Raw genomic sequence first — 461373 nt, forward strand, 5'->3', positions numbered from 1 at the left:
TGTTGAGAAAGAATTTTTAAATTTAATTGATTAGGCCACCAATCTTTGTTTGATGTACCACCATTTCTTGCCATTGGATTACTACTTCCAAATCCCATAGGACATTTACCAGCCATGTTCTCTCCTTGTTTTAATATCAATAACAATTCTACTCTTAAAAACTTTAAAGAAATATTAATATTATTTATTATCGGATAATTTTTTTCCTATAATTTTTTTATATAAAAAAAGTGCTAAAGCTTTAATCACCTTAGCACTTTTTTTATATAAAAAAAGTGCTAAAGCTTTAATCACCTTAGCACTTTTTATGGAAATTAAAAAATATAAATAAGTTTAATTTTCATTACTTTCAAATAATTTGTATACAATTCCAGCAAGGATAGCACCAATAATAGGTGCTATCCAAAACAACCATAATTGTTCCATTGCCCAAGTTCCTTCAAATATAGCAACAGCTGTACTTCTAGCAGGATTTACAGATGTATTTGATACAGGAATAGTTATTAAGTGTATTAAAGTTAAGGCAAGACCAATAGCAATAGGTGCAAATCCACTAGGTGCCCTTTTATCTGTTGAACCTAAAATAACAAGTAAGAACATAAAAGTCATTACGATTTCAGCAACTAAAACAGAAATTAAACTATAACCATTTGGTGAATGTTCCGCATAACCATTTGATGCAAATCCTGCTGTTATATCAAATCCTGCTTTTCCTGATGCAATGATGTATAATATAAATGCTCCTGCAATTCCACCTAAAACTTGTGCAAAGATATAAGGTAAAAGTTCTGAAGTTGAAAATCTTCCACTTGTCCATAAACCAAAAGAAACAGCGGGATTTAAATGACAACCTGAAATATGACCTATTGCATAAGCCATTGTTAAAACAGTAAGACCAAAAGCTAGTGAAACACCTACAAAACCAATACCAAGTTCTGGAAAAGAAGCTGCTAAAACAGCACTCCCACAACCACCAAGAACTAACCAAAAAGTTCCTATAAATTCTGCAACTAATTTTTTTGTTAAATTCATTAGAATTTTCTCCTTTAAAAATGTAATAAAATATTATAATAAAGTAACTAAAAAGATTATTACAAATATCTTTAGCACTCATTGTTTAAAAGTGCTAATTCTTACAAAAACTTTAGCTTAGTTTTATAAAGTTGCGATAAAATTAAGTTCTAAAAAAATTTAAAATTTATAGGAGAAATTAGAATGGCAAAACATCAATTTCAGACAGAAGTAGGACAATTATTACATTTAATGACACACTCTTTATACTCAAATAAAGAGATTTTTATAAGAGAACTTGTATCAAATGCAAGTGATGCTATTGATAAATTAAACTATTTAAGATTAACAGATGAAAATTTAAAAGATAAATTTGCAGATTGGAAAGGTGAAATTAATATCACTTTTGATGAAGCTGATAAATCTTTAACTATTATAGATAATGGTATTGGAATGAATGAAGCTGATTTAATAGCTTCAATTGGAACAATAGCAAAATCAGGAACAAAATCATTTGTTGAAAATTTAACAGGTGATGCAAAAAAAGATTCAAATCTAATCGGTCAATTTGGGGTTGGTTTTTATTCAGTATTTATGGTAGCAGATAAAGTAGATGTTATCTCTAAAAAAGCAGGAGTTGAAACAGCTTATAAATGGTCAAGCAATGGAACAGGAGAGTTTGATCTAGCACCTTGTATAAAAGAGACGAATGGAACAGTTATTTATATCAAATTAAAAGATGATGAAGTAAGTGAATTCGCTTCTAAATATAGAATCAAAAATATAGTTGGAAAATATTCTAATCATATTGCATATCCAATTTTCTTAAATTATAGTGAAGAAGTAACAGAAGAGTTAAGCGAAGATGATAAAAAAGCAGGTAAAGAAGCTAAAAAATCTATAGAGAAAAAAAGAGAAAAAATCAATGAAGCAACAGCTTTATGGATGCAACCAAAATCAAAACTAAAAGAGGAAGATTACAACGATTTTTATAAATCAATTTCTCATGATAGTTCAGACCCAATGCTTACAATTCATACAAAAACAGAGGGTGTAAATGAATATACAACACTTTTCTATATTCCAAAAATTGCACCTATGGATATGTATAGAGCAGATTTCCAAAGTGGTGTTAAACTATATGTTAAAAGAGTATTTATCACAGATGATGAAAAAGAGTTATTACCAACTTATTTAAGATTTGTAAGAGGTATTATTGATAGTGAAGATTTACCACTAAATGTAAGTAGAGAAATTTTACAAGAGAATAGAATCTTAGCAAATATCAAACAAGGAAGTGTTAAAAAAATTCTTTCTGAAATCAAAAAATTATCTAAAGATGAAGAAAAATATGCTGAGTTTATAGCTCAATATATCAGACCTTTAAAAGAGGGTGTTTACCAAGATTATACAAATAAAGAGACAATTTTAGAACTTTTAAGATACAAATCAACAAAAACTGAAATTGGAAAAATGACTTCATTAGAAGCTTATAAAGAAAGAGCAAATAGTGAACAAAAAGCTATCTATTATATCATTGGAGAAAATGAAAAAGTATTAAGAAATTCTCCATTATTAGAATCATATAAGAAAAATGATATTGAAGTTTTAATTTTAGATGATAAAGAAATAGATGAGATTATAACTCCTGCAATTGGTGCTTATAAAGAGTGGGAATTCAAAGATATTACAGCTTGTGAGCCTCCAAAAGTTGAACAAACAGAAGAAGAGAAAAAAGAAGTTGAAGAGAAATTCCAAGATATCACTAAAAAAATCAAAGATAAATTAGGTGATGCCGTTAAAGATGTAAAAGTTACAAATAGACTAAGTGAATCACCATCATGCGTAGTAAAAGATGCAGCAGATGCTCAAATGGCAGCAATAGCTCATATGTTTAGACAAATGGGACAAGCTATGCCAGAAAGTGCTCCAATCTTAGAAATCAATCCAGACCATGAAATCGTAAAAAAATTAAATGGTTGTGCAGATGAATCAACAATCGAAGATGTTTCTTGGATTTTACTAGACCAAGCAAAATTAAGTGAAGGTATGGAAATTACAGATACTGTAGCTTTTGCTCAAAGATTATCAAGAATTACTGCAAAAGCTTTATAAAATAAAAGAACTATTTGCACGCATCTTCTGCGTTGCAAATAGTTTTTTTCTCAATCACGTACTTAATGTACGCTCAATCAAAAAAAACTCTTTGCGCCTTGAATCTACATACAACTAGCTCTTTTATCTCGAAATATAAAAATAAATAATTTAGTGCATTTTTAGTACAATAAAATAATTTTTCAATAAGGATTATTTTGGTTTGGCACTCTTCTGAAAGTTCTATACTAAATAGAGAAATCTCTTTTTTAGCTATTCTAGAAATTATTTTTGCTATTTCTTTATATTGGGGAATTGCTGTTTATTATGATTTTTATTTACATATTATAACAAGTATATTTATTGCTCCTTTTTTATTGTTAAAATCTGAATATTCTATAAAGTTTGTATTAGATAAATTTTCAAAAGTTTTTTTTAACAAGAAAGTTTTTTTATTTTGTAAATCTAATATAAAATTTGATATTTTCATATTTCTTTTATTCTTTGCTATTTATTTTTTCTTTTTTTTGAATAAAGAGATGTCTTTTAATACTATTATTTTATTAAGCTTAACTTTCTTTTTTTCTTTGATATATTTAAGTGATATTTTTCCAATAATATTTTACGCAACACTATTTAAAATATCAGCTACAACAAAATATTTTTTTATTGGAATTAGAAATATATCTTTAAATTGGATATATAGTTGTTTTATTTTAGATATTTATAAAACTCCTGAAATAATAGTTAATATTGAAGAAGATTATAGAATTTCAAATGATATTAAAATTTCTTTTTTTGTTAAAAATATTAAAGATGAAAAAAGTTTATATATATTTTTTAATAGAATAGTAATTACATTTATTTTATATTTATTTGCTTTGTTTTATAGATTTAGTATCAAATCAACATTTTGGTTTTATATTCCTTTATTATTTTTAGTAAAAACACCTTCAATAATAGAAGATAATTCACAAAAAGTTGGCGAATTTTTATCTTCATTGTATGAAACTTATTTGGCTAAATGGAGATTTATTTTAGCTTTAGTAACTCTCTTAGGATTTATATATTCATATTTTAATTATGTAGATTTTATGAATTTAAATATCCCTTTTACTCAGTTTTTAATTCTATTTTATATTGATATTTCTAATTTTGAAATTTGGAGAATTTTTCAATTATCTATTGTACTTTCTACAATATTTATATTTTTAGGTTCAAATGCAATTAGAGTACCCAAAATTAGTAATAATTTAGAATTGAAAAAAGATTTGAAAATTTTAATTATTTTCTACTTGAATATATTTAGAAATTGGGTTTCATTCTTTTATTTTTCATCAGCTTTTTTATATTTATTTTTTTATTTTGATGGAATAAATACTATGTATTTGCCAATGGGAATTAAATCTTTTTTATTAACAATATATAACTTTATTATGTACAAACCATTTAACTAAAGGACAAGTAATGCCCCTAAAAATTAGAGAAGCAACCCCACAAGACTCCCAAAAAATCTTCAATTTTATAATAGAACTAGCCATTTATGAAAAAGCACCAAATGAAGTAAAAACAACAGTAAGTGAAATAGAAAAATCACTTTTTTCTCCAAATGCAACAGCTTATGCTTTGATTTGTGAAGAAGAGGGCGTAGCTATTGGTTTTGCTGTTTATTTTTACAACTACTCAACATGGCTTGGGAAAAAAGGTATTTATCTTGAGGATTTATATGTTAGTGAATCAAAAAGAAAAAGAGGTGCTGGAAAAGCTCTTTTAAAATATTTAGCTCAAAAAGCAGTTGAAGAAAACTGCGGTAGATTTGAGTGGTCTTGTTTGGATTGGAATACTCCTTCAAGGGAGTTTTATGAAAGTTTTGGTGCAGTTGCTAAAACTGAATGGATTGGTTATAGACTTGAAGGTGAAAGTTTAAAAAAATTTATTTAATTTTTATTTAATAACCTTGAATAAAAAAAACTATTATGTTAAAGTACACTTTTTAAATATAATAAAAGGTTATAAATATGGGAATTATACTTGATACTTTAAAATCTGTTTTTAAAACTATCACAAAGTTATCAAGACCTTATTTTTCACTTGAAGAAAATGAGTTAAAATTCAAGATAGATTCTGACAATTTTTATAAATATCCTATTTCAAATGTGGAAACAAAAACAAGACATGATTCTTATGTTTTAGAAGCTTATACTTTAAAAACGAAAGATTTATTTATTGAATATATTCACATAGATAGTGATGTTTCTTGGAATTCTCAAGCTTTAGGCTCTTTTATCTCTTTATTAAAAGAAAATCTAAAAATAAGAAATATGGATTTACTTGAAAAAAAAGAGTTTAATCATTATGAATTTTTAACATACAAAATAGATGGTAATTACATTTTAAATATAATTTACATCTATGAAATAAATAAAGATGTTTTTATTATTGATAAACAATCAGAACTTTATGAAAATCTTTTAAAAAATTTCCAAAAAGATTATAAATATACATTAGAAAAAAATAGCAATTTAAATTTAGATATAAATGTAAGTTTAGTTAAAAATAATGCAATGAGAAGTTATTTTGGGATTAGTTCTTAAACTAAGAGAATACTCTTAGTTTATTTTCCAAATACTTGTTTTAATATTGAAGTTGTTTGTTCAACAGGGTTTGTTCTGATTCCAGTTTCTTTTTGTGCAATCATAGTAAATAATCCATCAATTGCTTTTGTTGTAACAAACTCATCTAGGCTTTCATCTGAATTTCCAGGAATATAAGAATCAACCCCAAAGTTTTTAGCCATTCCCATAACTGAACTATTTTCAACTAAATCTTTTACATTTGATTTATATAAATTATTTAACATATCATAATAACCAGCTACTTGATTTTCTTTCATTGTTTGTTGAACTATTGGCAAAATTGATTTTTTCAAAGATTCAGTAGTATTTGCTTTAAAATAATTAGTTGCAGCATTATCTCCACCATTTAGAATTTTTTGAGCATCGGCTAAACTCATTTTATCGATAGCATCTATAAAAATTTCAGTAGTTTGTGGAGCTGCTTTTGACGCAGCACTATTCATTGAGTTTATTAAATCATCAGCCATTTTATCTCCACCTGCTGATCTAATAAGTGATTCAGCTTTTGCAAGATTATCAGGAAGAGGTATTTTTACCGATGAGTTATTTAAGTACCCATTGTTTGAACCTAATTGTGTTGTTGCATAGTTAACTCCAGCTTTTAAAGCCTCTTTTAATCCACTTGTAACTGTAGAATTATCTAAATTTGAATTTGTATTGTTGTTTTTTAATGTTGTATTTGTTTGATTTTCATTTATTACAGATTCTGCAACACCTTTTGCAATAGAACCTAAATCTAAGGCAAAAGTAAAAGTTGTAGATAAAATGATAGTTGAAGCGATGATTGATTTTTTCATAATTATTCCTAATATTTTTTATTTTATAAATTTCATTATATAATAGAGTTGATGTAATAATTGTGAAAAAGGATAAAAAATAGAACTAATTAATGAAATTTCTAATTTTATTTATTATTTTAAAAATAAAATTGTAGAATCAGATGAAATTGCTTCAAAACATAAAGAGAAAATTGCTTCTTTTAGTGAAAAATTAAAAGAGTTAAATATGCATAAAGAGTATGAAGAAAACTTTCTTACTATTTTAGGGTATTCATATCGATTAGAAGATATAAAACAAAGATTGTTTTTTACTTTTTCTGAGGCTGTTTATGCTATAGATTTAGATAAATTGATGAGAAATGAAGATTCAATGAGACTAAATTCAATAGTATATATTTTGGTATTAGATGAGTTAATAAAAGAGTATTTAACAAATGAAACAAATCAAGAACAAAAACAAAAAGCTTTAGAAGTTTATAAAAAAATAGAACAAAGAAAAGCAGCAGAAAACAAAAAGTATCATATTTATCAATATTAGGATTTATTATGGCAATTAGATTAAACTGTGACATGGGTGAGAGTTTTGGTGTTTGGAAAATGGGAAATGATGAAGAGATTATGCCATTAATTGATATGGCAAATCTTGCTTGTGGTTATCATGCAAGTGATGCATTAACTATGAATAGAACAGTTTCCCTAGCAAAAAAACACAATGTAACAATAGGAGCTCATCCTTCTTATCAAGATTTACAAGGTTTTGGTAGAAGAAGTATTTTGTGTTCATTAGAAGAGATTAAATCAATCATTTTGTATCAATTAGGAGCTTTAAGTGCTTTTTGTAAAGCCCATGGAACAGCTGTATCTTATGTAAAACCACATGGTGCTTTGTATCATGATATGATGAGAGATGAAAATATTTTTAAAGCAATTTTAAATGCTATTTCATCTTATGATAAAAATATAAAGCTTATGATTCTTTCAGGTCCAAAAAATGAAGCTTATGATTACACGGCAAAACTTTATAGTATAAATCTTATTTATGAAGTTTTTGCAGATAGAAATTACAATGATGATGGAAGTTTAGTAGCAAGAAGTTACGAAAATGCAGTTATTCAAGATGAATTACAAGTTGCAGATAGAATAAAATTGATTAAAGAAAGAGGCTATTTATATAGTACAAATAGCAAAAAGCTATTTTTAAAAGCAGATTCTATTTGTGTTCATGGAGATAATGATAAAGCTTTAGAGTTCATAAAACTTCTTAGAAAAGCACTTTATTGATGATTTTTAAAATTGTAAGTGTTGATTCTTTAATTATCTATTTTGGAAATTCTATAGATGAAAAAATCTCTCAAAATGTAAAAAAAGCCTATTTCTGTATAAAAAATTTAACACTTGAAGGAATTATAGAGATTATTCCTTCATATACTTCTATTTTTATCTCTTATGATATATTTAAATATGATTATGAAAGTCTAAAAAGTTTATTAGAAAAAAATATAAATTTAGATTTAGATTTAATTTTAGATGAAAAAATCATAACTATTGATGTTTATTATGGGAAGGAAGTTGGTTTTGATTTAGAAAAAATTAGTTTAGAAAAAAATCTTTCTATTGAAAATATAATTTCTCTTCATTCAAATAAAATCTATGATGTTTATGCTATTGGATTTTTACCAGCTTTTGCATATTTAGGAAAAGTAGATGAAAAAATAGCAGTTCCAAGAGTTTCAACTCCAAGAAAAATAGTTCCAAAAGGAAGTGTTGCAATTGCTGATTTTCAAACAGCTATTTATCCACAACAAAGTCCTGGAGGTTGGAATATTATAGGAAAAACAGCTTTTGAACCTTTTGATAAAAAACTAGAAAATCTATCTGTTTTAAATATAGGAAATAAAGTAAAATTTAATCCTATTTCAAAAGAGCAGTTTTTGAAACAAGGGGGAATTTTATGAGTTTTGAAATTATAAATAGTCCAATCTTAGCAACAATTCAAGATAAAGGAAGATTTGGTTTCTCTTTTTTAGGAGTTTCAAATAGTGGTTGTTCTGATGAATTTGCTTATTTTTGGGCAAATAAACTTTTGAAAAATTCCTTAGATACAAATATTTTAGAAATCTCTTTTTCAAATTTTATAATAGAAGCAAATAAAGATACTCAACTCTCAATAACGGGTGCGGATTGCGAGTTTTTTATAAACGAACAATCAAAAGAGATTTGGCAAAGTTATAATATCAAAAAGGGTGATATTATAAAAATTGGAAAAATTTTGAGTGGAAATTTGGTTTATTTAGCTGTTTTAGGTGGTTTTGATATAAAAAAAGAGTTTGGAAGTAATAGTACAACTATCAAAGAAAAACTTGGTGGATTAGATGGAGATAAATTAAAAAAAGGGGATATTTTACCTTATAAAAATAGAGTTTGTAACTACACAATGAGGCTAAAAAAAGAGTTTATTCCAAATTATGAAGAGAATTTAACTTTAAGAGTTGTTTTTTCATATCAAGAGGAGTATTTTTCTAAAGAAGAAAAAAATAAATTTCTAAATTCATCTTATTTTGTAACAAATGAATTTAATAAAATGGCTTATAAGTTAAAAGGAACACCAATAAAATGTCAAATAGATGGAATAATTTCAGAAGCAATAGCTTTTGGAAGTGTTCAAATTCCAAAAGATGGGCAACCAATTGTGTTATTGAAACAAAGACAGACAATAGGAGGTTATCCCAAAATTGGAGTAGTTTTAAATATAGATTGTTTTAAACTCTCTCAAGCAAGAACAAATACAAAAATAAGATTTAAAGAAATCTCTTATGAAGAGGCTTTAGATAAATCAAAAAGCTTCTCAAAAAGTTTTTTTGAATCATCAGCTGATTTAAAAAATTCATAATAAAATTTATAATTTGCTTTTATAAGAAGTCCAGAATTACTTTTTAAAGTTATATTTGAAAGCATTTTTTTTATGTTTATAATAAAGTTATTAATTTCTTTAAAATCTTCCTCTAAAATAAAAACAAAAATTTTATCATCAAAATATCTTGCTATTTGAAAGTCATATTTTTCATCTTTAAAATTTTCATTTATAAAGTTTATTATAAAAACAATAAGATTTTTAGCTAATAACTCTCCATACTCTTTTTGAACATAAAAATAATCAACTACATCTATTAAAAGTAAAAACCCATTATTTTTAAATAAATACTCTTCATCTAAAAAATTTGTATAAATCCATTTTCTATTAAATATTTTAGTTTCTTCATCTATAAAAAGTTCATTATTTAATCTTTTTACTTCTTTTTCTAGTCTTATCATATTTTTGTAAATATCATTTAAACTATTTATATCTTTATTTATGATTGCATTTTTTGCATTATTTGTTTCTTCTTTTAGCTCAGAAACATTTGTCATGATAGAACTCATATACTTTTCAATGGTTTTAAAATCATCAATAATTACATCTTCTATTTCAGATTTAAAATCTTCATTACCTAAGTCTATTTCTACATCTTTTGCATAATAATCAAATTTTTCAAAATATAAAGATGGTAAAATGATTTTATTATTCAAAAGTTCATTTAGAGTCAAATTTGTTATTTTTTCAAGTTGTTTTTTCATTTTTTTTTCCTAATAACTCATCAATACTCAAAGGTTTTCCTATATAGTAACCTTGAGAATAATCTATTTGTATATTTTTTACATATCTTAAAGTTTTTAAATCACTTACATATTCTGCAATTAATTTTATATTTTGTTGTTTTGAAAATAAAACTATACTTTTGATTAGATTTAAATATATATCTTCATTTATTCTTTTTATTAAAGAACCATCAATTTTTATATAATCTATCTCTAAATTTAGAATATTTTCATAATTTGAAAAACCTATACCAAAATCATCAATTGCTATTTTTACACCATATTTCTTTACTTCTTTTAAAAAATCATTTACCATATTAAAATTTGATACTTTTTCATTTTCAAGAATTTCAATAGTTAAAAATGAGCCTATTTGATGTTCTTTTATCTTTTTTATTAAAGTTTTTTTTATCATAGGATTTAAAATATCTACGTAATCTAAATTTATACTAACATGGATTTTATATTTTAAAATGTAAATAATAATTTTATCAAACAAAATTTGCATTAATTTGTTATACAATCTATATTTTTTAGCTTTATGAATAAAAATGTTTGGTACTAAAATATTTCCATTTTTATCGTATATTCTCATCAAAGCTTCATATTTGATTATTTGTGAAGTTTCATTGTCCATAATAGCTTGGAAATAGGGTTCTACTAAGTTATTTTTGATGCTATAATTTATTATTTCTAATAAATCTTCGTTTATAAAATCTTCTTTATATAAGCTTGAATCAAAATACATATAATGTAAATAATTTAATTTTGCTTCATGAAGTGCTTTTTCTGCAAAAACTTTTATCTGTTTATCAGAACTTTTTGAACAGCTAATTGTCACATCAATATTAATGCAAAAGTTTTTATCTAATAATTTAAAATTGTAAGAGACAATCTTTTCATAAATAATATTTTTTATTTCATTGATTTTTTCTAAATTTATATCTGAAAATATCAATATCTCAAACACATCAGCATGAGAATTTCTAATTTGAATATTCGTTTTTTTACCAATTTTTTTATGTATTGAATTTTTTATTTCTGATTTTAGAAGTTCTTTTAATTGTCTAATAATATAATCGCCATTTTTGAACTGATAAATAGCATTTAAATCTTTCATATATAAAATATCAATTAGAAAAAGAGTTTTAATATTATTTTTATTTAAGTATTTGTTTATAAAGTTTAAAAAAAACAAAATAACCCCAGTTTTCGATATTTGTTAGCACATTATATGTATTTATTCTTTGAGTTTTATAAAAAAAAACCAAAGACTTTTAAAACTTAGTATTTAATATATTTTACGATAGAATCCAAAAACTTAATGAATTAGGAAAGAGTTAAAATGAGAAAAATTAATATAAAAGATTTAGAACTAAATATTGATATAACACAAATTTTAAATTTATATGCTTCAAAATCTTCAATTATTATTGATGTTGATGGAAAAATTTATAATAATTTAGATGATGTGAAGAAAAAAGCAGTAATTTATAAAAATTTGGAGTTTAAACAAATGCCTTCAATTTTAGATGCGAAGGCTATTGCTAATCAACTTTTTGCAGATTATAAACCTATGATAACTGGTACAAATTGTAAAATAAAACCCGTTTCAAATTGGCAAAATATAATTGATATGAATAAAGAAAATATGCTTTATTTTGACCATCAAAGTGATGGTGTTGAGATGTTTGAAGATAAAGAACTTGAAAATTACGGTTGGAATGCAAGTGCTTTAGAGATAAATTATAGACAAATTAGTGAATTTATCGAAGAATCTTGTGAAGGAGTATTGCTTTGCTATGACAATGAGATTCAATTTAGTGGATTTGTAATTGTTGATGATATTGAAGATGTAAGAATAAAAGTGAAAGATTTTATTTGTAAAAAAGCACAAGAAAATATAAAAGATGAATTAATAGATTTAGAAGAAGATGATGTTATTGAAGCTTTAGAACTTTTTGGAATAGAGGCTTAGTATGGAGCAATTTATTCAGGACTGGGGATATTTAGCTCTGTTTTTATACTCTTTTGGTGGGGGATTTGTAGGACTTGTATTTGCAGGAGTTTTATCTTATGCTGGAGATTTGAATATTTATATTTCTATTTTAGTAGCAGGAGTTTCAAACTTTTTGGGTGATCAGTTTTTGTTTTTTTTAGCTAGAAAAAATAAAAATTATGCAAAAGAGATGATGGGAAAATATGGTAGAAAAATAGCACTTGCTCATTTGATGATGAGAAAATATGGTTCTTTTGTTGTATTTATACAAAAATATATTTATGGAATAAAAACATTAATTCCTCTTGCTATGGGACTTACAAAATATTCAGCTACAAAATTTGCAATTTTTAATGCACTTGCTACTATTTTATGGGCTTGTGTAGTTGGTTATTTAAGTTTTGTTGCAGGTGAGTATATACTTAGTTTAAGTGATGATTTTAAATATGTGGGATTAGGGATAGTTTTAGTAGTATTTTTAATCGTTTCATATATTTTTAAAAGAATAGAGAAATAGTTATGGAAAAATTTTCACAATTAAATTTATCAAAAGAGTTTTTAGCAAATTTAAACTCTCTAGAATATACAAATATGACACCAATACAGCAAAAAAGTTTGCCTTTGAGTTTACAAAATAGAGATTTAATAGCTCAGGCAAAAACTGGTTCTGGAAAAACTGTGGCATTTTGTATTCCTCTTTTAAACAAAATTGATGTAAAAAATTTCAGAATTCAATCTTTAATATTAGCTCCAACAAGAGAATTAGCAAATCAAATAGCGCAAGAACTTAGAAAACTTTCAAGACATATTCATAATCTAAAGGTACTTACTCTTTGTGGAGGAGTTCCTTTTAAACCTCAAGTTGTTTCATTGTTTCATGGAGCTCATATTGTTGTAGCAACTCCAGGAAGAGTTTTAAAACATATAAAAGAAGAGAATATAAAACTTGAAAATATAAACACTTTGGTTTTAGATGAAGCTGATAAAATGCTTGATATGGGTTTTTATGATGATATTATTGAAATAATAAATAGTTTACCAAAAAATAGACAAACTCTATTATTTTCAGCAACTTATGAAAAAAATATAGAAAAACTAGCTTTAAATATATTAAAAAATCCAGAATTTGTAAAAGTTGAAAATGAAGAAAAAGTTCATATAAAACAGAAATTTTATAATGTAGATGAATCAAATAAAACGGCACTTATTCCAGCTCTTATTTCATCAAATAAAGCAAAAACAATTTTAATTTTCTGTAATATGAAAATAACTTGTGACAAGTTAGCTGATGATTTATATGATTTGGGATTAGATGTTTTAACTTTACATTCGGATTTAGACCAAAAACAGCGTGATGAAACTATTATTTTATTTTCAAATAAGTCATATCCTATTTTAATAGCAACAGATGTTGCTTCAAGAGGACTTCATATTGATGATGTGGATTTAGTTATAAATTATGATTTATCATTAGATGAAAAAATTCACACTCACAGAATCGGAAGAACTGCACGTGCTGGAAAAGGTGGAATAGCAATCTCTTTATATAATTCAAATGATTATGAGAGAGTTGAACTTATCAAAGATACTTTTAGTGATATAAAAGAGGAAAATATATCAAATATTGAAGATGATTTATCATATAAAATTGATTCGGATTTAAGAACAATTTTTATAAATGGTGGTAAAAAACAAAAATTAAGAGCAGGTGATATTCTTGGTGCTTTAACAGCTGGAATTGGTTTAAATAAAGAAGATATTGGAAAAATTGATATTTTAGATTTTGCTTCTTATGTTGCTATAAATAAAGAAAAAATAGAGTATGTTTTAGACAAATTATCAAAGTCAAAAATAAAAGGAAAATATTATAGAATTTATGAAAAATAATTTAAAAAATCATATGTCATAATTTAGATAAATTTTTCATAATTGTTAATCAAAATGATTATATAATAGATACCATATTGTAAAAGGAAAAATGTTGATTAAAAATAGATTATTTTTAAAAATGATATTAATATTTACATTGCCTGCATTAGGAATCTTATATTTCAGTTCTGTATTAGTTTATGAAAAAGTTGAATTAGTAAAAGAAGTAGATAATACTTATGATAATTTGACATATTTAAATGCAGTTAAAAAATTGATTTCGCAAATTCAAAAAGAGAGAAGTTTATCTGTAAAGTATCATCTTTCAGAAATTGAACTTCCAGAACTTTTAGAACAAAGAAAAGATACTTCGAAATCGTGTGATGAATTAAAAAAATTAATTTCTAGTTTAAGTTTAGAGAATCGTTTTAGTCAATATAAAAATGAATTAAAAAAATTAGAAGATTTTAGAAATAAATTGGATAGTTTTGATATAGATTTAGTAGAAGTTTTTCAAATATATACTTCTTTAAATAAAATAATTTTATCTTCTTTATCAACATTAAAACCTGTAAAACTTGATATTGGACTTAACAGTGATTTTGCAAATATTTTAAATTTTTTAAAATTTGAAGAATCATTACAAATAGAAAAAGATTTAATTGAGATTTATTTAACAAAAAAGAGTTTAGAACCAAAATTATATGAGCTATTTTTAGAGAACTATTTTATTCAAGATTCAAATAAAACGCTTTTTTATACAAATATAAATTTAGAAATTATGCAAAAATTAAATATAAAATTTAATGAAGAACACACAAGTAAAATTTTTAATATTAAAAATAGTATAAAAGAAAATATTCAATCAAATAATAGTTTAAAAATTCAAGAATGGGAAAAAATATCAAATGAAAATTTAGAGAATTTTAATAATATTTTTAATTCTTTAATTTCTTCTATTGAGCAGTCATCAAAAAAATATCAAGATAAAATTTTAGATGATAGAAATAAAAGTTTGATTTTTCTTTTTGTTTGTTTTTCAACATTGATATCTTTACTTTTTGTTTTAAGAAATATCATATTTAATGAACAAAAGAGTTTTATGATAGTTCAAAAACATAAAGATATTTATGAATTATTAAATCAAGCGAATAAATTTTTGTTAAAATTTTTTGATAAAAGAAGATTATATTCAAATATTTGTGAGCTTTTATCTGAGAATGAAAATATCAGATTTTGTTTTATATATGATTATGTTGATGATGAAATTACTGCACAAGAAAGTTTACTTAAACAAAAAGTAATTACTCAAATAGGAAATTATCATGATAAAAATCAAAATAATATTGTTTCAAAAACTATAAAATGGGAAACAAGTATTATTATAAATAATTTTGAACAAAAAAATATTTCTATTTTTTATGATGATGCAAAAAAACTAAATATAAACTCTATGGCATCTTTTCCTATTAAAAAGTTTAATAATATAGTTGGAACTTTGGTTTTATATTCAAATGAATCTAATTTTTTTGACCAAGAAGTAGAAGTTCTTTTTGATAAGTTAGTAAATGATATAACACATTGTTTAGAAAAGATGGAATATGAAGAGATTAGAATAAAGCAAGAAGATGAATTAAGACTTTCTTCTTATGCTTTTGAATCAAGTGAACCTATGATTATTACCAATAATATAGGAGATATAATAAAAGTAAATCAGGCTTTTTGTACAGCTATGGGATATGCTAAAGAAGAAATTTTAGGAAAAAATCCAAGAATTTTTAAATCAGGACATCAAGACAAAAGATTTGGTGATGAGTTATGGAATAGTTTAAAAGTTCAAGGTTTTTGGAGTGGAGAGGTTTATAACAAAAAAGCAAATAATGAAATTATTCCATTAAGAGCTACAATAACAGCTATAAAAAATAAAGAAGGAAAAATTACACATTTTTTAGGGCAATATATAGATATCGGTGAACAAAAAGATAAAGAAAAAGTTTTAGAATATCAAGCAACTCATGATAACTTAACAGGTTTACCAAATAGATTATTATTACTTGATAGAATTGAACATGCAATTACAAAAGTAATAAGACATAAAATAGTTGGTGGTTTAATATTTATTGACTTAGATAATTTCAAAGAAGTAAATGATACTCTAGGACATGATGTTGGAGATGCTTTACTTATTATGGTTGCAAAAAAAATAAAAGAAGTTGTAAGAGATGAAGATACAATAGCTAGAATAGGTGGAGATGAATTTATAGTTTTAATTGATAATATAGGAAATGATAAGGATGTTGCAAAAACAAATATATCAAATTTAGCTATAAAAATAAAAGATGCGTTAAACTCAATTACAACTATTGAAGGTCATATAAATGTGTCAACACCAAGTATTGGAATAACGTTATTTAATGATTCAAGTGTTAGTGTTAAAGATATTATAAAACAAGCAGATACTGCAATGTATGTGGCAAAAAAACAAGGTAAAAATTCAATAGAGTTTTTCTAAAGAAGAAAATTAATTAAAACATAGATAAAATAAATACTTAAAATAAAAAAAGGAATATTATGAAAAGTGCAACAGCAAGACATCTATTAGTTGATAGTGAAGAGTTATGTTTAGAATTAAAAACTAGAATAGCAAACGGTGAAAAGTTTGAAGATTTAGCAAAAGAGTATTCTTCTTGCCCATCTGGATATAATGGTGGAGATTTAGGAAACTTTTTTCAAGGTCAAATGGTTCCTGAATTTGATGCAGTTGTATTCAATGAAGCTATAAATGTAGTTCATGGACCTGTTAAAACGGATTTTGGTTATCACTTATTAGAAACAACTTCAAGAAGAGATTAATTTCTCTTCTACTTCTTCATCCCATAAAATAGAAACTCCGTACTCTTTATCTGTTATAACATACTTAAAATACTCTTTTGTTCCAGCTCTTCCATGAAGTCTTACAATTATTTGTTCATCTTCAAGTAGTTTTTTCATTTCATATTTTGAAAAACTTCTTTTATTCCATCTTAAAAATACATTTGAATAAACCCTAAATGTGCAAGTTGAATCAGCTGTAAATACAAACTGTTCACTGTCATCATACTCTTTTTTTGCATTTTCACAAGAATAAAGATTTACTTTTTTTCCATTAGCACTACTTTTAATTGCATGAACACTGCCTTTACAATATGGACATTTTCCTAATATCATATTTTAAACTCCAAAATAAACATATTAGTAATTTTACTAAAAATAAAAATTATGCTTTAAAAATATGGCAAATTGTAATTTAAATTTTATGGTGCAAGTCTTGATATAGTCCAATTTCCATTTTCTTGTAATTCGTATAAAAATCTATCATGAAGTCTATCTTGTCCACCTTGCCAAAACTCTATTTTTGTAGGTTTAATGATATATCCACCCCAGAAATCAGGAAAAGGAACTTCTCCTTTTACAAATTTTCTTCTTATTTCATCAAACTTTTGTTCAAGCAAACTTCTTGAACTTATAACTTGACTTTGGTGTGAAACCCAAGCTCCGATTTGACTACCTTTAGGTCGTGAGAGAAAATATTTTAAAGATTCAGTTTTTGATATTTTTTCTATATTTCCTTCTATTTTTACTTGTCTTTCTAAATCTAGCCAAGCAAAAAGTGCTGCTGCTTTGGGATTCTCTTCAACTTGTTTTGCTTTTGTACTTTTATAATTTGTAAAAAAAACAAAACCTTTTTCATCAAAGATTTTAAGTAATACAGTTCTAATACTAGGCATCATATCAGTTCCAACAGTAGCAAGTGAAAAAGCATTTGGTTCAGTTAATTTTGCTTCCATCGCTTGCTTGAACCAAAGTTCAAACTGTAAAAAAGGATTTTGGTTTAAATCCTTTATATCTAAACCTTTTGTTGTATATTTTGCTCTTAAATGACTTAAATCCAAAACTTATCCTTTGAATTGATTTTTTATATTTTAGCAAAATAGTGTTTTATTTCATTCCCCAAAAATGTCAAATAGTATAGATTTTAATTCTATTTTCATTTCATTTGATAAAACTTTTTTAGTTGAGTATAAATAAAAAGGAACAGTATTTCTCATAGAGTGTTTTAATCTTTTTCTTAAAGTTGAAATTTCATCAATATTGATAAGTTCTTCCCCATCATACAAATAAAAATCTTTTGCTATTCCAAGCTTAAAAGAAACTATTTGATAGGCGAAAAATAGCTCTTCATTTTCATATTTTTTTATAAAATCATCTAAAGCATTTTGAAGTAAATGCAATCTATTTTGTGTTATATAACCAAAACTTTCCCTAAATTTATATCTTTCAACTGTTGTAAAATCAAGAACTTTGTAAAACTCATTTAGATTTTTCCAAGGACTTCTAAATCTTCTTTTACCAAATAAAACTTCTTCAAAACAATACATATATTTCATATCTTCTTTTGATAAAATATTTTTATCTTTTATATCGAAATATTTGTTTTTAAATAATGAAATTAACCAGTTTTCATCTAACATAGAGATTGTGTCAAGCTCTTTTTGCCTATTTTCATTTTTGAAGTTCCAAAGCATAGAAATAGAATTTGATAGTTTTTCTTCATCTTTTTCATTTTCAAAATATTTATCTGATAAATATTGAACTACACTTTCAAGTAAAGTATCTGTTTTTGCTATACCATGATTAAAAATAACTTTCTTATAAAGATTAAATCTCATTTCTAACATATGTTCAATATCAATTAAACTCATATCATAAAAGCTTAGATAAAAAATATTTTCTTTTTCTACTAAAACGGCTTGTTTTGTGATTCTTATATGGTCATTTGGACCGGTTATATAGCCACTTGCTAACATATCTCTATTTATATAATCAAGTCTATCAGCATCAACTGTACTACTTACAAATTCATGTAAAACTTTAAAATCAAATCCTTCAAAAACTTGTTCTTCAAAAATTAAAATAGCTAATTTTTTTATTAGTTTTAAATACTCTTTTTCATAAGATTTAGAGATTAACTCATCTAATTCATAATCAAAAAGTAGTTTTAAGAGATTTTCTCCAATAGCTTCATGTAAAACTTCTTTTGAATTTTTTGTAATTTCTTCATAATTTTCTTTAAAAATTACCTCTTTTTCCAATAAAGCCTCTTGATTTTGCTCTTTAAATTTTATTTTGTCATAAACTTTTTTTAGTGCATATTCAACTTGGTGGGAAAATGGCAGATGTCCTACATCATGAAGTAGGGCAACAATTCTTAAAGTTTGTAAAAAAATAGTATAAGTTGCTCTTTGAACTTTTGATTTTGTTGGAATTGTAAATTGATAAAGTGCTTTGTTATCAAAATATTCCATATCATCAATACTAACTTTTAGATTTTCGTTTTTGATTATAGAAATTATTACTTTTTTTAAAGATGATAAAAAATTATTTTTTGTTTTTTTATCAGCATTTAATAAAGCATTTTTAAACATAAAAGAGGATAAATGCATAGTTCCTAAACTGTGAATAAATCTTTTTGTTGTAATTGATGGGTATGAGAAATAAGCCAATGCATTTTGTGTGATGAATTGAAGTCTATTTACTATCTTTGTTTGCAAAATTTTATCTTCAAGTTTTGTGTATTCTATGTGATTGTAAATAGTATCATTTATTAATCTATTTTGTATTTTTAATCCTTTAATCAAAATTATATATTAGACAATCTTAGCTACTAATAGTTTATAGGTGCTTTAAAAAGGTGATTTGTGGAATTAAGAATTTATATTTTACAAATCATAACATTCATAGTTTTCATAATATATCTTTTTCTTTTTTTATCACTGTTTTCTCTTAATTAATTTAATATAATCTTACACAGATAATATTTTTAATAATTCATCTTTATTTTTCCATTCGTTTATTATTTCATCTGAAAAAACAACTTTTTTTATATCTAATTCAATTAAATTTATATCACTCAAAAAAGCTTCTGCATATCCAGTTTTAGTTTCATGGACTCGAACAGATGTTACTTTAACATCTCCTTCACCATTAGAAAATTTTGTATTTTTTAAAATATGGTCAATAAATTTTAGAAACATCAAACTATAGCTTTCAGCACTTGGAGATACGGGCATCTCTATCCAACGAAGTGAATTTGTTTTAAAAAAATTTTTAAACTCTTCTGATTCTTCTGCCCATAAAGAGTAAGCATGATCAAATGAATCTATAATATTTTTAATATGTTTTTTTGTTAATCCGAAATCTAAAATCATATATCCATTGTCTAGTTTATTAGAAGTGAAAAATAGTTCAACTTTATAGGAGTGTCCATGAATTGATGTTTTACACCTTTTTGTTGAACAATTTCTTACTATATGTGCACCTTCAAATTTGAATTTTTTTCTTATAATCACTTTATGCTCCAAGCTAAAGTTTTATCTGCAAACATAGGAACTACTTGTTCGTTTTTGTAAGAATAAACATCAGGAACTATAAAATCTTTCTTGATTAGAGTAATTGGCTTAGAAATAGGTTTTAAATTATAAATTCTTTGTGCATTTAAACTTACAAATGTATTTAAATTATCTAGCTTTCCATTTTTTTCAAATAATTCAGCTAGAAGTTGTAAAGCAATAGGTGAATTAAATACTCCTGCTGCTCCATGATGACACTCTTTATTGTTTTTTTGATGAGGAGCAGAATCAGAACCAAACATAATTTTAGGATGAGCTTGTAATACTATTTCTTGTAAAGCAGCTCTATCTTCATATCTTTTAACTATTGGTTTACAAAAATTATGTGGATTTAACATCCCACCTGCTACATCATCAAGGGTCAAAAGCAGATGATGAACAGTAACTGTTGCATATAAATTATCGTATTTATCAAGTAAATTTATAGCTTCTTTTGTTGAAATATGTTCCATAATTATTTTAAGATTTGGAAAATTAATAGCTAAAGATTCATAAATAGGTAAAAACTCTTTTTCTCTATCCATCACAAAACCTTTTGTTTCTCCATGTACACATAAAGGAATACCTAATTTACTCATAGATTCTAAAGTGGGTCTTAAAATTTCAACATCCATTGAAGATACACCAGTTTCACTATTTGTTGTTACTCCAAAAGGATAAAGTTTAACTGCAATTATCTCATCTTTTATATCTTCTAAAAATGAGTATGAATAATCCACTTGAAAAAATATCGTTACATAAGGAGTAAAATCTTCATCTTGTTTACAAGCCTCTTTTATTCTTTGTTTATAAGATAATAAAGCCTCTTTTGTAGTAATTGGAGGAAGAAGGTTTGGCATAACAAGTGCACCTGCAAAACTTTTTGAAGTTAGAGGTCCTACAAGTTTTAACATGTCATCATCTCTTAAATGAAGATGCATATCTAAAGCAGAGTTTATAATAAATTTTTCCATACTAGATTTTCCTTTTAATTTGGCGTATTTTAACTAAAGAGTTTTTAAATGCAACTAAGTTGCATTTAATTCTGCTTTGCTAAGATTTCAAAAATATAATTAAATTATAAAAAATAAGAGAGAATAAATTATGAATATTGATTTTAAAAAATCAAATGGTTTAGTTCCAGTTATTGCTCAAGAATTTGGAACAAATGAGGTATTAATGTTAGGTTATATGAACAAAGAGGCTTTTGATTTGACTATTGAAACAAAAATTGTTCATTACTTTTCAAGAAGTAAAAATAGAATCTGGAAAAAAGGTGAGGAGAGTGGTCATATTCAAAAACTAATTGATTTAATAGTTGATTGTGATGAAGATACACTTTTAGCTATTGTAGAACAAGTAGGAAATACTGCTTGTCATACAGGAGCTAAATCTTGTTTTTATAGGTCATATTTTGAAGGCAATGAGTAAAGATTTTTTCCAAATAGAAATACCAATAGTAAAAATTCACTCTGAGTGTTTAACAACTGTTGAATTTATACTAAAAGATATTTGGGTCTAAAAAAATGAATTAGAACACCTACTTTAAAGGATAATGTAATGTTGAAAGAAGAACATATAGAAGAGTTAAAAAACAAACTTTTAGAAAAAAAAGAAAAACTACTTCAAGAAACAACCTTAAGTCAAGGTTTTATTGAAGAGCTTCATAATGATACAAAAGGAGATGAGGCAGATTTTGCGGAGATTTCAAGTGATACATATAATCTAAGTATTCTTAGAGAAAAGCAAATTCAAGAGTTAAGAGAGATAGAACATGCTTTAAAAAAGATTGAGAATGGCACTTATGATATTTGTGAGATGTGCGATGAACCAGTGGGGATAAAGAGACTTAGAGCTAAACCACATGCTAGATTTTGTATATATTGCAGACCTATTTATGAAAAAGAACAAAAAAACTAGATTCTATTTGTATATAAACATGAACTTGTTAAAAAAAAGATTGAGGATGAATCAATTAAATTTGGCTATAAAAACAACTAAAGATAAGGAAATAAGTGAAAAATATAAAAGTAGAATTAGAAAGTATAATATTTAATGTGATGCTACCAGAATCACAAGCTTTTTTAGATGAATTAAATGAAGAGATTGAGAATGGAAATGAAGAAAAAGAGATTATTGAAGCAAAAAAAGATGTTGTCTCTTTTATTGAGGAATTAAATCAAATTTTAGAATTAATTAAAGAAAAGAAACTATCAAATAAAGATGCAAAAGATATGTATAAAAAAATTAGAAATATGCTTGATGAACATGAACATCAATAAATGTTAAAGGAAAAAATGATGACGAATAAAAAAAATCTTAATCTTTCTGGAGAATGGAGTCAAGAGAGATATCCGTTCCGACATATGTCACAGGATAAACAGCCAACAGTTTTGAGCGATATCTATAAGGAGGAGATTAATATAGCCATTTGGCAACGACATAAACAATTTTCAGTAAAAGAATTTTTAGCATTAAATCCTACATTTCAAAAAGAAATGGTCCTAACACCACAAGATGCATTTTCACGTATTAGCGAATCTTTTGATAACAATATGACTGAAGTTAGCGAAGATATTGCTCTGCTTGTAGATATGTTTTGTTATTTGTTTGAACTTAATCAAGTAGGTATGCGATTGAAAGTTTTAGATAAAGCGATGTGCCCTAAATTTCATGTTGACAAAGTACCTTGTCGTCTTGTGACAACTTATCAAGGTATGGCTACGCAATGGTTGCCTCACGAGTTAGTTGATCAAACAAAACTGGGATGGGGTTGTAATGGCTTACCTGATAATGAATCTGGTCTTTACCAAAGTGAAAGTGATATCCAACAACTACATTGTGGCGATGTTGCACTAATCAAAGGTACACTTTGGGAAGGTAATGAAAATGCAGGATTAGTCCACCGTTCACCAGAATTAGTAGCTAATGAAAAGCGTTTGATATTAACTTTAGATTTTATGTAGCTAAATCTTATGGCTTGTCTTCTGAAGCTAAGATATACTTATTATTTATTATAGAAAAGATAAATTACTCTTTTCTATTTTCAAAAATTCTTTCCGTAAATTGGGCAAATTTACCACGAACTGCTTTTTCAAGTTCTATTGCAAACATTTTAAGTTCTGGATGTGCTTCATTTGTTTGTTTTAAAAGAGTTGTTAAGCCATTGTTATATTTATTTAAATACAAATTATCAATTTGTCTATTTGAACCAATAACTATTGCCATGCAACTTTCATCAAGTCTTGAAAGTATTAATTGTGTTGTTTTTTCACTACTATTTTGCCATTCATCCATAATAACAATAGCGCTACTTAAAGTTCTTCCTCTTGCTTCTCCTGGCCATAAAGTTTCTATACAATATCTTGATTTTAATTCATTGATTTTTGATTCTATGGATTCTTGATTATCTTTATTTTCACTCTTTTTTAATTGTTTTTTTGCAACAAATTCTAAAGTATCACTAAGTGCCATATTATAAATTCTAAATTTTTCATCATTTCCAGCTAAATATCCAACATCAGCACCTTTATCAAGAGATTCTATTGAATTTCTAACATAAACAATTTTGTCATATAAACCTAAATCAATCAATCTCATAGCACTTACAATAGACATTAAAGTTTTTCCACTTCCTGCTTTTGCATCAATTACAAGTAAATCATAAATATTAGATAAAATTGCTTTTGTAAATAGTTTTTGTTTTAAATTTACAGGTTTTACACTCAAAGCTTTAAAATCATTCTCTTTTAAAATATCTATTTTTTGATTTGTAATAATTGCATATTCCACATTTCCATCATTACTTTCAAAGCTATATGAAAAATTTTCCATTTCATAGTTTTCATCTATTAATTTTATATCTTTATTTTCTAAACTATTAAATACAGAAGAATCAAGCTGTAGATTTTTTACAAAATTAAATTTCGGAACAGTTGATTTATCATCATGTAAAGTTTCTGTTTTTATACCTTTAAATAGTGCAAAAGTTCTTGCATAGACATCAAGGGATAAAAAGATAGTTTGACAACCTTTGTAGTATTCTTGTGAAATTGATGCAACTTCAATAATTCTTTTATCATTCGATTCAGAAATATGAATTTGTTCAATTACAGTATCATATTTATCTTTTGAAATAATATCAAGATTTAGTTCATCATTGAAAAGTTTTACAACTTTAAAACCTGTTTTATAATCAACTTCTTTTATTTTCATCTTTGCTAATAATCTTGCAAATTCTCTTGAATAGTATCCTAACTCATTTGTAAGCTTCTTTTTATCCTCTAATTCAAGAAGTACAGTTTCAGGGATAACAATATGATTAGTTTTATTGTCTGATATTTTGTAGAGATTTTGAAGATTTTGTAAGATGATGTTTGTATCTAGCACATATACTTTTTCTTTCATAAGAAATTTTAATATAGATAAATAACAAAAGAGTTACAAAATTGCTGATTTTTTAGACAAGTATTTGAAATAATAAATATAAATATTTTAATATTAAATTTAAAAAATTAGTTTTAAAGTAGGCAGTTTTTCAAGCTAAGATTGTAAATATAATCTTAGCTTAAAAGTAAAAGATTTTAATCTTTTGATAGTCTAATCAATGAGTTTATCATAGCAACAGCACTCTCTTCATTTAGAGGTTTTTCATAAGTTGTTAGTAACTCTCTTGCTAGAATATTTGCACCTAAATGTTGATACATTAATCTCATAGCTTGAAGACCTTTTGCTCCACCACCACCGCTGTGCGTAGCAAGTCCAACTATTTTTTCATTAAAAGCATCTCTCCAGCTCTTTGTAGCTCTTGAAGTCCAAGACATAGCATTGTTTAATACAGGAGGCATTACTCCGTTGTATTCAGGTGCAACAATAATAAATGCTTTTAGTTCTAAAATTTTAGTAGCTAAATCTAAAACAGATTCAGGAATACCATTTTCTTCCTCTTCTAGTGTACTATATAAAGGTAATTTTAAATCAACTAAATTTATAAATTCAACTTCACAATTTTGACTTAGTGCTAACTCTTTTAGTTTTAATCCTAATTTTAAGTTATTATTAGAGCTAGCAACTAATATTCCTATTTTTGGCATAATAATCCTTATATATTTTTTTAAAAAGGTATTATAGCAAAGCAATACTTTATACATAAGTTTTTAAAATTGAGATAAAAATAGTTATAATGTAAATCAATATAATCTCAAAATAAGTTGTAACTGATGAAAATAGAAAAAGAGAAACAATTTTTAAGAATAATAAAATTTATGCCCACACTTTTTGTTGTATTTTTTTCCTTTTTTATAATTTTATTTTTATATTATGAAAATAAAAAAACTTTCAATGAAGAAAAAAAAGAGATAGAAGAAAAATATATTTTAAAAAATAAAGAAATTATACAAGAAGAAGTTAATCGCGTTTATGAGTTTATAAAACAATTACAAAAAAATACAGAACAAGAATTAAAAAATAATATAAAAAGTAGAGTTTACGAAGCTCACTCTATAGCAACAAATATATATAAAGAGTATAAAGGTACAAAAACAGATAAAGAGATTTTTGAATTAATAAAAGTTACATTGGGTAGTATAAGATACAATGAAGGAAGAGGCTATTTTTTTATGGATGATGTTCATGGGAATAAACTTTTACATCCAATAGATACTTCAATTGAAGGAAAAAATTTTATAAATTATACAGATGCAAAGGGGTATAAACTTTTTCAATCAATTGTAAATGTTATAAAAGAAAAAACAGAAAGATTTGATGAATATTATTGGTATAAACCAAATACAAATGGTGAGATTGGTCGTAAGATATCTTTTTATAAATATTTTGAGCCCTTAAATATGGCAATTGGAACTGGAGAGTATTTTGATGATTTTGAAAAAATAATTCAAAAACAAGCGTTAGAATATATAAGTGCAATTAGATTTGGTAGTTCAGGATATATTTTTGTATTAAATTACGATGGTATTTATTTGAGTCATATTAAAAAAGATTTTATTGGAAAAGATTATTTAGAAAATGATAATTTAAAAAACAATATTAAAGCTATTAAAGAGATGTTAGATATAGCAAAAAATGGTTCAGGATTCTGTACTTATATTCAAAATCAAAAACCAGGTACAAATATATCTGTAAAGAAAATTAGTTATATTCAAGGTCTAAATGATTGGGGATGGTTAGTTGGAACAGGTTTTTATGAAGATGATGTAAATTCAGAGTTATTAGAAGTAAAGAAAAAATTAGATGAAAAATATGAAGCTTATGTTAAAAATATTTTGATAATAGGTATTATATTGATTATTGTGTTATTGATTATTTCAAAATATATTTCAATATTTTTAGAAAATAAATTTAATCAATATAAAAAAGAATTAGATAAAAATCAAACTCTTTTACATCAACAATCAAAAATGGCTGCAATGGGAGAAATGATAGGAAATATAGCTCATCAATGGAGACAACCATTATCTACTATTACAACTGCTTCAAGTGGAATGGTTTTGCAAAAAGAAATGGGTATTTTAACTGATGAATTTTTTTATGAAGCATCTAAAAAAATAAATACATCTGCTCAACATTTATCTCAAACTATTGATGATTTTAGAAATTTCTTTAGCCCAAATAAACAAAAAGGAAAATTCTTTTTAAGAAATACATTTTTAACAACATTAGATTTAATTTCTGCACAGTTTAATGCAAAAGAAATCAATATCATAAAAAATATTGAAGATGTGGAACTTTACAGTTATGAAAATGAACTTATACAAGCTTTGATTAATATTTTAAATAATTCAAGGGATGAATTACTAAAAAGAGATAGTGAAAGATATATTTTTATTGATGTAAAAAAAACGAAAAATGATAAAGTTGATATTATTATCAAAGATAATGCAGGTGGTATCAAAGAAGAATATTTTGATAAAATATTTGAACCTTATTTTACAACAAAACATCAATCTCAAGGTACAGGAATAGGACTTTATATGACTGAAGAGATAATTTCAAAACATTTAAATGGAATAATTGAAGCTGAAAATGTTGAATTCACTTATAATGACAAACAATATAAAGGAGCTTCTTTCACTATAAAATTGGATATAAAAGATAACTTAAATTAAAAATTTAGGAGTTGAAAATTACAACTCCTTTTTTATATTATTGAGTAATTTCTTTACTTTTTATATAAACTTCATGTCCTTCACCAGCATCTAAAATAACAACAAAATCTTCACTTGGTTTTTTAAATGTTACTTCGCCATTATCATCCATTTTTGTTTCAATAACAGCTTTTTCATTTTGTTCAACTATAAAAGCAACTCCACTAGAACTACTTCCATCACTAAATCCACCTTCACAAGTGATTGTTCCATCACCATTGTCAAAACAACTCATTACTGCTGAGTGTGCAAAAGCACTACTTGCTAAAAAAGCAAGTGAAAATATAGTTTTTTTAATCATTTTTTTCCTTTTTATTAAATTTAAATTTTCTATAATTTTTAGAGGTTTAATTTTTAAAATTTTTTGCTCCTCCTTTCCAATTGATAGATTTATTTGGATAAAAAGCTAAAATCAAAGTTATAGCTAAAACTGTAAAATAAAAATAACTCATAGCTTCTAATCCACTCCATGAGTAGATATTTCCAACTGTAAATATAAAAGAAGCAATAAATACACCCAAACTTACTGGGAAAAATATCGCAAATAACATCCATTTAAAGCTATTTGTTTGCATTTTTACAACAATCATTGTAGCTATACAAGGAGGTGTTAAAAGCATAAAAATAATAATCGCAGTTGCATGAAGTGGAGTATAGCCACTATTTTGTGCCATAGCTTCTTCAGCTCTTTGATTGTCTGCTTTGTTGTTTTCATATAAACTTCCCAAAGTTGCAACAGCACTTTCTCTTGCAGCAAATGAACTTAAAAATGCCACATTTATTTTCCAATCAAATCCAGCATACTTTGTAATAGGTTCAATTGATTTTCCCATCATTCCAAGAAGAGAGTTTTCAATTTTTTCATTTTTCATTTCTCTTAAAATATTTTTTCTATTAGTTGATAGTTTTCTAAGGGCAATATTTATTTTTTTTGCATCATTGTCACTCAAAGGTCTTATAAATTTATAAAGAGTTTGATTCTCTTTTTCATATTTTTCATCAACACTTGATGATGAATTTATCATTTTAGCAGCTCTATAGTCATCATAAAAATTTAAAGCTAAAGAGACTTTTTCTTTATCATTTAAATATTCATAATAAATTGTATTTTTCGTTTTTTCATCAAATTCTATTAAAGATTTTTGGGCTAAAAAATCATATTTTGTTTTGGATTCATCACTTAATCCTGGAAATTGAAGCATTGCAAAAAGCACAATAGCAACAGCAAGTACAATAGTTACAACTTTTTTTATATAAACCCAAACCCTTTGTGAAGCTCTTATTATTACACCTTTAAAAGTTGGTAAATGATAAGGTGGAAGTTCCATCAAAAAAGGAGCAGTTTCTCTATTTTTTAGAATAGTGCTTGTTAAAATTTTGGCAACAATTAAAGCACAAAAAACTGTAACAGTTGAGATGAAAAACATCATTATTGCCATATCAGGTTTAAAAAAAGCACCTAAAAGTAGGGTATAAAAAGGAACTTTTGCCAAACAATTCATATAAGGAACAGTTAAAACTGTAGCCATTCTAGCTCTATCATCTGCTATTCCTTTTGTAGCCATAACTCCTGGAACTGCACAACCTCCAACCATAGCTCCACCTAAAACCAAAGGAAGTGTAGATTGTCCATGAAGTCCAAATTTTCTAAAAACTCTATCTAAAATAAATGCCATTCTTGGCATATAGCCCACATCTTCCATAATAGCAATCAAAGCAAATAAAATAAAAAAGATAGGAATATAATTAAGTAGGGCATTTGCACTATTTACCATCCAAATAGTAAAATCAGTTATCATAGGAACATCTGTAAAGTTTGCTTTTGGCATTATATCTATAACAAAATTTTTAAAACTAGCTAATATTGGCCAAGTATAATCTGTGAGTTTATATCCATAAACAATAGAAATTTGATAAACTAAAAACATAATTGCAAATAAAATAGGTAAAGCTAAAAATCTATTTAAGATTATTTTATCAGCTTTATCTGTTAGAGTTTTTTTATTTGGATTTTTATGAATTACGGCTTTTTCTTGTATAAGTTCAGCACTATCGTATCTGAAAGTTGCAAGAAAAGTGATGATATTTTTATTATAAGTTGTTTGAAAAAGTTCATTTTGTTTTTGTAAAATCTCTTTTATATCAGAAATCTCTTTTGATATGAAATTTATTATTGTTTCATCATTTTCTAATGCTTTTATGGCTAACCATCTTTTTGATAAATTAGTTTTAAAAGTTTTGATTTCATTTTCAATATAAGAGATATATGGTTCTAATTCTTCATAATTTATTTGAAACTCTTCAATATCAGCTTTATTTTCATAAAGAGTTGTGATTGCTTTCATAATATCTTCTTTTCCAACTCCTTTTGCTCCACTTGCTTCTATAACGGGGCATCCAAGCATTGATGAGATTTTTTTGCTATCTATATTTATATCTCTTCTTTTAGCCACATCCATCATATTTAAAACTAAAACAACAGGAATTCCAATTTCTAAAAGTTGAAAAGTTAAATATAAATTTCTTTTTAAATTTGAAGCATCAACTACATTTATTATTACATCAGGTTTTTCATTTAAGATATACTCTTTTGCAACTCTTTCTTCAAGAGAATATGAACTAAAAGAGTAAGTCCCTGGTAAATCTACCATTTCTATTTTATAATCATCAAATCTAAAAAAACCAGTTTTTTTGTCTACAGTTACTCCTGGATAATTTGCTATATGTTGCTCAATTCCACTAACTAAATTAAAAATTGTTGATTTACCACAGTTTGGCTGTCCTGCTAATACTGCTTTTATTTTTTTCATATCATCTCTACTTCTATTAATTTTGCTTCACTTTTTCTAAGTGTTATATGATAGTTTTGGATTTTTAACTCCATTGGGTCATAAAGTGGTGCTTCTCTTATGATTTCAATAGAAGCTCCATTTACAAATCCCATATCTAAAAGTTTATAAAGTAATCTTCCTTGGGCATTTAGCTTTAGAATTTTTACAATATTTCCTTTTTTTATCTCATCTAATCCCATTTTTCTTCCTTGATTTTTTTGTAATTTTCTTTTGAAAAAATAGCTGCAAAATAAGAGTTTCCGTTGTCATATCGAATTAGATAATGAAGTGGGTCGGCTATTAGTTTTAATCTCATATTTTTATAATCAAACTCTTTTAAATCAAGTTTGATAAACTCAAAATCCCAAGTTAATAGATAAAAGTTACTGTTTTTATCTATTGCATAACCACTTAGTTTTTGTTGTCTATTTTCAGAGATATTTATATGAATTATCTCTTCATCTTTTGGATAATTTATCTCTTTTAAAGTGATTTTGTCATTCTGTTTTTTTAGATTAAAAAGCCTATTTTGATTATCTTGTATTAAATATCCCAAATCAAATGGCTTGATATTTGTAGTTTTTCCCCAGATATTTTTTGCTGGATATGAAAAATTTAGCTCTTTTAGTTTTTCGTTTAACTCTTCACTTTTGGTTTTTAAGTAGTCATTATCAAAGTCATAAACTTTCGCGCCATCTTTAAAAATTCCAAAAACTTCTTCAGGAAATTTGATCATTCCTATATTACTTTGAGGATTAAAAAGAGGATATAGTTCTACTTGTTTTTTCTTTAACATTTTATAGTTGTACTCAAAACCTAACTTTGAATTTTTTATCTCATTTCCATCATAAAAGATATCTTTTATTTGAATAGGAAGTTTTTTTTGAATCTCTAAATCTCTGTAATAAACAAAAGGCAAATAAGACTCATACTCTTTTTGAGAGAAAGTTTTTTTATCTTTTATTCCATACTCAAATCTATGTTCTCCAAAGTTTTTTTGATATATAAATTCATCTAAAATATCAGAATAAAAAATATAGTATTTATGAAACTCTTTTTCAAAACTTCCTTGAAAGCTAAAATAAAATAGGAATAACAAAGTAAAAACAGCTTTTAAAAGTTGTTTTATTCTATTTTGTTCCATAATTACTAAAGAAATAAAAATATAAGTAAGTAAAGATATAAGAGTAAAAAATAGACTATCTTCAAATACAACTTGCACTATCTCTTTGGGATAATAATCACTAATTATTCTAAGTAAAGGTATTGAAAAAAGAGTGATAATCAAACAAATAAAAATAATTCCAATGAAAAGATGCAAAAAAATATTTTTAAAAATATTTAGTGGCAAATGAAGGGTTACTTTTAGCCTTTTTTGAATAATCTCAGGTAAAAACTGAGAAGTAGCCACAATAATTCCCACAAATAAATAAAAATAATATAGTATAAAGTGCGGTTTATGTTCTAAATGAATAAATCGATACCACATCATAGATTCAGGTTCTATTGTTGAAAATTGAAAATTCAAATCAAAGGCAAAGTAACTTAAGATGATAATTGAAAAAATAAGTAAGAAAAATAAAGGATATTTTATTTTTAACCACTCTTTTAAAAATATAGATTTAAACATTAATATTTCCCTACAAAACCTAAAAATCTATCTTCGAAATCCACATTTAACTCTTTTAAATTCTCAAGTTTTTCAAAGGTATAAATTTTTTTATAATCTTTATGAATTTCAACTCTATGAATATCTTTTTTTTCAAACATCTCATTTAACTCAACTTCATAACATCTGAAATTTTCTATAAAATCTTTCATACTATCTTGATAAACATCGCCACCTTTTTGAATAATTGCAATATCATCAATTAAATCAACCAAATCACTCATAATATGAGAAGTTATCAAAACAGTTTTATCACTATTTTTTACATAATCTTTTAAATAATCAATAAAAAGTTTTCTGTATCCCGCATCTAAACCCATAGAGTAATCATCAAGTATTAAAAGTTCTGCATCTTGGGCAAAAATCAAACCTAAGACTACCTGAGATTTTTGTCCAAAAGATAAAGTAGAAATTTTTTGATTGTAATTTAACCCCATTAAATCAACTAAATCATAAAAAATTTTACTTTTCCATTTTGGATAAAATGGTTTAAAAAATTGTTCTATTTGTTTTATATTCATAAAATCATAAGTTGTAAATCCCTCGTGTAAAAGGGCAATTTTTTCTTTTGCTTGAATACTAAGATTAAAAGAAGGCTCTTTGAAAATCAAACATTCACCATTTTTAGGTTTTATATATCCCATTAATATATTTATTAAAGTTGATTTACCAACTCCATTTTTTCCTAAAAATGCAAATACAGAACCTTTTTTTATATTTAAATTTAGATTTTCATAAATTTTCTTTTTGCCAAAAAAGTGTGAAAGATTTTTTATTTCTATTATGAACTCGTTATTTTTCATCTACTTTACAGCTTCCTTCTTTTCCACATCCACAACCTTTATTTTTAAATAATTTTGTATAAAGATAAAAGAGTGCTGCAACAGTGATGATACCTAAAAATATATTTTCCATTTTATGACCTTTTTTTGATGAAAGAATATTAACAATTTTAAGCTTAAAGTAGTATTGATAACAATTATCAGTTTTATAAAAAATTAAGTTTCACTTGGTTAATATCCCATTTACATTTTGTTAATAATTAGTTAAATAACTTATACGGGAAAATAATGAAAGATAAAAAAGATAAAAAAATTGAAAGTAAAATAATTTTTCAAGATGAGAATATCATAACAATAGTTCATGATGGACAAGAGTACCAATTAAGAATAACAAAAGCGAACAAATTGATTTTAACAAAATAAAAAATATTTAAATAGCAAGCCAAAATAAAAGTTCTCCAAAAATAGCCAGCTAAAACAACATAGTTTAAAGGAATAAAATGAAATTAAGAATTGCAAGTTCTGTAGCAGCATTATTAGTTGCACAAGCATCAGTTTTAGCTGATGATACTACAAAATTAGAAGAGATTACAGTTACAACTGCTGCTGGATATGAGCAAAAATTAGTTGATGCGCCTGCGTCTATATCTGTTATAACTCAAGAAGATTTACAAAAGAAACCATACGCAAATTTATTAGATGCCGTTAAAGATGTTGAAGGTGTTGATATTGGTGAAAGTACTGATAAATCAGGACAAGGAACAGTTAGTATGAGAGGTATGGGTTCTGATTATACACTTGTTTTAATTGATGGTAAAAGACAAAATAATAATGGAGATATTTATCCAAATGATTTTGGTGGTTTACAATTTGCAAATATTCCTCCTATTTCTATGATTGAAAGAGTTGAGGTTGTAAGAGGACCTATGTCTACACTTTATGGTGCTGATGCTATGGGTGGAGTTATAAATATTATTACAAAAAAAATATCGAAAGAGTGGACAGGAGCAATCAGTCATAGTAGAACTTTCCAAACTGATAGTTCATGGGGAAATAAAGATACTACAGATGTTTCTATCATGGGACCACTTATTGAAAATAAATTAGGTCTTAGTTTAAGAGGTAGTTTTTATGATAATGAAGAATCAAATCCTGAATGGGCAAAAGCAACTTTCAATGGAGCTGATGCTAGTAAAAACAATAATAGTTTTGGTGCAAATGGTAAAACTATGGATAACCAAAACTGGACTTTTGGTGCAGGATTGACATTTACTCCAAACGATGCTCATACTATAAAAGCTGATTTTGATATTGCAAAACAAAAATATGATAATACAAATGCAAGTGTAGGAACAGTTGATAGTTATCAAACTATTTATACAAATCAAAGAGTTGGATATGCTCCAATTCAAAGAATGGAAAGAGAACAATACTCTTTATCTTGGGAAGCTAACTGGGATTTGGGAAAAAGTACAGTTGGAATTCATCATATTGAATCACAAAACTTAGGAAGAAGTTTACCTTTAAGTGCAGAAGAGAGATTGTATATTAAAAATAACAAACCAGGATGGGGAAATTTAGCTGGTGCAATGAATGATCCATATTTTGTTGATTTAATGCCAAGACCAAAAAGAACTTTAGAATCAAAAAATACAACATATAGTGCAAAATATGAACTTCCTTTAAATAATCACTTTTTAGTTGTTGGTGCTGAATATTTAGATGCTCAAATGAAAGATGGTGTATTTGGTATGAGTGAAGGTAAAACTAACGGGAAAAAAGAGTATGGTCAATATTCTGTTTTTGCAGAAGATAGTTGGAGTATAATAGACCCATTAACTCTTACTTTTGGAGGAAGATATGATAAACATGAAGATTTTGGAAGTCATGTTAGTCCTAGAGTATATGCAACTTATACAGTAAATGATAATTGGACAGTAAAAGGAGGAGTTGCAACAGGGTATAAAACTCCTAAAACATCTGATTTACAAGAGGGAATAACAGGATTTGGAGGACAAGGTACATCTCCATTTATTGGAAATCCTGATTTAAAACCTGAAGAGAGTTTAAGTAAAGAGATTGCAGTTTATTATGAACACCCAAATAAACATAACTTTAATGTAACTTTATTCCAAAATGATTTTAAGGATAAAATTGAAAGTACAGATGTTACATCATCAGCTGGTTCAAAATGGGAAGATGTAAGTTCAAGTTATGGAACACTTAGTCAAAAACAAAATGTTGGAAAAGCAGAAATTTTAGGATTAGAAGTTTCAGGAAAATATTTTATTTTAGACAATTTATCATTAAAAGCAAACTGGACATATATGGATTCTGAGATTGAATCAAATGATCCATCAACAAACGGAAAACCTTTAAGAAGTAGTCCAAAACATATGTATAATGCTACTTTAGATTATCAAGCAACAACTAAGTTTAATACATATTTACAATATTCAGGAGAAGTTGATAGATTTAATATAAGATATGCTGATTCTACATCTGGAAATTATAAAGATTTATATTATAAAGACTACTCAATTTGGAATTTAGGAGCTTCTTACAAAGTTGATAAAAATTTAACATTTAATGGAAGAGTTAATAACTTATTTGATAAAGATTTTATGGAATATGATGCAGTGGCTCAGGGTTCTGGAAGAACACCATATTACTATGAACAATACAGTAATATCAGTGCTGGTAGAAACTTTTGGTTAAGTGCTAACTATACTTTCTAAATAAATAAAAGAGTGAATTTTCACTCTTTTATTTTACCTTCTATCAAAAATTTTGCTCCATTTTCAAAACTATAAGTTATCTCTCCTTGAAGCTGTAATTTTACAATATTATTAACAAGTTTTAGACCTAATGTTTTATCAAAAAGACTTTTATAATCTTTTTTTAAACCTTTTCCATTATCTTTGATAATTAAAGTTAAAATATTATTAGTTTTTGTTATTTTTATATAAATAGTAGGATTAAATATATCTAAAAAAGCATATTTAAAAGCATTTGTTATAAGTTCATTTAAGATAAGTCCATAAGGCATGGCATTTTCTATAGTTAAAAAAATATCTTCTATTTGAGGATTTATTAATATTTCATCCCCTTTATCGTAAGAAATTTTAATAGAGTTTATTAAATCTTCAATATAATCTTTAAAAGAAATTTTATTCAAATCTTCAGATTCATATAGTTTTCTATGTAATAATTCCATAGTAAATATTCTTTCTTGTATTTCATTTAGGGTTTTTTTAGTTTTAATATCTTTAATCTCTTCTTCTTGAAGTTCAATTAAACTAATAGTTAAGGCAAGATTATTTTTTACTCTATGATGAACTTCTTTTAGTAAAGTCTCTTTCTCTTCTAATGATTTGCTAAGTTGTTTATTTAGTAATTCAATATTGTTTAACATTCTTTTAAAAATAATAAAAAGAAGAGAGATACTTAAAAAAATAGCTACTAAAGTTTCAGGAAGTAAAAAAAGAATTAAAATAGAAATACTATTTTTATTTTCTATTTCATCTTTTTCTATACTTAATTTTAGAAAAAGATTTTTATTATTTTTTGAAATATTAAGTTTTAAATACCAAATGACAAAAACATTATTGTTTATATTAACTTCTTCAATGAAAATATCATTTTTAAAGTTATCCAAGTATAAAAACTTAATCTCTGTAGTTTTGTAAGAGAGATTTTTAATTAGGCTATTTTTCATCTCTTCTATCTTTTTTTCTTCTAAAAATAAATCTTTTGTAATTAAAAGAGATTTTGTGACAAAATTTATATCATCTTTAAAATTTTTTTCTTTTATTTTAGGTTGAGCAAGGGCTGTTCTAATTGATATTGATAAAAAAGTGATTATAAAAAAAGCAATTAAAACTTTTGTGATTAAAGAATAATTCTTTAAATCAAGAATTTTCATTATTTTTTACCATATTTAATCTATATCCTTCTTCATACATATTTTCAAAAGGATTAAATCCAAGACGTGTTTTAAGCCTATAAATTAGTGAACGGAGTTTGGATAAATCATACACATCTTCTCTATAAACAAAATTGAAAATAGTATTAAAACTTACTGTTTTACCACCATTTAAAGCTAGAATCTCAAAGAGTTTTTTTTCAGTTTTTGTTAGTTTAAAGAGTTTATTATTTATATAAAGTTCTAATGTAATTTTATTAAATTTCATATTTTCTTCTATAAAAATAAATTCATCTTTTGTATGAGTTAATAAATTTTTATTTTTAAAGAAAAATTGATGTTTATGCATGGTTGTATTTATTGCAACTTTTAATTCTTCATTTCTACAAGGTTTTAATAAATAAGCATAAGGTTCAGCTTCCATCGCTTCATTTAATATTTTATCGTTTGAATAGGCTGTTAAAAAGATTATTGGAATGTTGAAATTCTTCCAAAAGTAATTTGCAACATCAATACCTGTTTTAGAAGCATTTAAATTTATATCAACTATTGCTAAATCAAGATTATGATTATTTGCATAAAGTATTGCTGTGTCAGGTGTTGTTGAGATTCCACTTACATTAAATCCCATTTTTTTTAGTTTTGATTCCATAGCCATAGCTAAAATAGGCTCATCTTCAACAATTAATATATCAAAATCTTTTTTTGTATATAAATTACTTGACAATTGATTATTTCCTTTTTTATTGAAATAATAGTCTAATAAAAATTAAATTACTTTTAATTTTAATATTCATTATCAAAATATCATTATTCAATCATTTTTATATTATATAATTAGCAATTCCATTAAAATAGCGTTAAAAAAGAGATACTAAAATTTCACTTTTAAAACAAGGAGTATAGGTGCATTTAATATTTAAATATATGTTTTTTCTATTTTTTCTTTTCTTTTGTGGCTGTAGTTATAAGCAATTTGATGAAAATATTAAAAATTCAAATTTACCAAAAAATTTTAATGAAAAAGCAGAAATAAAAATTGATGAAAATTGGTTGTTAAGTTTAAATGATAATCAATTAATTGAATTTATAAATAAAGCTTTAAACAACAATTATGAATTAAAAAAACTTTTTTATGATATTAAAATAAAAGAACAAGAGTTAATTTCTTCAAATAGTTCTTTTTTTCCAACATTAGATTTAAGTGTAAATAGTTCTAAAGATGGAGATTTTAATGGAAATGATAATTCATCTTCTTCAAAAATATCTTTAGATTTAAAATATGAATTAGATATTTGGGGAAAATTATCAGATGCAAGTAAAATATCAAATATGAATTTATTGCAAACAAAAGCTTTATTTCAAGAAGGGAAACAAAAACTAATAAGTGATGTTGCTATTGCATATTTTGAAATTATAGAAGCTAATAATCTTTTAGATTTATATGAAAAAAATCTTGAAACTTCTAAAAAATATTATGATTTAATCTTTTCAAGATATAAACAAGGAATAAGTGAAGCTTTAGATACTATGCTTGCAAAAAATAGTATTTTTACGCAACAAAGTAAAATAGCTAGTTTAAAAACAATAAAATCACAAGCTATATATAAATTAGAACAACTTTTAGGTGAATATCCAAAAGGAAAACTAGATATTAAAAAAAGTTTACCAGTTTTAAAAGATAAAATAAATGTAGGAATTCCCTCACAAATTATTGAAAGAAAACCAACAATAACAGCAAGTTGGAATGCTCTTTTATCAAAAAATTACGAATTAGCTTTTACGCACAAACAAAGATTACCAAGTTTTAGCATTTCAAGTTCAATTGAAAACATAAAAAATGATGGAATAGCTTCAACTTGGTCATTACTTGCAGGAATGACTACGCCTATTTTTAATGCTGGAAAATTAAAAGCAAATGAAGAAGTAGCTTATTTTGAATTAAAAAAAGCCGAACTTGATTATTTAGATACTTTATATAATTCATTTGTGGAAATAGAGAGTTTTTTACAAGAAGAAAAAAATTTAAAAGAAGAGTATGAAATATTAAAAAATACTAAAGAGAATGCTTTTAATTCTTTGAATTTATCTACAAATCAATATCTAAAAGGTTTAGTTGAATATACGACAGTTTTAGATTCTCAAGAGAGTTTTTATAATTCTCAAGTTTCATTAATTCAAATAGAAAAATTAATAATAGAAAATAGAATAAATCTACAAAAAACTTTAGGGATAGAACTTATCTCTGAGCAAATTAAGGAGTAAAAATAGATGAAGAAATTTCTAAAAATCTCTATACCATTAGTTATCATAACAGCAACAGCTATTATGATATATATAATTTTTGCAAATCCTCCTCAAATGAAAAAGGAGATTACAAAAGTTTCAAAAATCCAAGTTGAAGTAAAAAATCTGAATAAAGAGAAATTTCAAGTTTTTCTTGATAGTTATGGAACAGCACAGGCTTCAACAAAAACAACTTTGACTTCACAAGTATCTGGAAAAATTATTTTTATAAATGAAAATTTTAAAAATGGTGGATACTTTAAAAAAGGTGATTTATTAGTTCAAATTGAGGATGAAGATTATAAAGCTGATGTAAAAATAGCAAATGCCCAACTTATTTTGGCAAAACAGACACTTTTGGAAGAACAAGCTAAAGCAAAACAAGCAAAAGAAGATTGGAAAAAATTTAATATTGATGAAAAACCAGATGATTTGGTTTTAAGAGTTCCTCAACTTCAATCAGCAATTGCAACAGTTGAAGCAAAAGAAGCTGATTTACAAAAAGCAAAATTAAATCTAAATAGAACAAAAATTTTAGCTCCTTATGATGGTCGTGTAATAGAAAAAAGTATTTCAATTGCACAAGTTATCTCAAATAATGCTCAAATTGGAACTATTTTTTCAAATGATAATATAGAAGTTAGACTTCCAATAAAAAATAAAGATTTAAATCTTATTGATATAAATTTAGGTGCAAAAGTTGAATTCATATCTCAATTATCAAATAAAATTTATGAAGGAAAAATAGTAAGAAGTGAAAGTACAATTGATGAAAACACAAAACAGTTATATCTAATAGCACAAATAGATGAAAATATTTCTAATCTTAAAATAGGTGAATATTTAAAAGCAAAAATTGAGGCTAAAAAACTAGAAAATGTGATTATTATACCAAATGAAACTATTTATCAAAGTTCTTATGTATATGTACAAAAAGATGGAATTTTAGAAAAAAGAGTTATTGAAATATCTTGGCAAAATGATGAATATGCAGTTATTTCAAATGGATTAAAAGAAAATGATAATTTAATATTAACAACTTTAGGAAGTGTAAAATCAGGAACAAAAGTTGAAATAATAAATAAAGAGAATAAAGGGCAGAAACAATGATAGCTTGGTTTGCTAGAAATAGTGTTGCTGCTAATTTATTGATGGTAACAATTCTTGCTTTTGGATTATTTTCTTTATTTAAACTTATTCCTTTAGAAATTTTTCCTACTATTGAAAAAGATGAAGTAACTATAAGTATGAGTTTAAAAGGTGCAACACCTGAAGATGTTGAATCTTCTTTGACAATAAGAATAGAAGAATCAATAGCAGATTTAGAGGGAATTAAACAGATAAAAAGTACTTCAAGTGAAGGAAAGAGTTCTGTAAAAGTAGAGATAGACAAAGGTTATGATGCAAAAGTTTTATTAGCAGAGATTAAAAATAGAGTAGATGCTATAAATACTTTTCCAAGTGAAGCAGATAAAGCTGTGATTGAACAAACCATTAGAAAAAGAGATGTTATGGTTGTAACTCTTTCAAGTGATTATGATGAAAGAGAGATTAGAGAATATGCTCAAGAAATAAGAGATAGTATTGTTCAACTTGATGGGGTAACACAAGCTGAGTTGACAGGAGTTAGAGATTTTGAAATTAGTATTGAAATATCTCAAGATACTTTGATTCAGTATGATTTAACAATAGAGGACATCTCAAATGCTATAAATAACTCTAGTTTAGATTTATCTTCTGGAAATTTAAAAACAACAAATGGAGATGTATTAGTTAGAATAAAATCACAAGCATATACAAAAGATGAGTTTGAATCTATAATAGTAAAAAGAAATAGTGATGGGTCAATAGTTTTATTAAAAGATATAGCAAATGTAAATGATGGTTTTGAAGAAACACCAATAAGAAGTAGATTAAATGGTAAAAATTCAGTTTTTATAGATATTTATAGAGTTGGAAATGAAAGTGCAATTGCAGTTGCAAATGCTGTAAAAAAATATATTCAAGATAAACAAAGCAGTTTACCTCAAGGTTATGAACTTTCATATTGGGATGATGATTCTCAAATTGTAAAAAACAGATTATCGATTTTATTAAGTAGTGCCGTTCAAGGAAGTATTTTAATCATTATTTTATTAACACTATTTTTACGACCTGTTATTGCATTTTGGGTATTTATTGGAATTCCTATATCTTTTGCTGGAGCATTCTTTTTAATGCCAGTTTTTGATGTAACTTTAAATAATCTTAGTCTTTTTGGATTTATTTTAGTTTTAGGAATTGTAGTTGATGATGCTATTGTAACAGGTGAAAATATTTATACCCATTTAAAAAAATCACCATCAGGAGAAATGGCTGCAATAAATGGAACAATAGAAGTAGCACGACCTGTTACTTTTGGAGTTTTAACTACAATTGCCGCTTTTGTTCCTTTAGCTTTTGTTGAAGGTGATAGAAGTACACTTTTCACGCAAATTCCTTATGTGGTTATTCCTGTACTTATATTTTCATTGATTGAATCAAAATTTATTTTACCAGCTCATTTAAAACATATAAAATTAAGACAAGAAAAAAATAAAACTTCAAAATTAGAGGAATTTCAGCACAAATTTGCAGATGGTTTTGAAAGATTGATTTTAAAGTATTATAAACCAATTTTAAATTTAGCAATAAATAATAAATTTACAACAATTACAATATTTATGTCAATGCTTACATTGATTGTGGCTTTTTCTCTTGGAGGTTGGACTAAGTTTATTTTTTTCCCAAGAGTTCCTAGTGAATCAATAGAGGTTAATCTTACAATGCCAAGTGGAACACCTTTTGAGATTACAAATCAACATATAACTCACCTCACAAAAACAGCTGAACAATTAAGAGAAAAATATAGAGATGAAAATACAAATGAGAGTGTAATTAAAAATATCATGACAGTTGTTGGAGGAAGAGGTGGTGTTTCAAATCAAGGAAGCGTTGAGTTTGAAATAACACCACCTGAAAAAAGAGAGTTAAAAGTAACTTCTGAAGAGTTAGCAAAACAGTGGAGGCAACTAAGTGGAGATATAATTGGGGCTGAAACTGTGGAGTATAGAGCTGAAAGGGGAAGAGGTGGATATCCTATTGATATTCAGCTTACAAGTTCATCTATGCAAACTTTAAATATTGTATCTAATGAAATAAAAAAATATTTGGAAAATTTTGATACAGTTTTTGATATTTCAGACTCTTTAAGTGATGGAAAAGAGGAGTTGAAAATTGAACTTACAAAAGAAGGAAAACTTTTAGGAATTACTAAACAAGAAATCTCTTCTCAAATAAGAGCAGCAATTTATGGGATTGAAGTTCAAAGTATTCAAAGAGGAAGAGATGATGTAAAAGTAATGATTAGATATGAAAAAGAGGATAGAAAATCTATTGCAAATTTAAATGAACTTATAATTACTACAAATAACAAAGATAAAATTCCTTTAAGTAATATAGCTACATTAGTTCCAAGTAAAGGACCATCTTCTATTTTAAGAACTGATAGATTTAGAACTATAAATGTAACAGCAGATATAGATAAACAAAATACAAATATCTTTGCTTTACAAAGTGATCTTGAAAGTTATTTAGATGAATTATTACTTAAATATCCAGATGTAAAATATAGTTTTGAAGGAGAGCAAAAAGAACAAGCTGAAACTTTTGGTTCTTTAGTTTATTCTTTAGCTTTTGCAATTTTTGCAATTTATGTACTTTTAGCAATTCCCTTTAAATCATATGTTCAACCTTTAATTGTTATGAGTGTAATTCCTTTTGGAATAATTGGAGCTGTTATGGGGCATTGGATTTTAGGAATGGATTTAACAGTTTTAAGTTTGATGGGAATGCTAGCATTAATGGGAGTTTTAGTAAATGATTCTTTAGTTTTAGTGGATTATATAAATAAAACCTATGAAGAAAAAAAGGATATTATGTATGCTATTTTAAACGCTGGAGTTGCTAGATTTAGACCTGTAATGCTCACAAGTTTAACAACTTTTATAGGACTTGTTCCATTACTTTTTGACAAATCAACAACAGCACAATTTTTAATTCCTATGGCTACATCTTTAGGTTTTGGGATTTTATTTGCTACTTTTACAACATTGATTTTAGTACCAGTTCATTATTTAATAGTTCATAATGTAGTTAAATATTTTAAAGGATAAATTTTGAAAAAAAGAGAAGAAGGATATGTTTTTGATACTTCATATCCTATACATTTACAAAAAGAGATTCAACCAATTTGGTTGAATCATTCAGCAACATTTTTAGGTCTTAAAAGTATTGATATTACAAGAGAGTTTACTTATTGTGAATTAGGATGTGCCACAGGTTTGAATCTAATATTTTCTGCTTTAAATAATCCAACTGGCTATTTCATTGGAGTTGATTTTAATGAAAAACATATAAAAGAAGCTAAAAAAATAGTAGAGTTAATTGGAATTAAAAATATTGAATTTATTCAAAGTGATTTTAAAAGTTTTTCTCAAAGGGAAAATATAGCTTTTGATTTTATAGTTTGCCATGGAACTTGGTCTTGGATTTCACCTATTCATCAACGCTCAATTTTAGAGATAGTTGCAAAATCTCTAAAAGAAAAAGGGATTTTTTATTTACATTATATGTGTCATCCTGGTTCAACATCACTTCTTAGTGTTCAAAAGTTATTAAATGTTGTTGACCATCATTTAAATGGGAGTTCAAAAGATAATATAAAAGTTGGAATTGATTTATTTAACCAATTAAATAGTGCAGGAACATTTATAGATTATCCAAATTTAGACTCTATAGAAAAAGTATTTCAACAAAATGATTTAGATTATTTAGCCCATGAATTTTTGACAGATTTTTGGAATCCTCAATATTCAATAGATGTACATCAATTTGTAGCTCAAACAAAAGCATCTTATATAGGAAGTGCAAATTTATTTGATAATTTAGAAAATATTAGTATTCCTCAAAATTCTCAAAAAGTGTTAAAAAATATCTCTTCACCAATATTAAAAGAGTATATAAAAGATTTGGCAAGAAATCAAAAACAAAGGATAGATTTATTTCAAAAAAATCCTCAACTTCTAACTAAAGAAGAACATTTAAAAGCTTTAAACTCTATGATTTTTACATTAGTTGATAAAAATATTTTAACAAAAGAGATAAAACTTTCAACTCCAATTGGAGAGATAGAAATTCCAAAAGAGATAACAAAAGCTATATTAGAAGAGTTAAGTAAAAAAGATTGTTCTTTTGAAGAATTAGGAAAACATAAAATTTTTTCAAATCAAATATATTTGTTGTTTGAATCAATTCAAATGTTGATGTGGAATGATACAATTTTTCCGAAATCAAAAAATTATGAATTTATTGATAAAAAAAATTTTATTAAGTTAAAAAATCATTTTCCTATCATTTTTCGTAATTATAATTATCTTAATTGTTGATATTAACATGAAGTAGCCAGCCAACATATTTTTATTATTAGCCAGCCAAATTATTTTAATATCAACAAGACTATTTTAAAATTATCAATTTTGATAGTTATTATCAAAAAAATCATTTTTTCGTCATTTTTCCTTGTTAAAATTTCGTTAATTGTTTATTAACTATTAGATTAACTACAAAGTTTTTTGTTCTCCTAATTTGTAGTTAGAAAGTAGTTAATTTACAAAAAGAAATAGCCAGCCAAAGTAATTTTACAAATAGCCAGCCAATAAAAAACAATAAAATTTTTATACAAGGAAAATAATGAATACAAAAATTTCAAAAGCTCTTGCAGCTATTTTAGTTTCTCAGGTTTCATTGGTAGCAAATACAGTTTTAGAAGATGTAAATGTAACAACTGTTACAACAGCAGGTGGATATGAACAAAATATTGCAGATGCAGCTGCTACTATTTCAGTAATTACAGCTGAAGAGTTAGAAAAAAAATCTTACTCAGATGTAACTGATGCTCTTAAAAATGTGCCAGGTGTTTATGTAAATGGTGGAGGAAGTAATCAAACAATATCAATTCGAGGTATGGGTGATTCTTATACTTTATATTTAATTGATGGAAAACCAATGAATGATGGTAGATTACTTACAACAAATGGTGGTGTAGCTGGAGCATCAGTTAATTTTTTACCACCACTTGAAGCTATTGATAGAATCGAAATTATTAGAGGTCCTGCTTCATCTTTATATGGTTCTGATGCCATGGGAGGTGTTATAAATATTATTACTAAAAAACATTCTGATAAAGTAACAGCTAGTATAAAAACAGAGTATATTAAAGCAGATTCATCAAATAAAGTAAATAATGATTCACAAAATACTAGTATTTATATAAATGCTCCTTTAGTTGATAATCTTCTGTCATTACAAATTACAGGTGGATATCAAACAACAGATGAAAGTAGTTTACAAAGAAATAGTACAGAATCAAGTGAAAGTGAACCAGATTTTGAAAGAAAGAATTTTGGTGGTAAATTTATATTTACTCCTGATGAAAATAATACTATTACAGCTGGATATTCTCATACTTTACAAGAAAGAACACACAATCCAGGAATAAGTTTACCTTCTACAAATACTAGAACTTATTCAAAACTAGAAAAAGCAAACTATAATTTAACCCATGAAGCAAAATATGATAAATTTGTAGTTAATTCATATTTACAATATGATAATGATAAAAATAATTCAATTACTGGAAGAACAGTTGCTGGAGTACAAAATCCAGGTGGTATAGAATTTGAAACACTTACAGCAAATTCTCAAGGAACATATTTTTTTGATACAAATTCTTTAACTCTTGGTGCAAACTATAAAAAAGAGAGTCTTAAAGATGGTACAACTAATCAAAATGCTAAAATGGCAGGAAAAATAACAGAGTTAGAAAGATATCAGTGGGCATTATTTGCTGAAGATACTTGGCAGGTTACAGATGATTTAGCTTTAACTTTAAGTGGTAGATACGATAATAATGAAATTTTTGGAAGTAATCTTTCTCCAAAAGTTTATGCTGTTTATAGTTTAACTGATAATTTTAATTTAAAAGGTGGAGTTATTTCTGGATATAAGGCTCCAAGTTTAAGAAGTTCTTCTCCTGAATATATGTTAAATTCAATGGGTGGCGCACTTCTTCCTAATCCTGATTTAGAACCTGAAAAAAGTTTAACATACGAAACAGGTATTGCTTATGATAATCCAGATATGGGATTAGCTGGAAGTTTGATGCTTTTCCAAACAGACTTTAAAGATAAAATTACTAGATCTTCTAGAGTTGCAGGAAGTCAAACAGCAGGTAGTCAATTTTATATAGATAATCCAAATCTTCCTTTTAATAGTTATGGTTATACAAATCAATTTAATGTAGATAAAGCAGAAATTCAAGGTATAGAAATTACAACAGATTATTATATTTTAGAAAATTTAAAATATAGACACTCTTATACTTATACAGATAGTGAACAAAAATCAGGAGCGAACAAAGGAAATCCATTAAATGATATATCTAAACATATGTTTAATGCAGGAATAGATTGGGATGCAACTTCTAAATTATTATTATGGACACAAGCAAATTATAGAGGTAAAACAGGAGGAACATCTTCAGATCCAAGTGATAAAAATCCTTCATATACATTTGTTGATTTAGGTGCTGTTTATAAATATGATAAAAATTTACAATTTTCTGCAGGAATTTATAATTTAGCCAATAAAGAAGTTACAACAGAAGATGGATATGATTATATCTTAGACGGTAGAAGATATAGCGTTGCTATGAATTTAAAGTTTTAAGAAATAATATTTTATAAGGTAAATGTAACTCTACATTTATCTTATATACTTAATAACAATTATCAATTTCGTTAAGAAACTGTTAAAATTTATATAATACAATTCGCGACAAAAATAGGAGTTTAAAATGAAAAAATTAGCATATTCAATACTTTTATCATCAATAGCCGTAGTTTCAGCAAATGCTCATGAAATTTGGTTGGATTTAGATGATAAAAAAAATGAAGCAAAATTGTTTTTTGGTCACTTTGATGGAAAGCAAACTGAAAGTGGTGAAAAATTTGCAAGAATAAAAGAGGGAGTTTCATATCCTGATGGGTTGGTAAAAGATGTAAAAAGAGATGATAATAGTATTACTTATACTTTAAGTAAAAAAAGTGATATCGCTGTTGTTAGAACATCAGAACCTAGAAAAGCTAGAAATTCTGAAATAGTAGAAAATAAAATTTCTTACACAAAAGCAGGAAGAACGTCAGTAGAATCAATTATTGATTTTGATATTATACCCCTTGCAAAAGATAGTAATAGTTTTAGATTGGTATTTAAAAATGAACCAATAAAAAAATCAAAAGTAAAAGTTATCTCTCCAACTGGTTGGGAAAAAACATTTGAAATAAATGATAAAGGTGAGTTTACAATACATACTCCATGGATTGGTAAATATTTATTACAAGCTTCTTTAGAAGATGAAACAAAAGGAGAAATTGATGGAAAGACTTTTGATAAAACAATTCATTTTATAGCATATACAATTGAGGTAAATCAAGGCTTACCTTGGGAAACAAAAAAGTAAGAAGTGAATAATGCATAAAACAATATGGTTTAAAATACATTGGATTTTAGGAATTACAGCAGGGATAATTCTTTTAATAGTTGGAGTTACAGGAGCTATTTTATCTTTTGAAAAAGAGATTATGAAAGCTATAAATAGTGACAGTTATTATGTAAAAGTTATAGAGGGACAGGATAAGTTAACTACTAAAGAGTTATTAGAAAAATTTCAAGCATCAAATCCTAAAGCAAAGATAAATAGTATCTCTTTTTCATTGGATAAAGAATCTTCTACAGTTATAAATGTTGCAAGTGAAGGTGCAAGAAGAGGTTTGAATATTTATATAAATCCTTATACTGCTGAGGTTTTACCAGATTTAGTTGGAAAAGATTTTTTTGGATTTATTTTAAGACTTCATAGATGGTTAGCCTTCCCTCAAGAAATAAGAGAAGTTGGAAAACAAACAGTTGCTATTTCAACAGTTGCTTTAATAGTTCTTATTATAAGTGGAATTATTGTTTATTGGGGAAGAATAAAACATGCCTTTTTCAAAAGTTTTACTTTTAAGTTTAAACATAAGGGAAGAGCATTTTTATCAACAATGCATAGTGCAATAGGTATGTGGGTGATTCCGTTTTATTTATTAGCTGCTTTAACAGGACTTTATTGGTCTTATGGCTGGTATAATAATATGCTTTATTCAATAGCAGGAGTAGAAAAACCTCAAAGACAACAAGCGCCACAGCCTCAAACTCAAAAAGAATCTAAATCTGAAGAGCAAAAAGTTGAAGGACAAAAAGAAAGAAAAACAGAAGGACAAAGAGCTGAAAGAGCACAAGGTCAAAGACCTCAAGGTGAAACTTCATCATCTAAGTTTGTAGATATTCAAAAAGCTGTAGAAATGTTTAATATTTTTGTTCAAAGAGATTATTCAAGTGTAACTCTTCGATTCCCACAAAAAGGAACAATTTATAGTTTTAGTTATTTAGATACAGATCCTGCTCATTATAGAGCTAGAAATACTCTTGAAGTGGATATTAATTCTTGGCAATTGTTAAAACATGAAAGATACAATGATTTACCATTAAATGAAAGATTGATGAAAAGTATTTTACCTTTACACACAGGTGAATATTTTGGACTTATTGGACAAATTGGTATGTTTATTGCATCTGCTTTAATGGCATTATTTACAATAACAGGTTTTATGCTTTATATAAATAGACATAAAAAGAAAAAACCAAAAATTCAACAACAAAGAGCATAAGAAATATTTCTTATACTCTTTTTAGAGTTAATATATGTAAAGATATAAAAAAAGGTAAGAAGTTTAACTTCTTACCTTTTTTTTAGGATAAGGGTTTTAATTACTCAGTAACTTCAACAGTTACAGGCGTACCTTCCCAAATTCCGTGTTTAGTACAGTAACCATGAGCAACTAAGTTTAATTTTGAACCAGTTGGAATGATTGTAAATGTAGTTGTATTATGTGCTTTTACATTTCCTAATGTTCCTGGAACATATGTAGCTTTTGCTAATAATGTTTCACCGTTAAATAATGAAACAGACTCAATATAATGATCAAAATCATCTGGATGAGTATATTCATTACCCATTTTTACAGTAACTTCAAATGGCTCACCTTTTTTTGCAGTTGATGCACAGTGAATAAATGGACTGTGTCTATCAATTAAATCTTTTTTTGCTTCTCTTTCAACAGTATCAATATCAACATATTTGTTAATTTTTGGCATGGTAATCTCCTAATTAAATTTTTAAAAATAGATTATACAATAATTTTTGTAAAATAATTAAGATATTTTTTATCCTCTTTGTTTAAATTAGAAAATTCTTTTGTTTTCGTGTATATTTTGCTCATCTTTGATATAATAAAAATATGAATAAAGAAGAATATTTTATAAAACAATTTTCAAATAACAAAATAATTGGTGATGATGGTGCTTTTATTGATGGATTTGTTTACTCAATGGATGCTTTTTTTGAAAATGTACATTTTAAAAAAGAGTGGATGAGTTTAAAACAAATTGCTTATAAATCAATGATTGTAAATATCTCAGATGCGATTGTTATGAATGCAAAGCCTTTATATGCACTTTTAAGTGTTGCAATTCCTAAATCATACAGTGAAGATGATTTGAAAGAGTTAGCAAAAGGTTTTAAAAAGGCTGCTCAAGAGTTTGAAATAGAGATTATTGGTGGGGATACAATCTCAAATGAAAAATTAGATATTTCTGTTACTATTATCTCAAAATCATCAAATCCAATTTTTAGAACTGGAGTAAAAAAAGATGATTTTTTATGTTATACAGGAACTTTAGGTAGTTCAAAAAAAGATTTAGCAGCTTTATTTAAAAATGAGAAAATTTCTAAAAAATCAAAATTTATAAAACCAGTTTTAAATCCTAAATTTTTTTATGAAATAGCTCCTTTTGTTACAGCATCTATGGATATCTCAGATGGATTATTTTTTGAATTAGAAAGATTATCAAAGGCAAGTAAAATAGGATTTGAATTTTTTGAAGAAATTGATGAAAATATTGGAACATCAGGAGAAGAGTATGAAATACTTTTTTCATTTAATCAAAAAAATTTAAAAAAGATAGAAAAAATTGCAAAAAAATATAAAATAAAATTAAATATTTTTGCAAAAGCTATAAAAGGTAGTTATAAAACAGATGCTAAAAATCATCATTTTTAGCAAAAAAATATTAGGAACTTAATTTAAAGGAAATAAAATATTGGAACAATTACAAAGATATTTAAATCACTCAAAAATTGATGTGGTTTTTAAACAAAACAAAGATGATTTTGTTGTTACTGAAATTCCACTTTATGAATTTTCAGGTGATGGTGAGCATTTGGTTTTAAAGATTAGAAAAAAAGATTTAGCAACTTGGGATGCTATAGAAATTTTAGCAAGATATTTAAATTGTAGTTCAAGAGAGTTTGGGTATGCAGGGTTAAAAGATAAAAATGCTTTAACTGTTCAATCGATTTCAATTCATAGAAAATATGAAGAGCAATTAAAATCTTTTCAACATGAAAATATAAAAATTCTTGAAACAACTTATCATAATAATAAAATTAAAGTAGGGCATTTAAAAGGAAATAAATTTTTTATTAGACTTAAAAGAGTTGGAGCAATTGAAAAAAGAAAAATAGAAGAGGCTTTAGGACAAATCGTAACTTATGGTATTCCAAATTATTTTGGTTTTCAAAGATTTGGAGTAGAAGGGGATAACTATAAAAAAGGTAAAGATATTATTGATGGAAAATTAAAAGAGAAAAGAAGAAATTTGAAGCAAATGTATATCAATGCTTATCAAAGTTATCTTTTTAACTCTTGGCTTTCAAAAAGAATCGAAATATCAAAACTTATTGATGCTTTTGAGCCAAAAGAGATTTATGAAAAATTAAATCTTCCTTTAGATGTTGTAAAAAGAATGAAAAAACAAAAACATCCTTTTAAACTTTTAACAGGTGATTTGTTATCTCATTATCCTTTTGGAAAAATTTTTACAATTGAAGATTTAGAAGAAGAAGCTTTGAAATTTTATAAAAGAGATAGAGTTCCCACAGGACTTTTAAGTGGAAATAGGGTTAAAACTTCAATTGATTTAGCTTATGAAATAGAAAAAGAGTTTGAAGAAAAAACAGGAGAAGATGGCGCAAGAAGATTTGCATGGGTTTTTCCTGAAGATGTTTCAAGTAACTATAAAGAAGAAAAAAACTGGATGGAAATACAATTTTATCTTCCAAAAGGTTCATACGCTACAGAAGTAATAGCTGAAATAATTCATTAATAACTAAATAAATATAAAATGTATTAAGTAAAAATCAGTTAAACTATTCATAGGAAATAGGATAAAAAGGATAAGTATGAAATATGAAGAGTTGATAGCACAGTTATGTGAAGTTATAAAAGAATCAGAAAATAATGCTCAATTGATTTATGAAAATGCAGAAAGTATTGATTTTATAGTTGATGATTTAGATATTCTTCTTCACAAAAAAAATAAGATTAAAAATATGATTTCTGAAATTTATGGTCTATTACAAAATCAAGATTTACATAGACAAAAGATAGAAAGAGTTGTTAATTTTGTTTGTGAAAAAAATGATATAGATAAAACTCAATATAATCTGGCTCCAAGTGCTAAAAATATTGACTCTTGTGAAGATACTTTATCCGCAGATGAGTTAGAGTTATTAATAAAACAAATGCAGTCTTAAAATAAAAGAAGAATTTTCTTCTTTTATTTCTTTTTACAAGCTTCTCTTTTTACGTTATTTAAATTTCCAAAAATTCTTAAAGCTTCCATTTCAACTTCTTTAGCTTTTTTATTTAGTTCTTCATTTTTCTCTTTATTTGAATTCGCATTTACTAATTCTTGTAGGTTAAGATGGAATTTAGTATTTAACTCATCTATATTTTTCATAATAGTCATATCTACTCTTTTACCTGAGTTAATATGTTTTTCACTCCATTGTTTTAAAGAAGTGTTCTCTTCAATTTTAAATGATTTATAATTCCCTAACTTCCCATAAACTTTATCTTTTGTATTTAGCAAATCAACTTTTAATAAAGCTGTATCATAAACTAAATCTACATCGCAAACTTTATCTAATGAATCCTCTAAAAAAGATGCTCTTGCTGCTGCTGTAACTAATGAATTAGACATTTGTGCAATATTTGAAGCCATTGTTGAAATTTGATCTGCTACTTGTGCATTTTTTTGTGTTGCTTGGTCTAGCATATTAATTGCATCATTAATTTGAATAATACCTCTTTCTTGCTCTTTTGAAGCAGTTGCTACTTTATCTATTGTTAAAATAGTATTTGAAATATTTTCATTTAACTCTTTATATCCTTCTATCATATTATCAGAAATATTTTTACCTTCTTTAGCCTTTTTACTTGCTAGTTCTACTATATTTTTTATTTCTCGTGCTGCTTCTGCACTTCTATTTGCTAAGTTTCTTACTTCAGCTGCAACAACAGCAAATCCTTTTCCAGCTTCTCCAGCCGTTGCTGCTTCAACGGCTGCATTTAGTGAAAGAATATTTGTTTGGAATGCTATTTGATCAATTACTTCAATAGCTTCATTAATAGAACTTACTTCTTTATTTATTTCATCCATTGAATTAGCTGTTTGATTTGCTAACTCTTGACCATTTTTAGCAGAAACTGTTACATTATGAGCTAATTGTGACATTTGTGTTGTTGCTTGTGTATTTGCTTGAATAGTTGATGTTATTTCTTCTAGTGCAGCTGCTGTTTCTTCTAGTGATGCAGCTTGTTGATTAGAAGATGTAGATAAATTATTTGAAGCATTTGAAAGGGTTTTTGTATTTTCATTTAAAGAGTTACCCGTATTCATAACCATTGCTAAAATTTCAGATGTATTATTTCCAACAAGTTTTATTCCTGAAGTTACTGAACCTAAGTTTCCATAAATCCCATCATCATTTATAATAAAATCATATTTTGATTCTGCATAATATCTTAATGTTTCATTTATTTTATCAACAGTTTGTTTTGTTCTTTCAATCATTGAATTTAATTTATTTTTTAAATCTTCAACATGTGGATTAGAAGCTATTCCATTTACTTTATAAACAAAGAATCCATTTGCAGTTTTTTCTAAAACATCACTTGCTTCTTCAATAACTTTTTCATCTTGTTTTAATCCAACTCTTACTTTATTCATATATGAGTTAAATAAATCAGCAACTTCTCCTATTTCATCCTTTGAATCAACACTTAATGTAATGTTTGTATCATTTGAATGTAAAAGATTTTCAAATCCATTTTTTAATTTTCCTATTGGATTTGTAGCTTTTTTTACAATAAAGAAAATTAATCCTATTGTTAATATTGATAAAAGTATTGAAATAAATGATATCTCTGTAATTAATGTATTGATTTTTTTATCTGATTCATCTAGTGAAAAAGTTAAATCCATTACTCCTATTACATCACCTTCATTTTGATTTGCATGACACATCATACATTCTGCTGTTGCTATCATTGGTTTTATCATTCTTAGACTATGACCATTTTCATCTTTTGTTTGTAACAATAAAGGTTCTTTGGTATCAAAAGTTTTTAAAATATCTTTATCTGTAGTATATTTATCATTTGATGGATAAAGTTCCATTAATGGTTGACTTTTTGCAACAGTTAAATTTTTTACACCCTTTATCTGCCTTGCATCATCTTCTGCTTTTGCTATTTGTGCAGGATCTCCTGTGTTCATAGCATTTCTAAGACTTTGAAACATCGCAGCATTTAACATCTCTAAGTTTTCTTTTGTTTTAACTATTGAATCTTCTGTTACTTTTGAAGTTGTTACAAAGATTACAGTTAAGCTACTAAATGACATCAAAATGAATAAAGCTATGATAATTTTATTACTTATCTTTTTTGTTATTATTTCAAACATTTTACCAGCCTTTTTGTTTAAGTGTATTTATTATATAATGAAATCTATTTATTAAATATTAATTAAATATTAAATTGAACAATTTATTTAACAAAGAGTAAAATGTATGATTGTAGGGCTTATAGGAAAAGTAACGAAAAAAGAACCAACATTATTAAATATAAATGTTAATGGAATTATTTACGAAGTGTTTGTGTCAATTAATTGTAGTTCAAAAATTATTTCTGATGAAATAAAGTTAGAAATCACACATATTATTAGAGAAGATTCACAATCTTTATATGGTTTTTTAGATTCAAATGAGAAAAAACTTTTTGATACGGTTATTAAAATAAATGGTGTTGGACCAAAGGTTGCACTTGCCATTTGTTCAACGTTCACTCCAACTTCATTTGCACAAATAGTAAATGAAAATGATGTTTCAATGCTAAAAAGAGTTCCTGGAATTGGACCAAAAGGTGCCAGTAGAATTTTAGTTGAATTATCTGGATTTATTGTTGATTCCCATGACAATTTGGAAGATTCAAGTTTATCTTCATCTTTTGAAGCAGCTTTAGCTTTAGAATCATTGGGATTTAAAAAAGATGTTGTATCAAAAGTATTAAAAACTTGTGTTAGTGGAAATACAAGTGATTTAGTAAAAGAAGCATTAAGAAAATTACAAAAATAAATTTTAAATAAGGAATACAAGAAGATGAAAGTTGCTATAGTTTTTGGTGGTGTTAGTTTTGAACATGAAATTTCAATAGTTAGTTCAATTGCAATGAAAGATGTGTTAAAAGAGGAATTAATATATCTTTTTTTAGATGCTTCAAGAGATATGTATCATATTCCAACAGATATTATAAAATCAAAACTATTTAGTTCAGGTGATTATAAAAAATTTGAAAAAGTATATTTTCAAAAAGGTGGTTTTTATAAAAAAGGTGGACTTTTTGCTAAAGAAAAAAGTATTGATTTTGATGTTGTTTTAAATCTATCTCACGGAGGAGATGGAGAAGATGGTATTTTATCATCTGTTTTAGATTTTTATAGTATTCCATTTATAGCTCCAAGAACTGAAGCTTGTGTAATTAGTTCAAATAAGTTTTTAACAAAAGGTTATGCTTCAAGTGTTGAAGTTAATACTTTAGATTATAAATATTTTACAAAAGGTGATGAAGTTGTAGTTGAAACTTTTCCAGTTATTTTAAAACCTGTAAAACTTGGAAGTTCAATTGGAGTTTCTATAGTAAAATCTCAAGAAGAGTTAGAATATGCTTTAGATGTTGCTTATGAATTTGATGATGCAATAATAATTGAACCATTCATTAGTGGAGTTAAAGAATACAATTTAGCTGGAACAAAAGTAAATGGTGAATTTAAATTTTCAATTATTGAAGAACCACAAAAAACAGAATTTTTGGATTTTGATAAAAAGTATTTAGATTTTTCAAGAACTTCAAAAGCAAAAGAGGTTGATTTAGGTGAAAAATTAAATAATGAAATTAAAGAGTCATTTAAAAGATTGTATAACAACCTGTTTGAAGGTTCTATCATAAGATGTGATTTCTTTGTTGTAAATGATAAAGTATATTTAAATGAGATAAATTCAATACCTGGTTCTATGGCTAACTATTTATTTGAAGATTTTTCTACATTATTTAAAGAAGTAGCAAATAACTTACCAAGAAAAAAACATATTCCAATAAATTATGAATATGTAAATAAAATTCAAGCAAGTAAGGGAAAATAAACTTTGGCAACAAAAAGTTTAACTATTAACAATAAATTTTTTGATATTTCCTATGAAATTATAAATCCAATGGCGACAAAGGATATTGTATTCTTACATGGTTGGGGTTCAAATAAAGATATTATGAAAAATGTTTTTTCTCCATATCTTAAAAATTTTAGACATATTTATATAGATTTGCCAGGATTTGGAAAAAGTGAAAATAAATATGTTTTAACAACAAATGAGTATGCAAAAATTACAGAAGAGTTTTTAAAACTCCTAAATTCTTCAAAAGATATAATTGTTGGTCATTCTTATGGTGGAAAGGTAGCGACTTTAATAAATCCAAAAAATCTTGTGCTTTTAAGTAGTGCAGGAATTTTAGAAGAAAAGCCACTTGATGTTAAAATAAAAATATTTTTTGCAAAATTTTTAAATTTTTTTGGTTTAAAAAATATAACTAAAAGATTTAGAAGTAAAGATGTAAATAGTATGAGTGAAAATATGTATTTGACTTTTAAAAATGTAGTTAATGAGGATTTCTTTCAAGAATTTTCTAATTTTACAAATAATGCATTAATATTTTGGGGTAAAAATGATGTAGCAACTTCACTAAAATCAGGTGAAACAATTGCAAATTTAATAAAAAAATCATCATTTATATCTTATGATGGCGATCATTACTTCTTTGTGAAAAACGCAAAAGATATTACAACGAGAATAGAAAATGGAATATGTTAATATAATTACACACATAATATTGATTATGAGTTTAGGTTGGTATTTAATTACTAATCTACAATGGTATAACTATAAATTAGATAGAGTTATTTTTAAGCATCATAAATGGCAATGGCATATAACTTATTTCCTATCTCCTATTATACTTTTTTATATTATTCCTGAACCTTATTTCCCTATTTATTTTTATATTGTATATATGACAAGTTTTGTTTTATGGAATAGAAAATTAGATAAGCCATTGGTTTTGACAGCAAGAGTAAAAAGATTTTTAATAATCTTACTTTTTGTAACTTTTTCTATGACAGCACTTTGTCTATCAAATCCAAAATGTACAAATATGTTTATTTTTGCTCCTTTAGTTTTAACTTATGCTATTTCTACGATTTTAGAAAAAATATTTTTTATTTCATTTAAACATAAGGGTAAACAAAGACATCAAAGTATCGCAGGTTTACGTACTATTGCAATAACAGCTTCTTTTGGTAAAACTTCAATCAAAAACTATTTATATCATGTTTTAAAAAATAAATATAAAGTTTATAAAACTCCAAGAAGTGTAAATACAATAGGTGGAATAGTTTTAGATGTAAATAAAGATTTGCCTTTAGATACACAAATATATATTGCAGAAGCAGGAGCTAGATTAAAAGGTGATATTGAAGAGATAGCTTTATTTTTAGAACCTCAAATATGTATAATTGGAAGTGTTGGAGAGCAACATATTGAGTATTTTAAAACCTTAGATAATATTATTCATACTAAAATGGAACTTTTAAAATCTCCAAAAATGCAAATGGGATTTGTTCATGAATCAGTTCCTATAAAAGATTATCCAACAATAACAAAGTTCCCTAATAATCTTAAAATTACAAAAAGTAATTTAGATGGAATTTGGTTTGATGTTGAAGTTGCTGGAAAAATAGAAAATTTTTATGCTCCAATTTTAGGAAGTTTTAATGCTATAAATTTAACAGCAGTTATTTTAGTCGCAAATTATTTAGGTATGAGTATTCCTGAAATAAAAGTTTCTTTAATGGGACTACCGCAGGTTGAACATAGACTTCAAAAGATTGAAGCAGGTGGTAAGTTAATTATTGATGACTCTTATAATGGTAATTTAGAAGGTATGTTAGAAGCTGTAAATATTTGTACAAATCATAAAGGAAGAAAAGTAATAATAACTCCAGGACTTGTAGAATCAACTGATGAAGCAAATATTCTTTTAGCAAGAGCAATAAATGAAAATTTTGATTTTGTAATATTAACAGGAAGTTTAAATACGCATTTATTTGTAGCAAATATAGATAAACAAAAAGTTTATGTTTTAAAAGACAAATCTTTAATGGAAGCAACATTAGCAAAAACAACAAAAGCTGGAGATTTGATTTTATTTGCAAATGATGCTCCTAATTTTATTTAGTTAAAAGAAAATAGGAAGTTATATGGAACATCTATACGCGCCATGGCGATACTCTTATGTTAGTGAAGAAAAAATTGAAGGTTGTGTTTTTTGTCATATTGCCAATAATTTAGAAGATGAAAAACTTCAAGTTTTATTTTATGATGAATATTGTTATGTTGTTATGAATAAATTTCCATATAGTCCAGGTCATATAATGGTAATTCCTTTCTTTCATACTTCAAATATAGAAGAGTTAGAAGAAGAAATTTGGCAAAGAGTAAGTAAAAGAGTTAGACAAGCTGTATCTCTTTTAAAGCAAGTTATGCCATGTGAAGGTGTAAATATTGGTATGAATCTTGGACGTGCTGCCGGTGCTGGAATAGAACAACACGTTCATTATCATATTTTACCAAGATGGATAGGTGATACAAATTTTATTACATCAATTGGAGAAACAAGAGTTTATCCAGCTGATTTTAATGAAATTTTTATAAAACTTAAAAATAGCTCATCAAAATATTTTATTTAATCACAAATTTTAAATAACAGAGTAGAATAATTTTTTATTTTATTTAGGAGTTCTTAATGAAAAATTTTTTGAAAAATTTTTATCAAAATAACTTTACCTATAAAGGAAAAGAAAAATTATCAAAATTAACAATATTCTTCATAATTGTTTTAAATGTGATAATTTATTATGTTTTACATCTTGGAATAGATTTCCAAACTAAAGTATTAAATAGTCCAAGCGTTACTTTTCCATATAAATGTCGTGATGTTATTAATAGTAAATATTTGGATGATTTTAATCAATATTTTTATTCAAATGATGATTATAATTATTACGACGAAGACTCAAAATATCAAGATATTAAAAATAAACAAATTGATTTAAGATGTGAAGATATTTTTACTAAATTAGAATTTATAAAAAATGAACATGATATTAAGAGATTAAAAAATGATCTAAAAATTGTTTTAAATAATGAAACTAAAATAAATAATGAAATTTACTATATAAAAGAGAATTATAATACTGTTTTATTTGAAAAAATGAGCTCTCAAAAAAATGAACAATCAATAATAAAGGATAATTTAAATAATCAAAACATAAAAGAAAAATATGATGCTTATTTAACTCAATTAGAAGAGATTAAAAAAAATAAAGAGGATTTATATAAAGAGTTTAAAGAATCAAAAAGTGTACAAAAATTAATAGAATATGTAAATAATAATAAAGATGAGATAAATGACTCAGTAAAAGAGTTTACAAAGTCTTATTATTTTAAAATAGAATTGATAACTTTATTATTTTTATTTCCTTTAGTAATTTTATTCTTTTATTTAATGAAAAGATATTTAAAAAAAGAGAAGTATATACTTTATATAATATTTAAAAATATTCTATTTGTAGCATTAATACCAACTACAATATCAGTTTTATCTTTAATCAATCAATTTTTACCAAAAATTTTCATAGAAAAATTATTGATGTTTTTTTATTCAATAGAAATTCCTTTTGTTGTTTACTACTTTGTTGTTATAGTATTCATAATAATTTTTACAATTTTAATAATAAAAATACAAAAGAGATTTAAAGAAAATAGTGAAAAACTAAAGAATAATAAAATCACAATTATAGATTCTTACAATAAAAGTTGTTGTAATAATTGTGGGAATAAAGTAGATTTTAATACAATGAATTATTGTCCTTGTTGTAAAAATCAATTAAAAATAGAGTGTAATAACTGTCATGAAATGACAATAAAAGAATTAGATTACTGTTTTAAATGTGGAAGTGAGATATAAAAATTAAATAAAATGTAGGTATTGACCTACATTTTTAGTATTTTCCTTGATAAAAACCAGAAAATAAAAGTATATCATCACTATTTTTATTCTCTAAATCATTTACAATCAAATCTTTTAATATAGAAGCTAGTGCTGGACCAAAAGTCATTCCTAACCAACCTAATCCCATACCATAAATCAAGTTTTTATATTTTTCATCTCTTCCAATAAGTGGCATATCATTAGGTGTTAAAGGTCTGAATCCCGTCCATTCAACAATATTTTCCATTTCAAAAGGAACAGTATATTTTTTGAAATTTTCTTTTATACTTTCAATTTGTTTTTTTACTATTTGATGATTTGTTGAACCAATCTCTAATTTTGATGTAATTCTTACATCATCACGTCTTGGTGTCATAACAATAAATAAATCAGAAAATAGTGTGGATGTAACTGGTTGCAATTCATTAGGCATTTTAAAAGTAATACTATATCCTTTTGCCGGTGTCATCATTAGATTTTGATTTACTTTATCTGCTAAAAGTGTTTGATAGCCTGTTGACATAATATATGTATCTGCTTCATAAGTATTTAGAGCTGAACTAATAGATTCAATTTTTGAATCAGAATATTTGATATGTGAAATTCTTTCATTTAAAATAAATTCAGCACCATTTTCTTTTAAATATCTTTTTAGTTCTAGCATTGTTCTTTTTGAGTCAAAGTGAGTATTTCTTTTAAAATGAATAGCTCCTTTAACATCATTTGTAATACAAGGTATAAATTCTTTTATTTTATTTTTTTCAATGATTTCAAAAACATCATCATTTTTTATTGAATAATCAAGTAGTTTTTTGTTATAACTTTTTTGTTCAGTAAAAACAGATAACATACCCTTTCTATGAAAATCTAAATCTAAACCATCAATATTTTGCATTTTTTCATAAGCATCATTTGATATGTGACCATATTTCTCAAATAAAGCTAAAGTTCTTTTTAGTCTATCTTTATTTGCACTATTTACAAATTTCCATAACCATTTATATATTTTTGCATCTAAAGTAGGGTGTATATTTACAGGTGATTCACCTTTTATCATAAGTTTTAATGTATTAAAAACAATCCCTGGATTGGCAAGTGGTCCTTTATCAAATGCAGATAATAAACCAGCATTTCCAAAAGAGGTTGAATTTGTTATATCACTTTCATCTATAATTGTAACTTTTCTATCTGCTTTAAGAAGTTCATATGCAGTTGTTAAACCCATAATTCCAGCACCAATAATTATAATATCTCGTTTCAAAAATCAACTCCTTTAGTGAAAAAAGATTATAAAATAATAAAGAGTATTTATACCTTAAGTAGAAGTCTAAAATACTTAAATTAAACTTATTTATATCTCTTTAATGTTGAAATATTCCTTTTAATAAGGAAATAAAATTTCAAATTTATTTTAAGAAGCCCCATAATTGTTGACATTTAACTTCAATTAAGTTATAATCCGCGTCCACTAAATGTGGTTAGTATGCATTTTTGCATATCTAACGAGTTCTTTAAAGGAAAATTAATGGAAAAAATCAGATTAAAGCTTAAAGCTTATGATCATAGAGTTTTAGACAGAAGTGTTGCTTCAATTGTTGAAGCTGTTAAAAGAACTGGTGCTGATTTGAGAGGTCCAATTCCTCTTCCTACAAAAATCAGAAGATATACAGTTATTAAAGGTCCTCACGTAAATAAGGATTCAAGAGAGCAGTTTGAAATCAGAGTTCATTCAAGAATTATTGATATTATTGCTGCGACTCCAGATACAGTAGATTCATTAATGAAACTTGACTTAGCTCCTGAAGTTGATGTTGAAGTAAGATCTATGGGTCAAGAATAAGAAGAAAGGGTAATACAAGATGGAATTTATAGTTCAAAAAATCGGTATGAGTAGAACAGTTTCTGTTCCAAGTACAGCTGTTACACTTTTAAAAGTTCTTGATACGAAAGTATGTGAAGTTAATAATGGTGTAGCACTAGTTTCTTATAGCAATGGTAAAAAATTTAACAAAGCTATCGAAGGTCAACAAAAAAAGTTTAACTTATCTAAAGAGTTTAACAGATTTGCAACAATTACTGTAGCAAATAGTGAAGCTGGTGATTTAGAAGTTTCTGGATTAAGTGAAGCAAAAGTAGTAAAAACAACTTTTAAAACAAAAGGTAGAGGTTTCTCTGGTGTTGTAAAAAGATGGAATTTTGCTGGTGGTAGAGCATCACACGGTCACAGAATGGGTAAAAGAACTGGTTCAATCGGTAACTGCGAATGGCCAGGAAGAGTTCAGCCAGGTAAAAAAATGCCAGGGCAATACGGAAATACAAATGTATCTGTAAAAAATGAAATTATTTCATTTGATGCTGAGACAGGAATCTTAGTTCTTAAAGGTTCAGTATCTGGTGCAAATGGTTCATTAGGAAAAGTAAAGGTTGCTAAATGAGCAAAGCTATAGTATTAAACGAAAAATTTGAAAATAATGGTGAAGTAGTTTTACCAGCGAGTTATGATGAAATCAATTCTCACAACTTATATTTATATGTAAAATCATATTTAGCGTCATTAAGATCAAATACAGCAAGAGCTAAAACAAGAGCAGAAGTAAGCGGTGGTGGTAAAAAACCTAAAGCTCAAAAAGGTTCTGGTGCAGCTAGATGGGGTTCTAAAAGATCACCATTATTCGTTGGTGGGGGACAAGCATTTGGACCTACTAAAAGAAACTATAACCAAAAAGTTAATAAAAAACAAAAAGCTTTAGCATTAAAGTATGCTGTTAATGCACAAGCTAATAATGGTTCGTTATTTGTTGTTGATTCAATCAAAATTGAATCAGGTAAAACAAAAGAGGCAGTTGCAGTTTTAAATAAACTAAATAAAAGAGATACATTAATAGTGTGTGATGTTATTGATGAAAAAACTTATTTAGCATTCAGAAATATTAAAAACTGTTATGTGGTTGAGAAGCAAGAAGTTAACGCTTATTTAATTGCTGCATACCATTCAGTATTAATTGAAAAATCAGTGCTTGATGCATTAACAAAAGAGGCTTAAGATGGCAGATATTACAGATATTAAAGCAATATTATATACAGAAAAAACAATTGAGCTTCAAGAAAATGGTGTAATCGTTGTTCAAACTAGTCCAAGAATGACTAAAAACGGTTTAAAAGAAGTATTTAAAGAGTATTTTGGTGTAACTCCATCAAAAGTTAATTCTTTAAGACAAGATGGTAAAGTTAAAAGATTTAAAGGGAAAATAGGTAAAAGACCTGATTTCAAAAAATTCTATGTTACATTACCAGAGGGCGCAGCTATTGCGAACCTTTCAGCTTAAGGAGATTATAAATGGCAATTAAAAAATTTAGACCAATAACTCCTGCAAGAAGATTCATGTCTGTTATGGACAGCTCTGATATTACTTCAAAACCAACAGTTAGATCTTTACTTGTAAGAGTAAAAGCAGCAGCTGGTAGAAATAATAACGGTAGAATTACATCTAGACACAAAGAAGCAGGTGCTAAAAAATTATATAGAATCATTGATTTTAAAAGAAATAAATTCGGTGTAGAGGGTACTGTATCTACTGTTGAGTACGATCCATATAGAAATTGTAGAATTTGTTTAGTTACTTATTTAGATGGTGATAAAAGATATATTATTCAACCTTCTGGATTAAAAGTTGGTGATAAAGTTCAAGCTGCTGAATCAGGTCTTGATATTTTACCTGGTAATGCAATGAATTTAATGAACATTCCAGTTGGAACAATGGTACATAATATTGAAATGAAACCAGGAAAAGGTGGTCAAATCGCTAGATCTGCTGGTGGATATGCTCAAATCATGGGTAGAGAAGATAAATATGTAATCATGAGATTACCTTCAGGTGAAATGAGAAAAATTTTAGGTGTTTGTATGGCTACTGTTGGTGTAGTTGGAAATGAAGATTTCACAAACATGGTTGTTGGTAAAGCTGGTAGAAGTAGACACCTTGGAATTAGACCTCAAACTAGAGGATCTGCAATGAACCCTATTGATCACCCACACGGTGGAGGGGAAGGTAAAACTAACTCTGGTAGACATCCTGTTACTCCATGGGGTATGCCAACTAAAGGTTATAAAACTAGAAAGAAAAAAGCTAGTGACAAACTAATCATTTCAAAAAGAAAGAAGTAAGGGTTTAAGATGGCAAGATCGATAAAAAAAGGTCCATTTGTAGACGCACACCTGATGAAAAAAGTTATCAAAGCTAATGAAGCTAATGATAAAAAACCAATTAAAACTTGGTCAAGAAGATCAACTGTATTACCAGATATGATTGGATTAACTTTCAATGTGCACAATGGAAGAAACTTCGTTCCAGTAAATGTTACTGAGAACCACGTTGGATATAAATTAGGTGAGTTTGCACCAACTAGAACATTTAAGGGCCATAAAGGTTCTGTTCAAAGAAAGGCATAAGAATGGCTAAAGCAATATTAAAATTTATTAGACTTTCTCCAATTAAAGCTAGATTAATAGCAAGAGAAGTTCAAGGAATGAATGCAGAGTATGCAATTGCATCTTTACAATTTACTCCAAATAAAGCTGCTGGAATTATTTCTAAAGTTATAGCTTCAGCTGTAGCAAATGCAGGTTTAGATCCAGTTGATGCTGTTATTACATCAGCTAGAGTTGATAAAGGTCCAGTTCTTAAGAGATTTACTCCAAGAGCAAGAGGTTCAGCTTCACCAAAGCATAAACCAACTGCACATATTATGATTGAAGTAGCTGCTGCAACTAAAGGAGATAAGTAATGGGTCAAAAAGTTAATCCAATAGGTTTAAGATTAGGTATTAATAGAAACTGGGAATCAAGATGGTTTCCTAAATTCGAAACAATGCCAGCAAATGTTGCAGAAGATGATAAAATCAGAAAGTATGTAAAAAAAGAGTTATACTATGCTGGTATCGCTCAAACTATGATTGAAAGAACTGCAAAAAAAGTTAGAGTTACAGTTGTAGCTGCTAGACCTGGTATCATTATTGGTAAAAAAGGTGCTGACGTTGAAAAACTTAAAGATGCACTTTCAAAATTAGTTGGTAAAGAAATAGCTGTAAACATTAAAGAAGAGAGAAAACCTCAAATTTCTGCACAATTATCAGCTGAAAATGTTGCTCAACAATTAGAAAGAAGAGTTGCATTTAGAAGAGCTATGAAAAGAGTTATGCAAAATGCATTAAAAGGTGGAGCAAAAGGAATTAAAGTTTCTGTTTCTGGTAGACTTGGTGGAGCTGAAATGGCTAGAACTGAGTGGTATTTAGAAGGAAGAGTTCCATTACATACTTTAAGAGCAAGAATCGATTATGGTTTTGCTGAAGCTCATACAACTTATGGTTGTATCGGTATTAAAGTTTGGATTTTCAAAGGTGAAGTATTAGCAAAAGGTATCCCAACTGAAAAAGCTGAAGAGTCAACTTCTAAACCTAAAAGAAGACCAACTAAGAAAAGAGGTAAATAATTATGTTAATGCCTAAAAGAACAAAGTTCAGAAAGATGATGAAAGGCCGAAATAGAGGTATGGCTCATAGAGGAAACTCTTTAGCATACGGAGATATCGGTATCAAAGCTGTTGAACACGGAAGAATTGATTCAAGACAAATCGAAGCGTCAAGAATTGCAATGACAAGAAAAGTAAAAAGACAAGCAAAAGTTTGGATTATGGTATTCCCTGATAAGCCACTTACTGCAAAACCATTAGAAACAAGAATGGGTAAAGGTAAAGGTTCTGTTGATAAATGGGTTATGAACATTAAGCCTGGAAGAATTTGTTTTGAGATGGCTGGTGTAGGTGAAGAATTAGCTAGAGAAGCTTTAACTTTAGCAATGCACAAGCTACCATTTAAAACTAAAATTGTAACAAGAGATAGCGAAAATGAACTATACTGATTTAAAAGACAAAAACTTGAATGAACTTCAAGTATTATTAAAAGAGAAAAAGGTGCTTCTTTTTGAATTAAAAGCTAAGCTAAAAACAATGCAGTTAACAAATACTTCTGAATTAAGAGCAACAAAAAAAGATATTGCAAGAATTCAAACAGCTATAACTGCTGCAAAAGCTAACTAAGGATCTAAGTATGACACATAAAAGAGAGATTCAAGGTGTAGTGGTAAAAAGATCAGGTGATAAAACAGCTTCTGTATTAGTTACAAGATCGGTTTTACACCCAAAATATCACAAAACTGTAAAAAGATTTAAGAAATATTTAGTTCATGATGAAAAAAATGAGTTAAATGTTGGTGATAGTGTTATCGCTATTGAGTGTAGACCATTGTCAAAAACTAAATCTTTTAGATTAAAGACAATAGTTGCTACAGGAGTTAAATAATGATTCAAAGTTTTACAAGATTAAATGTAGCTGACAACACAGGTGCAAAAGAGATTATGTGTATCAAAGTTTTAGGTGGTTCTAAAAGAAGATACGCAACTGTTGGTGATGTAATTGTTGCTTCAGTTAAAAAAGCTTTACCAACTGGAAAGATCAAAAAGGGTCAAGTTGTAAAAGCTGTTATTGTTAGAACTCATAAAGAAGTTCAAAGAGAAAATGGTTCATTAATTAGATTTGATGATAATGCAGCGGTTATTCTTGATGCAAAAAGAGAGCCAGTTGGAACAAGAATTTTTGGACCAGTTGCTAGGGAAGTAAGATATTCAGGTTTCATGAAAATCGTTTCACTTGCACCGGAGGTATTATAATATGGCAATTAAATTAAAAATCAAAAAAGGTGATACTGTAAAAATTATCGCTGGTGATGACAAAGGTAAAACTGGAGAGGTTTTAAGAGTATTACCTTCTAAAAACAAAGTAATTGTAAAAGATTGTAAAGTTGCTAAAAAAACAGTTAAGCCTGATCAAGAAAAAAATCCTGATGGTGGATTTGTAAACAAAGAGATGCCAATTGACATTTCAAACGTAGCAAAAGTAGAGGGTAACTAAGATGGCATCAAGATTATTTGACAGATATAAATCAGAAATCAAACCAGTATTAGAAGCTGAATTTCCAAAAAACAAGTGTTTAACAGCTAAATTAGAAAAAGTTGTTATCTCTGTTGGTGCTGGTGAAGCGATGAAAGATTCTAAATTAATCCAAAATATTGAAGATACAATCTCTTTAATAGCTGGTCAAAAAGCTGTAAAAGTTATTGCTAAAAAATCAGTAGCTGGATTTAAAGTTAGAGAAGGTATGCCTGTTGGTGTAAAAGTTACGTTAAGAGGTGAGCAAATGTATCATTTCTTAGATAAATTATGTAACGTTGCATTACCAAGAGTAAAAGACTTTAGAGGTCTTAACAAAAATGGATTTGATGGAAGAGGAAACTTCAACTTTGGTTTAGATGAGCAATTAATGTTCCCAGAAGTTGTATATGATAACATCATCAAAACACATGGTATGAATATTTCAATTACTACTAGCTCAACTAACGATGCTGAAGCATATAGATTATTAGAATTAGTAGGAATTCCATTTACAAAAGGAAGAGCGTAATGGCAAAGAAATCTATGATCGCTAAACAACAAAGAACACCTAAGTTTGCTGTAAGAGCATACACAAGATGTTCTGTTTGTGGAAGACCTCACTCTGTTTACAGAGACTTTGGTTTATGTAGAGTTTGTTTAAGAAAAATGGCTAACGAAGGTTTATTACCTGGTGTTAGAAAAGCTAGTTGGTAGGAGAAAAAAGCTATGATGAATGATATAATCGCAGATGCTTTAACTAGAATTAGAAATGCTGCAATGAGAAAATTAGAAGTTGCAACATTATTACACTCTAATACTGTAGTAGGTGTTTTAAACGTTTTATTACAAAAAGAGTATATTACTGGATTCAAAGTTATTGATGGACAAAACAATAAAAAAACAATTCAAGTTGAATTGAAATATGATGATAATGAGAAATCAGTAATCAACGAAATTAAAAGAGTTTCTAAACCAGGAAGAAGAGTTTATAAAAACGCTTCTGAGATTAAAAACTTTAAAAATGGGTACGGTACTATTATCGTTTCAACTAACAAAGGTGTAATTGCTAATGATGAAGCATTTGCAGCTAATGTTGGTGGTGAAGTACTTTGTACTGTATGGTAGGAGAGTGTAATGTCTAGAATTGGAAAAAAACCTATCGCAATCCCAGCTGGTATTGAAGTAACAGCTAACGGTACTGTAATTAGTGTAAAAAAAGGTAACAATATTTCTACAGTTGAAACACACGGAAGAGTAGGAATTGAAGTAGCTGATGGACAAGTTGTATTAACTAGAAATGGTGATTCAAAAGAGTCTTCAGCATTTTGGGGAACTTATAGAGCTTTAACTGCTAATGCTATTAATGGTCTTAATGTTGGATTTACAAAATCTTTAGAAATCAATGGTGTTGGTTATAGAGCTGCTGTAAAAGGTGATATTTTAGAACTACAATTAGGTTATTCTCACCCGATTAACTATGAAATCCCAAAAGGATTAGAAGTTACTGTTGAAAAAAACATAATCAATGTTAAAGGTGCTGACAAACAACAAGTTGGTCAAGCTGCTGCAATTATTAGAGGCTTTAGAAAACCAGAACCATATAAAGGTAAAGGTGTTAAATATACTGATGAGAAGATCATCAGAAAAGCCGGAAAAACTTCTAAGAAGTAAGGTGTAACTATGAGTAGAATAAAAGATATAGCTAAAAAAAATGCTTTAAGAATTAAAAGAAAAAAAAGAGTTAGAGGATCTATTTTTGGTACTGCTGAAAAACCAAGAGTATCAATTTTTAAATCTAATAAATACGTTAGTGCACAAGCTATTAATGATGTTGAAGGTGTAACTTTAGCGGCTGTTAGCTCTCAAGCTATGGGATTAAACATTAATAAAGAAAATGCAGTAAAAGTAGCAGCACAACTTGCTGAAAATTTAAAAGCTGCTGGAATTGAAACAGTAGTTTACGATAGAAATGGTTATCTTTACCATGGTGTAGTAGCAGCATTTGCTGATGCACTAAGAGATAACGGTATCAAATTATAAGGGTTAATGATGGCAGCGGTAAATAGAGAAGATTTTCAAGAAGCAATCGTTAAAATCGGAAGAGTAACAAAAGTTGTAAAAGGTGGAAGAAGATTCAGATTTACAGCTTTAGTTGTTGTTGGTGATAAAAACGGTACAGTAGGATTTGGAACTGGTAAAGCTAAAGAGGTTCCTGATGCAATTAAAAAAGCATTAGATGATGCATTCAAAAGTTTAGTAACAGTTTCTATCAAAGGAACTACAATCGCACATGATATTGAACATAAATATAATGCAAGTAAAATATTATTAAAGCCAGCATCAGAGGGTACTGGGCTTATCGCTGGGGGAGCTGCAAGACCTGTTCTTGAGCTTTCAGGTGTTAAAGATATTATTGCTAAATCTTTAGGTTCAAATAATCCAAACAACCTTGTACAAGCTACTGTTGAAGCATTAGCTAAGATTAAAGGATAAGAATATGGCATTAGAAAATTTACAACCAGCTCCTGGTAGTGTTAAAAATTCAAAAAGAATTGGTAGAGGTCAAGGAAGTGGTACAGGTAAAACTGCTGGAAAAGGTAACAAAGGTCAAAAAGCTAGATCTGGTTATAAAATGAAAAGAGGATTTGAAGGTGGTCAACAACCACTTTACAAAAGACTTCCTAAAGTTGGATTCTTTTCAAGAGTAACTAAGCCTTATTCTATTAATGTAGATAAAGTATCACAAATTGCAACACTTGATGAAATTACATTAGATTCAATTAAATCTGTGTATAAATTATCAAAATCAGTTGAAAAAGTTAAATTAATTGGTTCAACTGCAAAAGATTTAGTAGCTAAGATTAAAGACGAAAACGTTACAACTACTGGAAAATAATTATGAGTAAAGATCTAATAAATAAGATTCTTATTACATTAGGCTTTATTTTTCTTTACAGGTTACTGGCATACGTGCCAGTACCTGGAGTTAATATAGATGTAGTTAAAGAATTTTTCGACTCAAATGCAAACAATGCGTTAGGTCTTGTTAATATGTTTAGTGGTAATGCTGTTGAAAGACTAAGTATTATTTCACTAGGAATCATGCCTTACATTACTGCTTCTATTATTATGGAACTTCTAGCAGCAACTTTCCCAGCACTTGGTAAAATGAAAAAAGAGAGAGATGGAATGCAAAAATATATGCAAATCATCAGATATACAACAATTGTAATTACATTAATTCAATCGATTGGTGTTTCAGTTGGTCTTAATTCATTAACAGGTCAAAATGGACAAGGTGCTATTTCAATTGATATGAATACTTTTATTGCAGTTTCTGCAATTTCTATGTTAACTGGAACTATGCTTCTTATGTGGATTGGTGAACAAATCACTCAAAAAGGTATAGGAAATGGTATTTCATTAATTATTTTCGCTGGAATTGTTTCTGCAATACCAAGTGCGATTGGTGGTACAATTGATTTAGTTAATAATAGTCAAATGAGTTTTTTAACAGTTATTGGTATTTTAATTGTTATTCTTTTAACAGTTGGTGCAATTATTTATGTTGAACTAGGAGAAAGAAGAGTTCCTGTTTCTTATTCAAGAAAAGTAATGATGCAAAATCAGAAAAAAAGAGTAATGAATTACATCCCTATAAAAGTTAATTTAAGTGGAGTTATTCCAGCAATTTTTGCGAGTGCTATTTTAATGTTTCCAGCTACTGTTTTACAGGGGAGCCAAAATAAGTACTTAGTTATGATTGCTGATTATTTAAATCCAAGTTCATATACTTTTAATTTATTTATGTTCTTATTTGTAGTTTTCTTTGCATTTTTCTATGCATCAATTACATTTAATGCAAAAGATATTTCTGAAAACTTGAAAAAACAGGGTGGATTTATTCCAGGTGTTAGACCAGGAGAAAGTACAGCATTGTTTTTAAATGATGTTGCTAGTAGATTAACTTTCTGGGGTGCTATTTATATGGGATTAATATCAACTATTCCTTGGCTTGTTGTAAAAGCTATGGGAGTTCCATTTTATTTTGGAGGTGTTGCTGTATTAATCGTTGTACAAGTTGCAATTGATACTATGAGAAAAATTGAAGCTCAGCAATATACAAATAAATATCAAACACTTAGTGCGGTTGGATTGTAAAAATGGCTATTCCATTGAGAAAACCAAACGAGATAGAAAAACTTCGTGTTGCAAATATTGCAGTTGCAAAAACTTTAAATTATTTAAAAGCTAATGTTAAAGCTGGTATGACTTTAAAAGAAGTTGATGCTATGGGGGAAAAGTTTATAAGAGACTTAGGAGCTAGACCCTCATTTAAAGGTTTATATGGTTTTCCAGCTGCTATTTGTACTTCATTAAACGAAGTTATTATACATGGAATTCCTAGTGATATTGTCTTAAAAGAAGGTGATATCCTTGGTCTTGATATCGGAACAGAAGTTGATGGATGGTATGGTGATTCAGCAATTACAATGCCTATTGGTACTATTTCTAAAGAAGATGAAGCTTTAATTGCTTGTGCAAAAGACTCTTTGTATTATGCTATTGATGTAATTAAAGAGGGTATGAGATTTAAAGAATTATCTAAATTGATTGAAGATTTTATAGTATCAAGAGGCTATCAACCACTAGTTAGATTTTGTGGACATGGTATCGGTAAAAAACCACACGAAGAACCAGAAATTCCAAATTATTTAGAAAATGGAAATACAAAATCTGGACCAAAAATCAAAAATGGAATGGTATTTTGTATAGAGCCTATGATCTGTTGTAAAGATAGAAATCCTGTTATTTTAGATAATGGATGGGATGTTGTATCAAAAGATGGATTAAGAGGTAGTCATTATGAACACACAGTTGCTGTAATTAATGGAAAAGCAGTTATTTTAAGTAATTCGGAAGATTAAGGGGAAAAAAAAGTGGCAAAAGATGATGTAATAGTAATAGATGGTAAAGTAATTGAAGCTTTACCAAATGCTATGTTTAGAGTAGAATTAGATAATGGACATGTAGTATTATGTCATATCTCAGGAAAAATGAGAATGCATTATATAAAAATATTGCCTAATGATACTGTAAAGGTAGAAATAACACCTTATTCATTGGATAAGGGAAGAATAACTCATAGATATAAATAATTATCTTATCTATAAAATTAAATAAGGAATATTTCCTTATTTAATACTTCTAAAAATACTTACTCAAGTTTGAACAATCATTTTAAAATATAAAAAACTATGAAGCTGTTATTAAAATAGTAGTTCGCACACTTTAAAAAAGTCATACTAATTTACTCAGCTCCATAGTTTTTTATATTATTTAATTTATTATATTTTTTGTAACACTAATTTCTTTTTCTATTAATTCTTTTTGTTCTATTAATAATTCTAAATGTTTTTTTAACATCTCTTTATTTTTATATGATTCAATAATAAATTCAAACAATTTTGGTCTATTTCTTTTCCAATTATGTAAAGTTGTTTTGTTTACTTCTAAATCTGATTCTAGTTTTCTTAAACTAGGTATATTCATCACTATTCCTATTTGAAATTATTTCGCATTTTATAAAATATTGGAACAAAAGTCAATATATTTTGGATAAATTTATAAATTATTGGAACAAATGATGCTAAAAGATTGATTTTTGTACAATTTCGTATGACAAAAACAGTAAAGAATCAAGTATTAAAATATTTATATAATTTAAAATCTTTTGGATATGAATATCACGAGCCTTTAAATTTTTTTACATCAGAAGTTAAAAATTTTAAATTACCTAATAATTTAAAAGATTTAAAAACAAGTGTTGAACACTGTTATTTATGTGAACTTTCGAAGTGTAGAAAAAATGTTCTTTTTGGTTATGGAAATTTGAATGCGAAAATTATGTTTATAAATGATGAACCAACTAAAACAGAGGATGAGTTATCAACATTTTATGTTGGAAATTCAGGTGAACTATTATCTAAAATGATAGAAAATGTATTAAATATTAAAAAAGAGGATGTGTATATAACAACTTTGGTGAAATGTCGAAGTTTAAATGGAGCTACAAATTCTAATATGGAAGTTTGTAATGACTATTTGTTAAAACAAATAGAATTAATTAAACCAAAATTAATTGTTGCATTAGGAGAGAAAAGTTATTCATTTTTATTAAATCAAAATGATAATTTTTCTCAAATAAGAGGTAAAGAATTAAGTTTTAATTCAATACCCTTAATTGCAACATTTTCACCAACTTTTTTATTAAGAAATCCCTCTTTTAAAAAAGATGCTTACTATGATATGTTGAAAGTCAAAAGTTATATGGAGGATTTATGTTAAGACAGATATTAGCATTAACTATCTTTGCATTTTTATTTTTTGGATGTACACAAAAACAAGTTGTTGAATTAAAACTTCCTTCAAAAGATAAAGTAGAGAAAAAAGTTGTACAGGATAAAAAAGTTGAAGAAGATGGTGTTACAATTATTGAAGAATTAGTTCCAATTGATATTCAAGAAAGTGACAATATCATTGAAGAGAATATTCCTGTAAGTGAAAATGAATTAAATCAGATAGATTCATCTGATTTAATCTCTCAACAAGAGAGTTTACAAATAGATGGTACAAGAGCTAAAATGCAAGTTGCATTTATTTATCCCTCTTCTCTTGTTTCAAAATATGCAAGAAATTCCTTAAATACTATTTCAGGATATTTGTCTTATCAAAAAGCTGATTATAATCTATTTGTTGTAGATAGCGAAAATGAGAGTGAATTTAATATTAACGATGCTTTTTCAAAAGTTAAGGAAAAAGGTATTACAAAAGTGATTGCATTATTTACTCCAAATGCTTTAAATAGTATTAATAAAGTTGTTACTAGTGATATGAAGGTATATCTACCTTTGATAGAGAAAAAAGATTTCTTAGAAGATAATGATAGTTTAATTTTTGGTTCTATTTCTTATGATGAGCAACTTAAAAAATTAAGTTATTATTCAATTGGAAATAATGCAATGTTTTATCAAGATTCATATCTTGGTTCAAAATTAAGAAGAACTTATGATTCTTTGATTCCTGATACAAGTGTTAGAAAAGAGATTAAGAAAAATGAAAAAAATTTTAGAAGTATCGTAAATGATTATAGATTAAGAAATGCTTCTTTATATTTAAATACAGATATTGTTAAAACTTCTTTAATTTTATCTCAATTAAGAGCTTATGATGTATTTCCAAAAATTATATTTTCTACCCAAATCGCTTATGATCCAATGTTGATGGTATTAACTCAGGATAAAGATAGAGAAAGATTAGTTATTGCTAATTCAATTGATGATGTTAATAGTAAATTAAAAGATGAAATAACTACTTTGGGTGGAAATATTACTTTTGAATGGGTTGATTATTCTACTTTAGTTGGAATAAATTATTTATTTTATGATAATAATTCATCTTTAATCCCAACACAAGTTGTGAATAATGAAGTAATATATACACCAAGATTATTTAAAAGTACAGAAATAGGCTTTTTAGAAATTAAGTAAAAATTAGATAAAATCGCGAATATTTATAGAAATGGAGTTAGAATTTGAGAACACATTATTGTACAGATGTAACTGAAACAAAAATTGGTGAAACTGTAACTGTTGCTGGTTGGGTAAACAGTAGACGTGACCACGGTGGAATTATATTTATAGATTTAAGAGATAAAAGTGGATTAGTTCAACTAGTTGCAGATCCAAGCGATAGCAAAGATGCATTAGCGATTGCAGAAACTGTTAGAGATGAATATGTTTTAATTGCAACAGGTGTTGTAAGAGCAAGAGGTGAGGGACTAGAAAATCCAAATCTTAAAACAGGAAAAATTGAAATTGTATTAAAAGATTTAGTTATTGAAAACAAATCAAAACCAATGCCATTTGATATTAATGATGAAAAAGTAAATGATGAAATTAAATTAAGAAATAGATTTTTAGAATTAAGATCAAATAAATCATTTAATATTTTTCAACTAAGAAGTAAAGCAGCTATTCAAGTTAGAAATACTTTAGATGAATTAGGATTCTTAGATGTTGAAACTCCAATCTTAACAAAATCAACTCCAGAAGGAGCAAGAGATTATTTGGTTCCATCAAGAGTTCATCCAGGTGAATTTTATGCTTTACCTCAATCTCCACAATTATTTAAACAATTATTAATGGTTGCAGGGTTTGATAGATACTTTCAAATTGCAAAATGTTTTAGAGATGAAGATTTAAGAGCTGATAGACAACCTGAATTTACTCAAATAGACGTTGAGATGTCTTTTTGTACGCAAGATGATGTAATTGCAGTTGCAGAAAGATTAATTTATGATGTATTTACTAAATGTGGAAAGACAGTTCCTAAAACATTTAGAAGAATGAAATATTCTGAAGCTATGGAAAAATATGGTTCTGATAAACCAGATTTAAGATTTGATATGCCACTTGTTGATGTTATTGATATTTTTGCAAACTCAACAAATGAAATTTTTGCAGATATTGCAAAAGATAAAAAAAATAATAGAATCAAAGCTTTAAAATGTAAAAATGGAGATAACATCTTCTCTAAAAGACAAATGAAAGGTTTTGAAGATTATGTAAGAAAATTTGGAGCTAAAGGTTTAGGTTATTTCCAAATGAAAGAAGATGGATTAAAAGGTCCATTGACTAAATTCTTTAGTGATGCTGATTTAGAAGAGATTGTAAAAGTAACTGAACTTGAAGTTGGCGATGTTGTATTCTTTGGAGCAGGAGCTAAAAAAATAGTTTGGGATTATATGGGAAGATTTAGATTATTCCTTGCATCTGAGATGAATATAGTTCCAGCTGATGCTTTAGAATTTTTATGGGTTGTAGATTTCCCAATGTTTGAAGTTGAAGATGGAAGAACAAAAGCATTACACCATCCATTTACAATGCCAAAATCACTTGATAATATCGATGATTTAGAAGAGATAGAATCAATTGCTTATGATATTGTTTTAAATGGAACAGAGCTAGGTGGTGGAAGTATCAGAATTCATAAAGAAGAGATTCAATCAAAAGTATTTGAATTAATGGGAATTTCACAAGAAGAAGCAAGAGAAAAATTTGGATTCTTACTTGATGCACTGCAATATGGAGCACCATCACATGGTGGATTTGCAATGGGTCTTGATAGAATGATTATGTTACTTGCTGGAACTGATTCAATCAGAGATGTAATAGCATTTCCTAAAACTCAAAAAGCTCAATGTTTATTAACTCAAGCTCCATCAAGTGTAGATGAAGAGCAATTAAAAGAGTTAAGCATTAGACTTAGAAAAACAGTATCTGATATATAATATTTAAAAAAGAGGTTAAAATGGTAAAAATTTTATTTATATTATTTTTTCCTCTTTTTTTATCTGCTAAATTTCAAGCGATTACTTATTTTCCTTTAGAGACTCATATTGTAAAAAAAATTACACAAGAAGAGATTAAGATAAGGGAAATTTCTACTATTTATAATAATAATTATGAAGAACTTCCTTTTTCCGAAGTTTCAAGATTTTCCAATGCAAAAGTTTTTTTTCATTTTGGTCTAGATGTTGAAAAAAAATATGAAGAAGTTATAAAAAATAGAAATCCAGAACTTATAGTAGTTGATTTGTCTTTGAATATTGAAAAGATAAATAATAATCCTTATATTTGGACTGATCCTCTTTTATTAAGAAAAATTGCACAAAATCTATATGAATCTTTGGTACAAATAGATAAAAATAAAGCTAGTTTATATAAAAAGAATTATGAAAAGTTTTTAGAAGAAATAGATAATACATATCTAAAAATCAAACAAAAACTTAGTAATAGTGAAGTAAATACTATATATGTTTTAGATGATTATTGGGAATATTTTGCAAAAAGATATAGAATAAAAACAATTAAAAAAGATAAGAAGTTTTTACACATAACTGAAGTTCCTGACTTACTTAAATTTACTCAAAAAAATGGGATAAAAAATTTATTATTTTATGATAATTATGATCACAATATTGCAGTATCAATAAGTTCTAATTTAGATGTCAAAATGATTGAAGATAGTATATTTAAAGATAAATGGCAAGTAAATTTATTTTCTCTTACTGAAGAATTAATTAAAAATAAATAAAATTATTTTTACTAAAAGAATAATTTTTATACATTTGTATATAAAAAAAAATCAATACAAAATATATAATTTCTTATAAACTAAAAGCTTAGGAATAAGAGATGTTAAATGATATTGTAAACTATAAAGGTATAAATGTACGAAAAGAGATTTATCCAATAATAAAACATATAGAAGATGTGGAAAAATATAAAGATGAGCTAGGAACATTAGGGTCATCATGGGATATGTTAGCTCTATTAGGTCAACTTGGTGATATAAATATTGATATTGGAAAAACTAAAGAAAATTTTTTAAATCTTACTTCTACACTATTAAATCATTTAAGTGAAGAACAAATAAAAAAAGTTACTCAGGAGATGAATTTTAAAGCTCAAGTTGCAATTGATGTACTTATTAGAAATCTTTTTGAAAGAACAGCTGATATTGGTTTTTTAGCAACAGATGATGATATTAGAACATTCATTCAAACTTTTGTTTCAAAATATAATGATGAAAGTTTAGTTTTAAGACAAAATATACAAAAAAGATTTAAGGAGTATGTCTCTAAATATTCTGTTTATTTTGATATTGTATTAGTTGATACTCATGGAAAAGTAATAGTGCGATTGAATGATGATATAAAAGTCGAAAAAATTGATACATCATTTGTTCAAAAAGTTTTAAACTCAAATGATGATTATGTAGAAACTTATAAATTTCATGATTTTGTTCCTCAATATAAAAAATCTTTAGTTTATTCATATAAGGTTAATAAAACAAATGATTCTAATTCTGAACATTTAGGAGTTCTAAGTCTTTGTTTTAGATTTACTGATGAGATGAATGGAATATTTAATAATTTAATAGATGCAAAAAATAAAGAGTGTTTGTTGATTTTGGATGAAGAGGGATTTGTAATTGCAAGTAGTGATAAAGAGCATATAAATTTAGGTGCAAAACTTCCTATTATTTTAAATGAAAATTATAAACTAATCTCTTTTTCTGGACGCGATTATATTGCCAAAACTTGTCAAACAAATGGTTATCAAGGTTTTTATGGTCTTAAATGGTATGGACATATTATGATACCTTTAGAATATGCTTTTTTGAGTAATGAATTTGAAAGTTTAGAAGTAGATAGTAAAATTATAAATGCGATGATGGAAAATGAACAACATTTTTCAAATGAGCTAAAAGAAGTTTTTAATAAAAGTAAAACTATTCAAGATAATTTATTAAGAGTTATTTGGAATGGAAATATTGCTCAAAGTAAATTAAATTCAGTAAATAGAGAATTTTCAAAATCTTTATTAAATGAGATTGGAATCACAGGAAATAAAGCAAATGCCTCTTTAGAAAATCTAAATCAAACTGTAATCTCTTCGATTTTAAAAGACAGTGAATTTTTATCTTCATTAGCTATTGATATTATGGATAGAAATTTATATGAAAGAGCAAATGATTGTAGATGGTGGGCATTAAACTCTTATTTTAGAGAATCTTTAGATGATTATTCTTCATTAAATCATAAAAAAGATGAGATAAGTTCAATTTTAAAATATATAAATGATTTATATACAGTTTATACAAATCTTATTATTTTTGATAAAAATGGAAAAATAATAGCTGTTTCAAATCAAAAAGAAGATTATTTAGTAGGAAAGATTTTGACTCAAGATTGGGTTGAAAAAACTTTGATGTTAAAAGATACTTCAAAATATAGTGTTTCTAAATTTGAAAAAACAAATTTATACAACAATGAGCCAACTTATATTTATAGTAGTGCAATTAGGTCTTTAAAGGATGAACGAGTAATAATAGGAGGAATAGCAGTTGTTTTTGATTCAACTCCACAGTTTTACGCAATGCTAAATGAAACCTTACCAAAAGATATAAATGGCGAAAAAAAAGAGGGTGTTTTTGCAATATTTACAGATAAAAATAAACAGATAATTGCATCTTCGAATGATGATTTAAGTGTTAATTCATACTTAAATATTGATGATGAGTTTTTTAAGATAAAAAATGCTCAAAATATAAGTAAAATAATAGAATTTGATGGAAGTTATTATTCTGTTGCTGTTAAGTGTTCAAATGGATATAGAGAGTATAAAAGTAGAGTAGATGATTATAAAAATGATGTTTTATGTTTTGTATTTATTCGTATTGGAAAAATAGATAGTTATGATTTTATAGAAAATAGAAAATCAAGATTTTCAACTTCATTAAAAACAAAATTTACTCCTACAAGTGTAGAGTTAGCAACATTTAATTTAGGAAAAAGATTATTAGCTGTAAATGCCAGAAATGTAATAGAATCAATAGGTATTGAAGAGTTACAAGAATCAATTGATATGGATAAAAATAATCACTTTAAAGGTATGGTTTTATATAAAGAGAAATTAATAGCAGTTTTAGATATTAGAGATTTTGTAAATGAAGAAATTACAAATGAAAAACTTACAAATATAATTTTAGTTGAATATGATAAAGATAATATTGAACATTGTGTGGGGCTTTTAGTTTCTTCTTTAGAAAATGTAAGTGTGGTTGAAGAAAAATCTATTCAACATATACAAAATCACTTTTTAGGAACAGGAACATTAATAGAAAGTTTAGTTGAAATTAAAGATTCAGAAGAATCGAAAATAGCTATGCTTTTGGATATTAAAAAAATAGATGAAAATTTAACAAAAAAGATTTAAGATTTTTTATAGTAGGGGTTAAAATCTATTTGGGCATAATACGAAAAAACTAATATATTTTAAAGAAGAAAAATGAGTAATATTAATAAACCAAATAAATTTTTACCTACAACTAAAGAAGAGATGAAACAAAGAGGTTGGGATGAACTAGATGTTGTTCTAATCACAGGAGATGCTTATATAGATTCACCATTTATGGGAATTGCAGTTGTTGGGAGAATCCTTGAAGATATAGGATTAAGAGTTGGAATAATTGGACAACCTGATGTTAATAGTGATGTTGATATAAAAAGAATGGGTGAACCAAAACTTTTTTGGGGAGTAAGTGGTGGAAGTATTGATTCAATGGTTTCAAACTACACAGCAACAAAAAAGTTTAGGAATAGTGATGATTACACTCCAGGTGGAAAAAACAATAAACGACCTGATAGAGCTACTTTAGTATATACAAATTTAATTAGAAGATACTTCAAAAATACAGTTCCTATTGTTTTAGGTGGAATTGAAGCAAGTCTTAGACGACTTACTCATTATGATTATTGGACAAATAAACTTAGAAAACCAATATTATTTGATACAAAAGCTGATTATATGGTTTATGGAATGGGTGAACAAGCTATTATTGATTTGGGAAATTATCTAAAAGAAGGAAAAGACCCAAGAAGTATAAGAGGACTTTGTTATATTTCAAAAGAGCCTGTTGAAGAGTATTTAAGAATTCCTTCACATCAAGAATGTTTGGATGATAAAGAGAAATATATTGATTTATTTAAAGCATTTTATGACAATAATGACCCTGTTTATTCAAAAGGTTTATATCAAGAAGTTGATGGAAGATATTTGATTCAAAATCCACCTAGTAGGCATATGGAAGAAGAAGAGATGGATAAAATAGCTTCTTTTCCATATCAAAGAGATGCTCATCCATATAATGCAAAAGATGGAAAAGTAAAATGTCTTGAAACTATCAAATTTTCTATTATGACTCATCATGGGTGTTGGGGAGAATGTAACTTCTGTGCAATTGCAGCTCACCAAGGACGAACAATACGAACTAGAAGTGAAAAAAATATTTTAGCAGAAGCAAAACATTTTACAACAATGAGAGATTTCAAAGGAATTATTTCAGATGTTGGAGGACCAACAGCAAATATGTATGGTTATGAGTGTAAGAAAAAAATAAATCTTGGAACTTGTGTTGATAATAAAAGATGTGTAGATGCCCATAGACTTTGCCGAACAATGAAAGTTGACCATAGTAGAAACATACAACTTTTAAAAGATATTAGAGCCGTTCCTGGAATCAAAAAAGCATTTGTAGCTTCAGGGGTTAGATATGATTTAATTACAGCTGATAAAAAATATGGAAAAGAGTATTTAAAAGAGATGATAGATCATCATATTTCAGGACAAATGAAAGTAGCACCTGAACATACAAACGATGAAGTTTTACATCATATGGGAAAACCTGGAAAACAAACTTTAGTTGATTTTAAAAAGATGTATGATGATTTAAATAAAGAATCAGGGAAAAAACAGTTTTTAACATATTATTTAATTGCTGCACATCCAGGTTGTGAAGAAAAACATATGCACGAACTAAAACAATTTACAACTCATGAACTTAAAATGAATCCAGAACAAGCTCAGGTATTTACTCCAACACCGGGAACTTACTCAGCTGTTATGTATTATACAGAAATGGATCCATTTACAAAGAAAAAGATTTTTGTTGAAAAAGACCAGAGAAGAAAAGAGAGACAAAAAGAGATTGTTGTAGCAAAAAATGCTTTTGCAAGTTCAAATAAGAAAAAAAGTTCAAGTTCAGGAATGCAAGGTTAAAAATGCAATGGTTCATATATTCAAATGAATTTTTAGTTTTAGCAGTAGCAATGTTTTTTGCATTGCTATCTCCTGGGCCTGATTTTGCAATGATTGTAAAACAAAGTGTTAGTTATGGAAGAAGAGCTTCTATATTTACAAGTATTGGAATAGGTTTAGGAATTTCAGTTCATATTGTTTATACACTTTTAGGAATAGGGCTAATTATTTCAAAGTCTATAATTTTATTTAATATAATCAAATATCTTGGTGCTGCTTATTTAATCTATATTGGATATAAAAGTTTAAAATCAAAAGGTATAAGTCTTCAAACAAATGAAGAAAAAGAAGTAGAAAAGATAAGTGATTTTAAATCTTTTTATTTAGGTTTTTTATGTAATGCTCTAAATCCAAAAGCTACACTTTTTTTCTTATCAATGTTCACAGTAATAATAAGTCCAAATACGCCACTTGATGTTCAAGCATTTTATGGATTATTCTGTATTTTAGCAACTACATGTTGGTTTCTGTTTTTATCACTAATTTTGAGTCATTTAAGAGTGAAAAACTTTCTTAGTTCATTTGGAAAATGGTTCGATAGAACGATTGGTATAGTTTTGATTTCATTAGGAATTAAAGTAGCGCTTAGTAAGTAAGAGTTTTATTGAGAATAAAAAAGGGAAGATTTTTATAATCTTCCCTTTTTTTGTTTAAAAAAAAATATTTACGCTAATGCGTTAAACATATCAGCTGTAACTTCTGAAACATCTTTTGTTCCATCAAGTTCCATAAATACACCCATTTTTGTATAGAAATCAATTAATGGTGCAGTTTGAGTATGATATGCTTCAAGTCTACTAATAACTGTTTCAGCGTTGTCATCTTTTCTGATGATTAATTCACCACCACAGTAGTCGCATTCATCTTCTTTTTTAGATGGATTAAATTCTACGTGAAATGATGCTCCACATTTAGAACATACTCTTCTTCCTGTAATTCTTCCAACAATTAATTCATCAGGAACATTTAAAGAGATTACTTTATCTAAAGAGATATTCATATTTGACATCAATTCACTTAAAGCTTCAGCTTGAGCTAGAGTTCTTGGGAAACCATCAAGAATAAAACCATTTTTACAGTCAGACTCTGCAAGTCTATCTTTGATAATACCAATAATAGTTGAATCAGGAACTAATTGACCTGCATCCATAAATTTTTTTGCTTCCATTCCCATATCAGTTTTATCAGCAATCGCAGCTCTTAAAATATCACCTGTTGAGATTTGTGGAATATTATACTTCTCAATTAAAAACTTTGCTTGAGTTCCTTTACCTGCACCTGGTGCTCCAAATAGCATTAAATTCATATTTCATTTCCTTAGTTTTTCTGTATTGTATAAAAAAAGGTTTTAATAACACATAAGGCTTAAACAGTACATAAAGAATTTAAATAGTTTTTGATACAATCATACCTTCAAAATTCAACTAAGGTCATAAATGAAAAAATTATTTTTAATCATCGGAGCACCAGGAAGTGGTAAAACTACAGATGCTGAATTAATAGCTTCAAAACATACTAATATTACACATTATTCAACAGGAGATATGTTTAGAGCTGAAGTTGCAAGTGGAAGTCAAAGAGGTGAAATAATTAATACTTATATTAGTGCTGGAAATATTGTGCCAATTGATATTGCAATTGAGACTATTTTAACAGCTATAAAAAAAACATCAACAGATGTGGTAATAATAGATGGATATCCAAGAAGTATAGAACAAATGGTTGAATTAGATAAATATTTAAGTAAAGAAAATGAAGTAGAACTTACAAATGTGATAGAAGTTGAAGTATCACAAGAAACTGCTTTTCAAAGAGTTCTTGGTCGTGCTGCTGATGCTGATATTGTAAGAGATGATGACAATGAAAAAGTTTTTTTAAATAGAATGAAATTATATACAGAACCTTTAAAAGAAATAAAAATATTTTATACGCAAAAAAATTTATTAAAAGTTATTAGCGGGGAAGGGACTATTAAAGAGATAGTTGATGAAATGGATAGATTTATTCAATCTAAAATTTAAATTATGTTAGAAATACCAAATTTTTATAGCGTAATAATTGGAACTGAACTTTTAAATGGGCGAAGAACCGATGCCCATTTTACATTTCTAAACCAACAACTTTTAAGTAGAGGTTGGGAACAAAAAGCTTCGTTTGTCATAAATGATGACATAAATCTTATGGAAAATGTTTTTAATCTTATAAAAAATGATCCCAACTCTGTGATGTTCTGTTTTGGAGGAATTGGAGCAACTCCTGATGATTATACAAGACAGATTGCAGGAAAAGTTTTTTGTGATGGAAAAATGGAATTTCATGAAGAAGCAAAAAATAGAATCATAAATCAGTTTGGTTCTGAAGCCTATCCACACAGAATAAATATGGCATATTTACCAATAAATGCAAAACTTCTTAAAAATGTTGTAAATAATGTAGCAGGATTTTATCTTGAAAATAGATTTTTTTTCACTCCTGGTTTTCCTTCTATGAGTCAAGCTATGGTTGTTGAAGCTTTAGATAAACACTATCCTAAGTCAAGTATTAAAAAATATAGACTTATTATGACTATAGAAACAAGCGAAAATGATTTGATAGATATTATGAAAAAGATTCCTTCTCATTTAGAGTTATCTTCACTTCCTAAAATTTTAGGAGATAAAAGAAAAGTAGTAATTTCTCTTGCTGGATATGATAAAGATGAGGTAGATACAAATTTTGAGTTATTTATAAAATTTTGTAAAGAAAATAAAAAAGAGTATATTTTAAAAGATATTAATTTTTAAATACTCTTTTCGTCAACTAGATTTTTATTTGGTTCACCTAAATAAAATCCTTGAGAATATGTAATACCTAGTTCTTTAACTTTTTCCTGTAATTCTATATTTGAAACAAATTCTGCAATAATTTTGATATTCATTTTTTTACAAAATTGTATGATAGATTTTACAATTTCTAAAGAGTTTTCATCTTCTAAAATTCTTTTTATAATACTTCCATCTATCTTTACAAAATCAGCATCAATTTTTACTAAATATTCAAAGTTACTATATCCAGTTCCAAAATCATCAATGGCAACTTTACAGCCTATATCTTTTATTTTTGCAATAAAATCATAAATTGGTTCATAAGTAGTAATTTTTTCAGATTCAACTAATTCGATTACAAGTCTATTTGAAATATCAAATTCTGCAATTTTTGAAAACAAAAAGTTAGATAAATCTTTATCTAAAATATCTTCAACAGTCAAGTTAATTGAAAATTCATAATCAAAATTTTTAAATTTTTCAAAAGATTTTTCTATAACTTTTTTCGTAATATCAATATATTGTTTAGATTTTTTAGATATTTCTAAAAATTTATATGGTGATACTATATCTGCATTTGTATCTTGAAGTCTTACTAAAGATTCATATTTCTCAATTTTATTTGATTTATTATTGAATATTGGTTGATAATAAACTATTATTCTATCTTCTTTTAGAGCTTGACTTATTTTTTCAGACCAATAAATATTTTCTTCAAACTTTTTTTCTATATTTAATTCTTCAGAATATTGTAAAATATTTTTTAATTGTTTTTTTGCAAATTTATTTACAATATCCGCTGTATGTATTATCTTTTCATTACTTTCATAAGATATTCCACAAGTTGTGACTAAATTGAATTTTTTTATTCCTAAATCTATATAAGTATTTTTCATATAATTTATAAAATCATAAATTGTTTCATAAAATTCATTATTTGCCAATTTCCAGTTTAGTATGGCAAATTTAGCTCCATAGATTCGATATATTTTATAATCATCATTTAAATAGCTAGTTAATAATTTAGAAAATTCTATTATGAATTTATTAGCAATTTCATCTCCATAAAAATCATTTAAGAATGAAAAATCATCAATACTAAGAATTGCAAGGTTATTTTTATCATTTTCAGGAATATCTAAAATCAATTTTTCACTGATAAATAAACCTGTTAAAACATCTTTTTGTATGGATTCAAGTTTAGTAATATCTTGAGCGAATTTAACAATTTTTATAGGTTTATTATTTATATCTAAAATAGGAGTATATGTAGCTTGAATCCAAACTTTTTTCCCATTTTTTGTGACTCTTATATATTTCCCTGTATCAAAAGTTCCTTCTTTTAATCTTTCCCAAAATGTTTTATATTCATTCGAGTTAATATAATCTTTTTCACAAAATATACTATGATGTTTACCTATTAATTCATTTAATTCATAACCCATAGATTTTAAAAAATTATCATTTGCAGTTAAAATAATACCATTTGTATCAAATTCAATAGTTGCTTGTGATTTATTTATTGCATTAATTTGAGCTTCATAGTTTAAACTTTGTAATTTTCTATTTGTAATGTCTTGAGCGAATTTTAATATTTCAAATACTTGATTGTATTCATTTTTTAACGGTTGATAAGAAGCTTGAATAAAAACTGATTCACCGTTTTTTTTAATTCTTTTAAACTCTTCAGTTTGAACTTTTCCATTTGACAAATCATTCCAAAATTTCTTATATTCATTTGATTTAATGTACTCTTCTTCACAAAAAATTTTATGATGTTTATCTACAATTTCATCAAGTTTATAAGAAAATAAATTTAAAAACTTTTCATTCGCATCTTTTATTGTTCCATCAACTTTAAATGAAATTACAGCGTAATGTTCATTAATGGCATTTTTAACAGCATTTTTTCTTGTTTCATCTAAAGTCATTATTTATTTACCTTTTTTTGTCAAATAAAAAATATTTCTATTTTATTTAATTGGTACATTATAATCACCAACTTTCCAAGATTCATCTTTTGGATATTTTGCTAGATTGTAGTCTTTCCATACTTTAACGCAAAGTTTATCACCTTTTTTATATTGGTCTTTTGCAAAGACATGAGCTCTACCAAAGTTTGGGAAAACTCCCATTCCTGAAGCATACATATATGCTATATAGCAGTTTGCTTCATACTCCTTTTGTTTGGATGCAAGTTTAAAATAGTGCATAGCTTTTTCATAATCTTTATCAACAATTTCACCCATTAGAAAGAATCTTCCTATCATAAGTTGAGATTTAGAATCTCCTTTATTTGCTGCATCAACGAAAAAGTTGTAAGCTTTTGTCAAGTCATAATAATGAGTTGATTTTGAAAGATGGATTTTTCCAAGAGCATAAGTAGATTCTAAATTTCCTAGTTCTGAAGCTTTTGTAAAATATTCATAGGCTTTATTTATATTCTTTGCAATACCATCACCTTGTAGATGAATAAGACCTAATTCATATATAGCTTTTGGATTATTTTGTTTTTCTAATTCTCTATAATATTTCAAAGCTTTTAGTGAACCTTGCACTTTATGAATAGTATAAACTTCTTCAAAAGTTATAGCACTTAAAGAGTTAATAACTATAAAAAAGGCAAGGATTATTTTTTTCATACTATCTCTTTTTCTATATTTGGATTTAGTGTTGTTGTAATTTCATAAGTAATTGTGTCATGAATTTTTGATAAAGCTGTAACATCATCAAAAATACAAACTTTCTCTTCATCGGTATTTAAAGATAAATTATCCATTGAAACACGACCTAAAACTTTATAACCTTTGGGCGTTGTATATGAGTCTTTTTCATTCAGTCTTAAAAAACCATCTCCATATCCAATATCATAAGTTGAAACTATCATATTTTCTTTTGCAGTAAAAGTTCCTCCATATCCAACACTTTGTCCTTTTTTTAACTCTCTTGTTGATAGCTTATTAGCCCAAAGTGACATAACAGGTTTTAGTTTTGGAAAATTAAATATTCCTGCATTATCTAAATAACCATAAGTTGCAATTCCAACTCTTGCAAAATCTTCATTAAAATCTGATGTTCTAAAAAGAGCTGCTGAGTTACAAGAATGAAGTGCTGGAAGAGGTAGTGAAAGTTTTTCACATATTCTTTTCACATCCTCTTTTACCCTAGAAAAAACAGCTTTTTGCCAGAAAAAATTTGTTGATAATTCATCTGCACCTTTATGGTGTGTGAAAACCCCAGTTATTGTTATTTTTTTCTCTAAAAGCCCTAAAAAAGCCTTTTCTAATTGGTTTGGTAAAATTCCATTTCGATGCATTCCTGTATCAACTTTGATATGAACATTGGCATTTTCTGGGATATTTTTTATATCTTCTAAACTATTTATTACTATGTGAAAAGTATGTGAATAAGTGTGAAAAGATTTTTCTGCAAGGATTATAATATAATCAAAAAATTTTTCAATTTTAAGTGCATCATCTATCGTTCTAACTACTGCTTTTTTCACTCCAAATTCACTCGCAAGTTTTCCTATTTCTATTAGTCCATGTCCATAAGCATTGTCTTTTAATACAACTGCAACTTTTTCTTTTGAGCCAGCTTTTTTTGAAATAACATCTAAATTATAAAATAGGTTTTCTTTGCTTAATAAAATTTTTGCCAAAATTAATCCTTTGAGGCTGTAAAATAGTTTAAAATTGTATTTGCATCTTTTTCATTTAATACATTTTTTAATTCTTCTAAAGATGCATTTTTGATTTTTTCAAATTCACCAAAATATAAAAGAAGCTTTTTGATTTTTGCTTCACCAATTCCTTTGATTTGTAATAAAGAAATCTGTTTATCTTGAGCTCTTTTTTGTTTTTTGTGGAATGTTATAGCAAATCTATGAGCTTCATCCCTTTGTCTTTGAACGAATTGTAATCTTTTATCACTTGTTAATAAGTTAAAACTTTTAAATTCGCCATTTTTATTTTTATAATGAATTATATCTTTTGCTGCACCCTTTGCTCTATGAGCCTTTGCATCTAGTTTTTCTTTTGCAATTGCAATAATATCAAGATTTACTCCAACAGATTGCACTATGTCATATGCTAGTTTTAAAAGCGTTTCTCCACCATCAATAATCCATAAATCAGGAGCTGGATTTTTAGGAAAACTTTCAACTCTTCTTATTAACATTTCTCTCATTTGTGAGTATTCATCTTTTGATTCAAGGTTATAGTGTCTAAAAGCTTTTTTATCAAAAGAGTTTAAAGTTTCATTCCAAACTATCATAGCTCCAACAGTTGCTTGTCCCATCATATGAGAGTTATCAAAACTCTCTATTATATATGGAAGAGTTTGTAAGTTGAATAATTCTTTTAAATCTTCATAAATATTTGTTTCATTTTTACTTGAATCAATTCGTAAAAGTTCATCGCAGTTACTAAGGGCAATTTGAACAATATCTTTTTTCTTATCTTTTTTAGGATTTAGAATCTTGATTTTTTTATTAAATCTTATTTGTAAAAATTCTTCAAGTTCAGTTGTATCATCTAGTTCGATTCCTACTAAAATTTCTTTTGGTAAAAGAGGAATTTCATTATCATAGTAGTTTATAATTGCTCTTTTATAAGCTTCTTCATAATCAAACTCAAACTCTTCTTCGTAATTATCAATCTTTAAAAAATCGTGATTTGATGAGGTTAATTTTCCATCTCTTAAAAACATACGTACTACAACTGCTTTTTTATTTGTTGTAGTAATTGCAAAGATATCTATATCTTCATTTGTTGCTAAATCTATTCCTGATTTTATTTGTGATTTTTCAATAGTTTTTATTCTATCTCTTAAAGTCATAGCTTCTTCAAATCTAAAATCATTTGAATATTGAAGCATTTTTTCATTCAGTTTAGAAATAAGTTTTGTTTTATTATAGATAAATTCTAAAGCATTTTCTACTATTTTGGCATATTCTTCTTTTGAAATTTTATTTTCACAAGGAGCAAAACATTTTTGAATTTGATGAAATAAACAAGCTGTTTTACTTTTAACACAAGATTTCTTTTGAACTAATGGAACAATTTCATAAATAGAATCAAGCATATCTTTTGCACCACTTGAATAAGGTCCAAAATATTTTATATTTTTTTCTTTATATACTTTTCTTGTGATTTCAAGTCTTGGAAAATCTTCATTATAATCTATAAAAATATAAGGATATGTTTTATCATCGCGAAGTAAAATATTGTATTTTGGTTTTAGCTGTTTTATTAATGAATTTTCTAAAATAAGTGCATCATGTTCATTTGGAACAACAATCCATTCACAACTCTCAACTTCACTAATCATTTTATAAATTCGTGGACCTAACTTATCAGAAGGAAGAAGTTTTGGAGTAAATTTAAAATAGGATTTAACTCTGTTTTTTAGAACTTTTGCTTTTCCAATATAAAGAAGATGTCCATTTTTGTCAAAGTATTGATAAACCCCTGCATCTTGTGGGAGTTGTTTTAGTTTTTCAAGTAGATTCATTTTGGGATTGTATCAAAAAAGCTTTTAATTTTATGAATAAATAATAGTAGTATTTCTATTTTTTTCTTTTGCCATATAAAGTGCCTTATCAGCTCTTTTTATAATAGAATCTAAATCTTTATCATCTTTTGATAATTGACTAATTCCTAAACTAATTGTTACTTTTACTTCTAGATTTTCATCTTTAAAAGAGGCTTTTTCAATATTTTGTCTTATTTTTTCAGCCAAAATAAATGCTTGATTTTCATTTGTATTATATAGTAAGATAGAAAATTCTTCTCCTCCTGTTCTTGCAAGTGTATCTGATTTTCTAATACTTTTTTCCATAATTCTTGAAATAAATTTTAGTATTTCATCTCCAATATTATGTCCATAAGTATCATTTATATTTTTAAAAAAATCTATATCGACACAAATTATTGATAAAGGAATATTCTCTCTTTTTGCTAGATGAAAAGTTTTTAGTCCAACTTCAAAAAAATGTCGTCTATTTGAAAGATTTGTTAAATAATCAGTGATAGAGTTTTCAAGAAGTTTTTTATTTGCTTTTGTTAAATCTTTCGTTCTTTGATTAACTTTTAATTCAAGTGTTTTATTTAATTTTAAGATATTCAATTCTCTAGCATAAATAGAAGTTATTGTATAAGTGATAATTCCCATAAAAACAATAGAAGTAAAAATAGTTACAATATTTAATAGATTGCTTTTTGATTCTATTATTTTTATATTTTCTTTATAATTTTCTATTGGAACACTAACTCTTAATCCTCCAATTATATCTCCAACTTTATAGTTTTGAGTATTATGACAAGAAAGACAAGAAGGTTGAACTTTCAATGCTCCTAAAAAATTGTATTTATCTTCTTCTAAACTAGTGTAAAAGTTTTCTTCCTTATTTGAGTTTAATTGCTCTAAAGCTCTTTTTTCAAATTTATCAGGTTTATTAATAGGATTTAGAGGAGATAAACTTGTAATTTTAAAATAATAATTTTGTTTTAGATTTGAAACTTCTGATAATTCTCTAATCATCCAAGCTGGATTCATTTTTATTAATAGTTCTTTATTATTTGTATGAACTATTCCATCTTTTATAAATTGATTTGCATCTATTTCTTCATAAGCTTTTATATAAATTGAGCCTTTTTGTGAGTTCCAATGTTTTAAAGTCATTAAACTATTGTGTAAAGTTGAAGCTTGTTCAAAAAGTATCTTTTCAGAGAATTTTTGATAATCATTTTTTGTATCACTTATATATTTAAGTATAAAAAGTGTAAAACAAAAGATAATAGTAACAGTAAAGTATATTAGAAAATTTTTACTCTTCATATAACTCTTTTCTTTTTTTATAAACTAAATTATAACTAAAAATAATTTTTTTATTCTTATGAATGGTTTAAATAAATAGAAAATTATAAATTATTTATAGTTTCAAACCATAAACTACAGATATTTTTATAGATTATTTTATAATGATTTAATTTTGTTATATCTTTTTTTGAATAATTTAATAAATATTTTTCTAAAAAAAGTTTTTCTTTAATTTTATTGAATTTAAACTCTACACAAATAGAAGCTAAATCAAAAAATTTATCATTAAGTCCAGTATATTCCCAATCAATAATTTTGATTGAATTATTATGGAAAATGATATTTTTAGGATTTAAATCATGATGAGTCAATACTAATTCTTCTTTATGTTTTTTTAGTTTATTTAAACTTTTAAAACATTGAGTTATAAGTTTCTGATTTTTTTTATCTTTTAAATTTTTTTTATAATATTGTAAATCTTTTTTTATATCATAGGCTTTTGTTTTAGCTTTTATTTTGTGAAGTTTTTTTATTTTTAAAGCTAGATTTTTTATGTCAAACGATGATAGATTCTTTTTATGAATACCTTTTTTATATTCATAAATCATAAAATTTTCATTAAAAAAAATTGCTTTAGTTGCAATATTTTTTTTGTAAGCTTTTTTTTGAGTTTCAAATTCAAAACTTCTACTAATATTTACACTATCATTTGATTTAAAGACTCTAATAACATATGAATTTTTTGAAGTTTTAAGAAGATAACTAATATTATTGAAGCCTTGATTTTTTAAAAGTTCAAGGCTTAAAATCTCTTCATCTTTGAAAATATGATATTTTTTTAATTGTTCAATATTCAAAACTTAAATACTCTTTTTTCCATTGTCTATATGCAATACAAGCTAAAATGGTAAAAAGACCGAATAAAATAGCAGTTACATAAAAACCTTTATTTATATAAATATAAATTGAAATAAAATCTATAACAACCCAATAAAGCCAATTTTCTAATACTTTTTTCGTAAGCATATATGTAGCAAATATTGCAAATACAGTAGTAAAAGTATCCAAATATGCAAAATCAGCACTTGTGTAGTTTTTCATATAATAACCTAAAGTTAAAGAGATAAAAGTCAAATATATTATGATTTTTATATTTTTAAATAGACCATAAGAAGTTATTTTTAATTCTTCACTTATAGATAAAGCATTTCCATATTTCCAAGAGTACCAACCATAAATAGCCATTATTAAATAAAATATATTTAAAAAACTATCCATTAAAAGTGAAGCATCAAAAAATAAAATACTATAAATCAATGTACTAAAAAATGCAGCAACCCAGCACCAACTATTTTCTTTTATTGCAAGAAGTAAATAAACGATTGATAAAAATACAGCTAAAATCTCCCAAGAAGTCATATAAAAAATGGCTTCTTGGATGTTATGTATAAAATTTTCTATTTATGATTCCTATAATAGTTTTAAAATATCATCTTCTATTGATTCAGGTGAAGTTGAACTTCCAAATCTATCAATAACATTTCCATTTTTATCAACTAAAAATTTTGTAAAATTCCATTTTATGTCAGTAGTTCCCAAAATTCCTTTTTGAGAATTTTTCAAAAAAGTGTATAAAGGAGATTCCTTTTCACCATTTACATCAATTTTTGAAAACATATCAAATTTAACATCATAAGTTAAACTACAAAACTCTTTGATTTTTTCATTTGATTCAGGCTCTTGATTTGCAAACTGATTTGAAGGAAATCCTAAAACCATAAAGTCTTTATTTTTATATTTTTCAAAAAGTGCTTCTAATCCTTCATATTGACCTGTAAAACCACACTTACTAGCAACATTTACTATAAGAAGAACTTTTCCTTTATATTTAGACATAGAAATCTCTTCTCCATCAATAGTTTTTACATTAAAATCGTAAATACTCATTTTATTTTCCTTTGCTAATAGTGAAGTAACACAAATTAGCACTATTAATAGAATTTTTTTAAGCATAATTATTCCTTTAGTTTTATTAATAATAAATAAGAGTAATTTTATCCAAATTAAATGGCTTTTAATAGTCTAAATTTGTCATATAATAAATATTTTAGATTTGTCTTTCAATTATGATATAATCGGGAAGTAGTAGTAGAAATAAAGGGGTATTTATGTTTAATTTTGGAAAAACAGAAGAAGAAATAGGTCGGTTAAAAGCACTTGAAGAGAATTATGCTGTTATATCATTTAGACCAGATGGAACTATTTTAAATGCAAATGAAAATTTTTTAAATGCTTTAGGATATAAATCAAATGAAGTAGTAGGTAATCATCATAGAATGTTTTGTGACAAAAATTATGCAAATTCTCAAGCTTATAAAGAGTTTTGGAATAATTTAGCAAATGGAATATCTCAATTAGATGAATTTGAAAGATTTAGAAAAGATGGTAGTTCAATTTGGCTTCAAGCATCATATACTCCTGTAAAAAATGCAAATGGAAAAGTAACAAGTGTTGTAAAATTTGCTCAAGATATTACTGAATCTAAAAAAGTTATAGATGCAGTTAAAAAAGCTATTGAATTAGCAAAAACAGGTGTTTTTAAACAAACTATAAGTCTATCAACTTCAAATGAGGGGGTAGAAGAGCTTAAAAATGGAGTTAATGACTTATTTAAAATTGTCTCTACTAAAGTAGATGGAGATTTAAATAAAATATCAAATGCACTAACTTCTTTTCAAAAATTGGATTTTAGACATAGGATTACAGGAGAATTAGGAGAGGTAGCAGTTGGATTAAATAATTTAGCTGATATTATAAATGACATGTTAGTAGAAAATAAATCAAATGGATTAACATTAGATGAAAGCTCAAATATTTTACTGGTAAATGTAGATAAATTAAATATAAGTTCAAATGAAGCGGCAGCAAGTCTTGAAGAAACAGCAGCAGCATTAGAACAAATAACTTCAAATATAAGAAATAATACTGAAAATATTGCAAAAATGGCGAATTATTCAAATAATGTGACAAGTTCTGCAAACCATGGTGAAAAACTTGCAAATGAAACAACAATTTCAATGGATGAAATAAATACTCAAGTTACAGCGATAAATGAAGCAATTAGTGTGATTGACCAAATAGCATTTCAAACAAATATTCTTTCGCTAAATGCAGCTGTTGAAGCAGCAACTGCTGGAGAAGCTGGAAAAGGTTTTGCTGTTGTTGCTCAAGAAGTTAGAAATCTAGCAAGTAGAAGTGCTGAAGCTGCTAAAGAGATAAAAACTATTGTAGAAAATGCGACATCAAAGGCAAATCAAGGGAAAGATATAGCAAATAAGATGATAGAAGGATATAAAGAATTAAACCAAAATATCCAAGAAACAATCAATCTTATTTCTGATATAGAAATGTCTAGTAAAGAGCAACTTTCAGGAATAGAACAAATAAATGACGCAGTTAATAATTTAGATAAACAAACGCAACAAAATGCACAAATTGCTTCACAAACTCATGATGTAGCAGTTGTAACTGATAGGATAGCAAAATTAGTAGTAAGTAATGCAAATGCAAAAGAGTTTATTGGTAAAAATGAAGTAAAATCTAAGAGTGTTAATTTGAAAAAATCTTTTAATATATAGCTAAATTGTGATAGAATTGTATAATATGTGAGCATGAAGTATAGTTTTTATATTGTAAGTATAAAAATTATTTTATTAATCTATTTTAGGAGAGAAGGATGTTACAAAATTTGAAAACTAAATTCAAATTATCTTTGTTGGCTTTTATTGCTTTATTAAGTATCGCAATACTTGGAATATTCGGTGTAGTTGAATTGAAAAAAGTTAATAGTGGTTTAGAAACAGTTTATAATGATAGGGTTATACCTCTTGAACAGTTAAAAATTATTGCAGATGAATATGCAATAAATATTGTTGATACAACTCATCAAACGAGAAATGGAAATTTTAATTTTCAAAAATGTGTTTCAAATATAAATGAAGCAAAAGAAAAGATTCAGCTTAATTGGCAAAAATATATGTCAACTAAATTAACGGTAGATGAACAAAAATTAGCTAATGAAACAAAAGTATTAAAGCAAGCTGGAGATCAATTAGCTGATAAAATCAAAAAAGCATGTGAAAATCAAGATATTGATAGTTTAATTAATATAACTAAAAATGAACTTTATCCTAACATAGACCCAATTGGTGAAAAAATTTCTGCATTGATTAATCTTCAATTAGATGAAGCAAAAAAAGAGACTGAAATTGCTACAGATATTTATAATTCTGCAAAATTAATGGTTACAACAGTAGTTATCGTATCTTTTTTAATTCTTCTTGCAATTTCTTATTTGATTATTTCAGATATAACTGGAAAATTAAATAGCTTCAAAACTGAGTTATTAAATTTCTTTGCATTTTTAAATAAAGAGAGTTCTAGTGTAACTTTACTTGAAATTAATTCAAAAGATGAATTTGGAGAAATGGCAAAAGTTATAAATGAAAATATAGAAAAAACAAAAAAATTGATTGAAGCAGATAATTTACTGATTGACGAAGCTAAAGTTGTAATGAGAAGAGTAAATAATGGTTGGTATTCTCAATTAATAGAGAAAACGACTACAAATACATCTTTAGAAGAGTTTAAAAATAATGTAAATCAAATGATAAAAAGTACAAAAGACAGATTTGAAGAAGTTGATATGGTTCTTGAAGATTATTCTAAACTTGATTATAGAAAAAGCTTACAAATGAAACCAAGTGATGAAAGAGGTGGAGTATTTGAAAGATTGGTTGTTGGAATTAATACACTTCAAGAATCAATAACAAATATGTTGATTGATAACAAAACAAATGGATTAACATTAGATGAAAGTTCAGATATATTACTTGTAAATGTTGATAAGTTAAATCAAAGTTCAAATGAGGCAGCAGCAAGTCTTGAAGAAACTGCAGCAGCAATTGAACAAATAACATCAAATGTAAGAAATAATACAGAAAATATTGCAAAAATGGCTAAATTATCAAATGAGGTAACAACTTCAGCAACAAATGGTGAAAAGTTAGCAAATCAAACAACACAAGCTATGGATGAAATAAATAATCAAGTAACATTGATAAATGAATCAATTACAGTAATTGATCAAATAGCATTCCAAACAAATATTCTTTCTCTAAATGCAGCTGTTGAAGCAGCAACAGCAGGAGAAGCAGGTAAAGGATTTGCTGTTGTTGCACAAGAAGTAAGAAATCTAGCAAGTAGAAGTGCCGAAGCTGCTAAAGAGATAAAAGCAATAGTTGAAAATGCAACTTCTAAAGCAAATCATGGTAAACAAATTGCTGATCATATGATAGATGGGTATAAGCAATTAAATGGAAATATTGCTCAAACTATAAATTTGATTTCAGATATTCAAAATGCTTCAAAAGAGCAGTTATTGGGAATTGAACAAATAAATGATGCTGTAACACAACTTGATCAACAAACACAACAAAATGCTATGGTGGCAAGTCAAACTCATGATGTTGCCGTTATAACTGATCAAATTGCAAAATTAGTTGTAAATACTGCAAATGAAAAAGAGTTTAATGGGAAAAATGAAGTTAAAGCTAAAGAGATGAATTTAAATAAATCTAAAAAAGAGAACTTTATTCCTGTGAAAAAAACTCAATCAAAAATAAATGAAAATGTTTCTATAAAAAAAGAAACAAAAATCGTAACTTCTAACGTTAAAGATGATGAATGGGAAAGCTTTTAAAAGCTTTCCTTTTATTTTTAAATAAAATCTACTAAATTGTCTAATTTTTACTATAAATAATCTTACTAAAATTAAGAATTTAATGTTATTATTATTACTTATATAACATTAAAAGGGAAACCTAATGAACAAACTAAATTTTGGAACGAAATTATTATTAATTTTAATTTCTGTAACTATTATATCTCTTGGTTTGATGATTTATATTGTATCTTCATATTCATACTCAAACTCTAGAACAGACGCTCAAAATTATATAAATGAGTTGGCTAAAAAAAATGCTTTAGAAACTAAAAATACATTAGATAAAGCAATCGTTATTTCTAATTCAATAGCAAATAAATATGCAAGTGCTATTGAACATAAAGAAAAATTGTCAAAAGAAGGAACAATTAAATATTTTAAATCTTTACTTGAACATAATCCTTTTATTTTAGGTATTTGGTTTACTTTTGAAGATGGCTCTATTTTTTATGAGAAAAAAACAGATACTGATACACAAAATTATTACACAAAAAAAGGGGTATTTCAACCTTATGTTGTAAGAAATACAAACGGTTCTTTTACCATTGAGCCATCATCTGAATTTGATTTAAATTCTGAATGGATAAATCTTCCTTATAAAAATAAACAAGTTTCTATAACAGAACCATATAATTATAATATTGATGGGAAAAATATTCTTTTAACAACAGTTTCTTCACCTGTTTATTTTGAAGGTAAATTTATAGGAGCTGTAGGAGTTGATTTTTCATTAGAGTCTTTTAATAAAAAAACAAGTGAAATTAAACTTTTTGATTCAGGATATGGAACGATTATAGATGCTTATGGAAAGGTTATTAGTCATCCAAATATAGAGAATTTAGGAAAAAGTTTAAAAGATATAACTACAAATGAAAATATATTAAATGTCTTAGAAGCTACTAAAAAAGGAGAAGATTATTCTTTTATAGCTAAAAATTTAAGAAGTGGTGTGGATTCATATTCTTATGGTTTTGCATTTGAGTTTGGAGAAACAAAAAATTATTGGACATTTATTGCTACTGTTCCAGAAGATGAATATTTAGCAAAATCAAATTTTATAAAGAATTTTTCTATATTTTCTGGATTAATTGTTTTAGCTGTAATTATTTTAGTATTAATTTATAGTATGAAAAGATTAAATAAAAATTTAACAACTATAAAAGATGGATTATTGGATTTCTTTTCGTATTTAAATAAAGAGACAAAAAATACTAATCCTATTAAACTTGATTCAAGTGATGAATTTGGTGAAATGGCTAAAATGATAAATCAAAATATAGAAAAAACACAAAGTCTAATTATTCAAGATAATGAATTAATAGAGGATGTAAAACGAGTTGTAAATGAAGTAAAAGCTGGAAGATTTAATAAAAAAATAGAAAAAAACAGTGATAATCAGAATTTAGAAGAGTTGAAAAACATTTTTAATGAAATGTTAGAAACTACTAAAAATAATGTTTGTGAAGATATCAATAAAGTTATAAAAGTATTAGAAAGTTTTGCAAAACTTGATTTTAGACCAAGAATAGATGATAAAGGAAATATTGCTCTTGGAATAAATAATCTTGCCGAAATTATAAATGCTATGCTAGTTGAAAATAAATCAAATGGATTAACTCTTGATGAAAGTTCTGATATTTTACTTGCAAATGTTGATAAATTAAATATAAGTTCAAATGAGGCAGCAGCAAGTCTTGAAGAGACAGCAGCAGCTCTTGAAGAGATTACTTCAAATATAAGAAATACAACACAAAATATAGCACAAATGGCTACATATTCAAACAAAGTTACGAAAGCAGCAAATGATGGAGAAAAATTAGCAAATCAAACAACTGTTGCAATGGATGAAATAAATACACAAGTGAATGCAATAAATGAGGCTATTTCAGTAATAGATCAAATAGCATTTCAAACAAATATTTTATCTTTAAATGCAGCAGTAGAAGCAGCAACCGCTGGAGAAGCTGGACGTGGATTTGCTGTTGTTGCAGCAGAAGTGAGAAATTTAGCAAGTAGAAGTGCAGAAGCAGCACGTGAGATAAAAGCTATCGTTGAAAATGCAACTTCAAAAGCAAATCAAGGAAAACAAATAGCTGGAAATATGATAGATGGATATAAAGAATTAAATCAAAATATCGTAAATACAATTAATTTAATTTCTGATATTGAAATGTCAAGTAAAGAACAATTAACAGGTATTGAGCAAATCAATGATGCTGTGACGAGTTTAGATAGACAAACTCAACAAAATGCACAAATAGCTTCTCAAACTCATGATGTTGCAACAATTACAGATGAGATTGCAAAATTGATTGTAAATGATGCTAATACAAAAGAGTTTGTTAAAAAAGATGAAATTAAAGCAAAAAATTTAAATATTAAAAAATAGAAGGAATAAAACCTTCTATTTTATATATGTTTAACCTAATAAGTTATAGTATTGCACTCTTAATTTTATTTAATAATTTTTATTAATAGCTGTTAAATAAATTATAAAATAATTACTTTTGGTCTTACTGTGAATAAAAAAATTAAAATCTTTACATATATAATTTTTATATTTTTATCAACTAATCTTTTTTGTTTTGAAACAAAAAATGATGAAAATTATAGAGAAAAAATTGCTTATCTGACTTTTGATGATGGTCCTTTAAATGCTACAAAAAATATTCTTGAAGTTATAGAAAAAGAAAATGTTCCAGTTTCTATGTTTTTTATTGGTAAACATATTGAAGATTTTAGAAAAATATACGAAAATGCTTTGACTTTTCCAAATATAACTATTGCAAATCATACTTATTCTCATGCAAATGGAAAGTATGCTAAATTTTATAATGATGCAAATATAGTTGTAGAAGATATAAAAAAAGCTGATTCAATAATATCAAAAGATAGAGTTTCAAAAACAGAATCAAACTTTCTGCCAGTAAGACTTGCAGGTAGAAATGTATTTAGACTTCCTATAATTTCGATAAATGATAATGCTTTAGAAAAAGAACAAATAGAAAAAGAATTATTAGGTTATGAAAAAGTTTTTGAAGAGGGATTTTATATTTATGGTTGGGATTTAGAGTGGAATTATGGAGTTGATGGTGAACCTACTCAAACTCCTCTTGAAGTAGTGAATGCTATGGAGTATATACATTTCAAAAATCGTACAAGAGTGGAAAATAAAGTTGTACTATTAATGCATGATAAAATGTTTGCAACACAATTTAATGGTAAAGAAAATTTACAAATGCTAATCACACTTTTAAAAAATAATGGTTGGAAGTTTGAAAATATAGAACAATATTTATAATATTAAATAATTTATATTTTTTCTTTAATTTAATCTAAAAACATTTTTAGGACAAAACATTCTAAAAATAATAAAACAAAGAAATAAGACAATGCATATTTTCAAATTAAAATCTAAGTTAAATAAAATAGAAACTACAAAATAAGATGTACTTAAAATTAGAAACCAAAAAGTAATTAATGATAAAAATATTAATATTATTCTAAAAATTGTACCCTTTGCATTTTTACTCATTTAATCTCCTTTATAATAGCTTCTATTTGTCTTCTATGCATATACATAAATACACTCCAATCATAATTGTTAAATTCTACAAACCAAGGGTGTTTTTTCTTCTTTTGTGATTGTTTTTTATCTAAAGCTTTTATAAATGAAATGTATTCTTGATAAAAATTTTTAAAGCTTTTATATTGATTATTAGCATTTTGTTTTGGCTTTACATTTTCTATTTTTATATCTTCAATAAACTCTTTTTCTAAACTTAGTGTTTCAATTACATTTTTGATTTTATTTCCTGCAATTTCTAAATGTTCTAAAACCATATTTATTGAAAATTGTCTTGTATCATCTTCTATTGCAAAAGTTCTATCAATGATAATTTTTTTTATTAGCAATTCTTCATCTAGGCTTTTAACTAATTTATCAATAATTTTTAACTCTCTTTGCAATAAATATAAAGCTATATTCCAAGTAATTAAAATTCTAATTGATGGAACTAAAACATTTTTTATAAATAGTCTTTCAAAATTTGGTAGACCTGAACCAGGAGGTGCTAGTTTCATATTTTTTCCTTATGTAAAATTTATTGTATATCTTCTAATCTTAATAATATGTTAAAATTAGAGTATCTACTCTAAAAAATAAATTAGAAAGTTTTAATTTTGTATAATTTTTCATGAAAAAAGAGTCAATAACTAAAAGAAAAATAAAAAGAATTGCTTTAGCATTATTTAATGAAAATGATACATTTTCTATTACAACAAATCATATTGCAAAATCAGGAAAAATTTCTACAGGAAATTTGTATTATCATTATAAAAATAAAGAAGATATTATTATAGATATTTATGAAGATATGATTGAAAAATTTGAAGAATTAAATAGTTTTGAAATAATATTAAATAGTGATTCTCCTTTAGAAGAGTTATCAAAGATATATGATATATATTTAGATATTTTTTGGGAATATAGATTTATTATGAGAGATTCATCAGTTTTAATTACCACTTTACCAAAATTTAAAGAGATATTTATCCAAAGACAAAATCTTCGAGTTTCTCAAATCAAACAATTAATTGAATACCTTATTTTTAAAGAGATATTTAGAAAAATGAGCGAAGATGAAATTTTGTTATATGCTAAATTAAATTGGTTTATTTCAACTTATTGGCAAAATTTTATTTCTATTAATGAGGTAATTACAAAGGAATCTTTTAAAGAGGCAAAGGATGTTATATTTAAAATAAATATAAATCCTTTTTTAAAATAAAGAAGAGTTTTAATTCTCTTCTTTTAGCTCTTCTTTTTTATCTTTTTCTCCACTTAGTTTGGAGATTAAAACATAAAATAAAGGAATAAATAAAATAGCTATAAATGTAGCTGTTAGCATTCCACCTATAACTCCTGTTCCAATAGAGTGTTTACTAGCAGCTCCTGCTCCACTACTAATAGCAAGTGGTAAAACACCAATAGTAAAGGCTAAAGATGTCATGATAATTGGTCTAAGTCTTACTTTTGCAGCTTCTATTGCTGAGTCAATTATATTATATCCCTCTTTTCTTTTTTGAAGAGCAAATTCTACAATCAAAATGGCATTTTTAGCAGCAAGTCCTGCTAAAACTAAAAGTCCAATTTGGAAATAGATATTATTATCTAACCCTCTTAAATTTGTAGCTAGTATAGCTCCAAATACAGCAAATGGTACAGCTAAAACAACAGCTATTGGAAGTAGCCATTTTTCATATAATGCACAAAGAATTAAAAATAGAAATATAAGACCAAATACAAATGCTATAGCAGAACTTCCACCTACTTGTTTTTCTTGATAAGCTGTTCCTACCCAACTTATTGTATAACCTTCAGGTAAAACTTCTTTTGCTACTTCTTCAATAGCATTTAAAGCATCTCCTGAACTATATCCAGCTGCTGGCTGTCCTGAAACTTTTGCAGCTTGGAAAAGATTAAATCTTTCTACTAAGTCAGCACCAACTTGTTTTTTTATAGATACAAAAGAGTTTAATGGTAGAAGTTCTCCATTTTTAGACCTAACAAAAATATGTTGCATATCCTCAACATTATTTCTATATTCATCAATTGCTTGTAAATTAACTTTATAAGTTCTTCCATATAAAGAAAAATCATTTACATAAAAACTTCCAAAAGTTGCATTTATAGTGCTATAAATATCATTTATATTTACACCTTTAGCTTTAGCTTTTTCTATATCCACATCCATTTTAAATTGAGGAATATTAGCAGCTAGAGATGTTCTAACTCCCATCAATTCAGGTCTTGTTTTTGCTTTTTCTAAAATCTTATTTACAGCATTACTTAAATCTTGAGTAGTTCCACCTGTTCTATCTTGAACATACATATCAAATCCACCTGTAACACTCATCCCCATAATAGGAGGAGGTACAACAGCAAAAGAAAAACCTTCACTTGTTCCCATCAATTCTTTACTAAACTTTGCTAAAAGAGCTTTAGCTTCTTGCTCTGGATTTGGTCTTTTACTCCAATCATGTAATTTAATAATAGTTGCAACAGTATGTGTTCTTTCTGCTGAAGTAGTAAAATCATATCCAGCAAGGGTAATTATATTTTTTACATTAGGGTCTTTTTGAATTATTTTATTTATCTCTTCTGATAACTCTAATGTTCTTGATAAAGATGAACCAGGAGGATTAAATCCAAACACAAATATTGTTCCTTGGTCTTCATCAGGTATTAATCCTGTTTTCATAGATTTAAACATATCCCAAGAAACAAAAATTAATCCACCAAATAAAAGCATAGAAATTAACGAAAATCTAATAGTTTTTTTTACTATATAAGAGTAACCTGTAGTTGCTTTATCAAACATAGTATTAAACCATTTGAAAAAACCTTTTGCCTCATGTTTTTTATTTCTTAATATAGCAACACATAAAGAAGGAGTTAGAGTAAGAGCCACAAATCCTGAAATTAAAACAGAAATTACAATAGTAATAGCAAATTGCCTATACATCTCTCCACTTAAACCACTCATAAATGCAACAGGCACAAATACAGCTCCCAGTACTAAAATAATAGCAATTAAAGCTCCTGTTACCTCTTTCATAGCAATAAAGGCTGCTTCTTTTGGAGTTTTTCCTTCATCCATATGTCTTTCAACATTTTCAATTACAATAATAGCATCATCAACAACTATTCCAATTGCAAGAACAAGCCCAAAAAGTGTAAGAAGATTTATACTAAATCCTAAAGCATACATTCCAGCAAAAGCTCCAATGATTGAAATAGGTACTGCAATCAGTGGAATAATTGTTGCTCTCCAGCTTTGTAAAAATAAATAAATAATTAAAATAACTAAAATTAATGCCTCAATAAAAGTTTTAACAACCTCTTCAATTGATGCTGTAATAAAATCTGTACTATCATAAGGAATAGTATATGTCATATCTTCAGGAAAGTTTTTGCTAGCATCATCTAAAGCTTTTTTAATAGCTTTTGCGGTGTCTAAAGCATTTGCTCCACTTTGTAAGAAAACACCAATAGGTAAAGATGGTGAGTTATTTAATCTTGTTTGCACACTATAAGAACTAGCTCCTAATTCAACTGAAGCAACATCTTTTAATTTTAGGCTACTTCCATCTTCATTTGATTTTATAATAATATTTGAAAAATCATTTGGGTCACTAAATCTACTAGGTGTTTGTATTGTATATGTATACATTTGTTTATTTGCAATTGGTTCAGCTGCAACTTTGCCCGCTGCGTATTGATTATTTTGTTCTTTAATTGCAGTTATAACATCAGTTGTAGCTAAAGAATATTTTGAAAGTTTTAAAGGATCTATCCATATTCTAATAGAGTAATCTTTAGCTCCAAAAATTACAGCATCTCCAACTCCTTCAACTCTTTTTAGTGTTTCAACCATATTTAATAAAGCATAATTTGATAAATAGATTGAATCATAAGTTTTATTTGGAGATTGAAGCATAGCAAAAAGTAAAATACTTGGACTTCTTTCACCTACAACTACACCTTGTCTTTGTACTTGTTCTGGCATAGAAGATAAAGCTGCTTGAACTCTGTTATTTACATCAATTTTGGCTTGATCAGGATCTGTTCCAACTTCAAAATATACATTTATACTTAATCTTCCACTATCTTCTGCTAAAGAATTCATATAAAGCATATTTTTTGCACCATTGATTTTTTCTTCAAGTGGTGCTGCTACTGTTTTTGCAATTGTATCAGCACTAGCACCCGAATAAGCTGTACTTACAATAATTTGAGGTGGTAAAACTCTTGGGTACTGTTCAATTGGAAGATTGAACATAGAGATAAGACCTATTAAAAATATTATTATTGATAAAACTCCAGCAAAAACTGGATTTTTTATAAAAAATGCTGAAATCATAATTATTTCTCTTTATTTACTATTTGAACTTTTGTTTCAGGTCTAAGTTTTGCAAGATTACTAATAGCAATTTGTTCATCTATTTTTAACCCACTTTTAACAACTATTCCATTTTCTACTAAGTCACCTGTTTCTACAGGTCTAGGTTTTGCAATATTATTTTCATCTATTACCATAACTATTGAAGCTTGAGCTGTTTTCATAACAGCATTTTCAGGAACTATAAAAACCTCTCCTAAAGATAAATTATCAATTTCAATTTTCGCAAAAGTTCCAACAATTAAATCACTATTAGTATTATCAAATTTTGCTCTAATTAAAAGAGTATCAGTATTTGAATCAATAACTGAAGAGATAAAATCAACTTCTCCTGATTCATATTTTTGTCCATTTGCAATAAGATTTATTTTTGCACTTTTATTTTTTATTTGAGATAAATATTTATTTATATCATCTTTTGGTAGCGAAAATTCAGCATGAATAGGATTTATATTTGTAATAGTTACAAGAAGTGAATTATTTACATTGCTTCCAACTAAATCTCCAACATCGTGATTTTTTATTCCTACAATTCCATTTATAGGAGCTTTTACTGTTGTGTAATTTAAATTTATTTGTGCTTCATCTAACGCTGCTTTTGAACTATTGTATTGAAATAAGTAATCATCATAAACTTGCGCACTTATAGATTTTGAAGCAATAAGAGATTTAGCTCTTTCATAATCTTTTTTTGCTTTTACAAAATTTGCTTTTTTTATATTAAGGTTTGCTAAGTAAGTATCAGGTTCTATTTTGTATAAAACAGTTCCTTTTTTTACAAATTCCCCTTCATTAAAAAGTTTTTCTTTTAGTGTTCCTTGAACTCTTGCTATAACATCAACTTGCTCATAAGCTTTTAAAATAGTTGGATAAGTTCTACTTGTAAAATTATTTTGTTTTTCAATTTTGAAAGTTTGCACAGGTAAAGCTGGCGTTTCATTTGCTACAAGATTGTTTAATCCTAATAGTAAAAATATTGAAATTATTGATTTTTTTATCATTTTATATACTCCTGTAATTTTTTACCACTATGGTAAATAATATTTGCTTTTTTAATTTCTAACTCATTTATTGATGTTTTTAATTGACTAACAGCTTCTGATTTTTCACTTAAACTTTCTAAAAAAGCTACATTATCAATCAATCCATTTTCATATTTTGATTTTATAACTTCATATGCACTTTGTGCTGCTTTTAGATTTGCTTGTGCTGATTTTATTTTTGCTTTTGCAATATCATAAGATTTTAATGCAAGTTGTAAATCAACATTTGCTTTATTTTTTTCATATTCATATTTTGATTTAGAAGCTAAATAAGATTTATAAGCTGACTCATATTTATATTGTGTTTCTCCAAAAGAAAATAAATTCCATTTTAGATTTGCTGAAATTATATTTTGATGGTCAATTGTATTTTTTTCATATTCTTTATTGTCAAAATTTGAATCATAATATGTATAAGTATTATCTAAAGTTATAGTTGGTAAAAATGCACTTTTTTCTGCTTTTGATTTACTTAATTTTGTTTGTAAATCAAATTCTAAAGATTTAATATCAAATCTTTCACTTTCATTTGTTATATCATTAAGTTTTTTTATGTTTGAACCTTCTGTAATTTCTACTTTTGTTCCAGTAATGTATTCTAAATTATGTAAAATAGTTTGAGTTTCAAGTTCTATTTCTTGTAATATAACTTTAGCATTTTCAACTCTTGAAATAATTTTTTGTACTTCATCTTCAGTTGTTGTTCCCGCATCTAAAAATCTACTTAATCGTAACATTTGAGATTCAAGTTGTTCTATTTCTTTTATTTTTGAATCTTTTTTAGCAATTAACGATAAATAATTATAATAATAAGTTATAACATTCATTGAAATATTATTTTTTAAATTTTCAATTGATTCTTGAGTACTTTTAATTGTAGATTCGTAGCTATCATAAATATCAGATTTTTTTCCACCATCATAAAGTGTATAGTTTAAACTAGCATAAGCATTTGCTGAGTTTTGAGCTAAACTTTGTGTCTCTTCATCTGTCATTGCATATTTTGCTCCAACATCTAAACTTGGTAAATATCCACTTTTAATACTTTTGTATTCATCTTGGATAGATTCTAAACTCTGTTTTGAAGAATCAACTAATCTATTTTCTATAGATAAATTAACTAACTCCTCCAAATTTTGTGCGTATAAAAAAAATGGGGTAAAAAGTATACAACATATCTTTTTCAAAACGACTCCTATTTTTAAAATATTATTTTGAATGTAACATAAGCTTTCTTAAATTTATCTTGCTAGAAAGATAAGTTTTAAATGTTTTCTGTTATAATTACCAACATGAATAAAAAATACATTGATAAATTTTACAACTCAACAGCAAAAAAAAGTGAATATGAAATTTTTAATATTACTTTACCAATAAATCTTTTGTATAAAGATATGTTTAATGAAACAGAACATTTTTTAAAGGCAAATTATGATTTGTTACATTCACATATAGATGTATTAGCATCACTTTATTTCAATGGAAATTCTCTTTCTCCTACTGAATTATATGATGCTATGCTTTTTTCTTCAGGTGGAATGACAAAAATTTTAAATAAATTAGAAGAGAGAAATTTTATAAAAAGGGAACCATCTATTAGTGATAAAAGAAGTATTTTGATTTGCCTTACAAAAGAGGGTGAAAAAGTTGTGAAAGATGCTATTTCAAAAATAGCAAAAGCAAAAGAAGAGATGTTTGATGTTTTAAATGAAAAAGAGAAAGAGGATTTGAGAAATATTTTAAGTAAGGTTATTTATTCTCAACTTTAATTAAATTCTATTTTTGCATTTGATATTTTTTTAAAAGTTTTTAACTTATTTTTCAAAGGAAGCCATTTTATTAAAATCGTTGCAAGTGCTTCCCATAGTGAAACCCAACCTCCAACCATAGCACCTTCTGAAATCAGTTTATAAAAGAAATTTTCATTTTCAGCAAGTAAAAAAGAGATAGAAACAAAAACAAAACCAATAATAAAAAAAATAAAAGAATTTTTAATTTGTTCTCTCATCTTTTTTCTTTCCCAATATTGTAAATATTCAAAATATTCTTTTATGCTTGTATTTACTTTTTTGTTTGAGTCTTTATTTGAGATTTCATCAAAATAAAATTTTATTATAAAAGGATGAGAACCTATCTCTTCTACACTTTGAATTAGATATTTTTCCAATGATTCTTTTAAGTCTCTTTGAATAAAAGTTGATTTTTTATCATAATCATCAAATAAATTTTCAACTTTTGATGTTGATATTTTTAAAATAAGATTATTATTTTCATCTTTTTCATATCTTTGAATTATATTATTTTTCATTTTAACTCATTTGTTTTTATCTCTTATTATATATAATTATGTTTTAATGTCTCTATTAAAATTATTATATTGAAGTATTTTATGAAAAAATTATTATTACTATTTCTTCTATCTTTTTTCTCTTTTGCAAATGAAATAACTCAAATAGATTTATCTAAACAAAAATGGGAATATAAATGGGGAGATTCTTTAGGTGATTCTACCTTATGGCAAGAAATAGATTTTCCACGCAACCCACCAAATAGAAATAATCAAACAAATATTTGGTTTAGGGTACAACTTCCTCAAACTATTCCTTCTAACTCTAATTTATATATTGTAAGTATTGATTTAATAACACAGGTTTATTTTAAAGATAAACAAATATATAGTTTTGGTGAATTTGATGAAAATGGAAAAGGTAAATATAAAGGTTGGCCTTGGCATTTAATACCTTTGCCTACTGATAGCGCTGGAGAGTATTTATATTTTAGAATTTATTCTAATTATGGTGATATTGGTTTTTGGGGAGAAATTCTTATTTTATCAAAAGGTGAGTTATATGAAAAACTTTTAAAAAATGATATACTAAAAATTATTATAGGTTCTGTCTCTATTTTTGTTGCAATATTCTTTTTATTAACTTTTTTATCAAAATTTCAAAGAATTGAATCTTTGATTTTAGGTTTGTTATTTTTAACACAAGGTTTAAATGTTTTTTGTTCTGCAAAAATAATGCAGCTATTTTTTTATTACCCTTTATTCAATCAATATATTTTAGCAATTGCATTTTTTTCTTTTCCTATTGGGATGGCTCTTTTTATGGATAAAGTCATTAATTATAAAATACTATTTAATCCTATAAAAAAAATTTGGCAGATACATTTGATTTATTTAATAATAGCTATTTTGGGTTCTGTTTTAGGCTTTTTTTCTTTGCCTTCTACTTATGAATGGTTTGATATTTTTTATAACTTTATAACTTTGCCAATTTTGACATTTTTTATTATTTATTTCTTTTATAAAGGGGATAAAGAAACCAAAATAATCACTTTTAGTTTTTTTATAATTTCTCTTTATTGGTTGTATTCAACACTTATTGCAGCAGGAATTGTACCTTGGGAAGAATATCCAAGTGATATAGCTGTATTTATATGTTTATTATTTTTATCGTACTCAATTGTAAATAGATTAAATTATACAAAAGAGTTAGAAGAAGCAAAAATAGAACTTACAAATCTTACTTTGACTGATTATTTGACAAATCTTAGCAATAGAAAAAATATAGATTCTATATTAAAAATAAATGAAAATTTATTTAATAGATATAAAGATAAATTTTCAATAATTTTAGTAGATATAGATGATTTTAAAAAAGTAAATGATACTTATGGACATTTAGTTGGAGATAAAGTGCTTATTGAAATATCAGGTATATTAAAAAAATATACTAGACAAACAGATATTGTTGGAAGATGGGGTGGAGAAGAATTTATAATTATTTGTCCAAAAACAAATCTTCAAGATGCTTCAAAATTGGCAGAAAAATTAAGAAAGAAAATTTCTACTCATCAATTTGAAACAGTAGGAAATAAAACAGCCAGTTTAGGAGTTTCAACATTTAAAGAAAATGAAACTATTATTGAACTTATAACAAGAGTTGATGATGCAATGTATCTTGCAAAATCAAATGGTAAAAATAGGATTGAAGTGAAGTATTAAAACTCCATTTCAAGTCCAATAGGACAATGGTCACTTCCTTCAATATTATCTAAAATATAAGCATCTTTTACATAATTTTTCAAATCTTCACTTACATAAAAGTAATCAATTCTCCAGCCAACATTATTTGCTCTTGCATTTGCTCTATAACTCCACCAACTATATTTATCCTTTAAATCACCATTGATTAATCTAAAAGTATCAATATAACCATGTGATAAAAATTTTGTTATCCAATCTCTTTCCATTTGTAAAAAACCAGATGTATTTTCATTGGCTTTTGGTCTTGCAATATCAATCTCTGTATGAGCTGTATTTACATCTCCACAAACGATTATTGATTTTCCTTGATTTTTTAAATTCTCACAATGAGTTAAAAATCTATCATAAAATTCCATTTTATAATCAAGTCGTTCTTCTTTACTTTGACCATTTGGGAAATATACATTAAAAAATGCAATATCTTTATCTCCTAAACTAAAATGAACTTCATTTATTCTTCCCTCATCTAAAATATCAACAGTAGGGCAGTTACATTCAAAAGTAGTTTTAATATCTGTAAAAAGTGCTGTTCCACTTCTTCCTTTTATAGCAGAAGCACTAGCAAAAAGTGTTTTATACTCTTTTTGAAAAATTGTTTTTGGGATTTGCTCTTTCATTGATTTTGTTTCTTGAATACCTAATAAATCAATATTAGCTTCATCAACCCATTTTAAAGCCTCCTTTTTATCAACAGCTCTTATACCATTTACATTCCATGAAATAAACTTATATCTTTTTGCCATTATTTAGTAATTTCCTTTTTTTCTTTTTTCTCTTCTTTGATTAATTTTTCAGGAGCTTTTGGAGCAACTGGTTTTAAAACACCGATATCTTTGAAGTTTGTGTTTGATAAGCTATTTTTTTGATTCAAAAGATTTTCACCTTTTCCTCCATGCATATCTATTTTTCCACTATTTTTATTTGTATAGCTATAATTTGCAAATAAAATATTTGTTAAAAATAAACAGATTAATAATATTGTTTTCATATATTTTTTCCTTTTCTTTTTTTTCTAATGTTTACAACAATTCCATAAATAGTAATAATAATCCAAAATACTTCAATTATGAATGAACCTAGATTAAAATGTACAAAAAGTGAAATTAAAAGTAAAATTGCTCCAAATAGATTTAGTAATTGATATTGTAAAGAATTAATTGTATATTTATTTGTTTGTAACAATAAATATGCAATAACAATAAATATCATTCCAAAAAAACCAATCCATTGATAAATATCCATAAAATTCCTTTAAAACGAAGCGAAAGTATAACGATTTTTTGATAATAAAGGCTTTATTGGGTATTTTATTCTAATTTTTTATAAGATGAGTTTTTTATTATGAACGAATTATTTTTAGGAATTATAAGTTTTTTAACTTCAACTATAGCAGGAATCGTAGGAATTGGAGGTGGAATGATGTTAATAGCTATATTACCTTCTTTTCTACCCTTGAATGCTCTTATACCTGTGCATGGATTGACTCAAATGTCAAGTAATCTTAGTAGGGCAATTTTTGGATACAAAGATATACAGTTTGAAGTAATACCAAAATTTTTAATTGGTTCATTTATTGGAATAGGTTTATTTGCTACTATTTTGAATTTTATATCTTTAAATTATGTGCCTTTATTTATTGGGGTTTATATTTTACTTTCATTATGGTCTGCTAAATTTAATGAAAAGATAAAAAAATATGAAAATTATTATATTGCTGGTTTTTTTCAAACGGGATTTTCTATTGTTGTTGGAGCTACTGGACCTTTGACAATGACTCTATTATTTAAAGATTATGCAAATAAAGAAAAAGTTTTAGCAACAAGTGCAGCATTGATGAGTATAACTCATATTTTAAAAGTATTTGTTTTTATCTATTTTGGTTTCGTATTTTTTGATTATATGGGAATTATTATAGCTATGATTATTGGAGCAGTTACTGGAAGTTGGGTAGCTACTAGATTAAGAGATAAAATAGATGGAAAAAAGTTTTTTTTGATTTTAAAAGTTTTACTTACAGTATTAGCATTTCATATAATAGTTAAAGTTTTTATCTAAATTTTTACTAAAAAAACTTTAAGAATAGTATTATAAATAGTGCAGATACCAAAGTTTGAACTGTAATAATAGTTGTCATCAAAGGTAAATCACCACCCAATTGTCTTGCTAAAATAAAAGAACTAGGAGCAGTTGGAAGTAGTGAAAACAAAACTAAAACAGCTATCATAGTTTCATTTAAATTGAAAAGATTTCCCAAAGTATATATAAAAATAGGCAAAATAATAAACTTTGCAAAAGAACTTATAAAAAGGTCTTTTTTTACATTTTTCATATCTTTTAAAACTAAAGCATAACCAATAGATAAAAGTCCTAAAGGTAAAGCAGCTTCACTTAAAATTTTGAAAATATTTGAAATACTAATAGGTAAAGAAATATTTAAAATATTTAAACTTCCACCAATAAAACAACCAATAATCAAAGGATTTTTAACTATTGATTTAACTAAATATATAAAATCAAGTTTGTTATTTTGTGAATAAATAGCAAAAACTGTAACACATAAAATATTTATAAAAGGAATTGCAAAAGTTAAAATTATAGCACTTAATATCAAACCTTCATTCCCAAAAATAGAACTACTTAAAGCTAAAAATACATATGTATTAAATCTTATCCCACCTTGAACAATAGAAGTAAAAGAACTATTATTTGTAGGGGATAATTTATTGAAAATTATGAGAAAAATCATTGTTAAAAATATAGCAAGAAGTGAAACTAAAACTAAATTTAGACTATTAATATCAAATTTTGCTTTTGATAAGGTATATATCAAAAGTGCAGGCATTAATACAAAATATGTTAGTTTATCTGCAAGCGGCCAAAATTCATGGGAAGGAAAACTTATTTTCTTAAAAAGATAACCTATTAAAATTAGTCCAAAAACAGGAACTAAACTTGTAAATATATATTCCATAATTAAACAGCTATCTTAAAAACAGCTTTTATAACTTTTTTATTTTTATCTATTTTGATACAAGGCATATGAGCATCTTGAGGATAAAAAATAGCTAATTCATTTTCTTTGATTTTTAAAATAGAAGCATTATTTGATTGGGAATAATTTGCGTAATCTAAAGATTCATTATAATCTTTTAACAAAGTCAGATTATTTATATTTTCAACTTCCATAATTTCATCACCCTCAAACATATACTGGATATCAATATATTTTTTATGAGATTCAAATAAACAATCTTTTTTATCTTTTGTTATATATGATTGTTTTAAGATAAAAGTGTTTTCATCTAAAACTATTTTATTACATTCATTAAGATTTGTATTTAAAAGTTCTTTATGCTCAAAAGAGTTTTTATCTTGCAATTTTTGAATATATAAGAAAGCTTTTTCAAATTTAGGATTAGTTATTTGAGATTTTATACTCTCTATATTTCCAAAAATTGCCATTAAAATACCTACTTTTTATTTTTTTAACATCTCTTTTAAAATAATCTTACCACCTTCAACACCTGGTTGGTCATAAGTATTAATTCTTAAAAATTTTCCAACAATTGAAGTTAAAAGTTCATAATAAAACAGTAGTTTTCCTATTTCATATTCACTTATTTCTTCTATTTCAATCAAATCTATTGGTATATCTTTTTTATACTCTTTAACTGAAGCTATTGTTGCATCTGCTTGTTGATTTATTAATTCTTTAAAATCAAGATTATTTATGTAATCTAATTCTTCTAATCCTTGTAAAGTTATAGGAGCTATTTTAGTATCATCTTTAAAATCTTTGATTTTTATAAATGTAACTGTTTTATCTCTTTTCCCTTCTACAATTAATTGTAAAAAAGAGTGTTGATCAACAGGTCCTAAAAGTCCAATGGGAGTTAATCCTTGATTTGTATTATTTATATCAATTTTACCAAGACTTTCACCCCAAAGTTGAATATACCATTTATTAAATCCTTCAAGTAATTGTGAATATGAAAAAATTGCATTTACATTATAAACATCTTTGAATTCATAATAAGTTCTTGCTTTTTTAATTAGATGATCATATAACTCATTTTGTTCAAAAAAAGAAGAAGATATTTTTTTCGCACCTTTTAATAATTCATCAATATCAAAACCAGCAAGATACAAAGGAACCAATCCAACATTTGATAATACAGAAAATCTTCCACCTACATTTTTAGGAATATCAAAAGAGTTAATATCATTTGCTTTTGCAAAAGTGTTTAATTTACTATCATCTTCAGTAATAATTAAAAGATTTGATTTATCAATTTTTGTAATTGACATCAAATATTTGAAAACAGAAATAGTTTCTATTGTAGTTCCTGATTTTGAAATAACAATAAATAATGTATCTTCTAAATTTATTTGACTTAATGTTCCATTTAAGTTAACAGGGTCTGTACTTTCAAAGAAAAAAAGCTCTTTTTTCAAAGATTTATTATGCTGTTTATTGTATTTCAAAAAGTTGTAAATTGCATAAGTTCCTAAAGTACTACCACCAATACCAATAATAGCTATTTGTTTTTGCGTAAAATTTAAATTATCTAATCTAGATTTTAGTGAAGTTGTATCCACATAAGGTAAAGAGTAGTAACCAATAGTTTCTCGCTCTTTTTTTATTTCTGCAAAAATTTGCTCATCACTTAGTGATACTTGTGGGTAATATAGGTTGTTTTTCACTTATTTTGCTCCAGTTTTTTTCTTAGCTTCAGCTTCTTTTTTTGTCTCTTTTTCGTAAAAATAGTTTGTAGCTTTTACAAATCCATCAATACTTCCACAGTCAAATCTTTCTCCTTCAAATTTGTATGCTAAAACCATTCCTTTTTTTGCTTGAGTAAGTAATGCATCTGTAATTTGAATTTCCCCACCTTTTCCTGGTTTAGTATCTCTAATAATGTCAAAAATATCAGGTGTTAAAATATATCTTCCAATAATTGCTAAATTTGAAGGTGCAACTTCAGGTTCAGGTTTTTCAACCATATCTTTTACCATGAAAATTCCAGGCTCAATTTCATTTCCGGCAATAACACCATATTTATTTGTATCTTCTTTTGGAATTTCTTCAATAGCAACAATAGAACAATTATATTTTTTATATAAATCAACCATTTGAGCTAATACTCCTTTTGAAGATGAATCACACAAATCATCTGCTAGTAAAACAGCAAAAGGTTGGTCTCCTATTAAATTTTCACCACATAAAATAGCATGACCTAAACCTTTCATCTCTATTTGTCTAGTATATGAAAAAGTACATTTTGTAATAACACTTCTAATTTCTGTTAAATAATGCTCTTTGCTTGTACCTTTAATTTGATGTTCAAGTTCATAAGAAATATCAAAATGATCTTCAATTGCTCTTTTACCTCTTCCTGTTACAATTGCCATATTTTCAATACCAGCAGCAAGTGCTTCTTCAACTCCATATTGAATCAAAGGTTTTGTTAAAACAGGCAACATTTCTTTAGGTGTAGCTTTTGTTGCAGGTAAAAATCTCGTTCCATATCCAGCAGCAGGGAATAGACACTTTTTGATTGGACTATTTTTATTCATTTATTTTCCTTTTATTTCATTAAATAAGTTTATTAAAACATTTTCGTATATTTTAGCATTTTCTTTAGTATCTGCTTCAAATCTAGTAACTAATTTTGGAGTAGTGTTACTAGCTCGAATTAATCCCCAACCATTTTCAAATATTACTCTAATTCCATCAACTGTGATAATCTCTTTAATTTTAGGAAAATTGGCAGGTGGGTTTGTTAATGCTTCTTTTAAATCTTCAATAATTTTAAATTTACTCTCTTCTGTAACTGTGATATTTATTTCAGGAGTGGAATAAACCTGAGGTAAAGCTTCATATTCTTTATCAAAATCAAATCCATCATCGATAAGTTCTAATGCTCTAAATGTTGCATAAATTGCATCGTCATAACCAAAATATCTATCATTAAAGAATAAATGACCAGATACTTCAGCTGCAAAATCAGCTTTAGTCTCTTTTATTTTAACCTTTAAATTTGAATGTCCAGTTTTATACATGATAGCTTTTCCATAAGAATTAATTGTATCATACATAACTTGAGTACATTTAACTTCACCAATAACTGTTGGATTTTTAATAAATTTAGAGAAGAATATAGCTAAGATATCACCTTTAAAATTGTATTTTGGAGAAAGTAGGGCAATTCTATCTGCATCACCATCATAAGCAAATCCAAAATCAAATTCATCAGTTGCTAACTCTTTTTTAATATCTTCTAAAGTATGTTCATCACTTGGATCTGGATGATGATTTGGGAAATTTCCATCAGGCTCTTCAAATAAGATTTTATACTTAATATTTAATTTATCAAGAATTTCTCTTAATACAACACCAGCAACTCCATTACCACAATCAAAAACAAACTTTTTATTTTCTAATTTCAAATGAGAAAAATGATTAACAATGTAGTTAATATATCTGTTCTTAGAGTCAATAGTAATTGAAATTTCGTTATCTTCTATTATAGAATCATCAGAAAGTATTTCTTTTCCAAGTGCATAAATCTCTTCACCAAAAAATGGGTCTTTATTTAATGTAATTTTGAAACCATTATATTCAGGAGGATTGTGCGAACCTGTAATCATTACAGAACCATCACATTTTAACCCATCAAAATCAGTAAAGTTTGCAAAATAATTTGCAGGTGTAGGAACAAGTCCCATATCAAGTACTTTAAGTCCAGCTTTATTAATTCCTGATGTTAACCAGTTCTTTAAAGTTGGTGAGTGAAGTCTTGCATCATAACCAACAGCTATATATTTTGCAGTTGGAACTTTTTTGATTAACTCCTTTGCTAAATAAAAGCCAATTTTCTTTGTAATATTTTCATTTAGTTCTTTTTCAAAAATTCCTCTAATATCATACTCTCTAAAAATAGATGCACTCATTATATATTGTACTCCGTTCCTTTTAATGTTCAAAAATTATGTTTAACAAATTCGTGACTGCTATTATATGTCATTTTTGATAAAAATTGTGAAAAAAAAGTAAATAAAAGATTAATAAGGAAGAAAAGAAGAGTAAAGGCAATAAAAAGCTAGTAAAAAAGGAAAAAAGGAATAAAAAACAGTAAATTTGAAAATTTTAGCTAAATTTAAGCTGTAAGCTCTTGACAAGGATAAAAAATCCTATTATAATTCCCGTCCAAATTGACTGAAGCGCATCAAACGAAAGAGAGATGAGAAAGGTTTTAGTTTATTAGGATGATCTTTAAAATAATTTAATTGAAGTTTATGAAGTAATCTTTATAAACCGAATATATAAATCTTATAAAAATCTGTTTCATTGTTTACAGAAATAAAATAAGAAATAATGTTAATATAAAAAATATATAAAACAAGATGAGATGGTAAAACATTGAAAACTTGTCTATGATAATGAGTGATAATTTTGTAATTAGTAAAATAATACAAAAATGTCAGTTTCAAATAATCTATAATTTATGGAGAGTTTGATCCTGGCTCAGAGTGAACGCTGGCGGCGTGCTTAACACATGCAAGTCGAACGAGAACGGATTATAGCTTGCTATAATTGTCAGCTAAGTGGCGCACGGGTGAGTAATGTATAGATAACCTGCCCTCTAGAAAGGAATAACAGATGGAAACGTCTGCTAATGCCCTATATGCCTTTAATACATAAGTATGCAAGGGAAACGCTTTAGTGCTAGAGGATGGGTCTGTATGGTATCAGTTTGTTGGTGAGGTAATGGCTCACCAAGACTATGACGCCTAACTGGTTTGAGAGGATGATCAGTCACACTGGAACTGAGACACGGTCCAGACTCCTACGGGAGGCAGCAGTGGGGAATATTGCACAATGGACGAAAGTCTGATGCAGCAACGCCGCGTGGAGGATGACACATTTCGGTGCGTAAACTCCTTTTATATAGGAAGATAATGACGGTACTATATGAATAAGCACCGGCTAACTCCGTGCCAGCAGCCGCGGTAATACGGAGGGTGCAAGCGTTACTCGGAATCACTGGGCGTAAAGAGCGTGTAGGCGGGTATATAAGTCAGAAGTGAAATCCTATAGCTTAACTATAGAACTGCTTTTGAAACTGTATACCTAGAATGTGGGAGAGGTAGATGGAATTTCTGGTGTAGGGGTAAAATCCGTAGAGATCAGAAGGAATACCGATTGCGAAGGCGATCTACTGGAACATTATTGACGCTGAGACGCGAAAGCGTGGGGAGCAAACAGGATTAGATACCCTGGTAGTCCACGCCCTAAACGATGTACACTAGTTGTTGTGAGGCTCGACCTTGCAGTAATGCAGTTAACACATTAAGTGTACCGCCTGGGGAGTACGGTCGCAAGATTAAAACTCAAAGGAATAGACGGGGACCCGCACAAGCGGTGGAGCATGTGGTTTAATTCGACGATACACGAAGAACCTTACCTGGACTTGACATAGTAAGAACTTTCTAGAGATAGATTGGTGTCTGCTTGCAGAAACTTATATACAGGTGCTGCACGGCTGTCGTCAGCTCGTGTCGTGAGATGTTGGGTTAAGTCCCGCAACGAGCGCAACCCTCGTCATTAGTTGCTAACAGTTCGGCTGAGAACTCTAATGAGACTGCCTACGCAAGTAGGAGGAAGGTGAGGACGACGTCAAGTCATCATGGCCCTTACGTCCAGGGCTACACACGTGCTACAATGGGGTATACAAAGAGCAGCAATACCGCGAGGTGGAGCAAATCTCAAAAATATCTCCCAGTTCGGATTGTAGTCTGCAACTCGACTACATGAAGTTGGAATCGCTAGTAATCGTAGATCAGCTATGCTACGGTGAATACGTTCCCGGGTCTTGTACTCACCGCCCGTCACACCATGGGAGTTGAACTCATTCGAAGCGGGGATGCTAAAATAGCTACCTTCCACAGTGGATTCAGCGACTGGGGTGAAGTCGTAACAAGGTAACCGTAGGAGAACCTGCGGTTGGATCACCTCCTTTCAGAGAATTAAGTTAAGATTTGTTTCTTAACTTAAAAACTTAAAAAAATATATGATTTTATATTCGGTTTATAAAGATTATTTAAATAGGTAGTAAAAGGGGCCTATAGCTCAGCTGGCTAGAGCGCTCGACTGATAATCGTGAGGTCTCAGGTTCAAGTCCTGATAGGCCCACCATTAAATAATCTAGTAAAGATTAATTTAGGTTGGGGAATTAGCTCAGCTGGGAGAGCGCCTGCTTTGCACGCAGGAGGTCAGCGGTTCGATCCCGCTATTCTCCACCACCTATTATTTAAAATGAGAGTTTTAAATAGAAATAGTTCAATTAAGATAAAAAAAGATGATAGAAAGTTAAATATAAGTTCAAAGAGATTGAATTTATATTTGATTTTCGAATCAAAGTTTTTCAAAGAGATTTGAAAATGATATTTAAAAATATAATGTTAAAGTCTTTAATTTTTTCGTAAGAATTATATAACAGCAATGTTAAATAATTTAAAACAAAAAAAATTTCATATCTAAATTTTAGAAATAAAACTATAGATAGAACACAACATGTTTTATTAGATATATTTTAAGTAATATGTTTAATAAGATAGTAGCCAAAGAATATTATCAAAAATGCGATAGAGTTTAACTCTATTTATTAATAAGCTATTAAGGGCTAATGGTGGATGCCTAGACTGTAAGAGGCGATGAAAGACGTATTAGGCTGCGATAAGCCTCGGGGAGCTGCCAAAGAGCTTTGATCCGGGGATTTCTGAATGGGGCAACCCAATATAGTGAGAGCTATATTACCCAATATGGGAGCTAACCTGGTGAAGTGAAACATCTCAGTAGCCAGAGGAAGAGAAATCAAACGAGATTCCGTTAGTAGCGGCGAGCGAAAGCGGATTAGGACAAACCCAATGCTTGCATTGGGGGTTGTAGGACCATAACATGAGACTAAAGAGGATAGATGAAATACTTGGAAAAGTGTAGCATAGAAGGTGAAACTCCTGTAGTTTAAATTCTCAATAGCTCTAATGGTATCCTGAGTAGGTCGGAACACGTGATATTTTGACTGAAACTGGGGGGACCACCCTCCAATCCTAAATACTACTTACAGATCGATAGTGAACAAGTACCGTGAGGGAAAGGTGAAAAGTACTCCAGCGAGGAGAGTGAAATAGAACCTGAAACCATTAGCTTACAATCATTCAGAGCCCTATGATTTATCAGGGTGATGGACTGCCTTTTGCATAATGAGCCTGCGAGTTGTGGTGTCTGGCAAGGTTAAGTCAAGTACGAAGCCGTAGCGAAAGCGAGTCTTAATAGGGCGAATTAGTCAGATGCTGCAGACCCGAAACGAAGTGATCTATCCATGAGCAGGTTGAAGCTGGTGTAAGAGCCAGTGGAGGACCGAACCCGCAGGCGTTGAAAAGTCTTGGGATGACTTGTGGATAGGGGTGAAAGGCCAATCAAACTTCGTGATAGCTGGTTCTCTCCGAAATATATTTAGGTATAGCCTTGTGTTGTAGCATATAGGGGTAGAGCACTGAATGGGCTAGGGCTGCTTACCGCGGTACCAAACCCTATCAAACTATGAATACTATATGTGGAATCACAGGAGTCAGGCGGTGGGTGATAAAATCAATCGTCGAGAGGGGAACAACCCAGACTAACAGCTAAGGTCCCTAAGTTACATCTAAGTGGAAAACGATGTGGAGTTACTGTGACAACCAGGAGGTTGGCTTAGAAGCAGCCATCCTTTAAAGAAAGCGTAACAGCTCACTGGTCTAGTGATTCTGCGCGGAAAATATAACGGGGCTAAGATGTACACCGAAGCTTTAGATTCAATTTTTAATTGAGTGGTAGGAGAGCGTTCTATTCAGCGTAGAAGATGTACCGGTAAGGAGCGTTGGAGCGGATAGAAGTGAGCATGCAGGCATGAGTAGCGATAATTGAGGTGAGAATCCTCAACGCCGAAAACCCAAGGTTTCCTACGCGATGCTCGTCATCGTAGGGTTAGTCGGGACCTAAGTCGAGTCCGAAAGGGGTAGACGATGGCAAATTGATTAATATTTCAATACCAACATATAAGCGCGATGTGGGGACGCATAGAGTTAATCGAGCTCACTGATGGAATAGTGGGTCGAAGGACGTAGGCTGTAACTTAGGCAAATCCGGGTTGCAATAGGCCGAGATCTTACAGGCTCTTGACACTCTTCGGAGGAGATGGAGAATCGATGATACTGTCGTGCCAAGAAAAGCCACTAAGTATATTGTATGTTGCCCGTACCGTAAACCGACACAGGTGGGTGGGATGAGTATTCTAAGGCGCGTGGAAGAACCCTGGTTAAGGAACTCTGCAAACTAGCACCGTATCTTCGGTATAAGGTGTGCCTACTTTGGTATATGGACTTGCTCCAAAAAGCTAGAGAGGTTGCAACAAAGAGTCCCTCCCGACTGTTTACCAAAAACACAGCACTTTGCTAACACGTAAGTGGATGTATAAGGTGTGACGCCTGCCCGGTGCTCGAAGGTTAACTGATGATGTCAGCGCAAGCGAAGCATTTGATTGAAGCCCGAGTAAACGGCGGCCGTAACTATAACGGTCCTAAGGTAGCGAAATTCCTTGTCGGTTAAATACCGACCTGCATGAATGGCGTAACGAGATGGGAGCTGTCTCAACCAGGGATCCAGTGAAATTGTAGTGGAGGTGAAAATTCCTCCTACCCGCGGAAAGACGGAAAGACCCCGTGCACCTTTACTACAGCTTGACACTGTAGCTTGGATATTCATGTGCAGGATAGGTGGGAGGCTGTGATGCTAGGACGCAAGTACTAGCGGAGCCATCCTTGAGATACCACCCTTGAATATTTGAGTTACTAACTGCGTACAATTATCTTGTATCAGGACAATGTCTGGTGGGTAGTTTGACTGGGGCGGTCGCCTCCTAAAAAGTAACGGAGGCTTACAAAGGTTAGTTCAAAGCGGATGGAAATCGCTTGTTGAGTATAATGGCATAAACTAGCTTGACTGTGAGACATACAAGTCGAACAGAGACGAAAGTCGGTCATAGTGATCCGGTGGTTCTGCGTGGAAGGGCCATCGCTCAAAGGATAAAAGGTACGCCGGGGATAACAGGCTGATCTCCCCCAAGAGCTCACATCGACGGGGAGGTTTGGCACCTCGATGTCGGCTCATCGCATCCTGGGGCTGAAGTCGGTCCCAAGGGTATGGCTGTTCGCCATTTAAAGCGGTACGCGAGCTGGGTTCAGAACGTCGTGAGACAGTTCGGTCCCTATCTTCCGTGGGCGTAGGAAAGTTGAAGAGATTTGTCCCTAGTACGAGAGGACCGGGATGAACGTACCACTGGTGTACCAATTGTTCTGCCAAGAGCATCGTTGGGTAGCTACGTACGGATGTGATAAGAGCTGAAAGCATCTAAGCTCGAAGCCAACTCTAAGATTAACTTTCCCTGAAGTTCCCAGCAAGACTAGCTGGTTGATAGGCTGGATGTGTAAGCGTTGTAAGGCGTTTAGCTGACCAGTACTAATAGAACGTTTGGCTTATTTTAACAATTCTTTGGTTTACTATCTTATTAAATATATGTTTTTATATTTAATATATATTGTGTTTAATGTTACCTTGAAAAAATGTCAATTTTTTTAAGAAGCAAAGACTTTAGCATTATTTTTTCTTAACTCCTTAACGAGTTGAGTATTAAGTAAATTTAGAGAAATTATCTAAGTGATGATTTTTATGAGTGAACAGAATTTTAGTTCTTTTTTATTCTTAATTTATTTAATACTCAACTTGCTGGTGGCTACAGAGAAGTGGAAATACCCAGTCCCATTCCGAACCTGGAAGTCAAGCATTTCATCGCCGATAATACTGCCGGGTCCCCTGGTGGAAACGTAGGTCGCTGCCAGCTTTGAGTTTTTACACACACAAAGCTTCTTTCTATTTGAACTACTACTAGTTCTCTTTGGAAGAAGCTTTTTTTTTACCTACCCTTTTTACCCCTCTTCGTATTTTTATATCTCTGGTTATTAACAATTATTTAACTTTCTTTTATTACAATAGAAAATATCTTATATAAGGAGAAATTATGAAAAAGAGTTTAATAACACTTTTGTTTTTTATTACATTATTTGCGATAAATACAAATGCACAAGAGATGTTTCAAACAGTTGATTTAAAAGAAGCAACTTTAGTAAAAGAAGACTCATCAAAAGAATTTTGTAATGTTTGTGGAATGGATTTACCTAAATATTATAAAACAAATCATGTAACAGAGTTTAAAAATGGACATAAAGAACAATATTGTTCTATTCATTGTCAAGCACAAATTCATGAAGACTATGAAGATAAAATAAAAAATATTCAAGTTGTGGATACCAATTCATTAAAATTAATAGATGCTAAGAGTGCTTTTTATGTTGTTGGAAGTTCTAAAAAAGGAACAATGAGTGCTGTTAGTAAATATGCTTTTTTAACAAAAAATGAAGCTGAAAAATTCATAAAAGAGTTTGGTGGAGAGATTCATACTTTTGATGAAACATTGAAAATAGCAAAAGATGGATTAGAAAAAGAAAAAAAGATTTTAGATGAAAAAAGAATTCCTGTAGCTAAAAAAGGTAAAAAGATTTTTGAATCAATGTGTGATATAAATCAGATGAAAGATTTTAATTCTATTGGTGAAGCTAAACAATATTTAATAGATAATAAAATATGTAATAATTTAGATGCTCAAATGCTTCAAGCAGTAAGTGTTTATTTATATAATCCTATATTAGCAAGAGATAATTCAAAAGCTATTAAAGTACCAGAAGATGCTAAATGTCCTGTTTGCGGTATGTTTGTTGCAAAATATCCAAAATGGGTTGCTCAAATTAAATTAAGAAATACTCATAGTCACTATTTTGATGGAGTAAAGGATATGATGAAGTTTTATATTGAGCCTTCAAAATATAATCATAATCATTCAAAAGAAGATATATTACAGATAAATGTAACTGATTATTACTCTTTAGATTCTATAGATGCAAAAGAGGCTTTTTATGTAATTGGCTCAAATGTATATGGTCCAATGGGAGAAGAATTAATTCCATTTAAAAATGAAACTCAAGCTAAAAAATTTATGGAAGATCACTTTGGTAAAAAAGTTTTGAAATTTGAAGATATTAAAAAAGAGATGTTATTTTAACTTACATTAACAATGCGAATTTTCGCATTGTATGTAAGAAATAAATAACAATTAATGATTTTTTATAAAAGAACAACAATAATCAACTAATGAGTGAACTCTTAATTTAAATTTAGAATTCGCTTGAATCTCAAAAGAAGCTGGACCCTCATATTTAACCCAATCTTGAGCAGGTAACATAACTTCTAATACACCTCTTTGAATATCCATTATTTCTTTATGAACTGTATTTAATTCATATTCTCCTGGTAACATAATTCCTAAAGTTTTTCTAGAACCATCTTCAAAAACAATTGTTCTACTTGTAATATTTCCTTCAAAAAGAATATTTGCAGCTTTTGCAATAGAAACATTTTTAAATTCTGCCATTTATTTTCCTTACACTATTATTTATTATATTTTAGCACAACTATTATATGATAATATTGAAGCAAAAGAGTAGTTGTTTTTTGTTATAATTTCTAAATTTAGAAAAAGGTGTAAAAATGACAATCCAAGAAGAATTAGAAAAATTAATAAAAGATGAAGTACTTTTAGAAATTGAAGATTATATAGATGAACTATTTGAAATAATTGCATCAAAAAAAGAGGATGAAAATACAAAAGAAGAACTGATTCAAATGCAAGAAATGAAAAAAGATTTTGAAGAAATGTTAACTGATTTACAAAATGGTGAGATTGATGATGAAGAGTGTAAAGAAATTATTGATGAAATTAATGAAATGAGAAGAGAAGATTTAGAGGACTAAATTTTTAAATGCAAGGTTATATAATAGATATTAAACCTGTAAAAGATGATGATTTAATAGTAACTATACTAAGTGAAAATGAATTATTAACAGCATATAGATTTTATGGTGCTAGACATTCGACTATAAATATAGGGTATAAGATTGATTTTGAATTAGAAAATACAAGGGCTAATATTCCAAGACTAAAAGATGTGATACAACTTGGATTCCCTTGGATTTTAGATTATGAAAAAATGTATTGCTGGCAAAGATATATAAGACTTTTTTATCCACATTTGAAAGATATCGAAGAATTAGATCCTTTTTATTTTTATTGTTTAGAAAAATTAGTTTATATAATAACTAAGCAAAATGCTCAAAGAGCTATTTGTGAATCTTATATCTCTTTACTTGAACATGAAGGGCGATTACATACTGACTTTGAATGTTTATTGTGTGAAATAGTTATTGAAGATGATTTAAGTTTAGTTAGAGGTTTTTTACCAATTCATGCTAAGTGTACAAAAGCAAAAAATTTTGAATTTAAAAAAATTGAAGAATTATTTATTAAGAAAAAGACAACACACCTTAATGATATTGAAGTAGAATACCTTTGGGATATTCTACTTCAAGGATTATGATTTACTTTTCATCTAACAATCTATCTTCTAAAGTAGTTATTGCATTTTTTAATATATTTGTATCAAAACCATAAGCAGATGCTTTTTCTAAAGCTTTTTTAACATTGTTTGCACTTAATGGAGCATTAATATAAGCAGCAGTTTTTATTATATCTAGAATTTGTGTTTTCTTTTTATACTCATCTTCAGCTTTTGAAACATTATCAACATTTTCAATTAAATTTATTAAGTTTTCACTTAATTTCCAATGTCTAAATATTTTAGCAGTAACTTCTGAAGTTGTAAATCCAAGTAACTCTTTTTCTGTATCTTCTATTGAAGCACCTGAAGCTATTTTTGACTTAAATAAATCACTTTTCCCTTCATTTACTATTAAATCAGCAATAATAAATTTTCCTGTTTCTTGTAAAAGTGCTGGTAAAACTATTTCATCTTTTAACTCTATATCAATTTTCGAAAGCCATAAACTAGCTAAAGTAGAAGAAATATTAGAAGCTTTCATGAAATCATCACTATTTATACCATAGGGTTCTAAATTTGTCATCAATAAATTTTGAACAGTTCCTCCAATAGCAATCGAAATGGTAAAATTAATACCTAATAAGTTAATTGCTCGACCAGGTGTTTCAACTTTACTTCTAAAACCAAACATCGCAGAATTAGAAATTTTTAATAAAGTAGAAATTATTAATGCATCTTTTTCAATTATTTCTAATAATTCAGCCGATTCTTTATTCGTTTTTTTTCTAAATTCTTCAATCTCAATTATCGTTTTAGGTAACGGTGGAAGAGATTCTATCTTCTCTAAAATATTATTAGATGACAAATTAAAACTCCTATTTAAATTATTATTTAAATTGTAACAAATATTATATCAATTGAATATAAATTGTTACACATTAAATCTAAAATGCATTACATCACCATCTTGAACGATATAATCTTTACCTTCAAGTCTTAATTTTCCTGCTTCTTTACATTTAGATTCTCCACCTAAGGTAATAAAATCTAAGTAAGAAATAACTTCTGCTTTAATAAAGCCTTTTTCAAAATCATTATGAATAACTGCTGCTGCTTGAGGAGCTTTTGTGTTTTTTCTAATAGTCCATGCTCTAACTTCAATTTTTCCAGCTGTAAAATAACTCATAAGACCTAATTTATCGAATGCTTTATGTATGATTTGTTCTAGACCTGATTCATTAACACCTAAATCAGCTAAAAATTCTGTAGCTTCTTCATCAGAAAGTCCTACTAATTCTTCTTCTATTTTTGCACAAAGCATAATAACATCAGCATTTACGTTAGAAGCATGTTCTTTTACTAAATCAACATATTTGTTTCCACCATTAGCTAAAGAATCTTCATCAACATTTGTTCCATAAATTACATCTTTATTAGATAAAAATCTTAACTCTTTATCTAAAGATTTGAAAACTTCATCATCTATTTTTTCAAAAGTTTTTACAGGCTGTAATTCTCCAATATGAGCATATAATTCCTCAGCTATAACTAATTGAGTAGCTGATTCTTTAGAAGACTTTGCTTGTTTTTTAAGTCTTTCAATTTTCTTTTCTAACTGTGAAATATCAGCATATATTAATTCTGTTTCGATGATTTCAATATCTCTTAAAGGATTTACATCTCCTTCAACATGGATAATATTTCCATCTTCAAAACATCTTACCATATGTAAGATAACTTCAACTTCTCTAATATTTGATAAGAATTGGTTTCCTAATCCTTCACCTTTTGAAGCACCTCTTACAAGTCCTGCAATATCAACAAAATCAATAGTTGAATGTTGAATTTTATCTGGATTTACGATTTTTGCTAATTCGTTCAATCTTTTATCAGGTACTGGAACTATTGCTTTATTTGGTTCTATTGTACAAAATGGATAGTTTTGAGCCTCCGCATTTTGAGCTTTTGTTAAAGCATTAAAAGTTGTTGATTTACCTACATTTGGAAGTCCTACTATTCCTACACCTAATCCCATTATAATCCTTTTATATTTTCAATAAATAATTTAGAGCATCCATTATATTAGTTTTTGCAACTAACTATGAAGACTATTTTTATAAACAGATTATAAACGAAAATGCCAAAGAAGTAGATAAAGTGTTAGTTATTAAATTTAAAAATTAACTTTTATAATAAATCACAAATTAAAATTGTGATACTATTTTTTCTTTTTTTAAGAAGGATTATTGTGAATTTTTTTAAGTTAAGAGAGAATAACACCTCTATTTCAAAAGAGTTTTATGCTGGTTTTACTACTTTTTTGACAATGTTATACATAGTTCCTGTAAATGGCTTTATATTAGCTGATGCTGGTCTTCCTATGGATGCTGTAATTACAGCAACAGCTTTAATTACTATTTTAGCAACACTTTTTTCAGCATTATGGTCAAATACACCAATTGCTATGAGTGTAGGAATGGGGCTTAATGCTTACTTCTCTTATGGTTTAGTTTTAGGTATGAAAATACCTTGGGAAACAGCTTTGGGAATTGTATTTTTATCAGGTATTTTATTTGTTATTTTATCTTTGACTAATTTTAGAGTTTGGATAATGACATCTATTCCTATGAATTTAAGACGTGCAATTAGCGCAGGAATTGGTTCTTTTATTGCGTTTATTGGTTTAAAGCAAATGGGAATGATAGTTTCAAATGATGCAACTTTAGTTGCACTTGGAGATTTTTCCAATACTAATGTTTTATTAGGAGTTTTAGGTTTAATTTTATCTTTTAGTTTTTATGCTTATAAATTAAGAGGAGCATTTATTTTATCTATTGCTATTACATCTATTGTTGCTTGGAGTTTTTCTTTAAATGATGTACCAAAAGAGTTTTTTTCAACTCCTGTTTCTATTGAACCTATATTATTTAAACTTGATATTTTAAGTGCTTTATCTTTATCTTTACTACCTGTTATAATTACATTTTTAATTACAGATATGTTTGATACATTAGGAACTTTAACAGGTGTTGGAACAAGAGCAAATCTGTTTCAAGAGAATAATAAAAATGATAAATCTTTGCAAAAAACACTTGAAGCTGATGCTATTGCAACAGTTGGAGGAAGTTTACTTGGAGTTTCTACAACAACTGCATTTATTGAAAGTGCAAGCGGGGTAGAAGCTGGTGGACGAACTGGATTAACAGCTGTATTTACTGCATTATTATTTATAACAACTCTTTTTATGTTGCCACTTTTTAAATCAATTCCATCAAATGCAATTTATCCAGTTTTAGTTGTAGTTGGGGTTTTGATGTTTACTGAACTTGGTAAAATAAATTTTGAAGAAACAGATTTAGCAACAAGTGCAGCTGCTTTTTTGATTGTTATTTTAATGCCTTTAACTTTTTCAATCACAAATGGAATAGCAGCTGGTTTTTTGATTTTTACGATTATTAAATTGGTAAAAAGAGAGTATAAAGATTTAAATTTAGGAATTTTGGTTATTACATTTATTAGTGCTTTAGCATTTATTTTTTAAAAAGGATTTATATTTGGAAAAATTATATTATAGTTATGAGTTATTTAAAAATGATACACAAATTTTAGTTGATAAGTGTAGAAGTTTTGAACCTGAGATTTTACTAGCAGTTGCACGTGGAGGATTAACTCTTTCACATTTAATGGCACAAGCTTTAGATATGAGAAATTTATATACTTTAAATTCAATTCATTATGAAGGTGAATTAAAATTGGATACATTTAATATTTTTAATATTCCTGATGTATCACATGCAAAAAAAGTTTTAATTGTTGATGATATAGTTGATTCAGGTGAAACAATGAGAGAAATTTTAAAAGTTTTAAAAGAGAGATTTCCAACAGTTGAGTTTAAATTAGCAACGTTGTTTTACAAAAAAACAGCTGTTTTGCAACCTGATTATTGTGTTAGAGAAGCAAATGAATGGATTGATTTCTTTTGGGAAGTTGATGTTAAATAAATAGGAGAATATTATGATTTTAAATAAAAAAATAAAAACATTTTTAGCAATTGCCTCTTTTATGATGGCTTTAGCAATAGCTTTAGGAGCTTTTGGAGCTCATGGGTTAAAATCAGTTTTAGATGAAAATATGTTAAAAGTTTATAATACAGGTATTCAATACCATTTTTATAATACTTTAGGACTTTTTGTAGCTACTTTTATTTTTGCATTAAAGCCTGAATCAAAAAGAATTTATATCTCATTGTGGTTGATTTTGATTGGAATGATTATTTTTTCATTCTCACTTTATTTTCTTACAATTTTAAATATGCCAATTTTAGGAGCAATCACACCAATTGGTGGAACGTTGCTTATTATTGCTTGGTTGATACTTTGTTTTGGTATTTTAAAAGATTAAATGAAAACTTTTACTATTTTAGGAGCAGGTTGGTTAGGATTAGAGTTAGCAATTGTTTTAAAAAATGATTTTAAAATAAAAGTTAGTTCAAGAAGCCAAGAAAAAGTAAATATATATGAAGAAAAGGGTTTTTCTTCATATATTTTAAATGAAAATAATTTTGAATTTTTAGATAAGTTATTTGAAACAAATTATCTATTTATCAATTTTCCACCTTCTAAATTTGAAGATTATCTACTTTTTTTAAATAAAATTTATTCTCATGAAAAAATAAAAAATATAGAGAAAATATTTTTTGTTAGTTCTACTTCTATTTATCCTAATATAGAAGGTTTATTTAATGAAGATTATGAAATAAAAGAGCCTAATTCAAAAATAGTTTTTGAAGCTGAAAATTTAGTAAAAGATAAAAGTGATGTAATTTTTAGAGTTGCTGGACTTGTTGGAGCAAATAGATATTTTGGAAAAAGAAGTGCAAATAAAATCATAGAATTTCCCAAAACACCAATAAATTTTGTACATAGAAATGATGTTATAAATGCAACAAAGTTTATAATTGAAAAAGATTTAAGTGGTATTTTTAATCTTTGTTCAAATACTCATCCAACAAAAGAGGAAATTTATAGTTTTAATTCAAAAAAATATAATTTTGAAAAACCTATTTTTTTAGAAAATAAGAATTTTTTTAATAGATTAATAGATGGAAGTAAAATAAAAAAGGAAGGATTTACATATAAATATGAAAATCCTTTTGAGTTTTAGTGAGTATTAAATGCTCTATCTCCAGCATCTCCAAGACCTGGTCTTATATAGTTGTTTTCATCTAATCTTTCATCAATTTGAGCTATAAACATATCAATATCTGGATGAGCTTCTGTAACTTTTTTTACACCAAATGGTGAACCAATTATATTTAAAGTGATGATTTTTTTAGCATTTTTGCTTTTTAAGTATTCTATTCCATCAATTAAAGAACCACCAGTTGCAACCATTGGGTCAAGTAAAATTACAGTTTTATCTTCTAGATTTGGAATGTTTTCATAAAATAATTTACTTAAAGATGTTTCTTCATCTCTTTTCATTGCTAAAAATCCACTTTTTGCATAAGGTAAGGTTCTTAAAATTCCTGTAAGCATTGGTTCACCAGCTCTTAAAATAGGAATAAGAACAAGTTTTTGAACTTCAATAACTTCAACATCAAGTGGACCTTGCCAAGTATTGATATTTTGTGTGATTGTTGGAAAATCATTTAAAGCCTCTGAAGCTAGGATTCTTGAAATCTCTTCAATAGTTAATCTAAATTCATTTGAAGTTGTTCTTACATCTCTTAATCTATTAACTAAATGTTTAACTACAACATTTGTACTTTCTTTATACATTTTAATTCCTTTTAAAAAATTTATATTACAGAAAAATTGCTTATAAATTATAGATAAATTTAAAGTTGCTTATACAGATAATTTGCTACTATAAGTGCTATAAAAATATAGAGGTATATATGAAACCTACAGATTATAACTTTAGAGTTAAAGATTCGATTTTAGGATTACAGTTTTTGTTTGTTGCTTTTGGGGCTTTAGTATTAGTTCCAATTTTAACAGGACTTGATCCAAATGTTGCACTTTTTACAGCAGGTGTTGGAACACTTATTTTTCAGTTTGTAAATAAAAATTGTGTTCCACCAATTTTTCTAGCTTCTTCTTTTGCATTTATAGCACCTATTTCTTATGGTGTTGCAACATGGGGAATTCCTGCAACTATGTCAGGACTTGTTGCTGCTGGACTTTTGTATGTGGTATTAAGTTTTTTAATTAGGTTAAAAGGAGATAATTTTTTACATAAACTACTTCCTTCAGTTGTTGTAGGACCTGTAATTATCTCAATTGGTCTTATTTTATCTCCTGTTGCTGTTAATATGGCAATGGGAAAAACAGGTGATGGAGCAGTTGTTTTAGTACCATTTGAACAAGCAATAATAATATCAATGGTAGCTTTGATTGTAACTATTTTAGTTTCATTATTAGGAAAAGGAATTTTTAAATTAGTTCCTATTTTATTAGGAATTATTAGTGGATATTTAATCTCTTTATATTTTGGATTAATAGATTTTTCAGGTGTTTTAAAAGCTTCTTGGTTTGCAATACCAAATTTTGTTGCACCTGAATTTAATTGGCAAGCTATACTTTTTATTTTACCTATAGCAATTGCTCCTGCAATTGAACATATAGGTGATATGTTAGCAATTTCAAGTGTTACAAAACAAGATTATTTAAAAAAACCAGGTTTAAAAAATACACTTTTAGGAGATGGTTTGGCAACTTCTGTTGCTTCGCTTTTTGGAGGACCTCCAAATACAACTTATTCAGAAGTAACAGGAGCTGTAACTGTTACAAAGGCTTATAATCCAGCTATTATGACTTGGGCTGCGATATTTGCTATTTTATTGGCTTTTGTTGGAAAACTAGGAGCAATACTTGCTACTATTCCTGTTCCAGTTATGGGTGGAATTATGCTTTTATTATTTGGAATTATTGCAACTTTAGGAATTAGTACACTTTCAAAAGCAAATATAGATTTTTCATGTCCAAGAAATATGGCAATAGTTTCTGTGATATTAGTATTTTCTATTGGTGGAATGACTTTTAATTTTGGTGGAATTCCTTTTGCAGGTATTGGTCTTGGGGCTATAATAGGTATAGTTTTGAATCTTGTTTTACCTAAGGCTTTATAAAATAATGTTAAAATCAAAACAATAATGATTAATATAAAAATATAAATTAAAAAAAGGATAATTATGGCAGCAAAAGAACATCAATTTGATATTTCAGCAAAACTAGATATGCAAGAGATGAAAAATGCAGTAATTCAAGCTCAAAAAGAGATAGATACAAGATATGATTTTAAAGGTATTTCTAAAGAATTGGATTTAAATATTGGGGCAAAAACTTTAACTTTAATCTCTTCAAGTGATAATAAAATAGATGCAATGAGAGATATTTTAATTTCAAAAATGAATAAAAGAGGAATTTCTATAAATTCATTAGAAGAGTTAAAAAAAGAGGATTCAAGTGGTGGAAATAGAAAATATTCATATAAAATTATTGATAGTATAGAAAAAGATGAAGCAAAAAGAATTCAAACTGAAATTAAAAGTTTGAAATTGAAAGTAAGTGCCGTAAATCAAGGTGATGAAATTAGAGTTACTGGAAAAAATATTGATGATTTACAAGCAGTTATGAAACATTTAAAAAGTTTAGATTTAAAAGCACCTTTGGTATTCGATAACTTCAAATAAAAAATAAATCAATCCATAATTTATGTGTAATTAATATATAATTCATTCTTTATTTTAAAGGATGAATTATAGAACTCTTATTTATAAAATCAATCGCTGTTGTTTCACTTGTTTTAAGTTTAAGTTATATAGCTGAAAAAGTAAGTCCAAGAATTTCAGGAATTTTATCTGGGCTTCCTGTTGGAAGTGCAATAACACTTCTATTTTTTGCAATAGAAAATGGAGTAGATTATGTAACAAAGGTTGCTTTATATAATATTCACGGACTTTTTGCAGCTTTAGCTTTTTCTATTGGTTATTATATAAGTACTTTTTATAAAGGAAAATTTGAGATATTTTTATCTTTACTTATTTCATTTATTTCATATTTGATTATTGCCTTTATATTAGCAAATATTCCACCTCATGTGGTTTTAACACCATTAATTGTGATAATTTTGATGTTAATTGCAACTATATATTTTGCAAAAAAAGAGAATTTTTTAATTGATAAAAAAATTAAAACATCAATAAGTGATATATTTTTTAGGTCACTTTTGACTATTTCTATATTTTTAATAATTTCAAGTTTACCAAAATATGTACCATCAAATATTGCTGGAATTTTTTCATCTTTTCCAACAATTTTGCTACCTTTGATGTTGATTATTCATTTTAGACATAGCAGATTTCAAGCAAGAACTATTATAAAAAATACTCCTTATGGTTTAAGTTCAGTTGTTATTTATTCTTTAGTTGTATATTTTTCTTATGAAAAAATAGGGATAGTTTATGGAACAATGATAGCTTTATTTTCTTCTGTTTTATATGTGATAATTCAAGGAAAAGTATTAAGATTTTTAAAATTAATAAAATATTGATTATACACATAAAATAAACAAAAACTTAATATAATGAATATCATATATTAGGATTGTAAATGAGAGTTTTGTTATTAGAAGATGATATTGCTTTAAGTGATTTATTAAATGAACATTTAGAAGATAAAGGTTTTGAAGTTACATTATGCACAAATGGACAAGAAGCATTAGAAAATTTAGTAGATAAGAAGTTTGATTTTGCTTTACTTGATATAAATACTCCAACTATTTCAGGAATTGAAGTTTTAAAAAGAGTAAGAACTGAATATAAAAACAATATCCCTATAATAATACTAACAGCTTATCAAGATACAAAACATTTAAAAGAATCTTTTGAAAGTGGAGTTGATGATTATATAAAAAAGCCTTTTGATTTAGAAGAGTTAGACCAAAGAATACTAAAGCTTTGCAGACAATTTTTAATAGAACAAGATAATAAAATAAAAATAGATGAAAAGTTATATTTTGAACCTTCAACTTGTAAAATATTTAAAGATAATGAAATAATAAATTTAGCACAAAAAGAAAGAGATATTTTAAAATACTTTTGTACTCATAAAAGTAGGGTAGTTTCTAGTGAAGAGTTACTTCAAAATATTTGGACTTATGATGAAATGCCAACAGATGCAACTATTAGAGTATATATAAAAAATTTAAGAGAAATAATAGGAAAAGATAAAATTACAACAATAAGAGCAATAGGATATAGATTTGAATAAAGATGAAAAAAAAGCACTTGTTAATTTTTTAGCTATTTATATAGTTTCAACTATTTTACTTTTGGGAGTAATTTTATATATTTATTATAAAAATGAAACAAAAATGCTTGAAGAGAGTTGTTCTATGCAGTTACATAGTACTTCTATGCAAATAAAAAATGATATTATAAATAAATATATGAAAAATCAAAAGTTTAATCCTGCTAAATTAGAAGATATAAATATGAAATATGCTCTTTTTGATAAAAATAAAAAAGTAATTTTTTCATATTTAGATGAAAAATTTACAATAGATTTTTCAAAGAGCAGTTATGAAAATGAGTTTTACAACTATTTTATAACCACGCTAAATGAAGATAATATTCCAATAAAATATATAGTATTAGAAACTTGTCAAGAAGTTCAAAGTAAAAATAAATTACAGATTTTTATTTTAGTGATTTTATTTTTAAGTGCAATTTTTATTGGATTTATAGGTTATTTATTATCAAAAATTTTATTAAAGCCTGTTAGACAAAGAATTGAATCTATGGATAAATTTATAAAAGATTCAGCACATGAATTAAACACACCAATTTCAGTTTTGATGACTTCTGTTTCAATGCTTAAAAATGGTAAAAATCCTCAAAAAATGATGAAATATATATTAAGTAGTTCAAAACAAATTTCTCAAATTTATAATGATATACATTTTTCAGCTTTTAATGAGTTAAATGAAGATGTATTTGAAAAATTTAATTTAAAAGATTTAATAAGTGAAAGTGTAGAGTTTTTTAACGATATTTCAATTACAAAAAATATAGTTATAAATTCTGAGTTAGAAGATTGTTTTATAAAAATGGATAGAACAAAAACACAAAAAATAGTAAATAATTTATTATCTAATGCTATTAAATATAGTAAAAAAGATTCTATAATTGAAGTTGTTTTAAAAGAAAATATTTTAAAAGTTACTGATTTTGGAATAGGAATTAGTATTGATGAACAAAAAGAGATTTTTAAAAGATATAAAAGAGGAAACAACATAGAAGGTGGTTTTGGTATAGGTTTAGATATTGTAAAAAGGGTTTGTAATGAATATAATTTGGATTTAACTTTAAAATCACAAATTGATAAAGGAACAACTTTTTGTATAAATTTTTCTACCATATTAAATAAAGATTTTATTTGTTAGAATACGAAAAAATTAAAAAAGATTATTTATGATAAATATAATAGAAGATATAAAAATAAGTGAATTAAAAGATACAAAATTTGTACATCCTATAAAAGTAACATTTAATCAAAATGGTAAAAATAAGAGTTGGGAAGCAGTACGAAGTCATGATAGTGTAGCAATACTTTTATATCATAAAGAAAAAGACTCTTTTTTACTTGTAAAACAGTTTCGTATGCCTGTTTATTTAAATGATAATAGTAAAACTTTTACCTATGAGTTATGTGCAGGACTTTTAGATAAAAATAAATCAATAGAAGAAATAGTCGTAGAAGAGATAGACGAAGAGTGCGGATATAAGGTTGACATAAAAAATATTCAAAAAGTAACCTCTTTTTTTACAAATGTTGGAATAAGTGGAGGTTGTCAGCATCTTTATTTTGCAGTTATTGATGAATCAATGAAAATCCACGATGGAGGCGGAATAAATGATGAACAAATAGAGTTGTTTTTCCTTCCAATAAATCAAAGTGAAGAGTTTATTTTTGATGAATCAAAAGCAAAAACTCCTGGTTTAATATTTAGTTTTTATTGGTTTTTAAAAAACAAAAAAGCTTTAGGATTTTAGATGAAAATATTTTATTTAATTTTTTTAATTAATCTATTTTTATTTGCCGAAGAACCAACTCTTGAAAATAAACAAGAAAGTGAAATACCAAATCAACAAGAGGATTTTTTAAATATAAACAACTCATTTATTACAAAATATGAGTATGGAAAAATGCTTTTTAATAATCCAAGAGGAATAGGCTGTAGTAATTGTCATGGAGAAGATGCAAGAGGAAGAAAAATAGTAGAATTTAAGCATGTACATGATAAAAAAAACTATAATTGTAGTTTGGTTGCTCCTGACATTAAAGATATTGAGTATGAATTATTTTATACAAAAGTTAATTCAAAAAAGAATCCAAATTTGAAGTTTGAAAAGCATCAAGTTTGTGATAAGTTAATTTATTATGCAAATGTGATGCCAACTTACTTTTTAGTTGAAGAAGAGATAGAAGCAATCTATTATTATATTAAAAATTTAAAGGAGAAAAAATAGCTTATCTAGAAAAAGCTATTCCTAATCCTATTTTGTGAATTTCTCTATCATAATCAATTAAACTATTTCCATAACCTGAAAAAATTTGTAACATTCCATAACTATTATTTGTTGACAAAAATTCTGGTAGTGGGAATGTCCAGTTTAACTCAGCAGAGCCTTTATTTTGGCTATTTAAACGAAGATTATTCCTTAACAATAGTTCAAAAGTATGTTTTTTATAAGCATATAAAAACGTCAAGTCTCCATAACCATAATAGTCTTCTATATTAGGATTATCATCATCAGCTTTTTTTTCAGGTATCCTATACCAAATTTTCGGAATAACAAAAAGATTAGCAAATTGAAAATAACCTGCTAAATACAATCTATTCCATGATCTTGATTCTTCATCATCTTTACCATTTGATGAGTGTAATAAAGAAATTTTATATGTTTTTAATAAGCTATTTTCCTTATATGGAAATTGAACAAATATTTCAGGTTCATAATTTGTTTCTCTAAATGGAGAAGATTTTTTTGATGTTTGCCAAAATGATTTTTGAGTATAAGCAGCACTTATTGATTCATTTAAACCAAAAAAATTATAAGAAATAGGTTTTTCAACACTTATTTGAAAAGTTGTTTCAAAGTTACTTCTATCTTCAATTTCATTTATAGAGTAATTTACAGGTAATAAATAGTTTTTTTTGTAAGGATAGAGACTAAAATCTTTTATAATAGATTGTTTTAGATTTTCATTTGTTTCATTATCATCTAATTTATCTATTTGTTTTTGATAAAACTCTTTTTTCATAGAGGTATAAGTTCTATCTTTTTCATTTTCATGATTTTTTTCTAAATTAAATAAATAAGTATCTTCTTTTGAGATATTAGAAGTGGCTATTTTTTTATATAAAAGCATAGCTTCTTTAAAGTTTCCTTCTTCTTCTAATTTCAAAGCTTTTTGATAAATATCATTTGGAGTTTGTGCAAAACAAAAATTACAAATAATAAGAGATAATATCTTTTTCATAACCAACCATTTTATTTTTACTTGTATTCTACAGCAAAAAATATAAGAGATAAATTTTTATACTTTCTAAAAGATTTTTAATGATATAATCGACCAAAATTAGAAAAAAGGTTATAAAAGATGCTAGTGGCACCTTCAATATTATCAGCAGATTTTGGAAATTTAGCACAAGAAATAAAAGCTATTTGTGATGGTGGTTGTGATTTAATTCATGTAGATGTAATGGATGGACATTATGTTCCAAATATGACAATAGGTCCTGTTGTTGTAAATTCAGTTGCAAAAGTAGCAACTAAACCTCTTGATATTCATTTGATGGTTGAAAATAATACATTTTTTGTAGATTTATTTGCTCCTTGTAAACCTCTTTATATCTCTTTTCATATCGAAAGTGAAAATCATCCTCATAGGCTTATTCAAAAAATCAGAGATTATGGAATAAAACCCGCAATTGTTTTAAATCCTCATACTCCACCTGAAGCGATTGAGTATTTGCTAGAAGATTTAGATATGGTTTTGTTAATGTCTGTAAATCCAGGTTTTGGTGGACAAAAATTTATTCCAAGTGTTGTAGAAAAAGCAAAAAAATTAAAAGAATTAATAAACAAAAGAAATCCAAATTGTTTGATTGAAGTAGATGGTGGAGTAAATGATAAAAATATCCACATTTTAAAAGAGGCTGGTGTTGATGTTGTTGTTGCAGGCTCTTACGTATTTGGAAATTCTGATTATTCAACAGCAATAAAAAGTTTACAGGTGTAAAATGAGAGTTAAAATTTGTGGTATTACAAATTTACAAGATGCATATGACGCTGTAAATGCAGGTGCTGATGCTTTAGGGTTTGTTTTTTATAAAAATTCACCAAGATATATAGAACCTTTAAAAGCTAAAGAAATAATAGAAAAACTTCCTCCATTTGTTCAAGCTGTTGGACTTTTTGTAAATGAAAATGAAAACTTTATAAATGAAGTTTGTAAAGATTCAAAAATACAACTTGCTCAAATAATTGATGATTATGAATTAATAAATTTCGATTTATTAAAAACTAAATATATAAAAGTAATAAGAGTTCAAAATAAAAAAGATTTACAAAATCTAAATAATGAGTTTTATTTAGTTGATGCTTTTGTTGAAAGTTTTGGTGGAGAAGGGAAAAGATTGGCTCTTGAATGGTTTGAGTCATTAGATTGTTCAAAATTTATTCTTGCAGGTGGTTTAACTTCAAATAATTTAAAAGAATTAAATGGCTTTGGTTTTTATGGAGTTGATGTAAGTTCTGGAGTTGAGTCGAATATAAAAGGTAAAAAAGATAGACAAAAAATAGTAGATTTCGTAAAAGAGGCTAATGAAATCAAATAAAAGGATTACTCCTAAACCTCAATTCAAATTTCAAAATATTTTGCAAAGATTATTAAAAGAACCTATTTTATATAGTGAATTTTTTGAGCTTTTAAAAAAAGCAAGTGATAGTATATATGAAAATCCTGAGCTTGAATTTGAACTTCTTATATCAAATGGATTGCCTTTAGATTTTGAGGAAGATTATCTGTTTTTAAAAACAACAAAATGCTCTATTTTTGATCAAACTTTTTGTATAGTAGATATTGAAACAAATGGTGGAAGTGCGAAAAAAGGTTATCAAATTATAGAACTTGGTGCCGTTAAATATAAAAATGGAGAAATAATAGATAAATTTGATTCATTGATTTTTGCAAAAGATATTCCACCTTATGTTCAAGAAGTGACAAATATTACTCCAAAGATGTTAGAAAATGCTCCAAGGCTAGAAAAAGTTTTAAAAGATTTTAAAGTTTTTTTAGAAGATGATGTTTTTGTAGCTCATGATATTAAGTTTGATTATACTTTTATATCAGACTCTTTTGAAAAATACAATCTAGGGAAATTATTAAATAGAAAGATTTGTACAATTGATTTAGCAAAAAGAACTATAGTTTCTGAAAAGTATGGATTAAGTTCTTTAAAAGAGGTTTTAAATATTGAAGTAGATAATCATCATAGAGCTTATTATGATGCTTTAACAACAGCTATTATATTTGATAATTGTTTGAAAAATATAGATAAAAATAGGATTAAAACAGTTGAAGAGTTAATTTCTTTTTCTAAAAGTGATAGTATTATAAATAATCAACAAAAAAAGGATTGATTATGTTTTGCCAAGAAAATTATCTAAAAGCTTTAAACTTTGCAGCTAATGCTCATAAGGAGCAAAAGACACCTAAAGGTTTGCCTTATATTGTTCATTTAGCTTCTGTTTCAATGGAAGTTATAAATGCATGTGAAAAATCTAAACTTGATGAAGAAAAAGCAAATTTTGCAATAACTTGTGCTTTATTACATGATGTATTAGAAGATACTAAAACTACTTATGATGAGGTTTATTTAGAGTTTGGTTTGGAAGTTGCTGATGGTGTTGAAGCATTAAGTAAAAATAAAACTTTAGACTCTAAACAAGAACAAATGAGAGATAGTATAGAAAGATTATTAACTCAACCTTATGAAGTTCAAATGGTAAAATTAGCTGATAGAATTACAAATTTATCAACTCCTCCTGCTTCTTGGAATAATGATAAAATTAAAGCTTATTATAAAGAAGCTAAATTTATATTATCATGTTTGAAAAATTCGAATATATATTTATCAAAAAGATTAGAAGAGAAAATAGAAGAGTATAAAAATCATATTAAAGAATAAATAGAGGTTTTAGCCTCTATTTAACTAAGCATTAGCTTGAGCTTCTTGTGCGTATTTAAGACCTAAATCAAATGCTTTATTATTAATTTCATGTACTTTTTCAGGTACTTTTGAAAGCATTGTTTTTCTTAATACTTCATTTGGAACAGTTTCTCCTGTAAAGTAGTTAGCCATAGCTAATGCTAAAACTGATTGAGTAATAACATTTCCTACCTCTTCTTTTGCAATAGTAATAATAGGAATTTCATAGATTTTCCATTTTTTTCTATCTTCTTCTGTTGGTGAAACTAAATTTGGTTCAACAACAATAACTCCACCTTCTTTTACACCATTTTTAAATTGATGGTATGAAATATCAGCAACAGATAACATGAAGTCAATTTCTCCATCATTTGCATAAGGATATAAAATTTCTTCATCTTGTAAAGTAATATCAACAACAGTTGGCCCACCTCTTACTTGAGAAGTATATGTTGCAGTTTTTAAACCATATCCACCATTATTTATTTTAGCAGCTGCGAAAATCGCACCTGCAAGAAGAACACCTTGTCCACCAACACCTGTAAATCTCATTAACGTTTTTGCCATGATGTTTCTCCTTATAATTGAACCATAGTTTTATTTTTATGAGCTTCTTTTACTTTTTCATAAGCTTCACAATATTCAACAGCTTCAGTATCGTGTTTTAAGATACCTGTAGGGAAAATTCCTTTTTGCTCTTCAGGCTCTAATTTTTCAAATTTAGCTTTTGCCATTGAGATTGAATCAATCCACTCTAAGTTAGCCATAGCAGTAGCCATTTTATTTTTTCTTCCTAAGTTTACGTGACAGTTAGAGAATACTTCAACAAATGAGAAACCTTTATGTTCAAAAGCTTTAACTAAAGTTCTTTCTAATTTTTTAGGATCTAACATTGTTTCTCTTGCAACAAATGAAGCACCAGCTGCTTCAACTAATTTACAAGCATCAAAAGTAGGATCAATATTTCCTCTACTCATTGTAACAGTCCACATACCTTGAGGAGTTGTAGGAGATGTTTGAGAGTTTGTTAATCCATAAATGAAGTTATTGATAATTATATAATTTAAGTCAATATTTCTTCTACTTGCGTGAATTGTATGATTTCCTCCAATTGCAAGACCATCACCATCTCCACCAACAACAATAACTTTTTTATCTGGATTTGCTAATTTAATTCCAGTAGCATATGCTAAAGTTCTTCCATGAGTTGTATGAACTGTATTACAGTTGATATATGAAGAGAATCTTCCAGAACATCCAATTCCTGAAACAACACATACATCATCCATATTCCAACCAAGTTTTTCAATGGCTCTAATTACAGATTTTAAAATAACTCCATCACCACATCCCCAACACCATAGTGTTGGCATTTTGTCTGTTCTTAAATATTCATCATAATTAAAAGCCATGATTACATTCCTTTCACTTTTTCAATAATTTCTAGTGGAGATAAAGGTCTTCCATTTACTTTAAATAAAGTATCAAAATCAGATCTTCCAGATACTCTTTGAACTTCATCTGCAAATTGACCCATATTTAATTCTGTTACTAAAACCTTATCAAATTTTTTCATTAATTCATTGATTCTTTTAGCAGGACTTGGCCAAATAGTTTTTGGTCTAAACATACCTACTTTGATACCTTCTTTTCTTAATCTATTGATAGCTTCAGTTACACCTAAAGAAACAGAACCATAAGCAATAATCATAATGTCAGCATCATCTAACATATACTCTTCATTTAATTCTAATTCATCTAAGTGTGCATCTACTTTTTTGAATAGTCTTTTCATTAAAGCATCACATGTATCAGCATCTTCAGTAGGATGACCTGTAGGTCCATGATGAAGTCCAGTGAAGTGATATCTATAACCTTCAAACATTGGATTTAAAATAGCTGGTTCATCTGCACCTACACCATAAGGTTTATAATCTTTTTTATCACCAGTGAATTTTCTTCTTGAAATTTTTCCTGCTTGAACTTCTTCTAAATCTGGAATTGTCGCTTTTCCACTCATGTGACCAATTGTTTCATCTAATAAAACAAATACAGGTTGCATGAATCTATCAGCTAAATTAAATGCTCTTACAACTTCAGTGTAACACTCATTTAAATTTCCAGGACATAAAGTAATTGATTTTACATCTCCGTGAGTTGGATTTTTAGCTTGTAATAAATCCCCTTGAGCAACTCTTGTTGGAAGACCTGTTGATGGACCACCTCTCATAACATTTACTACAACTAAAGGAACTTCAGAAATATATCCAACACCTAAGTTTTCTGCTTTTAAAGAAATACCAGGTCCTGAAGAAGCAGTCATTGCTCTTTTTCCAGACATAGCAGCACCTAATGCTGTACAAATACCTGAAATTTCATCTTCCATTTGAATACATGCTTTTCCTCTAGCTGGTAATGCAGAAGATAATACGTGCATTATTTCACTTGAAGGAGTAATAGGGTATCCACCAAAAAACTCAACATCAGCGTCAAGCGCAGCTTTAGCTGCTAATTCATTACCTGTTGAAATTAGTTCTCTTGCCATCAATTCTCCTTATAGATCTTCATCTAATATTCTATAGTTATTTTTTATAACTTTTTCTTTTCTTTCTTTTGCTTCTTCTGATAATTTAGCAAATTTAAACTCTTTCTTATCTGCAACATAAATAGCAAAATCAGGACATGCTAACTCACAGTCTGTACAACCAATACACGACTCAGGGTGTACTACTTTAATCATAGAACCTAAAGTAGAATGAATTTCTTGTCTCATAGCAAGTACGCCAGCAGGACAAACAGAAACGCACTTATCACATGCCTTACATCTAGCTTCATTTACCCATACAGGAGTATTAGCAGGAGCTTCCATATTAGACATAATTTCTCCTTAAATTATTTAAAATCAATACTTGAATAAACTCAATATATTATCCTTGAATCATAGCCTATAATAGTTCTAAAAATTAATTTATTTTAAGATTTTAATAGTTGAATTTTTCTCTTGTTACCTTTTGCTACAAGAAAAATAATCTTCTATAAATGGGCGATTTTATATATAAATTAGCTTAAAATATTTATTTAATTTATATATGAAAGAGTTAATTAAATATGAGTTAAAACTCAAATTTATTAAAGTTGGATATAATTCACCTAAATAAATAAAGGAATTTTTTTTGGTTTTGTATCAGCCTATAAATGGATATTGTTATAATAGTGACACTCATTTTTTGTTTAATTTTATTTGTGAAAATTTTAAAATATATAAAAACATTAAAGGTGATTTATTAGATATAGGTAGTGGTAGTGGGATTTTGGGTTTATTAGTTTGTAATGAATTTAAAAAAATAAATTTGAATCAGTGTGAAATTCAAAAAATGTTTCAATTTTTCTCAACTAAAAATGCACAAACTAATAAAATAAAAACTACTTTGTATGAAGGTTCTTTTAAAAATATAGAGTTTGATAAAAGATTTGATATTTGTGTTTCAAATCCACCTTTTTATCATAGTGATGTGATAAAAAGTGAAAATCAATCTTTGAAAATTGCAAGATATAATGATTCTTTACCTTTAGAGGATTTTATACAAAAAAGTTCAATAATTTTGAAGCAAGATGGTAAGTTACTTTTTTGTTATGATTCTAAACAAATAGCTCAGATTATTGTTTTGCTACAAAAATATAAATTTAATCTTGAATCATTACAGTTTGTTCATCCAAAAATTTCAAAAGATGCAACTTTGGTTTTAGTATATGCAAGAAAAAATTCTAAATCATTAGTTAAAATATTTAATCCTTTAATTGTTTTCAATGAAGAAAATGAATTTACAAAAGAAGTAGAAAATATATATATAAAATCTTCAACATATAGTATAAAGGCTGATTTTGAGTAATTTGATAAAAAAAGAGGGATTTGATTTTGCTTTTGATCCAAAAGGGTGTGAAAGTTGTAAAGGAAACTGCTGTATAGGAGAAAGTGGATATATTTGGATAAGTATAAATGAGATACAGAATTTGGCTTTACAATTAGATTTATCAGTTGAAGAGTTAAAAAACAAATATTTGAATAAAATAGGTTATAAATACAGTATAAAAGAGGTAAAATTAGCTTCAAACAATTTTGCTTGTTGCTTTTTTAATTTAGAAGAAAAAAAATGTTCAATTTATGAAGCAAGACCAAGTCAGTGTAGGACTTTCCCTTTTTGGGATTATTTTAAAGAAAATAAAGAAGAGGTATATAAAGAGTGCCCAGCTATAAAAAATCTTTAGTTTTTTGCCTATTGTTATCAATATTTACAGGATGTTCTGTAAAAGATACAACTTTAGATAATAAAGATAAACAAATAGTATTTAAAAAAGTAGAGTTAAAAAATTTTGATTTAGAAGATTTATTTATTATGTATGCAATTGAATCTGAGAATCAAAGAATGTATTATAATGCAAAAGAGTTATATTTAAACTTGTTTGAAAATACAAATAATTATGAATATTTAGTTAAACATTTAACATTAGCAACTCAGTTAAAAGAGTTCTCTTTAGTTAAAGATAATGCTTCAAAATATATGATGGAAGATATAAAAGAAGAGGAGATTATATTAAGACTTTATACTTTTTCATTATTTAAATTACAAGAGAAAGAAAAATCTATTTTAAATGCAGAAAAATTAATATCTAAATATAAAAATGATATAAACCATGAATTACTAGGAAGTATATATTTAGAAGATAAGAATTTTTTAAAAGCTTATGAAGCGTTTAGTAATGCTTTTTTAATAAATAATTCAAGTAATACTTTATTGACATTAACAAATATTCAATTTTTTAGTTTACAACAAAAAGAAGAAGCTATTAAAAAATTAGAAAATTATATAGAGCAAAATGAGTATAATTTTAATCTATCTTTACAGCTTTTAACATTTTATGAAAAAGATGAATCTAAACAAAGATTAACAAATTTATTAAAAAGAATGTTTGTTTTTTATAAAAATAGTGATAATCAACTTTTATTAAATAAGACAAAGACACTTTTTCTTAAATATTTAGTAAATGATGATGTAAATTTATTGATTAATTTTTGGGAAGAAAATGGTGAAGAAGATGATATTTTATTAAATTTATATGGAATGACAAATCAATCTTCTAAAGCTTATAAGTTGCTAAATAAATTATATGTAAACTCTGATAATATGGATTATTTAGCACAACAAGCAATCTTAGAGTTTGAAATGGCTCAAGATAAAAAAACAGTTTTAAATGAAGTTATTTCAAAATTTGAAAAAGTTTTAGAAACTTTAGATAATCATGTTTATCAAAACTATTTAGCTTATATTCTAATAGATTTTGATTTAGATGTAAAAAAAGGCTTAATATTAGTATCAAAAGCTTTAGAAAAAGATCCATCTAATGTGGCTTATATTGATACTCTTGCTTGGGGAGAATATAAAATGAATAACTGTAAAAGTGCATATTATTATATGAAACAAGTTGTTGATGAAATTGGTTTAGAAGATGAAGAGATAAAACTACATTGGGAAAAAATAAAGGAGTGTAATAGTGATTTTAGATGAAATTATTGAAAAAACAAAACAAGATTTAGAAATTAGAAAAAAAGAGATAAGTTTAGATTTATTAGGAAGAACATTATCTTCAAATCCTTATATGCCTAGGGATGTTAAACCGTACTTGACTTCAACAAAAGAAGAGCCTATTAGAATTATTGCTGAAGTGAAAAAAGCAAGTCCTAGTAAAGGAATTATTAAAGAGAATTTTGATCCTTTATTGATTGCACAAGCATATAGTAATAGTGGTGCAAATGCAATTTCAGTTCTAACTGAACCACATTATTTTAAAGGTAATTTAGAATATTTAACTCAAATTAGAAGATATGTACCAACGCCACTTTTAAGAAAAGATTTTATTGTTGATAAATATCAAATAGTTGAAGCTTTAGTTTATGGAGCTGATTTTATTTTACTTATTGCAAAATCATTAAGTACAAAAGAGTTAAAAGAACTTTATGATTATGCTATTCATTTAGGACTTGAAGTTTTAGTTGAGATTCATGATAAGGAAGATTTAACAAAAGCTATAAAATGTGGAGCAACGATAATCGGAATAAATCATAGAAATTTAGATACTTTTGAGATGGATATGACTTTATGCGATAAATTAATTCCTCTTATTCCAAATGGAAAAATAATTGTTGCAGAAAGTGGAGTTTCAAATGTTGAAACTATTAAAAGATTAAGTTCAATTGGGGCGGATGCTTTTTTAATAGGAGAACATTTTATGAGAGTTCCATCGATTGAAGAAGAGTTAAAAAAATTTAAAAATTCTTTGAATTAAATAGTTAAATAAAACTCCTAGAATTTAAAGTTTTCTAAATAATCTTTTATTCTAGGAAGATAATCTTTTCTACAAACTATAGTTGTAGGAAGGTTTGCAATACTCTTTGGAAGTTTTTGAATCTTTAAATCTTTTTCATATTTTAGTTTTTTTACAATACTAAGAGGAAGAATACTTATTCCCATACCAGCTTTTACACAACCTAAAATAATCTCATAGTTTCCAAATTGTAGATTTTTATACTCTTTATCAAAGTTTTGTTTTAAATAATTTAATCCAAATTCATTGTATGCGCAACCATCTTTAAAAGATAAAAAAACGTCAGCTGCTGTTTCGTTTTTTGGTTCAACTAAAACTATTGTTTCATCTATTTTATTTAAAATCATTAATTCTTCATTTTTTGGTTCACCTGTTATAAATGCAATATCAACTTTATAATCAAGGACTTTTTTTGTTATTTCTCTTGTTGTATTAGTGATTAATTCTAAACTCATTAAAGGAAAATCATTATGTAATTCTAATAAAAAAGGAACAATTCTTGTACTTGCATTTGATTCTGTTGAACCAATAATCAAATGTTCTTGTTGGTTAATATTTTTCATTTCATTATTAGCTTGTTCTATTTTTTTTACAATTTCTATTGCATATGGATAGAGTTTTTCTCCCTCTTTACTTAAAATTACACCTTTAGGAACTCTATAAAATAGTATAGTATTAATTGATTTTTCTAATTGTTTTATTCTTGAAGTTACGTTTGATTGGGCAAAATTTAGATTTGCTGCAGCTTTTGAGATACTTTGTTCTTTTGCAACTTCAACAAAAACTCTTAATAAATTTGAATCCATATCTTTTTTCCTTATATCATCTATAATTATTTGTTATTTGACTTGTTATCATTTAAAGTGATATTATATTCAAAATATCTAAAAAAGGAAGAAAATGCCTGTAATAAATATAAAAATGACCCATGAAGATGGTGGAGCTACTAAAGAACAAAAAGAAGAATTGTCAAAAGGAATAACAGAACTTTTTGCAAAAATTTTTAATGGTAGAGGTGCTTCTAGTGCTGTTGTGATTATCGAAGAATTAAATACAGACAATTATGCAATTGGTGGGAAAACTATAACTCAAATAAGAAATGAAGTGAAGAAATAAAAAATAAATTTATTTAAAGACTAAATTTAGTCTTTAAATAAAGTGGAACCGACTCTAATCATGTTTGATCCACTTGCAATTGCAAGTTCAAAATCTGAACTCATACCCATAGAACAATATTTTGCTCCAAAAGGAACTAATTCATCAAATATTTTTTTTGTTGTTTTAAAAGATTCTTTGATAATTTTCTCATCTTCAACATGAGCACCAATACTCATAACACCTTTTAAAACTACATTTGGACAAATTTCTAATATTTGTTTATAAACTTCAACAGCAACTTCAGGAAGAACACCAGATTTTGTCTCTTCATAAGCTGAATTTATTTGAAGTAGGGCAGATAGTTTTTTATTTTTAGATTCAAGCTTTTTATTTAATTCAATTGCTAAATCTAAAGAATCTAAAGAATGAATTAAAGTAGGATTTAAATCTATTAGATTATTGATTTTGTTTTTTTGTAAAGTTCCTACAAAATGCCACTCTATTGGTAATTCTTCTAACTCTTCACTTTTTGCTTTTAAATCTTGAACTTTATTCTCTCCAAAAGCTCTTTGACCTGCTTCATAAAGAGTTTTTATATCTTGACTTGTAGAGTATTTTGAAATACCGATAATTTTAACTATATGATGCTCTGAAATTCTAAGTCTTGCACCTTCAACTTTTGTAATTAGATTATCTAGATTTTTTGTAGCTGTTTCTTTATTCATTGTTTCTCTTTTTAGTTATTTAAAAATATTCTATTAATATCATTATAAATTCCAAGAAGCATTAAACTTCCTAAAATTACCCATCCCATAATAGTTAAAAACATAAATACTTGGTCACTTGGCTTTCTTCTTGTTATCATCTCATATAAGTTAAACATTATATGTCCACCATCAAGAGCAGGAATTGGAAGAAGGTTTAAAACCCCAAGATTCACTGAAATTAAAGCAGTTATTGCTAATAAAGCTATGATTGAACTTTCACTTGCATCTGAAATAACTTTTCCAATTGTTATAACTCCACCAATTTCAGAACTAGGAACTATTCCTTGAATTAATTTTTGAACACCTTGAAAAATCATTGTTGAAGCAAAAATAGTTTTTTCATAAGCATAAACTAATGATTCAGAAAAAGATAATTCTAATGTTATTACTTTGCCAGAAGGTGAAATTCCAATCATTCTTTTTTTGATTTTTTCTTTAAACATATTTTCACTATCTGAAATATGTGGATTTATCGTTTTTGCAATAATTTTTCCATCTCTTTTAATGAAAAATTTTAAAGCACCATCTGTTTGAGTTATGATTTTTCCTATTTCATCCCAAGATTTTATATCGGTGTCATTTATTCTTAATATTTCATCATTTGCTTTTATTCCAGCATGAAAAGCAGGAGAATTTTCTTGAACAGTTCCAACTTGAGCAGCCCAAGTAGTTGCACCCATTAAAGCGATTGTAAAATATAAAATAGCAGCTAATAAAAAGTTAGCAAAAGGACCTGCAAATAATATTATTATTCTTTGCCAAGGTTTTTTGGTATTATATGAGTCATTACCTTCTTCTTTTAAAGATGGATTTCTATCATCTTGACCTTTCATTTGTACATATCCACCAAGTGGAATTAAAGCAAACTGCCAAGTTGTTCCCATCCACTCTTTTGCAAACAATCGTTTACCAAAACCAATTGAAAATACATGAACTTTTACACCAAAATAACGAGCTGCTAAAAAATGTCCTAATTCATGAAAAAAAACTAAAAATGATAAAACAAGTAAAAAAGTAATAGTACCCAAAAAAAGCCTTTAATTTTTGAAATAATCTCTTGTATATTCATATCCTGAATATATTGTTAAAATAACAGCTAACCATAAAATTTCAGTCGCAAATGGCCAGTTCATTGTTAAAAAACCTATTGCTATCATTTGAATAACTGTTTTTATTTTTCCTGCCATTGTTGAGGCTACATCTTTACCTTCAGATACAGCAACAACCCTAAGACCTGTTATAAAAAACTCTCTTGAAAGGATTAAAAATACAGCCCAAGCACTAGCTCTATTAATAACCATAAGACCTAGAAACCCAGCAAGAACAAGCATTTTATCAGCTAATGGATCTAGGATTCCACCAAGTTTTGTCATTTGATTCCAACTTCTTGCAATAAATCCATCAAAAAAATCAGTAACAGATGCAATTACAAATATAAGTCCTGCAAAATAATCAAACCAAGAAGGATGCCATGTAGAGAAAATAGGATTGTTTCTATCTATAAAAAACCATAGCATTAGCGGAGCTAATGCTATTCTAAAAAGTGCAAGTATATTTGGAAGATTTAGTGCTTTTGACATTATCTAAAAGTTGTCCCACCATCAACAATTAAAGTATGCCCTGTAATCCAAGATGCTTCACTTGTACATAAGAAATAACATGATTGTGCTAAATCTTCTGGTTGACCAATTCTATTTAATGGAGAATATTCAGCAGTTTTTGCTTTTACTTCTTCATAGTTAGTAAATGCTTTTAATGCATCTGTATCAATAGGACCACCTGAAACGGCATTTACTCTAATATTAAATTCACCAAGTTCATTTGCAGCATATCTAACCATTGCTTCAACAGCTGCTTTATTTGTTCCATGACCTGCATAGTTTTCGATATATACTAAGTTTCCAGTTGAAGATAGAGAAACTATAGCTCCACCACCAATTTTTTGCATTCTTTTTGCAGCTTGTTGCGCACCACATACAAAAGCATTTACAGTTGCAGTATAAATGTTATTTAACCCTCTTGGTTTTAATTTCATAAATTTACCATAACCACCAACAACAGCACGTCCATAAATCATAGCATTTGAGATAAAGAAGTCAACTCTATCAAAATCTTTATCTATTTCTTCAAATAATTCACTATATTTTTCAGGCTCTAAAATATTAAATGGGTAAGCTTTACATTTTACTCCAAATTTAGCTTCAACATCTTTACAAATTTCTTCTGCGATTTCACCATTTGAGTTATATGTAAATGCTACATTTATACCATTACTTGCAAATTTATAAACACATTCTTTACCAATTCCTTTTGTTCCACCTGAAATTACTAAAGTTTTTCCTTGCATATTATTACTCATTATTTTATTACCTCATATTTTTCTAAAGTTTTTTCTAATTTTTTCATTGTTTCGTTGCTTGGAGCAGTTAAAGGAAGTCTATATTCTAAAGTATCCAATAATCCAGTTAAATACATTGCAGCTTTAATTGGAATAGGATTACTTTCACAGAATAATACATTGTTTATCTCATATAGATTTTCATTTATTTTTTTTGCTTCATCTAAATTTCCATTAAATACATTTTTTACTAATTCAGATTTTAAATTAGGTAAGATGTTTGCAGTTACAGAAATAATACCTTTTGCACCACTTGCTAACATTGGAAAATCAACAGAGTCATCACCTGAAATTACTACTAAATCTTTTCTTTGTGATATTAATGAAATAGCCCTTTCCAAACTTCCTGTTGCTTCTTTAATAGCATAAATATTTTTAACATCGTCAAATAATCTAATAGCAGTTTCAGCACTTAAATCAACTCCTGTTCTACCAGGAACATTATATAGCATAACAGGAATTTCAACAGAATTTGCTATTGCTTTATAGTGTTGGTATAAACCTTCTTGAGTAGGTTTATTATAGTATGGAGTAACAGATAAAAGTCCATCCGCTCCCACATCTTGTGCGTGTTTTGCAATATCACATGCCTCATGTGTTGCATTAGAACCAGCTCCAGCAATAACCTTTACACCACTTCCTTTACAAACAGCAACAGCAACTTCTATACACTCTTTATGTTCACTGTGTGATAATGTTGCACTTTCTCCTGTTGTTCCAACAGGTACAACAGCATCTATTCCTTGCTCTATTTGTCTTTTTATTAAAGACTCATATTTTTGTAAATCTACTTTTCCATTTTTAAATGGTGTAATAAGTGCCGTCATTGAACCGGTAATAATATCCATATTTATCCTTTTTTTATTACTAAATCTTCTAATTCTTGTCTTTCATCAACATTTACTGTGTGTTTTGAAAAAGTTTCTAAAAAATTCCAAAAACTCTCTTTTGCATCAGTTGAAATATCAACTTTTTTTAAAACTTCTTCCATACATCCAAGCCATTCTCGTCTAGCTTTTTCTGTTATTGAAAATTGTTTATGAGTTTTTAACATATCAAAATGACCAACTGCATTTGAATAATGTTTTTCTCCACCACAAGCCTCAATAAAAAACTTTACATTATGAGCTTTTATTTTTTCTAACTCTTCTTCATCTTGAGGAAAAAAATTTCCTATATCACTATCAACTATTAAATCATAAAAATCACTAAATAGCTTTTTTAAACCTTCTTCTCCTAGTTCTTCAAGAAAAGCTGGCTTTGGGTATTCAAAATTTGGTTTTTCTCCAAAATCTGTTTTACTAATTTTATAGTCCATTATTTCTCTTCTTCTTTTAAAATAACAGTTGTAGAGTTGTTTTTTACTAAATATTTCTTAGCCACATTAACTAAGTCTTCTTTTGTTAGTTTCTCTACATTTTTTTCATAGTTTAAAAGAGGTTGAATATTGTCTCTTACTAAGTAAGAACCATATAAAGATGCAACTTCACTTGAACTTTCTAATGAGAAAATGAAATCAGCTTTTGTGTTGATTTTTATTTTCTCAATATCTTTTTGAGAAATGTCACCATCTTTTATTCGCGCAATTGTATCTAAAATTTCTTTTTCTATCTCTTTAGTATCGATTCCTTCATTTGCAACAGCAATAAACATAAACAATCCAGGGTCTTTAAGTTCCATATTATAGGCATAAATTGTGTTTACTAATCTTTTTTCATCAATAAGTTTTTTTTGTAAAATTGAACTTTTCCCACTACTTAAAAGTTCACTTAATGCACTAAGTGCCACTTGATCTTCATGCTCAAAGTTTGGAATATGATAAGTAATTGCAAGCATTTGAACAGCTGACTCTTTATGAATTGTAACTCTTTTATCTCCATCTTGTTTTGGTTCTACCATATGAACTTTTGAAGGAATATCTTTTGTATTTTTAATATTTTTAAAATATTTTTCAACAGAACTAAAAATATCCTTTTCATCAGCATCTCCTGCAACTACTACAATTGCATTTTTTGGTTGATAATATGTACTATGAAAATCTTTTATATCTTCAATTGTCCAATTTTGGATATCACTAGAAAATCCAATTGGTGTCCAATGATATGGATGATAAATATAAGCATTGTTAAATAATCTAAATTGTAAATATCCCATTGGATTATTATCTGTTCTCCAACGTCTTTCTTCAGCTACAACATCACGTTCTGGTTGAAATTCTTCATCTTTTAAAGTAAGATTTTCCATCAAATCAGCAAATAATTCTAATGATTTATTCATATTTTTAGAACTAGATTTTATATAATAATGTGTATAATCAAAAGATGTTGAAGCATTATTAACACCTCCAAAACCTTTTACAATCTCATCAAATTCTCCAGCTTTTAAATTTTTTGTTGATTTAAAATTTAAATGTTCTAACATATGAGCGATTCCACTTTTACCCATGATTTCATTTCTACTTCCAACTTTATAAAAAATATCAGTAGAGATAACATTTGAGCCATTTTTCATAGGAATAGCAACTATTTGCAAACCATTTTCTAAAGTTTTTGTATAATATTTTGGTAAATTACTTGCCATTGATTCTCCTGAAATCATTATTAATATTGAAAATTGAATAGCAAATATTTTTAATAATTTATTTAAGTTCATACTATTCATTTTTTTTCCTTTTATTTTAAATTAGCTCCAATAGCTTGTTGTATGTTTTCAAAACCATCTTTTGCTAAAAGTTCTAAAATTTCTTCATTTATTTTTCTTACCATTGACGGACCTTCAAAAACAAGTCCTGAATAGGCTTGAACTAAACTAGCTCCATTTTTAATTCTTTCATAAGCTTCTTTACCATTATAAATTCCACCTACTGAAATTAGAACAGTTTTCCCAAATAATTCTTGTGCTAATTCTTTAAATAAACTTCCAGATTTTTCAGTTAAGCAAGCTCCTGACAAACCACCAAAATTTTGACAATTTGGAACTAAACTATAATCAATAGTAGTATTTGTAGCAATAATCCCATCAGCACCTGCATTTATAGCGCTTTTACATAAATCAATAGCAATATTTGCTTCCATATCAGGAGCAATTTTTAATAATATAGGTTTGTTTGTTAATGCTTTAGCCATAACAAAAAGTTCAGTAATAAATTTTTCATTTTGCAAATCTCTTAAATTTGGTGTATTTGGACTTGAAATATTTATAACTAAATAATCACTGAAAGCTTCAAATTTTTTGATTAAAGTTTTATAATCACTTAGTGCAAATTCTTCAGGTGTTGTTTTGTTTTTACCAATATTTGCACCAATTGGAATAGAAAAAGGGTAAACTTTTTTTAAGTTTTTTAAAACTGTATGAGCTCCTAAATTATTAAAACCCATGGCATTTTGAACAGATTTTTGCTCAGGATATCTAAACATTCTTGGTTTTGGATTTCCATCTTGTGGCATTGGAGTCATTGTTCCAATTTCAGTGAAACCATACCCTAAAGATTTCATAGCTTTAATCATTGTTGCATTTTTATCAAATCCAGCTGCTAATCCAACTGGATTTTCAAATCTTACACCAAAAATTTCTTGAGTTAATTTTGGATTTGAAATATAGTTTTTCTTTTCCATATAAGATTTTGCAATTTTACAATTTCCTAGTAATTTTAAGCCAAATTCTCCGATATGATGTGCTGTTTCAGGTTCAAAACTAAATAAGATTTTTTTTAGTGTGTTGTAGTTAAACAAGATTAATCCCTTTTTTTAAATTGCTGCATTTTAGCTAAAAATCATCAAATATTAGCTGAATTATAAAGCCTTTGATATTCAAAACATGAGCTCAATAACTCTTGCTCTGTACCAATAGATAAAATTTTACCACTTTTAAACACTGCAATTTTAGATGCATTTTTTATTGTACTTAATCTATGTGCAATTATAAATGTTATTTTGTCTTGACTTACTTCTTGAATAACTTCACTAATAATTGATTCACTTTTATTATCAAGAGCAGATGTTGCTTCATCTAAAATTAGAATTTTTGGATTTTTATATAAAGCTCTAGCAATTGCTATTCTTTGTCTTTGTCCTCCACTTAAGTTTGTTCCAAATTCATCTAATACTGTATGAATTCCTTTTTTCATAGCCATAACAAAATCATAAGCATGGGCTTGTTTTAAAACTTCAATAACTCTTATTTCATCTACTTCATAACCATAAGCAATATTAGCAGCTATTGTGTCATTGAAGATATATACTCTTTGTGTTACAATTGAAATACTTTCTCTTAATGATTTTATATCAATATCTTTTATTGATTCATCATTTAATAAAATATCACCTTTTGTAGTATCATAAAATCTAACAATTAAATTTATTAAAGATGATTTTCCACCACCACTATCACCAACTAAAGCAACAATTTCACCTTTATTTGCTTCTAAATTTATATCTTTTAAAGCTGTAAAATCTTCATATTTTAATTCTACATTATTAAAGGAAATTTTATTTATATTTTCGGGTAATTGAAGATTTCCTGTTAAAATAGTTGCTTCTTTAGACATAATGTCATTTATTCTTTCATTTGCAGCAATAGCATCTTGCATTTTATTATATAGTGTAGATATTTTTTTTATAGGAGTATAAAGCATAAATAAAGCTGCTATAAATGAACTAAAAGTTCCAGTTGTCATCTCACCTGAAATTACTTTTTCCCCACCAACAATAATAACAGTTGCAAAAGCAATAGCACCTATAATTTCCATCAAAGGTGAAGTTAATTCGTTTGTTTTTATGGCTTTCATATTGTATTTGAAAAATATCATATTATGTACTGAAAACTTTGTAGCTTCAATTTTTTCCGTAGAATTAGCTTTAATTATTTCAATATTATTAAAAGATTCACTTAAACTTGAAGTAATATCTGAATTACTCTCTTGAGATTTAAAAGATAATTTTTTCATTCTTTTTGCTAATTTAGATAATGGATAAATTGCAAGTGGTAAAACAACTAATCCATAAAATGCAAGTTCTGGTGAATGATAGATTACAAGTCCAATTAATCCAACAATAGTTAAGGTTTCTCTTAAAAATTCTGCAACACTATTTGAAACTGCACCTTGAATTCTATTTATATCATTTACTATTCTACTTACAAGTTCTCCACCGTGTCTTTTTTGAAAAAAATCCATATCTAAAGTTAAGACATGAGAAAATAGTTTATCTCTTACTATTCTTGTAATATCTTGTCCAATGAAAGAGATATAATAAGATTGAATATATCTTCCAAAACCTTTAGCAGTATATAAAGCAATAATGATAAAAGGCATCATATAAAGCATATTTTCATCTTTATTAATAAAAATATCATCAAGTAGGGGTTGTATTGCATAAGCTGTTCCTGATGTTGAAGCAGCTACTAAAATTATTCCAACAAGTGAGTAAAAAAATTGTAATTTATAGTTTTTATAATAAGGTATATACTGTTTGAAAAAATCTTTCATAAAAATCCTATTTTATTTAATTGTGTAAAAGTCGCAATTATATCCTAATGTTGTTAAATATAATTAAACTTTATTTTTAAACATTTTTATAAATTTGTCAAAACCAAATGCTTTAATAGTTAGATAAAATAATATAAAACCACTAAGTGTACTAGCAAATGCTAATCCTGCAGCACCAAAAGGTTTGATTAATATAAGTGAAAATACTATATTCCAAGCTAAACTTTTCATAGATATTTTAGCTGATAAAAACTGTTGTTCATTTGCGTATAGCCAAAGAGAAAAGATTTTTGCTAAACCAAAAGGTAAAAGTCCTATTAAGTACATCGTTAAAATTAAAGCAGTATTTACAGTGTCTTCTTGTGTAAATGCTCCTCTTTCAAAAAGAAGTTTTACAATAAATTCATCGAAAACTATCCCAATTAACATAGAAATTGATAATACAGCAAACAAAATAATAGAAGATTTTCTCATTAAAGCTAATGCTTTATACTCTTCTTTATTTTTAATTGCACGAGCTACCATTGGAAATAGGGCGATTGATGTTGCAATTGCAAAAATAGCTAGCGGAAGTTGAAAAACTCTATTTGCATAATAAAGGTATGAAATAGATCCACTTATTAAAAATGAAGCTAGCCAAGTATCAATAAAAGCTGATAAATGCATAGTTGAAGAACCCAACGTAGCTGAAAAAAAGTTTTTATAAAATCTATTTTCTTCTTTTTTCTTATGTTTTTTAAAATGAAAAATTTTGCATAAGTTATGTTTTTTAACAGCAATTAAATGAACTAATATTTGTAAAAAACCACCTATAATTACCCCATAAGATAGATAAAAAGTAATTTCATATTTATCCATATTTTGTGAAATTAATAAAGCACTAATCATTCCTAAATTTAATAAGGCAGTTGAATATGCACTTGTTGCAAAATGGTGTTTGTATTGTAAAAGTGCAGCCATAAAAGTTACTGTAAAAATAATAGGTAAATAATAAAAATTTATAGCGAATAAAGGTGCTGCTAAATCAATAGTCTCTTTTGAAAAACCAATAGCAAAAGCTTTTGCTACTATATGAGAAAACAAAGTTACAAGTAATGATAATATAATTAAAAATCCAAAAAGTTGTAAAAATATAACAGAAGAAAATCTAATTTTATGTTTTGATTTTGCATAAGAAGGAATAAAGGCTTGTGTAAATGCCCCATCAGCAAAAACACTTCTAAATAAATTTGGTAATTTAAAAGCAATAAAAAATATATCTGAATAGATATTTGCACCTAAAACTGATGCTGTTAATAAATCTCTTATAAATCCTAAAATTCGTGAGACTAAAATACCTGAACTATTTGTAAAAATTGCTTTTTTTAACATTAATTTCCTATTTTGTAATCTGATAGATTATGTATTATTATTTGTTTATTTCCCTTGTATGAAGCTAAATGACCCCTTAAAATAGTGATATATTCGCCATTTTTTGGGAGTAAATCCCTATTTTTAGCATATAGTTTTATAAATCTATTTTCATCAAGATATAATCTTGAATTTTTTACAAGACCTTTTAGATTAGTAATAATTTCATTATCATATTTAAAGTCAAAAATATCTATAGAAGAAGCATCTAAATAAAAATCTTTATAATTTGTAACTTCTTTTTTTTCTTCTTCAACTATAAAATCTTTTATCTCTTTTAGTCCATTAAAATTTTGAATCTGATTTATTTGAAGGTCATAAGAGATACCTTCTTTTAACTCTTTAGCATTATTATAAAGGTATATAGCTCTATCATTTACTTTTTTTATTATAGCTTTATCATCTTCTTTATATATAACAACTACATCTTCTAAAAAAATGGGTTCAATTAATTTTTCTTTTTTATATAAATCTAAAATTGTTGAGATTTCTTCTTTTTCTATTTGTTTTAAAGGATTTTTATCTCCTTTTTGAATAGAAAATTCTGCAAAAATAGGTAGATGATCTGAAAAGCCTTCTCCTTTATGAATTTTTAAAAATTTATCATTACTCATTTTCCATCTTATTATCTCATTATTTTTATACAGATAGTCTGGTTTAAAAACTTGAAATGAATTTGGGATATAAGATAGTTTTTTATTATCAAATAGAGCAGGAGAAATTATTATATTGTCAGGAGTATTGTTTTGATTTTTAAATTTTGTAGAGAATCTTTCATTTGCTTTTATATCTAACCATAAGTTATAATGAACTCTTTTTTCTTCTTTTAATATATCATCATAAGTTACAAATTTTTCATTTATTGTGGTATTTAATACTTGATTTATTCCTGTTATTCCCATAGTATTATTTAATTTCTGACTTTTCTTAAAGGTTTCAAATTCATTATAATCAGCATTAAAATCTCCAATTAGAACATAATCATAATCTTTTTCAAGTTCAACTAATCTATCTTGTAAAGTTTTTGCATATTTTATTCTATAGCTTTCTCCAACAGCTTTTGAAGGCCAATGATTATTAAAAACTTTGAATTCTGTATTTTCATAAATAAAAGTTGTTTCTAAAATAGGTCTAAAAAGTTTTGTTTCAAATTTTACATCTAAGTTTTTTGAATTTTTAATCTCTATTTTTGATAATATTCCAAGTCCTACAGCAGAATTTGGATATTTTATAAATGAATAGTATTTATATTTAGGTAGATTTTTTTGTAAAAGTTTTATTAAATCTCTATTTTCAATCTCTTGTAAAGCAATAATATCAGCATCCAAGTCTGAAATTACTTTTACTAAATTATTTAATTTTATATTAAAATTTCTTTGATTCCATAAAGCTTTTCCATTTGGAATAAACTCTTGATATTCTGTTTTATCATTTTTTAAATCAAAAAGATTTTCTACATTATATGAAGCTATTTTTATATTTTGAGCATTTAGTGAAAGAAAAGATAAAAAAAGTAAGATTAATTTAAACAAGAAGGAACTCCGATAATTTTTTTGTAATATTATCGAAGATATTATTTTTAAAAGGTAAAACTATAAAAGTTTTACCTAATTAAAATAGTTAACCTACGGTTACATCACTAGATTTTTTCTTGAAATATTCTTTTTCAACTCTACATAATGGACACTCTTTTGGTGGTTTTTTACCTCTATGAACATGTCCACATACTTCACATACCCATTCTTCTTCTTCATCTGATTCTAAGAAACCTTCATCAATTAATGCTTGTTTTAATTCTAAATATTCTTTTTCATGTTCAACTTCAACTTTCCCTATTGCTTTGAACATTCTTGCTATCTCTTTTAATCCCTCTTCTTTTGCAATTGCTTCAAAATTTGGATACATTTCTTCATGTTCATATCTTTCACCATCAGCTGCGTATTGTAAGTTTTTCTTTGTTGAGTCTAACTCTACATCATGAACTAATTTGTTATAAGCTTTAAATTCAGCAATTGCATGATATTTTTCATTGTCAGCAGCTTCTTGGAAAAATCTTGCAATTTTATGGAAACCTTCTTCAAAAGCTATTTGTGCAAAAAATTCATATTTATTTCTAGCTTGAGATTCCCCTGCAAAAGCTTTCATTAAATTTACAGCTGTTAAATTTTCAGTTATCATTTCCATTTCTTGACCACAGCAGTGTAATTTTCCACCACCAACAGTTTGTACTTCTACCTCATTTCCACATTTATTACATTTATATGTTTCATATTGTCTCATTTTTTTTCTCCTACTTTAAAATACTTTAATTATAACGTTTTTTAATTATTCTTCGATAAAAATATTGATAAATTAATTATCAAAAGATAAAGATTATCGTTTGGAAATTATAAAATATTAAAACTTAAAAGAAAATTATTATCCTTTGCAAAATTTTATGTTATAATACTTTATGTAAATTTTAAAATAAATATTTAAAACTTATATATTTTATGTGGAAATAAATATTTAAGTAGTATTATTCCGCGAAAGGAAATAGAAATGACAAATTATACAAATTTATTAAAAGAATATGATTTAAAAGTTACTCCTCAAAGGGTAGCTATTGTTGAAGAACTTTATAATAATGGTCATATGAATATTGATGATTTATACAAAAAACTATTATCTAAGTTCCCTTCTATATCATTAGCAACCATTTATAAAAATATAAATGCAATGGTTGAAAAAGTTTTTCTATCTGAAGTTAAGTTACCAAATTCAAAATCAGTTTATGAATTGGTAAAAGTTGAACATGCTCATTTAGTTTGTTCTTCGTGTGGACATATTGAAGATATAATGCTAGATGCTTCATCTATTTTGGAAGAGGCTTCTAAAATTACTTCTTTTAAAATAGATTCTACAAACATAGTATTAAGTGGAATTTGTCCTAAATGTTCAAAATAGTCTAGTTTTAAACTAGGCTATTTTGTATTACTAATCCTAAAACTATCAACAACGCAATCCCTGCTGATTTATTATAAAGTTTATTTGCTGTTATAAATACTAACATTAATGTGGCTATGAAAGCTGCAGCTATATCAAAATAGTTACTAGAAAAATCAATATTAAGTGGATTTATAATTGCAGATAATCCTAAAACCATAGTGAAATTTGCCACATTTGAACCTATGATATTTCCTATTGCTAAATCAGCATTATTGTTTATAGCTGATTTAATAGAAATAGTAAGTTCTGGTAAAGATGTTCCAAAAGCTACTAAAAAAAGACCAATTATCCATTCACTAATTCCAAAACTTCTTGCAATATTTCCTGCACTATCAATTGCAAAATTTGCTCCAACAATTACAAAAATGAATCCAATTAGAAGTAAAACACCTGTTTTTAACCAGTTGAATTTTTCTTTTTTTAAATCTTCATCTATATCTTCTTCAAGAGAGTTTGAATTGATTAAAAACATAAGATATGCACCCATTAATAATAAAAATAAAATTCCATCAAACATAGATAATTTTCCATCAATTCCCATCAAAATAAATATTAAAATAGGAAAAAGTGACCAAGCTGAATCTTTTGCAAATAAATCTCTGTGTGGATTTATTTTTTTTGCAAGTAAAAAAACTAAACCTAAAACAAGTGAAATATTAAAAATAGTACTTCCAATTACATTTGCAACTGCAATATCAGCACTTCCTTTAGCTGATGCTGACATGGAAACAGCCATTTCAGGAAGACTTGTACCAACAGCTACTAAAGTAGCACCTATTACAAAACTTGAAATATTAAAATGAAGTGCAATTCTTTCACTCTCTTTTATTACAAAATCTGCTCCATATATAAGCCCTGCCATGGCGATTGTAAATATAATCAAATCCATTTTATGAATTCCTAACTATCAAACTATCTGGTAAATTAAATTTTTTTATTAATTCTTCTTCTTTATTTCTATGTTCTCCATTATCAACTTCATGGTCATATCCTAGAAGATGTAAAAGTCCATGAATAAATAATAATGAAAATTCCTCATCAAAACTATGTCCATACTCTTTTGCTTTTTCTTCCACAAAATCAGTTGAAATTACAATAGAACCTAAAGGCATATTATCAAAATCATATTCAAGAGGAAAACTTAAAACATCTGTTGCTTTATCTATATTTCTATGTTCTTTATTTAATTCTTGTATTTCATCATTTTTTACAACAAGAAGTTCTATATCTTTTTGTGTAAGTGAGTTTACAATTTTTTCTAAACCTAAAATATCAATTTCAAATTCAGTTTCATTATCTAAATCAATCATTATTAATCCATATTTAATTTGTGAAAATTATAACTAAAATTTAATAAGTTAAAGTGTATATTAATCTATTTAAAACATTAAGGAGAGAAGATGAGTTTAGAAATTGGTACGAAAGCAAGTATAGACTATAAAGTTCAATCAAAAGATTTAGCTGCAAATTTACAAATATCAAAAGAGGATGCATTTCCTGAAGTTTTTGCAACTGCTAGAATGGTTGCATTGATGGAATGTAGTGCAGCAAAAATGATGTTGCCTTTATTAAAAGAAGGAGAACTAAGTGTTGGTGTAGAAGTTAATATAAAACATTTAGCTCCTACTTTAGAAGAAGATATTGCTATTTCAACTGCAACTTTTGTTGGAATGGAAGGCAAACTTTACAAGTTTGAAATAGAAGTTGTTGATAGTGGTGGAATCATAGGAAATGGAACTCACACAAGAGCAATAGTTACAAATGAGAGATTAATGAGTGGCGCAAAAAAAAGAGTTGGAAAATAATCTTTATTAAAAAATGATAGAACTAAAATAGTTCTATCATTTTAAAGACACATACATTCTAAAATAATTCAATCATTTTAGAAACTTCATCAACTGCAAAAGTCTTAATATCAAGTTTCAGATTTGTTTTTTGGGCAATTACAGCTTTTTTCATGCCTTGAGCTTGTGCCTCTTTTAATCTTAAATCAATAGAATAAACATCTTTTATTTCACCAGTTAGGGAAACTTCACCTATAAATGCTGACTCTTTCGAAATAGGTCTATCTCTAAAAGAGGAAATAATTGCAGCAATTACAGCTAAATCAGCACTACTTTCTTTAATTTTTATTCCGCCACTTATGTTTATAAAAACATCATAATTATTTAGTGGTAAATCTATCTTTTTTTCAAGTAAAGCTAAAAGCATGGTAAGTCTATTTGCGTCAAATCCAGTGGCACTTCTTTTTGGATTTGGATAAGTGCTTTCAGTTACAAGTGCTTGAACTTCCAAAATTATAGCACGACTTCCCTCCATAACAACTGTAAGAGCAGAACCACTTTGGGCTTTACTTTTATCAAAAAATTTTGAAGCTATATCTTTTGCACTTATAAGTCCTTCTGCTGTCATCTCAAAAATACCAATTTCACTAGTTGAACCAAAACGGTTTTTAAAACCTCGAAGCATCCTAAGTTCTCTACTTGCTTCTCCTTCAAAATACAAAACAGTATCAACCATGTGTTCTAAAACTCTTGGACCTGCAATACTTCCATCTTTTGTGATATGTCCAATTATAAACATAGCAATATTTGACTCTTTTGCTTTTCTCATTAACTCAAAAGTAATTTCACGTACCTGAGAAACACTTCCTGGTGCTGATGTTAGATTTGATGAATAAATAGTTTGAATAGAGTCGATAATTACTACTTCATAATTTTGTCTCAAAAGTTCATCTTGAATCTCTTCAAGTTTTATTTCACTTAATAAAAAAAGTTCATCATGATTTGCTTCAAGTCTATTCGCCCTTAGTTTTATTTGTCCAGCACTCTCTTCACCTGAAACATAAAGTACTTTTTTACCTGATTTTGAGATACTTCCAGCAACTTTCAGTAAAAGAGTTGATTTTCCAACTCCTGGACTTCCTCCTATTAAAGTTAAACTTCCAGGAACAATTCCTCCTCCTAAAACTAAATCAAATTCATCATTAAATGAAGAAAATCTTGTAACATCATCTTGAACTATTTGTGTTATGGGTTTTGCTTTTGAACTTGTATTTATGATTTTTGATGAGTGTTTTAAAACTTCTTGTTGTTCTTGATTCAATTCTATGAATGAATCCCATGAACCGCAGTTTGGACATTTTCCAAGCCACTTTGTAGATTGTTCTCCACAATGTTGACACTCAAAAAGTGATATTTTCTTTTTTGCCATTTTATTTCCTAGCTGTTTTATGTTGTTATTATAATGAAAAAAGAATTATGCTTAATAAAATATTACACTTTGTAATATGAATTACAATACAATCTTAAATGAAAAAAATAAAACTATTCACAGATTCAAGTGTAAATCCTCAAAAAAAGATAGGTTTTGGAAGCTTTCTTCTTTTGGAAGAAAAAAATATCTCTTTTGAAGAGATGAAAAAAAACATAAAAATAAAAAAATTTGAAAATACATCTTCTACAAAACTTGAACTCCAAACTTTACTTTGGGCATTAGATGAACTAGATGATAAAAATATAATTATTGAAGTTTATACAGATTGTCAAAATATTATAGGTTTACAAGATAGAAGAGAAAAGCTAGAAAAAAATAATTTTCATTCATCTTCTGGAAAACTTATGAATAATCATGAGTTATATAAAGAATTTTTTGAAAAAGTAGATAAATTAAATATAAGTTTTTTTAAAGTTAAAGGGCATAAAAAAAATAGTTTAAAAGATAAAATAGATGATATCTTTAATCTAGTAGATAAAGCTTGTAGAAACGCTTTAAGAGAAGATATTGCTTATTTAAAATAAATAAGCAATATTTATCCCTCCCCAATTTTCTCTTTCACTTTTTCCGTTAATTCTTACAAATTTAGAATTTTTAAAGCTAAGAGATAAAACAAAATTTTCTAAATAGGTATCTAGTGATACAACTTGAACAATAGTATCTTTTAATTTGTCTAATTGATAAGATTTATCATAATTTGAAACATAAAAATAATCAGTATAAGAGTATGCTAAACCATAAGATAGTGACCAACCTAAGTTTTTGTTAGGTTTAGAATCAAGATTTAGAAGTTTGTTTTCATTTACTCCTAAAAATTTTCCAACAGTATTAAAATTATTTGGATAATTATTTCCATATCTTATCATAGAGCCAAACATTAAAGCTCTATTATAGTTTCCTACATCTATTTTAAAGTTATTTGTTAAATCCATTTTTCCATAAGAAAAATCATATTTAAAGGCTTTATAACCATAATCATAAGAGAAGTTATACAAAAAATCATCTTTTAATTGATTATTCCAACCTTTTGGTTCTTTTCCTCCTATTGCATTATGGAAAGACTTTTGAAAATTATCTGTATTTGTACTTCCTCCAACAGCACCTAAGGTTATTACATATTTGTGAAAAAAATCTTCTTCCCACTTATATAAAATAAAATCTAAAGTTGCAACTCCTGCATAAGGTAAATCACCTATAATTTTCTCTTTTTTATCCAAGTTATCAGGAGTAAATGCAAGATGAGAATAGGTCATTCCTAGTGTTTGATATTTTGTATCATTGTTAAAAGTAGGAATTTTAGAAATTAAATCAAAAAAACTATTGTTATATTTTGAAGAATCATTTGTATCTTTGTTAGTTAAATAACTAAAATAAACTCCATTTGTGTAGTGTTTATCTTCCCCATTTATTACATCATTTTCTATAAAAACTGAAAAAACTTCTGCATTTAGATTTAAAGCTAAAAAAGAAGTGAAAATAATTTTTGGAAATAATTTCATTGTCAAGCCTTTTATTGTAGTATTGCAATTATATAATAAAAAATTGGAAAAAATAAAATGATAATATATATTCACGGATTCGCAAGTAGTGGTTTTGGTTCAAAACCACAAAAATTTAAAGAGTATTTTGAAGATGAAATAATAACAATTTCACTTTCTACTATTCCAAATTTAGCAATTGATACTTTAGAACAAATAATAGAATTTTCTTTAAATAAAGATGAACCAGTTTATTTAGTAGGTTCCTCTCTTGGTGGTTTTTATGCACTTTATTTAGCAAATAAGTATGATTTAAAAGCAGTTTTAATAAATCCAGCTGTTAATCCATGGGGAACTTTACATAGATATGAAGGTGTTGAATTTGTAACAAATTATTATGATAATTCAAGATTTGAATTTACTAATGAACATATAAAATCTTTAAAGAATTATGAAGTGAATTTTTTAAAGAATCCAGAAAATTTTATTACTTTATTGCAAGAAGAAGATGAGGTTTTAGATTTTAATGAAGCTGCTTTAAAACTTGAAGAAACAGAACTTATAATAGAAGAGGGAGGAAGTCACTCTTTTGAGGGAATAGAGCGATATTTTAGAAAAATAAATAGTTTTTTTTATAATTAAAATTTATTCATATAATATTTTGGAATAATTGGATAAAATAAATACAATTATGATGTATTGAAAAATTAAGGAGAACTCTAAAAATGAATTCATTTAGAGTTATAGATACGAGATTTCGTATTTTAAAGGGTGGTAAAATAGGATTAAGTCTATCTATTTCTTTAATAGGTAGTGCCTTAGTTTTTGGAAGTGTAAATAGTTATGCTGTTGATTATTTTACTGATGTACAATCTACAGTTTCTGATTCTACAACAACTCCATTAGGAGGAACAAATCCTATTACAGTAGAAAAAGCTGTTAATGGTGGAAGTGTAAATACTACAAGAATTGAAAATGATACGAATCCTGTGGTTTTTAAACCCACTTCTTGGGCAAATAGTTCTTATACAGATCCAACATTTGCAGCAGCTGAAACTACTCCTACTGTTTATCCAGCTAGATATTATTTAGGAAAAGAAGATTTTGTCCCTTTAGAATTAAATTTAACTTTTGCTTCAGGAGCGAGTTCTGGAAGTATTTCAAAAAATAGTACAACTTTTTATAGTGCAAATATAACTCCTCCTGGTTATATTGCTGATAATCCTGGTATTCCAACACAAACTTTAACAACTGTAGTATCAAATAATTATAAAGCTAATTTAATTTTTGAGGGTTCAAATACTGTTTCAGGTTCAACAAATATAGAAGATGGAAACATAAAAATAGATGGAAGTATAGATTTCAATGGAACAGTTACAGCAGGTTCAATAGAAGTTGATACTACTGATACGGCAACTTTTGGAAGCAATGTTTCTTTATCTTCAGGAGCAGGAAATTTAAATTTTAGCCAAGATGGTAGTATTATTTTAAATTCAAATTTTTCTGGAAATATTACTAATACTAATTCAGGTGATGGAAATATTACAACTGTAGGAATAAATAATATAAATGGAAATATAGGGAATAGTTCAAACTTTTTAAATTCTTTAAGTGTAGGCGATTTAACTACAATTTCAACAACAACTGTAAATGGAGATGTGTTTGCAAATAGTACAGTATTGAATAATACAATAACAAATAGCTCAACATTGATACTTTCAAATGATAAAAATATAACTTCGACAATAACAACTTCACATGATAATAAGGGTATTTTAACTCTATCAGGTGGAACACAAACAGTAACGGGACAAATAGGTACAGATACTTTAAAATTAGCAGAAATAAACGCAGGAGCGAATGGTTCAGATTCAACATTTAATAGTGATGTGTTTGCAACAAATTTAGATGTAGAAGGAACAGGAAGAGTAAACCTAAATGGAGATTATAAAGGTACGTCAATAAGATATAACGCAGATGGAACAGTAGTATTAGCAGATGGAAGTGATGTAAATTCTTCAATAATAAATAACTCAGGAGTAGATAGTACAGGAACATTGACTTTAAATGGAAGCTCAACAGTAAGTGGAAATGTAGGAGCAGATGGAGCATCGTTAAAAGAGATAAACGCAGGAGCGACAGGTTCAAATTCAACATTTAATAGTGATGTGTTTGCAACAAATTTAGATGTAGAAGGAACAGGAAGAGTAAACCTAAATGGAGATTATAAAGGTACGTCAATAAGATATAACGCAGATGGAACAGTAGTATTAGCAGATGGAAGTGATGTAAACTCAGCAATAACAACTGGAACAACAAATACAGGAACATTGACTTTAAATGGAAGCTCAACAGTAAGTGGAAATGTAGGAGCAGATGGAGCATCGTTAAAAGAGATAAACGCAGGAGCGACAGGTTCAAATTCAACATTTAATAGTGATGTGTTTGCAACAACTACAAATGTAGGAGCAGGAGAGATTAAATTTGAAGGTAATTTAACTGGAAATATAGATGCAATAACTTCGAATCAAGGAACTATAACTTTTGTAGGTGATAATAGTGGAAAAGCGCAATTAGTTACAGGAAATATAGGAATTTTTGGTGATTCAATAAATGTTTTAAATATAGGAGAATCAGGAAGTTTAATAAACTATTCAACAACAACTGTAAATGGAGATGTGTTTGCAAATAGTACAGTATTGAATAATACAATAACAAATAGCTCAACATTGATACTTTCAAATGATAAAAATATAACTTCGACAATAACAACTTCACATGATAATAAGGGTATTTTAACTCTATCAGGTGGAACACAAACAGTAACGGGACAAATAGGTACAGATACTTTAAAATTAGCAGAAATAAACGCAGGAGCTAATGGTTCAGATTCAACATTTAGTAGTGATGTGTTTGCAACAAATTTAGATGTAGAAGGAACAGGAAGAGTAAACCTAAATGGAGATTATAAAGGTACGTCAATAAGATATAACGCAGATGGAACAGTAGTATTAGCAGATAATAAAAATATAGACTCTTCAATAATAAATAATAGTAGTACAACACCAACAGGAACATTGACATTAGAAGGAAGTTCAATAGTAAGTGGAACAGTAGGTACAGATGTAAATAGATTGAAAGAGATAAACGCAGGAGCGAATGGTTCAGATTCAACATTTAATAGTGATGTGTTTGCAACAAATTTAGATGTAGAAGGAACAGGAAGAGTAAACCTAAATGGAGATTATAAAGGTACGTCAATAAGATATAACGCAGATGGAACAGTAGTATTAGCAGATGGAAGTGATGTAAATTCTTCAATAATAAATAACTCAGGAGTAGATAGTACAGGAACATTGACTTTAAATGGAAGCTCAACAGTAAGTGGAAATGTAGGAGCAGATGGAGCATCGTTAAAAGAGATAAACGCAGGAGCGACAGGTTCAAATTCAACATTTAATAGTGATGTGTTTGCAACAAATTTAGATGTAGAAGGAACAGGAAGAGTAAACCTAAATGGAGATTATAAAGGTACGTCAATAAGATATAACGCAGATGGAACAGTAGTATTAGCAGATGGAAGTGATGTAAACTCAGCAATAACAACTGGAACAACAAATACAGGAACATTGACTTTAAATGGAAGCTCAACAGTAAGTGGAAATGTAGGAGCAGATGGAGCATCGTTAAAAGAGATAAACGCAGGAGCGACAGGTTCAAATTCAACATTTAATAGTGATGTGTTTGCAACAACTACAAATGTAGGAGCAGGAGAGATTAAATTTGAAGGTAATTTAACTGGAAATATAGATGCAATAACTTCGAATCAAGGAACTATAACTTTTGTAGGTGATAATAGTGGAAAAGCGCAATTAGTCACAGGAAATATAGGAATTTTTGGTGATTCAATAAATGTTTTAAATATAGGAGAATCAGGAAGTTTAATAAACTATTCAACAACAACTGTAAATGGAGATGTGTTTGCAAATAGTACAGTATTGAATAATACAATAACAAATAGCTCAACATTGATACTTTCAAATGATAAAAATATAACTTCGACAATAACAACTTCACATGATAATAAGGGTATTTTAACTCTATCAGGTGGAACACAAACAGTAACGGGACAAATAGGTACAGATACTTTAAAATTAGCAGAAATAAACGCAGGAGCTAATGGTTCAGATTCAACATTTAGTAGTGATGTGTTTGCAACAAATTTAGATGTAGAAGGAACAGGAAGAGTAAACCTAAATGGAGATTATAAAGGTACGTCAATAAGATATAACGCAGATGGAACAGTAGTATTAGCAGATAATAAAAATATAGACTCTTCAATAATAAATAGTAGTAGTACAACACCAACAGGAACATTGACTTTAAATGGAAGCTCAATAGTAAGTGGAACAGTAGGTACAGATGCAAATAGATTGAAAGAGATAAACGCAGGAGCGACAGGTTCAGATTCAACATTTAGTAGTGATGTGTTTGCAACAACTACAAATATCACTTCTGGAGTAGTTAATTTTAATACTATATCAGGGACAACAACTACAAATATAGTATTTAGTGGAAATGGAACGGCAAATTTAAATCAAGGCTTAACTGGAAATATTTATTTTGCAGGTAATGATGCAAATATAAATGTATCTGATGGAAAAGGGATATTAGGTTCAGTTGAAACTTTAGCAAATAATACAGGAATTTTAAATTTTAAAGGTGATGGTGTTATTAATGGAATCATTGGAAGTGCTGATTTTGCAATAAAAGAACTTAATGTAAATAGTGAAAATGAGCAAGATAAAGATGGAAATGGAACAGTTATAACTCAAGGATTATTAGCACATAGAGAAATTTTTGCTGAGATTATAAATCTTAGAAATAATGCAACTTTAACATTAGCAAATAATGCAAATATAACAAAAACATCAACGGGATTAGTTATTTCAACTGATAGTGCAAATAGTGGTAATGTAGTCTTTTTAGGAAGTTCAACAGTAACAGGAGAAGTTGGAACAAACAGTAATAACTTAGAAAGTATAACAGCTGGTGCAAATAATCACACAGTTACTTTTAATGATATGGTTTATGCTTCAATAATAAATTATTCTGATGATGGAAAAGTTGTTTTAAATGGAGATAATAGTTTAAATTCAAATGCTGAAGGTTTTAAAGGAACTGTAAATTTTAACTCTAAATCAGGAACACTTGAAATTGGAGATGATGTAAATATTACTACAGGAGCAACAGAAATTCAATTTACAAATGCCAAAAATGCAACCCTTGCATTTAATGGAACTTCAATTATAAAAGGAAGTTTAGGAAGTGAAAATGGGACAAATGATACTTTTAAAACTATAAATGCAGGTGCATTAAATGAAACAGTTAAATTTGAAGATAATATTTATGTAATGGATAGTTTAAATCTTTCTTCAAATGGTAAAGTACAAATTGTAGATGAAAATTATGTAAAAAGAAATTCAAATTCAGCTACAACAGGAGCTATTATTACTACATCAACAGATGGTTTTGGTGATTTAGAATATTTAGGAACGACTATTTTGTATGATGATATAGGAACTTCATCAAAAAAACTTAATAATGTTACTTTTGCTTCAACTGGAGATGCTTCAAATATTTATAATCAAGATATAGATAAAAATGTATATGCTTTGAATACAACTATTGGAAATAGTTCTAATAAAACAACATTAAATATTAAAGAAGATATAACATTTGGTGGAAATTTAAATCTTAGAAAAGATTCTGTTTTAAATGTTAGTGATTATAATGTCACTGTAGCTAATAATTTAGATATAGCATCAAATTCAACTTTAAACTTTAAAGTTTATACAACAGATATAAGTGCCGGTCAAGCTGTTGAAAATGGAAACTCAGGAAGTATAACAGCTCAAAGTTTAAATATGGCAAATGATGCAAAAATTCATATTGATTATGATGGAACTTGGGAAGGTGCTGGAAAATATAACTTGATTAAAGCTTCTTCTATAACTACAGATTATTATGGAACAGAAAAAAATGGTTTAGTTAGTGATAATAGTATTATAGATTCAATTGTTACAAAAGATGGAACAAATCTTACTTTATTTGCGGATAGAACAAGTGGAGGGTCATTTAATCCTGAAGATTTATATATAGAAAAATCTGAAATAGGAAAAGATTATTCAAATGGTGCTTCTCAATCACTTGCAGGATATGCAAATGAAAAAAACAGAGAAGGTGCTTTAGCTGATATTATTCGTGAAATGGAATATTTTGATGGTGGAACAAATTTAAGTGAAGCTAAAAAGCAAGAGATGATAAAAATGCAAAGATTATTAACTCCTACTGCTAATAATTCAAATATACAAAGTACAATAACAGCAACAAACTTATCAGCATCTACAATTAAAGGAAGATTATCAGATATAAGAGTTACTCAAGAAAATAACTTTACACCAAATACTTATGATTATTTAGGATTATCTTCAGGAGATTATTATACTTTTGATACTTCTTTTTGGCTAAAAGCAATGGCTTCAAAAGCTACACAAGATAGAATAAAAGAGTATGATGGTTTTGATACTTCAACTTATGGTTTTGTTGGTGGAATGGATAAAATTACAAATGATGGAACTATTTTTGGAGTAGCACTTTCATATTCTACTACAAAAACTAAACAAGATGGTTTAAGAACAGATGATTCAGATACTACAAGTGTTCAAGCTACGCTTTATTCATCTCAAGAGATAGGAGATGCTTATGTTGATGGATATTTATCTTATGGTAAGCATAAAACAGATGCTACAAGAACAGCAAATTCAGGAAAATTAAATTCAAGTGTAAATTCGGACCAAATTTCAGCAAAAGTTGAGACAGGCTATAAAATACCATTAAATGATGGGATTTCTTTAACTCCGTTTGCTTCTTTAGAGTATAGTTTATTAAATCAAAAAGGTTATACTGAAAAAGGTTCAACTTATCAAAATGATGCTTTAAAAGTTGATAGTATAAAACTAAACAGAGGAACTGCTGAATTAGGGGCAAAACTTGTAACAAATATAGAGTTTGATGATACATTAATAATTCCTCAATTCTCTGCAAGTGTTTACAACTCATTTGGAGATAATAAACCTGATGTTAAAGCCCAGTTTGTTGGTGGTGGAAATAAGTTTGTAACACCGGTTCCTGATATGAATGATACAATGTTTAATTTAGGTTTAGGAGTTGAAACTAAAATTTCAGACTCTACAAGTTTAATATTCGATGTAGATTATGACAGAAGTAAAGATGGAAAATTTGAAGCTTATTCAGGTAGCGTAACTTTTGGAGTTAGTTTTTAATATAAAAGGAAAAAAATAATGTATAAAGTAGTTTGTAGTGGTTTAATAAGTCTATTTATTAGCATGAATTTAAATGCTAATGAGATTTCTTCATATTCATTAATGAAGTATAAAGCTGATTTTTCAAAGCAGAATCAACAATCAAAAGATGCATTAATAAAAGAGTATTTAAAACTGAAAAATCTAGCACAAGTTTTAGAAGCAAGTGTAATGAAAGATGATGTTGATTTAGAAGTTGCAAAAAATATGTTAATAGTTGATATTTGGACAAATAAATTTTTACAAAGTTATAAACCTACAACAAATGAATTAAATGAACTTTATAAAATAGAAAAACCAAGAACAGTAGCTAAATATGAATTAAGAAATATTTTGGTTTCTTATGAAAATAATGCGGATAGAATAATTGGTATGTTAAATGAAATAAAAAACAAAACAGAAAAAAAAGATAGTTTTATTAAATATGTAAGATCAGTTTCAAATGATGTTGCAACAAAACAAAATAATGGTTTAACTCCTTTAGTTGATGAAAATAAATTAAGTTTACAAATAAAAGAGGCATTAAAAGGTAAAAAAGAGGGTGATATTGTAAAAGTTAATCTTAAAGATGTGGGAACTCAAATTTTATATATTGAAAAATATATCCCTGAAAAAAAAGCTACTTTTGAAGAAGCAAAAGATGCTTTAATAGATCTTGCAAAAAGAAAAGCTGTTGCAAAAGAGATGGAGTTATTGTTAAAATAACCTTATGAAATATTTAATATTTGTTTTTCTTTCATTATTTTTTATTTCATGTACAAAAAATATACCAACACCAAGTGAGAGAAAAAACTTAGTTTTAATATCATCAAAAGAGAAAGGTTTTGAACAAGTTAATATCCAAACTTCATATTTTTCTATTTTTTCTCTTCAAAAAAAAGATATTACTTGTAAGAATAAGAGTTTGCATGTTTATATAGAAGGTGATGGACTAGCATGGATAAATAGAAGAACTATTTCAAGTGATCCAACTCCTATAAATTCTACAATATTAAAAATTATAAATGAAGATGAAAATGAGTGTAAAATATATTTAGCTCGTCCTTGTCAGTATCTTAATTTTGGTATTTGTGAAAAAAAATATTGGACAAGTCATAGATTTAGTCCAGAAGTATTAAAAAGTTTTGATGAGAGTTTGGATATTTTAAAAAACAGGTATGAAAATAGTGATTTTACTCTAATAGGTCATTCAGGTGGTGGAGCAATAGTTACTTTATTAGGTGCTAAAAGAGATGATATAAAAAGATTAATAACTATAGCAGGAAATTTAGATATACAAAAATGGACAACTTTTCACAATATCTCAAAATTAACAGAATCTTTAAATCCAGCAGACTTTACAAAAGATTTAGAAAACATAGAACAATATCATTTAATAGGAAATAATGATAAAATAATTCCAAAAGATATATTTTTATCATATTATTCAAAGTTCATAAATAAAAATAAAATAACTTTTAGTTATCTTAATGAATCTCATAATTGTTGTTGGGAAAAACCCTATAAAAAATTAATGTTAACATTAGAATAAATTATTTATTAAATAATTTTATTATATAATTATCGGACAAAATTACTATATAGGTATTATCTTGCTAAAAATTATTTTCATTTTATTTTTTAATGTTATATTATTTTCAAAAGAACCTATTACTCCTATTCCTTTAGAAATTGATTTTGATAAAGAAAAAGCAAATTTGGGAAAAGAGTTATTTTTTGATCCAATTTTATCTAAAGATAATACTATATCTTGCCACAGTTGCCATATTTTAGAGCAAGGTGGAGATGATAATTTACAATTTTCTTTTGGAGTTGATGGAAAAGTGGGAAATATGAATTCTCCTACAGTTTTTAATTCAACTTTTAATTTTGTTCAATTTTGGGATGGACGTGCAAAAAATCTTCAAGAACAAGTCCAAGGACCAATTACAAATGAAGTTGAAATGGCACATACTTTTGAAGAGATAATTAAAATACTCAATAATACAGAATACAAAGAAAAATTTAGAAAAATATATAAAGATGGAGTTACAAAAAATAATATTACAGACTCTTTAGCACAATTTCAAAAAACTCTAATTACTCCAAATTCTCCTTTTGATAAATATTTAAGAGGTGATAAAAATGCAATTTCAAAAGAACAAAAACAAGGATATGAACTTTTTAAAAATCAAGGTTGTATAGCATGTCATCATGGAGTTAATGTAGGAGGAAATTTATATGCTAAATTTGGACTTATTTCAGAACTTCAAAGTGATTCAAAAGGAAGATATGAAGTAACAAAAAATGAATTAGATAAATACTATTTTAAAGTTCCAACATTAAGAAATATAGAGTTAACTTCACCTTATTTACATGATGGAAGAATTGAAGAGTTAGAGGATGTTGTTAAATTTATGGCACATTATCAATTGGGAAAATCTTTAAGTGAAGAAGAAGCAAAAAAAATTGTTTTATTTCTAAAATCTTTAACTGGAGATTTGAAATACTATGAATAAGGTTTTTAATAGAATCATAAAATATTTTGATTCTGTGATGTTTTTTTTATTTTTATTTATAATGGTGCTAATTTTATTTATTTATAATTTAACAAAAATAAATCATAAAATAAAAAGTTTTAATGATTATTCAATAACTATAAATAGTATAAAAATCTTAGATAATGAGTTTGAATCTTTGATTAATAACAAAGCTACTTTTATAAATTATGATGGAGTTGTAGAAAAAATAAATTTAAAATATGAATTACTACAAAAATTAAATAATAAAGAGTTTTATGGAGATTATGACTTAGAGTTAAAAAATTTAGTTTATGATTTAAATTATAAATGGAAAGAAAAACATCAATATTTGGAACGTTTCAAATCAAACAATTCAGCTATTATAGGTTCATTTAATTACATTATAGAATTAATTAAAAATATGAAATTAACTCAAAATATAGATATAAAAGATGGTGTTTTATTAGATAATTCTTTATCTCTTTTATTTAAACTTTTCGTAAATATAGATTTTGATAAACAAGTATTAGAAGAAAATGTAGAGAATCTAAAACAACTCTCTTTAAAATATGATAAAAGTGATTTTCATTTTCTTTTTAAAAAATATAATTCTACTATAAACGAATTATTAAATTTAAATAATATAAAATCTCAACTTTTGGAAATAGATGTTAAAAATAAATTAGAACTTATTGAATCTAAGTTACATCAAGAATATGACAAAAGTATCGATAAACAACTTAATATTGCTATTTTATTATTTCTTATTTCAGTTGTTTTTTTGATAATTTCAATTTTAAATTATATAAAATCTGTAAGAATTAAAAAGGAACTAAAAGCATTCAAATATGCAGTTGAAAATAGTGATAATTCTATAGTTATGACAGATATAAATAGAAATATTATTTATGTAAATGAGTCATTTGAAAAGGTTACAGGTTATAGAAGAGAAGATGTTTTAGGAAAAAATCCTCATATTTTAAAATCAGGAAGACTTCCAAGTGATTTTTACAAAAATATGAATGATATTCTTGATAAAGGTGAAAAGTGGTCAGGAGAATTTGTTAATGTTAATAAATTTGGAGATATTTATTATGAAACAGCATCAATTACACCTATTTTTAATGATGATGAATTAACAGGTTATTTAGCTATTAAATTAAATGTGACTGATTATGTAAAACAACAAGAAAAAGTTGAATTTATTGCTCATCATGATAACTTAACTTTATTACCAAATAGAAGAAGTTTAGAAAAAAAAGTCAATGAGTATATTCATGAGTGTTTAGAAAAAGAAAAAAAATTTGCTTTATATTTTATAGATTTAGATGGTTTTAAAAATGTAAATGATACTTTAGGTCATGATATTGGAGATTTGCTATTAAAAGAGGTTGCAAAAATATTCAAAGATACTTTAAGAAATGAAGATTTTGTTTTTAGAATAGGTGGAGATGAGTTTGCTATTATAATCAAATATTCTAATGAAGAGATAGATTTAGAAATAATTGCTAATAAAATTATTGAAAATATAAACAAACCTATTTTTATAAAAAATCATGAGATAAATGTAGGATGTAGTATAGGTATATCTTTATTTCCAAAAGATGCACAAGATTTAAAAAATTTATTAAAATATTCTGATATGGCGATGTATAAAGCAAAACAAAATGGTAAAAATCGAGTGGAGTTTTATGATAAATAAAGATAGTTATAAACCTAAGTGTAGGTGGTTTATAACTATTTGATTTAGAATTCTATTTTCATTCTAAAATATCTAGGAAAACTATTTTTTATATCTTCATTTATTTGTACAGGAAAAGCTTTATAAACAGAAGTTTTTATCAATTCAAAATACTCTTTTTTACCTTCTGTAAGAGTTAATTGTTCAAATCTTCCATCTTTTAAAATAGTAACTCTTATATTTATAAATTCACCCGATTTTAAAGCAGATTTATCTGTATTTTTTTCTATATTTGAATAGATTTTTTCTCTAATTGATTGATAAAACTTTTCAATTTTTGCTTTTTCATCAATAACTTCTTCTTTTAATTCAGGTTTTTCTTCAATTTTAACTTCTACTTCATTTTTAATTTCAGAAATTTCAGGAGTTTGAGAAGTTTGAATCTCTTCTTCAATCTTAATTTCTTGTGGAGATTCTTCTATGTTTTTTTCTAAACTCTCTTCTAAAGGTTTTATAATTGATTCTTTGTTTTCTTCATTCTCTTTTTTATCTTCTTTTTCAATAATTACAGGAGAATTTGTTATTTGTGTTTGCTCTTCTTCTGATGAAAAGAAAAATGAATAAACAGCATATATAATTATAGCTATAACTAAAAGTATTAAAAAATCTTCAAAGAAATTTTTTGTTTTTGCTCTCAAAGTAAATCCTTTTATTTTTCTTCAGATGTATAGATTTCATCTAATAAACTATCGACAAAATTTTCAGGTGAGAATTCTATTAAATCATCTTGTTTTTCACCAATTCCAACATAAAAAATAGGAAGTTCAAGTTGATTTGAGATAGAAAATAAAGCTCCACCTTTTGCAGTTCCATCAAGTTTAGTAACAATTATTCCATCTATTCCTACCATTTCATGAAATGCTTTTGCTTGAGCAATAGCACTATTCCCTTGTGTTCCATCAAGTATCATAAGTTTTTGATGTGGTGCATTTTCCATAGCTTTTGAACATACTTTTACAATTTTTTTTAGCTCATTATTTAAATTTGTTTGAGTTTGTAATCTTCCTGCTGTATCAATAATTACATTATCAATATTTCTTGCAATTGCTGCACTTATCGTATCATAAGCAACAGCACTTGCATCATGACCTTGTTTAGTTTTGATAATTGGAACATCAAGTTTATTTGCCCAAGTTGAAAGTTGTTCAATAGCAGCAGCCCTAAAAGTATCACCAGCTCCTAAAATTACAGATTTACCATCTTTTTTTGATTTATTTGCAAGTTTAGCAATAGTTGTTGTTTTTCCAGCACCATTAACTCCAATAATAAGTCTTACAAAAGGTTTTGGCAAATTTGATAAATCAACATCAGGAGCGTGTTCAAAAAGCATTACAAGTCTATGACGTAATTGTTTCCTTGTTATTTCGCTAGGAAGACCATTCATTGCTTTTTCTATAATTTCATACTCCATATCTGCTTCAATTAAAAGTTCTTCAATATCATCAAAAGAGATTTTTTCTTTTTTCTGAGGAACAACTGTTTTTATTGTTGCAAATGTTTTTTCTAATGCTCTAGAAAAGAAACTCTTTTTTTCTTCTTGTTCTTCGTTTTTTTGTTCAATTTCTATTTCTTGTTCTTTTATTTCAACAGGATTAGCGTATGAATTATCAATTGAAGAATTTTCTTCTAAAATTTTTTCTTTTATTAATTCATTATTTTCTTCTTTTTTTTTCTTAAAAAAACTAAACATTTTTTACCCTTATTTTTCTAAAACTTTTTTAATATCTATTTCCATCATTTCAGCTGGAACTAATCCTACATATTTTTGAAATATATTTCCATCTTTATCAATCAAAAACATCGTAGGAATTGATTTTATACCACCTAAACTTTTGGCTAAATCAAAATTTTCACTTGATGTTGTAACAGTATAATTTATTTCAAAATTTTTTATAAAATCTAAAATTTCTTCATTGCTTTTCATCTCTTCAAGGAGTACAGAAATTACTACAAAATCATTTTTATAATCATCTTGAAGCTTTATTAAACTAGGAATTTCAGCCCTACAAGGAGGACACCATGTTGCAAAGAAGTTTAATAAAACAATTTTATTTGGATAATCTTTTAAAACAATTTTTTCATCTTCTAATTTCAAATCAACAATGGTGTTATTAGTTGTTTTTAATTGAAACTCAGTTTTTCTTTCAATTTTTTCAATTTTAGTCTCATTTGTATCTTCATTTTTATCTTTAGAATCACACCCTGCAAAGAATAAAATAGATAAAATAGATAAAAATGCTAAAGTTTTAAACTGCATTTTAATTCCTTTGGGTAAAATTATTTGTTGGGTAGAAATTCTACCTAAGTGAGGCTTAAATATGGAAAACAATCACAAAGGTGATTTTAGAAAATCGTGTATAAAGAAATTAGAATTTATAGGTCTTTTTTCAAAGTATTATAAAAATAAAGTTATTGTAAAAAAATTAGAAAAATTTATAAAAGTTAGTGAATCAAAAAATATTTTACTTTATATACCTTTGGGTATAGAAGTTGATATAAAACCTTTGATACTTAATTTAAGAAAGACAAAAAAAAATGTTTATGTACCATTTATGCAAGGGGATAGTTTTAAAATAGTTAAATATAGACTTCCTTTGTATAAAAAAAGATTTGGAATAAAAGAGCCTAATAACTCTTCTTTTAAACCTAGAAAATTAGATTTGGCTATAGTTCCTGTTGTAGGAGTTGATGCTGTTTATAAAAGAATAGGTTATGGAAAAGGTATGTATGACAGATTTTTTGATAGATTAAGTTATAAACCAACAATAATTTTTACTCAATTAGTGCTTTGTAAAAGTGAAAAGGTTCTATCTGATAATTACGATATTCAAGCTGATTATATAATTACAAATTAAGGGTTTTGAATATGGAATATGTGATAGTGAGTGTTATTGTAGGAATTTTAAGTTCTGCAATTAGTATCTTTGTTGTAAAAAAATTAGATAAAGCAAAATTTGAAGTCTTTATTGAACAAGCAAAAGCAAAAGCAAAAGTTATTGAACATGAAGCAGAAGTAGCTTTAAAAGATGCTCAATTAAGAGCTAAGATTGAGTGTGATAGGGAGTTTAAAAACGCAAGAAAAGATTATGAAATTATGCTTTCTAAAATTGAAAAAAAAGAGAGAGAGTTAAACGAACATTTAGAATCAGAATTAAAGATTATAAAATCTGAAAAAGAACAAATAATAGAAAAAAATAGACAAATTACTGCTTTAAAAGAGGGATTAGAATTACAAAAAAAGAGTTATGAAGAGAAAAATTTAGAAGCAATAAAAATACTAGAAAATGCTTCTGGATTGACAGAAGAAGAAGCTAGAGAGTTAATGCTTAAAAAAGTAAAAGAGGATTCAAGAGCTGAAATTTCTTCAATTTTTAGAAAAAAATATAAAATAGCAGAACAAAATACAAAAAATGAAATCAATAATATGCTTTCACATGCAGTTACTAGATATGCAGGTGAATTTGCAGCTGAAAGATTAATAAATAATATACCTTTAAATGATGAAGAGACAAAAGGTAAAATTATTGGTAAAGAAGGACGTAATATAAAAGCTCTTGAGATGCTTTTAGGTGTTGATATTATTATTGATGATACTCCAAATAATATAACTATTTCTTCTTTTAATCTTTATAGACGTGCTGTTGCTACAAAAACTATTCAGCAATTACTTGAAGATGGACGAATTCAACCAGCACGTATTGAAGAAATTTATAAAAAAGTTAAATTTGAGTTTGATAAAAATATTCAAAAAGAAGGTGAAGATGTTGTTTTAGAATTAGGTATAAAATCAATGCATCCTGAACTTATCAAACTTGTTGGAAGATTAAGATATAGAGCAAGTTATGGTCAAAATGCCTTAGCTCATACTTTAGAAGTTTCTCATTTAGCTGGACTTTTAGCAGCTCAAATGGGTGGAGATGCAATATTAGCAAGACGTGCAGGACTTTTACATGATATAGGAAAAGCTTTAACTCATGAAGCACCAGGTTCTCATGTACATTTAGGTGCTGAAATTTGTAAAAGATATGATGAGTGTGACACAGTTATAAATGCAATTTATGCTCATCATGGACATGAAGAGCCAATAAACGTTGAAAGTGCTTCTGTTTGTGCAGCTGATGCTTTAAGTGCAGCACGTCCAGGAGCTAGAAGAGAAGTATTAGAAAGTTTCCTAAAAAGAGTTGAAGAGATAGAAAATATCTGTACAACTAAATTTGGTGTTTTAAATGCTTATGCAATTAATGCAGGAAGAGAAGTAAGAGTTATTGTAAGATCTGAACTTGTAAATGATGATGAGTCAGTATTATTAGCAACTGAAATAGCAAAAGAGATAGAAGAAAAAGTACAATATCCTGGTGAAATTAAAGTAAATGTTATAAGAGAATTAAGAGCAGAAAGTTACGCAAGATAATCCTAAAATAAAGGTAGAATATATGAAAACTGATAGACCAACTACAAAAATAATAGCAGGAACTTATAAAGGTAAGGTTTTAGAACTTCCTTCTCTTGATGTTACAAGAAGTTCTAAATCTATGTTAAAAGAGTCATTATTTAATGTTTTGCAGTTTGATATTATAGATAAGATTTTTATAGAATCATTTGCAGGGAGTGGTTCTATTGGTCTTGAAGCGATAAGTAGAGGCGCTAAAAGAGCTTATTTTATAGAGCTTGATAAAAAATCTTATCAAATCTTATTAAAAAATTGTAAGTTAATAGATATTGAAAAATGTCAAACTATTCAAGGAAATACTTTTGTTCAAACACCTTTGATTCTAGATTTTTTAAGAAACTCAAAAGATGAGATTGTTTTATATGTTGATCCTCCTTTTGATTATAGAGAAGGTATGGAAGATATTTATAAAAAATCTTTTCATATGATTGAAGAAATAACAGCAACTAATATTTTTATGATAGTTGTTGAGCACGTTTCAAGTTTAGAAATACCAGAAGTTTTAGGAAAATTCTCTTTAGATAAAACTAGAAAATTTGGTAAAAGTGCACTTTCATATTATAGTTACACAAAGTAAAAATAGATGTTTAAAGTAGCTTCATATCTTTTATTAACAGTTATTTTAGCAACTTTTTTACTTCCTTATTTTTATACAGTTTCACCCTATGAACTTGATCCAAACAAAATTTTACAAGCTCCGTCATTGGAGCATATATTTGGTACTGATAGATTAGGTCGTGATGTTTTTGCAAGAATTTTGCAAGGTGGACAAAGTTCTCTTATTATAGGTTTTTTAGCTGCTACCATTTCTTCATTTTTAGGTTTAATAATAGGTATTACAGCTGGATATTTTAAAGGAAATGTAGATAGAAGCATTACAATTTTAATTGATTTATTTCTTACATTTCCAACTTTTTTCTTACTTTTAGCTTTGGTTTCATATATTCAAGCATCAGCTATTATTTTGATTATTGTAATATCAATAACTGGTTGGATGGGAATGTCAAGAATGATAAGAAGTGAAAGTTTTGCAATAGGAAATAAGCCTTTTATTAAAATTTTAAAAGTAGCAAATGTTCCAACTTATAAGATAATTCTTAAATATTTTGCTCCTTTATTAGCTCCTATTTTTTTAATCTCTTTTACTTTTGGAGTAGGTGGAGCTATTTTAGCTGAATCTGGACTTTCATTTTTAGGACTTGGTATTAATCCACCTTCTATGTCTTGGGGAAGTTTATTAAGTGATGGAAAAGCTGTTATTGATATAGCTTGGTGGGTTAGTTTTTTCCCTGGTCTTATGATATTTATAATTACATTTTGTTTGATACAAATAAGTGATTATTTACAAAATTTAGCCAATAAAAAAGAGATTATCAAAAACTAATAAGGAGTTTTTATGAAATATCTAAATCTAACTTTTTTAGTTTTTATGATTACTTTTTTTTCTGCTTGTAGTTCTAAACAACCTTTGAATTTAAATGAAATAAACTCTATTTCTTTAAATAAAAATATAGTAGTTGCAGGAATTCCTCAAACATATCAATATCCTATTTCTGTAGGAATTGGAGTTGGAGGAATGGTATCACATCACGTAGGAATTGGAATAAATACTTTTTTTACTCCTGAATTTTCAAATAATGAAGATTTAAGACTTCAAGATACCTACTACAAAAACAATATTTTATTATCAAATATGATTGAAAATGAGTTTAAATTTCAAATGAAAAATGATGAAGTTTTTAAAAACAAATTTACACCATTTGGAAGTGATTACACAATCTATTTATATGTTCCAAAATATAGTTTAGAAAATGCAACTTTTTCTTCAAAAGTTCAGATAAAAATGATTATAGAATTAAAAGTCATTGATAAAAACAATAATATAATTTATCAAGATAAAAAAGACAATATTTTGTTTTCTGATAATTATATTTATAATGAGAGTGAGATTTTTTATTCTAAAGATGCTTTGATAAAAGCATCAAATCTTGCAATTAGACAAATTGTTGCAAGATTGATTTTGGATATGAAAAAGAATTAGATTTTATTTAATAGTTTATCAAGTAAAGAAGTTGTTAAAATTCTTTTGAAAAATCCAAGAAGATGAGTTGCTGTTGTTACGTAATATCTTGGTTTTGGTTTTTTTGTATTCATTATTTTTAAAACAGTGTTTGCCACACTTGAAGCTGGAAGATTAAAAGGTGCTTTATCTTCTGTTGTTTCAAGTCTTGCTTTTAACTCTTTTTTATAAGTTTCTTCCCAAAAACTTCCTTCAACTGTGATATTTTTATTGAATTTTTTTAGGGCATTTTCTCTAAACTTTGAAGTTACAGGTCCAGTGTTTATAGTACTAATATATATTTGACTACCAAGAACTTCCTGTCTTAAAGTGTCATTTATTCCTTCTATTGCATATTTACTTGCATTGTATGCACCTCTAAATTTTAAAGAGATTATTCCTAAAACAGAACTGTGTTGAATAATCTTTCCATATCCTTGAGCTCTAAATATTTTCATAGCTTGAATTGTTACTTCATGAAGTCCAAAAAAGTTTGTGTTAAACTGCTTTTTTAAAACCTTTACACTCAAATCTTCAACAGCTCCTGGTTGTCCAAAACCAGCATTATTAAAAACTGCATCAAGTTTTAAATCATTTTTTAAAATAGTTTCTAAGGCATATTTTATCTCATCTTTATTTCGTACATCTATTTTAAAAGTTTCAAAACCTAAATCTTTTAACATTTCAACATCTTTATCTTTTCTTGCACTTGCATAAACTTTGATACCATTTTTTTTCAATATAAGTGCAGTTTCAAGTCCAATTCCAGAAGAACAACCAGTTATTAGTATATTTTGCATATTTTTAATCCATCTAAATTTTTGAAATGGTATTATAACTTTATAAATATAAAAGCACTTTGGATAAAAATGACAAAAAAAGATAAAGAGATAAAACAACTTTTAGATAATGAAGTAGAAAATAGAAATAAAAATGATGAAATAAACTATGATAAACCTGACCCACTTTTGATTGCAAGAAGATACGATGACGAGTTTATAATACTTTTATGTGCTTTGTTTGCCTATGGAAATGCAAAACTAATAGTGAAATTTTTAGATAGTTTAGATTTTTCATTGTTAGAGAAAAGTGATGAGATAATAGATAAAGAGTTAGATAAATTTTATTATAGATTTCAAAATGCACAAGATATAAAAATGATATTTAAAACTTTTAAACGAATGAAAAATGAAGATAGTTTAAATAATATCTTTGTAAATGCATATAAAAAAGAGAATTCTATTTTAGAAGGAATAGATGCTTTAATTCAAAAAATTCATAACATATCAAACTATAACTCTCAAGGTTTTACTTTTTTAGTTTCAAGCCCTTTTAAAAGAGATAAAGCTGGACTTATAAAAGAAAACGGAAATGCTCCATATAAAAGATGGAATATGTATCTTCGATGGATGGTAAGAGATGATAATCTTGATTTAGGTCTTTGGAAAAATATAGATAAGAAAGACTTGATACTTCCTCTTGATACTCATACTTTCAAAGTTTCTCAAAAATTAGGTTTATTGGATAGAAAAAATTATGATTTAAAATCAGCATTGTTGATAACTGATAAATTAAAAGAGTTTGATAAATTTGATCCTATAAAGTACGATTTTAGTTTGTATAGAATAGGGCAAGAGAAAATAGATATTTAAGTTGTAATTATTTATTTAGATGTAAAAGAAAATAAGATAACATCCATTTCATTAAGAAGGAGATGTTTTGGAAGATTTAGAATATACATATATTTATACAAATAATTTTAAACAAAAAATTCAAAGAAAATTTAAAATAAAATATAAATCAAATCATCTTATTACAAAAATAACATTTGAAGTTGAATCTATTGATTTTGATATAAATTTAAATCAAGAATGGATTAGTTCGCGAAAAAATTATGGCTTAATTAGTATTAATAAAGAGTATTTTGAAAATAATAAAGAAAAAGCTATTTTACTTATAGTTTATGAAATAAATCCAGCTTTTTTTACAAACGATTGTTTGTACAGTCTTGATGATTCAAATTTAAAAAAAATAAATAAAATAAAAGAAGAATATAACTCTTTTGAATAACTCTTTTGTTACTTTCAAGTTATATATAAATGATATAGTTTCTTCATATAAATAGTAGGAGGAAATTATTTATGAAAAAGTTTATTAAAATAGTAACTTTATCAGCATTGTGTACGAGTGCTTTATTTGGATTTGACCCAAAGGTTTTAAGTGAACGTTCGAACACTGGATATAAGTATGAAGGAAAGTTGGAATATAAGATTCCAGATGTTAATACAATTCCAGATAATCAATTTGGAGAGTTGGTAAAATATGGAAAAGAGCTTATAGTTCATACTTCAAAATATATAGGACCTGAAGTTGAAGACCCAAAGATGAGATTTGCAGGAAATAATCTTCAATGTCAAACTTGTCATTTAGATGCTGGAACAAAAGCTTATTCGGCACCATTTATAGGAACAACAGCTGCATTTCCACAATATAGACCAAGAGAAGATACTATAGGGACATTAGCAGAAAGAATAAATGGTTGTATGCAAAGAAGTATGAATGGTTATCCTTTACCTCAAGATAGTAAAGAGATGAAAGCTATGGAAGCATATATGTTTTGGTTAAGTCAAGGTATTCCAGTTGGTGGAGCTACTGCTTTAGAAGGAAGAGGACTTGCTAAAATTGATAGAAAAATGATAAAAAAACAAGCAGCAAATCCAGAAAAAGGAAAAGTAGTATATGAACAACAATGTGCTTCTTGTCATGGAATAAATGGTGAAGGTATAAAAAATGAAGGAAGAGCAAATGGATATATTTATCCACCATTATGGGGAGAAGATTCTTATAATAAAGGTGCTGGAATGTATAGGGTTTTAAAAGCAGCTGATTTTATAAAATCAAATATGCCTTTAGGAGCTACTAAAGAAAATCCAATCCTAACAGATGAAGAGGCTTATAATGTTGCTGCTTATATGAATATGGATTCTCATTATAGACCTGAAAAAATAAATAGAAAAAATGACTTCCCTGATGAGGTTGTAAAAGCACCTGATGTTTACAGAGAAGGAATAGAAACAAAAGAGCATCAAGTTGGACCATTTGGAAAAATTATTAAATAGTAAAAAGAGAATATCTAAAGGATATTCTCTTGAATAAAACATATAAAAAATTCATATTACTTTTTGTTATAGTTATAATCATACTTCTTTATTTTTTATTTAAATACAATAAAATCATACATCAAAATCAAATAGATATTTTAGTTTCAAACAAAGTTGAAATAGTACAAAATGAATTAACAAATCAAAAAAATCAAGCCTTATCATTGGCAATATTATTTTCAAAAAATCAAAATATTATAAATAATTTAGAACAAAATAATCCAAAAGAGTTGAAAAAAGAGCTTTTGGTATTACTTGATAATATAAAAAAATATACAAATCAAACAAATATTCAAGTTCAAATTCATACAAAAGATTTAAAAGTTTTTGTAAGGAGTTGGGAAGATAAAGATATAGGATTAAATTTAGAAAATTTTAGAAAAGGTTTAGTAAAAGTAAAAAATACACAAGAGCCTTTTGTTTCAAATGAATTGGGTAAAAGATTTAATATCAAAGCAATTTCTCCAGTTTTTAATAAAAACGAGGAATATATAGGAACTATTGAAGTTATTATGGATTATAGTGATTTGAAAAATAGGCTCAAATATTTAGGTATAGAAATAATTCCACTTTTAGAAAAAAAATATTTAAAGATTGCACAAAATTATAAGGACAATCCTCTTTTAGATGATTATATAGTTATTCAAGAAGAGTATGATAAAAAGTTTTATGATTTTCTTTTAGAAAATAAAAGCTATTTAACAACTAATAAATTTTACTATGAAAATAAAAATCGAATAATTACACAAATTCCTCTTGGAAGTTTTGATGAAGAGAGTATAGCTATAATGATGATTTGTTTTGATAAAAATGAACAAAACTTTAAATATTTACCGAAGTATGAATATTTAGGTGAAATAAATACAAAATCAAATCTTAAAAATAATGAAGAAAAAGAGAAAAGAGAGATTATAATAAAGTGATAAAAATTTTACTTTTAGAAGATGATTATTTATATAAAGTTTCTATAAAAGAGTTTTTAGAAGAACTTGATTTTGTAGTTGATGCTTTTGAAAATGGCGATGAGGCTTTAGATGCTGTTTTTGATAATTCTTATGATTTATTACTTTTAGATATACGAGTTCCTGGAATGGATGGGTTTTCTTTAGTTGAATATGTAAGAAAAAATAAATTAGATGTTCCTATTATTATCTTGACATCTTTAACTGATATAAGTGATTTAAGTCGTGGTTATGAACTTGGATGTAATGATTATATTAGAAAACCTTTTGATATGATAGAGTTAAAATTTAGAATTGAGCAACTTATCAAAAACTCATTTAAAACAAATGAAGATTTGATTTTATTATCAAATGATTTTAAATTTGATGTAAAAAAATCTACTTTATATTTAAAAGATAAATTGGTAGATTTAACTCAAAAAGAGAGTGAGTTGGTATCTTTATTAGTTTTAAATAGAGGTTTTTTTGTTTCTATTGAAACTTTGCATGATAAAATTTGGGAAAATAAAGAGATATCATATTCAGATATTAGAATGTGTATAAAAAGAATCAGGGAAAAAACAGCAAAAGAGTTTATAAAAACAAAAAGATTTGTAGGATACAAAATTGATAAATAATCAATATGAGATAAAATATATAATAATTCAAGTTTTTTTAACACTTTTTATTGCTTTTATTCCTATATATTTTTATTTAGATGCTTCTTATGAAAATAAACAGATAAAAGATAAAATGGATTTGAAAAATTATGCAAGTTTATTGATTTCTAAAATAGATAGTTTTGAAAAAGAGAATAGTGAAATCTTTTATTATCCAAGATCAAATATATTTACTTCAGCAATTTTTGATAAAAATAATAAAGAAATTTTTTCTTTATTAGAAAAAATAGATAATCAACAAACTTTTTTTTTCGAGGATTTTAAAAAAATAACAAATAAATTATGTTATAAAGAGTATCTAAACTCAAATATTTTTGAAGCAAAGAGTTTGATAGTATGTAAAGAAGATGATAATTCTGAAGTTATTTATAATGCAATAATCTTACTATTAATCGTAAGTTTTTTTATATTTTTATCTTCATTTTTTATAATAAAACAGAGTATTGAACCTTATAGAAGATTGAATCAATATTTAGATGAGTTTTTAAAAGATGCAATGCATGAGTTAAAAACTCCAATTGGAGTAGCAAGAATAAACGTAGATATGTTACAACTAAGACTTAAAAATGATAAAAATATTCTAAGAATAAAATCAGCACTAAAAAATATGACAGTTATTTATGAAGACTTAGAGTATTATATGCAACAAAATGCTGTAAAAGATGAAAAAAGAGATATAGATTTTTCATCTTTTTTAGAAAAAAGAGTTGATTTTTTCAATGATTTAGCTATTGCAAAACAGATAAATTTTCACAGATTCATAGAGCAAAATATAACTATAAATTTTAATGAAATAGAACTTTACAGAATTATTGATAACAATCTATCAAATGCAATAAAATACTCAAAAGATAGTTCTAATATAACAGTTACTCTTACAAAAGAATCAAATCATATAAAACTAATTTTCAAAGATGAAGGTGTTGGAATAAAAGATATCTCAACTATTTTTCAAAGATATTACAGAGGAGATAAAATAACAGGTGGTTTTGGAATAGGTCTTAGTATTGTAAAAAATATTTGTACTAAAAATAGTATAAATATAGAAGTTAAATCAAAAATAAACGAAGGAACAACTTTTATTTATATATTTTAAGCTTTTATCTTTTCATTATATATTTAAGTATATAATGCTTTTAAATTGTTTATATATAAGGACGGGTAATGACTCGAGAAAAAATAATGACTCAACTTTTTGAGTTTTCATCTCCAACATATTATAAATGGACTAAACAAGATAAAAGAAAAATTTTTGATTTATTAAATTATGCTTTTACAAATAATGAATTAGAAGAGTTTATAAAGACTGGTAAAATTGATAAGATTGAAGAGTTAGGAAATAAAACTTATCTATTTGATTCATCTATGAAATTTTATAAAACAGCAAAACATATTTCAAATTTTAAAGTTGCAAAAAATTTACTTTTACTATTGGAAAATAACTATAAACAAAATAACAATAGTGTCATCATAGAAAAGATTGCAGAGTCTATTTATAAATCTGATAAAGAATTATTTGAATATTTTGAAAATGATAAAAATATTGAAGTAGTAACTTCTATGAAATTAGCACTATTAAATTTAATACAAAAACAAGATATTTTTGTTTTAGAGTATATCAGTAAAAATCGAAAAGAGATAGAAAAAAATTCTCTAAAAAAAAGTGCAAAATATTTAAATAAAATAGATTTTTTTTACTCAAATAATTTTCATAGGATTTAATAAATATGTTTGATTTTACAGATAATGAACTTTTAGAGTTACTAAAAGAAGATGTCCCTTTTTTAGATTTAACTACTTATTTACAAGATATAAATAATAAAAAGGCAAGATTAGAGATATATACAAGAGAAGATATAGTAGTTTCTTGTAGTGAAGAATCAGCTAGAATAGCAAAACTTATGAATTGTGAAGTTGATTTTTTTGTTCCTTCTAAACAAAAGATAAAAAAAGGTGAACTTATTTTATCTTTTATTGGAGATTATAATCTTATTCATAAAATTTGGAGAACAACACAATTAATACTTGAATATAGTTGTAAAATAGCAACATATACACAAAATATGAAAGAAGAAATTTTAAAGGTTAATAATCATTGTGAATTATTAACAACAAGAAAAACTTATCCTTTTGCAAAAAAATTTTGTATAAAATCTATTCTTGTAGGAGGGGCTTTCCCTCATAGATTAAATCTTAGTGAAACTGTATTATTATTTCCACATCATAGAAAAGTATATGCTACAAGTGAAGAATTTTATTATCAAATAAAAGAAATAAAACAAAAAGCTTTGGAAAAAAAGATAATTATTGAATCAAGTGATTTTAATGATGCAATAAATCTTATGAAATATGGAGCGGATGTTTTACAACTTGATAAAATGGATGTTAAAATCATAGATGAAATAGTGAAATACAAAAATAATAACTTCCCTTGGATAAAATTACTTGTATCTGGAAATATAAATCTTTTAAATATTAAAAATTTTGCTTCTACTCAAATAGATGGGGTAGTTTCAAGTTCTATGTATTTATGTGGAATGTCAGATTTAGGGACAGGATTAACTATTTTAGAATAAGGGATTAGATTAAACTAAATCTCCATCCCATTTTCTAAAATTATTTTATTTCTACCGTTTTCTTTCGCTTTATAAAGTAACATATCAGCTTTTTGAACTGTATTTTCATAAGTATCATAACTACTTCTAATAGCAACGCCAGCAGAAAAAGTTACTTTTATTTTTTTGTCTTTATATAAAAAACTATTTTCAACAACAATGCTTTTTATTCTTTTTAAAAACTGTAAAAGTTCCCTATTAAGGTTAAAATGAATAATAGCTATAAACTCTTCTCCACCATATCTTCCTACAATATCAAGATCTCTTATACTTTTATTTAATATTTTTCCAAATGTAGATAAAACAACATCTCCACACTCATGTCCATAAGTGTCATTTAACTTTTTAAAGTGGTCTAAATCAAAGAAAACAACAGCGTATTGAGTATTAAGTCTTTTATATGAACTTTCGATTTTTTTTACTTCATCTCCAAAGGCTTTTCTTGTTAATAGTCCTGTTAAATGGTCTTTCATATTTTCGATTTTTGTTTTATTTAATTCTTCTTCTAAAGTTTTAACTTTTTCTTCAAGTTCTTGAACTTTTGTTTTTCCTGTTTCTAATTTATCAGTTACACTACTCATCTCTTTTTCTATCAAAGAAGCAGCATTTATAAGTTCATTTTGTAATTTTGAAAGAGCTTCTAAGCCATTTTCATTTATATTTATAGCTTCTATTTTTTCTCTGATATTTAAAACATTTTTTGTTCCAGAACCATTGCTAGAAATAGCTTCATTTAAATACTCTTCCATTAAAACTACAAGTTTTGAAATATCTGAAGTTTTTTCAATTACTACTTGCTTATCTCTTTCAAATCTTTTTGTAATGAATTCTTTTATTTTTTCTTGAATATTTTTATCAAATAAAAGGTTTGCATCTTCTTCAATCTTTGTGAATAGTTTGTCTATTTCATCATTTGTCTCTTCACAAATAGATGGAAGTAAAGATTGTTTAATTATAGAAGCTAGAATATGAACATTCTTAGGATGAACTCTTTTTAATAAAAGCGGTATAAGTTTTTCAGGAGTATTAATATTTTGAGATACAACTTTTAAATTTTCTTCATCATTTAACTGGCTTAAAAACCCTTTGAATATTTCATTCATGTTATTTTCCTAGATTTTTTATTTTTAAGATAAAAGTTTTTTTACCATCTCATTTATTCTTTTACCATCTGCAACACCTGCAAATTTCTTAGTGGCCATTCCCATAACTTTACCCATATCTTTAATAGTAGTTGCACCTGTTTGAGTAATGATTTCTTTCATTCCAGATTCTAATTCTTCATCTGTTAATTGTTTTGGAAGATATAACATAAATACATCAACTTGTTCTTGTTCTTTTTGAACTAAATCATCTCTTGCAGCAGCTTTATATTGAGAGATTGCTTCTTCTCTTTGTTTAATTCCTCTTTGAATTAATTTGATAACTTCATCATCATCAAGCTCTCTTCTTTCATCAACTTCTATTTGTTTAATCATTGTATTAATAGCTCTAATTGAGTCTCTTTTTACAACTTCTTTGTCTCTCATAGCTGTTTTTAAATCTTCTTTTAATTGCTCTTTTAAACTCATCGAAAGTCCTTGTTTATAGTTATTAATTTTGTTAATTATATCTTTTTAAGAATTAAAGCTTTCCACTAACTCTTCTAATTCTAAAAATCTTTCTACTTTTTGTTCATAAATTTTTTTTGTCGCTTCAAGTTCTTGTGACATGGCAATTATTCCTTTTTGTTCATAACATTTTGGATTCATTAAACATGCATTTATTTCATCAAGTTTTAACTCTAACTCTTCAAGTTCTTTTGGTAACATATCATATTCTCTTTGGTCTTTATATGATAGTTTAGTCTGTTTTTTAACAGTTGGTGCTATTTTTGTAGTAGTTGGTTCTTTAGTAATTTCAGTTTCAAAAGATTCAAGTTCTCTTAACTCTTTTTCAATTTCTAAATATTCACTATATGGTTGGAAACTTTCCATAATATGACCATTTCCTTGAAATACAAAAAGTTTTTTTGCAATTTTATCTACAAAATATCTATCGTGTGATACAAAAATCAAAGCACCTTGGAAGTTTTGTAAATACTCTTCTAAAATATTAATTGTTGGAATATCTAAGTCATTTGTTGGCTCATCCAAAATTAAACAATCAACTTTTTTTGTAAAAAGTAGTGCAAGAGCAACTCTATTTTTTTCTCCTCCACTTAAAACACCAACTTTTTTATCAAGATATTCTCTTGGAAATAAAAAATTTTTTAAGTATCCAAAAACATGCATATTTCTTCCATCTTGAAGGACAACCCTATCTCCTCCATTTGGACAAAAAGTTTCTAGCAAGTTTTTATTGTCATCTAAAGATTCTCTTTGTTGGTCAAAATATCCTATTTCAAAATCACCTTTTTTAAATGTTCCACTATCAATTTTCATTTTTTCCATAAAAATTTTAAGCAGTGTTGATTTCCCACTTCCATTTGGACCTACAATTGCAATAGTATCTTTTTGTAAAATTCTTGCTGTAAAATCTTGAATTAATTTTTTATCTCCTAACGTTTTACAAACATCATCAAGTTCATAAAGCATTTTTCTTTTATTTTGTTGTTTTTCCTCTGTATTAAAAGATTTTTGTTCCCTTTGAAGTTCTAAAGACATTTTTCTAATCATTGCAGGGTTTGATTTAGCTTTTTGTTTTAGTTCAAAGTATTCCGATTTTCTTCTTTCATTTCTTTTTCTTCTTGCTGTTACTCCATGTTGCATCCAATGAGCTTCTCTTTTTACAAGACGTATAAGATTATCATGCTCTTTTTGCATATTTTCTAAAAGTTGCTCTTTTTGTTCTAAATATGAAGAGTATCCACCGTTGAATTTTCTTAAAACTCCTCCATCAATTTCTACAACACTAGTTGCAATATTATCAATAAAATATCTATCGTGAGAGATAAAAAGTAGGGTGAAGTTGTTTTTCAAAAGTAATTGTTCTAAAAACTCAACCATATAAACATCAAGATGATTTGTAGGCTCATCAAGTAATAAAACATCAGGCTTTTTAAGAAGTAATCCAGCAAGACTAACTCTTCTTTGTTCTCCTCCACTTAAAAGATTTACATCTTTGAATTCATACTGTTTTAGTTGAAATTCAACTAAAACACGTTCTATCATATTGTCCAAATCCCAAGCATTATGAAACTCCAAAAAAGATACCAATTCACTTTGTTTTCTTAATAATTCTTCATTTTCATATTCAGTCATTAGTTGATTTGTGATTTTTTCATATTCCACTTTTGCAGTTTTTAATTCAGCTAATTGATTTTCAATAGCTTCTCTTACACTAAGATTTGCTTTAAATTTTGGTTGTTGATCAAGCATCTCTATTTTTACAGATTTATCAATAGCCATTTCACCACTATCAGGTTCTGTTTGCTTCATAATTATTTTAAAAAGTGTAGATTTTCCTTGACCATTTTGTCCAATTACGGCAATTCTTTGTCCGTGATTTAAAGTAAAATTTGCATCTTTTAAAATAACTTTTGTGTCATATTGTTTTGATATGTTTTGTAAGTCTATTAGTGCCATTTATATTTTATAGTTCCCTTGAAATATTATTTTGTAGATAATTTGTATTATACTTAAAGTCTATACAATAATAAATTATTTTTAATTGCTTAAAATAAATTAATATTGTATCTAAAAGATGGTTAACTTTTAAATTTTTATATCCATTATTGACTTTAATTAATAATTATAATAGACTATTTAGGTATTGTTAAAAAATTATTTTAGGAAAGTTGAGTTTGGAAAAAGAGATTAAATTGAGTATAGAATCCTTTTTATTATCAGAAACTGATGAAAAAGGAATTATCAGATATGCAAATGATGAATTTTGTGAAATTTCAGGTTTTAAATTAGATGAATTAATAGGTAAACCACATAATATTATACGGCATAAGGATATGCCAAAAGCTGCATTTGAAGATTTATGGAAAACGGTAAAAAGTGGTAAATCTTGGAAAGGTTTTGTAAAAAATGCTACAAAATCAGGAGATTATTATTGGGTTTTTGCAACAGTATTCCCTTTTATTTCGTGTGATGGTTCAAAAGGATACATATCTTGTAGAAGAGTCGCTTCAAAAGATGAAATAGAAAAATATGAAAATATTTATAAAAATATGAACTAGGAAAAATTATGGGAATAATTAAATTTTTGAAAACAATGTCTATTAAAAATAAAATAAAATTAATAAGTATTTTCCCCTTGGTATTTATAATTATTTTATCTTTTTTTATAAATTTAGATACTTATAAAAATGTAGTACAATTAAAAAATATGAAAGAGTTAATAAAATTAAATGTAAAAATTTCTGCATTACTTCATGAAACTCAAAAAGAAAGAGGAATGAGTGCTGGTTATTTGGGAAGTAAAGGTACTAAATTTGAGGATAATTTAGTAGCTCAAAAAGAACTTACAAATAAAAATTTAATAGAGTTTAAAACTATGATTCAAACTGTTGATTCTAAGATATATCCACAAAATGCAGATGTTTTAGTATTAAATATTTTAAAAGAGTTATCTAGTTTAGAAAAAATAAGAGAAGATGTAAAGAATTTAAAAATAGATACTAAAAATGCTCTATTTTATTATACAAATTTAAATTCAATGCTTTTGGACTTTATTGCATTTACAACAACAAAAGTAGAAAAAGAAAAAAATACAAGAACATTGATTTCATATTATAACTTTTTGATGGCAAAAGAGAGAGCAGGAATAGAAAGAGCTATTGGTTCAAACACTTTTGCTGCGAAAAGTTTTGCACCTGGAATGTATGAAAAATATATTGGACTAGTATATGAACAACAAATGTTTATAAATGGATTCTTGAAGTATTCAACACAGGAAAATAAAAATTTCTTTGAAGAAAAAATTACTAATCCTGTTATAGATGAATTAAAAAATATGAGTAAAATACTTTTATCTTATGGAGATAATAAAAATATAGAGTTAAATGTAGATTCTATTTTATGGTTTGATAAAATGACTCAAAAAATTAATATTTTAAAAGAAATTGATGATTATCTTTCACAAAGTTTAATTCAAGAAATAAAAAAAGATTTATCAATTCAAACTAATTTTATGTATTTTTTAATAATTGTCAGTTTAATAATTATTAGTTTAATAATTTATTTTGTAATCTTTTTTAATTCTAATATAGCTTATGGTATTAATAAAATATATAAAGGTATTGAACAATTTATGAGATACCTAAATAGAGAGATAAATGAACTTGAATATATAGATTTAAATACAAGAGGTGAGTTGGGGAAACTGGCTAAGATGGTAAATTCTAATATTGATATGATAAATGGAGATTTAGAAAAAGATTTACTTTGTGTAGGTGAAGCAACTATTACTTTAGACAAATTTCAAAAGGGATATTATTCTTGTCGAGTAAACTCTAAAGCAGCTAATCCTCAAGTTCGAACTTTGGCAAAAACAATAAATAAAATGCTTGATACTCAGCAAAAGATAAATTCTGATATATTAAAAGTTTTAGCTGAATATTCAAATTACAACTATTTAAATAATATAAATAATAGCGGTATTTACGGGGAATTAAAACAGTTAGTAGATGGAATAAATAATCTTGGCAATGCAATTACATCAATGTTAGTAGAAAATAAACAAAATGCATTAATACTTCAAAAAGGTTCAAATCAATTAACAAAAAACGTAAATGAATTAAATAAAGCTTCAAATGATGCAGCAGCAAGATTAGAGGAAACAGCAGCAGCTGTTGAAGAGATAACAAATAATATAATAAATAGTACACAAAATGTTGTAAAAATGTCTAAAAATGCAAATGAATTGAATAGTTCAGTTGTAAATGGAGAGAAGTTAGCTGAACAAACAGTTAATTCTATGGAAGAGATAAATATTCAAGTAAATGCTATAACTGAATCAATTTCAATAATTGACCAAATAGCCTTTCAAACAAATATTCTAAGCTTAAATGCAGCCGTTGAAGCTGCAACTGCTGGAGAAGCTGGAAAGGGATTTGCAGTTGTTGCACAAGAGGTTCGAAATTTAGCGAATAGAAGTGCAGAAGCAGCACACGAAATAAAAACTTTAGTTTCAAATGCAACATTAAAAGCAAATGATGGTAAAAACATAGCTGCTTCTATGATAGAAGGTTATCACAATATAAGCCAGAATATAAATAATACTATTAACTTAATAAATGATGTATCAAATGGTGCGAATAAACAAAAAGTTGCAATGGAACAAATAAGTGATGCTATTAATAGTTTAGATAAACAAACTCAAGTAAATGCAAATATAGCAAACCAAACAAATGATATTGCATCTCAAACATCAGTATTAGCAAATAATATTGTAACTGCTGTTAATACAAAAAACTTTAGAGAAAAATAAAAAGAAGAAATAATTTTCTTCTTTTTAAAAATAGTATAAATTACATCTTTTATGATATAGCTTCTGAATAAAATAAATTAGTTTCTAAATTTTTAATCTAATTAGAAAATTGATAATTAATATTATTTTTTATATAATAAGTAATTAAATAACTAAGTTGAGAATAAAAATTGATGAAAAAAGATAGATTTTTAAAATTAAAAAAAAGAGGAATACCGTTTAAAACAACTGTTTTATCGATGTTTTTTTTGGTAACATTAACCTTGATTTTGGTTTTAGGATTACAATTACTTTATTTTGCAAAAAAATTATCTTTAGAAAGTGTAGATTTAAAATTAAATAGTTTAGCTTTTGATATACAAAATAAAATTGATAGCAATAATAAAATTAATCATAATATAGTTGAGACATTAAATATTCTTGATGAAAAAGATGAAAAAAAGATTTTTAATATTTATATTAATATTTTAAAAAATAACAACTCTTTATATGCTGTATTTACTGGATATAAAGATGGAAGTTTTTATGAAATAATAAATTTAAATAGTCATAATTCATTACATGAAGTCTATGGGGCAAAACCTACGGATAGTTGGTTATTGATAAAAATATCAAATTCAAATCTTTCTAAAAGAGAGGTGTTTTTATTTGATGATAATCTAGAAATGACAAGTTCTAAAATTACTGAAAATGATTATAATCCAACATTAAGACCTTGGTATAAATCAGCTATTCTTTCAAATGAAATTATAAAAACTATGCCTTATGCTTTTTCTCACATCAATTCAAATGGTATTACTTATGCAAAACAAATAGATAAAAGTGGAAATGTAGTTGCTATTGATGTATTAATTGATGATTTTAAAAGTATATATAAAGAACATATTAAAAACGATTATATCGATATTTATATTTTCAATAATAATGGAGAAATAATTTCTTCTTTAAAAGAAGAAAATCAGTTTTTTAGGAGTTTTTTTGAATATAAAAAGAAAAATTTAGAAGAATTAGTAAGACCTACTATAATAACTTTTTTGAATAAAAAATATATCGTACAAGTTATTCCTATTAAAAATGGTGATAACTCGGAATATATATCTATATTTGCAGATTATGATAGCATTTTAGCACCTTATGAATTACAAGTATTTAATTTATTAATAATATTTACTTTAACAGCTTTGATTATGGTTCCAATTATTATATATTTTTCAGGAATAATTATAAAACCTATCTATGAATTAGTAAAAGAAAGTCTTAAAATAAAAAGAAGAAGATATGAATCAATTAAAAAAGTAGAAAGTTCAATTTTAGAAGTATCATATTTATCTTCAGCTTTTGAAGATATGTCTGAATCTATATACAAATATCAAAATTCATTAGAAGAACAAGTAAAAGAAAGAACTAAAGAGTTGATTGACAAAAATCAAGAATTATTGAAACTTTCAATTACTGATAAATTAACAGAGATTTATAATAGAGCAAAATTAGATAAAACATTACAAGAAGAATTTAATAGAAGCAAAAGATATAAAACAGAATTTTCAGTAATTCTGATAGATATTGATTTTTTTAAAAAAGTTAATGATACTTTTGGACATCAAATAGGTGATGATGTTTTAAAAGAGAGTGCACAAGTCCTTAAAAATTCTATACGATTAACAGATGTATTAGGAAGATGGGGAGGTGAAGAATTTTTGATAATTTCTCCTCAAACAAATTTGGAAGGGGCTGTTAAAATTGCGGAACATATAAATAATGCAATTAAACTTTATAAATTTAAAACTTATCCAAATAAAGTAACAATGAGTATTGGTGTTGCCTCTTATTTTGAAGATATGTCTAAAATTGAAGAAATAGTTTTAAATGCAGACAAATCTTTGTATAAAGCAAAAGAAAATGGAAGAGATAGAGTAGTTTATCATGAAATTTAATAATAAGAGTAGAATTTGGATATAAAATTATTAATTATAAGTACTTTTTTTAGTTTAAGTATTTTACTTATAACTAGTATTATTTCTTGTTATAAATTACCAAAAAGAAAATATCCAAAATATTTTTTATTATTTACTATTTCTTTCTTAATAGGTCAATTTTTAACAATTTATCGAAATATAATACCTGATATATTATCTATAGTTTGTGGGAATTTATTATTAGTTATAGGATATATATTTTTATATATTGGAATTCGTGATTTATTAAATTTAAATGCACAGTGGAATAATCGTTATTTAATACCTATTGGAGTTATGTTTATAGGATTTATTTTATTTACTTATATTGATTATAGTCTTGCAATGAGAATAATAATATTTTCAATTTTTTGTATTATTTATGGTTTAATTGTTAGTTGGTTATTTTTTGAAAATAAAAATAAAGGTTTTAAAATTTTTAATATAATATCTTTGGTTTTATTTCTCATTGGAGCTGTTTTGTTTTTGATTCGTACTTTTAAAGCATCTACTATTAAAATTCATGGAAATTACCTTAGTACAACAGATTTAATGATAAGTTTAGTTTATGGATATTTACTTATAATGACTATTTGGTTGACTATTCTTTTAATAAAACATTCAAATCATATAACTTTTACTAAATCAAAGAATAATAAATGAAATATTTTTTATTAATATTTTACGGTTTTATTTTAAATCTTTATTCAAATAATTTGGATGATTCAAAATTAGAAAACATCAAATTGCAATTACAATGGAAACATCAGTTTGAATTTGCAGGTTTTTATGCTGCAAAAGAAAAAGGTTTTTATAAAGATGTAGGACTTGATGTAGAATTTATAGAGTTTGATTCTAAAAAAAATATAGTTAATGAAGTTGTAAATAAGAATGCTGATTATGGTTTGACTTATTCATCTTTTATTGTTGATTATATGAATGGAAAACCTTTGGTTTTTGTGGCAAATTTTTTCAAGCAATCACCATTAGTTTTAGTAACTCAAAAAGATATATATACACCTGCTGATTTAAGAAATAAAAAGATTATGGGACTTTTAGATAGTAGTCATGAACAAATTGTTCTAACTATGTTGGATAAATTTAATATAACAAAAAATGATTTCCAAAATATTCCTAGAAAATCTGCTGTAGAAAGTTTTATTAATAAAAAAATTGATGCATTAACTGTTTTTACAACAAATGAAATTTATACTTTAGATAAATTAGGAATAAAATATAATATTTTAGACCCTGCCGCTTTTGGAACAAAATTTTATGATTTAAATCTTTTTACAACAAAAAGTGAATTAATGAATAATCCTTCTCGTGTTGAAAATTTCAAACAAGCTTCTATAAAAGGTTGGGAGTATGCTTTAAAAAATAAGAATGAAATAGTTGATATTATTTTAAAAAAATATAATACTCAAAATAAATCTAAAGAAGCATTACTTTTTGAAGCTAATCAAATAGAGTATTTGATGTTATCAAATATTTATCCTATAGGAAGTGTTGATCTAGAAAGAGTTCAAAATATTTCAGATAGTTTTGCTCAAACTTTATTTATGCCTAGGGAATCTAAAGAAAAATTAGAATCCTTTATACATAAAAAAGAATCAAATTCTATTGAATTAACAATAAATCAAAAAGAGTATCTTAAAAATAAAAAAGTAATAAAATTTTGTGTTGATCCAAATTGGTTACCTTTAGAAAAGATAGAAAATGGTAAACATATTGGAATTTCATCAGAATTTTTAAATTTAATCAAAGAAAGAATAGGAATACCATTTTATTTGATAGAAACAAATAATTGGACAGAATCTTTAGAAAAAATAAAAAAAAGAGAATGTGATATATTAGCCCTTGCAGAACAGACTCCTTTAAGAAAAGAGTATCTTAATTTTACAACTCCTTATATAAGAGTTCCTCTAGTAATTGCAACAAAAAGTGGATTACCTTTTATTAATGATTTGAATGAAATAAAAGAAAAAACTTTAGGAGTTGTAAAAAACTATTCATTAGTTGAATTATTAAAAAATAAATATCCAAATATAAAAGTATTAGAAATTGATTCTATAGAAGAAGGATTGAAATTAGTAAGTCAAGAAAGAATTTTTGGTTTTTTAGATAATTCAATGGCAATAAATCATGAAATACAAAAAAATAAAATAATAGATATAAGTATTACTGGACAATTCTCTGAATATTTTTCTCTTAGTATAGCTTCAAGAAATGATGAAGATATTTTAAATGAGATTTTAGAAAAAACATTATTATCAATTGATGATAGAAGTAAAACTACATTTATAGAAAAATGGAATAACATAAAATATGAATTAAAAACTGATTATAGGTTGATTTATCAAACAGTTTTTTTGGGAATAGTTTTAATAAGTGTTTTTATTTATTGGAATTTTAAATTAACTCAAGAAATTAAAAAGAAAGAAATAATCCAAAAAAAACTTAAAGAGAGTGAAGAGAAATTTAGAACATTATTTGATATTGCACCTGTTTTATTAGATGCTTTTGATAAGAATGGAAAAGTAGTCTTATGGAATAAAGAGTGTGAAAAAGTTTTTGGATATAGTTTAGAAGAGATAAAAAAAGAAGAAAATCCATTGAGTTTATTTTATCCAGATCCTTTAATCCAAAGAGAAGTTTTTGATGATTTCAATTGTAAAGACGAAAATATTTATAAAGAATGGACACCTTTAACTAAAGATGGAAGAAAGTTAATTATAAAATGGGCAAATATAAAGTTACCCAATAATGAAATTTTACATATAGGTATTGACATAACTCAAGAAAGAACCAATGAAATTTTATTGTATGAATCAAAGCAAGAATTGAAAAAATTAAATAATTCACTAGAAGAAAAGATAAAAGATGAAATACAAAAAAACACTAAACAACAATTATTGTTAATGCAACAAAGTAAATTGGCTCAAATGGGAGAAATGATTGAAAATATTGCTCATCAATGGAGACAGCCTCTTGCACAGGTAAATTCTTCAGTTTTATTAATTGATGTGGAATTAAAGAAAAATAGATTTCAAAATGAAATTATTGAAAATAAACTTATTGAAATAGAATCATTAACCTCATATATGTCTAAAACAATTGATGATTTTAAGAATTTTTTTGATCCAAATAAGAAAAAATCTATTTTTAAAGTGGAAGAATCAATTATAAAAGCAAGAAATATTTTAAAAGGAAGAATCAAAGAATCTCATATAAATTTGATAATAAATATTGAAGAAGAACTAAAAATATATAGTTATCTTGAAGAATTACAACAGGTAATTTTAATCATTTTAAATAATGCAATAGATGCAATTATTTTAAATAAAGTGTTAAATCCTAAGATTTTAATTAATGCTTATTCTAAAGATTCAGAAATTATGATTTTTATTGAAGATAATGCTTTAGGAATTGAACCAGAAATAATTGATAAAATTTTTGAACCTTATTTTACAACAAAGCAAAAATCAAGAGGTACGGGATTAGGACTTTACATGTCAAAAATGATAATAGAAGATGGATTAAATGGTTCATTAGATGTAGAAAATAAAAAAAACGGTGCTTGTTTTAAAATAAAAATTCCAAAAGGAGAATATGATGAGTGATTTATATCCTTATAAAATTTTAGTTGTTGAAGATGAAGAAGCTATCAGAAAAAACTATATAATTTTTTTAAAAATGTTTTTTAAAGAAGTTTATGAAGCTGATGACGGAGAAATAGCTTATAATTTATATAAATCAGAAAAACCTGATATTATGATTGTTGATATCAATATTCCCAAATTAAATGGTTTAGAGTTGATAAAAAAGATTAGAGAAAAAGACTTTACTACAAAAATTATAATTTTGACAGCTCACAGTGATAAATATTTTTTGTTTGAAGCTATAGAATTGAAACTAATAAAATATTTAGTTAAGCCAGTAAGTAGAAAAGATTTAAATGAGGCTTTAGATTTAGCAATAAATGAAATATCTCAATATACTATTTTAAATATTAAAAATATTCAATTAACTGATGAATATTCTTGGAATACTGAATTAAAAGAATTAAAATTTCATAATAAAATTATAGATTTGACAAATAAAGAAAGAAATTTTTTATCTTTATTGTTGTCACATAAGAATAGAGCTTTTAATTATGATGAGATTTTTGAATACGTTTGGACCAATGAAGAACTAATAAGCCTTAATAGTCTTAAAAATCTGGTAAAAAGACTTAGAAAAAAACTTCCAGAAAATATGATATCAAATGTTTTTAATGAAGGTTATAAGATAAATTTTTAACAAATCCATTAGAAGTTGTCTCTTTGATACTTTTGTGATACTTCTTTTTTATACAATTATTTCATTATTAATTTTAATATAAAAAAATTATTATTTAGGAGATATTTTTGAATAAAATAGCAGTTAAAAAAAGACTAATTAGTGCTGTAGCTAGTAGTATATGTTTACTAGGAATGAATTTAAATGCACTTACTTTAGAAGAGAGTGTAATCGAAGCAATGAACACTAATCCAGTAGTTCAGGAAAGATTAAGAAATTTCAGTGAAACACAACAAGATTTAGAAATTGTAAAATCAGAATGGCTCCCATCTTTAGACTATAGAGCAACATTTGGAAGAAATAATGCAGGAAGTTTAAAAGATGATGTAAATGAGAGTAGTTATAATCATAATGTAAAAGATGTTTCATACAATCATTATACAAACTCTTTAAAATTAACTCAAAATATTTTTAATGGTTTTAGTACAACTCATAAAATAGATTACCAAGAAGCTAGAATTTTAAGTGCTGCATATCACTATTTAGAAAATGCAAATGATATTGCATTTCAAATGGTTGGAGCATATTTAGATGTAATTCGAAGTTATAAATTATTAGAAAATGCAAAAGAAAATGTATTAATAAATGAAAAGATTTATAAAGATGTTCAATCTTTATATGATCAAGGTCTAACTACAAAATCTGAAATGACAAAAATTTATGCTTCTTTATCTTTAGCAAAATCAAATTTAACAGTTCAAAAAAATAATACAATAGACAAAGAATTTAGACTTAAAAGATTATTAGGTAGAGATATTGATATTTCAGATTTCACTCTTCCTACTTTGAATTATGCAATGCCAGAAAGTAAAGAAAGAGCTATTATGTATGCAATTTCAAACAATCCTTCAATATTGGTAAGTAATTTCAATATTAAAGGTGCGCAAGCTTTATATAAGGAGAAAAAAAGTAATTTTTATCCAAAAATTGATTTAGAAGTTGAGCAAGTTTTTAATGATGTAAATGATAAATTAAATGGTTTTGATATGCCTGATGATAGATTAAAAGCTTATGTAACTTTAAGTTGGAATTTATATAAGGGTGGAGCTCATACTGCTGATATCCAAAAAAGTAAAAGTACAATCAATAAAGAAGTTGAAATTCAAAGAGATTTAAAAAGACAAACTATTGAAGGTTTAGAATTATCTTGGTCTGCATATCATATGTTAGGTGAACAGTTAGAAGAGTTGTATAAATATTATGAATATTCACAAGAAACTTTAGATAGTTATCAAAGTGAATATGAAATGGGTAGAAGAACGCTTCTTGATTTATTATCAGCTCAGAATGATTTAGTAAATTCAAAAAGCCAAATTATAAATGCTCAAATGGATAAGCTTTTTGCACAATATCGAATTTTAGATGCAATGGGAATATTAGTTGAAACAGTTGTTGGTGGAGAGGCTGAATATAACAAAATAGTTAATCCAACTATCAAACCATTTGAAGTTGTAAAAGATAATTTACCAGTAAAATTAGATGTTGATAATGATGGAATAGTTGATTCTTTAGATATTTGTGATAACTCTAAAAATAATGATGATATTGCTCCTTATGGTTGTTCTTCAAAAGAAGAAGATTCAGATTTAGATGGAATACCAAATTCAAAAGATAAATGTCCAGAAAGTGTATTTGGAGCAACAGTAGATGCAAATGGTTGTGAAATAAAGGACTCTACAAATAGATTTAATGTAAATCAAGAAGATTATATAAAACAAGTTATTGCTTATACGCAAGAGAGTCCGAAAAAATCAGATAAATTAGGTTTATATGATTATGAATTTAATGTTGCTGCAAATAAAAATGTAAAATCAACTTCTTTAGATAATCATTTAATGTATGATAATTTTGCATTAATAAAAAGATTTGATTTTATAAATATGGATGATTTTGATGTAAAAAATAATAATTTATCTGAAATTGCAAAAGTAATTAATGAATATAAAGATGAAAATATAAAAGTTACTATTATTGGACATACAAAAGCTATGAGTGATAAAGAAGCAAGTTATGAAAAAGCTTCTAATTATGCAAATAGTATAAAGGATGAGTTAGTAGAAAATGGAGTTGATAAAGAAGTTTTATTTACTCAATCAAGACTTGATAATGACAGATTGTTTCTTGAAACAAATAGAAGTGATAAAACTCTAAACAATGTAGTTGGTATTGCACTATATGTTCCAAAAAATATAAAAAAATCAGAAAAACCTATTTTAGATGATGATAATGATGGTGTTATTAATGAATTAGATAAATGTCCTAATACACCAGCAGGTTATACAGTTGACGAAAATGGTTGTACTAATAAAATTAATTTAGAGGTTTTATTTGAAAATAATTCAGCAGTTGTAAAAGATGAAACAAAAGATAAAGTTGTAGCTTTTGCAAAATATTTAAATGATAATAAAGAATTTAATACTGTAATTACAGGACATTCAAGTAAAGATAGAGCTTCTGCTTCTTATAATCAAAAATTATCTGAAAAAAGAGCTAATGCAATTAAAAATATTTTAGTTGAAAATGGAATTGAATCTACAAGAATTCAAGTAATTGGAAAAGGATATGATGAACCAATTGCAAGTAATGATACTCTTGAAGGACAAGCTTTAAATAGAAGAATTGAAGCTGAACTTATAAAAGTAAAATAAATTTTAAGGCTAGAAGTGAATAACACAAGTTCAACTAAAGATGCTCTTTTAGAATCTTTAGTTTTATATACAAGACTGTTTCATAAACCCTTTTCAAAAGACTCTTTGTTGTCAGGTTTACCAATAGATGTAAACCTGACAGAACAAACACTTTTTTCACAAAATAATTCTAAATCACTTTTTTCGAGAGCTGCTTTAAGAGCTGGACTAAAAACTACATTGATAGAAAGAAAAATAGATGAAATTTTACAATTACAATTACCTGTAATTCTTCTTTTATCAAATAAAAATAGTTGCATTTTAGAAAGTTTTAATGAAGATAAAACTAAAGCAAAAATAATTTTTTCTGGTGTTGAAGAACCTTTGGAAGAGTGGGTTGATATAAAAACATTAGAATCTGAATATTTAGGTTTTGCTTTTATGTTAAGAAAAATCTATGAATATGGAAGTGAAAATAATAAAAAAACATTAGATTTAACTCATCAAAAACATTGGTTTTGGAGTACTTTAGGCTTTTCAAGAAAAATATATTTAGATTGTATTTTAGCTTCAATCTTGATTAATTTATTTGTTTTAGCAACTCCATTATTTACGATGAATGTTTATGATAGAGTTATTCCTAATAATGCACAAGAAACATTAATGGTTTTTACAATAGGAATAATTATTGTATTTTTACTTGATGCAAGTTTGAAATTTTTAAGAAGTTATTTTTTAGAAATTGCTGGTAAGAAAAGTGATATTATTATGTCTTCAATAATATTTGAAAAAGTGTTGGATTTACAAATGAGTTCACATCCAAAATCAGTTGGTTCTTTTGCTAATAACTTAAAAAGTTTTGATAGTATAAGAAGTTTCCTCACAAATACAACACTTAGTGTACTGATAGATTTTCCTTTTGCTATATTATTTTTAGCAGTAATTTTTTATATTGCAGGAATTTTAGTTTTAGTTCCTATTGCTGTTATTTTGATAATTATAATTTACTCTTTAATTATTAAAAAACCTTTACAAAGAAGTATTGAAAGCACATATGAAGCAAGTGCCAAGAAAAATGGAATCTTGATAGAAGCTTTACAAAATATTGAAACCATAAAAGCTCAAGGAATGGCTGGAAATATTCAGTTTAATTGGGAAGAATCAACAGGTGAGATATCAAATAAAAGTTTAAAATCAAAAATTTTATCTTCATCTATTCCTACTGTTACAGGATTTTTAGTAGGTTTAAATACGGTTTTAATTGTTGTTTTTGGAGTTTATTTAATTCAAGAATTTGAATTAACAATGGGTGGATTAATAGCAACTATGATTTTATCAGGACGAGCTATTTCTCCAATGGGTCAAATAGCAGGATTAATTACAAATTATGAAGATGCAAAAACTTCATTTAAAATGCTTGATGAAATAGTAAATAAACCACTTGAACGACCAATTGCTAAAGAGTTTGTAAAAAGACCTTCTTTAAAAGGAAATATAGAATTCAAAAATGTCTCTTTTAAATATCCTGATAGCGAAGTTTATGCATTAAAAAATGTTAGTTTTAATATAAAAGAGGGTGAAAAAGTAGCTTTTATTGGAAGGATTGGTTCTGGAAAATCAACTATTGCAAAGCTAATTTTAAAACTTTATGAACCTCAAGAAGGTTCTATTTTAATAGATGGGATTGATATTTCTCAAATAGATCCAGCTGATTTAAGAAAAAAAGTAAGTTATGTTCCTCAAGATATCCATCTTTTCAGAGATAGCATAAAAAATAATATTTTAGGTGTGCATAGATTTATAGATGATGAATGGATGCTTAAATGTTCAAAAATTAGTGGTACAGATGAATTTGTTAAACTTCATCCAATGGGTTATGATATTCCAATAGGAGAAAGAGGAGCTGGACTTTCAGGAGGACAAAGACAAAGTGTTGGAATAGCTAGAGCTTTAATTAATAATTCTAATATTTGGTTGTTTGATGAGCCAACAAATGCTATGGATCAAACTAGCGAAAATTATGTACTAAATAATTTACAAGAAAATATTGATAATAAAACATTACTTCTAGTTACTCAAAAAATGAATCTTTTAGCATTAGCTTCAAGAGTAATTGTAATGAATAATGGAGAAAAAGTTCTTGATGGAGATAAATTAGAAATAATACAAAAATTAGGAGGAAATAATGGCTAATTATAAAGAAATATTTTCTGCTTTTTTTCAAAAGACTCCTAAACTTCCTAAAAAATCATTAAATCAAAAAGATTTAGAATATATGAATAGTTTAAGTGCAGCTGTTCTTCATAGTCGTTCTACAACACTACATTGGGTATTAATTGCATTTTTAATAACTATTACTTTTTTCATTATTTGGGCTTCTCTTGCTTCAATTGATGAAATAGCAAGAGGAAATGGTAAAGTTGTTCCAAATGGACAAAATCAAGTTATTCAAAACCTTGAGGGAGGAATAGTTTCAGAAATTTTGGTAAAAGAAGGAGATAGTGTTGAAAAAGATCAAATACTTATAAAAATAAGTAATGAAAAATCAAATTCAACAGTTGCTTCAAATGAATTAAAAGCATTATATTTACAATCACAAATTAAAAGATTAGAAGCAGAATTAAAAAAAGAGGATTTCTTTTTTGAAGAGACAACTAATCAACAATTAAATGATTTCTTAAATAATGAAAATGAACTTTTTTTAACAAATAAAAAACAACTTGAATCGAAAATTTCAATACTAAAAGAGCAAATTAAACAAAAAGAGAATGAGTTAAAAGACGCAAGACAAACTATAGAACATATGAAATTTTCTGTAAATGCCATTACAAAAGAGGTTGAAATGACAAGACCAATGGTTGAAAAGGGTATTCGTTCTCAAGTTGATTTTTTGAAGTTACAAAGAGAACAAAGTGATGCAAAACAAAAACTTCAAAGTGCAATTTTATCAGTTGGTAAAATAGATTCTGAAATCAAAGAGATAAATAAAAAAATTGAAGAAACATATCAAATAAATGATTCAGAAGTTAGAGAAAAATTAAATGAAACTATTACTTCATTAAAAGATTTAGAAGCAAATTCAGTTGCTTCGACAGATCAAGTTTTAAGAACAATTGTAAAATCACCATCAAATGGTATAGTTCAAAAATTACATGTTAATACTATTGGTGGAGCTATTAAACCTGCACAAGACTTAATAGAAATTGTTCCTACAGATTATAATTTAATAGTAGAAGTTAAGATATTACCTAAAGATATTGCTTTTATTTATCACGGGCAAGAAGCAATAGTTAAATTTTCAGCATATGATTTTTCAATTTATGGAGGGTTAAAAGGAAAAGTTATAAACATAAGTCCTGACACCATAACAGAAAAAGATGAAAAAACTTATTATATTGTTAGGATAGAAACAGAAAAAAATTATATCGGTGAAAAAGATAAACAAATGAAGATAATTCCTGGAATGATTGCTGATGTAGATATTATAACTGGTAAAAAAACAATTTTAGATTATATATTAAAACCGATATTAAAAACAAAACAATATACATTTACGGAACGATAAAATGAAAAAAATATATTTATTTAGTGATGATTTGTTATTGACTGGAAGATGGGTAAAATTAATCAATCATCAAACTAGCATAGTTGAAAATATGAAAGATTTACAAACTATAAAAAATAGTATTTTAATAGTTAATAGTTCAATATTTAAAGAAATATCTATAAAATTTATAAATGATTTTATAAAAAATGAAAATCAAATTTTGCTTTTGGATAATACTCCAAACTTAATAAGTGCAAAAAAATTTTTAAGTTTTGGAATAAGAGGTTATGGTAACACTCTTATGACATCATCATATTTAAATTCAGCAATTGATGCAATTTCAAATAATTACGTTTGGTTAATTCCTCAAATTACAACTTTATTACTAAAAGATATGGCTGAAAAAAATGATATTAAAATGGATGAAGAAAAGCTATTTGAAACTTTAACAAAAACAGAAAATAAAATAGCTAATTTATTAAAAAATGGATATTCAAATACAGATATTTCTGAAGAATTAGAAATATCAATAAACACAGTAAAAACTCATGTAAAACATATTTATGAGAAATTAAATGTAAAAGATAGATTTTCTTTTGCTAATTTATTTTCAAAATAAACCTATTTTTAATTAAACATCACCCTTTTGGGTGATATACAACTTTTAAATAAAAGACTAAAATCAGAATATAATAAAAAAATCACTAAAGGATAAATCATGGCAACAATAGCTGGTACAGTACAAAGTTTGGCAAATGGAACTTTTCATGCTAAAGATGAAAATGGAAATATAAGAACTTTAAAAGAGGGTGATACGATTTATGAAAATGATACAATTTATGGAGATGATAAAAACTCTTCTTCATCAAAAATTGAAGTTTTACTTTCAGGTAATGATGTTATTGTTTTAAGTGAAGGACAAAAACAACTCATAGATTCTTCTTTAATTGAAACAGCTTTTGGAACAGAAGAACTGTTTTTTACAAGAGAAAGTTTAGATTTAAAAGCTGATGAATATGGAGCAAATGCAAATGTTGTAAGTGATTTACGAGATGCTCAGTTTGCTGATGAAGTAACACAAACAGAAGAAGTAGGAGCTTTTGCAGAAGCAAATAATACAGATATTACAGAAGAAGAAACAGCTGAAGGGCAAGAAGAAGCAGAAGATGAAACAACAGGAAATGCAGAATTTCAAGCAAGAGATGGAAATGCAACAAATATTGAAAGTGATTTAAGAAATGCACAATTTAAAGCTAGAACACAAGTTTTTATAGATAGATCAGCTTTTGAAAATGAATCAGAAGATAGATTAACTACTATTAATAATATAGATAGACCTTCTTATACAAATCCTCCAGTTACTTCTATTGTTACACCAACTAATCCAACTCCTCCACCTACAATTACTCCTCCTGTAACAGAAACACCTGTAGTTATTATTGGAAATTTAAGTGTAAATGATGTTTCTACATACGAAAGTGATGGATTTCTAATTTTTACTGTTACTTTAGATAGACCTGTTTCTACACCTATAACTTTTGACTATGTAACTTCACCACTTACAGCCACAAATAATGGTATAGATTATACTGATGTTAAAGGAACAATAACAATACCTGCTGGAAGTACAAATATAACTATAAGAGTTCCTGTTACTGATGATTATTTATCAGATAATGGTGAAACTATGAAAATCACTATTTCAAATGTTGTAGGTAATGCAAATATTACTAAACCAGAAGGTATTGGTACAATTTTAGATAATCCAGTGAATAATCCATCAAATGGAACACCAGGAATACCAACAGAACCAGGTGGATATGGACAGGAAGATACAGTATATGCAATTATAACAGGTGCTATAACTGTAAATGAAGGGAATACAACAACTTACACAGTAAAATTAGTAGATAAAGATGGAAATGCAGTTGTAGTTACAAATGCAACAACAGTAACAGTAAAATATACAAATATTACTACACAAGATGGTGATACACAATTTAATAACAACAATACAATAAACGTAACAATTCCAGCAAATGATTCATCAAATACTTTTACCGTAGCAAGTATTGATGACTATATTGCAGATAATGGAGAAAAATATAATGTTGCAATTACAAAAGTTGATACAAATGAATTTGAAAATGTAGTAATAGGTGATAAAAATGGAAATAATAAAGATGTTACAACAGAAATTTTAGATAATAGTCGACCAAATACCCCAAATGATTTAACAGATGATAATGTAGAACCAACACAGGATATTATACTTATTAAACTTTTTGCTGCTGATGAAAATGGAAATGTTTTAAAAGATGGAAATGGTAATTATCTTTTAGCAAATGAAGCAGAAGAAGGAACAAATGCAAACTATATAGCTTATGCATTTGAAAATGGAACTACAATTTTTAATGATTCTACAAAATTTTCTATACAAACAGGTACTGTAAATATCAGTTTCCAAAATGATACTGCAACAGGTGCTTCAACTAAAACTTTAACAGATGGATCACAAGATTTCAATAATACACCAAAAACATCAGTATCTATAGGACAAAGTTTTAGCACAGAAGTTTTTAAAGATTTAGCATCTGAATCAACAGAAAAATACAAAGTTGTAATAGATAGTAACTCTTATAATGGAAACTATGAAAGTGTAAAAATTGATACAAATCCTGTAACTACTACAATACATGATGAAAAATTATTTGTAAAAATTGAACCAATTACAGATGTAGCAAATGAGGGTGCTAATTTAAAATATAAAATTGTAATAGTAAATAAAGATGGAGAAGAAGTAAAAGTACCAACTGGTAAAAGTATTACTGTTGATTTAAATTATGAAGGGAATACTTCAAAACAAGCTACTGAAAATACAGATTATACACCTGTAACAAGTGTTACTATAAGTGCTGGAACAAGTTATACAGAATTTGAAATAGTGACTAAAGATGATTATTATGCAGAAGGTGATGAAGGTTTAAAAATTACTATAAATAATATAGATAATTCAAGCAATGCATTTGAAAATATAGTTCCTCATACAACAGCTAATGGTGCACCAAGTAATAAAATAACAACAACTGGAACAATCAAAGATAATCCCGCAAAAATTGAAGAACCAACTATTCCTCTTGATCCAAATAACCCAGATAATCCTGATAACGGAGATTATGGGCAAGAAGACACAATTTACGCAATTATAACAGGTACTCAAACAATAAAAGAAGGAGATACAAGTACAAATTATACAGTAAAACTTGTAGATAAAGATGGAAATACAGTAACTCCAACAAAAGATACAAAAATAACTGTTACATACAATAATATTACTACTCAAAATGGTGATACACAATATGATAATAGTGATGAAATTGAAGTGACAATTCTTGCAAATACTTCAGAAATTACATTTACTGTAGAAACAAAAGATGATGTTTATAAAGATGATGGAGAACAATTTAATCTTACTATTACAGATATACAAAATACAGGTGAGTTTGAAAATGTAAAAATTGGAGATAAAGATGGAAATCAAAAAAATGTGATTTCAACTATAAAAGATAATACAACTCCTGGAACAGAAACAAACATAGATGATGTAAAAATTGTACTTGTAGCAGTACCATCTGCAACAACTACAATAGCAAATATTACAGATGGAGATGGAAAATTAATTATTACTAATACAAACGAAACTCCTGAAGGTGGAAATCTTTATTATATGGCAGTTGCGGTTGATAATGATGGGAAACCTGTTTCAACACAAGGAGGAACTGTAACTATAAATTATGGAACAACTACTGATAATACAGATAAAGATGCGACAGCTGGAACAGATTATGATAATACGACAGTTGTATCAACAACATTAGGCACAGTATTTAGTGTAAATGCAAAAGACGATTATTATGCAGAAGGTGATGAGAATTTTACTGTTAAAATTACAGATTTAACAAATTCACCATACGAATCACCATCTATTGATACTTCAAAAGATACTGTAACTTCAACTATAAAGGATAATCCAGCAAAAGTAGAGCAACCAGATACTGGAACAGGAAACGATAATCCAACAGATGGAAATTATGGAAAAGATGATACAGTTTATGTAAAAATTACTCAAGCACCTTCTACGATTGAGGGTGGAAATTTAGTACATACTGTAACTTTAGTTGATAAAAATGGAGATCCAGTAACTGTTCCAGCAGGGCAAACTGTAACTGTAGATTTAACTTATACTGTAAATAGTGGAAATTTTACTGAAAGTGATTTATCTACAATAATAAAAAGTGTAACAATTACAGGAGGAAATAGTTCTGTAAACTTTACAAATGTAACAAAAGATGATTTTACAAGTGAAGGTGATGAAATTTATAATGTAACTATTTCTAGTGTTACTCAATCAGGAGCTTTTGAAAATGTTGCAATTCACACAGATAAAACTACAACAGGAACTATCAAAGATGGGATTACTTTAGGAACTCCTGTAAATGCTTCTGTTGATGAAGATAATTTTGATGTTACAGATGATAATACAACAATAACAGATACTAAATCTTTAGGTATTCAAAAACCAAATAACCCTGATAATAACTATACTTTATCTTTTGATGAGACTGCAACGAAGATTTATCAAGGAGATTTTACAAGTACTACTGATTATGGATTATCAAGCTTAAAAGCTGGTGGACAAACAATTCATTATCAAACTATAGGAAATAAAATTATTGGATATATTGGTGTTGATGTTGGTAATGGGGCTGTAGCAAACTCAAATAAAGTATTTGAAATAGTTTTAAATAAAGATAGTGGTATCGCTAGTGGTACAACGACAAAAGATAGCTATACTTATACTCAATATAAAAACATCGACCATCCAATATCAGGAGATTCAACAATTCCTACAAATGATGATGATTTAACTTTTGAATTTGGGTTTAAAATAACGGATCAAGGGCAAACAAGTAATACAGTAAACTTTAAAGTAAAAGTAAATGACTCTTTACCAATTAATGCAAATAGAGATGTTGAAGTAAATGAAGATAACTCTTTAAATATTGTAATTTCTCCTGAAAGCTTTAAAGATGGTGAAATTCAAATTAGAGTAAATGGATATGATTCAAATAATGGAAATGATGGGTACATAACCTTAAATACTACTAATAATCAAACAATAAGAGTTACAGATCCAAATGATGATAGTATAGAAATTGGAACATTAACAAATAATGGTGATGGTACAGTAACTTTTGAACCAGATGAAGATTATAGTAATTACAATGCTAAACCTTGGTTTGAATATGCAGTTAGTGATTTTGATGGTGATACAGCCGCAGGTAGAGTTAATATCGATGTTAAACCTGTTGCAGATGCTCCAACAATAACAATCTCAACTCCAACAATGATAGAAGATAATACAAATACAAATGAAGGTGCACATCAAGTTGCTTTAGGATTAACAAAACCATCTTTATCAAAAGATCAAACTGATGAAAATACTACTAATACTGGTGATAAACCTGAAAAGAATGGAGAGATTACTCTTACATTTACAAATGGAGATAAAGTTACAGGTGCAAAAATCTTTAAAGCAGATGGTACTACTCAGGTTGGAGCAGATATAACAACTGCAAATCAAACATTTAAAATTGTAATAGTTACTGTATCTGGCGATTCTAGCACTATAGATTATACTTATCACCACAAAGATATTACAGCATCAAATCCAAGTGGTGCTATTTATCTTACTCAAGCAGAATATGAATCATTAAAAATTCAACATGCAGAAGATAATGATACAGATATAAAAATAGGTATAAGTGTAACATCTTATGAGCTTGATGATAATGATAAACCTTTAAATGCGACAGATTCTACTTATGCAGATAAAACAAATGCAAATTTATCTGAAACAACAGAAGAAACTATGACTGTAAAAATTAATCCTGCTACTGATGATATTTCATTAGTTTGGAATAATGCAACAGGTGGAACAATTTCTCAAACAACAAATGCTAATGATACGTTTACTTTTACTGCTGTTGATGAAGGAGATTTATTTACAACACCAATAGACTTAAAATCTCTTCTTACAAAAACAAGTGGAACAGAAACTTTTGATGGAAGTAAGGCAGATTTAGATGGAAGTGAAAAAAGAACATATACAATTGAAGGAATTCCAGAAGGTACTATTGTAACTTTAGGTGGTCAAGTGGCTGTTGCAAATGCAAGCGGCGTAGCAACTATTGTATTTAATAACACAAATAATCAAGCTGCAGACCCAGAATTTTCTCTGAAGTTACCTGAACATTATAGTGGAACTATTTCAAATGCCAAAATTACATTGAGTGTACAGGATAAGGGTGTAGATAGTGGGGATACTCCAAGTATTATCAAAACAGCAGAAGTTTATTTCAATGTTGTAGTTAATCCAATAGCAGATATTGCAACTATTCAGGTATCACAATCAGTTGGTTTTGAAGATGCAGGAAGAGATGGTGGAAATACTATTGCAAAAAGTGATACTATCAATGCAAATGGTGCAGGTGGAATACCTTTAAATATTAAAGTAAGTTCAGATGATAAAGATGGAAGTGAAAGCTTTAATGTAAAAATAGAAGATATCCCTTCAAATGCAGTTATATATTACGATGGAATGGTTGTTAATCAATCACCAGCTGGTACAGTAACAATTAATAATTTTGATAATGCAAAATCTTTAATCTTTATTCCTCCACATAATGATGATACAGATTATACTCTAAAAGTATCTGCTCAAACAGTTGATAATAATGGAACAACAACGAATACAAGTGCTTGGAGTTCTCCAAAAGATATAGAAGTTATCGTAAAAAATGTTGCAGATGCACCAATTGGAACAGATTTAAATGCAAATATAAGTGTAAATGAAGATAATAAACTTAATTTACAAGACATATATACAACACCGGCTAATCTTGCATCTTATGATGGTAGTGAAGAATTAACAGTTAAAATAGATTTACCAGCTGGATTTACAGTAGATTCAGGAAGTCCATATTATATAGAAAATGGAATGTATGTTGTAAAAGCTAGTGATATAAAAGCTGGACATATTTTAATAAACGTTCCAGAGAATTTCAGTGGAAGTGCAAGTTTTGATTTAACTTATGTAACTACTGAAAAAGCAGGAGAAAATGATAGTAAAACTTGGGATAAACAGACTGTAAATATTTTTGTTAATCCAATAGCAGATGATGTATCTGTTGCAACTTCTTCAACTATTTATGAAGATGCAGATGGAAATGCAAATAAGATAAATATAACTCCATCATTAACAGATACAGATGGAAGTGAAAGCATTACTAGTGTAAAAATCTTAGCTTCAGATGTTCCAGCTGGATATGAATTATATCTAGATTCAGCAATGACACAATCTATATCTTCAACATTAAATGGTTTATATTATGAGTTAACGCCGGAACAAGCAGATAGTATTTATGCAAAAAATACAACTTTAAATGATGCAGATAGTTCAGATAACTTTGATTTAACAGTTGTTTATACTGTAAAAGATACTGCAACTGGAACAAGTGATGTTACAGCTGACTTTACTCATACTCATACAGTTAATGTTCAAGCAGTTACTGATGCTCCAAGTTTAAATATTGGAACAATTACACAAGAATCAGGAGATGTAACAATAAATGATACAACTGTAACCGTAAATCAAGAAGATTCACAATTTAAAGTTCCAGTTACAACTACAAGCTCTGATACAGATGGAAGTGAAACTGTACAAAAAATAGTAATAAGTGGTGTTCCTATGGGAGTTGAAGTTGTGGGAGCTACATATTATGGATATTCTGGAAGTGAACATAATGGTATTTGGGTTATAACTATTCCTGCTGATAGTGCTTTAGATGTAAATGGTGCATTAGAAGATATTACATTTAAAGTTAATCAAGGTGCAAATTTTGATAATAGAGATATAACAATCACAACTTATACAAAAGATATTGACGCAGAAGTTAAAAGTGCTTCGCAAACTATAAGAATTGAAAAAACTTACACTGCAGGAACAGAACCAGGAAATCCAGCAGAATTAGAACTAGCAGTTAAGGAAGCAGATATTACAGAAGATACAGAGTTTACTCTTGCAGATGTTTTAGTAGTAAATGAAATTACAGCAGGTGATGCAAATGGTAAAACAATTATCACATTTACTAATATTGCAGAAGGGACAACAGTTTCAGGTCATGATTATGAATATATTGAAAATGGAAAAACTGTTTATGTTGTAATCGGAAATGGAAATGCTGCTGATATGAATACGGAGCTATCAAATGTAAAAATCACTACTCCAAAAGATGTGAATTCACAGCAAAATGGAGCTTTAAAAGGTGATTTTACACTTACAGCAGATATAGTAACTTATCATAATGGTGGATTTAACAATGGAAATACAGTAACATTAACACCAGCAGAAACTATATCACCTTTAACAGATGAAATGATTATTAGTGTAACTGCTGATAATATAAATGAAGATGGTACAAGTAATATTTCTATAACTTTATCAAATCCATCTGATGGAACTAAAACAGAGCTTATAGGAAATAGTATTACTATAAAAGTAACTGAAAATTGGTTAGATTCTAATGCTAATGGAGAAGGAACAAAAGGTACTTTAATACAAACAGGTACAGATTATATAATTAATGATAATAATGATGGAACATATACTATTACTAAAACTAATGGTACACCATTTACAGTTGATACACCAATCACTGGATTACAATACACTCCAGCAACAAATAGAGATGGAAATGTAACTTTTGAAGTAAGTGTTCAAAATAAAGAAACAGGAAGTAATCTAATATTAGATTCAAAAGGAAGTACAAATATATCTGTAACACCTGTAATTGATGTTGAGTTAAATGCTTCTGTAGTAACTGCTGTAGGAACTGAAGATGCAGCAGTTACAGTTGGAAGCACAACTTTAGCAAATCCTGTAAAACTTGAGATAACAGCAGGTACATTTACAGATGGTTCAGAAAAAATTGGAAATATTATTTTAGATGAAGTACCAAATGGTTTTACAGTTTGGTATAAAGTTGGCTCAGATTTAGTAATGGCAACAAATATTGGAAAATCAGGTACTGGAACTTTTGATTTAACGCCAAATATTAGTGGTGATGCAGATGTTCATAGAAACAAGTGGTTAGTTCCAGCTTCAGCTGATGGAAGTATGCCAGAAGTTTATATTAATGCTCCAACTAACTGGTCAGGAGAGTTTGATTTCAAAGCAAAATTTAGTATAAGTGAGCAAAATTTATCAACAGTAACTCCTATAGAAGTAGATGTAGAAGGAAAAATTGAAGCAGTTGCAGATGGAGTAACTATTGACCCAACATTGACATTTGGTGATGCTTTCTCTTGGGTAAGTTTAAATCTAAATGCAAATATGAAAGATGTTGATGGAAGTGAGACTATGAGTTTAGAATTAACAGGATTAAATGAATCAGCACAATTTAGACTTAAAGATGGTACTGCATTAAATGCAACTTTAGATGGTACAACTTGGAAACTAGATGGAATAGCTTTTGATCAAATAAATAATATAGAGTTATTACATGATAAATCTGTAAATGGTGTATCAGTAACTGCTAAAACAGTTGATACAGATGGAACAAATACAGATGAAAGTAATAGTAGTTTAGTTAAAACATTTGATTTAAAACTTTCAGATGTTTCGGGTAACTTTAAACTTGATTCAGGAATTAGTTTAGATTTTGATAAAATCGATGCTATAACAACTGCAAAAAATTTAAGTGAAATTGATTTAAGTGAAGCAGGTGCAAATGATTTATTAAATCTATCTTTAACTGATATTGTTGCAATGACAGATAGTAGTAATGAACTAAAAATATCAGGAACAAATGAAGATGAAGTTTCATTCAAAGGAACTGGTTGGTCAAAAACAACTGGCTCAGGGGCTGATGCTGGATTTGATATTTACTCAAATAGTAATGATACTTCAGTTAAAGTTAAAGTTGAACAAAATATTCAAGACCAAATAATCTAAAAAATATTAAAGAGATAAATTTATTTATCTCTTTAATTATTTAGATAAAATGAATTTATGAAAATCTTTATAATTATTTTACTTTTAATTTTTACTAGTTATTCAGCAGATTTTGCAGATGATTCACTTCTTCAAAAAGTGGAAAGAAAATACAATAAGTTTGCAAAAAATAGATTTATAGCATTAAATAAATTATTAAAAAAATTAGAAACAGCAGACACGAAAACAAAACTTGAAAAAGTTAATGATTTTTTTAATGGTGTAAAGTATGGAGATGATATAAAAATTTATGGTAAAAGTGATTATTGGGCATCACCTTATGAGTTTTTAGCTAAAGATAAAGGTGATTGTGAAGACTATGTTATTGCAAAATATTTTGCATTAAAACATTTAGGAATCCCCACTTCTAAAATGTTTTTAAGTTATGTAAAACTAAAAGGTGCAACAGATACACATATGGTTTTATCTTACTTTGAAACGCCAAATTCAGAACCATTAATTTTAGACAGTATAAGAAAAATAATATTTCCTGCTTCAAAAAGAGATGATTTAACCCCAATTTATAATTTTAATCCAAATATTTTAGATAAAGGTAGTAAAACAGCTGCTCATAGAAAATGGGATGTTGTTTTACAAAATTTTAAGGAGAAAAAGATATGAGTTTATATAGACAAGTTTTTATAGTTTTATTATTTGTTTTTACAATATTGTTTATTTTAATTACAGCAGTTAGTTTTAATATTATAAAAAATTCTGCAGAAAAATCTCTATATGAAAATGTTCAAAATAGTGTAACAAATCTTAGTTTATCTATTACAAATTCAGGAACTGAAATAAGCTCTATAAAAACTGTTATAAATGCAAGTTTTGATAACGGAAATTATGAAAAAATCATTTTTAAGGATGTTGAAGAAAATATTATTTATGAATTAAAAAAAGAGACTTATTCAGGACAAACCAATATACCACAATGGTTTTTAAAATTAGTAAATATAGATGAAATAAGTGCTAAATCTGTTATTTCAAGTGGCTGGAATGTTATGGGGATTATTGAAATTTATAATGATAGAACACTATTTTTTGAGCAAACTTATAAAATATTTAAAAATCTTATTTTTACATTGCTTATTAGTTTTATTTTTTTATTAGTAATTTTATTTTATCTATTTAATTTTATTTTAAAACCTTTAAAAACTATAGAAAAACAAGCTCAATTAGTAATGAAAAATGAATTTATTTTAGAAAAAAAACTTCCTTTTACTTCTGAGTTTAAAGCATTGACTTTAAGCATAAATAGTATGGTAAATAAGTTTGAAAAAATGTTTGAAAATACAAATAATGTTTTGAAACTGAATAAAGAATTATTATATTTTGATGAAATAACAAAACTAAACAATAGAAAGTATTTTTTATTAAAAGTAAATGATTATTTAGATAGAAATAATCCTAATAATAAGGGATATATTATAGTTTTTTCTTTAAAAATGGAGATTATTAACAAAACTTTTGGATATATAAAAACAAATGAAATTCTATATAACTTAGCAACATTATTTAAAAATGATTTTGAAAATAATTCAAACCTAATAGCAAGAATGAATGGTTCTGAATTTGTAATTTTAATTCCAAATATAGATGAAAATAATATTAAAAGTTTGATAGAGAATTTTTTATCTAAAGTTTATGAACTTGAAGATTTAAAAGAAAAAATAAATTTAGGAGTATGTAAATATGATAATGAAGAAAGCCTAAAAAATTTACTTATCAAAATTGATTATGTAATTTCCCAAGCAAAACTTCATACAGAAAAGAAGTTTTATTTTTTAGAAGATATAGAAAAATACAAATCAAAAGAAGAGTGGATAACTATTATAAATGATTCTTTAAAAAATGATTCATTTATTTTATTATATAAAGAGATAATTGACATAAATTCAAATGAAATTTTATTAAAAACTGTAGATTTTGAATTAAGTTATAAAGAAGATAATTTTTCTAATAAAGGCTTTATAGCATCTTTAGTTGAACTTAATAAATTAAATGAAGTTTATTTTCATATAATAAATAAAATTCTAAAGAATAAAGAATCACAAGAAAAATTATCTATTCAATTACCACATTTTTTAGTTGAAGATTTAAATAACTATTCAGATTTTAAGACTATTTTAGAAAACAACAAAAATAAAAATAATTTTATATTTGAAATAGAAGAAGAAGCATTTAATCAAAATTTTTCAAATTCTTTGATGTATATAAAGTTGTTTAAAGAATATAATTTTCAATTTGCTATTTATAATTTTATTGCAAATAGTGATGATTATTCATATCTAAAAGAATTGAAACCATCTTATATAAAAGTTTCAGATTACTTTTTATTAGAATCAAAACAGAGTTTAAATATGTTAAAAATATTAACTCAATCATTGGATATAAAACTTATTGCAGTAACTACTGAAAAAGATTTTGATAAAAAACTATTAAAAGAACAAGGAATAAATGCTATTAGTAATAAATAATATTTATTTAATTTTAAGAAATGTATAATTTAAAAACAAGGAGTTTTTCATGGAAGTCCAAAGTAGCACAAATTTAGCGTTAAATGCTTTTAAACAAAATCAAAATGTTGGTGTAAATAATAAAACCGAGGATACTACTCAAGGAAAAAAAACTCTTGAGGAAACTATAAAAGAATCAGCTGTAAAAGTTAGTATTTCTATGAATGCTCAATATATTTTATTTGCAATGAATGCTTCAAATATCACTCAAGGAAACACTCTATCTCAAGCTAGTTTAAACTCTAATCAAAGAGAAGTATTAGATTTTTTAAGTGGAAAAGAGAGTTCAAATGGTATGAGTTTAAAAAATATTGGTTATGAAGGTAAACCAATTACTGAATTAACTCAAGATGAAGCAAAAGAACTTGTAAGTGATAATGGCTTTTTTGGAATAACTCAAACTTCAGATAGGGTTGCGAATTTTGTTTTTAATTTTGCAGGTGATGATTTGGAACTTTTACAAAAAGGAAGAGAAGGAATTATTCAAGGATTTGAAGAAGCTAAAAAGATGTTTGGAGGAGAACTTCCTGAGATTTCTTATAAAACACAAGAAAGAACCTTAGCTTTAATAGATGAAAAAATAAACTCTTTAAAATCAGGAAATAAAGAAGAGATTTAATTCTCTTTTTTATAAATCTAATTGATAATCTTTTAATTCTTCTTTTGAGTACTTTTTGAAAATGTCATGGTTAAAGAAAAAATCAACTAAATTCTTATCTAATTCTCCTCTTTTTGTCATTGTTGTTAAAATATTTTCAACAGTTGATAATTTCATAGCTTCTTTATATGGTCTTGTTGAAGCTGTTAAAGCTTCAAAAATATCAGCTAAAATCATAATTCTATCTTCTAAACTGATTTGTGAATCACTTAAACCTCTTGGATAACCTAAACCATTTAGTTTTTCATGGTGATTACAAGCAATATTTAATACATCTTTATATTTTTTTGGAAAAGGTAATTCTGAAATCATATCAAGAGATAATTGGGCATGATTTTTTATGATATCAATTTCTTCTTTTGTAAGAGTTCCTTTTTTAATCGATAAATTATATAGTTCATCTTGAGTTAATAAAGGAAGTGATTCACCATTTTTAACATAAGTTTGTTTAGAAATATTTTCAAGTTTTTCTATATCTTCATCAAGCATAAACTCTCCTCCAAGATTTGTTTTTTTGATAAAATCTATATTTTCATTCAGCTGTTTTATACTATTTTCAAACTCATCTTTACTAATAAGTTGTTTTAAATACTCTATCTCTTTATCTTTTTTTATTAATTCAAATCTTTGTTCTACTAGATGAATTCTGTCAAATATTTTTTCTAATTTAGTTGCTTTATCTATTACATGTTCTGGCATTGAAATTTTCCCAATATCATGCATCCATGCAGCAAGAGCTATTTGTTTATAATCATTTTGAGTATATTTTACATCTTTATAAATTGTTTCATCATCATTTATCGCTTTTGCTAAAAGCAAAGCTATTTTTTCAACTTTTGCTATATGGTCTTTTGTGTAAGGAGATTTTGCATCAATAGCTTTTGCAATAGTTGCTACAAACGCATTTATAAAGTCTTCTAAACTATTTATTAAATACATATTTGTAAGAGCCATTGCAGCTTGTGAAGCTAAAGAGATTATTATCTTTTCATCAAATTTATCAAAACTTACAATCTCTTGATTTTTTATTTTGTTTATTAGTTGTAAAACTCCTATAACTTCGTTTTCATGATTTATAAGTGGTATTACAAGCATTGATTTTGAACGATAAGAGGTTTTTTTATCGAACTGTTTTGTTCCTTCAAATTTATATTTTGTTGTTTTATAAACATCTGAAATATTTATTATTCTTTTTTCATTAGCACAAACTACTGCAACCATTTTATTGTTTAGTGAACCATCTTCCAAAAAAATTGGTAAGTCATTCCAATTGAGTTTTTCTTTAGTTCCACCCATAAAAATATTTAAACTATCATTTTGAACAACTTTGAATTGTAAAGTTTTTTCATCTTTTGATTTTATATATAAAGTTCCAGCATCAGCATTTGTTAATTTTCTTGTTAGATTTAAAATATTTTCAAGTAGTTTTTCTTTATTGTGTTCTGAAGAAAATGCTAGATTTATTTTCATAATCTCTTCAAATTTACTTTCACTTAAAAGAGTATTTTCAATATTTCCTGTATCAATATGAATAACATCTCCTTCTTTTAAAATCTTTCCTTTATAGTTTAGAAGTTTATGTTTTTTTATATCTTTTAGCAATTCTTTTTCATAATTTGGCTTTAAATGATAGAAAAATATAGAGATATCTTTTCTTTTTAGATTTTTTAACTCTTTTGCTATCAAATTTGGAGTTAAATGTTTTGAAACTTTAGCTAACTCATCAAATTTATCAGGAAATGAACACTCAATAATTAGACACTTTATAGTTTTGTTATTGTTTATCTCTTCCCAAATAATTGGATTTAGATAGGTATCTCCACTTATTATAAAACTTTGATGATTTTTTGTAATTACAAAACCACATGAACCAGCTATATGATTTGCTTCTATTGGTTTTATCTGATATTCTCCAATACTTATAATCTCATTTAATTTTATTTTTTTCAAAATTAATGAGTTTTCATTGCTATTTAAAAGTTTTATTTTTGTAAAGTCAGGCCAAATTACGTTATTAAAAGAGTAGGTTTTTAATACTTCAATAGTCTCTTCAAGTGCATATATCGTAAGTGGAGTTTTTCTTTCTTCAAAAAAAGTTTCAATTATAAAAGGTAAATCAGTTATATGGTCAGCATGGGAATGGGTTAAAAAAATATGATTGATATCTTTTGCTTCATTTCCTAAAGAGTTTAAAACATTTCCCGCATCAATTATAATATCTTTGAATATTTGAAAAGAAGTTGTATTTTGATTTTTTGCTTTACTTCCACTAGCACCTAAAATCTTTATAAAATTCATAAAAAAGCCTTTTGTTATATAATTTGATTATTATAACAAGAATAGCTTATTTATGATTAATGATTTAAATCATTAATTTTAAAATCATCGTATGGATCCATATGAATATTTATAATCCAATCTCTTTTATTGTCCAGTTTTTTTATCTTATTTTCTATTGAATCACTTGCTTTATGTGCTTCCATAAGTGTAATAATACAATCAAATACTAAGTGTACTTCTACAAATGTTTGATGACCTGCTTCTCTTGTTTTTAATAAATGGTAAGTATTTACTCTTTTATTATCTTTTATTATTTCTTTTATTTTTGAAACAATCTCTTCATCCACAGCTCTATCAAGTAAAACTAATACTCCATCACGAATAAGTTCATAAGCTGAATATATGATATATAAAGCAATTCCCCCACCAACGAAAACATCAATTATTTCATAACCTGTAAAACTTACAAGTAATAATGAACTTAATACTGCTAAATTACTAAAAACATCTGTTTTATAGTGAAGTGCATCAGCTTTTATAACCATAGAGTTTGTTTTCTTAGCAATATTGTTTAAATAAGCAACTAAAGAAATAGTTATAACTAAAGAGATAATCATTACATAAATAGAGATATCAAGATATTTTGAAACTTCACCATTTATCGCTTTATTTACTGCTTCATAAAGTAAATAAAGCCCTGAAATAGTAATAATAGTTCCTTCAATAACTGAAGCTAAAGCTTCAATCTTTCCTCTTCCGTAATTAAAGGTTTTATCAGCTGGTTTTTCAGAATTTGAAATAGCAAAGTAGTTAAAAATAGACACAAACATATCTAAAATAGAGTCAATAGCTGATGCTAAAACAGCTACTGAACCACTTGCTATTCCAATTACAAGTTTAATGAGTGTAAGTACCGCTGCAACACTAGAAGAAACAACGGTAGCTTTTTTTTGAAGAGTCATTATTTATTTTCTACAAACTCTTTTATTCTTTTGATTCCCTCTTGAATTGTTGCTAAATCAGTAGCAAAAGAGAATCTTACATAACCTTCAGTTCCAAAAGCAAGTCCTGGAACTAAAGCAACACCTTTTTGCTCTAATAACTCAGCGCAGAATTTCATAGAGTCATTTGTAACTTCTTGAATGTTGATAAATAGATAAAATGCACCATCAGGATCTATACTTGATAAACCTTTAATATCATTAAATGCTGCAACAGCGTAATTTTTTCTTTTTTCAAATTCAACTCTCATCATCTCAATAGTTTCATCAGCATCACCTTCAAGTGCAGGAATTGCTGCATATTGAGTCATTGTGTTGATATTTGAAGTAACTTGACCTTGAAGTTTAGTTAAAGCTTTTGCAAGTGCTGCATCACAAGTTGCAATATATCCAAATCTCCATCCAGTCATAGCAACAGCTTTACTTAATCCATTGATAGTTACAGTTCTTTTATACATATCTTCAGATACTTGTGCAGCAGCTGTAAATTTTTTACCGTTGTACATAATTTTTTCATACATTTCATCTGAGAATACGATAATATCTGTACCTTTTAAAACTTCACCTAAAGCTAAAAGTTCTTCTCTTGAATAAACTGAACCTGTTGGATTAGAAGGAGTATTTAATAATAAAATTTTTGTTTTTGGTGTAATTGCTGCTTTTAACTGCTCTGGCGTAATTTTGAATTCAGTTGAATCATTTGTTTCAATAAATACAGGAACTCCACCTGAATATTTAACTTGTTCTGGATATGTTACCCAGTAAGGTGCTGGGATAATTACTTCATCTCCATCTTCAACAAGAACTTGGAATAAGTTAAATAATGAGTGTTTTGCACCATTGCTAATTACGATACCATCAAGTTTATATTCTAAACCGTGGTCTTTTTTTAATTTGTTAATAATTGCTTGCTTGGTAGCGATAATACCTTCTACTGCTGTATATTTTGTTTGACCTTCATTAATAGCCTTTATAGCCGCTTCTTTAACGATTACAGGAGTGTCAAAGTCAGGCTCACCTGCACTAAAACTTAGTATATCTTTACCTTGAGCTTTAAGCTCTCTTGCTAGGGCAGTGATTGCCATAGTAACCGATGGAGACAAATTCTCCATTCTGTTTGCAATTTTCATTAGCATTTCCCTCAATAAAATTATCATTATATTTTTGATATAATAGTGCAGGATTTTACCTAAAAAATACTTAAGGAAAAGTTTGAGTTTTCAAATAGAAATCGAAGAAAAAATCATAACAGTAGAATTAAAAAATAGAAAGAATATAAAACATTGTTATTTGCGTATTTTAAAAGAGAATTTGATAGAAATAAAAGCAAATAGATATTTTACTCTTTATGATGCAAAAAAATTGATTGAAAAAAAGTCTGAATGGATAAAATCTTCGATAAAAAAATTATCAAAAAATAGCCTGAATGAAGATGAATTTTTATATTTGGGTGAAATTAAAAAATTAGAAGATTTTAATATAAAAAATTTAGATATTTTTTATAAAAAAGAGATTCAAAAAATATTACCTTCAAAAGTAGAAGAATTATCAAAAAAAATGCAACTTTTCCCAACTTCTATAAGTTTTAGAAAAAACAAAAGAACTTGGGGTTCTTGTAACTATAAAAATGGTTTAAATTTTAATATTTTACTTATGAAATTTCCTATTGAAGTAATGGAATATGTGATAATTCATGAGTTAGCTCATATAAAACATAAAAATCACTCAAAAGATTTTTGGAATTTAGTTGAAGTTTATTGCCCAAATTATAAAGAAGTAGAGAAAAGATTTAAGAATTCTTTATAATTTCTCTTATTTTTTCAAATTTTTTAAAAATTTTTTCATCTTTCGCTTTATTTTCAAATATTCCATAAGAACGTTCAATATATAAAGGTTTTTCCTCTTTTTTTTCCTCTTTTTTCTCTATTACGTTAGTTACAAAAAAAGCTATATCTTCAACATTTGCTATCTTGAAATTTTTTAATAATGATTTTATATCTGCTTTGTTATACTCAAACTCCATTTTATAAACAGGATGGGTTAATACAAAATAGAGGGTTTGGTTTTTTACATACCCAAATTTTACGCCTTTTTTTAATTTCAAAGGAAGAGCATCAATAAACTTTATTATCAAAAATGAAGTGTTGATCTTTCTAAATTCAGGATTATTTTTAAGATGACTAAGTATTTCATTAATTTTTTTCATGGGCTAATTATAGCAGGTTTTATATTATCATTTAGTGGTTGTGGATACAAAGCAGATCCAGTTTATGTTCCATCAAAATCTTCAGTTGAAGAAAGTAATCAAAAAGTTCAAGAATGAAAGTTTATGATTATGTAATAATTGGAACAGGAATTGCAGGACTTAATGCAGCAAGATTGATTCCAAAAGATAAAAGAGTTTTAATTCTTTGTAAAATGTCAACTTGGAATTGTAACACTTTTTGGGCACAAGGTGGAATAGCAAGTGCTGTTGATGAAAATGATATTCCTTTACACATAAAAGATACTTTAGAAGCAGGTGTTAATTACAATGATATTGAAGCAGTTGAACTTCTAAGTAAAAAATCAATTTCTACTATAAAAAATCTTATTGATTCTGGAATGAAATTTGATTTAAATGAAGAGGGAAAATTAGCTTATACAAAAGAAGCAGCACATAGTAGAAATAGGATTTTACACGCAGATGGTGATGCAACTGGAAGAATGATGCATATCTTTTTACTCGAAAATTGTATTCACGAGATTGTAACTCAAGCTGTGGTTTGTGATTTACTGATAAAAGATGATATTTGCTATGGTGTTCAGTATTTTACAAGTGAAACAGAGCAAAAAGTAGCTTATGCTCATAATACAATTATTGCAAGTGGTGGTGTTGGTTCTATTTATAGATATCATACTAATTCAACAGCAAATGCAGGAGAAGTTCAAGGAATAATTGCAGAAAAAAAACTTCCTTTAAAAGATATGGAAATGATGCAATTTCATCCAACAGTTGTACGAGGAACATCATTTGCTAGAAAACCATTATTGAGTGAAGCTTTAAGGGGTGAGGGTGCTTATATAGTGGATGAAAATGGTTATAGATTTTTATTTGATTATCACAAAGATGGTGAATTAGCTCCAAGAGATGTTGTTAGTAGGTCTATTTTTGATTACAATAAAAAAACTTCTTTAGGTGTTTATTTATCTTTTAGTACATTTGAAAAAAATGCTTTTAGGAAGAGATTTCCAAATATTTATGCAAATTTAAAAGAGTTAGGTTATGACCTTCCTTTTGAAAGAGTTCCTATTAGTCCTGCTTTTCACTACTCTATGGGTGGAGTAGAAACAACTTTAGATGCAAAAGTAAAAGGAATGAAAAATCTTTATGCAATAGGTGAAGTAGCTTGTACAGGTGTTCATGGTGCAAATAGATTAGCTTCTAACTCTTTACTTGAAGGTTTGGTTTTTTCTCAAATTGCTGTAGAAAAATCACTAGAAGAGAATTTTAAAATAGATTTTAAAGAGTATGATAAACCAATTATTGATTACATTAGAAATAAAGAGATAGATAAAGATTTAAAAGATAGTTTAAGAGAAATTATGTGGACTTATGCATCAATTGTAAGAGAGTTAAAAACTTTAGAAGAATCATTAAAAACAATAGAAGAGTATTTAAAAAAAGATGTTGGAAGACTACTTTATTTAAGACTTTTAACTGCAAAATCAATTTTAACAGCAGCATTAAATAGAAAAAAATCTTTAGGTGCTCACTATATAAAAGAAGATTAAAAATAGGATTAAAGGGATTTTATTTTCTCTTTAACCCATTTTTTACAACAATTTAGATAAAATTTTAGATTAAAATTTGTAATATTTAAGCGCTACAGTGCAAAATATGAAGGAAACAATATATGAAACATGTACCAATCGTAGTACTAGATTTTGGTAGTCAATATACTCAAATCATTGCTAGAAAATTAAGAGAAGCAGGAGTTTATTCTGAAATAGTTCCGTATAGTGAATCTATTGAAGATATTATGGCAAGAACGCCAAAGGGTATTATTTTATCAGGTGGACCTGCGTCTGTTTATTCTGATGATGCGTATCACCCTGATACTACAATTTTTGAATTAGGTTTACCAATTTTAGGTATTTGTTACGGAATGCAGTTAATTTCTCAACATTTTGGTGGAAGTGTAATTCCTGCAAATCATCATGAATATGGAAAAGCTAAACTTAAATTTGAAGTTGAAAATCCAATCTTTAAAGATACACAAGATGGTCAAATCGTTTGGATGAGTCATGGTGATAGAGTTGAAAATATTCCTTCTGGATTTGAGAAAATTGCTACAAGTGAAAACTCTCCATTTGCAGCTATTGCAAATACTGATAGAAATATCTATGCATTCCAATTTCACCCAGAAGTTTATCACTCAGTTGAGGGAAGCAAATTATTAAAAAACTTTGCAAAACATATTTGTGGTTGTGATTCTACTTGGAATATGGGTTCATTTGCTAAAGAGCAAATCAAAAGAATTCAAGAGCAAGTTGGAAATAAAAAAGTTCTTTGTGGAGTTTCAGGAGGAGTTGATTCTTCTGTTGTAGCAACACTTTTAGCTGAAGCAATTGGTGAAAATGTAATTCCAGTATTTGTTGATAATGGATTATTAAGAGCAAATGAGAGAGAACAAGTTGAATCAATGTTCAAAGCAAGAGGTGTAAAATTAATCACTGTTGATGCAAGTGAAGAGTTTTTAACTAAATTAGCAGGTGTTACAGACCCTGAAACAAAAAGAAAAATCATTGGTGAAACATTTATCGAAGTATTTGATAAAGAAGCAAAAAAACACCAAGGTATTGAGTTTTTAGCACAAGGTACACTTTATACAGACGTTATTGAATCAGTTTCTGTAAAAGGTCCTAGTAAAACTATAAAATCTCACCACAATGTTGGTGGATTACCTGATTGGATGAAATTTGAATTAGTTGAGCCTTTAAGAGAAATCTTTAAAGATGAAGTTAGAGCTTTAGGATTAGAACTTGGACTTCCTTCATCAATGATAGGAAGACATCCATTCCCTGGACCTGGACTTGCTATTAGAATCATGGGAGATGTAAATAAACCTGATTTAGAGTTATTAAGAAAAGCTGATACTATCATGTTAGATGTGTTACATGCAACTGGATATTATGACAAAACTTGGCAAGCATTTACAGTATTATTAAATGTAAAATCTGTTGGAGTTATGGGTGATAACAGAACTTATGACAATACTGTTTGTGTTAGAATCGTAGAAGCAACAGATGGTATGACTGCAACATTTGCACATATTCCACATGATATTTTAGAAACTATCTCTAGAAGAATCATCAACGAAGTTGATGGAATCAATAGAGTAGTTTATGATATAAGCTCAAAACCACCAGCAACTATTGAGTGGGAATAATTTCTAACAATTTTCACGCATCTTTCACCAAAGTTTGGCTCGATGTACTTGTAGTACACCTTCGCCAAACTTTGGCAAAATCTACATAAAACTTTTTAGAAATTTCAAGTAAGAATTTTTTCCTTAAAAGAATCAAAAATCTACGGTTTTATTATATTATGGAGAAACTTTAATGGCAAATAATTGGAATATCCCTTCTTCTTTAGAACAAGAAATTAGACAAAGAGATAAAGTTTGTGTTTATTGCGGTGTAGAATTTACTTCTGTAAAAGTTTCTAAAAAAACTACTGCTAGTTGGGAACATATAATCAATGATGCTAAAATTATAACAAGAGAAAATATAGCTTTATGTTGTTGTGCTTGTAATGCAAGTAAAGGGCAAAAAAAACTCTCTATTTGGCTTCAATCAAAATATTGTAAAGATAAAAATATCACTCCTGAAAATGTAGCCCAAGTTATAAAAGATGCTATAAAAAATGGGCAATAAAGAAGCATAAAAATTTTGTATATCAGCTAAAACTTTGATATATTCAAATTTTTTAAATTAAAATAGTTTTACTAAAAAATTATACTCTTAGTAATCCCCAAAACCTGATTTAGTGTATTTTCATCTACTTTTTCAACAAACTTTACTTTTCTAGCATTAAAATCTATTGATTTGATTTGTTCTGTCATTATAAAACCTTTGAGATTTTTGGCTTCTAGTTTTACATGAAAAGGGAAGTTTCTATCTGTATTAGTAATGGGGCAAGCTATGGCTAAACCTAGTGCTTTATTGAAAACTTCATTACTTATAATAAGTGCTGGTCTTCGTCCTTTCTGTTCATGTCCTGATGATGGGTCAAAAGATAGTATTACTAAATCACCTTTTTTGGGAATATAGTTTTTTACCATTCTTCTTTACCTACGATTGTATCGAACTTTTCTCTTGCTTTATAGTCAGTTGGTATTTTTGAAACTAGTTCATTTAAATCATAGTTTAAAATCTCTTTTTTTATTGGTTCTATGATTACTTTTCCATCTAACATAGTAATATTAACATTATCTCCTATTTGAAGATGTAAACTATCCATAATATCTTTTGGCATTCTAAGACCTTGAGAATTTCCCCATTTTGAAATTTTAGCAGTCATTTTAACTCCTTTATGTATATCCTAAGTATATCTTTTTTAATATAATATCTCTCTTTTATTTATTTTAAAATCACTTTTTTAACCACATATTTGTTAAGATTATCTCTTTTAAATTTATAGGAATTAAATATGCAAGAAACTGAACTAAAAGCCTTTATAAAAGAAAACTCATCTTTGATTTACGAGTATATCAACGCTGAAATACTAAAAGATATCGGAGTGATGTCTTCTTCATTTTTTGAAAGGCTTATTTATGAATATTTTAGTAAAGAAGAAAAAAGAGTTTGTACAGATAATTTAACTGCTGATACTTTTGGATATTATCTTATAACAGAAATTCTAGGGGAATCTAGACAAGCCTTTCCATTTTTTAGAAAAGATACTTTATGTTTGGATAATATTTTCAAAGAGGCAAAGGTTTATTTTAATCATGTTAAATTTACCATAGAAAGTGATACTTTTAATATCTATTTAGTTCAAACAAAAGCAGGTGTTTCATCACTTGATGAAGAAATTATTAAATATTCAAAACAATTTCCTATTAAAACATCAGGTATAAAAGAGTTTATAGTTAATTATTCATTTAAATAAATATTAGATAATTCTGATTATTTGAAATAGATAATCAAAAATAAAAAAGGATAAACTTTGATAGAGAAAATAAAAGAGAGTAAAATAGCACAAATTTTAATATTAAAAGTATTGACAATTATAGCTGTTGCAGGAAATATATATTTTTCATAAAATTTTATTTTTATGAGATTAAAGTAGATTTTCTAATCTTGCTGAATAAAACATATAGAAAAAAATCATTTTTCTATATATTCTGCGATAATATTACCCATATCAGAAGTATTTAAAACTTCTTTAGCATCAAACGCAGCTAAATCTTTTGTTCTATATCCATCTTTTAACACTGCTTTTATTGCTTCTTCTATCATATCTGCTGCTTTATCTTCATTTAAAGAGTATCTTAGCATCATTGCTGCGCTTACTATTGTTGCCAATGGATTTGCTATCCCCATTCCTGCTATATCTGGTGCACTTCCATGTATTGGTTCATATATTGCTGTTTTATCTCCTGTTGATGCACTTGGAAGTAATCCAATTGAACCTACTACCATTGATGCTGTATCTGAAAGAATATCTCCAAAAATATTTCCTGTTACTATAACATCAAATTGTTTTGGATTTCTTACAAGTTGCATTGCTGCGTTATCTACATACATATGTGTTAATTCAACATCTGGGTAATCTTTAGCTAATTCATTCATAGTATCTCTCCAAAGTTGAGAAACTTCTAAAACATTTGCTTTATCAACTGAGCAAACTCTTTTATCTCTTTTTCTTGCAAGTTCAAATGCTGTTTTACCAATTCTTACAATTTCTGGTTTTGTATAAACCATTGTATTAAATGCTTTAAATCCATCATTTTCTCTTGGTTTTCCAAAATAGATTCCACCAATTAATTCTCTTACAATCATAATATCAACACCTTTAATTACTTCAGGTTTTAAAGTAGAGGCATTTACTAATTCATCATAAATAATTGCAGGTCTTAAGTTTGCGTATACACCCATTTCTTCTCTAAATTTTAATAATCCAGTTTCAGGTCTTAATTCTCTAGGAAGTGTATCCCATTTTTCTCCACCAATTGCACCAAATAAACAAGCATCAGAATTTAAAACACCTTCAACTGTTTCAGCAGGAAGTGGAACACCTGTAGTATCAATAGCAATACCACCCATTAAATACTCTTTATAAGATAAAGAGAAATCACATTTTTTTGCAACTGCGTTTAATACTTTTATTGCTTCATCTACGATTTCTGGACCTATCCCATCACCTTTGATTATTGATATTTTATAGTTTTTCATTAGTTAGTTTCCTTTATTTTTATTTGATTAGGTATAAAATAGATATCATATATAAAATTAATAAGATAAATAAATATCTAAAATGCAGATTGAACGACTCCACCATCTACCCTTAAAATTGCGCCGTTAGTTGCACTAGATAAGCTACTTGCTGTATAGACAATCATATTTGCATCTTCTTCAACTTCTGCAAATCTTTGAATTAAAGAAGTAGGACGGATATTTTTAAAAAACTCTTTTTCTATCTCTTTAAAACTTTGATTATTTTGTTTAGCAAAATCTTCCATAAATTGAACAACACCTTCAGATTTACTAGGACCTACAATAATTGCATTTGAAGTTACGTTTGTTCCACGTGTTAGTTCAGCAATTCCTCTTGAAACAGAGATTTGAGCAGTTTTTGTCATACCATAATGAATCATCTCTTTTGGTATTTGGATAGCAGATTCACTAGAAATAAAGATTATTCTTCCCCAGTTTTGTTCAATCATTCTTGATAAATAGTGTTGAGCAAGTCTTACTCCACTCATTACATTTACATTAAACATATGAAGCCACTCTTCTTCTGTGATATCTTTAAACTCTTTATGTTCAAAAATTCCTAAATTATTTATTAAAATATCAATATGTCTAACTTGAGAAATTAATTTATTACAACCTTCGTTATCTTTTAAATCAGCTGTTATACCTATTATTTTTACATTGTTAAATTGCGCTTTTAATTTCATAACAGCACTATTAACTTTATTTTCATTTCTTCCATTGATTATTACATTAACACCTTCTTCACAAAGTTTTTTGGCTGTTGCAAAACCAATACCTTGTGTAGAACCTGTTATTAATGCTATTTTATTTGCAATTTTTAAATCCATAAAAATCCTTCTAATTTTCTTTATTTTAGAAGAAATTAATCGTAAATTAATCGCGATAATAGTTATAAATTAAAAAAGTTCTATTTTATAACCTGTATTGTTTTGATTACTTATTAAATCTTTATGAACTTTATTTCTAAGTCTAAATAAAACTGATCTAAATGCAGCATAACCAGCTGGTTCATCTTGCCAAATTGCATATTCTAGTTGTTCTTGAGATACATTATGTCCTGGACTTTCACAAAGATATTTTATAATTTTTAACTCTTTTGTGGTAAGTTTAACAGGTTCATCTCCATAATATAAAATCTCTTTTTCTTTGTCATATAAATAACCATACTTTAATTGAATAGTTCTTGATTTTTGTTCATTGTTTAATTCTAATTGATGAATCAAGGTTTTGTTTACATTTTCAATAGCATTTAGTTTTAGATTTTTTTCATTATCCTCTTTTGCTTTACTAAGAGCAATTTCTATTGCAGCTTGAAGATTTGATTTTTTGTAGGGTTTTAAAATATACCCATAAGCAAAAGTTTCTGAAGCTTTTTTTATTGTTGCAATTTCAGAGTTTGCAGTTAAAAAAACTACAGGAATTTGAGGCATAGATACTTTAAGTTCTTTAGCAAGTTCAATTCCTGTTGTAGGACCTTTTAGATAAATATCCATTAAAATTAAATCAGGAATTACTCCACTTTCTAATATTCTCATTGTTTTACATTTATTAGGAGCTACTCCACAAGGTTCATATCCTAAATCAATTAAAGTCTCTTTTAAATTAAGAGCAATTATTGATTCATCTTCTACTATTAAAATTTTGATTTTAGCCATTACTCTTCCTCATCTTTTGAAAATATAATATTACACTCTAAACCATTATTATTTTTAAATTCAATAGTTGCATCTAATTGATCTTCTACTATTGAGTGAATTAGTTGCATTCCTATAGATTCACTTTTATATAAACAATTTATGTCTTTTAAACCTTCACCGTTATCTCTAATTTTTACATAAATTTTATCATTCATTTTTTTTATATGAATACATAATAGATTATCTCTATCCTCTTTAAAAGCATACTTTAAAGCATTTACACAAAGTTCATGTAAAACCATACCAATTTGAATACATCTATTTGTTGAAAAAATCAACTTATCTATATGTAAATCAACTTTTAAATTAGTATTTTGAGAAATATATAACTCTTTTATATCTTGAACTAATCTTTTTATATAATCTTGTAAATTTATATATGCTAGATTTTCTCCTAAATATAAAAATTCATGAACTAAAGCCATTGTATTGATTCTACTTTTACTCTGTTTTAGTATGTATTTTACTTCATCATCTTCAGCACGTCTAAGTTGCATTGCTAGTAAAGAAGAGATAATTTCCATATTATTTTTAACTCTATGATGTATCTCTTTTAATAAAATCTCTTTTTCATCTAAAGATTTTTGAAGTTCTAAATTTATGTTTTTTATTTTCTTATTTATCTCATATCTTTGTGTTATATCTCTACCAAAAGCACAAATATATTCTTGCCCACCATAAAAAAAACTATGTCCTGAAACTTCAACAGGGAAAGTTTCGCCATTTTTTCTTCTTTGAGTAGTTTCAAGTATCCAATTTGGAGTATTTTTTATTTTACTCATAACTTCAATAGCTGTTTGCCTATTAAATGTTGCATCCATTACTTCAAGATATTTACCGAGTAATTCATCTTTTTCATAGCCTAACATTTTACAAGCTGCATCATTTATATAAACAATTTTGGCTTCAATAGTAAACCAATAAATTCCATCAACAGAGTTATTTAAAGCGAATTCATAAGGAATAAGTCTTTCTTTATCTTTGTCTTTTAATTCTTTATAAGATTTATCTATTCTTGAAATGACTTTTTGCATATGATTTAAAATAAAAAATAAAATTAAAACACTAAATATTAAAAAAAGAAACAAAAAATTCAATGTAGAACCTGAATTTTCACTTGTTTGTCCATAAGTAAAATAAATATTCAAAAATCTATCAAGAAAAATTATACCTATAACTCCCATTATCAAATAAAAAATGGAAAATTTTGCAGGTATATTTTTATTATTGAAAAAGTGCTTTTTCATTGAACTCATATAGCATCCTTTTATATTTTGAAGTATTTTATCAAATTTTATTTTTTTTATGATTTTTTGCGAATAATTTGCGATTTTATTTACATAGTATTCTCTTGTTCTAAAGATTGAATGAGTAATTTAATTAGGAGGTTTTATGTATGAACTTATGCCAAATGAAAAAAAATTTGTACAAATCATTAACATAAAAGAGGGTGGATTTGTAGAATTTAATTTTGCAGTAGGTGAAGCAGTTATGAATGTTGAGTTACTTTTACCATACAGAGCTTTTATTGAGTTTTGTCAAAATAATAGAGTTTCATTTTTTACTAAAGAGCAAGAAAATGAACTATTGATTGATAATAAAAATTGGAAATATGGATTAAATTAAGTTTAAGGAAGAAATATGGAATTAAATATCGCAAGTATTGAAATAGAACCAAAAAGACATACTTTTGGGCATGTTGCAAAAAGATTAGGTGAAGATAGACCTGCTTCAAGATATGAAGAAGCTATGTATGATGCACAACCAACAGAAAATTTTCATTACAGACCTCAATGGGAACCAGAATTTGAAATCTATGATAAGAATAGAACAAAAATCAAAATGAATGATTGGTATGATTTGTTGGATCCTAGAAAGTTTCACTATATGTCTTATGTATCAACAAGAGCTTCTCAAAATGCAGCAAATGAGCAAAGTTTTGAATTTGTTGAAAAAAGAGGTTTAGTTAATTTTATCAAAAAAGATAATTTGAAAAAAGTTTTTGATTTCTTAACACCTTTAAGACATTATGAGTATGGTGCTAATATGAATAATCTAGCAATTGTAGATAGAGTTTATGGAACAGCTATGATGAGTGCTTGTCTATTTCAAGCAGAAGATAGATTAGGTATGGCTCAACATATTACAAAAATAATTTTATTACTTTGTGATAATGATGTCTCAAAACTAGATGCTGGAAAAGATGCTTGGTTAAACTGCCCTAATTGGCAAGGTTTAAGAAAGGCAGTTGAAGATTCTTTTGTTGAGAAAGATCCTATTAGATTGTTTATAAAGCAAAACTTAGTATTTGATGGATTTGTTATTCCCTTGATGATAAATGAATTCTCAAAAGAGATGGCAAAAAATGAAGAAATGACTATTTCAATGTTGACTGAATTTATTGTTTCTTGGTTTGAAGAAACTATTAAGTGGATTGATAGTGTTGTAAAAGTTATGGCAAATGAATCAAATGAAAATAAAGAGTTATTAACTTCTTGGATTAAAGAGGATATAGAAATAATGGAAAATACAATGGAAACTTTAGTGTCTTTTTCGAATAATCCAAAAGAATTGATATCAACTGCGAAATTTGATTTAGTACAAAGATTAGATAAATGTGGAATAAGTTTATAAATTAAAAAAAGGTGAATATATGTCAGCGAGTATAGCATTATTATGTCTTCAAGCAACGGAAGATGGTAGAACTATTGCAGAAGCAATAAAAGAAGACAATGAAGGAGTAGTAATTACAAATAAACCAGCAATGATTCAAATTGAACGAGCTGAAAAAATTACTGTGAAAGCATCAACTGTAAGTGAGAAATTGGGACGAAGTTGGGATCCTGAAGAGTTACAATTAGTGCTTATTTCTTTAGGTGGTCAAATAGAAGAAACAGATGATGAATTTGTTGTGTACTGGAATAATTAATAAATAATTTACATAGATAAAGGAAAATATTATGAGTGTAGAGCCTAGAAAAAAAAGATTAAATAAAAAAGACGCATATAAATATATGACAAGACTTGGTTGGAATCCAACTTATCAAAAAGAAGAAGATGTTTTTCCTTTTTTAGAAATGGAAGGATTAAAAATCCATGATTGGGAAGCTTGGGAAGATCCATTTAGAATGACTATGGATTCTTATTGGAAATTACAAGCTGAAAAAGATAAAAAACTTTATTCAATTATTGATGCATTTGCACAAAACAATGCACAAAAAAATATTTCTGATGCTAGATATGTAAATGCATTAAAACTATTTTTAACAGGTGTAACACCACTTGAATATAAAGTTGTTCAAGGTTTTTCTCACGCAGCACGTGCTTTTAGAGGCGAAGGTGCTTCAATTGCTTGTCAAATGCAAGCTATTGATGAGTTAAGACATTTCCAAACTCAAGTTCATACTATGAGTCATTATAATAAATATTTTGATGGTTTTCATGATTATAGCACTATGCATGATAGAATTTGGTATTTATCTGTTCCAAAATCATTTGGTGATGATGCAAGTACAGCTGGTCCTTTTGAGTATTTAACAGCTATCTCATTCTCTTTTGAGTTTGTTTTAACAAGTCTGTTATTTGTGCCATTTATGAGTGGAGCTGCATATAATGGAGATATGGCAACTGTTACATTTGGGTTCTCTGCTCAAAGTGATGAATCAAGACATATGACACTTGGACTTTCTGCTATTAAATTTATGTTAGAACAAGATGCTCAAAATGTACCAATTGTTCAAAAATGGATGGATAAATGGTTATGGAGAGGTTATAGAATGTTAGGTCTTGTAGCAATGATGATGGATTATATGTTACCTAACTCTCCAACTTCATGGGGTGAAGCAGTTGAGTTATATATCGAACAAAACTGTATGGCACTTTATAAAGATTTAGAAAAATATGGAATTAAAGTTCCAGAAAAATTAATTAATACAATTGTTGCAGAAAAAGGACATTTATCTCATCAAGTATGGAATATTTTTTATAATCATACAAATGCAGCGGCTTTCCATACTTGGATGCCAGATGAGAATAAAATGAATTGGTTAAGTGAAAAATATCCAGATACTTTTGATAAATATTATAGACCAATGTTTGAAAGATATATAGAATTAGAGAAAAAAGGTGAAAGATTTTATTCAGAAGTTTTACCTTTAGTTTGTCAAACTTGTCAAATTCCATTAGGATTTACAGATATTGAAGGTGGAAATCCTCACGTTTATACACATAAAACTTCAGAGTTTAATGGAGAGATTTTCCATACTTGTTCAGATGGTTGTAAAGAGATATTTGATGCACAGCCTGAAAAATATATTCAAGCTTGGTTACCTCCTCATCAAATTTTCCAAGGAAACTGTGGAGGAGCAACTATCCCAGAAGTTTTAAAATGGTATAAAATAGAACATGGTGTTGATAATATGGATTATGTAGGTTCACCTGATGAAGCTATGTGGAATAAATTAAAAAATAAATAATAAGGAGAAAAAATGGCAACTCAATCAATTGGAGAATATCCAATCATAATGAAAGATAGTTTAGATAAATTTCATGGAAATCAATTAGTATTTATTTATTGGTATGGACATAGAGTTGTTTGCTCTCCTAGAGCATTTCCTCTTCCTCCTGATATGCCTTTTGGTGCATTAGTATCAGATATTATTCCATTATGTTATAAAGTTGAACCTGATTTTAAAGATTTAGATTTTGATAAAACAGAAGTTATTTGGGAAATAGATGGAAAAGTAGTAGTTCCTGATTTTTCTAAAAGTTTAAAAGAAAATGGTGTTGGACATAAATCATTTATTACTTTTATAACACCAAGTTTAACAGGAAAAGTAGGAGCATAAATGGCTTGTAAATTAGAGATAGAACCAACAGGTGATATAGTAGAAGTTCAAGAAGGACAAACCCTTCTTGATGCTGCTTTAAGACAAGGTGTTTATCTTCCTCATGCTTGTAATCATGGACTTTGTGGAACTTGTAAAGTAGAAGTTTTAGAAGGTGAGGTTGATTTAGGTGATGCTTCATATTTTGCTTTAATGGAGAGTGAGAGAGAAGATGGATATTGTTTAGCTTGTACAGCAACAGTAGTTGATGATGTTGTGATTGAAGCAGATATTGATGTGGACGTAGATGCTCGAAATATACCTATAAAAGATATTTGGGGAACAGTTATAAAAAGAGAGATGTTAACTCCAAGAATTTTAGGACTTTGGATTGAACTTGATGAAGAATTGGATTTTCAAGCAGGACAATATATAAATTATCATGTTCCAGGATTTGATGAACCAAGAGCATTTTCACTAGCAAATCAACCAAGTACTGGAAAAATAATAGAGTTAAATATTGGGCTTATTCCAGATGGTGAAGCAACTCCTTGGATTCATCAAAATGTAAAAGTTGGTGATAGAAGAAAAATAACAGGACCTTTTGGAAGATTTTTTGTAAAAAGAAGTGCAAATAAACCAATGATATTTTTTGCAGGTGGTTCTGGACTTTCAAGTCCAAAATCTATGATTTTAGATGAGTTAGAAAATGGATGTACTTTACCAATTACACTTTTTCATGGAGCAAGAAATGAAGAAGAGTTATATTATGCAGATATGTTCAGAGATTTAGAAAAGAAATATGATAATTTTAAGTATATTCCTGTTTTATCAAATAATGAAAATCCTGCATGGAGCGGTGAAGTAGGTTTTACAAATGATGTAGCTAAAAAACTTTATAACAATCAATTTGCAGGAAATAAAGCATATTTATGTGGACCTCCTATGATGAGTGAAGCTTGTATTACAGCACTTATGCAAGGAAGATTATTTGAAAAAGAGATACACACTGAGAAATTTTTCTCAAAAGCTGACTTGTATAGTGATAAAATAAAAAGTCCACTTTTTAAATCTATCTAAAAAGATACAACTTTATGGTTGTATCTTTTTTTATTTTAAAGGATTATCATGTTAGATATTCAAACAATTATTTATTTTTTAGCTTTAGGTTCATTTGTTGGGGTAGTTTCAGGACTTTTTGGAATAGGTGGTGGTGGAATTATAGTTCCAGTATTAACAGCTATGTTTTTAGTAAATAATACAATAGATGAAAATAGCGTTGTTCATTTAGCTTTAGGAACTTCAATGGCTATTATAATTATTACTTCAATTTCAAGTATTAAAGCTCAACAAAAGAAAAAAGCAATAGTTTGGGATGTTGTTAAAATGATGCTTCCAGGTATTATTATAGGAACTTTTCTAGCTACATTTATAGCTTCAAAATTAGACTCATTTTATTTATCTATAATTTTTGCTTGTTTTATGTTTTATTCTGCAATTATGATGTTTACAGGGAAAAAGCCAAAACCAGAAAATAAGATTTTTACAGCAAAAACACATATCTTTTCAGGTGGAGCTATTGGGGCTTTATCTTCTCTTGTTTCTATTGGTGGAGGAATAATGAGTGTTCCTTATTTATTGATTCAAAATATAGATATCAAAAAAGCAATTGCAACATCTTCAGCTATTGGTTTACCAATAGCTGTTTGTGGAACTTTAGGTTATATAATAAACGGTTGGAGTCATACTTCAATGGAAACTTATACTTTAGGTTTTGTTTCAATTCCTGCACTTATTTGCGTTGCAAGTGCAAGTTATTTAACAGCTCCAATTGGGGTTATGTTAGTTCATAAAATAAATGTGGACTTGATGAAAAAATTATTCTCTTTAATACCTTTAATTCTTAGTATAAAAATGATTTACTCGTTGATATGAAGTTATTTCTTCATATCGACAAAAAAACTCCTTTGATTTTATTCTCTTCGTATTTTTATACTCTACTTTTATAAATAAAACCAACGGAATTATCGAGCTTATAGAACTTCTAAAAGAAAAAAACAAAAAAATTTAGAAAAAGAGATAATCGCGATTTTTATGCGAATTATTTAAAGTATAGTTCACATAGTTAAAAGGCAACTTTTACTTTTAATGAAAGGTATAGACGTTTTGTTTATATTTTAAATTCAAAAAAAAAGGATATTTGTGAAACATAATATCTTAGTTAAAAACAAAGAAAAACAAAGAGCTTGTACTCAAGATAAACATCTTATGGCTTCTTTATCTACTTGTACTGATTTGGTTCCAAGAGGGTGTCATAATGGTGCATGTGGTGTTTGTAAAATATTGGTTCATAGTGGTGATTTTGAAAAACTAAAAATGAATCGAAAACATATAACAGAAGAGGAAGAGAGTTCAAATATAGTTTTAGCTTGTAGAACTTTTCCAAAAAGTGATATGGAAATAGAGTTTATAGGAAAACCAAAATCAGAGCTTTATACGCTTGGAAATTAATTTATAACAAAGGAATTAAAATGGGAATTATGAGAATTGGACACGTAGATCTTAATGTGTTAAATATTGAAGAATCAAGAAATTATTATGTAAACATAATGGGTTTAACAGTTACAAGAGAAGATGCAGATGGTACATTATATTTAAAATGCTGGGATGAGTGGGATAAATATAGTCTTATTTTAAGACCAAGTGAAGAAGCAACATTTAATAGAATAGCTTATAAAGTTAGAAATGATTCAGATTTAGATGAATTAAAAATCAAAATAGAAAATTATGGAATCTCAACACAATTATTAGAAGCAGGAGTAGTAGCTGATTGTGGAAGAAGTTTATCTTTTAAACTACCAAGTGGACATGATTTTATTTTATATGCTCATAAAGAGTTTATAGGAAAAGATACAGGTGATACAAATCCAGCTCCTTGGCCATTTGAAGGTAAAGGAATAAAAGCACATTGGATTGATCACGCTTTAATGATGTGTCAAGGTCCTGAATCAGTTATGGAAGTTACTAAATTCTTTATTGATGTTTTTGATTTTACATTAACAGAGCAAGTTTGTGTAGGTCCAGAAGGTTCTTTACAAGCAGCAACTTGGTTAGCTTGTTCTTCAACTCCACATGATATTGCATTTGTGGCAGGTCCTGAAGTTGGTATGCATCATTTTGCCTTTTTCTTAGATGGATGGAATGATATTTTAAGAGCAGCTGATGTTATGGCAATGCATGATGTAAAAATTGATGTAACTCCACAAAGACATGGAATTACAAGAGGCGAAACTATTTATTTCTTTGACCCATCAGGACATAGACTTGAAACATTTGCAGGACTTGGTTATTTAGCTCAACCAGATATGCCTGTTATTACATGGACTGAAGATGAGTTATGGAGAGGAATTTTCTATCATACAGGTGTTGAAAATGGAGCATTTACAACAGCTTATACTTTACATGCGTATAGATAATATGAGTACAACAGTAATACAAAAATCAATATCAAGACAGGCTTCAATGGAAGCTTGTCTTTTTGCAATTGAAAAAGCAGAAGAGTTAAATATTTCTATAAACGTAAGTGTTGTGGATAATAAAGGCTTAGAAATGGCTTTTTTACGAATGGAAGAATCATTTATTCATTCAATAGATATTGCAAAAGATAAGGCTTTTACAAGTGCTAGTTTTGGATTTCCTACAGCTCAATGGACAGAAATTTTTAAACAAATGCCACATTTAGAGCAAGGATTTTCAAACAGAAATAGACTTATTCCTTTTGGTGGAGGATTGCCTATTTTTGAAGATGGTGTAAAAGTTGGGGCTATTGGTGTTTCAGGCGGAACGGAAGAGGAAGATATTATATGTGCAAAATATGCAATTGAAAAAATAGGATTAAAATAATGAAAAAAGTACAACACTATATTAATGGACAATTTTTAGATTCAAAATGTGGAGAGTTTTTTGACAATATAAACCCAATGACAGGACAACTTTTATCAAAAGTTGCTTTAGGAAGAGAAGATGAGGTAAATGCAGCAGTTGCTGCTGCACGTGCAGCACTTAGTGGTGAATGGGGACAAATGAAGTTAAATGACAGAATTGCTTTAATGTATGAAATTGCAAATGAAATTGATAGAAGATTTGATGATTTCTTAGAAGCAGAGTGTTTAGATACAGGTAAGCCTTATAACATTGCAAGACATATTGATATTCCAAGAGGAGCAGCTAACTTCAAAGTATTTGCAGATACTATGAAATCTCATGCTGAAGAAGCTTATCAAGCAGATACTCCAGATGGTAGAAAAATGTTTAATTATTCTATTAGAAAACCAAAAGGTGTTATTGGTGTTATTTCTCCTTGGAATTTACCACTGTTACTTATGACTTGGAAAGTGGGTCCAGCGATGGCTTGTGGAAATACAGTTGTTGTTAAACCATCTCAAGTTACACCAACTACGACTTCATTACTTGGAGAAGTTATGTCTAAAGTTGGAGTGCCAGCAGGGGCATATAACGTAGTTCAAGGAAAAGGTAGCATTACTGGAAATTTATTAACAGCTCACAAAGATATTGATGCAATAACATTTACAGGTGAAACAAAAACAGGTGAGATGATTATGCAAGCTTGTTCAAAAGGTGTAAGAGATGTATCTTTAGAGCTTGGTGGTAAAAATCCAGCTATTATTTTTGCTGATTGTGATATGGAAAAAGCAATTGCTGAAACATATAGATCAGTATTTGCAAACTCAGGACAAGTTTGTTTAGGAACTGAAAGAGTTTATGTACAAAGACCAATTTTTGATGAATTTGTTTCAAAACTAAAAGAAAGAGCAAGCAAAATTAAACTTGGTATTTACAATGATGAAACTGTAGATATGGGACCTGTTGTAAGTGCTGCTCATAGAGATAAAGTATTAGAGTTTTATGATATTGCTAAAAAAGAGGGTGCAAATATCATCCTTGGTGGAGGAGCTCCTAAAATGGAAGGTGAGTTAGCAAATGGATTCTTTGTTGAGCCTACTATTTGGACTGGACTTCCTGAAACTGCAACAGTTGTAAAAGAAGAAGTATTTGGACCTTGTTGTCATATTGCACCATTTGATACAGAAGAAGAAGTTATCAAAATGGCAAATGATACAAAATATGGATTAGCTTCAACAATTTTTACAGAAAATCTTGATAAAGCTCATAGAGTAGCAAGTCAAATTGATTCTGGAATAGTATGGATTAATTCATGGTTCTTAAGAGATTTAAGAACTGCTTTTGGTGGAATGAAAGGTTCAGGAATAGGAAGAGAGGGTGGACATCACTCTTTAGAATTCTATACAGAATTAAAAAATATTTGTATAAAAATGTAAGGCAAAAATATGGGAATGACTAATGAAAAAATAGAAAAATATGGAAATGAATTATACGAAGCATTAAAAGGAAACTATACAATTGAGCCTATTTCTAATAGAGAACCAGACTCAACTATAGAAGATGCGTATGCAATTCAATATCACTTTTTGAAAAGAAGAATGCAAGATGATAACTCTAAGATTATTGGTAAAAAAATTGGAGTTACTTCAAAAGTAGTTATGAATATGCTTGGAGTTCATCAACCTGATTTTGGATATCTTCTATCTGATATGATTTATTCAGATGGTGATGTAATTGATGTAACAAACAAAATGATTCAACCAAAAGCCGAAGGTGAGATAGCATTTGTTTTAAAAGAAGATATTCAAGGACCAGGAGTTACAGCTGCTGATGTTTTAAAAGCAACAAAATTTGTAATGCCTTGTTTTGAAATTGTTGATTCAAGAATTCAAGATTGGAAAATAAAAATTCAAGATACAGTAGCTGATAATGCTTCTTGTGGATATATAGTATTTGGTGGAAATGCAGTAGATCCTAGAGATGTAGATTTAACAACTTGTGGAATTACTTTAGAGTGTAATGGAGAGTTATTACATACAGGTGCAGGAGCTGCTGCTCTAGGAAGTCCTGTAAATGCTGTTGTTTGGCTTGCAAATAAATTGGGTGAATTTGGTGTTGGTCTAAAAGCTGGTGAAGTTATTCTTTCAGGTGCTTTATGTGCTATGGTAACAATAAAACCAGGTGATAATATGACTATAAACATTGGTGGAATTGGGTCTGCTTCTTGTAGATTTATATAAAGGATTGAAAATGAAAAAAATAAATTGCGCATTGATTGGTTCTGGAAATATTGGAACAGATTTAATGTATAAACTTAAAAGAAGTGATATTTTAAATCCTTTATGGATGGTAGGAATTGACCCTGATTCAGATGGATTAAAAAAAGCAAAAGAAGCAGGAATGAAAATTACTGCTGATGGTGTAGATGGATTACTTCCTTTTATCGAAGAAGATGGAGTAAAAATTGCCTTTGATGCAACATCTGCTTATGTTCATGGTGAAAATAACAGAAAATTAGCAGAGCTTGGAGTTAAAGTTATTGATTTAACACCAGCTGCTATTGGACCTTTTTGCGTACCTTCTGTGAATCTTGAAGAATTATTAGCTCAAAATACACAAAATGTAAATATGGTAACTTGTGGAGGACAAGCAACAATTCCTATGATTGCAGCTGTTTCAAAAGTTCAAGAGGTTGAGTATGCTGAGATTATTGCAACAGCAGCTTCAAAATCAGCAGGTCCTGGAACAAGAGCGAATATTGATGAATTTACAGAAACTACGAAGTTAGGAATTGAAGTAGTGGGTGGTGCGAAAAAAGGTAAAGCAATTATTATATTAAATCCAGCAGAACCGCCTTTGATGATGAGAGATACAATACATTGTTTAACTAAAGAAGAACCAAATCAAGAAGCAATAATCAAATCAGTAAATGAAATGGTAAAAACTATGCAAAAATTTATTCCAGGATATACACTTAAAAATGGTCCAGTTTTTGATGGGAAAAAGATTTCTATTTGGTTAGAAATAGAGGGATTAGGGGATTATTTACCTAAATATGCAGGTAATTTAGACATTATCACAGCAGCTGCTACAAATATAGCAGAACAAATGGCACAAAAGATAAAAGGAGCATAAAAATGGATTTAAGAGGAAAAAAAATAAAAATTCATGATATGTCATTAAGAGATGGAATGCACTCTATTAGACATCAGTTTTCATTGGAAGAGATGACTAGAATGTCAACAGCAATGGATAGTGCGGGTGTTCCTTATATTGAAGTTACTCATGGTGATGGTCTTGGAGGAAGTTCTTTAAATTATGGTTTTGGAAAACATACAGATGAAGAGTGGTTAGATGCTGTTGTTCCTTATATGAAAAATGCAAAAATTTCTGCACTTATGCTTCCAGGAATTGGTATTGTAAAAGATTTAGAAAGTGCAGTTAAGCATGGTATTTCTATGGTTAGAGTTGCTACTCATTGTACTGAAGCAGATTGTTCAGCACAACATATAAAAGCAGCTGTTAGTATGGGAATAGATACGGTTGGTTTTTTAATGATGGCTCATATGGTTACTCCTGAAAAATTACTTCAAGAAGCAGCTAAAATGGTATCTTATGGTGCAAAAACAATTTACGCAACTGATTCAGCTGGTTATATGTTACCTGATGATGTAAGTGCAAGAATAGCAATATTAAAAAAAGAGTTTGGAAATGATATTGAAATAGGATTCCATGGTCATAATAATTTATCAATGGGTGTTGCAAATTCACTTGCTGCAATTGAAGCAGGAGCAACAAGAATTGATGCATCACTTGCTGGATTTGGAGCAGGTTCTGGAAATACTGCAACTGAAGTTTTAGTAGCAGTTTGTAATAGAATGGGTGTAGATACAGGAATTGATTTAGAAGCAATAGAAGATGCAGCAGAAGATATTGCATTACCTATTATGGGGAAACCGACAAGAATTTCAAGAGATTCTATTACTTTAGGATATGCAGGAGTTTATTCTTCATTCTTACTATTTGCAAGACGAGCTGAAGAAAAGTATGGAATAGATGCTAGAACTTTACTTGTTGAATTAGGTAAAAGAGGAATGATTGGTGGTCAAGAAGATATGATTGATGATTGTGCAATGGAATTAGCAAGAGCAAAAGGATTAATAAAATGAGTTTAGATAAAGCAACAATAGAAAAGTTAGCAAAACATTGTGAAGAAGCAGAAGTAAATGCAAGTGAAATTACTAAAATTACAGATGATTATCCAGATATGACTTATGAAGATGCTTATGATATTCAATGGACAGCACGAAAAGCTAAAGAGGCTAAAGGTCATAAAATCGTAGGTATGAAAATGGGACTTACTTCTCAAGCCAAAATGAAACAAATGGGAGTTCCAAATCCTTGTTATGGTTATTTAGCTGATTATTTTGCTTATGGTGATGGAGCAGAGATTAAAATCGATGAATTAATTCATCCAAAAGTTGAAGCTGAAATTGCATTTGTTTTAAAAAATGATTTAGAAGGACCAGGTTGTCATATTGGAGATGTATTAGCTGCAACTGATTTTGTTATGCCAGCTGTTGAGATTATTGATTCAAGATATAAAGATTTTAAATTTGATTTAAAATCTGTAATTGCAGATAACTCTTCATCTTCAAGATATGTAACAGGTGGAAGAATGAGAGATATTAAAGACTTAGATTTAAAAACTTTGGGTGTAGTAATGGAAATCAATGGAGAAGTTGTTCAATTAGGAGCTGGTGCTGCCGTACTTGGTCATCCTGCAACTGCTATTGCTATGCTTGCTAATATGCTAAGTGAACGAGGTGAAAAACTAAAAGCTGGTGAATATATCCTTTCAGGTGCAATAACAGAAGCTGTTAGTGTAAAAAAAGGTGATAATGTAACTGTTAAGTTCCAAGATTTAGGAACTTTGTCATTTAGATTTGTGTAAGGAGAATAAAAATAATGCCAATAGCTACAATAAATATTATTGAAGGTAGAAGTGATGAAAAAAAAGAGGCATTGATTGAGAAAGTAAGTCTTGCAATTGCTGAATCACTTGAAGCACCAATTGAAAGTGTTAGGGTAATTATAAATGAAATGCCTAAACAACACTTTGGTATTGGTGGAAAAAGTGCTAAAAAATTAGGTAAATAATTTTTTATGAGTTCTTTAAAATTAAGCGTACTTGACCAATCTCCAATTCATGATGCAAAAGAGCCAAAAGAAGGTCTATTTGATACTGTTAAATTAGCAGTTAGATGTGAAGAGTTAGGTTACTACAGATATTGGTGTGCTGAACATCATGACACTCCTGGATATGCTAGTTCATGTCCAGAAATTATGGTTAGCTCTGTGGCGAATGCTACAAAAACCATGAGAGTTGGAAGTGGTGGAGTTATGTTAAATCACTATAGTGCTTTTAAAGTTGCAGAAACTTTTAATACTTTAAGTGCTTTACATAATAATCGAATTGATTTAGGAATAGGACGTGCTAGTGGAGCTAATTTTTTAGTAGCAAGGGCTTTACACAATTCAAATAGCCAAGATTATTCAAAAAAAGCCTATGATTTAATAAACTATTTAGATGATAAAGTTCCAAAAAATGACTATTTTTATGGGGTAAATTTATCACCTAAAAATATAGATTCAACACCTGTTTATCTTTTAGGTTCAAGTGATGGAAGTAGTATTCTAGCAGGGAAATTGGGTACTGGTTTTTGTTTGGCTTTGTTTATAGGGACACATGATAGACCAATAGATATTATGAAATTTTATAAAAATAATTTTGTTCCTTCTAAAAATTTTAAAAAACCAAAAGCTATGTTGGCAGTTACGTGTATTTGTGCAGAATCAAAAGAAAAAGCTCAAGAAATAGCAAGTTTTCATACATATTGGAAAGTTCAAGCTTTTAGACATCCAAAAAGAGATGGTTTATATAGTCCAAGTGATGTAAAAAAATTGTATAAAAATTTGAGTTTTGAAGATAAAGCATATTATCACGAAACTTTAAATTCTATGATTTTAGGAACTCCTAAAGAGTGTAAAGAAAAAATAGAAAAATTAGCTTTAGAGTATGGTGTTGATGAGGTTATGATTGTAAATGTAACATACTCTTTTGAGGATAGAATAAAATCTTATGAACTTCTTGCAAAAGAGTTTAATTTAAAAAATTAATAGATATAAAAAAGGAGAAAAAATGTCAAATCCAGAAATTGCGAACAATATAAAAACAGGAAAATTTAACACAAATTATCATGATTTAGGAGAAGGTGAGCCAATTATGTTTATTCATGGTTCAGGACCAGGTGTTTCAGCTTATGCAAACTGGAGAGGTTCAATGCCTGTTTTAGCTGAAAAGTTCAGAGTTATTGCTCCTGATATGGTTGGGTTTGGTTACTCAGATAGACCTGAAGGTATTACATATAATATGGATACTTGGGTTGCTCAAACTATTGATTTAATGGATGCTTTAGGGATTGAAAAAACAAATTTAGTTGGTAACTCTTTTGGTGGAGCTTTAGCTTTAGCTTTAACTATTAAATATCCAGAAAGATTTAACAAAGTTGTATTAATGGGTGCAGTTGGTGTTTATTTTGATTTAACTTATGGACTTGATAAAGCATGGGGATATACTCCAAGTATTGAAAATATGAAAGAATTACTTGATATTTTTGCTTATGATAGAAGTATCGTAACTGATGACTTAGCAAAAATGAGATATGAAGCAAGTATTAGACCAGGATTCCAAGAATCTTTTGGTTCAATGTTTCCAGCTCCAAGACAAAATGGTGTTGATTCTATGATGAGTTGTGAAAATGACATCAAAAAAATTGATAAAGAGGTTTTAATCATACATGGAAGAGAAGATAAGGTTATACCTGTTCAAAATTCTATTAAATTAAACCAACTTATCTTAAAATCTCAATTACATATTTTTGGACAATGTGGACACTGGACACAAATTGAACATAAAGATAGATTTAACAATTTATTATTAAATTTCTTTAGCGAGAAATAAAAAAGGTAGAAAATGAGATTTTTAATTCTGGGTGCTGGTGGTATCGGCTCTTATTTTGGTGCAAGATTAATCGACGCAGGACATGATGTAATTTTTGTTGCAAGAGGAAAGCAATTAGAAGCTTTACAGCAAAAAAAGTTGAAGTTGCAGCACCCAGAATTTTCTTTTTTTAAGAGAGTTGTTTCCTATAATATTGATGAAATCAAAAAAATTCAACTACAAAATTTTGATGCTGTTTTGATTGCCACTAAGTCAACTTCAACTTTATCTTTAGCAAATGACTTAAAAGAATGGTTTGCTAATAAAAAACAGATTCCTTATATTATCTCTTTACAAAATGGAGTAGATAATGAAGAAATCCTTTCTACACATTTAGACAAAACCCATATTATTGCAGGACTTACAAGAAAAATCGGCGCTCATATTGTAAGTCCTGCTGTTATTACTGCAACAGGAACTGCTGAAACTATTTTAGGTGCAATTGAGCCAACAAAATCTAATGAGAGTTTTTTAAATGAATTAAAAGAAGTTTTTAATGATGCAAAAATCCCAACACAAATTTCAGAAAATATAAATGTAGAACTTTGGAAAAAACTTATTATAAATAATGGTGTAAATGCAATTTGTGCATTATTAAAAGAAAAAACAGGTGAAATCATGCACCATGAAAAACTATCAAAAATCGTTTATGGTCTTATGAGTGAAACAGCAATTGCAGCTTTAAATAAAGGAATAAATATTTCTAAAAATGAGATAGATGATATGTTTGATTTGATTACAAATTTTGATTCAATAAAACCATCTATGTTAGTAGATGTTGAAAATAATAGAGAATTAGAGTTAGATGAAATTTGTACAGTTGTGATAAAAAATTGTGAAGCCCAAGGATTAGATGCCCCTTATACAAGAACAATTTCTACTATTTTAGAATATGTTTATTATAAAAAGTAGTTTTTTCTAATGTTTTTAAAAATAATAGAGATTATTTTTCCTGTTTTGATTATTGCATTAATTGGATATTTTTATGCAAAAAAAGAAAAAATTAGTATGGATATACCAAATAAAATAAATCTTGAAGTTTTTATTCCTATTTTAGTTTTTTATGCAATTAGTGAAAAATTACCATCAATTACAACTTTAGGTACTTTTTCACTAGGTGCTGTTATTGTAGTTTTAGGTTCTGGAATTATTTTATATCCAATAACTAAATTATTAGGTGTTAATCCAAGAACTTTTCTTCCTTCAATGATGTTTAATAATTCCATAAATTTAGGGCTTCCTTTGGCATTATTTGCTTTTGGTGAAGAGGCAATGGCTTTGATAATAGCCTTGTCGATAGTGCAAATAGTAGGGCAATTTACAATAGCAGTTGTTATGTATGGTGGAGTTGCAAAAATTAGTGAACTTCTTAAAAATCCTGTTATATTAGCAACATTTTTTGGATTAATATTTAATTATTATAATCTTCATTTACCACAAATTTTAATAGAGCCTTTAAAAATGTTATCTCAAATATCTATACCTTTGGTTTTATTTGCATTAGGTGTTAGATTATCAACTATTGAGTTTAGTCATTGGAAAATAGGCTTAATTGGTGCTATATTATGTCCACTTTCTGGTATTTTAATGGCATTAGTTGCGATTTATATTTTTGATTATACACCACTTCAAACAAGTTTAATAATTTTATTTGGAGCATTGCCACCTGCTGTTGTAAATTCATTAATGGCAGAAAAATATGGATATGATTCTAGTGTAGTTGCTTCTTTAGTTGCTGTTGGTAATCTTTTTAGTTTGATTGTTATACCAATAGTGCTTTATTTTTTGTTTATTGTTTAATAATTTTAATAATAAAAATCCTCCTTTTATAGAAGGAGGATTGAATAAAGTTAAATTTTAGGAGAGATAAAATTTACTTAAAATTTATATGACAAATAAACTCTTGCAACATCAGTATTTTTCTCTTCTATTCCAGCAGGAATAATCGTATGTTCAGTTTCAACATGTTCATAATTAACTTTTAGCAAGAAATTTTCATAAAATGGATAAATAGCCATTGCCCCAACAGCACTAACATCACCTAATCCACCATTAGACCAAGAATAACCAGCGTAAGCTATAGTAGTAATATCATAAACAGGAACTATCAAACCACCAACTAATGTATCAGTATTAGCTCTTGTAGGAACTCCTCCTCCATTTACAGGCATTGCTGTAAATGCTGTATCAGTTGTTCCAGCTCCAGCCCCTAAATTTACATCACCATCTTTTGTGCTTGAATTAAAAGCTACAAGATAGCCTAATTTTCCTATTCCTAGTGCACCTTGAGCTTTAATTCCGTATAATTCACCATCTTCTAAAGTAGAACCTTTTGATTCATCTTTTGATGATAAATATTGTGCTGAAATAGTATGAGTACCAATTTTATAATCAGCTTGTAAATAAATATTATTTCTATCATTATTTGAATTAGTTGCATTAACATCTAAATATTGAGCTTGTAATTCAAGATTTTCAACAGAATTATTTTTTACATATAAAGTATAAGCACCATCTTCAAAGTCATTAAATTTACCAATATCTGTATTTCCATCTGTTTTAGCCTGATATTTATCAACATATCCAGCAACAATAGTAGTATTAGGAATATCACTATTTGTTAACAAATAAGCTTCAAAAGAGTCTTTTAATAGACTTTCTGAAGATTTACCATCAATTGCTGTACTAACTAAAGGAGTATAAATATATTGTCTACCAGCTTTTACACTTGTATTTGATAATTTATAATCTAAATAAGCTTCAGATAAAACTCCTCCTGATGCATTTAAGTCAGAGCTAAAAACATTATTTTTATTTCTATCATCAATTACATGGGAAGCCTGAAAAGTAGCTCCAGCAGAAAAACCATAAAAATCAGCAGTAATAAAACCTAAACTACCACCAATAGTTGAGATATTATCTGTTTTTGAGTTTCCTAAAAAATTAGAACTTGAATAAACTGATTTGATTTCTCCTTTTATTTTTCCATTAGTAAAAGCATCAGCTAAAGTTTCATTTGCACTAAGACATGTGGGAAATGAAGCCATTGAAAGAGCGGTAACAAAACTTAATTTAGTAATATTTTTCATAATCATCCTTTTTTTAATATGTATTCAAAGCTTATTAAAATTGAATCGCGAAATAATCGCAATTTTTATATATCTTCAATTTGTTTCATATAAGAGCCTAAAACTTTTATATGTGAATTATGCTTTTTAATGATTTTTTGTACTTCTTTATCATTTTTATCTCCTTCAAACTCTATAAAAAAAGTAGAAATACCTTTTACAATATGTGATTTGATTTTATTTAGATTTATTTTTGCTTTTTTAAAATCATTTAAAAAATTGATTAAACTTCCTTGCGTATTTGGCAGTTTAACAATAATAGAAGTTTTAGTATTATCATTTCTTTCGTTTTCAAATTTACTTATGATTAAAAATCTAGTTTTATTATCTTTTTTATCTTCAATAGATTCAAATAAAATAGGAATATTATGAGTTTTTGCAGCAAGTTTTGAGCAAATAGCAGCACTATTTGGTGTTTGAGCTGCAAGTTTAGCAGCTTTTGTTGTCGAGTCTACATATTCGTATTTTACTTCATTTAAATGATAGTTTTCTAAAAAAATTGAACATTGGTCAAACGCAATATCTTTAGAGTAAATGATTTTTATATCTTGAGTTTTTGAACAGTTACTTACAAGAGTATGATGTATATCTAAAACAGTTTCTCCTATGATATTTAAATTGTAATTATCAAAACAATTTATTGTATCACCAACTATTCCATTTGAACTATTTTCAATAGGAACTATGCCATATTTAGCTCTTCCTTCTTCTACTTCAAAAAAAATATTTTTAATTGAATTAACTGAATAATAGTTATTATTTATTCCAAACAGATTTATAGATGCTTCGTGAGTATAGCTTCCTTCAGGACCTAAATAAACAATTTTTTCATTGTCGTAAAAAAAAGAGTTAGAATATATTTCATTGAATACTTGATTTATGTATTTAGTATCTAGTTTTTTATAGTTATTTAGATTTAATTTTTCTAATAATTTTTGTTTAATTAAAAATGAGTTTAAAGAAGGCTCATTTTCTAATAAGATATTCTTTTTATTTAAAAGTTCTAAAATTTTTTCATTTATTGAACATAGTTTTTTTAAATTCTTTTCTTTATTTTCAAGCATATTTTCCCTTAATAATTATCTATAGTTTTTTTTACTATACAGGAAAAAAATCGTAAAAAAATCGCTTATTTAGAATTTTTTTAATTCTTGTAAATAAAATATTTAAACTTTGCTAAATATTATTAAAAAACAATTTTAAAAGTTGCCCCCTTTTGATTATTAAAAACTTCAATTGTACCATCAAGATTATTTTCTACTAAAATTTTACACATAGTAAGTCCCATACCATTTCCATTTTCTTTTTCACTTACGAAAACTTCAAATATTTTATTTATAGGAGTTATATCTATTCCTCCACCGTTATCTTCTATTTTAAGTACTATTTTTTCATTTTTTTTTGATATAGAAATGATTATTTTGCCTTGTAAAATTTTTCTTTGTTTAATAATATCCAAGGCATTGTCAATAATAATTAGACAAACATTAGCAAAAGCATTTTTATGTCCAAAAAATTCGATTTCTTCACTTAAGTTTTTTTCAATAGAACAATCAGAATACATTGTTTTTGCACTTAGCAAATTTATAATATTTTCTATTTCTTTTGATAAATTAAATCTTGTTTTTTGATTTGAATTGAGATAAAAATTATTAAATTCAGTTATTGAATTTTGCATAAAATTAAGACTTTCTCTCATTGATATTATTATCTCATTTAATTCATTTTTTAATTTATCATCTCTCTTCCAAAGTGTTGCTTCCATTTGGGTTAAAAGACTTCCTAATCTTGAAATTGGTATTTTCCATTGGTGAGAGAGATTTCCTATAGTTCTTCCTATTGCTGAAAAACCAGATTGAGTAACTAGAAGCTTTTGATTCATTTCGGTATTTTCTTTGAGAGTCTTAAATTTTTTTCCAAGAGCTAAAGATAAAAAAGTTACATCGAAAAGCATACCAAGAGCTACAATATACATTGATAAAAGGTTTGTTTCTTCATTTACTATGATTCCACTAAACTGTTGATAAAATAAAGTAATCAAAAATATTCCATGACCTAAAAAATAGTAAAAAGACCCCTCTATTTTTTTTCTTAATCCATAAATAGCAACCCCAAATACAAATAACAAAATAAATAAAGATAGAGGTTTTGTAATAGTTCGTACAGTATTTATTATTTCCACATCAAAAAAAGAATAAATAAATAAAAACAACATCAAAAAAATGAAAATAAAAAGTAAAAATATAAATTTATGTATTAAAGGCATAGTTTTTTTAGTGTTAAAAAATAGCATTAAAAACCATAAAATACTCAGTAAACTAAGTTGAGATAAACTCCAACTAACAGAATTAAAAATTATTGGATTAGAATAAAATTCAAATTGATAGAAAATCCCATTCGTAGAAAATTGGAACAATAATGCAGTTAATCCATGAAAAGAGTAAGCAATGTATTTAGTATTTTTCAAACTTGCATAAATTGAAATATTATAAATAATCAAAGATAATACAACCCCAAATAAGAGACCCCAGAATAAAGTATCATAGATAATAAACGACAAAAATTCATTATTATATGCGATAAACCAAGTTGCATCTATAACGCTTTTTGATTGTAGTTTTGAAATGATTGTATATTTTTTATTTTCTTTTAATTCTAAATTTATATTAGTAAATTTTGAAGAAATGAAATTTTGAGAGATAGTTCTATAATTACCTAAATTATGAGTTTTAATTAAAACATTATCTTCAAAAATATACACATCTAAGATATTTATATTTATTTTTGGATTAATTAAAAGAATATTTTTATCTTTTTTACTATGAAGTTCTAATTTACTCCAAACAGAACCTTTTACATAACCAAATGCTAGTTTTTGAGGTAAATAAAACTCTTCAAAAGGAAGATTTCTTATGTTGTATGTGTCATTTGAATCAAAAAGAACTTTAATCTCTTTATTTAAATTTTGATAATCTTTTAAGTCTGTAATTTCAAAAGCGAAAGAGTTTAAGCAAAAAAATATAAAAATAGTTATTACTCTTAAAAAATTATAAAACACGATAACCAATCCCAAATATACTTTCAACCAAATTTGTATTTAGTTTTTTTCTAAGTCGTAAAACCATATTTTTGATTGATGGTAAGTTTACACTACTATTTTGACTATTAAATAGTTCATTTGTTATTACATCATAAGTTAAAACTTGATTTTTATTTGAAATTACTAACTCTAAAAAAATTATTTCATTTTTAGTTAACTTAATTTCTTCATTATTATTTTTAAAAATAGTTTTTAATTGGCTATTATAAATTAAATTGTTATCAATGTGATGGATTATATCTTTTGATAATCTATTTGCACACTCTTCGAGAACTGTTTTTAATTCGTCAAAACTTATAGGTTTTGATAAAAAATCAATAGCTCCAACTTTCATAGCATCTCTTAAATTCTGAATTTCTTGATAATTAGAAATCATAAAAATTAAGCTTTCCTGACTTTTTGCCCTAAAAGCTTTTGCTATTTCAATACCATTGTATTTTGGTAAATTTAAATCTAGAATTATAATATCAAAGTTTTTTTCTATTAAGTTCATAGCTTCCTGCCCATCTTGTAGTACAATAATATTATTAAAAAAAACACTTAGAACCTTTGAAATACTATCCCTGACAATAGGATCATCTTCCACATATAGAACTTTCTTATTTTTTAGTATTGATAATTTATTCATTTATAACCATTTATTTATTATTTTGGATGAGTGTATATTTCTAAATATAAAAAAAAACTTAAAAAAGAATATTGAGACTAAAATGAGACTAAATTGCTTTTATAAATTAAAACAATTGAGATAAAATAAAAGTTCAAAGATTACGGGAGTTTAATGTATAGTATAAAATTTATTATTATAAGTTTTTTAGTTATTTCTAGTTTGTATGCTAAAGATAAGAGAGTAACCTTACAGTTAAAATGGAAACATCAATTTCAGTTTGCAGGATATTATGCTGCCCTTCACAAAGGTTACTATAAAGAAGAAGGACTAGATGTTTTAATAAAAGAAGCAACAACTGATTTAAATGTAGTGGAAGAGGTTTTAAGTAATAATGCCCAATTTGGTATAGGAACAAATGAGTTAGTACTTGATTTTGCTAAAAATAAATCTATTAAGATTTTGGGAGTTATATTTCAACATTCACCACTTTCAATAATATCTTTAAATAATAATATTAAGAATATTCATGATTTAGTTGGGAAAAAAATAATGATAGAAAATGGAGCCTCTGATATTTATGCTCTTTTAAAAAGAGAAAATATTGATATAAATTCTTTAAAAATATTACCCCATACAATTAATATTAACGATTTAATAGAACACAGAGTAGATGCAATAACAGGATATAGTATAAATGAACCATTTAATTTAGCTAAGAAAGGATTGCATTATAATATTTTTTCTCCAAGAGCAGCAGGAATTGATTTTTATGGAGATAATCTTTTTACTTCAAATGATATGATAAATTTAAATTCAGAAATTGTAGAAAAATTTAGAAGAGCCTCTTTTAAAGGTTGGCAATATGCTATGTCAAATCAAGATGAAATTATAGAAATTATAATGAAAAATTATAATAGCCAACATAAAATAAAAGAACATTACCAATTTGAAGCAAAAAAAATGATGGAGCTAATATATCCTGATATCGTAGAAATAGGATATATTAATAAAGGAAGATGGGAACATATAATAAATGTTTATAAAGAATTAGGATTATTAAATCAAGATATAAATCTTAAAAAATTTTTGTATATTCCAGATAAAACATTTTGGGAAGAGTATAAATATCTGATATTTATAGTTTTATTTTTTATATTACTTTTATTTTTAGTTGGATTTATTGCTTATTACATTTATAAAATAAATCTAAAATTAAAAAAAAGTGAACAAAGACATAAAATAATTTTTCAAAATTCAGCAACAGCTATTCTTATTTGGAAAAAAGGTTATATTATTACAGATTGGAACTATCAATCTACAAAACTTTTTGGTTGGAATGCAAATGAGGTTATTGGAAAAAATTTTATGAATTTTTTAGTACCTGAAATTGAAAAATCAGATATAGATAAATATCTAGATAGTTTTTTAAAAAACAGCAATTTACATATATTTACCAATGAAAACTTAATGAAAAATGGTAGTTTAATTACATGTGAGTGGTATAATACAATTTTACCCAGTTTTGAAAATGAAGAGGATTTTGAAGTTTTATCTTTAGTTATGGATATTACTCAAAAATTAGAGAATGAAAAAGTTTTAAAACAATTAGCAAATTATGATTCATTAACAAATTTACCAAATAGATACTATTTTGAAACTATACTAGAAAAAATTTATTCTTTATCAAATAGAAATAACTCTATTTTTGGTTTAGCATTTATTGACCTTGATGGTTTTAAAGCTATAAATGATACTTATGGTCATCATGCAGGAGATTTTGTTCTTCAAAATATAGCACAAAGATTTCAAAAAAGTATTAGAAAAGAAGATACTATTGCAAGAATAGGAGGAGATGAATTTGCTCTTGTTTTTCATATCTCAGAAGGAAATGAAAATTATAACAACTTTTTAAATAAACTTCTTAGTATAACTTCAATTCCCATAAAATATACAGATGAAATTACTTTAAAAGTAACTGCAAGCATAGGTTTAAGTTTTTATTCGTCACAAAATAAAGTGAGTATACAAGAACTTATAAAACAGGCAGATGATGCTATGTATAATGCAAAAAAAAATGGTAAAAATATTTTTGCTGTATATAATTTTAAACATTAAGACTAAATTGAGACTGGTTGTGACTACTCTGAGATTTTTTTAGATTAAACTAATTATAAATAATTTTTATAAAGAGTGAAAAATGAAAAAATTTAATTATGATTTCAGTTCAAGATTCCGTATCTTAAAGGGTGGAAAAATTTCTTTGGTCGTATCTGCACTTCTTGGAAGTGCCATAATTTCTCATGCAGCTCCAACAGGTGGAACAGTTACTAGTGGAAATGCTACTATTTCTCAAAGTGGAAATGTTACAAATATCACTCAATCAACCCAAAAAGCTTCCATAAATTGGCAAGGCTTTTCAATAGCTTCAAATGAAACAGTTAATTTTAATCAACCAAATGTAAACTCTATTACTTTAAATAGAGTTGTTGGAAATGAGCGTTCTGTTATAGATGGAGCGTTAAATGCAAATGGTCAGGTTTGGATATTAAATTCAAATGGAGTTTTATTTAATAAAAATGCGAAAGTAAATACAGCAGGAATACTTGCAACTACTAAAAATATTTCAGATGAAGATTTTCAAGCTGGAAATTATAAGTTTAGTGGAGATTCATCTGGCTCAGTTATAAATATGGGAACAATAGAATCTACTGATTCTGGATATGTTGCCTTATTAGCTAATAAAGTAGAAAATGATGGAACAATAAAAGCTTATAAAGGAACTGTTCATTTAACAGGAGCTAAAGAAGCAACAATAAATTTAAATGGAAATTCAATAGTATCTTTAAGTGTTGATAAAGGTATTTTAGATGCTTTAGTTGAAAATAAAGGTGCAATTATTGCAGATGGTGGGAAAATATATCTTACAACAAATGCAGTAGATGAGATACTAAAAGGTGTAGTAAATAACACAGGTATTTTAGAAGCAAGTTCTATGGATGATATTTTAGGAAATGTAGAAGTTGTTGCAAATAATGGAGATGTTATAAATTCAGGAACAATTGATGTTAGTTCTGATTCAGCAAAAGCTGGAAAAATTATTGTGACAGGTGAAAATACGACTATTTCTCAAACATCTAGCATAAAAGCTGATGGAAAAACAGGTGGTGGAACAGTTTATATTGGAGGAAGTTGGCAAAATAGTGATACTACAGTTTCACAATCAACAACTACAATAGTTGAAAAAAATTCAAAAATTACTGCAAATGCAACAGATAATGGTGATGGAGGAACTATTGCTATTTGGTCTGATATTACAAAAGAGAATTCTCTTACAAAAGTTGTGGCTACACTTGAAGCAAAAGCTGGAACAAATGGTGGAAATGGTGGAAAAATAGAAACATCAGGATATACACTTGATACTGAAAATATAAGTGTAACTGCTTCATCACCAAAAGGAAAAGGTGGATTGTGGTTATTAGATCCAACTGATACTACAATTAATCAAACAGTTGCAGATAGTTATATAAGTACTTTAAATGGCGGAACAAGTGTAGAAAATATTGTTTCAGGTTCTATGACAATTTCAAATGGAGTAATTATTTCTAAAACAGCAGGAAGTGAAGCTACTTTAAAACTACAATCTACAGGTTCAGGGTATATTTATATAGGTTCTGGAGTACAAATTAGTGATACAGCTTCAAATATATTGAATTTTACTATTGAAACAGCAGGTCCTGTTTATTTTGAAAACAATGGTAGTTCTAATCAAACTATAAATATTCATGGTGATTTAGATATAGGAGGAGCTTCAAATACATATTCTGTAGGAAATGCTTATTCTTATGGTGATACATATAAAAATGGTGTATTTATAGGTAATTATAATAACTTTACAGCTGATAATATAAATATTAGAGGTAAAGGATATGACTATAACATTAGTTATTATAATGGAGCTTCTAAAGTTGGAGGAGAGGGAATATTTGTAGGTTCAAATACTAATATTTTATCTCTTACAGATATAAATCTTAAAGGACAAGGTGGAGCTGGTTCAAATGCAAGTGATGCTGCAAATGCTGAAAATAATGTAGTTATCTCAGGTTCAACAGGTACTAATTATACTTATAATGCAGGAGCAGCAAGTAATTATGTTTATACTCAACCAAGTGCAGTTTCATCAGGTACAGGTACTGATAGTCATGGATATGCGGGAACATCTTCTTATGGAGGACAAGGATTATCTGGTTCAAATGGAGATAGTGCTTTAGCTACAGCAGCAGCAGGAGGAAATGGAGTATCAATTTCATCAAGTACAACTATTGAAGCTGGAAGAGACCTAACTGTAATAGGTATTGGTGGAAGAGGTGGAAATGGTGGTCTAGGTGGAAATGGTGGAATGGGAGACACTGGAGGTATAGCTCAAAATGGTCAAGGTGGAGGTAATGCTAAAGGTGGAGATACTTCTGGAACATATCAACAATTTGACCATTATTCTTATTACTATGATGGGGCAGGACCTTATAATTCATCTGGTCAATGGGTTGGTTATGGTCAACCGGGAAGTGGATATTCTCAACAAGCTAATTACATAACAGCTTATTACTCTGGAGGATATGCTTATGGAGGTGCAGGAGGTAACTCTATAGGTGGAAAAGGAGGTACTGGAGGTACTGGTGGAAATGGAAGTGCTGGTGCAAGCGGTGGAATTGGTATAAAGGTAACTAGTGCTACTTTAGAAGCCCGAAGAGATTTAAAACTTGAAGCAACAGGAGGAGCTGGAGGTACAGGAGGAGCTGGAGGTACAGGAGGTACAGGAGGTACTGGTGGTTCTTATGGTTCCGCTGGACAAGGAGGTAATGTAGAGCTTGGGCGTAACACTATTAGTAATAGTAATTATGGTGGGTATACTTATGGTTCAAGTGGTTCAGCACATATGGGAGATGGAGGAACTGGTGGAGCTGGAGGAACTGGTGGAGCTGGTGGAAGTTCTGGATATGCTATATCGTTAGAATCATCAACATCAATTCATGCAGATGAAAATATAACTTTAGATACTACAAGAGGAGTAGCTGGAGCTGGAGGAGCTGCTGGATATGGAGGTTCTGGAGGTTTTGGTTGGAACACAGGAAGTTCTGGAAGTAGTGGTTCTTCTTGGGGTAGTGGTTATGTATATGCAGGTATTTATACAAATGGCGCTGCTGTTATTGGTGATACAAATTCTTCAGGTGGAACATATACTGGGGATATTAATCTTATAGCAGATGCAATTTCTTTAAACACAAGCACAACTATAAAATCTCTTGGTGGAATCTTAAATATTAAAGCAAAAACAGATGGTACAAGTATAGGTGTTGGAAGTTATGGAACACTTAATTTACCAGCAAACTTTTTTTGGGATGGAACTTCAGGTATTGCAAAAGATGGCTTTAGTGTAATAAATATAGGAAGTGCTGATTTATCGAATCCTATTTCAATTTCATCAACTGTTACATCAACAGATAATTTAAATTTCATTACAAAATCTGGAACTTATATAGATTTATATTCTGGAACCTTAACAAGTAATGATAATGATATCACTTTCAATGGTGCAGTTAGAGTTTTAAGTGGTCAAGATAGTACAATTAGTACAGGAAGTGGTCTTGGAAATATTGTATTTAATAATACTATAGATGGTAGTTCTTCTAATTCTGGAAATTTAACATTAAATGCTGGTACTGGTAATATTGATTTTAATGGAGCTATTGGAAATAGTACAACTTTTGCAAATTTAACAATCACAAATTCTGCTTTAACAAATTTTAATAGTACAGTAAATATTGGTACAAATCTTACTCAAACTAATGCAGCTACAAATACTACAACTTTCACAAATACAGTAAATATTGGAGGAGCTGCTACTTTAAGAGGTACAGTTTTTGATATAAATAATAGTTGGAATAGTACAGAAGTAACTTCTTTTACAAATTCAGATTTAATAACAAAATCAGAAATGGGTGATATTACAGCAGTTGGAGGATTTAATACATCAGGAGATATTAATCTTGCTTCAAATATTAGTACAACAAATACTGATTTATCAATTGGTGGAAATCTAACTATTGCAGAAGGGAAAAGTGTTAGTTTAAGTACTTCATCAGGTGCAGGAAATATTACAGTAACTTCACAGACTCAAGGTACAAGTGGTGGAACAAATGAAGCTTTAATTTTAAATGCAGGTGCAGGAAATATCACTTTTTCTGATTTAGTTGGAAGAAAAGAGGATTTTGATTTAACTACTTTAACTATAAACTCTGTTGCAACTGCAACTTTTAATAAAAAAGTAGATTTAAAAGGAACACTTTCACAAGTTGCTGGAAGTGTAGCTACGACATTTAATGATGAGGTTGATGTTGGAACTCTTACTTTAACAGGAACAGCTTTTAATTTTAATAATAATTTAAATTCTGATTCAACTACAACTATTACTAATAGTGGTTTAGTTACAAAATCTAATGTAGGAAATATTACTTCAAATGGAGCATTTAGTACAAGTGGAGCATTAACTTTAGGTAGTGATTTAACAACTACAACAGGTAGTATTTCTGTGGGAGGCGCTTTAACATTAATTGAACCAAGTGATGGTACAAATGGAATAGTAACTATTCTTGCAAATGATAGAGCAAGTAATATTACTATTAATTCTATAACGGGAGCTAATCAAAACTTAGAGTTAATTTCAGGTTCAGGAAATATTTTAGTTACAAATAATGCAACAGGATTAAATAGATTAATTTTACAAGAAGATGCAGAAACATCAACAGGAAGTGCAACAATCAATGGAAATCTTGGAGTAGTTGATTTTGAAACTTATGCAAGAAGTTATGATATCTCTTTATTAGGTTCTTCAAATACATTTACAAATCAAACAACTTTTTTAAATAAAGGTAATTTAGTTTTAGGAAATGCAACGGCTGATACATTTAATTTTACAAATGGATTAAATACAGTTGCAGCTTCAACAGATACAAATAAAAAAGTTCAACTTTTCTCTACAATTAATACAACAAATAGTGACATAGTTACTGATAATGTGACTTTAAATGGAAATACTATAATAAGTACAGGAAGTGGAGCTGGAAATCTTGATTTCCAAGGAACAGTAGATGGAACTTATAACTTAACTTTGACTACTGGAACAGGGAATATTACTTTTGAAGATAAAGTTGGAGAAACTAATAGATTAGCAAATTTAGTTATAAATTCTGCAACAAAAACAGATTTTAATGATTCTGTAAAAATTGCAAGCGCATCACTTACGGGTGGAATTTTTAATTTAAATAATACTTGGGATTCTACTACTTCTACAGCATTTACAAATAGTGGATTAATCACTGTTAATCAAAATTCAGATATTACAACAGGAACAACATTTAGTACAACTGGTGATATTAGTTTAGACTCTAATATTACTACAACAAATAGTAATCTTACAATTGGTGGAAACCTTAATTTACTTGCAGATACTGTTACATTATCTACTGGAACAGGAATTGGGAATATTAGTTTAAATTCAGCAACTGGAAATAATAAAAATTTAAAATTAATTTCAGGACAAGGAACTATAACTTCAAGTGGAACAATAAGCGGAATAGATACTTTAAGTATCCAAGAAGGAATTACAACAACTCCTGGAAGTGTTGTATTTAATGGAAATTTATCTGTAAATACTTTAAGTACACAAGCAAGTAACTATGATATAAGTTTATATGGAACAAATACCACAATACAAAATGCTACAACTTTTAATAACACTGGAAATTTAAATTTAGGAAATGGGTCAGATACAATAAATTTTGTAAATGGATTAAATACAGATAGTCCAACTTTAGTAAATATTAATGGAACTATTCAGTCAGAGGGTACTTCAGTTATCTCATTAGGTGATACTAACACAACTGTAAGAATTCTGGGTAATTCAACAATTGGTGGAACTTCAACAGGTAATATTAATATTTCAGCAGTGACTTTAAATGATGGAGCAACATTAACTTTAGGAACAGGAATAAATAATGATATTAATGTGACTTCAATTAGTGGAACAGCAGGTGGAACAGTTTCTAATTTAGGAATTAACTCTATAGGAGATGTTTCAATTGGAAATATTGGAACTGATATAGGAACAATTACTGTTACAAAAAGTGCAGATACAACATTTACAGGAACAGTTAATACAAATAATTTAACTATTTTAGATGGAATATCAAATAAAACAATAGCTTTTGATAGTAATCTAACTGTAAATACAGCTATGTCAGCATCAGCTGGTAGTGCAGATTATAATATAGCATTATTAGGAAATTCAAACTCAATAGCTGGAACAACAACTTTAAGCAATACAGGAAATTTAACTTTAGGTGATGCTTCTACTGATACAACAACTTTTACAAATGGTTTAACTGCAACTTCTCAAAATAGTATAAATTTATTTGGAGAAACAAAATCAACTACATCAGCAGCAATTACTCTTGGTAATAGTGAATTGTTAGGTACTTCTAAATTAACTACAAATAATGGAAACATAAATTTAAATGGTAGATTAAATGGTGCAAATAATATCACTTTAACAGCTGGAATAGGAACAGTTAATATAAATAATACTATTGGAGATGTAACTCGTTTAGGAGCACTTACAATTGCATCTGCTACTACTACAAATATAGCAAGTGATATTAAAGCTGCATCAACTTCAATTACTAGTGGTACGATTAATATTAATAGTGGAGCTAATTCTGTTGATACTACATTAACGCAGCTTTATACAGGAGCCGTAGTCTTAGGACAAGATACAACACTAACAGGGAGTGATGTAACACTTGGTGGAACATTAAACTCAAGTAATACATCAGGAATAAGTGATTATAGAACATTAAGTATAACAGGTAATGGAATATTTAATGGAACAGTAGGAGCAACATACGCTTTAGGAAGCTTAGATGTAAGTGGAACAACAGCAATAAATAGTGCTTCAATAAGAACAAAAGATAATCAAACATATAATGGTGCAACAACACTAGGAGCAAATACAACATTAAGTACAACAAATAATGGAGTAATTTGGTTTAAAGATAATCTAGATAGTACAACAAGTGCAAGAAATTTAACTATTAATAATGGGAATGTAATATTTGATGGAATAACAGGAAGTACGTTAGCATTAGGAACAGTAGGAATAACAGGTGATGAAATAACAATAAATAAAGCATTTAGTAGTGGAGCAACAACAATAACAAATGCAGGATTGTTTACAACAAGTAGTGAAGGGGATATAACTGCAAGTGGAGGATTTACACAAAATGGTGTAGGAACAAATAGCTTAGCAGGAGATATAACAACAGTAAATAATAATATCAGTTTTGCAAAAGCAGTAGTATTAACAGATGATGTTGTGATGAGTACAGGAACTGGTGCTGGTAATATCTCTTTTGCTCAAACTATAAACAGTGATGACGTATCAACACCTAGAGATTTAACTTTATCTACAGGAACTGGAAATGTAGTATTTACTGGATTAGTTGGAAATACAACAGAATTAGGTGATATTATTATAAACTCAGCAACAAATGTAACTACAAATGGTATTAAAGCTGCAAGTTTTGAACAAAAAGCTGGAACAGGAACAACAACTGTTAATTTGGGAACATTTAGTGATGTTGGACAACAATCTCTTTATACAAGTGCTACAAAAGGGATTGATATTACTACTTCTACAATCTCATTTACAGGAGCAATTCAGACTGTTAATAATGGTAATTTAAGATTAAAAGCAAATAATAATTTATCTTTAACTCAAAGTGCAACAGCAGATGGTTCTGGAAATGTTAATCTTGAAGCAGGTGGATTACTTACTATTGGAGCATTAGTTTCAACAGGAACGGGAAATATTACATTAATTGGTGGAACAGGAGTTACACATACAGGTTCTGCTGGTGGACTTAAAACTACTGGAGATGGAGAAATAAGTGTTACAGCAACAACTGGAAATATTACTATGGCTGATGGAACTGTATATGAAGTAGATGATGGAAATGTTACATTGTTAGCTGCAAATAATATTTTGTTAGGTGAAATTAAAGCACAAAAAACAGTAGATGGACAAACAGTAGATGGTGATAGTTTAATAAGAGTAACTGCAACAAATGGAAATATTACAGATAACACAGCTTCTAATAATCCAAATATCATAGGAAGAGTTGCAGCTTTAAATGGTAAAACAGGAGTGGGTGCAAGTAATAAATATATTCAAACACAAGTTAGAGAATTAAGTCTTAATGCAAATACAGGTGGAATATATGTAAATAGTTATGGTGATGTTGCATTTGGAAGTGCTGATGGTGGAGTAACTGGAACTACAACTTCAGGTGATATTGTTGTAACTGCAAATGGAACAATTACAACTGCAGGTGAAGTTATAACAAAAGGTGCAATTACTTTAGATAATTTAAGTGCAACAGGTTCAGAAGGAATTGTTCTAAATGATAATATTACTGCTGATGGATTGGTAACATTTAAAACTCATGGTAGTTTTTCAATGCTTGGTGAAGCTGATATCTTTGCAAAAGGTGGTTTTTCTATTCAAGCTGATGGAGATACAAAATTAGCAGGAAGAATTAAAACAAACAATAGTGATATAACATTTAATAGTAAATTTTATTTAGTTGGAGATTTAATATTAGATACAAATACTGGTGCTGGAAATATTAGTTTACAAGAAGTTGAAAATGATGCAACGGCATTAGGTAGTCCACATAGTTTAACTTTAACAGCAGGAACAGGAAATGTGGTATTTAATAAAACATTGGGTGTTGATGCAGTTACAGGTAAACTTAATGAGTTAAAAATAACTTCTGGAAATAATGTATCTTTAGATAAAGATCACCAAGTAAATTCTATAGATTGGACAGCAACTAATATTAATTTAAATAGAGCTAATTTTGTAACAACTGGTTCTCAAAGCTATAATGGAGCCGTAGTCTTAGGACAAGATACAACACTAACAGGGAGTGATGTAACACTTGGTGGAACATTAAACTCAAGTAATACATCAGGAATAAGTGATTATAGAACATTAAGTATAACAGGTAATGGAATATTTAATGGAACAGTAGGAGCAACATACGCTTTAGGAAGCTTAGATGTAAGTGGAACAACAGCAATAAATAGTGCTTCAATAAGAACAAAAGATAATCAAACATATAATGGTGCAACAACACTAGGAGCAAATACAACATTAAGTACAACAAATAATGGAGTAATTTGGTTTAAAGATAATCTAGATAGTACAACAAGTGCAAGAAATTTAACTATTAATAATGGGAATGTAATATTTGATGGAATAACAGGAAGTACGTTAGCATTAGGAACAGTAGGAATAACAGGTGATGAAATAACAATAAATAAAGCATTTAGTAGTGGAGCAACAACAATAACAAATGCAGGATTGTTTACAACAAGTAGTGAAGGGGATATAACTGCAAGTGGAGGATTTACACAAAATGGTGTAGGAACAAATAGCTTAGCAGGAGATATAACAACAGTAAATAATAATATCAGTTTTGCAAAAGCAGTAGTATTAACAGATGATGTTGTGATGAGTACAGGAACTGGTGCTGGTAATATCTCTTTTGCTCAAACTATAAACAGTGATGACGTATCAACACCTAGAGATTTAACACTATCAGCTGGAACAGGAACTTATAGTTTTGGGGGTGCAGTTGGTAATATAGTAACTTTAGACAATTTAATAATTAATTCAACTAATACTTTAAATTTAGATCAATATATAAGAGCTTCAACACTTAGTACTAATAGTAATTTGATTACTTTAGGAAGTAATGCAGATATTCAAACTACTGGAATACAAAATTATAATGGTGCAGTTGTTTTAAATGCAGATACTTTATTAACAGGAAGTGAAATTACTTTTGAAAATACAGTGGATAGTGATAATACAGGTGGAGGAACACCTGTATCAAATTATAGATTTTTAAATATTGTTGGAGATGTTGTATTTAATGGTGCAGTGGGTTCTAATTATGCTTTAGGAAGTTTAAGTGTATCAGGTGATGCTCAAATAAATGGTGGAATTATAAAAACTAATGGAACTCAAACTTATACAGGAGCAGTAACATTAGGAAGTGATACTTCATTTGAAACAAATAACTCAAATATATCTTTTGGTAGTTCTATTGATGCAAAAGCAGGAGTGACACCAGCTCCAAATCTATCTTTTACAGCTGGAAATGGTGATATTTCAGTTGCTGGTGCAATAGGTTCAAATTCAGCTTTAGGTGGTATTGAAATAGTGTCAGCAAAAGATGTAACAACAAATGGTATTACAGCCGATAACTTTACACAATTATCAGGTACAGGAACAAGTACTTTTAATGGAACAACAAATCTAACAGGAAATTTTGATTTTACAGGAACAAATTTAACAGTTAATGCTCCTATGAATATTGATGGAAGTGCTGAGATTACAAATTCAGGATTATTTACAACAAGTTCAAATGGTGACATTTTAGCTAAAGATGGTTTTGTTCAAAATGGTACAGGAGATAATAGTTTAGCTGGAAATATAACAACAGATGGAAATAGTATTAGTTTAGCTGGAAATGTTACTTTAACTGATAATATTACTATTAGCACAGGTACTGGTCCTGGAGATGTTACTTTTGTAAAAGCAGTTAATAGTGATGGGACTACACCTGCAAATGGGCTTGTAATAAATGCTTTAGGTGGAATAGTTGAATTTAATGAAGCAATTGGTGGAACATCTGCTTTAGGTAATTTTAGTGTAACTTCAAATCAATTTTTATTTGATGATTTAACATCGACTTCAAATGTAGATATAAATGTACAAGGTGATTTTGAATCAGGAAGTATTACAGCTGGTGGAGATATGTCAATATCTACAACAGGAGATATAACTCAAAAAAGTGGTTCAAGTTTAGTTATTGCAGGAGATTCAGCTTTTGAAGCAATAGGTGGAGATTTAACTCTTACTGAAGCTGGAAATTCATTTACTGGTCAAGTAAATATGACTGCACAAGATATATTAATTGATTATGCAGGTGGAGACTTTGTTGTTGGAAATGTATCTTCAACAAATCTTGATATTACTTCAACTATTGGAGATATAACTCAAGCAAGTGGAACATCTATTATTGTAACTAATGAAACAACATTAGCTTCAACAACTGGTGATATAACATTAACTGGAAATAATGACTTTGCAGGAACTGTAAACGCAAGTGGAAAAGATGTAGCATTAAATGATGTAAATGGAATAGAACTAGGAGCAGTAACATCAAGGGGAACTTTAGATGTAAGTGCAAAAGATGATATTACTCAAAGTGTAAATTCAGTAATAAGCTCAGCAGGTGAAACAACATTAGCTTCAACAAATGGTGATATAACATTAACTGGAAATAATGACTTTGCAGGAACTGTAAACGCAAGTGGAAAAGATGTAGCATTAAATGATGTAAATGGAATAGAACTAGGAGCAGTAACATCAAGCGGAACTTTAGATGTAAGTGCAAAAGATGATATTACTCAAAGTGTAAATTCAGTAATAAGCTCAGCAGGTGAAACAACATTAGCTTCAACAAATGGTGATATAACATTAAGTGGGTTAAATAATAGTTTTAAGGGATTAATAAATTTAGATGCAAAAAATGCAAATATTAATTCTAAAGATAGATTAAATTTAGGTGATGTAACACTAGTTTCTAAGTTGAAAGGTACAGGTGCACCTATCGAAAATACTCTTAATTCTTCAGATATTGTGAATATTTTAATTAAAGATTTTAATAATATTGAAAAAAATATAAATAACATAAATTTATCATTTTTTAATTTACAAAAAAATCAAAAAATTGGAAATGTAAATTTAGAAAATTTTAACTTAGAAAAATTATCTAGTAATAAAATAGATAATATTTTATTATTTTCTACACCACCTGAAAGTACTCAAACTGAAAAGATTACTTTAAGTGAATTAGTTTCAGCAAAAAAGAGTGAGTCACAATCAGACATAAGTATCTCTCTTGCTCAAGATTCTATTATTGAACTTATAAATGGTGGAGTAAATTTACCAGAAGGTGTTGATCAAGAATTTTATATAGTAAAACAAGACTTAAGAGATGAAAAGGAAGGAATTAACCAATGAAAAAACTATTAACTATTTCAATAATAACAGTAAATTGTCTACTTGCAACTGTACCAGATATTGATACTATTCCAAAATCAATAATTATACCTAAAGAGGTAAAAAAACAAACACCTTCATTGATTGATATTGAAGGAAAAGAGAAATATGCTCCTGTTATGAAAGATGATAAAAGTGGGAAGAAAATTTTAGTAAAAGGTTTTGATATTAAAGGGAATAATAATTTAAGTTACGAAGAATTGAATAATGAGATAAATAGTTTTTTAAATAAAGAGTTAAATTTTAATCAACTTCAAGAAATTACTTCTATCATTACAAAAAAATATAGAGAAAAAGGTTTTTTTGTAGCAAGAGCTTATATTCCTATGCAAGATATAAAACAAAACAACAATATATTTAAAATAGTTGTTATAGAAGGTAATTATGGGAAATTTAAACTAATTAATAATTCTTTAGTAAATAACTCTACTGTACAAAATATGTTTGATAATGCTAAAAATAGAGGAAATGTTATTAGCACTGATACATTAGAAAGAGCTATGCTTGTTATAAATAATACTCCTGGTGCGGTAGTATCTAAGGCAGAAATAAAACCAGGTAAAGAAGTTGGAAGTAGTGATTTTTTAGTTGAAGTAGATGCAAGTAAAAGAGTTAATAGTTTTGTTGTTTTTGATAATTATGGAAACAAATATATAGGAAAAAATAGAATTATGTCAGGAGTAGATATAAATTCACCTTTTAAATTAGGAGATAAAATATCTTTATTTGGACTAATTAGTAATGGTGCAGATTTAAAAAATTATAAAATTTCATATAATTTTCCATTGATGGCAAATGGTTTAAGAGCAGGATTAAGTTACAATAATACAGATTATAATTTAGTAAATTTAGATGATGGTATTTTAGATGAGGAATATTTTGGAGATTCAAAAATATTCGAAGTAAGTTTAGAATATCCTATAATAAAATCAAGATTAGAAACTCTTGATTTTACTGCAATTTATTCAGACAAAAATATTTCTTCGACAACAGATGAAAAGGATTCTAAAGAAATTAATTCTATTTCTTTTGGGTTAAATCATATAAAAAATCAAACTTTTTTAGGATTAAATGCAAAAACGACTTTAGAGGCAATACTTACTATTGGAGAATTAGCTGATAAAAGTATGATGAATGGATCTTATCAAAAAATTAATTTTAATTCATCAATAGATCTTGATATTACATCAATATATTCTATAAGTTCTTCAATTAAACTTCAAAAAGCATTTAAAAATCAAAATTTAGATGGAAGTGAAGATATGAATATAGGAGGTTCTAATGGAGTAAAAGTATTTCCAGATGCAGAGTTAAGTGCAGAACAAGCAGCATTGTTTAATGTAGAATTTTTTGCAAAACTTCCAGAAGTATCTGGTTTAAATCATAAAATAGGATTGTTTTATGATATAGGAACAGCTTCAATGAGTCAAAAAGATGAGGATATTATATTTGAAAGAAGAACTCTGCAAGATATAGGATTTGGATATTATACAAACTATAAAAATACTTTCACAAAATTACAAGTAGCAAGAGTAGTTGGAGGTCAAGATATAGAAACTGAAAATATTGGTAATATATCAAAAGTTCTTTTTCAAACAGGATTAGTATTTTAAATGAATTTAAAAAATAAAGGAAGAAAATGTATAAAGATTTAGAAATAGTAAATAAAATAGCCCATAAAGAAAATAGTATAAAAGAAGTAAAAGATTTTTCTTACACAAAAAATCTAACAAGCGCACCTATAACAGTAACAGAGTTTTTTGAAGCTTGTAAAAATTATCCAATCTTGTTTGCTAAAGATAAAAATAATGATTGGTTTGCTTCAGTAATGTTAGGTTTTAAAGAAAATGAAAATATCTTTGTTGATAATAAAGGTAATTGGGATAAATTACACTATGTTCCAGCATTTGTAAGAAGATATCCTTTTGTTTTTGTAGAACAAAATGAACAACAACAATTACTGTTAGGTGTAGAAAAAGAGTTTTTGAGTATAGATAAAAAAGATGAAAAAAGAAAACTTTTTGATGATAAAGATGAAAATACAGAGTTTTTAAATAATGTATTGAACTTTCTAAATCAATATCAAAATGATTCAATAGCAACAAAAGAGTTTATAAAACAATTAGATGAATGGGAATTGCTAGAAGAGAAAGTAGCAACAATAATAAATGAGAAAAAAGAGCAATTTAATATAAATGGATTTTATATAGTAAATGAAGAGAAATTAAAACACCTAAGTAAAAAGAAAAAAGAAGAGATTTGTAATAAAAATGCGACTGCATTAATAACAGCACATTTGATTTCATTGTCTAATATTCAGAAGTTAGGAATAAAATAATTTTATTAGATGGAATTTTTAAAGGGCATAAAAATAGAAATTGAAGAAATAAATCACGTTTTAGAAATTGCATATTTAAAGAATTATTTAGAAAAGGATATAAATCCTTTTTTAAATAAATGTATAGACTTTAAATATGATGTAAATGAAAAGATATTTGTATTTCATATTTTAAACTCAAATAAGAAGATAAATCTTGGAATGGACGAATTTGTAGAATGCTATAAAATATATTTTAATGTATAAAATAATAAAGCCTATTTAATTCCAAGTTAAAAAATAAAATATTTTAAAAATTTTATTTTACTAATTTTTAATTTTTAAAATTAATACAATTTAAAACTTTCGATTACTTTGATACTTGAAATAATTCTCTTGAGTACTTTTATAGAAGGATTATTTTATGTTTTCAGCTTATATATGTTTATTAAATAGTTAATAAAGATTTTGAAGCACAAAAATTAAATAATAATTAAGACAATATACATAATAATGATAACCCATATCAATAATAGGAAAAGTAATGGATTTTAGAATTGAAAAAGATACAATGGGTGAAATTAAAGTTCCAAACAATCAATATTGGGGAGCACAAACTCAAAGAAGTTTGGAAAACTTTCCAATTGGCGAAGAAAAAATGCCAAAAGAGATAATTGAGGGATTTGCATATTTGAAAAAAGCTTGTGCAATTGTAAATAATAAATTAAATAGATTAGATAAGATAAAAACTGATGCTATTTGTGTAACTTGTGATGAGATTATTCAAGGAAAATTATCAACTGAATTTCCTTTGGTTGTTTGGCAAACAGGTTCAGGAACACAATCAAATATGAATGTAAATGAAGTAGTAGCTTCAAGAGCTACACAAAACTTAGGAAAAGATTTTAGAACTGAAAAACTTATTCATCCAAATGATGATGTAAATAAAGGTCAAAGCTCAAATGATACTTATCCAACAGCTATGAGAATTGCTTTTGTTTTAGAGCTTCAAAAAAGGTTGATTCCCTCTATTAATGTTTTAAAAACAACATTAGAAAATAAATCAAAAGAGTTTGAGACTATTGTAAAAATAGGAAGAACACATCTTCAAGATGCAACTCCACTAACTTTAGGACAAGAACTATCAGCTTATGTTGATATGTTAGATAAAGCTTTAAATCAAATTGATGATTCGATGAAATACATAGTTGAACTTGCTATTGGGGGAACGGCTGTTGGAACAGGATTAAATTCTCATCCAGATTTTTCACCTGCTGTTTGTGATGTTTTAAATATTTTAACACAGACAAAATATGAGTTTAAATCTCATCCAAATAAATTTCATGCTTTAACTTCTCATGATGGAGAAGTATTTTTAAGTGGAGCTTTAAATGCCCTTGCTTCAAATCTTATGAAAATAGCAAATGATATTAGATGGCTTTCATCAGGTCCTAGATGTGGAATAGGGGAAATCACAATTCCTGAAAATGAACCAGGAAGTTCAATCATGCCAGGAAAAGTAAATCCAACTCAAAGTGAAGCCATGACTATGGTTGCAGTTCAAGTTATGGGAAATCATACAACTATAAGTGTTGCTGCAAGTCAAGGTAATTTTGAATTAAATGTATTTAAACCTGTAATCGCTCTAAATATCATTCAGTCAATTAGACTTTTAAGTGATACTATGCTTGCATTCAATGATAATTGTGCAGTTGGAATAGAGCCAAATTTAACAAATATAAATAAATATCTAAATGATTCTCTTATGCTTGTAACTGCACTTAATCCATATATTGGTTATGAAAAAGCTACACTAATTGCAAAAACAGCTCATAAAAATGGAACAACTCTAAAACAAGAGGCTGTAAATCTTGGGATTTTAACAGAAGTTGAGTTTGACTCTTATGTAAAACCAGAAGATATGATAAAACCTAGTTTATAATGGAGAAATGATTGAAAGAGTTAGAGAGATATTTTTTAATAGATGAGTTTGAAGATGGTTGGGGAATGGAAGATGGTTTTATTTGTGAAGAACAATTATTTGAGTATTGTACAGAAGCACTTTTCATTCCTGAAGAAAAAATAGATGAACTTAATATGATAGGTAGTGAACTTGAAATAGTTTTAAGAGATTTGGAATTAGAAGATATAAATGATGATTGGTATGTTAATCTTGTAAAAAATTCAAAGGATAACTAAAAAGAGTTTTCTCTTTTTAGTTGTTTATATTACCATTCAAATTGAAAAGTAGTATGAACTATTTTAAATTTTTCTTTTAGTTGATGATTTATTTCATGTAAAATTTTTTCATAATGTACTAAATCATCTTTATTGATTTTAACATGAGCTGTCATATTGTACATATTTTGAGTTATTTCCCAAATATGAATATCATGTAATTCAATAACTTTTTCATTTTTACAAATATATTCTTTTACTTCATTTATATTTAAAGGAGAACTTTCAAGCAAAGTATTTATCGAATTTTTTAGTATATCAATTGCCCATTTTGCAATAACAAAAGCAACAAGAATAGCTAAAATAATATCTATAAAATACCATGAAGTAAAATGTATTACTATATAACCTATAATTATTGCAACAGAAGATAAAGCGTCAGTTAGCATATGAATAAATGCAGATTTTAAATTTATATTATTTCTATCTCCTTGCATCAAAATTACACCAGTGATAATATTTACGATTAGTCCTATTATCGCAACAATCAAAGCAGTTTTAATGTCAATTATTTCAGGATTCAAAAAACGTTCAATTGCTTCATAAACAATCCAAATGATTGATAAAATAATTGTAATTCCATTGATAAAAGCAGCAAGAACTTCTATTCTATAGTATCCAAAAGTTTTTTCAATAGGAGCTTTTTTATTTGCAATAACGATTGCTGCTAATGAAATAATTAATGCAAATGAATGAGTAAACATATGAATAGCATCTGAAATAAGTGCTAAAGAATTTGATAAAAATCCATAAAAGAACTCTAAAAACATAGTAATTAAGGTAATTGATAATGCCCATTTTAAAACTTTTTTATCTGTTCCTCTGTGATCGTGTGTATGTCCACTAATACTATGGTCATGCCCACAACTATCTCCATGATGGTGATGTTCTTTTTCTTTATTTCCTAAAAAAGGTTTATGGTCATTTAGACCAAATTTACAATTTTCCATATCAAATTCTCCTATAAATATTATTATAGTATATAAATGCAATATAAAATTAGATTTTTTCAATCTTTAAATAGTTGTTTTTTCTAAAAAATATTATAAATAATATATAAAAAGGTATTAAAATATTTTTTGAATGAGTATTATGAATTTTCAATTTATCATTATTTTTTAATTCAGTTAAATCTAATTCATTACTGCTACACCAATCTATTTTTGCACAAATTTTTTTTGAATTTAAAGGTAATACAATATTTAATTCTTCACTATCTCTTATATTCATTATAAAAACATCATCAACATATAATTTGTAAGCTCTTGTTTTATCAATAAACTTTTTTGGTCTACTTACTAAAATATTCATATATTTTCATCTTTTTTAATTTTAGAGGTAAAATAACCAAATAAAGTTCCAGCAACTAAACAAAGAATTGAAAAAACAATATATGAACCAAAGGGAGGAGTTGTGATATTATCTATATAATATCTATGTAAAGCAAATATAATTCCAAAAGAAACACCCCATCCAAAAGTTCCAAATATTAAAATATCTTTTATTTTTTTCATTAATAACCTTTAATTTTTTTATTGATAATAGAGCATATTGTATTATTTATCTACTTATATTGATATTAATTATTAATATTGTACTAAGTGAAAAAACTTTAATATTTCAATAATTTAAAAAGCTTAGGATTAAAAATATGTTGTATCAGTTGTATAGAAATGCTGTTAAAAATTTGGATTTTGCATATCAACCTATAATTGATTTTAAAATTTTAACATTCTAGATATATAAACAAAAGTAATTCACTTTTTGATGGAACTTTCATGAAAAGAAAACCAAATAAAAATTAAGATTTCCCTTCATTTCAAGCTCCAGCTTGAGAACGTATAAGTTAAATCTTTCCTACGACGAACAACTCACATGCGATATCCCAGCTATTCCAAAAAAATTTGAAGGTTTTTTAATATAATATTTTTCTTCTATCTCTTTTGTCTGTTCTTCATATGGATTTGTCATGATTTTTTGTAACTCTTTTGTCGGTTCATAGTTTCCATCTTGGGCTTCTTGATACGCCCAAACTAAATGCCATTCTCTTAACGTATATTTTGGATTAGTTAGTTTCATTTGCTTTGATAGTTTTTGTTTTGATTCTTCATCATTTATATTTATGAGTGATTTCCAACTTTCAAGCCAACTGTTCCATCTTAATTTGATATTTTCATTTTGTATTTTTCCATAAAAACTTTTTTCAAGGCTACTTATATCATCAGGTATATTTGATAATTCTCTAAAAAATATAGTATAGTCAACTTTTGTATCTATCATAAGATTGATTAGTTCTTCAAACAACTCAACATCAAACTTTTCAAGTCCAAGTTTATTAGCCCACATACTTTCCATCTTTTCTTGCATAACTTTTGAAAAGTTATTTTCGATTTTTTCTAGTTCTTCTAAAGCATCTTTATTTGAACTAAGTAGTGGTTTTAGTGCACTACAAAATGATTTGAAGTTTTTAAAAGCAGCAACTGGCTGATTAAAAAATGAAAAGTGATTGCCTCCTCCAGTCCAAGATTGATATTTTGGGTCAAACATCTCAATAAATCCAAAAGGACCATAATCAAGAGTAAAACCACCAGCTGCACAGTTATCGCTATTGAAGTTACCTTGACAATATCCAACTCTTATCCAGTTAGCAACCATTGATGTTAGACGATTTTGAAACTCATTTGCTAGTAATATTATCTTTTTTTCTAAAGTTAAATCTTGATTGATTACTTCACTATATTCTCTATCAATTAAATGTAAAACAATCATTTCTAACTCTTTTAGAGCATTTTCATGTTCATTTTTTCTAGCTCGTCTTCCAAAAAGTTCTATTTGCCCAACTCTTAAAAAAGAAGAGGCAACTCTTGTAGTAATTGCAACATCTTCTTCTATCATAACTTCTGGGTCCTTTGAGTATGAATTATCTCTAAACCAAGGTCTTTGAACTTGCTCTTTTTTAGAAGTAAATAGAGTTAAAGACCTTGATGTTGGAATACCAAGTGCGTGCATATGTTCTTGTGCTAAAAACTCCCTTACACTTGACCTTAAAACTGCTCTTCCATCTGCACCTCTACAATATGGTGTTTTTCCAGCACCTTTTAGTTGAAATTCCCATCTTTTACCGTTTATCACAGCTTCTAAAACTGAGATTGCTCTACCATCACCATACCCATTTCCAGTTTGAAAAGGGCATTGTGCATAATATTCTGTTCCATAAATAGATAAGGCATATCCAGTTGCCCAACCTATATTTTGCATAGGTTTTGATATATTTGACATATCACCTGAAAATAGTTTGATAAAATCATCTGATTTTAGTAAGTTCTCACTAAAGCCTAACTCTTTAAAAAAGTTAGTACTATGAGAAATATATATCGGGTCTTTGATAGGAGTTGGCATTACAGGAACAAAATGTCCACTAAAAACCTCTCTTGGAAATTTATTATCTCCACTATATTTTGCATCTGGGTCGCTATTTAGGTTTTCCACAAAAGAGTAATCACATAAATTGCTAAGTTCATTAAATGTTTCTATATTTTTTTTATTCATTATTATATTTATCCATAAATTTATTTATTAAGATTTTAATATAGTAAATTTGTACTTAAATATAGAAACTAAAGCTACTGTTAATTAGAATACGAATTAAATTAACAATTGAAAAGATACTAAAAACTAATGAAAATCTCTTATCATCGTAGACGTAAAATCAAAATTAGAAGAATAGCTATAAAAGATTTGATTTTACAAGGTATTGAAGATCCAATAGATTTAGCCAAAAAACTAAAAGTTACAGTTGCTACTATAAAAAGAGATTTGGAAGCTATGAAAACGATGAGTGAAGATGATTTCACTTTTGCTACTAGACAAACATTACAAGAGATTCTTGATAAAAAAGATATGATATTAAAAATGCTGGATGATGAGAATTATTATACAGAAAATGGAAATGTAGATATATCAAAAATAACAGAAGAACTAAATACAAGTAGAGCAACAGTTCTATCTGTTATAAACGGAGAGTAAGCTTATTTCTTCAACTCTTTGATTATTTGATAAGCTTGGTTGATTTCTTGAGTTTTAGCTGTCGCTTCTTCCATATATGCTTCATCTTTGTTTTGTGAATTTATAATATCAGGATGGTATTCACGGATTAATTTTCGATATGCTTTTTTGATAGTATCCATATCATCACTCTCTTTTACCCCTAAAATCTCATAAGCCTCTTTTGAACTCATAGTTTGTTGTTTGTTTTTGATCATATTTTGGAATTTATTTACAATTTCATCATAAGAAGATAGAGGAATATTTAATTCAGTCATAATCTCTTTTAAAACTTTTTCCTCTTCCTCACTAATTCCACCATCGATGAAAGCTAACTGGATTAAAAATGTTATAAATTGTTTACGTTTTAAAATACTTCGACCAAGAAGTTTATTTAACTCTTGAGCTATTTGTTTTGTATCATCACTTACTTGTTTTTCTTCATTGAAAATCTCTTTCATGATAGCTCTTGCTTTTTCTTTTTCATTAAAAACTTTAGAAATATCATCAAACATCATTCCAATAAGTTGAGCTTCCAATTCATGAACTCTACCATCAGCTTTTGCAACTTTTGCAACAAGTGCAACAAAATGTCCTAAAATACTTTTTCTAAATAACTCTTTTGAAGTTAATAGTTTATTTAGCTTCATTTTTGCGTAAAACTTGTATATCTTAAATGCAACATATAAAGAAACAAGAATAGAAAGGGTAATAAAAAAGTTTGCAATAAAGGCGTAATAAAATATCACTAAAAATATTGCTATAAATATCCATTTTTTTAATTTCATAATTTCATCCATTTTAATATTGCAAAATTATATCTTTTTAACCTTATAGTGATTAGAAGCTTACAGCTTTAAGCACTTTTGGATAAAATTTGTTTTTAATAAATAGGAGTTCATAATCAAAATAATAAATCTAATTTCCAACCAAAATAGATTAAATCTTATTCGAAATTTTTGTGAAGATGATTTAGAAAAAGAAGTTGAAAATGTTTTGAAAAATGTTTTAAAAGATGGTTCTACTTCTCTAAAATCAATGATAAAACTTTTTAATCTAATTGATAACGCTAATTGTATCAATAGTGATTTACAAACTCCTTATACTATTGGCAAAAGAACTATTGAAGTTATCAACACTTGTGAACAACTTGAAAGTGCAATGAACAAAATCCAACTAACTCCTTTTGTAGGTTTTGATAGTGAGCAAAAACCAACATTCAAAAAAGGTCAAGAAAACAATGGTGTTTGCCTTATTCAGTTAGCTACAAAAGAGAAGTGCTATCTTATTCAAATTAAACAAATCAAAAACCTAAAACCTTTGATAGATTTTTTAGAAGATGAAAAAGTACTAAAAATAGGTACGGGATTAAAAGGGGATAACGTAGCACTTTATAAACAATTTAATCTAAGAGTTAAATCAATGATAGATTTAGAAGATATATTTAAAGAATTATCTTCTAAAAATCAACTAGGAGCTAAAAAAGCTTCTTCAATAATCTTGAATAAGAAATTACAAAAATCAAAAAATATGTCAAAATCAAATTGGGAAAATGAAAAACTAACAACTGGGCAAATAAAATACGCTTCAGAAGATGCAACAGTAGTATATGATGTAATGATTGAACTTCTAAGACAATACCCTTTTGTGATAAATTTGATGCCTGAATTTTTTCAAGAGCAATATTCAGAAAAATGAAAAACCTTCCTATTTATGATGTTTTAGATGAGATAAAAACTATACTTAACTCAAACTCAAAACTTATAGTTGAAGCACCTCCAGGGGCAGGTAAAAGTACAGTTTTTCCTATCTCTTTACTTGATGAGCTTTGCCTTGAAGATAAAATGATAATTATGCTAGAACCAAGAAGAGTCGCAGCAAGAATGGTAGCAATTCAAATGGCAAAACTACTAGGTGAAGAAGTAGGGCAAACAGTAGGCTATCAAGTAAAGATGGAGAGTTGTTACTCTAAACAAACAAAACTATTAGTTGTAACAGAAGCAATACTTGTACGAAAACTTCAAAGTGACCAAGCTTTGGAAGATGTGGCTATGGTGATTTTTGATGAATTTCATGAAAGAAGTATTCATACTGATTTATCTCTTGCTCTTTGTCTTCAAGTACAAGAACTATTAAGAGATGATTTAAAACTTTTGATTATGTCTGCAACTCTTGACTCACGTGAGTTAAAGAATCTTTTAGGAGATGTGCCAGTTGTAACTTCACAAGGAAAAATATATGATGTTGAAAATATCTATCTTGAAGCAAATATAAAACAACCAGATTATAAAAGCATAAATACTCTTCTTTTAAATACTACATTAAAAGCTATTAAAGAAGATGAGGGAGATATCTTAGTCTTTTTAGCAGGAGCAGGTGAGATACAAAAACTTCAAATATCACTTGAAGAGAGTTTGAAAGATAAAGATATAGAAATCCTTCCTTTGTATTCTAATCTAAGTAAAGAAAAGCAAGACAAAGCAGTTACAAAATCAAATAAAAGAAAAATAATACTTTCTACAAATATCGCTCAAACCTCTTTGACAATTGAGGGTGTTAAAGTTGTGATTGATTCAGGATTAGAAAAAGTATCAGTTTATAATAACTCAAATGCAATGAATCATTTAGAACTATGTTTTATCTCAAATGATTCAGCAATACAAAGAGCAGGAAGAGCAGGTCGTCTAAGCAATGGAAAGTGTTATAAACTTTGGCATAAAAGTAAGATACTACAAGATACAAGTAAAGCTGAGATTTTAAGAACTGATTTGAGTTCATTTTTCTTGGATTTAGCACTTTGGGGATATGAGGATATAAAAGAGTTTAAATTTTTGGATTATCCTTCAAAGGTGGTAGAAGATAGTACAAACTTAGTGCTTAAAGAACTACAAATGCTAAATGAAGATAATCAAATAAGTACATTAGGAAAAAAAGCCTTAACTCTTGGTCTTCATCCTCGATTAGCTTTTATGATATTAAGAGCAAATGAATTAGGCTTTGCTTATGAAGCATCACTTTTATCTGCGATGTTAAGTGAAAAAGATATTTTTAAAAATATGAGTTCAAATAGTGACATATATTCAAGGTTTTTACATTTGTATGAAAAAGATTTTGATAGTGTTTATATAAATAAATTTCAAGCAACAAATATTTTAAAACAAGCAGAGTTTTTTTATAACAAACTAAAAAGTATAGAAACTATAAATAAAAAAGTAAAAGAGATAGATGAAGAGAGTTTGAGTATTTTACTTCTTTTAGCATATCCTGATAGATTGGCAAAACAAAGAGGAAAAAACGACAATAGATATAAACTAAGTAATGGGAAAGGTGCTATTTTAAATCAAGAAGATAGTCTGTTTAATGAAGAGTTTTTAGTAATAGCAAATCTAAATGCACAAAACAAAGACTCATACATAAACCAAGCTTTGAAGATTTCTTTGCAAACTATCGAAAAAGAGTTTGAATCATATATAAAAAAGAAAGAATCAATCACTTACAACAAAGAGAATAAAAAGTTTGATATAAAAGAGCACTATTATTTCTATGAGTTAGAGTTATATTCAAGAGCAATATCAAATGAAGCTAAGCATGATTTCTCAAAACTTATTTTAGAGTTGATTAAAAAAGAGGGTTTAGAACTTTTAACTTGGAGTAAAAAAGCTATCGAGTTGCAAAATAGGGTGAACTTTATAAATGAAAATATGAATAGTGAATTTCCACTATTTACAAATGAAGCTTTACTAAAGAGTGTTGATATTTGGCTAGAGCCATATTTACAAAATATCACAACAGTAAAAGAGCTTGAAGCTTTGGATATGTACTCTATCTTACTTGGAATAATACCTTGGGAAAAACAACAACTTTTGGATACTCTTGCTCCAAGTGGCATTTTAGTTCCAAGTGGTTCAAATATAAAAATAGATTATTCAAACCCAAAAAATCCAATCTTAGCAGTAAAGATACAAGAGATGTTTGGACTAAATATTACTCCCAAAATACTAAACAATAGTATTGCTTTGCAAATACATCTTCTAAGCCCAGCTTTAAGACCAATACAAATAACAAATGATTTGAAAAGCTTTTGGGAAAACTCATACGATGAGGTAAGAAAAGAGTTGTTTTCAAAGTATAAAAAACACTATTGGCCTATAAACCCTTTTGAAGCTGTGGCTACTAATAAGACTAAGAAGAATATGGGGCAGCGTATAGATTAAATTTTGGGAAGGGTGATTTTTTTAAAGATAAAATATACATCGTTTCGATAAAATAATTTATATTTAAAATGTTGGAGTTTATTATGACAGCACCAAAACAAGAAGCAAAAAAAGTGATTGATTCATTACCTGAAGATACATCTTATGATGAAATATTAAAAGAGTTAGCTTTTGATAGAATGATTCAAAAAGGCTTAAAAGACTCATCTGAAAATAAAACTATTTCAAATCAAGAGATGAAAAATAGAATAAAACAATGGTAGATATATATTGGACAGAAGAAGCAGAAAATTGGCTTAAAAGTATTCATGATTACATAGTTTTGGATAAAAATGATATTGCTAAAAAAGTTGTAACCGAAATATATCAAAAAGTACAAATACTTCAATCTTTTCCAAGAATTGGTTATGAATACGAAAATAGTCAACATAAAGAGATAAGAATATTACTGTATGGGCATTATAGAATTGCATATTTAATTAAAAATGAAAATACAATTGATATTTTAGGTGTATTTCATGGGGCATTGGATATTGAAAGATATTTATAAAATAGTTTGATGCCTGAATTTTTTCAAGAGAAGTATTTTGAAAAATGAAAAACCTGAGTTAAATAAGAAATTATATTTTAAAATATAATTTCTCAATTTCGCTTTTCCCAAAATATTTGATGTATTCTTGTTCTGCAAAAGAATCCATCATCCCTGAAATATAATCTATTACAAGTCTTTCTTGTTTATCATTTCTTTTTCTATATTCAGCAGGTAATAAAATATTATTTTTATTATATTTAGTATCAGTATAAACTTCATATAATCCTCTTATTATTTTTTCACCCTTTTTTTCATAATGTTGAACATTTTTTTTTCTCAAAATTGCATTAAATAAGAGTTTTTTTAGTCCTTCTGACAGTTTTTCTTTAGTTTTGAATCCTAATTGTTTTACACCATCTTTTTCTATTATTCCAATATCAAGGCATAAACTATGAACTATTGTAGAAGTTAATTCTTTTCTTAAAACAGCAGAATATTCTTCTGAAGTATTAAGTTTAGTTGATTTTAGTGCAATATCTTGTACTGGTTTTACAATTTCCAAAAAATAATCATAAGCACAATTATATTTTTCACTAATTTTAAATTCATGAATCATTTCACCTAAGCTTATAATTCCAATACTTAAGGCATCTTCTAAATCATGTGCTGCATAAGCTATTTCATCTGCTAAATCCATAATTTGGGCATCTATACTTTTAGTTATAGTTATTTCATGTTTAATAAGTTCATTTTTTAAAAAGTTATAATCTTCATCATATAAAAACTTTTTATTTATTTTAGAATTTTTAAAAATTAAAAAAGAATTATTTATTTCTTCTCTTTTATAGAAATATTTTGTGATTCCAAATAGTGTTCTTAAAGTTAAATTTAATCCCTCATATTTATGATGTTTTTTTTCTAATTTTCTAAGTATTCGGAAGGTTTGAGCATTCCCTTCATATCCTCCATAATCTTTCGCAAGATTATTCAAAATCACCTCTCCATAATGACCAAAAGGAGGATTTCCTAAATCATGAGCAAGGGAACAACTTTCAGCAAAGATGATTTTGTCAAGCTCTAAATTATGAGCAATAGACCTAGCTATTTGAGCTACTTCTAAACTATGAGTTAATCTATTTCTTGTAAAATTTGTTGAATTTATTCCTAATAATTGCATTTTTCCTTGTAATCTCCTAAATGAAGAAGAATAAAGAATTCTTGCATAATCTTTCATAGAATCATCTCTTCCAATTTTTCTTGTTTCTTCAGAAGGAGTTTCTCTATATAATAATTTATTTAAAATTGATTCCTGCTCTTTTGCAAAGTCAATAGTCTCACGTGAATATACCTTATTTTCCATTTCTACCCTTACTCAGATTATTTTTTAATAATTTTACAATAAATAAAATAAAAATAATGATTTTAAATTATCTCATTAACACCAAATTAAATCTAAATTTAGTACAATGTATTATCTTAATTAAAAAGGTAAATTCATGCATTTAAGTCAAGATATAAAACCAATTAGTTACCTAAAAGCAAAAACAGCTGAAGTAATAAACAGTGTAAATGAAAATCAAAGAACGATAATCATCACACAAAATGGCGAAGCAAAAGCGGTTGTTCAAGATATTAAAAGTTATGAAAATTTACAAAATTCTTTGAATTTATTAAAATTGATTGTTCAAAGTGAAAACGATATTGAAAACAACGAAGTAATAAAACAAGATAAAATGTTTGAAAATCTTGAAAATAAACTGTTTGGATAATTTCAAATGAACAAGTTTGAAGTTATTTGGACAAAAAATGCCCAACTTGATTTAGAATCAATTATCGAATATATCAAAATAGATAGTATAACTATTGCCAAAAAGATATTTTTTGAAATCAAAAAAGAGTGTGAAAATCTACACTATTTCTCCGAAAGAAAAAGAGTTGTACCTGAGTTACAACAAATTGGTATTTCAAAATATCGAGAAATTATCTATGAAAAATATAGAATCATTTTTAAAATCGACAATTCAAAAATTTATGTTTTATTAGTTGTTGATTCACGAAGAAACTTAGAAGATATACTTTTTCAAAGATTGATTGAAAAAAAATGAAGGATTTAAATGAATGAAAAATTTGAAAAGTTTAAGCAGTGGCTTACACTTAATTATAGTGATGGTTTATTAGACTTAAATCCTCCTGCTACAAATGAAGAGATAGAAGAACTAAAAAATGCTTTGGGTGTTGATTTACCTGATGATTTTATTAGTGTACTAAAAATACATAATGGTCAAAAAGGCGATTTGGCTTGGCTTTTTGATTCTCAAGAGTTTTTATCAACCAAGCGTATTATTGAAGAGTTTAACACTTGGAAAAATTTATTAGAGGGTGAACTTCAAGGAAAAATTTCAACTCCTGATGATGGAGTTAAAAGTGACTGGTGGAATGTAAACTGGATACCATTTACGAGTGATGGTTGTGGAGATCATTATTGTATTGATTTAAGTCCTACGGCAAGTGGTACAAAAGGTCAAATTATTACTTTATGGTATGAATTAGGTGAGAGGGAAATAGTAGCTCAAAGTTTCTCGTCTTGGTTTGATGAGTATATTGAACAGTTATATTCAGGGGATTTAGTTTACTCAAAAGAGTACAACTCAATAGTTCATAAAGATGAATTAGAATAAATAAATTTACTAAATAAGGAAAAGAAAAATGAAAATTCATAGAATAAATCCATGTAAAAGATGGTCAGATGTTACAGTTTTCAACGGAATTGGAACATTTACAGAAATCGCTGATAGTGATTCAACGGCTGATATAAAAGGGCAAGTTCAACAAATATTTGAACAAGCAGAAGCTACTTTAGCTCTGATTGATAGTGATAAATCAAGAATTTTAGCAGTTACAGTTTATATCACTGATTTTGCAAATTTCGATGCTCTAAATGAGATTTGGGATGAGTGGTTTCCGCAAAATTGTGCTCCAAGTCGAGCGTGTGTAAAAGCTGAACTTGTAGATCCAGATTTATTAGTAGAGATGACATTTACAGTAGCTGCTGGTGAAAAATATTTATCATAATTTGTAAAAAGAGATTTTATGTTTAAAACAAATGATTATTGGGAAGAAGAATTTATTGAATATAATGATAAAAGTTTAAATTCTATTTATTTTGATGATTGCACTTTTATAAAATGTGATTTTTCAAAAAGCCTTATGCAAAATTGCAAATTTACAGAGTGTAAATTTGTAAATTGTGATTTATCTTTATCTTCTTTAAAATCTTGTACTTTTAATGATGTAATATTTGAAAATTGTAAACTTATTGGAATTTCATGGAGTTCATCTCAAGAACCTTTTGAGGTTAAATTTAAATCTTGTAATATCTCTTCAAACTCTTTTCATATTATGGATTTACGACAAATGAAGTTTATAGATACACTTATAAGAGATTGTGGTTTCGAAGAGTGTAATTTGGAAAAATCACTTTTTGATAATTGTGATTTAGAACAAACAGTTTTTATAAAAAATAATCTAAAAAAAGCAGATTTTAGAACATCAAAAAATTATTTGATTGACCCAAAACAAAATGATTTAACAAAAGCTCTATTTTCACTACCTGAAGCTTTGAGTTTTCTTTCTTTACTTCCTATAGAAATAAAATAATATATATAACTTAACCACTTTCTAACTAGATATTAGATACCATTTTTGGCATTTTTAATATGATAATTAGGATATTTATGAAATTTATTATTTTATTACTTCTTGTATTTATAAATCTTTTTGCGCAAAATAAAGATTTTGATTTATATAAAAAAGAAGGAACTTTAACTGGACATACTTTACTTGTAATTGGTGGAATTCATGGTGATGAGCCAGGTGGATATTTTGCTCCTACATTTTTAGAGAAGTATTATAAAATTAAAAAAGGTAATCTTTGGATAGTTCCAAATCTAAATGGACATAGTATTATGGCAAATAGAAGAGGAATTTATAATGATATGAATAGAAAATTTAATATTATTGATAAAAAAGACCCTGATTATTTTGTTGTTGAAAGAATCAAAAAAATAATTATAGAAAAGAATGTAGATTTAATACTAAATTTACATGATGGATATGGTTTTTATAGAGAACAATATGAAAATGCAATCTTTAATCCAAATGCTTGGGGACAAGCAACTATCATTGACCAAGAAAAGATAAATGGGCTTGATAAATTTGGTAATTTAGATGAAATAGCAAGTTTAGTAAATAAAAATCTAAACAAAGATAATTTATTTGAAGATTTTCACTCTTTTGGAGTTAAAAATACTCAAACAAAATTCAAAGATGAACAAATGCAACTCTCTTTGACTTATTATGCAGTAACTCATAATAAACCAGCATTTGCTATAGAAACAAGTAAAAATATTACTGATTTAGCACATAAAGTTACTTATCAATTAAAATCAATTGAAGAGTTTATGAAGATTATGGATATAGAGTTTGAGAGAGATTTTGATATAAATAATTATAAAGAAGTAGAAAAAAGACTTTATGATTTTGGAAAAGTTATTATCAATGATAATATAGCTTTTGATTTAAGTGATATAAAAAGAACTACTAGATTTGTACCTTTAAAAAAAGAGAATAATAATTTCAAATTTGAGCATATTTTAGGTGATATAAAAGCTATTGATAATAGATATGAATTATATATTGGAAATATAAAAGTTTCTGATTTTTATCCTCAAATATTTGAAATAAAAGAGTATAAAGAAAAAATAAAAGTAGAAATTGATGGTAAAATAATTGAAACAAAATTTGCTTCACAATTAGATGTAAAAGATAATTTTAAAATATTAAAGAGTGATTTTAGGGTAAATATCATTGGTTTTAGTAAAGATGGTGTTGATAGCGAAGATGATATTTTGATTAAAAAAAGTGATATAGTTGATAGTTTTTCTGTTGATAATGAAAAAAATAAGTATAGAGCAGAGTTTTATAAAGATGGTAAATTTTATGGAATGATTATTTTAAATTTTTTAAAGGATAAATAAAATGGCTAAAAAAAATAGTGATGAGATAAAAAGAGAGTTTGCTGTTGTAATAAGAAATGCTAAAATTACAGCATTTATCTTCTTTTTATTATTAGCACCAAATATTGTAATACAAGTAAAAGGTTTAGAAGAAATTGCAGGATTATCAAAAGATACGTGGTTTAATGGAGCTATTGCTGGATTTGTAATATATTTAGGATTTGTATTTTTCTTATGGAAGTGTCCAAGTTGTGGTAAATATCCAGGTCGTGGATGGTTTAGAAAAAACTGTGAGAAATGTGGAGTTGAATTGAGTTAAAAGGGAAGATTTTAAATCTTCCTTTTTTTTATGCCTTTGTTTTAGGTGTACACTTTTTACTAATAATACAAACAGGACAAAAGTCTGCTAGACCAACTATCAAAGGAATAACTCCTAAATAAAACCAAGCATTATCTGTAAAAAATCCAATAGCTATTAAAACTAAACCTATAACAATTCTAAATGGTCTACAAAAGCTTCTAAATTTATCAAATTTATTCATAATTTTAATCCCTAAAATATTTATTTTTATAATTATTATATAAGTGTACTTAATCTAAAATAAATAAGAAAAACTTATATTAAAAATCATTAAGTAATTTTCTTGTACAATCAAGTAAAAATTGATATTTGGGTTTTATATATGAAAGAAAAAATTTATTTTATTCCAGGACTTATGACTGATGAAAGATTGTGGAAAAGGGTTATTCCATTTTTAGAAAATGAGTATGAAATAGTTCATATTCCAATACCAAGAAGTGAAGATTTTGATGAAATAATTGATATTTTATTTAATGAAATAAAAGAAGAAAAAATAAATTTATTAGGATTTTCTTTAGGTGGATATATAGCTTCTTATTTTGCAATTACTTATCCAAATAGAATAAAAAGAATTTTTATGGTTGCCGCAACTCCTGGAGCTACAAATGAAGCTGAAATTGAAAGAAGAAAAGAGAAGTTTGCAATTATTGAAAAAGAGGGCTTTGGTTTGAGTTATGAAAAGGCTTTATCATTAGTAGAAGAAAGAAATCAAAATGACAAAGACTTGATACAAACAATTATTGATATGTTTAATGATTTAGGAAAAAATTGTTTTATTTCTCAACTCACTTCTACTTTTTATAGAAAAGATTTATTTGAAGATTTAATACATCAAGATTTTCCTATTTGGATATTTTATAGTGAAAAAGACAGACTTTTAAATAAACAAGCCTTAAAAAAATTAACAACTACAATACATAATATAAAGATGATTAAAAGAGAAGGTTCGAGTCATAATATACCTTTAGAAGTACCTTTTGATTTTGCTTCTAATGTAAAAAGTTGGATGAATTCTTGATTATAATCTCTTGTAAATTTATGCTAGATTGATAAACTAAAACTTCAACTCCATTTTTTGTAACTTCATTGAAAGTTTCACAATATTTTTTATCAATTTGGCAAGCTAATTTAAAAGGTAAATCATCAGTTCTTTGAATAACATATAACATTACAGCTCTATGTCCAAGTTTGACCATCTCTTCAAGCTCTTTTAGATGTTTTGTTCCTCTTGATGTGACAGCATCTGGAAAAGCTAAAAAATCATCTATTTTCAAACTCACACTTTTTATTTCAACAAAACATTTTTGATTTTCATTTTCAAGCAAAATATCTATTCTACTACTTTGTCCATATTTTTGTTCAGTTTTTAAAGATTTATAACCTTGAAGCTCTTTTATTGTTTTATTATTTATTGCTTCAACAGCTATTTTATTTGCCACATTTGTATTTGTGCAGATTAAGTTTTTAGCTATTTTTGTAAGTTCTAAAGTATATTTTAGTTTTCTTTTTGGGTTATCGTGGAAACTTACCCAAACATCACAATTTTCTTCTATACAACTTGTCATTGCTCCACTGTTTGGTACATGTGCAGTTACTGTTTCACCATTTTCTAAAATAATATCAGCCAAAAATCTTTTGTATCTTTTTATTAATTTTCCATGTATTAGTTCTTCAAATTTCATTAAAATTATCCTTTTTTTTCAAAGAAATATAATAAGCTTTTTTTATTGAAAATAGCTTAAAAAAATTATAAAAATTTATAAGTGACTAATAAAAGATTTTAAGCTATCATATTGCCGCATTTAAAAAAACTTATATCATTATTTTAAAGACAATAGTGATATTTTTTTAAGGAAACATTTTAAAATTTGGAGGGCTGATGCCGAACACTCTTGCACCAATCACACTAACGGATAACATATCATTTGCAACAAATATTGTTATTGCTGTTTTATTATTGGTTTTATTTCTTACATTTAAGAAATCTCAACATACAGATGTTTTTCCAATTTCTGTAACTCAAGAACTTAAAGGTTTAGGTATTTTAACAGTTGTTTTTGCACACTTTGCATATATGAAAGTTACAAATCCTGAGTTTCTTTTTCCTTTGTCTATTATAGCTGGGGTTGGAGTTGATTTATTCCTTTTTATGTCTGGGTACGGTTTAACTGTAGGAATGTTAAAAAAACCAATGCCTACTTTAGATTTTTATAAAAGAAGAGTTATAAAAATCTTTATTCCATTTTGGGTTGCGTTGATTATTATTTTTGCTGCTGATGCACTGTTTTTAGGGATTTTTTATCCACTTCCATACATGATACAATCAGTTCTTGGATGGTTTCCAACTGCTATTGGATTTGGAGATGTTAACTCACCATTTTGGTATATTACATGGATGTTGATGTTCTATATTCTTTTTCCACTTGTATTTAGTGTTAGTAAACCTTGGTTAAGTGCTATTATACTTGCAGTAATTGCAACAATAATTGGTACTTCTAATCCATTAGATATGGGTGATAATTGGCTTCATAGATTACATACAGTTGCATTTTCTATGGGTATTATTGCTGCTTGGTTATTAACTGAGTCAAAAGATAAAGAGAATAAACTTGTAAAATATCTAAAAGAGTTTAGAGCAAATAGTAACATTTCAAGATATGTGATAATAGTTTTAATGTTTGCAATAGTTGTTTATATGTCTTTACACACAACTGCAAATCATTGGCCTAAATTAACTGCATTTTTAGGAAAAGGTTTCTATGTTGAACAGTTTACTTCAATAGTTATTATGTTGGCATTTATTGTGATTTTCTCACTTAAAAAAGTTGACAATAAATTTTTAGCTATTTATGGACTTTATTCATTTGAAGTCTATTTAATTCACTGGCCATTAATGGCAAGATATGATATCTTCTTTGATTATTTACCTTCTTGGGCGGCTGTTGTTGCTTGGATGGTTGCATTTATTCTTGTAAGTATGTTATTACAAAAAATTGTAACTCCAATTAGTTCATGGGTTGATAAAATCGCAAAATAAATATAGAGTAATTCCAATCTTAGGATTGGAATTATTTCTTTTCTACATAAATTCCAAAATCTTTTGGTACTTCTACTGATGAATCATCAAAAAGTTTAGCAAAATATAGTATTCCAAACTCTTGTTTTATATGAGAAGTATCTACAAAATTATCATCATTTCTTGTTATACTATTATCATACATAAAATCCCAATAAGGTGTGATTTTTGCAATTTCTTCTTTCCACTTATAATAGATATCCATTTTGTCTAAATCTTTTAAAATATTTAGTTGAGAGGTGTGAATAGCAGTTGTAAAAACTTTTAAATTTACTTTATATTCTTTGCATAGTTCAACCATCTTTTTTAAATACTCAAGATTTGTTTCTCCCCATTGTAAATAATCTCTGTACTTTTCAATATATCCATTGTAAGAGTTGTTTTTTCTTTGTTCCCAACTCTTTCCAGTTAAGACAATATTTTGATGATAAGCTGTTATTGCTCCATCTTTATAAAATGGTTCTGTAAAATTATTTGTAAAAGCAAATTTTAGATATTTATACAATGGAACTTCTAAATAGTGTTTGATTTGTTGATAAAAGTTAAATTTATTTGTAAAAATATCCTTATCAAAATCACTTGAATTATCTTCTAAAATTTCACTAAAAGTATAAAGATTTATTCCTATAATTACATTTTTTATTTCAAAATTTTCTAATGAGTATTTTAAAAAATAGTATTGTTCTTCTAATGTCGAATAACTAAGCCCTAGGTTATAAACTTTGTCATTTGTATATTTTTTTAAATCATTTGGTCTTAGATAGTGAACTCTACTTCCACCTATCATCAAAGTATTTGGTTTTATCTCATTTAATTCTACAAATTTTTGTGTTCTATATGCTAAAGCTATATCTTTGTATAAACCTAAATTGAATTTATTGTTTAATCCAACAGGGTCGATGATATATCTTATACCAATTCCAAGTGCAAAAAGAATCAATGTAAAAATGATTGATAAAAGTAGATAAATCTTATATTTTTTTTTCATTTTTTGCCTTAAAATTGGAAGTATAAAAACTCTTTTGCACTTGAAAAAGTGAACAATGAAGCTGTCAAAAGAATTACTGTGTAAAAAATATATTTAAAATTTGGTTTGAAATTTTCTGAAATTTCCATACTGTTTTTACAAGCAAGAGCTAAATATAAAGCTAAAACTATATAAAAACTTTGTAAATATGGGTCTATATAAAATAGATTTTCAAATCTTAAATTTGAAATATCAAAAAGTGTAGTTGTTACATACCAAGCATCTGCAAAATCATTTGAAACGAATAAAATTCTGGTTAATATAAGTCCAAAAAACATTAAAAACCAAGCTACATAAAAATTCATTTCAAGATTTGCTTTTTTCATCATGTGAGCCATAACTACAAAAATACCATTTAATAATCCCCAAACAACAAAGTTCCATCCAGCTCCATGCCAAAATCCAGATACAAAAAATGTAATCATAATATTTAAGTACATTACCCAAACTAAAGATTTATTTCCACCCAAAGATTTGTAAATATAATCACTTAAAAATCTTGAAAGAGTTATATGCCATCTTTTCCAATAATCAGCAAAGTTTCTTGCTTTATATGGGCTATTGAAGTTTTTTGGAATATCTATATTAAACATTTTTCCAATACCAATAGCCATATCAGCATATCCAGAAAGGTCAAAATAATAAGACAATACATAAGAAACAGAAGCATACCAAGCTTCAACCATAGATAGTTTTTGTGCATTATCAAAGGCATATTGAGCATAATCAGTTAAAGGGTCACCTATTAGTGTTTTTTTTGAAAGTCCAATTGCAAAAATAAACAGACCTAAAGCTACATTTTCCCATTTTATAAAAGATTTCCATTTTGTTTGAAATTGCGGAATTATCTCTTTGTGGTGCATAATTGGACCCATTAGAAGTTGTGGGAAAAAAGTAATAAATAAAGCGTAATTCAAAAAATTATACTCTTTTGTTTCACCTCTGTATGAATCAACTAAAAAAGCGATTTGTTGAAATGTAAAATAACTAATTGCAAGAGGAAGTGCTAAATGAAGAAGTTCTACATCTTTATTTAAAGCCCAGTTAAAATTTTCTATAAAAAAGTCTGTATATTTGAAATATCCTAAAAGTGCAACATTTCCAATAATTCCAAATGTTAGCATCTGTTTAGTACGTTTTTTTCCTAAAAACTGACCAACATAAAAGTTGAAAATCATACTTCCTAAAATTAAAGGAAGATAAATAACATTCCACCAAGAGTAAAAAGTTAGTGAAGCAATTACTAAAAATATTTTGCTTAAAGTTATAAGTTTTTTTGAGTTTAAATAAAAATATATAATAAATGTAAGAGGTAAAAAAACTAATAAAAATTCATAAGAGTTAAATAACAATAAATTCCCTTTTTTTTATAGTGAAAAAACTTGGAATTTTAGTTTAAAATAGTGAAATAATTGCTTAATTTATTTGAGTTTTTGTAAAGATTTGAATTTATAAATATTATCTAAAAAAGTAAATTCTAAATAATCAGCTTGCAACATTAATCTTGAAGATTTAGTAACTTTTATTCTCTGTTCTTTTGAAATTTTCTTTTTTAAAAATTCATCAGCAAATTTCTCTTCAACTCCATAAAGTGTATCTCCAATGATTTTATGACCAATTGATTCTAAATGAACTCTTATTTGATGTTGTCTTCCTGTTTGTGGGATTGCTTCTATTTGTGTTTGATTGTTTTTTTCATCATAAAAAATGGGATTTATAAAAGTTTTTGACTCTTTTCCTTTTTCATCAACTCTCATTTTTAGTTTTATTAGTCCATTGTCATTTGTAATTGCAGAGTTTATTTCTATACTATTTGTGATTTTCCCTTCAACTATGGCTTGGTATTTTTTTATATACTCTTTTTCTTCAAACATATTTTTTAAAACCATATCACTAAAAGAATTTTTAGCAACTAAAACTAAACCTGAAGTTTCAGTATCAATTCTGTGAACTAATGAACCTTTTTCTTTATAAAGGTATCTAATTTCATCTAAAAGGGTATAAATATTTAGCTGATGAGAAGAAGGATGAACCATCAAACCACTTGGTTTGTCAAAAATAGCAAAATGAAAAGTTTCAAATATAGGTTTTAATCCTTTTGTTATTGGTTCAAAAATAGTTATATAAATAAATTCTGATTTTAGGACTTGATTTTTTTGGAGTCGAGAGTTTTTTTCATCACTTATTTTGCCTTTTTCTAAAAGTGATAAACTAAGTTTTAAATCTATAGGAAGCTCTTTTAAAAACTCTTCTATTTTAATACCTTTTTTTGTTTTGAACTCTTTTTTAATATACGGCAAAATCTCTCCTAAAAACTACTTTTTTGTGATATTAACAAAAAATCAATATAATTCCACAATGAATAAAGATTTGATTACAAAAAACGGTTATGAAAAAATAGTTAAAGAGTTTAAAGATTTACTAAAAGAGAAATCTTTTTGGGTTAAAGAGAAAGAAATAGCAGCTCAACTTGGTGATAGAAGTGAAAATGCTGAGTATATTGCTGCAAAAGAGCAAATTAGAAACTGCGATAAAAGGCTTAGATTCCTTGATAAAATCATAAATAATAGTGAAGTTATTGATATATCTTTGATTCCACATACAAAAGTAAATTTTGGTTCGAAAGTTGTTTTGGAAGATTTAGATACAAATGAAGAAAAAACTTTTATTATTGTTGGAACTTTTGAAGTAGATATAAATGAAAATAAAATATCAAATAAATCTCCTTTTGGAAGAGCTTTATTAGGCAAAAAAATAGATGATGAGTTTGAATTTGAAATAAACAATAGAGTTTATGAATATAGAGTAATTTCAATACAAGAGTATAATTTTGAATAGTATAAATTTAGAAAAATTGGAAGAGATAATTTTAAAAAATCTTGAAAATAAAACAGAAGAAGCAAAAAGAGTTTTCCACGGAAGAGGAAATTTTTATAAAGATTTTAACTATTTAAGTGTTGATAGTTTAGGAAAAATCTTATTTGCAACTTTTCATGATTTAATAGAAGAGGAAAAAGAGAAAAGTATTATAGAACTTCTCAATAAAATAGCTGTTTTAAAAGAGTTTGATATTTTTATAGTTCAAAGAAAATATAAAAAAGAGGGACTTTTTGAAGCTATAAAAGGGGAAATACCAAAATCTTATGAAGTTATAGAAAATGGTTTGAAATATAAAGTAACTTTTTCAAATAGAAATATTGGAATATTTTTTGATATGAAAAAAGGAAGAGAATTTGTAGCTTCTATTTGTAAAGATAAAAATGTTTTAAATTTATTTTCTTATACTTGTGCTTTTAGTGTAACAGCCATAAATAGTGGTGCAAAACAAGTAGTAAATGTAGATATGGCAAAAGGTGCTTTAACAACTGGAAGAGAAAATCATCATCTAAATAATCTTGATACTAAAAAAGTAAAATTTATGCCTTATGATATTTTGAAATCATGGAGTAGAATAAAAAAATTTGCCCCTTATGATGTGATTGTTATTGATCCGCCAGCTTTTCAAAAAGGAAGTTTTGCTGCTACTAAGGATTATGAAAAGATTATTAGAAGATTGGATGAGTTAGCAAGTGAAAATTGTGTTGTTTTATCAACATTAAATGACCCAATGATAGGAACAGATTTTGTAAAAGAGCAGTTTATCTCTTTTGCTCCTTCTTTTAAATTTGATAGAAGATTGGAAAATTTAGAAGAGTTTAAAGCTTTGGATGAAGAAAAATCATTAAAAAATCTTATATTTATAAAACAAAACTCTAATAAAACTTAGGGTAAAATCCCCGCTTATTTTCTTTGGGGAGTTATATTTTGAAAGTTGAAAAAAACCGTTGGCTTATGGCACTTAGTGCTGTGGGTGTTCATATTTGTATTGGTTCTGTTTATGCTTGGAGTGTTTATGTAAAACCTATTCAAGCTCAAATGAACTGGAATTTAACTGATGTTACAATTGCTTTTAGTATTGCTATTTTCTTTTTGGGATTAAGTGCTGCACTTATGGGAAAATTTGTTGAAAAAAATGGTCCTAGAGTTTCAGCTATAATCGCAGCTTCTTTATTTGGTCTGGGAACTATGGGGTCTGGACTTGCTATTATGATGGAATCAAAGTTATTGTTATATTTCTTTTATGGAGTTTTAGGTGGTTGTGGTTTAGGAATTGGCTATATTTCACCTGTATCAACACTTGTAAAATGGTTTCCTGATAAAAGAGGAATGGCAACAGGACTTGCTATCATGGGATTTGGTTTTGCATCTGCTGTTTGGGGACCAACTATTAAAATCTTGATTGAAGCTGTTGGAATTGCTGGAACATTTTTCATTTTGGGAGCAACTTATTTTGTAGTTATGTTTGCATCTGCACTTTATCTTGAAAAACCGCAAGATGGATATTTACCAAAAAGATTTGAGGAAAAAGTAAAAGCAGGAAAGAAAAAAATCAAAGAGGATTTAGCATTTATAGGTTTAAATGAAGCTATTAAAACTCCTAGATTTTATGGTCTTTGGTTGATGTTATTTATAAACGTAACTTGTGGAATTGCCATTATTGGAGTTGCTTCACCACTTTTACAAGAGGTTTTAGGAATGACAGCAATCGCAGCAGCAGCAGCTGTTGGATTGATGGGAATATTCAATGGAGCAGGGCGACTTATGTGGGCATCATTAAGTGATTATTTAACAAGACCAATTGTATATGTTATATTTTTTGCAACACAAGCGGTTGCTTTTTATATGCTTCCATCAATTACTGAAATTTTAGTTTTCCAAATAGTTTTATATTTTATCATGACTTGTTATGGTGGAGGTTTTGCTTCAATTCCTGCGTATATTGGAGATATTTTTGGAACAAAAGAACTTGGTGCAATTCATGGATATATTTTAACTGCATGGGCAGCAGCTGGACTTGTTGGACCACTGATTATTTCAATGGTAAAAGATGCAACGGGTTCATACTCTCAAACACTTTATGTTTTTGCTGCGTTTTTTGTTGTTGCATTTATAGTTTCTATTGCAATGATTTTTAATATTAAATCTATTCAAAATAAAAATTTAAAACATAAAAAACATTAATAAGAAGTAGGGAAATCCCTTCTTTTTATTGATTTTCTCTCATTGTTTTTCTTTTATCAATTCTCATAAAAATCATCCAAATAAACCAAAAAAGAAGTGTGATTCCAAGTGCTGCATAAATAGCTGGCATTGGATTTTCTAAGTTACTAATAGACCCAGCATAAGTAATAACACACAAATAAGGTATAGTTCCAATAATCCAAGCTGTTAAAAATCTTTTGAAAGACATTTCACAAGCTCCTGCTAGACAAGAAGAGATTTCAGGAAGCATAGGAACTGCTCTTGAAAGAACTATCACTAAAACACCATGTTTGTTAAATAAGTTTGTCATTTCTAGTTTTTGTTCTTCATTTGAAGAGAGTTTATCTAAAACTTTCATCCCATATCTTTTTGATAAAAAATATCCAGTTAATGAAGCACTTAATAGTCCAATAGTTGTATAAAATAAAGCTAATTCAAAACCTATAAAATAACCAGCAAGTATAATAATAGTCATTGTTGGTACGGCAATAAATAAATCAATAAATAAGAAAAATACTATCAAGCCACCTAAAATATATGAAGGTTGAGATTTTAAATTTGCAAAAATCTCTTTTATATCATCAACTGTTAAAACTCCACTAAATTTGATAATAAGTAAAGTAGTTGTAAAAATAGTGGCTAAAATCAAAATAGTTTTTATTAAAAGTTTCATTATATAATCTTTCATTTTTTGGAAATTATAAACATAAAAAGTTAATGAAAATCCTAAAATAAAAACTAATATCTTCTTTTATAAATTAAATCTAAACTTTGTGTATTTTGCTCAAATCCTAACTCAACGTTCCAAAGTTTTGTAAGTTCTCTCATCAAGATTAGTTGTCCACTATCTGATTTATTTTTTAAAACTATTTTACTTTTCTCTGAGATATTTTTACCTACATGAGTTTCTATATATTGGGTTTTTGGGTCATATTGAAAATATACCATATCAAGTCCTAACTCTTTTGCATAATCTTTTGATAACTCATTTAACAAAAATAGTGAAGCTTGTGATTGTTTACTTTGATTATTTTGTGAATTAGATGAAAATTTAGTTCCAAAAATCAAATAAGATAAAATATCTTTTTGGCTCATTATTGGAGTTGAGTGTAGATTTATTCTAGGATAATTTAAAGTTCCTCCAATAACAATAGAGATATCAACATCATTTAATTTATTTAAGGCATGAATATCCAAAATAGGGTCAATTGGATTAAGACCTCTAAAATATATACTTGAATTTTGTATATCGTAAGTTTTACCAAGTTCACTAAAAGTTCCTGATACATCTTGTACAGAACCATATATTTTAATATCTGATGAGAAAGCCTTTTTTAGATATAAAACTGTTGAAGCTTTTAAATCTATATTTTTTACGTTGTAGTTTATGTTATTTCCAAATATAGAGAGTTCTAGTGCTATATCTTCATAAAAAGTATCTTTTTGAATGAACTTTTTATTTTTTGAAACAATTATAATATCCTTATCTTTACTAATACTCATTGCAGGAGCTTGATAAAGTACGGTTAATTTTTCAACTTTTAATTCTCCACCTATTAAAATCTTATTTTCTTCATTTATATCAACAAAAAAATCAGAGTTTAAAAATCCACTTCCATAAGAACTATGTGCTAAAAACAAATCTTTTGTATTTATATTTAGGATTATATTTTTATCATTTTTTGAAGTTTTTATTATGATATTATCAAAAATAAACTCTCCATCAAAACTATCTATATCAAAAGAAGCTCTATTTTTTAGAATAAAGTTTTTTTGTAGATTTATCTCATATATTTCAAAAATATTGAAATTTAACTTATCAAAAAATATCTTGTTTTCCAAAAAATTACCTTTTATAGTGATTTTTTCAATTTTTTCTTTATCTATAGAAATTTTTGGACTATTTATTTCAAAATTAGTGTTTAAATCATCTATGAATATATCAACATCTACTAAACCAGAAAGATTTAAAGTAGAAAAATCTAAGATTTTTGATAACTCTTTTTCTAAATCTTTTAACTCTTTTATTTGGCTTTTTATTTTAGTTTGATTCTCTTTTTTATCTATTTTTACTAAAAAAGATTTGTTTTTTACAGTTGCTTCTAAATTATCATTTTTAGTATTTAAAATAGCATTTGCTAAAAAAGAGTCATTTAAAATCAAGTCACCTTTCAAAGACAGATTTTCATCAAATTCACCTTTTATTTTCCCTTCTATTTTTGAGATTTTTATACTTTTATCAAGTTTATAAAACTCATTTGGATTTAGTTGTTTTATATCTAAGTTAAAAAGAAATTTTTTGAAATCTTTACTTTTTATATCAAATTTAGCAAGTTTTGAATCAAGATTTATCTCTAAACTATCTTTTTTGTAAGAGCTATTTACTGTTATATTTCCTATTGGCTTTAGATTATAATTTTCATATTTTAGATTTTCTAGAGTTGTTTTTGCTTTTATTGAAAGATTTTCTAGATTTTGACTGTTTAGTTTTATCTCTATTTTTGATTTTTGATTTGCAAGGTTTGATTTTAGGTTAAAATCTGCAAGAATATCTATATTCTCCCCATCTATTTTTATATCTCCATTTAATGAAGTATTTTCAATTTTTATAGGAGTTTTATCTATATTTAGTTGATTTGCTTCTATGTTATTTTTAAATTTTATCTCTTTTAGATTTCCTGTAAAGTTTGATTTTAGTTGTAAATCTTTTTGTAAAGCTTCATAAATACTCTTTTTGATAGTTGTTTGTAAATCAATATCAAAAACTGAATTATTTATATCATAGTTTCCATTTAGTGATAAATTTTCAATATTTATTAGTTGATTATCTTGTTTTATTGAAAGTTTTTTATTTTCTGCTTTAAAATTTACTTTATTTAAATCTCCCGTTGCTTGGATATAAAAACTATCAATTAACTCTTTTTTTAAATCAACTTTCGAATTTAGATTATAGTTGCTGTTTTTTAAATCTATTTTTGCTTCAAGATTTGCTAAATTTGATTTGATTTTTGCTTCAAGATTTGTATTTATAGTTTGTTTTAAATCAGAACTTAAATTCTTTGAGCTTACTAAAAGCTCCTCTATTTGGTAATCTTCATAGTTGAAGTTATATAAACTAGCTTCAATATTTTTAACATATAAGGAAAAAGGAATATCAAATTCTTTAGAGTTTTCTTCATTTGTTGATGATAAAGATTCTAAGAACTTCTCTTCTAAAGTTATTTTATTTAATTTTAAATCATAAATAAATATCTCTTTTACAAGTAAAGATAAAAGGCTAGGTTTGATATAAAACTCTTCAACTTTTATCATATCATCATAGTTCAAATCAACTATTTTTATACCTGAATACAAAGTTCCAGCTACCAAACTAAATTTGATAGGGACTTCATGACTTGCATATTCAAATATTTTTTTTGTTACAAAAGTAGAGTGAATCAAAAACAAAAAAGCTGTTAAAAATATAAGTAATAAGGAAAAAAATATAATCTTTAAACTTCTCAAAATGCTTGTCCTATACCTATATGAAACATAAATCCACCCTCATCCAAAGGAAAACCAAAATCAACTCTTAAAGGACCAATAGGTGTATAGTATCTAGCTCCGATACCATAAGAGTGATAAAACTTTTCATTAAATTTATTTGCTTCTAAAGATAACATAGTCGAATCAAAAAAAGTTGCAATTCCTAAATCTTTATAAACATTGTATTCAAACTCAATACTATTATCAATCATAGACAATCCTCCATAAGGATTATCATCAGGGTCTAAAAGTCCAACTTTTTGATAAGCATAACCTCTATTACTATAATCTCCCCCTGCAAAGAAATGTTTAAAAATTGGTAAATCTTTATCAAGTGTTCCTATTTTTGTTTTCATAGAAGTAGTTAATTTGTCAAAACTTTTTATAAATCTCATTTCAGTTAATGTTTTTATATAATCAATCTCACTTGCAAGTGCTTTTGTTCCATTTTCTATATAAAAAGAGAGATAATATCCATTTTTTGGATTTAAAATATCATCTCTTTTATCTAAAACAACTTCATAAAAAAGAGAATTTAAAAGATAGCTTCCACTTTGATACTCTTTTAGACTTGATTCAATTGTTGAATTTTCTGCTAAAAATCCAACTGTATGAGATAAACCAAAAAAATCTTTTGATAATGAAATCTTTTCTTCAATCTTTTTTTGTGTATAACTTTGATAATCCATATCTTCGTATGAAATATCATTGTTAAAAGATAAACCATCAAAATAAAAATATGGATTGTTTATATTATTATAGATATTAAAGCCATCTTGATTTATTTTTGTACCGATTGTGAATTTTTTTAAGTTTCCTAAAAAGTTATCATTTTTATATTGAGCTCTAAATCTAGCTTTTGTATCTGTATCATAACCAATACCATAAGTGGTCTCTCTATATTCACCTTGTATAAGTTTAATATTTATTGGAATAATATCATCTTGTGTGTCTATATTTTGTTCAATTGCTATATATTTATAAATACCAAAATTGTATAAATTTTCATAGGTTTTATCTATTAAAGTTGAGTTGTATTTATCACCTTTTTTAAATTCTATCTCTTTTTGTAAAAATTTTGTATCTACATTTGCATTGTTTTCAATATCTACTTTTCCAAAATATTGAAGATTATTTTTTTCAACTTTGTAAACTATATCAACTTTATATTCATCTATATCCACATAAGCTTTTGCATCAAGTTGTGCTTTTGGATAACCTTGTTCATTTAAATATTTATAAATATTTTTTTTTGAGTTTGTGAAATCTGAAGCATTAAAAAAACTATCTATTTTTAAACCAATTATATTTTTATATTCATCTTCTACATCAATAGAAGATATTTTTATTTGTCTATTTTTTTTTATATTTAAAGTTGCTTTTTCTTCAACTATTTCATAAGTTATATTTGCTTCATAAAACCCTAAACTTTGAGCATATTCTTGTATTGATTCACTACAAATCAAAATATCATATTGGGTAAAAGTAGGATTTTTTTGCCAAATTTTATAAATAGGAGGATATGAAATGTTACATACCTTTTGAAGATTATTTTTAGAAAAATCTCCTAAAACCAAATCAATCTCACCTGTAAAATTAACATCTTTAATCTCTTTAGAAAAAGCACTTAAAGATAAAATAATAAGTATTAAAAATTTTATAAACATGGCATTATAATATCATATTTGTCTTATATCCACATAACTTCCTGATTCAAACTCATTAACTCTAGTTATTAAGTTATCGAGTTTTACAGCTGTTTCATTTGGTGTTTGTACAGTGCCTGTATTTAATTTCTTAGCTGATGGAAAAATATTAGCATCAAGTTCAAATCTAATATAATCAGTCATTGGTGTTTTTATAACTCCAGGAGCAACTGCCAAAATCTTTGTATTTAACATCTCATTTGAATATAAATTTGTAAGCATATTAACACCTGCCTTTGATAAAGAGTATGAACCCCAACCTTTATAGCCATTTTTTGATGCACCTGAAGAGATTAGGATTATATTTTTTACTTCTAAGTTTTTACAAATATCAAGTAGTTCTTTATTTGCATAGACATTTAAACTATAAACTTCATTTAATTCTTTTATACTTAATTCTTCTAAAAGTTTGATTTTCCCTAACATTCCAGCATTTAAAAATATAGTTTCAAAGCTATTTATTTGTAATAATAAAGGATTTAGATTTTCTTTTATTTTTTCAACTTGTGACAAATCAAAACAGATATGAATAAAATCTTTATTTTCTATATTTGGATTTTTTCTACTTATTCCAAAGACTTTAAAACCTTTTTGTAAATAGTAATTTGTCAAAGCTAAACCAAGTCCAGAACTACAACCAGTGATTAAAATATTTTTCTGCAAAACAAAACCTTTTTTTATTTTTTTTATTTTAGTAAAGCTTATATTTTAGACAGTTTATAAACTAAAAAAGTTTTAAAAATAAATATAATTTTTTCTTTATAGGAGACAAAATGAAAAATTTATATATTGTAAAATGTGGAAGTACCTTTGATAGCATAAAAAATGAGTTCAGAGATTTTGAAGATTGGATTATAGATAAACTTGAAGATAAAAATAGAGATATTTATATACTTGATGTTCAAAATGATGAAAATTTACCAACTCTAAAAAAGAATGATGTAGTGATTTTTACAGGTTCTCATAGTATGGTAACAAATGAAGAATCTTGGAGTTTGAAGCTTGAAAGTTGGCTTTTAAACTTGATAAAAGATGAAATTCCGCTTTTATGTATTTGTTATGGACATCAGTTATTAGCTAAAACTCTAGGAGGAGTTTCATCTTATCATGAAAATGGGATGGAAATAGGAACTGTTGATATTTTTTTAGAAGAAAATGCAAAAAATGATGAACTTTTTTCAAAATTAGAAAATAGTTTTAAAGCTCATACAATTCACTCTCAAACGGTGATTGAATTACCAAAAAATGCCGTAAGATTAGCTTTTAACAATCATGATAAAAATCATGCTTTTAGAGTTGGAAGTTGTGCTTGGGGAGTTCAGTTTCATCCTGAATTTGATGAAAATATTATGGATTTATATATAGATGAAGTCTCTAAAAAGAAAGATTTAAATATAAAAGAACTAAAAGAAAATATAAGTAAAACATCTGTTTCTACTTTGGTTTTAAAAGAGTTTGAAAGATTGTTTTTATAAAACAATCTTTCTTAGTAAAACATATAAAATATATAAAAAGACAATTGGTAATAAAATAGTTTGAAATATAAATACAATAATTAAATCAATCATATATTCACTTGAGTTATCAACTGCATTTTTATATTCATCAACTTTTTTTTCATAAAAATTAACATCAAACTTTTCTGTAATTTTGCCAAAAAATGAACTATCTTCTTCTTTTTGTTTAATAGTTTCTTTGTTTATTTTACTTACATTATCTGTAACTCTTAGCATATTTTCATTTAGTGTTTCTATATTATATTGAGGTTTTACAAAGTAGTTATAAGTAATATTATTTACATAACCAATCATAGGAATAGAAAATCTTAAAAATAGTAATACAAAAGTAGTTTTGAAAAATATCGTTCTTAATCTTTCATCATTTGAAAACCTTTTGAATAACCAAATATTAAATACAATAATAAAAGCAAATAAAATATAGTTGAAAATATCATTTGTTACAAAATTTAATAATATTTTTTGAATACCAAGAGAAACTAAACTAGCAAGCATAATAAGAGAAAATTGCTCAACCAAGTCATTGATTGGGTCAAGAATTTGCCCAATAGCAAGCGTGACAAAAGGTAAATCAAGTTCTGTTCCTTGTGCTAGTGAAATCACACCATTTAGTGCTTTTGCACTTCCAAATACTATAATAGCTTGTTTAAAAGCTTCATCTATTAGTTTTTTTGAATTTTCATCAATACTAAAAGAAGTTGCTAAAAATAGGGCAATTAAAGAAAATATAACTAAGAATAGCTTGTTTATGTTGTTTAAAATAAATGTTTTCATAAAATAGATTATACAAAAATAGAGGTAAAGAGATGGAAATAATAATAGTTTTTATGTATATAGTTCTTTTTTTTATAGTTTTGGTTTTGAGTTTTGCAAGTGTGAAGTATTTTATTATTATGTGGAAGTTTAAAAATAGAAAAAAAGATGGTAGTGAAGATGAAGATTTTAAAAGATTTGATTAAAATACATAGAAAATCACAATCGAGATTAATATAATAAATACAGCTAAGAATGCAAGTTCTTCGTTAAAAAATTTCATTTTTTACCTTTTTTATAAATATAATTTTATACTTTAAATAATTATAACAACCAAATGACTCACAAATTACTCTTTTTTCAAAAAAATTAAAAAATTTTTTAAATTATTTTATAATATTTGAGAACTATCGATTTTAAGGGATTTAAATGAAATAAATTTTGCATCAAAAATAGAGATTTTGATGCAAAATATCTATTTATATGAAATATTAGAAAAATATTGCTTTAAATTTTGCTATTTCTTTTTTATTTTCATCAAAGAAAATCATATTTTCTTCTTTTATTTCATAAGTTTTTGTATTTTGAAGCACTTTTGAAAAAGCATCTTCTGTTTTGATATTTGGGCACATCATTTTTGTACTTGCTACACCTTGAAAATTAATACTATTATTTTCTTTTGTGAAACTTCCAAAGAATCTGTTGCATCCTAAGTTTCCAAATACTTTTCCATCTTCTTGAAATTTGATGTGTGGTTCTCTATCAAAAACTTCTATTTCTTTACCATTTAAACTTAAAGCTTTAAAATAAGTGTTTGTAAATGAGACATTTGGTTTTGTAGAATTATTCTCAACTGTTGTAGTGCTACAAGCTGTGAAAAAAATAGCTGAAAACAAAAGTCCTAAAAAAATAATCTTATTTTTCATAAATACTCCTTTTTTATTTTTTTGAAGATATATTGTAGCATAGGGTAGGTTTTATTAAGTTTTTTGACGGTTTTGTTTCACTCTTTCCAAAATATCAAAACTTTGTATGTCAAACTTAGAAAATGCAAACCATTTTTTGCCTAAGTCTTTAAGACTAGCTCCTAAATGGTAAATCTCTTTTTTATCGATAATCAAAAATCTATCGTGAGAGTTTTTGAATTCAATAATTTCTATGTTGTTGTATTGTGTTTGATATTTTTGAAAATCAAGTTTTAGTTGTTTTGAAATATTTGCTGTATAAATCTTGATTTTAATATTTGGATATTTTGAAAATATTATAAATACAGTTTCATCTATATAATTATCAATCAAGATTATTTCATTTGTTGCAAGTTTTAATAAATCATTGATAAAGACATAAGCATCAAAAATTTGCCCATCGTAAAATATTCCTTGTTTTGATTTTAAACTATTATTTTCAAGTGAATTTGAGATATTTTCTACTTTTGATTTTAGATTTGATACTTCATTTTCCAAAGATAGAAATCTCTCATTTGTGATTTTTTCACCATTTATCACATAGCCATTTTGGATATAATTTTTTAGAATTGAAGTTGCCCATTGACGGAATCTTACACCTTTTTGGGATTTTACTCTATAACCAACAGAGATAATAACATCTAAGTTATAGTATTCTATATCTCTTTTTACATCTCTTCGACCTTCATTTTGAACTGTCGCAAAATTTGCGACAACTGAAAACTTAATAAGTTCACCTTCTATAAAGATGTTGTTTATATGTTTACCAATAGTTTTTACATCTCTATCAAAAAGTTTGGCTATTTGATTTCTATTTAGCCAAACACTTTCTTGTTCAACTGAAACTTTTAGTTCCAATTCACCATCATTGTAAACTATGATATTTGATATGTTTTCTTGCATTTTTTAGCCTTTTGGATTTATGCAAGAATTATATAAATTTTTTAAAGTAATAACTAAAAATATTACAATTTGTTGTTTTTTTTAGAAAAAGGCGCTTGGCTCTTTTTTTATTTTATAAATAAAATGGTTTTCTATGCTGATGTGCAACAGATAAAACCAAAATTGTATCATCTGAAATTGCATAAAATATACTATATGGAAATCTATGCAATAAACACCTTTTAATATTATTTGTTATGTTCGGATACAAAGTAGGAAATTGTTTTATATTTTCAATACTTTTTTTAACATCACTCTTAAAAGTATCGCCTAAAGTAGCTTTTTGTAGATTGTAATACTCTTTTGCATCTTCAATTTCTAAAAATGCAAGTTTAGATATTTTTAATGTCATTAATTGAACACTTCTTCCAAAGATAGTGTTTCTAAATTTCCATTTTTATATTCTTCCAATCTTTTTTCAGATTCCTCTATCCAAAGTTTTTCAATCTCTTTGTTTGGTTCATTTAAACTTAAAATCAAACTTTCAATTATCAGGTATTTTTCCTGAGGTTTTAAATTGATAGCTTCTTTTATAATCTCATTTGTTCCCATCAAAAAATCCTTTAAATGATATATTAGATTTTATCTAAATAATAATTAGAAGTATACTTTCATATAAATTTCTAATAATTGAATTTATGATTTATTTCAATCTCCAAAATCTCTAAACTTTTCATCGTGGATATTTAAACTTGGAATATTTTGAGAGATTAACTTTCGCTTTTTAAAATAGAACTTAACATAGAAACACCTTGTTCTGTAAAAGCATAGGGTATTTTTCGTAAACTCATTTTATCATTGGAAGTTGAAACATAAATTCTTCAGGAAATCGCTCAATATTCCTTCTGACTTGTTTATTTAATCTTCGTGTTTCCACATGATAAAGTTCCGCTAAATCTCTATCTAAAATTACTTGTTGGTTTCTTATTGTATGAATTTTATCTTTTATATTGTTTTCATTTATTATAAGTTCTTGCATTTTTTTGCCTTTTGAATTTATGCAAGAATTATATAAAGTTTTTTGATTTGGAGTTAAAAATATTATAATTTTTAATTTTTGTTTTCTTTTTTTAATTTTTATAAAATAAAATTACATTGATAAAAGCCTTAGATTAGGCATTTAAATCAAATTTGTTTTTTATTTACCAAAAAAATAAACCATATTCTTTTTTTCTCCATTTCTTTATCTATTTAATATCTTTTTCTGCTGTTGTTAAAAATACTAATGTTGAAGCTGTCATATGAAGCATATAAGCTACTAAATAATTTGGAATAATTGTAGGTTCTGTTCCTTGACCATGTCCACTTAATTTATTTCTGCCAGTTGGAATACTACTTTCTAACATACTTCTCAATGAAGTAAATTGTCCCTGCCAAAATAATGGAATTAGGTTATTATCAAAACAAATTTGAATTAAATTTTTTGCTGTATCGCCACTTTTATACTGCCATTTATGTTTATCACATATTGATTTCATTGTACTTTCAAATGCTTTTAAACAATCATTTAAAGATTCTTTATTTTTGCCATGTCTATAATGCTCATAAGCACTTAAGAATTCTTCTTGTGCACCTTTATAATTTTTTTCATTTAAAAGTTTTAAGGCTGGTTTTACCGCTTCTGAATGAAGTAATTCTGAATCAATTCTAATAATTTCATTTTCTACAAATTGAAATCCAACTCCATGCTCTTTGAAACGATAATTTAACTCATTTATAGCATTTTCAATTAATTCAGATGTATTATGTCTATGTAAATAATTATAATCTTTAGTATAAACACTAATAGCTTTAAAACTTAACTCTATAACATCAATTATTTTTTCTATATCTTTTTCATTTAATAAAAAATTTGCTAATTCATTTAAATACATTCTATCGCCATATTTATCATGACTTGGTAAATGAAAAAGTCCATATTCTCGACAAAGAGTATCTACAATTAATTTATAAGCTGATTTTACACTTTCACGATAGCTATAATAATCATTACTATTGCCTAAAACATCATACCAAATATGTACTATTTGAACTCGTAAGGGATTTGGGACATTGTCATATGTATATACATCAGGAATATCGCCTCTTAATTTTTTTTGTCTTTTTGAAAATAAATCAAATATCATTCTCGCTCCTTTGTAATTCAATAATATTTTTATATTTCTTTATTTTTAATTCTTTAAAATGGTATTTCTGTATCATCATAATAATCTGAAAAAGATTCAATATTTAAAAATCTTGTTTCTAAATTATATAAAATTATATTTTGTTTTTCTAAAGAACTGAGTTTAAATAAATTTAAAAAATTTTCAAAAATATAAACAGGAAATTGTTTGTTTTTCCTATATTTATAACTTCCTGATATAAAAATACGAAGAATATTTACAGGATTAATATACTCTTCAAGTAAAGTTCTTTTTTGTAGTAACTCCAAATCTTTTATTATTAAATTAGCATTTATAATTATCTTTGAACTTTCTTCTCTTGAAGATAAAGCATCAGAAAAATATTTAGCAAATTTTAAATAATTTTGTTTTTCACTATAATCAAATAATTCAATTATATTTTTTTCCTCTTCTTTTATACCTCTTAGTATATTTTGAAAAGAATCTACTCTATTTATTGAATTTAGTTCAATCATTTTATTTAAAATATTATGATATTTGAAAGAACAGCCAATATTATTAATTATATTTTTGAATAATCTACCAATAAAAAATATTTCTGTTTGAAAGTTATATGTATTAGTTTTAAAATCATCTGGTTTTTCACCACCCCACCAATTTAAGCTAATGCTTTTTTCATCATCGTGTATAAATTCTTGTTGTTTACCAAATCCAAAATCAATTATTTTTACATTGTGATTATTATCCACCATTATATTTGAAGGTCTAATATCACGATGTAAAATTGAATTTTCTTCTAAATATACGAATCCATCTATTACTTGCTCAAAAATATTATTTATATTTTCAGGATATTTTTCAAGATAACAATCTAGTTCTAACCCTTCTATAAATTCCATTACAATATAACCCGTAAAATAATTAGAATATAAGTAATAATTAAAAACTCTTACTATATTTTTATGATAGAGAAGATGTAAAAGTTTTATTTCTGTTATAAAATTTTTAAAATATTGTTCCTTTGATACACCATTGATTGGCTTATATTTTTTACAAACAAATTCAACATCTAAATCTTCGTCTTTTAGTAAAACAGTTTTTCCTAATGCACCTTGACCTATTTCTTTTAAAAATTTGAAATCTTTTTGTCGTATAAACTTAATATCATCTTTGTTCATCAAATACCCTCAATAATTTTAATTTCATCTTCTGTTAAATCATAAAGTTTATAAACCATATTATCAATTTCTTTTTCATTTGAAATGCAAATATTTTCTAATATTTCAAGTTCTTTTTTTAGTTTGATTTCTCTATCAAAATTATCATTTTTTATAGCTTCATCAAGTAGAATTTTATAATCTTTAATTTTTTGTTTAGCTTCCAAAATCTCATCTACAAGTTTTATAAATGGTTTTTGTGATTCTTCATCTATTTTTGGGATTGGAAAAACTTCAACAAAGATTTTTGATAATTGATAACCTTGTCCTACTTGTCTTATAGACTGTTTCATATAATGTAACAAAGATTTAGAATTAAGAATAGAAATAATATATTTTAGATTATTTCCTTCAATTAAAAAAGCTGTTTTGTCTAAATAATAACCATTCTTGTCATACTCAAAAGCATTTGGATTACTTGCTATTTCTGGATATATGATTTTATCTTTTTCAAAGCTACTTAAATAAGCACAACTTCTTAGATTATAAGAAGTAATACCTTTATCACTTCTTTTTTCTAATTTGTCATAATATTGGTCTAAATGTTCTTTAATAGCTTGATAATTTTCTATATTAACTGGTGGATTATTATGTGAATTGATAAGCCATTTATTTGCGAACATTACAGAATATTTTTTAATATCTTTTCCTCTTAAAAGTGGTTTAATAATTTCTAAACTTTTAGAGTCTTTTTTTATTAATTCATTTTTAATATTTTCATCTATAATAAATGCTTCATTAAATCCAGTTTTTATTCCATAATTTATCTTTATATCCCACTCTTTTAGAGGAATACCTATTTTTTCTATTTTTTGTTTTATTGCTAATTCTTTTGGGTTTGAAAAGCTAAAGCTAGTTTTTGTTAAATCATTTTGTTTCATTTCATAATTATTTATCAAATCAATATCTACCACTTGAAAAATCGTATTTTCACTTGGAATTTGTTTTTTAAATATTGTTATTGCACTATCAACTGTAGCATCTTCAAAAATTTTTACTCCGTTAAAATCTGCTATTGATTCAATGGTTGTATTCTCTAAAATATATTCTCTTAAATTTTCTCCATATTTTGCTCTAAAAAATTTATTAGAACAAATATACCCTTTTAATCCGTTTTCTTTTAACATTCTAATTCCAAGTTCATAAAAGTAAACATATAAATCTGCTGTTCCATTTGCTACTTCATAAATCTTACTTAATGCTTCTTTTTGTTCTTTGATTGCTTCTTGTCTTACATAAGGCGGATTTCCAATAACAACATCAAAACTATTTTCTTCAAATGGCATTTCAAGAAGTGAATTAGCACAAACAATCTTATCATTCAAATTAGTCAAAGCTCTACCTTTTTGAGCAGTTCTTAGCCACAAAGATAATCTTGCTATTTCAACAGCATCTTCATTTATATCCACACCATAAAGGTTATGTTCTAATACGCTTTCTTCTACTGTATAAGAAGAAAACAAATCTCCCATAAGTGCAAGGTCATTTTGTAGTTGTTTATGTTCTTTTATCAAGTATTCTAAAGCTTGATTTAAAAACGCACCACTTCCACACGCAGGGTCAAGAATTTTTAGATTAAAAAGCCAATCTTTATATGTTTCAAGATTATCTTTTATTTGCTGTTCTACTTTTGTAAGTTTTTTTGGATTTGTTGGTGCTGTAATATTTGAAAGATTTAGTTCTTCTCTTTTATCAAGGCACATTTTTCCTAGTGTGTTTTCTACTATATATTTTGTGATATATTCAGGAGTATAAAAAACTCCATCTTTTTTTCTTTTTGATTTTGTTTTATCAAAATTTGTATTTTCTATATTTGCTTGAAGTTCTTCTAAATCTGTCAAAGATTGTTCAAATATGTGTCCTAGTATATTTACAGATATTTCACTTTCAAAGTTATAGCTACTTAGTTTTTGAGCTTCCATATTTAGGTTTTCATCATCTATTTTTAGATTATCAAGTAACTCATCTTTGGCAAATAATCCACCGTTGTATTTTGGAATATTTAGTTTTTCATTTCCTTCATTTATGGCATTGAAGTAGATTTTGTAGTATTCATACATAGAGTTTCCAAAGACATCTTGGCTGTGTCTTGTGATTATCTCTTTTATAGTGTTTGGTGTTAAAAGTCCTCTATCTTCTGCAAATAGTATAAATATGATTCTATCGCATAGCTTTTGTGTTAGTCTTAGAAGTGTTGATTTGTCTATGTTTTCATTGTTTTTTACAATATTTTCAAAAAGATGAGTTCTAAAAGCACTAAAGTCTTTGTATAACTCTTTTGAGATATTTTGCTCAAAGGTTGCTGTTTTTTCTTTTAGTTTTAGTGGAATATCCTCTTTGATACTTTCAAAAGAGATTAAAAGATGAAGCTTTTTAAACTCTTCATAACTAAGATTAAAAAGAGAAAATTTTTCATAAGCTGTTTTTTTGTCGATATAAAATCGTAGTTCATCAAAGTTTGAGATGATGATATATTTTGAGTTTGAGTGTGAAGCATGATAGTTGAAAGCTTGTGTTTCTATCTTGTCAAGATTTTTTGTATCTTGGGCTTTTAGTTCGATTACTCCTATTACTTTGTTATCTACATATATTACACCATCTGCTTTTTTGCCATCGGTTTCGTTTTTCTTCTCTCGCTCAAGATTGTAGTTTGAGGGATTTGTCATATCAAGGGTATAACCCAAACAGTTTTCAAAAACATCTTTTAGAAATCCATCTTGATATTTTTCTTCTTTTACTGTTTTGATATAATCAACTTTTGCTAAAAACTCTTGAAACTTTGCCCAACGAAGTGCTACTAAACTCTCATCTTGTTTGATACTATTTATTACTGATTTTTGAAACATAGACATAAAAATAAAACCTTTTGTAATTTTAAAATAATTATTTTATCCAAATGAGATAAAAACAACTTGATTGAATTTAAAATTTTTTTAGCTATAATCAAAACCATTTAGAAAACTTAAGAAGAAGAAACCTTGCAATTTACAATAACAGACAAAATAAAAAACCTAGAAATAGATGACATAAAAGAGAATCTTTTTCATTACTCATACGACAATAAAAGTTTAAAAGCCTTAGTTAAAAATAACACATCAACAGAAGATATTTCATATATTTCAGCTTATAGTAGCTTCAAAGGTGAAATTTATGAAAATATAATATATGAGTTATTATTAGAGTATGCACTAAGTCAAGATGAGATTACAAAGTTTGTGTTAAAAGGACCATATCAAGATAAAGAGAATCTTTTTATAAAAAGTGGACTTTTAATAGATAGTAGTTCTCAAATAGTATATAAATCAGCATATAAAGATATTAGCGAATTTGATGCTTTGTTTTTTACAAAAGATAGCGTATATTTTGTGGAGATGAGCACTTCAAAAAAAACAGCTAGTTTAAATAAAAGATTGGTAAAAAAATGTGCTTTATTGAAGATGATTTTTCCAACACTAAAAATAAAAGCTTTGATAGTTGTAACAGCTGGTTCTACAGGTCTTAGAAATTTTCCAGAGTATGCGACTATTTGGACTACAAAAGATTTAGAAGATGAAGAGTTAATAGAAAAGATAATTTTTGCAAAAAAAGTAAAAAATGACATCCAAACTCTAAAAGCTCCAGAAAATAAAAAATATATTGAAGCTTGTAAAATAAAATATAAAAAGTTTCAGTATTTTCCAACCTTAGAGTGGATTTTAAATACTTCAAGACAAAATCCAAAGTTTGCAGTTGATTTGAAATTTTTCTCATCTGTTAAGCTTGGATTATTTTTTGATATTTACACAAAGTTATATATAGGATATATAAATACAGAAGAGTTTTTAGAGTTATATAGTGAGTTTAATCTAAAAGTTAAAACAAATAGAATCATAGTAACAATAGAAAAAGTAAATCAAACAGAGCTAGATATAGTTTATTATGTAAAAGAGACAAATGGAAAACTAAAAAGAGTAAGACTTGAAGAGGATAATATATCTATAAAAGATAAAGAATTAGATGGATTTACAAATGCTGAAGTAAGATTTTTTATGAAAGTTTTAGAAGAGAAACACCATTTAAAAGTAGAAAATATAAAACATATACAAAAAAACATCTCACTAATCAAATAATATGGTATAATTCGCCTCAAAAAATTTAAAAAGGATTAAAGAAAAATGAATTCGACCGACTCCTATTATAGGCGTACCTTAAATATTACTTTTATGGGGTGTAAAAAATGACCCTTCTAATCACTTATCTATCTATCGCGTTGTTTGTTTCTTTTATGTGTTCTGTTCTTGAAGCTGTTTTACTTTCTAGTACTTCTTCTTATATAGAAACATTATCAAAAGATGGTAATTCTAAAACTGCTAAAAAATTAAAAGATTTAAAAGCAAATATTGATAAACCAATATCTTCTATCTTAATACTTAATACTTTTGCTCATACTATGGGAGCAGCTGGTGTTGGAGCTCAAGCACAACTTTTATTTGGTAATGAGTGGCAGACATTGATTGCATTTGTTTTAACTTTATTGATTCTTTATGTTTCAGAAATTATTCCAAAAACAATAGGTGCTATTTATTGGAAAAATCTTTTAGTTCCAGCTGCTTATATCATATTTTTTATGATTAAAGTTACTTATCCTTTGGTTTGGTTTTCAAGCCTTATTACCAACTATATTTCAAGAGGTAAAAAAGATGAAATCAATTTTTCAAGAGATGAGATTATGGCTGTTGTATCTATGGGGGAAAAAGAGGGTTCTATTCACTCAAAAGAGAGTGTTTTAATAGAAAATCTTTTCAAATTAAAAAACATAAAAACAAAAGAGATTATGACACCAAGAAGTGTAGTGTTTGCTCTAAAATCAGACATTACAGTTGAAGAAGCTATTGAAGATGATAAGATGTATATTCATTCAAGAATACCAATTTATAGTGAATCAATAGATGATATTATAGGAATAGTATTTAATCAAACTATTTTAGAAGAGAGTGTTGAAGAAAGAGACCACACAATTTTAAGAGATATTACGGTTCCTGTTCATAAGATTTCAGAAAATGTTCCAGTTTCTGTATTAATAGATTTATTTGTAAAGAGAAAAACTCACTTATTTATAGTTCATGATAACTATGGTCAAACAAGTGGAGTTGTAACTTTAGAAGATGCTATTGAGACACTTTTAGGTGTTGAAATAGTTGATGAGATGGATGAAGTTGAAGATATGCAAGCTTTTGCAAAAGATAAAAGTAAACAATTCCAAGATAAATTATTAGTAGAAAAGAAAAGAATCCAAAAGTTAGATTTGTCTAAACAAATCTAAAACTTACAAATCAAAAAGGGTTAAAATAATAACTCTTTTTGCATTTTATCAAAGTTATAAATATCTTCCCTAAATTGAAGTTTTTCATTTTCATCTACCCAAGCTGTAAGATAGATGATATGAATAGGAATTTTGTTGTTTAAGCCAACTGATTTTTCACTTGTTTCTTTAAAAAACTCATCAGCTTTTTGTAAAGTTATATTTTTATCATCAGTTGCAATAAGATTCAATAACTCTTGAGGTTTAGAAAGTCTAATACAACCATGAGAATAAGCTCTTCTAGCATTTGCAAACAAAGATTTAGCAGGAGTATCATGTAAATAAACAGCATGTTTATTTGGGAACATAAATTTTACTTTTCCAAGAGGATTTTCATTGCTTGGTCCTTGAGTAAATCTAAAATTTGGAACAGATTCAATATCTTGTAAAATTAAAGTTTCTATAACTTCTTTTGTTTCAATTTTTGAAGCATCTCTATCCCAACCTTGATAAATTTCTATGCCTTTTGTATCTAAATAATTTGGATCTTTTAGAAGTTTTGGAAGAATCTCTTTTTTTGTAATACTTTCAGGAATATTCCAGTTCGGATTTAAAACAATATAAGACATTTTGTCTGAAAAGATTGGAGTAGGGTATTTTTTATCCCCAACTATTACAGCCATATTTAGTTTTATGTTATTGTTTTCTATAACTCTTAGTTTATACTCTGGAATATTTACTAATAGATATTTTTCACCAAAATCTCTAGGAAGCCATCTCATTCTTTCAAGATTTAGTTTTATTTTATTTATTTTTTCTTTTGCACTCATATTTAAAAAATTTTGAGTTTGAAGACCTACTATTCCATCGGCATAAAGTCCATGACTTTGTTGAAATGAGATAACAGCATTTTTCAAATCTTCATCAAAAATCTCTTCACAAGAAATATTTTCTTCTGTTTGTATCTCTTGGTTTTGAATATTTGCATCCAATGAAGTTACATTTGTTGTTAAATTTTGTGCATCTATAATATTTTCACAATTTATTGAGATATTTTCACTTTGCGCTAGTCTTTCTCTTAATGTTTTAACAATAGGAGATTTATCGCCAATTCTTAGAGTTTTAAAAGGTGGAAGTTTTATATAATCCCCATTTTGTGCTATTTGTTCTAGCTGTTTTATTGAATCCAATAATTTATTTGCATTTGGGAAATTGTAATCTAGTTGATTAAATGAAATAGATAAATCATTGTTTTTAGAAGCTTCTATAAGAAGTCTTTTTTTATCTTTTTCGATTTTATATCTATCCCATTGTGCTTTTATTTCGCTTTGTTTTTCTAAATCTTTTAATTTATTTTGAAAGGCTTTCCAGTTTATAGAGCCTTCAAGTAAATAAGAGCTATATTTATCATAAAGTTCTGTCAATAAAAAGTCAATTTCCAAAAGTTTTTCTTCAAAGTTTTCATCAAGATTATTTAGACTTTCCAGTTTATTTTCTATTTGTGTAATTTTTAATTTATCCAAATCATTTGATTTTAAAACAGGGTCATTTTTGATTTTTTCTAAAAGTTGGATAGAAATATTTTTTATTTCATTGTTTTGTGTCCAAAAAGTTTGATAGTTGTTTTGTTTATAATATTCTGTAAGATTTTTTTTATTTGTAAAAGTTGGTTTATACTTTTGTAATAAATAGTCATTTATATTTGAGTTTTTACTCTCTAATAAATTTGCAATTAAGTAACTATTTATAAAAAAAATAGAAACAACAATAAACTTAAGTCTATTCATATTTGGTCTCTCCGAATTTATGATTGTTTTTGAGAGCTTAAAATACCCAAAAAATGATTAAAATATAGTAATTTATATAGTTTTTTCTCTTTAATTTGCTACTATATCAATAAAAAAGTATAAAGGTAGATTTTGGAAAATATAATAAAAGAATCAAATTTTGCAAAGGCATTTTATTTTTTTGGGTTTATGTTTTTAGTAATTTATGCACTAAATAGTTTAAGCTCTATTTTAACACCAATTGCAATAGCTATTTTAATTTGGTTTTTGATAAATGCTTTAGCAACTCAAATAAAAAGAGTTCCATTTTTAAGTGAAAAAATAGGGAATATAATAGCAATTCCTTTATCTTTAATAATAATAATTTATTCAATGGTTGAAATAGGAAGTTTTATTGCTTCAAGTATGATGGAATTAAGTTCTACTATTTCTCAACTTGATGGAAAAGTAAACTTATTGATTACAAAGCTTTCATCAATGACTTCTTTTGACTTTACAACTCCACTACAAAAGTTTTTTCAAGAATTCAGTCTTTCAAGTGTTATAAATAAAATAATTGCTGCTTTTAGTTCTATTTTTAGTAATATCATTCAAATATTTTTATATGTTCTTTTTTTATTGATAGATCAACAGTTCTTTAATTCAAAACTAAATGCACTTTTTCCTAAAAAAGAGACAAGAGAAAAAGCTAATCATATTTTAAACTCTATTTCAAAAGGTGTAAAAACATATATTTTTATCACTACAGTTATTAGTTTGATTACTGGATTCTTAACATATTTGATTTGTGAAATGTTTTCACTTCAAGGTGCTGTTTTATGGGGATTTATTGCTTTTGTATTAAATTTTATACCAACTATTGGAAGTATCATTGCTGTTTTAATTCCAGTGATTTTTGCACTTATTCAGTTTCCAGAACTTTCTGATGTTTTATTATTGAGTTTATGTTTAATAATAATTCAATTTGTAATAGGGAATATTTTATATCCAAGACTTATGGGAAATAAATTAAATATTTCTCAATTTGTTGTTATTTTATCTTTGGTTATTTGGGGTGCGATGTGGGGAACAGTAGGAATGTTTTTATCAGTTCCTTTGATGATGATTTTGATGATTACTTTAGCACAATTTCATAGTACAAAAAATCTTGCTATTTTAATTTCAGGAGATGGAAAGATTTTGGGAGAAAAATAGAGTTAATCTCTATTTTTCTCCATGCCCTGTGTGTGGAAGATTTGTTCTTTCTACAAAAACTTCAAAGTTTTCGCCACCTAAATTATAGGCTTTTCCAAAACCAAAAACAGCTTCTCCATAAAAAGGTGTAAATTCAAAAAGATAGAAATCTTTCATTTTATAAAGCATATCTATCATCTCTTTTCCAAATTTTTCTCTAAATTGTTCAAGTATCTCTTCTTCTTGTTTTGTATTTTGCTCCAATTTTTTTGTATCACATTGAATAGAAACTCTTTTTTTTCCAAAGATGTTTTTACAATCCTTTTCATCTTCACAAAAGAAAATAGAAGCTTTTGAGTTTAAACTCAAATTTGAAGAGTGTTTTGCCATCAAAGACAGATAAACATAATATTTGTGTTTGTATTTTACAAATGGAGCATAAGATGAAAAAGGAAAACCTTTTTCATCAAGCGAAGCTATCGTAAGACTTTTTAAAGGCTCTAAAAATTCATTTAAATTTTCTGTTATCATAATTGTTCTTTCCATAATAATTCTAATTTTATATTGTAAATATCACTTCTTTTTGGTTTGATAAAAATCTCTTCAACAGGATAGTTTGAACTTAGATTTGAAGAGTTGATTTTCTCAATCTCATTTTCAAGTAAAGTTTTAAGACTCTCTTTTTGCTCTTGTAGTTGATTTATTTCATTTTCTACTTGCTTTACATCATTTTTTTCTTTTAAGATTTTTGTAGCACCTTTTGCACTAGTTGCTACTTTTCCAATAGTTGTTGCTGTTGATGACCTACCAAAAAAAGCTCCTAAAATAGAAGTTCCTATAGCGATTATAGTATCTGTTGTAGTAGATGTTGCTTGTTGTTGTTCCCTTTGAAGTTTTTCATATAAAGAGTTTAGTTTTTTTTCAAAAGAGTCATTCTCTTTTTTGAATCTTTCTTGAAGTTTTTCAACTTCTAAATCAATTTTTTCATTTAGTCTATCTTGTAGTCTAATTTTAAAATCACTTAAACTCTCATCTTGTTTTGAAGTAATTTTTAAAGCATCATTTTTGTACAAGGTAAGTTTTGAATTTCTATAAACATAATCAGCAAAACTTTTTTCTATTGATTTTAATTCCCTTTCATTTTGAATAAAACTTGGAATTTCATAATAAAAAGAGTTTGCTTTCTCTTTTGTATCATAAAAATTTGATTCAAGTTCTTCTTTTTCATCAAAATTTATCTCTTTTATTGTTTCATCTAAATAGATTTTAAAACTTTCATTAGTTTTTAAATCTATATCTTTACTTGCATTTACATAGTGAATATCACAAGAACAAATCAAATAAGGTTGTAAATAATAAGCACTATTTTGAGATGAATAGTGATATTTCTGAGATAAATTATTTGGAATAATAGGTTTTGGAATACTTTTTTCTATGTTTATTAAAGTGTGGCTTTCTTCATTTTTTTGTTCTTTTTTTGATGAAGAGTTTAATTTTTCAGCCATTAGTTTTTTTATTCCCTCTTTAGGAATCGGACCTTTTAAGTATGATAAAGCCCATCTTGTTTGAAATAGTTTTATTCCATCTTCATTTATGTTTTTAAGAATAAAATTTCTTTTTTCTAAATTTGATAGAAGATTCATAATCTCATTTTTATCTAAATTCCCTTCATTTGTAGAACTTAATCCATCAATTACTTTTTCTTTATCTTGTTTAGTTTGAAGTCGTCCTATAAACCAAGTTCCAATATTTGCTAAACCTTTATAATCTATATCAACTGGATTTTGAGTAGATAAAATAATTCCAATTCCAAAACTTCTTGCTTGTTTTAAAAGTGTAAGCATCGGTAATTTTGATGGAGGATTTGAATTTGGTGGAAAATATCCAAAAATTTCATCCATATAAAGTAGGGCTTTAAGCGAAGTAGTTCCCTCTTGTCTTCTCATCCAAGAAACCATTTGATTTAATAAAAGTGAAACAAAAAACATTCTTTGAGAATCGTTTAGATGAGCGATTGAAAAAATAGAAACTTTTGCTTTTCCTGATTCATCATAAAGTAGATTTGAAATATCTAAAGTTTCTCCTTCTATCCAAGTTTTAAAAGCTGGATTTGCAATAATTGTATTCAGTTTAAGGGCAAGTTTTAGTCTATCTGCTTGAGCAAAAAATGTCTCTAAATCAAAGATTCCTATTTTTGAAAAAGGAGGAGTTACAATCAAAGTAATTAATTCTTCAAGACTTAAATCTTTTCCTTCTAAAAAATAGTTCATAAAGATTGAAGAGATTAAAATAGACTCTTTTGATGAAGAATCATTTTTTTCATCAATCAAAGATAAAATAGATGAAACTGTAGAGTTTATCAAAGAAACTAATAAATCATTATCTTCTAAAACTTCTTTTGAAGGTGCTTTAAAAGATGACAAAATAGAGATTTGAACTCCTGCGTTACTTCCTGGAGTATAAATAGTAAAATCAGCAGAGTTTTTTAGTTTTTCAACTCTATTTGCACTTTGAAAATCTTTTTCAAGTCCATTTTTCCATAAATCAGCAGTTTTTTGTGCAAAATCTTTTACATTTAAACCATTGTTTATTGCATCTTGTTCTTCAATCCAAGGTTCAAAATCACTTCCATTTAGATTTGGAAAAGTAAGAAGTAGATTTGTCATATCACCTTTAGGGTCAATAATTATTGAAGGAATATTATCAATAGCAGCTTCTTCTAAAAGTGAAATACCAAGTCCTGTTTTTCCACTTCCTGTCATACCAATAATAGCAGCATGAGTTAGTAAATCTTTATTTTTATAAACCAAAGGAACATAGTTTTCATTTATCTTTTCTTTTCCAATATAAAAAAGTTTTAATTTTTCATAATCAAAAGTATTACTCATTTGTTAAATCCTCTATTTTAGATTTTTCTTTTCTTTTTGCTTTCATTTTATTTAAAGCAAGTTTTCTCATATCAGCAGTAGTGTCTAGTTCATCCATAATTTCAAGTCCTAATATAGTTTCTAAACAATCTTCTAAAGTTACAATACCTTCTGTTTGGTTATAAGAATCATGAACTATAAACATATGTTCCTTTTTTTGAATAAAAAGTTTTAAAGCTTTTGCCACATGAATATTCTCATGTAGCGAAAATACTGGTTTCATAATATCTTCAAGGGTTTTATTGCTTTCTGTTAATTCTTGTTTAAAAATTTTTTTACTTAAAACTATTCCTACAATATTATCTATACTATCTTCATAAATAGGAATTCTTGAAAATTTAAAAGTTCTTTTATCTTCAATAATATCTTTAAGTAGAGTACTTTTTTCAACTGCATAAACAACTGATCTTGGAGTTAATATATCTTTTAATCTAACATTATTAAGTTTTAGAGTATTTTCAATTATTTGAGATTCAAAATCTCCAATAACCCCTTCTTCTTCACTTAATAAAGTTGATTGAATTAACTCTTCTCTTGAAATTGTATCACAACTCTCTTTTCCAATTTTTTTTGTAATAAATTGAGTTATTAAAATAATTGGATAAGTGATAAAAATGAAAATATTTATAATTCTTGCAGCTAATGGTGCTAATTGTTTCCAATAAATTGCACCTATAGTTTTTGGAATTATTTCAGCAAAAAACAAAATCATAAAAGTAAGAATTATAGAAATTATCATAACTAAAGTGCTATTTGATTCAAAAACAGTTTGTGCTTGTACTCCAATTGCAGTTGCGCCTAAAGTATTAGCAATAGTATTTAAAATAAGGATAGAAGCGATAGATTTATCTATATCCGTTTTTAATTTTTTTAGTAAACTTCCTAAGTAAGGTTGATTTTTTTCTAACACTGAAATATAAGTAATATTTGTGGATAATAAAACAGATTCTAAAACAGAACATAAAAACGAAGTTCCAATAACAAGAACAAATAGAAAGATTAAAATTTCCATTTCATCTCACTTTTTATAAGAATTTGACTATGGGAATGAACTTCCAAAAAATACTCCTTTTTTGTGTAACATAAATTAAACAAATAATATCTAAATATACTTAATAATAAAGTTTCTTAAAAAACAAAATTTTTATAGTATAATATTAGATATAAAAACTTTTATAAAAGGAGTTTATTATGGAATATGGATTAATACCAAAAATTGACCAATTTAGTGATAATAAAGCCTTAGAGTTACAAAGAGTTCAAGCCTCTTCAAATTCATCAGAAGTGAAAACAAAAGAGAGTTTAGAACAGGTTCAACAACAGGCTATATCAAAAGCAAAAGAAGCATCAGAAGTTAAAGATATAAAAAATGAACAGACTTCTTCTAATAAATATGAAGTTGTTTTATCAAATACAAATTTTGGATATAACGATTCTTCTAAAGATTTTTATGTAAAAGTGGAAAGAGGGAATATTGAAAACCAATATCCAACAGAAGAGATGATGAAAATGAAAGCTTATATGTTAAGTTTAAGTGAGCAAATTACAGCATCTTAAAAGAGGTGATATAAGTATAAAAAACTTATATCATCTTATTTAGTTTTATTAAAAACTCTTTTGCTTCGTAGTATTTTTCTTTTTCTTCAAAATCTACCTCTTCTAAAAGAGGAATGTATTTTTCAAAAGCTAACCAAACTTTTTTGTGTCCTTCTTCTTTTTTCTTAATATGAAAAAGAGCAAGTGCAGTTGCTCCATTTATTAAACCTTTTAAAACAAGGGCTTTGTTTATTTCACCTTGTTTTTTATAGTAGTTCCAATCATCTTCAAGTAATTCGTGAGCTTCTACAAAATAACCATTTTTTATTGCAAAAATAAATCTATCAATAGCTGTTTTTTGATTGAAAATATTATAATCTATTTTCATTTGCCATTTATCTCTTTATCTAGGTAGTATCCAGTGTATGAAGCAGAATTTTTGTGGTTTTGTGCTAAAAATTCAGGAGTCCCCTCATCAACAATTTTTCCACCCTTACTTCCACCTTCAGGTCCTATATCAATAACCCAATCAGAGTTTTTAATAACATCAAGATTATGCTCAATTACCAATACTGAATTTCCAAGTTCTACTAAATGATGTAAAACTTTTGTTAATCTATCAACATCAGCAAAATGAAGTCCTGTTGTTGGTTCATCTAAAACATATAGAGTATTTCCAGTATCTTTTTTACTTAACTCTTTACTTAGTTTTATTCTTTGAGCTTCTCCACCACTTAGAGTAACTGCATTTTGTCCCAAAGTTATATAGCCAAGTCCAACATCACTTAGAGTTTGAAGTTTTGCTTTTAGTTTTGGCACTTTTGCAAAAAACTCTAAAGCTTCATCAACACTCATATTTAAAACATCAGAGATATTTTTCCCTTTATACATTATCTCTAAAGTTTGAGCATTATATCGCTGACCATGACAAGCATCACATTTCACCATAATATCAGGTAAGAAGTGCATTTCGATTTTTATTTCACCTTCACCTTGACACTTCTCACAACGACCACCTTTTACGTTAAAAGAGAATCTTCCTATTTTATAACCTCTAAGCATTGCTTCTTTTGTTTTTGCAAACAAATCTCTAATATCATCCATAAGCCCAGTATAAGTTGCTGGATTTGATCTAGGAGTTCTTCCTATTGGACTTTGGTCAAGATAGATAACTTTATCGAGTTTTTCTAATCCTTCAATCTCTACACCATCAACTTTTTTTACTTTTCTTGCATGATTTAAAAGCTCTTTTGCAACTGGAAGTAGGGTTTGTAAAATAAGTGAAGATTTACCACTTCCACTAACCCCTGTGATTGAAACAAGGTTTTTTAGTGGAATTTGTACATCTAAATCTTTTATGTTATTTATATTTACATTTTTTATCTCTATAAACTCTTCTTGAGGTCTGTTGTGAACATAATCAATCTTTTTTGTACCAGTTACATATTTTGCTGTTAGAGTTTTTGCTTTATTCATCTCTTTTAAAGTTCCAGCAAATACAATTTCTCCACCAAATTTACCTGCATTTGGTCCAATATCAACTATATAATCAGCTGCTTGAATCGTCTCTTTATCATGTTCAACTACAATAACAGTATTTCCTTTTTCTTGTAGAGCTCGTAAAGTTTTGATAAGTTTATTTGTATCTCTTTCATGAAGTCCAATAGACGGCTCATCTAAAACATACATAACTCCTGTCAGTCCTGAACCAATTTGTGAAGCTACTCTAATTCTTTGAGCTTCTCCTCCACTTATAGTTCTAGCATCTCTTCCTAAAGTTATATATCCAAGTCCAACATCATGTAAAAAGAATATTCTCTCTTTAATTTCTTTTAGTATAGGTGCAGCAATCATCTTATTTTGCTCACTTAAATATTCAAAATTTTTATCATCTTGAAAAAATGCATGGGCATCTTCTATTGGAATATTTAAAATATCAGGAATATTTCTATTGGCAACAAAAACACTTTGTGAAGAGGGTTTTAACCTATTTCCATTACAAGCGTCACACTTCTTTTCAGTCATGTATTCACTCATCTCTTTTTCTTCTTTTATCATGTCATAGGCAAGTTTTACTATTCCTTCCCATTTTCTAACTAATTTATGTTTTTTCCAAAAAAATGTAACTTCATCTACTGTTCCATGTAAGATAGCTTTTTTTTCGTGTTCTTCTAAAGAATTAAAAGGTATTTTTATATTTATATTATTTTGTTCACAAAATGCTAAAAGCATCTTGAAATAAAATCCTTTATTAAATCCATAAATAATTTTAATAGCACCCTCTTCAATAGATAAATCTTCATTTATAACTTTTTTCATATCTAAAGCATATCTAATTCCCAAACCATCACAAGAAGGACAAGCACCTTTTGGTGAGTTAAAAGAAAAAGAGATAGGTTCAAGTGGTTCAAAAGAGATTTTACAATCAAAACAAGCCATATGTTCTGAGTAATGAATATGCTTTTCTACTCCAACTTCTTCATGATTTATAATCTCTATTTCTAACTCTCCAAAACTCTCTTTTAGACCTTTTTCCACATCTTGAGCAATTCTTTCTTTATTCTCTTCTTTTACTGTAACTCTGTCTATTACTACTTTAATAGTATGCATTTTGTTTTTTTCAAGTTCAATATCTTCATCAAGTCTTGCCATAACTCCATCTATCATGGCTCTTACATAACCTTTATTTCTAAGACTTTCTAATAAATCAGCAAAACTTCCTTTTTTTCTGTTTATTAATGGCGCTAAAATTACTATTTTTGATTCATTGGGTAAAGATAAAACTTGATTGATAACATCACTTGCACTCATTTGAGAAATAGGTTGTCCACATTGATGACAATGTTGTTTTCCAACTCTTGCATATAAAAGTCTAAAATAATCATAAACTTCAGTGATAGTTCCAACAGTTGAACGAGGATTTTTTGAAGTGGTTTTTTGATCTATTGCAATAGCAGGAGTTAATCCTTCTATTCTTTCAACATTTGGTTTTCCAATTTTATCTAAAAACTGTCTAGCATAAGAAGATAAAGACTCTATATATCTTCTTTGACCTTCAGCATAAAGTGTGTCAAATGCTAATGTAGATTTTCCAGAACCACTTAATCCTGTAAATACAATCAGCTTATTTTTTGGTATTTCTAAATTAATATTTTTTAAGTTATTTTCACAAGCGTTAAATATTTTTATTGTATCTGTCATAGTTTTGCCTTTAAAATTTTAAAGCTGATATTATAGGATAGATATATATAATAATCTATTAAAGAGTGAATATAAAGTTGTCTAAAAATCCCTTTTTTTAAGAGTTTTTTTCTTTATATTCTTCTGTTCTTATTCGTCTTTCAATCTCTCTTTTTACTAAGTTAATTGCATAGTTTTTATTTCCACCATGAATAGTTGAAACTATTTGAGAATTACAAGTTTCACATATAAAATCAGTTTTTGTAAGTTCTGTAGCTTTTGTATGGCAAGAACGGTCATCATAAACAAGTAAACTATCACAAGTAGGACAATAACATTGTATATTTGTAATACTATTTTTCTCCCAATTCCATTTCCATTTAGCTTTATAAATAGAGTCTTCTTTATAGGTTAAATAGTCTAATTTAGAAGCTTTTTTTAGGTTTATAAAAATTTTTATAAAAAGTATTAATAATAAAATAAAAATTATTATTAAAGACCAAATAGGAAGAGGGTAATAAGATAATAAAAAATCATACATAGAATTCAAGGTGAGTTTTATTTGTAAAATGGAGTTTTCTATTTGTAAACCTTTTTAAATAAATTTTTGGAATTATATATTATTGATACTAAAAATAAAAGTATCAATTTTGAAACTAGACAAATATTGACTATAAAAACAAATTAAGCTAAACTTTTACCAAACAATCGTTTGGATAAAATATGGCAATCAAAAAAACATCAAAAGAAGAGATTTTAAAAGAGTCTATCAAACTTTTTAAAATACAAGGATATTCAAATACTTCAATGGCAAATATAGCAGATGCTTGTGGTTTGATAAAAGGAAGTATTTATCATCATTTTAAAAGTAAAGATGAAATAGGAATTGAATCTTTAAGATATATTCATAGCTACTTTGATAAAGAAGTTTTTTCTATTGCATATAGGACTAATTTATCGGATAAAGAAAAAATCAAACTTATAGTAAAAAAAACAGATGAATATTTTTTACAAAGTAAAGGTGGTTGTTTACTTGGAAATTTAGCTTTAGAAGTAGGCACTTTAAATTTAGAGTTTAAAGAAGAAATAAAGATATATTTTACCGCATGGGAAAATGCTTTTACAAATATATTTCAAAACAAATATCCCAAAGCAAAAGCTAGAGAGTTATCTAAAGAGTATGTTGCTTTGATTCAAGGTTCAATTATGATGATGAATCTATACGACTCATCTGAAGAATATTTAAAAGTTGGTGAAAAAATCATCAGTTTAATCTGATGTTTTTTTTTATTTATTTTAATCAAACAATCGTTTGGTTGAAAAAAAGGAGAAGTTATGAATTATTTAAAAAAATTTAAAGGGCAGGGTGAAAAACTACCTGCAAAATCAAACATAAACGAAATCATTTTTGCTTGGTTTGGTGGATTTATTTCAATTGCTATTATTGGATATTTGACAAAGTCTTATGATAATCTTTTAGTAATGGGTTCATTTGGTGCCTCTTGTGTGTTATTATATGGTTTTCCAAAAAGTCCATTTTCACAACCAAGAAATGTAGTTTTAGGGCATATTTTTTCTACATTTATTGGATTGATTTTTTTTCATTTTATTGGAAATGAATGGTGGAGTATGGCATTGGCTTTAGCAACTGCAATTGCTGTTATGATTGCAACAAGAACAGTTCATCCACCAGCAGGTTCAAATCCTTTAATTGTTTTTTTATTGGGTGCAAATTGGGATTATCTTATTTTTCCTACTTTAATAGGTTCTATAATTTTAGTAATAGTTGCATTGTTTTATAATAATCTACATAAAGATAGATTTTATCCTGAGTATTGGTTTTAAGGAGAAAAAATGGAAATTTTTACACAAGAACATTTAACAGTAAGAGAAAAATATGGTACGACAAATCAGGCTGAAATGGTTTTTAGTTATATGGATACGACTTCTTTAAGTGATAGAATGATTGGTTTTATAGAAAGTATAAACTACTTTTTTCTTGCAACTTCAAGTAAAGAAGGAAGAACAAATGTAAACTTTAAAGGTACAAAATCAAAAAGACTTATAAAAGTTTTAGATAAAAATAGACTTATATTTCCTGATTTTGATGGAAATGGAATTTTACACTCGGTTGGAGATATATTATCAAATCCTAATGTTGGTTTATTGGTTATTGATTTTTCAAAAGATATAAGAATCAAAATAAATGGTAAAGCAAAAATCATAGATGATAAAGAGATAATTTCAAGTTATTTGGATTATTTTGACTCTTTTAATTTTTCAAGATTGATAGAAGTAGAGATAGATTATGTTATACCAAATTGTTCAGCAAATTTAAGTGTAGTAAGAGACTCTATCTTGGATAAAGGAAATAAAGTCTAAAATACACTTTCAAATAATCAAAAGGAAAGTTTATGTCATTTTCTAACTTAGGTCTTAATCAAAGAATAAATAAAGCACTTAAAGAAAATACTTATAAAAATCCAACTTCAATTCAAGAAAAAGTGATTCCTTTGATTTTACAAAAAAAAGATATTATGGCAAAAGCACAAACTGGTAGTGGAAAAACTGCTAGTTTTGTTTTGCCTATATTAGAGTTCTTTTTTAATAAAAATGAAGAAAAAAAAGAAAAGACAAAAGCAAAAATTTCTACTTTGGTACTTACACCAACAAGAGAATTAGCTCTTCAAGTGTCTAAAGCTTTTGGTGATTTTTCTATAAATTTTGAAAATAAACCAAAAACTGTAACTATTATAGGTGGAGAAAGCCTAACACAACAGCTTTTGGATATTCAAAAAGGTTGTGATATAGTTGTTGCAACTACTGGAAGATTACTTGATATTTTAGATAAAAAGCAAATAAATTTGTCAAATATCGAATTTTTTGTTTTAGATGAAGCAGATAAAATGCTAGATTTAGGATTTGAAGTAGAACTTGAAGAACTTTTAAAATCTCTTCCAAAAAATAGACAAAATCTTCTTTTTTCTGCAACTTATCCGCAAAAGATGCTAAATATTGCTTCAAAAATTACAACAAAAGCTTTAGAAGTTTTTATAGAAGATGAAACACAAACTGTTCAAACTATAAATCAACGAGCAATAACTGTAAATAAAGAGAATAGAAGTGCGCTTTTAAGATATTTAATACAAAATAATGATTGGGAGCAAATACTTGTTTTTATGGCTAATAAACGCTCTTGTGACAATATATCTTTTAAATTTAGAAAATATGGCTTAAATGCTGAATCTTTTCATGGAGATTTACTTCAAGATGAAAGAAATGATACTTTAGAGGATTTCAAAAATAAGAAAATCAATATTTTATTTTGTACAGATATTGCTGCACGTGGACTTCACATAGATGATATTTCTTGTGTTATAAATTTTGATTTGCCACGTTCACCTGCTGATTATGTTCACAGAATTGGAAGAACAGGACGAGCTGGAAAAAGTGGAGATGCAATCTCTTTTATAGGTTTAGAGGATTTTGAACACTTTTTATTAATAGAAAAAAGATGTGAAATAAAACTTGAAAAAGAGCAAATAAAAGGTTTTGAATTAATAGGTGAAGTAATAAAACAAAAAGGGAAAGAGCCTATAAAAGGCAAAAGAAAAAGTAAAAAAGATAAATTAAGAGAACAAGCTTTAAAAGACTAAAAAGTCTTATAAAGCATAGTTATTAAAATAATAATATTTAAAAGAAGGATAAATTTTTTATAAGAGGTAGCCTTCGTAAGATTTTTTACTTTTATTCCAAAATATACTCCAATAAGTGAAGCAATACCAACAATAGCACCTTCTTGATATAACATCAATCCTTGTAAAGATTGAGAAATAAATCCAGCAATTGATGAAAATATTACAAAAAATAGTCCTAAAGCTGTTGCCATTTTTAAATCATATCTTAAAAATCCAACTAAAATAGGAGTTAATAAAATAGAACCTCCAACTCCAATACTCATAGCTACTATTCCTATGAAAAAACCAATTATCAAAAGAATAAATCTATTTTGAGATTTTGGTTGAGCTTCTTGAGAAGCTGGTGAATAAAAAATTCTAACTATCGAAAATACTAAAATTAGTATAAAAAGATATTGTAAAAATTCATTTGAAACATTTGAAACAATAAATCCACTTTGAAGTCCACCAATAAAACCACCAATTCCTATAATAGTTCCATCTTTTAAAACTTCTTTAGCTTTTTGAGCATTTAAAAAAGAGCCATAAATAGATGAAAAAACCATTTGCATTACTGAAATTGCAACAGCTTCTTTCATAACAAAGCCACTCATTAAAAGAAGAGGTACTAAAATCATACCTCCTCCAACTCCAAAAAAACCAGAGATAAATCCTGTTATTACTCCAAAAATTGCTAATTCCAAGATTATGCTTCTTTTTTCTTAATAGAGTTCATAGCTTCTATAAAATTATTATATTCAGCTTCAAGTTTTTTATCTTTTTCACTAATATCTATTCCATCTTCTTCTTTTAGTGCAACTTCAACAATATGAATTCTTTCAAGAAGATATTTAAACATCTCTTTATTAATATCAGGTAAGTCTCCATGTGCCATTTTACAGTTTTTATTGTCTCTTCTAATTATTTTAGCAGGAACTCCAACAGCAGTTGAATTATCTGGAACATCACAAACAACAACTGAGTTAGCTCCAATTTTACAATTAGCTCCAATTGTAATGTTTCCTAAAACTTTTGCACCACTTCCTATAACAACATTTGATTTTATAGTAGGATGTCGTTTACCTTTATCAAGGCTTACTCCACCTAAAGTTACACCTTGATATATTAAAACATCATCTTCAACAATAGCAGTTGCTCCAATAACAACTCCAATAGCATGGTCTATAAAAACTCTTCTTCCAATAGTTGCTGCTGGATGGATATCAGTTTTTGTGAAAATTGAGGTAATTCCTACTAATGCTCTTGCTAATTTTTTCCAACCCTTATTATAAAGTCTATTTGCAACTCTATGATTTATAATAGCCCAAACACCTGGATAGTTAAAAAATAACTCAAAACTAGAATCTAAAGCAGGGTCATTTAATTTTGGAACAGAAAAGTCTTCTTTTATTTGTTGCCATAATGAGATTCTTTCACTACTTTGATTTATTTCATCATTCGTCATAATAACTCCATATAGTTTTTAAATAACTATTTTCATTTAAATATTTTTCTAAAATTTTATAAATTTCAGGACTCAAATTTTTAGATAAAATTGATTTCATTTCATCTGTATCATAATCAATATCTTCTAAGATGTCTATGATTTTTTGAGATTCTAAAATCTTTTCTAAAACAACTTTTCCATCTTTAAAAACAATATTAACTTCAGTTGGATGAGAGAAAAGATTGTGTTTCATTCCTAAAGTATCTTGATAAGCTCCCACGTTGAAAAATCCTAAAAAATAATCCTCTTTGTTTAGATTTACGTCATGTAAATATAAAGGTTTTTTTAAATCAAAAGGTAATTCTCCATCACTATCACAAGTAATATCCCATAAAGAAGCACTTCTTGTAGGTTTTTTATCAAGATGTGTTATTGGCATGATTGGAAACTCTTGGTCAATTCCCCAATAATCTGGAAGCGATTGAAATAAAGAGAAATTTAATAAATATTTTTCTTGAATATTCTCATCTAGTTTTTTTAGTTCTTCATAATCATCAATTTCAAGTAATGAAATAGCTTTTTTGATAATCTGATGAGTTAAAATTTCTGCATTTGATCTATCTTGTAAATCAATATATCCTAAATCAAATAGAGTTAATAAAGATTCCATATGGTCAATACTATCATGCATAAACTCATAAGCATTTCTTTTTGTCATATCGTTAAATAGGTCATTTAATTCTTGAATTAAAGGAGGATTATTTTCTTTCAAATTTAGATGGTCAAGTTCATATTCAGCAGAAAATAGTTCTAATACAGGAGTAATTAAAACAGTTGAAGCAGCACTAATAAATCTTCCTGACTCAGTGAAAATATTTGGCTCATCAACACCTTTTTGTTTTGCAATCTCTTTTAATGTAAACACAACATCATTTGCAAATTCTGAAAGAGAGTAAAATCTTGTTCTTTCATAAGCACTATATTCTACCGCTAAACCACCACCAATATTAATTGATTTTAAATTTATTGCTCCTAAATTTTTAAGTTCAGCATAAATATGTCCTGATTCCCTTAATGCTTTTTTCAAAGGTTTAATAGAATTCATAGCAGAACCAATATGAAAGTGAATCATAGTTAAATATTTAACTAAATCTGTATCTTCCATAAGTTCATAAGCTTCTAAAATTTCAGTTGAAGTAAGACCAAATTTAGAGTTTATTCCTCCACTTTTTGCCCATAAACCACTTCCTCCACTATGAAGCCTAACTCTTAATCCAATATTTGGACAAGCAAGTTTTGTTTCATTTAATACTTCTACTATCATTTCAAGTTCATTTAAACCTTCAATAATAATAGTTATATTATGTCCCATACTTTTAGCAATAAAACATAAATGAATCATCTCTTTATCTTTAAATCCATTTATAGTTATTGGTGAATTCATATTATTATAAGTCATTGCTATGATTAATTCTGCTTTACTTCCAGCCTCTAATCCATAGTTGTATTTTTTACCCATTGCAACCAAAGGATGAATAAAGTTTGGTAGTTGATTAACTTTTAAAGGAAAAACAGCATTAAAATTTCCTTTATAATCATACTCTTTTATACTTGCATTAAATGTATCATAAAGAGTTGTGATTTGTTTATTTGTAATATGTGGAAATCTAAGAAGCAAAGGTCCTTTAAAATCTTGTTTCCTTATATCTTTAACAATTGAAATTAATGAAGGTTTACAATCATAATTAACCTTTGCTAATCCATCTTCAATAATAAAATTACCATCACTCCAGATGTCTATTCCATAGTTGTTATTCACTGCTAAAATTCCTCTAAATTTAAATTTTTTATTTCTTGTGTATCAATATTTTTTACATAAATAGTATTTGTTTTTAACTCATTTTCACCAATTAAAGCAACAATATTTGCTCCAAGCTTTTGGGCAATTCCAAAATGTTTACCAAAACTTCGTGGCGCGTATTCTACTAAAGTTTTAGTTGTTTTTCTCTTTTTATTTGCAACTTTTATCATAGTATTTATTGAAATTTCATCTAATGCTCCAATGTATATCACATCTTGATTACATTCGGGCATCTTTACAAGTTCTAGTAATCTTTCAATCCCAATGGCAAATCCAATACCAGAAGTTGATTTTCCACCTAAAAACTCTACAAGTCTATCATATCTTCCACCACCTGCTATTGCACTTTGCGCTCCAATTTCATTACTTACAAATTCAAATGCAGTTTTATTGTAATAATCTAAACCTCTAACTAAATTTGAATCTACTTCATAAGAGATATTATTAAAATCCAAAATTTCTTTTAATTTTTCAAAATCACTGTGGCAAGAATTACATAAATTATCAGTAATTTTTGGAGCATTGTTTAATAATAATTGACAGTTTTCATTTTTACAATCTAAAACTCTAATAGGATTTGTTAAGATCCTTCTATTACAATCTTCACACAACTGTTCTTTAAAAGTTGTTAAATGTTTAATAAGGTTTTCTTTATACGGAGGCATACATTCAATACAACCTAAAGAATTTAATTTTAGAGTAAATCCAATTCCAAAAAACTCAAGAATTTCTTTTATCATAATTATAATATTTGCATCTTCATAAACTGAATCTATTCCAAAAACTTCACAACCAAATTGGTGAAATTCTCTTAGTCTTCCTTTTTGTGGTCTTTCGTATCTAAACATTGGACCATAATAATACCATTTATAGTTTCCACCTGCACGGTCAAGTTTCTTTTCAACAAAATGTCTTACAACACCAGCAGTTCCTTCTGGTCTTAAACATACGTCATTTTCACCTTTATCAATAAATTGATACATCTCTTTATTTACAATATCACTACTTTCTCCAACACTTCTTTTAAATAATGCTGTTTCTTCTAATAGGGGAGTTTCAATATACGAAAAACCATAATTTTTTGCAATTCTTGAAGCATTTTCTATAAAATATGTAAATAAAGCACTCTCTTCATTTACAATATCTTTCATTCCTCTTAGGCTTTGAATAGTTTTTGTATTTTTTATTTCATTACTTGCCATTTATAAAATCCTCAATCTTTTTTTCTATCTCTTCTATCTTTAAACTAGCATCTATAAAAATATAATTTATACCTATTTTTTGGATAGTTTCTTTCATTCTATTTTGAATATTAATTAAATACTCAATTCCTCTTAATTCAATGGAGTCGTTCTCTTTTTGTGATAATCTAAATTTCAACTCAGAAGGTGTTAATTCAAGTAAAATTACATAATCTGGTAAAATATTTTGAGTTGCAATAAGATTTAATTCTATTAATTTATTAAGATTTAATTGGTTTGCATAAGCAATTCCTGAAATCATTGATCTATCTGAAATCACAATTTTATCTTTATTGTTTTTTATAATTTCTTCTATATGTTCAGCTCTATCAGCTAAAAATAAAAACATCTCTGCAAGTTGAGATTTTGCTTCTCCACCTAAAGCCATTGCTCTTAGTTTTGTTCCTAAAAGTGTTCCACCTGGTTCTTTTGTAAAAATTGCATTTGGAAAATTTTTTTTCAAAAGTTCTAATTGTGTAGATTTTCCAGCGGTATCAATACCTTCAATTACTACATACATTCTAATACTTTTTTAGGAACTAAATGTTCAAACTTACCATTGAATCTTATTATTTCTCTTACTATTGTAGAACTAACAAAGGCATTTTCTAAAGTAGGCATTAGATATAGTGTTTCTATTTTTTTGTTTATTGACGAGTTTGCATATCCCATTTGCAGTTCAAATTCAAAATCTGAAACAGCTCTTAATCCTCTAATAATAGTATTTATTTTAAGTTCTGTAGCTAAATCAACAAGTAAAGTATCAAATCCTAAAACTTTAACACCTTCTATATCTTGCGTTGCAGCTTTTGCAAATAAAACTCTTTGTTCATGAGTAAACATAGGTTTTTTTAGTTCACTTTTTGCAACAGCAATAATCACTTCATCAAAAATGTTTGCAGCACGTTTTATAATATCTAAATGACCATTTGTAATTGGGTCAAAAGTACCACTATATATAGCTTTTTTATATGAATTAATATCACAATTTGACATTTTTTATTCCCATCTTTTATATAAATTATTATCTATTTTCAATAAATCAAACCATTTTCCAATCAAAAACTTTTCCATATCTTCTAAACTTTGTTGATTACTATAATACCCTAATATTGGAGGTGCAATAGTAACACCTAGTTTAGAAAGTTTTAGCATATTTTTTAAAGCTATTGTACTAAAAGGCATCTCTCTTGGAGCTATTACAACTTCCCTTTTTTCTTTTATCATAACTGTAAAAGCTCTAGTGATTAAAGAGTCAGATATTCCAACAGCACATTTTGCTAAAGTATTCATAGAGCAAGGAAGAATAATCATTTTATCAACCTTAAATGAACCAGATGCAATACTAGCACCAATATTTGAATCTTTAAAAATAGTTATATTTTTATGTTCACTAAATATTTCATCGATTGATATATTATTTTCAAGCATTAAAGCTTTTTTTGCACTCTTTGAAAATACAGCAAATACTTCGATATTTTTTGGTATTCGCTTTATAAAATTTATACCTAAAATTGAGCCACTCGCACCTGAAATTGCAACAGTTATTTTCAAGAAAAACCTTTGATTTTGATATATGAATAACGATAATATCAAAAAAAAACTTTCAAGAATTTTAACTTTATATTTATATGTTTTTTAAGTTGTTGTTAATATTTTAATTGATAACATATTGTATAAATATTATATGTAAATATTAAACATTATGTTTAATAAAAAATATTTTAATATTACTTAATGTAAAAGGATTTATTTATGTCAAAAATTTTTACTTATATTAGAAAAAATCAAAATAATGAAAAATATACTCAAACACAAGAAGAGTCTATAGAGAAATATATAAATAAACATAATTTTAAAATTGATAAAAAAATTGAAATTGATATTAGTACTCCTAGTGAAGAAAAAAATATTTTACAACTTTTAGAAAATTGTGAAAAAAATTCTACTTTAGTAGTTTCAAATTTAAATGTTTTTGGACGTTCAATAGAAACAATTTTAGAGATAGTAAAGTTTTTATTATCGAATAAAATTAGAATAATTGTAGTAGAACAAAATCTCGATTTATTGGATGATAAAGATATGTTAACTCAAATGATTTTAGGAGTTATAACAATGACATTAACTCTTGAAAAAGAGTTAATGAGTTTACGAACAAAAGAGGCTTTAACAGCTAAAAAGTTAAATGGTATAGCTTTAGGTAAACCAAAAGGAACTATTCAAAAATCAAAATTTGATATGCAAAGAGATAAAATAGAAGAACTTTTATCTGTTGGATTAAGTGTTAGAAAAATATCAAAATTACTAGGTTACAATAATCATATAGGATTAAATAATTATGTAAAAAAAAGGGATATAAAAACAAATCTAAATAAGCTAAAAGATAATTAAAAAAGCCTTTTTATAATTGTTTAAAAAAAATATAGTAAAATAAAATTAATTAAAATTGAATGGAGTTTATAGTGAAAGTATTATTAACAAAAGATGTAAAAACTTTAGGAAAAGCAGGTGAAATAAAAGAAGTTGCTGATGGATATGGAAAAAATTTTTTAATTGGTAAAGGTTTAGCTTTACATGCAACTACGGAAGTATTAAATAGATGGAAAGCTGAACAAAAAAGAGCAGCTGAAAATGAAGCAAAAGAGATTGCTGCTGCTAAAGATTTAGCTGAAAAATTAAATGCAACAAAACTTACGATAAAACATAAAATAGGTGCAAATGGACATTTAATTGGTTCTGTTACAAATAAAGAAATTGCAGAGTCATTGGAACAACAATTTTCTATAGTTATCGATAAAAAAAACATATCTTTAGATAAAAAAATTAAATCAATAGGTATTTATGAGGTTGATTGTAAATTAGGACACGCAATACATGCAACTTTAAAAGTTGACATAATTGGAGAATAATTTATGTTTGATGCTACAACGATACTTGCATATAAAGGCAAAGATAAAGCTGTAATTGGCGGAGATGGTCAAGTTACATTTGGAAATACAGTTTTAAAAGGAAATGCAACAAAAATTAGAACTTTATACAAAGACCAAATTCTTGCAGGATTTGCTGGAAGTACAGCAGATGCTTTCAATTTATTTGATATGTTTGAAGGACATTTAGAAGCTTGTAAAGGTGATTTATTAAAATCTGTAATTGCATTTTCTAAAGAGTGGAGAAAAGATAAAGTTTTAAGAAGATTAGAAGCTATGATGATAGTTTTAAATAAAGAAAAAATATTTATTTTAAGTGGAAATGGAGATGTAGTAGAACCTGAAGATGGAGCAATTGCTTCAATTGGAAGTGGTGGAAACTTTGCTATTTCAGCAGCACGAGCACTTGCAAAACACTCTAATTTAGATGAAGAAGAAGTTGTACGTGAATCTTTAATGATTGCAGGTGAATTATGTATTTATACAAACCAAAATATAAAAATATTAAAGTTAGAGGATTAATAAATTATGGATATGACACCAAAGCAAATAGTTGCTTATTTAGATGATTATATTATTGGGCAAAAAAATGCAAAAAAAACAATTGCATTAGCTTTAAGAAACAGATATAGAAGAATGATGGTTGAACCAAAACTTCAAGAAGAGATAATGCCTAAAAATATTTTGATGATAGGAAGCACTGGAGTTGGTAAAACAGAAATAGCAAGACGACTTGCGAAAATGATGGGATTACCTTTTGTTAAAGTGGAAGCTAGTAAATATACTGAAGTTGGATTTGTAGGTCGTGATGTTGAATCAATGATTAGAGATTTAGTGTATGAAGGAATAAATCTAGTAACAAAAGAATTTGAAGAAAAAATCAAAGATAAAATTGATGATGAAGTAAATAGAAAAATTATTGAAAAATTAGTTCCTCCACTTCCTGAAAGTGCAAGTGATAGTGCAAAAGAGTCATTTATTAAAACATATAATACGATGGAAAAAAAGTTATTAGATGGTTCTTTAGATGATAAAAAAATTGAGATTGAAATTCCTAAAAAAGCACATATAGAAATTTTAGATTCATCAATGCCTTTTGATATGAGTTCTATGCAAGAAAGCCTAAACAAAATGTTAGGTGGATTAAATAAAGATACAGTTAAAAAAGAAGTTTTAATCAAAGATGCAAAAGTTTTATTAAGAAGCGTTGCAAGTGAAAGTTTACTTGATACAGAAGCTATAAAAGTTGAAGCTTTAAAAAGATGTGAAAATGGTGGAATAATCTTTTTAGATGAAATTGATAAAATCGCTTCTGGTAAAAAAAATAATGGACAAGACCCTTCAAAAGAGGGAGTACAAAGAGATTTACTTCCAATAGTTGAAGGAAGTATCGTTCAAACAAAATTTGGACAAATAAAAACTGATCATATTTTATTTATAGCTGCTGGTGCATTTCACGTTTCAAAACCAAGTGATTTAATTCCTGAACTTCAAGGAAGATTTCCTTTAAGAGTTGAATTAGAGTCTTTAGATGAAGAAGCTTTATATAAAATTTTAACAAACACTAAAAATTCACTTTTAAGACAATATCAAGCTCTTTTAGCTGTTGAAGATGTAGAGTTAGAGTTTGATGATGAAGCAATAAGAGCTTTTGCTAAATATTCAGTTACAGCAAATGAAAAAACTGAAGATATTGGTGCTAGAAGATTACATACTGTTATTGAAAAAGTAATAGAAGATATATCTTTTGATGCAGATGAGAAAAAAGGTACTAAAGTAGTAGTTACAAAAGAATTAGTTTCTGAAAAATTAGATGATATTGTTGAAAATATAGATACTGCAAGATATATATTATAATTTAGAAATTAATAATTTTTTAGATAGAATAATTTCCATTAAAATAGGGAGAAGAGATATGAATATTGTTACTTTTTGTGAGATAGATGAATCTTTGTTTAATCCAGAGTTTAAAATTGAATATTTTCATACAGGCTCAGCAAGTGATGCAGATATTGCAATTATAGATATAAATTCTATATTTGAGTTTGAAGAAAATAAAACGAAAGTTTGTAAAGAGAAATTTGTTTCTATAGCTATAATTGAAGATGAGAGTGATTATGATGCTTTTAAAAATTTTGGAATAGATGCTTGGATAAAATCATCTGATATTTCTCAAATTAACAATATTATAAACCTAGTTAATAAAAGATTTTTATCGTAATTAAGGATTAAAAATAATTATAGATACTCATTGTCATTTAGACAACAAACAATACTACGAAGACATAGATAGTGTTATTTTAAATGCATTAAGTCATGGTGTAAAGGGATTTTTAATCCCTGGAGCTGATTTTAATGATTTACCAAAAGCAGTAGAATTAGCTGAAAAATATAATGAAGTCTATTTTGCGGTTGGAATTCATCCCTATGATATAGATATGTACAATGAAGAGATGATGGAAAAATATGTAAATCATCCTAAATGCATAGCTATTGGTGAGTGTGGCTTGGATTATTATAGACTTCCTGAAGATGAAAAAGAAAAAATTGAGAATATTAAAAAACAAAAAGAAGTTTTTATTTCTCAAATTGAATTTGCAAAGAAAGTTAAAAAACCTTTGATTATTCATATTAGAGATGCTTCAAATGATTCACGACAAATTTTGATAGATTATAATGCAAAGGAAGTTGGTGGAGTTTTACACTGTTTTAATGCAAGTGAACATTTACTTCCTTTGGCTGAACATAATTTTTATTTTGGAATAGGTGGTGTTTTAACTTTTAAAAATGCAAAAAAATTAGTTGAAATTTTGCCAAAAATTCCAAGAGATAAACTTTTGATTGAAACAGATGCACCTTATCTTACTCCTCATCCTCATAGAGGTGAAAGAAATGAGCCTTATTATACAGTTTTTGTATCAAAAAAAATATCAGAATTACTTCAAGTAAGTGAAGAAGAAGTAGAACAAATAACTACAAATAATGCAAAAAAATTATTTAAAGAGTTTTCTAGTCTATCTTAGATATAATGTAAAGATATACCTAAGATAGAGAGGATTTTTTGATTAGAGTTTTTTTTTCAATTTTAATATTTGTTAATACCCTTTTTGCAATAGAGGATATAGCAATAAAAGTTCTAAAAGATTTAGATATTGATTCCTCTTTTGTAAATGAAAAATCTTTAGATAAAACTTATGAAGAGTATTCCTCTTCAAAAAATATTACTTATTACAATAATTTAATAAAAAAATCTTCTTTAAACGTTCAAATAGTAAAAACTGAAATAGAAAAAGAGAATCTTCCTGAATCTTTCTTTTTTATTCCTTTACTTGAATCAAGTTTTGTAAATCAAACAAAAGGTAAAAATTCTCCTGCTGGATTATGGCAAATTATGCCACAAACTGCAAAAAATTTAAAATTAAGAAATGATGAGTTTGTTGATGAAAGATTAGATCTCATTAAATCAACAGATGCTGCAAGTTTGTATTTAAAAAAATATTATAAAAAATTTAATAAATGGTATTTAGCACTTTTAGCTTATAATAGTGGAGAAGGTAGAGTTATATATGGAGTTGCTAAAGCATCTTTAGATAGGTATTTAGAATTAAATCCTCATATGCAAAATGATGCAAATATTAAAATTTATAAATCTTATATTGAACAGTATAAAAAGAATAAAAAAGGGTTAAATAATTTATATATTATTTATAACAAAATTGGTAAACAAGAAAAAGCTTATGATTTTGCTTACTTAGTAAGAAATAATAAAAATAAAGATTATTTGGCAGAATCTAGTATAAGTTACATTCAAAAAATTATTGCCTTTACAATAATTTCTAAAAAAGATTTATTTAAAAGTATAAATAATAAAGCAAAATATAAATTAGAAAAAGTAAAAGCTCCAAAAGGTTTACAATTAAAATCTTTAGCTAACATTGTAGAGATGAATTATAATGAGTTTAAAATTTTGAATAAACATATTAAAAAAGAGGCTTTACCTATTGATTCAAAACTTTACAATATTTATATTCCAGAAGAAAAATTAGAACTTTATAATAAAAAAATAGTTAATATAAATAGTAATAAGCAAATTAAAAAAGTTGTTGAAACTAAAAATAATAATTTATCTAAGAAACCGATTATTTATGAAGTTAAAAAGGGAGATTCTTTAGAATTAATAGCAAAGAAATTTAAGGTTAATTTAGCAAAATTAAAAAGAGATAATAAAAAAAGTTCGAATTTAATAAAAATAGGAGAAAAAATTGAGATTTATAAATAATATACGAAATAGTTTATTTTTAGGAGTATGTGGTCTATTTTTATTTACTGGATGTTCGCAAAAAAACGTAAGTGGTGATTATACAAAATTTTATAAAGATACTAAAAATTCTAAAATAAACAATTCTCCTCAAATGCATAAATACACAATGAGACCTTATAATGTATTTGGAATAAAATATTATCCATTTATAGCAAATATAGGAGATAATTTCGAAGGAATTGCTTCTTGGTATGGTCCTGATTTTCACTCTAAAAAGACTTCAAATGGAGAAATTTATAATATGCATGCTATGACAGCTGCTCATAAAACACTGCCGATGAATACAGTTGTTAGAGTTGATAATTTAGAAAATGGTAAATCTATAATCGTAAGAATTAATGATAGAGGACCATTTGTAAAAGGAAGAATAATTGATTTATCAAATAAAGCAGCTCATGAAATTGATATGGTAAGACGTGGAACGGCTAAAGTAAAAGTGACAGTTTTAGGATATAATGGTGAAATTGAAAATAAAAATGCACCATTTGAACAAGTTTCAAAAGAGAATATACCTCCTGTTCAATCTGAAAATATTGTAGAACTTGAACCATTAGATATAAAAGAAGATAAAATAATTAGTACAAATGTAACTTCTCCTTCAGTTATTGGAACAACAGTAACAAAAACTGTACCAGTGGTAAATAAACCAAAATCTAATGTTGTTTCAAGTGGAAGTTATAAGATTCAAGTTGGTGCTTTTAGTAAGGTTGAAGGTGCAACAAAAACAAAAAATAACTATCAAAGAGAGTTTAGTAATAATTTAGTTGAATATGAAAAAACTTTTGTAAATGGAAATGTTTTATATAAAGTATTTATAAAAGGTTTTAATAGTTATGATGAAGCATTAAGATTTAAGAATAACAACAGCTTAAATAACTCAATGATTATAAAATAGGATAATAAAATGGTAGAAATAAACCGAAAAACGAAAGAAACTGATATTAGCTGTAAAATAGATATAAATGGCTCTGGAAAATCAAATATCAAAACAGGTGTTGGTTTTTTTGATCATATGTTAGAGGCTTTATCAAAACATAGTGGTATTGATATTGAATTAACTTGTGATGGTGACTTACATATTGATGCACACCATACAGTTGAAGATTGTGGAATTGTTTTAGGACAAGCTTTAAAAAAAGCAATTTTTCCAATTAATGCTGTTGAAAGATATGGTAATGCAACAGTAGTTATGGATGAAGCAGCAACTACTTGTGCTTTAGATTTATCAAATAGACCTTTTTTAGTTTATGAAGTAAATGTAAGTGGAAAAGTTGGAGATTTTGATGTAGAATTGGTCGAAGAGTTTTTTCATGCACTTGCAGGAAATGCTGGATTGACAGTTCATATTATTCAAGATAGAGGAAGAAATAAACACCATATTTTAGAAGCTAGTTTTAAAGCATTTGCAGTAGCACTTCGACGTGCTTTAGTTAAAAATGAAAGATTAGGAATTCCGAGTACAAAAGGTGTTTTATGATAGAACTTATTGTTTTAGATGTTGATGGTACTTTAACAGATGGTAAAATTACTTATTCTTCAACTGGTGAAGAAACAAAATCTTTTGATGTTGCAGATGGTTTAGCAATAGCTGTTTGGACAAAGAATCTTGGAAAAAAAGCAGCAATTATAACAGGTAGAAATTCATCAATAGTTGAAAGAAGAGCAAAAGAGTTAAATATTACACATCTTTATCAAGGTGTGAAAAATAAACAAGAAGTTTTAGAAAATATTTTAAAACAAGAGAAATTATCTTGGAATCAAGTAGCTGCAATTGGTGATGATTTAAATGATTATAATATGTTAAAAAAAGCAGGTTTATCTTTTACTCCTTCGAATGGTTCAGAGTATTTAAAAGAGTTTGTTCACGTAATATGTAAAAAGAAAGGTGGAGAAGGAGCAGTTAGAGAGATGTTAGAATATATTTTTAAAGAAGATAATTTAGAAGAGGAATTTTTAAACGCATGGGTATAAAATCTTTTACAACATTACTTTTATTTGTATCTATTTTCGCTTATTTTATACCTATAAAAAAGCCAGAAAAATCTCAAGCTGAAAAAGATTTACCACAAGTAATTTTTGAAAAACCTATTATGTATACATTAAATGATAGAAGTATTTATAGAGTTGTAATTGCAGAACACGCTGTAAAGTATCAAAATAGAGATGAAATGTTTAATGCTGATATAACACTAAAAAATCAAGATGCAACAAAAGAGTTTAATAGTGAAAATTTAAAAGCAGACAAAATAATCAAAAAAGGCGATATTTATACTTTAACAAATAATGTAAAATATAAAAGAGATAAATTTGTTAAGTTAGATACAGACCATTTAATTTATGATGATATAAATAAAATAGCAAAAAATAATAAACCTTTTGATGGTATTTATAATGAACATATTTTCAAAGGTACAAATTTATATTTAGATATAAATAATGATAATATAAAAGCTGAAAATGCACATTTTGAAATTGATATGAAAAAAAATTAAAAAAGGGAAAAGATGAGATATTTAATAGGTTCTATAATTTGTTCTACACTTTTATTTGCACAAAGTGAAACTTTAGTTATTGATGCACAAGATTTTCAAGCAGATGATAAAAAAGGTGTTTCTATATTTACAGGAAATGTAAAGATAAAAATGGGACAAGATAAATTAAATGCAAATAGAGTGGATGTATTTTTTACGACTAATAAAGAAAATAAAAAAGTACCTTTAAGATATGAAGCTATGGGTAATGCAGATTTTGAAATAGTTACAGAAGATAAACATTATATAGGAAATGGAGATAAGATTATTTATTCTCCTCAAAAAGAAGAATATACAATTATTGGTAATGGATTTTTACAAGAAAAAAATGATGATAGAAAAGTTTATGGAGATACTATTTTTGTTAACCAAATAACAGGTGAAGCTAAAGTAAAAGGAAATGAAAATAAACCTGTTAGATTTATAATAAATGTAGATCGTGGTGAAGATAAAGGAAAAAATCAATGAGAATTATTGATGCAAAATTTTTGCAATCAGCACAAAGTGTAGAAGATTCACCGCCACCAAATGTAGCAGAAGTTGCATTTTTAGGACGTTCAAATGTTGGTAAATCTTCACTTTTGAATACTTTAACAAATAGAAATGGTTTAGCTAAATCATCTTCAACTCCCGGAAAAACTCAGCTTATAAATTATTTTGAGATTAAATTTAAAACTGAAAGTGAAGAGACACCATATTTATTTACAAGATTTGTGGATTTACCTGGGTTTGGTTATGCTAAAGTAGCAAAAAGTTTAAAAGCTCAATGGAATAGAAATCTTACTGGATATTTAGAATTAAGACCAAATTTACAAATATTTGTACATTTAATTGATGCAAGACACCCAGAACTTGAAATAGATAAAAATGTTGATGAGTTTTTGAAAGATATAAAAAGAGGCGACCAAATAATAATTCATGCTTTCACGAAAACTGATAAATTAAAACAGAATGAATTAGCTCAATTAAGAAGAGTATACCCTGAAGGAATTTTTATATCTAATTTGAAAAAAAGAGGTATAATAGACCTTCAAAATAAAATAACAGGATATTTATTTGGAAATCAGATTTTATAAACCAACGGTTGTAGACATTCCTAAAATGCAGGATTTAGTAAAAGAAGAAGTAGAAAAAGGAAAAATTCTTTTAAGAACAGCTGATGAAATGGCAACAACTATTCGTTCATATACAGTTGTTGAAGTTGATGGAAAAATGGCTGGTTTTACTGCAACTCATATTCACTCTCCAAGACTTGCAGAAGTTAGAAGTTTAGTTGTAGGAAAAGAGTTTCGTGGTTTAAAACTTGGAAAAAAACTTGTTGAAGCTTGTATAAATGAAGCAAAACAATATGGAATAGAACAAGTTTTATCTTTAACTTATGAAAAAGGTTTTTTTGAAAGTTGTGGTTTTAGAGAAATAGCAAAAGAAGAGATACCTGAACATAAAATTTGGGCTGATTGTATTAGATGTAAACATTTCCCAATTTGTGATGAAATTGCTATGGTGATTGATTTATAAAATCAGATAAAAATTAAAAGTTTTAACTTTTAATTTTTACTGAATTCTTTTAACTTTGAACCAAATTTCACTAAAAGTTTTTATTGCATTTTCTATTTCAAACTCTTCAAAACCACCAAATCCCAAAGCTACTACTTTTTCAAGATTAAAAAACTCTTTAAAATAGATTTTTACATCTTTTTCTTGGGCTCTTTTTTCAAGCTTTTCTAAATCAATATTTACAAGGGGTTTTATCAAAAAGTTTAACCCACTTCCTTCTCTTAAGATTTTTATCTCATTTTTTAAATAACTTTTTAAATACTCTTTCATTAAGTTATGTTTTTTTCTATTTGAATTTCTGATTTTTCTAAGATGTTTTTCCCAATAACCTTCTTTTAAAAAAAGTGTTAATGTTTTTTGAATATCTATTGGAACTTGTGAAAATACAAAATCAAAAACATCATGATAAATATTCAATAAACAGTTTGGCAAAACAATATAAGATACTCTCAAAGCAGGAGAAAGAGCTTTTGAAAAAGTACCTAAATAGATAACTCTATCACTATTTTCTAAACTTTGCATAGAAGGAATAGGGCGATTATAATAGCTTAGTTCACTATCATAATCATCTTCAATGATAAAAGCATCATTGTTCTTTGCCCAATTTATAAGTTTTATTCTATTTGCAATTGGCATTGTAATTCCAGTTGGAAATTGATGGGAAGGTGTTGTATATAAAATCTTTGAATCACTTTTTTCTAAAAAATTCAAATCTAAACCATCTTTATTTATAGGAATAGCATTTATTTCAAAAGAAGATAACTCAAATACTTTTCTTGCAACTCTATATCCAGGAGATTCAATAGCAACTTTATTTGAAATTTTTTTTAAAATATTTGCTAGAAGAAACATAGAATTAGAAAATCCATTTGTGATGACAATTTGTTCTGTATTACATATAACTGCTCTTGAGTTTAGAAGATATTTTTTTATCTCTTTTCTTAGCTCATAATCACCTTGAAAATTTGAATAAACTCCATAATGAACATCTTCTTTTACAACTTTATTATAAAGTTTTAACCACGTTTGTTTTGGAAAAGAATTTTTATCGAGACTTGCAGGAAAAAAGTTTATTTTATAGTTTTTTTCTTCTTTTATTTCATCTTTTTTATTTTCAATTTGAGAGTTGAATTTCTGGTAAATCTCTTCACAAACATAATAACCACTCTTTTCAAAACTTTGTATGTATCCTTCACAACAAAGTTGATTATAAGCAGTTTGAACAGTTGTTTTACTAAGTTTATAATCATTTGCAACTTTTCTTATGGAAGGAAGTTTTACTCCAGCTTTTAGCACATTTTTTATTTCATTTTTCATTTGTTCATAAAGTTGAATATAAAGAGGTGAATTGTTATCAAATTTATACATAACTGTCCTTATTAAAAAACTAAAAAGTGTATCTTTTATTAGGTACAAAATATTGATATTATACGAATAATTACTTAAAAAGGAAAAAGATGAACGAAAAAATAGAAAATATTTTGAAATATGAAGGTGTTTTTAGTGTAGTTGCCAAAGGCGATGATTTTCCTCATATCGTAAATACTTGGAACTCTTATGTTAGCTTTAAAGATAACAATATTTTTCTTCCAGTTGCAGGTATGAATAAAATGGAAGAAGTATTAAAAAATGAAAATAGAGTAATTGTTGTTATTGGAACAAAAGAACTCATGGGATTACATGGAATGGGTATGGGAGTGAAAATAGTAGGAAAAGCAAAAATATTTCAAGATATAGAAGAATACGAAGTAATGAAAACTAAATTTGAATGGGCAAGAGCAGTTATGAAAATAGAAATACTTGAAGCTTATCAAACAACTTAAAAAGGAAAAAGATGAGAAGAAAAGAGTTTAATGTAAAAGATGAAAATAGCATAAATGAGATATTAAAAGTTTGTGAATATGGCACTTTAAGTTTAATAAGCCAGGGGAAACCATATTGTGTAGCTTTGAATTTTGTATTTTTTGAAAATTCTATCTTTTTTCATGGTGCAAAAGAGGGAAGAAAAATAGAAGCTATAAGTTCAAACCCAAACGCAGCTTTTTTAGTAGTAAAACCATACTCTTTTATACCTTCATATTTTAGTGATACGATGGCTGCTTGTCCAGCAACACAGTTTTTTGCTTCAGTTTTATTTGAAGGAAAGTTGAAATTTATAGAAGATGGAAATAAAAAAGCTGATGTTTTAAATGCTTTGATGAAAAAGTTTCAAAAAGAAGATAGTTTTGAAGAAATTGCTTATAATAAAGCAATGTACACAAAAATGCTTGATAAAACGGCAATTATTGAGTTAAAAATTGAAACACAAAGTTGCAAGATAAAAGTAGGGCAAAATTTAAATGAAGATAGAAAAAGTAAAGTTATGGAAAAGCTAAAAAACAGAAATTTTCAAATAGATGATGAGACTATAAAACAGATGAAAATACATAGTTAAAAAAGATTTATAAAATCTTTTTTAACTGATTTTTTATAATAACAGGCACAAAAAACATAGAAACAACATAAGAGATAAGTGTTCCTCCTATTAGTGCAACTCCAAGTCCTCCAAATACTGCATCATTTGCAATCAATGCACTTGCGAAAACCATCGTTAAAACAGTTAAAATAATAGGTTTTGACCTTGTTGCTGTTGCTTTTGCAATAGCTTCATTTATTGTAAGATTTTTTTCAATTACAAGTTGTTTTGAAAAATCTATAATTAATGTTGAATTTCTTGAATTTATTCCAATAAGTCCAATAAATCCAATAAGTGAAGTTGCTGTTAAATAAAATGTATCTGGTGTTATTAAATCCATAATTATATGAGCAAAGATAACTCCAATAATTGAAATAAAACTAGATAATACAATCCCACCTGATATTGCAAAACTTTTATAATACATAACCATTAAGAAGAATATTAAAACAAGTGCAATTATAAATGCTCCACCTAAATCAATAAATGTATCAATTGTAACTTTTAATTCTCCATCAAAAACTAGATCAAATCTTTCACCTGTTTTTTTATCGATAAATGCAAGATTTAGAAGATTTGTTTTAATCACCTCATAATCATTTGATAAAGAGTTTAACATTTCATTTCTTGAATCAAGTAGTGGATAGATTTGACTATCTTTATTTGTTTCTGCGATTATATTTATCATTGGATTTAGATTTTTTGAGGTAATTGTTGGCTCTTTTATAATCTCTTTTATAGAAACTAATTCAGAAATATTTATCATATTTCCTTTATTATTCATAATCTTTAAAGTTTGAAGTTTTGTTTGTAATGATTGTTTTGAACTATCCTTTAAATTTTTTGAATCATCTAATCTTAAAAAGATTGGTATTTGACTTTGAACATTTTTATCATTTATAACAGAGATATTCATCCCTTCAAAAGCCAAATAAAGAGTATTTTTAAGTTGTTCTAAATCAATGCCACTAATTAAAGTTTTATTATTATCAACTTCTAATTCATACATTATAAAATCATCATCAGCCAATATATCAATATCAACTAATGTTGATTGATTTTTTAAAATTTTGGCTATTTTTAATGCAAAATCTCTTCTTGTTTCAAAACTATTTCCACCATAAATTTCAGCAACAATAGAAGCAAGTACAGGTGGACCTGCTGGTAATTCTATAAATTTGATATTTGCATCATATAAAGTACAATTTTTTTGAACTTCTTCCCTTATATTACTAACTAAATTATAAGAAGTTATATTTCTATCTTTTGCTTTTTTTATATTTACCATAAGTTCAGCTTGAGATTCTTTATCTTTTAATGCACTTTGTTTGACTAAAGCTGCAAAATCAAGAGGTTGTCCTTCTCCTATAAAAGCTGAAATATTAGTGATATTTTTTTCTTTTTGAAGATTTTTCACAATACATTGAATTATTTCTTTTGTTTGATTAATACTTGAACCATCTTTTAAATCCACATAAATTGAAAAAGTATCAGAATCTTTACTTGGAAGCATTTTTGCTTTAGTAATTTGTGTTGGAAAGGTTAAAACACTTAAAATAAATAAAATAAAAGTAATCAAATAAACTAAAAAAGATTTTGTTTTACTTTCTAAAATACTATATATAAATTTTTCTAATTTCATTAAACTATCCTACAAAATTTTTTTTACTAAATAAGGTGTAAAAGCATAAGCTATAAATAAAGACATAGCTAATGAAATAGGTACAAAAACAGGAAGAGGGTACATAAATTGCCCCATCATTCCACCAACAAAAAACATAGGTATAAAAGTCATTATAATTGCAATTGTTGCTATGTTTGTAGCATTTCCTATCTCATTTGTTGCATTTATTGAAAGAATATTTATATCCATATTTGGGGATTCTGTTTTATGTCTGTGAATATTTTCAATAACAATAATAGCCGCATCAACCAGCATTCCTAAAGATACTATTAGGGCAAAAAGAGTAATTCTATTTATAGTCTCTCCCAAAATAAAACCTATAAATAAAGTTAAAGATAAAATCATAGGAACCATTAAAGAAACAATCATAGCCTCTTTTCGTCCTAGTGTAAAAATAAGTAAAATAGCAATTATTACAATTGAAATTAAAAGATCTTTCACAAGTGAATTAACAGCATTATTTGCTGTGTAACCATCATCTCTAGTTATAACATATTTTATATTTTTTGCTAATAACTCATCTTTTATTGATTCCATATATGCAAAAATCTCTTTATTAATAGTTACAGAATTAGAACCTTTTAATTTAGAAGCAGTTAGAGTTAATTGATTTATCTCTTCAAAATCTTCAATTACGTTTCTCTCATAAATTAAAGCATCTTTTTTATTTTGAATATCAAAAGATTTTTCAACTGTTGCAATATCTTTTAGATAAATTGGTGTTTGAAAATTATAAGAAATGATTAGATTTTTTAAATCATTTTCATTTTCAATTGCTTGTTTTATACCAAATACTACAATATTAGAGTCGTTTGTATTTGTTGTAATATTTGGAGTTTTATAAGATAGTGCTTGAATTTGTTGCATAACTTGACCTAAAGATAAGTTATAGCTTGAAAGTTTGTTTGCATCAACTAAAACATTAAATTGGTCTTTTTTTTCACCTTTTAAATCAACTAAAGCTACATTTTTTATTTTATTTATCTCTTTTGTGATTTTACTTACTGTATTGTATAACTCAGTTTGTGAAACTAAATCTTTCCCTTTTTCTTTTTGGCTATAAAATGCAATTGTAGCTATTGGAATATCTGTATCTATATCCATAGTTTTGATTATTGGTTGCATTGCATTTTGTGGCATTAAATCCATATTTCTCATAACTTGGTCATATAGTTTTAGATTTGATTTCTCTTTATCTTCTCCTATATAGTATTGAACTTGAACAATTCCAACAGAATCTTTTGCATAAGAGTAAATGTGTTCAACCCCTTTTATCTCTTTTATTTTCTTTTCAAGAGGTTCTATTATTACTTTTTGAATTTCACTAGGAAGTGCACCAGGAAGCGCAACAATTACCACTCCACCACTTACTTTTATTTGAGGATTTTCTTCTCTTGGCATAAAAACTAAAGAGATATAACCTAAAGCTAAAATAAAAAACCCAAAAATAAAAGTCAAGGGATGATTTATAAAAGCTAAAGATAATCTTCCAGCAATATTTAGATTTTTATCAATATTTCCATTCATTTAAATTTCCTATTTCTTCAAATCTATTAAAACTTTTGAGTACATTCCTGGATAAACATTAAAATCTTTTTTATCAAAACTTATTTTAATCACAAAAGAGTGTGTCATACCAGTTGTATTTGGAATGATTGAACTAATTTTTCCTTTATCTTTGAAATTTATAGAGTTTATTTCAATGTCAACTTCTTGACCTATTTTTATATCATTTAAATTTGCTTCTGAGATATCTGATTTGATTAATAAACTTGATAAATCAGTTAGAATAAAAGCAGGCATTGCAGGCATAGATAATTCTCCTGCTTTTACTGATTTTTTGATTATTAAACCATCATTTGGAGCTTTTATTTTTAGATAATCGTATTGAGTTTTTATCTCATCTAGTTTTGCTTTAGTAATATTTATCATATTTTTTGTGTTTGTCAAATTTAATTCCATTTGTTCAACTTCATAAAGTGAAACTAAATCTTGAGCTAATAAATTTTTGTATCTTTTAAGATTTAACTCTATATTATTTGCTTGATTTTGCAAAATTTGAAGATTTAGTTCTATCTCTTTTTTATTTGAATCAATATTTGAAGAGTCAATCTCATATAAAATATCACCTTTTTTTACACTTGAGCCCTCATTTACATAAACTTCTTTTATGTATCCCATATTTCTACTTGTGATAATTTTTTCATTATCAGAAATAACTGTTCCTGAAAGTTCTATCTGATTTGCAAATAGATTTATTGATAAAATAGCTGGTAATAATAGTTTTAACATTAGTTTTTTCCCTCTTTGATATTTTTCCCTAAAATAAGATTTAAGTTTGCTAAAGCAAGAGATTTTTCATATCTTGCTTGAATTAACATAGATTCATTTTTTCTATAGTTTGCTTCTTGAGAAAGTAGTGTGGTCATTGAAATTAATCTATTTTTATATTGTAATTTTGCTTGCTCTAAAACACTATTTGCTAAATTTTTTGCTTCTATTTTTTCTTCTAAAATTGCTTCTTTGGCTTCTAAGTTTAAAATAGCTTTTTTAAGCTCAAGTTTTATTGCATCTTTTAACTTTTCTTGATTTAAGTTAGCTTTTGCATATTCTATTTTACTTTTTTGTTTTTCTATATTTCTTGTATCATCAAATAAAGTAAGAGAAATACCAATCAAAGCCATATAATAATCTTTATTCTTATCCAAAGTTAATCTATCATCATTAAATCCATATTCTAAATGTGAATAAATAGTAGGAAAATATGCACTATTTGCAATGTCTATATTTTTTTTAGTTGCATTAACTTTAATATCTTGCATTTTTATTTCATCTCTATTTTCAAAAGCAATTTTAAAAAGTTCATCTTTATTTGGAAAATCAAAATAGATATTTTTAAGTTCTTGAACATCACTTATTTCATCGTTTGAGCTTAAAAATTTAAGATAAGCTAAGGCTAATTGAAAATTGTTTTTTGCTTCAATTAGTGATGAATTTATATTAAGAGCATAAACTTTTGCTTCATTTACATCAATTTTTGTTACAAATCCCTCTTTATGAAAAGCATTTGCACTTTCAACTATTTTTGAAACAGCTTCTTTTGCTTTTTCTAAAGCAGTTACAAAATCTTTGGCAACAACAGCACTATTGTAAGCTTTTAAAACTTCTACTTCTAAACTTTTTTTATCAAGATTATATTTTAGTTCATTTGCTTTTTCTTGAAGTTTTAGAATATCTTTTTGATTAGAGAGTTTAAATCCTGTAAATAAAGGAATATCATAGGTTATTTTTGTGTTAAAGTTGTTTCTATCATCAGGATAGTTTAGATTTTTTGGTTCTGTAAAATCAGGTGCAGGCATTTCATTAAATCCAAAATCATTAAAACTAGCCTCTCTTGAAGAGAGTTTAGAATTAAAAACATATCCTGCGTGATTTGTTCTATTAAACTCTTCAGTTATGACCAATTTTCCATAATTTATAGAGTCAATCATTTTTGTATCAAGTTTTGCTGAGTTGATATTTAGTTTTTGTTGCTGTAAATCTTTGCTGTTATTTAAAGTTTGTGTTAAAACATCATCAAAATTTACACTTTGAGCATAACTTAGGGTTGTAAGTAATAAAGATAAATAAATCTTATTCATAAAGTAAGTTCCTATTATAGCTATAAAATGGTAATTATTATACACTAAAAAAAGGTTAATTCTTATTAATAATTATAAATAAAAATTATAATATAATCTACTATTTTTATAATTATAAGAATAATTTATCTATAAATATTTATTCATATTAATTTTTTATAGATTATAAATCTTATTTAAGCTAATTTACAATTATTTTTTAAGCTATTTAAAGGATTGAGCTAGATTTCCAATAATAAGCTGCCATCCATCAATTACTATAAAAAATATTATTTTAATAGGTAAGGATATCATAACAGGTGGTAACATCATCATACCTAAACTCATTAAAATAGATGCAACAATAATATCAATAACCAAAAATGGTAAAAAGATTAAAAAACCAATTTCAAAAGCAGTTCTTAATTCACTTACGATAAATGCAGGCATTAATAAAGTTAAAGGAACATCATCTATATTTTTTGGATTAGGTTCTTTTTTGATTCTATAAAATAAGGCTAAATCAGATTCTCTAGTATTTTTTATCATAAATTCTTTAAAAGGTTTAATACCTTTTTCAAAAGCTTCTTCATATCCTATTTTTTCTTCCATATAAGGAACAATTCCATCTTCCCATGATTTTTTTGCATAAGGTTCCATAATAAAAATAGTTAAAATAAGTGCTAAAGAGATAACAACTTGAGTAGGGGGAGTTTGCTGTAACCCCATTGCTTGTCTCAAAAGAGAAAATACTATTACAATTCTTGTAAATGAAGTAACCATAAGTATTAGTGTAGGTGCTAATACCATTAAAGTTAAAATAATTGCTATATTTATCGTTTTTACAAATTGAGCAGGTTCATTTAGTGCTGCAACTGAAAGATTAACTATAGGTGCTGTATCTTCAGCAAATGCTAAAATAGAAAAAAGAAATAAAGAAATAATAATTTTCAAAAAAAATCCTATTTAAAAAATGAAGTCAATAGTATCTAAAAAACCTTAAAAAATGGGATAAATAATTACTATTCAGTCGAAGTTATATATCCTAATTCATATAATTTATCATAAATTTTACTTGCAATTTCTCCCGTTGCTTCTCCACCACTTCCACCATGCTCAACTAATACAGTTACAGCATATTGAGGATTCTTAAATGGTCCATAAGTTGTAATCCAAGCATGAGATCTTTGATAATATTTTAATTCACTCTCTTTCATTCTTACTTTTTCAGATTGAGGAATAGAAATAACTTGAGCCGTTCCTGTTTTTGAGGCTATTGTTACTTTTGATTTTATATATCTTCTAGCTGTTCCTCTTTGAGCATAAGAAACATCATACATTCCTTTTCTCATAATGTCTAAATATTCAAAAGGAGTATTTAAATCTTTTGGTTCTTCATAATTTGCTTTATAAAAATGTGGTTTAGGTAGCTTTCCTGTTGCTATGTAGCCTGTATATCTTGCAATTTGTAGAGGAGTTGTAAGCATATTTCCTTGACCAATTGAAGTAATTACAGTTTCACCAACATACCAAGGTTGATTGTGTTTTTTTTCTTTCCACTCTTTATTTGGGTTAATTCCTACAAATTCATTTATTTGATCAACTCCTGTTTGTTGTCCAAAGCCTAATTTATCTAATGTATGAGATATTTTATTAATACCAATTTTTAAACTTCCTTTATAAAAAAAGTCATCACAACTCTCGGCTATTGCCTTTCTAAAATTAACTGTTCCGTGTCCAATTGATTTCCAACATCTAAAATTTCTATTTCCAATTGTTAAAGAACCTGAACAATTAACTGTATAGTTATCTTTTATACCATTTTCCAAAAATGATATAGCAACACCCATTTTAATAACAGAACCAGGAGGATATAAACCATTTATTATTTTATTTGTAAAAGGATGATTAAAATCATTTCTCATTTCATTCCACTCTTTTACTGATATACCTCTAGCAAAAATATTATTATCAAATTCAGGGAAAGATGCGGCTGCTAATAATTCTCCATTATTTACATCCATCACTATTACAGCACCACTTTTTGCTGTAAATATTTGTTGAATATATTTTTGAAGATTTACATCTAAACTTATTTTTATATTATTATCTGTTGATGGCTCTTTTTCAGCTAGAACTTCAATTTCTTGATTTAGAGCATTTACTTTTACATCTTTATAACCCATTTCTCCTTGAAGTTTAGAGTTATAATATTTTTCTAATCCATTTTTACCAATAATACCATTATATGAAGATAATTCATTATTTAAAATATCTAGTTTAGAAGCTTTCCCTACATAGCCAATAACATGAGAAGCTACCTCTTTTTGTGGATAAAATCTTTTTGTTGATGATTCTATTTTTATATCTTCTTGTGAAGCTAAAACAGTATATTTTGGGAAAAAAGTTTCATAAGGAATATAATCTATGATTTTAATAAATTCATGATTATATGAAGAATCATTTCTTTTGTACTCTTTTATTAACTTATCTTTTTCATACTCAGGAAAATGTTTTATTATTAAATCTACTATCTCTTCTAATTGTTCTTTGTGTTTAAATGAACTTAAATGAGGTTTTATTAAAATTGCAAATCCCATTTCATTAATAGCTAATTTTTCACCATTTCTATCTTCAATAATCCCTCTAATAGGAACTTTATTTATTCTATTTATATAATTATTTTTAGATAATTCTTCATAATAAGTATTTGATTTAATACTTAAAAAATAAACTCTTGAAAGTAAAGTAATAGTAATAGCTGTTATTAAAATAAAAATTAAGTTTAATCTTAAATTCACAAGAATGCTCCAAAAAATAGTAAATCTATAATCAAATTAGCAACCAAAGCAAGAAAAATTCTTTCATCAATACCAAAAGAAATAGCCCATAAAATTACCAATCCAATATAAAAAAATATGATATAAATATAGCTATGAATTAAGTTATAAGAGTCAAAGTTATCAACTTTAGGTAGAATAAAAATATAGATAAATAAAGATAATAAAGTTAAAGAAAAAGGCTTTAATCCACTGTTTATTTCAATAAACAAAAAAGCGATAATTACAAATATCAATGAGTATAAATATCTTTTTTTTAAACTTCTGTAAAATGCTGTAAATAAAATACCACTTAATGTAACAAGTAAAAAATGAATAGATGCAATACTATTTATAGTTATCGCAATCAGTAAAACAATAATTAAGAAGACTGGATTATCAAGGTTGTTTCTGGTCATATAAACTTTTTACTTTTGTATTTTAATTAAGTGGAAATCATTATATTATAAATACTCTTATATCAATCTCAAAGTTTATTTAAACTTTTTTCTTTTAGTTTTTCATCAATATTTTTTTTATTATTTGATAAGTCATAAATAAAAGAGAAAATTTCTGCAACAGCTTTATACATAGAACCTGGTATCTCTTTATCAATATCAATTTGAGATAAAAGTTCTATTAAATCTTCATCTTTTTGAATAGGAATATTATTCTCTTTTGCAATTTTTATGATATTAGATGCAGTTTCCCCTTTTCCTTTTGCTGTTAATTTTGGTGCATTATCTTTTTCTATATCATATTTTAGTGCCGCAGCTTTTTGTATAAAGTTTTTATTTATATTTTCTTGCATTTTTATGCTCTTATATCAATTCCAGAACTAATACTTTGATTATAAGCATTGTTCATATAGACTTGTGTTGGTTTATTTTCTTTTTTTTCATCTTCATTCATATCAAGAAGTTTGATATTAACTGGAATTAAATTTACACTATTTAAAGCAACTTTTAGTTTTTGCATATTATCTCTAATTGCAATTTTAAAATGTTCTCTTTGTGCATATATTGTTAAATCAAGTTTATTTTTATTATATAATCCCAGCATTAAATCAACTTTTCCAAAGTCTTTTAATGTAAGATTAATTTGACAGTAAAATTTATCTTCTTCACCTTTTTTCATGTTTATTGTTCCATCTTCCATCATTTCCCAAAAAAATGGAAGATAAACATAATTTGAATTTGAAGTTAAAGAAGTTAATTGATGATAATCTATTTGCGTTAAAAGTTTATCAATTTGTTTTGATATATCTTGAGATTTTGCATCAGTTTTTGAAGATAAATCATCTTGCATTTGTAGTAAAATAGATTTCATATCATCTGTAATTTTTGTATCTGTTTTTGGATTATTTGATATATCTTGAATTATATGTTCAACTTTATCTACTAATTTTGTTAGATGGTTTTGTAAATTTGAATTATTGGGATTTAATGTCTCTAAACTCTCTTTTAAATTGTTTAAAAGAGGAGTTAAATTTGATGCAAAATTATTTGAAAATGTACTCAAATTATTTGAAGAAGTTAGAAGATTCTGTAAATTTTCACCTTTTACAAATAAATCAGGCATTTTTAAAAGATTATCAATCATTGGTAAAATATTTTTATTTTGTAAAATAGGGCTTTGAATAATATCATTTTTAATTTGACTTAATAACTCTTTAGTTTGCGTATTTATTACTTCTTTTGCTTGTAGATTTTGTAAAGGAGAATCTTGGGTCATCAAAGTATTTAGTTGAGTTGAAAGATTTGCCAAAGTTTGTGTTTGATTTGGAGACAATGAACTATTTAAATTTTGTAAAGCAGTTGTAAGAGATTTTAAATTATTAGTAAATTCTACATTTGTGTTTGTTGTTTGATTACTATTTTGTGGAGTTTGTAAAAGTTTATTTAAAAGCTCACTTACTTGTTTTGCTTGAGGTGTATTTATATCTTTTACTAAATTTTGAATTTGATTTAAAATGCTATTTTCCACTTTTGATTCTACTAAAGAGCCATTATTTACTAAAGAATTTAGTTGAGTTGTAAGATTTGCTAAATTTTGTGTTTGAGTTGGAGTTAACGAATTATTTAAATTTTGTAAAGCAGTTGTAAGAGATTTTAAATTATTAGTAAATTCTACATTTGTGTTTGTTGTTTGATTACTATTTTGTGGAGTTTGTAAAAGTTTATTTAAAAGCTCAGTTACTTGTTTGGCTTGAGGTGTATTTATATCTTTTACTAAATTCTGAATTTGATTTAAAATAGTTTCAAGTTTTGTATTTGAATTTTGTGATAGTTTTGATTCTAAAAAAACACCAGAATTTTTAAGTTGTTCTTTTAATGTATTTGCATCCATATCTTTTATATTTTTTAAAAAATTTTCTAGTTGTGGTTTGAATTTTTGTAAAGTTTCATCTTGAGAAATATTTTCAAGCAAATTCGATAAGTTTGAAGATACATTTCCTAAATCTTTAAAGATATTAGAATTTTTTAAAATATTTTCAATAGTTGTGTTTGATTTTGTTCCATCTTTTAGATTAGTAAATAACTCTTTTAATACATCAGTTGCAGATGTAGAGTTATTTTTAACCATTTGTTCTAAACTTTTTGTATCTGCTTGTTTTAATACATCTTTTAGAACTTTGTTATCATTTGTAGTAAGAATATTTAATAAAGTACCATTTGAAACTAACATGATAAAAGTATAACATATCTAAATACTAACTAAACACTTTTTTAGTTATACTTTTTTTATGAAAAGAAGAAACTTTATAAAATTTACCACTATTTTAGGAATTCTGTCATCTACAAATTTTGTACTTGCAAGAACTTTTTCAAATGAAAATTTGATGATTTTAGATGAATTGTTAAATATAATATTTCCTAAAACCCAAAATATGCCAAGTGCAAAAGAGTTTAAAGCTTTAGAATATTTGGTACAAAATATTTCACATAAAACCTTTGATGATGAAGATAAAGCTTTGATTATTGATGGAACAAATGATTTTAATAGCAGTTTTTCTGAATTTTTAACTTTAAATCAAAATGAAAAAAAAGAGTTGATTTTTCAAATTATTCAAAACAGTTCTTATGCAAAATCTTGGGTGTCAAAGATTAGTTATTATGGAATTGAAGCAATGTTTAGTGACCCAATTTATGGTGGAAATTTTGAACAAATTGGCTGGAATAGTGTAAAACATAATATTGGCTATCCAAGACCTTTAAAAACATATGGACAAAAAATATGATATATGATGTTTGCGTAGTTGGAAGTGGAGCAGGTGCTGGCCCCATAATCTATGAATTAAGTCGTGCAGGTTTAAAAGTTTGTGTTTTAGAAAAAGGTGATATTTACAATGAAAAAGATTTTTCAAAAGATGAAATAGTTGTACGCCGTGATATTTATACACCAAATTTAAAAGAAGAATATCATACTATTGAAGAGTTTATTGATGGTTCTTGGCATAAATTTCCAACTTATGAAAGTGGTTGGAGTTTTTGGAATGGCTCACTTCTTGGTGGTTCTTCAAACTTTATGAGTGGATATTTTCATAGACTTAAACCAAAGGATTTTAAATTAGCTTCAACTTACGGAGTTCCAAAAAATTCTAATATCGTAGATTGGCCTATAAATTATGATGAATTAGAGCCATATTATACAAAGGTTGAAGAGCTTGTTGGAGTTTCTGGAAGTGTTCAAGAATATGCTTTTTTAGAACCAAGAAGTACAAAAGATTTTATCTATCCAGCTTTAAATGAAAATAAAATAGTTGATTTGATAGATAAAGCTTGTTCTGATTTGGATTATACTTCTATAAAAACTGCTAGAGCAATTATTTCAAAACAAAAAGATTTTAGAAATCCTTGTTATTATTCAAATTATTGTGGTTCATATTCATGTTCAAGTGGTGCAAAAGGAAGCTCACGGGCAAGTTTAATAAAAGATGCACTTCTTACAAATAATGTTGAAATAATTGCAAATGCTTTTGTTATTAAGTTAAATACGACAAAAGATAAAAAGATAAAAAGTGCTACTTATTTAACAAAAAATGGAACAAAAAAAGAGCTTGAAGCAAAACTTTTTGTAATAGCAGCTCAAGCTGTTGAAACTTCAAGATTGCTACTTAATTCAAAAGATGAAAACTTTCCAAATGGAGTAGCCAATAATAGTGGAAATGTAGGTAAAAATTTCCTTTCAAGTAGTGGTGGAATAATTAGTGCTACTTTTGATGAAACACATCTTCCTTTAAAAGATTTACATGCTTCTGGACTTTTTGTAAATAGGTCAATTATGGATTGGTATTATACGAAAGAGTTCAAAGGTGGAGTTATAGATTTATTATTTGAACATCAAAATCCTATACGAAGAGCATCAAGTTTACGATGGAAAGAAAACGGAGATTTAAGAATAGGAGAAGAGTTACAAAATGCTATATTTGAAACTTTTACCAAAACTAGAACTTTAAATATGGAAATTTTTCTTGATTGGACGCCAACTGATAACTCATTTATAAGTGTTGATGAAGAATATAAAGATAAATACGGTATTCCTGTTGCAAATATAAGAATTGGCTCACATGAAAGAGATTTAAAAATTGCAAATTTTATAAAAGAAAAAGCAGTTAAAGTTTTTGAAAAAATGGGTGGTAAAAATATAGTTTCTGATATATCAGCACTTCCATCATCAAATTTACAAGCTGGTGGTTGTAGATTTGGAGATAATCCAAAAACTTCAGTTTTAAATAAAAATTGCCAAGCTCATGAAGTTTCAAATCTATTTGTAACAGATGGAAGTTTTATGCCAACAGGTGGAAGTGTTCCTTATACATTTACAATTTATGCAAATTCGTTTAGAGTTGCTGAATATATAAAAAATAATTATAAAAAGATAATAGTTTAAATAATTTTTTAAATAAAAATAGGCTATTATCCAATCCTTTTTTAATAGGAGAGTTTTTTTGAAGAAAATAGTAATAATTTCAAGTTTGACTTTAACTCTTTTTGCAAGTGATGGTTATGTTCCTTTGAGTAATTTATCAGATAAGCAAAAGGAAGAATATAATTTTATAGATAAAAATAATGTAATTAATTTAGAAGAAAACAATAGTTATGAAAAAGTAGAAAAAGTTCAAGCTTTTGAAGAAAAAAAAGAGCTTAAAAAAGAGCCAACAAAAACTGATGAAGAGTTCATAGAAGACTATAAAAAACAAAATATTTTAAAAGATGAAAAAAAAGAGAGTTCAACTTTTTTTTCTCAAGACTTTTCTATTACTCCTAAACTTTCATATTCTTATCTAACTGTAGATGGTTATTATCCTCATAAGGTTAGACCTGAAGATAGAAAAAATATTATTATTCCAGAGTTATTGATAAGATATAAAAATCACATTTTAAAATATGAACAAATAAAAGTAAAAACATATTTTGAAAAAGTAATAATTGGTGATAATGATTTTGATATGAAAACTTCTTGGCAAAAATTAGCATATTTATACCAATATAATGAAAACGTGAATTTTGGATTAGCTTACAATATATATAAATCTGATAGTAATGTTTATTATAATACTTTGACAATTCCATATGAAGAAAGAGAAAAATTTGCTTCATTGGAAGTTAATTTTAAAAATCAAGAAAATAATTTACTTGCAGAATATGGTATTTCTTATGGAAAAAATCATGAAATAGACTATTCGTATGAATATTATTTAACTTTAGGTTATAAATTATTAGATAATGATAAATTAATTTTTAATGCTGGATATAAAAATAAAACAATTAGTATTGAAGATTTAAAATTTAAATATGAAGGTCCAGTTATAGGAATTAGTTCCACTTTCTAATTTAGTAAAATATTACATTTTGTAATATTTTACTTTCTATCATAAACTTTTAGATATAATAAACCAACAAATAACTTAAAAGAATAACTTAAATGATTTATGAAATAAATGAAAAACAACAAAGAATAAAGTATATAAGAGTTTTAGAAAAATTCTTTACAAGAACTGTATCTTTACTTAAATTGGAAAATTTTGACAAAGATTTATTTATTGCAAGAACTAGAAAAAACTATGAAGATTTAATAAAAACAAAAGAAGTTGAACTCTATTCTGAATATTACACAAATTTGAAGAATTTTATAAATAGGACTTTATTTTATTTAGAAGAGCATTCAAAATCTTTTGAAGAAGAAAGAGCTAATCTTTTAAAGGATGCAAATTTATTACAAAAAGAGAAAAATAGTAATAATTATAAAAAAGATAAGCATAAAAAACAGACTTTTAATGATGGATATTAATGAGTCAAGAAGAGTATAAAAGTTTCAAATTATCTGGAGTTATAAAAAAAGTTTTATATAAAAATGATGAAACAAAATACATAATTGCTGTTTTAGAAAATAATCAAAAAATTTGTGGTGCATATTTTGATACAGATATTGAAAAAATAGTTGGGGAAGAGGTTATTTTAAAAGGAAACTGGACTACTCATAAAAAATATGGAGTTCAATTTGAGTTTGATACTCTAGAACTTAAAGAGGCTGAGATTTTCTTTTTTCTTACAAAAATTGTAAAAGGTGTAGGGAAAAAATTTGCACATGAACTTTTAGAAAAATATAGTGAAGAAGAGTTAGTTGAAATTTTAAATGAAAGACCAAATGAACTTTTGGATTTTAAAGGAATAAAAGATAAAAAACTTGAAACTATAGTCTCTTCTTGGCAAAAGTTCAAACACTTAAGAGAACTTGGCTCTTTTTTAGGGAAGTTTGGTGTTACTTCAAATCTTATTACAAAAATATATTCAAATTTTGGTGAAGTTGAAAATCTAATAGACAAAATCAAAGAAAATCCATATATTTTGATAAATATAAAAGGAATTGGGTTTAAAAGAGCTGATGAAATAGCAAAATCACTTGGAATTGACCCTAAATCAGAGTTTAGAATAATGGCTTGTTTAAATTATACTCTAAGAGAATATTGTGATAACAATGGAAACTCTTCAATAGATAAATTTCATTTATATAAACTTTTAGATGAAAGTTTAAGATTTTCAAATGAAGAGATTTTATATGAACAAGCAATTTCAAAAATGCTCGTTGAAGAAAATATTTTTGTAACAAGTGAAAATAGATTAGCTCTTTCTATGCTTTATTATGCAGAAAAAAGAATTTTAGATTTTTTTGCTAGACGAAAAGACGAAAAAAATAGAAAAATTATTGCAACTTTTGATGAATATTTAGAAAAAAAACAGCAAACTTTAGGTTTTGAGTTAAGTATTGAGCAAAAAAAAGCAGTTGAACTTATAAATAGTGGTGAAAAAACTCTATTTTTGATAGGTTATGCAGGAACTGGAAAGTCAACTTCAAGTAGAGCAATACTTGAACTTCTTGAAGAGATAATGAGTTATGATGATATTATGACCATTGCACTTAGTGGAATAGCAAGTCAAAGAATAAGTGATACAACAGGTTATAACTCTTCAACAATTCAGAGTTTACTTGTAAAACATAAAGAGAAAGATTTTTTCCCATATAAAGCTATTTTACTTGATGAAGCTTCGATGGTAAATTCAGTAACTTTTTATCAAATTATTTCAAAAATTGATGATGATACGATTTTTATAATTGTTGGTGATGATGGGCAATTACCAGCAATTGGTGCTGGAAATGTTTTATCTGATGCTATAAAATTTGAACTAGCTCCAATTTGTAAACTTACTAAAATTTATAGACAAAATGAAAATCAAGCAATAGCTGTGATTGCAAATGATATAAGAAAAGGTGAATTGCCAGATTATAAGCAAGAGTATGAAGATTTTAAATTTATTGATGTTTCTATTTCAAACTATTATTCAAGAAAAAATTCTGTTTCTTCAAATGAATTTGCAGATTTAAGGGGAGAAAATAGTGAATATATTTTAAATAATATCTTAAATATCTCTTCAACTTATATCCAAGATTATTATGATTTTATAAAAAAGAAAAAAATATCAAAAGCTTTGACACTTTTTCAAGTAATTACTCCTATGAAAGGTGGGATTTTAGGTGTTGATAATTTAAATATTCAACTTCAAAAACTTTTTAATCATACAAAAGGAAAAGCTTTTGTTTCAAAAATTTATGAGTATAAATTAACAGACAAAGTTATTCATATAAAAAATGAAAATATGAGAGCTCAAACTATGAGTATGTATAAAAGTGGTTCAACAGATTTTTTAGAAAGAAGAGTTTATAATGGTCAATTGGGACTTATAATAAAACTTGATTTTGATGAAGAAAAATGTATAGTTTTATATCCAAATGATGATATGGTTGTATTTTATGACTTTGAAAATGTTCATAGTTTATTATCTTTAGCATATTGCTTAACTATTCATAAAACTCAAGGTATGGAATATGATAATGCTTTAATTCCTATGAGTTTTTCTCACTATATCATGCATAATACAAAACTTTTATATACTGCAATTACAAGAGCAAAAAAAATGTGTTTTATTGTAGGTGAAGAAGAAGCTTTTAAAAGTGCTTGTAAAAAACTTGAAATTACTATTAGAGAATCAGTTATAAATGATTTATTAAGTAAAAAAGAGCAAAATTTTGAATCTCAAAATATAGAAATGATAACAATTTAACAAACATAAAAGCAACTTTTTTGTAATATCTCTAAAATTTTTAAGAGGATTATAGTTTATGATAACGTGGATGCAAAGACATAAAAAGTGGTTAGTAATTACTATTTGGATAAGTACAATTGCATTCGTTGGAGCTGGATTTGTTGGTTGGGGTTCTTACGAGTATGGAAAACAAGGTGGAGTAGTAGCAGTTGTTGGTGATAGAGAAGTTTCAGTTGAAGAATATCAACAAGAGTATTCGAACCTTTATGAACAATATTCAAGAATGTTTGGACCAATGTTCAACAATGAACTTGCAGAACAATTGAGATTAAAAGATATAGCTTATAAACAAGTTTTACAAAAAAATTTGATTATGTCTTATGCAGATTCTTTAGGTCTTGATGTAACAGATGAAGAAATAGCAAAAGAGTTAGTAAAATATGATGCTTTTATGAAAGATGGAAAATTTGACAAAGATACTTATGTAAAAGTTTTAAGTCAAAATAGAATGACTCCAAAAGATTTTGAAGAGTCTTTAAAAAGAGGAATCTTATTACAAAAAGTTCAAGGATTATTTGAGATAGATCCGACACAAAATGAGATTGAAAATATTAGTAAATTATTATTTTTAGAAGATGATATTACAATTAAAATTTTGTCTCTTGATGAAGTTAATATTCAACTAAATGATGAAGAAATTAAAAAATATTGGGAAGAAAATAAAAATTCTTATATGTCAGAAGTTTCTTATGATTTAGAAGTTAAAGAGATACCTTTGATTAGTGCAAATTCTACAGAAGAAGATATAAAATCACATTATGAAAAATTTAAAATTGATTATAAACATGAAGATGGAAAAATTAAAACTATCGAAGAAGCAAGAGAATTAGTAATCAAAGATTTAGATGAAAAGTTTACAAAAACTGAAGCTTTAAAAATATATTTACAACTTAAAAAAGATGAAGATAAATTTGATAATGCAAAAAGATTCTTAGAATCACAACTTCCTTATTCTTCAGAAAATAATTCAAAAATTGTAGAAACAAAAGATTCTGAAATTATAAAACCATTTTTTGATAATAACAAATATTTTATTGTTAAAGTTGTAAAAAAGAATTTATCGCAGCCTTTAACTTATGAAGAAGCATCTGTTCAAGTAAAAGCAGATTTTGAAAAAGTTCAAAAAGAAAAAAAATTACAAGAAATAGCTAATGAACAATTAAAAGATTTCACAGGTGAAGAGATTTTAGGAGTTACTAGAGAATCAATTACTAAAATTCCAGGTTTAGAACAACAACAAGCAGCTAAGTTTTTAAATCAATTATTTTCAGCTACAACAAAAGAAGGTATAGTAAATTTAGATAATAAAGTTGTATTATATAGAATTAATAATTCAAAAATGGCTGAATATAATAAAGTAAAAGATGAAGTAGTAAAAGGAACTATAATCCAACTTCAAGATGAAGAAATTATGTTGAATTTATTGAAAAAATTAGAGAATACTTTTACAGTTCATTCTTCAATCCAAGAAAAGGAGTAATAATTGAATAACACTTTTTTAGCAATAGATATAGGTTCATCAGTTGTAACGGCTGTTATTGCAAAACATGATTTAGAAAACAATATAAATATTTTAGGTACAGGAATACAAAAAAGTAATGGAGTTAATAAAGGTATTATAATTAATATCGAAGAGGCATCAAAAGCTATAAAAGATGCTGTTTCTGTTGCAAAAAGATCAACAACTGAATTAATAGATACAACTGTAGTATCAATTTCTGGTAGTTATTCAAAAAGTATAAGAAGTAGTGGTTCTGTGAATGTTCCAAATGGACTTATAACAGAAACTGAAATTAATCAAGTAATGCAAATGGCTTTATATAATGCAACAATAGTTCCTGAATATGAAGTTGTACATGTAGTTCCATTATTTTTTAAGGTTGATGATTCAGTTGAAGTAGATAATCCTTTAAATATGAATGGTTCAAGACTTGAAGTTTCAGTTTATATTGTAACTGCTAAAAGAACTGCATTAACAAATATTAAATCAGCTTTAAAAACTTCAGGGATAGAAGTAGTAAAATTTGTTTTAGACTCTTATTCATCTGCGCTTGCTGTTTTAGATGAGCAACAAAAAAAGTTTGGAGCAATAGTTATAAACTTGGGTTCAACAACTACAGAATTTGTATATTTTAAAGGTAATTCTATTATTTTTAATGGATTTATACCTGTTGGTTCAAATCACATAACAAATGATTTATCAGTTATGTTACATACTCCTCCTACAGCTGCTGAAAAGATAAAATTAGAATATGGTTCTTTAATTAGAAATTATTCACCAAATAATGAATTAGGTGTTACAAAAGTAAAAATCCCAAGAATAGGTGATGAAGAGAGTGTCTCTGAAGTTGCTTTAGATTATATTCAAACTATTATTCATGCAAGAGTTGAAGAAATTTTAGTTTTAGTTAAAAATAAATTGAAAAAAAGTGGTTTATTAGATAATACAGGTTCAGGTATTGTAGTAACAGGTGGAATGAGTTATTTAGATGGAATAAAAAAATTAACAGAGAGAATTTTTGAAGGTATTCCTATTAGTGTTTCTAATCCTAAAAATATAAAAAATGGTTTTATGAGTTTTGATGAAGCAAATATGGCTACAATTGTTGGATTATTATTTTATGCTTTAGGTACTAATAGAAGTTATCAGTTAGATTCAAGTAAAAAATTAATTAAACCAATTAAAAAAGATAGAATAAGTGAACCAAAAATTTCTTTATCTAATACATCACCTGAAAGACCTATTTTAAATGAAAATAGTAGCAATAGTATAAATAAAGAACATATTCAAATAAAAGATAATGGAGCAATTTTAACACCATTGATAAAAGATAAGAAAAAAGGTGTTTCTAAGTTCTGGAGTAAAGTATCGGAGTGGTTTTAATGGAAAAAATGGAAAATTTATTTAGAGTGGATGACATAAAAGTTGATATGCCAAGTAAAGTTTTATCTGATAACGTAGCAAAAATTGCAGTTATTGGAGTTGGTGGTGGTGGTTGTAATATGATAAACCACATGATAAATGAAGGTTCTCATAAAATTGATTTAATCGCTGCAAATACTGATTTACAAGTATTACATATTTCTAAAGCTCCTAAGAAAATCCAATTAGGACTTAAACTTACTAAAGGTTTAGGTGCTGGTATGAAACCAGAAATTGGTAGAGATTCTGCAGTTGAAAGTTATGAAGAGATTAAAGGTTCTTTAAAAGGTGCTGATATCGTATTTATAGCTGCTGGTTTAGGTGGTGGGACTGGGACTGGTGCTGCTGCAATAATAGCAAAAGCTGCAAAAGAAATAGGTGCTTTAACAGTTTCAGTTGTAACAAAACCATTTGCTTGGGAAGGTAAAAAAAGAGCAGGATTAGCAAATCTTGGACTTGAAGAACTTAAAAAAGTGAGTGATTCAATAATAGTTATTCCAAATGATAGATTATTAGAAATAATTGATGAAAATGTTGGGATGAAAGATGCCTTCAAAATAATAGATAATATCTTATACCAAGCTGTAAATGGTATGTCTGAAGTTATTTTAAATCCAGGAAATTCTGATATTAATACTGACTTTGCTGACGTTAAAACTATTATGCAACACAAAGGTATGGCATTGATGGGAATAGGGCGAGCAAAAGGTGAAAATGCAGCTCAAAGAGCATTGGAAGATGCTATTGATTCTCCATTACTTGATAAAGTTTCATTAAATGGTGCAAAAGGTATTTTAATTCACTTTAATATTCATCCACAAGTTTCATTATTTGCTATTAACGATGTAATGGGAACTATCAATGATAGAATGGATTCTAATGCTGAAATTATTTTTGGTACAACTTCTGATAGTACATTAGAAAAAGATGAAGTTAAAATAACTATTGTTGCAACAGGTTTTGAAACAAAAAATGAAGAAATAGAAGAGCCTTCTGAAAATATAGAGGAAAATGAAAATAAAAACAGTGTAGCTTCTGATAGTGAAAATTATTTAGATATTCCACCTTTAATGAGAGATTATATAGTTCAATATCCATTAAATTAATAAGATATATTACTAAATAAAAAAGGGGCTTAAACGAAAGTTTAAGCCCCTTTTTTTACCTTTAGATTTGAAAATCTAAAGGCTTATTTTTATCTTTTTTATTTTCATCATCCCATTCAAAAATAAAACACATAGGTAATTTTTCATATTTATTTAGTATTCTAGCTGTTATTACACCTGAAATAAATATTGAAACAATAGCTAAAGCTGAAGAAAAAGCAAGAGTTGAAAGACCCGTTAAACCTTGTCCAACTGTACAACCAATAGCCATAATTCCCCCTGTTCCCATTAAAGCTCCACCAATCATATTATATTTTACTTTATTTATATTTTTATTTGCAGTACAACCAAAACTATATTTTTTGTTCATTGATGACATGATAAAAGTTCCTATTAAAACTCCTATTATCATACTAACTCCAAAAGATAACTCATTTACTTCATAATATGTAAATAATTCTAATGTTTTAGCCGTTGGATAAACAAAACTAATTCCACTTAATGCTATATCTCTTTCCATACTATCTTGACCAATAACTCCTGTAACAAACCAAGCAATAGCTACTAATAATCCAACTAAAACTCCATCAAATAGAGTGAAAATTCTTTTTATTTTTTTTGTTAAAATAAATAATATAATTGCCAATATAATTAAAATTACAAAAATATTGATTCTAAAATTTTCAAGATTTGATGAAAGTTCAATTAAAAAGCTATTATTAATAAATGGATCAAAAATTCCATATAAAAAACCTTTTGTAGTTGCATAGGCAAAAATAGCTATAAATAATAGTGTAATTAAGGCATTAGAGTCACCTTGTGCATATTTTACTAAACTTCTACTACTACAACCATCAGCAATCATCATTCCAGCACCAAACATAAGTCCACCAAAAATAATTGCAAGATAGTTTATATTATTTTTAAAATAAGCAGATTGTGTTAGATCTATTTCAAAATGATTAGCCATTAAATTTGTAGAGATAATTGCAACAATCATTGCCATAATAACTGATGCACCTCTTTTTGTTGATTTTATTAAAACATAATCTTTTATTGAACCACTAAAACAAAACTGATTTTTTTGTGCAATCATTCCAAATGCAAGTCCAATAATTAATCCTAAAATATTGACTATTTCGTAAGTTTCCAATTCAAACATCTTTATACCTCTTCATCATCAGCTCTCATATCTTCTAAATCTTCTAAGATATTAATAGCTTCTTCTTGTGATAATTTATTTTTATCAATATGAAGTAAAACTTCATCATAAAATTTTTTTACATCTAACATATAATCTAATTCAATTTTTAAATCTTCATTATTTTTATCTTTTGAAATTAGTTTATCTAAAGCTTTTATTTCAGCATTTACTTCAACTAAAACATCAGTTTTTAATAAATTTTCAAGTTCTTTTATTTTTGACATTAATTTTTCCTTATTTAATATGATTATTTACAGTATTTGGAATACTATTACCACTTGCTTGATATTTTAGCGAATCAGGGTATTTTTTATAGTGACTTCTTACTATTGAAGCTAGTTTTTCTTTTGTAGGTGTATCAATTAGTCCCTTTTCATCTATTACGTTAATTATCTCTTCAAGAAGAATATTTTGAGGTGAAGGAAGTTTATCAATCCAAGATTTTAATAAACTTTTATTTACATATTTTGGTAAAGAATCCATTATTCCAACATCATTTTGATTATGTACTAAAAGTCCTGAAGTTGTTCCTCTATCTAAAGTTAAAACTTGGAAAAGATATAAAGTATGATAATCTAACTGTTTTTTTATATCTTGAACACTAAAACTTTTTTTGTTTAAAAAAGCATTTGTTATTATTTGAATATAAGTATCAATGACTTTTTCACCAAAACTTTGTGCAAATATAAAATCTCTTTTTTTATCATCTGTTTTATAATTTTCTAAATAGAAGTGACTAACTCCTCTGTGTCTATTTAAAGCTGGAATAAAAAAGTATTTTTCTCCTTGTTTTACACCCTCTTCAAAATCATTTTTAGAGATTTCTTTTAAAGCATTGTCAAATATCTTTTTATCTTCTTCATTTTCTAAACTAGGATTTAAATCAGCCATTATACGCCAATAAAAATCCCCATTTTTAAAAGTTGTTAAGCTTATATGGATATGTATAGAAGGAACATTTGGATTATTTGGATGAATAATAGTTGAAATAGCTGTTGCACTTTGCAAAGTTTTGTTTTCATCTAAATCATAATGAACTTGAGAAACATTAACACTTGCACGATTAAATAAAACTTCATCTTTTGCTTCAAATCTATTTCCACCACCACAAGTTCCATTTTCTCTTAGCCAAATAACTTCTTCAAATTTTTTATTTTCTCCTATTTTTAAGCTTAAATCATCTAGCTTATCAACAAATCTTTTTTGAAGATTTTTTACTAAATTATAAGCGTTTATAGCATCTATTGATTTTGACATAATCATATTCATTTATAAAAATTCCTTTAAATAATAAACAAAGTTAAAAAATATAAAAATTACTTATATGTATCTTTTGTTTAGCTAATTATATATAAATTTACTTATGAATAAGAAAGAAAATCATACAATAAAGCAAATGCACAAGGATAAAAAATGGAAAATATTCTAAATTACATCAAAATAAATGAGCTTATTTCAACTTCAGGACAACCAAAAATTGAACAGTTTGAACAAATCAAAAATGAGGATTTTGAAGTAGTAATAAATCTTGCTTTGTGTGACTCTTCAAATGCTATTTTAAATGAAGATAAGATAGTTACAAGTTTAGGAATGACATATTTACATATTCCAGTTGATTTTATAAATCCAAAAATAAGTGATTTAAAGCTTTTTTTAAATGCAATGCAAGCATTTGGAGGAAATAAAGTTTGGGTTCATTGTGCAAAAAATTATAGGGTTAGTGCTTTTATGTATGTTTTTCACAAATATATATTAAAAACACCATTTGAACAAATAGATTTATCTATTTTTAACAAGTGGCAACCAGAACAAAACTGGCAAGAACTTATGAAAATAAGTTTAGATGAATTATATACATATTAAATAATTACTAAATAGCTTTCTTATCATAGTTTAGATAGACTATTAAGCTTAAAACTTTACAGTTGGGATTAATTTTGAAAATAGAGACAAAAGTAGAAAAATTTAATGAACCTTTATATTTAGAAAGTGGAAGACTTTTAGAATCTTTTGAAATCATTTATGAAACTTATGGTGAACTTAACGAAGATAAATCAAATGTGATTATTGTTTGCCATGCACTTTCAGGAAGTCATCACGCTGCAGGAAGATATGCTTCTGAAGCAAAAGCTGGTTGGTGGGATAAGTTTATAGGTGATGGTAAAGCAATAGATACAACTAAATATTTTGTTATTTGTTCAAATAATATTGGTTCTTCTTATGGTTCAACTTCTCCTATGAGTATAGATCCTAGTACAAAAAAAGAGTATAGATTAAAATTTCCTGTTTTAGCAATTTCAGATATTGTAAAAGCACAAATGAAACTTTATAAAAGATTAGGAATTTCAAATGCAATAGCAGTTGTTGGTGGAAGTATGGGAGGAATGCAAGCTTTATGTTATGCAATAGAACATCCAACTTTTGCAAAACATATTATTGCTCTTGCAACAACTGCATATACAAGACCTTGGGCAATAGCATTTAATAAAATTGCAATTGAAGCAATTAGACATGATCCTATATTTAAAAATGGTAATTATAAAAAAGATGACCCAAAAGCTTTAGGATTGCCAGGACTTGCAATAGGTAGAATGGCAGGGCTTATTTGTTATTTAAGTCCAAATTTGTTTAATAATAAATTTGGAAGAGATTATGCTTCAACAGACGGTTTGTATGAGTTATTTGGAAGATTTGAAGTTGAGAAATATTTAGAGTATAACGCTTATAGTTTTCCTAAATTTTTTGATCCTTTATCATATTTGTATATTTGTAAAACAATGAACATTTTTGATGCGGGAAGAAATAAAGATAAGTTAGAAGATTCATTTGATAAAGTACAATCAAATCTTCATTTAATTGCATTTAGTGATGATATGCTATTTTTCCCACAAGAGATGGAAGAAATTAGAGATATTATGATAAAACTAGGGCGAGAAAATCAAGTAACATATAAATTAGTTGAAAGCCAATCAGGACATGACTCTTTTTTAGTAGAAGTTGAAAAATTTGAAAATCATGTAAGAGAAATTTTAAAGGATAGTTAAAATGGTAGATAATAAAGAGTTAGAACAGGTTAATTTTGAAGAAAAAATATCAAAAGCAAAAGAGCTTTTAGAAAAACTTTCAAATCCACAAATCACACTTAGTGATTCAATAAAGCTTTATAAAACAGGAATAAATGAGTTAGAAGAGGCTCAGAAATTACTTGATGAAGCAAAACTTATTTTTTCTGTTGAAAACAAAAACTAAACTTAGGTAATCACAATTTACAATGCAAGATATATTAAAAAAATTAGACTTAGTTGATTATATAGATAGTTTTTCAAAACTATTAGCAAGAGAAAAATCAATAATTTTAGAAGGTGATATAAACCTTCATCATAAACATATAAATGAATTATCAAAATTTGATTTTAAAGCTCCTTCTAAAGTGGAAAACCTTGATTCAGCATTGATGCATATACAAAAACAAGGTATTTTAAAAATTTATGAAATTTTTGAATTCATTAAAATCATAAATTATTTTAGATATTTAAAGAGATTTAATTTTGACGGGAAAATGCTTGAATGGCTTGATAAAATTATAATTCCAAATGAAATAATAAAAATATCTGACTATTTTGATGAAAAATCAAATTTAAAAGATGGTGTAAATGAAGATTTTGACAACATCAAATATGCTATTTCAAAAAACAAAGAGATGATAAAACAAAGTCTTTATAAGATTATAAACTCTACAAAAATAAGAACTTATTTAGTTGATTCTCAAGTTCATTATATAAATGGTGAAGAAGCATTACTTGTTCGAGGTGGTTTTAATCATGTGTTAAGTGGTAGTGTAATTGATAGGTCAAATTCTGGATTTTTTTATGTTATTCCACATAGTATTTCTGAGCTAAAACAAAAACAAAATGATTTAAAAAACAAACAAGAAGAGATATTATTTAAAATTTGTAAAGAGATTTCATCTTTATTTGAAAAAAATTTGTTATTTTTGAAGTTTTTAAATAAAGAGTTTGATAGATTTGACCACTATCAAGCAAGACTATTTTTTGCAAAAGTAGGAGATAAGAATTTTATTTTACCTTCAAAGAATGAGACAAATAGACTTGTAGATTTTTGCCATCCAGCTTTACATAATGCTAAACCTATAAGCATTGATTTTACAAAATCAGTTGTGATGATAACAGGAGTAAATGCAGGAGGAAAAACAATGATGTTAAAATCTATTTTATCAGCTGTTTTACTTTCAAAATATTTACTTCCATATAAAGCTCATCATGATACAGTTATAAGTAATTTTAAATCAATAAATGCGGTTTTAGATGATCCACAAAGTGTAAAAAATGATATTTCGACATTTGCAGGGCGAATGGTTGAATTTTCTAAACTTTTTACTTCTAAAAATGCAATAGTTGGTGTTGATGAGATTGAACTTGGAACAGATTCAGATGAAGCTGCAAGTTTGTTTAAAGTAATAATTGAAGATTTGATTCAAAGAGATATAAAAGTAATTATTACAACACACCATAAAAGATTAGCCGCACTTATGGCTTCAAATGATAATGTTGAGTTAATAGCAGCCCTTTATGATGAAGAGAACCAAAAACCAACTTATGAGTTTTTACAAGGAACAATAGGAAGGTCTTACGCTTTTGAAACAGCTTCACGATATGGAATACCTTATAGTGTTGTAAAAAGAGCAAAAGAAGTTTATGGAGATGACAAAGATAAATTAAATGAACTGATAGAAAGAAGTAGTTCATTAGAGAGAGAATATAAACAAAAAATTGCGAAACTCGATGATGAAATTGCAAATATGCAAAGAATCACAAATAACCTAAAAGAGCAAAAAGAGAAACTAGATGAGCATATATACTCTGAAAAATCAAAACTTCATAAAGAGTATAATGATGCAAGAGATGAGGCAAAAAAAGCTATAAAAGCAAAACTTGTAAGTGAATCTCATCAACATCTAAATATTGCTCATCAAAAAGCAAAAGAAATTAAAGTTGAAAAAGTTCAAGAAATTGTAGAATTTACTATAGGCGATAGGGTAAAATATAGAAATACAAAAGGAACTATTGTTTCAATCAAAGGTGCAAAAGCTTATATTGAAAATGATATGGGAATGAAAGTTCAAGTAAACTTGAGTGATTTAAGTAGAAGTGGAAATCCTCCTCCAAAAATTCCTACCAAAAAAGCAACTGTAACTATTCAAAAACCAGAAACTGGAAGTATAAAACTTGATTTACATGGACAAAGAGCTGATGAAGCTATTGAAAATCTTGATAAATTTTTAAGTGATGCTTTACTTGCAGGTTTTGAAGAAGTTTTAGTTTATCATGGGATTGGAACAGGAAAACTTGCATTTGCAGTAAAAGAATATTTGAAAAAACATCCAAAAGTTAGAGGTTTTGAAGATGCTCATCCAAGTAGTGGAGGATTTGGAGCTAAAGTTATAAAACTTTAGTTTCCAAATTTTTTAATAAATATAAGTTTTTAGAGATTTAACAAACTCTTCCATTGTTTTATTTGCATTTTCATTTGGAGCTTCTAAAAAATTTAATATAAATGAATCTTGCGTTTCACAAACACCAATACTTCTAGGACGTACTGCTAAAACTTCAGGAGTTGGTAACTCTTTTCCAAAACAAAATACTATATTTTTTGCAGCTTTTATATTTGGATTGATTTCTCCACCTTCAAGAGAACTTGTATGTTTATGTTGGTCAAAAGTAGCTATAAATGCTAAAACTGGATGAGCATCAATTTTTATTTGTAAAGCAGAAATAATCTCATCTACACTTTTAAAATTTAATTCACTTTTTTTATACTCAATCTCAAAAATATGGTATTTTTCTTTAAAGACTTTTTGTTTCATTTTTTCCCTTTATTTAAATTAATTGATAGAAATAAATGAATTTACAGCACAATCCATTCTATCATCTATATCGTTTCCATCAAGATTCATATAATCAGTTTGTATTTTATAAACTAATTTGTTGTCATATTTAAATTCAAATACTAAATATCCTGCATAACTTTTTGCATCGTTATTTTTCTTACCACTATCTTCTTTGTCATTTTCATAAATATAGTAATTTATCAAAACTTTTTTATCTGAAGTTATTTCACTATTTGAAGATATATATTTTTCTAAAACTTTTTTTAATTTTTCATCACTTTGTTCTTTTGATAAAATATTTATCAATTTACTTTTCATATATTTTGAATATTCAATATCCGAAATTATTTCGTAATTACCATTTTTTAAAGAATTAATAGCTTCTTTAATTGGTGCATCAATATTTATTTTTTCAAAAGTTATAGTTTTAGTTTGACATTCAACTCTTTTGCTTTTTATACTTTTTGTAGCTTGTGTGAATACACCATAAAAAACAAAACTAAGAATTGCAATACCAATAATAGGCAGTATTTTACTCATTTGTTATACCCTTTTTTTAGTTTGTAAGGATAATAACAAATAAAAAATTATAAGTCAATATTATTTAAGTATTATAATTAAAAATTATAATACTTAATTTAAAGGTTCTATTTCTAAATCTATAGATGAGTTTGAAGTTTTAATTTCATCTTTTAAAATAATCTGTTTTTCATCTATCTTTTTTTCTTTTATTAAATAATTTTTTATATTTAGAGCTCTATTTTTAGCAATGATTTCAAGCTCTTTATAATCAACTTTTATTTTTGAAACTAGGTTTTCTAATTCCTCTTTTTTTAGTTTTTTATTTTCACCTTCTTTTTCAAAATATCTTTTTTTCTTTAACTCAAAAGTTTCTTCTTTTTGATTGTAAGAAGAGTTTACTTTTATTGCAATATCTTTTTTCTGTGTTAAAATTAAAGCAATTTTGTCTAAAGTTTCTTTTTGAATGGGTGTGATTTCATCTTCTAAAGGATTGAATTTTACACTTTTTATTTCATCTTCACTAAAATTAAACATAGCTCCAAGTAAAGAGAAAGGTGCTGTTACAGCTTTTGTTATAAGATTTACAAATGCTTTCCAAACAATAGCTCCAATTGAAAATTGTGGATCATCTACATTTCCTGAAACTGATAAATTGATATCTATAATTCCATCTTTATCTTCAAGTAAAGCAATAGCAATTCCTAAAGGTAAAGATATAGCATCAGGACTTTCTACTTCTTCTCCTAATTCTAATTTTGTAATTATGATATTATTTTTTGCATCTAAATTTGATTGATCAATATTATATTTTAAATCTAAATCAAGTTTTCCACTTTTTAACTCTCTACCTATAAATTTTCCTGTATAAGGTGTGAAGTTTTGCATTGCTATATTTTCAAATTTCATATTTATATCAGTTAAAAATTTTATATTATTTGGATTTACAATACCTGTTATTTTTGCAACACCATATTGATCAACAACTCCTTTTAATTCAAGATTTGTTTTACTTGATTTTGTGTTTTTAATTTCTGAAACTTTTCCTTGAAGTTTTGTAACTGTAGTTTTAAAAGCAATAGGAAGATTTTTATCTTCAAAATCAAATGTTCCATTATTTATGTTAATTGGACCGATATCTAATTTTGTTTGATTTGAAGAGTTATTAGACTCTTTTTTTGTTGTTATATTAGTTTGTGAGTTAACTTCTTCTTTTATTTTTTGATTTTCATTTTTTGGTAAAATTATAGAAATATGAGGATTGTTTAAATCTGTTTTTTCTATTTTGAATCTATTTTTTTGATTTGATAATTTTTGTATTTTTAAATCTAAATTTTTAGCTTCAATTTTTGTGTTATTTTCTAAATTTATAAAGTCAAGTTGAGGATTTTGTAATCTTATAGAATCAACTGCTAAATCAGTTCCTTTATTTGAAAGATTTTTTATGTCTAGTTGTGTATTTTTCACTTTTAATTTAGATTTTTTATCTTCAAAATCTAAATTAGGAGTTTTTAAAGAAGTAGATTCTAGTGATATTTTATCTTTATTAATTTTTAGATTGTTTAAAACTAAAGATATATTTTTTGAGTTTATATTTAAATTTGCTTTTTTCTCATCTAAAACTAGGCTATCTTTTGAAAGATTTATATTATTAATATCAATGATTGAATCTTCAATATTCAAATTATCTAAAACTACTTTTGTGTTTTTTGATTTAATAAACAGTTTGTTTTTATTATCATTAAAACTTAGATTATGGTGGTTTATAGATAAATCATTTAAAACTATTTTTGAATTTATAATATCTATGTTTTTTAAATTTAAAGAGATTAAATCGCTAATTATTTGAGTATTATTGATTTTATCATCAAATTTAAAGCTACTACTTGCTTTTATATTTGAAAGATTGATTATCCAAGGTTTTGATTCTTCTTTATTAGTAGTTTTTTCATCATTTATAACTTCTTTTTGAGAAGATGAATTTTTGATAAGATTAGCAAAATTTATTCCATTTTTATCTGAAATCATATTTGCATTTAAAGTATCTATATTTATTCCGTCGAGTTTAATTTTTTGATTGATTAAATCAAAATCAAATCTTTTTACATCAAGTTTTTTTAGTGAGCTTATTGATTTATCATTTTGTTTTAAATCGATATTATTAATCTCTAACTTTTCACTATTTAGCTTTAAATCAAACTCTTTTGTTGTATTAATATTATAGTTTAAAACAAGATTGATATTTGCTTCATTATTTAATTCAAAATTAAAAAAATTATCTTTAAAATCTAAAAACTCTTTGATTTTTAGGTTTGAAATATGAATTTTTCCATACATTTTAAATGGTTCAAGATTAAATGCTCCACCAATTGAAACACTTGTATCTTCATTTATTCTAAAAGAAAGATTATTTGAAGATAAAGAATTTTTATATGTTCCTAAATCGTAAATAACATAATTTATATCTTTTAATTTCAGATTATAAGGTCTTTCATTTATTAGACTTTCAAAGTTTATATCTGCATTTTTTAAATCTATTTTTGAAATTAAAAACTTAATATCAAATGAACTTGAATCCTCTTTTTTATCTTCTTCTTTTGATGGTTTTAATAAATTAGCAAGATTATAAGTACCATCTTTTTCTTCTTTTATATTTAAAAAAAGTTCATCTAAAAAAAGATTTTGAAAGCTAATATGTCTTTTCTCAATAGAACGTAACAATGCAAAATTTATATTTAACTCTTTAAAGGATAAATCTGAATTATTATTTTCATCTACAAGTTTAAAATTTGAAATTCTTGCACTAATAGTAAAGGGATTAAATTCTACTTTTTCTATTGATGTTTTAGCAGTTAAGTTTTCATCTAAATTTTTTATTAATTGATCTTTTAAAATTATAGGTATAAGCTTAAATCCAACAGTTATATAAATAGCTAGAAAGAAACAGAACCAGTAAAATGATTTTTCTAATTTACCCACGTTTACACCCTTTTTTTGATAAATAATAAAAAATAAAATTTTTCCTATTATAACAAAATAAAGTTAAGTTAGCTAAAATTCACCCAATTAAAAGGATATTAAATGACTGTTATAGAATTATTTCAAAAATTATTAAGATTTCAATCAATTACTCCAAATGACGATGGAGCATTTGATTTTATAGAAGAGTATTTAGGGCAAGAATGGTCTTGTATAAAAGTAGATATGGAAGGTGTAAAAAATAGATTTTATTATAAAAAATTCAACGAAAATCCTCAACACCTTTGTTTTGCAGGTCACATAGATGTTGTTCCTACTGGTAAAAACTGGGAAATTGACCCATTTGCAGCTGAAGTTATAGATGGAGTAATAACAGCACGTGGTGCTCAAGATATGAAAAGTGGTGATGCAGCGTTTTTATATGCTTGTAAACACGCAAAAAATTTTGATGGAACACTTTCTATTTTACTTACAAGTGATGAAGAGGGTGAGGGAACTTATGGAACTATCAAAATGCTTGAGCATTTAAGAGAAATAAATTTTATTCCAAATTATGCAGTTGTAGCAGAACCTACTTGTGAAGAGATATTTGGAGATGCTATAAAAGTAGGAAGACGTGGAAGTATCAACGGATATATCACAATAAAAGGGAAACAAGGACACGCTGCATATCCTGAAAAATGTATAAATCCTGTACATAATTTTGCAAATATTTTACCAAAAATAGCAGGAATAAATCTTGATAACGGAGATGAATATTTTGCTCCAAGTAAACTTGTAATCACAGATATTAGAGGAGGTATGGAAGTTACAAATGTAACACCAAATGAGTTAAAAATCATGTTTAATGTAAGAAACTCTACAAACACTACAAGAGAGTCTGTAGAAAGCTTTATAAATGAAAATTTAAAAGGTTTGGAATACGATTTTAGAACAACGCAAGGTTCATTTCCATTTGTTACAAATAAAGAATCAAAAGTGGTAAAAGCTATGGAAAATTCAATAAAAGAAGTTTTAGGAGTAACAACAAAACACTCAACTCATGGTGGAACAAGTGATGCTAGATATTTTGGTAACTTTGGGATTGAGGCTATTGAATTTGGTGTTATAAATGATACTATTCATAGTGTTGGAGAGAGAACAACTGTTAAAGAAGTTGAGGGATTGACGAAGGTATTTGAGGATTTGATAGAGAAGTTTTAGAAAAAATATTGCATTTAGTGATATTTGTAATAATCTTTTGATAAAAAGTTCTATTTTTAAGTCTATTAATATATTCTTGATTTCCAGAAGATGGATTAGTTTCAATATGTTTTTGAGAATAATTTTTATTTGTTATATTACTCGGATTGAAATAGAACGATAATTAATTAACAAAAAGAGGAAACTCTTTTTCAATAAAATTTGTCTTATTCCAGTCATATAATATTACTTTATCAAAATATGTTTCTCCACTAGAAACACTACCTCTTAGCCATATATCTAATACTGACAATAAAGATTGTAAGAAACCAATTGCAAGACATAAATGTCTTAGAATTTCAATATTGTTTTCTTTTGATTCACCATGTTTGGTAAAAAAGTTTGCTTAGGCAAAAAAGAGCTTGTGAAGTTTAGTAGAGTTACTCTTGGAAAAGTAGAGCGAGGAGAGTTGGGAAATACTTTTGTTAAAACTTTGGATATTATATTTGCAAGTTTAGGTTTTGGATTGCCTTCTCTTGATGAACTTTAAAATAAAAGAAGAGATTATAAAATCTCTTCCACAAAATACCTTCCATTTTTTACATTTATATGAATATTTGTATCAAAAATCTCTGATAGATTTTCATTTGTTAAAATCTCCTCTTTTTTACCACTTTTATAGATTGTATTATTATGAATTAAAGCTATATTTTTTATCTCTTCAAAAATCTCTTCAAGATGATGAGTTACTAAAATAATCGATGAATTAAGAGATAGTTTTTTTAACATTTTTATAAAATTTATCTGAGCTTTTATATCAAGTCCTACAGTAGGCTCATCTAAGATAAATGCTTTTGGTTCATGTATAAGTGCACGCCCGACTATACATTTTCGAAGCTGTCCTGTACTCATTTCAGCTACTTTTTTATCTTTTAAATCAACAATATCTAAAAATTCTAAAACCTCTTTTGCTTTTATGATTTGTTCTTTTGTAAAGTCTTGATGTGTAAATATTCCAACAGAACTATAATGTCCACTTAAAACAACTTCAAAGCCATTTAGATATCCAGCTTCTCTTGCAAAGTAGTTGTGTAAATCATTTGTAATTATTCCTAACTCTTTTCTTAATTCAAAAATAGAGTAGATTGCTTTTCCTAAAATCTCTTTTTTATAAGGGTTTGTTTTTCTTGGGTGAATTTCTGATTGGATTAGTTTCATCAAAGTTGATTTTCCACTTCCGTTTGAGCCTAAAATTGCCCAATGTTCACCTTGTTTAATCTTTAAATTTACATCTTTTAAAATAATTTTTTCATCGTATCCTACATTTATATTTTCAAAATCAATAATATTCATAAATTGTCCTAATATATCTTTTTTAAGATACTACTAGCAAATCTTTAATATAATCCTTAAATAATAAAAAAAGAAAGAGTAAAGATGAAAGTTACAAGAATCAAAAAATTAATGATTTCAGGAATAAGTGTAGTTACAAATAATGAGTTTGAAATGAGTGAAGAAAATGGCAAAATAGCTGGACTTTGGGAAGAATATTTTCAAAAAGATATTTATAAAAAGACTTTTGACAAAGCAAATAGTGATTTTATGTATGGAGTTTATAGTAACTACGAATCAGATGTAAGTGGGAACTATAAAGTAACCGTTGGTGTTGAAGTTACAAAATCAAAAAATGCCATTGTTATTGAAGATAAAAAATATTTAGTTTTTACAAAACAGGGTGAACTTCCAATGGTTGTAGTTGAATTATGGGAAGAGATTTGGGATTATTTTGAAAAAAATAGTGAATACGAAAGAGCTTTTGAAGTTGATTTTGAAAAATATGCAAAAGAAGATGAAGTAGAGATTTATGTTTCTATAAAATAAGGATTAGTGTGAATAATAAAGTAATAGTATCTTTTTTACCTGATTATAGTAATGCAAATAATTTTATTTCTAAAATAGATTTTGCAGATTCTTATAAAATTGAGTTATTAAAAGATGAAGAAATAAAGGAAATATATTTAAAACTACTTTCAAATAATTCTACTTTGATAAAATCTTTGATGTCATTCCGAAATAAAATAATGTCTTTATTTGGTTTTAAAACAGAGATTAAATACTCAAATAATATCAAAGATATTCAAGTTGGAAATAAAGTAGGTTTTTTTACTATTTATTACATTGACGAGCATGAAATTATTGCAGGAGAAAAAGATAAACATTTGGATTTTTGTGTATCTTTTTATAAAAATGATACTGATTTAACTGTTACTACTTTAGTACAATACAATAATTTTTTTGGAAAAATTTATATGACTTTTGTAAAACCTTTTCATAAAATAGTTGTAAAAAATATGTTAAAAAATTTAAAATAAAGAAGTGAAATAATGGAATGTAATTCAATAGATGAAGTAAGAAATAACATAAATAACATCGATGAACAAATAGTAAAACTAGTCGCTTTAAGAGGTGTTTTTGTAAAACAAGCTGTTAAATTTAAAAAAGATAGTGAAGATGTTAAAGCTCCTAAAAGAGTAGAAGAAGTTATTTCAAAAGTAAAAAATATTGCACGATTAAATAGTGCGAATGAAGAAGTTGTTGAAAATATTTATAAAGCTATGATAGAAAGTTTTATAAAGCTTGAGATGAAAGAGTTTGAGAATCTAAAATGAAAGAGTTTTTAGAAGAGACACAAATAATAGATTTTAAAAATAAAGAAGTTTTTAGTCTTGCACAAGAGTTGGCAAAGAATTGTAAAACAGATGCTGAAATAGCAAAAAATTGTTTTTTGTATGTAAGAGATAATATTCATCATAGTGGTGATTTCAAAGATGAAATTACAACTTACAAAGCAAGTGATGTTTTAAAATACAAAACAGGTTGGTGTTATGCAAAATCTCATCTTTTGGCTGCACTTTTAAGAGCAAATAGTATTCCAACAGGTTTTTGTTATCAAAGATTATCTTGTAGTGAATATAAAAAAGATATTTATTGTTTACATGGATTAAATGCGATTTATCTAAAAGAGTTTGGTTGGTATAAAGTTGATGTAAGAGGAAATAAAAGAGGTGTAAATGCGCAGTTTATTCCACCTTTTGAACAACTCGCATTTAATTTAGAAAAAGATGAGTTTGATTTAGTAAAGATTTATTTAAACCTTTAGATGTTGTGATTGAAGCTTTGAAAAAAAATAAAACTTATGATGAAATGATAGATGTTTTTCCTGATATTTCATTTTTGATTATTGATTATGATAAAAAATATTTAAAACAAATAGTTGAATTATTTACAAATACAATTCATAATATAAATAAAAAAGATTATACAAAAGAGCAGTTAAATGCTTGGGCAAATCCAAATTATGATTTAGAAATTTGGGACAAAAGAGTTGAAAAATCAAAACCATATCTTTGTATTTTAGAAGATGAAGTTGTTGGATTTTGTGAGTATTATGATGGATATATTGACTGTTTTTATGTTCATTATAAATATCAAAATTGTGGTATTGGAAAACTACTTTTAAATCATATATTTAAAATTGCAAAAGAAAAAAATATCGATAAAATTAAAGCTGATGTAAGTATCACGGCAAAGCCATTTTTTGAAAAATCAGGGTTTATTGAAGTTAGAAAAAATATAGTAAAAAAAGATGTTATTGAACTAATAAATTTTAGTATGGAATTGAAATGCAAATAAAAACACAAAGATTAAAAATAAGAACTCTTCAAAATAGTGATTTAAATGATATTTTTGATATTTATAAAAATGAAGAAACATGTAAATATTTACTTCATAATGCTTGGAATGAAAAAAATAAGAATGAAGAGTTCAAACAAAAACTATCAAAACAAAGTCTTGAAAAAGATTTTGCTATAAATTTAGCTTGTATTTTAGATGATGTAGTAATCGGTGAGATAAATATTTGGAATATTGATATGAAAGATAGTGTTGAAATAGGATATTGTTTTAACTCTAAATATAGTAGTAAAGGTTATGCAACTGAAGCTTTAATGGCTATTGTAAAATCTCTGTTTATGAACAAAAAAATTCATAGAATACAAGCAAATATGGATGCAAGAAATTTAGTATCAGCTAAACTTTGTGAAAAAATTGGAATGAGAAAAGAGGCTCATTTTATAAAAGATTTTTGGAATAAAGATGAGTGGACAGATAGTTTTATATATGGAATGTTGGTTTCTGATTTAAAATAGAGTAACAAAGGATAAAATATGGCATTTTCAAAAGAAGAAAAAGAAGAACTTTTAAAAGTAAAATATGTTGGTGAAACGGTTATAAAAAGATTTGAACAAATAGGAATTGACTCTTTAGAAAAGCTTTCAAATAGCAGTGTAGAAGAGATAACAGATATAGTTTCAGATATTTTAGGAAGTAGTTGCTGGAAAAACTCTCCTCAAGCTAAAAAAGCTGTTTCAAATGCTATTGAGTTTGCGAAAGAAAAAAATCTAAACTCTTAAAATATAAAAATGATAAAATTACTTTACATTTTTACATAAAAATCTTATAATGATAAGTAAATTTATCATTATGAGTTAAAGATGGAAAAAATATATGTAAATATAGATAATACAAATGTTGGTGAACTATTTTTTGAAAAAGATAAAAATCAATATGGATTTAATTATTTGACAAATTATAAACCAATCTCTTTGATTATGCCTTATAAAAGCTCTTCTTATATTTGGAAATATAAACTTCACCCAATTTTTGATATGAATATGCCTGAGGGTTATCTTTTTGAACTTTTTAAAAACTATTTAACAAAAGAGTATGGATATATTGATGATTTTTTAGTTTTTTCTCATATTTGTTCAAATATTCAAAGTAGATTAACATACAAAAGTGAGTTTGAAAAAAAAGAGTTTTTTTCTTTTGATTTGGATGAAGTTTTGCAAAATGATACACAAGAGACATTTTATAAAATCGTTACAACTTTTTTGGATAAAAATGCAATCTCAGGAATTCAGCCAAAATCTTTGGCAATTTTAGAAGATAAAGAGAGTTTAATCTCAAAAGAATACATCATAAAAACTTGGGCAGATGAATATCCACAACTTGCACTAAATGAGTATTTTTGCCTAAAAGCTATTGAAAAAACAAATGTAAAAATCCCAAATGTAAAAGTTTCTAAAAATAGTAAGTTTTTATTGGTAGAGCGATTTAATTATGATAAACAAACTGATAGTTTTTTAGGTTTTGAAGAAATACTTTGTTTACTTGGAAAAAATAAAGATGAAAAATATAGTGGAAGTTATGAACAAATATCAAAAGTGATTTATAGTGTAAGTACACAAAAACTAGAAGATATGAAAAGCTTTTATAAACTAATAATTATGAATTATTTGCTTAAAAATGGTGATGCTCATCTTAAAAATTTTGGAATACTTTATAATAGTGATTTTTCAAAAATATATTTTGCACCAGCTTATGATGTGGTAAATACAGTTGTATATTTTCACAAAGATAGACCAGCTTTAAGTATGTTTGGTAAAAAAGTTTGGTTTGGAAAAAAAGAGCTTGTTAAGTTTGGGATACAAAGCTGTTATTTAAATCAAAATGAAGCAAATGAAATATATGAACTTTGTATAAAAGCTTTGAAAAGTTCTATATTTGAACTTGAAGAGTATTTAAAAAGTGATAAAAATTTTGAAGAAATTGGAACAAAGATGTTAAATATTTGGAAATTATCACTTGATGAAAAAACATATAAGGAAATACCAAATGAAATTATATGAAATAGGGCAAAAAATCAAAGTTTTAAGGGAAGAAAAGGAACTAACGCAAGAAGAACTTGCAAATATTTGTGGAATAAGCAGAGTAACTTTAGGTAAAGTTGAAAAGGGTGAACTTGGAAATTCTAGTGTAAAAACTTTGGATTTGATTTTAGATAGTTTAGGTTTTGAAATAGAGTTTAAAATCAAACAAAACTTTGGACTTCCTAGTTTGGATGAGTTGTAGATGAGAAATAGATTATTTATTCTTATAAACTATGATAAAAAATATTTAAAACAAATAGTTGAATTATTTACAAATACAATTCATAATATAAATAAAAAAGATTATACAAAAGAGCAGTTAAATGCTTGGGCAAATCCAAATTATGATTTGAATATTTGGGACAAAAGATTTGAAAAATCAAAACTATTTTTTGAGTTGATAAATTTTACTTTCGATAAAATATTCAAAAAATTAGAAATAAAGTAGAAAAATGAAAAATAAATTATATTTAATGTGTGAAAAAATGGCATCTGGAAAATCTACACTATCAAAAAAACTAGCAGAAGAGAACAATGCAATATTATTGAGTGAAGATGAAATACTAAAAAAACTTTATCCAGATGAGATAAAAAGCTATCAAAATTATAAGAAAGCATTATTATTGTATAATAGGGCATTTAATGTTTAAAGGAAAAGAATGAGTCAATTACCAAACTGTCCAAAATGTGGAAGTGAATATACTTACGAAGATGGAGATTTGTATATCTGTCCTGAGTGTGCAAATGAGTGGTCGCAAGATTCATCTTTACAAAGTGATAGTGATGCTTTAGTTGTAAAAGATGCAAATGGTACTATTTTACAAGATGGAGATGATGTAACTGTTATCAAAGATTTAAAAGTTAAAGGAAGTTCTTCAGGTATAAAAGTTGGTACTAAAATCAAAGGTATTAGACTTGTTGAGGGAAATGATGGTCACAATATCGACTGTAAAGTTCCAGGTGTTGGAGCTATTAAATTAAAACAAGAGTTTGTAAAAAAATCTTAAATAATTATTTAAATAAGAAGTTTTAATCCAAAAGGCTTAAAATGAATATGAAAAAACTAAAGGATATGGAAGAAGAGTTTTTGACTTTTTATCCAACAGGTTTTGAAGATGCGAAGTTTTTCCCAACTATGAAAAAATTTGACCCTTCAAAACTTGAAGCGTTCACAAAAGAAAATCTAAAAAAAGAGAATTTTTCAAACCCAAATTTGGTTGTTCAATCTTTTTTTCAAATTATTCAAAAATCTGTTTTGGTTTCATTGTTTGATAAACTAAAGTTTAGAGATATGTTAGCAAATTTAACTTCTTATGAAAAAGATATGTTAAGTATAGAATTGTATGAATTATTACATGGAAATCAAAAAAATGGATTTGAGGGAATAGTAGAGTTTTTATCTCAATACAATCTTGCAAAATGGACGATAATTTCTGTTGTTTTATATTATAACGATAGACAAAAAGAGTATTTTATAAAACCAACAACTACAAAAAATGTAATCAAATATTTTGAAATAAAAGATTTAGTTTATAAACCAACTCCTAGTTTTGAGTTTTATGATGCTTATAAAAAAATCTTAAATGAGATGAAAAAAAATGTAAGTAAATCTGTGAGTTTTGATAATGCAGCTTTTACTGGATTTTTACGAATAGGAATGGAAGATTGATTTTATGAATGAATTGTATTATGAACAATTTAGAAATGTGTGTAAACAATATTATGATTTTGATGATGAAAATTTTGAAAGATTAAAAAATATCACTTTTTTAAAAGAGGTAAAAAAAGCAGAAATTTTACTTGATAATTATTCAAAAGCAAAATATATTTACTTTATTTGTAAAGGAATTTTACGAACTTATTATTTAGGTGAAAATGGAGAGATTTATACAAAAAATCTTTTTAGTGAAAACTATTTTTCTGCTTCAAAGGTTTCACTTATTACAAAAGAAGATTCATACTTAAATATTGAAGCTTTAGAAGATAGTACACTTATTTTTATTGATTTTGAAAAGTACAAAGAGTTGATAGATAAATATAATGAATTTAAGACTTTTTACATAAATTATTTAGAAAAAAATTGGGTAATTGTAAAAGAAAAAAATGAAATATCTTTGATTCTTGATGATGCAACAACAAGATATGAAAACTTTATAAAAAACAATCCAAACATAGAAAATAGAATTGCTCAACATCATATCGCAAATCATTTGGGTATAACTCCAACTCAGTTGAGTCGGATTAGGAAAAAGTTAAATAAATAAAACTAAATTATATTTTTTACAAATTGCATCCAATAATATTGCAATGGAAATAAAAAAATTATAGTAATAACTGCAAGTATCAATAAAAACTTTATAGCTTGTGTTTGTTTGATATTTGCCAAAGCCAAACCAATAATTATTGGTGGAGATTGGTAAGGTAAAAATAGAGTAGAAAAAGCAGATACTTCCATCATAATTACCTCATTTAAACTAAAACTACTTATTGAACTTATATGCTCAGCCATTGGAGTGAAAATAGCAGGAATTGATGGTTGAGTTATGAAAATACCAGTAAATGACATAAACGAACTAATAAGTATTTGATTTAAAACTTTATACTCTGTAGGTTTATATAGATTAATTATTGATGTTAAAACTTCTTTTATATAATCATTTGTTGCAACAATATTTCCAAAACTAATAATAGCTGCAACTAAAAGTAAAGAAGCAAAATTTATACTATTTACATCTTTTGTTTTTATGATATTTATTGTTGGATTTGCTAAAAATAAAACACCTACTATTGCAATAACACTTGCCGAAATGCCATGTATAAAATCTGTTGCCCAAAAAAGAATCATTGTAAAAGTAGTGTAGATTACTGTTTTTTCATCTTTTGATAAAATATTTTTTTCACTTTTGTAAAAAGTGTATTTAGGAGTATCATTGTACATGAAATATAGTAGTGCCACAAGAATTAAGTTTTTTATGAAACCTAAAACAAAAAAATTAGCAACTAAATAGTGTGAATATAAAAGTTCAAAACCATAAATCTCATATGTTAATCCACTTAATATCATATTTGGAACATTTGCTGGCAAGATTGTAAATGCTGGTATTACAGTTGAAAAAATGAAAGCTAACATTATTCCAGTATAACCTTTGTCTTTTTCTTTAAAACCAAAATTTTTAGCAACAATCATGGCAATTGGAATTAAAAGTACAGTTCTTCCTAAACTTGAAGGCATAACAAAACTAAACAATAAAGAAAAAATATTTATAAAAATTAGAATATTTAAATAATTTGGATTTTTTATAGAAGAAAAAAGTGTAGAAAACCTTTCACTTAAATTTACATTTTTTATAGCACTTGCTATTAACATACCTGCAAATACAAGCCAAAAAGCAGAAGATGAAAATCCTGAAAAAATAATATCTTTGCTACTTAAAGAGAATATCAAACAAGTAAATAAAAAGATAAGAGATGTTTGATAATTTGGTATTATAGAAGTTGCCCAAAAAATAATTGTTGTTGTAAGTAATGAGATTAAAATCAGATTTTTAGTATCAAATATAAAATTTGAGGCAATAAAATAAATCAAAATAGGAATAATAAAAAATAAAATATTTTTAATCAAAAATAACCCTTATGAAGCTGTAATTTTTAATTTAATATCAACATATGTAAATGATTAAAAAAGTTTATTCTACTATGATTAGATTAAGTATTTATTTAATTTACATATAAAGGATTATTTTGACTGAAACTTTAAAAGCTCATTTATCAGTATTATTAGCTACCTTTTTAGTTGCAGGTTCATTTATAGCAAGTGCAAAACTTTCAGGTGTTATTGATTCTATTTCTTTGACTTTATATAGATTTGTTTTAGCAGCTATTATTTTAGCTCCAGTTATTTTGATAAAAAAAGAGTATAGAAAAAAGATTATTTCAACTTTTCCAAGAGCTATGATTATAGGATTGTTTTATGCTTTATATTTTATTGGTATGTTCAAATCTTTGGAGACAACAACAGCTTTAAATACAGGAACTTTATATACTTTAGTTCCTTTGATGACAGCGATTTTATGTATATTCTTTTTTAAAGAAAAAATGAATTTAAAACAACTTTTTATATATTTTATAGGAATTGTTGGTACTTGTATAGTTGTATTCAAAGCAGATTTCGAATTGTTTTTAGGTTTTTCTTTAAATGAAGGGGATATTATATTTTTACTTGCTTCAACTTCAATGGCTTTGTATTCGATATTTTTGAAACTTCTACATAAAAAAGGAGATATTCTTTTAGTATTAGTTTTTACAACACTAATTGGTGGATGTTTTTGGATGTTTCTAACTATGCAGGTTTTAAATATACCTTTTGGTTGGGAAAAAATAAAAGGTGATTTATTTTATTGGATGGCTTATTTAGTTATTGGAACAACAATTGTAACTCTATATTTATATCAAAAAAGTTCTATTATTTTAGGTCCTAAAAAATTGATGGCTTATGTATATCTAAGTCCTGCAATGGTTGCTGTTTTATCTTTTATAATAGAAAAACAGACTATTAATTTTAATGTTTTTATAGGGATTATCATATCAACATTTGCTACAATGATTCTTTTAAAACAAAAGTGAGAAAATATTATGAAAATACCAAATATGATTTATGGAACAGCTTGGAAAAAAGAAAATACAACTGCTTTAGTTTTTGAAGCTTTAAAACAAGGATTCAAAGCAGTTGATACAGCTTGTCAACCAAGACATTATCAAGAAGATTTAGTAGGATTGGGTTTACAAAAAGCTTATGATGAGCAAATTGTAAAAAGAGAAGATTTATTTATTCAAACAAAATTTACTCCGATTGATGGGCAAGATAAAAATAATATGCCTTATTTAGAGAGTGATGAAATAGAAATTCAAGTGGAAAAATCTTTTGAAACTTCTAAAAAAAATCTAAAGACAAATTTTATAGATGCTTATATTTTACATTCACCGGTTTATCCTGGAAGTAAACTTCAAAAAGTTTGGCAAAAAATGGAAGAGTTTGTTGATGCCCAAGAAGTAGGGCAATTAGGAATTAGTAATTGTTATGATTTAGATGTTTTAGTTTATATTTATAACAATGCAAAAATAAAACCATCAATCGTGCAAAATCGATTTTATGCTCAAAGTGGATATGACAAAGAAATAAGAGCTTTTTGTAATCAAAATGGCATAAAATATGAGAGTTTTTGGTCTTTAACTGCAAATCCACATATTTTAACAAGTGAGATTTTACAAAATTTATCAAAAAAATATCAACGAGGTGTTGCTGAGATTTTTTATAGATTTTTAAATCATATAGATATTACACCTTTAAATGGAACAACATCAACAAAACATATGATTGAAGATTTAAAAATTGGTGATTTTTCTTTATCAAATGATGAAATAAATGAAATTTCTAAACTTTTAGGATAGAAAAATATGGAAAAATCTTTATCAAATTTATCAATTTGTAAATATATTCAATATAAAGAACAACAAAAAAGAGAGGTTTTTATCTCTTCAAATATTTTAATTTTTGTGATAAAAGGTACAAAAGTTTTACATTTTGGAGATGAAAAGATTATTGTAAATTCAAATGATGTTCTTTTTTTGAAAAGTGGAAATTATGTAATGAGTGAAGTATTAGATGAATATTTTGAATCAATATTATTTACATATGATGATGCTATTCTTTTGGATTTTATAAAAAAATATAATTTAGATTTTGAAGAGATACTATCTTTTGATAATAACTATTTTAAAATCAAAAAAACACCTATTTTTGAAATTTTTCAATCTTCAGTTTTGAACTATCTTACTGCAAACTCTTCAAATAAAGAATCTATTATAAGATTAAAATTAGAAGAACTTTTTTTCAATATTTTAGAATCTGATTCAAAAGAGTACTTTAAAATATTTTTATCTTCAATTTACAATGAGTATTTTTTTAAAATAAAAATAGAAAAAGAGTTTGATTTCGAAAAAAATATTTTATTTTTTGCAAAAGAATTTAATATGACAGATTTAGCTTTTAGAAATAAATTTAAAACTATCTTTAGTACAACACCAAAAAAATGGCAAAATGAAAAAAGACTCGAAAAGGCAAAATTATTATTGGAAATAACAAATGACAATGTAACAGAAGTCTGTTTTAAATGTGGTTTTGAAAATATTTCATGGTTTATTCAATTATTTAAAAATAGATACAAAGTTACTCCAAAACAGATAAAAAACAACAAAAATTGAATATTTCCCAATAGAATTAAATTTTATTTTTTTATATAATAATCAAAAAAAAGGATAATTAAATGATGAAAAAAACACTATTAGGTTTAGTTTGTTGTGCAAGTTTTTTATTTGCAGATAATTTTACATTAAGTAGTTCTGATTTAAAAGGACAACTTACAAAAAAACAAGAATTCAATGGTTTTGGATGTAGTGGAGAAAATATTTCACCACAACTTTCTTGGGAAAATGCACCCAAAGAAACAAAATCATTTGCCGTAACTGTTTATGACCCAGATGCACCGACAGGTTCTGGATGGTGGCATTGGGTTGTTTTTGATATCTCTAAAGATAAAACAACATTAGCTTCAGGATTTGGAAATAGTGAATCAAAAGATGCTATTCAAAGTATAACGGATTATGGTAAAAGTGGTTTTGGAGGAGCTTGTCCACCCCTTGGAGATAAAGCTCATAGATATATTTTTACAGTTCATGCACTTGATGTTGAAACTTTAGGGTTAGATAAAAATACAAATGCTGCAACAGTTGGTTATTATATAAATTCTCACACGATTTCTAAAGCTTCATTAATTTCATATTATAAAAGATAAGTATCAAATGATACTTATCTTACTTCTATTCCATATTTTTCAAGCATATGAACCCAAACAAGACTATTTCCATTTTTATCAAAAATAGTAGGAGTTCCTTGAACATTTAAATTCATTCCAATTTGAACTTGTTCTTCTAAATGTTTTTCAAGTTTTGAAAGTTGAGATTGTGAATATTTTGCATTTTTTGCTTTATCTAAGTTTTCACTTACGTCAAACATAGCATCAATTTTTTGTAAAGTTGTTTTTTGACTCATTACATATAAAGATAAATCTTTAGCATTCTCATGTGATTCTAAAGGAAAATAGAAAACTCTAATTTTTACTTTATCTTTTATTTGAGGAAGATATGACTCAAATTTTTTACAATAAGGACACTCAGGATCTGTAAATAAAAAATATTCATCTTTACCATTTCCAAAAACAAAAGCTTCTTTTCCTCTAACTCCTGTTAAATCTACAGGTGCTGATACTTTCATTCCATTATTTGCATCAATAACGTCACCTGAAAGAATAAGTTTTTTATCTTTTGTTAGATAAATTTCATCTTTGTTACCTTGAACATCAATAGTTAAAATATATAAGCTTCCAATATCATAAGCTTTTATTATTTTTATTTGTGCTTTTTTAAATAGTTCTAATTGTTCCATTTGAGTTATTTCTACTTTTGATACTTCTTTTGTTGAAGCATTTAAAGTAAAAGATAATAGAACTAAACTAATTAATACCTTTTTTAATAAACTTAACATTACTGTTCCTAATATAAAATTTTTCGCGTATTGTATCAGTATTAGGTTAATAGTATGTCTAAAAGTGATTAATTATAATTTAAAGTAAATTAATAATTTTACAAATGCTATTTTAATGCTATTCTTTATTAAAAATAACTAAAAAATAAGTACTATTTTTTTAAGCTTTTTTATGTAAAATAAATAAAATTTTAAAAATAAGGCAAAATTATGGAAAATGCAAAAAAATATTTAGTTGCATCTTATGTTGTTACTCTATTTTCAGTAGGTTTTTTGTCTTATTTATCCAGTTTAAATAGTCAAAATATTTTGACTTTTTCTTTAGTATTTATAGTTTTAATTTCTGTGATATTTTTTTATGGAATTAATCTTTTAAAAAGTAAGAAAGAGGAAATTATTTTTAGCGAAATAGAAAAAAAAGATATCTTCTTGGAAAAAGAATTTTTAGAAGATTTAAGTAGAGTCTCTTTTGAATTTTCGAATAATATATTTAAATCAAAAATAGATTCAAAAACAAAAAATGAAGATTTCCAGCAAGTTGCAAATAACATAAATAATAGCATTGATAATTTATCAAGTAGTTTTGAACAGATATTGGATTTTTTTGAAAAATTTCAGAAAAATGATTTTACAGTAGAGATAAAAAACAATCAAACAGAACAATTAGAATTATTAATACAAAGTGTAAATAAATTAAATGTAAAAATATCAAAAATGCTTTTAAGTAGTCTAAAAAATGGAACTGCCTTTAAACAAAATGCTGATAAATTAAGAAATAATATGGAACTTTTAAGTACAAATATCTTCAATCAAGCTACTATTTTAGAGCAAACATCTTCTTTGGTTGATGAGATTACAAAAAGTGTTAAAAACAATAGTTCTGATGTTGATAAAATGTTAAGTTATTCAAATGAACTTTTAATTTCTGTAAATAAAGGTTTTGATAGTGCTAAAAATAGTGCTACTTTAATGGATAACATAAATGAAAAAACAAAAGCAATACAAGAAGCAATAACTATAATTGACCAGATAGCTTTTCAAACAAATATTTTAAGTTTAAATGCAGCTGTTGAGGCAGCAACTGCTGGAGAAGCTGGAAAAGGATTTGCAGTTGTTGCTCAAGAAGTAAGAAATCTTGCAAGTAGAAGTGCTCAGGCTGCAAAAGAGATAAAAATATTGGTTGAAAGTGCAACTAAAGAGACAGATAATGGAAAAACAGCTTCTGTAGAGATGATAAAAGAATATAATACTTTAAGCGAAAATATCAATAAAACAAAAGGAATTATTGAAAATGTTTCTTTTTCTTTAAAAGAGCAAGAAAAAGGAATAGAGCAAGTTAATGTTGCGATTTTTGATTTAGATAAAGCAACACAACAAAATGCCTTAAAAGCACAAGAAACAAAAGATATAGCAAATCAAAATGATGAAATGGCAACAACAATGGTTAGAGATACAAATAAAACAAACTTTTTTGGAAGAGATGAGTTTAATGCTAAAAAATAATAAAAAAGAATTAGAACTGAACTTGTAAAAGTTCAGTTAATTATTATAGTAAAAACTGCTCCAAGGTTTTTATTTTCTACAAAAACCTCTCCTAAGTTATCTTTTTCTAAAATATTTTTACAAATATAAAGACCTAAACCAGAGCCATTTTTTTTATTTTTTGTTGAAAAATATGGATTGAAAATTTTAGAAATAATTTTTTCATCTATTCCTTTTGCATTGTCTTCTATAAAAATTTTTTGAGTTTGATTATTTTCTTCAAAATATATTTTTATAAGAGGATTTGAAATACCTCTTTCTATAAAAGCATCTTTTGCATTATTTAAAATATTTAAAATAGCTTGTATTAGTTCATTTTTAGGTAGATGTTTTTTTTGCAGATTTTTATTTTCAATCTCTATTTTTATATTTAAAGAAGAAAAAGATTTTTCAATCATATTAAAAACGATTGCTACGATTTCATTTAAACTAACTAGTTCTTTTTTTGAATCTGTAGTAAAAAAATTTCTAAAATCATCTATGGTTGTAGACATATATTGAATATGTTTATTTATGTCACTCAAAGAGTTATTTAAAAAATCTTTATCTATTTTATTTGTATTATTTCTTAGTTTTATTCTTGTTAGCATACTTGAAATAGTTGATAATGGTTGTCTCCATTGGTGAGCTATCATAGAAATCATCTCTCCCATTGCTGAAAGCCTTGAGTGATAAATTACCATTTTTTCTTTCTCTTTTAATTCTCTTAAATCTAAAATAAATATTATTTTATACTCTTTATCTTCGTAAAATATATCTTTTATTTTTATGATTACAGGTATTGTTGTTCCGTCTTTTGTAATCAAAGAGATTTCTTGGAAAAGTTTTTCATTATATTTTATATATTTTTCTACAGAAGTAGGTATTAAAACACCTGTTGCTAATTTATCTATTAGTTCATCTTTTGTTTCATAGCCTAAAATTTCCAATAAAGGTTGATTTATATTTTTAATAAAACCTTCTTGAAGTATTAAAATTCCTTCTATTGTATTATTTATTATTTCATTTAGATTTATAACAATTTGTTCTTGAGTTTTCATATTGACCTATATTTTTGATAAAATTATATAATATGGTAAAATTATTTTAAAAAAGATTAAGCTAAAAATATTTAAAAATAGATAGAAATTGAAACACTTTTTAATCTTTTTATTTTTTTTGAATAAAAAGTTATTTTTATATCAAAAATAATGATATTATAGAATATATCGATAAAAGGTAGATTATGAAAAATTTATTTATTTTAGTTGCAATAATTTTAATCTTCACAGGTTGTATTTTCAATAATCAACTTACAGAAGAAGATTGTAAAAAACAAGGTAAAATCTACAAAGAAAAAGAGGTTCTAAATTTAAGAACAGGTAAGAAAGAAATTAGAACTGAATGTATATGAAAAATTACAAATAAGAGAAGAAATGAAAAATACAAATGTAACAGTAGAATTACTGAAATTAGAAAAACTTTTAAATAAAGTAGGGGATTTGGTAATAACAAATTCTATGATGGCTCAATCTATTGAAAACTTACCTTCAAGTGAAGAAAAAAAGAGTTTAATAGAAAAAATAACACTTCTACAAAGACATATTGTTGAACTTCAAGATTATGCAACTGATATTAGAATGATTAAATTTGAAAGTTTAAGAGATGTATATACTAATTATTTAAATGATATAACACCAAAAGATAAAAGTATAAAATTGAAAATAGTTGGTGGTGAAACTAAAGTTGATAAATCTTTGATTGAGCAATTGGATGATTTAATAAAAATGTTGATTTCAAATGCTGTTTCATACGGAATTGAGACAAAAGAAAACAGAATTGAAAAAGAAAAAAATGAAGAAGCTACTATAAAATTAATAGTAAGTCAGCTAAATGGACAAATCTCTTTTAGTATTGAAGATGATGGTAAACACATAGAAGAAGAGCTTGATAATATTGATATTATTAAAGAAGAAATTAATAAGTTAAATGGTGATTTAGAAATATCAAAAAATCAAAATGGTTCAACTTATACTATGATTGTTCCTTTAACACACTCTATTTTAGATGGATTAAATATAAAAATTGGAGATTCATTATTTATTCTTCCTACTTCTTCTATTGTAGAATCAATTCAACCAACAAAAGAGATGATAAAGTATGTTGGAGATGGAACAAGTCAATTATTGATGCTAAGAAATGAATTTATACCTATAATAAAACTATATGAGTATTTTAATATAACTCCTAAAGCAAAAAAATTAGAAGATGGAATTTTAATCATAGTAAAATCAAATGAGCAAAAAGCAGCGTTTTTAATTGATGAATTTTTACAGCAACAACAAGTTGTTTTAAAAGCAATAGAAACAAATTTCAAAAAAATACAAAGTGTAGCAGGAGCTACTGTTAGAGGTGATGGAAGTATTGGTTTGATTATTGATGTTAAAACTATTCTTGAATCTCACTAAAAAAGATTTATTATAAGGGAAAATATTTTGTTGGATTATGTTTTACTTGAAAAATATGGTAAAAAAATATCAGTTTTATTTGTTGAAGATGATGATAGCTTAAGAAAAGAGATGAGTTTTTTATTGGGTGATATTTTTGAATATATTGATATTTCTGCAGATGGAGAAGAGGGATTTAATAAATATACTAATTATTATAAAGAAAATTTATCTTATTATGATTTGATAATAACAGATATTCAAATGCCAAATATGAATGGTATAAATTTAATAAAAAATATTTATAAATTAAATCCAAAACAAAAAGTATTAGTTTTATCAGCTCATAATGAAAGTGATTATTTATTAGAACTTGTAAATATAGGCATTGCACAATTTATTTTAAAACCTGTTGATTATGATAATTTTTTAGAAGTTATATTTAAAGTATCAAAAAATATTTATGAAAAAAAATATAAAAAAGAGTCAAAAAATAATTCTTTTGTGAAACTAACAGAAGATTTATTTTGGAATAAAGAATTAAAGCAACTAATTTTTAAAAATCAGATATTAAAATTAACAAAAAAAGAATTTTTATTGCTTGATTTACTTTTAAAATATCCCGAAAAAGTCTATACTAATGAGGAAATTATAAATTTTTTGTGGTCAGGCGAGTTAAATTTAGATGTACAAATATCTAATCTAAAAAACTTAATTTCAAGACTTAGAAAAAAAGTTCCAGATTTAGATATAAAAAATAACTATGGTTTTGGTTATAGTATTAAACTAACTAGTGTATAAATAAACCATCATTGGTATATAAAAAAGTGATACTAATGTTGAAATAAAAACAGCAAGAGATATTTTTTCCGGTTTTACATCAAGTAATGTAGCTACAGTTACTGTATTTCCAGCAAGTGGAACAATAGAAAAAATAAACATTAATAAGTGAAAATCTTTATTTAAAAAATTCAAATAGTTTTTATCAATATAAATAAAAATTAGTATTAAAACAGGCCAAATTACAAACTTTATAAATAAACTATAAAAAATAAATCTTTTATCAAAAGCACCGTTTGTTTTTATTTTTTCCATTCCCATACCTAAAAACATCATTCCTAAAATCGCATAAGCACCTTTTAGATAGTCTGAATAATCCAAAAATATTTCAGGCATTTTAAATCCAAAAATATTTAATATTAATCCTAATAAAAAAGCATATAAAACAGGAAGTTTGATAACTTTTATAAAACTTTGTTTAGCTGTAAAATTACCTTTTGCAGTTATATAGTAACCAACAGAGTTTTGATATAAAAGTGAAGCTAAAACAGTAAATATAAAAACATCCACTATTGAAGGCTCTAAAAATAGTATAGCAAGAGGAATTCCAATATTCCCTGTATTTCCTGTGGCTGTACTAAAAGCTAATAGATTAGAAGTGTTGTCTTGATAAATTTTTTTGAAAAAAGATAAAGAGATAAAAGCAATAATTGTACTAAGTAAAAAAAAGAAAATAGGTAAAAATATAACTGAAGCTTCGAGTTTTACATTAAGTGTTGCATTAAAAACTATAATAGGAGCTAATATAAAAAGTAAGATTTTAGCGATACTTTCTTTATCACATTTTAAAAAAACAGTAGAAAAAAGACCTAATAATATACTAAAATAAAGGGGAATAATTTTCCCTAAAAGTGTCAAAAAAACGCTCATATTCAACCTTGTTAAAAGATGAATAGTAGCATTTTATTATGTATAAAATATGTAGATTTAAAGATTATTAAAAGTTACATTTCCAAGTAATTCAGAACTTAAAAATGTCGCTTCTAAATTATTATAATTAAAATAATCTCCACAAATTCCTAGATTTTTTTCATTATTTAAAAAATATGGCATATCTAAAGAGCTTTTTGCAAAAGCGTATTTCCACAAGTGTGGAATAACTTCAAATTTATTTAATTCTTCTTGAAGTTCTTCATCTAAATTTTCTAAAAATATCTCATAAATATTCTCTTTTGATTTATGATTTACACAATTAGCAAATTCCCTAGAAGAGTGAATTATATATGAACTAAAATCTTTTAAGCCATATTTTTTTGAGTTATCTATGATATTTTCTATGTCAGGATTTTCGTAAAATCTATTTTGGTCTAATTTTATATTTTTATTTGAGTATAAAATAACTGAAAAAACAGAATCATATTTAATATTTGCAACTTTTTGCTTAAAATCATTTGGAAGTTCTATATCAAGTTCTAAAATTTGAGGTGCTGGAATTGATATAAATAATAAATCAAAATCTTCATAAATTTTATGATTCTCATCTTGTAAAATCCATTTGTTATTGAAATTTTGAGCTTTTATAATTTTTGTATTTTTTACTAAATCTTTTTCATCTATTAAAAATTTACAAATAGAGTTTATTCCATTTTTAGGAATAAACTCATCATATTTAGCTTTTAAAACACCGTTTTTTACCAAATCTAAACAAAAAAGTTTTAAATCATCAGTTATTGGAACTAAGCTTGAAGTTCCATGGTCTATAAACTTATCTTCTATATATTTAGTGCTAAGTCGTCCACCAACTCCTCTTGATTTTTCAAAAATAGTTATATTTTCATATTTTTCTCTTAGGTTATTGTATAAGTTACAGCCAGATAAACCGGCTCCTATAATTGCTATTTTCATTTTAAACCTTTATTTATAAACTAATTTTATTACACCAATTGCAAAAATAACTAAAGCATAATCTTTTAAATCTTTATCATATAAAACCATAAATATTGATGTGAAAATCAAAGCAAATGATAAAATAATTGGTTTTATAAAATCTTTAATCTCTTTACTTATATATTCAAGCTGAGAGTTTGAAACTTCGATTTTAAGCTCTCCAATACTTGCTTGTTTTATAACGGATTTTAAATCTTTTAAAGTAAAAGGAATTGATTTTATCTCATCAATTATTGTTTCAACAATACTATCACTAGCTCCTAAAGCTTTTGGAATATTTTTTTGTAAAATTGGTAAAATATCTTTTATTCCATTGAAATTTTCGATATAAGTTGTTCCAAGTCCTTCGATAATCGCACTAACTCTTAAAATATAAATAGCATCACTTGGAAGTTTAAAAGGAAAATTTCTTGTACTTTCTAAAACTTCAAAGGCAAGTTTTTGCATAGATTCACTGCTTAGATTTTCATTTGAAAAAATATCAAACATTTTATCTGTAAATAAAGCTAATTCATGAACAGGAGCTTCATGAGCGATTGTTCCAAGGCGTTTACTAGCACTAATATAAAGTTCATAATCTCTCTCATTTGCAGCTTTTATAAGCTCAATAATTGCAACTCTTATATTATTTGGAATTGATTTTACCATTCCAAAATCTAGTAAAATAAGCTCTCCTTGTCTGTTTACAAGTAGATTTCCAGGATGTGGATCTGCATGAAAATATCCATTTATAAGCATTTGTGTTGTGTAAAAATCCACAAGTTTTGAGATTATTTCATTAAAGTCAATATTCTCTTTTAGTAAGTTTTCTTTATCATCAAACCTAAATCCCTCTTCATAACTCATAACCAAAGCATCATCGCTACAAAATTCACTAAAAGCTTTTGGAAATTTCACTTTGCTATCTTTATATGTTTGTGAAAACTTTTGTAAATTTCCTAGTTCATGTGTCAAACTAACTTCTTGCAAAATCATAGATGAAAACTCAGAAACTACAGCTTCAATAGAGTTTTTTGTATAGTGAGAAAAGAGAGGTTTAAAAACAGTGTTAAAAAAATTTATGATTTTTATATCTGCTTTTACTCTTTTTTTTATACCAACTCTTAGAAGTTTAACAGCAACTTTTTCACCACTTTTTAAATATGCTATATGAACTTGTCCAATTGATGCAGATGCAATTGGAGTGTTTTCAAATGATGAAAAAGGATTATTTTTAAAAGCTTTATTAAAAACTTTTTCATATTCATCTTTACTCATACAAGGAAGTTGGTCGTGAAGTTCTTTTAACTCTTCTAAATATTCAGCTGAAAAAAAATCAGCCCTTGTTGCCAAAACTTGCGCTAGTTTTATAAAACTAGCTCCAAGATTTATAGTTGTTTCTTTTAGTTTTTTTGCACTTAAAGGCTTAAAAAAAAGAAAACTAGGTCTTTTTTTTATAACCAAATAAATAGTTAGTAAAAATGAAAAAACACTATAAACTCTTTTAGGAGAGTAAAGATTTAGGTTTTTAAAAAAAGTTTTTATTTTAAATCCTCTTTGAGTTTTTGTAAATCTTCTTTTGTAGCAAGTCCTAATTCATCAATAATCTCTTTTATTGTTGATTTTAGTTCTGCTTTAAATTTCTCATCACTCTCTTTGCCTTTTTGCTCTAGTGATTCTAAAAAACTTTTTACATCTTTTGTATCTAGTTTTCCTTTTTCTTCTAGCTTTTTTAACTCATCTTCGATTTTTTCTTTTAAAACCAAAGCTCCACCAAGTCCTGTAAAAATTAGTTCTTTTATCATTTTAAATCCTTTTTGTTTATTCTATGATGATTTTTGATATTTTGGTATGTTTAATTTGTAAGTTAGTTTTAATTTAAAAAGTATCTTTATATTTTTCTCTAATATTTAAAAATTTATCTAAATTTGCAAAGAAAATATCTATTAATTTGGGGTCAAAATGTTTTCCTTTTTCATTTTCTAAAAAAGCAAAAATCTCTTCATCCTTCCAAGCTTTTTTATAGCATCTATCACTTCCAAGTGCATCAAAAACATCGCAAATAGCAGTGATTCTTCCATAAATACTAATCTCTTCTTCTTTTAATCCAATAGGATATCCACTTCCATCCCATTTTTCATGATGCTCTTTTGCTACAATTGCAGCCATTTTCAGTAAAGGTCTATCCGAACCTTTTAATAAATCATATCCTTTTATAGCGTGAGTTTTCATAAGTTCTAGTTCTAAACCGTTTAATTTTCCTGCTTTATGTAAAATAGAATCAGGAATTGCTACTTTTCCAATATCATGCATAGGACTTGCTTGTTTTAATAACTCGCACTCTTCTTTTTTTAAGCCAGATAAATTAGCCAATAAATAAGAGTATTCAGCAACTCTTTTTACGTGATTTCCTGTCTCTTTACTTCTACTTTCCCCAATAGTTCCCATAGTAAAGATAATTTCTCTTTGAATATCTTCTATATCTTTGTTTGCTGTTATATCTCTTCTAACTGCACTATAACCTACATGTTTTCCTTTTAAATCAAAGTAAGGCTCAAATTCTGCTTCAACCCAATAATATCCACCATCTTTTTTCTTGTTTTTAACTTCAAGATTTACTTTTTCACCTTTTTTTAGTTTTTCCCAAAGATATCTAAAACTCTCTTTTGGCATATCAGGATGTCTTATGATATTGTGATTTTTACCTATTAATTCATGTTTTTTATAGCCACTAATTTTACAAAAAGCTTCACTTACATGGATTATTATTCCTTTTAAATCAGTTTTTGAAAAGATTACATTTTTATCATAAATTTCTAAAAGAGATTTCAAATACTCTTTTTGCTTTCTAATTTTATGGGTTTTTACTTTTACTTTACTATTTAAATATTTCACATAATTTCTATTGATTAAATACAAAGAAGTAAGGATTATTATAATAATAAGAGTGATAATTGCAAAAAGGAAATTTACTTCCATTTCACTGATTTTTGAAGTATCAATATTGTCTTTTTTTATAAAAAAGAAAAAATATCCCATATCTCCACCGTGAACATCTTTTATTTCATCTTTTACTACAAAATATTCATCAAATAAAAGAGAATCTTTTATATTTAAAAACTTATCTATTCCATATTTTTCTACTTTTTTCATAAGTTCTTTATTTGCATTTAAATTTGCAATATAATTTTTACCTATAAAAAGTTTTGTAAATGGTTCTATAAATCTGTTTGTATAATCTTCATGTAATACAAATAAAGGTTCGATATTTTTATTTTTGAATTCTTGAGCTATAGAGTTAAATTTTGAAATCATCTCAATCATTCCAATAAAATTTTTATTTTTATCATAAATTGGAAGCATAGTTTTGAAAGTCATATCAAATCTTCCCGTACTAATTGTAATCATTTCTCTTGGATTTTTTATCATATCAGTAATATCAAGTCTAGCATCAGCTGCATAATCACCAACTTTATTGGTCCAGCTTCTGTAGAAACTATATCCATTTTTATCTATAATTTGAATCCATAAATTCTTATTATCACTAAAATGTTGAATATTTTTTAATTCTTCTTGAAAATTAATAAGATTTCTATCATTTTTTAAAAGAGCTTCTCTTACTGAATTATCTCTGCTTATTAGGTATGTAATAGCTGAAGTGTTACCTTTTTTCTTTGAAACTTCATCTGCAAATAATTTTTTTATTTCTTGAGTTTTAAAGTTATAAACTTCTGCTGTGAGTTTTTGTTTTATATTTTCATAAATAAAAAATATAAAAGTAATAATGAAAAATAATGAAATTAATATCAATAAAAATTTTTTCATGCGGGCATTGTAGCCTAATTTAGACTTTTATTAGATAAAAATTTTTATTTTACCAAGGACCTTGAAATCTAATAACTTTATGAGATACTTTTTTCTTATGTTTTGTAGCTTTTCCTTGAACTCTTTTTCTCCACATTTTAAAACTACTACTTTTCATCAAAGTTCGCATTTTATTTTTTACTTGATTTTCAGTTAAACCATAAAGTTCAAAGATAGTGTCAAAAGTAGTTCTATCTTGCCATGCCATTTCAATCAAACGATTTAAATCTTCTTCTTGAAAAGGAGTTAAATCTTGTTTTTCTTTTTTAGCTTTTTTTGTAAAATCTAGTTTCAAACTCTCTTTTTTCTCAAAGTACATTTTTTATTCCTGAATAGTCCAGATTAATTTTGAACTGTCAAATCCTAAACTTGGAAGTTTTTTCAAGATATCTTTTTTGATTTTTTCATCTAGTTTAGAAGTTCTTGCTAAAATCCAAAGATACTCTCTACTTGGCGTTCCAACAACGGCATATTCGTAGTTTTCATCAAGCATTAAAACCCAATAATCACCATAAAATGGTCTAAAAAAACTAACTTTTAATTTGCTATTTGATTCATCTATAGCATAAGCTCTACCAATAGCCTCTTTTTTATCATTTGTTTGGATTTTTGTACATCTGTTAATTACTTTGATTGTTTCTTCATTCATCATAGAGTAGTTTGCAGTTACATTTTTACAATCTCTTTCAAAAAAATGTTCATACCTTGCTATTTCGTACCAAGTACCTAAATACTTATTTAGTTCTACTTTTTCTACAGTTTGTAGAGGTGGATTTTTTGAAGAACAAGCTGTAAATAAAAATACAAAAGATGTGATGATTAGGAGTTTGAAAAACTTTAACATAAAAAATCCTTTTTTATTTTAGTATATAGAAAAATAGATTTTTTTGATATGGTTTTTATGTTTTTTAATCGAAAAATTCACTCATATATGTTCTATAGACAAGTGGGACTAAATTTTGTTGTAGTTTTAGATTTATTCTCTCTTTTATTGTAACTCCTCTAAAAAAACTCTTCCAAAGCTTTTGGAATTTTTCTTCATTTGAAGAATAGATTGGTTCATCAAAATAAGCAATTTCTTGTATAGAAAACTCTTCATCTATTTTTACAAATGCTAACTTTCTATCTAGGTCGTGGATTATGAAATTTTGATTATTGAATCTTTTTAAAAAGTGTTTTCCTAAAAAATAAACTACATTAAATTTTGATTCTATTTTTCCATATAAAGTGCCATCTTCAAGCTCTTCAAATCTAATAAAAGCATACATTTTATGAACTAGCCTAAATAACTCTTTTTCAAGTGAATTTAGGTAAAAAACGCAAGAATTATTTATATTGTATAGTTGTTTTGAATCTTTAAATCCAATGATAATATACTCTAAAAGAGCCATTTCAAACTCTTTTGAATCACACATAAAAATATTTAGTATCTTTTCAAAACAATCTTTTTGAAACTTTATTTTTAGTGCATTAAAAACTTTTTCATATTTCTCTTTTGAAGTTTCTATTTCTAATATTTTTTCAAAAATAATTTCATTTGGAAGAGTTTTATAAATTTTTGTAGGTTTTAATTTTTTATAATAAACTTCATAAACTAAAGTTAAAAATCCTTCAAAACTTCCATCATAAATTAAAATCATAATTCACCTGTTAGAGAACTAATATCAAAAAGTGAGGGTTGGATTAGTTTTTTTGGTTCTGGTTTAGTAAGTGCAAGTTTTAGACTTTCTCTATAAAATGGAACTTGCCTTTGAAACTCTTTGTTGCAAGTGATAAAGTATTTTGCTTTTTTGATTGAAATTTTTAATTTTTTCAAATCATCAAAAGTAAGTCTTTTAAATCTTCTAGCACTTAAAATCTTCATCACACCTCTTGCTCCAACTCCTGGAATTCTAAGAAGTTCCTCTTTTGAAGCTGTGTTTATTTCCATAGGAAAATATTTTAGATTATTCAATGCCCAAAATGTTTTTGGGTCTAACTCTTCATCCAAATTTGGAAACTCATCTGTTACTATCTCATCCCAAGAAAAGTCATAAAATCTAAGCAACCAATCAGCTTGATAAAGTCGATGTTCCCTTAAAAGTGGTGGTTTTGTGATTGTTGAGGGAAGATTTTTGTCATTGTTTACTGGAATATAAGCACTATAATAAACCCTTTTTAAAAGCGCTTTATCGTATAAAGCAGAGCTAAGTTTTAAAATATCCCTATCACTTTCAGGTGTTGCTCCAACGATTAACTGTGTACTCATTCCTATTGGTTTTTGCTCTTTTGCAAGACTTAAATCCCTTGCAAATTTTAGTGGTTGTAAAACTTTTTCTTTTGTTTTATTTGGTGCTAAAAGTTTTAAAGATTTGTCGCTTGGAAGTTCTATATTTGAACTTACTCTATTTGCTAGTTTTACGATTTGCTCAACCAATTCCATAGAACAACCAGGGATTAATTTTACATGAATGTAACCATTAAATCTATATTCATATCGTAAAATCTTTAAAGCTTTTAAAATCAAAGTCATAGTATGGTCTTCGTTTTTTACAATTCCAGAACTCAAAAATAGTCCCTCAATATAGTTTCTTTTATAAAAATTGATTGTAATGTCTGCAAGTTCTCGTGGGCTAAAAACAGCTCTTGGAATATCGTTTGAAACACGATTTATGCAATATGCACAATCATAAATACAAATATTTGTAAGTAATACTTTTAGAAGTGAAACACATCTTCCATCAGGTGTGAAAGTGTGGCAAATTCCACTTGTGTGAGTTGCTCCTAGTTCTCCTTTTTTGAAGCTTGTTTCAACTCCACTTGAAGAGCAAGAGACATCATATTTTGCACTATTACTAAGGATTTCCATTTTTTCATAAATATCTGTTTTCATTTTTGTATTTTAGTAAAACTAAAAAAATTCCTTTAAAAATATTTCAATCTGTAATGAAAAGTTTTTCTAAAAATTCATTTGCGATTTTTAGATGATTTTCTAGCTTTTCTTTGGGCATTTTATTTAGAAGTGCTATTTGCATTTTCATTCGTGGATTTTTGTCAAATTTAAAAGAATATTTATATAAAAATCTCCAATAAAGTGCATCTATAATCTTGCACCACTCTTCTTTTTTATCATAATCACTCATCTTTAAAAGATAGTTTGAACTTGCTATATAAGGCTTTGTAGTGATACTTCCCCCATCACTAAAACCACTCATTCCATAAACATTTCCAACCATCACCCAATCGTAAGCATCGATGTAATTTTTCATAAAAAACTCATAAACTTCATTTGGTTTAATCTCAAGTAATAAAAAAATATTTCCTAAAATCATAAGCCTTTCTATGTGGTGATTATAAGCTGTAAGATTTAGTTTTTTGATTGTGTCATCAAGTATTTTTATACCACTTTTAGCTTCTAAAATTTTTTGTGGCATAGAGTTTTTAAACTTAAAAAAGTTTGAATTTCTCAAGAGTATCCCATCATCTTCATAAACTCGAAGCATAAATTCCCTCCAACCGATGATTTGTCTTATAAAGCCTTCTTTTGCATTGTATGGAGCATCAAAATTTACTATTTTTTCCATTAACTCATGTAAATCAAGTAAACCAATATTTAAACTACTTGAAATATTTGAATGAAATAAAAAGTTTTGTTTTATATCTTTTGTAATTGCATCTTGAAAAGAGCCAAAATTTTCAAATTTCTCTTTTAAAAAATAGTTTAGTTGGATATTTGCTTCATCAAAAGTTGTAGGATAATAAAAGTTCTCACAAACTCCAACACTTTTAAATTTTTTACAGTAAATCAAAGCCTCTTTTACAAACTCATTTTCAAAAGCTAAAGTAGGGGGAATTTTTATCTCCTTTGGAAGTTTTTTTCTATTATCCTCATCAAAGCTATATTTATCAAAAAAAGGTTTTCCATTTTGCATGAAAATATCCAACTCTTTTCTTCTATTTATATAAAACTTATGCAAAAACTTGTTTTTATCTTTTGGGTTTATAAAGTTTGGATTTTTGATTGTTGTGATGTTTGAAAAGTTTTTATAAACCTTTTTTTCCAAATAATTATCAAAAAGTTCATAAACAAAAACCTCTTCATTTTTATAAAGTTCAAGATAACTCTCATCTTCAAAATACTCAACTAAAATATTGTTTTGTTTTAAATAAGATTCATAAAACTTCATCGAAGCTCTATGAAGCACAAGCTTTTGAATATGAAAATCATATTGGGTAAAAAATAACGGTTCTTCTATTAAAAGCACTTTTTTATTTACAAAGTTTGATATGTTTTTAAATAGTTGGTTTGGGTAGAGTATAAATGTTTTCATAAAAATAGTTTATTAGATTTGAAGTTTATTTTGTACAAATTGTTTGTTAATTGATGAATTTTAATAATGTAATTTTCTAAATTATATAGATATAATTTTTTTATTAAGTTATTTCAAGAGAAAAGAAATAAATAAAGTAAAGTTTATGCATTCCCAAGCTTGAGCTTGGGAACGATGAAAAGTAGATTAAAATAATAAAAGAGAAAATTGAAAAAAAAGAGGGAAATATGGATAAAGAAGAAAAAAAGAAATTAGAAAATGAGTTTAAACAACTAAAGAGAAGTGAATATGATAAAGCTTATGATAAAGTAATAAACTTCTTCCTTGTAGCTTCAATAGTTGTATTCTTGATACCAACAAATATTTTAAGTGTATATCCAATCTTAAAAAGTTTTACACAGTTTATGGCAAAAATCTTTCCAAATATCACTATATATGCCCAAAGAAGTAGATGGTCTGAAGTAACAGAATTTTATTTTAGCTATATGTGGATAGTAGCATTAATAACTATTGTCTTAATCATAATGACTATTCCCACAGCAAATGAGAAAGCTGAAAAATATTTTGGAACGGGAAAATATAAACATAAAGGAATATTAAATCATAAATATTTGATATTTGTACCTCAATTGTTATCGTTTAAATATTTTCTATTAATTACAGCAGCTATTTTATTAAGCCTATATGGTATTTATATAAATTATACAGGTTCTTTAATAGATGGTGAAATTTCGAGGTTGAAATTTGGTGAAATTATAAGTACACGATTTGGAATGCTTTTTATAGCAGTCATTTTTCAAGTTATTATTATACATGGATTAGTAGTTATATTAATACGAAGTATTTTAAACACAATACACATTCAAAAAATAAAAAAAGGAGAATAAAAAGATGGGAATAGAAACAAATAACCAAAGAGAATAATTAGAATTTTCTATCGTTCTCAACGTCCTCGTTGGGAATGCATATAAAAACTAAATGAAAAAGAAGAAACAAAAATGGCTAGAAGTAGATAGAATATATGAACCAACATATTCTAGAAACAATTTACCGATTTTGGCAAAAGGATTTCAACCAAAACTTATGCATTCCCAAGCTGGAGCTTGGGAACGAAGAAAAAAATTTTATAAACTATCTTAAATAACCCTAACAATCTCTGCACTAGGTTTAGCAAAATAATACCCTTGTGCGTAATCAACACCTATCTCTTTTACTTTTTCAAGTTCATAAGGAGTTTCAACCCCCTCAGCTAATAATTTTATACCATTTTCAGTACAGATTGTTCGTAAAGCTCTATAAATAGACTGTTTCATAGTATCTTTATCTATATTTTCTATGATATTTCTATCAACTTTTATGATGTCTGGTTTTATATCTATAATCATATTAAGTGAAGAGTATCCCTCACCAACATCATCAAGTGCAATTAAAAAACCTTTACTTCTATAGTAGTTTAAAATAGTTTTTAAGTGTTCTTTATCTTTTACATTTTGTGTTTCAACTACTTCGAAAACTATGTTTTTTGGGTCAAAGTCCAGTTGTTTTGCCCATTTTACAGTAGAAGCTAGGCAAAATTCTGGGTCATAAATAGAAGTTGGAATAAAGTTTATGAAAACTTTTGCATCTATTTTTTTAACTGCTGTTGTTTTAAGTGCTGTTTCTCTACACATTCTATCAAGGGTAAAATTCATATCATTTCTTGCTGATTTCTTAAATAACTGGTCTGGATACATAAGCTCACCATTTGGTAAAACTCCACGTGTTAAGGCTTCATAAGCAAATATTTTATTTGTGTTTATATCAATTATTGGTTGAAAGTGAGCAGTTAAACTGCTATTTTCAAGAATATCAAAAAAGTTTCTATCTTCTATAAAATGCAAATATCTGTTCATTGGTTTTGCAAAAAATATAGTTCCAAGCGAGAGTTGATTATCTTCATTTTCTATGAAGATTTTAATTTCATCTTTTTCTAAATCATTAAAATTTGTATTGAAAAAATCAAAATTTTCCTCAAAAAAAAGTTTTGGATTTTCTTCTTGTATAGTTACAATTCCATCTATTTTTGAAGTTTCAAACCCCAAACTTTTTAAAAGATTTGAAGATTTTATCACTAACTCTGTTATTTGAGTTATGAAGTGAATCTTGCTTTTTTTCTCACTTATAGAAAATATATCTTTGCATTTACAAGCCATTTTTTAATCCTTGATTATAGTAATTACGATTTCACCTACAACAAAACCAAATTTTTTTAGTTTTGAGTGATTTATAATAACTCCATCATCTTGTAAGTGAAGCCAATCTTGAACACTTAAATCAATAGTAGAATCTTTATAAGGAGTTCTCATAACATAGTCAATCATTACTGTATTTCCATTTGCTATCATTGGGCTTTCTCCAATAATATCATTTGCAGTTGCTATAAATTTTTTATCTCCTGTTGGTTTTAAAGTCCAAATCCTTTTCATCTCTTCACCATCATCATAAACAAAATATTCATCAAGTGTTCCAATACCGTTTTTATCCCAAGAACCAACCATTGTTCCTTTGAATGTTCTTGTTATTTTTCCACTTCTATCTTTTACAAGTCCATAGGCTCTTAATTTACCATTGAAATATTCTTGTGGAATAAACTCTGGTTTTGTGTTGTTAAAATCTTCTATTTTCATTGCTGTACATCCTGTTAGTAGTATGGTTGTTAAAAAAACTAATATTAAATTTTTCATGCTATTAATCCTTTATTTAAATCTATATTTTGGTCTCTTGTAAAAACCAATTGATGAAGATTTATATTTCTTGTTAAAAATGCAGCTTCACAATAGTTTAAATACATTTTCCACATTCGTATAAAATATTCATCAAAACCTAAATTCTTAATTTCTTCTAATTTTTTTTCAAAATTTTCATGCCAAATATTTAAAGTCTTTGCATAATCTTCTGTAAACTCTTCAAGATGATTTAGATTTAATCTTGTATGTTTTGACGTCACTTCAAGGATTTTAGAGATACTTGGAAGATGACCTCCTGGGAAGATATATTTTTGTATAAAATCAGTGCCTTTTGAGTAAGCTTTATATCTTTGGTCTGGCATTGTGATTACTTGAAGAACTAAAACTCCATTTGGTTTTAGTAGCTCTTGACACTTTTTAAAGAAGATATGAAAATACTCTTTTCCCACAGCTTCAAACATCTCAACGGCAATTATTGCATCAAATTTACCATTTAAATCTCTGTAATCTTTAAGTAAAATGTCAATTTTATCTTCTATCTTATGCTCTTTAAATCTATCTTCACAAAGTTTTTTTTGCTCAACACTTAAAGTTACCGTTGTAACATCACAACCTTTATCATTTGCCAAATGAAGTGCCATAGCTCCCCAACCTGAGCCAATTTCTAAAACTTTAGAACCTTCTTTTAAGTTTAGTTTTGATGAAAGTTTTTCAAGTTTGTTTTTTTGTGCTTCGTATAAATCTTGGTTTTTGTGAGAAAAAACAGCACTTGAATACATCATTGTTTCATCAAGCATTAGTTTATAAAAGTCGTTTGATAAGTCATAGTGCGCTGAGATATTTTTTCTTGAGTTTGTTTTTGAGTTTTTTCTTAAACTATGTTTGATTTTATTAAAAACAGGCATTAGATTTATTAGTCTGTTTTTTTCATTTTCACTTGTAGTTCCAAGATATTTTGCATTTAAAAGTGCTAGTTCTATTAGTTTTGTAAGATTTGAAGTTTCAAAATCTTTGTCTATGTAACTCTCACAAAAACCAATATCTCCATAAAGTATGGTTCTACTAAAAAATCTATTGTTATATATTTCTAAAGTTATTTTTTCTTCAACTTTTTTTTCTCCATAAAGTTTGATAGTTCCATCTTTATAGATTACTTGTAATGTTCCTATTTTTATTTTTGAAAAGAAGTTATCTCCAAATTTATTCCATAATTTTTGCATTTTTAATACCTCCTTATTTTGTCATTTTCTCTTGGAAAATAGATTTTTAACCCTTTTAAATAAAGCCTAAGAGCATGATAATAAGTTCGAGAAACCACTAAAAAAGTGCTGAACATATATCGAAAAAATATTTTTAGTATATTTTTAAAAGTGTAGGGCTTTGCTTTTGAGTTAAAAATCGCTGTTAATTTATGTTGTTTATCTTCGTATAAATCTATTTTTATAAATAATTTGTTTTCATCATACTTTAGCTCAAACTCATAAACTCCCTCACACTCAAAAAAAGGTGAAACATACATATCTTTTTTTACAACTCCAAAATATGAATTGTCTCTTTTTTCAAGTTTTACTGGGTAAACAACACGACCGTTGTTGTAGTTATGAACTTCAGCTAAAATATAAGTTGGAAGATTTTCTTCATCAAATAAAACCAAAACACTAATAGGATTAAAAACAAAGTTTAAAACCCTTGGAAGTGTTAAAAATCTCATTTTTGATGTTGTTTTTAAATCAAATCTTTTTAAAAGTTCCTCTATGTTTTTTATAAAATCCGTAGTTTTCCCAAAGTGGTCAAAACTTTGTAGACTCATAAAATTTAGTTTGTTTATAGAAAAAATTCTATTTTCTAAACTTTTTAAATCAAACAGATCAATATCAAGCAGATAAAAGTTATATTTAAAATCGTGCTTTTTAGGAAGAAATCTTTTATGATAAATAGTTCCTTCAAAAATATTGTGATTTGATAAATTTTGCATTTTAGAACTCGCATCCAAGTTTTGAAGCCACTTTTGTAGCACTTAAAAGTCCATCTTCATGGAAACCATATCTCCAATAAGCTCCTGCAAAATAAGTGTTATTATGTCCACAAATTTCATCTTTTCTGCTTTGCATTTTTATTGCAAGTGAATCAAATTGAGGGTGTTCATAAGAGATTTTTTCAATCACGTTGTTTATATTTTGAGTCTCATTTAATGATACAAAATAATCTTTTTTTGTTTTTAGATTTTGTAGAGTATTTATCCAATAACTAAGTGTTACAAGCTTATTTTGCGTGTTTGAACTTGTATAGTTCCAAGCTGCATACATTTTTCTATTTGGATATAAAATATTATTGTCATTATGTAAAACGGCGCTATTTTCTTTATATTTAAAAGCACTTAAAATTTCAATTTCTTTTTGTGTAGGATTTTCTAAAATATCTAAAGCTTGTGGTGCATGCATAGCTAATACAACTTTGTCATAAAAAGATTTATTTCCATTTCTATGGATTAAATAAACCTCATTTTCTTCCCTTTGAACTTTTACAACATCAGAGTTTACAAATATTTTTCCTGAGATTTTATTTTTTATTTTATTTACATAATTTATGCTTCCATTACTAACAGTTAGCCATTGATGATGAGTTGAAACTCCTAAAAGACCATGGTTTTTAAAAAATGTTAAAAATGTTCTTGCTGGAAAATTATTCATTTCATTGCTTGGAGTTGACCAAATAGCAGCACCCATTGGGAGTAAATATCTTTGTTTGAAAGCATCTGAATAATCTTTTATGTATTCTCCTAAAGTTTTGTCTAAATTTGAATTACACTCTTTTAAATCTTCATTTGCTTTTTTATTAAAATCTAAAATATCTTTTATCATTTTATAGTGAGTAAGTGAAAAAAGATTTCTTTTTTGAGCAAACATTCCTTTTAAAGAAGAGCCATTGTAAGCTCTGTTTATATCTTTATCCCAAAAAGCAAAACTCATATCAGAGTTTTCTATCTTTACATCTAACTCTTTAAATAGTTTTGTCAAAAGTGGATAAGTTGGATGATTAAAAACTAAAAAACCAGTATCAACACCAAAGACTTTATCCTCATCTTGAACCATTGTAGTTCTAGCATGTCCTCCTAATCTATCCTCTTTTTCGTATAAATCAACTTCATGTTTTTTGCTTAAAATATAGGCACTTCCAAGTCCACTAATTCCAGCTCCTAAAACTGCTATTTTCATTTGTATCTTCCTTTTGGGTCAAGTTTTGTAAAAACTAATTTTGAAATATCCATTTTGTTTTTTAAATCATTTAGAATTTTTTCTAACTCATTTTTATCTATATTTGGTGTTCTACTCATAATCCAAAGATTTGAATAATCATCATTTGAAACAACTGCTGTTTTATAATCATTCAAATATTCGATTTTATATGAAGTTCTAAAAACAAAAAAATATCTCATAAAAAGTTGGTTATTTTCTAGTTTTGCAAAACCGTTATATTCTATTAGTTTTCCATTTAATTCATTTTCAAAACATCTATTATAAACATCATAAGTGTTATTTTCTTGGAGTTTGTATTCTACGCTTGAGGCTACACAAGAGGTTTGAAAGCTATTTTCAATCCTTGCTACTTCATACCAAAGTCCAGAAAATTTTTTAATATCAATAGAAGTATTTGCAAAGATTGATGAAGAAAAAAATATTGACAAAAATAAAAATTTCACAAATACTCCTTTTGTTTAAACAAGGTAATTTATTATAAAAAAAGAGAGTTTTGTATGTTTATTTTGTTACTTTATATTTTAATAAGAAAATAATAGAAAGAAGTTTGAATAAAATAGGCAATATTGAGTATAAAAAGATAATTGCTAAAATTGATAACTGATTTATATTTTGTGTTTCAAAATTTGTAAATTCTAAACTTATAAAAGAAATAGCAACAGCTAAAGATAAAGATAGTTTTGTAATCATTGCCCAAAAACCAAATAACACTCCTGTTATGTCTTGATTTTTTTGTTTTGTTTCATTTGCTACATCAGCTTGAATAGAAGAGGGCAATGCCATATCAGCTCCCAAACACATTCCTGTTATAGCACAAATTATTGCAAAATAGAAAAAATCCCCTTCACTTAAAAAAGGCACAAAACTAAAAGCACTAATTGCAATAATAATTGACAAAATCCAAGTAGATTTTTTTGAGATTTTATTTGATAGTTTTATCCAAATTGGAAAAGTTATAATTGCACTTAAAAAATAGATTATCAAAAAAAGTCCAGTTTTTTCTTCTAAAACTAATACATATTTTACGAAAAATAAAAAAAGAGTTGCTGGAAGTGCATTTGCTAGATTATTTAATAAAAAAGCAAAAAATAATTTTTTATGATGAGGATAATTTATAAAAAAAGTTTTTAAAGATTTGAAGAAATTATCAGAAATTATATTTTTATTTTTTATCTCTAAAGATTTCAGTTTTATATAAAAAATAGTTAAGATTATTGGAAAAATAATCAAAATTGTATAAAGTAAAAGTTCTAAACTTTTTTTTGAATCATCTGAAACTAAAAATATGTAAGGAATTAATAAAGAGATTAAAACTCCAATAATTATAAAAATCTCTCTTGAAAAAGCAAGTTTTGTATTTTCACTTTCATTATTACTCAAAATCGAGTTTAAACTAAGATAAGGAATTAAAACAAAACTATAAGAAATATATGTAATTATTGAAAATAAAAATAACCAAAAATAATTGTAATAAACAGGTTTTATTAAAAAAAATAGTCCAAAAACTAAAAAGATAGAAGAGATAAAAATAATATTAAATTTTGTGCTGTAAATATCACAGAATCTTCCTATAAATGGGTCTATTATCATATCAATTAATCTTGTAATTAATAAAATAATACCAACAAATCCAACACTTAAACCAATATGTTCAACATAAAAAGTAGGTAAATAAATATACAAAGGAAAACCCAAAAAAGCAATAGGAATTCCAAGGATGCCATAAAGGAAAACTGTTTTGCTTTTTAGGGTATTATTATTCATTAAAATCTAATCTTTTTTATATATTTCACAAGAATTTTTATTTTAATCATTTTAAAAACTTTTTTGTTATAGAAAAACTTAAACTATATGGTAAAAAACTAAGTATTTTTAGAAACTTTGATAAAATAAAAGGAAATGAAATTTCAAATTTGTAGGGCTTATTTAAGCCTTCAAATATCTTTTTAGCTGCATAATTTACTTCCATTAGTTGAGGCATTTGAAAATCATTTTTAGCTGTTAATCTTGTTTTTACAAAACCATGATTTATGATTTGCACATAAATATTTTTTCTTTGTAATTCAGGCTGTAAAGATTGAGCAAGATTTACTAAAGCAGCTTTTGAAGCACTATAAGCTCCACCATAAGGTAAACCAAAACAACTTGCCAAACTTGCATTTAAAACAATAGTTGATTTGTGTTTTTGTTTTTCTAAATAAGCAATAAGTGGTTTTAAAACTCTTAAAACACCTAAATAATTTATGTTTATCATAGATTGAAAATTTGAAATATCCCATTGCTCGTAAGTCATTGATTCATAAACTCCTGCATTGTAAAAACAGATATCTAAACCATTAAAAATATTAAATGCTCTATCCACACTTTCGATAACATTTTCATTATCTAAAACATCAATATTTAAAAGTTCTAAATTATCTGTATAAGTTGATTTTAGATTTAATAGCTCATTTGAATTTTCTATATTTCTGGAACTTGCTATCACTTGATAATTATTTTGTAACCATAACTTAACTAACTCTAAACCAATTCCACTACTAGAACCAATAATCCAAACTTTTTTTGCCATGATAAACAACCTTTGTTTATTTAAGCTAGCAAATACTAACTTGAGTAAATTATATGAGAAATAAAGTATTTTTTGTATTGCTTATATGTTCATTGATAATATATAAAAATTGTTTTGTTTTTAAAATTTTCAATTTTATTATATATGAATATATAAGGAATAAAATGCTAAAATAAAGAACTAATGATTAAAAAAATAACAAAAAGGTAGGATATGCTAAACCTCGGGGAAATCGAAAAATGGTTAAAAGAACATTCAATTAATAACTATGTGATTTCAGAAGATTTCTATGTATCTGTTCAAGGTAATGTGAATTTAAATGAAAGACTAAATGGGAAAAAAATTCCTATTAAGTTTGATAGAATTGAAGGGTATTTTGATATAAGTAATAACAAGCTTACTTCATTAGAAGGTTGTCCTAAAACAGTAGCAAGGGACTTTAACTGTTCTAGAAATAATTTGATTTCTTTATTTGATTGTCCTTCTGAAGTTGGTGATTTTGATTGTTCTTATAACCAATTAAAAACTTTATCTTATGCACCAAAAGAGGTAAGAGGAAGTTTTAATTGTTCTTATAATGAGTTAAAATCTATAAAAGCAAGTCCTAGAACAATAAAAGGGCATTTCAAGTGTAATGACAATAAATTAGTATCTCTTGAAGGTGGACCTAAAAATATAGAGACATATTTTGATTGTTCAAATAATATTATTGAAAGATTGACAGGTGGACCTGTTAGTGTAAAACATGACTATATATGTCATGGAAATAATCTATCTGATTTAGAAGGATTAGCTGATGAAATTGGTGGAGATTTATTAACAGATGTTAAACTTAACAATTTAACAGCTAGATATGATGATGAAGAAAAATATTGGAAATATAAAGGTTCTGAAGTAATCTCACATATTTATAAACCAATGGTTGCTCTTGTAAGTAATGAAGATATTATTAATTGGTTACAAAAATATGATATTAAAAACTATACTATTTTAGCAGATAGTTCTGTTGATGTTGCAGGAGATGTTAAATTATCAGGAAGATTAACGAATCTTTTTAAATTACCTATTAATTTTAATAGTGTTGAAGGGGATTTTGATATCAGTGAAAATGAATTAGTATCACTAGAAGGAAGTCCTAAAAAAGTTGGAGGAAGTTTTTTAGCTCATAAAAATGAGTTAAACTCTTTAAAAGGTGGTCCAAAAGAGGTAAAAGGTAGTTTTATTATTTTACATAATAATATTACTTCTTTATTAAATTCACCTACTATGGTAAAAGGGGATTATATCTGTTCTCATAATCCTTTACGAACATTAGAAGGATTAGGAACAGTTTTTGGATACGTATTTACAGGAGTATATATCCCAAGACTTAAATGTCAAAAATATAATTATAAAGGTATTACTACTTATAAATATCCAGGTGATTCTGTTATGAAATATTTGGATGAAGAGTATATTTCTTTAACTGATGAAGAAAAAGCATTTGAAGCAACTAAAAAGAATTTAGAAAAAGTAATCAAAAAGATGCTAAATGCGGGAACTTTAACAAAAGAAATGGTTACGGATACTTTAATTAAAAATTTAACAAAATATCAGTTAGACCAATTAAAAACAAAAGTTTTATGGATTAAAAATCCACCAAATGAAGATAATAGTGATGTTATAAGTGAAGATGATATCATGAAACTAGCTTTTGAAAAAGAGTTATAAAATAATTGATTAAGTCCTAAATATATTTTTTTGGATATAATCCAAAAATTAATACATTAAGTAAATAAAATAAATGGAGAAAATTATAATATGGTTCAAACTGTAAATCTTAAAAAAGCTTTTGGTCCAAGAGTTTTATTTCAAGATATAAATTTAAAATTAGATGCTGGGAAAAGATACGGTCTAATTGGTGCAAATGGTGCTGGAAAAACTACATTTTTAAAAATATTATCAGGTCAAGAAGATGCAACAGAGGGTGAAGTACAAGTTCAAAGTGGAAAAAAAGTAGGTGTTTTATCGCAAAATCAATTTGCTTATGAAAATAATACTATTTTTGATGCTGTTCTTTTAGGAAATAAAAGATTACACGATGCTGTAAAAGAAAAAGAAGAACTTTATATGAGTCCTGAGTTTACTGACGAAGTAAATAATAGACTTGCAGAACTTGAAATTATTTGTTGTGAAGAAGATCCAACTTATGAATATGATGTGAAAATTACTAGAATTTTAGAGGATTTAGGATTTCCTGCAAGTCAACACCAAGATTTGATGAGTACTTTAACAGGTGGAGATAAATTTAAAGTTTTATTAGCACAAGTTTTATATCCAAAACCAGATATTCTATTTTTAGATGAGCCAACAAATAACCTTGATATTGCAACAATCGGATGGTTAGAAAATCAATTACAACATCACGATGGAACAATGGTAGTTATCTCTCACGATAGACACTTTTTAAATGCTGTTTGTACACATATTTTAGATGTAGATTTTAAACAAATTAGAGAGTTTACTGGAACTTATGATGATTGGTATATTGCTTCAACTTTAATTGCAAAACAAAATGAAAAAGATGTTAATAAAAAATTAAAAGAAAAAGAAGAACTTGAAAAATTTATTGCTAGATTTAGTGCAAATGCTTCTAAAGCAAAACAAGCAACTTCAAGACAAAAACAACTTGAGAAATTAGATATTGGTGCAATTCAAATTTCTAGTAGACGTGATCCTTCTATTATTTTTAAACAAAAAAGAGAAGTTGGAAAAGAGTTATTAACAGTTAAAAATATTTGTAAATCTTATGATGGAACAGTTGTTTTAGATAATATTAATTTTACGGTTGAAAAAGGTGATAAAATTGCTCTTATTGGAACAAATGGTATTGGAAAAACAACTTTATGTGAAATTTTAGAAGGTAATCTAAAAGCAGATTCTGGAGAGGTTTTATGGGGAGCAACTATTCAAAATTCATATTTTCCACAAAATGCAACTGATATTATCAAAGGTGATATGACACTTTATGATTGGTTAAGAAATTGTGATAGAGATGCTGATATTTCTGAAATTAGAAATTGTCTTGGAAGAATGTTATTCAATGGTCAAGAGCAAGAGAAAAAAGTTGATTCTTGTTCAGGGGGAGAAAAACATAGAATGATGCTTTCTAAGATTATGTTAGAGCAAGGAAATTTCTTAGTTTTAGATGAACCAACAAACCACTTAGACTTAGAAGCTATTATTGCTTTGGGTGAAGGTTTACTTGATTATGCAGGTTCTGTAATTTGTGTATCTCACGATAGGGAATTATTAGATGCTTATGCAAATAGAATTATTGAAATTCAGCCAGGTGGAACAATCGTTGATTTTAAAGGTACTTATGAAGAATACATTGAGTCTAAAGAGCAAGCGTAAGTTTGTTTTTTAGGAAGAATAAAAAAGGGGGAAGATAGAAAATCTTCCCCCTTTTTTTATAATAGTAAAAATATCACTATTTTGAATGTCTTGAGGCCATTCTCATTTCTCTTCTAGCAATAGCATCATTATATCTTCTTTTATCATCTTCAGTTACTAATTCTAATTTAGGAACAGCAGCTGGTTTACCATTTTCATCAACAGCAATCATTGTAAAGTAACATACATTTGTATTTTTAATAGTATGGTCTTTTATATCTTCTGAAATAACTTTAATACCAATTTCCATAGAAGTTCTACCCGTATAATTAACAGAAGCATGGAAAGTAACAAGAGAACCTATTTTAATTGGATCTTTAAATAAAACCATGTCAACTGATAATGTTACTGCATACATTCCTGTATATCTTGCTGCACATGCATAAGCAACATGGTCTAACATTTTTAAAATTTCACCACCGTGAACATTTTTACCAGAAAAATTTGCTTTATCTGGAGTCATTAACATAGTCATTGTAAGAGATTTTTCTCTTTTCACTTCTTCACTCATTTTTTAAACCTTATGTTATAATTATTGAAATATGCAGTATTATAAAATAAAAAGAGAGTATAAGTGTAGCAATTCTATAAATTATTAGTATAGATTAAAAAAGTATAGAAAAAAGTAACATTTTGATTTCTAATCTTTATATTTATCTCTAATATCATTAAACTGCTGAATATTGTCAAAAAATAAATCTATAAGTTTTGGGTCAAAATGTTTAGCTCTTTGGTTTCTAAATAATTCAAATATTTTTTCATCTTCCCAAGCTTTTTTATAACATCTTTCACTTCCAAGTGCATCAAATACATCTGCAATAGCCGTGATTCTTCCATAGATATGGATTTCTTCACCTTTTAATCCAAAAGGATATCCACTTCCATTCCATTTTTCATGGTGTTCTTTTGCTACAATTGCTGCTGCTTTTAAAATTTCTCTATTTGAATCTTTTAAAATGTTATAGCCTATCATTGCATGCTCTTTCATAATTTCAAACTCTTCAGTAGTCAATTTTCCAGGTTTTTTTAAAATAGAATCAGGAATACCTACTTTTCCAATATCATGCATAGGAGAAGCTACAAGTAGAATATTTGCTTGTTGTTCATCTAAACCATATAAAGTTGCTAATAATTTTGAGTATTCAGCAACTCTTTTTACATGATTTCCTGTCTCTTTACTTCTTGTTTCTCCAATTTCTCCCATTTTATAAATAATCTCTTTTTGAGTTGATTGTATCTCTTCATTAAGATTAAAAAGTTCTGTTAAATCATTTATTATCCACATATACTCTATAGTTTTATGATTATCATCTTTTATTGGAACAATAGTTATATTTATCCAGTATGTTTTTCCAAATTTTGACCTATTTTTTAAAATACCATTAAATATAATTTTATCTTCCAATAAAGATTCTATATTTTTAAAAATCTCATTTTCTGTCTCTATATTCTTAAATATTCTATAATCAGATCCGATTAACTCTTTTTTTGTAAATTCAGTTAATTCAACAAATTTATTATTTACATAATTTATCTTTCCATCTGCATCCGTTCTTAATAGTATTGAACTAATGTCAATAGCTTTTTCATACTCTCTTGCTAGTTTAATTGAGTGATTTAAATCTTTTTGAGAACCTTTTAATTTAAGTTGGAAATACTCTTTTACATCTTCTTGTTCTGTTATATCATTTTTTAGTGCAATAAATTCTTCAATATTTCCATTTTTATCTAAAATAGGTTTAATTAATGCATCAATCCAATAGTAAGTTCCATCTTTTTTTTTGTTTTTTATTTTTCCAGTCCAACTCTTTTTTTCATTTTTTATGGTGTTCCAAATCTTTTTATATAACTCTTTTTTGTTATCTGGATGACTTACTATATTGTGATTTTTTCCAATTAACTCTTTTTTAGAATAGCCAGATAATAAGCAAAATTGTTCATTTACATAGGTAATTATTCCTTTTTCATCTGTTTTTGAAACAATTGACCTTTCATCAACAGCATTTTTATATTGTTTTAAAAGTTGAGAAGAACGGTTTAATTCTTTTTGTTTTCTTTTATAATCAATCCATAAATCGATTTTTAAATTCATCTCTTCTATAACAAATGGTTTTTTTATTACATCAACTGCACCAGCTTTGTATGAATCTCTGGTTATTGTAATATTTATAGTTCCACTAATAATAATTACAGGAATTTTTAATTCAGAAATTATTAATTCATTATTCTTTTGTAAAAAATCTATTCCATTAGCTTTTTTTAATTCTACATCTAAAATCATCAAATCAGGTTGTTCTTCTTGAATCATTTTTAATGCATCTTTTTCATTTGATGCTAATAGAACATTATAATTTCTATTTTCAAATAAATCTTTTAATTGTTGTTGAATAACAAAAGAATCATCAATTACTAAAATAGTTTCATTTTTATTCTGTTCTATTTTATTAATCATTTCTATAATTTGTTCAATTTTTTGAAACAAAAAATTATCTTTTATAATAAAATCTATAATTCCTTTTTTAAAAGAAAATTCTCTTTTTTCCTCATCTTTTTGACTAGTTAAAATAAAAGTTTTAATTGAAGTATTTTCTAAATTTTCAAATAAGTCATAACCTTTTCCATCAGGTAAATTTATGTCTAAGATAAGATAATCAATGTGATTAGTTTCTATTATTTTTCTTGCTTCTTTTAAATTGTAAGCATTATATGTTTTGTAGTTAAAATTATTGAATTCTCTAGTTAAAAGATTATTTATTGTTTTTGAATCATCTACAATTAAAATTTTACATTTGCTTTCATCAAAAACAAAACTATTTTTTTTACTATTCAATTTCAATTTCCATAAAAGTTATTTTATATAAATACAAGCATCATATTATATAAAATAACTTTATTATTTCCTGAGTTTATTCTTTTATTTTTTTATTCTTTTATTTTTTTATTCTTTTATTTTGACATTATTTTTTCCATCAAACTCTTTTTGATTAGCATTGTTTACTATTAACTTAGAAATTCTATCAGTTAAAACAGCTACATCATGAGTTTGTGAAGCAATAGAAGCATTTTCTTGTGTTTGTCTATCAATTAGACTTATAGCATCATTTATTTGTTCAATCCCTGATAATTGTTCTTTTGAAGCATTTTGGATATCTGAAATAAGTTCTATTGTAAAATTAATATTTTCGTTTAGATTTTTATAATCATGTATCATGCTATTTGCTATCTCTTTTCCTTCATTAGCTTTTTTAGTAGCATTTTCAACTATTGCTTTTATCTCTTTAGCTGCATCAGAACTTCTATTTGCTAAGTTTCTAACTTCAGCAGCAACAACTGCAAATCCACGTCCAGCTTCACCAGCAGTTGCTGCTTCAACTGCTGCATTAAGTGAAAGAATATTTGTTTGAAATGCTATTTGATCAATCACAGTTATTGCTTCATTTATTGAATTTACTTGTGTATTTATCTCTTCCATAGAAGTTGTTGTTTTAGAAGCTAGTTTTTCACCTTGATTTGCTGCGATTGTAACTTCGCTAGCCAAATTTGCCATTTTTGTAATATTTTCAGTATTATTTTTTATGTTACTTGTAATTTCTTCAAGAGCTGCTGCTGTCTCTTCTAAAGAACTTGCAGCTTGAGTTGAACTGATATTTAATTTATCTACATTTACTAATAAAATATCTGAACTATTATCTAATGTCAGACCATTTGATTTATTTTCTATTAGCATCTCTGTTATTGTACTTCTTAGTGTATTTATGCCTTCAAATAAAACTCTAAAATCATTATCAACTAATGAAGTATCTAGTTTTTTCATATAGTTGAAGTTACTATATTCATTTAAAATTTGTGTTATTTCATTTATTATAAATTTTAAGTTATCTACTAAAATATTTATTGTTTTAGCAATATAATTTAATTTTGTATTAGATGTTTCAGTATGAAAAATTTTATCTTCTATTAAACCATTTCCTATTTTTTCAGAAACAAGCATTAATTCGCCATAAATCAACAATTCATCATTATGCTTTTGATTTAAAATTTTACAAATAGAATCTAATTTGTCTTTTATTTTCTTATTATAACCTGAACATTCAAATTCATCTATTACTAAAGAGTTTATGTCATCTTTTAAATAATTTTCTATATTTTCTAATACTTCAAGTATTTTATCATTAGTGTTATTTTTTAAAAACATATTTAACCTAGTTTAGTTCTGAATAAAGCTTTATAGCATTTGAAATTTCTTCATCAGTTGGCTTTACTCTAACTGATATAAATCTTTTTTCACCATTAACAGTTTTTGAAGGATAAGCAGTTGCATTTACCCAATAATATCCTCCATCTTTAGTTCGATTTTTTACAATACCTTTCCATATTTTACCACTTCTAACAGTATTCCATAAATCTTCAAATGCAGCTTTTGGCATATCTTTATGTCTAACTAAACTATGAGGATTTCCAATTAATTCCTCTTTTGTAAAACCTGCAATTTTACAAAAATCATCATTTGCATATTTAATAATACCTTTTTCATTTGTTTCAGATACTATCATAATTTTTTTACATAACTTTATTTCTTTTTCATTCATAATAAACCTTTTTTTAACACAAAATAGTTATTTTAATAAACTAAGTGGAGACTCTAATATAAAATTACTTAAGTACTAACATAAAACTTAATTTTATTTAATAATGAATAGTTATTTATTACTAAAATTCTCATAAAATTATTTTATATTAAAAATACTAAAAAAGTCAACAAATATAATTGAATTTATTATAAAATTATTGAATTCATTTCATTTTCATTTAAAGTTGGAACATTTAATTCAATAGCTTTATCATATTTGCTTCCTGCATCTTCACCATAAATTAAATAATCTGTTTTTTTAGATACACTTGAAGAGACTTTTGCACCAAGTGATTCAAGCATTTTTTTTATTTCTCCTCTACTAACACTCATAGTTCCTGTTATAACTACTGTTTTACCTTTAAAAGGATTTTCACTTACTTCAATTTTTTCTTCAACTTTTGGGTTGATTATAGATACAAGTTTTTTTACTAACTCTTTATTTACTCTCATAAATTCAGTAAAAGAGTTTGCCATCTGTTCACCAATTCCATCAAGATTAACCAAAGAATCGTAATCAATATTTATAACCTCTAATCCAAACTCTAAACAGATTTGTTTTGAAGCAACTTCTCCAATATGTTCAATTCCTAAAGCATTTATGATTCTATGAAGTTCTGTTCCTTTTGTATTTTCTATAGCATTTAAAAGATTATTTATTTTTTTTTCTTTAAATCCTTCAAGATTTTCTAAATCTTCATATTTTAAAGAGTATAAATCTAAAATATCATAAATCTTTTTTTCTTTTACTAATGTTTCAACTATTTTATTTCCAAGTCCATCGATATTCATACAATTTTTACTAGCAAAATAAATTATAGAGTTTACAACTCTTGAGGGACAATCAAGGTTTTGACATTTTATAAGCGTTCCTTCATCTAAAAGTTCGCTATTACAATCAGGACAAGAAGTAGGGCGAAAAATCTCTTTTTGTGTTCCATCTCTTCTATCTATAAAAACTTTTGTAATTTTTGGAATAACATCTCCACTTCTTATGATAATTACTTCATCATTTATTCTTATATCTTTTCTTGCAATTTCATCAAAATTATGAAGACTTGCACGTTCTACTACAACTCCTTCAATATCTGTTGGTTCTACAACAGCAACAGGAGTTATAACGCCAGTTCTTCCAACTTGTAAAATAATATCTTTGATTTTTGTTGTTTTTTCCAAAGCTGGAAATTTATAAGCACATGACCATCTTGGAAATTTCACTGTGTAACCTAATTCATCTTGAGTTTCTATATCATTTATTTTTACAACCATTCCATCAAGCATCATTTCGATTTCATCTCTTACTTTTATGATTTCATGGTAAAGTTTTTCAATTCCTTCAACATTTGAAGTAAGAGTTTGCATAGGTGGTTTTACAAATCCTAAAGAGTAAATATATTCCATTAAATCCGAATATTTTTTATAATTAAGTGTATTTAAACCAATTCCCCAAACATTGAAAAATAGTTTTCTTTTTGCTGTGATTTTTGGATCGAGTTGTCGTAGACTTCCTGCTGCTGCATTTCTTGGATTTGCAAAAACTTGTTCGTTATTTTTTAATCTTTCTTCATTTATTTTTTCAAAATCAGCTTTTTTGATTACGATTTCACCTCTTATTTCAATCAAAGATTTTTCAGCTATTTCAAGTGGAATAGAGTGAATAGTTTTAACATTATTTGTAACATCTTCTCCAATACTTCCATCACCTCTTGTTATTGCTTGTTTTAAAACACCATTTTCATAAATAAGATTTAGGGAAGCACCATCAAATTTTGGTTGGCAAAAAAACTCTAAATTTGTATTTACTTTTGATGCTCTTTTTATCCAATCTTCTAACTCTTTTGTGTTAAAAACATCTTCTTGTGACCACATACGAGAAAGATGAGATGCTTTTTCGAAACCATCAAGAACAAATCCTCCTACTCTTTTATTTGGAGAATTAGGATGTGATAGTTCTGGATTTTCACTCTCAAAAGCTAAACAATCTCTTGCTAATTTATCATACTCTTCATCAGTTGCTATTGGATTATCAAATACATAATATGCTTTTGCCCAAGATATTAGTTTTTTTATATTTAAATCATATTCATTTTTAGTCATATTTTCTCATTTTGGGATTTTTTTAAATTAATTATACTCAATTGATTTAGTAGAAAAGATAAATAAGCTATAATCAAAATCTTAATATTTAAAATAAAGAAAGAGTATTGATGAGTTATTTAGATATTTGTATTATTGGTTGGAATTTGAATGCTTTAATGTTTGTGGTTAATTTTTTGATAGCAATTAGAGTAATTTCCACACAAGATAGATCAAAACTTCATGAAGAGAGTTTAGTTTTAAAAGAGTTAAAAGAGGAGTTAGAAATCTATTATCCTTATAGAACTTATATAACAATCTTAACTTATGTGATTCCTTTTACTGCATTTTTTAGAATGAGTTTTAGATTAATAGAGATGTTTTTTTTCTTTCAAAAAAATCAAAATGCTAAAATGTTCGATTATATGGTATATAAATATTCTTATGATATTGAAAAGGCTAAGAATAGTGATAAATAAGTTCCTTTAATCTTTTTTTTAAATCTTTAGCAGCCATAGCATAACCACCATTTGAGCTATCTACAAAGTGGATATGTTTTCCATGTCTTTGAAAAATTAAACAAGTCATTAAAGCTGAATCTGATTGATGAATTCCATAAACTAAATCATTTTGCGAATACTTTTCATGTAAAAATTTTTCAATTTTTTTAGTATCCTCTTTTTTTGTACTAATTACCATTCTTAGCATATCATCGAATTTTTCTGTGTCGGTTGTTCTGATAATTCTTTGTTTATATTCTTTCCACTCTCCAATACCAAATCTCATCAAAAAAACACCCAAAAGATTTTCAATCATTAATCTAAAAATATGAAATATTCTTAAAAATATATTATTTGTGAAGATTGCAGCTTCAGTATTTAGGATTTTTGGATGAAAGGATAAGATAAATTGTTCATCTTTTTGGATAGGATTTCTACTTTTAAAATCTCCTGCTATTTGTTCAATCTGTTTTAAGCAATTTTCATAAATCATACTCGAATTTTTCTCATTTATGCTTTTTATTAGTATGGAAATTGTTTCATCTTTAGGAGTTTTAATATTTTCCCATCGACACTCTAATCCTTCAAAATTTGCTGTGTAATCAAAAGAAAACTCTTCATCTATTTTGTAAGTTTCATACTCTTTTTTCAGTAAATCTTCTGCTAGTTGTAAGCCATTTCCTCTTATGATTGCTTGTGTATATTCATTTGAAATTTTATATTTACAAACCTCTATAAAAGAGCCTTTTTCTTCAATCTCTTTAACACTTATATAACCAATTCTAAGATTTAAATCAAAAGCTTCTTTTGCTTTTTTTCTAGCTTCTTGAAAAACTTTTTTTGCTTTTTCAAGAATTGATGAAGGAATTAATAAACTAGCTCCATCTCCTCCAAAAATATATGGAAAATCAAGATTATTATCTATATTTAAAACTCCAATGATACATAAAGCTGAGATAAAATTTACATCTTTATATGAGCCTTTTTCTATAGCTTTTGTAGAGTCTTGTATATCTGAAACCAAAACAATCCAATCAGATGGTATTTTTGTATAATTTTTATCTTCCATGATTTTTGAGAAATCATCTATTTGTTTTAAATCTTTGTAAAAATCATTATTCATTTTTTATCCTATTAGTTTGTATAAAATTCCTGTTGTTAAAAACGAAATGATTATTCCATATCCAACTATTGCAGAACTAAGCCTTGGAGCAAGTCCTGCCATAGATGCTATTGCACCTGCTGTTATCATTGGAGCCATTGCTGCTTCCATTATTGAAACTATTGCTGCTTCGTTGTTCCATGAAAATATTTTGCATATAGCAATGGCAATAATAGGTGCAATTATCAGTTTTACTGTTAAAGCTACACTAAAAGGTTTTATATCTTCTCTTGGCATTTTAAATTGAAGTTGAAGACCAACTGCTACAAGTGCAATAGGGATAATTGTATTTGCAAAAGAAGTCAAAATTTTTGAAATCATAGGATTAAACTCTACACCTATTAAAAATAAAGCAACAATCAATGATAAAAAAGGTGGAAAAGTTAAAACTTTTAGAGTAATTATTTTAAAAGTAATTTTTGAATTATTTGAATAATAAGAGGCTATAAATGTTCCGTAAGTAGCAAGTGCGATAAATGTTCCTAATTGGTCATAAACCAAAACATAAGGCATAGCACTTTCACCCATGTAAGCATTTATTATAGGAATTCCTAAAAATGAGCTATTTGTTAAAATAGCAACAAGCATCAATGAACCTGTAACTTCTCTTGAAAAATTAAAAAACTTTGATAAAATCAAAATTAAAATAGCACTAATACCCATAACAAACCAAGCTATGATAATAGGAATTATTAAATCAACTGAAAATGTAAGTTTTGGAACTTGAAGTAAAATCATAGCTGGAAGTGAAATATAAATTGCAAATTGATTTAAAATAGTTGGAGCATCTTTTGAAAAGATATTTAACCTTCTTATAAAATAACCAATAGCAATAGCTAATAAAATTAATATAAAATTTTCCATATTTTATTCACAAAAATTATTTTCACACATATTTTCAGAAGTTATTTTTCCAAACTCTTTTACATAATCAATTCCCCATTTATGCATCTCTTCTAAAACAGGTTTTAAATTTTTACCACATGAAGTTAGACTATAAACAACTTTTGGTGGAACTTCAGCGTATACTTCTCTATGAATTATATTTTTTTCTTCTAACTCTTTTAATTTTATAGTTAGAGTTTTTTGAGTTATTTCATTTATTATTTCATGTAACTCTTTAAATCTTTTTTCACCATCAAGCAAATGCCAAATAATAGCTAGCTTCCATCTATCATTGAAAATATCAAGGGTTACAGCAACACTACATCTATACTCTTTATCATTTATATAATACATTTATCAATTCCTTAAACATGAAAATTTATTATATCATAAAGAGAATAAATATCTATTACTTACCTAAAGTAAAGTAAGAGTATATTAAGTTTATAATGAATATAATTTTCAAAATTTTAAGGAGTTTAAATGAAAAAAGTTCTGATTTTAAATGGACATCAATATTATGATGTTGTGGCTAAAGGTGAATTGACTCAACATTATATAGATACTGCAAATGATTTTTTTCTTAAAAATGGTTTTGAAGTTAAACATACACATATTGAAAAAGGTTACGATGTAGAAGAAGAGTGCCAAAAATTTGAATGGGCTGATTATGTTTTATTTCAATATCCAGTTTATTGGATGGGTGTTCCTTGGATTGCTAAAAAATATTTTGATGAAACATTTACTCAAGGAAGACATTATGAAAGTGATGGAAGAAGTAGAAGTGATGCAAGTAAAACTTATGGAACAGGAGGATTATTAAAAGGTAAAAAATATATGTTAAGTTTAACGTATAATTGTCCAACAAGTGAATTTAGTAATGAAAATGGTTTCTTTGATGGTTTATCTTTAGATGAAGCACATATTGCAACTCATAAAACTTTCCAATTTTGTGGATTAGAACCATTAAAAACTTATTCTGTTCATGATATTTTCAAAGGAGATTTAGATTTAGCTAAAGAGTTAAAAAAATTTGAATCAGTTTTAAAAGAGAATTTTTTATAGGAAAAAAATATGAAAAATATTGTAATAGTTGCAACTATAAAAGTGAAAAAAGGTTTTAAAGATGAAGTTTATAATGAACTTTTGCAATTGCATAAAGCAACCCATGAATTTGATGAAGGTTGTATTCAATACGATTTACATAAAGATTTAACTGATGAAGATAGTTTTACTTTTGTTGAAACTTGGGAAAATCAAGAGCTTTTATCTTTACATGAAACAAAAGAGCATTTTAAAAACTTTGTATCTAAAATCGAAAATAAAATAGATGGTTTAACAATCAATAAATTAGAAAAATTAGAAATCTAAAAAGGATTTTTTATGAGCTTATTATTAAAAAGTGGAAATATTGGAGCATTAGAGTTAAAAAATAGAGTTGTAATGCCACCTATGTGTATGTATAAAAGTGATAATAGTGGAGAAATAAAAGATTTTCATAAATATCATTATGTATCAAGAGCTTTAGGTGGAGTAGGATTTATTATAGTTGAAGCAACTGCAATAGAGCCAAAAGGAAGAATTTCATCAAATGATTTAGGTCTTTGGGATGATTCTTTGATAGAAAAACATAAACAATTAAATAAAAATATACACTCTTTTGGTGCAAAAACTGCAATTCAAATTGCTCATGCGGGAAGAAAGTCAACTGTTATTGATTCAACTCCTATTGCTCCAAGTTCAATTGCTTTTTCAAAAGAGGCTCCATTTAAAATTCCAAAAGAAGTTTCAATAGAAGAGATACAAAATATTAAAAAATTATTTATAGATGCAGCTTTTAGAGCAAAAGAGGCAGACTATGATGCTATTGAACTTCACGCAGCTCATGGCTATTTATTATGTGAGTTTTTATCACCAATTTCAAATAATAGAACAGATATTTATGGTGGAACTTTAGAAAATAGATGTAGATTAGTTTTAGAAATAGCCCATGAGATAAAACAAAAATTAGATTTGCCTTTGATTGTTAGAATTAGTGCTGATGAGTGGATGAATGAAGGTTGGAATATAGAAGATTCTATTTATTTATCAAAAGAGTTAGAAAAAATAGAAGTTGATGCAATACATGTATCAAGTGGTGGGAATTTAGAAAAACCTGATAATGCTCCAGCAATTCAAGCTTTATATCAATCTTCTTGGGCAAAAAAAATAAAAGAAAATGTAAATATTCCTATTATTGCAGTTGGATTAATTACAACAGCAACAGAAGGAGAGTATCTACTTGAAAACAATTTTTGTGATTTTGTGGCTTATGGTCGAGAGTTACTTAGAAATCCAAATCTTGTTTTTTATGTAGCAAATGAATTTAAAGAAAAAGAGAAAATAAATAGTTCTTATCAAAGAGCATTTATATAATATAAAAAGTAAAATACAACATTAAAAGATAAAAAAATTTAATTTAAAAGGATAATTATGGAAAAAACATTTATGGAAGCAATGGATTTTAGACATGCTTGTAAGATTTTTGATGAGACTAAAAAAATTAGTGATGAAGATATGAAATTTATTTTAGAAGTAGCAAGAAAAAGTCCTAGTTCTTTTGGTCAAGAAGGTTGGAAATTTTTAGTTATTACAAATGAAGAATTAAAAGCAAAATTAAGACCATTTTGTTGGGATCAACCTCAAGTTACAACTTGTTCTCATTTAGTTATTATACTTGCTGCTATTGAAGCTGTTAAACCAGAATCAGGAATTCCTGCAACTAGATTTGCAAGACGAGAAATGCCTCAAGAGAAAAAAGATTTTTACAATAAATTATATAAAGACCACTTAACAGTTACAAAAGTTTTAGATAGTGATGATAATGTTTATTCTTGGACAGCTAGACAAACTTACATAGCTGCTGGAAATATGATGACAGCAGCTGCGGTTAAAGGAATTGATTCTTGTCCAATAGAGGGATTTGATAAAGCAAAAGTAGAAGAAGTATTAGGACTTGATACTAAAAAATTCCAATTATCTATGGTTTTACCTTTTGGATATAGAATAAATCCACAATCAACTCAATTAAGAGAAGATTTTAAAGATATTGTTGAATTTATAAAATGATACTTTTGTAATACCCTTTTGTTATAAAATTCTTTTATAAAAGTTGATTTTTAGGATAAGGATTAAAAGTTATGAATGAGGTATTAATAAAAGAGAGTTTAGCTACAAAGTCTTTATTATTTATAAGTGATGATTCTTTTTTTGTAGAAGATATAAAAAGAGTTTTAAATGATAGTAATGTTACATTTTTTGAAAATAATAAGTTTTATTTGTTAAATAGTGAAATCAATAATTTTGATGTAATTATATTTGATAATAGAAGTAATAATTTAAAGAAATTTTTAGATGTTTATCAATTAACAAAATCTTACAGATTTGATACTCCTATTATATTGATTGAGAATGAAATTGATGAGGACATTGAATTATATAAAGTTCTAAATATTTATACAGTTTTAGAAAAAGATGTGAAAAAAGAATTTTTATTTAGAATAATTCTAATTTGTCTTAATTTTTTGAATACAAATAAGAAAATTCAATTCGAAAATGGTTATTACTTTGATATAAATAGTGAAGAGTTATTTCAAGGTAAAAAGATTGTTAAATTAACTAAAATAGAGAAAAAATTAATAAAATTATTATCTTTAAATCCTAATTCTTTGGTTTCTTATGAAGATATTGCAAGTGAAGTTTGGAAAGGAAAAGTATTTTCAATATACTCTTTAAGAAATGTTATAAATCATATTAGAGAAAAAACAGATGAAACATTCATTAGAAATTTTTCAAATAGAGGTTATATTTTAAATACAATTTAATAATTATTTAAAAAAATACTATATAATAATTAATGTTAAAAAAAATTACCTTAATATTTTTTATATCCATATTATTTTTGTTTACAGCGTGTGAAGATGATTCCAAAAGTTATACACCTTCTTATCAAAAAGAAAAGGTTATAGACAAAAAAATTTATACTTTTGGAATTCATCCATTACATAATCCCAAATATCTTTTTGAACTTTATGAACCTTTGGTGGATTACTTAAATAATAATTTAGAAAATAAAAAAATAGAGATAAAACTAGAAGCTTCAAGAAATTATGATTTTTTCAATAAAAAATTATTTTCAAGAGAGTTTGATTTTGCTCTTCCTAATCCTTATCAAACAGTTAAAGCATTAGAAGTAGGATATAAAGTTTTTGCAAAAATGGGTGATGATGAAAATTTTAGAGGAATATTTTTAGTTAGAAAAGATAGTGGAATTAAAAATTTTGAAGATTTAAAAGGTAAAAAGATTAGTTATCCAGCTCCCACGGCACTAGCAGCAACAATTCTTCCACAACAACTTTTATATGAAAATAAAATAGATATAAATAAAGATATTGAAAATATTTATGTTGGTTCACAAGAATCATCAATTATGAATGTTTATTTAAAACAAAGTGATATTGCAGCAACTTGGCCTCCACCTTGGGAAACATTTATAAAACAAAGACCAGAAATAGCCAATGAAGTTGAAATTATTTGGCAAACAAAAAATTTACCTAATAACAGTTTAGTAGTAAGAGATGATATTTCAGAAGAATTAATAAGTGAAATATCTTTATTATTTACACAATTACATTTAAATGAAGAAGGGAAAAAGATTCTTGATAAAATAGGTCTTAGTCAATTTGAAATAGCAAATGAAAATACATACAAAGTAGTAAAAGATTTTATCATTGATTTTGAAAAAAATGTTAGGGTAATAAAATGATAAATAAAATAAAAGATTTTTTTACAACTTCAATAAAGAGAAGATTAATTGTTACAATAACTTTTGCACATGTTTTTTTGATGAGTATTTTTGTATATGATTTAATAAATAAACAAAAAAATTTTTTAAAAAAACAGAGTATTGAACAGATTAAAAGTTTAAGTAATATGATAGAAAGAAATTCTATATCTTGGGTATTATCAAATGATTTTTTAGGATTAGAAGAGTTGATTTCTTCTATTTCAAAATATCCAAATTTAGAGTATGCAATGATTTTAAATAAAGAAGAAAAAGTTATAGCTCATTCTCAAAAAGATTTAGTAAATTTTTATTTATCTGATGATGTTAGTTTGAATTTTTTTAAATCTAAAAAAATTGAATCATCTATTTTGGTACAAAATGATTCAATTATTGATTATATTTCTCCAATAATTATGGAAAAACAGCATATAGGTTGGGTTAGAATAGGTTTAAATCAAGATTTAACTTTTCAGAATTTGAAAAATATTTTTCAAGAAGGATTGTTTTTCATACTTTTAGCTGTTATTATTGGTTATTTGTTTTCATATTTTTTGGCTAAAAATATCACAAAAGATTTATATGATTTAATAAAAATTGCAACCCAAACTGCAACAGGAAATAAAAAGCAACGATCAAAAGTCTATTTAAGTAGAAAAGATGAATTAGGTATTTTATCAAAAGAAATAAATAAAATGCTTGATAAAATTGAAGAAGATGAAAAAAAACTTGAAATTACAAATATGCAATTAGAAAATGATATTGTTGAACTTGAAATTTTAGATAAAAAATTAACTGAATTAAATCAAGATTTAGAGAAAAAAGTTGAAGAAAAAACTTATGAATTAAAACTTTTAAATGAAAATTTAGAAAAAGAGATTGAAGATGAAGTTGAGCAAAATAGACAAAAAGACAATATGCTTTTTCAACAATCAAAAATGGCTTCTATGGGTGAAATGATGGAAAATATAGCACATCAATGGCGACAACCTTTAAGTTTTATATCTACGAGTGCTAGTGGAATAAAATTACATAAAGAGTTTAATACTTTAGATGATGAGTTTTTAGATGAAGCTGTAGAAAATATTATGCATAGTACGCAATTTTTATCAAATACAATTGATGATTTTAGAGATTTTTATAAAACAGATAAAGTTAAAAGTAAATTTAATATACAAGAAATTATAGAAAAAACTCTTAAACTTACAAGTTCAAGATTTACAAATCGTGATATAAAAGTTATAAAAGAGATAGATGAGATTTTTATTTTTGGTTTTGAGAATGAGTTAATTCAAGTTTTTGTAAATATTTTAAATAATGCAAGAGATGAATTAGAAAAAATGCCAAATGGAGAAAGATTTATTTTTATTACACTAAAACAAGAAAAAGATAGAGTAATAATTTTTATAAAAGATAATGCAAATGGAATAGATGAAAAAATTATAAATAGAGTATTTGAACCATATTTTACGACTAAAGCTAATGAAAAAGGCACAGGAATAGGGCTTTATATGTCAAAAGAGATTATAACTAAACATTTTAATGGAAAAATTTATGTACTAAATGAAATTTTTACTTATCAAGCAAAAGAGTATAAAGGAGCAAATTTTGTCATAGAAATTCCACTATAGGGAAACTTGAAGAGAAATAATATAAAATATTAAAAGGTGGTACCGATGGCCGGACTCGAACCGGCAAGCTGTGAAGCGGTTGATTTTGAATCAACTGAGTTTACCAATTTCTCCACATCGGCTTGCATTTGAAGCGAAATTATAGTTAAGTTTACTTAAATGATTATAAATTAAAAAAACAAGAAAAATTCTAGTTAAAGAATTCTTCTTATTATAAAAAACTATTTACCAGAAACAGCTTCTTTTAGAGCTTTTCCAACTTTGAATTTAGCAACAGTAGTAGCTGGAACATCAACAGTTTTATCTGTTCCTGGAACTTTTGCAGTTCTTGCAGCTCTTTCGCTAACAGCGAATGTACCAAATCCGATAAAACTTACAGACTCTTTTTTAACTAAAGCCTCAGTAATTGTGTCTAAAACTGCATCAACTGCACCTTTTGCATCTTTTTTAGATAAACCAGCTTTTGCAGCTACTGCATCAATAAATTCTGCCTTGTTCATGGATGAACTCCTTGTATAAAATTAAATTGTGAAAACTTTATAGTATTTAAGCTTTGAAATAGCTAAAACTAGGGCTTTTAGAAACAAAATAATTAAAAATTTATTTTTTTATTGAAATGATGATTTTATACTTAGAAGACGACAAGAGTTTTCAAGAATTGCTATTTTTTTCACTAATTCAAGTATGTCCCTATCGTAAATATAAGTACCAATACCTTTTATTACCATTATTTTATGTTCTGATTCTTTTAGATATTTTGTAATTTCAAGAGCATTTCTTTTATACCAAGTAGAAAAATCTCCTGGATTATAAATTGGAAGTTCTTTAAAAATAGTTTTTCCAAAAAAATCTTCAAATACTATATTATCATGTTCTAAAGTATAAGCTGTTGTATGAATAGGCATTCCAAAGGCTATATATTTTGCTTCGTGTATATTTGTATATATTGTAGCGTGAATATGAGATTCAATACTTGCAATATTCCATCTATAATCTCTTTTATTTACATTTAATGTACAAAAAGATTTGTCTTCCATTTTATCAAATATTGCATCACTTGTATTGATTATAAAATTGTTTTGATCTAATTTTGTAGAAATAGCTCCATGGTAAATACCAAAAAAGTTTTTTGAAAACATAGTTAATGATAAATCAGAAAGTAATTTTACAACATCTTTGTCAATCATTTTAAAAGCCTTAAATATATTTTTGGGTATTATATATTAATTTAAATAAGGACCTTTTTAATGAATATTCCACATATACCTGTTTTGTACAATGAAACATTAGACGCTTTTAAAAATATTAATAATGGATATATTATTGATTGTACAACTGGTTTTGCAGGTCATAGTAATGGTTTATTAAATCAAAATGAAAATATAAAATTAATTTGTAATGATCAAGATGATGAGGCTTTAAGTTTTTCAAAAAATAGACTAAAAGATTTTGAAAATAGGGTGATTTTTAATAAAGGAAATTTTGAACATGTTATTAAAACTTTTAAAGATTATGAAATAAGAGGAGTTTTAGCTGATATTGGAGTTTCTTCTTTACAACTTGATAAGCTAGAACGTGGTTTTGGTTTTGAAAGTGAAACACTTGATATGAGAATGAATCAAAATCAATCTTTAGATGCAGCAACTATTGTAAATACATATTCCCAAGTAGAATTAGAAAGAGTTTTTAAAGAGTATGGAGAAGTAAGAGAATATAAAAAAGTTGCATCTTTGATAATAAATAATAGACCTTTTACAAGTGCAAGACAAATTTCAGAACTTTTGTCAAAAAAAATGGCAAAAGGAAAAATTCATCCAGCAACTTTACCTTTTCAAGGTATTAGAATAGAAGTAAATGATGAACTTGGTGTTTTAGAAAGACTTTTTGATTCGTTAGAAGAGGTAAAATTGAAAAATTGCATCGTTGCTATTATTTCATTTCACTCTTTAGAAGATAGAATTGTAAAAAACTATTTTAAAAAATGGAGTAAGTCTTGTATCTGTCCAGAAGGAGTTTTTAGGTGTGAATGTGGGAATAATCACGCTTTAGGGAAAATTATTACAAAAAAACCTATAATTCCAACTGCACTTGAGATTAAACAAAATCCAAGAAGTCGAAGTTCTAAATTAAGGATTTTTAAATTTGATTAAACTAAATGCTAAAAACTCACTTATTATTGTTTTTGCTATGTTATTTTTTGGTTTAGCTCTGTTTTTTCCAAAAATATATTTGAGAAATAATATATATTATGTTAGTAAGGATATAAATAAATTATATGCTCACTACGTATCTTTACAAGAAGAAAATACTTTTTTAGCTCAACAACTTGAGGATATGAAATTTAAGAATCAAATTATTGATTCTTTATTATTTAATCCTTTATTAAAATTGGAAGAGAATAGATGATTCAAAATTTAATAGAGTTTTCGTTAAAAAAACCTCTTTTAAATCATTTTATTCTTCTATTTATTTTTCTTCTTTCAATATTTGCTTATTTTAAAATCCCAAAAGAGATTTTTCCTCCTTCTACAACTGATGCTGTAATTATAAATGGAGCTTATACAGGAGCTAGTTCTGAATTACTTGATAAGATAGCAGTTTCACAAATAGAAGATGAAATATTGACTCTTAGTAGTGCTGATACTATCTCTTCAACTATAAAAAATGGTAGTTTTTCAATAAATGTGGATTTGAAAGATGGTTATAAAGCAAAAGATATTTTAGATGATGTAAAAGATATTATTACAAAAATTAAAACTGATTTACCTTCTGATATGGATGAACCAACTGTAAAAGCTGTTGAGTTTGCATTTCCTTTGATAACAGTGGCTGTGTATTCAAAAAATGGCGACTCAAAAGAGTATTTAATTGAAGTTGCAAAAGATATAAAATCTAAAGTTATGCAACTAAAAGATTTATCACAAGTTCAAGTTTTAGGTGAAAGTGATAAGGAACTTTTAATTACTTTAAATGATGAAAAGATTTCTGCTTATGGTTTTGAAAAAATAAAAGTTATAAATGCAATATCTTCTTTAAGTTCAATTTTTCCAATAGGAATGATAAAAGATAGCTCAACTCATTATTATTTATCAACTTTTAATGGAGAAAAAGATGTCGAAAAAATCAAAGAGATTATTTTAAAAATAGATGGTAAATCTGTTCGTTTAAAAGATATTGCAAAAATTGATTATCAATTAGGTGATGTTTCTAGTATTTCTCACTTTAATGCAAATACAAATATTGCTGTTGGAATAAATAAAGGTTTTAGTGGTGATGCTATTGAATTGGTTAAAAAAATTAAAGATATAACAAAAGAGTTTGAAGCAAAATATGAAAATTTAGAGTTTGATACGTATATTGATACTTCTATTTGGATAAAAAATAGGTTAAATACAGTTGTTTCAAATATTTTATTTGGACTTATTTTGCTCTTTCTTGCTTTACTTTTTTTCATAAATTTAAGAATAGCAATAGTAATAGCAATAGGAATTCCTACTTCATTTATGATAGGACTTATTAGTGCTGAATATTTAGGATATAGCTTAAATATGCTCTCTTTATTGGGTGCTTTAATAGCTCTTGGAATGTTGGTTGATGAAGCTATTGTTGTTGCTGAAAACATTTACCGACATATGGAAATGGGGAAAGATAAATTTAGCGCAGCACGGGATGGAGCTTTAGAGATGTTTCCAGCTGTTTTAACAGCGACAGCAACAACAATATTTGCATTTTTACCAATTTTACTTATGAGTGGAGAAGTTGGGAAATTTATGCAAATTTTGCCAATAATGATAACAATTTTACTTTTAAGTTCTTTGATTGAAGCATTTTTCTTTTTACCTTTACATGCAAAAGAGATTTTTAAAGTTAATAAAGCAGAAAAAAAATCACATAAGATTTGGGATTTTAACTATAAACTTTATGGAAATATTTTAGAATTTTTATTAAAAGGTAAATATATAGCAATTTTTGGAATGTTGATTTTGATAGTTGTTAGTTCTTTTTTAATAATGAAAAATCAAAAATTCAAATTTATGCCAGAATTTGATTCTACACAAATATACATAACAGGTTCTATCGGTGTTGGTAAAAAGATAGAACAAACAGAAGAAATGGTTTTTGAAATAGAAAAAAAACTTTTAAATTCTTTGGATTTTAAAAATAGTATTAGCTCAGTTAGTTCTGTAACTGGTATGAAATTAGATGGTAAAAATTTACCTCATTATGAAGAATTTTATTTTCATATTTTTGTAAATTTACATGAAAGAGCAGCAGAGAACCTTTTTGAAAAATATATAAATCCATATTTATCTCCAAAATATGATGATTCAAATATGATTAGAGATTTAAGTGCACAAGATATAGAGCATGAACTCAAAAAGATTTTAGATGAAGAAGTAAAATCAAATAAATTTGAAGAATTAAAAATATTTGTTCCTCAAACGGGAATAGTAAAAAATGATGTAGAAATAGCTGTTTCTGGAAAAAAAGAAGAGACTTTAGCAGCTGTTGAGAAATTAAAAAATATATTAGTAAATGTGCAAGGTGTTACAAATATAGCTGATGATTCTATTTTAGGAAATTATGAATTAAAGTTTAAAATCAATTCCTATGGACATAGTTTAGGAGTTACTGAAGAGTTGGTTTTAAATCAATTAAGACCTTTTTATTTTAAAGGAACTTATTCAAAAATGTTCGATAAAGAGGGACTTATTGATATTGTTTTTGAGAGTGAACATAAAGATATTTTAGAAAGTTTAGATAATTTTACAATTAATATTTCTAATCAAAAAGTACTTTTAAAAGATGTGGCAGAGTTTATTAAAATTCCTGCTTATTCTCAAATATTCAAAGAAAATAATGAGCAAATTATAAGTGTAACAGCATCATTATCAAATATTACTTCTTCAGAACTTTTTGAAAAAATAGAAGTAGAATTAAATGAGTTAAAAAAAGATGTTAAATTAGTAATAAAGGGTGAACAAGAAGAGAATGAAAAAGTAAAAAAAGAGATGGCACAAGCTGCATTAATAGCTATTATATTGATTTTTATGGCTTTAATTTGGATGTTTGATTCTATTGTTAAGCCTTTAATTATTTTATCTACTATTCCTTTATCAATTTTAGGAGTATTAGTAGGGCATGTTATTATGGGAATGAATATCTCAATGCCTAGTTTAATAGGAATGGTTGGACTTGCAGGTGTTATTGTAAATGATGGAATAATAATGATGGATTTCATCAAAAAATCAAAAGACTTAGAGGATTTAGTAAAATATGCAAAAATGAGATTAAGACCTATTTTATTAACTTCAATAACTACAATATTAGGACTTTCTACACTTATTTTCTTCTCATCAGGTCAAGCTTTAATTTTACAACCAATGGCTGTTTCTTTAGGTTTTGGATTATTGTGGGCAACTATTTTAAATCTATATTTTGTTCCAATGATTTACAGAATTGTATATTTAAGAAAGATGTAAAAAGAGGCTTAGAAAAACTCTAAGCCTATAAAATAGTAATTCCAGTTACTTTTTTTAGAATATTATTATCTTCATCAAAATCTTTCATTCCTTTACCAGGTTCTAAAGTTGTGATTGTTGCTTTTCCAATAATATGTCTATATTTTCTTCCTGTATTGTCTTTTAATCTTACACTCCAAACATTATGAACTACTAAAGGTTCATTGTCTTTAACTCCAACATAAAGCATAATATGACCTTTTAAATATACTAGAGTAGAAAAAGGAACACCATGTTTCTTCATAAATTCTTTTTTCTCTTCTAAGCTTAACTTAGACATATCAAGAAATTTTCCATTTGTAGTTTGAGCTTTTGAATTTCTATGCAAAAATTTTCCAAAAGGAGCAAAAAAATCCTGAGTAAAGCTCGAACAATCTCTATTATTTAATAATCCGCCCCATCCATAAGGCTCTTCTAAAAGTTCATTTAAAAGCTTTATTCTATTTGCTGAATTAAAAGAAATAGGCATTGCTTCAATTTCATCATTTTGTAAATCTATATAAGTAATGATTGCATTTTGATTATCATCTTTTTTTGCAATTATATATTTATCTTCTTTTTTAGGAAAAATAGTTGCAACTTTTACATATTCTCTAAAAATAGGGTCATAAATAGGAAATTTTTCTTTTATGCTTGTATAATAGTTTGTAGTTTTAAAATTTTTTATAAACTCATCATTTACAAAAGCAATAGAGTTTATTTCAACCCAACCACCAACAATACTCGATTCTATATAAGCCCATGCTTTATCTTTTGATAAATGAGAAACTAAAATAGGAGTATTTATTTTGATTAAAGAGTTTTGATTATAATCAAAAGGAAAACCTTCTCCTGGTTTTGTTGGGTCATAAAACATAGGTGAATTTGATGGTAAAACTCTAACATTTGTATTTTTTAAAGTAATTGCTTTTTTAGGAACAACATTGTATTCATCGAAATTTGAATTATTTATAACTTTATTAAACCACTCTTTTGTAGCTAATTTATGATTTTCTAAATAAATTTTTCTATTTTTATAAGAGAGTCCCCACATCGCTTCATTTTTAGGATATGAAACTTTCGAAGCACTCCAAGGTCTAAAGTATTTGTCAAAATAATCTTTCGTTGCTTTATTTTGGTTTATAAAATCATCATCTGCTTTGTTTGAAAGTTCGACAATATCTTGATTTTTTGGAATTACTATAGGCTCTTTTATTGAACAAGCTGTAAATAGAAGAGTTGATAATGCAACTAAAGTTAAATTTTTAAGATTTTTTATCATTTTTCTTCCTAATAAATTTTTGCTGATTGTACCATTTTACGATTGAAAGTTTTGGCGTATGATTCTATTTTGATTATATCAAACAAAGAAATAATAAAATATAATAGAGTAAATTTATAAAGTATTTTAAGATAAAAAGGAAATAGGGTGTATAAAATCTCAATAAATAAAGATTTATTTGAAAATATTTTGTTAAAAAAAATTTTTATTTTAGAAAAGCAAAGCACAAATTATTGGAAAAAAGAACTATTAGAACCAACTTTAAAAGATGATAAATTAATTTATGAAATTAGACAATTCAAAAAAATAATCTTAACAAATGGTTTGGGTGAAGATAAACCTCAAATTATAATAGAGTGTTTAAAAGTTGATTATTCGCTAAAAAATAGATGTTTTGAATTTCACTTAGGAAAGATATTAGAACAAAAAAATATTAACATAAATCTAGCAATAGATGAAAAAGATATTTTAATACAACAATTATTAAAAGAAAAAGAAGAGTTACAAAATGTACTAAAAGAGATAAAAGAGAGTAAGATATTTAATAGTTAGTTTTTACTAACTATTAAATACAAAGAATTATTTGATTATTAAATCTGCAATAGCTTTAATATCTTCGTCTGTAAGACCTTTTACTTGAGCAACCATTAAAGCTTTTTGAGCTCCTCCATAAGTTCCGTCTTGGTAACCTTTCATAGAAGCTATAAAATCTTCTTTAGTCATATCTTTGATAATTTTAGATTTTCCTAAAGCAACTTTTTCACCATTTGCACCATGACATGTAGCACATTTTGCATAAGGGTTTGCAAATGCAACACAGGCAGTTAGTAAAGCTGTAGAGATAATTATTTTTTTCATGAATAATCCTTTTTTTGTAAGATACTAAAATTATATAGAAATATTCTTAAACTTTTATTGATTCTAGTCAAGAATAACCCTTTTAGGTTATTCTTATTTTGTTAGTTCTTTTTTTAATTCTTCTTTATTTATTCTATTTTTATCAGAAGGAACTAAAGGTAAAGATTTTTTGTAAATAATTTTAGAAGGAAGCATATATGAAGCTAAATGATTTTTTAATTCAAATAAAATTTCGCTTGAACTTAACTCATTTTTTCCTGTATAAACTAAAACAATTTCTTCTTCTATTTCTTCATTTTCTATTGAAAATACGGCACATCTTTCAATCTCTTTTATATTTGTTTCTACAACAGATTCTATCTCGTAAGGGTTAACTCTAAAACCTCTTGTTTTTATCATATCATCATGCCTTGACACAAAGTAAAAAAATCCTTCTTCATCTTTGTAAACATAATCTCCTGTTTTTACAACTATTTCATCACAAAGTTGACCTTCTAGATTTATTACATTTTTTAAAATTTCTATAGATTTAAATCTTTCATTTGTCTCTTTTGGCGCATTCCAAAAACCTCTATAAATATATCCACCCCTATGAATTAATTCACCAATAACTCTAGGAGGACATTCATTTCCATTTTCATCTATTACATATAATTCCACATCAGGGATAGCTTTTCCTATAGAATCAGGTCTTATTTTTAATTGAGCAGGGTCTAAATAAGTTGATCTAAATGCTTCTGTTAAACCATGCATTGAGTAAAACTTTGCATTTGTAAAAAAATTTTCAACATCAGAAATCATTTTTTTAGTAACATTTCCACCTGAACTTGTAATAATTCTCACATTTTTAAGAAATTCAGCACTTGGAAGTCTATATTCATCTTCATCAAACATTTCTGTGATATTGATAGGCATTAGAGGTAATACTGTAACTTTATCATTTATAATATGATTAAAAAAATCATTTGGTAAAACAAATCTATGTAAAGCTAATGTTGCTCTTTTATAAAGTGAGCAAAAAATTTGATTTAATCCATAATCAAGATTAAAAATTAATAAACCAGAAATAATATCATCTTGTTGTAATTGTAAATATTGCGATACAACTCTTGCTGAATCTATCAAGTTTCTATGAGAAATAACTATACCTTTTGGTTTTCCACCAAGTCCAAAAGAATAAGTTATAACAGCATTATCATGTCCATTTACATCACAAGAGTAAGGTTTATTATAATATTTATAAATTTCTTCAAAAGAGGGTAAATCTTTATGAGTTGTTTCATAAGAGATAATATGCCCATCAAATTTTATCTCTTCAATAGACTCTATTTTTATTCTATCTGTAATTATACATTTTATGTCACAATCGCCAATGATATATTCAATTTGCTCAGGTTTTAATAATCTAGTTAAAGGAACTAAAACATAATCAGTAGATAAAATAGCTAATATAGCTATTACTTGGTCTATTCCTTTATTTGAATAAATACCAATTCTACTACCTTTTGGAAGATTAAGTTCACTTAAATATAAAGCTATTTGATTAACTTTTGAAAATAATTCACCATAAGATAATTTATTATTTCCATGAATTAAAGCAACTTTTTCTGGATTTGAAATATTTGCATCTTCAATCAATGTTCTTATACAATTTATTGACATAATTACCACCTTTATTGTTGTGTGATACCAAGAGTCCAAATATCATAGTCATAATCCATGATAATTGAAGGATGAATATCTGAATTTAATATTTTCTTATAAAAGAATGAGATAATATCAACAGCTTCTTCAAAATTAAGCACTTTTGTAATTCCACCTGTTAAAACAATAGATTTTAGTAGATTTAACTTTAATTTTATATATAAAGGGTGAGCATCACTAACTTTGTATAAAACTAAAAAAATTGCTAATTGCATTAAAACTCTTAATGCTTTTGGAGAATCTTCATTGAAGATATTTTCTGTAACTTTTAAATGAGCTAATAATTCATAAACAAATTCATTATTTTTAGCTGCAAAAATTAAAGACTCTTTTGATTTGTAAACTCCAAGTTTTTTGAAAACTAATCTATCATATTCATTTTCCGTAACCATATTATCCATAGATAAATCTTTTGAATAATGAATATCTGTTGTTGCTCCACCAATATCTATTAAAATAAATGGATTTACAGCTGCAAATTTCGTATCAATTAAAGGAAGAGTTTTATTTACAATATATGGAGTAGAGTAAATTTGATTTGAAGTTAAATCATAAAGATGTTTTATATCTTCTTTACCCATGATATCAGCTTGATAAAGATTTGTTAAATACTCTTTTAATGGTTCTTCAACTACATGAAGTTTATTGTTAATTATATTTTCAACAACAACTAAATTTTTTATATTAGATTTTAAATATTCTTCATCAAGTTTTGAACCTGCAAAAACAACATTTGAATATCTTAGATTTTCTAAAAATTTGAATAATTTTTCATCAAAAATATCACTAACACTATTTATTCCACCAACAATAATAACAACATCAATTAAATCACTTGGTATTGAAGTTGTTTCAATATCTTGATATAAAACAGTATTTATGATATTTATTCCTGAATTATAAGCAATATTTGTTGCAAATTTTAAAGAAAAAGAGTTTGTAATTCCAATAATTAACGTTGTTAATCCACCATTTGCAGAAGAACAAATAAATACTTCATCTTTTTTGAATTTTGAGATTGTATCACCACATTTAGAAGTTAAATCATCAAAAATATCTTTATTGAAATCTCTAAAATGTTGTTCTACATTTCCATTTGCACAAGTTTTAAAATATGTACTTCCCACATCTATTAATAATTTATTTTCTACCATTGCATAATTCCTATATCATGAATAATATCAGTTACTATTGACGAAGCATCTTTATTTAAATCACATTTTGATTTTTCATATTCAAAACATCTCTCACTTATTGGAAGATTTCCTCTTTTTATGATTCTGATATTTTTATTTTTATCTCTTACTGTTACTACTTCATTATGATTTATAATATGTGGAGAGTATGGAACATCAATAATTCCAGCTTTTATAGAGTTAAATACTTTTCTCCATAAAGTGTCTGCTTTATCGTTAAATACAGCTTCCATGATACTTTTTACTTCTTCTGTTAAGATTTCTTCTTCCATTTCATCAGTAATATCAGGAATACCATGTAACATTCTTAGTGTATATTGAGTATTTGCAACTGTTTTTGCATTTGATTCTCGTGTTGGAATACCAAATGCTTCATCCCTTGTTTTTGTAATAATTTTATCAGCTTTTACCATCATAGCAATTACTGTTGAAGTATTTATTAGTGATTCTGAGAAATCTTTATTTGATGGAAATGCTCCCATCCATTGATGATAAACTAAATTTATTCTAGCATCACCACAACCAATCTGTTCTGCATAAACTTTTGCCATTTTTCTAAGAACTTTAGCTGTTACAATATCTTGAATCATAGAACCTGTTTGTGAAAATGAAACAGAGAATGATTTTACTCCTTCTTCAAGTGATAAAAGCATTTCACAAAGTTGAATAACTATTGTTACACAAGGAGGAACTAACGTTGCAGTTAATGGACCAAAAGACTCTCTGTTTATTGGCTCATTTAGTTTTGAGTAGTTAGCACAAACTCTTTCAACATATTTCCAATACATAAAAGCTTTATCAAGTGGAAAGTTTTTTGAATATGGTAAAAGATAAGTAATCGGTCCACCTTCAATCTCGAAAATACCAGAAGCTAATGCTGTTTCTATTAATAATCTTGCATCAGGAGTTCCATGTCGTAAAGAAATTGGTTTATCAAAATGAGTCATCATTTTTCTAGTTGTTCTATAACCATGATTTACAAGTGGATAACCATTTAGCATATCAACTTCATTTTCTTCAGAAAGTTTTAGCATCTTAGCACTTGTTGCATAGTCATTTAATCTTGTATTAGAGTCAATAGTACATGGTAATACATCAACATCAGCACCAACGAAAAATTCATATAAAGAGAACATTTTCTTATAAGTAGGAAAACCACCACGAGGTTGTACTAACATCTTTTTAGAATTTTTAAAATGGTGAGAAATAAAAAGATTTTTAGAAGCATTTTTTATAAACTCTTCAATCTCTGCAAAATCAAAATTATCTGCGTATTTATTTTGAACAATTATGTTCCTTTCTTCTTGCAGTAAACTCAATTTCTCTCCTTTAAGAATTTTTCTAATTCATCAAGTCCTGTATTTAAATCAACTTGATGAAATACTAAATCAAAACCATAATTTTTAAATTTTGGAACAATAACACTAGCATCACCTTCTCCAACTGCTAAGTTTCCACCTAACATAAAAACCACATCTTTTAAGTTTTTATATTTTGATTTTAGAATAGGTAAATCTCTGCACCAACCTTCTGCTTCACCATTTAATGAAGAGATTAGTAAAACATCAGCATTTGTTTCAATTACTGCATCAATAAACTCTTCTAAATAGGTATTAACACCTAAATTAAAAACTTCAAAACCTCTTGCTTGTAATGATATATCAATTAGTCTATTTGCAACTACATGAATATCGTTACCTACTACACCAATAACTACTTTCATTTTTTCAACCTAAATTTACACGTTTTTTATACTCAACAAAGGGCATGATTTTATCTAAAGAAGAGTTATAAACCCTTTAGAATACAAACCTTTTACTATTTTTTTGTTGCTAAATCAAATTTCCCAATTGCACAAGATACAAAACTTTTTGCAGTGGTAGTAGCTTTTTCAAAGCCACTTAACTCATCTGTTGTTAAGGGATATCCTAAAGTTCTAAGTTTCACTTTTAATTCTTCTTTTTTATCATCATTTATGTCTAAAGTAATTTTTCGTGGATGTACTTCTAAATCTACTTCAACTTCACCAAATTCATCTTTTAATGCTTTTATTAGTGTATTAGCACAACCACCACATTTTACATTTAAAACTTCAAATGTTTCTTTCATAATTTCTCCTTTAAAATATTAATTAATTCTTTAACAGAAGCTATTGATTTTGAGAATTCTTCTTTTTGTTGATTTTTTAAATTTAATTCTATAATTTTTTCAACACCATTTGCACCTAACATTACAGGAACACCTGACACTATATCTTCATAGCCATATTCACCATCAAGCATAACAGCACAAGGATAAATCTCTTTTTTATCTTCTAAAATTGCTTCAATCATTAGACTTGTACTATATGCGGGTGCATAATAAGCTGAACCTGTTTCTAGTAATTTTACTATTTGAGCTCCACCATTTTTTGTTTTATATACAATATCATCTATATCTTCTTTTGATAAAACTTCACTAAGTCTAACTCCTGCTACTGTTGAAAAATCAGGAAGTGGAACCATATCATCACCATGACCTCCCATAACAGAAGCCTCGATTTGTCCTTGACCATAACCTAATTTTTCAAATATAAAATGAGCCATTCTAGCACTATCTAAAATTCCAGCCATTCCAATAATCTTATTTCTTGACCAATTTGAAGCTTTTAAAGCTGTGTAAACCATTGCATCTAAAGGATTTGAAACAACTATGATTATTGCATTTGGATTATTTGGAATAATTTGTGTTATAACTGAAGTCATAATTTTTGCATTTGTAAGAAGTAAATCATCTCTACTCATTCCCGGACGTCTTGCAACTCCAGCAGTTATAACAATAACATCACAATCTTTAAATTCTTCATTATTAAGACAAGCTTTTGTTATAGTTTTACTTTTTGAAGCATTTGTTGCTTGTGAAATATCAAGTGCCATAGCCTGAACAAAATTTTCTCTTACATCTTTTAAAAGAAGAGTTGAACACATATTTTTAGTAGCAAGTGTAAAAGCTAAAGTTGAACCTACATTTCCAACTCCAATTATTCCAACAGTTTTTTTATTCAAAATATAACCTTTTAATTTTTATTTAAAATGATTATATCTTTTTGGGCATAAAAAAAGGCAAAGCTTAGCTTTGCCTTTTAGGATTTTAAAGGAATAAATTATCCAATAATTGCATTTAATGTTGCAGATGGTCTCATAGCAGCAGATGTTTTAGCATCATCTGGTAAGTAGTATCCACCCATATCTACAGGTTTACCTTGGCATTCTGTTAATTCTTTTACGATTTGAGCTTCATTTTCAGTCATAGCTTTTGCAATTGGAGTAAATTCAGCTTTTAACTCTAAATCATCATTTTGAGCTGCTAATTCTTGTGCCCAATACAAGCTTAAGAAGAAGTGAGAACCTCTGTTGTCAATTTCTCCAACTTTTCTAGCTGGCGATTTATCATTAATTAAGAAAGTTCCAGTTGCTCTATCTAAAGTATCAGCTAATACTTTTGCTTTTTTATTATTTTGTGTATTTGCTAAGTGGTCAAATGAAGCAGCTAAAGCCATAAATTCACCTAAAGAATCCCATCTTAAGTAAGCTTCTTCTTGGAATTGTTGAACGTGTTTCGGAGCAGATCCTCCAGCACCTGTTTCAAATAATCCTCCACCTTGCATTAATGGAACGATTGATAACATTTTTGCAGATGTTCCAAGTTCTAAAATTGGGAACAAGTCAGTGTTGTAATCTCTTAATACATTTCCAGTAACAGAAATAGTATCTAAACCTTTTCTCATTCTTTCTAAAGATTTTTTTGTTGCTTCAACTGGAGACATAATAGTAATATCTAATCCTGTTAAATCATGAGTTGGTAAGTATTTATTAACTTTTTTAATCATTTCAGCATCATGAGCTCTGTTTGAATCTAACCAGAAAATAGCAGGTGTATTTGATAATCTAGCTCTTGAAACTGCTAATTTAATCCAATCTTGAATTGGTGCATCTTTTGCTTGACACATTCTGAAAATATCACCAGCTTCAACATCAAATGTAAATACAACGTTTCCATCTTTGTCAATAACTTTTATTTGTCCATCAGCTTTTGCTTGGAAAGTTTTGTCATGAGAACCATATTCTTCAGCTTTTTGAGCCATTAAACCAACATTTGGAACAGTTCCAATTGTTTTAACATCTAATTTACCATTTGCTTTAAAGTCATCAACAACAGCTTTAAATGATTGTGCATAACATCTATCTGGAATCATTGCAATTGTATCTTCTTCTTTATCATCTGCATTCCACATTTTTCCACCACCTTTTAACATAGCAGGCATAGAAGCATCAACGATAACGTCAGATGGTACATGTAAGTTTGTAATTCCTTTTGCAGAGTTAACCATAGCAAGTCTTGGTTGTTTTGCATAAACAGCTGCAATATCAGCTTCAATTTCAGCTTTTTTAGCAGCATCAACTTGGTCTAATTTAGAGTATAAGTCTCCTAAACCATTATTGAAGTTTACACCTAATTCATCAAATAATTTTCCGTGTTTTTCAATTAAATCTTTGAAGTATACTTTAACAGCAAATCCAAACATAATTGGATCTGAAACTTTCATCATTGTAGCTTTTAAGTGTAAAGATAATAATACATCTTCTTTTTTAGCTCTTTCAATTGCTTTTGCATAGAAATCTTGTAACGCTTTTGCACTCATAACAGTTGCATCAATAATTTCACCAGCAAGAACTTTTGTAGAAGCTTTTAATACAGTTTCAGCACCATTAGCGTCAAAGAAAGAGATTTTTAAATCGTTTGCTTCATCAAAAGTTTTAGAAACTTCAGAACCATAGAAATCTCCACCATCCATAAATGCAACGTCAGTTTTAGAGTCTTTTGTCCATTCACCCATTCTGTGAGGGTTAGCTTTTGCATAGTTTTTAACAGCACCAGGAGCTCTTCTATCAGAGTTTCCTTCTCTTAAAACAGGATTTACAGCTGAACCTAAAATTTTTGAATATCTAGCAGTTACTTCTTCACTAGCGTCATAATTTGGTACATTGTAACCTTTTGCTTGTAATTCAGCAATTGCAGCTTTTAATTGAGGAATTGAAGCAGAGATATTTGGTAGTTTGATGATATTAGCATTTGGATCTTGAGTCATCTCTCCTAATTCTGCTAAATGATCTCCAATTTTTTGATCATCAGTTAAGTTCTCAGGGAAGGTTGCAATAATTCTTCCAGCTAAAGAGATATCTTTAGTAACCATTTCAATACCAGAACTTTTTGTAAAAGCTTTGATTATTGGTAAAAAAGAGTATGTTGCTAAAGCTGGAGCTTCATCAACTTTTGTGTAAATTATCTTTGACATATTTTTTCCTAAATTTGAATTTTGATGTTGAAGTATCTTATCCATATTTAAGTATTAAAAAATTGAAAGTTTAATCTATTGGAAGTTGTGAAAACTTGATTGTTTCAAATTTTCACAAGTTTAGATTAATTTATATTGTTAAATAAATCTTTTATAGATACAGGTTTTTGTTCAGCTATGTCAGTTTTCATAATATTTTGTGCTTCAACATCAATTTGTGATTCAACTTCTTTAACTTTACTATAATTTTTCTCAACACCAATATTAGCTCTTATATTAGCTTGATGTTCTTCAAAATTATTAGCAAATTTGTGTAAACCATTTCTATTATTTCTTACAAAATATAAATAGTTACTTTTTACTGGAAAAATTGCAGCTTTAATAGCATCAAGACTTACAGCACAAATTGGATCTTTTGGTAAACCAGCATATTTATATGTATTATAATGGCTTTCATCTTCTCTTATTCTATCTGCTGTAACTATTGTATTTGAATATCTTCCATAATTCAAAGTTCCATCCATTTGTAGTTTCATACCTTTTTTTAATCTATTATGTATAACACTTGCAACTATTGGCATTTCATTTATTGTAGCAGCTTCTTTTTGTATAACTGAAGCTAAAGTTATATAGTTATACCATTTTTTCTTGTCATAAACACCAAAAATCTTTTTTGAAAACTCTTCATATTTTTTATTTGTTTGAGAGAATAGATAAAAAATCATATAATCTTCTTTCATTCCAATTGGTAAAGAGTATGTATCAGCAAGTATATTTCCATCTGCTTTATATGCATATTCATTATATAGTTTCGTCAATTTTTCTTCAGAAAGATTAAATTCATTAGCAAGTTTTTTCAAAAATACATAAGAAGTTTCTCCTGGAATTAAAGTGATATTTTTTAATGCAGCTTTTGAAGTAATTAATTTATATATAAAATCCATTTTAGTTAATTTATTTTGATTTATATCTATCCAACCACTTTGAACATAACCCATAGATTTTATTATAACCGCATCTAAAACATTCATCTCATAGCCACTTTTATTTAAGTATGTTATAATATCGTTAGTACTGCCTTTAGGAATAAATAACACTTTAGTTGATGTTACTGGCATTGTCACATAAAATAAAACAATTATAAAGCAAACAAGGATAAAATCGATAATGTTTGATAGTGTTAAATTTCTATTCGTTTTTCTTTTTTTAATAATAATCTCATTTATTTCATTTTTGTATTCGGGCATAAAAATTGATTCTTTCTCTTTCTTAAATTTTTCAGTTTCGCAATTCTATATTAAAATGGATAAAAAGCTTATTTTGAATATTGAAGATATTAAATTTACTTTTAATAAGAGTGAATCTAAAAGTTCTTTTGAAGATATTAAAAAAAATATTGAATTATTACCTACAGTTTTAAAACTTTTTCAAAGTATTGAAGTAGATAGATTAAAAATAGGGGAAAATGAATTTAAAATAGTTTTAAATGACAAAGAGCTATATCTTGATAATAAATTTGTAAATTTATCTTCTAAAATTGATACTTCATCTAATACAATTAGTTTTGATTTACACTCTTTGTATTTAAAAGATATAAAATTAAAATTTGATGGAAAAGTAAAAATTGATTATTTTAATGAAAAGTTAAACTATTTTGGAAACTTTTATTATGAAGATATAAAAAGTAGTTTAAATCTTGAAATGAATAAAGAAATAGCTAAATTTTATTTAGTAAGTGAACCTTTTAAAAATTTAAAATTTCTTAAAAATTTCTTGAATTTACCTCTTGTTGCTGAAGAATGGATGTATGATAATGTAGAAGGAGAGATGAAACTTAAAGAGTTTTATGGTGAATTTGATTTAAAAAATAATAAAGTAATTGAAAAATCTCTTGTTGGAAAAGCTATAATAAATAAAGCGAAAATTAGATTTCATAAAGATGTAGATGTTATAAATACTGAAAGTTTAAATGTTACTTTTAAAGATAACAATCTACATTTTGATTTAATTAATCCAATATATAAAGAAAAAAATATAGAAGGAAGTTTTGTAACTATTCATAATTTAACAAGTTATTTAAATGGAGAAGTTGAAGTAAATATCAAAACAGATGATAAACTAGATAGAGATATTTTAGATATTTTAAAAGCTTATAATATAAATTTACCAATAGTTCAAAAAAGTGGAACAACAAATGCTTCTTTAACTCTTATTTTTCCTTATGATTTACAAAAGAATATGACAACAAAAGGTGAGTTTTTAATTAATAATGCTGAAGTTTCAATTGGAAATTTCTCTTTTAAAACAAAAAACTCAACGGTAAATTTAGATGGAACAAAAATTTATATAAAAAATTCAGATTTTAAATATCAAGAGATGATAGATGCTATTGTTAATTTAGAACTTGACACAAAAACTTTAAAATCATCAGGTGAGGCTTTAATAAAAAACTTACAAATAAAAAAAGATAATAATGAAAAAATAGTAGAAATAAAAGATAAAAAAACTTTATTAGAAATGGACTTTAATAAAAATACGATAATTGATTTAAAAGATTTAGAAACAAAAATAAAAGTTCAAGACAATATTTTAATAAATATAAATGATTTGGCAAAGATTTATCCTTATTCAAAACTGTTAAAAGATATTTCAGCAAAAAATGGAAATTTAAATTTAGAAATAAAAAATGAAAAAGATATAAAATTTAATGCTTCTTTATATGGTTTAAATTTTCCTTTGGAAAAAAATGGGACAAAAATAGAAAATCTTGATATTAAAGGAAGTATAGAAGATAAAAATGTTTATGTTTCTTCTATTGATGAAGATATTAAATTAGAAATTAAAGAAGATATAAATTTAACTTTAAAAAATTTATCTCTTAATATTGATAGAAAAAATGAAAAAGATAGCTTAACAAAAGATGTAAATATAAATTTTGTAAATTGTGATTTAATTTTAGATGGAGCAATTTATCAATTAAAAAATGCTAATGTAGTTATAAAAAATCAAGAAATTAATTTTGATGCAGTTGTAAAAAATCTTGATTTACCATTGAAAAAAAATGGGAAAGAAATAAAAGAATTAGCTTTAGTTGGTACTCAAAAAGATAACAATACAAAAATAAGCACAAAAAATAAAGATTTGATTTTAGAATTGAAAAATGAGACACTTTTTTTACAGTTAGATGGCTATGATGTTTTTTATGATAAAAAAATCAATGAAGAAAATAGTTATAAAAATCTAAATATTATAGGTAAAAATTCAAATATTATAATAGATGAAAAATATAAATTACTAGCAAATAATTATGAAATAAGAGTAAGAGAAGATGAAAAGTATATTAATTTAAAATATAAAGATAATGAATTTACATTAAAACAATCAAAAGACAAAAAAATAGATATTTATACAAATGAGTTAAGTGATGAATTTGTAAATGCAATTTTTAATAAGAGTATTTTTAAAGATGGAAAATTAATTTTTTTAGCAAATGGTAGTTTGGATAAATTAAATGGAAAAATCATTATAAAAAACAGTAATATAGAAGATTTAGCTATTTTAAATAATCTTTTAGTTTTTATACATACTTCACCTGCACTTATAAATCCTTTATTAGCAATTCCTTCAGTTGTAGGAATGGCAACAAATTCAGGATTTAATCTAACAGCTTATAAAATAATAAATGGAATAGTAGAGTTTGAATATTCTCAAAAAGAGAATATATTTGAAATCAAAAAATTAGTTACTATTGGAAATGGAATAGATTTTGAAGGAAAAGGAAAAATAGATTTAAATGATATGGTGATAAATTCAGAAATAAAACTTATTTTTCTAAAAGATTATTCTAAAATTGTTGGAGCAATTCCTGTTGTAAGTTATGTTTTACTCGGAGATTCAAATAGAGTTGAAACACAAGTAAATATATCTGGAGATTTATCAAATCCAAGTATTTCGACAAATCTTACCAAAGAGACTTTTAGTATTCCTATGAATATTACAAAAAGAATATTTTCTACACCTTCAATGTTATTTGATTTTTTAAGTGGTAAAAAGAGTGAAGAAGATATAAAAAATGAAGAAAATAGAATAAATAAACCTTTAGAAGAATAAAGGTTTATTCATTTCTTAAAACATCAATAACATCAATATTTGTAGCTTTGCTAGCTGGATAATATGATGAGATTAAAACAATA

The 461373-nt window shown here is 26.6% G+C and carries 451 protein-coding genes, 3 tRNA genes, 3 rRNA genes and 2 pseudogenes (2 of these 459 cut by a window edge); 269 read left to right on the forward strand and 190 right to left on the reverse strand.

The features are described 5' to 3' along the window. Positions 1 to 116: the beginning of a catalase/peroxidase HPI gene (gene katG, locus AAQM_RS03670; RefSeq protein WP_129096263.1), read on the reverse strand. 2092 nt of this gene lie to the left of the window's left edge; 116 of the gene's 2208 nt are visible here — the first part of the coding sequence; the start codon lies at positions 114 to 116; its stop codon lies beyond the left edge, outside the window. Between the two features lie 217 nt (positions 117 to 333). Next, positions 334 to 1032: an aquaporin Z gene (aqpZ, locus tag AAQM_RS03675; RefSeq protein ID WP_129095842.1), complete on the reverse strand. Its 699-nt coding sequence runs from the start codon at positions 1030 to 1032 to the stop codon at positions 334 to 336. A gap of 183 nt (positions 1033 to 1215) precedes the next feature. Between aqpZ and htpG the strand changes: the two genes are divergently transcribed. From htpG to AAQM_RS03695, 4 genes are all read left to right on the forward strand, one after another. Continuing rightward, positions 1216 to 3126, forward strand: a complete 1911-nt coding sequence (htpG, locus tag AAQM_RS03680; protein WP_129095843.1) for a molecular chaperone HtpG — start codon at positions 1216 to 1218, stop codon at positions 3124 to 3126. 197 nt (positions 3127 to 3323) lie between these two features. Beyond that, positions 3324 to 4562 carry a hypothetical protein gene (locus AAQM_RS03685; protein WP_171920650.1) on the forward strand — a complete coding sequence of 413 codons (1239 nt, stop codon included), beginning with the start codon at positions 3324 to 3326 and terminating at the stop codon, positions 4560 to 4562. A gap of 10 nt (positions 4563 to 4572) precedes the next feature. After that, a complete protein-coding gene (locus AAQM_RS03690) occupies positions 4573 to 5046 on the forward strand; it encodes a GNAT family N-acetyltransferase (protein WP_129096230.1) in 474 nt (157 codons plus the stop codon). A 77-nt stretch (positions 5047 to 5123) separates the two neighbouring features. Then, positions 5124 to 5699: a hypothetical protein gene (locus AAQM_RS03695; RefSeq protein WP_129096231.1), complete on the forward strand. Its 576-nt coding sequence runs from the start codon at positions 5124 to 5126 to the stop codon at positions 5697 to 5699. A 20-nt stretch (positions 5700 to 5719) separates the two neighbouring features. On the opposite strand, the gene AAQM_RS03700 is transcribed toward AAQM_RS03695, so the two are convergent. Continuing rightward, positions 5720 to 6538, reverse strand: coding sequence for a DUF4197 domain-containing protein (locus AAQM_RS03700; protein WP_129096232.1), 819 nt, complete (start codon positions 6536 to 6538; stop codon positions 5720 to 5722). 208 nt (positions 6539 to 6746) lie between these two features. On the opposite strand from AAQM_RS03700, the gene AAQM_RS03705 reads away from it, so the two are divergent. Genes AAQM_RS03705 through AAQM_RS03720 form a run of 4 tightly spaced genes read left to right on the forward strand, consistent with a single transcriptional unit; the run spans position 6747 to position 9410 of the window. Next, positions 6747 to 7058: a hypothetical protein gene (locus AAQM_RS03705; RefSeq protein WP_129096233.1), complete on the forward strand. Its 312-nt coding sequence runs from the start codon at positions 6747 to 6749 to the stop codon at positions 7056 to 7058. A gap of 5 nt (positions 7059 to 7063) precedes the next feature. Continuing rightward, entirely contained in the window at positions 7064 to 7801 is a 738-nt protein-coding gene (locus tag AAQM_RS03710; RefSeq protein ID WP_228254549.1) for a 5-oxoprolinase subunit PxpA, read from the forward strand. After that, a complete protein-coding gene (pxpB, locus tag AAQM_RS03715) occupies positions 7801 to 8475 on the forward strand; it encodes a 5-oxoprolinase subunit PxpB (protein WP_129096235.1) in 675 nt (224 codons plus the stop codon). Before AAQM_RS03710 ends, pxpB begins: the two co-directional genes overlap by 1 nt. Then, a complete protein-coding gene (locus AAQM_RS03720) occupies positions 8472 to 9410 on the forward strand; it encodes a 5-oxoprolinase subunit C family protein (RefSeq protein WP_129096236.1) in 939 nt (312 codons plus the stop codon). The genes pxpB and AAQM_RS03720 overlap by 4 nt, the downstream gene beginning before the upstream one ends. On the opposite strand, the gene AAQM_RS03725 is transcribed toward AAQM_RS03720, so the two are convergent. After that, the gene (locus AAQM_RS03725) at positions 9332 to 10135 is read right to left on the reverse strand and encodes a hypothetical protein (protein ID WP_129096237.1); all 804 of its coding nucleotides are present in this window, start codon (positions 10133 to 10135) and stop codon (positions 9332 to 9334) included. The two genes, AAQM_RS03720 and AAQM_RS03725, sit on opposite strands and share 79 nt — an antisense overlap. Next, positions 10119 to 11276 (reverse strand): EAL domain-containing protein, encoded by a 1158-nt coding sequence (locus AAQM_RS03730; RefSeq protein WP_129096238.1) that lies wholly within the window; start codon positions 11274 to 11276, stop codon positions 10119 to 10121. Before AAQM_RS03730 ends, AAQM_RS03725 begins: the two co-directional genes overlap by 17 nt. A 225-nt stretch (positions 11277 to 11501) precedes the next feature. Here AAQM_RS03730 and AAQM_RS03735 point away from each other — a divergent pair, with 225 nt between their 5' ends. The 5 genes from AAQM_RS03735 (at position 11502) to AAQM_RS03755 (ending at position 16877) form a co-directional block, all read left to right on the forward strand. Then, on the forward strand, positions 11502 to 12134 hold the full coding sequence (locus tag AAQM_RS03735; protein WP_129096239.1) for a hypothetical protein: 633 nt from the start codon (positions 11502 to 11504) through the stop codon (positions 12132 to 12134). 1 nt (position 12135) lies between these two features. Continuing rightward, the gene (locus AAQM_RS03740; protein WP_129096240.1) at positions 12136 to 12672 is read left to right on the forward strand and encodes a DedA family protein; all 537 of its coding nucleotides are present in this window, start codon (positions 12136 to 12138) and stop codon (positions 12670 to 12672) included. A gap of 2 nt (positions 12673 to 12674) precedes the next feature. Further along, complete coding sequence (dbpA, locus tag AAQM_RS03745) at positions 12675 to 14042, forward strand: ATP-dependent RNA helicase DbpA (protein ID WP_129096241.1); 1368 nt, start codon at positions 12675 to 12677, stop codon at positions 14040 to 14042. A 94-nt stretch (positions 14043 to 14136) separates the two neighbouring features. After that, the gene (locus AAQM_RS03750) at positions 14137 to 16536 is read left to right on the forward strand and encodes a diguanylate cyclase domain-containing protein (RefSeq protein WP_228722701.1); all 2400 of its coding nucleotides are present in this window, start codon (positions 14137 to 14139) and stop codon (positions 16534 to 16536) included. A gap of 59 nt (positions 16537 to 16595) precedes the next feature. Further along, the gene (locus AAQM_RS03755) at positions 16596 to 16877 is read left to right on the forward strand and encodes a peptidylprolyl isomerase (protein ID WP_129095986.1); all 282 of its coding nucleotides are present in this window, start codon (positions 16596 to 16598) and stop codon (positions 16875 to 16877) included. Here AAQM_RS03755 and AAQM_RS03760 read toward each other — a convergent pair. From AAQM_RS03760 to pyrC, 5 genes are all read right to left on the reverse strand, one after another. Continuing rightward, on the reverse strand, positions 16863 to 17231 hold the full coding sequence (locus AAQM_RS03760) for a hypothetical protein (RefSeq protein ID WP_129095985.1): 369 nt from the start codon (positions 17229 to 17231) through the stop codon (positions 16863 to 16865). The two genes, AAQM_RS03755 and AAQM_RS03760, sit on opposite strands and share 15 nt — an antisense overlap. Before the next feature lie 86 nt (positions 17232 to 17317). Beyond that, positions 17318 to 17956: a pyridoxamine 5'-phosphate oxidase gene (pdxH, locus tag AAQM_RS03765; protein WP_129095984.1), complete on the reverse strand. Its 639-nt coding sequence runs from the start codon at positions 17954 to 17956 to the stop codon at positions 17318 to 17320. A gap of 51 nt (positions 17957 to 18007) precedes the next feature. Then, positions 18008 to 19702: an HD domain-containing protein gene (locus AAQM_RS03770; RefSeq protein WP_228254543.1), complete on the reverse strand. Its 1695-nt coding sequence runs from the start codon at positions 19700 to 19702 to the stop codon at positions 18008 to 18010. A 165-nt stretch (positions 19703 to 19867) separates the two neighbouring features. Continuing rightward, entirely contained in the window at positions 19868 to 20413 is a 546-nt protein-coding gene (locus tag AAQM_RS03775; protein WP_129095983.1) for a 6-pyruvoyl trahydropterin synthase family protein, read from the reverse strand. Further along, complete coding sequence (gene pyrC, locus AAQM_RS03780) at positions 20410 to 21426, reverse strand: dihydroorotase (protein WP_129095982.1); 1017 nt, start codon at positions 21424 to 21426, stop codon at positions 20410 to 20412. The genes AAQM_RS03775 and pyrC overlap by 4 nt, the downstream gene beginning before the upstream one ends. Positions 21427 to 21556: 130 nt before the next feature. On the opposite strand from pyrC, the gene hisI reads away from it, so the two are divergent. From hisI to AAQM_RS03800, 4 genes are all read left to right on the forward strand, one after another. After that, positions 21557 to 21883: a phosphoribosyl-AMP cyclohydrolase gene (hisI, locus tag AAQM_RS03785; RefSeq protein WP_129095981.1), complete on the forward strand. Its 327-nt coding sequence runs from the start codon at positions 21557 to 21559 to the stop codon at positions 21881 to 21883. A gap of 129 nt (positions 21884 to 22012) precedes the next feature. Continuing rightward, positions 22013 to 22372 carry an RNA polymerase-binding protein DksA gene (gene dksA, locus AAQM_RS03790; protein WP_129095980.1) on the forward strand — a complete coding sequence of 120 codons (360 nt, stop codon included), beginning with the start codon at positions 22013 to 22015 and terminating at the stop codon, positions 22370 to 22372. 95 nt (positions 22373 to 22467) lie between these two features. Further along, positions 22468 to 22734: a DNA repair protein Rad50 gene (locus AAQM_RS03795; protein ID WP_129095979.1), complete on the forward strand. Its 267-nt coding sequence runs from the start codon at positions 22468 to 22470 to the stop codon at positions 22732 to 22734. Positions 22735 to 22752: 18 nt separating this feature from the next. Continuing rightward, complete coding sequence (locus AAQM_RS03800) at positions 22753 to 23418, forward strand: DUF1826 domain-containing protein (RefSeq protein ID WP_129095978.1); 666 nt, start codon at positions 22753 to 22755, stop codon at positions 23416 to 23418. A 64-nt stretch (positions 23419 to 23482) separates the two neighbouring features. Here AAQM_RS03800 and AAQM_RS03805 read toward each other — a convergent pair whose 3' ends face one another. Beyond that, positions 23483 to 24859, reverse strand: coding sequence for a PhoH family protein (locus tag AAQM_RS03805; protein WP_129095977.1), 1377 nt, complete (start codon positions 24857 to 24859; stop codon positions 23483 to 23485). A 176-nt stretch (positions 24860 to 25035) separates the two neighbouring features. After that, positions 25036 to 25545, reverse strand: a complete 510-nt coding sequence (locus tag AAQM_RS03810) for an NADPH-dependent FMN reductase (protein WP_129095976.1) — start codon at positions 25543 to 25545, stop codon at positions 25036 to 25038. Positions 25546 to 25671: 126 nt separating this feature from the next. Between AAQM_RS03810 and AAQM_RS03815 the strand changes: the two genes are divergently transcribed. Continuing rightward, positions 25672 to 27576, forward strand: a complete 1905-nt coding sequence (locus tag AAQM_RS03815) for a sensor histidine kinase (RefSeq protein WP_129095975.1) — start codon at positions 25672 to 25674, stop codon at positions 27574 to 27576. Positions 27577 to 27613: 37 nt separating this feature from the next. On the opposite strand, the gene AAQM_RS03820 is transcribed toward AAQM_RS03815, so the two are convergent. Genes AAQM_RS03820 through AAQM_RS03845 form a run of 6 tightly spaced genes read right to left on the reverse strand, consistent with a single transcriptional unit; the run spans position 27614 to position 33030 of the window. After that, positions 27614 to 27916 carry a hypothetical protein gene (locus tag AAQM_RS03820; RefSeq protein ID WP_129095974.1) on the reverse strand — a complete coding sequence of 101 codons (303 nt, stop codon included), beginning with the start codon at positions 27914 to 27916 and terminating at the stop codon, positions 27614 to 27616. Between the two features lie 46 nt (positions 27917 to 27962). Further along, a complete protein-coding gene (feoB, locus tag AAQM_RS03825) occupies positions 27963 to 30425 on the reverse strand; it encodes a ferrous iron transport protein B (protein WP_129095973.1) in 2463 nt (820 codons plus the stop codon). Further along, positions 30422 to 30646 carry a FeoA family protein gene (locus AAQM_RS03830; protein ID WP_128986800.1) on the reverse strand — a complete coding sequence of 75 codons (225 nt, stop codon included), beginning with the start codon at positions 30644 to 30646 and terminating at the stop codon, positions 30422 to 30424. Before AAQM_RS03830 ends, feoB begins: the two co-directional genes overlap by 4 nt. Continuing rightward, positions 30637 to 32076 carry a DUF4857 domain-containing protein gene (locus AAQM_RS03835; protein WP_129095972.1) on the reverse strand — a complete coding sequence of 480 codons (1440 nt, stop codon included), beginning with the start codon at positions 32074 to 32076 and terminating at the stop codon, positions 30637 to 30639. The genes AAQM_RS03830 and AAQM_RS03835 overlap by 10 nt, the downstream gene beginning before the upstream one ends. Further along, positions 32076 to 32918, reverse strand: a complete 843-nt coding sequence (locus tag AAQM_RS03840; RefSeq protein ID WP_129095971.1) for an ABC transporter ATP-binding protein — start codon at positions 32916 to 32918, stop codon at positions 32076 to 32078. The genes AAQM_RS03835 and AAQM_RS03840 overlap by 1 nt, the downstream gene beginning before the upstream one ends. Then, a complete protein-coding gene (locus tag AAQM_RS03845; protein ID WP_129095970.1) occupies positions 32908 to 33030 on the reverse strand; it encodes a FeoB-associated Cys-rich membrane protein in 123 nt (40 codons plus the stop codon). Before AAQM_RS03845 ends, AAQM_RS03840 begins: the two co-directional genes overlap by 11 nt. A 155-nt stretch (positions 33031 to 33185) precedes the next feature. Between AAQM_RS03845 and hemP the strand changes: the two genes are divergently transcribed. Further along, complete coding sequence (gene hemP, locus AAQM_RS03850) at positions 33186 to 33320, forward strand: hemin uptake protein HemP (RefSeq protein WP_129095969.1); 135 nt, start codon at positions 33186 to 33188, stop codon at positions 33318 to 33320. A gap of 77 nt (positions 33321 to 33397) precedes the next feature. Beyond that, on the forward strand, positions 33398 to 35635 hold the full coding sequence (locus AAQM_RS03855; protein ID WP_129095968.1) for a TonB-dependent receptor domain-containing protein: 2238 nt from the start codon (positions 33398 to 33400) through the stop codon (positions 35633 to 35635). Between the two features lie 20 nt (positions 35636 to 35655). On the opposite strand, the gene AAQM_RS03860 is transcribed toward AAQM_RS03855, so the two are convergent. Together AAQM_RS03860 and AAQM_RS03865 are read right to left on the reverse strand one after the other, a co-directional pair. Then, positions 35656 to 36822: a sensor histidine kinase gene (locus tag AAQM_RS03860; RefSeq protein WP_129095967.1), complete on the reverse strand. Its 1167-nt coding sequence runs from the start codon at positions 36820 to 36822 to the stop codon at positions 35656 to 35658. Then, positions 36809 to 37549 carry a response regulator gene (locus AAQM_RS03865; protein WP_129095966.1) on the reverse strand — a complete coding sequence of 247 codons (741 nt, stop codon included), beginning with the start codon at positions 37547 to 37549 and terminating at the stop codon, positions 36809 to 36811. Before AAQM_RS03865 ends, AAQM_RS03860 begins: the two co-directional genes overlap by 14 nt. 179 nt (positions 37550 to 37728) lie before the next feature. Between AAQM_RS03865 and AAQM_RS03870 the strand changes: the two genes are divergently transcribed. The 7 genes from AAQM_RS03870 to AAQM_RS03900 all read left to right on the forward strand — a co-directional run bounded on the left by AAQM_RS03870 (position 37729) and on the right by AAQM_RS03900 (position 48953). Continuing rightward, positions 37729 to 39087, forward strand: coding sequence for a TolC family protein (locus tag AAQM_RS03870; RefSeq protein WP_129096013.1), 1359 nt, complete (start codon positions 37729 to 37731; stop codon positions 39085 to 39087). 6 nt (positions 39088 to 39093) lie between these two features. Beyond that, entirely contained in the window at positions 39094 to 40218 is a 1125-nt protein-coding gene (locus AAQM_RS03875) for an efflux RND transporter periplasmic adaptor subunit (protein WP_129096014.1), read from the forward strand. Continuing rightward, the gene (locus AAQM_RS03880; RefSeq protein ID WP_129096015.1) at positions 40215 to 43301 is read left to right on the forward strand and encodes an efflux RND transporter permease subunit; all 3087 of its coding nucleotides are present in this window, start codon (positions 40215 to 40217) and stop codon (positions 43299 to 43301) included. Before AAQM_RS03875 ends, AAQM_RS03880 begins: the two co-directional genes overlap by 4 nt. A 3-nt stretch (positions 43302 to 43304) precedes the next feature. Beyond that, positions 43305 to 44573, forward strand: coding sequence for a class I SAM-dependent methyltransferase (locus tag AAQM_RS03885; RefSeq protein ID WP_164967074.1), 1269 nt, complete (start codon positions 43305 to 43307; stop codon positions 44571 to 44573). Between the two features lie 304 nt (positions 44574 to 44877). Then, positions 44878 to 46914, forward strand: a complete 2037-nt coding sequence (locus tag AAQM_RS03890) for a TonB-dependent receptor domain-containing protein (protein WP_129096017.1) — start codon at positions 44878 to 44880, stop codon at positions 46912 to 46914. Positions 46915 to 47041: 127 nt separating this feature from the next. Next, positions 47042 to 47707, forward strand: coding sequence for a DUF4198 domain-containing protein (locus tag AAQM_RS03895; protein WP_129096018.1), 666 nt, complete (start codon positions 47042 to 47044; stop codon positions 47705 to 47707). A 10-nt stretch (positions 47708 to 47717) separates the two neighbouring features. Then, positions 47718 to 48953, forward strand: a complete 1236-nt coding sequence (locus tag AAQM_RS03900) for a PepSY-associated TM helix domain-containing protein (RefSeq protein ID WP_129096019.1) — start codon at positions 47718 to 47720, stop codon at positions 48951 to 48953. A gap of 100 nt (positions 48954 to 49053) precedes the next feature. Here the strand turns inward: AAQM_RS03900 and AAQM_RS03905 are convergent, their stop codons facing one another. Next, positions 49054 to 49440: a class II SORL domain-containing protein gene (locus AAQM_RS03905; protein WP_128986812.1), complete on the reverse strand. Its 387-nt coding sequence runs from the start codon at positions 49438 to 49440 to the stop codon at positions 49054 to 49056. Between the two features lie 143 nt (positions 49441 to 49583). Between AAQM_RS03905 and AAQM_RS03910 the strand changes: the two genes are divergently transcribed. From AAQM_RS03910 to AAQM_RS03920, 3 genes are all read left to right on the forward strand, one after another. Then, complete coding sequence (locus AAQM_RS03910) at positions 49584 to 50405, forward strand: thiamine-phosphate kinase (RefSeq protein WP_129096020.1); 822 nt, start codon at positions 49584 to 49586, stop codon at positions 50403 to 50405. A gap of 40 nt (positions 50406 to 50445) precedes the next feature. Next, on the forward strand, positions 50446 to 51510 hold the full coding sequence (gene truD / locus AAQM_RS03915; RefSeq protein WP_129096021.1) for a tRNA pseudouridine(13) synthase TruD: 1065 nt from the start codon (positions 50446 to 50448) through the stop codon (positions 51508 to 51510). Between the two features lie 76 nt (positions 51511 to 51586). Continuing rightward, entirely contained in the window at positions 51587 to 51940 is a 354-nt protein-coding gene (locus tag AAQM_RS03920) for a hypothetical protein (protein ID WP_128986815.1), read from the forward strand. 23 nt (positions 51941 to 51963) lie between these two features. Here the strand turns inward: AAQM_RS03920 and AAQM_RS03925 are convergent, their stop codons facing one another. After that, positions 51964 to 54153 (reverse strand): methyl-accepting chemotaxis protein, encoded by a 2190-nt coding sequence (locus AAQM_RS03925; protein WP_129096022.1) that lies wholly within the window; start codon positions 54151 to 54153, stop codon positions 51964 to 51966. Positions 54154 to 54259: 106 nt separating this feature from the next. Between AAQM_RS03925 and ruvA the strand changes: the two genes are divergently transcribed. From ruvA to AAQM_RS03955, 6 genes are read left to right on the forward strand one after another with little or no spacing between them, the layout of a single operon-like run. Then, positions 54260 to 54823, forward strand: coding sequence for a Holliday junction branch migration protein RuvA (ruvA, locus tag AAQM_RS03930; RefSeq protein WP_129096023.1), 564 nt, complete (start codon positions 54260 to 54262; stop codon positions 54821 to 54823). A 24-nt stretch (positions 54824 to 54847) separates the two neighbouring features. Beyond that, entirely contained in the window at positions 54848 to 55888 is a 1041-nt protein-coding gene (locus AAQM_RS03935) for a D-alanine--D-alanine ligase (RefSeq protein WP_129096024.1), read from the forward strand. Between the two features lie 3 nt (positions 55889 to 55891). Then, entirely contained in the window at positions 55892 to 56611 is a 720-nt protein-coding gene (locus tag AAQM_RS03940; RefSeq protein ID WP_129096025.1) for an alpha/beta fold hydrolase, read from the forward strand. Further along, positions 56598 to 58034, forward strand: coding sequence for a Mur ligase family protein (locus AAQM_RS03945; protein ID WP_129096026.1), 1437 nt, complete (start codon positions 56598 to 56600; stop codon positions 58032 to 58034). The genes AAQM_RS03940 and AAQM_RS03945 overlap by 14 nt, the downstream gene beginning before the upstream one ends. Before the next feature lie 22 nt (positions 58035 to 58056). Further along, positions 58057 to 58545 carry an HIT family protein gene (locus tag AAQM_RS03950; protein WP_129096027.1) on the forward strand — a complete coding sequence of 163 codons (489 nt, stop codon included), beginning with the start codon at positions 58057 to 58059 and terminating at the stop codon, positions 58543 to 58545. 56 nt (positions 58546 to 58601) lie between these two features. Next, positions 58602 to 59825, forward strand: coding sequence for a zinc ribbon domain-containing protein (locus tag AAQM_RS03955; protein WP_171920652.1), 1224 nt, complete (start codon positions 58602 to 58604; stop codon positions 59823 to 59825). Positions 59826 to 59859: 34 nt separating this feature from the next. On the opposite strand, the gene AAQM_RS03960 is transcribed toward AAQM_RS03955, so the two are convergent. Next, on the reverse strand, positions 59860 to 61110 hold the full coding sequence (locus AAQM_RS03960; RefSeq protein ID WP_129096226.1) for an NAD(P)/FAD-dependent oxidoreductase: 1251 nt from the start codon (positions 61108 to 61110) through the stop codon (positions 59860 to 59862). Positions 61111 to 61374: 264 nt separating this feature from the next. Between AAQM_RS03960 and rpsJ the strand changes: the two genes are divergently transcribed. Genes rpsJ through infA form a run of 23 tightly spaced genes read left to right on the forward strand, consistent with a single transcriptional unit; the run spans position 61375 to position 71995 of the window. Continuing rightward, on the forward strand, positions 61375 to 61689 hold the full coding sequence (gene rpsJ, locus AAQM_RS03965; protein ID WP_014473685.1) for a 30S ribosomal protein S10: 315 nt from the start codon (positions 61375 to 61377) through the stop codon (positions 61687 to 61689). Positions 61690 to 61708: 19 nt separating this feature from the next. Further along, positions 61709 to 62284, forward strand: coding sequence for a 50S ribosomal protein L3 (gene rplC, locus AAQM_RS03970; protein ID WP_128986824.1), 576 nt, complete (start codon positions 61709 to 61711; stop codon positions 62282 to 62284). Beyond that, complete coding sequence (gene rplD, locus AAQM_RS03975; protein ID WP_129096225.1) at positions 62281 to 62892, forward strand: 50S ribosomal protein L4; 612 nt, start codon at positions 62281 to 62283, stop codon at positions 62890 to 62892. The genes rplC and rplD overlap by 4 nt, the downstream gene beginning before the upstream one ends. A gap of 1 nt (position 62893) precedes the next feature. Then, positions 62894 to 63175, forward strand: coding sequence for a 50S ribosomal protein L23 (locus tag AAQM_RS03980; RefSeq protein WP_128986826.1), 282 nt, complete (start codon positions 62894 to 62896; stop codon positions 63173 to 63175). Between the two features lie 11 nt (positions 63176 to 63186). After that, positions 63187 to 64014: a 50S ribosomal protein L2 gene (gene rplB, locus AAQM_RS03985; protein WP_128986827.1), complete on the forward strand. Its 828-nt coding sequence runs from the start codon at positions 63187 to 63189 to the stop codon at positions 64012 to 64014. Between the two features lie 9 nt (positions 64015 to 64023). Further along, entirely contained in the window at positions 64024 to 64299 is a 276-nt protein-coding gene (gene rpsS, locus AAQM_RS03990; RefSeq protein ID WP_118885947.1) for a 30S ribosomal protein S19, read from the forward strand. A 2-nt stretch (positions 64300 to 64301) separates the two neighbouring features. Next, positions 64302 to 64634 carry a 50S ribosomal protein L22 gene (gene rplV, locus AAQM_RS03995; RefSeq protein WP_014473691.1) on the forward strand — a complete coding sequence of 111 codons (333 nt, stop codon included), beginning with the start codon at positions 64302 to 64304 and terminating at the stop codon, positions 64632 to 64634. Continuing rightward, the gene (gene rpsC, locus AAQM_RS04000) at positions 64634 to 65338 is read left to right on the forward strand and encodes a 30S ribosomal protein S3 (RefSeq protein ID WP_128986828.1); all 705 of its coding nucleotides are present in this window, start codon (positions 64634 to 64636) and stop codon (positions 65336 to 65338) included. Before rplV ends, rpsC begins: the two co-directional genes overlap by 1 nt. A gap of 2 nt (positions 65339 to 65340) precedes the next feature. Continuing rightward, complete coding sequence (gene rplP, locus AAQM_RS04005) at positions 65341 to 65766, forward strand: 50S ribosomal protein L16 (RefSeq protein WP_128986829.1); 426 nt, start codon at positions 65341 to 65343, stop codon at positions 65764 to 65766. Continuing rightward, a complete protein-coding gene (rpmC, locus tag AAQM_RS04010; protein WP_128986830.1) occupies positions 65753 to 65944 on the forward strand; it encodes a 50S ribosomal protein L29 in 192 nt (63 codons plus the stop codon). Before rplP ends, rpmC begins: the two co-directional genes overlap by 14 nt. A 10-nt stretch (positions 65945 to 65954) precedes the next feature. Next, positions 65955 to 66206 (forward strand): 30S ribosomal protein S17, encoded by a 252-nt coding sequence (gene rpsQ, locus AAQM_RS04015; protein ID WP_024776087.1) that lies wholly within the window; start codon positions 65955 to 65957, stop codon positions 66204 to 66206. Next, complete coding sequence (gene rplN, locus AAQM_RS04020; protein ID WP_024776088.1) at positions 66206 to 66574, forward strand: 50S ribosomal protein L14; 369 nt, start codon at positions 66206 to 66208, stop codon at positions 66572 to 66574. The genes rpsQ and rplN overlap by 1 nt, the downstream gene beginning before the upstream one ends. A gap of 1 nt (position 66575) precedes the next feature. Continuing rightward, positions 66576 to 66815 (forward strand): 50S ribosomal protein L24, encoded by a 240-nt coding sequence (gene rplX, locus AAQM_RS04025; RefSeq protein WP_128986831.1) that lies wholly within the window; start codon positions 66576 to 66578, stop codon positions 66813 to 66815. A gap of 1 nt (position 66816) precedes the next feature. Next, positions 66817 to 67365: a 50S ribosomal protein L5 gene (gene rplE / locus AAQM_RS04030; protein WP_129096224.1), complete on the forward strand. Its 549-nt coding sequence runs from the start codon at positions 66817 to 66819 to the stop codon at positions 67363 to 67365. Continuing rightward, positions 67365 to 67550: a type Z 30S ribosomal protein S14 gene (locus tag AAQM_RS04035; RefSeq protein WP_004510833.1), complete on the forward strand. Its 186-nt coding sequence runs from the start codon at positions 67365 to 67367 to the stop codon at positions 67548 to 67550. Before rplE ends, AAQM_RS04035 begins: the two co-directional genes overlap by 1 nt. A gap of 12 nt (positions 67551 to 67562) precedes the next feature. Then, positions 67563 to 67961, forward strand: coding sequence for a 30S ribosomal protein S8 (gene rpsH, locus AAQM_RS04040; protein WP_129096223.1), 399 nt, complete (start codon positions 67563 to 67565; stop codon positions 67959 to 67961). A gap of 9 nt (positions 67962 to 67970) precedes the next feature. After that, positions 67971 to 68507: a 50S ribosomal protein L6 gene (gene rplF, locus AAQM_RS04045; protein ID WP_129096222.1), complete on the forward strand. Its 537-nt coding sequence runs from the start codon at positions 67971 to 67973 to the stop codon at positions 68505 to 68507. Positions 68508 to 68516: 9 nt separating this feature from the next. Next, entirely contained in the window at positions 68517 to 68876 is a 360-nt protein-coding gene (gene rplR / locus AAQM_RS04050) for a 50S ribosomal protein L18 (RefSeq protein WP_128986835.1), read from the forward strand. Positions 68877 to 68885: 9 nt separating this feature from the next. Continuing rightward, positions 68886 to 69329: a 30S ribosomal protein S5 gene (gene rpsE / locus AAQM_RS04055; protein ID WP_118916816.1), complete on the forward strand. Its 444-nt coding sequence runs from the start codon at positions 68886 to 68888 to the stop codon at positions 69327 to 69329. Positions 69330 to 69333: 4 nt separating this feature from the next. Then, positions 69334 to 69732: a 50S ribosomal protein L15 gene (gene rplO, locus AAQM_RS04060; RefSeq protein ID WP_128986836.1), complete on the forward strand. Its 399-nt coding sequence runs from the start codon at positions 69334 to 69336 to the stop codon at positions 69730 to 69732. A 2-nt stretch (positions 69733 to 69734) separates the two neighbouring features. After that, positions 69735 to 70997, forward strand: coding sequence for a preprotein translocase subunit SecY (gene secY, locus AAQM_RS04065; protein ID WP_129096221.1), 1263 nt, complete (start codon positions 69735 to 69737; stop codon positions 70995 to 70997). 2 nt (positions 70998 to 70999) lie between these two features. Then, on the forward strand, positions 71000 to 71764 hold the full coding sequence (gene map / locus AAQM_RS04070) for a type I methionyl aminopeptidase (protein ID WP_129096220.1): 765 nt from the start codon (positions 71000 to 71002) through the stop codon (positions 71762 to 71764). A 12-nt stretch (positions 71765 to 71776) separates the two neighbouring features. Next, a complete protein-coding gene (gene infA, locus AAQM_RS04075) occupies positions 71777 to 71995 on the forward strand; it encodes a translation initiation factor IF-1 (RefSeq protein ID WP_014473706.1) in 219 nt (72 codons plus the stop codon). A gap of 181 nt (positions 71996 to 72176) precedes the next feature. Here the strand turns inward: infA and AAQM_RS04080 are convergent, their stop codons facing one another. Continuing rightward, the gene (locus tag AAQM_RS04080) at positions 72177 to 72389 is read right to left on the reverse strand and encodes a hypothetical protein (RefSeq protein ID WP_129096219.1); all 213 of its coding nucleotides are present in this window, start codon (positions 72387 to 72389) and stop codon (positions 72177 to 72179) included. Between the two features lie 126 nt (positions 72390 to 72515). Here AAQM_RS04080 and AAQM_RS04085 point away from each other — a divergent pair, with 126 nt between their 5' ends. The 7 genes from AAQM_RS04085 (at position 72516) to AAQM_RS04115 (ending at position 82158) form a co-directional block, all read left to right on the forward strand. Continuing rightward, positions 72516 to 73184, forward strand: a complete 669-nt coding sequence (locus AAQM_RS04085) for a uracil-DNA glycosylase (protein WP_129096218.1) — start codon at positions 72516 to 72518, stop codon at positions 73182 to 73184. Then, complete coding sequence (locus AAQM_RS04090) at positions 73178 to 74386, forward strand: hypothetical protein (RefSeq protein ID WP_129096217.1); 1209 nt, start codon at positions 73178 to 73180, stop codon at positions 74384 to 74386. Before AAQM_RS04085 ends, AAQM_RS04090 begins: the two co-directional genes overlap by 7 nt. A gap of 44 nt (positions 74387 to 74430) precedes the next feature. Next, entirely contained in the window at positions 74431 to 76188 is a 1758-nt protein-coding gene (aspS, locus tag AAQM_RS04095; RefSeq protein ID WP_129096216.1) for an aspartate--tRNA ligase, read from the forward strand. Positions 76189 to 76208: 20 nt separating this feature from the next. After that, positions 76209 to 76994: a metal ABC transporter solute-binding protein, Zn/Mn family gene (locus AAQM_RS04100; protein ID WP_129096215.1), complete on the forward strand. Its 786-nt coding sequence runs from the start codon at positions 76209 to 76211 to the stop codon at positions 76992 to 76994. Between the two features lie 101 nt (positions 76995 to 77095). Further along, positions 77096 to 79681, forward strand: a complete 2586-nt coding sequence (locus tag AAQM_RS04105) for a chemotaxis protein CheW (RefSeq protein WP_129096214.1) — start codon at positions 77096 to 77098, stop codon at positions 79679 to 79681. Between the two features lie 81 nt (positions 79682 to 79762). Further along, positions 79763 to 81523, forward strand: a complete 1761-nt coding sequence (locus AAQM_RS04110; RefSeq protein WP_129096228.1) for a YgiQ family radical SAM protein — start codon at positions 79763 to 79765, stop codon at positions 81521 to 81523. A 2-nt stretch (positions 81524 to 81525) separates the two neighbouring features. Further along, positions 81526 to 82158, forward strand: coding sequence for a LysE family translocator (locus tag AAQM_RS04115; RefSeq protein ID WP_206731604.1), 633 nt, complete (start codon positions 81526 to 81528; stop codon positions 82156 to 82158). Between the two features lie 68 nt (positions 82159 to 82226). On the opposite strand, the gene AAQM_RS04120 is transcribed toward AAQM_RS04115, so the two are convergent. Further along, complete coding sequence (locus tag AAQM_RS04120) at positions 82227 to 82868, reverse strand: adenylate kinase (RefSeq protein WP_129096213.1); 642 nt, start codon at positions 82866 to 82868, stop codon at positions 82227 to 82229. Positions 82869 to 82998: 130 nt separating this feature from the next. Here AAQM_RS04120 and AAQM_RS04125 point away from each other — a divergent pair, with 130 nt between their 5' ends. Together AAQM_RS04125 and AAQM_RS04130 are read left to right on the forward strand one after the other, a co-directional pair. Beyond that, positions 82999 to 83583 carry an adenylate kinase gene (locus tag AAQM_RS04125; protein WP_129096212.1) on the forward strand — a complete coding sequence of 195 codons (585 nt, stop codon included), beginning with the start codon at positions 82999 to 83001 and terminating at the stop codon, positions 83581 to 83583. A 3-nt stretch (positions 83584 to 83586) separates the two neighbouring features. Then, positions 83587 to 84345 (forward strand): competence/damage-inducible protein A, encoded by a 759-nt coding sequence (locus AAQM_RS04130; protein WP_129096211.1) that lies wholly within the window; start codon positions 83587 to 83589, stop codon positions 84343 to 84345. Here AAQM_RS04130 and AAQM_RS04135 read toward each other — a convergent pair. The 8 genes from AAQM_RS04135 to AAQM_RS04170 form a co-directional block, all read right to left on the reverse strand. After that, positions 84342 to 86297 carry a bifunctional diguanylate cyclase/phosphodiesterase gene (locus AAQM_RS04135; protein WP_129096210.1) on the reverse strand — a complete coding sequence of 652 codons (1956 nt, stop codon included), beginning with the start codon at positions 86295 to 86297 and terminating at the stop codon, positions 84342 to 84344. The two genes, AAQM_RS04130 and AAQM_RS04135, sit on opposite strands and share 4 nt — an antisense overlap. Positions 86298 to 86339: 42 nt before the next feature. Further along, positions 86340 to 87008 (reverse strand): tetratricopeptide repeat protein, encoded by a 669-nt coding sequence (locus tag AAQM_RS04140; RefSeq protein ID WP_129096209.1) that lies wholly within the window; start codon positions 87006 to 87008, stop codon positions 86340 to 86342. Further along, entirely contained in the window at positions 87005 to 88027 is a 1023-nt protein-coding gene (locus AAQM_RS04145) for an alanine racemase (protein ID WP_129096208.1), read from the reverse strand. Before AAQM_RS04145 ends, AAQM_RS04140 begins: the two co-directional genes overlap by 4 nt. Positions 88028 to 88029: 2 nt before the next feature. Further along, positions 88030 to 89880, reverse strand: a complete 1851-nt coding sequence (gene uvrC / locus AAQM_RS04150; RefSeq protein WP_129096207.1) for an excinuclease ABC subunit UvrC — start codon at positions 89878 to 89880, stop codon at positions 88030 to 88032. A gap of 30 nt (positions 89881 to 89910) precedes the next feature. Beyond that, positions 89911 to 91206: a diguanylate cyclase gene (locus tag AAQM_RS04155; protein WP_129096206.1), complete on the reverse strand. Its 1296-nt coding sequence runs from the start codon at positions 91204 to 91206 to the stop codon at positions 89911 to 89913. Positions 91207 to 91289: 83 nt separating this feature from the next. Beyond that, positions 91290 to 92045: a choline/ethanolamine kinase family protein gene (locus AAQM_RS04160; protein ID WP_171920654.1), complete on the reverse strand. Its 756-nt coding sequence runs from the start codon at positions 92043 to 92045 to the stop codon at positions 91290 to 91292. Further along, positions 92035 to 92607 (reverse strand): nicotinamide riboside transporter PnuC, encoded by a 573-nt coding sequence (gene pnuC / locus AAQM_RS04165; protein ID WP_129096171.1) that lies wholly within the window; start codon positions 92605 to 92607, stop codon positions 92035 to 92037. Before pnuC ends, AAQM_RS04160 begins: the two co-directional genes overlap by 11 nt. Positions 92608 to 92658: 51 nt before the next feature. Beyond that, a complete protein-coding gene (locus AAQM_RS04170) occupies positions 92659 to 93135 on the reverse strand; it encodes a glutathione peroxidase (RefSeq protein ID WP_129096172.1) in 477 nt (158 codons plus the stop codon). A 221-nt stretch (positions 93136 to 93356) separates the two neighbouring features. On the opposite strand from AAQM_RS04170, the gene AAQM_RS04175 reads away from it, so the two are divergent. The 4 genes from AAQM_RS04175 to AAQM_RS04190 all read left to right on the forward strand — a co-directional run bounded on the left by AAQM_RS04175 (position 93357) and on the right by AAQM_RS04190 (position 100274). After that, on the forward strand, positions 93357 to 94826 hold the full coding sequence (locus tag AAQM_RS04175) for a methyl-accepting chemotaxis protein (protein ID WP_129096173.1): 1470 nt from the start codon (positions 93357 to 93359) through the stop codon (positions 94824 to 94826). A 98-nt stretch (positions 94827 to 94924) separates the two neighbouring features. Beyond that, complete coding sequence (locus tag AAQM_RS04180; protein WP_129096174.1) at positions 94925 to 96949, forward strand: HAMP domain-containing methyl-accepting chemotaxis protein; 2025 nt, start codon at positions 94925 to 94927, stop codon at positions 96947 to 96949. Between the two features lie 124 nt (positions 96950 to 97073). Then, the gene (locus AAQM_RS04185; RefSeq protein ID WP_129096175.1) at positions 97074 to 99362 is read left to right on the forward strand and encodes a methyl-accepting chemotaxis protein; all 2289 of its coding nucleotides are present in this window, start codon (positions 97074 to 97076) and stop codon (positions 99360 to 99362) included. A 129-nt stretch (positions 99363 to 99491) separates the two neighbouring features. Next, positions 99492 to 100274: a polysaccharide deacetylase family protein gene (locus tag AAQM_RS04190; RefSeq protein ID WP_164967081.1), complete on the forward strand. Its 783-nt coding sequence runs from the start codon at positions 99492 to 99494 to the stop codon at positions 100272 to 100274. A 230-nt stretch (positions 100275 to 100504) separates the two neighbouring features. Here the strand turns inward: AAQM_RS04190 and AAQM_RS04195 are convergent, their stop codons facing one another. Beyond that, positions 100505 to 101056, reverse strand: coding sequence for a hypothetical protein (locus AAQM_RS04195; RefSeq protein ID WP_129096177.1), 552 nt, complete (start codon positions 101054 to 101056; stop codon positions 100505 to 100507). 113 nt (positions 101057 to 101169) lie between these two features. On the opposite strand from AAQM_RS04195, the gene AAQM_RS04200 reads away from it, so the two are divergent. Further along, positions 101170 to 101763 (forward strand): TetR/AcrR family transcriptional regulator, encoded by a 594-nt coding sequence (locus tag AAQM_RS04200; RefSeq protein WP_129096178.1) that lies wholly within the window; start codon positions 101170 to 101172, stop codon positions 101761 to 101763. A gap of 9 nt (positions 101764 to 101772) precedes the next feature. Here the strand turns inward: AAQM_RS04200 and AAQM_RS04205 are convergent, their stop codons facing one another. The 3 genes from AAQM_RS04205 to AAQM_RS04215 are packed head-to-tail and all read right to left on the reverse strand — an operon-like array spanning position 101773 to position 107167. Beyond that, complete coding sequence (locus AAQM_RS04205; protein ID WP_129096179.1) at positions 101773 to 104898, reverse strand: efflux RND transporter permease subunit; 3126 nt, start codon at positions 104896 to 104898, stop codon at positions 101773 to 101775. Between the two features lie 2 nt (positions 104899 to 104900). After that, positions 104901 to 105938: an efflux RND transporter periplasmic adaptor subunit gene (locus AAQM_RS04210; RefSeq protein ID WP_129096180.1), complete on the reverse strand. Its 1038-nt coding sequence runs from the start codon at positions 105936 to 105938 to the stop codon at positions 104901 to 104903. Further along, positions 105935 to 107167, reverse strand: a complete 1233-nt coding sequence (locus AAQM_RS04215; RefSeq protein ID WP_129096181.1) for a TolC family protein — start codon at positions 107165 to 107167, stop codon at positions 105935 to 105937. Before AAQM_RS04215 ends, AAQM_RS04210 begins: the two co-directional genes overlap by 4 nt. Positions 107168 to 107272: 105 nt before the next feature. Between AAQM_RS04215 and AAQM_RS04220 the strand changes: the two genes are divergently transcribed. Continuing rightward, the gene (locus tag AAQM_RS04220) at positions 107273 to 107749 is read left to right on the forward strand and encodes a MarR family winged helix-turn-helix transcriptional regulator (protein ID WP_129096182.1); all 477 of its coding nucleotides are present in this window, start codon (positions 107273 to 107275) and stop codon (positions 107747 to 107749) included. Here the strand turns inward: AAQM_RS04220 and AAQM_RS04225 are convergent. Then, entirely contained in the window at positions 107746 to 108288 is a 543-nt protein-coding gene (locus tag AAQM_RS04225) for a hypothetical protein (RefSeq protein WP_129096183.1), read from the reverse strand. The two genes, AAQM_RS04220 and AAQM_RS04225, sit on opposite strands and share 4 nt — an antisense overlap. Before the next feature lie 81 nt (positions 108289 to 108369). On the opposite strand from AAQM_RS04225, the gene AAQM_RS04230 reads away from it, so the two are divergent. Continuing rightward, on the forward strand, positions 108370 to 109989 hold the full coding sequence (locus AAQM_RS04230; RefSeq protein WP_129096184.1) for a sensor domain-containing diguanylate cyclase: 1620 nt from the start codon (positions 108370 to 108372) through the stop codon (positions 109987 to 109989). Here AAQM_RS04230 and AAQM_RS04235 read toward each other — a convergent pair. From AAQM_RS04235 to AAQM_RS04245, 3 genes are read right to left on the reverse strand one after another with little or no spacing between them, the layout of a single operon-like run. Next, positions 109986 to 110774 carry an exodeoxyribonuclease III gene (locus AAQM_RS04235; RefSeq protein WP_129096185.1) on the reverse strand — a complete coding sequence of 263 codons (789 nt, stop codon included), beginning with the start codon at positions 110772 to 110774 and terminating at the stop codon, positions 109986 to 109988. The two genes, AAQM_RS04230 and AAQM_RS04235, sit on opposite strands and share 4 nt — an antisense overlap. Then, complete coding sequence (locus AAQM_RS04240) at positions 110774 to 111019, reverse strand: hypothetical protein (protein ID WP_129096186.1); 246 nt, start codon at positions 111017 to 111019, stop codon at positions 110774 to 110776. Before AAQM_RS04240 ends, AAQM_RS04235 begins: the two co-directional genes overlap by 1 nt. After that, on the reverse strand, positions 111016 to 111273 hold the full coding sequence (locus tag AAQM_RS04245) for a CBU_0592 family membrane protein (RefSeq protein ID WP_129096187.1): 258 nt from the start codon (positions 111271 to 111273) through the stop codon (positions 111016 to 111018). Before AAQM_RS04245 ends, AAQM_RS04240 begins: the two co-directional genes overlap by 4 nt. A 99-nt stretch (positions 111274 to 111372) precedes the next feature. Here AAQM_RS04245 and AAQM_RS04250 point away from each other — a divergent pair, with 99 nt between their 5' ends. Continuing rightward, complete coding sequence (locus AAQM_RS04250; RefSeq protein ID WP_129096188.1) at positions 111373 to 112086, forward strand: TSUP family transporter; 714 nt, start codon at positions 111373 to 111375, stop codon at positions 112084 to 112086. Positions 112087 to 112093: 7 nt separating this feature from the next. On the opposite strand, the gene AAQM_RS04255 is transcribed toward AAQM_RS04250, so the two are convergent. From AAQM_RS04255 to AAQM_RS04275, 5 genes are read right to left on the reverse strand one after another with little or no spacing between them, the layout of a single operon-like run. Continuing rightward, positions 112094 to 113002, reverse strand: coding sequence for an AEC family transporter (locus AAQM_RS04255; protein ID WP_129096189.1), 909 nt, complete (start codon positions 113000 to 113002; stop codon positions 112094 to 112096). 2 nt (positions 113003 to 113004) lie between these two features. After that, positions 113005 to 113493, reverse strand: a complete 489-nt coding sequence (locus AAQM_RS04260) for a NanQ anomerase/TabA/YiaL family protein (protein ID WP_129096190.1) — start codon at positions 113491 to 113493, stop codon at positions 113005 to 113007. Between the two features lie 15 nt (positions 113494 to 113508). Beyond that, positions 113509 to 114735: a glucose-6-phosphate isomerase gene (locus AAQM_RS04265; protein WP_129096191.1), complete on the reverse strand. Its 1227-nt coding sequence runs from the start codon at positions 114733 to 114735 to the stop codon at positions 113509 to 113511. Beyond that, positions 114736 to 115608, reverse strand: coding sequence for a UTP--glucose-1-phosphate uridylyltransferase GalU (galU, locus tag AAQM_RS04270; protein WP_128986873.1), 873 nt, complete (start codon positions 115606 to 115608; stop codon positions 114736 to 114738). After that, positions 115609 to 116985, reverse strand: a complete 1377-nt coding sequence (locus AAQM_RS04275) for a phosphomannomutase/phosphoglucomutase (protein ID WP_129096192.1) — start codon at positions 116983 to 116985, stop codon at positions 115609 to 115611. Between the two features lie 551 nt (positions 116986 to 117536). On the opposite strand from AAQM_RS04275, the gene AAQM_RS04280 reads away from it, so the two are divergent. The 6 genes from AAQM_RS04280 to AAQM_RS04305 all read left to right on the forward strand — a co-directional run bounded on the left by AAQM_RS04280 (position 117537) and on the right by AAQM_RS04305 (position 124247). Next, positions 117537 to 119054 (forward strand): 16S ribosomal RNA (locus AAQM_RS04280). A 99-nt stretch (positions 119055 to 119153) separates the two neighbouring features. Continuing rightward, positions 119154 to 119230, forward strand: a tRNA-Ile gene (locus tag AAQM_RS04285). A 31-nt stretch (positions 119231 to 119261) separates the two neighbouring features. After that, positions 119262 to 119337: transfer RNA gene (locus AAQM_RS04290), tRNA-Ala, on the forward strand. Between the two features lie 363 nt (positions 119338 to 119700). After that, positions 119701 to 122615: ribosomal RNA gene (locus AAQM_RS04295) — 23S ribosomal RNA — on the forward strand. A gap of 241 nt (positions 122616 to 122856) precedes the next feature. Then, a 5S ribosomal RNA gene (rrf, locus tag AAQM_RS04300) occupies positions 122857 to 122972 on the forward strand. Together the 16S, 23S and 5S rRNA genes with 2 tRNA genes alongside form the textbook arrangement of a ribosomal RNA operon. Before the next feature lie 177 nt (positions 122973 to 123149). Then, positions 123150 to 124247: a nitrous oxide reductase accessory protein NosL gene (locus tag AAQM_RS04305; protein ID WP_171920655.1), complete on the forward strand. Its 1098-nt coding sequence runs from the start codon at positions 123150 to 123152 to the stop codon at positions 124245 to 124247. A 51-nt stretch (positions 124248 to 124298) separates the two neighbouring features. On the opposite strand, the gene ppnP is transcribed toward AAQM_RS04305, so the two are convergent. After that, positions 124299 to 124616: a pyrimidine/purine nucleoside phosphorylase gene (gene ppnP, locus AAQM_RS04310; protein ID WP_128987599.1), complete on the reverse strand. Its 318-nt coding sequence runs from the start codon at positions 124614 to 124616 to the stop codon at positions 124299 to 124301. 116 nt (positions 124617 to 124732) lie between these two features. On the opposite strand from ppnP, the gene AAQM_RS04315 reads away from it, so the two are divergent. Then, entirely contained in the window at positions 124733 to 124996 is a 264-nt protein-coding gene (locus AAQM_RS04315) for a hypothetical protein (RefSeq protein WP_129095618.1), read from the forward strand. Positions 124997 to 125004: 8 nt separating this feature from the next. Next, on the forward strand, positions 125005 to 125619 hold the full coding sequence (gene recO, locus AAQM_RS04320) for a recombination protein RecO (protein ID WP_129095617.1): 615 nt from the start codon (positions 125005 to 125007) through the stop codon (positions 125617 to 125619). Position 125620: 1 nt separating this feature from the next. Here the strand turns inward: recO and AAQM_RS04325 are convergent, their stop codons facing one another. Further along, entirely contained in the window at positions 125621 to 126445 is an 825-nt protein-coding gene (locus tag AAQM_RS04325; RefSeq protein WP_129095616.1) for an HDOD domain-containing protein, read from the reverse strand. Between the two features lie 66 nt (positions 126446 to 126511). Next, positions 126512 to 127615 carry a redox-regulated ATPase YchF gene (gene ychF / locus AAQM_RS04330; protein WP_129095615.1) on the reverse strand — a complete coding sequence of 368 codons (1104 nt, stop codon included), beginning with the start codon at positions 127613 to 127615 and terminating at the stop codon, positions 126512 to 126514. Between the two features lie 213 nt (positions 127616 to 127828). Here ychF and AAQM_RS04335 point away from each other — a divergent pair, with 213 nt between their 5' ends. Genes AAQM_RS04335 through AAQM_RS04350 form a run of 4 tightly spaced genes read left to right on the forward strand, consistent with a single transcriptional unit; the run spans position 127829 to position 130743 of the window. Next, positions 127829 to 129121, forward strand: coding sequence for an NCS2 family permease (locus AAQM_RS04335; RefSeq protein WP_129095614.1), 1293 nt, complete (start codon positions 127829 to 127831; stop codon positions 129119 to 129121). A 13-nt stretch (positions 129122 to 129134) separates the two neighbouring features. After that, positions 129135 to 129581: a phosphoribosyltransferase gene (locus AAQM_RS04340; RefSeq protein WP_129095613.1), complete on the forward strand. Its 447-nt coding sequence runs from the start codon at positions 129135 to 129137 to the stop codon at positions 129579 to 129581. Between the two features lie 13 nt (positions 129582 to 129594). Continuing rightward, on the forward strand, positions 129595 to 129981 hold the full coding sequence (locus tag AAQM_RS04345; RefSeq protein WP_129095612.1) for a DUF423 domain-containing protein: 387 nt from the start codon (positions 129595 to 129597) through the stop codon (positions 129979 to 129981). Next, positions 129982 to 130743 carry a Rossmann-fold NAD(P)-binding domain-containing protein gene (locus AAQM_RS04350; protein ID WP_129095611.1) on the forward strand — a complete coding sequence of 254 codons (762 nt, stop codon included), beginning with the start codon at positions 129982 to 129984 and terminating at the stop codon, positions 130741 to 130743. Here AAQM_RS04350 and upp read toward each other — a convergent pair. Then, positions 130740 to 131360, reverse strand: coding sequence for a uracil phosphoribosyltransferase (gene upp / locus AAQM_RS04355; protein ID WP_129095610.1), 621 nt, complete (start codon positions 131358 to 131360; stop codon positions 130740 to 130742). The two genes, AAQM_RS04350 and upp, sit on opposite strands and share 4 nt — an antisense overlap. A gap of 119 nt (positions 131361 to 131479) precedes the next feature. Between upp and AAQM_RS04360 the strand changes: the two genes are divergently transcribed. The 7 genes from AAQM_RS04360 (at position 131480) to AAQM_RS04390 (ending at position 137116) form a co-directional block, all read left to right on the forward strand. Then, entirely contained in the window at positions 131480 to 132712 is a 1233-nt protein-coding gene (locus AAQM_RS04360; RefSeq protein ID WP_129095609.1) for a uracil-xanthine permease family protein, read from the forward strand. Positions 132713 to 132775: 63 nt separating this feature from the next. Next, entirely contained in the window at positions 132776 to 133276 is a 501-nt protein-coding gene (locus AAQM_RS04365; RefSeq protein ID WP_129095608.1) for a YajQ family cyclic di-GMP-binding protein, read from the forward strand. A 368-nt stretch (positions 133277 to 133644) separates the two neighbouring features. Next, positions 133645 to 134136 carry a hypothetical protein gene (locus AAQM_RS04370; protein ID WP_228722702.1) on the forward strand — a complete coding sequence of 164 codons (492 nt, stop codon included), beginning with the start codon at positions 133645 to 133647 and terminating at the stop codon, positions 134134 to 134136. Positions 134137 to 134195: 59 nt separating this feature from the next. Next, complete coding sequence (locus AAQM_RS04375) at positions 134196 to 134855, forward strand: response regulator transcription factor (RefSeq protein WP_129095606.1); 660 nt, start codon at positions 134196 to 134198, stop codon at positions 134853 to 134855. Continuing rightward, positions 134848 to 136029 (forward strand): sensor histidine kinase, encoded by a 1182-nt coding sequence (locus tag AAQM_RS04380; protein WP_129095605.1) that lies wholly within the window; start codon positions 134848 to 134850, stop codon positions 136027 to 136029. Before AAQM_RS04375 ends, AAQM_RS04380 begins: the two co-directional genes overlap by 8 nt. A gap of 28 nt (positions 136030 to 136057) precedes the next feature. Then, complete coding sequence (locus tag AAQM_RS04385) at positions 136058 to 136639, forward strand: NUDIX domain-containing protein (protein WP_129095604.1); 582 nt, start codon at positions 136058 to 136060, stop codon at positions 136637 to 136639. Next, positions 136640 to 137116, forward strand: coding sequence for a c-type cytochrome (locus AAQM_RS04390; protein WP_129095603.1), 477 nt, complete (start codon positions 136640 to 136642; stop codon positions 137114 to 137116). A gap of 1 nt (position 137117) precedes the next feature. Here the strand turns inward: AAQM_RS04390 and AAQM_RS04395 are convergent, their stop codons facing one another. Next, positions 137118 to 138131: a phospholipase A gene (locus AAQM_RS04395; protein ID WP_129095602.1), complete on the reverse strand. Its 1014-nt coding sequence runs from the start codon at positions 138129 to 138131 to the stop codon at positions 137118 to 137120. A gap of 120 nt (positions 138132 to 138251) precedes the next feature. On the opposite strand from AAQM_RS04395, the gene rpe reads away from it, so the two are divergent. From rpe to AAQM_RS04415, 4 genes are read left to right on the forward strand one after another with little or no spacing between them, the layout of a single operon-like run. Next, on the forward strand, positions 138252 to 138893 hold the full coding sequence (gene rpe, locus AAQM_RS04400) for a ribulose-phosphate 3-epimerase (protein ID WP_129095601.1): 642 nt from the start codon (positions 138252 to 138254) through the stop codon (positions 138891 to 138893). Position 138894: 1 nt separating this feature from the next. Continuing rightward, entirely contained in the window at positions 138895 to 139491 is a 597-nt protein-coding gene (locus AAQM_RS04405; RefSeq protein ID WP_129095600.1) for a phosphoribosylanthranilate isomerase, read from the forward strand. Beyond that, positions 139478 to 140296 (forward strand): 3'-5' exonuclease, encoded by an 819-nt coding sequence (locus AAQM_RS04410; RefSeq protein ID WP_129095599.1) that lies wholly within the window; start codon positions 139478 to 139480, stop codon positions 140294 to 140296. Before AAQM_RS04405 ends, AAQM_RS04410 begins: the two co-directional genes overlap by 14 nt. A 2-nt stretch (positions 140297 to 140298) precedes the next feature. Continuing rightward, positions 140299 to 140844: an HD domain-containing protein gene (locus AAQM_RS04415; RefSeq protein ID WP_129095598.1), complete on the forward strand. Its 546-nt coding sequence runs from the start codon at positions 140299 to 140301 to the stop codon at positions 140842 to 140844. Positions 140845 to 140868: 24 nt separating this feature from the next. Here the strand turns inward: AAQM_RS04415 and AAQM_RS04420 are convergent, their stop codons facing one another. From AAQM_RS04420 to AAQM_RS04435, 4 genes are read right to left on the reverse strand one after another with little or no spacing between them, the layout of a single operon-like run. Further along, positions 140869 to 141432, reverse strand: a complete 564-nt coding sequence (locus AAQM_RS04420; RefSeq protein WP_129095597.1) for a 2-oxoglutarate:acceptor oxidoreductase subunit OorC — start codon at positions 141430 to 141432, stop codon at positions 140869 to 140871. 11 nt (positions 141433 to 141443) lie between these two features. Continuing rightward, a complete protein-coding gene (locus tag AAQM_RS04425; protein WP_128987511.1) occupies positions 141444 to 142277 on the reverse strand; it encodes a 2-oxoglutarate ferredoxin oxidoreductase subunit beta in 834 nt (277 codons plus the stop codon). 2 nt (positions 142278 to 142279) lie between these two features. After that, entirely contained in the window at positions 142280 to 143410 is a 1131-nt protein-coding gene (locus tag AAQM_RS04430) for a 2-oxoglutarate synthase subunit alpha (RefSeq protein WP_129095596.1), read from the reverse strand. A 9-nt stretch (positions 143411 to 143419) separates the two neighbouring features. Next, positions 143420 to 143743 (reverse strand): 4Fe-4S dicluster domain-containing protein, encoded by a 324-nt coding sequence (locus AAQM_RS04435; protein ID WP_129095595.1) that lies wholly within the window; start codon positions 143741 to 143743, stop codon positions 143420 to 143422. A gap of 349 nt (positions 143744 to 144092) precedes the next feature. On the opposite strand from AAQM_RS04435, the gene AAQM_RS04440 reads away from it, so the two are divergent. Genes AAQM_RS04440 through trpC form a run of 4 tightly spaced genes read left to right on the forward strand, consistent with a single transcriptional unit; the run spans position 144093 to position 147207 of the window. Then, positions 144093 to 144755, forward strand: coding sequence for a tRNA1(Val) (adenine(37)-N6)-methyltransferase (locus tag AAQM_RS04440; RefSeq protein WP_228722703.1), 663 nt, complete (start codon positions 144093 to 144095; stop codon positions 144753 to 144755). Beyond that, positions 144748 to 145131: a YkgJ family cysteine cluster protein gene (locus AAQM_RS04445; RefSeq protein ID WP_129095593.1), complete on the forward strand. Its 384-nt coding sequence runs from the start codon at positions 144748 to 144750 to the stop codon at positions 145129 to 145131. Before AAQM_RS04440 ends, AAQM_RS04445 begins: the two co-directional genes overlap by 8 nt. Before the next feature lie 11 nt (positions 145132 to 145142). Then, entirely contained in the window at positions 145143 to 146429 is a 1287-nt protein-coding gene (locus AAQM_RS04450; protein ID WP_171920656.1) for a tetratricopeptide repeat protein, read from the forward strand. Continuing rightward, positions 146416 to 147207 carry an indole-3-glycerol phosphate synthase TrpC gene (trpC, locus tag AAQM_RS04455; protein WP_129095591.1) on the forward strand — a complete coding sequence of 264 codons (792 nt, stop codon included), beginning with the start codon at positions 146416 to 146418 and terminating at the stop codon, positions 147205 to 147207. Before AAQM_RS04450 ends, trpC begins: the two co-directional genes overlap by 14 nt. Positions 147208 to 147224: 17 nt before the next feature. Here trpC and AAQM_RS04460 read toward each other — a convergent pair whose 3' ends face one another. Then, positions 147225 to 148052, reverse strand: a complete 828-nt coding sequence (locus AAQM_RS04460) for a LysR family transcriptional regulator (RefSeq protein WP_129095590.1) — start codon at positions 148050 to 148052, stop codon at positions 147225 to 147227. A gap of 94 nt (positions 148053 to 148146) precedes the next feature. Here AAQM_RS04460 and AAQM_RS04465 point away from each other — a divergent pair, with 94 nt between their 5' ends. Continuing rightward, positions 148147 to 148362: a tautomerase family protein gene (locus tag AAQM_RS04465; RefSeq protein WP_129095589.1), complete on the forward strand. Its 216-nt coding sequence runs from the start codon at positions 148147 to 148149 to the stop codon at positions 148360 to 148362. Positions 148363 to 148388: 26 nt separating this feature from the next. Here the strand turns inward: AAQM_RS04465 and AAQM_RS04470 are convergent, their stop codons facing one another. From AAQM_RS04470 to AAQM_RS04525, 12 genes are all read right to left on the reverse strand, one after another. After that, positions 148389 to 149069, reverse strand: a complete 681-nt coding sequence (locus tag AAQM_RS04470; RefSeq protein WP_129095588.1) for a YggS family pyridoxal phosphate-dependent enzyme — start codon at positions 149067 to 149069, stop codon at positions 148389 to 148391. Between the two features lie 11 nt (positions 149070 to 149080). Next, positions 149081 to 150139 carry an RIP metalloprotease RseP gene (rseP, locus tag AAQM_RS04475; RefSeq protein WP_129095587.1) on the reverse strand — a complete coding sequence of 353 codons (1059 nt, stop codon included), beginning with the start codon at positions 150137 to 150139 and terminating at the stop codon, positions 149081 to 149083. 9 nt (positions 150140 to 150148) lie between these two features. After that, a complete protein-coding gene (gene pgsA / locus AAQM_RS04480) occupies positions 150149 to 150691 on the reverse strand; it encodes a CDP-diacylglycerol--glycerol-3-phosphate 3-phosphatidyltransferase (protein ID WP_129095586.1) in 543 nt (180 codons plus the stop codon). Continuing rightward, positions 150691 to 151470 (reverse strand): enoyl-ACP reductase, encoded by a 780-nt coding sequence (locus AAQM_RS04485; RefSeq protein ID WP_129095585.1) that lies wholly within the window; start codon positions 151468 to 151470, stop codon positions 150691 to 150693. Before AAQM_RS04485 ends, pgsA begins: the two co-directional genes overlap by 1 nt. Next, on the reverse strand, positions 151470 to 152357 hold the full coding sequence (gene dapA / locus AAQM_RS04490; RefSeq protein WP_129095584.1) for a 4-hydroxy-tetrahydrodipicolinate synthase: 888 nt from the start codon (positions 152355 to 152357) through the stop codon (positions 151470 to 151472). Before dapA ends, AAQM_RS04485 begins: the two co-directional genes overlap by 1 nt. A gap of 2 nt (positions 152358 to 152359) precedes the next feature. After that, on the reverse strand, positions 152360 to 152827 hold the full coding sequence (locus tag AAQM_RS04495) for a globin domain-containing protein (RefSeq protein ID WP_129095583.1): 468 nt from the start codon (positions 152825 to 152827) through the stop codon (positions 152360 to 152362). Continuing rightward, complete coding sequence (locus AAQM_RS04500) at positions 152827 to 154170, reverse strand: M16 family metallopeptidase (protein WP_412784087.1); 1344 nt, start codon at positions 154168 to 154170, stop codon at positions 152827 to 152829. The genes AAQM_RS04495 and AAQM_RS04500 overlap by 1 nt, the downstream gene beginning before the upstream one ends. 11 nt (positions 154171 to 154181) lie before the next feature. Then, positions 154182 to 155240: a quinone-dependent dihydroorotate dehydrogenase gene (locus AAQM_RS04505; protein WP_129095582.1), complete on the reverse strand. Its 1059-nt coding sequence runs from the start codon at positions 155238 to 155240 to the stop codon at positions 154182 to 154184. A gap of 44 nt (positions 155241 to 155284) precedes the next feature. Next, entirely contained in the window at positions 155285 to 156994 is a 1710-nt protein-coding gene (locus tag AAQM_RS04510) for an ABC transporter ATP-binding protein (RefSeq protein WP_129095581.1), read from the reverse strand. Positions 156995 to 157057: 63 nt separating this feature from the next. Continuing rightward, the gene (murJ, locus tag AAQM_RS04515) at positions 157058 to 158365 is read right to left on the reverse strand and encodes a murein biosynthesis integral membrane protein MurJ (protein WP_129095580.1); all 1308 of its coding nucleotides are present in this window, start codon (positions 158363 to 158365) and stop codon (positions 157058 to 157060) included. Then, a complete protein-coding gene (locus AAQM_RS04520; protein ID WP_129095579.1) occupies positions 158365 to 159936 on the reverse strand; it encodes an endonuclease/exonuclease/phosphatase family protein in 1572 nt (523 codons plus the stop codon). Before AAQM_RS04520 ends, murJ begins: the two co-directional genes overlap by 1 nt. A gap of 88 nt (positions 159937 to 160024) precedes the next feature. Beyond that, positions 160025 to 160684, reverse strand: coding sequence for a ferritin family protein (locus AAQM_RS04525; RefSeq protein WP_129095578.1), 660 nt, complete (start codon positions 160682 to 160684; stop codon positions 160025 to 160027). A 261-nt stretch (positions 160685 to 160945) separates the two neighbouring features. Here AAQM_RS04525 and AAQM_RS04530 point away from each other — a divergent pair, with 261 nt between their 5' ends. Next, a complete protein-coding gene (locus tag AAQM_RS04530) occupies positions 160946 to 161350 on the forward strand; it encodes a Fur family transcriptional regulator (protein WP_128987546.1) in 405 nt (134 codons plus the stop codon). 7 nt (positions 161351 to 161357) lie between these two features. Here the strand turns inward: AAQM_RS04530 and AAQM_RS04535 are convergent, their stop codons facing one another. Both AAQM_RS04535 and ybeY read right to left on the reverse strand, forming a co-directional pair. After that, on the reverse strand, positions 161358 to 162281 hold the full coding sequence (locus tag AAQM_RS04535; RefSeq protein WP_129095577.1) for a calcium/sodium antiporter: 924 nt from the start codon (positions 162279 to 162281) through the stop codon (positions 161358 to 161360). A 1-nt stretch (position 162282) separates the two neighbouring features. Further along, a complete protein-coding gene (gene ybeY / locus AAQM_RS04540) occupies positions 162283 to 162702 on the reverse strand; it encodes an rRNA maturation RNase YbeY (protein ID WP_129095576.1) in 420 nt (139 codons plus the stop codon). A gap of 90 nt (positions 162703 to 162792) precedes the next feature. On the opposite strand from ybeY, the gene AAQM_RS04545 reads away from it, so the two are divergent. Then, positions 162793 to 163197 carry a thioesterase family protein gene (locus AAQM_RS04545; RefSeq protein WP_129095575.1) on the forward strand — a complete coding sequence of 135 codons (405 nt, stop codon included), beginning with the start codon at positions 162793 to 162795 and terminating at the stop codon, positions 163195 to 163197. Between the two features lie 58 nt (positions 163198 to 163255). Here AAQM_RS04545 and radA read toward each other — a convergent pair whose 3' ends face one another. Next, positions 163256 to 164605, reverse strand: a complete 1350-nt coding sequence (radA, locus tag AAQM_RS04550) for a DNA repair protein RadA (RefSeq protein WP_129095574.1) — start codon at positions 164603 to 164605, stop codon at positions 163256 to 163258. Positions 164606 to 164703: 98 nt separating this feature from the next. Here radA and AAQM_RS04555 point away from each other — a divergent pair, with 98 nt between their 5' ends. Beyond that, positions 164704 to 165192: a ribonuclease HI gene (locus tag AAQM_RS04555; RefSeq protein WP_129095573.1), complete on the forward strand. Its 489-nt coding sequence runs from the start codon at positions 164704 to 164706 to the stop codon at positions 165190 to 165192. Here the strand turns inward: AAQM_RS04555 and AAQM_RS04560 are convergent. Further along, positions 165184 to 166167, reverse strand: coding sequence for a lipid A deacylase LpxR family protein (locus AAQM_RS04560; RefSeq protein WP_129095572.1), 984 nt, complete (start codon positions 166165 to 166167; stop codon positions 165184 to 165186). The genes AAQM_RS04555 and AAQM_RS04560 overlap by 9 nt on opposite strands. A gap of 57 nt (positions 166168 to 166224) precedes the next feature. On the opposite strand from AAQM_RS04560, the gene AAQM_RS04565 reads away from it, so the two are divergent. The 6 genes from AAQM_RS04565 (at position 166225) to AAQM_RS04590 (ending at position 177734) form a co-directional block, all read left to right on the forward strand. Beyond that, positions 166225 to 166788: a YqiA/YcfP family alpha/beta fold hydrolase gene (locus tag AAQM_RS04565; RefSeq protein WP_129095571.1), complete on the forward strand. Its 564-nt coding sequence runs from the start codon at positions 166225 to 166227 to the stop codon at positions 166786 to 166788. An 83-nt stretch (positions 166789 to 166871) separates the two neighbouring features. Further along, positions 166872 to 173492, forward strand: a complete 6621-nt coding sequence (locus AAQM_RS04570) for an autotransporter domain-containing protein (protein ID WP_171920657.1) — start codon at positions 166872 to 166874, stop codon at positions 173490 to 173492. A gap of 18 nt (positions 173493 to 173510) precedes the next feature. Beyond that, positions 173511 to 174236 carry a peptidylprolyl isomerase gene (locus tag AAQM_RS04575; protein ID WP_129094600.1) on the forward strand — a complete coding sequence of 242 codons (726 nt, stop codon included), beginning with the start codon at positions 173511 to 173513 and terminating at the stop codon, positions 174234 to 174236. A gap of 4 nt (positions 174237 to 174240) precedes the next feature. Beyond that, positions 174241 to 175062 carry a serine aminopeptidase domain-containing protein gene (locus tag AAQM_RS04580; protein WP_129094601.1) on the forward strand — a complete coding sequence of 274 codons (822 nt, stop codon included), beginning with the start codon at positions 174241 to 174243 and terminating at the stop codon, positions 175060 to 175062. Between the two features lie 58 nt (positions 175063 to 175120). Next, complete coding sequence (locus AAQM_RS04585) at positions 175121 to 176029, forward strand: cytochrome-c peroxidase (protein WP_412784085.1); 909 nt, start codon at positions 175121 to 175123, stop codon at positions 176027 to 176029. Further along, positions 176022 to 177734, forward strand: coding sequence for a diguanylate cyclase domain-containing protein (locus AAQM_RS04590; RefSeq protein WP_129094603.1), 1713 nt, complete (start codon positions 176022 to 176024; stop codon positions 177732 to 177734). The genes AAQM_RS04585 and AAQM_RS04590 overlap by 8 nt, the downstream gene beginning before the upstream one ends. Before the next feature lie 44 nt (positions 177735 to 177778). Here the strand turns inward: AAQM_RS04590 and AAQM_RS04595 are convergent, their stop codons facing one another. Genes AAQM_RS04595 through AAQM_RS04605 form a run of 3 tightly spaced genes read right to left on the reverse strand, consistent with a single transcriptional unit; the run spans position 177779 to position 180030 of the window. Further along, positions 177779 to 178411 (reverse strand): hypothetical protein, encoded by a 633-nt coding sequence (locus AAQM_RS04595; protein ID WP_129094604.1) that lies wholly within the window; start codon positions 178409 to 178411, stop codon positions 177779 to 177781. Between the two features lie 11 nt (positions 178412 to 178422). Then, positions 178423 to 179463: a signal recognition particle-docking protein FtsY gene (ftsY, locus tag AAQM_RS04600; protein ID WP_129094605.1), complete on the reverse strand. Its 1041-nt coding sequence runs from the start codon at positions 179461 to 179463 to the stop codon at positions 178423 to 178425. Positions 179464 to 179472: 9 nt separating this feature from the next. Next, positions 179473 to 180030, reverse strand: coding sequence for a TlpA family protein disulfide reductase (locus tag AAQM_RS04605; RefSeq protein WP_129094606.1), 558 nt, complete (start codon positions 180028 to 180030; stop codon positions 179473 to 179475). 61 nt (positions 180031 to 180091) lie between these two features. On the opposite strand from AAQM_RS04605, the gene AAQM_RS04610 reads away from it, so the two are divergent. The 5 genes from AAQM_RS04610 to AAQM_RS04630 are packed head-to-tail and all read left to right on the forward strand — an operon-like array spanning position 180092 to position 184264. Next, complete coding sequence (locus AAQM_RS04610; RefSeq protein WP_129094607.1) at positions 180092 to 180628, forward strand: 5-formyltetrahydrofolate cyclo-ligase; 537 nt, start codon at positions 180092 to 180094, stop codon at positions 180626 to 180628. An 11-nt stretch (positions 180629 to 180639) separates the two neighbouring features. Next, positions 180640 to 182184 (forward strand): ribonuclease Y, encoded by a 1545-nt coding sequence (gene rny, locus AAQM_RS04615; RefSeq protein WP_129094608.1) that lies wholly within the window; start codon positions 180640 to 180642, stop codon positions 182182 to 182184. 22 nt (positions 182185 to 182206) lie between these two features. Next, positions 182207 to 182800: a 16S rRNA (guanine(966)-N(2))-methyltransferase RsmD gene (rsmD, locus tag AAQM_RS04620; protein ID WP_129094609.1), complete on the forward strand. Its 594-nt coding sequence runs from the start codon at positions 182207 to 182209 to the stop codon at positions 182798 to 182800. Positions 182801 to 182806: 6 nt separating this feature from the next. After that, positions 182807 to 183607, forward strand: coding sequence for an ABC transporter permease (locus AAQM_RS04625; RefSeq protein ID WP_129094610.1), 801 nt, complete (start codon positions 182807 to 182809; stop codon positions 183605 to 183607). 12 nt (positions 183608 to 183619) lie between these two features. Further along, a complete protein-coding gene (locus AAQM_RS04630; protein WP_129094611.1) occupies positions 183620 to 184264 on the forward strand; it encodes a hypothetical protein in 645 nt (214 codons plus the stop codon). On the opposite strand, the gene AAQM_RS04635 is transcribed toward AAQM_RS04630, so the two are convergent. After that, positions 184261 to 185082: an SDR family NAD(P)-dependent oxidoreductase gene (locus AAQM_RS04635; RefSeq protein ID WP_129094612.1), complete on the reverse strand. Its 822-nt coding sequence runs from the start codon at positions 185080 to 185082 to the stop codon at positions 184261 to 184263. The two genes, AAQM_RS04630 and AAQM_RS04635, sit on opposite strands and share 4 nt — an antisense overlap. 69 nt (positions 185083 to 185151) lie before the next feature. On the opposite strand from AAQM_RS04635, the gene AAQM_RS04640 reads away from it, so the two are divergent. The 8 genes from AAQM_RS04640 (at position 185152) to AAQM_RS04675 (ending at position 191640) form a co-directional block, all read left to right on the forward strand. Beyond that, positions 185152 to 185934, forward strand: coding sequence for a TIGR02757 family protein (locus AAQM_RS04640; protein ID WP_129094613.1), 783 nt, complete (start codon positions 185152 to 185154; stop codon positions 185932 to 185934). A 67-nt stretch (positions 185935 to 186001) separates the two neighbouring features. Next, complete coding sequence (locus tag AAQM_RS04645) at positions 186002 to 186352, forward strand: hypothetical protein (RefSeq protein ID WP_129094614.1); 351 nt, start codon at positions 186002 to 186004, stop codon at positions 186350 to 186352. Positions 186353 to 186423: 71 nt separating this feature from the next. Next, the gene (locus tag AAQM_RS04650) at positions 186424 to 187401 is read left to right on the forward strand and encodes a c-type cytochrome (RefSeq protein WP_129094615.1); all 978 of its coding nucleotides are present in this window, start codon (positions 186424 to 186426) and stop codon (positions 187399 to 187401) included. A gap of 29 nt (positions 187402 to 187430) precedes the next feature. After that, positions 187431 to 188366, forward strand: coding sequence for a cache domain-containing protein (locus AAQM_RS04655; RefSeq protein WP_129094616.1), 936 nt, complete (start codon positions 187431 to 187433; stop codon positions 188364 to 188366). Continuing rightward, on the forward strand, positions 188363 to 189022 hold the full coding sequence (locus tag AAQM_RS04660; protein WP_129094617.1) for a response regulator transcription factor: 660 nt from the start codon (positions 188363 to 188365) through the stop codon (positions 189020 to 189022). The genes AAQM_RS04655 and AAQM_RS04660 overlap by 4 nt, the downstream gene beginning before the upstream one ends. After that, the gene (locus tag AAQM_RS04665; RefSeq protein ID WP_129094618.1) at positions 189012 to 190160 is read left to right on the forward strand and encodes a sensor histidine kinase; all 1149 of its coding nucleotides are present in this window, start codon (positions 189012 to 189014) and stop codon (positions 190158 to 190160) included. The genes AAQM_RS04660 and AAQM_RS04665 overlap by 11 nt, the downstream gene beginning before the upstream one ends. Before the next feature lie 68 nt (positions 190161 to 190228). After that, entirely contained in the window at positions 190229 to 190786 is a 558-nt protein-coding gene (locus tag AAQM_RS04670; protein WP_129094619.1) for a hypothetical protein, read from the forward strand. A 5-nt stretch (positions 190787 to 190791) separates the two neighbouring features. Continuing rightward, positions 190792 to 191640: a beta/alpha barrel domain-containing protein gene (locus AAQM_RS04675; RefSeq protein ID WP_129094620.1), complete on the forward strand. Its 849-nt coding sequence runs from the start codon at positions 190792 to 190794 to the stop codon at positions 191638 to 191640. A gap of 14 nt (positions 191641 to 191654) precedes the next feature. On the opposite strand, the gene AAQM_RS04680 is transcribed toward AAQM_RS04675, so the two are convergent. The 3 genes from AAQM_RS04680 to abc-f are packed head-to-tail and all read right to left on the reverse strand — an operon-like array spanning position 191655 to position 195245. Further along, on the reverse strand, positions 191655 to 192782 hold the full coding sequence (locus tag AAQM_RS04680; RefSeq protein WP_129094621.1) for a GGDEF domain-containing protein: 1128 nt from the start codon (positions 192780 to 192782) through the stop codon (positions 191655 to 191657). Positions 192783 to 192806: 24 nt separating this feature from the next. Beyond that, positions 192807 to 193250: a GatB/YqeY domain-containing protein gene (locus tag AAQM_RS04685; protein ID WP_129094622.1), complete on the reverse strand. Its 444-nt coding sequence runs from the start codon at positions 193248 to 193250 to the stop codon at positions 192807 to 192809. Positions 193251 to 193295: 45 nt separating this feature from the next. Next, on the reverse strand, positions 193296 to 195245 hold the full coding sequence (abc-f, locus tag AAQM_RS04690) for a ribosomal protection-like ABC-F family protein (protein WP_129094623.1): 1950 nt from the start codon (positions 195243 to 195245) through the stop codon (positions 193296 to 193298). A gap of 218 nt (positions 195246 to 195463) precedes the next feature. On the opposite strand from abc-f, the gene AAQM_RS04695 reads away from it, so the two are divergent. From AAQM_RS04695 to AAQM_RS04760, 14 genes are all read left to right on the forward strand, one after another. Then, on the forward strand, positions 195464 to 195847 hold the full coding sequence (locus tag AAQM_RS04695; RefSeq protein ID WP_164967032.1) for a PAS domain-containing protein: 384 nt from the start codon (positions 195464 to 195466) through the stop codon (positions 195845 to 195847). A gap of 8 nt (positions 195848 to 195855) precedes the next feature. After that, positions 195856 to 198099, forward strand: a complete 2244-nt coding sequence (locus AAQM_RS04700) for a methyl-accepting chemotaxis protein (protein WP_129094625.1) — start codon at positions 195856 to 195858, stop codon at positions 198097 to 198099. 173 nt (positions 198100 to 198272) lie between these two features. Next, positions 198273 to 200033, forward strand: coding sequence for a sensor domain-containing diguanylate cyclase (locus AAQM_RS04705; protein ID WP_129094626.1), 1761 nt, complete (start codon positions 198273 to 198275; stop codon positions 200031 to 200033). Positions 200034 to 200048: 15 nt separating this feature from the next. Then, positions 200049 to 200717 carry a hypothetical protein gene (locus AAQM_RS04710; RefSeq protein ID WP_129094627.1) on the forward strand — a complete coding sequence of 223 codons (669 nt, stop codon included), beginning with the start codon at positions 200049 to 200051 and terminating at the stop codon, positions 200715 to 200717. Then, positions 200714 to 203677 (forward strand): ABC transporter substrate-binding protein, encoded by a 2964-nt coding sequence (locus AAQM_RS04715; protein WP_129094628.1) that lies wholly within the window; start codon positions 200714 to 200716, stop codon positions 203675 to 203677. The genes AAQM_RS04710 and AAQM_RS04715 overlap by 4 nt, the downstream gene beginning before the upstream one ends. Further along, complete coding sequence (locus AAQM_RS04720) at positions 203670 to 204356, forward strand: response regulator transcription factor (RefSeq protein WP_228254499.1); 687 nt, start codon at positions 203670 to 203672, stop codon at positions 204354 to 204356. The genes AAQM_RS04715 and AAQM_RS04720 overlap by 8 nt, the downstream gene beginning before the upstream one ends. A 107-nt stretch (positions 204357 to 204463) precedes the next feature. Continuing rightward, the gene (locus AAQM_RS04725) at positions 204464 to 207043 is read left to right on the forward strand and encodes a TolC family outer membrane protein (protein ID WP_171920658.1); all 2580 of its coding nucleotides are present in this window, start codon (positions 204464 to 204466) and stop codon (positions 207041 to 207043) included. Positions 207044 to 207058: 15 nt separating this feature from the next. Beyond that, entirely contained in the window at positions 207059 to 209215 is a 2157-nt protein-coding gene (locus AAQM_RS04730) for a type I secretion system permease/ATPase (protein ID WP_129094630.1), read from the forward strand. Continuing rightward, entirely contained in the window at positions 209208 to 210587 is a 1380-nt protein-coding gene (locus AAQM_RS04735; RefSeq protein ID WP_129094631.1) for an HlyD family type I secretion periplasmic adaptor subunit, read from the forward strand. The genes AAQM_RS04730 and AAQM_RS04735 overlap by 8 nt, the downstream gene beginning before the upstream one ends. Position 210588: 1 nt before the next feature. Continuing rightward, positions 210589 to 211188, forward strand: coding sequence for a response regulator transcription factor (locus AAQM_RS04740; protein ID WP_129094632.1), 600 nt, complete (start codon positions 210589 to 210591; stop codon positions 211186 to 211188). A 99-nt stretch (positions 211189 to 211287) separates the two neighbouring features. Next, positions 211288 to 220644, forward strand: coding sequence for a beta strand repeat-containing protein (locus AAQM_RS04745; protein WP_129094633.1), 9357 nt, complete (start codon positions 211288 to 211290; stop codon positions 220642 to 220644). 57 nt (positions 220645 to 220701) lie between these two features. Further along, complete coding sequence (locus AAQM_RS04750) at positions 220702 to 221304, forward strand: transglutaminase-like cysteine peptidase (RefSeq protein ID WP_129094634.1); 603 nt, start codon at positions 220702 to 220704, stop codon at positions 221302 to 221304. Further along, a complete protein-coding gene (locus AAQM_RS04755) occupies positions 221301 to 223160 on the forward strand; it encodes a LapD/MoxY N-terminal periplasmic domain-containing protein (protein WP_129094635.1) in 1860 nt (619 codons plus the stop codon). Before AAQM_RS04750 ends, AAQM_RS04755 begins: the two co-directional genes overlap by 4 nt. A 49-nt stretch (positions 223161 to 223209) precedes the next feature. Then, entirely contained in the window at positions 223210 to 223818 is a 609-nt protein-coding gene (locus tag AAQM_RS04760) for a hypothetical protein (protein WP_129094636.1), read from the forward strand. Between the two features lie 9 nt (positions 223819 to 223827). Here the strand turns inward: AAQM_RS04760 and AAQM_RS04765 are convergent, their stop codons facing one another. From AAQM_RS04765 to AAQM_RS04775, 3 genes are read right to left on the reverse strand one after another with little or no spacing between them, the layout of a single operon-like run. Then, positions 223828 to 226155, reverse strand: coding sequence for an HD domain-containing phosphohydrolase (locus AAQM_RS04765; protein WP_129094637.1), 2328 nt, complete (start codon positions 226153 to 226155; stop codon positions 223828 to 223830). 56 nt (positions 226156 to 226211) lie between these two features. After that, positions 226212 to 227099, reverse strand: a complete 888-nt coding sequence (locus AAQM_RS04770; protein WP_171920659.1) for a cation diffusion facilitator family transporter — start codon at positions 227097 to 227099, stop codon at positions 226212 to 226214. Beyond that, on the reverse strand, positions 227099 to 228268 hold the full coding sequence (locus AAQM_RS04775; protein WP_129094639.1) for a pyridoxal phosphate-dependent aminotransferase: 1170 nt from the start codon (positions 228266 to 228268) through the stop codon (positions 227099 to 227101). Before AAQM_RS04775 ends, AAQM_RS04770 begins: the two co-directional genes overlap by 1 nt. 82 nt (positions 228269 to 228350) lie before the next feature. Here AAQM_RS04775 and AAQM_RS04780 point away from each other — a divergent pair, with 82 nt between their 5' ends. Further along, a complete protein-coding gene (locus tag AAQM_RS04780) occupies positions 228351 to 228944 on the forward strand; it encodes a M48 family metallopeptidase (RefSeq protein WP_129094640.1) in 594 nt (197 codons plus the stop codon). On the opposite strand, the gene AAQM_RS04785 is transcribed toward AAQM_RS04780, so the two are convergent. Further along, on the reverse strand, positions 228928 to 229272 hold the full coding sequence (locus tag AAQM_RS04785; RefSeq protein ID WP_228254500.1) for a DUF721 domain-containing protein: 345 nt from the start codon (positions 229270 to 229272) through the stop codon (positions 228928 to 228930). The genes AAQM_RS04780 and AAQM_RS04785 overlap by 17 nt on opposite strands. A 42-nt stretch (positions 229273 to 229314) precedes the next feature. On the opposite strand from AAQM_RS04785, the gene AAQM_RS04790 reads away from it, so the two are divergent. The 4 genes from AAQM_RS04790 to AAQM_RS04805 all read left to right on the forward strand — a co-directional run bounded on the left by AAQM_RS04790 (position 229315) and on the right by AAQM_RS04805 (position 233057). Further along, positions 229315 to 229461 carry a hypothetical protein gene (locus AAQM_RS04790; protein WP_164967033.1) on the forward strand — a complete coding sequence of 49 codons (147 nt, stop codon included), beginning with the start codon at positions 229315 to 229317 and terminating at the stop codon, positions 229459 to 229461. Continuing rightward, positions 229458 to 230912 carry an L-aspartate oxidase gene (locus AAQM_RS04795; protein WP_129094642.1) on the forward strand — a complete coding sequence of 485 codons (1455 nt, stop codon included), beginning with the start codon at positions 229458 to 229460 and terminating at the stop codon, positions 230910 to 230912. The genes AAQM_RS04790 and AAQM_RS04795 overlap by 4 nt, the downstream gene beginning before the upstream one ends. A 122-nt stretch (positions 230913 to 231034) precedes the next feature. After that, positions 231035 to 232570 (forward strand): glutamine-hydrolyzing GMP synthase, encoded by a 1536-nt coding sequence (guaA, locus tag AAQM_RS04800; protein ID WP_129094643.1) that lies wholly within the window; start codon positions 231035 to 231037, stop codon positions 232568 to 232570. Positions 232571 to 232742: 172 nt separating this feature from the next. Then, entirely contained in the window at positions 232743 to 233057 is a 315-nt protein-coding gene (locus tag AAQM_RS04805; protein ID WP_129094644.1) for an HNH endonuclease, read from the forward strand. Between the two features lie 71 nt (positions 233058 to 233128). Here AAQM_RS04805 and AAQM_RS04810 read toward each other — a convergent pair whose 3' ends face one another. Then, positions 233129 to 233464 carry a type II toxin-antitoxin system PemK/MazF family toxin gene (locus AAQM_RS04810; RefSeq protein ID WP_129094645.1) on the reverse strand — a complete coding sequence of 112 codons (336 nt, stop codon included), beginning with the start codon at positions 233462 to 233464 and terminating at the stop codon, positions 233129 to 233131. After that, a complete protein-coding gene (locus tag AAQM_RS04815) occupies positions 233458 to 233703 on the reverse strand; it encodes an AbrB/MazE/SpoVT family DNA-binding domain-containing protein (RefSeq protein ID WP_129094646.1) in 246 nt (81 codons plus the stop codon). Before AAQM_RS04815 ends, AAQM_RS04810 begins: the two co-directional genes overlap by 7 nt. 129 nt (positions 233704 to 233832) lie before the next feature. On the opposite strand from AAQM_RS04815, the gene AAQM_RS04820 reads away from it, so the two are divergent. Then, positions 233833 to 234294, forward strand: a complete 462-nt coding sequence (locus AAQM_RS04820; RefSeq protein ID WP_129094647.1) for a hypothetical protein — start codon at positions 233833 to 233835, stop codon at positions 234292 to 234294. 218 nt (positions 234295 to 234512) lie between these two features. On the opposite strand, the gene leuB is transcribed toward AAQM_RS04820, so the two are convergent. From leuB to AAQM_RS04840, 4 genes are all read right to left on the reverse strand, one after another. Then, a complete protein-coding gene (gene leuB, locus AAQM_RS04825) occupies positions 234513 to 235580 on the reverse strand; it encodes a 3-isopropylmalate dehydrogenase (protein WP_171920660.1) in 1068 nt (355 codons plus the stop codon). Between the two features lie 77 nt (positions 235581 to 235657). Next, on the reverse strand, positions 235658 to 236452 hold the full coding sequence (locus AAQM_RS04830) for an SDR family NAD(P)-dependent oxidoreductase (protein WP_129094768.1): 795 nt from the start codon (positions 236450 to 236452) through the stop codon (positions 235658 to 235660). A gap of 69 nt (positions 236453 to 236521) precedes the next feature. Beyond that, entirely contained in the window at positions 236522 to 237280 is a 759-nt protein-coding gene (locus AAQM_RS04835) for a response regulator (protein WP_129094769.1), read from the reverse strand. After that, the gene (locus AAQM_RS04840; protein ID WP_129094770.1) at positions 237280 to 238578 is read right to left on the reverse strand and encodes a sensor histidine kinase; all 1299 of its coding nucleotides are present in this window, start codon (positions 238576 to 238578) and stop codon (positions 237280 to 237282) included. Before AAQM_RS04840 ends, AAQM_RS04835 begins: the two co-directional genes overlap by 1 nt. Positions 238579 to 238714: 136 nt before the next feature. Here AAQM_RS04840 and AAQM_RS04845 point away from each other — a divergent pair, with 136 nt between their 5' ends. From AAQM_RS04845 to AAQM_RS04940, 20 genes are all read left to right on the forward strand, one after another. After that, complete coding sequence (locus AAQM_RS04845) at positions 238715 to 238948, forward strand: phenol hydroxylase subunit (RefSeq protein WP_129094771.1); 234 nt, start codon at positions 238715 to 238717, stop codon at positions 238946 to 238948. Positions 238949 to 238963: 15 nt separating this feature from the next. Continuing rightward, positions 238964 to 239956, forward strand: coding sequence for a ferritin family protein (locus AAQM_RS04850; protein WP_129011628.1), 993 nt, complete (start codon positions 238964 to 238966; stop codon positions 239954 to 239956). A gap of 19 nt (positions 239957 to 239975) precedes the next feature. Next, positions 239976 to 240251: an MmoB/DmpM family protein gene (locus AAQM_RS04855; protein WP_129094772.1), complete on the forward strand. Its 276-nt coding sequence runs from the start codon at positions 239976 to 239978 to the stop codon at positions 240249 to 240251. A 31-nt stretch (positions 240252 to 240282) separates the two neighbouring features. Next, positions 240283 to 241797, forward strand: coding sequence for a ferritin family protein (locus tag AAQM_RS04860; protein ID WP_129011630.1), 1515 nt, complete (start codon positions 240283 to 240285; stop codon positions 241795 to 241797). Between the two features lie 12 nt (positions 241798 to 241809). Next, complete coding sequence (locus AAQM_RS04865) at positions 241810 to 242169, forward strand: phenol hydroxylase subunit P4 (protein ID WP_129094773.1); 360 nt, start codon at positions 241810 to 241812, stop codon at positions 242167 to 242169. Beyond that, the gene (locus AAQM_RS04870; protein WP_129094774.1) at positions 242170 to 243228 is read left to right on the forward strand and encodes an NADH:ubiquinone reductase (Na(+)-transporting) subunit F; all 1059 of its coding nucleotides are present in this window, start codon (positions 242170 to 242172) and stop codon (positions 243226 to 243228) included. 48 nt (positions 243229 to 243276) lie between these two features. Further along, entirely contained in the window at positions 243277 to 244083 is an 807-nt protein-coding gene (locus tag AAQM_RS04875; protein ID WP_129094775.1) for a sulfite exporter TauE/SafE family protein, read from the forward strand. 267 nt (positions 244084 to 244350) lie between these two features. Then, a complete protein-coding gene (locus tag AAQM_RS04880; RefSeq protein ID WP_129014494.1) occupies positions 244351 to 244659 on the forward strand; it encodes a 2Fe-2S iron-sulfur cluster-binding protein in 309 nt (102 codons plus the stop codon). A gap of 20 nt (positions 244660 to 244679) precedes the next feature. Then, on the forward strand, positions 244680 to 245624 hold the full coding sequence (locus AAQM_RS04885; RefSeq protein WP_129094776.1) for a catechol 2,3-dioxygenase: 945 nt from the start codon (positions 244680 to 244682) through the stop codon (positions 245622 to 245624). Position 245625: 1 nt separating this feature from the next. Further along, on the forward strand, positions 245626 to 246051 hold the full coding sequence (locus AAQM_RS04890; RefSeq protein ID WP_129094777.1) for a GlcG/HbpS family heme-binding protein: 426 nt from the start codon (positions 245626 to 245628) through the stop codon (positions 246049 to 246051). Continuing rightward, positions 246051 to 247508 carry a 2-hydroxymuconic semialdehyde dehydrogenase gene (locus AAQM_RS04895; protein WP_129094778.1) on the forward strand — a complete coding sequence of 486 codons (1458 nt, stop codon included), beginning with the start codon at positions 246051 to 246053 and terminating at the stop codon, positions 247506 to 247508. Before AAQM_RS04890 ends, AAQM_RS04895 begins: the two co-directional genes overlap by 1 nt. Before the next feature lie 9 nt (positions 247509 to 247517). Further along, on the forward strand, positions 247518 to 248312 hold the full coding sequence (locus tag AAQM_RS04900; RefSeq protein WP_275406534.1) for a fumarylacetoacetate hydrolase family protein: 795 nt from the start codon (positions 247518 to 247520) through the stop codon (positions 248310 to 248312). A gap of 10 nt (positions 248313 to 248322) precedes the next feature. Then, entirely contained in the window at positions 248323 to 249207 is an 885-nt protein-coding gene (locus tag AAQM_RS04905) for an acetaldehyde dehydrogenase (acetylating) (protein ID WP_129094779.1), read from the forward strand. 2 nt (positions 249208 to 249209) lie between these two features. Further along, positions 249210 to 250241, forward strand: a complete 1032-nt coding sequence (gene dmpG, locus AAQM_RS04910) for a 4-hydroxy-2-oxovalerate aldolase (protein WP_129094780.1) — start codon at positions 249210 to 249212, stop codon at positions 250239 to 250241. Then, positions 250238 to 251026 (forward strand): 2-oxo-3-hexenedioate decarboxylase, encoded by a 789-nt coding sequence (gene dmpH / locus AAQM_RS04915; protein WP_129094781.1) that lies wholly within the window; start codon positions 250238 to 250240, stop codon positions 251024 to 251026. Before dmpG ends, dmpH begins: the two co-directional genes overlap by 4 nt. Positions 251027 to 251040: 14 nt before the next feature. Beyond that, positions 251041 to 251232 carry a 2-hydroxymuconate tautomerase gene (thmT, locus tag AAQM_RS04920; protein ID WP_129094782.1) on the forward strand — a complete coding sequence of 64 codons (192 nt, stop codon included), beginning with the start codon at positions 251041 to 251043 and terminating at the stop codon, positions 251230 to 251232. Between the two features lie 6 nt (positions 251233 to 251238). Beyond that, positions 251239 to 252252: an LLM class flavin-dependent oxidoreductase gene (locus AAQM_RS04925; protein ID WP_129094783.1), complete on the forward strand. Its 1014-nt coding sequence runs from the start codon at positions 251239 to 251241 to the stop codon at positions 252250 to 252252. A gap of 22 nt (positions 252253 to 252274) precedes the next feature. Next, positions 252275 to 253096 carry an alpha/beta fold hydrolase gene (locus AAQM_RS04930; protein ID WP_129094784.1) on the forward strand — a complete coding sequence of 274 codons (822 nt, stop codon included), beginning with the start codon at positions 252275 to 252277 and terminating at the stop codon, positions 253094 to 253096. Between the two features lie 12 nt (positions 253097 to 253108). After that, on the forward strand, positions 253109 to 254047 hold the full coding sequence (locus AAQM_RS04935; RefSeq protein WP_129094785.1) for a ketopantoate reductase family protein: 939 nt from the start codon (positions 253109 to 253111) through the stop codon (positions 254045 to 254047). A gap of 9 nt (positions 254048 to 254056) precedes the next feature. Beyond that, complete coding sequence (locus AAQM_RS04940; protein ID WP_129094786.1) at positions 254057 to 254935, forward strand: AEC family transporter; 879 nt, start codon at positions 254057 to 254059, stop codon at positions 254933 to 254935. Positions 254936 to 255012: 77 nt separating this feature from the next. Here AAQM_RS04940 and AAQM_RS04945 read toward each other — a convergent pair whose 3' ends face one another. The 4 genes from AAQM_RS04945 to AAQM_RS04960 form a co-directional block, all read right to left on the reverse strand. Next, positions 255013 to 256224, reverse strand: a complete 1212-nt coding sequence (locus tag AAQM_RS04945; protein WP_129094787.1) for a hypothetical protein — start codon at positions 256222 to 256224, stop codon at positions 255013 to 255015. Positions 256225 to 256289: 65 nt separating this feature from the next. Continuing rightward, positions 256290 to 257327 (reverse strand): prephenate dehydratase, encoded by a 1038-nt coding sequence (locus AAQM_RS04950; protein WP_129094788.1) that lies wholly within the window; start codon positions 257325 to 257327, stop codon positions 256290 to 256292. A gap of 122 nt (positions 257328 to 257449) precedes the next feature. Further along, on the reverse strand, positions 257450 to 259321 hold the full coding sequence (locus tag AAQM_RS04955) for a sensor histidine kinase (protein WP_129094789.1): 1872 nt from the start codon (positions 259319 to 259321) through the stop codon (positions 257450 to 257452). Beyond that, positions 259311 to 259991, reverse strand: a complete 681-nt coding sequence (locus AAQM_RS04960) for a response regulator transcription factor (protein WP_129094790.1) — start codon at positions 259989 to 259991, stop codon at positions 259311 to 259313. Before AAQM_RS04960 ends, AAQM_RS04955 begins: the two co-directional genes overlap by 11 nt. A 153-nt stretch (positions 259992 to 260144) precedes the next feature. Here AAQM_RS04960 and AAQM_RS04965 point away from each other — a divergent pair, with 153 nt between their 5' ends. The 7 genes from AAQM_RS04965 to AAQM_RS04995 all read left to right on the forward strand — a co-directional run bounded on the left by AAQM_RS04965 (position 260145) and on the right by AAQM_RS04995 (position 278740). Then, on the forward strand, positions 260145 to 262088 hold the full coding sequence (locus AAQM_RS04965) for an ABC transporter substrate-binding protein (RefSeq protein WP_129094791.1): 1944 nt from the start codon (positions 260145 to 260147) through the stop codon (positions 262086 to 262088). An 82-nt stretch (positions 262089 to 262170) separates the two neighbouring features. Further along, positions 262171 to 274185, forward strand: a complete 12015-nt coding sequence (locus AAQM_RS04970) for a hypothetical protein (RefSeq protein WP_171920661.1) — start codon at positions 262171 to 262173, stop codon at positions 274183 to 274185. Continuing rightward, positions 274182 to 275837 (forward strand): ShlB/FhaC/HecB family hemolysin secretion/activation protein, encoded by a 1656-nt coding sequence (locus AAQM_RS04975; RefSeq protein ID WP_129095378.1) that lies wholly within the window; start codon positions 274182 to 274184, stop codon positions 275835 to 275837. The genes AAQM_RS04970 and AAQM_RS04975 overlap by 4 nt, the downstream gene beginning before the upstream one ends. A 26-nt stretch (positions 275838 to 275863) precedes the next feature. Beyond that, on the forward strand, positions 275864 to 276562 hold the full coding sequence (locus tag AAQM_RS04980) for a SapC family protein (protein WP_129095379.1): 699 nt from the start codon (positions 275864 to 275866) through the stop codon (positions 276560 to 276562). Between the two features lie 9 nt (positions 276563 to 276571). Beyond that, entirely contained in the window at positions 276572 to 276808 is a 237-nt protein-coding gene (locus AAQM_RS04985) for a hypothetical protein (protein WP_129095380.1), read from the forward strand. Positions 276809 to 277085: 277 nt separating this feature from the next. Continuing rightward, positions 277086 to 278483 (forward strand): class II fumarate hydratase, encoded by a 1398-nt coding sequence (gene fumC, locus AAQM_RS04990; protein WP_129095381.1) that lies wholly within the window; start codon positions 277086 to 277088, stop codon positions 278481 to 278483. Between the two features lie 11 nt (positions 278484 to 278494). Next, positions 278495 to 278740: a hypothetical protein gene (locus AAQM_RS04995; RefSeq protein WP_129095382.1), complete on the forward strand. Its 246-nt coding sequence runs from the start codon at positions 278495 to 278497 to the stop codon at positions 278738 to 278740. Between the two features lie 29 nt (positions 278741 to 278769). Here the strand turns inward: AAQM_RS04995 and AAQM_RS05000 are convergent, their stop codons facing one another. The 4 genes from AAQM_RS05000 to AAQM_RS05015 form a co-directional block, all read right to left on the reverse strand. After that, positions 278770 to 279729, reverse strand: a complete 960-nt coding sequence (locus AAQM_RS05000) for a cation diffusion facilitator family transporter (protein WP_129095383.1) — start codon at positions 279727 to 279729, stop codon at positions 278770 to 278772. Between the two features lie 49 nt (positions 279730 to 279778). After that, entirely contained in the window at positions 279779 to 280090 is a 312-nt protein-coding gene (locus tag AAQM_RS05005; protein WP_129095384.1) for a hypothetical protein, read from the reverse strand. Next, positions 280087 to 280293: a hypothetical protein gene (locus tag AAQM_RS05010; RefSeq protein ID WP_129095385.1), complete on the reverse strand. Its 207-nt coding sequence runs from the start codon at positions 280291 to 280293 to the stop codon at positions 280087 to 280089. The genes AAQM_RS05005 and AAQM_RS05010 overlap by 4 nt, the downstream gene beginning before the upstream one ends. Before the next feature lie 343 nt (positions 280294 to 280636). Then, positions 280637 to 282328, reverse strand: coding sequence for a protein adenylyltransferase SelO (locus tag AAQM_RS05015; RefSeq protein ID WP_129095386.1), 1692 nt, complete (start codon positions 282326 to 282328; stop codon positions 280637 to 280639). Between the two features lie 129 nt (positions 282329 to 282457). Between AAQM_RS05015 and AAQM_RS05020 the strand changes: the two genes are divergently transcribed. Further along, the gene (locus tag AAQM_RS05020) at positions 282458 to 282805 is read left to right on the forward strand and encodes a hypothetical protein (RefSeq protein ID WP_129095387.1); all 348 of its coding nucleotides are present in this window, start codon (positions 282458 to 282460) and stop codon (positions 282803 to 282805) included. A gap of 2 nt (positions 282806 to 282807) precedes the next feature. Here AAQM_RS05020 and AAQM_RS05025 read toward each other — a convergent pair whose 3' ends face one another. After that, positions 282808 to 283473 (reverse strand): DnaJ domain-containing protein, encoded by a 666-nt coding sequence (locus AAQM_RS05025; protein ID WP_164967051.1) that lies wholly within the window; start codon positions 283471 to 283473, stop codon positions 282808 to 282810. A 346-nt stretch (positions 283474 to 283819) separates the two neighbouring features. Here AAQM_RS05025 and AAQM_RS05030 point away from each other — a divergent pair, with 346 nt between their 5' ends. The 4 genes from AAQM_RS05030 (at position 283820) to AAQM_RS05045 (ending at position 287587) form a co-directional block, all read left to right on the forward strand. Next, entirely contained in the window at positions 283820 to 284521 is a 702-nt protein-coding gene (locus AAQM_RS05030; protein ID WP_129095389.1) for a 3'-5' exonuclease, read from the forward strand. Continuing rightward, the gene (gene hrpB / locus AAQM_RS05035; RefSeq protein ID WP_129095390.1) at positions 284518 to 287037 is read left to right on the forward strand and encodes an ATP-dependent helicase HrpB; all 2520 of its coding nucleotides are present in this window, start codon (positions 284518 to 284520) and stop codon (positions 287035 to 287037) included. Before AAQM_RS05030 ends, hrpB begins: the two co-directional genes overlap by 4 nt. A 68-nt stretch (positions 287038 to 287105) precedes the next feature. Further along, a complete protein-coding gene (locus tag AAQM_RS05040; RefSeq protein ID WP_228722704.1) occupies positions 287106 to 287300 on the forward strand; it encodes a hypothetical protein in 195 nt (64 codons plus the stop codon). Further along, complete coding sequence (locus tag AAQM_RS05045; protein WP_129095391.1) at positions 287294 to 287587, forward strand: type II toxin-antitoxin system RelE/ParE family toxin; 294 nt, start codon at positions 287294 to 287296, stop codon at positions 287585 to 287587. The genes AAQM_RS05040 and AAQM_RS05045 overlap by 7 nt, the downstream gene beginning before the upstream one ends. A 70-nt stretch (positions 287588 to 287657) precedes the next feature. Here the strand turns inward: AAQM_RS05045 and AAQM_RS05050 are convergent, their stop codons facing one another. Then, positions 287658 to 288929, reverse strand: coding sequence for a deoxyguanosinetriphosphate triphosphohydrolase family protein (locus AAQM_RS05050; RefSeq protein WP_129095392.1), 1272 nt, complete (start codon positions 288927 to 288929; stop codon positions 287658 to 287660). 136 nt (positions 288930 to 289065) lie between these two features. Here AAQM_RS05050 and AAQM_RS05055 point away from each other — a divergent pair, with 136 nt between their 5' ends. The 7 genes from AAQM_RS05055 to AAQM_RS05085 all read left to right on the forward strand — a co-directional run bounded on the left by AAQM_RS05055 (position 289066) and on the right by AAQM_RS05085 (position 292903). Beyond that, positions 289066 to 289338 (forward strand): type II toxin-antitoxin system Phd/YefM family antitoxin, encoded by a 273-nt coding sequence (locus tag AAQM_RS05055; protein WP_129095393.1) that lies wholly within the window; start codon positions 289066 to 289068, stop codon positions 289336 to 289338. A gap of 6 nt (positions 289339 to 289344) precedes the next feature. Next, entirely contained in the window at positions 289345 to 289674 is a 330-nt protein-coding gene (locus AAQM_RS05060; protein WP_129095394.1) for a type II toxin-antitoxin system RelE/ParE family toxin, read from the forward strand. 9 nt (positions 289675 to 289683) lie between these two features. Further along, a complete protein-coding gene (locus AAQM_RS05065; protein WP_129095395.1) occupies positions 289684 to 290247 on the forward strand; it encodes an SMI1/KNR4 family protein in 564 nt (187 codons plus the stop codon). 28 nt (positions 290248 to 290275) lie between these two features. Beyond that, complete coding sequence (locus tag AAQM_RS05070) at positions 290276 to 290641, forward strand: RidA family protein (RefSeq protein ID WP_129095396.1); 366 nt, start codon at positions 290276 to 290278, stop codon at positions 290639 to 290641. Positions 290642 to 290659: 18 nt separating this feature from the next. Continuing rightward, the gene (locus tag AAQM_RS05075) at positions 290660 to 291226 is read left to right on the forward strand and encodes a pentapeptide repeat-containing protein (protein WP_129095397.1); all 567 of its coding nucleotides are present in this window, start codon (positions 290660 to 290662) and stop codon (positions 291224 to 291226) included. Between the two features lie 77 nt (positions 291227 to 291303). After that, positions 291304 to 292605 (forward strand): M99 family carboxypeptidase catalytic domain-containing protein, encoded by a 1302-nt coding sequence (locus tag AAQM_RS05080; RefSeq protein WP_129095398.1) that lies wholly within the window; start codon positions 291304 to 291306, stop codon positions 292603 to 292605. A gap of 1 nt (position 292606) precedes the next feature. Beyond that, positions 292607 to 292903 carry a hypothetical protein gene (locus AAQM_RS05085; protein WP_129095399.1) on the forward strand — a complete coding sequence of 99 codons (297 nt, stop codon included), beginning with the start codon at positions 292607 to 292609 and terminating at the stop codon, positions 292901 to 292903. A gap of 28 nt (positions 292904 to 292931) precedes the next feature. Here AAQM_RS05085 and AAQM_RS05090 read toward each other — a convergent pair whose 3' ends face one another. Continuing rightward, positions 292932 to 293126, reverse strand: coding sequence for a YgaP family membrane protein (locus AAQM_RS05090; RefSeq protein ID WP_129095400.1), 195 nt, complete (start codon positions 293124 to 293126; stop codon positions 292932 to 292934). Between the two features lie 141 nt (positions 293127 to 293267). On the opposite strand from AAQM_RS05090, the gene AAQM_RS05095 reads away from it, so the two are divergent. Next, positions 293268 to 293963: an alpha/beta fold hydrolase gene (locus tag AAQM_RS05095; RefSeq protein WP_129095401.1), complete on the forward strand. Its 696-nt coding sequence runs from the start codon at positions 293268 to 293270 to the stop codon at positions 293961 to 293963. On the opposite strand, the gene sfsA is transcribed toward AAQM_RS05095, so the two are convergent. Further along, positions 293935 to 294627, reverse strand: coding sequence for a DNA/RNA nuclease SfsA (gene sfsA, locus AAQM_RS05100; protein WP_129095402.1), 693 nt, complete (start codon positions 294625 to 294627; stop codon positions 293935 to 293937). The genes AAQM_RS05095 and sfsA overlap by 29 nt on opposite strands. Before the next feature lie 197 nt (positions 294628 to 294824). On the opposite strand from sfsA, the gene AAQM_RS05105 reads away from it, so the two are divergent. After that, entirely contained in the window at positions 294825 to 295982 is a 1158-nt protein-coding gene (locus tag AAQM_RS05105; RefSeq protein ID WP_129095403.1) for an acyltransferase family protein, read from the forward strand. A 31-nt stretch (positions 295983 to 296013) separates the two neighbouring features. Here AAQM_RS05105 and AAQM_RS05110 read toward each other — a convergent pair whose 3' ends face one another. The 3 genes from AAQM_RS05110 to AAQM_RS05120 all read right to left on the reverse strand — a co-directional run bounded on the left by AAQM_RS05110 (position 296014) and on the right by AAQM_RS05120 (position 299348). Then, positions 296014 to 297009: a hypothetical protein gene (locus tag AAQM_RS05110; protein ID WP_228254526.1), complete on the reverse strand. Its 996-nt coding sequence runs from the start codon at positions 297007 to 297009 to the stop codon at positions 296014 to 296016. A gap of 8 nt (positions 297010 to 297017) precedes the next feature. Then, positions 297018 to 298400, reverse strand: a complete 1383-nt coding sequence (locus tag AAQM_RS05115; protein ID WP_129095404.1) for an MBOAT family O-acyltransferase — start codon at positions 298398 to 298400, stop codon at positions 297018 to 297020. Between the two features lie 69 nt (positions 298401 to 298469). Next, a complete protein-coding gene (locus tag AAQM_RS05120; protein ID WP_129095405.1) occupies positions 298470 to 299348 on the reverse strand; it encodes an RluA family pseudouridine synthase in 879 nt (292 codons plus the stop codon). A 58-nt stretch (positions 299349 to 299406) separates the two neighbouring features. Between AAQM_RS05120 and AAQM_RS05125 the strand changes: the two genes are divergently transcribed. Genes AAQM_RS05125 through AAQM_RS05135 form a run of 3 tightly spaced genes read left to right on the forward strand, consistent with a single transcriptional unit; the run spans position 299407 to position 302109 of the window. After that, positions 299407 to 299886 carry a GreA/GreB family elongation factor gene (locus AAQM_RS05125; RefSeq protein WP_129095406.1) on the forward strand — a complete coding sequence of 160 codons (480 nt, stop codon included), beginning with the start codon at positions 299407 to 299409 and terminating at the stop codon, positions 299884 to 299886. 1 nt (position 299887) lies between these two features. Then, complete coding sequence (locus AAQM_RS05130) at positions 299888 to 300814, forward strand: class I SAM-dependent methyltransferase (RefSeq protein ID WP_129095442.1); 927 nt, start codon at positions 299888 to 299890, stop codon at positions 300812 to 300814. Between the two features lie 38 nt (positions 300815 to 300852). Continuing rightward, on the forward strand, positions 300853 to 302109 hold the full coding sequence (locus AAQM_RS05135; RefSeq protein ID WP_228254527.1) for an L-lactate MFS transporter: 1257 nt from the start codon (positions 300853 to 300855) through the stop codon (positions 302107 to 302109). A 25-nt stretch (positions 302110 to 302134) separates the two neighbouring features. On the opposite strand, the gene AAQM_RS05140 is transcribed toward AAQM_RS05135, so the two are convergent. The 4 genes from AAQM_RS05140 to AAQM_RS05155 form a co-directional block, all read right to left on the reverse strand. After that, positions 302135 to 302803 carry a TVP38/TMEM64 family protein gene (locus AAQM_RS05140; RefSeq protein ID WP_164967053.1) on the reverse strand — a complete coding sequence of 223 codons (669 nt, stop codon included), beginning with the start codon at positions 302801 to 302803 and terminating at the stop codon, positions 302135 to 302137. 65 nt (positions 302804 to 302868) lie between these two features. Next, positions 302869 to 305577 carry a translocation/assembly module TamB domain-containing protein gene (locus AAQM_RS05145; RefSeq protein WP_129095408.1) on the reverse strand — a complete coding sequence of 903 codons (2709 nt, stop codon included), beginning with the start codon at positions 305575 to 305577 and terminating at the stop codon, positions 302869 to 302871. 53 nt (positions 305578 to 305630) lie between these two features. Next, on the reverse strand, positions 305631 to 307322 hold the full coding sequence (locus tag AAQM_RS05150) for an autotransporter assembly complex protein TamA (protein ID WP_129095409.1): 1692 nt from the start codon (positions 307320 to 307322) through the stop codon (positions 305631 to 305633). Positions 307323 to 307334: 12 nt separating this feature from the next. Beyond that, positions 307335 to 308024, reverse strand: a complete 690-nt coding sequence (locus AAQM_RS05155) for an SDR family NAD(P)-dependent oxidoreductase (RefSeq protein WP_164967055.1) — start codon at positions 308022 to 308024, stop codon at positions 307335 to 307337. A 110-nt stretch (positions 308025 to 308134) separates the two neighbouring features. On the opposite strand from AAQM_RS05155, the gene AAQM_RS05160 reads away from it, so the two are divergent. Further along, positions 308135 to 308836 carry a glutamine amidotransferase gene (locus AAQM_RS05160; RefSeq protein WP_129095411.1) on the forward strand — a complete coding sequence of 234 codons (702 nt, stop codon included), beginning with the start codon at positions 308135 to 308137 and terminating at the stop codon, positions 308834 to 308836. Here AAQM_RS05160 and AAQM_RS05165 read toward each other — a convergent pair. Then, positions 308831 to 309652 carry a hypothetical protein gene (locus AAQM_RS05165; protein WP_129095412.1) on the reverse strand — a complete coding sequence of 274 codons (822 nt, stop codon included), beginning with the start codon at positions 309650 to 309652 and terminating at the stop codon, positions 308831 to 308833. The genes AAQM_RS05160 and AAQM_RS05165 overlap by 6 nt on opposite strands. A 32-nt stretch (positions 309653 to 309684) precedes the next feature. Here AAQM_RS05165 and AAQM_RS05170 point away from each other — a divergent pair, with 32 nt between their 5' ends. After that, on the forward strand, positions 309685 to 309837 hold the full coding sequence (locus AAQM_RS05170; protein WP_164967056.1) for a hypothetical protein: 153 nt from the start codon (positions 309685 to 309687) through the stop codon (positions 309835 to 309837). Positions 309838 to 310122: 285 nt separating this feature from the next. On the opposite strand, the gene AAQM_RS05175 is transcribed toward AAQM_RS05170, so the two are convergent. From AAQM_RS05175 to AAQM_RS05210, 8 genes are all read right to left on the reverse strand, one after another. Then, complete coding sequence (locus tag AAQM_RS05175) at positions 310123 to 310557, reverse strand: META domain-containing protein (RefSeq protein ID WP_129095413.1); 435 nt, start codon at positions 310555 to 310557, stop codon at positions 310123 to 310125. 54 nt (positions 310558 to 310611) lie between these two features. Continuing rightward, on the reverse strand, positions 310612 to 311499 hold the full coding sequence (locus AAQM_RS05180; protein ID WP_129095414.1) for a virulence RhuM family protein: 888 nt from the start codon (positions 311497 to 311499) through the stop codon (positions 310612 to 310614). A gap of 112 nt (positions 311500 to 311611) precedes the next feature. Then, a complete protein-coding gene (locus AAQM_RS05185) occupies positions 311612 to 311890 on the reverse strand; it encodes a type II toxin-antitoxin system RelE/ParE family toxin (protein ID WP_129095415.1) in 279 nt (92 codons plus the stop codon). Next, complete coding sequence (locus AAQM_RS05190; RefSeq protein WP_129095416.1) at positions 311890 to 312090, reverse strand: addiction module protein; 201 nt, start codon at positions 312088 to 312090, stop codon at positions 311890 to 311892. The genes AAQM_RS05185 and AAQM_RS05190 overlap by 1 nt, the downstream gene beginning before the upstream one ends. A 235-nt stretch (positions 312091 to 312325) precedes the next feature. After that, positions 312326 to 312517, reverse strand: coding sequence for an ORF6N domain-containing protein (locus AAQM_RS05195; RefSeq protein ID WP_228254528.1), 192 nt, complete (start codon positions 312515 to 312517; stop codon positions 312326 to 312328). 208 nt (positions 312518 to 312725) lie between these two features. Beyond that, on the reverse strand, positions 312726 to 313664 hold the full coding sequence (locus tag AAQM_RS05200) for an abortive infection family protein (protein WP_129095417.1): 939 nt from the start codon (positions 313662 to 313664) through the stop codon (positions 312726 to 312728). A gap of 53 nt (positions 313665 to 313717) precedes the next feature. Next, on the reverse strand, positions 313718 to 314842 hold the full coding sequence (locus tag AAQM_RS05205) for a protein kinase domain-containing protein (RefSeq protein ID WP_129095418.1): 1125 nt from the start codon (positions 314840 to 314842) through the stop codon (positions 313718 to 313720). After that, entirely contained in the window at positions 314842 to 317733 is a 2892-nt protein-coding gene (locus AAQM_RS05210; RefSeq protein ID WP_129095419.1) for an Eco57I restriction-modification methylase domain-containing protein, read from the reverse strand. Before AAQM_RS05210 ends, AAQM_RS05205 begins: the two co-directional genes overlap by 1 nt. A gap of 126 nt (positions 317734 to 317859) precedes the next feature. On the opposite strand from AAQM_RS05210, the gene AAQM_RS05215 reads away from it, so the two are divergent. Both AAQM_RS05215 and AAQM_RS05220 read left to right on the forward strand, forming a co-directional pair. Continuing rightward, a complete protein-coding gene (locus tag AAQM_RS05215) occupies positions 317860 to 318990 on the forward strand; it encodes a hypothetical protein (RefSeq protein WP_129095420.1) in 1131 nt (376 codons plus the stop codon). A 107-nt stretch (positions 318991 to 319097) separates the two neighbouring features. Next, entirely contained in the window at positions 319098 to 320183 is a 1086-nt protein-coding gene (locus AAQM_RS05220; RefSeq protein ID WP_129095421.1) for a CNNM domain-containing protein, read from the forward strand. A gap of 20 nt (positions 320184 to 320203) precedes the next feature. Here the strand turns inward: AAQM_RS05220 and AAQM_RS05225 are convergent, their stop codons facing one another. Next, positions 320204 to 321949, reverse strand: coding sequence for a L,D-transpeptidase family protein (locus AAQM_RS05225; RefSeq protein ID WP_129095422.1), 1746 nt, complete (start codon positions 321947 to 321949; stop codon positions 320204 to 320206). A gap of 132 nt (positions 321950 to 322081) precedes the next feature. Between AAQM_RS05225 and AAQM_RS05230 the strand changes: the two genes are divergently transcribed. Further along, on the forward strand, positions 322082 to 323143 hold the full coding sequence (locus AAQM_RS05230; RefSeq protein WP_129095423.1) for an AI-2E family transporter: 1062 nt from the start codon (positions 322082 to 322084) through the stop codon (positions 323141 to 323143). A gap of 9 nt (positions 323144 to 323152) precedes the next feature. On the opposite strand, the gene AAQM_RS05235 is transcribed toward AAQM_RS05230, so the two are convergent. The 3 genes from AAQM_RS05235 to AAQM_RS05245 are packed head-to-tail and all read right to left on the reverse strand — an operon-like array spanning position 323153 to position 327061. Beyond that, complete coding sequence (locus tag AAQM_RS05235; RefSeq protein ID WP_228722705.1) at positions 323153 to 323668, reverse strand: HugZ family pyridoxamine 5'-phosphate oxidase; 516 nt, start codon at positions 323666 to 323668, stop codon at positions 323153 to 323155. Continuing rightward, the gene (locus AAQM_RS05240) at positions 323650 to 326010 is read right to left on the reverse strand and encodes a helicase HerA domain-containing protein (RefSeq protein ID WP_129095424.1); all 2361 of its coding nucleotides are present in this window, start codon (positions 326008 to 326010) and stop codon (positions 323650 to 323652) included. Before AAQM_RS05240 ends, AAQM_RS05235 begins: the two co-directional genes overlap by 19 nt. After that, the gene (locus AAQM_RS05245) at positions 326003 to 327061 is read right to left on the reverse strand and encodes a CNNM domain-containing protein (RefSeq protein ID WP_129095425.1); all 1059 of its coding nucleotides are present in this window, start codon (positions 327059 to 327061) and stop codon (positions 326003 to 326005) included. Before AAQM_RS05245 ends, AAQM_RS05240 begins: the two co-directional genes overlap by 8 nt. Positions 327062 to 327240: 179 nt before the next feature. Between AAQM_RS05245 and AAQM_RS05250 the strand changes: the two genes are divergently transcribed. Beyond that, the gene (locus tag AAQM_RS05250; RefSeq protein ID WP_129095426.1) at positions 327241 to 327606 is read left to right on the forward strand and encodes a hypothetical protein; all 366 of its coding nucleotides are present in this window, start codon (positions 327241 to 327243) and stop codon (positions 327604 to 327606) included. A gap of 25 nt (positions 327607 to 327631) precedes the next feature. On the opposite strand, the gene AAQM_RS05255 is transcribed toward AAQM_RS05250, so the two are convergent. From AAQM_RS05255 to AAQM_RS05265, 3 genes are all read right to left on the reverse strand, one after another. Next, positions 327632 to 327973, reverse strand: a complete 342-nt coding sequence (locus AAQM_RS05255) for a DUF309 domain-containing protein (protein WP_128985595.1) — start codon at positions 327971 to 327973, stop codon at positions 327632 to 327634. Beyond that, positions 327970 to 330786 carry an excinuclease ABC subunit UvrA gene (gene uvrA / locus AAQM_RS05260; RefSeq protein WP_129095427.1) on the reverse strand — a complete coding sequence of 939 codons (2817 nt, stop codon included), beginning with the start codon at positions 330784 to 330786 and terminating at the stop codon, positions 327970 to 327972. Before uvrA ends, AAQM_RS05255 begins: the two co-directional genes overlap by 4 nt. A 97-nt stretch (positions 330787 to 330883) precedes the next feature. Beyond that, positions 330884 to 331306: a hypothetical protein gene (locus AAQM_RS05265; RefSeq protein WP_129095428.1), complete on the reverse strand. Its 423-nt coding sequence runs from the start codon at positions 331304 to 331306 to the stop codon at positions 330884 to 330886. A 182-nt stretch (positions 331307 to 331488) separates the two neighbouring features. Here AAQM_RS05265 and AAQM_RS05270 point away from each other — a divergent pair, with 182 nt between their 5' ends. From AAQM_RS05270 to AAQM_RS05285, 4 genes are read left to right on the forward strand one after another with little or no spacing between them, the layout of a single operon-like run. Continuing rightward, positions 331489 to 332043: a TetR/AcrR family transcriptional regulator gene (locus AAQM_RS05270; protein WP_129095429.1), complete on the forward strand. Its 555-nt coding sequence runs from the start codon at positions 331489 to 331491 to the stop codon at positions 332041 to 332043. Between the two features lie 57 nt (positions 332044 to 332100). Further along, complete coding sequence (locus tag AAQM_RS05275; protein WP_129095430.1) at positions 332101 to 332610, forward strand: HPP family protein; 510 nt, start codon at positions 332101 to 332103, stop codon at positions 332608 to 332610. 9 nt (positions 332611 to 332619) lie between these two features. Further along, complete coding sequence (locus tag AAQM_RS05280; RefSeq protein ID WP_129095431.1) at positions 332620 to 333147, forward strand: pyridoxamine 5'-phosphate oxidase family protein; 528 nt, start codon at positions 332620 to 332622, stop codon at positions 333145 to 333147. Positions 333148 to 333179: 32 nt separating this feature from the next. Next, positions 333180 to 334421 (forward strand): DEAD/DEAH box helicase, encoded by a 1242-nt coding sequence (locus AAQM_RS05285; protein WP_129095432.1) that lies wholly within the window; start codon positions 333180 to 333182, stop codon positions 334419 to 334421. On the opposite strand, the gene AAQM_RS05290 is transcribed toward AAQM_RS05285, so the two are convergent. From AAQM_RS05290 to AAQM_RS05320, 7 genes are read right to left on the reverse strand one after another with little or no spacing between them, the layout of a single operon-like run. Continuing rightward, a complete protein-coding gene (locus AAQM_RS05290; protein WP_228254529.1) occupies positions 334418 to 335146 on the reverse strand; it encodes a sulfite exporter TauE/SafE family protein in 729 nt (242 codons plus the stop codon). The genes AAQM_RS05285 and AAQM_RS05290 overlap by 4 nt on opposite strands. Before the next feature lie 2 nt (positions 335147 to 335148). Beyond that, positions 335149 to 335907, reverse strand: a complete 759-nt coding sequence (gene cysE, locus AAQM_RS05295) for a serine O-acetyltransferase (protein ID WP_129095434.1) — start codon at positions 335905 to 335907, stop codon at positions 335149 to 335151. After that, on the reverse strand, positions 335897 to 337708 hold the full coding sequence (gene speA, locus AAQM_RS05300) for a biosynthetic arginine decarboxylase (RefSeq protein WP_129095435.1): 1812 nt from the start codon (positions 337706 to 337708) through the stop codon (positions 335897 to 335899). Before speA ends, cysE begins: the two co-directional genes overlap by 11 nt. 2 nt (positions 337709 to 337710) lie before the next feature. Beyond that, a complete protein-coding gene (gene hisS, locus AAQM_RS05305; protein WP_129095436.1) occupies positions 337711 to 338952 on the reverse strand; it encodes a histidine--tRNA ligase in 1242 nt (413 codons plus the stop codon). After that, a complete protein-coding gene (gene tmk / locus AAQM_RS05310; protein WP_129095437.1) occupies positions 338942 to 339511 on the reverse strand; it encodes a dTMP kinase in 570 nt (189 codons plus the stop codon). The genes hisS and tmk overlap by 11 nt, the downstream gene beginning before the upstream one ends. Further along, a complete protein-coding gene (gene coaD, locus AAQM_RS05315) occupies positions 339502 to 339987 on the reverse strand; it encodes a pantetheine-phosphate adenylyltransferase (protein ID WP_129095438.1) in 486 nt (161 codons plus the stop codon). The genes tmk and coaD overlap by 10 nt, the downstream gene beginning before the upstream one ends. A gap of 3 nt (positions 339988 to 339990) precedes the next feature. Next, positions 339991 to 340545 (reverse strand): UbiX family flavin prenyltransferase, encoded by a 555-nt coding sequence (locus AAQM_RS05320; RefSeq protein ID WP_129095439.1) that lies wholly within the window; start codon positions 340543 to 340545, stop codon positions 339991 to 339993. A gap of 201 nt (positions 340546 to 340746) precedes the next feature. On the opposite strand from AAQM_RS05320, the gene AAQM_RS05325 reads away from it, so the two are divergent. From AAQM_RS05325 to AAQM_RS05390, 14 genes are all read left to right on the forward strand, one after another. Continuing rightward, positions 340747 to 341382 carry a recombinase family protein gene (locus tag AAQM_RS05325; RefSeq protein WP_129095133.1) on the forward strand — a complete coding sequence of 212 codons (636 nt, stop codon included), beginning with the start codon at positions 340747 to 340749 and terminating at the stop codon, positions 341380 to 341382. A 71-nt stretch (positions 341383 to 341453) separates the two neighbouring features. Beyond that, positions 341454 to 341900 (forward strand): 50S ribosomal protein L9, encoded by a 447-nt coding sequence (gene rplI, locus AAQM_RS05330; RefSeq protein ID WP_129095132.1) that lies wholly within the window; start codon positions 341454 to 341456, stop codon positions 341898 to 341900. Between the two features lie 3 nt (positions 341901 to 341903). Continuing rightward, positions 341904 to 342440, forward strand: coding sequence for an ATP-dependent protease subunit HslV (hslV, locus tag AAQM_RS05335; RefSeq protein ID WP_129095131.1), 537 nt, complete (start codon positions 341904 to 341906; stop codon positions 342438 to 342440). 6 nt (positions 342441 to 342446) lie between these two features. Then, positions 342447 to 343775 carry an ATP-dependent protease ATPase subunit HslU gene (hslU, locus tag AAQM_RS05340; RefSeq protein WP_129095130.1) on the forward strand — a complete coding sequence of 443 codons (1329 nt, stop codon included), beginning with the start codon at positions 342447 to 342449 and terminating at the stop codon, positions 343773 to 343775. Positions 343776 to 343833: 58 nt separating this feature from the next. After that, positions 343834 to 344139 (forward strand): hypothetical protein, encoded by a 306-nt coding sequence (locus AAQM_RS05345; RefSeq protein ID WP_129095129.1) that lies wholly within the window; start codon positions 343834 to 343836, stop codon positions 344137 to 344139. A gap of 19 nt (positions 344140 to 344158) precedes the next feature. Further along, positions 344159 to 344941: a TatD family hydrolase gene (locus tag AAQM_RS05350; protein WP_415498315.1), complete on the forward strand. Its 783-nt coding sequence runs from the start codon at positions 344159 to 344161 to the stop codon at positions 344939 to 344941. A 38-nt stretch (positions 344942 to 344979) separates the two neighbouring features. Continuing rightward, positions 344980 to 346197 carry a lytic transglycosylase domain-containing protein gene (locus tag AAQM_RS05355; RefSeq protein WP_129095127.1) on the forward strand — a complete coding sequence of 406 codons (1218 nt, stop codon included), beginning with the start codon at positions 344980 to 344982 and terminating at the stop codon, positions 346195 to 346197. Further along, on the forward strand, positions 346181 to 347134 hold the full coding sequence (locus tag AAQM_RS05360; RefSeq protein WP_129095126.1) for a septal ring lytic transglycosylase RlpA family protein: 954 nt from the start codon (positions 346181 to 346183) through the stop codon (positions 347132 to 347134). Before AAQM_RS05355 ends, AAQM_RS05360 begins: the two co-directional genes overlap by 17 nt. Positions 347135 to 347143: 9 nt before the next feature. Then, positions 347144 to 347716, forward strand: a complete 573-nt coding sequence (gene hisB / locus AAQM_RS05365; protein ID WP_129095125.1) for an imidazoleglycerol-phosphate dehydratase HisB — start codon at positions 347144 to 347146, stop codon at positions 347714 to 347716. Beyond that, entirely contained in the window at positions 347713 to 348210 is a 498-nt protein-coding gene (locus tag AAQM_RS05370; RefSeq protein ID WP_129095124.1) for a KdsC family phosphatase, read from the forward strand. Before hisB ends, AAQM_RS05370 begins: the two co-directional genes overlap by 4 nt. Further along, positions 348201 to 348731 (forward strand): LPS export ABC transporter periplasmic protein LptC, encoded by a 531-nt coding sequence (gene lptC, locus AAQM_RS05375; RefSeq protein ID WP_129095123.1) that lies wholly within the window; start codon positions 348201 to 348203, stop codon positions 348729 to 348731. Before AAQM_RS05370 ends, lptC begins: the two co-directional genes overlap by 10 nt. Before the next feature lie 12 nt (positions 348732 to 348743). Further along, positions 348744 to 349238: a lipopolysaccharide transport periplasmic protein LptA gene (gene lptA, locus AAQM_RS05380; protein ID WP_129095122.1), complete on the forward strand. Its 495-nt coding sequence runs from the start codon at positions 348744 to 348746 to the stop codon at positions 349236 to 349238. Further along, positions 349235 to 349846, forward strand: a complete 612-nt coding sequence (gene yihA, locus AAQM_RS05385) for a ribosome biogenesis GTP-binding protein YihA/YsxC (RefSeq protein WP_129095121.1) — start codon at positions 349235 to 349237, stop codon at positions 349844 to 349846. The genes lptA and yihA overlap by 4 nt, the downstream gene beginning before the upstream one ends. Beyond that, positions 349827 to 350288 (forward strand): N-acetyltransferase, encoded by a 462-nt coding sequence (locus AAQM_RS05390; RefSeq protein ID WP_128985618.1) that lies wholly within the window; start codon positions 349827 to 349829, stop codon positions 350286 to 350288. The genes yihA and AAQM_RS05390 overlap by 20 nt, the downstream gene beginning before the upstream one ends. A 36-nt stretch (positions 350289 to 350324) precedes the next feature. Here AAQM_RS05390 and pdxR read toward each other — a convergent pair whose 3' ends face one another. Continuing rightward, entirely contained in the window at positions 350325 to 351695 is a 1371-nt protein-coding gene (pdxR, locus tag AAQM_RS05395) for a MocR-like pyridoxine biosynthesis transcription factor PdxR (RefSeq protein WP_129095120.1), read from the reverse strand. 89 nt (positions 351696 to 351784) lie between these two features. Between pdxR and AAQM_RS05400 the strand changes: the two genes are divergently transcribed. Beyond that, on the forward strand, positions 351785 to 352150 hold the full coding sequence (locus AAQM_RS05400) for an FMN-binding protein (protein ID WP_129095119.1): 366 nt from the start codon (positions 351785 to 351787) through the stop codon (positions 352148 to 352150). An 11-nt stretch (positions 352151 to 352161) separates the two neighbouring features. After that, entirely contained in the window at positions 352162 to 352761 is a 600-nt protein-coding gene (locus tag AAQM_RS05405; RefSeq protein WP_129095118.1) for a pyridoxamine 5'-phosphate oxidase family protein, read from the forward strand. 7 nt (positions 352762 to 352768) lie between these two features. Here the strand turns inward: AAQM_RS05405 and AAQM_RS12755 are convergent. The 8 genes and pseudogenes from AAQM_RS12755 to AAQM_RS05450 all read right to left on the reverse strand — a co-directional run bounded on the left by AAQM_RS12755 (position 352769) and on the right by AAQM_RS05450 (position 363593). Continuing rightward, positions 352769 to 355993, reverse strand: a pseudogene (locus tag AAQM_RS12755) (efflux RND transporter permease subunit). A gap of 9 nt (positions 355994 to 356002) precedes the next feature. Then, positions 356003 to 356758 carry an efflux RND transporter periplasmic adaptor subunit gene (locus tag AAQM_RS05420; protein ID WP_129095115.1) on the reverse strand — a complete coding sequence of 252 codons (756 nt, stop codon included), beginning with the start codon at positions 356756 to 356758 and terminating at the stop codon, positions 356003 to 356005. Next, a complete protein-coding gene (locus AAQM_RS05425; RefSeq protein ID WP_129095114.1) occupies positions 356758 to 358107 on the reverse strand; it encodes a TolC family protein in 1350 nt (449 codons plus the stop codon). Before AAQM_RS05425 ends, AAQM_RS05420 begins: the two co-directional genes overlap by 1 nt. Positions 358108 to 358311: 204 nt before the next feature. After that, positions 358312 to 359040 (reverse strand): flagellar type III secretion system pore protein FliP, encoded by a 729-nt coding sequence (fliP, locus tag AAQM_RS05430; RefSeq protein ID WP_129095113.1) that lies wholly within the window; start codon positions 359038 to 359040, stop codon positions 358312 to 358314. Between the two features lie 68 nt (positions 359041 to 359108). Further along, complete coding sequence (mrdA, locus tag AAQM_RS05435; protein ID WP_129095112.1) at positions 359109 to 360887, reverse strand: penicillin-binding protein 2; 1779 nt, start codon at positions 360885 to 360887, stop codon at positions 359109 to 359111. Further along, a complete protein-coding gene (locus AAQM_RS05440) occupies positions 360884 to 361324 on the reverse strand; it encodes a hypothetical protein (protein ID WP_129095111.1) in 441 nt (146 codons plus the stop codon). The genes mrdA and AAQM_RS05440 overlap by 4 nt, the downstream gene beginning before the upstream one ends. Positions 361325 to 361392: 68 nt before the next feature. Next, positions 361393 to 361716, reverse strand: coding sequence for an EscU/YscU/HrcU family type III secretion system export apparatus switch protein (locus tag AAQM_RS05445; protein ID WP_129095110.1), 324 nt, complete (start codon positions 361714 to 361716; stop codon positions 361393 to 361395). A 2-nt stretch (positions 361717 to 361718) separates the two neighbouring features. Further along, positions 361719 to 363593, reverse strand: coding sequence for a flagellar hook-length control protein FliK (locus AAQM_RS05450; RefSeq protein WP_129095109.1), 1875 nt, complete (start codon positions 363591 to 363593; stop codon positions 361719 to 361721). A gap of 58 nt (positions 363594 to 363651) precedes the next feature. On the opposite strand from AAQM_RS05450, the gene AAQM_RS05455 reads away from it, so the two are divergent. From AAQM_RS05455 to ftsZ, 8 genes are all read left to right on the forward strand, one after another. Next, positions 363652 to 364146 carry a gluconate 2-dehydrogenase subunit 3 family protein gene (locus AAQM_RS05455; RefSeq protein WP_129095108.1) on the forward strand — a complete coding sequence of 165 codons (495 nt, stop codon included), beginning with the start codon at positions 363652 to 363654 and terminating at the stop codon, positions 364144 to 364146. Further along, entirely contained in the window at positions 364143 to 365798 is a 1656-nt protein-coding gene (locus AAQM_RS05460; protein ID WP_129095107.1) for a GMC family oxidoreductase, read from the forward strand. Before AAQM_RS05455 ends, AAQM_RS05460 begins: the two co-directional genes overlap by 4 nt. A gap of 58 nt (positions 365799 to 365856) precedes the next feature. Further along, positions 365857 to 366741, forward strand: coding sequence for a hypothetical protein (locus tag AAQM_RS05465; protein WP_129095106.1), 885 nt, complete (start codon positions 365857 to 365859; stop codon positions 366739 to 366741). Positions 366742 to 366833: 92 nt separating this feature from the next. Continuing rightward, positions 366834 to 367199, forward strand: coding sequence for a hypothetical protein (locus tag AAQM_RS05470; RefSeq protein WP_129095105.1), 366 nt, complete (start codon positions 366834 to 366836; stop codon positions 367197 to 367199). After that, positions 367199 to 369529 (forward strand): AAA family ATPase, encoded by a 2331-nt coding sequence (locus AAQM_RS05475; RefSeq protein ID WP_129095104.1) that lies wholly within the window; start codon positions 367199 to 367201, stop codon positions 369527 to 369529. The genes AAQM_RS05470 and AAQM_RS05475 overlap by 1 nt, the downstream gene beginning before the upstream one ends. Before the next feature lie 58 nt (positions 369530 to 369587). Continuing rightward, positions 369588 to 371051 carry a peptidylprolyl isomerase gene (locus tag AAQM_RS05480; protein WP_129095103.1) on the forward strand — a complete coding sequence of 488 codons (1464 nt, stop codon included), beginning with the start codon at positions 369588 to 369590 and terminating at the stop codon, positions 371049 to 371051. A gap of 3 nt (positions 371052 to 371054) precedes the next feature. Then, the gene (ftsA, locus tag AAQM_RS05485; protein ID WP_129095102.1) at positions 371055 to 372455 is read left to right on the forward strand and encodes a cell division protein FtsA; all 1401 of its coding nucleotides are present in this window, start codon (positions 371055 to 371057) and stop codon (positions 372453 to 372455) included. Between the two features lie 8 nt (positions 372456 to 372463). Next, positions 372464 to 373600, forward strand: coding sequence for a cell division protein FtsZ (gene ftsZ, locus AAQM_RS05490; protein ID WP_129095134.1), 1137 nt, complete (start codon positions 372464 to 372466; stop codon positions 373598 to 373600). A 61-nt stretch (positions 373601 to 373661) separates the two neighbouring features. Here ftsZ and AAQM_RS05495 read toward each other — a convergent pair whose 3' ends face one another. Genes AAQM_RS05495 through AAQM_RS05505 form a run of 3 tightly spaced genes read right to left on the reverse strand, consistent with a single transcriptional unit; the run spans position 373662 to position 376073 of the window. After that, positions 373662 to 374762: a YeeE/YedE family protein gene (locus tag AAQM_RS05495; RefSeq protein ID WP_129095101.1), complete on the reverse strand. Its 1101-nt coding sequence runs from the start codon at positions 374760 to 374762 to the stop codon at positions 373662 to 373664. A 2-nt stretch (positions 374763 to 374764) separates the two neighbouring features. Next, positions 374765 to 375028 (reverse strand): hypothetical protein, encoded by a 264-nt coding sequence (locus tag AAQM_RS05500; RefSeq protein ID WP_129095100.1) that lies wholly within the window; start codon positions 375026 to 375028, stop codon positions 374765 to 374767. A 10-nt stretch (positions 375029 to 375038) separates the two neighbouring features. Continuing rightward, complete coding sequence (locus AAQM_RS05505; RefSeq protein WP_129095099.1) at positions 375039 to 376073, reverse strand: coproporphyrinogen III oxidase; 1035 nt, start codon at positions 376071 to 376073, stop codon at positions 375039 to 375041. Positions 376074 to 376217: 144 nt separating this feature from the next. Here AAQM_RS05505 and AAQM_RS05510 point away from each other — a divergent pair, with 144 nt between their 5' ends. The 4 genes from AAQM_RS05510 (at position 376218) to AAQM_RS05525 (ending at position 380277) form a co-directional block, all read left to right on the forward strand. Then, the gene (locus tag AAQM_RS05510) at positions 376218 to 376667 is read left to right on the forward strand and encodes a protein tyrosine phosphatase family protein (RefSeq protein WP_129095098.1); all 450 of its coding nucleotides are present in this window, start codon (positions 376218 to 376220) and stop codon (positions 376665 to 376667) included. A gap of 74 nt (positions 376668 to 376741) precedes the next feature. After that, on the forward strand, positions 376742 to 377848 hold the full coding sequence (gene metX, locus AAQM_RS05515; RefSeq protein WP_129095097.1) for a homoserine O-acetyltransferase MetX: 1107 nt from the start codon (positions 376742 to 376744) through the stop codon (positions 377846 to 377848). Between the two features lies 1 nt (position 377849). Beyond that, positions 377850 to 378053 (forward strand): exodeoxyribonuclease VII small subunit, encoded by a 204-nt coding sequence (gene xseB / locus AAQM_RS05520; RefSeq protein WP_129095096.1) that lies wholly within the window; start codon positions 377850 to 377852, stop codon positions 378051 to 378053. Between the two features lie 22 nt (positions 378054 to 378075). Beyond that, a complete protein-coding gene (locus AAQM_RS05525) occupies positions 378076 to 380277 on the forward strand; it encodes an endonuclease MutS2 (RefSeq protein ID WP_129095095.1) in 2202 nt (733 codons plus the stop codon). A 12-nt stretch (positions 380278 to 380289) separates the two neighbouring features. Here the strand turns inward: AAQM_RS05525 and AAQM_RS05530 are convergent, their stop codons facing one another. From AAQM_RS05530 to AAQM_RS05540, 3 genes are all read right to left on the reverse strand, one after another. Further along, a complete protein-coding gene (locus AAQM_RS05530) occupies positions 380290 to 380688 on the reverse strand; it encodes a DUF6858 family protein (RefSeq protein WP_129095094.1) in 399 nt (132 codons plus the stop codon). A gap of 18 nt (positions 380689 to 380706) precedes the next feature. Next, a complete protein-coding gene (locus AAQM_RS05535) occupies positions 380707 to 381252 on the reverse strand; it encodes a hypothetical protein (protein ID WP_129095093.1) in 546 nt (181 codons plus the stop codon). 93 nt (positions 381253 to 381345) lie between these two features. Continuing rightward, positions 381346 to 384210 (reverse strand): DUF748 domain-containing protein, encoded by a 2865-nt coding sequence (locus tag AAQM_RS05540; protein ID WP_129095092.1) that lies wholly within the window; start codon positions 384208 to 384210, stop codon positions 381346 to 381348. A gap of 102 nt (positions 384211 to 384312) precedes the next feature. Between AAQM_RS05540 and dapE the strand changes: the two genes are divergently transcribed. Both dapE and AAQM_RS05550 read left to right on the forward strand, forming a co-directional pair. Further along, positions 384313 to 385413, forward strand: coding sequence for a succinyl-diaminopimelate desuccinylase (gene dapE, locus AAQM_RS05545; RefSeq protein ID WP_129095091.1), 1101 nt, complete (start codon positions 384313 to 384315; stop codon positions 385411 to 385413). Positions 385414 to 385777: 364 nt separating this feature from the next. Further along, positions 385778 to 385942, forward strand: coding sequence for a hypothetical protein (locus AAQM_RS05550; protein WP_164967044.1), 165 nt, complete (start codon positions 385778 to 385780; stop codon positions 385940 to 385942). Between the two features lie 14 nt (positions 385943 to 385956). Here AAQM_RS05550 and AAQM_RS05555 read toward each other — a convergent pair whose 3' ends face one another. After that, positions 385957 to 386745, reverse strand: coding sequence for an ABC transporter ATP-binding protein (locus AAQM_RS05555; RefSeq protein ID WP_129095090.1), 789 nt, complete (start codon positions 386743 to 386745; stop codon positions 385957 to 385959). A gap of 84 nt (positions 386746 to 386829) precedes the next feature. On the opposite strand from AAQM_RS05555, the gene AAQM_RS05560 reads away from it, so the two are divergent. The 14 genes from AAQM_RS05560 (at position 386830) to AAQM_RS05620 (ending at position 393427) form a co-directional block, all read left to right on the forward strand. Beyond that, positions 386830 to 387273 (forward strand): GyrI-like domain-containing protein, encoded by a 444-nt coding sequence (locus AAQM_RS05560; protein WP_129095089.1) that lies wholly within the window; start codon positions 386830 to 386832, stop codon positions 387271 to 387273. Between the two features lie 8 nt (positions 387274 to 387281). Next, entirely contained in the window at positions 387282 to 387764 is a 483-nt protein-coding gene (locus tag AAQM_RS05565; protein WP_164967043.1) for a DUF2867 domain-containing protein, read from the forward strand. 12 nt (positions 387765 to 387776) lie between these two features. Next, complete coding sequence (locus tag AAQM_RS05570; protein ID WP_164967042.1) at positions 387777 to 388061, forward strand: chorismate mutase; 285 nt, start codon at positions 387777 to 387779, stop codon at positions 388059 to 388061. Next, positions 388058 to 388552, forward strand: a complete 495-nt coding sequence (locus AAQM_RS05575) for a transglutaminase-like domain-containing protein (RefSeq protein ID WP_228254518.1) — start codon at positions 388058 to 388060, stop codon at positions 388550 to 388552. Before AAQM_RS05570 ends, AAQM_RS05575 begins: the two co-directional genes overlap by 4 nt. A 17-nt stretch (positions 388553 to 388569) precedes the next feature. After that, positions 388570 to 389085: a GNAT family N-acetyltransferase gene (locus AAQM_RS12760; RefSeq protein WP_228254517.1), complete on the forward strand. Its 516-nt coding sequence runs from the start codon at positions 388570 to 388572 to the stop codon at positions 389083 to 389085. Then, positions 389076 to 389600, forward strand: coding sequence for a GNAT family N-acetyltransferase (locus AAQM_RS05580; protein WP_129095086.1), 525 nt, complete (start codon positions 389076 to 389078; stop codon positions 389598 to 389600). Before AAQM_RS12760 ends, AAQM_RS05580 begins: the two co-directional genes overlap by 10 nt. 18 nt (positions 389601 to 389618) lie before the next feature. Beyond that, positions 389619 to 389864, forward strand: a complete 246-nt coding sequence (locus tag AAQM_RS05585) for a helix-hairpin-helix domain-containing protein (protein WP_129095085.1) — start codon at positions 389619 to 389621, stop codon at positions 389862 to 389864. Between the two features lie 81 nt (positions 389865 to 389945). Continuing rightward, positions 389946 to 391142 (forward strand): type II toxin-antitoxin system HipA family toxin, encoded by a 1197-nt coding sequence (locus AAQM_RS05590; protein ID WP_129095084.1) that lies wholly within the window; start codon positions 389946 to 389948, stop codon positions 391140 to 391142. Continuing rightward, a complete protein-coding gene (locus tag AAQM_RS05595) occupies positions 391129 to 391365 on the forward strand; it encodes a helix-turn-helix transcriptional regulator (RefSeq protein ID WP_164967041.1) in 237 nt (78 codons plus the stop codon). Before AAQM_RS05590 ends, AAQM_RS05595 begins: the two co-directional genes overlap by 14 nt. Beyond that, complete coding sequence (locus AAQM_RS05600; RefSeq protein WP_129095082.1) at positions 391366 to 391611, forward strand: hypothetical protein; 246 nt, start codon at positions 391366 to 391368, stop codon at positions 391609 to 391611. 4 nt (positions 391612 to 391615) lie between these two features. Beyond that, positions 391616 to 391813, forward strand: coding sequence for a P-loop nucleotide/nucleoside kinase family protein (locus AAQM_RS05605; RefSeq protein WP_228254516.1), 198 nt, complete (start codon positions 391616 to 391618; stop codon positions 391811 to 391813). Between the two features lie 9 nt (positions 391814 to 391822). After that, entirely contained in the window at positions 391823 to 392170 is a 348-nt protein-coding gene (locus AAQM_RS05610; RefSeq protein WP_129095081.1) for a zinc ribbon domain-containing protein YjdM, read from the forward strand. A gap of 47 nt (positions 392171 to 392217) precedes the next feature. Beyond that, entirely contained in the window at positions 392218 to 392832 is a 615-nt protein-coding gene (locus AAQM_RS05615; protein WP_228254515.1) for a hypothetical protein, read from the forward strand. Positions 392833 to 392836: 4 nt separating this feature from the next. Continuing rightward, on the forward strand, positions 392837 to 393427 hold the full coding sequence (locus AAQM_RS05620; protein ID WP_129095079.1) for a Crp/Fnr family transcriptional regulator: 591 nt from the start codon (positions 392837 to 392839) through the stop codon (positions 393425 to 393427). Positions 393428 to 393429: 2 nt separating this feature from the next. On the opposite strand, the gene AAQM_RS05625 is transcribed toward AAQM_RS05620, so the two are convergent. Beyond that, positions 393430 to 394785 (reverse strand): SLC13 family permease, encoded by a 1356-nt coding sequence (locus AAQM_RS05625; protein WP_129095078.1) that lies wholly within the window; start codon positions 394783 to 394785, stop codon positions 393430 to 393432. A 119-nt stretch (positions 394786 to 394904) separates the two neighbouring features. Here AAQM_RS05625 and AAQM_RS05630 point away from each other — a divergent pair, with 119 nt between their 5' ends. From AAQM_RS05630 to AAQM_RS05645, 4 genes are all read left to right on the forward strand, one after another. Continuing rightward, positions 394905 to 395786 carry a DMT family transporter gene (locus AAQM_RS05630; RefSeq protein WP_129095077.1) on the forward strand — a complete coding sequence of 294 codons (882 nt, stop codon included), beginning with the start codon at positions 394905 to 394907 and terminating at the stop codon, positions 395784 to 395786. Positions 395787 to 395795: 9 nt separating this feature from the next. Further along, positions 395796 to 396611, forward strand: coding sequence for an aldo/keto reductase family protein (locus tag AAQM_RS05635; protein WP_129095076.1), 816 nt, complete (start codon positions 395796 to 395798; stop codon positions 396609 to 396611). A 6-nt stretch (positions 396612 to 396617) separates the two neighbouring features. Beyond that, a complete protein-coding gene (locus tag AAQM_RS05640; protein WP_129095075.1) occupies positions 396618 to 397424 on the forward strand; it encodes a helix-turn-helix domain-containing protein in 807 nt (268 codons plus the stop codon). A gap of 65 nt (positions 397425 to 397489) precedes the next feature. Beyond that, positions 397490 to 398014 carry a YbhB/YbcL family Raf kinase inhibitor-like protein gene (locus tag AAQM_RS05645; RefSeq protein ID WP_129095074.1) on the forward strand — a complete coding sequence of 175 codons (525 nt, stop codon included), beginning with the start codon at positions 397490 to 397492 and terminating at the stop codon, positions 398012 to 398014. A gap of 14 nt (positions 398015 to 398028) precedes the next feature. On the opposite strand, the gene AAQM_RS05650 is transcribed toward AAQM_RS05645, so the two are convergent. Beyond that, positions 398029 to 398763 carry a thioredoxin fold domain-containing protein gene (locus AAQM_RS05650; protein WP_129095073.1) on the reverse strand — a complete coding sequence of 245 codons (735 nt, stop codon included), beginning with the start codon at positions 398761 to 398763 and terminating at the stop codon, positions 398029 to 398031. A gap of 210 nt (positions 398764 to 398973) precedes the next feature. Here AAQM_RS05650 and AAQM_RS05655 point away from each other — a divergent pair, with 210 nt between their 5' ends. Next, positions 398974 to 400266, forward strand: a complete 1293-nt coding sequence (locus tag AAQM_RS05655; RefSeq protein WP_129095072.1) for a methyl-accepting chemotaxis protein — start codon at positions 398974 to 398976, stop codon at positions 400264 to 400266. Positions 400267 to 400298: 32 nt separating this feature from the next. Here the strand turns inward: AAQM_RS05655 and AAQM_RS05660 are convergent, their stop codons facing one another. Continuing rightward, positions 400299 to 401345: a PAS domain-containing sensor histidine kinase gene (locus tag AAQM_RS05660; RefSeq protein WP_129095071.1), complete on the reverse strand. Its 1047-nt coding sequence runs from the start codon at positions 401343 to 401345 to the stop codon at positions 400299 to 400301. 185 nt (positions 401346 to 401530) lie between these two features. Here AAQM_RS05660 and AAQM_RS05665 point away from each other — a divergent pair, with 185 nt between their 5' ends. The 3 genes from AAQM_RS05665 to AAQM_RS05675 are packed head-to-tail and all read left to right on the forward strand — an operon-like array spanning position 401531 to position 403532. Next, positions 401531 to 401698, forward strand: a complete 168-nt coding sequence (locus AAQM_RS05665; protein WP_164967040.1) for a hypothetical protein — start codon at positions 401531 to 401533, stop codon at positions 401696 to 401698. A gap of 22 nt (positions 401699 to 401720) precedes the next feature. Continuing rightward, positions 401721 to 402752, forward strand: a complete 1032-nt coding sequence (locus AAQM_RS05670; protein WP_129095070.1) for a chemotaxis protein CheW — start codon at positions 401721 to 401723, stop codon at positions 402750 to 402752. A gap of 27 nt (positions 402753 to 402779) precedes the next feature. After that, positions 402780 to 403532 carry a response regulator transcription factor gene (locus AAQM_RS05675; RefSeq protein WP_129095069.1) on the forward strand — a complete coding sequence of 251 codons (753 nt, stop codon included), beginning with the start codon at positions 402780 to 402782 and terminating at the stop codon, positions 403530 to 403532. Here the strand turns inward: AAQM_RS05675 and AAQM_RS05680 are convergent. From AAQM_RS05680 to AAQM_RS05725, 10 genes are all read right to left on the reverse strand, one after another. Continuing rightward, the gene (locus AAQM_RS05680) at positions 403518 to 404441 is read right to left on the reverse strand and encodes an AEC family transporter (protein WP_129095068.1); all 924 of its coding nucleotides are present in this window, start codon (positions 404439 to 404441) and stop codon (positions 403518 to 403520) included. The genes AAQM_RS05675 and AAQM_RS05680 overlap by 15 nt on opposite strands. A 57-nt stretch (positions 404442 to 404498) precedes the next feature. Further along, complete coding sequence (locus AAQM_RS05685) at positions 404499 to 405416, reverse strand: NAD(P)-binding protein (RefSeq protein WP_129095067.1); 918 nt, start codon at positions 405414 to 405416, stop codon at positions 404499 to 404501. 9 nt (positions 405417 to 405425) lie between these two features. Next, entirely contained in the window at positions 405426 to 406907 is a 1482-nt protein-coding gene (locus tag AAQM_RS05690) for an ABC1 kinase family protein (RefSeq protein WP_268878214.1), read from the reverse strand. A gap of 71 nt (positions 406908 to 406978) precedes the next feature. Next, positions 406979 to 407242: a hypothetical protein gene (locus AAQM_RS05695; protein WP_129095065.1), complete on the reverse strand. Its 264-nt coding sequence runs from the start codon at positions 407240 to 407242 to the stop codon at positions 406979 to 406981. A 73-nt stretch (positions 407243 to 407315) separates the two neighbouring features. After that, positions 407316 to 409262, reverse strand: coding sequence for an HD domain-containing phosphohydrolase (locus AAQM_RS05700; protein ID WP_129095064.1), 1947 nt, complete (start codon positions 409260 to 409262; stop codon positions 407316 to 407318). A gap of 49 nt (positions 409263 to 409311) precedes the next feature. Beyond that, positions 409312 to 409620: a TIGR03643 family protein gene (locus AAQM_RS05705; protein ID WP_129095063.1), complete on the reverse strand. Its 309-nt coding sequence runs from the start codon at positions 409618 to 409620 to the stop codon at positions 409312 to 409314. Positions 409621 to 409623: 3 nt separating this feature from the next. Further along, complete coding sequence (locus AAQM_RS05710; protein WP_129095062.1) at positions 409624 to 410145, reverse strand: lipocalin family protein; 522 nt, start codon at positions 410143 to 410145, stop codon at positions 409624 to 409626. A gap of 64 nt (positions 410146 to 410209) precedes the next feature. Then, the gene (locus AAQM_RS05715; protein WP_129095061.1) at positions 410210 to 410941 is read right to left on the reverse strand and encodes a TIGR03915 family putative DNA repair protein; all 732 of its coding nucleotides are present in this window, start codon (positions 410939 to 410941) and stop codon (positions 410210 to 410212) included. Beyond that, positions 410938 to 412173 carry a putative DNA modification/repair radical SAM protein gene (locus AAQM_RS05720; protein ID WP_129095060.1) on the reverse strand — a complete coding sequence of 412 codons (1236 nt, stop codon included), beginning with the start codon at positions 412171 to 412173 and terminating at the stop codon, positions 410938 to 410940. The genes AAQM_RS05715 and AAQM_RS05720 overlap by 4 nt, the downstream gene beginning before the upstream one ends. 43 nt (positions 412174 to 412216) lie before the next feature. Next, the gene (locus AAQM_RS05725) at positions 412217 to 413611 is read right to left on the reverse strand and encodes a cryptochrome/photolyase family protein (RefSeq protein WP_129095059.1); all 1395 of its coding nucleotides are present in this window, start codon (positions 413609 to 413611) and stop codon (positions 412217 to 412219) included. A gap of 227 nt (positions 413612 to 413838) precedes the next feature. Here AAQM_RS05725 and AAQM_RS05730 point away from each other — a divergent pair, with 227 nt between their 5' ends. Both AAQM_RS05730 and AAQM_RS05735 read left to right on the forward strand, forming a co-directional pair. After that, positions 413839 to 414498 (forward strand): hypothetical protein, encoded by a 660-nt coding sequence (locus AAQM_RS05730; RefSeq protein ID WP_129095058.1) that lies wholly within the window; start codon positions 413839 to 413841, stop codon positions 414496 to 414498. Between the two features lie 91 nt (positions 414499 to 414589). Next, entirely contained in the window at positions 414590 to 414751 is a 162-nt protein-coding gene (locus AAQM_RS05735) for a hypothetical protein (RefSeq protein WP_164967038.1), read from the forward strand. On the opposite strand, the gene AAQM_RS05740 is transcribed toward AAQM_RS05735, so the two are convergent. Genes AAQM_RS05740 through AAQM_RS05775 form a run of 8 tightly spaced genes read right to left on the reverse strand, consistent with a single transcriptional unit; the run spans position 414748 to position 422163 of the window. Next, the gene (locus tag AAQM_RS05740) at positions 414748 to 415803 is read right to left on the reverse strand and encodes an EAL domain-containing protein (RefSeq protein WP_129095057.1); all 1056 of its coding nucleotides are present in this window, start codon (positions 415801 to 415803) and stop codon (positions 414748 to 414750) included. The two genes, AAQM_RS05735 and AAQM_RS05740, sit on opposite strands and share 4 nt — an antisense overlap. A 3-nt stretch (positions 415804 to 415806) precedes the next feature. After that, entirely contained in the window at positions 415807 to 416334 is a 528-nt protein-coding gene (locus AAQM_RS05745; protein WP_129095056.1) for a DUF3833 domain-containing protein, read from the reverse strand. Next, complete coding sequence (locus AAQM_RS05750) at positions 416331 to 417557, reverse strand: SAM-dependent methyltransferase (protein ID WP_129095055.1); 1227 nt, start codon at positions 417555 to 417557, stop codon at positions 416331 to 416333. The genes AAQM_RS05745 and AAQM_RS05750 overlap by 4 nt, the downstream gene beginning before the upstream one ends. A 2-nt stretch (positions 417558 to 417559) precedes the next feature. Next, positions 417560 to 418312 carry a DUF1365 domain-containing protein gene (locus AAQM_RS05755; protein ID WP_129095054.1) on the reverse strand — a complete coding sequence of 251 codons (753 nt, stop codon included), beginning with the start codon at positions 418310 to 418312 and terminating at the stop codon, positions 417560 to 417562. Between the two features lies 1 nt (position 418313). Continuing rightward, positions 418314 to 419552: an NAD(P)/FAD-dependent oxidoreductase gene (locus tag AAQM_RS05760; RefSeq protein WP_129095053.1), complete on the reverse strand. Its 1239-nt coding sequence runs from the start codon at positions 419550 to 419552 to the stop codon at positions 418314 to 418316. Then, positions 419549 to 420037, reverse strand: a complete 489-nt coding sequence (locus AAQM_RS05765; RefSeq protein ID WP_129095052.1) for a lipocalin family protein — start codon at positions 420035 to 420037, stop codon at positions 419549 to 419551. The genes AAQM_RS05760 and AAQM_RS05765 overlap by 4 nt, the downstream gene beginning before the upstream one ends. Before the next feature lie 58 nt (positions 420038 to 420095). Beyond that, positions 420096 to 421358 carry an MFS transporter gene (locus AAQM_RS05770; protein ID WP_129095051.1) on the reverse strand — a complete coding sequence of 421 codons (1263 nt, stop codon included), beginning with the start codon at positions 421356 to 421358 and terminating at the stop codon, positions 420096 to 420098. A gap of 46 nt (positions 421359 to 421404) precedes the next feature. Then, positions 421405 to 422163, reverse strand: coding sequence for an SDR family NAD(P)-dependent oxidoreductase (locus AAQM_RS05775; RefSeq protein ID WP_129095050.1), 759 nt, complete (start codon positions 422161 to 422163; stop codon positions 421405 to 421407). A 213-nt stretch (positions 422164 to 422376) separates the two neighbouring features. Here AAQM_RS05775 and AAQM_RS05780 point away from each other — a divergent pair, with 213 nt between their 5' ends. Both AAQM_RS05780 and AAQM_RS05785 read left to right on the forward strand, forming a co-directional pair. After that, the gene (locus tag AAQM_RS05780; protein ID WP_129095049.1) at positions 422377 to 423873 is read left to right on the forward strand and encodes a hypothetical protein; all 1497 of its coding nucleotides are present in this window, start codon (positions 422377 to 422379) and stop codon (positions 423871 to 423873) included. Positions 423874 to 423963: 90 nt separating this feature from the next. Further along, the gene (locus tag AAQM_RS05785; protein WP_129095048.1) at positions 423964 to 425559 is read left to right on the forward strand and encodes an ABC-F family ATP-binding cassette domain-containing protein; all 1596 of its coding nucleotides are present in this window, start codon (positions 423964 to 423966) and stop codon (positions 425557 to 425559) included. A gap of 76 nt (positions 425560 to 425635) precedes the next feature. Here the strand turns inward: AAQM_RS05785 and AAQM_RS05790 are convergent, their stop codons facing one another. From AAQM_RS05790 to ligA, 5 genes and pseudogenes are all read right to left on the reverse strand, one after another. Then, positions 425636 to 426109, reverse strand: coding sequence for an acyl-CoA thioesterase (locus tag AAQM_RS05790; RefSeq protein ID WP_128985702.1), 474 nt, complete (start codon positions 426107 to 426109; stop codon positions 425636 to 425638). 129 nt (positions 426110 to 426238) lie between these two features. Further along, positions 426239 to 428428, reverse strand: a complete 2190-nt coding sequence (locus AAQM_RS05795) for a response regulator (protein WP_129095047.1) — start codon at positions 428426 to 428428, stop codon at positions 426239 to 426241. A gap of 108 nt (positions 428429 to 428536) precedes the next feature. Further along, a pseudogene (locus AAQM_RS05800) lies at positions 428537 to 429676 on the reverse strand (methyl-accepting chemotaxis protein); the annotation flags it as partial. A gap of 124 nt (positions 429677 to 429800) precedes the next feature. Continuing rightward, the gene (locus AAQM_RS05805; RefSeq protein WP_129095045.1) at positions 429801 to 430187 is read right to left on the reverse strand and encodes a PAS domain-containing protein; all 387 of its coding nucleotides are present in this window, start codon (positions 430185 to 430187) and stop codon (positions 429801 to 429803) included. Positions 430188 to 430375: 188 nt separating this feature from the next. Continuing rightward, on the reverse strand, positions 430376 to 432325 hold the full coding sequence (gene ligA, locus AAQM_RS05810) for an NAD-dependent DNA ligase LigA (RefSeq protein ID WP_129095044.1): 1950 nt from the start codon (positions 432323 to 432325) through the stop codon (positions 430376 to 430378). Between the two features lie 110 nt (positions 432326 to 432435). Here ligA and AAQM_RS05815 point away from each other — a divergent pair, with 110 nt between their 5' ends. Continuing rightward, positions 432436 to 432783, forward strand: coding sequence for a hypothetical protein (locus AAQM_RS05815; RefSeq protein WP_129095043.1), 348 nt, complete (start codon positions 432436 to 432438; stop codon positions 432781 to 432783). Here AAQM_RS05815 and AAQM_RS05820 read toward each other — a convergent pair. The 3 genes from AAQM_RS05820 to AAQM_RS05830 are packed head-to-tail and all read right to left on the reverse strand — an operon-like array spanning position 432764 to position 435205. Then, a complete protein-coding gene (locus AAQM_RS05820; protein WP_129095042.1) occupies positions 432764 to 433927 on the reverse strand; it encodes a DUF3095 domain-containing protein in 1164 nt (387 codons plus the stop codon). The genes AAQM_RS05815 and AAQM_RS05820 overlap by 20 nt on opposite strands. Positions 433928 to 433930: 3 nt before the next feature. Then, on the reverse strand, positions 433931 to 434830 hold the full coding sequence (locus AAQM_RS05825; protein WP_129095041.1) for an AEC family transporter: 900 nt from the start codon (positions 434828 to 434830) through the stop codon (positions 433931 to 433933). A 3-nt stretch (positions 434831 to 434833) separates the two neighbouring features. Continuing rightward, a complete protein-coding gene (locus AAQM_RS05830) occupies positions 434834 to 435205 on the reverse strand; it encodes a winged helix-turn-helix transcriptional regulator (RefSeq protein WP_129095040.1) in 372 nt (123 codons plus the stop codon). 129 nt (positions 435206 to 435334) lie between these two features. On the opposite strand from AAQM_RS05830, the gene AAQM_RS05835 reads away from it, so the two are divergent. The 7 genes from AAQM_RS05835 to AAQM_RS05865 all read left to right on the forward strand — a co-directional run bounded on the left by AAQM_RS05835 (position 435335) and on the right by AAQM_RS05865 (position 441304). Then, entirely contained in the window at positions 435335 to 435916 is a 582-nt protein-coding gene (locus tag AAQM_RS05835) for an NAD(P)H-dependent oxidoreductase (protein WP_129095039.1), read from the forward strand. Between the two features lie 9 nt (positions 435917 to 435925). Then, positions 435926 to 436222, forward strand: a complete 297-nt coding sequence (locus tag AAQM_RS05840) for a putative quinol monooxygenase (RefSeq protein ID WP_129095038.1) — start codon at positions 435926 to 435928, stop codon at positions 436220 to 436222. A 12-nt stretch (positions 436223 to 436234) separates the two neighbouring features. Continuing rightward, positions 436235 to 437266 carry an NADH:flavin oxidoreductase/NADH oxidase gene (locus AAQM_RS05845; protein WP_129095037.1) on the forward strand — a complete coding sequence of 344 codons (1032 nt, stop codon included), beginning with the start codon at positions 436235 to 436237 and terminating at the stop codon, positions 437264 to 437266. A 57-nt stretch (positions 437267 to 437323) separates the two neighbouring features. Next, positions 437324 to 437959, forward strand: a complete 636-nt coding sequence (locus AAQM_RS05850) for an NAD(P)H-dependent oxidoreductase (protein WP_129095036.1) — start codon at positions 437324 to 437326, stop codon at positions 437957 to 437959. A 71-nt stretch (positions 437960 to 438030) separates the two neighbouring features. Further along, positions 438031 to 438714, forward strand: coding sequence for a winged helix-turn-helix domain-containing protein (locus AAQM_RS05855; RefSeq protein WP_129095035.1), 684 nt, complete (start codon positions 438031 to 438033; stop codon positions 438712 to 438714). Positions 438715 to 438746: 32 nt separating this feature from the next. Further along, complete coding sequence (locus AAQM_RS05860) at positions 438747 to 439655, forward strand: phosphate/phosphite/phosphonate ABC transporter substrate-binding protein (protein ID WP_129095034.1); 909 nt, start codon at positions 438747 to 438749, stop codon at positions 439653 to 439655. Then, on the forward strand, positions 439652 to 441304 hold the full coding sequence (locus AAQM_RS05865; protein ID WP_129095033.1) for an ATP-binding protein: 1653 nt from the start codon (positions 439652 to 439654) through the stop codon (positions 441302 to 441304). The genes AAQM_RS05860 and AAQM_RS05865 overlap by 4 nt, the downstream gene beginning before the upstream one ends. 37 nt (positions 441305 to 441341) lie before the next feature. Here the strand turns inward: AAQM_RS05865 and AAQM_RS05870 are convergent. From AAQM_RS05870 to AAQM_RS05880, 3 genes are all read right to left on the reverse strand, one after another. Then, positions 441342 to 441426, reverse strand: a tRNA-Leu gene (locus AAQM_RS05870). A 99-nt stretch (positions 441427 to 441525) separates the two neighbouring features. Continuing rightward, positions 441526 to 441804, reverse strand: coding sequence for an HU family DNA-binding protein (locus tag AAQM_RS05875; RefSeq protein WP_128985736.1), 279 nt, complete (start codon positions 441802 to 441804; stop codon positions 441526 to 441528). Positions 441805 to 441912: 108 nt separating this feature from the next. Continuing rightward, positions 441913 to 442491, reverse strand: a complete 579-nt coding sequence (locus AAQM_RS05880; protein WP_129095032.1) for a class II aldolase and adducin N-terminal domain-containing protein — start codon at positions 442489 to 442491, stop codon at positions 441913 to 441915. A 60-nt stretch (positions 442492 to 442551) separates the two neighbouring features. Between AAQM_RS05880 and rsmH the strand changes: the two genes are divergently transcribed. From rsmH to AAQM_RS05895, 3 genes are read left to right on the forward strand one after another with little or no spacing between them, the layout of a single operon-like run. After that, on the forward strand, positions 442552 to 443454 hold the full coding sequence (gene rsmH / locus AAQM_RS05885) for a 16S rRNA (cytosine(1402)-N(4))-methyltransferase RsmH (protein ID WP_129095031.1): 903 nt from the start codon (positions 442552 to 442554) through the stop codon (positions 443452 to 443454). Beyond that, on the forward strand, positions 443447 to 443710 hold the full coding sequence (locus AAQM_RS05890) for a hypothetical protein (RefSeq protein ID WP_129013856.1): 264 nt from the start codon (positions 443447 to 443449) through the stop codon (positions 443708 to 443710). The genes rsmH and AAQM_RS05890 overlap by 8 nt, the downstream gene beginning before the upstream one ends. Continuing rightward, positions 443707 to 446787: an efflux RND transporter permease subunit gene (locus tag AAQM_RS05895; protein ID WP_129095030.1), complete on the forward strand. Its 3081-nt coding sequence runs from the start codon at positions 443707 to 443709 to the stop codon at positions 446785 to 446787. The genes AAQM_RS05890 and AAQM_RS05895 overlap by 4 nt, the downstream gene beginning before the upstream one ends. Before the next feature lie 25 nt (positions 446788 to 446812). Here the strand turns inward: AAQM_RS05895 and AAQM_RS05900 are convergent, their stop codons facing one another. Beyond that, positions 446813 to 448087, reverse strand: coding sequence for a C40 family peptidase (locus AAQM_RS05900; RefSeq protein ID WP_129095029.1), 1275 nt, complete (start codon positions 448085 to 448087; stop codon positions 446813 to 446815). Between the two features lie 147 nt (positions 448088 to 448234). On the opposite strand from AAQM_RS05900, the gene AAQM_RS05905 reads away from it, so the two are divergent. Further along, positions 448235 to 448639 carry a hypothetical protein gene (locus AAQM_RS05905; RefSeq protein ID WP_129095028.1) on the forward strand — a complete coding sequence of 135 codons (405 nt, stop codon included), beginning with the start codon at positions 448235 to 448237 and terminating at the stop codon, positions 448637 to 448639. A 27-nt stretch (positions 448640 to 448666) separates the two neighbouring features. On the opposite strand, the gene AAQM_RS05910 is transcribed toward AAQM_RS05905, so the two are convergent. The 9 genes from AAQM_RS05910 to mltG all read right to left on the reverse strand — a co-directional run bounded on the left by AAQM_RS05910 (position 448667) and on the right by mltG (position 458427). After that, positions 448667 to 448945, reverse strand: a complete 279-nt coding sequence (locus tag AAQM_RS05910; protein WP_128985747.1) for a c-type cytochrome — start codon at positions 448943 to 448945, stop codon at positions 448667 to 448669. Between the two features lie 93 nt (positions 448946 to 449038). Beyond that, positions 449039 to 450607, reverse strand: coding sequence for an AMP-binding protein (locus AAQM_RS05915; protein WP_129095027.1), 1569 nt, complete (start codon positions 450605 to 450607; stop codon positions 449039 to 449041). A gap of 11 nt (positions 450608 to 450618) precedes the next feature. Next, a complete protein-coding gene (locus AAQM_RS05920) occupies positions 450619 to 451803 on the reverse strand; it encodes a glutamate mutase L (RefSeq protein WP_129095026.1) in 1185 nt (394 codons plus the stop codon). Then, positions 451797 to 453164 (reverse strand): methylaspartate mutase, encoded by a 1368-nt coding sequence (locus tag AAQM_RS05925; RefSeq protein WP_129095025.1) that lies wholly within the window; start codon positions 453162 to 453164, stop codon positions 451797 to 451799. Before AAQM_RS05925 ends, AAQM_RS05920 begins: the two co-directional genes overlap by 7 nt. Next, positions 453161 to 453568, reverse strand: coding sequence for a methylaspartate mutase subunit S (gene glmS, locus AAQM_RS05930; protein WP_129013845.1), 408 nt, complete (start codon positions 453566 to 453568; stop codon positions 453161 to 453163). Before glmS ends, AAQM_RS05925 begins: the two co-directional genes overlap by 4 nt. Before the next feature lie 95 nt (positions 453569 to 453663). Then, a complete protein-coding gene (locus AAQM_RS05935; protein ID WP_129095024.1) occupies positions 453664 to 453954 on the reverse strand; it encodes a heavy-metal-associated domain-containing protein in 291 nt (96 codons plus the stop codon). Beyond that, positions 453951 to 454889, reverse strand: a complete 939-nt coding sequence (locus tag AAQM_RS05940) for a malate dehydrogenase (protein WP_129095023.1) — start codon at positions 454887 to 454889, stop codon at positions 453951 to 453953. The genes AAQM_RS05935 and AAQM_RS05940 overlap by 4 nt, the downstream gene beginning before the upstream one ends. 98 nt (positions 454890 to 454987) lie before the next feature. Beyond that, positions 454988 to 457180: an NADP-dependent isocitrate dehydrogenase gene (locus AAQM_RS05945; protein ID WP_129095022.1), complete on the reverse strand. Its 2193-nt coding sequence runs from the start codon at positions 457178 to 457180 to the stop codon at positions 454988 to 454990. A 125-nt stretch (positions 457181 to 457305) separates the two neighbouring features. Next, complete coding sequence (gene mltG, locus AAQM_RS05950; RefSeq protein ID WP_129095021.1) at positions 457306 to 458427, reverse strand: endolytic transglycosylase MltG; 1122 nt, start codon at positions 458425 to 458427, stop codon at positions 457306 to 457308. Positions 458428 to 458500: 73 nt separating this feature from the next. Between mltG and AAQM_RS05955 the strand changes: the two genes are divergently transcribed. Beyond that, the gene (locus AAQM_RS05955; protein WP_228722706.1) at positions 458501 to 461290 is read left to right on the forward strand and encodes a YhdP family protein; all 2790 of its coding nucleotides are present in this window, start codon (positions 458501 to 458503) and stop codon (positions 461288 to 461290) included. Between the two features lie 4 nt (positions 461291 to 461294). Here AAQM_RS05955 and AAQM_RS05960 read toward each other — a convergent pair whose 3' ends face one another. Then, positions 461295 to 461373 carry the 3' portion of an ABC transporter permease gene (locus AAQM_RS05960; protein WP_129095621.1) on the reverse strand. The gene runs 1127 nt beyond the window's last position, so only the last 79 of its 1206 coding nucleotides appear in the window; its start codon lies off the right edge, out of view; its stop codon occupies positions 461295 to 461297.

This window comes from Arcobacter aquimarinus, from assembly GCF_013177635.1.
In the GTDB taxonomy this organism is placed as follows: Bacteria; Campylobacterota; Campylobacteria; order Campylobacterales; family Arcobacteraceae; genus Aliarcobacter; species Aliarcobacter aquimarinus.

Bases quoted from the DNA above. Each gene is read 5' to 3' on its own strand.
- aqpZ (WP_129095842.1), bottom strand. From the start codon at position 1,032: ATGAATTTAACAAAAAAATTAGTTGCAGAATTTATAGGAACTTTTTGG.
- htpG (WP_129095843.1), top strand. From the start codon at position 1,216: ATGGCAAAACATCAATTTCAGACAGAAGTAGGACAATTATTACATTTA.
- AAQM_RS03690 (WP_129096230.1), top strand. From the start codon at position 4,573: ATGCCCCTAAAAATTAGAGAAGCAACCCCACAAGACTCCCAAAAAATC.
- AAQM_RS03695 (WP_129096231.1), top strand. From the start codon at position 5,124: ATGGGAATTATACTTGATACTTTAAAATCTGTTTTTAAAACTATCACA.
- AAQM_RS03700 (WP_129096232.1), bottom strand. From the start codon at position 6,538: ATGAAAAAATCAATCATCGCTTCAACTATCATTTTATCTACAACTTTT.
- AAQM_RS03705 (WP_129096233.1), top strand. From the start codon at position 6,747: ATGCATAAAGAGTATGAAGAAAACTTTCTTACTATTTTAGGGTATTCA.
- pxpB (WP_129096235.1), top strand. From the start codon at position 7,801: ATGATTTTTAAAATTGTAAGTGTTGATTCTTTAATTATCTATTTTGGA.
- AAQM_RS03720 (WP_129096236.1), top strand. From the start codon at position 8,472: ATGAGTTTTGAAATTATAAATAGTCCAATCTTAGCAACAATTCAAGAT.
- AAQM_RS03725 (WP_129096237.1), bottom strand. From the start codon at position 10,135: ATGAAAAAACAACTTGAAAAAATAACAAATTTGACTCTAAATGAACTT.
- AAQM_RS03730 (WP_129096238.1), bottom strand. From the start codon at position 11,276: ATGAAAGATTTAAATGCTATTTATCAGTTCAAAAATGGCGATTATATT.
- AAQM_RS03735 (WP_129096239.1), top strand. From the start codon at position 11,502: ATGAGAAAAATTAATATAAAAGATTTAGAACTAAATATTGATATAACA.
- AAQM_RS03740 (WP_129096240.1), top strand. From the start codon at position 12,136: ATGGAGCAATTTATTCAGGACTGGGGATATTTAGCTCTGTTTTTATAC.
- dbpA (WP_129096241.1), top strand. From the start codon at position 12,675: ATGGAAAAATTTTCACAATTAAATTTATCAAAAGAGTTTTTAGCAAAT.
- AAQM_RS03755 (WP_129095986.1), top strand. From the start codon at position 16,596: ATGAAAAGTGCAACAGCAAGACATCTATTAGTTGATAGTGAAGAGTTA.
- AAQM_RS03760 (WP_129095985.1), bottom strand. From the start codon at position 17,231: ATGATATTAGGAAAATGTCCATATTGTAAAGGCAGTGTTCATGCAATT.
- pyrC (WP_129095982.1), bottom strand. From the start codon at position 21,426: ATGGAAAAATTTATTATAAACTCTGCTTTAGATATGCATCTTCATTTA.
- hisI (WP_129095981.1), top strand. From the start codon at position 21,557: ATGAATATTGATTTTAAAAAATCAAATGGTTTAGTTCCAGTTATTGCT.
- dksA (WP_129095980.1), top strand. From the start codon at position 22,013: ATGTTGAAAGAAGAACATATAGAAGAGTTAAAAAACAAACTTTTAGAA.
- AAQM_RS03800 (WP_129095978.1), top strand. From the start codon at position 22,753: ATGACGAATAAAAAAAATCTTAATCTTTCTGGAGAATGGAGTCAAGAG.
- AAQM_RS03805 (WP_129095977.1), bottom strand. From the start codon at position 24,859: ATGAAAGAAAAAGTATATGTGCTAGATACAAACATCATCTTACAAAAT.
- AAQM_RS03810 (WP_129095976.1), bottom strand. From the start codon at position 25,545: ATGCCAAAAATAGGAATATTAGTTGCTAGCTCTAATAATAACTTAAAA.
- AAQM_RS03815 (WP_129095975.1), top strand. From the start codon at position 25,672: ATGAAAATAGAAAAAGAGAAACAATTTTTAAGAATAATAAAATTTATG.
- AAQM_RS03820 (WP_129095974.1), bottom strand. From the start codon at position 27,916: ATGATTAAAAAAACTATATTTTCACTTGCTTTTTTAGCAAGTAGTGCT.
- feoB (WP_129095973.1), bottom strand. From the start codon at position 30,425: ATGAAAAAAATAAAAGCAGTATTAGCAGGACAGCCAAACTGTGGTAAA.
- AAQM_RS03830 (WP_128986800.1), bottom strand. From the start codon at position 30,646: ATGGGATTAGATGAGATAAAAAAAGGAAATATTGTAAAAATTCTAAAG.
- AAQM_RS03835 (WP_129095972.1), bottom strand. From the start codon at position 32,076: ATGTTTAAATCTATATTTTTAAAAGAGTGGTTAAAAATAAAATATCCT.
- AAQM_RS03840 (WP_129095971.1), bottom strand. From the start codon at position 32,918: ATGAAAAATAACGAGTTCATAATAGAAATAAAAAATCTTTCACACTTT.
- AAQM_RS03845 (WP_129095970.1), bottom strand. From the start codon at position 33,030: ATGGAAAATATATTTTTAGGTATCATCACTGTTGCAGCACTCTTTTAT.
- hemP (WP_129095969.1), top strand. From the start codon at position 33,186: ATGAAAGATAAAAAAGATAAAAAAATTGAAAGTAAAATAATTTTTCAA.
- AAQM_RS03855 (WP_129095968.1), top strand. From the start codon at position 33,398: ATGAAATTAAGAATTGCAAGTTCTGTAGCAGCATTATTAGTTGCACAA.
- AAQM_RS03860 (WP_129095967.1), bottom strand. From the start codon at position 36,822: ATGAAAATTCTTGATTTAAAGAATTATTCTTTAATCACAAAAGTTTTA.
- AAQM_RS03875 (WP_129096014.1), top strand. From the start codon at position 39,094: ATGAAGAAATTTCTAAAAATCTCTATACCATTAGTTATCATAACAGCA.
- AAQM_RS03880 (WP_129096015.1), top strand. From the start codon at position 40,215: ATGATAGCTTGGTTTGCTAGAAATAGTGTTGCTGCTAATTTATTGATG.
- AAQM_RS03890 (WP_129096017.1), top strand. From the start codon at position 44,878: ATGAATACAAAAATTTCAAAAGCTCTTGCAGCTATTTTAGTTTCTCAG.
- AAQM_RS03895 (WP_129096018.1), top strand. From the start codon at position 47,042: ATGAAAAAATTAGCATATTCAATACTTTTATCATCAATAGCCGTAGTT.
- AAQM_RS03900 (WP_129096019.1), top strand. From the start codon at position 47,718: ATGCATAAAACAATATGGTTTAAAATACATTGGATTTTAGGAATTACA.
- AAQM_RS03905 (WP_128986812.1), bottom strand. From the start codon at position 49,440: ATGCCAAAAATTAACAAATATGTTGATATTGATACTGTTGAAAGAGAA.
- AAQM_RS03910 (WP_129096020.1), top strand. From the start codon at position 49,584: ATGAATAAAGAAGAATATTTTATAAAACAATTTTCAAATAACAAAATA.
- AAQM_RS03920 (WP_128986815.1), top strand. From the start codon at position 51,587: ATGAAATATGAAGAGTTGATAGCACAGTTATGTGAAGTTATAAAAGAA.
- AAQM_RS03925 (WP_129096022.1), bottom strand. From the start codon at position 54,153: ATGTTTGAAATAATAACAAAAAAGATAAGTAATAAAATTATCATAGCT.
- ruvA (WP_129096023.1), top strand. From the start codon at position 54,260: ATGATTGTAGGGCTTATAGGAAAAGTAACGAAAAAAGAACCAACATTA.
- AAQM_RS03935 (WP_129096024.1), top strand. From the start codon at position 54,848: ATGAAAGTTGCTATAGTTTTTGGTGGTGTTAGTTTTGAACATGAAATT.
- AAQM_RS03945 (WP_129096026.1), top strand. From the start codon at position 56,598: ATGGAATATGTTAATATAATTACACACATAATATTGATTATGAGTTTA.
- AAQM_RS03950 (WP_129096027.1), top strand. From the start codon at position 58,057: ATGGAACATCTATACGCGCCATGGCGATACTCTTATGTTAGTGAAGAA.
- AAQM_RS03955 (WP_171920652.1), top strand. From the start codon at position 58,602: ATGAAAAATTTTTTGAAAAATTTTTATCAAAATAACTTTACCTATAAA.
- rpsJ (WP_014473685.1), top strand. From the start codon at position 61,375: ATGGAAAAAATCAGATTAAAGCTTAAAGCTTATGATCATAGAGTTTTA.
- rplC (WP_128986824.1), top strand. From the start codon at position 61,709: ATGGAATTTATAGTTCAAAAAATCGGTATGAGTAGAACAGTTTCTGTT.
- rplD (WP_129096225.1), top strand. From the start codon at position 62,281: ATGAGCAAAGCTATAGTATTAAACGAAAAATTTGAAAATAATGGTGAA.
- AAQM_RS03980 (WP_128986826.1), top strand. From the start codon at position 62,894: ATGGCAGATATTACAGATATTAAAGCAATATTATATACAGAAAAAACA.
- rplB (WP_128986827.1), top strand. From the start codon at position 63,187: ATGGCAATTAAAAAATTTAGACCAATAACTCCTGCAAGAAGATTCATG.
- rpsS (WP_118885947.1), top strand. From the start codon at position 64,024: ATGGCAAGATCGATAAAAAAAGGTCCATTTGTAGACGCACACCTGATG.
- rplV (WP_014473691.1), top strand. From the start codon at position 64,302: ATGGCTAAAGCAATATTAAAATTTATTAGACTTTCTCCAATTAAAGCT.
- rpsC (WP_128986828.1), top strand. From the start codon at position 64,634: ATGGGTCAAAAAGTTAATCCAATAGGTTTAAGATTAGGTATTAATAGA.
- rplP (WP_128986829.1), top strand. From the start codon at position 65,341: ATGTTAATGCCTAAAAGAACAAAGTTCAGAAAGATGATGAAAGGCCGA.
- rpmC (WP_128986830.1), top strand. From the start codon at position 65,753: ATGAACTATACTGATTTAAAAGACAAAAACTTGAATGAACTTCAAGTA.
- rpsQ (WP_024776087.1), top strand. From the start codon at position 65,955: ATGACACATAAAAGAGAGATTCAAGGTGTAGTGGTAAAAAGATCAGGT.
- rplN (WP_024776088.1), top strand. From the start codon at position 66,206: ATGATTCAAAGTTTTACAAGATTAAATGTAGCTGACAACACAGGTGCA.
- rplX (WP_128986831.1), top strand. From the start codon at position 66,576: ATGGCAATTAAATTAAAAATCAAAAAAGGTGATACTGTAAAAATTATC.
- rplE (WP_129096224.1), top strand. From the start codon at position 66,817: ATGGCATCAAGATTATTTGACAGATATAAATCAGAAATCAAACCAGTA.
- AAQM_RS04035 (WP_004510833.1), top strand. From the start codon at position 67,365: ATGGCAAAGAAATCTATGATCGCTAAACAACAAAGAACACCTAAGTTT.
- rpsH (WP_129096223.1), top strand. From the start codon at position 67,563: ATGATGAATGATATAATCGCAGATGCTTTAACTAGAATTAGAAATGCT.
- rplF (WP_129096222.1), top strand. From the start codon at position 67,971: ATGTCTAGAATTGGAAAAAAACCTATCGCAATCCCAGCTGGTATTGAA.
- rplR (WP_128986835.1), top strand. From the start codon at position 68,517: ATGAGTAGAATAAAAGATATAGCTAAAAAAAATGCTTTAAGAATTAAA.
- rpsE (WP_118916816.1), top strand. From the start codon at position 68,886: ATGGCAGCGGTAAATAGAGAAGATTTTCAAGAAGCAATCGTTAAAATC.
- rplO (WP_128986836.1), top strand. From the start codon at position 69,334: ATGGCATTAGAAAATTTACAACCAGCTCCTGGTAGTGTTAAAAATTCA.
- secY (WP_129096221.1), top strand. From the start codon at position 69,735: ATGAGTAAAGATCTAATAAATAAGATTCTTATTACATTAGGCTTTATT.
- map (WP_129096220.1), top strand. From the start codon at position 71,000: ATGGCTATTCCATTGAGAAAACCAAACGAGATAGAAAAACTTCGTGTT.
- AAQM_RS04080 (WP_129096219.1), bottom strand. From the start codon at position 72,389: ATGAATATACCTAGTTTAAGAAAACTAGAATCAGATTTAGAAGTAAAC.
- AAQM_RS04085 (WP_129096218.1), top strand. From the start codon at position 72,516: ATGACAAAAACAGTAAAGAATCAAGTATTAAAATATTTATATAATTTA.
- AAQM_RS04090 (WP_129096217.1), top strand. From the start codon at position 73,178: ATGTTAAGACAGATATTAGCATTAACTATCTTTGCATTTTTATTTTTT.
- AAQM_RS04100 (WP_129096215.1), top strand. From the start codon at position 76,209: ATGGTAAAAATTTTATTTATATTATTTTTTCCTCTTTTTTTATCTGCT.
- AAQM_RS04105 (WP_129096214.1), top strand. From the start codon at position 77,096: ATGTTAAATGATATTGTAAACTATAAAGGTATAAATGTACGAAAAGAG.
- AAQM_RS04115 (WP_206731604.1), top strand. From the start codon at position 81,526: ATGCAATGGTTCATATATTCAAATGAATTTTTAGTTTTAGCAGTAGCA.
- AAQM_RS04120 (WP_129096213.1), bottom strand. From the start codon at position 82,868: ATGAATTTAATGCTATTTGGAGCACCAGGTGCAGGTAAAGGAACTCAA.
- AAQM_RS04125 (WP_129096212.1), top strand. From the start codon at position 82,999: ATGAAAAAATTATTTTTAATCATCGGAGCACCAGGAAGTGGTAAAACT.
- AAQM_RS04130 (WP_129096211.1), top strand. From the start codon at position 83,587: ATGTTAGAAATACCAAATTTTTATAGCGTAATAATTGGAACTGAACTT.
- AAQM_RS04135 (WP_129096210.1), bottom strand. From the start codon at position 86,297: ATGACTTTAGATGAAACAAGAAAAAATGCTGTTAAAAATGCCATTAAT.
- AAQM_RS04140 (WP_129096209.1), bottom strand. From the start codon at position 87,008: ATGAAAAAAATAATCCTTGCCTTTTTTATAGTTATTAACTCTTTAAGT.
- uvrC (WP_129096207.1), bottom strand. From the start codon at position 89,880: ATGAATCTACTTGAAAAACTAAAACAACTCCCACAAGATGCAGGGGTT.
- AAQM_RS04155 (WP_129096206.1), bottom strand. From the start codon at position 91,206: ATGAAGAGTAAAAATTTTCTAATATACTTTACTGTTACTATTATCTTT.
- pnuC (WP_129096171.1), bottom strand. From the start codon at position 92,607: ATGACTTCTTGGGAGATTTTAGCTGTATTTTTATCAATCGTTTATTTA.
- AAQM_RS04170 (WP_129096172.1), bottom strand. From the start codon at position 93,135: ATGAGTATTTACGATTTTAATGTAAAAACTATTGATGGAGAAGAGATT.
- AAQM_RS04175 (WP_129096173.1), top strand. From the start codon at position 93,357: ATGTTTAATTTTGGAAAAACAGAAGAAGAAATAGGTCGGTTAAAAGCA.
- AAQM_RS04180 (WP_129096174.1), top strand. From the start codon at position 94,925: ATGTTACAAAATTTGAAAACTAAATTCAAATTATCTTTGTTGGCTTTT.
- AAQM_RS04185 (WP_129096175.1), top strand. From the start codon at position 97,074: ATGAACAAACTAAATTTTGGAACGAAATTATTATTAATTTTAATTTCT.
- AAQM_RS04195 (WP_129096177.1), bottom strand. From the start codon at position 101,056: ATGAAACTAGCACCTCCTGGTTCAGGTCTACCAAATTTTGAAAGACTA.
- AAQM_RS04200 (WP_129096178.1), top strand. From the start codon at position 101,170: ATGAAAAAAGAGTCAATAACTAAAAGAAAAATAAAAAGAATTGCTTTA.
- AAQM_RS04205 (WP_129096179.1), bottom strand. From the start codon at position 104,898: ATGATTTCAGCATTTTTTATAAAAAATCCAGTTTTTGCTGGAGTTTTA.
- AAQM_RS04210 (WP_129096180.1), bottom strand. From the start codon at position 105,938: ATGATAAAAAAATCAATAATTTCAATATTTTTACTATTAGGATTAAAC.
- AAQM_RS04220 (WP_129096182.1), top strand. From the start codon at position 107,273: ATGAATAAAAAATACATTGATAAATTTTACAACTCAACAGCAAAAAAA.
- AAQM_RS04225 (WP_129096183.1), bottom strand. From the start codon at position 108,288: ATGAAAAATAATATAATTCAAAGATATGAAAAAGATGAAAATAATAAT.
- AAQM_RS04230 (WP_129096184.1), top strand. From the start codon at position 108,370: ATGAAAAAATTATTATTACTATTTCTTCTATCTTTTTTCTCTTTTGCA.
- AAQM_RS04235 (WP_129096185.1), bottom strand. From the start codon at position 110,774: ATGGCAAAAAGATATAAGTTTATTTCATGGAATGTAAATGGTATAAGA.
- AAQM_RS04240 (WP_129096186.1), bottom strand. From the start codon at position 111,019: ATGAAAACAATATTATTAATCTGTTTATTTTTAACAAATATTTTATTT.
- AAQM_RS04245 (WP_129096187.1), bottom strand. From the start codon at position 111,273: ATGGATATTTATCAATGGATTGGTTTTTTTGGAATGATATTTATTGTT.
- AAQM_RS04250 (WP_129096188.1), top strand. From the start codon at position 111,373: ATGAACGAATTATTTTTAGGAATTATAAGTTTTTTAACTTCAACTATA.
- AAQM_RS04255 (WP_129096189.1), bottom strand. From the start codon at position 113,002: ATGGAATATATATTTACAAGTTTAGTTCCTGTTTTTGGACTAATTTTA.
- AAQM_RS04260 (WP_129096190.1), bottom strand. From the start codon at position 113,493: ATGGCAATTTTTGGAAATATAGAGAGTATAAAATCTCAAATAACTAAT.
- galU (WP_128986873.1), bottom strand. From the start codon at position 115,608: ATGAATAAAAATAGTCCAATCAAAAAGTGTCTATTCCCTGCTGCTGGA.
- AAQM_RS04275 (WP_129096192.1), bottom strand. From the start codon at position 116,985: ATGAGTGCATCTATTTTTAGAGAGTATGATATTAGAGGAATTTTTGAA.
- AAQM_RS04305 (WP_171920655.1), top strand. From the start codon at position 123,150: ATGAAAAAGAGTTTAATAACACTTTTGTTTTTTATTACATTATTTGCG.
- ppnP (WP_128987599.1), bottom strand. From the start codon at position 124,616: ATGGCAGAATTTAAAAATGTTTCTATTGCAAAAGCTGCAAATATTCTT.
- AAQM_RS04315 (WP_129095618.1), top strand. From the start codon at position 124,733: ATGACAATCCAAGAAGAATTAGAAAAATTAATAAAAGATGAAGTACTT.
- recO (WP_129095617.1), top strand. From the start codon at position 125,005: ATGCAAGGTTATATAATAGATATTAAACCTGTAAAAGATGATGATTTA.
- ychF (WP_129095615.1), bottom strand. From the start codon at position 127,615: ATGGGATTAGGTGTAGGAATAGTAGGACTTCCAAATGTAGGTAAATCA.
- AAQM_RS04345 (WP_129095612.1), top strand. From the start codon at position 129,595: ATGATTTTAAATAAAAAAATAAAAACATTTTTAGCAATTGCCTCTTTT.
- AAQM_RS04350 (WP_129095611.1), top strand. From the start codon at position 129,982: ATGAAAACTTTTACTATTTTAGGAGCAGGTTGGTTAGGATTAGAGTTA.
- upp (WP_129095610.1), bottom strand. From the start codon at position 131,360: ATGTATAAAGAAAGTACAAATGTTGTAGTTAAACATTTAGTTAATAGA.
- AAQM_RS04360 (WP_129095609.1), top strand. From the start codon at position 131,480: ATGAAACCTACAGATTATAACTTTAGAGTTAAAGATTCGATTTTAGGA.
- AAQM_RS04365 (WP_129095608.1), top strand. From the start codon at position 132,776: ATGGCAGCAAAAGAACATCAATTTGATATTTCAGCAAAACTAGATATG.
- AAQM_RS04375 (WP_129095606.1), top strand. From the start codon at position 134,196: ATGAGAGTTTTGTTATTAGAAGATGATATTGCTTTAAGTGATTTATTA.
- AAQM_RS04385 (WP_129095604.1), top strand. From the start codon at position 136,058: ATGATAAATATAATAGAAGATATAAAAATAAGTGAATTAAAAGATACA.
- AAQM_RS04390 (WP_129095603.1), top strand. From the start codon at position 136,640: ATGAAAATATTTTATTTAATTTTTTTAATTAATCTATTTTTATTTGCC.
- AAQM_RS04395 (WP_129095602.1), bottom strand. From the start codon at position 138,131: ATGAAAAAGATATTATCTCTTATTATTTGTAATTTTTGTTTTGCACAA.
- rpe (WP_129095601.1), top strand. From the start codon at position 138,252: ATGCTAGTGGCACCTTCAATATTATCAGCAGATTTTGGAAATTTAGCA.
- AAQM_RS04405 (WP_129095600.1), top strand. From the start codon at position 138,895: ATGAGAGTTAAAATTTGTGGTATTACAAATTTACAAGATGCATATGAC.
- AAQM_RS04410 (WP_129095599.1), top strand. From the start codon at position 139,478: ATGAAATCAAATAAAAGGATTACTCCTAAACCTCAATTCAAATTTCAA.
- AAQM_RS04415 (WP_129095598.1), top strand. From the start codon at position 140,299: ATGTTTTGCCAAGAAAATTATCTAAAAGCTTTAAACTTTGCAGCTAAT.
- AAQM_RS04420 (WP_129095597.1), bottom strand. From the start codon at position 141,432: ATGGCAAAAACGTTAATGAGATTTACAGGTGTTGGTGGACAAGGTGTT.
- AAQM_RS04425 (WP_128987511.1), bottom strand. From the start codon at position 142,277: ATGGCTTTTAATTATGATGAATATTTAAGAACAGACAAAATGCCAACA.
- AAQM_RS04430 (WP_129095596.1), bottom strand. From the start codon at position 143,410: ATGGCAAGAGAACTAATTTCAACAGGTAATGAATTAGCAGCTAAAGCT.
- AAQM_RS04435 (WP_129095595.1), bottom strand. From the start codon at position 143,743: ATGTCTAATATGGAAGCTCCTGCTAATACTCCTGTATGGGTAAATGAA.
- AAQM_RS04460 (WP_129095590.1), bottom strand. From the start codon at position 148,052: ATGGATTCAAATTTATTAAGAGTTTTTGTTGAAGTTGCAAAAGAACAA.
- AAQM_RS04465 (WP_129095589.1), top strand. From the start codon at position 148,147: ATGCCTGTAATAAATATAAAAATGACCCATGAAGATGGTGGAGCTACT.
- AAQM_RS04470 (WP_129095588.1), bottom strand. From the start codon at position 149,069: ATGAATAAAGAAACAGCTACAAAAAATCTAGATAATCTAATTACAAAA.
- pgsA (WP_129095586.1), bottom strand. From the start codon at position 150,691: ATGTCAAAAGCACTAAATCTTCCAAATATACTTGCACTTTTTAGAATA.
- AAQM_RS04485 (WP_129095585.1), bottom strand. From the start codon at position 151,470: ATGAGTAATAATATGCAAGGAAAAACTTTAGTAATTTCAGGTGGAACA.
- dapA (WP_129095584.1), bottom strand. From the start codon at position 152,357: ATGGATATTATTACCGGTTCAATGACGGCACTTATTACACCATTTAAA.
- AAQM_RS04495 (WP_129095583.1), bottom strand. From the start codon at position 152,827: ATGGACTATAAAATTAGTAAAACAGATTTTGGAGAAAAACCAAATTTT.
- AAQM_RS04500 (WP_412784087.1), bottom strand. From the start codon at position 154,170: ATGAATAGTATGAACTTAAATAAATTATTAAAAATATTTGCTATTCAA.
- AAQM_RS04510 (WP_129095581.1), bottom strand. From the start codon at position 156,994: ATGAAAGATTTTTTCAAACAGTATATACCTTATTATAAAAACTATAAA.
- murJ (WP_129095580.1), bottom strand. From the start codon at position 158,365: ATGTTAAAAAAAGCAATTTTTACAAATAGTTCAGGTATTTTAGTCTCA.
- AAQM_RS04525 (WP_129095578.1), bottom strand. From the start codon at position 160,684: ATGAGACAATATGAAACATATAAATGTAATAAATGTGGAAATGAGGTA.
- AAQM_RS04530 (WP_128987546.1), top strand. From the start codon at position 160,946: ATGACAAATTATACAAATTTATTAAAAGAATATGATTTAAAAGTTACT.
- AAQM_RS04535 (WP_129095577.1), bottom strand. From the start codon at position 162,281: ATGGATTTGATTATATTTACAATCGCCATGGCAGGGCTTATATATGGA.
- ybeY (WP_129095576.1), bottom strand. From the start codon at position 162,702: ATGATTGATTTAGATAATGAAACTGAATTTGAAATTGATATTTTAGGT.
- AAQM_RS04545 (WP_129095575.1), top strand. From the start codon at position 162,793: ATGAGTTTAGAAATTGGTACGAAAGCAAGTATAGACTATAAAGTTCAA.
- radA (WP_129095574.1), bottom strand. From the start codon at position 164,605: ATGGCAAAAAAGAAAATATCACTTTTTGAGTGTCAACATTGTGGAGAA.
- AAQM_RS04555 (WP_129095573.1), top strand. From the start codon at position 164,704: ATGAAAAAAATAAAACTATTCACAGATTCAAGTGTAAATCCTCAAAAA.
- AAQM_RS04560 (WP_129095572.1), bottom strand. From the start codon at position 166,167: ATGAAATTATTTCCAAAAATTATTTTCACTTCTTTTTTAGCTTTAAAT.
- AAQM_RS04565 (WP_129095571.1), top strand. From the start codon at position 166,225: ATGATAATATATATTCACGGATTCGCAAGTAGTGGTTTTGGTTCAAAA.
- AAQM_RS04570 (WP_171920657.1), top strand. From the start codon at position 166,872: ATGAATTCATTTAGAGTTATAGATACGAGATTTCGTATTTTAAAGGGT.
- AAQM_RS04575 (WP_129094600.1), top strand. From the start codon at position 173,511: ATGTATAAAGTAGTTTGTAGTGGTTTAATAAGTCTATTTATTAGCATG.
- AAQM_RS04580 (WP_129094601.1), top strand. From the start codon at position 174,241: ATGAAATATTTAATATTTGTTTTTCTTTCATTATTTTTTATTTCATGT.
- AAQM_RS04590 (WP_129094603.1), top strand. From the start codon at position 176,022: ATGAATAAGGTTTTTAATAGAATCATAAAATATTTTGATTCTGTGATG.
- ftsY (WP_129094605.1), bottom strand. From the start codon at position 179,463: ATGTTTAGTTTTTTTAAGAAAAAAAAAGAAGAAAATAATGAATTAATA.
- AAQM_RS04605 (WP_129094606.1), bottom strand. From the start codon at position 180,030: ATGCAGTTTAAAACTTTAGCATTTTTATCTATTTTATCTATTTTATTC.
- AAQM_RS04610 (WP_129094607.1), top strand. From the start codon at position 180,092: ATGGAAAACAATCACAAAGGTGATTTTAGAAAATCGTGTATAAAGAAA.
- rny (WP_129094608.1), top strand. From the start codon at position 180,640: ATGGAATATGTGATAGTGAGTGTTATTGTAGGAATTTTAAGTTCTGCA.
- rsmD (WP_129094609.1), top strand. From the start codon at position 182,207: ATGAAAACTGATAGACCAACTACAAAAATAATAGCAGGAACTTATAAA.
- AAQM_RS04625 (WP_129094610.1), top strand. From the start codon at position 182,807: ATGTTTAAAGTAGCTTCATATCTTTTATTAACAGTTATTTTAGCAACT.
- AAQM_RS04630 (WP_129094611.1), top strand. From the start codon at position 183,620: ATGAAATATCTAAATCTAACTTTTTTAGTTTTTATGATTACTTTTTTT.
- AAQM_RS04635 (WP_129094612.1), bottom strand. From the start codon at position 185,082: ATGCAAAATATACTAATAACTGGTTGTTCTTCTGGAATTGGACTTGAA.
- AAQM_RS04640 (WP_129094613.1), top strand. From the start codon at position 185,152: ATGACAAAAAAAGATAAAGAGATAAAACAACTTTTAGATAATGAAGTA.
- AAQM_RS04650 (WP_129094615.1), top strand. From the start codon at position 186,424: ATGAAAAAGTTTATTAAAATAGTAACTTTATCAGCATTGTGTACGAGT.
- AAQM_RS04670 (WP_129094619.1), top strand. From the start codon at position 190,229: ATGACTCGAGAAAAAATAATGACTCAACTTTTTGAGTTTTCATCTCCA.
- AAQM_RS04675 (WP_129094620.1), top strand. From the start codon at position 190,792: ATGTTTGATTTTACAGATAATGAACTTTTAGAGTTACTAAAAGAAGAT.
- AAQM_RS04680 (WP_129094621.1), bottom strand. From the start codon at position 192,782: ATGAATGAAATATTCAAAGGGTTTTTAAGCCAGTTAAATGATGAAGAA.
- AAQM_RS04685 (WP_129094622.1), bottom strand. From the start codon at position 193,250: ATGAGTTTAAAAGAGCAATTAAAAGAAGATTTAAAAACAGCTATGAGA.
- abc-f (WP_129094623.1), bottom strand. From the start codon at position 195,245: ATGGCACTAATAGACTTACAAAACATATCAAAACAATATGACACAAAA.
- AAQM_RS04700 (WP_129094625.1), top strand. From the start codon at position 195,856: ATGGGAATAATTAAATTTTTGAAAACAATGTCTATTAAAAATAAAATA.
- AAQM_RS04705 (WP_129094626.1), top strand. From the start codon at position 198,273: ATGAAAAAAGATAGATTTTTAAAATTAAAAAAAAGAGGAATACCGTTT.
- AAQM_RS04715 (WP_129094628.1), top strand. From the start codon at position 200,714: ATGAAATATTTTTTATTAATATTTTACGGTTTTATTTTAAATCTTTAT.
- AAQM_RS04720 (WP_228254499.1), top strand. From the start codon at position 203,670: ATGAGTGATTTATATCCTTATAAAATTTTAGTTGTTGAAGATGAAGAA.
- AAQM_RS04735 (WP_129094631.1), top strand. From the start codon at position 209,208: ATGGCTAATTATAAAGAAATATTTTCTGCTTTTTTTCAAAAGACTCCT.
- AAQM_RS04740 (WP_129094632.1), top strand. From the start codon at position 210,589: ATGAAAAAAATATATTTATTTAGTGATGATTTGTTATTGACTGGAAGA.
- AAQM_RS04745 (WP_129094633.1), top strand. From the start codon at position 211,288: ATGGCAACAATAGCTGGTACAGTACAAAGTTTGGCAAATGGAACTTTT.
- AAQM_RS04750 (WP_129094634.1), top strand. From the start codon at position 220,702: ATGAAAATCTTTATAATTATTTTACTTTTAATTTTTACTAGTTATTCA.
- AAQM_RS04755 (WP_129094635.1), top strand. From the start codon at position 221,301: ATGAGTTTATATAGACAAGTTTTTATAGTTTTATTATTTGTTTTTACA.
- AAQM_RS04760 (WP_129094636.1), top strand. From the start codon at position 223,210: ATGGAAGTCCAAAGTAGCACAAATTTAGCGTTAAATGCTTTTAAACAA.
- AAQM_RS04765 (WP_129094637.1), bottom strand. From the start codon at position 226,155: ATGAATTTTATAAAGATTTTAGGTGCTAGTGGAAGTAAAGCAAAAAAT.
- AAQM_RS04770 (WP_171920659.1), bottom strand. From the start codon at position 227,099: ATGACTCTTCAAAAAAAAGCTACCGTTGTTTCTTCTAGTGTTGCAGCG.
- AAQM_RS04775 (WP_129094639.1), bottom strand. From the start codon at position 228,268: ATGAAAATTGCAAACAGAATGGAGAATTTGTCTCCATCGGTTACTATG.
- AAQM_RS04790 (WP_164967033.1), top strand. From the start codon at position 229,315: ATGACTAAGTATTTCATTAATTTTTTTCATGGGCTAATTATAGCAGGT.
- AAQM_RS04795 (WP_129094642.1), top strand. From the start codon at position 229,458: ATGAAAGTTTATGATTATGTAATAATTGGAACAGGAATTGCAGGACTT.
- guaA (WP_129094643.1), top strand. From the start codon at position 231,035: ATGAAACATGTACCAATCGTAGTACTAGATTTTGGTAGTCAATATACT.
- AAQM_RS04805 (WP_129094644.1), top strand. From the start codon at position 232,743: ATGGCAAATAATTGGAATATCCCTTCTTCTTTAGAACAAGAAATTAGA.
- AAQM_RS04810 (WP_129094645.1), bottom strand. From the start codon at position 233,464: ATGGTAAAAAACTATATTCCCAAAAAAGGTGATTTAGTAATACTATCT.
- AAQM_RS04815 (WP_129094646.1), bottom strand. From the start codon at position 233,703: ATGACTGCTAAAATTTCAAAATGGGGAAATTCTCAAGGTCTTAGAATG.
- AAQM_RS04820 (WP_129094647.1), top strand. From the start codon at position 233,833: ATGCAAGAAACTGAACTAAAAGCCTTTATAAAAGAAAACTCATCTTTG.
- leuB (WP_171920660.1), bottom strand. From the start codon at position 235,580: ATGAAAAACTATAAAATATCAATAATCAAAGGTGATGGGATAGGTCCA.
- AAQM_RS04830 (WP_129094768.1), bottom strand. From the start codon at position 236,452: ATGGATTTAAAAATTGCAAATAAAATAGCATTAATAACAGGTTCTACA.
- AAQM_RS04835 (WP_129094769.1), bottom strand. From the start codon at position 237,280: ATGGCTAAAATCAAAATTTTAATAGTAGAAGATGAATCAATAATTGCT.
- AAQM_RS04840 (WP_129094770.1), bottom strand. From the start codon at position 238,578: ATGAGTTCAATGAAAAAGCACTTTTTCAATAATAAAAATATACCTGCA.
- AAQM_RS04845 (WP_129094771.1), top strand. From the start codon at position 238,715: ATGTATGAACTTATGCCAAATGAAAAAAAATTTGTACAAATCATTAAC.
- AAQM_RS04850 (WP_129011628.1), top strand. From the start codon at position 238,964: ATGGAATTAAATATCGCAAGTATTGAAATAGAACCAAAAAGACATACT.
- AAQM_RS04855 (WP_129094772.1), top strand. From the start codon at position 239,976: ATGTCAGCGAGTATAGCATTATTATGTCTTCAAGCAACGGAAGATGGT.
- AAQM_RS04860 (WP_129011630.1), top strand. From the start codon at position 240,283: ATGAGTGTAGAGCCTAGAAAAAAAAGATTAAATAAAAAAGACGCATAT.
- AAQM_RS04865 (WP_129094773.1), top strand. From the start codon at position 241,810: ATGGCAACTCAATCAATTGGAGAATATCCAATCATAATGAAAGATAGT.
- AAQM_RS04870 (WP_129094774.1), top strand. From the start codon at position 242,170: ATGGCTTGTAAATTAGAGATAGAACCAACAGGTGATATAGTAGAAGTT.
- AAQM_RS04875 (WP_129094775.1), top strand. From the start codon at position 243,277: ATGTTAGATATTCAAACAATTATTTATTTTTTAGCTTTAGGTTCATTT.
- AAQM_RS04885 (WP_129094776.1), top strand. From the start codon at position 244,680: ATGGGAATTATGAGAATTGGACACGTAGATCTTAATGTGTTAAATATT.
- AAQM_RS04890 (WP_129094777.1), top strand. From the start codon at position 245,626: ATGAGTACAACAGTAATACAAAAATCAATATCAAGACAGGCTTCAATG.
- AAQM_RS04895 (WP_129094778.1), top strand. From the start codon at position 246,051: ATGAAAAAAGTACAACACTATATTAATGGACAATTTTTAGATTCAAAA.
- AAQM_RS04900 (WP_275406534.1), top strand. From the start codon at position 247,518: ATGGGAATGACTAATGAAAAAATAGAAAAATATGGAAATGAATTATAC.
- AAQM_RS04905 (WP_129094779.1), top strand. From the start codon at position 248,323: ATGAAAAAAATAAATTGCGCATTGATTGGTTCTGGAAATATTGGAACA.
- dmpG (WP_129094780.1), top strand. From the start codon at position 249,210: ATGGATTTAAGAGGAAAAAAAATAAAAATTCATGATATGTCATTAAGA.
- dmpH (WP_129094781.1), top strand. From the start codon at position 250,238: ATGAGTTTAGATAAAGCAACAATAGAAAAGTTAGCAAAACATTGTGAA.
- thmT (WP_129094782.1), top strand. From the start codon at position 251,041: ATGCCAATAGCTACAATAAATATTATTGAAGGTAGAAGTGATGAAAAA.
- AAQM_RS04925 (WP_129094783.1), top strand. From the start codon at position 251,239: ATGAGTTCTTTAAAATTAAGCGTACTTGACCAATCTCCAATTCATGAT.
- AAQM_RS04930 (WP_129094784.1), top strand. From the start codon at position 252,275: ATGTCAAATCCAGAAATTGCGAACAATATAAAAACAGGAAAATTTAAC.
- AAQM_RS04935 (WP_129094785.1), top strand. From the start codon at position 253,109: ATGAGATTTTTAATTCTGGGTGCTGGTGGTATCGGCTCTTATTTTGGT.
- AAQM_RS04940 (WP_129094786.1), top strand. From the start codon at position 254,057: ATGTTTTTAAAAATAATAGAGATTATTTTTCCTGTTTTGATTATTGCA.
- AAQM_RS04945 (WP_129094787.1), bottom strand. From the start codon at position 256,224: ATGAAAAATATTACTAAATTAAGTTTTGTTACCGCTCTTTCAATGGCT.
- AAQM_RS04950 (WP_129094788.1), bottom strand. From the start codon at position 257,327: ATGCTTGAAAATAAAGAAAAGAATTTAAAAAAACTATGTTCAATAAAT.
- AAQM_RS04960 (WP_129094790.1), bottom strand. From the start codon at position 259,991: ATGAATAAATTATCAATACTAAAAAATAAGAAAGTTCTATATGTGGAA.
- AAQM_RS04965 (WP_129094791.1), top strand. From the start codon at position 260,145: ATGTATAGTATAAAATTTATTATTATAAGTTTTTTAGTTATTTCTAGT.
- AAQM_RS04970 (WP_171920661.1), top strand. From the start codon at position 262,171: ATGAAAAAATTTAATTATGATTTCAGTTCAAGATTCCGTATCTTAAAG.
- AAQM_RS04975 (WP_129095378.1), top strand. From the start codon at position 274,182: ATGAAAAAACTATTAACTATTTCAATAATAACAGTAAATTGTCTACTT.
- AAQM_RS04980 (WP_129095379.1), top strand. From the start codon at position 275,864: ATGTATAAAGATTTAGAAATAGTAAATAAAATAGCCCATAAAGAAAAT.
- AAQM_RS04985 (WP_129095380.1), top strand. From the start codon at position 276,572: ATGGAATTTTTAAAGGGCATAAAAATAGAAATTGAAGAAATAAATCAC.
- fumC (WP_129095381.1), top strand. From the start codon at position 277,086: ATGGATTTTAGAATTGAAAAAGATACAATGGGTGAAATTAAAGTTCCA.
- AAQM_RS05000 (WP_129095383.1), bottom strand. From the start codon at position 279,729: ATGGAAAATTGTAAATTTGGTCTAAATGACCATAAACCTTTTTTAGGA.
- AAQM_RS05005 (WP_129095384.1), bottom strand. From the start codon at position 280,090: ATGAATATTTTAGTAAGTAGACCAAAAAAGTTTATTGATAAAACAAGA.
- AAQM_RS05010 (WP_129095385.1), bottom strand. From the start codon at position 280,293: ATGAAAAAAATAAAAGATATTTTAATATTTGGAACTTTTGGATGGGGT.
- AAQM_RS05015 (WP_129095386.1), bottom strand. From the start codon at position 282,328: ATGAATAAAAAAAATATAGAAACATTTAATGAACTTAGCAATTTATGT.
- AAQM_RS05020 (WP_129095387.1), top strand. From the start codon at position 282,458: ATGAAAATCTCTTATCATCGTAGACGTAAAATCAAAATTAGAAGAATA.
- AAQM_RS05025 (WP_164967051.1), bottom strand. From the start codon at position 283,473: ATGAAGCTAAATAAACTATTAACTTCAAAAGAGTTATTTAGAAAAAGT.
- hrpB (WP_129095390.1), top strand. From the start codon at position 284,518: ATGAAAAACCTTCCTATTTATGATGTTTTAGATGAGATAAAAACTATA.
- AAQM_RS05040 (WP_228722704.1), top strand. From the start codon at position 287,106: ATGTTGGAGTTTATTATGACAGCACCAAAACAAGAAGCAAAAAAAGTG.
- AAQM_RS05045 (WP_129095391.1), top strand. From the start codon at position 287,294: ATGGTAGATATATATTGGACAGAAGAAGCAGAAAATTGGCTTAAAAGT.
- AAQM_RS05050 (WP_129095392.1), bottom strand. From the start codon at position 288,929: ATGGAAAATAAGGTATATTCACGTGAGACTATTGACTTTGCAAAAGAG.
- AAQM_RS05055 (WP_129095393.1), top strand. From the start codon at position 289,066: ATGCATTTAAGTCAAGATATAAAACCAATTAGTTACCTAAAAGCAAAA.
- AAQM_RS05060 (WP_129095394.1), top strand. From the start codon at position 289,345: ATGAACAAGTTTGAAGTTATTTGGACAAAAAATGCCCAACTTGATTTA.
- AAQM_RS05065 (WP_129095395.1), top strand. From the start codon at position 289,684: ATGAATGAAAAATTTGAAAAGTTTAAGCAGTGGCTTACACTTAATTAT.
- AAQM_RS05070 (WP_129095396.1), top strand. From the start codon at position 290,276: ATGAAAATTCATAGAATAAATCCATGTAAAAGATGGTCAGATGTTACA.
- AAQM_RS05075 (WP_129095397.1), top strand. From the start codon at position 290,660: ATGTTTAAAACAAATGATTATTGGGAAGAAGAATTTATTGAATATAAT.
- AAQM_RS05080 (WP_129095398.1), top strand. From the start codon at position 291,304: ATGAAATTTATTATTTTATTACTTCTTGTATTTATAAATCTTTTTGCG.
- AAQM_RS05085 (WP_129095399.1), top strand. From the start codon at position 292,607: ATGGCTAAAAAAAATAGTGATGAGATAAAAAGAGAGTTTGCTGTTGTA.
- AAQM_RS05090 (WP_129095400.1), bottom strand. From the start codon at position 293,126: ATGAATAAATTTGATAAATTTAGAAGCTTTTGTAGACCATTTAGAATT.
- AAQM_RS05095 (WP_129095401.1), top strand. From the start codon at position 293,268: ATGAAAGAAAAAATTTATTTTATTCCAGGACTTATGACTGATGAAAGA.
- sfsA (WP_129095402.1), bottom strand. From the start codon at position 294,627: ATGAAATTTGAAGAACTAATACATGGAAAATTAATAAAAAGATACAAA.
- AAQM_RS05105 (WP_129095403.1), top strand. From the start codon at position 294,825: ATGCCGAACACTCTTGCACCAATCACACTAACGGATAACATATCATTT.
- AAQM_RS05110 (WP_228254526.1), bottom strand. From the start codon at position 297,009: ATGAAAAAAAAATATAAGATTTATCTACTTTTATCAATCATTTTTACA.
- AAQM_RS05125 (WP_129095406.1), top strand. From the start codon at position 299,407: ATGAATAAAGATTTGATTACAAAAAACGGTTATGAAAAAATAGTTAAA.
- AAQM_RS05140 (WP_164967053.1), bottom strand. From the start codon at position 302,803: ATGAAACTTTTAATAAAAACTATTTTGATTTTAGCCACTATTTTTACA.
- AAQM_RS05150 (WP_129095409.1), bottom strand. From the start codon at position 307,322: ATGTTTATAAAATTTTTAATACTTATTATTTTATCTTTAAGTGCTTTT.
- AAQM_RS05160 (WP_129095411.1), top strand. From the start codon at position 308,135: ATGAAAAATTTATATATTGTAAAATGTGGAAGTACCTTTGATAGCATA.
- AAQM_RS05165 (WP_129095412.1), bottom strand. From the start codon at position 309,652: ATGAAAACATTTATTTTAAACAACATAAACAAGCTATTCTTAGTTATA.
- AAQM_RS05170 (WP_164967056.1), top strand. From the start codon at position 309,685: ATGGAAATAATAATAGTTTTTATGTATATAGTTCTTTTTTTTATAGTT.
- AAQM_RS05175 (WP_129095413.1), bottom strand. From the start codon at position 310,557: ATGAAAAATAAGATTATTTTTTTAGGACTTTTGTTTTCAGCTATTTTT.
- AAQM_RS05180 (WP_129095414.1), bottom strand. From the start codon at position 311,499: ATGCAAGAAAACATATCAAATATCATAGTTTACAATGATGGTGAATTG.
- AAQM_RS05185 (WP_129095415.1), bottom strand. From the start codon at position 311,890: ATGACATTAAAAATATCTAAACTTGCATTTTTAGAAATTGAAGATGCA.
- AAQM_RS05190 (WP_129095416.1), bottom strand. From the start codon at position 312,090: ATGGGAACAAATGAGATTATAAAAGAAGCTATCAATTTAAAACCTCAG.
- AAQM_RS05195 (WP_228254528.1), bottom strand. From the start codon at position 312,517: ATGCAAGAACTTATAATAAATGAAAACAATATAAAAGATAAAATTCAT.
- AAQM_RS05200 (WP_129095417.1), bottom strand. From the start codon at position 313,664: ATGATATTTGATTTATTTTCAAAAAGACAAAAAAAATTAAGAGGCGAT.
- AAQM_RS05205 (WP_129095418.1), bottom strand. From the start codon at position 314,842: ATGAACAAAGATGATATTAAGTTTATACGACAAAAAGATTTCAAATTT.
- AAQM_RS05210 (WP_129095419.1), bottom strand. From the start codon at position 317,733: ATGTCTATGTTTCAAAAATCAGTAATAAATAGTATCAAACAAGATGAG.
- AAQM_RS05220 (WP_129095421.1), top strand. From the start codon at position 319,098: ATGACCCTTCTAATCACTTATCTATCTATCGCGTTGTTTGTTTCTTTT.
- AAQM_RS05225 (WP_129095422.1), bottom strand. From the start codon at position 321,949: ATGAATAGACTTAAGTTTATTGTTGTTTCTATTTTTTTTATAAATAGT.
- AAQM_RS05235 (WP_228722705.1), bottom strand. From the start codon at position 323,668: ATGGAAAGAACAATTATGATAACAGAAAATTTAAATGAATTTTTAGAG.
- AAQM_RS05240 (WP_129095424.1), bottom strand. From the start codon at position 326,010: ATGAGTAATACTTTTGATTATGAAAAATTAAAACTTTTTTATATTGGA.
- AAQM_RS05245 (WP_129095425.1), bottom strand. From the start codon at position 327,061: ATGGAAATTTTAATCTTTCTATTTGTTCTTGTTATTGGAACTTCGTTT.
- AAQM_RS05250 (WP_129095426.1), top strand. From the start codon at position 327,241: ATGGAATATGGATTAATACCAAAAATTGACCAATTTAGTGATAATAAA.
- AAQM_RS05255 (WP_128985595.1), bottom strand. From the start codon at position 327,973: ATGAAAATAGATTATAATATTTTCAATCAAAAAACAGCTATTGATAGA.
- uvrA (WP_129095427.1), bottom strand. From the start codon at position 330,786: ATGACAGATACAATAAAAATATTTAACGCTTGTGAAAATAACTTAAAA.
- AAQM_RS05265 (WP_129095428.1), bottom strand. From the start codon at position 331,306: ATGTATGATTTTTTATTATCTTATTACCCTCTTCCTATTTGGTCTTTA.
- AAQM_RS05270 (WP_129095429.1), top strand. From the start codon at position 331,489: ATGGCAATCAAAAAAACATCAAAAGAAGAGATTTTAAAAGAGTCTATC.
- AAQM_RS05275 (WP_129095430.1), top strand. From the start codon at position 332,101: ATGAATTATTTAAAAAAATTTAAAGGGCAGGGTGAAAAACTACCTGCA.
- AAQM_RS05280 (WP_129095431.1), top strand. From the start codon at position 332,620: ATGGAAATTTTTACACAAGAACATTTAACAGTAAGAGAAAAATATGGT.
- AAQM_RS05285 (WP_129095432.1), top strand. From the start codon at position 333,180: ATGTCATTTTCTAACTTAGGTCTTAATCAAAGAATAAATAAAGCACTT.
- cysE (WP_129095434.1), bottom strand. From the start codon at position 335,907: ATGACGAATGATGAAATAAATCAAAGTAGTGAAAGAATCTCATTATGG.
- hisS (WP_129095436.1), bottom strand. From the start codon at position 338,952: ATGGCAAGTAATGAAATAAAAAATACAAAAACTATTCAAAGCCTAAGA.
- tmk (WP_129095437.1), bottom strand. From the start codon at position 339,511: ATGTATGTAGTAATTGAAGGTATTGATACCGCTGGAAAATCTACACAA.
- coaD (WP_129095438.1), bottom strand. From the start codon at position 339,987: ATGTCAAATTGTGATATTAATTCATATAAAAAAGCTATATATAGTGGT.
- AAQM_RS05325 (WP_129095133.1), top strand. From the start codon at position 340,747: ATGTCAAAAATTTTTACTTATATTAGAAAAAATCAAAATAATGAAAAA.
- hslV (WP_129095131.1), top strand. From the start codon at position 341,904: ATGTTTGATGCTACAACGATACTTGCATATAAAGGCAAAGATAAAGCT.
- hslU (WP_129095130.1), top strand. From the start codon at position 342,447: ATGGATATGACACCAAAGCAAATAGTTGCTTATTTAGATGATTATATT.
- AAQM_RS05345 (WP_129095129.1), top strand. From the start codon at position 343,834: ATGAATATTGTTACTTTTTGTGAGATAGATGAATCTTTGTTTAATCCA.
- hisB (WP_129095125.1), top strand. From the start codon at position 347,144: ATGGTAGAAATAAACCGAAAAACGAAAGAAACTGATATTAGCTGTAAA.
- AAQM_RS05370 (WP_129095124.1), top strand. From the start codon at position 347,713: ATGATAGAACTTATTGTTTTAGATGTTGATGGTACTTTAACAGATGGT.
- lptC (WP_129095123.1), top strand. From the start codon at position 348,201: ATGGGTATAAAATCTTTTACAACATTACTTTTATTTGTATCTATTTTC.
- lptA (WP_129095122.1), top strand. From the start codon at position 348,744: ATGAGATATTTAATAGGTTCTATAATTTGTTCTACACTTTTATTTGCA.
- yihA (WP_129095121.1), top strand. From the start codon at position 349,235: ATGAGAATTATTGATGCAAAATTTTTGCAATCAGCACAAAGTGTAGAA.
- pdxR (WP_129095120.1), bottom strand. From the start codon at position 351,695: ATGTATAAATTTGATAACAATTCACCTCTTTATATTCAACTTTATGAA.
- AAQM_RS05400 (WP_129095119.1), top strand. From the start codon at position 351,785: ATGAACGAAAAAATAGAAAATATTTTGAAATATGAAGGTGTTTTTAGT.
- AAQM_RS05405 (WP_129095118.1), top strand. From the start codon at position 352,162: ATGAGAAGAAAAGAGTTTAATGTAAAAGATGAAAATAGCATAAATGAG.
- AAQM_RS05420 (WP_129095115.1), bottom strand. From the start codon at position 356,758: ATGTTAAAACTATTATTACCAGCTATTTTATCAATAAATCTATTTGCA.
- AAQM_RS05425 (WP_129095114.1), bottom strand. From the start codon at position 358,107: ATGAATAAGATTTATTTATCTTTATTACTTACAACCCTAAGTTATGCT.
- AAQM_RS05440 (WP_129095111.1), bottom strand. From the start codon at position 361,324: ATGACCAGAAACAACCTTGATAATCCAGTCTTCTTAATTATTGTTTTA.
- AAQM_RS05445 (WP_129095110.1), bottom strand. From the start codon at position 361,716: ATGCAAGAAAATATAAATAAAAACTTTATACAAAAAGCTGCGGCACTA.
- AAQM_RS05450 (WP_129095109.1), bottom strand. From the start codon at position 363,593: ATGTTAGTTTCAAATGGTACTTTATTAAATATTCTTACTACAAATGAT.
- AAQM_RS05455 (WP_129095108.1), top strand. From the start codon at position 363,652: ATGAAAAGAAGAAACTTTATAAAATTTACCACTATTTTAGGAATTCTG.
- AAQM_RS05460 (WP_129095107.1), top strand. From the start codon at position 364,143: ATGATATATGATGTTTGCGTAGTTGGAAGTGGAGCAGGTGCTGGCCCC.
- AAQM_RS05470 (WP_129095105.1), top strand. From the start codon at position 366,834: ATGATTTATGAAATAAATGAAAAACAACAAAGAATAAAGTATATAAGA.
- AAQM_RS05475 (WP_129095104.1), top strand. From the start codon at position 367,199: ATGAGTCAAGAAGAGTATAAAAGTTTCAAATTATCTGGAGTTATAAAA.
- AAQM_RS05480 (WP_129095103.1), top strand. From the start codon at position 369,588: ATGATAACGTGGATGCAAAGACATAAAAAGTGGTTAGTAATTACTATT.
- ftsZ (WP_129095134.1), top strand. From the start codon at position 372,464: ATGGAAAATTTATTTAGAGTGGATGACATAAAAGTTGATATGCCAAGT.
- AAQM_RS05495 (WP_129095101.1), bottom strand. From the start codon at position 374,762: ATGTTTGAATTGGAAACTTACGAAATAGTCAATATTTTAGGATTAATT.
- AAQM_RS05500 (WP_129095100.1), bottom strand. From the start codon at position 375,028: ATGTCAAAAATAAAAGAACTTGAAAATTTATTAAAAACTGATGTTTTA.
- AAQM_RS05505 (WP_129095099.1), bottom strand. From the start codon at position 376,073: ATGAATATGATTATGTCAAAATCAATAGATGCTATAAACGCTTATAAT.
- AAQM_RS05510 (WP_129095098.1), top strand. From the start codon at position 376,218: ATGGAAAATATTCTAAATTACATCAAAATAAATGAGCTTATTTCAACT.
- xseB (WP_129095096.1), top strand. From the start codon at position 377,850: ATGGTAGATAATAAAGAGTTAGAACAGGTTAATTTTGAAGAAAAAATA.
- AAQM_RS05525 (WP_129095095.1), top strand. From the start codon at position 378,076: ATGCAAGATATATTAAAAAAATTAGACTTAGTTGATTATATAGATAGT.
- AAQM_RS05530 (WP_129095094.1), bottom strand. From the start codon at position 380,688: ATGAAACAAAAAGTCTTTAAAGAAAAATACCATATTTTTGAGATTGAG.
- AAQM_RS05535 (WP_129095093.1), bottom strand. From the start codon at position 381,252: ATGAGTAAAATACTGCCTATTATTGGTATTGCAATTCTTAGTTTTGTT.
- dapE (WP_129095091.1), top strand. From the start codon at position 384,313: ATGACTGTTATAGAATTATTTCAAAAATTATTAAGATTTCAATCAATT.
- AAQM_RS05550 (WP_164967044.1), top strand. From the start codon at position 385,778: ATGTTTGGTAAAAAAGTTTGCTTAGGCAAAAAAGAGCTTGTGAAGTTT.
- AAQM_RS05555 (WP_129095090.1), bottom strand. From the start codon at position 386,745: ATGAATATTATTGATTTTGAAAATATAAATGTAGGATACGATGAAAAA.
- AAQM_RS05560 (WP_129095089.1), top strand. From the start codon at position 386,830: ATGAAAGTTACAAGAATCAAAAAATTAATGATTTCAGGAATAAGTGTA.
- AAQM_RS05570 (WP_164967042.1), top strand. From the start codon at position 387,777: ATGGAATGTAATTCAATAGATGAAGTAAGAAATAACATAAATAACATC.
- AAQM_RS05575 (WP_228254518.1), top strand. From the start codon at position 388,058: ATGAAAGAGTTTTTAGAAGAGACACAAATAATAGATTTTAAAAATAAA.
- AAQM_RS05580 (WP_129095086.1), top strand. From the start codon at position 389,076: ATGCAAATAAAAACACAAAGATTAAAAATAAGAACTCTTCAAAATAGT.
- AAQM_RS05585 (WP_129095085.1), top strand. From the start codon at position 389,619: ATGGCATTTTCAAAAGAAGAAAAAGAAGAACTTTTAAAAGTAAAATAT.
- AAQM_RS05590 (WP_129095084.1), top strand. From the start codon at position 389,946: ATGGAAAAAATATATGTAAATATAGATAATACAAATGTTGGTGAACTA.
- AAQM_RS05595 (WP_164967041.1), top strand. From the start codon at position 391,129: ATGAAATTATATGAAATAGGGCAAAAAATCAAAGTTTTAAGGGAAGAA.
- AAQM_RS05600 (WP_129095082.1), top strand. From the start codon at position 391,366: ATGAGAAATAGATTATTTATTCTTATAAACTATGATAAAAAATATTTA.
- AAQM_RS05605 (WP_228254516.1), top strand. From the start codon at position 391,616: ATGAAAAATAAATTATATTTAATGTGTGAAAAAATGGCATCTGGAAAA.
- AAQM_RS05610 (WP_129095081.1), top strand. From the start codon at position 391,823: ATGAGTCAATTACCAAACTGTCCAAAATGTGGAAGTGAATATACTTAC.
- AAQM_RS05615 (WP_228254515.1), top strand. From the start codon at position 392,218: ATGAAAAAACTAAAGGATATGGAAGAAGAGTTTTTGACTTTTTATCCA.
- AAQM_RS05620 (WP_129095079.1), top strand. From the start codon at position 392,837: ATGAATGAATTGTATTATGAACAATTTAGAAATGTGTGTAAACAATAT.
- AAQM_RS05635 (WP_129095076.1), top strand. From the start codon at position 395,796: ATGAAAATACCAAATATGATTTATGGAACAGCTTGGAAAAAAGAAAAT.
- AAQM_RS05640 (WP_129095075.1), top strand. From the start codon at position 396,618: ATGGAAAAATCTTTATCAAATTTATCAATTTGTAAATATATTCAATAT.
- AAQM_RS05645 (WP_129095074.1), top strand. From the start codon at position 397,490: ATGAAAAAAACACTATTAGGTTTAGTTTGTTGTGCAAGTTTTTTATTT.
- AAQM_RS05650 (WP_129095073.1), bottom strand. From the start codon at position 398,763: ATGTTAAGTTTATTAAAAAAGGTATTAATTAGTTTAGTTCTATTATCT.
- AAQM_RS05655 (WP_129095072.1), top strand. From the start codon at position 398,974: ATGGAAAATGCAAAAAAATATTTAGTTGCATCTTATGTTGTTACTCTA.
- AAQM_RS05660 (WP_129095071.1), bottom strand. From the start codon at position 401,345: ATGAAAACTCAAGAACAAATTGTTATAAATCTAAATGAAATAATAAAT.
- AAQM_RS05665 (WP_164967040.1), top strand. From the start codon at position 401,531: ATGAAAAATTTATTTATTTTAGTTGCAATAATTTTAATCTTCACAGGT.
- AAQM_RS05670 (WP_129095070.1), top strand. From the start codon at position 401,721: ATGAAAAATACAAATGTAACAGTAGAATTACTGAAATTAGAAAAACTT.
- AAQM_RS05680 (WP_129095068.1), bottom strand. From the start codon at position 404,441: ATGAGCGTTTTTTTGACACTTTTAGGGAAAATTATTCCCCTTTATTTT.
- AAQM_RS05685 (WP_129095067.1), bottom strand. From the start codon at position 405,416: ATGAAAATAGCAATTATAGGAGCCGGTTTATCTGGCTGTAACTTATAC.
- AAQM_RS05695 (WP_129095065.1), bottom strand. From the start codon at position 407,242: ATGATAAAAGAACTAATTTTTACAGGACTTGGTGGAGCTTTGGTTTTA.
- AAQM_RS05700 (WP_129095064.1), bottom strand. From the start codon at position 409,262: ATGAAAAAATTTTTATTGATATTAATTTCATTATTTTTCATTATTACT.
- AAQM_RS05705 (WP_129095063.1), bottom strand. From the start codon at position 409,620: ATGTACTTTGAGAAAAAAGAGAGTTTGAAACTAGATTTTACAAAAAAA.
- AAQM_RS05710 (WP_129095062.1), bottom strand. From the start codon at position 410,145: ATGTTAAAGTTTTTCAAACTCCTAATCATCACATCTTTTGTATTTTTA.
- AAQM_RS05715 (WP_129095061.1), bottom strand. From the start codon at position 410,941: ATGATTTTAATTTATGATGGAAGTTTTGAAGGATTTTTAACTTTAGTT.
- AAQM_RS05720 (WP_129095060.1), bottom strand. From the start codon at position 412,173: ATGAAAACAGATATTTATGAAAAAATGGAAATCCTTAGTAATAGTGCA.
- AAQM_RS05725 (WP_129095059.1), bottom strand. From the start codon at position 413,611: ATGAAAACATTTATACTCTACCCAAACCAACTATTTAAAAACATATCA.
- AAQM_RS05730 (WP_129095058.1), top strand. From the start codon at position 413,839: ATGGATAAAGAAGAAAAAAAGAAATTAGAAAATGAGTTTAAACAACTA.
- AAQM_RS05735 (WP_164967038.1), top strand. From the start codon at position 414,590: ATGAAAAAGAAGAAACAAAAATGGCTAGAAGTAGATAGAATATATGAA.
- AAQM_RS05740 (WP_129095057.1), bottom strand. From the start codon at position 415,803: ATGGCTTGTAAATGCAAAGATATATTTTCTATAAGTGAGAAAAAAAGC.
- AAQM_RS05745 (WP_129095056.1), bottom strand. From the start codon at position 416,334: ATGAAAAATTTAATATTAGTTTTTTTAACAACCATACTACTAACAGGA.
- AAQM_RS05750 (WP_129095055.1), bottom strand. From the start codon at position 417,557: ATGCAAAAATTATGGAATAAATTTGGAGATAACTTCTTTTCAAAAATA.
- AAQM_RS05755 (WP_129095054.1), bottom strand. From the start codon at position 418,312: ATGCAAAATTTATCAAATCACAATATTTTTGAAGGAACTATTTATCAT.
- AAQM_RS05760 (WP_129095053.1), bottom strand. From the start codon at position 419,552: ATGAAAATAGCAGTTTTAGGAGCTGGAATTAGTGGACTTGGAAGTGCC.
- AAQM_RS05770 (WP_129095051.1), bottom strand. From the start codon at position 421,358: ATGAATAATAATACCCTAAAAAGCAAAACAGTTTTCCTTTATGGCATC.
- AAQM_RS05775 (WP_129095050.1), bottom strand. From the start codon at position 422,163: ATGGCAAAAAAAGTTTGGATTATTGGTTCTAGTAGTGGAATTGGTTTA.
- AAQM_RS05780 (WP_129095049.1), top strand. From the start codon at position 422,377: ATGCTAAACCTCGGGGAAATCGAAAAATGGTTAAAAGAACATTCAATT.
- AAQM_RS05785 (WP_129095048.1), top strand. From the start codon at position 423,964: ATGGTTCAAACTGTAAATCTTAAAAAAGCTTTTGGTCCAAGAGTTTTA.
- AAQM_RS05790 (WP_128985702.1), bottom strand. From the start codon at position 426,109: ATGAGTGAAGAAGTGAAAAGAGAAAAATCTCTTACAATGACTATGTTA.
- AAQM_RS05805 (WP_129095045.1), bottom strand. From the start codon at position 430,187: ATGAATGAAAAAGAAATAAAGTTATGTAAAAAAATTATGATAGTATCT.
- ligA (WP_129095044.1), bottom strand. From the start codon at position 432,325: ATGACTAAAAATGAATATGATTTAAATATAAAAAAACTAATATCTTGG.
- AAQM_RS05815 (WP_129095043.1), top strand. From the start codon at position 432,436: ATGAGTTATTTAGATATTTGTATTATTGGTTGGAATTTGAATGCTTTA.
- AAQM_RS05820 (WP_129095042.1), bottom strand. From the start codon at position 433,927: ATGAATAATGATTTTTACAAAGATTTAAAACAAATAGATGATTTCTCA.
- AAQM_RS05825 (WP_129095041.1), bottom strand. From the start codon at position 434,830: ATGGAAAATTTTATATTAATTTTATTAGCTATTGCTATTGGTTATTTT.
- AAQM_RS05830 (WP_129095040.1), bottom strand. From the start codon at position 435,205: ATGTATTATATAAATGATAAAGAGTATAGATGTAGTGTTGCTGTAACC.
- AAQM_RS05835 (WP_129095039.1), top strand. From the start codon at position 435,335: ATGAAAAAAGTTCTGATTTTAAATGGACATCAATATTATGATGTTGTG.
- AAQM_RS05840 (WP_129095038.1), top strand. From the start codon at position 435,926: ATGAAAAATATTGTAATAGTTGCAACTATAAAAGTGAAAAAAGGTTTT.
- AAQM_RS05845 (WP_129095037.1), top strand. From the start codon at position 436,235: ATGAGCTTATTATTAAAAAGTGGAAATATTGGAGCATTAGAGTTAAAA.
- AAQM_RS05850 (WP_129095036.1), top strand. From the start codon at position 437,324: ATGGAAAAAACATTTATGGAAGCAATGGATTTTAGACATGCTTGTAAG.
- AAQM_RS05855 (WP_129095035.1), top strand. From the start codon at position 438,031: ATGAATGAGGTATTAATAAAAGAGAGTTTAGCTACAAAGTCTTTATTA.
- AAQM_RS05860 (WP_129095034.1), top strand. From the start codon at position 438,747: ATGTTAAAAAAAATTACCTTAATATTTTTTATATCCATATTATTTTTG.
- AAQM_RS05865 (WP_129095033.1), top strand. From the start codon at position 439,652: ATGATAAATAAAATAAAAGATTTTTTTACAACTTCAATAAAGAGAAGA.
- AAQM_RS05875 (WP_128985736.1), bottom strand. From the start codon at position 441,804: ATGAACAAGGCAGAATTTATTGATGCAGTAGCTGCAAAAGCTGGTTTA.
- AAQM_RS05880 (WP_129095032.1), bottom strand. From the start codon at position 442,491: ATGATTGACAAAGATGTTGTAAAATTACTTTCTGATTTATCATTAACT.
- rsmH (WP_129095031.1), top strand. From the start codon at position 442,552: ATGAATATTCCACATATACCTGTTTTGTACAATGAAACATTAGACGCT.
- AAQM_RS05895 (WP_129095030.1), top strand. From the start codon at position 443,707: ATGATTCAAAATTTAATAGAGTTTTCGTTAAAAAAACCTCTTTTAAAT.
- AAQM_RS05900 (WP_129095029.1), bottom strand. From the start codon at position 448,087: ATGATAAAAAATCTTAAAAATTTAACTTTAGTTGCATTATCAACTCTT.
- AAQM_RS05910 (WP_128985747.1), bottom strand. From the start codon at position 448,945: ATGAAAAAAATAATTATCTCTACAGCTTTACTAACTGCCTGTGTTGCA.
- AAQM_RS05915 (WP_129095027.1), bottom strand. From the start codon at position 450,607: ATGTCAATAAATTGTATAAGAACATTGATTGAAGATGCAAATATTTCA.
- AAQM_RS05920 (WP_129095026.1), bottom strand. From the start codon at position 451,803: ATGGTAGAAAATAAATTATTAATAGATGTGGGAAGTACATATTTTAAA.
- glmS (WP_129013845.1), bottom strand. From the start codon at position 453,568: ATGAAAGTAGTTATTGGTGTAGTAGGTAACGATATTCATGTAGTTGCA.
- AAQM_RS05935 (WP_129095024.1), bottom strand. From the start codon at position 453,954: ATGAAAGAAACATTTGAAGTTTTAAATGTAAAATGTGGTGGTTGTGCT.
- AAQM_RS05945 (WP_129095022.1), bottom strand. From the start codon at position 457,180: ATGTCAAAGATAATTTACACAAAAGTTGATGAAGCTCCAGCTTTAGCA.
- mltG (WP_129095021.1), bottom strand. From the start codon at position 458,427: ATGCCCGAATACAAAAATGAAATAAATGAGATTATTATTAAAAAAAGA.